General features: G+C 40.7%; 463 protein-coding genes, 10 tRNA genes, 1 other RNA gene and 3 pseudogenes (1 of these 477 only partly in view). 276 read left to right on the top strand and 201 right to left on the bottom strand.

All coding sequences use genetic code 11. The features are described 5' to 3' along the window. Positions 1-67: 67 nt before the first annotated feature. The 9 genes from OFN98_RS04195 to OFN98_RS04155 form a co-directional block, all read right to left on the bottom strand. Positions 68-159, bottom strand: a tRNA-Ser gene (locus OFN98_RS04195). Between the two features lie 609 nt (positions 160-768). After that, positions 769-2,025 carry a nickel-dependent lactate racemase gene (gene larA / locus OFN98_RS04190; protein WP_270868435.1) on the bottom strand — a complete coding sequence of 419 codons (1,257 nt, stop codon included), beginning with the start codon at positions 2,023-2,025 and terminating at the stop codon, positions 769-771. A gap of 93 nt (positions 2,026-2,118) precedes the next feature. After that, a complete protein-coding gene (locus OFN98_RS04185) occupies positions 2,119-3,372 on the bottom strand; it encodes a ComEC/Rec2 family competence protein (protein ID WP_270874481.1) in 1,254 nt (417 codons plus the stop codon). Between the two features lie 41 nt (positions 3,373-3,413). Next, the gene (glnA, locus tag OFN98_RS04180) at positions 3,414-4,844 is read right to left on the bottom strand and encodes a type I glutamate--ammonia ligase (protein WP_270858342.1); all 1,431 of its coding nucleotides are present in this window, start codon (positions 4,842-4,844) and stop codon (positions 3,414-3,416) included. A 194-nt stretch (positions 4,845-5,038) separates the two neighbouring features. Continuing rightward, positions 5,039-5,656 carry a hypothetical protein gene (locus tag OFN98_RS04175; protein WP_270874482.1) on the bottom strand — a complete coding sequence of 206 codons (618 nt, stop codon included), beginning with the start codon at positions 5,654-5,656 and terminating at the stop codon, positions 5,039-5,041. Between the two features lie 188 nt (positions 5,657-5,844). Continuing rightward, positions 5,845-6,048: a hypothetical protein gene (locus OFN98_RS04170; protein ID WP_270874483.1), complete on the bottom strand. Its 204-nt coding sequence runs from the start codon at positions 6,046-6,048 to the stop codon at positions 5,845-5,847. After that, complete coding sequence (locus OFN98_RS04165) at positions 6,048-6,425, bottom strand: hypothetical protein (protein ID WP_270874484.1); 378 nt, start codon at positions 6,423-6,425, stop codon at positions 6,048-6,050. Before OFN98_RS04165 ends, OFN98_RS04170 begins: the two co-directional genes overlap by 1 nt. Positions 6,426-6,481: 56 nt before the next feature. Then, entirely contained in the window at positions 6,482-7,795 is a 1,314-nt protein-coding gene (locus OFN98_RS04160; protein WP_270874485.1) for a hypothetical protein, read from the bottom strand. Further along, a complete protein-coding gene (locus OFN98_RS04155; RefSeq protein ID WP_270874486.1) occupies positions 7,785-8,444 on the bottom strand; it encodes a response regulator transcription factor in 660 nt (219 codons plus the stop codon). Before OFN98_RS04155 ends, OFN98_RS04160 begins: the two co-directional genes overlap by 11 nt. Before the next feature lie 154 nt (positions 8,445-8,598). Here OFN98_RS04155 and OFN98_RS04150 point away from each other — a divergent pair, with 154 nt between their 5' ends. After that, complete coding sequence (locus OFN98_RS04150) at positions 8,599-9,039, top strand: Dps family protein (RefSeq protein ID WP_270858336.1); 441 nt, start codon at positions 8,599-8,601, stop codon at positions 9,037-9,039. Positions 9,040-9,142: 103 nt separating this feature from the next. On the opposite strand, the gene OFN98_RS04145 is transcribed toward OFN98_RS04150, so the two are convergent. Both OFN98_RS04145 and OFN98_RS04140 read right to left on the bottom strand, forming a co-directional pair. Continuing rightward, positions 9,143-9,481, bottom strand: coding sequence for a hypothetical protein (locus OFN98_RS04145; RefSeq protein WP_270858335.1), 339 nt, complete (start codon positions 9,479-9,481; stop codon positions 9,143-9,145). Positions 9,482-9,627: 146 nt separating this feature from the next. Continuing rightward, complete coding sequence (locus tag OFN98_RS04140) at positions 9,628-9,984, bottom strand: histidine triad nucleotide-binding protein (RefSeq protein ID WP_270858334.1); 357 nt, start codon at positions 9,982-9,984, stop codon at positions 9,628-9,630. Between the two features lie 132 nt (positions 9,985-10,116). Between OFN98_RS04140 and pheS the strand changes: the two genes are divergently transcribed. The 13 genes from pheS to OFN98_RS04075 all read left to right on the top strand — a co-directional run bounded on the left by pheS (position 10,117) and on the right by OFN98_RS04075 (position 23,573). Further along, positions 10,117-11,112, top strand: coding sequence for a phenylalanine--tRNA ligase subunit alpha (gene pheS, locus OFN98_RS04135; RefSeq protein ID WP_270874487.1), 996 nt, complete (start codon positions 10,117-10,119; stop codon positions 11,110-11,112). After that, positions 11,109-13,439 carry a phenylalanine--tRNA ligase subunit beta gene (pheT, locus tag OFN98_RS04130; RefSeq protein WP_270874488.1) on the top strand — a complete coding sequence of 777 codons (2,331 nt, stop codon included), beginning with the start codon at positions 11,109-11,111 and terminating at the stop codon, positions 13,437-13,439. The genes pheS and pheT overlap by 4 nt, the downstream gene beginning before the upstream one ends. After that, entirely contained in the window at positions 13,436-14,713 is a 1,278-nt protein-coding gene (aroA, locus tag OFN98_RS04125) for a 3-phosphoshikimate 1-carboxyvinyltransferase (protein WP_270874489.1), read from the top strand. The genes pheT and aroA overlap by 4 nt, the downstream gene beginning before the upstream one ends. Further along, complete coding sequence (locus OFN98_RS04120; RefSeq protein ID WP_270865917.1) at positions 14,703-15,536, top strand: 4-hydroxy-3-methylbut-2-enyl diphosphate reductase; 834 nt, start codon at positions 14,703-14,705, stop codon at positions 15,534-15,536. Before aroA ends, OFN98_RS04120 begins: the two co-directional genes overlap by 11 nt. 123 nt (positions 15,537-15,659) lie before the next feature. Then, on the top strand, positions 15,660-17,321 hold the full coding sequence (locus tag OFN98_RS04115) for a 30S ribosomal protein S1 (protein WP_270874490.1): 1,662 nt from the start codon (positions 15,660-15,662) through the stop codon (positions 17,319-17,321). A 56-nt stretch (positions 17,322-17,377) separates the two neighbouring features. Then, on the top strand, positions 17,378-18,955 hold the full coding sequence (gene serA / locus OFN98_RS04110) for a phosphoglycerate dehydrogenase (protein ID WP_270858328.1): 1,578 nt from the start codon (positions 17,378-17,380) through the stop codon (positions 18,953-18,955). Positions 18,956-19,017: 62 nt separating this feature from the next. Further along, a complete protein-coding gene (locus tag OFN98_RS04105) occupies positions 19,018-19,284 on the top strand; it encodes an HTH domain-containing protein (protein ID WP_270874491.1) in 267 nt (88 codons plus the stop codon). After that, positions 19,226-19,933 (top strand): WYL domain-containing protein, encoded by a 708-nt coding sequence (locus OFN98_RS04100; RefSeq protein ID WP_270874492.1) that lies wholly within the window; start codon positions 19,226-19,228, stop codon positions 19,931-19,933. Before OFN98_RS04105 ends, OFN98_RS04100 begins: the two co-directional genes overlap by 59 nt. A 123-nt stretch (positions 19,934-20,056) precedes the next feature. Further along, positions 20,057-20,236, top strand: coding sequence for a hypothetical protein (locus OFN98_RS04095; RefSeq protein ID WP_270862272.1), 180 nt, complete (start codon positions 20,057-20,059; stop codon positions 20,234-20,236). A 19-nt stretch (positions 20,237-20,255) separates the two neighbouring features. Beyond that, positions 20,256-21,722 carry a hypothetical protein gene (locus OFN98_RS04090; RefSeq protein ID WP_270874493.1) on the top strand — a complete coding sequence of 489 codons (1,467 nt, stop codon included), beginning with the start codon at positions 20,256-20,258 and terminating at the stop codon, positions 21,720-21,722. A gap of 16 nt (positions 21,723-21,738) precedes the next feature. Continuing rightward, positions 21,739-22,272 (top strand): hypothetical protein, encoded by a 534-nt coding sequence (locus OFN98_RS04085; RefSeq protein WP_270874494.1) that lies wholly within the window; start codon positions 21,739-21,741, stop codon positions 22,270-22,272. A gap of 10 nt (positions 22,273-22,282) precedes the next feature. Continuing rightward, a complete protein-coding gene (locus OFN98_RS04080) occupies positions 22,283-23,314 on the top strand; it encodes a hypothetical protein (protein ID WP_270874495.1) in 1,032 nt (343 codons plus the stop codon). Beyond that, positions 23,304-23,573 carry a YkgJ family cysteine cluster protein gene (locus tag OFN98_RS04075; RefSeq protein WP_270874496.1) on the top strand — a complete coding sequence of 90 codons (270 nt, stop codon included), beginning with the start codon at positions 23,304-23,306 and terminating at the stop codon, positions 23,571-23,573. Before OFN98_RS04080 ends, OFN98_RS04075 begins: the two co-directional genes overlap by 11 nt. Positions 23,574-23,627: 54 nt before the next feature. Here OFN98_RS04075 and OFN98_RS04070 read toward each other — a convergent pair whose 3' ends face one another. Continuing rightward, positions 23,628-24,212 carry a PAS domain-containing protein gene (locus OFN98_RS04070; RefSeq protein ID WP_270858310.1) on the bottom strand — a complete coding sequence of 195 codons (585 nt, stop codon included), beginning with the start codon at positions 24,210-24,212 and terminating at the stop codon, positions 23,628-23,630. A 114-nt stretch (positions 24,213-24,326) separates the two neighbouring features. Here OFN98_RS04070 and OFN98_RS04065 point away from each other — a divergent pair, with 114 nt between their 5' ends. Continuing rightward, a complete protein-coding gene (locus tag OFN98_RS04065; RefSeq protein WP_270858311.1) occupies positions 24,327-24,767 on the top strand; it encodes a hypothetical protein in 441 nt (146 codons plus the stop codon). A 50-nt stretch (positions 24,768-24,817) separates the two neighbouring features. Here OFN98_RS04065 and OFN98_RS04060 read toward each other — a convergent pair whose 3' ends face one another. Next, a complete protein-coding gene (locus OFN98_RS04060) occupies positions 24,818-25,048 on the bottom strand; it encodes a YdcH family protein (protein ID WP_270858312.1) in 231 nt (76 codons plus the stop codon). Positions 25,049-25,219: 171 nt separating this feature from the next. Here OFN98_RS04060 and OFN98_RS04055 point away from each other — a divergent pair, with 171 nt between their 5' ends. Then, the gene (locus OFN98_RS04055) at positions 25,220-25,927 is read left to right on the top strand and encodes a DUF4198 domain-containing protein (RefSeq protein ID WP_270874497.1); all 708 of its coding nucleotides are present in this window, start codon (positions 25,220-25,222) and stop codon (positions 25,925-25,927) included. Further along, the gene (locus OFN98_RS04050) at positions 25,924-26,355 is read left to right on the top strand and encodes a hypothetical protein (RefSeq protein WP_270874498.1); all 432 of its coding nucleotides are present in this window, start codon (positions 25,924-25,926) and stop codon (positions 26,353-26,355) included. The genes OFN98_RS04055 and OFN98_RS04050 overlap by 4 nt, the downstream gene beginning before the upstream one ends. Positions 26,356-26,424: 69 nt before the next feature. Here OFN98_RS04050 and OFN98_RS04045 read toward each other — a convergent pair whose 3' ends face one another. From OFN98_RS04045 to OFN98_RS04005, 9 genes are all read right to left on the bottom strand, one after another. Then, positions 26,425-26,907 carry a GNAT family N-acetyltransferase gene (locus OFN98_RS04045; RefSeq protein ID WP_270874499.1) on the bottom strand — a complete coding sequence of 161 codons (483 nt, stop codon included), beginning with the start codon at positions 26,905-26,907 and terminating at the stop codon, positions 26,425-26,427. An 85-nt stretch (positions 26,908-26,992) separates the two neighbouring features. Further along, positions 26,993-27,544, bottom strand: coding sequence for a c-type cytochrome (locus tag OFN98_RS04040; RefSeq protein WP_270865930.1), 552 nt, complete (start codon positions 27,542-27,544; stop codon positions 26,993-26,995). Between the two features lie 123 nt (positions 27,545-27,667). Further along, positions 27,668-28,954, bottom strand: coding sequence for a citrate synthase (locus OFN98_RS04035; RefSeq protein WP_270874500.1), 1,287 nt, complete (start codon positions 28,952-28,954; stop codon positions 27,668-27,670). Between the two features lie 90 nt (positions 28,955-29,044). Then, complete coding sequence (locus OFN98_RS04030; RefSeq protein WP_270874501.1) at positions 29,045-29,995, bottom strand: PstS family phosphate ABC transporter substrate-binding protein; 951 nt, start codon at positions 29,993-29,995, stop codon at positions 29,045-29,047. A 3-nt stretch (positions 29,996-29,998) separates the two neighbouring features. Continuing rightward, on the bottom strand, positions 29,999-30,136 hold the full coding sequence (locus tag OFN98_RS04025) for a hypothetical protein (RefSeq protein ID WP_270859331.1): 138 nt from the start codon (positions 30,134-30,136) through the stop codon (positions 29,999-30,001). A gap of 9 nt (positions 30,137-30,145) precedes the next feature. Continuing rightward, positions 30,146-30,376 (bottom strand): hypothetical protein, encoded by a 231-nt coding sequence (locus OFN98_RS04020; protein ID WP_270874502.1) that lies wholly within the window; start codon positions 30,374-30,376, stop codon positions 30,146-30,148. Positions 30,377-30,660: 284 nt separating this feature from the next. Then, complete coding sequence (gene hisB / locus OFN98_RS04015) at positions 30,661-31,233, bottom strand: imidazoleglycerol-phosphate dehydratase HisB (RefSeq protein WP_270874503.1); 573 nt, start codon at positions 31,231-31,233, stop codon at positions 30,661-30,663. 24 nt (positions 31,234-31,257) lie between these two features. Then, complete coding sequence (gene lon, locus OFN98_RS04010) at positions 31,258-33,654, bottom strand: endopeptidase La (protein ID WP_270866068.1); 2,397 nt, start codon at positions 33,652-33,654, stop codon at positions 31,258-31,260. Positions 33,655-33,664: 10 nt separating this feature from the next. Next, complete coding sequence (locus OFN98_RS04005) at positions 33,665-34,312, bottom strand: outer membrane protein assembly factor BamD (RefSeq protein WP_270874504.1); 648 nt, start codon at positions 34,310-34,312, stop codon at positions 33,665-33,667. Positions 34,313-34,501: 189 nt separating this feature from the next. Between OFN98_RS04005 and OFN98_RS04000 the strand changes: the two genes are divergently transcribed. The 4 genes from OFN98_RS04000 to hpf are packed head-to-tail and all read left to right on the top strand — an operon-like array spanning position 34,502 to position 37,318. Then, on the top strand, positions 34,502-35,230 hold the full coding sequence (locus tag OFN98_RS04000) for a pilus assembly FimT family protein (protein WP_270874505.1): 729 nt from the start codon (positions 34,502-34,504) through the stop codon (positions 35,228-35,230). Between the two features lie 8 nt (positions 35,231-35,238). Then, positions 35,239-36,222: a type II secretion system protein gene (locus OFN98_RS03995; RefSeq protein WP_270874506.1), complete on the top strand. Its 984-nt coding sequence runs from the start codon at positions 35,239-35,241 to the stop codon at positions 36,220-36,222. Beyond that, positions 36,222-36,758: a type II secretion system protein gene (locus tag OFN98_RS03990; protein WP_270874507.1), complete on the top strand. Its 537-nt coding sequence runs from the start codon at positions 36,222-36,224 to the stop codon at positions 36,756-36,758. The genes OFN98_RS03995 and OFN98_RS03990 overlap by 1 nt, the downstream gene beginning before the upstream one ends. Positions 36,759-36,775: 17 nt before the next feature. Then, the gene (hpf, locus tag OFN98_RS03985; RefSeq protein WP_270859340.1) at positions 36,776-37,318 is read left to right on the top strand and encodes a ribosome hibernation-promoting factor, HPF/YfiA family; all 543 of its coding nucleotides are present in this window, start codon (positions 36,776-36,778) and stop codon (positions 37,316-37,318) included. 118 nt (positions 37,319-37,436) lie between these two features. On the opposite strand, the gene OFN98_RS03980 is transcribed toward hpf, so the two are convergent. Then, positions 37,437-38,234, bottom strand: coding sequence for a 3'-5' exonuclease (locus OFN98_RS03980; RefSeq protein WP_270874508.1), 798 nt, complete (start codon positions 38,232-38,234; stop codon positions 37,437-37,439). After that, positions 38,231-38,872 carry a ribulose-phosphate 3-epimerase gene (gene rpe, locus OFN98_RS03975; protein WP_270874864.1) on the bottom strand — a complete coding sequence of 214 codons (642 nt, stop codon included), beginning with the start codon at positions 38,870-38,872 and terminating at the stop codon, positions 38,231-38,233. Before rpe ends, OFN98_RS03980 begins: the two co-directional genes overlap by 4 nt. Positions 38,873-39,022: 150 nt before the next feature. On the opposite strand from rpe, the gene rpmB reads away from it, so the two are divergent. The 7 genes from rpmB to OFN98_RS03940 are packed head-to-tail and all read left to right on the top strand — an operon-like array spanning position 39,023 to position 43,325. Next, positions 39,023-39,214 (top strand): 50S ribosomal protein L28, encoded by a 192-nt coding sequence (gene rpmB, locus OFN98_RS03970; protein ID WP_270859292.1) that lies wholly within the window; start codon positions 39,023-39,025, stop codon positions 39,212-39,214. 18 nt (positions 39,215-39,232) lie between these two features. Next, a complete protein-coding gene (locus tag OFN98_RS03965) occupies positions 39,233-40,363 on the top strand; it encodes a potassium channel family protein (RefSeq protein ID WP_270859293.1) in 1,131 nt (376 codons plus the stop codon). After that, entirely contained in the window at positions 40,356-41,549 is a 1,194-nt protein-coding gene (gene argJ, locus OFN98_RS03960) for a bifunctional glutamate N-acetyltransferase/amino-acid acetyltransferase ArgJ (protein WP_270874509.1), read from the top strand. Before OFN98_RS03965 ends, argJ begins: the two co-directional genes overlap by 8 nt. Positions 41,550-41,600: 51 nt before the next feature. Beyond that, entirely contained in the window at positions 41,601-41,975 is a 375-nt protein-coding gene (locus OFN98_RS03955; RefSeq protein WP_270874510.1) for a hypothetical protein, read from the top strand. Between the two features lies 1 nt (position 41,976). Further along, entirely contained in the window at positions 41,977-42,408 is a 432-nt protein-coding gene (locus tag OFN98_RS03950; protein ID WP_270874511.1) for a hypothetical protein, read from the top strand. Next, positions 42,371-42,799: a hypothetical protein gene (locus tag OFN98_RS03945; protein ID WP_270876611.1), complete on the top strand. Its 429-nt coding sequence runs from the start codon at positions 42,371-42,373 to the stop codon at positions 42,797-42,799. Before OFN98_RS03950 ends, OFN98_RS03945 begins: the two co-directional genes overlap by 38 nt. After that, complete coding sequence (locus OFN98_RS03940) at positions 42,786-43,325, top strand: hypothetical protein (RefSeq protein WP_270874513.1); 540 nt, start codon at positions 42,786-42,788, stop codon at positions 43,323-43,325. The genes OFN98_RS03945 and OFN98_RS03940 overlap by 14 nt, the downstream gene beginning before the upstream one ends. A gap of 78 nt (positions 43,326-43,403) precedes the next feature. On the opposite strand, the gene OFN98_RS03935 is transcribed toward OFN98_RS03940, so the two are convergent. From OFN98_RS03935 to ribA, 10 genes are all read right to left on the bottom strand, one after another. Continuing rightward, entirely contained in the window at positions 43,404-43,706 is a 303-nt protein-coding gene (locus OFN98_RS03935; RefSeq protein WP_270874514.1) for a hypothetical protein, read from the bottom strand. A 100-nt stretch (positions 43,707-43,806) separates the two neighbouring features. Beyond that, a complete protein-coding gene (locus tag OFN98_RS03930) occupies positions 43,807-44,340 on the bottom strand; it encodes a type II secretion system protein (protein WP_270874515.1) in 534 nt (177 codons plus the stop codon). An 83-nt stretch (positions 44,341-44,423) separates the two neighbouring features. After that, positions 44,424-44,846, bottom strand: coding sequence for a peptidoglycan-binding protein LysM (lysM, locus tag OFN98_RS03925; protein ID WP_270859298.1), 423 nt, complete (start codon positions 44,844-44,846; stop codon positions 44,424-44,426). Positions 44,847-45,325: 479 nt separating this feature from the next. After that, complete coding sequence (gene htpX, locus OFN98_RS03920; protein ID WP_270874516.1) at positions 45,326-46,192, bottom strand: zinc metalloprotease HtpX; 867 nt, start codon at positions 46,190-46,192, stop codon at positions 45,326-45,328. Next, on the bottom strand, positions 46,180-46,716 hold the full coding sequence (locus tag OFN98_RS03915; protein ID WP_270865582.1) for a hypothetical protein: 537 nt from the start codon (positions 46,714-46,716) through the stop codon (positions 46,180-46,182). Before OFN98_RS03915 ends, htpX begins: the two co-directional genes overlap by 13 nt. After that, positions 46,713-46,943, bottom strand: coding sequence for a hypothetical protein (locus tag OFN98_RS03910; protein WP_270859301.1), 231 nt, complete (start codon positions 46,941-46,943; stop codon positions 46,713-46,715). The genes OFN98_RS03915 and OFN98_RS03910 overlap by 4 nt, the downstream gene beginning before the upstream one ends. Positions 46,944-46,952: 9 nt before the next feature. Then, positions 46,953-47,333 carry a type II toxin-antitoxin system death-on-curing family toxin gene (locus OFN98_RS03905; RefSeq protein WP_270865584.1) on the bottom strand — a complete coding sequence of 127 codons (381 nt, stop codon included), beginning with the start codon at positions 47,331-47,333 and terminating at the stop codon, positions 46,953-46,955. Next, positions 47,330-47,530 carry a hypothetical protein gene (locus tag OFN98_RS03900; protein ID WP_270862309.1) on the bottom strand — a complete coding sequence of 67 codons (201 nt, stop codon included), beginning with the start codon at positions 47,528-47,530 and terminating at the stop codon, positions 47,330-47,332. Before OFN98_RS03900 ends, OFN98_RS03905 begins: the two co-directional genes overlap by 4 nt. Before the next feature lie 47 nt (positions 47,531-47,577). After that, positions 47,578-48,144, bottom strand: a complete 567-nt coding sequence (gene rsmG, locus OFN98_RS03895; protein ID WP_270874517.1) for a 16S rRNA (guanine(527)-N(7))-methyltransferase RsmG — start codon at positions 48,142-48,144, stop codon at positions 47,578-47,580. After that, a complete protein-coding gene (gene ribA, locus OFN98_RS03890) occupies positions 48,141-48,704 on the bottom strand; it encodes a GTP cyclohydrolase II (protein ID WP_270859302.1) in 564 nt (187 codons plus the stop codon). The genes rsmG and ribA overlap by 4 nt, the downstream gene beginning before the upstream one ends. A gap of 61 nt (positions 48,705-48,765) precedes the next feature. On the opposite strand from ribA, the gene hemB reads away from it, so the two are divergent. The 7 genes from hemB to OFN98_RS03855 all read left to right on the top strand — a co-directional run bounded on the left by hemB (position 48,766) and on the right by OFN98_RS03855 (position 55,001). After that, on the top strand, positions 48,766-49,743 hold the full coding sequence (gene hemB, locus OFN98_RS03885) for a porphobilinogen synthase (RefSeq protein WP_270874518.1): 978 nt from the start codon (positions 48,766-48,768) through the stop codon (positions 49,741-49,743). A 14-nt stretch (positions 49,744-49,757) separates the two neighbouring features. Continuing rightward, positions 49,758-50,678 (top strand): ornithine carbamoyltransferase, encoded by a 921-nt coding sequence (argF, locus tag OFN98_RS03880; protein WP_270874519.1) that lies wholly within the window; start codon positions 49,758-49,760, stop codon positions 50,676-50,678. Beyond that, positions 50,679-51,161, top strand: coding sequence for a DUF2603 domain-containing protein (locus OFN98_RS03875; RefSeq protein WP_270865587.1), 483 nt, complete (start codon positions 50,679-50,681; stop codon positions 51,159-51,161). After that, entirely contained in the window at positions 51,148-52,512 is a 1,365-nt protein-coding gene (hemN, locus tag OFN98_RS03870; RefSeq protein ID WP_270876610.1) for an oxygen-independent coproporphyrinogen III oxidase, read from the top strand. Before OFN98_RS03875 ends, hemN begins: the two co-directional genes overlap by 14 nt. 3 nt (positions 52,513-52,515) lie before the next feature. Further along, positions 52,516-53,778: a (Fe-S)-binding protein gene (locus tag OFN98_RS03865; protein ID WP_270874522.1), complete on the top strand. Its 1,263-nt coding sequence runs from the start codon at positions 52,516-52,518 to the stop codon at positions 53,776-53,778. 25 nt (positions 53,779-53,803) lie between these two features. Then, complete coding sequence (locus OFN98_RS03860; RefSeq protein ID WP_270874523.1) at positions 53,804-53,998, top strand: hypothetical protein; 195 nt, start codon at positions 53,804-53,806, stop codon at positions 53,996-53,998. A gap of 355 nt (positions 53,999-54,353) precedes the next feature. Next, positions 54,354-55,001, top strand: a complete 648-nt coding sequence (locus tag OFN98_RS03855; RefSeq protein WP_270874524.1) for a hypothetical protein — start codon at positions 54,354-54,356, stop codon at positions 54,999-55,001. Here the strand turns inward: OFN98_RS03855 and OFN98_RS03850 are convergent. The 5 genes from OFN98_RS03850 to OFN98_RS03830 form a co-directional block, all read right to left on the bottom strand. Next, a complete protein-coding gene (locus tag OFN98_RS03850; protein WP_270874525.1) occupies positions 54,932-55,246 on the bottom strand; it encodes a helix-turn-helix domain-containing protein in 315 nt (104 codons plus the stop codon). The two genes, OFN98_RS03855 and OFN98_RS03850, sit on opposite strands and share 70 nt — an antisense overlap. Next, positions 55,230-55,511: a type II toxin-antitoxin system RelE/ParE family toxin gene (locus OFN98_RS03845; protein WP_270874526.1), complete on the bottom strand. Its 282-nt coding sequence runs from the start codon at positions 55,509-55,511 to the stop codon at positions 55,230-55,232. The genes OFN98_RS03850 and OFN98_RS03845 overlap by 17 nt, the downstream gene beginning before the upstream one ends. Positions 55,512-55,656: 145 nt before the next feature. Next, on the bottom strand, positions 55,657-56,517 hold the full coding sequence (locus OFN98_RS03840) for a restriction endonuclease (RefSeq protein ID WP_270874527.1): 861 nt from the start codon (positions 56,515-56,517) through the stop codon (positions 55,657-55,659). Then, complete coding sequence (locus OFN98_RS03835) at positions 56,492-56,863, bottom strand: hypothetical protein (protein ID WP_270874528.1); 372 nt, start codon at positions 56,861-56,863, stop codon at positions 56,492-56,494. The genes OFN98_RS03840 and OFN98_RS03835 overlap by 26 nt, the downstream gene beginning before the upstream one ends. Before the next feature lie 101 nt (positions 56,864-56,964). Beyond that, complete coding sequence (locus tag OFN98_RS03830; RefSeq protein WP_270874529.1) at positions 56,965-57,183, bottom strand: hypothetical protein; 219 nt, start codon at positions 57,181-57,183, stop codon at positions 56,965-56,967. A gap of 121 nt (positions 57,184-57,304) precedes the next feature. Here OFN98_RS03830 and OFN98_RS03825 point away from each other — a divergent pair. The 22 genes from OFN98_RS03825 to OFN98_RS03720 all read left to right on the top strand — a co-directional run bounded on the left by OFN98_RS03825 (position 57,305) and on the right by OFN98_RS03720 (position 78,443). Further along, positions 57,305-57,380: transfer RNA gene (locus tag OFN98_RS03825), tRNA-Thr, on the top strand. Positions 57,381-57,415: 35 nt separating this feature from the next. Then, positions 57,416-57,500 (top strand) — tRNA-Tyr (locus OFN98_RS03820). Between the two features lie 9 nt (positions 57,501-57,509). Continuing rightward, a tRNA-Gly gene (locus OFN98_RS03815) sits at positions 57,510-57,586 on the top strand. A gap of 112 nt (positions 57,587-57,698) precedes the next feature. Then, positions 57,699-57,773 (top strand) — tRNA-Thr (locus tag OFN98_RS03810). 58 nt (positions 57,774-57,831) lie between these two features. Further along, entirely contained in the window at positions 57,832-59,031 is a 1,200-nt protein-coding gene (gene tuf, locus OFN98_RS03805; protein WP_270859319.1) for an elongation factor Tu, read from the top strand. A 56-nt stretch (positions 59,032-59,087) separates the two neighbouring features. Then, complete coding sequence (gene rpmG, locus OFN98_RS03800) at positions 59,088-59,258, top strand: 50S ribosomal protein L33 (protein ID WP_270859320.1); 171 nt, start codon at positions 59,088-59,090, stop codon at positions 59,256-59,258. Positions 59,259-59,264: 6 nt separating this feature from the next. Next, positions 59,265-59,340, top strand: a tRNA-Trp gene (locus OFN98_RS03795). Positions 59,341-59,354: 14 nt separating this feature from the next. Beyond that, positions 59,355-59,528, top strand: coding sequence for a preprotein translocase subunit SecE (secE, locus tag OFN98_RS03790; protein WP_270859321.1), 174 nt, complete (start codon positions 59,355-59,357; stop codon positions 59,526-59,528). Between the two features lie 12 nt (positions 59,529-59,540). Continuing rightward, a complete protein-coding gene (gene nusG / locus OFN98_RS03785; RefSeq protein WP_270859322.1) occupies positions 59,541-60,071 on the top strand; it encodes a transcription termination/antitermination protein NusG in 531 nt (176 codons plus the stop codon). A 23-nt stretch (positions 60,072-60,094) separates the two neighbouring features. Then, the gene (rplK, locus tag OFN98_RS03780) at positions 60,095-60,520 is read left to right on the top strand and encodes a 50S ribosomal protein L11 (protein ID WP_270859323.1); all 426 of its coding nucleotides are present in this window, start codon (positions 60,095-60,097) and stop codon (positions 60,518-60,520) included. A gap of 59 nt (positions 60,521-60,579) precedes the next feature. Further along, positions 60,580-61,281: a 50S ribosomal protein L1 gene (gene rplA, locus OFN98_RS03775; protein ID WP_270859324.1), complete on the top strand. Its 702-nt coding sequence runs from the start codon at positions 60,580-60,582 to the stop codon at positions 61,279-61,281. Positions 61,282-61,406: 125 nt separating this feature from the next. Then, the gene (gene rplJ, locus OFN98_RS03770) at positions 61,407-61,886 is read left to right on the top strand and encodes a 50S ribosomal protein L10 (RefSeq protein WP_270859325.1); all 480 of its coding nucleotides are present in this window, start codon (positions 61,407-61,409) and stop codon (positions 61,884-61,886) included. Positions 61,887-61,909: 23 nt separating this feature from the next. Then, positions 61,910-62,287, top strand: coding sequence for a 50S ribosomal protein L7/L12 (gene rplL / locus OFN98_RS03765; RefSeq protein ID WP_270862320.1), 378 nt, complete (start codon positions 61,910-61,912; stop codon positions 62,285-62,287). Positions 62,288-62,380: 93 nt separating this feature from the next. Next, entirely contained in the window at positions 62,381-66,517 is a 4,137-nt protein-coding gene (gene rpoB / locus OFN98_RS03760; RefSeq protein WP_270874530.1) for a DNA-directed RNA polymerase subunit beta, read from the top strand. Beyond that, positions 66,514-71,028, top strand: coding sequence for a DNA-directed RNA polymerase subunit beta' (gene rpoC, locus OFN98_RS03755; RefSeq protein ID WP_270862322.1), 4,515 nt, complete (start codon positions 66,514-66,516; stop codon positions 71,026-71,028). Before rpoB ends, rpoC begins: the two co-directional genes overlap by 4 nt. Positions 71,029-71,132: 104 nt before the next feature. Next, on the top strand, positions 71,133-71,522 hold the full coding sequence (locus OFN98_RS03750) for a DoxX family protein (protein ID WP_270874531.1): 390 nt from the start codon (positions 71,133-71,135) through the stop codon (positions 71,520-71,522). 96 nt (positions 71,523-71,618) lie between these two features. Continuing rightward, complete coding sequence (locus tag OFN98_RS03745; protein ID WP_270874532.1) at positions 71,619-73,457, top strand: AIPR family protein; 1,839 nt, start codon at positions 71,619-71,621, stop codon at positions 73,455-73,457. Between the two features lie 135 nt (positions 73,458-73,592). Further along, on the top strand, positions 73,593-73,967 hold the full coding sequence (gene rpsL / locus OFN98_RS03740; protein ID WP_270859212.1) for a 30S ribosomal protein S12: 375 nt from the start codon (positions 73,593-73,595) through the stop codon (positions 73,965-73,967). A gap of 74 nt (positions 73,968-74,041) precedes the next feature. Next, complete coding sequence (gene rpsG / locus OFN98_RS03735) at positions 74,042-74,512, top strand: 30S ribosomal protein S7 (RefSeq protein ID WP_270859211.1); 471 nt, start codon at positions 74,042-74,044, stop codon at positions 74,510-74,512. A 10-nt stretch (positions 74,513-74,522) separates the two neighbouring features. Beyond that, positions 74,523-76,598, top strand: a complete 2,076-nt coding sequence (gene fusA, locus OFN98_RS03730; protein ID WP_270859210.1) for an elongation factor G — start codon at positions 74,523-74,525, stop codon at positions 76,596-76,598. Between the two features lie 100 nt (positions 76,599-76,698). Further along, positions 76,699-77,574, top strand: coding sequence for an Mrr restriction system protein (locus tag OFN98_RS03725; protein WP_270874533.1), 876 nt, complete (start codon positions 76,699-76,701; stop codon positions 77,572-77,574). A gap of 341 nt (positions 77,575-77,915) precedes the next feature. Continuing rightward, positions 77,916-78,443, top strand: a complete 528-nt coding sequence (locus OFN98_RS03720; protein ID WP_270874534.1) for a hypothetical protein — start codon at positions 77,916-77,918, stop codon at positions 78,441-78,443. A gap of 98 nt (positions 78,444-78,541) precedes the next feature. Here the strand turns inward: OFN98_RS03720 and fldA are convergent, their stop codons facing one another. From fldA to OFN98_RS03680, 8 genes are all read right to left on the bottom strand, one after another. Further along, entirely contained in the window at positions 78,542-79,033 is a 492-nt protein-coding gene (gene fldA / locus OFN98_RS03715) for a flavodoxin FldA (protein WP_270874535.1), read from the bottom strand. Positions 79,034-79,036: 3 nt separating this feature from the next. Continuing rightward, entirely contained in the window at positions 79,037-79,783 is a 747-nt protein-coding gene (locus OFN98_RS03710) for a hypothetical protein (protein ID WP_270866788.1), read from the bottom strand. A gap of 121 nt (positions 79,784-79,904) precedes the next feature. Further along, a complete protein-coding gene (locus OFN98_RS03705) occupies positions 79,905-82,115 on the bottom strand; it encodes an endonuclease MutS2 (RefSeq protein WP_270874536.1) in 2,211 nt (736 codons plus the stop codon). Further along, complete coding sequence (locus OFN98_RS03700; RefSeq protein WP_270859204.1) at positions 82,112-82,453, bottom strand: hypothetical protein; 342 nt, start codon at positions 82,451-82,453, stop codon at positions 82,112-82,114. Before OFN98_RS03700 ends, OFN98_RS03705 begins: the two co-directional genes overlap by 4 nt. A gap of 9 nt (positions 82,454-82,462) precedes the next feature. Then, positions 82,463-83,770 carry a UDP-N-acetylmuramate--L-alanine ligase gene (gene murC / locus OFN98_RS03695; protein ID WP_270871194.1) on the bottom strand — a complete coding sequence of 436 codons (1,308 nt, stop codon included), beginning with the start codon at positions 83,768-83,770 and terminating at the stop codon, positions 82,463-82,465. A 17-nt stretch (positions 83,771-83,787) separates the two neighbouring features. Beyond that, positions 83,788-84,357: a recombination mediator RecR gene (gene recR / locus OFN98_RS03690; RefSeq protein ID WP_270859202.1), complete on the bottom strand. Its 570-nt coding sequence runs from the start codon at positions 84,355-84,357 to the stop codon at positions 83,788-83,790. Continuing rightward, the gene (locus tag OFN98_RS03685; protein ID WP_270874537.1) at positions 84,354-85,598 is read right to left on the bottom strand and encodes an ArsS family sensor histidine kinase; all 1,245 of its coding nucleotides are present in this window, start codon (positions 85,596-85,598) and stop codon (positions 84,354-84,356) included. Before OFN98_RS03685 ends, recR begins: the two co-directional genes overlap by 4 nt. Beyond that, a complete protein-coding gene (locus OFN98_RS03680) occupies positions 85,595-86,266 on the bottom strand; it encodes a response regulator transcription factor (protein WP_270859200.1) in 672 nt (223 codons plus the stop codon). The genes OFN98_RS03685 and OFN98_RS03680 overlap by 4 nt, the downstream gene beginning before the upstream one ends. A gap of 115 nt (positions 86,267-86,381) precedes the next feature. Between OFN98_RS03680 and dnaJ the strand changes: the two genes are divergently transcribed. The 7 genes from dnaJ (at position 86,382) to OFN98_RS03645 (ending at position 91,553) form a co-directional block, all read left to right on the top strand. After that, positions 86,382-87,476, top strand: a complete 1,095-nt coding sequence (gene dnaJ / locus OFN98_RS03675) for a molecular chaperone DnaJ (protein WP_270874538.1) — start codon at positions 86,382-86,384, stop codon at positions 87,474-87,476. A 19-nt stretch (positions 87,477-87,495) separates the two neighbouring features. Then, positions 87,496-87,723: a FeoA family protein gene (locus OFN98_RS03670; RefSeq protein ID WP_270859198.1), complete on the top strand. Its 228-nt coding sequence runs from the start codon at positions 87,496-87,498 to the stop codon at positions 87,721-87,723. Positions 87,724-87,747: 24 nt separating this feature from the next. Further along, complete coding sequence (gene feoB / locus OFN98_RS03665; protein ID WP_270874539.1) at positions 87,748-90,126, top strand: ferrous iron transporter B; 2,379 nt, start codon at positions 87,748-87,750, stop codon at positions 90,124-90,126. A gap of 1 nt (position 90,127) precedes the next feature. Further along, positions 90,128-90,289, top strand: a complete 162-nt coding sequence (locus tag OFN98_RS03660) for a FeoB-associated Cys-rich membrane protein (RefSeq protein ID WP_270869759.1) — start codon at positions 90,128-90,130, stop codon at positions 90,287-90,289. Beyond that, positions 90,249-90,482 carry a hypothetical protein gene (locus OFN98_RS03655; protein WP_270874540.1) on the top strand — a complete coding sequence of 78 codons (234 nt, stop codon included), beginning with the start codon at positions 90,249-90,251 and terminating at the stop codon, positions 90,480-90,482. Before OFN98_RS03660 ends, OFN98_RS03655 begins: the two co-directional genes overlap by 41 nt. Beyond that, positions 90,469-90,618, top strand: coding sequence for a hypothetical protein (locus OFN98_RS03650; RefSeq protein WP_270876609.1), 150 nt, complete (start codon positions 90,469-90,471; stop codon positions 90,616-90,618). Before OFN98_RS03655 ends, OFN98_RS03650 begins: the two co-directional genes overlap by 14 nt. A 92-nt stretch (positions 90,619-90,710) precedes the next feature. Next, a complete protein-coding gene (locus tag OFN98_RS03645; RefSeq protein ID WP_270874541.1) occupies positions 90,711-91,553 on the top strand; it encodes a hypothetical protein in 843 nt (280 codons plus the stop codon). A gap of 185 nt (positions 91,554-91,738) precedes the next feature. On the opposite strand, the gene OFN98_RS03640 is transcribed toward OFN98_RS03645, so the two are convergent. Beyond that, positions 91,739-92,638: a M48 family metallopeptidase gene (locus tag OFN98_RS03640; RefSeq protein WP_270874542.1), complete on the bottom strand. Its 900-nt coding sequence runs from the start codon at positions 92,636-92,638 to the stop codon at positions 91,739-91,741. Beyond that, a complete protein-coding gene (locus OFN98_RS03635) occupies positions 92,614-93,936 on the bottom strand; it encodes an MATE family efflux transporter (protein WP_270874543.1) in 1,323 nt (440 codons plus the stop codon). The genes OFN98_RS03640 and OFN98_RS03635 overlap by 25 nt, the downstream gene beginning before the upstream one ends. Before the next feature lie 124 nt (positions 93,937-94,060). Here OFN98_RS03635 and abc-f point away from each other — a divergent pair, with 124 nt between their 5' ends. Genes abc-f through OFN98_RS03605 form a run of 6 tightly spaced genes read left to right on the top strand, consistent with a single transcriptional unit; the run spans position 94,061 to position 100,688 of the window. Next, positions 94,061-96,013: a ribosomal protection-like ABC-F family protein gene (gene abc-f, locus OFN98_RS03630; RefSeq protein WP_270876608.1), complete on the top strand. Its 1,953-nt coding sequence runs from the start codon at positions 94,061-94,063 to the stop codon at positions 96,011-96,013. A gap of 8 nt (positions 96,014-96,021) precedes the next feature. After that, positions 96,022-97,251 carry a M48 family metallopeptidase gene (locus OFN98_RS03625; protein WP_270874544.1) on the top strand — a complete coding sequence of 410 codons (1,230 nt, stop codon included), beginning with the start codon at positions 96,022-96,024 and terminating at the stop codon, positions 97,249-97,251. Next, on the top strand, positions 97,248-98,042 hold the full coding sequence (gene prmC / locus OFN98_RS03620; protein ID WP_270876607.1) for a peptide chain release factor N(5)-glutamine methyltransferase: 795 nt from the start codon (positions 97,248-97,250) through the stop codon (positions 98,040-98,042). Before OFN98_RS03625 ends, prmC begins: the two co-directional genes overlap by 4 nt. Next, a complete protein-coding gene (locus OFN98_RS03615; RefSeq protein WP_270876606.1) occupies positions 98,042-98,686 on the top strand; it encodes a uracil-DNA glycosylase in 645 nt (214 codons plus the stop codon). Before prmC ends, OFN98_RS03615 begins: the two co-directional genes overlap by 1 nt. Then, positions 98,683-99,855: a hypothetical protein gene (locus OFN98_RS03610; RefSeq protein WP_270876605.1), complete on the top strand. Its 1,173-nt coding sequence runs from the start codon at positions 98,683-98,685 to the stop codon at positions 99,853-99,855. Before OFN98_RS03615 ends, OFN98_RS03610 begins: the two co-directional genes overlap by 4 nt. A gap of 29 nt (positions 99,856-99,884) precedes the next feature. Further along, positions 99,885-100,688: a transporter substrate-binding domain-containing protein gene (locus OFN98_RS03605; protein WP_270876604.1), complete on the top strand. Its 804-nt coding sequence runs from the start codon at positions 99,885-99,887 to the stop codon at positions 100,686-100,688. A 171-nt stretch (positions 100,689-100,859) separates the two neighbouring features. On the opposite strand, the gene OFN98_RS03600 is transcribed toward OFN98_RS03605, so the two are convergent. The 4 genes from OFN98_RS03600 to OFN98_RS03585 all read right to left on the bottom strand — a co-directional run bounded on the left by OFN98_RS03600 (position 100,860) and on the right by OFN98_RS03585 (position 102,987). Then, on the bottom strand, positions 100,860-101,249 hold the full coding sequence (locus tag OFN98_RS03600; protein WP_270874546.1) for a zinc ribbon domain-containing protein: 390 nt from the start codon (positions 101,247-101,249) through the stop codon (positions 100,860-100,862). Between the two features lie 152 nt (positions 101,250-101,401). Continuing rightward, positions 101,402-101,941: a hypothetical protein gene (locus OFN98_RS03595; protein ID WP_270874547.1), complete on the bottom strand. Its 540-nt coding sequence runs from the start codon at positions 101,939-101,941 to the stop codon at positions 101,402-101,404. Positions 101,942-102,101: 160 nt separating this feature from the next. Next, a complete protein-coding gene (locus OFN98_RS03590) occupies positions 102,102-102,494 on the bottom strand; it encodes a YbgC/FadM family acyl-CoA thioesterase (protein ID WP_270874548.1) in 393 nt (130 codons plus the stop codon). Next, positions 102,484-102,987 (bottom strand): DUF4149 domain-containing protein, encoded by a 504-nt coding sequence (locus OFN98_RS03585; protein WP_270874549.1) that lies wholly within the window; start codon positions 102,985-102,987, stop codon positions 102,484-102,486. The genes OFN98_RS03590 and OFN98_RS03585 overlap by 11 nt, the downstream gene beginning before the upstream one ends. Before the next feature lie 172 nt (positions 102,988-103,159). On the opposite strand from OFN98_RS03585, the gene OFN98_RS03580 reads away from it, so the two are divergent. Together OFN98_RS03580 and OFN98_RS03575 are read left to right on the top strand one after the other, a co-directional pair. Beyond that, a tRNA-Phe gene (locus tag OFN98_RS03580) sits at positions 103,160-103,235 on the top strand. A gap of 135 nt (positions 103,236-103,370) precedes the next feature. Further along, positions 103,371-103,529, top strand: a complete 159-nt coding sequence (locus tag OFN98_RS03575) for a hypothetical protein (protein WP_270874550.1) — start codon at positions 103,371-103,373, stop codon at positions 103,527-103,529. 119 nt (positions 103,530-103,648) lie between these two features. Here the strand turns inward: OFN98_RS03575 and uvrA are convergent, their stop codons facing one another. Further along, positions 103,649-106,465 carry an excinuclease ABC subunit UvrA gene (gene uvrA / locus OFN98_RS03570; protein WP_270876603.1) on the bottom strand — a complete coding sequence of 939 codons (2,817 nt, stop codon included), beginning with the start codon at positions 106,463-106,465 and terminating at the stop codon, positions 103,649-103,651. A 128-nt stretch (positions 106,466-106,593) separates the two neighbouring features. Here uvrA and OFN98_RS03565 point away from each other — a divergent pair, with 128 nt between their 5' ends. The 13 genes from OFN98_RS03565 to tgt all read left to right on the top strand — a co-directional run bounded on the left by OFN98_RS03565 (position 106,594) and on the right by tgt (position 119,465). Further along, positions 106,594-108,015, top strand: a complete 1,422-nt coding sequence (locus OFN98_RS03565) for a TrkA C-terminal domain-containing protein (RefSeq protein WP_270874552.1) — start codon at positions 106,594-106,596, stop codon at positions 108,013-108,015. A gap of 48 nt (positions 108,016-108,063) precedes the next feature. Then, positions 108,064-109,098, top strand: a complete 1,035-nt coding sequence (gene aroB, locus OFN98_RS03560) for a 3-dehydroquinate synthase (protein WP_270874553.1) — start codon at positions 108,064-108,066, stop codon at positions 109,096-109,098. Next, positions 109,095-110,762 carry a mechanosensitive ion channel family protein gene (locus OFN98_RS03555; protein WP_270874554.1) on the top strand — a complete coding sequence of 556 codons (1,668 nt, stop codon included), beginning with the start codon at positions 109,095-109,097 and terminating at the stop codon, positions 110,760-110,762. Before aroB ends, OFN98_RS03555 begins: the two co-directional genes overlap by 4 nt. After that, positions 110,763-112,001: a tRNA (N(6)-L-threonylcarbamoyladenosine(37)-C(2))-methylthiotransferase MtaB gene (gene mtaB, locus OFN98_RS03550; protein WP_270874555.1), complete on the top strand. Its 1,239-nt coding sequence runs from the start codon at positions 110,763-110,765 to the stop codon at positions 111,999-112,001. After that, positions 111,964-113,754 carry an AAA family ATPase gene (locus OFN98_RS03545; protein ID WP_270874556.1) on the top strand — a complete coding sequence of 597 codons (1,791 nt, stop codon included), beginning with the start codon at positions 111,964-111,966 and terminating at the stop codon, positions 113,752-113,754. Before mtaB ends, OFN98_RS03545 begins: the two co-directional genes overlap by 38 nt. Positions 113,755-113,761: 7 nt before the next feature. Beyond that, a complete protein-coding gene (gene mog / locus OFN98_RS03540; protein WP_270874557.1) occupies positions 113,762-114,292 on the top strand; it encodes a molybdopterin adenylyltransferase in 531 nt (176 codons plus the stop codon). A 2-nt stretch (positions 114,293-114,294) separates the two neighbouring features. Next, the gene (locus tag OFN98_RS03535; RefSeq protein WP_270874558.1) at positions 114,295-114,612 is read left to right on the top strand and encodes an HMA2 domain-containing protein; all 318 of its coding nucleotides are present in this window, start codon (positions 114,295-114,297) and stop codon (positions 114,610-114,612) included. Positions 114,613-114,831: 219 nt separating this feature from the next. Further along, the gene (locus OFN98_RS03530; RefSeq protein WP_270874559.1) at positions 114,832-115,194 is read left to right on the top strand and encodes a hypothetical protein; all 363 of its coding nucleotides are present in this window, start codon (positions 114,832-114,834) and stop codon (positions 115,192-115,194) included. Positions 115,195-115,203: 9 nt separating this feature from the next. After that, a complete protein-coding gene (locus tag OFN98_RS03525; protein WP_270872019.1) occupies positions 115,204-115,503 on the top strand; it encodes a Cys/Met metabolism pyridoxal-phosphate-dependent enzyme in 300 nt (99 codons plus the stop codon). After that, a complete protein-coding gene (locus tag OFN98_RS03520; RefSeq protein WP_270874560.1) occupies positions 115,500-115,868 on the top strand; it encodes a YtxH domain-containing protein in 369 nt (122 codons plus the stop codon). The genes OFN98_RS03525 and OFN98_RS03520 overlap by 4 nt, the downstream gene beginning before the upstream one ends. Next, positions 115,858-118,032, top strand: coding sequence for a heavy metal translocating P-type ATPase (locus OFN98_RS03515; RefSeq protein ID WP_270874561.1), 2,175 nt, complete (start codon positions 115,858-115,860; stop codon positions 118,030-118,032). Before OFN98_RS03520 ends, OFN98_RS03515 begins: the two co-directional genes overlap by 11 nt. Further along, positions 118,022-118,318, top strand: coding sequence for a hypothetical protein (locus tag OFN98_RS03510; RefSeq protein ID WP_270862364.1), 297 nt, complete (start codon positions 118,022-118,024; stop codon positions 118,316-118,318). Before OFN98_RS03515 ends, OFN98_RS03510 begins: the two co-directional genes overlap by 11 nt. Then, entirely contained in the window at positions 118,308-119,465 is a 1,158-nt protein-coding gene (tgt, locus tag OFN98_RS03505; RefSeq protein ID WP_270874562.1) for a tRNA guanosine(34) transglycosylase Tgt, read from the top strand. The genes OFN98_RS03510 and tgt overlap by 11 nt, the downstream gene beginning before the upstream one ends. A 5-nt stretch (positions 119,466-119,470) precedes the next feature. Here tgt and OFN98_RS03500 read toward each other — a convergent pair whose 3' ends face one another. After that, positions 119,471-120,367: a hypothetical protein gene (locus OFN98_RS03500; RefSeq protein ID WP_270874563.1), complete on the bottom strand. Its 897-nt coding sequence runs from the start codon at positions 120,365-120,367 to the stop codon at positions 119,471-119,473. 65 nt (positions 120,368-120,432) lie between these two features. Then, complete coding sequence (glmS, locus tag OFN98_RS03495; RefSeq protein ID WP_270874564.1) at positions 120,433-122,256, bottom strand: glutamine--fructose-6-phosphate transaminase (isomerizing); 1,824 nt, start codon at positions 122,254-122,256, stop codon at positions 120,433-120,435. A gap of 135 nt (positions 122,257-122,391) precedes the next feature. Here glmS and mqnE point away from each other — a divergent pair, with 135 nt between their 5' ends. The 12 genes from mqnE (at position 122,392) to OFN98_RS03435 (ending at position 135,529) form a co-directional block, all read left to right on the top strand. Then, positions 122,392-123,480: an aminofutalosine synthase MqnE gene (mqnE, locus tag OFN98_RS03490; RefSeq protein ID WP_270874565.1), complete on the top strand. Its 1,089-nt coding sequence runs from the start codon at positions 122,392-122,394 to the stop codon at positions 123,478-123,480. A gap of 3 nt (positions 123,481-123,483) precedes the next feature. Continuing rightward, positions 123,484-124,704 (top strand): potassium/proton antiporter, encoded by a 1,221-nt coding sequence (locus OFN98_RS03485; RefSeq protein ID WP_270874566.1) that lies wholly within the window; start codon positions 123,484-123,486, stop codon positions 124,702-124,704. After that, positions 124,688-125,983: an NCS2 family permease gene (locus OFN98_RS03480; RefSeq protein ID WP_270859161.1), complete on the top strand. Its 1,296-nt coding sequence runs from the start codon at positions 124,688-124,690 to the stop codon at positions 125,981-125,983. Before OFN98_RS03485 ends, OFN98_RS03480 begins: the two co-directional genes overlap by 17 nt. A 12-nt stretch (positions 125,984-125,995) precedes the next feature. Next, entirely contained in the window at positions 125,996-126,445 is a 450-nt protein-coding gene (locus tag OFN98_RS03475; protein ID WP_270859160.1) for a phosphoribosyltransferase, read from the top strand. Positions 126,446-126,468: 23 nt separating this feature from the next. Next, positions 126,469-127,623, top strand: coding sequence for an MFS transporter (locus OFN98_RS03470; protein WP_270874567.1), 1,155 nt, complete (start codon positions 126,469-126,471; stop codon positions 127,621-127,623). Then, positions 127,601-128,809, top strand: coding sequence for a hypothetical protein (locus OFN98_RS03465; protein ID WP_270874568.1), 1,209 nt, complete (start codon positions 127,601-127,603; stop codon positions 128,807-128,809). The genes OFN98_RS03470 and OFN98_RS03465 overlap by 23 nt, the downstream gene beginning before the upstream one ends. Positions 128,810-128,834: 25 nt before the next feature. Next, a complete protein-coding gene (locus OFN98_RS03460) occupies positions 128,835-129,509 on the top strand; it encodes a pilus assembly FimT family protein (RefSeq protein ID WP_270874569.1) in 675 nt (224 codons plus the stop codon). A 24-nt stretch (positions 129,510-129,533) separates the two neighbouring features. Continuing rightward, on the top strand, positions 129,534-131,429 hold the full coding sequence (metG, locus tag OFN98_RS03455) for a methionine--tRNA ligase (protein WP_270874570.1): 1,896 nt from the start codon (positions 129,534-129,536) through the stop codon (positions 131,427-131,429). A gap of 81 nt (positions 131,430-131,510) precedes the next feature. Further along, on the top strand, positions 131,511-132,500 hold the full coding sequence (locus OFN98_RS03450; protein ID WP_270874571.1) for a hypothetical protein: 990 nt from the start codon (positions 131,511-131,513) through the stop codon (positions 132,498-132,500). Positions 132,501-132,515: 15 nt separating this feature from the next. Further along, positions 132,516-134,360: a menaquinone biosynthesis decarboxylase gene (locus OFN98_RS03445; RefSeq protein WP_270874572.1), complete on the top strand. Its 1,845-nt coding sequence runs from the start codon at positions 132,516-132,518 to the stop codon at positions 134,358-134,360. A 15-nt stretch (positions 134,361-134,375) separates the two neighbouring features. Continuing rightward, a complete protein-coding gene (locus tag OFN98_RS03440) occupies positions 134,376-135,050 on the top strand; it encodes a methionine ABC transporter permease (protein ID WP_270868368.1) in 675 nt (224 codons plus the stop codon). Positions 135,051-135,454: 404 nt separating this feature from the next. Beyond that, positions 135,455-135,529 (top strand) — tRNA-Glu (locus OFN98_RS03435). Between the two features lie 150 nt (positions 135,530-135,679). On the opposite strand, the gene OFN98_RS03430 is transcribed toward OFN98_RS03435, so the two are convergent. From OFN98_RS03430 to OFN98_RS03390, 9 genes are all read right to left on the bottom strand, one after another. Next, positions 135,680-136,018, bottom strand: coding sequence for a chaperone NapD (locus tag OFN98_RS03430; protein WP_270859412.1), 339 nt, complete (start codon positions 136,016-136,018; stop codon positions 135,680-135,682). Further along, entirely contained in the window at positions 136,015-136,917 is a 903-nt protein-coding gene (locus OFN98_RS03425) for a WD40 repeat domain-containing protein (RefSeq protein WP_270872381.1), read from the bottom strand. The genes OFN98_RS03430 and OFN98_RS03425 overlap by 4 nt, the downstream gene beginning before the upstream one ends. 55 nt (positions 136,918-136,972) lie before the next feature. After that, entirely contained in the window at positions 136,973-137,692 is a 720-nt protein-coding gene (locus OFN98_RS03420; protein ID WP_270874573.1) for a nitrate reductase cytochrome c-type subunit, read from the bottom strand. Then, positions 137,689-138,468: a quinol dehydrogenase ferredoxin subunit NapH gene (napH, locus tag OFN98_RS03415; RefSeq protein ID WP_270859415.1), complete on the bottom strand. Its 780-nt coding sequence runs from the start codon at positions 138,466-138,468 to the stop codon at positions 137,689-137,691. The genes OFN98_RS03420 and napH overlap by 4 nt, the downstream gene beginning before the upstream one ends. Further along, positions 138,465-139,205: a ferredoxin-type protein NapG gene (napG, locus tag OFN98_RS03410; protein WP_270874574.1), complete on the bottom strand. Its 741-nt coding sequence runs from the start codon at positions 139,203-139,205 to the stop codon at positions 138,465-138,467. The genes napH and napG overlap by 4 nt, the downstream gene beginning before the upstream one ends. Before the next feature lie 2 nt (positions 139,206-139,207). Beyond that, positions 139,208-141,985 carry a nitrate reductase catalytic subunit NapA gene (gene napA, locus OFN98_RS03405; protein ID WP_270874575.1) on the bottom strand — a complete coding sequence of 926 codons (2,778 nt, stop codon included), beginning with the start codon at positions 141,983-141,985 and terminating at the stop codon, positions 139,208-139,210. Positions 141,986-142,278: 293 nt separating this feature from the next. Then, positions 142,279-144,150 carry a molecular chaperone DnaK gene (gene dnaK / locus OFN98_RS03400; RefSeq protein WP_270876602.1) on the bottom strand — a complete coding sequence of 624 codons (1,872 nt, stop codon included), beginning with the start codon at positions 144,148-144,150 and terminating at the stop codon, positions 142,279-142,281. Between the two features lie 55 nt (positions 144,151-144,205). Next, complete coding sequence (locus OFN98_RS03395) at positions 144,206-144,826, bottom strand: nucleotide exchange factor GrpE (protein WP_270876601.1); 621 nt, start codon at positions 144,824-144,826, stop codon at positions 144,206-144,208. Then, on the bottom strand, positions 144,823-145,611 hold the full coding sequence (locus OFN98_RS03390; RefSeq protein WP_270859420.1) for an HrcA family transcriptional regulator: 789 nt from the start codon (positions 145,609-145,611) through the stop codon (positions 144,823-144,825). Before OFN98_RS03390 ends, OFN98_RS03395 begins: the two co-directional genes overlap by 4 nt. 338 nt (positions 145,612-145,949) lie before the next feature. Between OFN98_RS03390 and OFN98_RS03385 the strand changes: the two genes are divergently transcribed. Together OFN98_RS03385 and OFN98_RS03380 are read left to right on the top strand one after the other, a co-directional pair. Next, positions 145,950-146,195, top strand: a complete 246-nt coding sequence (locus tag OFN98_RS03385) for an XRE family transcriptional regulator (RefSeq protein WP_270859471.1) — start codon at positions 145,950-145,952, stop codon at positions 146,193-146,195. A 1-nt stretch (position 146,196) separates the two neighbouring features. Next, positions 146,197-146,322 (top strand): hypothetical protein, encoded by a 126-nt coding sequence (locus tag OFN98_RS03380; protein WP_270859421.1) that lies wholly within the window; start codon positions 146,197-146,199, stop codon positions 146,320-146,322. A gap of 235 nt (positions 146,323-146,557) precedes the next feature. On the opposite strand, the gene OFN98_RS03375 is transcribed toward OFN98_RS03380, so the two are convergent. The 4 genes from OFN98_RS03375 to ppk2 all read right to left on the bottom strand — a co-directional run bounded on the left by OFN98_RS03375 (position 146,558) and on the right by ppk2 (position 150,733). Further along, positions 146,558-146,692 carry a hypothetical protein gene (locus tag OFN98_RS03375; protein WP_270874579.1) on the bottom strand — a complete coding sequence of 45 codons (135 nt, stop codon included), beginning with the start codon at positions 146,690-146,692 and terminating at the stop codon, positions 146,558-146,560. 35 nt (positions 146,693-146,727) lie between these two features. Continuing rightward, a complete protein-coding gene (locus OFN98_RS03370) occupies positions 146,728-148,023 on the bottom strand; it encodes an ankyrin repeat domain-containing protein (protein WP_270874580.1) in 1,296 nt (431 codons plus the stop codon). 77 nt (positions 148,024-148,100) lie between these two features. Continuing rightward, positions 148,101-149,690 (bottom strand): long-chain-fatty-acid--CoA ligase, encoded by a 1,590-nt coding sequence (locus tag OFN98_RS03365; protein ID WP_270874581.1) that lies wholly within the window; start codon positions 149,688-149,690, stop codon positions 148,101-148,103. A gap of 122 nt (positions 149,691-149,812) precedes the next feature. After that, a complete protein-coding gene (gene ppk2, locus OFN98_RS03360; protein ID WP_442868110.1) occupies positions 149,813-150,733 on the bottom strand; it encodes a polyphosphate kinase 2 in 921 nt (306 codons plus the stop codon). 101 nt (positions 150,734-150,834) lie between these two features. Here ppk2 and dsbD point away from each other — a divergent pair, with 101 nt between their 5' ends. From dsbD to mrdA, 13 genes are all read left to right on the top strand, one after another. Further along, the gene (gene dsbD / locus OFN98_RS03355; protein WP_270874582.1) at positions 150,835-152,613 is read left to right on the top strand and encodes a protein-disulfide reductase DsbD; all 1,779 of its coding nucleotides are present in this window, start codon (positions 150,835-150,837) and stop codon (positions 152,611-152,613) included. Positions 152,614-152,819: 206 nt separating this feature from the next. Then, a complete protein-coding gene (locus tag OFN98_RS03350) occupies positions 152,820-153,647 on the top strand; it encodes a hypothetical protein (protein ID WP_270874583.1) in 828 nt (275 codons plus the stop codon). A gap of 2 nt (positions 153,648-153,649) precedes the next feature. Further along, complete coding sequence (locus OFN98_RS03345; protein WP_270874584.1) at positions 153,650-153,772, top strand: hypothetical protein; 123 nt, start codon at positions 153,650-153,652, stop codon at positions 153,770-153,772. Then, positions 153,769-154,686 (top strand): hypothetical protein, encoded by a 918-nt coding sequence (locus OFN98_RS03340; protein WP_270874585.1) that lies wholly within the window; start codon positions 153,769-153,771, stop codon positions 154,684-154,686. The genes OFN98_RS03345 and OFN98_RS03340 overlap by 4 nt, the downstream gene beginning before the upstream one ends. Position 154,687: 1 nt before the next feature. Then, complete coding sequence (locus OFN98_RS03335) at positions 154,688-154,825, top strand: hypothetical protein (protein WP_270874586.1); 138 nt, start codon at positions 154,688-154,690, stop codon at positions 154,823-154,825. Positions 154,826-154,834: 9 nt separating this feature from the next. Next, the gene (locus OFN98_RS03330; RefSeq protein ID WP_270874587.1) at positions 154,835-155,059 is read left to right on the top strand and encodes a hypothetical protein; all 225 of its coding nucleotides are present in this window, start codon (positions 154,835-154,837) and stop codon (positions 155,057-155,059) included. A gap of 96 nt (positions 155,060-155,155) precedes the next feature. Further along, entirely contained in the window at positions 155,156-155,644 is a 489-nt protein-coding gene (locus OFN98_RS03325) for a KdsC family phosphatase (protein ID WP_270859426.1), read from the top strand. Continuing rightward, positions 155,635-156,165, top strand: coding sequence for an LPS export ABC transporter periplasmic protein LptC (gene lptC, locus OFN98_RS03320; RefSeq protein ID WP_270874588.1), 531 nt, complete (start codon positions 155,635-155,637; stop codon positions 156,163-156,165). Before OFN98_RS03325 ends, lptC begins: the two co-directional genes overlap by 10 nt. Beyond that, a complete protein-coding gene (gene lptA, locus OFN98_RS03315; RefSeq protein ID WP_442867878.1) occupies positions 156,129-156,644 on the top strand; it encodes a lipopolysaccharide transport periplasmic protein LptA in 516 nt (171 codons plus the stop codon). Before lptC ends, lptA begins: the two co-directional genes overlap by 37 nt. Next, positions 156,641-157,279, top strand: a complete 639-nt coding sequence (locus OFN98_RS03310; protein WP_270859428.1) for a GTP-binding protein — start codon at positions 156,641-156,643, stop codon at positions 157,277-157,279. The genes lptA and OFN98_RS03310 overlap by 4 nt, the downstream gene beginning before the upstream one ends. After that, a complete protein-coding gene (locus OFN98_RS03305) occupies positions 157,276-157,875 on the top strand; it encodes a GNAT family N-acetyltransferase (protein WP_270874589.1) in 600 nt (199 codons plus the stop codon). Before OFN98_RS03310 ends, OFN98_RS03305 begins: the two co-directional genes overlap by 4 nt. After that, positions 157,842-158,330 carry a hypothetical protein gene (locus OFN98_RS03300; RefSeq protein WP_270859430.1) on the top strand — a complete coding sequence of 163 codons (489 nt, stop codon included), beginning with the start codon at positions 157,842-157,844 and terminating at the stop codon, positions 158,328-158,330. Before OFN98_RS03305 ends, OFN98_RS03300 begins: the two co-directional genes overlap by 34 nt. Continuing rightward, positions 158,327-160,147, top strand: a complete 1,821-nt coding sequence (gene mrdA, locus OFN98_RS03295) for a penicillin-binding protein 2 (protein WP_270874590.1) — start codon at positions 158,327-158,329, stop codon at positions 160,145-160,147. Before OFN98_RS03300 ends, mrdA begins: the two co-directional genes overlap by 4 nt. A gap of 222 nt (positions 160,148-160,369) precedes the next feature. Here mrdA and OFN98_RS03290 read toward each other — a convergent pair whose 3' ends face one another. Beyond that, positions 160,370-161,182, bottom strand: coding sequence for a tetratricopeptide repeat protein (locus OFN98_RS03290; protein ID WP_270874591.1), 813 nt, complete (start codon positions 161,180-161,182; stop codon positions 160,370-160,372). A gap of 85 nt (positions 161,183-161,267) precedes the next feature. On the opposite strand from OFN98_RS03290, the gene rnpB reads away from it, so the two are divergent. Further along, positions 161,268-161,594: RNase P RNA component class A (gene rnpB / locus OFN98_RS03285), an RNA gene on the top strand. Positions 161,595-162,157: 563 nt separating this feature from the next. Here the strand turns inward: rnpB and OFN98_RS03280 are convergent. Together OFN98_RS03280 and rsmH are read right to left on the bottom strand one after the other, a co-directional pair. Further along, on the bottom strand, positions 162,158-162,535 hold the full coding sequence (locus OFN98_RS03280) for a hypothetical protein (protein WP_270874592.1): 378 nt from the start codon (positions 162,533-162,535) through the stop codon (positions 162,158-162,160). 128 nt (positions 162,536-162,663) lie between these two features. After that, a complete protein-coding gene (rsmH, locus tag OFN98_RS03275; RefSeq protein ID WP_270874593.1) occupies positions 162,664-163,599 on the bottom strand; it encodes a 16S rRNA (cytosine(1402)-N(4))-methyltransferase RsmH in 936 nt (311 codons plus the stop codon). A gap of 63 nt (positions 163,600-163,662) precedes the next feature. Between rsmH and OFN98_RS03270 the strand changes: the two genes are divergently transcribed. The 4 genes from OFN98_RS03270 (at position 163,663) to ftsZ (ending at position 168,367) form a co-directional block, all read left to right on the top strand. Next, positions 163,663-164,229 (top strand): class II aldolase and adducin N-terminal domain-containing protein, encoded by a 567-nt coding sequence (locus tag OFN98_RS03270; RefSeq protein ID WP_270859434.1) that lies wholly within the window; start codon positions 163,663-163,665, stop codon positions 164,227-164,229. Positions 164,230-164,356: 127 nt separating this feature from the next. Then, the gene (locus tag OFN98_RS03265; RefSeq protein WP_270874594.1) at positions 164,357-165,814 is read left to right on the top strand and encodes a peptidylprolyl isomerase; all 1,458 of its coding nucleotides are present in this window, start codon (positions 164,357-164,359) and stop codon (positions 165,812-165,814) included. Next, positions 165,807-167,186 (top strand): cell division protein FtsA, encoded by a 1,380-nt coding sequence (gene ftsA / locus OFN98_RS03260; RefSeq protein ID WP_270874595.1) that lies wholly within the window; start codon positions 165,807-165,809, stop codon positions 167,184-167,186. The genes OFN98_RS03265 and ftsA overlap by 8 nt, the downstream gene beginning before the upstream one ends. A 20-nt stretch (positions 167,187-167,206) precedes the next feature. Further along, positions 167,207-168,367, top strand: coding sequence for a cell division protein FtsZ (gene ftsZ / locus OFN98_RS03255; RefSeq protein WP_270876600.1), 1,161 nt, complete (start codon positions 167,207-167,209; stop codon positions 168,365-168,367). Between the two features lie 279 nt (positions 168,368-168,646). Here the strand turns inward: ftsZ and OFN98_RS03250 are convergent, their stop codons facing one another. From OFN98_RS03250 to OFN98_RS03240, 3 genes are all read right to left on the bottom strand, one after another. Further along, positions 168,647-169,087: a hypothetical protein gene (locus OFN98_RS03250; protein ID WP_270874596.1), complete on the bottom strand. Its 441-nt coding sequence runs from the start codon at positions 169,085-169,087 to the stop codon at positions 168,647-168,649. Between the two features lie 179 nt (positions 169,088-169,266). Then, positions 169,267-169,575 (bottom strand): heat shock protein transcriptional repressor HspR, encoded by a 309-nt coding sequence (locus OFN98_RS03245; protein ID WP_270866408.1) that lies wholly within the window; start codon positions 169,573-169,575, stop codon positions 169,267-169,269. A 9-nt stretch (positions 169,576-169,584) separates the two neighbouring features. Further along, a complete protein-coding gene (locus OFN98_RS03240) occupies positions 169,585-170,472 on the bottom strand; it encodes a DnaJ C-terminal domain-containing protein (protein WP_270874597.1) in 888 nt (295 codons plus the stop codon). Positions 170,473-170,638: 166 nt separating this feature from the next. On the opposite strand from OFN98_RS03240, the gene OFN98_RS03235 reads away from it, so the two are divergent. Beyond that, positions 170,639-172,051 carry a DegQ family serine endoprotease gene (locus OFN98_RS03235; protein WP_270862406.1) on the top strand — a complete coding sequence of 471 codons (1,413 nt, stop codon included), beginning with the start codon at positions 170,639-170,641 and terminating at the stop codon, positions 172,049-172,051. Between the two features lie 116 nt (positions 172,052-172,167). Here the strand turns inward: OFN98_RS03235 and OFN98_RS03230 are convergent, their stop codons facing one another. Beyond that, positions 172,168-173,133 carry a methionine ABC transporter ATP-binding protein gene (locus OFN98_RS03230; RefSeq protein WP_270874598.1) on the bottom strand — a complete coding sequence of 322 codons (966 nt, stop codon included), beginning with the start codon at positions 173,131-173,133 and terminating at the stop codon, positions 172,168-172,170. 46 nt (positions 173,134-173,179) lie between these two features. After that, positions 173,180-174,811: a cation:proton antiporter domain-containing protein gene (locus OFN98_RS03225; protein WP_270874599.1), complete on the bottom strand. Its 1,632-nt coding sequence runs from the start codon at positions 174,809-174,811 to the stop codon at positions 173,180-173,182. Between the two features lie 167 nt (positions 174,812-174,978). Here OFN98_RS03225 and OFN98_RS03220 point away from each other — a divergent pair, with 167 nt between their 5' ends. From OFN98_RS03220 to OFN98_RS03210, 3 genes are all read left to right on the top strand, one after another. Further along, a complete protein-coding gene (locus tag OFN98_RS03220; protein ID WP_270874600.1) occupies positions 174,979-177,597 on the top strand; it encodes a valine--tRNA ligase in 2,619 nt (872 codons plus the stop codon). Positions 177,598-177,639: 42 nt separating this feature from the next. Then, positions 177,640-178,008, top strand: a complete 369-nt coding sequence (locus OFN98_RS03215) for a DMT family protein (RefSeq protein WP_270859445.1) — start codon at positions 177,640-177,642, stop codon at positions 178,006-178,008. 115 nt (positions 178,009-178,123) lie between these two features. Continuing rightward, positions 178,124-179,107 (top strand): diaminopimelate dehydrogenase, encoded by a 984-nt coding sequence (locus tag OFN98_RS03210; protein ID WP_270874601.1) that lies wholly within the window; start codon positions 178,124-178,126, stop codon positions 179,105-179,107. Positions 179,108-179,196: 89 nt separating this feature from the next. Here OFN98_RS03210 and OFN98_RS03205 read toward each other — a convergent pair whose 3' ends face one another. The 15 genes from OFN98_RS03205 to OFN98_RS03135 form a co-directional block, all read right to left on the bottom strand. Next, entirely contained in the window at positions 179,197-180,138 is a 942-nt protein-coding gene (locus OFN98_RS03205; protein ID WP_270874602.1) for a DUF4268 domain-containing protein, read from the bottom strand. 332 nt (positions 180,139-180,470) lie between these two features. Next, on the bottom strand, positions 180,471-180,899 hold the full coding sequence (locus OFN98_RS03200) for a hypothetical protein (protein ID WP_270862413.1): 429 nt from the start codon (positions 180,897-180,899) through the stop codon (positions 180,471-180,473). After that, positions 180,896-181,540 carry a YggS family pyridoxal phosphate-dependent enzyme gene (locus tag OFN98_RS03195; RefSeq protein WP_270874603.1) on the bottom strand — a complete coding sequence of 215 codons (645 nt, stop codon included), beginning with the start codon at positions 181,538-181,540 and terminating at the stop codon, positions 180,896-180,898. Before OFN98_RS03195 ends, OFN98_RS03200 begins: the two co-directional genes overlap by 4 nt. After that, entirely contained in the window at positions 181,537-182,655 is a 1,119-nt protein-coding gene (rseP, locus tag OFN98_RS03190; RefSeq protein ID WP_270874604.1) for an RIP metalloprotease RseP, read from the bottom strand. Before rseP ends, OFN98_RS03195 begins: the two co-directional genes overlap by 4 nt. A gap of 3 nt (positions 182,656-182,658) precedes the next feature. Continuing rightward, the gene (gene pgsA / locus OFN98_RS03185; protein ID WP_270859450.1) at positions 182,659-183,231 is read right to left on the bottom strand and encodes a CDP-diacylglycerol--glycerol-3-phosphate 3-phosphatidyltransferase; all 573 of its coding nucleotides are present in this window, start codon (positions 183,229-183,231) and stop codon (positions 182,659-182,661) included. Between the two features lie 14 nt (positions 183,232-183,245). Next, positions 183,246-184,034 carry an enoyl-ACP reductase gene (locus OFN98_RS03180; protein WP_270868015.1) on the bottom strand — a complete coding sequence of 263 codons (789 nt, stop codon included), beginning with the start codon at positions 184,032-184,034 and terminating at the stop codon, positions 183,246-183,248. Further along, positions 184,034-184,930: a 4-hydroxy-tetrahydrodipicolinate synthase gene (gene dapA, locus OFN98_RS03175; protein ID WP_270859452.1), complete on the bottom strand. Its 897-nt coding sequence runs from the start codon at positions 184,928-184,930 to the stop codon at positions 184,034-184,036. Before dapA ends, OFN98_RS03180 begins: the two co-directional genes overlap by 1 nt. Continuing rightward, on the bottom strand, positions 184,923-186,176 hold the full coding sequence (locus OFN98_RS03170) for a M16 family metallopeptidase (protein ID WP_270874605.1): 1,254 nt from the start codon (positions 186,174-186,176) through the stop codon (positions 184,923-184,925). The genes dapA and OFN98_RS03170 overlap by 8 nt, the downstream gene beginning before the upstream one ends. A gap of 7 nt (positions 186,177-186,183) precedes the next feature. Then, positions 186,184-187,242, bottom strand: coding sequence for a quinone-dependent dihydroorotate dehydrogenase (locus tag OFN98_RS03165; protein WP_270874606.1), 1,059 nt, complete (start codon positions 187,240-187,242; stop codon positions 186,184-186,186). A 343-nt stretch (positions 187,243-187,585) separates the two neighbouring features. Continuing rightward, entirely contained in the window at positions 187,586-188,029 is a 444-nt protein-coding gene (locus tag OFN98_RS03160; protein ID WP_270874607.1) for a hypothetical protein, read from the bottom strand. Further along, positions 188,026-188,322 (bottom strand): AtpZ/AtpI family protein, encoded by a 297-nt coding sequence (locus OFN98_RS03155; protein ID WP_270859456.1) that lies wholly within the window; start codon positions 188,320-188,322, stop codon positions 188,026-188,028. The genes OFN98_RS03160 and OFN98_RS03155 overlap by 4 nt, the downstream gene beginning before the upstream one ends. Positions 188,323-188,345: 23 nt before the next feature. Next, on the bottom strand, positions 188,346-189,617 hold the full coding sequence (gene hemL / locus OFN98_RS03150; RefSeq protein WP_270870644.1) for a glutamate-1-semialdehyde 2,1-aminomutase: 1,272 nt from the start codon (positions 189,615-189,617) through the stop codon (positions 188,346-188,348). After that, complete coding sequence (locus OFN98_RS03145) at positions 189,601-189,984, bottom strand: c-type cytochrome (protein WP_270864475.1); 384 nt, start codon at positions 189,982-189,984, stop codon at positions 189,601-189,603. The genes hemL and OFN98_RS03145 overlap by 17 nt, the downstream gene beginning before the upstream one ends. Before the next feature lie 51 nt (positions 189,985-190,035). Further along, the gene (locus tag OFN98_RS03140; protein WP_270874608.1) at positions 190,036-191,271 is read right to left on the bottom strand and encodes an ArsS family sensor histidine kinase; all 1,236 of its coding nucleotides are present in this window, start codon (positions 191,269-191,271) and stop codon (positions 190,036-190,038) included. Positions 191,272-191,287: 16 nt separating this feature from the next. Beyond that, entirely contained in the window at positions 191,288-191,968 is a 681-nt protein-coding gene (locus OFN98_RS03135) for a response regulator transcription factor (RefSeq protein ID WP_270862425.1), read from the bottom strand. A gap of 254 nt (positions 191,969-192,222) precedes the next feature. On the opposite strand from OFN98_RS03135, the gene OFN98_RS03130 reads away from it, so the two are divergent. The 10 genes and pseudogenes from OFN98_RS03130 to OFN98_RS03085 all read left to right on the top strand — a co-directional run bounded on the left by OFN98_RS03130 (position 192,223) and on the right by OFN98_RS03085 (position 200,983). Next, entirely contained in the window at positions 192,223-192,519 is a 297-nt protein-coding gene (locus OFN98_RS03130; protein ID WP_270859461.1) for an HU family DNA-binding protein, read from the top strand. 84 nt (positions 192,520-192,603) lie between these two features. Then, positions 192,604-192,690, top strand: a tRNA-Leu gene (locus tag OFN98_RS03125). Positions 192,691-192,794: 104 nt separating this feature from the next. Then, positions 192,795-194,225: an acetyl-CoA carboxylase subunit A gene (locus OFN98_RS03120; protein ID WP_270862426.1), complete on the top strand. Its 1,431-nt coding sequence runs from the start codon at positions 192,795-192,797 to the stop codon at positions 194,223-194,225. 9 nt (positions 194,226-194,234) lie between these two features. Then, positions 194,235-194,459, top strand: coding sequence for a hypothetical protein (locus OFN98_RS03115; protein ID WP_270859463.1), 225 nt, complete (start codon positions 194,235-194,237; stop codon positions 194,457-194,459). Next, entirely contained in the window at positions 194,459-195,175 is a 717-nt protein-coding gene (locus OFN98_RS03110) for an arginyltransferase (protein ID WP_270874609.1), read from the top strand. The genes OFN98_RS03115 and OFN98_RS03110 overlap by 1 nt, the downstream gene beginning before the upstream one ends. Positions 195,176-195,318: 143 nt before the next feature. Continuing rightward, a complete protein-coding gene (locus OFN98_RS03105) occupies positions 195,319-196,083 on the top strand; it encodes an ABC transporter ATP-binding protein (RefSeq protein WP_270874610.1) in 765 nt (254 codons plus the stop codon). Beyond that, entirely contained in the window at positions 196,083-197,030 is a 948-nt protein-coding gene (locus OFN98_RS03100) for an ABC transporter substrate-binding protein (protein ID WP_270874611.1), read from the top strand. The genes OFN98_RS03105 and OFN98_RS03100 overlap by 1 nt, the downstream gene beginning before the upstream one ends. Then, a pseudogene (locus tag OFN98_RS08005) lies at positions 197,023-197,872 on the top strand (iron chelate uptake ABC transporter family permease subunit); the annotation flags it as partial. The gene OFN98_RS03100 and the pseudogene OFN98_RS08005, both read left to right, overlap by 8 nt. 42 nt (positions 197,873-197,914) lie before the next feature. Next, positions 197,915-198,889 carry an iron chelate uptake ABC transporter family permease subunit gene (locus OFN98_RS08000; protein WP_333720473.1) on the top strand — a complete coding sequence of 325 codons (975 nt, stop codon included), beginning with the start codon at positions 197,915-197,917 and terminating at the stop codon, positions 198,887-198,889. Between the two features lie 24 nt (positions 198,890-198,913). After that, positions 198,914-200,983 carry a TonB-dependent siderophore receptor gene (locus OFN98_RS03085; protein WP_270874614.1) on the top strand — a complete coding sequence of 690 codons (2,070 nt, stop codon included), beginning with the start codon at positions 198,914-198,916 and terminating at the stop codon, positions 200,981-200,983. A gap of 169 nt (positions 200,984-201,152) precedes the next feature. Here OFN98_RS03085 and lptB read toward each other — a convergent pair whose 3' ends face one another. The 3 genes from lptB to OFN98_RS03070 are packed head-to-tail and all read right to left on the bottom strand — an operon-like array spanning position 201,153 to position 202,525. Further along, on the bottom strand, positions 201,153-201,893 hold the full coding sequence (gene lptB / locus OFN98_RS03080; RefSeq protein ID WP_270874615.1) for an LPS export ABC transporter ATP-binding protein: 741 nt from the start codon (positions 201,891-201,893) through the stop codon (positions 201,153-201,155). Next, positions 201,886-202,296 (bottom strand): tRNA (adenosine(37)-N6)-threonylcarbamoyltransferase complex ATPase subunit type 1 TsaE, encoded by a 411-nt coding sequence (gene tsaE, locus OFN98_RS03075; protein WP_270874616.1) that lies wholly within the window; start codon positions 202,294-202,296, stop codon positions 201,886-201,888. Before tsaE ends, lptB begins: the two co-directional genes overlap by 8 nt. Further along, entirely contained in the window at positions 202,280-202,525 is a 246-nt protein-coding gene (locus OFN98_RS03070; protein ID WP_270859213.1) for an RNA-binding S4 domain-containing protein, read from the bottom strand. Before OFN98_RS03070 ends, tsaE begins: the two co-directional genes overlap by 17 nt. A 339-nt stretch (positions 202,526-202,864) precedes the next feature. Here OFN98_RS03070 and OFN98_RS03065 point away from each other — a divergent pair, with 339 nt between their 5' ends. After that, a complete protein-coding gene (locus OFN98_RS03065) occupies positions 202,865-205,030 on the top strand; it encodes a TonB-dependent receptor domain-containing protein (RefSeq protein ID WP_270874617.1) in 2,166 nt (721 codons plus the stop codon). 62 nt (positions 205,031-205,092) lie between these two features. Here OFN98_RS03065 and OFN98_RS03060 read toward each other — a convergent pair whose 3' ends face one another. Then, entirely contained in the window at positions 205,093-206,070 is a 978-nt protein-coding gene (locus OFN98_RS03060; RefSeq protein WP_270874618.1) for a putative transporter, read from the bottom strand. Between the two features lie 172 nt (positions 206,071-206,242). Between OFN98_RS03060 and OFN98_RS03055 the strand changes: the two genes are divergently transcribed. The 18 genes and pseudogenes from OFN98_RS03055 to htpG all read left to right on the top strand — a co-directional run bounded on the left by OFN98_RS03055 (position 206,243) and on the right by htpG (position 226,767). Then, complete coding sequence (locus OFN98_RS03055; RefSeq protein WP_270874619.1) at positions 206,243-207,460, top strand: argininosuccinate synthase; 1,218 nt, start codon at positions 206,243-206,245, stop codon at positions 207,458-207,460. Positions 207,461-207,478: 18 nt separating this feature from the next. Beyond that, positions 207,479-207,922 (top strand): 50S ribosomal protein L9, encoded by a 444-nt coding sequence (rplI, locus tag OFN98_RS03050; protein ID WP_270874620.1) that lies wholly within the window; start codon positions 207,479-207,481, stop codon positions 207,920-207,922. Further along, the gene (hslV, locus tag OFN98_RS03045) at positions 207,922-208,467 is read left to right on the top strand and encodes an ATP-dependent protease subunit HslV (protein ID WP_270858759.1); all 546 of its coding nucleotides are present in this window, start codon (positions 207,922-207,924) and stop codon (positions 208,465-208,467) included. The genes rplI and hslV overlap by 1 nt, the downstream gene beginning before the upstream one ends. Then, positions 208,468-209,784, top strand: coding sequence for an HslU--HslV peptidase ATPase subunit (gene hslU, locus OFN98_RS03040; protein WP_270862436.1), 1,317 nt, complete (start codon positions 208,468-208,470; stop codon positions 209,782-209,784). Between the two features lie 18 nt (positions 209,785-209,802). Next, positions 209,803-210,672 (top strand): GTPase Era, encoded by an 870-nt coding sequence (gene era, locus OFN98_RS03035; protein ID WP_270858761.1) that lies wholly within the window; start codon positions 209,803-209,805, stop codon positions 210,670-210,672. A 63-nt stretch (positions 210,673-210,735) separates the two neighbouring features. After that, on the top strand, positions 210,736-212,256 hold the full coding sequence (locus OFN98_RS03030; RefSeq protein WP_270874621.1) for a hypothetical protein: 1,521 nt from the start codon (positions 210,736-210,738) through the stop codon (positions 212,254-212,256). Then, the gene (gene pilO, locus OFN98_RS03025) at positions 212,256-212,912 is read left to right on the top strand and encodes a type 4a pilus biogenesis protein PilO (protein ID WP_270874622.1); all 657 of its coding nucleotides are present in this window, start codon (positions 212,256-212,258) and stop codon (positions 212,910-212,912) included. Before OFN98_RS03030 ends, pilO begins: the two co-directional genes overlap by 1 nt. Further along, on the top strand, positions 212,909-213,340 hold the full coding sequence (locus OFN98_RS03020; protein WP_270869418.1) for a hypothetical protein: 432 nt from the start codon (positions 212,909-212,911) through the stop codon (positions 213,338-213,340). The genes pilO and OFN98_RS03020 overlap by 4 nt, the downstream gene beginning before the upstream one ends. Beyond that, positions 213,318-214,838 carry a pilus (MSHA type) biogenesis protein MshL gene (mshL, locus tag OFN98_RS03015; protein WP_270874623.1) on the top strand — a complete coding sequence of 507 codons (1,521 nt, stop codon included), beginning with the start codon at positions 213,318-213,320 and terminating at the stop codon, positions 214,836-214,838. Before OFN98_RS03020 ends, mshL begins: the two co-directional genes overlap by 23 nt. Next, positions 214,838-215,669: pseudogene (locus OFN98_RS03010) on the top strand (AAA family ATPase). The gene mshL and the pseudogene OFN98_RS03010 overlap by 1 nt, the downstream one beginning before the upstream one ends. Further along, entirely contained in the window at positions 215,662-216,684 is a 1,023-nt protein-coding gene (locus tag OFN98_RS03005; RefSeq protein ID WP_270876599.1) for a tetratricopeptide repeat protein, read from the top strand. The pseudogene OFN98_RS03010 and the gene OFN98_RS03005 overlap by 8 nt, the downstream one beginning before the upstream one ends. After that, positions 216,681-217,220, top strand: a complete 540-nt coding sequence (locus tag OFN98_RS03000; protein ID WP_270858768.1) for a hypothetical protein — start codon at positions 216,681-216,683, stop codon at positions 217,218-217,220. The genes OFN98_RS03005 and OFN98_RS03000 overlap by 4 nt, the downstream gene beginning before the upstream one ends. 5 nt (positions 217,221-217,225) lie before the next feature. Further along, on the top strand, positions 217,226-218,974 hold the full coding sequence (locus tag OFN98_RS02995) for a GspE/PulE family protein (RefSeq protein WP_270864455.1): 1,749 nt from the start codon (positions 217,226-217,228) through the stop codon (positions 218,972-218,974). Continuing rightward, entirely contained in the window at positions 218,971-220,212 is a 1,242-nt protein-coding gene (locus OFN98_RS02990) for a type II secretion system F family protein (RefSeq protein WP_270876598.1), read from the top strand. The genes OFN98_RS02995 and OFN98_RS02990 overlap by 4 nt, the downstream gene beginning before the upstream one ends. A gap of 160 nt (positions 220,213-220,372) precedes the next feature. Beyond that, a complete protein-coding gene (locus OFN98_RS02985) occupies positions 220,373-222,544 on the top strand; it encodes an FtsK/SpoIIIE family DNA translocase (protein ID WP_270876614.1) in 2,172 nt (723 codons plus the stop codon). 36 nt (positions 222,545-222,580) lie between these two features. Continuing rightward, positions 222,581-223,747 carry an FtsW/RodA/SpoVE family cell cycle protein gene (locus OFN98_RS02980; RefSeq protein WP_270869421.1) on the top strand — a complete coding sequence of 389 codons (1,167 nt, stop codon included), beginning with the start codon at positions 222,581-222,583 and terminating at the stop codon, positions 223,745-223,747. Between the two features lie 2 nt (positions 223,748-223,749). After that, positions 223,750-224,832, top strand: coding sequence for an undecaprenyldiphospho-muramoylpentapeptide beta-N-acetylglucosaminyltransferase (gene murG / locus OFN98_RS02975; protein WP_270874627.1), 1,083 nt, complete (start codon positions 223,750-223,752; stop codon positions 224,830-224,832). 90 nt (positions 224,833-224,922) lie between these two features. Further along, positions 224,923-226,767, top strand: coding sequence for a molecular chaperone HtpG (gene htpG, locus OFN98_RS02970; RefSeq protein WP_270874628.1), 1,845 nt, complete (start codon positions 224,923-224,925; stop codon positions 226,765-226,767). Between the two features lie 447 nt (positions 226,768-227,214). Here the strand turns inward: htpG and OFN98_RS02965 are convergent, their stop codons facing one another. Together OFN98_RS02965 and OFN98_RS02960 are read right to left on the bottom strand one after the other, a co-directional pair. After that, positions 227,215-227,982: a hypothetical protein gene (locus OFN98_RS02965; RefSeq protein WP_270874630.1), complete on the bottom strand. Its 768-nt coding sequence runs from the start codon at positions 227,980-227,982 to the stop codon at positions 227,215-227,217. 197 nt (positions 227,983-228,179) lie between these two features. Beyond that, the gene (locus OFN98_RS02960; protein ID WP_270874631.1) at positions 228,180-229,187 is read right to left on the bottom strand and encodes an SLAC1 anion channel family protein; all 1,008 of its coding nucleotides are present in this window, start codon (positions 229,185-229,187) and stop codon (positions 228,180-228,182) included. Between the two features lie 129 nt (positions 229,188-229,316). Between OFN98_RS02960 and OFN98_RS02955 the strand changes: the two genes are divergently transcribed. The 11 genes from OFN98_RS02955 (at position 229,317) to OFN98_RS02905 (ending at position 237,083) form a co-directional block, all read left to right on the top strand. Continuing rightward, complete coding sequence (locus tag OFN98_RS02955; RefSeq protein WP_270862452.1) at positions 229,317-230,726, top strand: alanine/glycine:cation symporter family protein; 1,410 nt, start codon at positions 229,317-229,319, stop codon at positions 230,724-230,726. 63 nt (positions 230,727-230,789) lie between these two features. Then, positions 230,790-231,221 (top strand): hypothetical protein, encoded by a 432-nt coding sequence (locus OFN98_RS02950; RefSeq protein WP_270874632.1) that lies wholly within the window; start codon positions 230,790-230,792, stop codon positions 231,219-231,221. Positions 231,222-231,224: 3 nt separating this feature from the next. After that, positions 231,225-232,043, top strand: a complete 819-nt coding sequence (gene hypB, locus OFN98_RS02945; RefSeq protein WP_270874633.1) for a hydrogenase nickel incorporation protein HypB — start codon at positions 231,225-231,227, stop codon at positions 232,041-232,043. After that, positions 232,043-232,321, top strand: coding sequence for a HypC/HybG/HupF family hydrogenase formation chaperone (locus OFN98_RS02940; RefSeq protein ID WP_270874634.1), 279 nt, complete (start codon positions 232,043-232,045; stop codon positions 232,319-232,321). The genes hypB and OFN98_RS02940 overlap by 1 nt, the downstream gene beginning before the upstream one ends. 159 nt (positions 232,322-232,480) lie before the next feature. After that, positions 232,481-232,996: a pyridoxamine 5'-phosphate oxidase family protein gene (locus OFN98_RS02935; RefSeq protein WP_270874635.1), complete on the top strand. Its 516-nt coding sequence runs from the start codon at positions 232,481-232,483 to the stop codon at positions 232,994-232,996. An 8-nt stretch (positions 232,997-233,004) separates the two neighbouring features. Continuing rightward, positions 233,005-233,376 carry an MmcQ/YjbR family DNA-binding protein gene (locus OFN98_RS02930; protein WP_270874636.1) on the top strand — a complete coding sequence of 124 codons (372 nt, stop codon included), beginning with the start codon at positions 233,005-233,007 and terminating at the stop codon, positions 233,374-233,376. A gap of 2 nt (positions 233,377-233,378) precedes the next feature. Next, on the top strand, positions 233,379-234,476 hold the full coding sequence (gene hypD / locus OFN98_RS02925) for a hydrogenase formation protein HypD (RefSeq protein WP_270874637.1): 1,098 nt from the start codon (positions 233,379-233,381) through the stop codon (positions 234,474-234,476). A 37-nt stretch (positions 234,477-234,513) separates the two neighbouring features. Beyond that, positions 234,514-235,518 carry a hydrogenase expression/formation protein HypE gene (gene hypE, locus OFN98_RS02920; RefSeq protein ID WP_270874638.1) on the top strand — a complete coding sequence of 335 codons (1,005 nt, stop codon included), beginning with the start codon at positions 234,514-234,516 and terminating at the stop codon, positions 235,516-235,518. 57 nt (positions 235,519-235,575) lie between these two features. Next, positions 235,576-236,280 (top strand): hypothetical protein, encoded by a 705-nt coding sequence (locus OFN98_RS02915; protein ID WP_270874639.1) that lies wholly within the window; start codon positions 235,576-235,578, stop codon positions 236,278-236,280. Positions 236,281-236,295: 15 nt separating this feature from the next. Next, positions 236,296-236,637 (top strand): hydrogenase maturation nickel metallochaperone HypA, encoded by a 342-nt coding sequence (gene hypA / locus OFN98_RS02910; protein ID WP_270874640.1) that lies wholly within the window; start codon positions 236,296-236,298, stop codon positions 236,635-236,637. A 2-nt stretch (positions 236,638-236,639) separates the two neighbouring features. Beyond that, positions 236,640-237,083, top strand: coding sequence for a hypothetical protein (locus OFN98_RS02905; RefSeq protein ID WP_270874641.1), 444 nt, complete (start codon positions 236,640-236,642; stop codon positions 237,081-237,083). A gap of 115 nt (positions 237,084-237,198) precedes the next feature. Here OFN98_RS02905 and OFN98_RS02900 read toward each other — a convergent pair whose 3' ends face one another. The 3 genes from OFN98_RS02900 to pta all read right to left on the bottom strand — a co-directional run bounded on the left by OFN98_RS02900 (position 237,199) and on the right by pta (position 240,507). Continuing rightward, a complete protein-coding gene (locus tag OFN98_RS02900; RefSeq protein WP_270874642.1) occupies positions 237,199-237,777 on the bottom strand; it encodes a metallophosphoesterase in 579 nt (192 codons plus the stop codon). Positions 237,778-237,910: 133 nt separating this feature from the next. Further along, positions 237,911-239,107 carry an acetate kinase gene (locus OFN98_RS02895; protein WP_270874643.1) on the bottom strand — a complete coding sequence of 399 codons (1,197 nt, stop codon included), beginning with the start codon at positions 239,105-239,107 and terminating at the stop codon, positions 237,911-237,913. Further along, entirely contained in the window at positions 239,107-240,507 is a 1,401-nt protein-coding gene (gene pta, locus OFN98_RS02890; RefSeq protein WP_270874644.1) for a phosphate acetyltransferase, read from the bottom strand. Before pta ends, OFN98_RS02895 begins: the two co-directional genes overlap by 1 nt. 173 nt (positions 240,508-240,680) lie before the next feature. On the opposite strand from pta, the gene OFN98_RS02885 reads away from it, so the two are divergent. The 7 genes and pseudogenes from OFN98_RS02885 to OFN98_RS02855 all read left to right on the top strand — a co-directional run bounded on the left by OFN98_RS02885 (position 240,681) and on the right by OFN98_RS02855 (position 252,633). Further along, positions 240,681-242,390, top strand: a complete 1,710-nt coding sequence (locus tag OFN98_RS02885) for a type I restriction-modification system subunit M (protein ID WP_270874645.1) — start codon at positions 240,681-240,683, stop codon at positions 242,388-242,390. Between the two features lie 11 nt (positions 242,391-242,401). Further along, positions 242,402-243,739, top strand: a complete 1,338-nt coding sequence (locus tag OFN98_RS02880; RefSeq protein WP_270874646.1) for an RNA-binding domain-containing protein — start codon at positions 242,402-242,404, stop codon at positions 243,737-243,739. 117 nt (positions 243,740-243,856) lie between these two features. Further along, positions 243,857-245,158: a restriction endonuclease subunit S gene (locus OFN98_RS02875; protein ID WP_270874647.1), complete on the top strand. Its 1,302-nt coding sequence runs from the start codon at positions 243,857-243,859 to the stop codon at positions 245,156-245,158. Positions 245,159-245,179: 21 nt separating this feature from the next. After that, the gene (locus OFN98_RS02870) at positions 245,180-248,374 is read left to right on the top strand and encodes a type I restriction endonuclease subunit R (RefSeq protein WP_270874648.1); all 3,195 of its coding nucleotides are present in this window, start codon (positions 245,180-245,182) and stop codon (positions 248,372-248,374) included. Positions 248,375-248,465: 91 nt separating this feature from the next. Beyond that, complete coding sequence (gene ispG / locus OFN98_RS02865; RefSeq protein WP_270876597.1) at positions 248,466-249,527, top strand: flavodoxin-dependent (E)-4-hydroxy-3-methylbut-2-enyl-diphosphate synthase; 1,062 nt, start codon at positions 248,466-248,468, stop codon at positions 249,525-249,527. Between the two features lie 49 nt (positions 249,528-249,576). Next, positions 249,577-250,935 (top strand): annotated as a pseudogene (locus tag OFN98_RS02860) (replicative DNA helicase); the annotation flags it as partial. Between the two features lie 462 nt (positions 250,936-251,397). Further along, entirely contained in the window at positions 251,398-252,633 is a 1,236-nt protein-coding gene (locus OFN98_RS02855) for a multidrug effflux MFS transporter (RefSeq protein ID WP_270874651.1), read from the top strand. Between the two features lie 172 nt (positions 252,634-252,805). Here OFN98_RS02855 and OFN98_RS02850 read toward each other — a convergent pair whose 3' ends face one another. The 5 genes from OFN98_RS02850 to OFN98_RS02830 form a co-directional block, all read right to left on the bottom strand. Further along, positions 252,806-253,564, bottom strand: coding sequence for a septal ring lytic transglycosylase RlpA family protein (locus tag OFN98_RS02850; protein ID WP_270858800.1), 759 nt, complete (start codon positions 253,562-253,564; stop codon positions 252,806-252,808). Positions 253,565-253,578: 14 nt separating this feature from the next. After that, positions 253,579-254,631: a lytic transglycosylase domain-containing protein gene (locus OFN98_RS02845; RefSeq protein WP_270858801.1), complete on the bottom strand. Its 1,053-nt coding sequence runs from the start codon at positions 254,629-254,631 to the stop codon at positions 253,579-253,581. Continuing rightward, complete coding sequence (locus OFN98_RS02840; RefSeq protein ID WP_270874652.1) at positions 254,631-255,422, bottom strand: TatD family hydrolase; 792 nt, start codon at positions 255,420-255,422, stop codon at positions 254,631-254,633. Before OFN98_RS02840 ends, OFN98_RS02845 begins: the two co-directional genes overlap by 1 nt. Positions 255,423-255,532: 110 nt before the next feature. Beyond that, complete coding sequence (locus OFN98_RS02835; RefSeq protein WP_270874653.1) at positions 255,533-257,053, bottom strand: AAA family ATPase; 1,521 nt, start codon at positions 257,051-257,053, stop codon at positions 255,533-255,535. After that, positions 257,047-257,928 (bottom strand): NAD(+) kinase, encoded by an 882-nt coding sequence (locus OFN98_RS02830; RefSeq protein WP_270874654.1) that lies wholly within the window; start codon positions 257,926-257,928, stop codon positions 257,047-257,049. The genes OFN98_RS02835 and OFN98_RS02830 overlap by 7 nt, the downstream gene beginning before the upstream one ends. A gap of 86 nt (positions 257,929-258,014) precedes the next feature. Between OFN98_RS02830 and aspS the strand changes: the two genes are divergently transcribed. The 10 genes from aspS (at position 258,015) to OFN98_RS02780 (ending at position 264,400) form a co-directional block, all read left to right on the top strand. After that, positions 258,015-259,769 carry an aspartate--tRNA ligase gene (gene aspS, locus OFN98_RS02825; protein ID WP_270876596.1) on the top strand — a complete coding sequence of 585 codons (1,755 nt, stop codon included), beginning with the start codon at positions 258,015-258,017 and terminating at the stop codon, positions 259,767-259,769. Further along, positions 259,766-260,341, top strand: a complete 576-nt coding sequence (locus tag OFN98_RS02820) for an adenylate kinase (protein WP_270858806.1) — start codon at positions 259,766-259,768, stop codon at positions 260,339-260,341. Before aspS ends, OFN98_RS02820 begins: the two co-directional genes overlap by 4 nt. Before the next feature lie 22 nt (positions 260,342-260,363). Beyond that, positions 260,364-260,528 (top strand): hypothetical protein, encoded by a 165-nt coding sequence (locus tag OFN98_RS02815; RefSeq protein ID WP_270862479.1) that lies wholly within the window; start codon positions 260,364-260,366, stop codon positions 260,526-260,528. 29 nt (positions 260,529-260,557) lie between these two features. Further along, positions 260,558-261,076 carry an inorganic diphosphatase gene (gene ppa / locus OFN98_RS02810; RefSeq protein WP_270858808.1) on the top strand — a complete coding sequence of 173 codons (519 nt, stop codon included), beginning with the start codon at positions 260,558-260,560 and terminating at the stop codon, positions 261,074-261,076. A gap of 39 nt (positions 261,077-261,115) precedes the next feature. Continuing rightward, a complete protein-coding gene (locus OFN98_RS02805) occupies positions 261,116-261,538 on the top strand; it encodes a Sua5 YciO YrdC YwlC family protein (protein WP_270876595.1) in 423 nt (140 codons plus the stop codon). 60 nt (positions 261,539-261,598) lie between these two features. Next, positions 261,599-261,982 carry a YgiW/YdeI family stress tolerance OB fold protein gene (locus OFN98_RS02800; RefSeq protein WP_270862482.1) on the top strand — a complete coding sequence of 128 codons (384 nt, stop codon included), beginning with the start codon at positions 261,599-261,601 and terminating at the stop codon, positions 261,980-261,982. A gap of 373 nt (positions 261,983-262,355) precedes the next feature. Then, positions 262,356-262,550, top strand: coding sequence for a hypothetical protein (locus OFN98_RS02795; RefSeq protein ID WP_270874656.1), 195 nt, complete (start codon positions 262,356-262,358; stop codon positions 262,548-262,550). 350 nt (positions 262,551-262,900) lie between these two features. After that, the gene (locus OFN98_RS02790; RefSeq protein ID WP_270874657.1) at positions 262,901-263,725 is read left to right on the top strand and encodes a hypothetical protein; all 825 of its coding nucleotides are present in this window, start codon (positions 262,901-262,903) and stop codon (positions 263,723-263,725) included. Continuing rightward, entirely contained in the window at positions 263,704-264,027 is a 324-nt protein-coding gene (locus tag OFN98_RS02785; RefSeq protein ID WP_270874658.1) for a hypothetical protein, read from the top strand. Before OFN98_RS02790 ends, OFN98_RS02785 begins: the two co-directional genes overlap by 22 nt. Further along, entirely contained in the window at positions 264,020-264,400 is a 381-nt protein-coding gene (locus tag OFN98_RS02780) for a hypothetical protein (protein ID WP_270874659.1), read from the top strand. The genes OFN98_RS02785 and OFN98_RS02780 overlap by 8 nt, the downstream gene beginning before the upstream one ends. A 52-nt stretch (positions 264,401-264,452) precedes the next feature. Here the strand turns inward: OFN98_RS02780 and OFN98_RS02775 are convergent, their stop codons facing one another. Both OFN98_RS02775 and OFN98_RS02770 read right to left on the bottom strand, forming a co-directional pair. Further along, positions 264,453-264,641 carry a hypothetical protein gene (locus tag OFN98_RS02775; RefSeq protein WP_270874660.1) on the bottom strand — a complete coding sequence of 63 codons (189 nt, stop codon included), beginning with the start codon at positions 264,639-264,641 and terminating at the stop codon, positions 264,453-264,455. A gap of 410 nt (positions 264,642-265,051) precedes the next feature. After that, complete coding sequence (locus tag OFN98_RS02770) at positions 265,052-265,630, bottom strand: hypothetical protein (protein ID WP_270874661.1); 579 nt, start codon at positions 265,628-265,630, stop codon at positions 265,052-265,054. A 174-nt stretch (positions 265,631-265,804) separates the two neighbouring features. Here OFN98_RS02770 and OFN98_RS02765 point away from each other — a divergent pair, with 174 nt between their 5' ends. From OFN98_RS02765 to OFN98_RS02755, 3 genes are all read left to right on the top strand, one after another. Then, entirely contained in the window at positions 265,805-265,966 is a 162-nt protein-coding gene (locus OFN98_RS02765; RefSeq protein ID WP_270874662.1) for a DUF1328 domain-containing protein, read from the top strand. A 93-nt stretch (positions 265,967-266,059) separates the two neighbouring features. Next, a complete protein-coding gene (locus OFN98_RS02760; protein WP_270874663.1) occupies positions 266,060-267,244 on the top strand; it encodes a replication-associated recombination protein A in 1,185 nt (394 codons plus the stop codon). A 761-nt stretch (positions 267,245-268,005) separates the two neighbouring features. After that, the gene (locus OFN98_RS02755) at positions 268,006-268,146 is read left to right on the top strand and encodes a hypothetical protein (RefSeq protein ID WP_270858815.1); all 141 of its coding nucleotides are present in this window, start codon (positions 268,006-268,008) and stop codon (positions 268,144-268,146) included. A 160-nt stretch (positions 268,147-268,306) separates the two neighbouring features. Here the strand turns inward: OFN98_RS02755 and hemC are convergent, their stop codons facing one another. From hemC to lolA, 4 genes are read right to left on the bottom strand one after another with little or no spacing between them, the layout of a single operon-like run. Continuing rightward, positions 268,307-269,248, bottom strand: coding sequence for a hydroxymethylbilane synthase (hemC, locus tag OFN98_RS02750; protein WP_270874664.1), 942 nt, complete (start codon positions 269,246-269,248; stop codon positions 268,307-268,309). After that, the gene (locus OFN98_RS02745; RefSeq protein WP_270874665.1) at positions 269,249-269,689 is read right to left on the bottom strand and encodes an FxsA family protein; all 441 of its coding nucleotides are present in this window, start codon (positions 269,687-269,689) and stop codon (positions 269,249-269,251) included. 35 nt (positions 269,690-269,724) lie between these two features. After that, positions 269,725-270,201, bottom strand: coding sequence for a low molecular weight protein-tyrosine-phosphatase (locus OFN98_RS02740; protein WP_270874666.1), 477 nt, complete (start codon positions 270,199-270,201; stop codon positions 269,725-269,727). 9 nt (positions 270,202-270,210) lie between these two features. After that, entirely contained in the window at positions 270,211-270,723 is a 513-nt protein-coding gene (lolA, locus tag OFN98_RS02735) for a LolA-like outer membrane lipoprotein chaperone (protein WP_270874667.1), read from the bottom strand. 121 nt (positions 270,724-270,844) lie between these two features. Here lolA and secA point away from each other — a divergent pair, with 121 nt between their 5' ends. The 12 genes from secA to OFN98_RS02675 all read left to right on the top strand — a co-directional run bounded on the left by secA (position 270,845) and on the right by OFN98_RS02675 (position 282,299). Continuing rightward, positions 270,845-273,511, top strand: a complete 2,667-nt coding sequence (gene secA, locus OFN98_RS02730; RefSeq protein ID WP_270874668.1) for a preprotein translocase subunit SecA — start codon at positions 270,845-270,847, stop codon at positions 273,509-273,511. A gap of 38 nt (positions 273,512-273,549) precedes the next feature. Further along, on the top strand, positions 273,550-274,740 hold the full coding sequence (locus tag OFN98_RS02725) for an ABC transporter permease (protein ID WP_270874669.1): 1,191 nt from the start codon (positions 273,550-273,552) through the stop codon (positions 274,738-274,740). 24 nt (positions 274,741-274,764) lie between these two features. Continuing rightward, on the top strand, positions 274,765-274,968 hold the full coding sequence (locus OFN98_RS02720; RefSeq protein WP_270864991.1) for a hypothetical protein: 204 nt from the start codon (positions 274,765-274,767) through the stop codon (positions 274,966-274,968). Between the two features lie 125 nt (positions 274,969-275,093). Continuing rightward, positions 275,094-275,948 carry a bifunctional methylenetetrahydrofolate dehydrogenase/methenyltetrahydrofolate cyclohydrolase FolD gene (gene folD, locus OFN98_RS02715; protein WP_270874670.1) on the top strand — a complete coding sequence of 285 codons (855 nt, stop codon included), beginning with the start codon at positions 275,094-275,096 and terminating at the stop codon, positions 275,946-275,948. After that, positions 275,949-276,794 carry a signal peptidase I gene (gene lepB, locus OFN98_RS02710; RefSeq protein WP_270858825.1) on the top strand — a complete coding sequence of 282 codons (846 nt, stop codon included), beginning with the start codon at positions 275,949-275,951 and terminating at the stop codon, positions 276,792-276,794. A gap of 9 nt (positions 276,795-276,803) precedes the next feature. Then, on the top strand, positions 276,804-277,322 hold the full coding sequence (locus OFN98_RS02705; protein ID WP_270874671.1) for an RpiB/LacA/LacB family sugar-phosphate isomerase: 519 nt from the start codon (positions 276,804-276,806) through the stop codon (positions 277,320-277,322). An 8-nt stretch (positions 277,323-277,330) separates the two neighbouring features. Next, positions 277,331-277,573 (top strand): hypothetical protein, encoded by a 243-nt coding sequence (locus OFN98_RS02700; RefSeq protein ID WP_270858827.1) that lies wholly within the window; start codon positions 277,331-277,333, stop codon positions 277,571-277,573. Continuing rightward, on the top strand, positions 277,570-278,133 hold the full coding sequence (gene apt, locus OFN98_RS02695) for an adenine phosphoribosyltransferase (RefSeq protein WP_270864995.1): 564 nt from the start codon (positions 277,570-277,572) through the stop codon (positions 278,131-278,133). Before OFN98_RS02700 ends, apt begins: the two co-directional genes overlap by 4 nt. Position 278,134: 1 nt before the next feature. Continuing rightward, positions 278,135-278,758 carry a DedA family protein gene (locus tag OFN98_RS02690; protein WP_270867955.1) on the top strand — a complete coding sequence of 208 codons (624 nt, stop codon included), beginning with the start codon at positions 278,135-278,137 and terminating at the stop codon, positions 278,756-278,758. Further along, positions 278,727-280,190 carry a leucyl aminopeptidase gene (locus OFN98_RS02685; RefSeq protein ID WP_270874672.1) on the top strand — a complete coding sequence of 488 codons (1,464 nt, stop codon included), beginning with the start codon at positions 278,727-278,729 and terminating at the stop codon, positions 280,188-280,190. Before OFN98_RS02690 ends, OFN98_RS02685 begins: the two co-directional genes overlap by 32 nt. Beyond that, complete coding sequence (gene ychF, locus OFN98_RS02680; RefSeq protein WP_270858831.1) at positions 280,190-281,293, top strand: redox-regulated ATPase YchF; 1,104 nt, start codon at positions 280,190-280,192, stop codon at positions 281,291-281,293. The genes OFN98_RS02685 and ychF overlap by 1 nt, the downstream gene beginning before the upstream one ends. A 190-nt stretch (positions 281,294-281,483) precedes the next feature. Continuing rightward, on the top strand, positions 281,484-282,299 hold the full coding sequence (locus tag OFN98_RS02675) for a transporter substrate-binding domain-containing protein (RefSeq protein WP_270874673.1): 816 nt from the start codon (positions 281,484-281,486) through the stop codon (positions 282,297-282,299). Between the two features lie 353 nt (positions 282,300-282,652). Here OFN98_RS02675 and recG read toward each other — a convergent pair whose 3' ends face one another. The 5 genes from recG to OFN98_RS02650 are packed head-to-tail and all read right to left on the bottom strand — an operon-like array spanning position 282,653 to position 288,146. Then, the gene (recG, locus tag OFN98_RS02670; protein ID WP_270874674.1) at positions 282,653-284,491 is read right to left on the bottom strand and encodes an ATP-dependent DNA helicase RecG; all 1,839 of its coding nucleotides are present in this window, start codon (positions 284,489-284,491) and stop codon (positions 282,653-282,655) included. Then, positions 284,488-285,750 (bottom strand): M16 family metallopeptidase, encoded by a 1,263-nt coding sequence (locus OFN98_RS02665; protein ID WP_270874675.1) that lies wholly within the window; start codon positions 285,748-285,750, stop codon positions 284,488-284,490. Before OFN98_RS02665 ends, recG begins: the two co-directional genes overlap by 4 nt. Continuing rightward, positions 285,747-286,796, bottom strand: coding sequence for a dehypoxanthine futalosine cyclase (locus tag OFN98_RS02660; RefSeq protein ID WP_270858835.1), 1,050 nt, complete (start codon positions 286,794-286,796; stop codon positions 285,747-285,749). The genes OFN98_RS02665 and OFN98_RS02660 overlap by 4 nt, the downstream gene beginning before the upstream one ends. 19 nt (positions 286,797-286,815) lie before the next feature. Further along, complete coding sequence (locus OFN98_RS02655; RefSeq protein ID WP_270870705.1) at positions 286,816-287,214, bottom strand: NfeD family protein; 399 nt, start codon at positions 287,212-287,214, stop codon at positions 286,816-286,818. Next, positions 287,211-288,146 (bottom strand): SPFH domain-containing protein, encoded by a 936-nt coding sequence (locus OFN98_RS02650; RefSeq protein ID WP_270858837.1) that lies wholly within the window; start codon positions 288,144-288,146, stop codon positions 287,211-287,213. The genes OFN98_RS02655 and OFN98_RS02650 overlap by 4 nt, the downstream gene beginning before the upstream one ends. A gap of 155 nt (positions 288,147-288,301) precedes the next feature. Between OFN98_RS02650 and OFN98_RS02645 the strand changes: the two genes are divergently transcribed. Next, positions 288,302-289,504: an MFS transporter gene (locus OFN98_RS02645; RefSeq protein WP_270869474.1), complete on the top strand. Its 1,203-nt coding sequence runs from the start codon at positions 288,302-288,304 to the stop codon at positions 289,502-289,504. A gap of 179 nt (positions 289,505-289,683) precedes the next feature. Here OFN98_RS02645 and OFN98_RS02640 read toward each other — a convergent pair whose 3' ends face one another. From OFN98_RS02640 to murJ, 4 genes are all read right to left on the bottom strand, one after another. Further along, the gene (locus OFN98_RS02640; RefSeq protein ID WP_270874676.1) at positions 289,684-290,835 is read right to left on the bottom strand and encodes an MFS transporter; all 1,152 of its coding nucleotides are present in this window, start codon (positions 290,833-290,835) and stop codon (positions 289,684-289,686) included. Between the two features lie 667 nt (positions 290,836-291,502). Further along, complete coding sequence (locus OFN98_RS02635) at positions 291,503-293,218, bottom strand: ABC transporter ATP-binding protein (protein ID WP_270867942.1); 1,716 nt, start codon at positions 293,216-293,218, stop codon at positions 291,503-291,505. A gap of 19 nt (positions 293,219-293,237) precedes the next feature. Further along, positions 293,238-294,641, bottom strand: a complete 1,404-nt coding sequence (gene cysS / locus OFN98_RS02630; protein ID WP_270874677.1) for a cysteine--tRNA ligase — start codon at positions 294,639-294,641, stop codon at positions 293,238-293,240. Beyond that, positions 294,628-296,025 carry a murein biosynthesis integral membrane protein MurJ gene (gene murJ / locus OFN98_RS02625; protein WP_442868109.1) on the bottom strand — a complete coding sequence of 466 codons (1,398 nt, stop codon included), beginning with the start codon at positions 296,023-296,025 and terminating at the stop codon, positions 294,628-294,630. The genes cysS and murJ overlap by 14 nt, the downstream gene beginning before the upstream one ends. A gap of 81 nt (positions 296,026-296,106) precedes the next feature. On the opposite strand from murJ, the gene OFN98_RS02620 reads away from it, so the two are divergent. From OFN98_RS02620 to OFN98_RS02575, 10 genes are all read left to right on the top strand, one after another. Next, positions 296,107-297,210 (top strand): MlaE family ABC transporter permease, encoded by a 1,104-nt coding sequence (locus OFN98_RS02620; RefSeq protein ID WP_270874678.1) that lies wholly within the window; start codon positions 296,107-296,109, stop codon positions 297,208-297,210. Then, positions 297,207-297,947: an ABC transporter ATP-binding protein gene (locus OFN98_RS02615; protein WP_270864371.1), complete on the top strand. Its 741-nt coding sequence runs from the start codon at positions 297,207-297,209 to the stop codon at positions 297,945-297,947. Before OFN98_RS02620 ends, OFN98_RS02615 begins: the two co-directional genes overlap by 4 nt. 9 nt (positions 297,948-297,956) lie before the next feature. Next, positions 297,957-298,862: an MlaD family protein gene (locus tag OFN98_RS02610; RefSeq protein WP_270874679.1), complete on the top strand. Its 906-nt coding sequence runs from the start codon at positions 297,957-297,959 to the stop codon at positions 298,860-298,862. A 2-nt stretch (positions 298,863-298,864) separates the two neighbouring features. After that, complete coding sequence (locus tag OFN98_RS02605; RefSeq protein WP_270858846.1) at positions 298,865-299,425, top strand: hypothetical protein; 561 nt, start codon at positions 298,865-298,867, stop codon at positions 299,423-299,425. Beyond that, positions 299,422-299,976, top strand: a complete 555-nt coding sequence (ruvA, locus tag OFN98_RS02600; protein WP_270861682.1) for a Holliday junction branch migration protein RuvA — start codon at positions 299,422-299,424, stop codon at positions 299,974-299,976. Before OFN98_RS02605 ends, ruvA begins: the two co-directional genes overlap by 4 nt. 24 nt (positions 299,977-300,000) lie before the next feature. Beyond that, positions 300,001-301,038 carry a D-alanine--D-alanine ligase gene (locus OFN98_RS02595; RefSeq protein ID WP_270874680.1) on the top strand — a complete coding sequence of 346 codons (1,038 nt, stop codon included), beginning with the start codon at positions 300,001-300,003 and terminating at the stop codon, positions 301,036-301,038. A 51-nt stretch (positions 301,039-301,089) separates the two neighbouring features. Beyond that, positions 301,090-301,314, top strand: a complete 225-nt coding sequence (locus OFN98_RS02590; RefSeq protein WP_442867895.1) for a prevent-host-death protein — start codon at positions 301,090-301,092, stop codon at positions 301,312-301,314. After that, entirely contained in the window at positions 301,304-302,032 is a 729-nt protein-coding gene (locus OFN98_RS02585; protein WP_270874681.1) for an alpha/beta fold hydrolase, read from the top strand. Before OFN98_RS02590 ends, OFN98_RS02585 begins: the two co-directional genes overlap by 11 nt. A 469-nt stretch (positions 302,033-302,501) precedes the next feature. Beyond that, a complete protein-coding gene (locus tag OFN98_RS02580) occupies positions 302,502-302,981 on the top strand; it encodes a hypothetical protein (protein WP_270876594.1) in 480 nt (159 codons plus the stop codon). Positions 302,982-303,077: 96 nt separating this feature from the next. Beyond that, positions 303,078-303,563, top strand: coding sequence for a hypothetical protein (locus tag OFN98_RS02575; protein WP_270876593.1), 486 nt, complete (start codon positions 303,078-303,080; stop codon positions 303,561-303,563). 87 nt (positions 303,564-303,650) lie between these two features. On the opposite strand, the gene OFN98_RS02570 is transcribed toward OFN98_RS02575, so the two are convergent. Genes OFN98_RS02570 through OFN98_RS02560 form a run of 3 tightly spaced genes read right to left on the bottom strand, consistent with a single transcriptional unit; the run spans position 303,651 to position 305,421 of the window. After that, entirely contained in the window at positions 303,651-304,139 is a 489-nt protein-coding gene (locus tag OFN98_RS02570) for a SixA phosphatase family protein (protein WP_270876592.1), read from the bottom strand. 33 nt (positions 304,140-304,172) lie between these two features. Further along, positions 304,173-304,748, bottom strand: a complete 576-nt coding sequence (locus OFN98_RS02565; RefSeq protein ID WP_270876591.1) for a rhomboid family intramembrane serine protease — start codon at positions 304,746-304,748, stop codon at positions 304,173-304,175. 19 nt (positions 304,749-304,767) lie between these two features. Continuing rightward, positions 304,768-305,421 (bottom strand): NlpC/P60 family protein, encoded by a 654-nt coding sequence (locus tag OFN98_RS02560; protein WP_270876590.1) that lies wholly within the window; start codon positions 305,419-305,421, stop codon positions 304,768-304,770. A 122-nt stretch (positions 305,422-305,543) separates the two neighbouring features. On the opposite strand from OFN98_RS02560, the gene murA reads away from it, so the two are divergent. The 14 genes from murA (at position 305,544) to OFN98_RS02490 (ending at position 316,899) form a co-directional block, all read left to right on the top strand. Further along, complete coding sequence (gene murA, locus OFN98_RS02555; RefSeq protein WP_270876589.1) at positions 305,544-306,812, top strand: UDP-N-acetylglucosamine 1-carboxyvinyltransferase; 1,269 nt, start codon at positions 305,544-305,546, stop codon at positions 306,810-306,812. Beyond that, a complete protein-coding gene (locus OFN98_RS02550; RefSeq protein WP_270874687.1) occupies positions 306,809-307,981 on the top strand; it encodes a molybdopterin molybdotransferase MoeA in 1,173 nt (390 codons plus the stop codon). Before murA ends, OFN98_RS02550 begins: the two co-directional genes overlap by 4 nt. A gap of 61 nt (positions 307,982-308,042) precedes the next feature. Then, positions 308,043-308,117 (top strand) — tRNA-Gly (locus tag OFN98_RS02545). A gap of 31 nt (positions 308,118-308,148) precedes the next feature. After that, positions 308,149-308,709 carry a UbiX family flavin prenyltransferase gene (locus tag OFN98_RS02540; protein ID WP_270874688.1) on the top strand — a complete coding sequence of 187 codons (561 nt, stop codon included), beginning with the start codon at positions 308,149-308,151 and terminating at the stop codon, positions 308,707-308,709. Then, on the top strand, positions 308,706-309,179 hold the full coding sequence (coaD, locus tag OFN98_RS02535; protein ID WP_270870723.1) for a pantetheine-phosphate adenylyltransferase: 474 nt from the start codon (positions 308,706-308,708) through the stop codon (positions 309,177-309,179). The genes OFN98_RS02540 and coaD overlap by 4 nt, the downstream gene beginning before the upstream one ends. Next, a complete protein-coding gene (gene tmk, locus OFN98_RS02530; RefSeq protein ID WP_270874689.1) occupies positions 309,179-309,808 on the top strand; it encodes a dTMP kinase in 630 nt (209 codons plus the stop codon). Before coaD ends, tmk begins: the two co-directional genes overlap by 1 nt. After that, entirely contained in the window at positions 309,801-311,042 is a 1,242-nt protein-coding gene (gene hisS, locus OFN98_RS02525; RefSeq protein WP_270874690.1) for a histidine--tRNA ligase, read from the top strand. Before tmk ends, hisS begins: the two co-directional genes overlap by 8 nt. Further along, on the top strand, positions 311,039-312,874 hold the full coding sequence (speA, locus tag OFN98_RS02520; RefSeq protein WP_270867924.1) for a biosynthetic arginine decarboxylase: 1,836 nt from the start codon (positions 311,039-311,041) through the stop codon (positions 312,872-312,874). The genes hisS and speA overlap by 4 nt, the downstream gene beginning before the upstream one ends. A 9-nt stretch (positions 312,875-312,883) precedes the next feature. Next, complete coding sequence (gene cysE / locus OFN98_RS02515; RefSeq protein ID WP_270874691.1) at positions 312,884-313,579, top strand: serine O-acetyltransferase; 696 nt, start codon at positions 312,884-312,886, stop codon at positions 313,577-313,579. An 11-nt stretch (positions 313,580-313,590) separates the two neighbouring features. Then, positions 313,591-314,064: a hypothetical protein gene (locus OFN98_RS02510; RefSeq protein ID WP_270866313.1), complete on the top strand. Its 474-nt coding sequence runs from the start codon at positions 313,591-313,593 to the stop codon at positions 314,062-314,064. Beyond that, positions 314,061-315,230, top strand: a complete 1,170-nt coding sequence (locus tag OFN98_RS02505; RefSeq protein ID WP_270874692.1) for a pyridoxal phosphate-dependent aminotransferase — start codon at positions 314,061-314,063, stop codon at positions 315,228-315,230. Before OFN98_RS02510 ends, OFN98_RS02505 begins: the two co-directional genes overlap by 4 nt. 54 nt (positions 315,231-315,284) lie before the next feature. Further along, positions 315,285-315,626 (top strand): YbjQ family protein, encoded by a 342-nt coding sequence (locus OFN98_RS02500; protein WP_270865028.1) that lies wholly within the window; start codon positions 315,285-315,287, stop codon positions 315,624-315,626. Positions 315,627-315,629: 3 nt separating this feature from the next. Next, positions 315,630-316,100 carry a YbjQ family protein gene (locus OFN98_RS02495; RefSeq protein WP_270867921.1) on the top strand — a complete coding sequence of 157 codons (471 nt, stop codon included), beginning with the start codon at positions 315,630-315,632 and terminating at the stop codon, positions 316,098-316,100. Further along, complete coding sequence (locus OFN98_RS02490; protein WP_270867920.1) at positions 316,093-316,899, top strand: M48 family metallopeptidase; 807 nt, start codon at positions 316,093-316,095, stop codon at positions 316,897-316,899. The genes OFN98_RS02495 and OFN98_RS02490 overlap by 8 nt, the downstream gene beginning before the upstream one ends. A gap of 48 nt (positions 316,900-316,947) precedes the next feature. Here OFN98_RS02490 and OFN98_RS02485 read toward each other — a convergent pair whose 3' ends face one another. The 7 genes from OFN98_RS02485 to OFN98_RS02455 all read right to left on the bottom strand — a co-directional run bounded on the left by OFN98_RS02485 (position 316,948) and on the right by OFN98_RS02455 (position 322,023). After that, on the bottom strand, positions 316,948-317,610 hold the full coding sequence (locus OFN98_RS02485; RefSeq protein ID WP_270867919.1) for a tetratricopeptide repeat protein: 663 nt from the start codon (positions 317,608-317,610) through the stop codon (positions 316,948-316,950). A gap of 2 nt (positions 317,611-317,612) precedes the next feature. Next, positions 317,613-317,942, bottom strand: coding sequence for a DUF4298 domain-containing protein (locus OFN98_RS02480; protein WP_270867918.1), 330 nt, complete (start codon positions 317,940-317,942; stop codon positions 317,613-317,615). Between the two features lie 14 nt (positions 317,943-317,956). Continuing rightward, positions 317,957-318,283 (bottom strand): hypothetical protein, encoded by a 327-nt coding sequence (locus OFN98_RS02475; protein ID WP_270871848.1) that lies wholly within the window; start codon positions 318,281-318,283, stop codon positions 317,957-317,959. Between the two features lie 144 nt (positions 318,284-318,427). After that, positions 318,428-320,065, bottom strand: coding sequence for a chaperonin GroEL (gene groL, locus OFN98_RS02470; protein WP_270858877.1), 1,638 nt, complete (start codon positions 320,063-320,065; stop codon positions 318,428-318,430). Between the two features lie 11 nt (positions 320,066-320,076). After that, positions 320,077-320,340 carry a co-chaperone GroES gene (groES, locus tag OFN98_RS02465; protein ID WP_270858878.1) on the bottom strand — a complete coding sequence of 88 codons (264 nt, stop codon included), beginning with the start codon at positions 320,338-320,340 and terminating at the stop codon, positions 320,077-320,079. 148 nt (positions 320,341-320,488) lie between these two features. Beyond that, on the bottom strand, positions 320,489-320,929 hold the full coding sequence (locus tag OFN98_RS02460; RefSeq protein WP_270874693.1) for a GatB/YqeY domain-containing protein: 441 nt from the start codon (positions 320,927-320,929) through the stop codon (positions 320,489-320,491). Between the two features lie 50 nt (positions 320,930-320,979). Continuing rightward, positions 320,980-322,023: a Ppx/GppA phosphatase family protein gene (locus OFN98_RS02455; RefSeq protein ID WP_270874694.1), complete on the bottom strand. Its 1,044-nt coding sequence runs from the start codon at positions 322,021-322,023 to the stop codon at positions 320,980-320,982. A gap of 55 nt (positions 322,024-322,078) precedes the next feature. Between OFN98_RS02455 and OFN98_RS02450 the strand changes: the two genes are divergently transcribed. Beyond that, a complete protein-coding gene (locus tag OFN98_RS02450) occupies positions 322,079-322,840 on the top strand; it encodes a pyridoxine 5'-phosphate synthase (RefSeq protein WP_270874695.1) in 762 nt (253 codons plus the stop codon). 50 nt (positions 322,841-322,890) lie between these two features. On the opposite strand, the gene OFN98_RS02445 is transcribed toward OFN98_RS02450, so the two are convergent. Genes OFN98_RS02445 through alaS form a run of 8 tightly spaced genes read right to left on the bottom strand, consistent with a single transcriptional unit; the run spans position 322,891 to position 332,522 of the window. Next, complete coding sequence (locus OFN98_RS02445) at positions 322,891-323,931, bottom strand: hypothetical protein (protein ID WP_270874696.1); 1,041 nt, start codon at positions 323,929-323,931, stop codon at positions 322,891-322,893. Further along, the gene (locus OFN98_RS02440; protein WP_270874697.1) at positions 323,931-325,211 is read right to left on the bottom strand and encodes a hypothetical protein; all 1,281 of its coding nucleotides are present in this window, start codon (positions 325,209-325,211) and stop codon (positions 323,931-323,933) included. The genes OFN98_RS02445 and OFN98_RS02440 overlap by 1 nt, the downstream gene beginning before the upstream one ends. Before the next feature lie 9 nt (positions 325,212-325,220). After that, on the bottom strand, positions 325,221-326,360 hold the full coding sequence (locus OFN98_RS02435; RefSeq protein WP_270874698.1) for a toxic anion resistance protein: 1,140 nt from the start codon (positions 326,358-326,360) through the stop codon (positions 325,221-325,223). Then, positions 326,360-326,998, bottom strand: a complete 639-nt coding sequence (locus tag OFN98_RS02430; RefSeq protein ID WP_270861713.1) for a hypothetical protein — start codon at positions 326,996-326,998, stop codon at positions 326,360-326,362. The genes OFN98_RS02435 and OFN98_RS02430 overlap by 1 nt, the downstream gene beginning before the upstream one ends. A 26-nt stretch (positions 326,999-327,024) precedes the next feature. Beyond that, a complete protein-coding gene (locus OFN98_RS02425; protein ID WP_270858884.1) occupies positions 327,025-328,941 on the bottom strand; it encodes a transglycosylase domain-containing protein in 1,917 nt (638 codons plus the stop codon). Beyond that, positions 328,922-329,482 (bottom strand): septum formation inhibitor Maf, encoded by a 561-nt coding sequence (gene maf, locus OFN98_RS02420; protein ID WP_270876588.1) that lies wholly within the window; start codon positions 329,480-329,482, stop codon positions 328,922-328,924. Before maf ends, OFN98_RS02425 begins: the two co-directional genes overlap by 20 nt. After that, positions 329,479-329,973, bottom strand: a complete 495-nt coding sequence (locus OFN98_RS02415) for a hypothetical protein (RefSeq protein ID WP_270866300.1) — start codon at positions 329,971-329,973, stop codon at positions 329,479-329,481. The genes maf and OFN98_RS02415 overlap by 4 nt, the downstream gene beginning before the upstream one ends. After that, positions 329,970-332,522 carry an alanine--tRNA ligase gene (gene alaS / locus OFN98_RS02410; protein ID WP_270876587.1) on the bottom strand — a complete coding sequence of 851 codons (2,553 nt, stop codon included), beginning with the start codon at positions 332,520-332,522 and terminating at the stop codon, positions 329,970-329,972. The genes OFN98_RS02415 and alaS overlap by 4 nt, the downstream gene beginning before the upstream one ends. Positions 332,523-332,642: 120 nt before the next feature. On the opposite strand from alaS, the gene OFN98_RS02405 reads away from it, so the two are divergent. Together OFN98_RS02405 and hemH are read left to right on the top strand one after the other, a co-directional pair. After that, on the top strand, positions 332,643-333,503 hold the full coding sequence (locus tag OFN98_RS02405) for a Gfo/Idh/MocA family protein (protein ID WP_270861717.1): 861 nt from the start codon (positions 332,643-332,645) through the stop codon (positions 333,501-333,503). Beyond that, entirely contained in the window at positions 333,500-334,447 is a 948-nt protein-coding gene (gene hemH, locus OFN98_RS02400; protein ID WP_270876586.1) for a ferrochelatase, read from the top strand. Before OFN98_RS02405 ends, hemH begins: the two co-directional genes overlap by 4 nt. Before the next feature lie 13 nt (positions 334,448-334,460). Here hemH and OFN98_RS02395 read toward each other — a convergent pair whose 3' ends face one another. From OFN98_RS02395 to sstT, 13 genes are all read right to left on the bottom strand, one after another. Next, positions 334,461-335,696 carry a nucleotide sugar dehydrogenase gene (locus OFN98_RS02395; RefSeq protein ID WP_270868186.1) on the bottom strand — a complete coding sequence of 412 codons (1,236 nt, stop codon included), beginning with the start codon at positions 335,694-335,696 and terminating at the stop codon, positions 334,461-334,463. Between the two features lie 10 nt (positions 335,697-335,706). Continuing rightward, the gene (locus tag OFN98_RS02390) at positions 335,707-337,521 is read right to left on the bottom strand and encodes a peptidoglycan D,D-transpeptidase FtsI family protein (protein ID WP_270876585.1); all 1,815 of its coding nucleotides are present in this window, start codon (positions 337,519-337,521) and stop codon (positions 335,707-335,709) included. Continuing rightward, positions 337,518-338,189: a leucyl/phenylalanyl-tRNA--protein transferase gene (gene aat, locus OFN98_RS02385; RefSeq protein ID WP_270876584.1), complete on the bottom strand. Its 672-nt coding sequence runs from the start codon at positions 338,187-338,189 to the stop codon at positions 337,518-337,520. The genes OFN98_RS02390 and aat overlap by 4 nt, the downstream gene beginning before the upstream one ends. Before the next feature lie 2 nt (positions 338,190-338,191). Then, positions 338,192-340,543, bottom strand: a complete 2,352-nt coding sequence (locus tag OFN98_RS02380; RefSeq protein ID WP_270876583.1) for an AAA family ATPase — start codon at positions 340,541-340,543, stop codon at positions 338,192-338,194. Then, entirely contained in the window at positions 340,540-340,836 is a 297-nt protein-coding gene (locus tag OFN98_RS02375) for an ATP-dependent Clp protease adaptor ClpS (protein WP_270865010.1), read from the bottom strand. The genes OFN98_RS02380 and OFN98_RS02375 overlap by 4 nt, the downstream gene beginning before the upstream one ends. After that, a complete protein-coding gene (locus tag OFN98_RS02370; RefSeq protein WP_270876582.1) occupies positions 340,826-341,440 on the bottom strand; it encodes a TlpA family protein disulfide reductase in 615 nt (204 codons plus the stop codon). Before OFN98_RS02370 ends, OFN98_RS02375 begins: the two co-directional genes overlap by 11 nt. 12 nt (positions 341,441-341,452) lie before the next feature. Next, positions 341,453-341,908 (bottom strand): SsrA-binding protein SmpB, encoded by a 456-nt coding sequence (gene smpB / locus OFN98_RS02365; RefSeq protein WP_270858896.1) that lies wholly within the window; start codon positions 341,906-341,908, stop codon positions 341,453-341,455. A gap of 4 nt (positions 341,909-341,912) precedes the next feature. After that, positions 341,913-342,668 carry a 4-(cytidine 5'-diphospho)-2-C-methyl-D-erythritol kinase gene (locus OFN98_RS02360; protein WP_270874706.1) on the bottom strand — a complete coding sequence of 252 codons (756 nt, stop codon included), beginning with the start codon at positions 342,666-342,668 and terminating at the stop codon, positions 341,913-341,915. Next, positions 342,665-343,498 carry a tRNA pseudouridine(55) synthase TruB gene (gene truB / locus OFN98_RS02355; RefSeq protein WP_270874707.1) on the bottom strand — a complete coding sequence of 278 codons (834 nt, stop codon included), beginning with the start codon at positions 343,496-343,498 and terminating at the stop codon, positions 342,665-342,667. The genes OFN98_RS02360 and truB overlap by 4 nt, the downstream gene beginning before the upstream one ends. Further along, positions 343,495-345,546, bottom strand: a complete 2,052-nt coding sequence (locus OFN98_RS02350; protein ID WP_270874708.1) for an ATP-dependent helicase — start codon at positions 345,544-345,546, stop codon at positions 343,495-343,497. Before OFN98_RS02350 ends, truB begins: the two co-directional genes overlap by 4 nt. Before the next feature lie 7 nt (positions 345,547-345,553). Continuing rightward, positions 345,554-345,955: a hypothetical protein gene (locus tag OFN98_RS02345; protein ID WP_270874709.1), complete on the bottom strand. Its 402-nt coding sequence runs from the start codon at positions 345,953-345,955 to the stop codon at positions 345,554-345,556. Positions 345,956-345,957: 2 nt separating this feature from the next. Then, positions 345,958-347,673 (bottom strand): M3 family oligoendopeptidase, encoded by a 1,716-nt coding sequence (locus OFN98_RS02340; protein ID WP_270874710.1) that lies wholly within the window; start codon positions 347,671-347,673, stop codon positions 345,958-345,960. Positions 347,674-347,764: 91 nt separating this feature from the next. Then, positions 347,765-349,030, bottom strand: coding sequence for a serine/threonine transporter SstT (gene sstT, locus OFN98_RS02335; protein ID WP_270858902.1), 1,266 nt, complete (start codon positions 349,028-349,030; stop codon positions 347,765-347,767). Between the two features lie 155 nt (positions 349,031-349,185). Here sstT and metK point away from each other — a divergent pair, with 155 nt between their 5' ends. From metK to OFN98_RS02310, 5 genes are all read left to right on the top strand, one after another. Then, entirely contained in the window at positions 349,186-350,385 is a 1,200-nt protein-coding gene (metK, locus tag OFN98_RS02330) for a methionine adenosyltransferase (RefSeq protein WP_270874711.1), read from the top strand. Positions 350,386-350,548: 163 nt separating this feature from the next. Then, the gene (locus tag OFN98_RS02325; protein WP_270861732.1) at positions 350,549-351,895 is read left to right on the top strand and encodes an FAD-dependent oxidoreductase; all 1,347 of its coding nucleotides are present in this window, start codon (positions 350,549-350,551) and stop codon (positions 351,893-351,895) included. Between the two features lie 73 nt (positions 351,896-351,968). Next, a complete protein-coding gene (pyk, locus tag OFN98_RS02320; RefSeq protein WP_270874712.1) occupies positions 351,969-353,411 on the top strand; it encodes a pyruvate kinase in 1,443 nt (480 codons plus the stop codon). Between the two features lie 133 nt (positions 353,412-353,544). Then, the gene (locus OFN98_RS02315) at positions 353,545-353,907 is read left to right on the top strand and encodes a tetratricopeptide repeat protein (RefSeq protein WP_270874713.1); all 363 of its coding nucleotides are present in this window, start codon (positions 353,545-353,547) and stop codon (positions 353,905-353,907) included. A gap of 160 nt (positions 353,908-354,067) precedes the next feature. After that, positions 354,068-354,430: a hypothetical protein gene (locus tag OFN98_RS02310; RefSeq protein ID WP_270874714.1), complete on the top strand. Its 363-nt coding sequence runs from the start codon at positions 354,068-354,070 to the stop codon at positions 354,428-354,430. A gap of 750 nt (positions 354,431-355,180) precedes the next feature. On the opposite strand, the gene OFN98_RS02305 is transcribed toward OFN98_RS02310, so the two are convergent. The 10 genes from OFN98_RS02305 to OFN98_RS02260 form a co-directional block, all read right to left on the bottom strand. Then, entirely contained in the window at positions 355,181-356,209 is a 1,029-nt protein-coding gene (locus OFN98_RS02305; protein ID WP_270874715.1) for a hypothetical protein, read from the bottom strand. Then, entirely contained in the window at positions 356,206-357,432 is a 1,227-nt protein-coding gene (locus tag OFN98_RS02300; RefSeq protein WP_270874716.1) for a hypothetical protein, read from the bottom strand. Before OFN98_RS02300 ends, OFN98_RS02305 begins: the two co-directional genes overlap by 4 nt. Then, positions 357,425-358,717 carry a histidinol dehydrogenase gene (hisD, locus tag OFN98_RS02295; RefSeq protein ID WP_270874717.1) on the bottom strand — a complete coding sequence of 431 codons (1,293 nt, stop codon included), beginning with the start codon at positions 358,715-358,717 and terminating at the stop codon, positions 357,425-357,427. Before hisD ends, OFN98_RS02300 begins: the two co-directional genes overlap by 8 nt. Before the next feature lie 284 nt (positions 358,718-359,001). Continuing rightward, on the bottom strand, positions 359,002-362,037 hold the full coding sequence (locus tag OFN98_RS02290; RefSeq protein ID WP_270874718.1) for an Eco57I restriction-modification methylase domain-containing protein: 3,036 nt from the start codon (positions 362,035-362,037) through the stop codon (positions 359,002-359,004). Beyond that, positions 362,038-363,018, bottom strand: a complete 981-nt coding sequence (locus tag OFN98_RS02285) for a 1-aminocyclopropane-1-carboxylate deaminase (RefSeq protein ID WP_270874719.1) — start codon at positions 363,016-363,018, stop codon at positions 362,038-362,040. It abuts the gene before it with no gap. Further along, positions 363,005-364,015: an OmpA family protein gene (locus OFN98_RS02280; protein ID WP_270874720.1), complete on the bottom strand. Its 1,011-nt coding sequence runs from the start codon at positions 364,013-364,015 to the stop codon at positions 363,005-363,007. The genes OFN98_RS02285 and OFN98_RS02280 overlap by 14 nt, the downstream gene beginning before the upstream one ends. After that, positions 364,005-365,288, bottom strand: a complete 1,284-nt coding sequence (locus OFN98_RS02275; protein ID WP_270874721.1) for a MotA/TolQ/ExbB proton channel family protein — start codon at positions 365,286-365,288, stop codon at positions 364,005-364,007. Before OFN98_RS02275 ends, OFN98_RS02280 begins: the two co-directional genes overlap by 11 nt. Before the next feature lie 10 nt (positions 365,289-365,298). Then, on the bottom strand, positions 365,299-366,363 hold the full coding sequence (gene fbaA / locus OFN98_RS02270) for a class II fructose-bisphosphate aldolase (RefSeq protein ID WP_270858916.1): 1,065 nt from the start codon (positions 366,361-366,363) through the stop codon (positions 365,299-365,301). 20 nt (positions 366,364-366,383) lie between these two features. Further along, complete coding sequence (locus OFN98_RS02265) at positions 366,384-367,205, bottom strand: peptidylprolyl isomerase (protein ID WP_270858917.1); 822 nt, start codon at positions 367,203-367,205, stop codon at positions 366,384-366,386. A gap of 125 nt (positions 367,206-367,330) precedes the next feature. Further along, positions 367,331-368,140, bottom strand: coding sequence for a peptidylprolyl isomerase (locus OFN98_RS02260; protein ID WP_270874722.1), 810 nt, complete (start codon positions 368,138-368,140; stop codon positions 367,331-367,333). 77 nt (positions 368,141-368,217) lie between these two features. On the opposite strand from OFN98_RS02260, the gene nth reads away from it, so the two are divergent. Next, entirely contained in the window at positions 368,218-368,850 is a 633-nt protein-coding gene (gene nth, locus OFN98_RS02255; protein ID WP_270874723.1) for an endonuclease III, read from the top strand. On the opposite strand, the gene OFN98_RS02250 is transcribed toward nth, so the two are convergent. The 5 genes from OFN98_RS02250 to OFN98_RS02230 are packed head-to-tail and all read right to left on the bottom strand — an operon-like array spanning position 368,845 to position 372,089. Next, the gene (locus OFN98_RS02250) at positions 368,845-370,125 is read right to left on the bottom strand and encodes a M20/M25/M40 family metallo-hydrolase (RefSeq protein ID WP_270874724.1); all 1,281 of its coding nucleotides are present in this window, start codon (positions 370,123-370,125) and stop codon (positions 368,845-368,847) included. The genes nth and OFN98_RS02250 overlap by 6 nt on opposite strands. Positions 370,126-370,134: 9 nt before the next feature. Further along, positions 370,135-370,407: a cation transporter gene (locus OFN98_RS02245; protein ID WP_270861746.1), complete on the bottom strand. Its 273-nt coding sequence runs from the start codon at positions 370,405-370,407 to the stop codon at positions 370,135-370,137. An 8-nt stretch (positions 370,408-370,415) separates the two neighbouring features. Then, positions 370,416-370,691, bottom strand: a complete 276-nt coding sequence (locus OFN98_RS02240) for a heavy-metal-associated domain-containing protein (RefSeq protein ID WP_270874725.1) — start codon at positions 370,689-370,691, stop codon at positions 370,416-370,418. Further along, positions 370,684-371,007 (bottom strand): aryl sulfotransferase, encoded by a 324-nt coding sequence (locus tag OFN98_RS02235; protein ID WP_270874726.1) that lies wholly within the window; start codon positions 371,005-371,007, stop codon positions 370,684-370,686. Before OFN98_RS02235 ends, OFN98_RS02240 begins: the two co-directional genes overlap by 8 nt. Next, positions 371,004-372,089 carry a transglutaminase-like domain-containing protein gene (locus tag OFN98_RS02230; RefSeq protein WP_270874727.1) on the bottom strand — a complete coding sequence of 362 codons (1,086 nt, stop codon included), beginning with the start codon at positions 372,087-372,089 and terminating at the stop codon, positions 371,004-371,006. The genes OFN98_RS02235 and OFN98_RS02230 overlap by 4 nt, the downstream gene beginning before the upstream one ends. Before the next feature lie 135 nt (positions 372,090-372,224). On the opposite strand from OFN98_RS02230, the gene cmoB reads away from it, so the two are divergent. From cmoB to OFN98_RS02165, 13 genes are all read left to right on the top strand, one after another. Then, the gene (cmoB, locus tag OFN98_RS02225; protein WP_442868108.1) at positions 372,225-373,118 is read left to right on the top strand and encodes a tRNA 5-methoxyuridine(34)/uridine 5-oxyacetic acid(34) synthase CmoB; all 894 of its coding nucleotides are present in this window, start codon (positions 372,225-372,227) and stop codon (positions 373,116-373,118) included. Between the two features lie 163 nt (positions 373,119-373,281). Beyond that, positions 373,282-374,085, top strand: a complete 804-nt coding sequence (gene nadE / locus OFN98_RS02220) for an NAD(+) synthase (RefSeq protein WP_270858926.1) — start codon at positions 373,282-373,284, stop codon at positions 374,083-374,085. 8 nt (positions 374,086-374,093) lie between these two features. Further along, positions 374,094-375,230, top strand: coding sequence for a DegT/DnrJ/EryC1/StrS family aminotransferase (locus OFN98_RS02215; RefSeq protein WP_270874728.1), 1,137 nt, complete (start codon positions 374,094-374,096; stop codon positions 375,228-375,230). After that, on the top strand, positions 375,223-376,164 hold the full coding sequence (locus OFN98_RS02210; protein ID WP_270874729.1) for a tetraacyldisaccharide 4'-kinase: 942 nt from the start codon (positions 375,223-375,225) through the stop codon (positions 376,162-376,164). Before OFN98_RS02215 ends, OFN98_RS02210 begins: the two co-directional genes overlap by 8 nt. Before the next feature lie 14 nt (positions 376,165-376,178). Continuing rightward, entirely contained in the window at positions 376,179-377,027 is an 849-nt protein-coding gene (argB, locus tag OFN98_RS02205) for an acetylglutamate kinase (protein WP_270874730.1), read from the top strand. A 9-nt stretch (positions 377,028-377,036) separates the two neighbouring features. Then, positions 377,037-378,488 (top strand): threonine synthase, encoded by a 1,452-nt coding sequence (gene thrC / locus OFN98_RS02200; RefSeq protein WP_270874731.1) that lies wholly within the window; start codon positions 377,037-377,039, stop codon positions 378,486-378,488. Continuing rightward, positions 378,485-379,198, top strand: a complete 714-nt coding sequence (gene kdsB, locus OFN98_RS02195; RefSeq protein WP_270874732.1) for a 3-deoxy-manno-octulosonate cytidylyltransferase — start codon at positions 378,485-378,487, stop codon at positions 379,196-379,198. Before thrC ends, kdsB begins: the two co-directional genes overlap by 4 nt. A gap of 1 nt (position 379,199) precedes the next feature. Further along, a complete protein-coding gene (ligA, locus tag OFN98_RS02190) occupies positions 379,200-381,146 on the top strand; it encodes an NAD-dependent DNA ligase LigA (RefSeq protein ID WP_270874733.1) in 1,947 nt (648 codons plus the stop codon). Continuing rightward, complete coding sequence (gene tlyA / locus OFN98_RS02185) at positions 381,136-381,840, top strand: 23S rRNA (cytidine-2'-O)-methyltransferase TlyA (RefSeq protein WP_270874734.1); 705 nt, start codon at positions 381,136-381,138, stop codon at positions 381,838-381,840. The genes ligA and tlyA overlap by 11 nt, the downstream gene beginning before the upstream one ends. Further along, on the top strand, positions 381,841-382,356 hold the full coding sequence (locus OFN98_RS02180; RefSeq protein ID WP_270874735.1) for a lipocalin family protein: 516 nt from the start codon (positions 381,841-381,843) through the stop codon (positions 382,354-382,356). Continuing rightward, entirely contained in the window at positions 382,338-383,258 is a 921-nt protein-coding gene (locus OFN98_RS02175) for a bifunctional riboflavin kinase/FAD synthetase (protein ID WP_270874736.1), read from the top strand. Before OFN98_RS02180 ends, OFN98_RS02175 begins: the two co-directional genes overlap by 19 nt. Further along, positions 383,248-383,952, top strand: a complete 705-nt coding sequence (gene cmoA, locus OFN98_RS02170; RefSeq protein ID WP_270874737.1) for a carboxy-S-adenosyl-L-methionine synthase CmoA — start codon at positions 383,248-383,250, stop codon at positions 383,950-383,952. The genes OFN98_RS02175 and cmoA overlap by 11 nt, the downstream gene beginning before the upstream one ends. Before the next feature lie 48 nt (positions 383,953-384,000). Next, complete coding sequence (locus OFN98_RS02165) at positions 384,001-384,264, top strand: hypothetical protein (protein ID WP_270876581.1); 264 nt, start codon at positions 384,001-384,003, stop codon at positions 384,262-384,264. Between the two features lie 10 nt (positions 384,265-384,274). Here the strand turns inward: OFN98_RS02165 and OFN98_RS02160 are convergent, their stop codons facing one another. The 4 genes from OFN98_RS02160 to OFN98_RS02145 all read right to left on the bottom strand — a co-directional run bounded on the left by OFN98_RS02160 (position 384,275) and on the right by OFN98_RS02145 (position 387,890). Then, positions 384,275-384,871: a hypothetical protein gene (locus tag OFN98_RS02160; protein WP_270874739.1), complete on the bottom strand. Its 597-nt coding sequence runs from the start codon at positions 384,869-384,871 to the stop codon at positions 384,275-384,277. A gap of 344 nt (positions 384,872-385,215) precedes the next feature. Further along, on the bottom strand, positions 385,216-386,130 hold the full coding sequence (gene cysK / locus OFN98_RS02155) for a cysteine synthase A (RefSeq protein ID WP_270874740.1): 915 nt from the start codon (positions 386,128-386,130) through the stop codon (positions 385,216-385,218). Between the two features lie 44 nt (positions 386,131-386,174). Beyond that, the gene (locus tag OFN98_RS02150; protein ID WP_270858939.1) at positions 386,175-386,588 is read right to left on the bottom strand and encodes an RrF2 family transcriptional regulator; all 414 of its coding nucleotides are present in this window, start codon (positions 386,586-386,588) and stop codon (positions 386,175-386,177) included. Positions 386,589-386,597: 9 nt separating this feature from the next. Then, positions 386,598-387,890, bottom strand: a complete 1,293-nt coding sequence (locus tag OFN98_RS02145; RefSeq protein WP_270874741.1) for an O-acetylhomoserine aminocarboxypropyltransferase/cysteine synthase family protein — start codon at positions 387,888-387,890, stop codon at positions 386,598-386,600. Positions 387,891-388,092: 202 nt separating this feature from the next. Between OFN98_RS02145 and OFN98_RS02140 the strand changes: the two genes are divergently transcribed. The 10 genes from OFN98_RS02140 to OFN98_RS02095 all read left to right on the top strand — a co-directional run bounded on the left by OFN98_RS02140 (position 388,093) and on the right by OFN98_RS02095 (position 397,082). After that, the gene (locus OFN98_RS02140) at positions 388,093-388,425 is read left to right on the top strand and encodes a hypothetical protein (protein WP_270874742.1); all 333 of its coding nucleotides are present in this window, start codon (positions 388,093-388,095) and stop codon (positions 388,423-388,425) included. Between the two features lie 9 nt (positions 388,426-388,434). After that, positions 388,435-389,148, top strand: coding sequence for an SIR2 family NAD-dependent protein deacylase (locus tag OFN98_RS02135; protein ID WP_270874743.1), 714 nt, complete (start codon positions 388,435-388,437; stop codon positions 389,146-389,148). Next, positions 389,129-389,749 (top strand): HAD family hydrolase, encoded by a 621-nt coding sequence (locus tag OFN98_RS02130; RefSeq protein WP_270874744.1) that lies wholly within the window; start codon positions 389,129-389,131, stop codon positions 389,747-389,749. The genes OFN98_RS02135 and OFN98_RS02130 overlap by 20 nt, the downstream gene beginning before the upstream one ends. 60 nt (positions 389,750-389,809) lie before the next feature. Then, positions 389,810-390,712 (top strand): polyprenyl synthetase family protein, encoded by a 903-nt coding sequence (locus OFN98_RS02125; RefSeq protein WP_270874745.1) that lies wholly within the window; start codon positions 389,810-389,812, stop codon positions 390,710-390,712. Next, entirely contained in the window at positions 390,712-392,019 is a 1,308-nt protein-coding gene (gene hemA / locus OFN98_RS02120; RefSeq protein ID WP_270874746.1) for a glutamyl-tRNA reductase, read from the top strand. Before OFN98_RS02125 ends, hemA begins: the two co-directional genes overlap by 1 nt. Beyond that, a complete protein-coding gene (locus OFN98_RS02115; RefSeq protein ID WP_270874747.1) occupies positions 392,009-393,718 on the top strand; it encodes a proline--tRNA ligase in 1,710 nt (569 codons plus the stop codon). The genes hemA and OFN98_RS02115 overlap by 11 nt, the downstream gene beginning before the upstream one ends. A gap of 24 nt (positions 393,719-393,742) precedes the next feature. Beyond that, positions 393,743-394,534 carry a DUF3298 and DUF4163 domain-containing protein gene (locus OFN98_RS02110; protein ID WP_270874748.1) on the top strand — a complete coding sequence of 264 codons (792 nt, stop codon included), beginning with the start codon at positions 393,743-393,745 and terminating at the stop codon, positions 394,532-394,534. 69 nt (positions 394,535-394,603) lie between these two features. Beyond that, complete coding sequence (locus OFN98_RS02105; RefSeq protein WP_270874749.1) at positions 394,604-395,584, top strand: agmatine deiminase family protein; 981 nt, start codon at positions 394,604-394,606, stop codon at positions 395,582-395,584. 16 nt (positions 395,585-395,600) lie between these two features. Then, a complete protein-coding gene (locus tag OFN98_RS02100; protein WP_270874750.1) occupies positions 395,601-396,539 on the top strand; it encodes a carbon-nitrogen hydrolase in 939 nt (312 codons plus the stop codon). 159 nt (positions 396,540-396,698) lie between these two features. After that, entirely contained in the window at positions 396,699-397,082 is a 384-nt protein-coding gene (locus OFN98_RS02095) for a tetratricopeptide repeat protein (RefSeq protein ID WP_270874751.1), read from the top strand. Positions 397,083-397,137: 55 nt separating this feature from the next. Here the strand turns inward: OFN98_RS02095 and msrB are convergent, their stop codons facing one another. From msrB to OFN98_RS02050, 9 genes are all read right to left on the bottom strand, one after another. After that, entirely contained in the window at positions 397,138-398,169 is a 1,032-nt protein-coding gene (gene msrB / locus OFN98_RS02090; protein WP_270873924.1) for a peptide-methionine (R)-S-oxide reductase MsrB, read from the bottom strand. A gap of 79 nt (positions 398,170-398,248) precedes the next feature. Continuing rightward, complete coding sequence (hypF, locus tag OFN98_RS02085) at positions 398,249-400,549, bottom strand: carbamoyltransferase HypF (protein ID WP_270874752.1); 2,301 nt, start codon at positions 400,547-400,549, stop codon at positions 398,249-398,251. Next, positions 400,539-402,110 (bottom strand): hypothetical protein, encoded by a 1,572-nt coding sequence (locus OFN98_RS02080; protein ID WP_270874753.1) that lies wholly within the window; start codon positions 402,108-402,110, stop codon positions 400,539-400,541. The genes hypF and OFN98_RS02080 overlap by 11 nt, the downstream gene beginning before the upstream one ends. Then, a complete protein-coding gene (locus OFN98_RS02075; protein WP_270858957.1) occupies positions 402,107-402,655 on the bottom strand; it encodes a HyaD/HybD family hydrogenase maturation endopeptidase in 549 nt (182 codons plus the stop codon). Before OFN98_RS02075 ends, OFN98_RS02080 begins: the two co-directional genes overlap by 4 nt. Further along, positions 402,652-403,320, bottom strand: a complete 669-nt coding sequence (gene cybH / locus OFN98_RS02070; RefSeq protein ID WP_270858958.1) for a Ni/Fe-hydrogenase, b-type cytochrome subunit — start codon at positions 403,318-403,320, stop codon at positions 402,652-402,654. Before cybH ends, OFN98_RS02075 begins: the two co-directional genes overlap by 4 nt. A 3-nt stretch (positions 403,321-403,323) precedes the next feature. After that, positions 403,324-405,048, bottom strand: coding sequence for a nickel-dependent hydrogenase large subunit (locus tag OFN98_RS02065; protein ID WP_270874754.1), 1,725 nt, complete (start codon positions 405,046-405,048; stop codon positions 403,324-403,326). Between the two features lie 2 nt (positions 405,049-405,050). After that, positions 405,051-406,196: a hydrogenase small subunit gene (locus OFN98_RS02060; RefSeq protein ID WP_270864426.1), complete on the bottom strand. Its 1,146-nt coding sequence runs from the start codon at positions 406,194-406,196 to the stop codon at positions 405,051-405,053. A gap of 124 nt (positions 406,197-406,320) precedes the next feature. Further along, complete coding sequence (locus OFN98_RS02055; RefSeq protein WP_270874755.1) at positions 406,321-411,474, bottom strand: alpha-2-macroglobulin family protein; 5,154 nt, start codon at positions 411,472-411,474, stop codon at positions 406,321-406,323. Between the two features lie 72 nt (positions 411,475-411,546). Continuing rightward, positions 411,547-414,150, bottom strand: a complete 2,604-nt coding sequence (locus tag OFN98_RS02050; RefSeq protein ID WP_270876580.1) for a transglycosylase domain-containing protein — start codon at positions 414,148-414,150, stop codon at positions 411,547-411,549. 124 nt (positions 414,151-414,274) lie between these two features. On the opposite strand from OFN98_RS02050, the gene OFN98_RS02045 reads away from it, so the two are divergent. From OFN98_RS02045 to OFN98_RS02020, 6 genes are all read left to right on the top strand, one after another. Further along, a complete protein-coding gene (locus OFN98_RS02045) occupies positions 414,275-415,366 on the top strand; it encodes a D-alanine--D-alanine ligase (RefSeq protein ID WP_270876579.1) in 1,092 nt (363 codons plus the stop codon). A gap of 66 nt (positions 415,367-415,432) precedes the next feature. Then, complete coding sequence (locus OFN98_RS02040) at positions 415,433-416,026, top strand: LemA family protein (RefSeq protein WP_270876578.1); 594 nt, start codon at positions 415,433-415,435, stop codon at positions 416,024-416,026. Between the two features lie 12 nt (positions 416,027-416,038). After that, positions 416,039-417,376, top strand: coding sequence for a M48 family metalloprotease (locus tag OFN98_RS02035; protein WP_270876577.1), 1,338 nt, complete (start codon positions 416,039-416,041; stop codon positions 417,374-417,376). Positions 417,377-417,552: 176 nt separating this feature from the next. Then, positions 417,553-419,568: an ATP-dependent helicase gene (locus tag OFN98_RS02030; RefSeq protein WP_270876613.1), complete on the top strand. Its 2,016-nt coding sequence runs from the start codon at positions 417,553-417,555 to the stop codon at positions 419,566-419,568. Positions 419,569-419,581: 13 nt separating this feature from the next. Beyond that, positions 419,582-420,400: a ferritin-like domain-containing protein gene (locus tag OFN98_RS02025; RefSeq protein ID WP_270876576.1), complete on the top strand. Its 819-nt coding sequence runs from the start codon at positions 419,582-419,584 to the stop codon at positions 420,398-420,400. Positions 420,401-420,411: 11 nt separating this feature from the next. Further along, positions 420,412-421,392, top strand: coding sequence for an NYN domain-containing protein (locus OFN98_RS02020; RefSeq protein ID WP_270874758.1), 981 nt, complete (start codon positions 420,412-420,414; stop codon positions 421,390-421,392). A 67-nt stretch (positions 421,393-421,459) separates the two neighbouring features. Here the strand turns inward: OFN98_RS02020 and OFN98_RS02015 are convergent, their stop codons facing one another. Further along, positions 421,460-422,107, bottom strand: coding sequence for a ferritin family protein (locus OFN98_RS02015; RefSeq protein WP_270873196.1), 648 nt, complete (start codon positions 422,105-422,107; stop codon positions 421,460-421,462). Positions 422,108-422,295: 188 nt separating this feature from the next. On the opposite strand from OFN98_RS02015, the gene OFN98_RS02010 reads away from it, so the two are divergent. The 5 genes from OFN98_RS02010 (at position 422,296) to OFN98_RS01990 (ending at position 427,636) form a co-directional block, all read left to right on the top strand. Next, a complete protein-coding gene (locus OFN98_RS02010) occupies positions 422,296-423,072 on the top strand; it encodes a MetQ/NlpA family ABC transporter substrate-binding protein (protein WP_270869573.1) in 777 nt (258 codons plus the stop codon). Between the two features lie 113 nt (positions 423,073-423,185). After that, a complete protein-coding gene (locus tag OFN98_RS02005; RefSeq protein WP_270866433.1) occupies positions 423,186-423,998 on the top strand; it encodes a peptidylprolyl isomerase in 813 nt (270 codons plus the stop codon). A 78-nt stretch (positions 423,999-424,076) separates the two neighbouring features. Further along, the gene (locus OFN98_RS02000; RefSeq protein ID WP_270870802.1) at positions 424,077-424,685 is read left to right on the top strand and encodes a DedA family protein; all 609 of its coding nucleotides are present in this window, start codon (positions 424,077-424,079) and stop codon (positions 424,683-424,685) included. Between the two features lie 127 nt (positions 424,686-424,812). Beyond that, a complete protein-coding gene (locus tag OFN98_RS01995; RefSeq protein ID WP_270858973.1) occupies positions 424,813-426,222 on the top strand; it encodes an aspartate ammonia-lyase in 1,410 nt (469 codons plus the stop codon). Positions 426,223-426,292: 70 nt separating this feature from the next. Continuing rightward, positions 426,293-427,636 carry an anaerobic C4-dicarboxylate transporter gene (locus OFN98_RS01990; RefSeq protein ID WP_270861796.1) on the top strand — a complete coding sequence of 448 codons (1,344 nt, stop codon included), beginning with the start codon at positions 426,293-426,295 and terminating at the stop codon, positions 427,634-427,636. Positions 427,637-427,686: 50 nt separating this feature from the next. Here OFN98_RS01990 and OFN98_RS01985 read toward each other — a convergent pair whose 3' ends face one another. Together OFN98_RS01985 and OFN98_RS01980 are read right to left on the bottom strand one after the other, a co-directional pair. Beyond that, entirely contained in the window at positions 427,687-428,637 is a 951-nt protein-coding gene (locus OFN98_RS01985; protein ID WP_270874760.1) for a hypothetical protein, read from the bottom strand. Then, the gene (locus OFN98_RS01980; RefSeq protein ID WP_270874761.1) at positions 428,634-429,965 is read right to left on the bottom strand and encodes an SH3 domain-containing C40 family peptidase; all 1,332 of its coding nucleotides are present in this window, start codon (positions 429,963-429,965) and stop codon (positions 428,634-428,636) included. The genes OFN98_RS01985 and OFN98_RS01980 overlap by 4 nt, the downstream gene beginning before the upstream one ends. Before the next feature lie 55 nt (positions 429,966-430,020). Between OFN98_RS01980 and OFN98_RS01975 the strand changes: the two genes are divergently transcribed. After that, positions 430,021-431,364 (top strand): ATP-dependent DNA helicase, encoded by a 1,344-nt coding sequence (locus tag OFN98_RS01975; RefSeq protein WP_270874762.1) that lies wholly within the window; start codon positions 430,021-430,023, stop codon positions 431,362-431,364. A gap of 697 nt (positions 431,365-432,061) precedes the next feature. On the opposite strand, the gene OFN98_RS01970 is transcribed toward OFN98_RS01975, so the two are convergent. After that, positions 432,062-432,940 carry an aminotransferase class IV gene (locus tag OFN98_RS01970; RefSeq protein WP_270864883.1) on the bottom strand — a complete coding sequence of 293 codons (879 nt, stop codon included), beginning with the start codon at positions 432,938-432,940 and terminating at the stop codon, positions 432,062-432,064. Between the two features lie 87 nt (positions 432,941-433,027). Between OFN98_RS01970 and OFN98_RS01965 the strand changes: the two genes are divergently transcribed. The 4 genes from OFN98_RS01965 to OFN98_RS01950 all read left to right on the top strand — a co-directional run bounded on the left by OFN98_RS01965 (position 433,028) and on the right by OFN98_RS01950 (position 435,164). After that, positions 433,028-433,531, top strand: coding sequence for a hypothetical protein (locus OFN98_RS01965; RefSeq protein WP_270858980.1), 504 nt, complete (start codon positions 433,028-433,030; stop codon positions 433,529-433,531). 83 nt (positions 433,532-433,614) lie between these two features. Continuing rightward, on the top strand, positions 433,615-433,935 hold the full coding sequence (locus tag OFN98_RS01960) for an ArsR/SmtB family transcription factor (protein WP_270874763.1): 321 nt from the start codon (positions 433,615-433,617) through the stop codon (positions 433,933-433,935). Between the two features lie 91 nt (positions 433,936-434,026). After that, positions 434,027-434,917 carry a radical SAM protein gene (locus OFN98_RS01955; RefSeq protein ID WP_270874764.1) on the top strand — a complete coding sequence of 297 codons (891 nt, stop codon included), beginning with the start codon at positions 434,027-434,029 and terminating at the stop codon, positions 434,915-434,917. Next, the gene (locus OFN98_RS01950; protein ID WP_270874765.1) at positions 434,901-435,164 is read left to right on the top strand and encodes a hypothetical protein; all 264 of its coding nucleotides are present in this window, start codon (positions 434,901-434,903) and stop codon (positions 435,162-435,164) included. The genes OFN98_RS01955 and OFN98_RS01950 overlap by 17 nt, the downstream gene beginning before the upstream one ends. Positions 435,165-435,274: 110 nt before the next feature. Here OFN98_RS01950 and OFN98_RS01945 read toward each other — a convergent pair whose 3' ends face one another. Genes OFN98_RS01945 through mltG form a run of 3 tightly spaced genes read right to left on the bottom strand, consistent with a single transcriptional unit; the run spans position 435,275 to position 439,311 of the window. Continuing rightward, on the bottom strand, positions 435,275-436,156 hold the full coding sequence (locus OFN98_RS01945) for a lactate/malate family dehydrogenase (RefSeq protein WP_270874766.1): 882 nt from the start codon (positions 436,154-436,156) through the stop codon (positions 435,275-435,277). Then, positions 436,156-438,339, bottom strand: a complete 2,184-nt coding sequence (locus OFN98_RS01940) for an NADP-dependent isocitrate dehydrogenase (protein WP_270874767.1) — start codon at positions 438,337-438,339, stop codon at positions 436,156-436,158. Before OFN98_RS01940 ends, OFN98_RS01945 begins: the two co-directional genes overlap by 1 nt. A 15-nt stretch (positions 438,340-438,354) precedes the next feature. Next, a complete protein-coding gene (gene mltG / locus OFN98_RS01935) occupies positions 438,355-439,311 on the bottom strand; it encodes an endolytic transglycosylase MltG (protein WP_270874768.1) in 957 nt (318 codons plus the stop codon). A 107-nt stretch (positions 439,312-439,418) separates the two neighbouring features. On the opposite strand from mltG, the gene OFN98_RS01930 reads away from it, so the two are divergent. After that, the gene (locus OFN98_RS01930; protein WP_270874769.1) at positions 439,419-442,016 is read left to right on the top strand and encodes a YhdP family protein; all 2,598 of its coding nucleotides are present in this window, start codon (positions 439,419-439,421) and stop codon (positions 442,014-442,016) included. Continuing rightward, positions 442,013-443,077: a tyrosine-type recombinase/integrase gene (locus OFN98_RS01925; protein WP_270874770.1), complete on the top strand. Its 1,065-nt coding sequence runs from the start codon at positions 442,013-442,015 to the stop codon at positions 443,075-443,077. Before OFN98_RS01930 ends, OFN98_RS01925 begins: the two co-directional genes overlap by 4 nt. A 357-nt stretch (positions 443,078-443,434) precedes the next feature. Here the strand turns inward: OFN98_RS01925 and OFN98_RS01920 are convergent, their stop codons facing one another. Next, on the bottom strand, positions 443,435-444,256 hold the full coding sequence (locus OFN98_RS01920; protein WP_270874771.1) for a hypothetical protein: 822 nt from the start codon (positions 444,254-444,256) through the stop codon (positions 443,435-443,437). 443 nt (positions 444,257-444,699) lie between these two features. After that, a complete protein-coding gene (gene rpsO / locus OFN98_RS01915) occupies positions 444,700-444,972 on the bottom strand; it encodes a 30S ribosomal protein S15 (RefSeq protein WP_270858995.1) in 273 nt (90 codons plus the stop codon). Between the two features lie 108 nt (positions 444,973-445,080). On the opposite strand from rpsO, the gene OFN98_RS01910 reads away from it, so the two are divergent. The 4 genes from OFN98_RS01910 to OFN98_RS01895 are packed head-to-tail and all read left to right on the top strand — an operon-like array spanning position 445,081 to position 447,871. Next, positions 445,081-445,497, top strand: coding sequence for an Rrf2 family transcriptional regulator (locus OFN98_RS01910; RefSeq protein WP_270858996.1), 417 nt, complete (start codon positions 445,081-445,083; stop codon positions 445,495-445,497). Further along, positions 445,497-446,543, top strand: coding sequence for a DHH family phosphoesterase (locus OFN98_RS01905; protein WP_270874772.1), 1,047 nt, complete (start codon positions 445,497-445,499; stop codon positions 446,541-446,543). The genes OFN98_RS01910 and OFN98_RS01905 overlap by 1 nt, the downstream gene beginning before the upstream one ends. Continuing rightward, the gene (locus tag OFN98_RS01900; RefSeq protein WP_270861813.1) at positions 446,533-446,766 is read left to right on the top strand and encodes a hypothetical protein; all 234 of its coding nucleotides are present in this window, start codon (positions 446,533-446,535) and stop codon (positions 446,764-446,766) included. The genes OFN98_RS01905 and OFN98_RS01900 overlap by 11 nt, the downstream gene beginning before the upstream one ends. 31 nt (positions 446,767-446,797) lie before the next feature. Further along, a complete protein-coding gene (locus OFN98_RS01895; protein WP_270864920.1) occupies positions 446,798-447,871 on the top strand; it encodes a TRAP transporter substrate-binding protein in 1,074 nt (357 codons plus the stop codon). Between the two features lie 32 nt (positions 447,872-447,903). Here OFN98_RS01895 and OFN98_RS01890 read toward each other — a convergent pair whose 3' ends face one another. After that, on the bottom strand, positions 447,904-448,080 hold the full coding sequence (locus OFN98_RS01890) for a YgaP family membrane protein (protein ID WP_270859000.1): 177 nt from the start codon (positions 448,078-448,080) through the stop codon (positions 447,904-447,906). 387 nt (positions 448,081-448,467) lie between these two features. Here OFN98_RS01890 and OFN98_RS01885 point away from each other — a divergent pair, with 387 nt between their 5' ends. Beyond that, entirely contained in the window at positions 448,468-448,605 is a 138-nt protein-coding gene (locus OFN98_RS01885; RefSeq protein WP_270874773.1) for a hypothetical protein, read from the top strand. Positions 448,606-448,634: 29 nt separating this feature from the next. Here the strand turns inward: OFN98_RS01885 and OFN98_RS01880 are convergent, their stop codons facing one another. Then, the gene (locus OFN98_RS01880; RefSeq protein ID WP_270874774.1) at positions 448,635-449,543 is read right to left on the bottom strand and encodes a helix-turn-helix transcriptional regulator; all 909 of its coding nucleotides are present in this window, start codon (positions 449,541-449,543) and stop codon (positions 448,635-448,637) included. Positions 449,544-449,650: 107 nt separating this feature from the next. On the opposite strand from OFN98_RS01880, the gene OFN98_RS01875 reads away from it, so the two are divergent. Continuing rightward, positions 449,651-451,939: a hypothetical protein gene (locus OFN98_RS01875; protein ID WP_270874775.1), complete on the top strand. Its 2,289-nt coding sequence runs from the start codon at positions 449,651-449,653 to the stop codon at positions 451,937-451,939. Positions 451,940-452,057: 118 nt separating this feature from the next. Here OFN98_RS01875 and OFN98_RS01870 read toward each other — a convergent pair whose 3' ends face one another. After that, positions 452,058-452,699: a Crp/Fnr family transcriptional regulator gene (locus OFN98_RS01870; protein WP_270874776.1), complete on the bottom strand. Its 642-nt coding sequence runs from the start codon at positions 452,697-452,699 to the stop codon at positions 452,058-452,060. Between the two features lie 98 nt (positions 452,700-452,797). On the opposite strand from OFN98_RS01870, the gene OFN98_RS01865 reads away from it, so the two are divergent. Beyond that, positions 452,798-454,198 (top strand): DUF4139 domain-containing protein, encoded by a 1,401-nt coding sequence (locus OFN98_RS01865; RefSeq protein ID WP_270874777.1) that lies wholly within the window; start codon positions 452,798-452,800, stop codon positions 454,196-454,198. An 85-nt stretch (positions 454,199-454,283) separates the two neighbouring features. Next, on the top strand, positions 454,284-454,955 hold the full coding sequence (locus tag OFN98_RS01860; RefSeq protein ID WP_270874778.1) for a hypothetical protein: 672 nt from the start codon (positions 454,284-454,286) through the stop codon (positions 454,953-454,955). Positions 454,956-455,055: 100 nt separating this feature from the next. Here the strand turns inward: OFN98_RS01860 and OFN98_RS01855 are convergent, their stop codons facing one another. The 9 genes from OFN98_RS01855 to OFN98_RS01815 all read right to left on the bottom strand — a co-directional run. Continuing rightward, positions 455,056-455,430, bottom strand: coding sequence for a RidA family protein (locus OFN98_RS01855; RefSeq protein WP_270861821.1), 375 nt, complete (start codon positions 455,428-455,430; stop codon positions 455,056-455,058). A 90-nt stretch (positions 455,431-455,520) separates the two neighbouring features. Then, complete coding sequence (locus OFN98_RS01850) at positions 455,521-456,282, bottom strand: TSUP family transporter (RefSeq protein ID WP_270874779.1); 762 nt, start codon at positions 456,280-456,282, stop codon at positions 455,521-455,523. A gap of 21 nt (positions 456,283-456,303) precedes the next feature. Then, positions 456,304-457,377 (bottom strand): CapA family protein, encoded by a 1,074-nt coding sequence (locus tag OFN98_RS01845; RefSeq protein ID WP_270874780.1) that lies wholly within the window; start codon positions 457,375-457,377, stop codon positions 456,304-456,306. Between the two features lie 23 nt (positions 457,378-457,400). Further along, positions 457,401-458,180: a lysophospholipid acyltransferase family protein gene (locus OFN98_RS01840; protein ID WP_270874781.1), complete on the bottom strand. Its 780-nt coding sequence runs from the start codon at positions 458,178-458,180 to the stop codon at positions 457,401-457,403. Beyond that, on the bottom strand, positions 458,167-459,459 hold the full coding sequence (locus OFN98_RS01835; protein WP_270874782.1) for a hypothetical protein: 1,293 nt from the start codon (positions 459,457-459,459) through the stop codon (positions 458,167-458,169). Before OFN98_RS01835 ends, OFN98_RS01840 begins: the two co-directional genes overlap by 14 nt. Next, positions 459,453-460,118, bottom strand: a complete 666-nt coding sequence (purQ, locus tag OFN98_RS01830; RefSeq protein WP_270874783.1) for a phosphoribosylformylglycinamidine synthase I — start codon at positions 460,116-460,118, stop codon at positions 459,453-459,455. The genes OFN98_RS01835 and purQ overlap by 7 nt, the downstream gene beginning before the upstream one ends. After that, complete coding sequence (gene purS, locus OFN98_RS01825) at positions 460,115-460,351, bottom strand: phosphoribosylformylglycinamidine synthase subunit PurS (protein ID WP_270859018.1); 237 nt, start codon at positions 460,349-460,351, stop codon at positions 460,115-460,117. The genes purQ and purS overlap by 4 nt, the downstream gene beginning before the upstream one ends. A 3-nt stretch (positions 460,352-460,354) precedes the next feature. Continuing rightward, positions 460,355-461,071, bottom strand: coding sequence for a phosphoribosylaminoimidazolesuccinocarboxamide synthase (gene purC, locus OFN98_RS01820; RefSeq protein WP_270874784.1), 717 nt, complete (start codon positions 461,069-461,071; stop codon positions 460,355-460,357). Position 461,072: 1 nt separating this feature from the next. Then, positions 461,073-461,373: the final stretch of a S41 family peptidase gene (locus OFN98_RS01815; protein WP_442867877.1), read on the bottom strand. It continues 1,046 nt past the right edge of the window; only the last 301 of its 1,347 coding nucleotides appear in the window; its start codon lies beyond the right edge, outside the window — the gene reads right to left on this strand; the stop codon is at positions 461,073-461,075.

Raw genomic sequence — 461,373 nt, 5'->3', positions numbered from 1 at the left:
TTTCATAAAATTTGCCTATTATACAGAAAATTGGTAATGAAAGGGTAGATTTTGGGATTTTGATTGGTGGCGGACAGGGAGGGATTCGAACCCTCGAGCCCCGGTTAGAAGCTGCACCCTTAGCAGGGGTGTGGTTTCGGCCAGCTCACCCACCTGTCCAAGTAATAAGAAATCGCATTATATCGAATAAAACTAATATAACGCTTAAAATTTCGCTAAATTTTGAAATTTTGGTTGTTTTGTGGCAGGGCTGGGGAATACTGCGCCGAGAATTTGGGCGTGTGTATAATGCGCTATTGAGCGTAAATTTTGTTTGATTTGTCATTGCGAGCGAGTGCAACGAGCGAAGTAATCTAGCACGGCGAAGCCGTAACGAAAAATCAAACCAGCTAAATTTAAAGCGAAGCTTTAAATTTAGCCACCTTAAAAGCGTCGTCGGGGTTGGGGGTTTGTAAGGGGGAAGGGGCGCGACCTCGCAATTCAAGCCCCCTTCCCCCTTACGAGAAAAGCAAAATTTAGCCTAAAATTTAAAAAATAATTCAATGCTAAATTTAGGTTGAATTTTGAATTTAAATTTTTCTGGATTGCTTCGAAAACTTCGTTTTCTCGCAATGACACGGAAATCGCGTTTTGGTAATTTTAACTCGTAGATTGCCACGACGGCGACAAGTCGCCTTACAATGACAAATTTTGACAAATTTGATAAATTTTAGAGATTAAATTTTAAAAAAGCAAAAATCAGGGGGGCGCGAAGCCCCCTAGCAGAAATTATTTTTTTACGATTACGGAAATTCCGTTTGGAATCACAGTTAGGCTCTTTTTGCCTAGCGCATGCGCCATTTCTAGGGCTTCTTCAAGGCTAGCGGCATATTTCATTTTCATATCTTCGACCATAGTTTTAATCTCAGGGCGTGTTACCATGATGACTGTGTGTTTGATCAAAACGCGCGCGAGAATTTGGCTCTCCCATTGATCTGGGATTGTTTTTTCTTGCGGTGTTGCCATACATTGATCGTAAAAGGCTTGCGCGCTTTCGCAATCTTTCAGTGAGCGATAAAATCCCTCGCCACCGTGTCCGTCGGCGCAGTATGAGCACTCGATGATGACGCCACCAGGGTTGCAGGTAGCCTCAGCTGCGGTCATTGATTTGACGCATTGGTAGAGATTTTGATCAAGTGGCGCGCCGCCGTTTGATGTGATGACGATGTCTGCCATTTTTGGCTCGACTTTGGCGTAACTTAGCAAAAAGTCGCAACCTGCTCTGTGCGCTGTAACATAATTTCCCGCAAACGCTGCGACCGTTTTTTTATCCTCGTCGATTACGACATTTACGATGTAGGCGAGTTTGGCAAATTTCGCCGCTGCTAGCATATCTGTGTGTAATGGGTTGCCATCTAGCACGCCAGTGCGGGCAAATTCGCTATCTATGAATTTCGAGCAGTGATTTCCTAGCACGGTTACTTTATCGCAAACACCAGGGAGCACGCTCTTTCTGCCGCCGCTAAATCCAGCGAAAAAGTGCGGTTCGATGAAGCCCTCTGACACCAAAAGCTCGGTCTCTACGGCTACTTTGTCGATGACGAGGGGCGCACCCGATGGCAAAATGCCGATTTGTGTGTTTGAATCAGGATCGAAGCAATCATGCACCACGATTTTTGAGCTTTCATAAATTTCATCGCCTAGTTTGGCGCGAAGCTCGGCCTCTGTGGTAGGGCGGTGAAATCCAGTGGAAACTAAAAGCGTGATTTCGATATCAGGATTTCCCTCTTTTAGCTCGGCAAACATATTTGGCAAAATATCCTTGCTTGGCACTGGGCGGGTGTGGTCTGAGATGATGATGACGCAGTTTTTCTTGCCTTTGGCAAGCTCGCACAATCGCGGGCTATCGATTGGGTTTGCCATAGCTTTTTTTACGATTTCTAGGCCGCTACCCTCGGCTTTAAGCTCGTCGATTTTAGAGCGCAAAACATTTGCGTCCCCCTCGTCGAAGTCGATAAAGGTGTTGCCATAAGGAATCTTTAACATAATTTACCCCTTAAAATGAAATGAAAATTTAACTTTTTATTATACAGCGATGAGGTGTATATTTTGCTTAAATTTCAAAATAAATTTTAAAATTTAAGTTATGAAAAATATCGGCAGAATTCCTAAAATAGGGCATATCAAGGCGCAGGTTTTAAAGCGAATAGCGCCAAGAGCACATAAATTTGCAAGCACAAAAAGTGGAAGTGGAATTTGCGCTTTAAAGCTTGGAAGCGTGAAATTTAAAAAACTAATCAAAGTCTCATCAAAAACCCCGCCCAATCCGCACAGGTGCAAAACCACGCTAAGAGGGTAAAAAATCACAAAAATATATCCGATGATAATCACGCTAAGTTGCTGAAATGAAGCCAGCGGAAAGAAAAAATACACCGCGATATTCATCGCAAACCAGACATAAAGATTAAAAAGTGCCAAATTTGCGAAAGTGCCAAATTTGCCCCAAAAATGGTGCGAATACAAAAAAATATAAAGCACGCCAAGGGAGGAAAAATAAAACCCCACGCTAAAAGCTAAATGCGGAAAAACGGCTAGCAAAAGCGCAATGCTAAGGAAGAGATTGGCGAAATTTAAAAGCTCGAAATTGCGCCACAAAAGGAAAAATCCCACCACGCACATCGCCAGCGAACGCAAAAAACTAGGCGTGAAATCCAGCACAAAAAGATAGCCAATCATCAGCAAAATCGCCGTAACGCTAAGGTCAAATTTGAGATTTCGCCACGGGAAAAATCGCCTTTGCAAAATGCGATAAATCGGCGCAAAGATTAGGAAAAACGACGAAAAAATAATCCCTAAATGAAATCCGCTAATCGAAACAATATGCGCGATCCCCCAGTGCGTGATGTTTTGGCGCAAATCATAAGGCATGGGCGTGGCGAAATACAGCGCGCTGTAAAGATCGGCTATGAGGGGGTTTGCGTGCTGAGAACGAATAAAATTTATGGCTTTTGATTTTGGCGAATTTTCGTAAAATGGGGCGGAAATTTTAAAATTTGGCGCATAAAACCTAGCTTTCACAAAATCCAAAAAACTCAAATTTTGCGTGATGATACCCACACTTACGCGCGCGAATCGTGGGAATTCGCGCCCTGTTTTGGTCGTGGTATAAATCGTAAAATTCCCTGATTTTAGTTTTAGCACGGTGTATGTGCGACCTTTGGCGTTTGTTTTGTCGTAGGAATTTAGAATTTGGCTTTGTAAAAATATGCGAGAATTTGATTTAAATTCGCAAAATTCGTGGTATTTAAACGCCAAATTTAGCGCAAAAATCAAAACGATAAAAAGTGAAAATAGGCAAAATTCTTTTTTGTTATAAAAGAGTTTGAGTTTCAAAATTTTGAAATTTGGGCGAAATCACTTTCGCCCACGCGCCCTTAGCACGAAAAATTCATCTTAAACTCATACGGAGTAGGGCGTGCTTCGTATGGCCAAACTTGGGTTTTAAATTTCATGTGTTGATAAGCTTGGATAAAATCGTCGCTCATAATATCTTTGAGATACGCTCTATCGCGGATCAGCGCTTCTAGCGAGCCACGAAGCGTGTGCGGGAACTGCTCGATACCGCGCTCGCGAATCTCATCAAGGGTGAGTTTAAATAGATTTTCGTCCATTGGCCCTGCTGGCTCGATTTTGTTTTTCACGCCATCAAGTCCTGCCATTAGCATTGCAGCGAAGGCTAAATATGGATTTGAAGTGCTATCTGGGAAGCGAAATTCAGCCCGCACGCTCTTTTCGCCTGCGCCATAAGGAATTCGCACAGAAGCTGAGCGGTTTTGGCTAGAATATGTCAAAATCGACGGAGCTTCAAAACCCGGGATTAGGCGTTTGTAGCTGTTCGTGCTGGCGTTTGTAAAGGCAGCGACGCTTCTTGCGTGAGCTAGCACGCCACCGATATACCATCTAGCGAAATCGCTTAAATTCGCGTAATTTCCCTCGCCATAAAATAGGTTTTTGCCGTCTTTCCAGACTGATTGATGCACATGCATGCCATTTCCATTGTCGCCATAAAGCGGTTTTGGCATGAAAGTCGCGGTTTTGCCGTTTAGTTGGGCTACCATTTTGATGACATATTTGAGTTTTTGGACATTGTCGGCCATTTCGACTAGATTGCCAAATTTCACGCCGATTTCGTTTTGGCCTTGGGCTACTTCGTGGTGTCCTAGCATGACATCAAGTCCTACTTGCTCCAAAACCTGCATCATCTCAGCCCTTAAATCAGTGGCTGTATCGATTGGCTGAGTCATCAAATATCCGCCTTTTTTGCGTGGGCGGTGGCCGCTATTGTATCCTGATGAGAAGTTCGTATCGTCGTTCCACTCGCCCTCTTCGGTGTCTATCTCATACATAGCACAGTTTGTGCTATCGACGATTTTGACATTATCGAAGATGAAAAATTCATTTTCAGCCCCGAAATACGCCTCATCGCCAAGTCCGCTATCTTTTAGGTATTTCATAGCCTTTTTGGCGATTGAGCGAGGGCATTTTTCGTAAAGTTCGCCCTTGTAAATATCGAAAATATCGCTAAAAACCACAGCCGTAGGGTCTGCGGTAAATGGATCTAAAAATGCAGTCTCCACATCTGGCATCATTAGCATATCGCTTTTATCGATTGGTTGCCAGCCGTCCATCGAGCTAGCGTCCATTGGGATACCGTTTTTGAACTGATCTGGTTCGACGATTTTGATATTGTAGCTGATGGAGTGCCAAAATCCCTTCATATCCGTAAAGCGGAAATCGACAAATTTAACTTCGTTTTCTTCGCAAAATTTGAAAAATTCATCGACATTATTCACAAATTTTCCCATTTCTTCTCCTTAAAAATTCTAAATTTTGTAATTCTACCCTTTTGTTACTTAAAATACGAAGCGAAATATTTTTGTGCGAGTTAAATTTTGAAATTTGCGCAGTTTTGAAAATTTGGTGCTAAATTTAGTGATAAATTTAAAAAACCCCGCGAAATTCGCAGGGTTAGGGGAGTATGAAATTATTTTAGGAAGGCTTATTTTTTATCTTTTTTAAGCTCTTTTTGCGCCTCTCTTTTTTCCTTGCGCTCTTTTAAATTTTTAGCCAAATTTGACTTTTGTTCGCCACTAAGCACACCAAGCAAGGCCTCGATGACACCAGCCTCGGCGGTGATTTGCTCGGTAAATTTTTTGCTATTATTTTCGATAAATTTTGCCTTGTCAAAATTAGCGATATCTTCTAGCAAATTCTCGCGTGGCTCTGATTTTTTGGCGATTCGCGCTTCGTTTGCTTCAAACATTATTCTGCGCACCTTCGCCCATTGCTCGTCGCTTAGATCAAGGCGTGGAAGCTCGCGCATAATCGCGCCTGTGTAGCGGTCATTGTGCCCCATTTTGTGGAATTTTTTCATACCTTGGCCAAATTTTGCCCCCTTTGCTTGGCAGTTTTTCATATCGCCAGCGCACGGCATTGCGCCGCCTTTGAAATCTTCGTGGAAACCACCCTTAAATCCGCCCATTTTTGGCATTAAATTTGGAGCGCATTTATGCTGGGCGTTTGCGCATGGAAGCGGAGTTTGACCGCCTTGCGGATCTTGTGCGAAAGCCCCAGTTGCCAAAACCGCGCACGCTAATGATAGAACTAACTTTTTCATTTTTTCTCCTTTGCTTTAAAGTTGGCGTGATTATACGCGCGCAAACTAACCCCAAAACCCACGCTTTGCTAACCAAAGCTAACTTTGGCAGAAAAATTTACGCTAAATTTGCTGTCATTGCGAGCCGACACCTAACTACCAAAAGATAAATGTTAATTTTTAAATTCGCAGTTTGCAATTCGTTTCTTTTATTTGATTTTAAAGTAAATTTCTTGTTTTTTATCATAAACAAATATTTTTGACTTGATATCATTTGCTTCAAAATAATCAAGCAATTCGGTAGCTTCCGAAAGCATATCTTTATCAACTTCCATATATGATATTTCTTTGTCAGGATTTAAATGTTTTTGTTGCACTTCATAAGAATACATTGTGGGCATATTAGAAAACATTATATGAGCCTTTTTTTAGTAATTAAATGATATTCATCATTGATTTTAATAACTTTTTGCAAATCCGAATATAACTTTTTAGTCTCATCATCAAATTTACAAGTAACATAAAAATATACAGAATCAAAATGCGAAAGCGTATAGCTAACATACTTTTTACAAGTTTTATAAAATTTATCTCTTTGTTTCTCTAAAATCTTATCATACTCCTTTGTTAGCTTTTCTATCTCATCATCGCTTTTATCTAATGCTTTAAGTTTAGCGTTATAATGACTTTTTAGGTAATACAATTCATAATTTATCAAATCATCTTTCATGGTTTTTATAATGAAAGGTTTTCTAAAAAGTAACAAAACTATCGGTAAAAAATATATCATCGCCAATATAGCGATAAATTTAAAAAATTTTTTAACCAATTTACGCAAATTCTGTTTCACTTTTTTATAAATTTTATAAAATTTACGCCATTTTCGTGCGAATAGGCGATTTCGTAGCCGTTTAAAATCGCTGTTTTTTGTATGATAAATAGCCCAAATCCATACCCGCTCGAACTTTTATGGCGCACGCTTTTATCCAATTTCCAGTTTAGTTCCAGCTCGCCGTTTGCGCTAGAAATGTCCTTGGCTAGGGGCTCGCCGCTGTTTTCGAAAACTATCGCGCCGTGCGTGGCGTAAATTTTAATCTCGTGATTTGGCGAGTAATTCAGGGCGTTTTCGATTAAATTTTTCAGGCAAATCTCCCACAGCTCGGCGCTTCCGTAAATTTTAAAATCGCTCTCTAAATCAACGCAAATTTTATCATTTTCGCGCAAATTTAGCTTTTCGCGTGTGCGCTCAAAAACCTCGCCAAAGCCCATTTGCTCGCACTCTACCGCCTCGGAGCTAACCAGACTTTCAAGAAGCCTGAAATTTTCTAACTGCTCGTTTATCTGCGCAAAAAGCCTAGCCAAATTGCCCTGATTTTGCGGGCTGGGAGCGTTTTTTAGGTAAAATGCGCCCTTGGCAAGGGGAGTTTTCATCTCGTGCATAAAGATTTTGTTAAACATTTCTCTGGTGCCAAGAAGCTGTTTTATGCGCAAAATCGCGCTATTATAGGCGTTTTGGATACGAGAAATTTCTTTATAATCGCTTTTGATTTCCAAAATTTTAAACTCGCCGTTTTTTAAATTTAGCAAATTTGAATAAAGCAAATTTAGTGGCGCCAAAGCCTTGTTTAAAAAGAAAAAAAGTAGCGCCAAAATACCTAGCAAAACGCAGAAAAAAATGTCGAAAACCGCGAAATCTCGGTCATTATCCAAGGCGCGCAAAACCATATAATTAATCGGCGTGTATATGAAAAACAGCTCCTCGCGCCCTGATTTTACGATCTGATAGCCGCTGTTTTTATCGCCGAAACTCTCGATGATTTTAGCGTTTTTGGTGCCGAAATTTTCGGCTAAAACAAAGCCGTTTTGCGCCAAAATTTCATCGCTTGGCAAGCTAGCGTTTAAAAGCTCTTCTTGGAAACTTTGCAAATTTAGCCGTAAATTTAGGCGCAAAGTCTCTTTGTAGCGATAATCCTTCCAGCTATGCACGCCAAACCATAAAAAAACTACCCCCAAAAACGCTACTAAAAAAAGTATCAAAATGCGCCTGAAAATGGACTTTTGCGCGCTGTTTTGCGAATTTATTTGCGCTGAATTTTTTGCGCCCTTTTGCGTATCTGTCTGCGCCGAATTTTGCGCCAAATTTTGCTCGCTATTTGGCAAGACGATACCCTCTGCCGCGAAGCGAGATTATGTGATTTGCCTCGCTGTGAGGTTTGATTTTGGCTCGAATTTTGCTGATTATCATCTCCAAATTTTTCTCATTTGCCGATACAATCGAGGGCGAGGCGCGCAAAATTTGCTCCTTGCTGACAGCGGCTGGGAAGTTGCGAACCAGCTCACCAAGCACTTCAAACTCAGCCAGTGTAAGCCCCAAATTTATGCCCTTAAACAGCACATCGCCTAGATTTTTATCCACGCTAAACGCTAAATTTTCGCTCTCTTCTTTAAAATCATTTGCCCTGCGCAAAAGCGAGATTATGCGCGCGTATAGCTCGTCTGGATCGTATGGTTTGGGCAGGTAATCATCAGCCCCGATTTGCAGGGCGCTTACCTTATCGACGGTCGAGGCGCGCGCGCTCGAAACGATAACCGGGATTTTGCTTTTTTTGCGGATTTCTTTGCAAACTTCCAGCCCGTCCATGCCAGGAAGCCCCAGGTCTAGCAAAACCAAATCAAACTGCGCCAAATCCGTGCTAATCGCCAAAAACGGATCCTCACACGCCTCCACGCTAATGCCCCGCAAGCCCAAAAATTCGGCTATCAATCCAGCAAACTCAGCGTCATCTTCGATCAAAAAAACTTTTACCATTTTTGCTCTTTAAATTTTGATATAAAGCCTTAATTATATGTAAATTTTGTAAATTTGAGAGTTCTAAATAATAAAATTTATTAATTAGATACTTTTTATTTAAATTTATCGTTTATAATACCGCCGAATTTAAATTAAGAAAGGAGACATGAAAATGTCAAAAGTAACAAAACAACTAAACCAAATCCAAGCAGATGCACATGCGCTATTTGTCGCATTTCACGCATATCACTGGAATATCAAAGGCCTACAATTCGCGCCAATCCACTCTTACACAGAGGAAGCTTACGATGAGTTTGGCGTGCTTTTCGATGACGCAGCTGAAAGAGCATTGCAAATCGGTGGCAAACCAGTAATCAAAGCCGAAGAGCTAATCAAACTAGCCTCTGCTCCAATCGATCTAAAAGACGATTATAGCGCAGAAGAGGTGCTAAAAAATGTGAAAAAAGCCTATGAATATTTGCTAAAAGAGTTCAAAAAACTAGCCGAAATCGCAGACGAAGCAGGCGATATCGTAACATCAAATTTCGCACAAGACAAACTTGGCGGATACGAAAAACGCCTTTGGATGCTTGATGCAATGCTTGCAAAATAATCTTTGCAAACCTCAATAAAAGTCGCCAAATTTGGCGACTTTTTAAATTTAATCTCAAAATTTAAACCTAAATTTAAACCTTGAAATTTCAGTCAAATTTAGTCTAGCATTTTCCTGCTTTTTTTAGCAATGCGTTGCATTTTTGGTTTGACGCGCCATTTGCGCCGCCGATTTTGGTGCATAGCGTATCGGAATCTAGTGCTACGACGCTGGTGAAATAGCATCTGTATAGATTGCCTTTGTTATCATTGACCTTAAAATGCACAGAGTCGATTTCGCTGACCACTGAGTCTTTAACGATTGTTAAATTTGATTTTTCTATACCTGTGGCAAGCTCGGCTCTATCCAAAAGCGAAGCCTCTTTTACAAATGGTTTTTTGACATAACCACATCCACTTACTAAAAGCGCGATAATAGCGCAACCAAAAATAGATTTTTTCATATATACTCCTATTTGGGTAAATTTAAAGGAAGTGATTGTAACCCCGCCCCTATTAAAATTTACTTAATTGTGGAGAAAATGGAAATTTTAAAATTTAAAAAAGCAGAAAAGTCGCCAAATTTGGCGACTTGTGAAATTTGTGAGTTTTAGAATTTATCGTGCGTATTCGCACCGTTTGTGTTATCCCACGGAAGTTTCGTTCCACCAAGGATATGAAAGTGCAGGTGCATGACCTCTTGGCCGCTGTTTTCGCCGCAGTTGCACACTAGGCGGTAACCTGTCTTATCTAGCCCCATTTTCACAGCGACTTCCTTGATAAAACTGCTAAGACCGACCATGACCTCTGGCGGGGTTACTTGGAAGTTTTCATAACATTTTTTTGGAATTGCCAAAATGTGTATTGGAGCTTTTGGACTAATGTCGTGAAATGCCAGAAAATCGTCGTTTTCTAGGACTTTGTTGCATGGAATTTCGCCTGAAACAATTCTTTCGAAAATATTCATAATAAATCCTTTTTGGGTTAAAAAATCAGGGCGAATTATAGCTAAAAATTTCAAATTTATGAATTTTTACCTTGTTTTTATCAATTTTTAACTACAATCGCAAAATTCATTTTTTTACAAAAAGGATAAATTTTGCAAGAAATCAAAGCCAAAATCGAAGCAGCCACTAGCTTAGATGAAATCGAAAAAATCCGCCTTGAATTATTTGGCAAAAAGGGCATTATCACCGAGCTTTTCGCTCAGTTAAAGTCCGTTCCTGCCGAGCAAAAAAAGGAATTTGCAAAAGAGGCAAACCAAAAGCGAGATATTTTTTCCGAGCTAATTGGCGCGAAAAAATCAGCCTTGGAGGCAATCGCGCAAAAAGAGGCGATGAAAAAAGAGGCGATCGATGTTACGCTGTTTAACGAAAATGTCGCTAGCGGGGCACTTCACCCTGTAATGGAGACTATGGATAAGATAATTGATTATTTTGTATCGCAAAATTTCAGCGTCGAAACAGGCCCGCTAATCGAAGATGATTTCCACAATTTCGAAGCGCTAAATTTACCGAAATACCACCCAGCGCGCGATATGCAAGATACATTTTATCTAAATTCAGGCGAGCTTTTGCGCACACACACTAGCGGCGTGCAAATCCGCACAATGGAGAAATTTAAAACTCCGCTAGTGCGTATGATAGCCCCAGGTGCGGTATTTAGACGCGATATGGATTTGACACATACGCCGATGTTTCACCAAGTAGAGGGTTTAGTCGTCGAAAAGGGCGCAAATGTGAGCTTTGCGAATTTAAAATACATTTTAGAGGATTTTTTGCATTATATGTTTGGCGATGTAAAGGTGCGATTTCGCCCTAGCTTTTTCCCATTCACCGAGCCTAGCACAGAGGTTGATATTAGCTGTATTTTCTGCGGCGGATCGGGCTGTCGTGTCTGCAAACAAACTGGCTGGCTAGAAGTGCTAGGAAGTGGCGTGGTAGATCCAAATGTGTTTAAAGCGGTAAAATGGAGCGATGTGAGCGGATATGCCTTTGGACTTGGGGTCGAGAGATTTGCTATGCTACTTCATAGAATTCCTGATTTGCGCTCACTTTTTGAAGGCGATATTAGATTATTGGAGCAATTTAAATGATAATAACGAAAAATTGGTTACAAGATTGGATTGATTTAAGCGAAGTCTCATCAGAAAATTTAGCCCTTACGCTAAATTCGATTGGTTTAGAAGTCGATGCGCACACTCGCATGAATATCCCAAATTTGGTCGTCGTGGGGCTAGTCAAAAGCAAAAGACGCCACGAAAATTCAGACCATTTAAATGTCTGCGAAGTCGATGTCGGCGAAAAAACGCTCCAAATCGTGTGCGGAGCCAAAAATGTCGATGCTGGGCAGTTCGTAGCAGTAGCACTCGTGGGAGCGAAGCTTCCTGGCGGATTGGAGATCAAACCGGCCAAACTTCGTGGCGAAGAGAGCTTTGGTATGATTTGCTCATCGACCGAGCTTGGGCTTCCTAAGACCTTCGATGGGATTATGATTTTAGATGAAAGTATCGGCGAGCTAATCCCTGGCAAGGCGCTAAATGAGTATGAAATTTTTAACGATGACATAATCGAGATCGAGCTTACTGCAAACAGGGGCGATTGCCTTAGTATTTTAGGTATCGCGCGAGATCTTAGCGCTGGGTTAAATTTAGCGTTGAAAGAAAAAGTCGAGTTCAAAGATCCTGAAAATGCCCCGGGAATCGGCAGAATTCTAAATGTCCATACAAACGCCGAAAGCAACGCGAGATTTTCATTTCGCGCCTTTGAAGCAAAGAAAAATTTCGGCCTTTCTTTTAAACACATTTTGCGCCTTGCAAATGCCGATTTGCTAGGCTCTTGCGCTGTGCAAAACTATCTAAGCTATGTTACGCACGCGACGGGAGTTTTGCTAAGGGCGTATGATTTCGAAAAAATCGCTAATGGGAGCGAAAAAATTTCACTTGATATTAAACAGCTACAAAACGGCGAATTTGGCGTGTATTGTGGTGAAAAACTGCTAAGTATCGCTGGAATTTGCCAAGATGAAAATTTTAAAGCCTGCGACGAGACAAAAATCGCAATCATCGAGGCAAACTACACCAAACCCCTTGTCATCGCAAAAGCCATAAACGAAAACAAAAGCCTAAAAGGCGACGAGCAGGTTTATCGCTCATCTCGTGGTAGCGAGCCAAGCCTAGGCGTGGGCACGGATCTTTTATTTCGCATTTTGGGTGAAAATCCTTCGATTTTGCCGTATGCTGGCGCGCAGAGAATTTCGAGCGCGTATGAGCCTGTAACGATTAGATTTAGCGACAAAGAGATTAATAAAATGATTGGCGCAGATATTTCGCGCGATCAAATCGTAAAAATTCTAAAAAAACTAGGATTTGATATTAGCATAGAGGCTGATTTTATCAACGCCAAAGTTCCGCATTTTAGGCACGATGTGCTAAATGCGCACGATATTTGCGAGGAAATCGTGCGAATCGTAGGCATTGATAATATCGCCTCAGCACCGATGAAATTCGAGGAAAAAACACGCATAAACGAAACTTATATAAATTTGCAAAATTCACGCAAAGTGCGCAAAAAAGCGGCTGCTTTGGGATTTTTCGAGTGTGTGCATTATGTCTTTGACGATAGCAAAATTTTAGCCTCTCTTGGATTTGTGCCGTGCAAAAAAGAGATTTTAAACCCAATCAATAGCGAGTTAGACGCGCTTCGCCCAACGCTGATAAATCATCTTTTGGCTTCATCTGAGCGAAATTTGAAAAATTCTAAAAAAAGCGTCAAACTTTTCGAGCTTGGCACGGTTTTTGACGCTGAGGGCGTGCAATCGCAAAAACTGGGATTTGTCGCAAGCGGACTAAAAAACGAAAGCTCTATCGCAAACGGCGCGAAACCTGCGGCTGCGGATTTTCTATACTTTGCGGGATTAATTCAAAGCGTGATTGGCAAATTTAGCGTGAAAATTCCAGAGCAAAAAATCGGCTTTTTAAGCGAATTTGAACAAGCCCTAATCGAGCAAAATGGCGAAATTGTGGGCTTTATAGGGCGCGTAGATGGCGATGTGGAAAAAAGTCGCGATTTAGAAAAAACATATTTGTGCGAGATTGATTTTGAAAAGCTAAAATTTGAAAGAATCATGGCAAATGCTTATTCGAAATTCCCTAGTATTTCGCGCGATTTAAGCATTTTGGTGCCAAATGACCTTAGATTTGAGAAGATTAAAGAGGTTATAAGCTCTCTTAAAATCGACGCTTTGAAGGAATTTTTGCCGACTGATTTATACAGAGACGAAAGCCTAAAAGATAGCGCGAGTCTGACAATTAAATTTAGTTTCCAAGACGATAACAAAACCCTCGAAGATGACGAAGTAGCGGGCTTTATGGATAAAATTTTACAAGCATTAAATCAAAATTTAGGATTAGAATTACGATGAGAATTTTCGCTCAAAAATCGCCATTAAATGCCGAAATTTCAAATATCGGCTCGGATAAATCGATCTCTCACAGAAGCGCAATTTTCGCGCTTTTATCAGATAGGACAAGCAAAATTTCAAATTTTTTGCTAGCCGAGGATACGCTAAATACGCTAAAAATCGTAGAGGCTCTGGGCGCAGAGGTTAAGCGAGTGGGTGCCGAAGTCGAAATCACGCCAAAAGGCGCGATAAAAGAGCCAAATATGCCATTAGAGTGCGGGAACTCAGGCACGACAATTCGCCTTTTTATGGGGCTTTTAAGCTCGGTTAAGGGATTTTTCGTCCTAAGTGGTGATAAATACCTAAACGAGCGCCCAATGCGCAGAATAGGGGGTCCCCTAAGCAAAGTAGGGGCGAAAATTTACGGCCGTGATAATGCGAACAAAGCTCCGATTGCAATCGAGGGAAACAAGCTTGAATATTTCGAATTTGATAGCAAAATTTCATCTGCTCAGGTCAAAACCGCTATGATTTTAGCCGCTCTTAATAGCAATGGTTGCAAATTTAGCGAACCTGAGCTAAGCCGCGATCACAGCGAAAAAATGCTAAAAGCTATGGGAGCGGATATTAGCACAAATGGCCTTGAACTGCGTGTAGAGCCACTACGCGCGCCACTTAAACCGCTTGAAATTTTCGTGCCAAACGACCCAAGCTCGGCGTTTTATTACGCTGTGGCAGCCTCGATAATCCCGGGCTCGCATATCGTGCTAAAAAATATGCTTTTAAATAAAACTCGCATAGAAGCTTATGAAATTTTAAAGAAAATGGGCGCGAAAATCAGCTACAAAAAAACTGATGAAATTTACGAAGAAATCGGCGATATCGAAATTTCTTACGCCCCGCTTCACGCCGTAGATGTTAGCGAAAATATCCCGTGGATGATAGATGAAGCCCCAGCCCTAGCCGTGGCGTTTGCCTGCGCGCAGGGCAAAAGCACCCTAAAAAACGCAAAAGAACTTCGCGTCAAAGAGTGCGACCGCATAGCTGTCATGGTCGAGGGATTAAAGGCGTGTGGCGTGGCAGCTAGCGAGCTAGAAGATGGCTTTGAAATCATAGGCGGTGGAGAAATGAGCCCAGCAATCATCACGCCTCATGGCGATCACAGAATTGCGATGAGCTTTGCGATTTTGGGGCTTAAATGCGGTATGATGATAGAAGATGCTAAATGTATCGCGACATCTTTTCCAAATTTCAGCGAAATTTTAAAACAAATTGGAGCTAGCGTTGAGGATTGAAATGGCCAAAAGCTACGGCTTTTGCTTCGGGGTAAAAAGAGCGATTAAAATCGCAGAAAACGCAGGCGAAGCCTCGACGATAGGCGAGCTAATCCACAACGCAGAAGAGATTAACCGCCTAAGGCAAAATTTCGGCGTTAAAACCCTAAAAGACGCTAGCGAAGTAAGCGATGAAAAAAAGCTCATAATCCGCACTCATGGTATCCAAAAAGAGGATTTGACGCGTCTAAGAGAGCAAAATAAAGAGCTCATCGACGCGACCTGCCCCTTCGTGACCAAACCACAGCAAATCGTCGAAAAAATGAGCGATGAGGGGTATGATATCGTGATTTTTGGCGATAGCAACCACCCAGAGGTAAAAGGGGTGAAATCCTATGCTAAGGGCAGGGTTTTTGTTGTTTTAGAGCCAAGTGAATTGGACGAGATTAAGCTAAATTCGAAGGTTGCTGTTGTTTCACAAACTACGAAAAAAATCGAAAATTTTGTCAAAATCGTGGATTATTTAATGCAAAAATCGCGTGAGGTGCGTATTTTTAACACCATCTGCAACGCAACGCTAGAAAACCAAGAAGCAGCCGCCGAACTTGCCAAAAAAGCCGATATTATGATAATCGTGGGTGGCAAAAATTCATCAAACACAAAGCAACTTTTTTTGATTTCGCAAAGCTTTTGCAAGGATAGTTATTTGATCGAAAACGAAGACGAAATCGAGCAAATTTGGTTTAAAAATAAAAATTTATGCGGGATTTCGGCTGGGGCTAGCACGCCTGATTGGATTATCAAAAAAGTCGTTGAAAAAATCGAAAAAATATCAAAATTTTAAAATTTCATCTCAAATTTAACATATCAAAATTTAAAAAAATTTAGTTGATTAAAAGCAAAATTTAGGTAAGATTTAGTTTTTAGCATTTTTGTTAAAAATGTAAATAAATTTAAAGGAAGCTTTATGGCCGAGGTGAACGAGAAAGTTCAAAATCACGCAGATGAAGATTTTGCGAAATTGTTAGAAGAGTATGACAACCAAAAATCACACGATGAGGTAGTCACAGGTAAGGTTATCGCTGTTAAAGACAACGAGATTTTCGTAGATGTGGGTAGAAAGCTAGAAGGAGTTTTGGATGTATCCGAAGTGAGCGACGCCCAAGGAAACTTGTGTGTAAAAGTAGGTGATGACATTAAAGTCGCGATAATCGGAAGTAGAGGTGGTCGCCCGGTCGTATCATATAAAAAAGCTATAAAAAAAGAAAAAGTCAAAGCATTTATCGATTCTTATGATGAAAATGCAGAAAATGTATATGATGTCAAAATCGTCTCTTTTAACAAAGGCGGTTATGTTTGCGTTAGCGAAGATGATGTTGAGTTTTTTATGCCACGCTCTCAAAGTGCGCTTAAAAACCAAAATGGCGCTATCGGCAAGACTTTTAAAGTAAAAGTTCTAAAAGTAAATGAAGATGAGCTAAGTATCGTGGTTTCACGCAAAAAATTGCTTGATGAGGACCGCAAAGCTAGCAAAGAAATCATCGAAAAAATCGTAGCTACTGAGGGTGTCATCGAAGGCACAGTCAAAAAAATCACAACTTATGGTATGTTTGTCGATGTAGGTGGCGTAGATGGTCTAGTTCATTACAGCGAAATTTCATACAAAGGCCCTGTAAATCCTAGCTCACTTTACAAAGACGGCGACAAAGTCCCAGTCAAAGTCGTCAAATACGATAGCGACAAAAAACACCTATCTCTTTCAATCAAAGCTGCAATGCCTGATCCTTGGAACGAGATCAAAGACAGCCTAGAAGTCGGCGACACAATCCGCGTAAAAATCAGCAATATCGAGCCTTATGGCGCATTTGTTGATTTAGGCAACGATATCGAGGGATTTTTGCACATTAGCGAAATTTCATGGGATAAAAATATCAAAAATCCAAAAGACTTCATCAGCGAGGGCGAAGAAATCGATGTAGAAGTCGTAGAAATCAACCCAGATGAAAGAAGACTAAGAGTAAGCCTTAAAAACTTGCTTCCAAAACCATTTGATGAATTTTTGGCAAAATATAAAGTTGGTGATGTAGTAAAAGGTGCAATCACAACAATCACAAATTTTGGCGCGTTCGTTAGAATCGACGGCGTAGAGGGTCTTTTGCACAATGAAGACGCTTCTTGGGATAGAAACGAAAAATGCAAAAATTTATTCAAAATCGGCGATGAACTAGAAGTCAAAATTATCAAAATCGACAACGACACACAAAAAATTTCACTAAATCGCAAAGAGTTAGGCGATAGCCCGATTAGCGATTATGCGAAATCTCACAAACAAGGCGATGTCGTAAAAGGTAAAATTCGCGATATCAAAGATTTTGGAATCTTCGTAGAGTTAGAAGGTGGCGTAGATGCGCTACTTCGCAAAGAGGATTTGGGCGATAAGAGCGCAGATGAGATCAAAATCGGCGATGAAATCGAAGCTGCGATTGCATTTATCGATGAAAAGAAAAATCGTATTCGCCTAAGTGTTCGCAGACTAGCTCACCAAAAAGAGCGCGAGCTTTTAAACGAAGTAAATAGCGATGACGAAAAAATGACTTTGGGAGATCTTATCAAAGATCAACTAAAATAACCCCGCTTGCAAGGCAGTTTTGCCTTGCAACTCCACATACAAAATAGGAGAAATTTATGAAAACTGTAATAGTTTGCGACGCAATCCACAATATAGGTTTTGAACTTCTCTCAAAAGAATCAGATATCAATGTAATCGACGCTACTGATGTCCCAAAAGACGAGCTTTATGGCATGCTTGGCGATGCAGATGTAGCAATCACTAGAAGCTCGACTGCGGTAGATGAGAAATTCCTAAATTCAGGAACTAATCTCAAAGCTATCGTGCGCGCTGGTGTGGGCGTGGATAACTGCGATATCGACGGCTGCTCTAAGCGCGGAATTATCCTTATGAATGTCCCTACGGCAAACACAATCGCCGCTGTGGAGATGACTATGTGCCACCTGCTAAATGCCGCCCGCAAATATGTAAATTCGTGCAATGATTTGAAAATCAATCGCATTTGGAAACGCGAAAAATGGTATGGCACCGAGCTATACAAAAAAAGCCTAGGCATTATCGGTTTCGGCAATATCGGCTCTCGCGTGGGTGTGCGCGCACTTGGCTTTGGTATGAGCGTCATCGCGTATGACCCATACATCGATCCAGAAAAGGCCACAAAACTAGGCGTGAAATACACTACGAATTTCGACGATATCCTAGCGTGCGATTTCATCACAATCCACACGCCAAAAAACCGCGAAACTATCAATATGATCGACGAGCCACAAATCGCCAAGATGAAAGACGGTGTGCGCCTCATAAACTGCGCGCGCGGTGGATTATACAACGAAGCAGCCCTAGTAAAAAACCTAAAATCAGGCAAAATCGCATATCTAGGTATAGATGTTTTCGACAAAGAACCAGCCACTTCGCATGATTTCTTAGATATCGAAAATTTAACCGCCACCCCGCACCTTGGCGCAAACACTTTGGAATCACAAAGAAATATCGCAGTCGAGGCCGCAGAGCAAGCTATTAGCGCAGCACGCGGTATCAGTTATCCAAATGCGCTAAATTTGCCTATCAAGTCCGAGGATTTACCAGCCTCAATCGAAGCGTATGTGGATTTGATATCAAAAATGGCATATCTAGCCGCCCAAATCAACAAAGGTCCGATAAAATCTATCAAAATCGAGGGTAGCGGCGAGATTTCGCAATACCTAAATTCAATGCTAGTTTTCGCTATCGTGGGCGCACTACACGATAGTTTGGGCGATTCGCTAAATTATGTCAATGCAAAATTCTTAGCCGATGAGAAGGGTATCGAGACCGAGTATAAAGAGTGCGTGGGCAGTATCTACAAAAATGAGATTGGTGTTACGATTATCACAGACAAGGATACTTCGAGCGTCGTGGGCACGGTCTTTGACGGCAAAGAGGGTCGCATAGTCAATGTCAATGGATTTAAAACTGACTTCAAACCAAAAGGTAAGATGATAATCTTCAAAAACACCGATGTTCCAGGCGTCATCAAAAACATAAGCACGATTTTAGCCGATGAGAATATCAATATCGCTGACTTCCGCTTAGGCAGAGGCGAGGACGGCAACGCACTAGCCGTAATCTTAGTCGATTCTCAGGTGCAAAAATCAGTCCTCGAAAAGCTTGCTAAACTCGACACTTGCCTCATGGTGCGCTACGCATCGCTATAAATTTAGCCAAATTTAATGGGGGTTATAATAACGATTTTATTATAACCCCAAAAGAAAGCAATATGATAAAAAATTTAGAAATTTACGCAAAAAACTCAGGCAAAACCCGTGATAATATCGCTTATCGCATGGCGAAATTTTGCACCTTGGCACTTAGCGCGCAAAGCTTCACTTTTGGCGAGCTTAGCAAAGAGCTGGGCGTGGGCGCAGATACGCTCAAACGCGATATAAAGGCGCTGGAAAATCACGGATTTGAGTTCGTAAAGAGTGGTGGCGAAATCCGCGCAAATTGCGCCCGGGGGGGGGGTTCTAGATACATGCTCGCTTAGTCTAGCGCGAAATTTAGGTGTTAGCGAGATTTTCCCTAGCTTTGGAAGCGAGGAAATCACAGACCTGCTAAACGGCGTTTATAAAATCGACGCCAAATTTGACAAATTTGCCCCAAATTCCACGCTCAAAAGGGATTTTGAGGAGATTTGCTACGCTATTAAAAATCACAATATTTTAAATTTCACTTACTCGGGCAAGGAGCGCACCGCAAAGCCTTATGCCTTTATTTTCCGTCTTGGGGTGTGGTATGTGCTATGCGATGAAATGGGGGTTTTAAAGACTTTTACATTTGAGAAAATTTCAAATTTAGATGTTTTGGAGCAAACCTTCTCGCCAGAAATCAAAAAACTAGCCCAAATCAAAGAAAACAAAAACCACTGGTTTTCATCTAGTCCCATAAATGCGAGATTGCGTGTGGATAATACTGCGCTTGGATTTTTAAAACACAAGAAATTTTTTATAAAACAAGAAATCATAAATCAAAACGATAAATTCGCCACACTCGCCGTAACGGCGGCGTTTGAAGATGAAATTTTAAATTTCGCAAAACTCTATCTGCCATATATCAAAATCATCGAACCAGCGAGTTTGCAAAGTAAATTTGAAAAAATTTTGCAAGATTATCTAAAAAATGGCGGAAATTTATAAGAAACGACAAACCCTGTCGCAGCCATTTCGTAAAATACCATAAATTTTTACGAAAGGATGAAAAATGTGGAAGTTTTTCTTAGGTTTAGGCGTAGGTGCGATAGCAGGAGTAGGAGGAAAAATATGTTAAATGAAAAGTATATGCATATGATGATGCGTTTATTAATAACACCAGATGATAAATTGGATGAAAATTTGAAAAAGCAAAAGAGACAATTAGTAGAAAAATTATCTAAACAACAGGAAAGTTTAGAAAAATTGCAACAAAATGAAGAAAGCAATTGTAAGAATTTAAAAAAGTAAATTTTATAAAGAAGAAAAAATGACAAATTTATTTCCTTATGAGTATTCATTTGCTGGTGAAAAACAAATTGCAAGATTGCAAAATTTAGGACTTTTGGAGCAACAAATAAGCGATTTACAATTTGAAGCAGATAGTATAATTAGGCGTTATGGTAAGTTAAAAAATAATGCTGATAGCTTAGATTATATGGTTGCTTTTGCTAGTGGTGCTATTGCGGGGGCTATTGATATAATTTGGGTCGGAGCGTTTGATTTTAATAGGGGTAAGCAGTGGGGTAGCGAAAAAGTCAATGACTTTGTGCAAAAAGTAGCTAAGTGGCAAGGATACAAAGGCGATAAATTAGATGGTGCTATAAAATTTTTAGAAGATAAATTTCCTATTGTTGCCGATAAAGCTACGGCTGAATTTGGCGGTGGCTTAGGGCACCATTTGCGTGATTTTTCACACCACCCTACGCCAATCGGGCTAATGTTTTCTTTGCTTACGCAATTTACTGGCAATGTGTATGGCACAGACACAACAGGAGCTTTTATGATAGTTCCGTTAAAAGATACTACGCTTATCGGAAAAGATATATATGAAAAAATTCTTTTTGGAGTAGTTTATTGGTTTTTTCACATGGTTAGCGATATGGCTGGTTCTAGTGGCACAGCAGGTGGGGGAACTGGACTTCCCGGACCTATTGTGTCGCTCTTAAAAGAAATTTCGTCTTTGCCTATTTTTCAAAATTTTAAAAATGAAAGCGGAAATTCTGAATTTTCTGTATTTATTTCAAAATTATTTAACGGCACATTATTTTCCAAGCGTGATGAAAATGGAAAAATTATAAAAGAGAGCATAAAACCTTTTGATTTAAGGGGTGAAATTGGCGTAGCTTATGAACTTTCTAGGCAAGCATTGCCTGTAATCATAAACGAGTGCGTTGTTAGGGCGTTTTATTTTATTCGTCGTTTTGCTATGGAAATAAGAGAGCAAAAAATTTCGAATTTTAATGATTTAAAATATATAGATTGGCAAGTTGTTTTGCCGTTTAATAACGGCACGATTAAACGAATGCTGAGTATTTCATCTGCAACTTTTACTGCCATAGATTTAGCTGACGCATACAAACAAGCAAATATTTTGCGTGTGAATTTTATAGGTATTGCAAGACTTTGTTTGGCGGTGCTAGATGATTTGAAATTTCATGCCAAGTTAGCTAAACAATATAGAGCCGATATGGAGCGAATTTGTGGGAAAATCATAGAATTATTGCAAATTTATGAAAGCGAACTTAGGAGCTATATCAATGAGTATTTGAGCGACCATATAGCCGAATTTGACAAAGCGTTTTCTTGTATGAGTGATATGTATAAATTAGGCGATATTAACGGCTTTATAAAAAACGCAAATTTACTTACGCAAAATTTAGGGGGTGAAACACAATTTAAAAATTTTGATGAATTCAATGCTTTGATTGAAAAAGGCGAAATTATTACAATTTAATTAAGAAAGGAAAAAGATGCAAACAAAGGATAAACTTATTTTGTTATTACTAGCGATAAATATCGACGGTATCACAGATGAGGAAAAAGGGCTTTTAAGGGAAATTGCTAAACAATATGCCGTAAGCGAGAAAAATATGTTAAAAGTAAAAAGCGAAGTAAATTCGTTACTTGGAAGCGGGGAGCCGGTTGGAGAGATATTTAAAATTTGCATTCAAGAAGCTATGGAGCGTAGTTATGACAAGATGGATAATATGCAGTTTCTTTGGACGCTTGTAAATATGGGCTTTATAGACGGCGATTATTCTGATAATGAGCGAAGCTTGGTTAATCTTTACTGCGAATTTGCAAGGCTAGATAAAATATTTGCAAGAGAATTTGAAGATATAGCTAAGGCTATGGTTGCAGTAGTAGAGCAAAAGAAATTCTTACAAAACTCAAAAATAAATTCGCAAAAGTCTGAAATTTTAAGTAAAGAATTAGATAAAAATCAAGCTGTGCTAAAAAATAACATTTCAGAGCTAATCTCGCTCTCATCAACACTAGAATAAAGGAGAAAATATGCCATTACCAATAATAATATTAGCACCAATTCCATTTTTGTTATACGGAGCAAAAAAGTGCCGTGATGCTTATCGGGATAATAAAACTGCAAACTCAGTAAATAATCGAGCAAACAAAATTATCGAAGATGCAAAAGAACTTATCGACACTCACCGAAAAGCTAGTGGAAAAGCACTTGAAAATTTAGGCGAGAAAAAATTATTCATTTTAGATAATGTTGTAAAAAGTCTAATTGATACGATAGAAAAAATTGAGTTTAAAGATAGCATAGGTTTGCAAGAGTTGAGCAAATTTAAGATAGATAAAAGCGAATTTGTAGAACTAAAAGAGATGAGTGGTTTTGCTTCATCCATACTAGGCGGAACAGTCGCTGGGACTGCGGGCGGAGCTTTAACAGCTTTTGGTGCATATAGTGCAGCTGGTTGGTTAGCTACTGCTAGCACGGGCACGGCGATTAGCACTCTTAGTGGCGCGGCTGCTACAAACGCTACTTTGGCATTTTTTGGTGGCGGAAGCTTAGCAGCTGGTGGTTTAGGAGTAGCTGGTGGAACTGCCGTGTTAGGCGGTTTGGTAGCTGCTCCTGCATTGGCAGTGATTGGGCTAATAGCTAGTTCAAAAGCCAGTGCTTTAAAAGATGAAGCCTATGCAAATTTAAACGAAGCTAGAAAATACGAAAAAGAGCTAAAAACTGCAAGTGTAGCGTGTGATGGCGTAAGAAGAAGAGCAGATATGTTTTATAGATTTTTTGTTCGCCTTGAATCGTTAGCTATGCCGATAAATTATGAATTATCAAAAATAGTAGAAAAATATAAAAATCCAGACACTGGCAAAGCAGACCCGGCTAAATTTGATGAAAAAGAAAGAAAAATCTTTGGTGCTAGTATTTCTGTGATAAAAACTATAAAAACTTTGTTAGATACGCCATTGCTAACGGAAAGCGGAGAATTAACAGAACAATCGGAGCTTGTCGCAACGCAAATTGACGAGCAAGTAAATTTAGCAGAGAAACAAGTGGCTAATGAGCTTTAATTGTTCTAAATGCGGGGAGTGTTGCAGGCATATCACAAATATTCCCCAGCTTAGTAAATTTGACAGGGGCGATGGAGTTTGTAAATATCTGCGTGGCTACGAGTGCGATATTTACGACACTCGCCCTGAAATTTGCAATGTAGAAAAAATGTATGAAAAATATTTTTCGAATTTATATTCTCGCGATGAATTTTATAAATTAAACGCAGAAGCGTGTGAAATGCTACAAAATAAAAACTTTAAAAATTTACAAATTTAGCGTCTGGCAATTTAAATTTACAAAATTTCGCCAAACGCTAAATTCTACCTAAATTTATCTTCCAAAAATTTTGCCAAATTTGGCTTGGAGTTTGTCTAAAAATCCCTTTTTTGTAACAAGCCCTTCGATAAATTCGTCATAAGTCGTATTGTTGGCGTGTAAAAACCCCTCCAAATACTCATAGCTAGCCTTTATGCCCGAGCTATTTTCGATCTCGACTAGTTTTTTGTAAATCGGCTCGATTTGCTGGATTATCTCAGCTGGTGCTGGCGTGCGAAATGCCGTATGCTCCGATATAGCCGTGTGTCCGACGACCTTTTTGGTATGCGGGTCGATGACTTGATCGAGCTTGGCTATGACCCAGTAATACCTGCCGTCTTTGGCTAGATTTTTCACCGCAGCCGTAAATGGTCTGCCCTTAGAAATGCTATCCCACATTAGCTTAAATGCGATTTTTGGCATATCTGGGTGTCTGACGATAGAGTGTGGTTTGCCGATGAGCTCGCCCTCGCTATATCCGCTAACCTCCAAAAAATAATCATTGACATAGGTAATGATACCGCGAGGATCCGTCTTTGAGATGATGATTTTGCTGAAATCCAACTCAATTTGTTCATCTATGGGAACAGGTCTTTCCATACTTACCTCCTATTTTTGTATATATTTTCCTTTTTGTTCTGGTATTTTAACATAAATTTTATAAATTTGTGTTATAATAGCGATTTATATTAATTCAACCAAAGGAAATTTCCAGTGAATAAAGCGGATACTATAAAAGCCGTTGAGAGATTTGTAAATTCGCAAGAAATGATGATGTTTCGCGTCAAAAAGGGGATTTATCAGGACTCAGCGCAAAATTTAGAGCAGGTATTTGCTCCGTTTAAGGATTTTTACTCGTTTTTGAAAAATCCTGCTAATAAATTGCAAGAGTTACTTGGAAATGTCGCGTATGATTCGATCGTGAGCTTTACAGAATCTAGCATTGAGCATTGTGATAAGATCTGGGGCACATATTTTGTCGAGACAAAGGGTTTGTTTAAATCAGGCATAAAATATGTCGAACCTGACTTCGTAGCGAAGGAAAAAGCCAAAGCTTACTACGACGATTTGGTCAAAAACAACGAAAAATTAATGGAATACATCGATATCGGATTACAACGCTTACACAGTTTGGAAGATAAATTATTTTTGTAATTTTATAAATTTGATATTGAATTTGTGGTTGCGCGGAGTGCGCAACCTTTTTATTTGCCCTCTTTTTCAGCTTTAATCTTAGCCAAAAACATACCGATTTCATCTTTTACGCGAAGTTTCTCTCTTTTTAGTGAATCGACTTCTAAATCGCTCATATGCACTCTGCCCTCGACTGCGGCTGCGATTTGATGATCTAAATCATCGTGTTTTTCAAACAACGCATCAAAGCGTGCATTTTTGCCTTTAAGTTCAGTGATTAAATCTCTGTATTCGTGAAACATAATATATCCTTTTCTTTGAAATAGCCTACTAGTCTAGCATAAAAGGGCTTAAAATTCGTATATATTGCAATAAAAGAAAAAATTTATATTAGTAACACCAAAATTCAATTAATATTAAAATTTAGTCGATATAATACTAATCCATTTTTAATAATATTTAAGGAGAATTTTATGTTTAAAAAAGCACTTTTATTCGTTGCATTGTGCATGTGTGCAAATGCCCACCAAATCGTTATCCAAAACATCGACACGAACAAATACGAGGTCAAATTTTGGGCTCATGGCGAGTATGAAAAATATGCCAGCGAGCAATTAATCGCAGCTAACGGCTACGATGAAAATTTAAAACCTATCAAAACCGGAATTGATTATAAATTTGACGACGCAAACGCCGCGCCTGTCGTGCTAACAGCAAGCAAGCCTGCTTTGATGAGCGGAATTTATGACGCTGGGTATTGGATAGAAACCGATGAGGGCGGAAGCTTCGTCAAAGGCGGATTAAAGAGCGTTAAAGGCGCAGTTTTTGCAAATTCAAGAAGCCTTAAAATCGGCAAAACTTACTTTTCGTGGAACGAAGCAATGCTAAGCCCGATAGGCCTTGATTTCGAAATCATCGCCCTTGCAGATCCATTTTCACTAAAAGAGGGCGACAAACTCCCTGTTTTGGTGCTAAAAAACGGCAAACCATCGCCAAAAACCAAATTTGAAGTCGGCGTGCATGAGGATTGGGAATTTAGCACAAACGAATTTGGTATCGCGCTAATCCCTGTCGAAAAAGGGCTAAATGTAATCGCTGCCAAGAGCGCTAGGAGCGAATATTCAGACCCAAATGCCAACAAACTCTTAATCCAAACTTCAATCACATTTGAGCTTAAATGAGAGTTTTAATTAGCGTTTTGTTTTGCGTTATTTTGGCGTTTGCGCATGGGATTAGCTACAATATCACGCATGATAAAGCCGTGATAATCAATGCGAATTTTGCCACTTCTATCCCAGCCAAACACGCCAAAGTTCGCATTTACCAAGGGGAAAGTGCGCTTGCTATGCAAATCGCGCAGACGGACGAAAACGGCAAACTAGCCTTTTTGCCACCTGCGCCCGGGAAATACCGCGTCGAAATAAGCGCGCAGAGTGACCACGGCGAGCACAGAAGTGAATTTAGCGTGGACATTGATGAGAATTTCGGCGTTAGCAAATACGACGAGCTAGCCTTTGCGAAATACCAAGGCTTGCTTAGCGTGATTGGCATTATTTTTGGACTTTTTGGCATTATTGCGCTAATAAAAAGTAAAAAACGCGCGATTTAGCGCGAATTCAGGGTTAAATTTAGATAAATTTATGTTCTCTTCCAAATTTCTGCTTAAATTTAGCCCTTTTTAAATTTCCCAGCGCATTTGATACCAGCTTTTATCTCCGAATTTTGACTTACAAATCCCCTCATTTACAAAGCCAAATTTTTCGTAAAATTTCACCAAACACTCTTCGCAGGTTAGCACGATTCCGCTTTTTGCGCGCGCTATGGCGTGTGTTTGCAAGGTGCCTATCAGCGCAGAGCCGATCTCACGACCCCTAAATTCTGGCACCACGCCAAGGCTTAGCCCCATTAGCCACGCGCCATCTTTGTCGTGAAATTTAGTGCCAAAAAACATATCATCATCGAAATCTCGCTCGTTTGTGCATAGCGACACAATCTCGCCTATGATTTGATTATTTTCGCAGGCTACGAAAATATCATCAGCGAATTTCGCCAAAAACTCGCCAAATGCCTCTTTGCTGACCCTTTGATTTGGCGGAAATGAAATGTCCTCTATGGCTTTGATAGCATCCAAATCCGCGGTTTTCGCGCTTCGTATTTGCATAAATACTCCGAATTTTAAAATTTGAAGGAATTTAGGATTGCTAAATTTAACCAAAGGCCAAATTTAGCAAAATTTTTGAGTTAAATTAGTTTTTAAACGATTCGATATACGCGTTTAAAACGCCGATTTGATCGTCGCTTATGCGAAGTTGGCCTCTCATCACTGCGCCCATACCATAGTATCCCTTGCCCTCGTTTGCGGTGCCGTCTTTTAGGGCGTGGAGCTTCTCTAATCTCTCTTCGCTAGATAAATTTACGATAGGTGGGACTTTTGTGTAGGCTTTCTCGCCTTTTGCGCCGTGGCAAGCTACGCAGGTTTTATACAGCAATGCGCCTTGTTCTGCCACTTCTGGGCTTACGCTAGGCGCAGGAGCGGCTGCGGTTGCGTTTGTATCAGCTGTGGTTTCAGCCGCATCAGTAGCATTTGCCTCTGCACTTGGTTGGGCAGCAGTCGCGTTTGCCTCGGCTGCGACCTCGCTATTAGCGTTTGTTTCGCTTGCATTAGCAGGAGTCATATATGCGCCTAAATCCAAATTCGCCGCGTCTGGCATGGTTTCTACCGTGAGCTCTGGTGCCCCGTAAGACAAAGAGCCCAAACAAAATACCGCGCAAGATATTAAAAACAATTTTCTTTTCATTTTTACCCCTTTCATAAAAACACAAGATTATAGCGTAAAATTTTAATAAATTTTAAATTATCGTAAAATTTTTGGGTTAAATTTTGCATTTAAATTTAACCCAAATTTTGCCCTAAATTTGGGCTATTCGTTTATGCGCTCTGGACCAATGTAGAGTTGGCGAGGGCGGACGATTTTGATACTCTCTTGCTCTTTGAGCTCTATCCATTGCGCCATCCAGCCAGGACTTCGTCCCATTACGAAGATTACGGCAAACATTTCTGTCGGAATTCCGAGCGCTTTTAGGATTAGACCTGAGTTGAAATCGACATTTGGATAGAGGTTTCGAGATACGAAATATTCGTCATTTAGCACGATTTCTTCTAATCTATTTGCCACACGGATTAAATTCGTATCGATTCCGATCTCTTCGATGAGCTGATTTCGCAGACCTTTTAGCACCTTGGCGCGCGGATCGTAGTTTTTATAGACGCGGTGTCCAAAGCCCATTAGGCGGAACGGATCGGATTTGTCCTTGGCTTTGGCGATGTATTTATCGACATTTTCTGGCGTGCCTATCATTTCTAGCTGACGAATTACGCTTTCGTTCGCCCCGCCATGCGCATGCCCCCATAGCGCGCCGATACCTGCGCTTATGCACGCATAAGGGTGAGCATGAGTAGAACCCACCGTGCGCACCGTCGTCGTTGAGGCGTTTTGCTCGTGGTCAGCATGGAGCATAAGCACGCTATCTAGGGCTTTGACTTCGATTGGTTTGAGATCGACATGCGAGTGTGGGAAGCTTCGCATCATATACAAGAAATTTTCCGTAAATCCGCGCGCCAAATCAGGATAAATGATAGGATAGCCCTTGGAGTGGCGATAATAAAACGCCGCAAGGGTAGGCATTTTGGCTACTAATCGTTTTGCCATTTCCATATATTCATTTGGATCATCAAAACTCATATCCTTAGAGTAATACGCGCTAAGCGTAGCGATACATGCCTGCAAAACCGCCATAGGGTGGGCGCGATCTGGAAATGCGTCGAAAAGTTTTAGGATTTTTTCGTTGATAAATGAGCGGGTTTTTAGCTCGTATAAAAACGCGTTGTATTCGTCCTTTCTAGGCAGTTTTTTATTTAGTAGTAGATACACGACATCAAGGTAGCGTTTGTTTTGCGCTAGCCACGCGATATCGTATCCGCGGTGCATGAGCTCGCCCTTTTCGCCGTCAATGTATGTAATCGAGCTTTTGCACATGGCTGTGGAGGTATATCCCCTATCTAGGGTAAACATTCCGGTGTCTTTGTAAAAATTCGAAATGTCAATTACGCTAGGACCCATTGTGCCATCAAGGATTGGGAAGTCGTATGTCGCGCCATTGCGGTTGTCGCGCAAGGTAACGGAGTTGGAAAATTGAGTTTCGCTCATCATCGCCCCTTTTAAAAAATCTAATCTGTGGATTATAGCTAAAATTTAGACATTTTATTAAACGAGATAGGATTAAAATTGTTAAATTTATTATTTCACTCCCACATATCCGCTTTGCTCGATGATTTCTTGACCTTGTGCGCTCAAAATCCACTCTAAAATTTTGGCGATATTTTCGTTTTTGTTATTTTTATCATACACGGCGTAAATTTCGCCTATTATCGGATACGAGCGGTTTTTAATATTTTCTTTGTTTGGATACACGCCGTTTAGGCTTAGCATTTTAACCTTGCCGTTTGCGACGAGAGTTTCGACATAGTAGCGAAACGAAAAGCCAATGGCTGAGCCAAAAAATCCAAGCGTGTTTCGCTTCATTTTTTCATCTTTCATAAATGCGCTCATCGCACTTTGCGAACCGCTGCCTTCGTTTCTAGCCACAGCGTCAATGTATAAATTTGCCCCGCCTACTTGCGACCATTTTGTGATTTTTCCGCTATAAATTTCCTTGATTTGAGTGGTGCTTAAATTTGATACGGGATTATCTTTATGGACGATAAAAACAAAGGCTTCAAGTCCGATTGGCACGAATTCTAAATCCACACCATTTTCTTTGGCGTATTGTAGTTGAGCCTTTGATGGCTTTGCGACAAAAATCAAATCTGCTTTTTTATCAACCACGGCCTTGTAAGCTCCACGAGTGTTTGTATAGCGAAGTTTGCTTTTTTCGCTGAAATTTTCGCCGTCAAATTCTACGCTATCTTTTTGATAAATCGCATTTACAAAAGCTGAAAATACAGGAAAAAGTGCCGCCGCTCCGTCGATAACGGGCAAGTCGCCTTGTAAATTTAAGTCCGCTTTTGTTTTGTAAATTTGCGAATTTTCATCAAATGGCAAAAATTTGCTAATTTCGATTGATTTTGCCTGCATTTCGGGGTTTGTGGAGTTTTTGTAGCGTTTGGTAATGCCGTGATAAAATGCCAAATCAAACGCCAAAAACGCAAAAATTAGCGAAATGATAATTAAAATTTGAGACTTTTTCACAGCTTATTTCCCATTTGCGATATACGAAATAATCGAACATTTGCTTTGCAAATCAAAAGTGTAAGCAATTAGCCCAGCCACGCTAAATGCCCAAATAACGCAAATCGCAAGGATAATTTTATAAAATTTTTCATCACTCATAATTTTTCCTTACATTGTAGCGCCGGGCAATGACATTAAAATCATAAACACCACAAAAGAAGAAATAAAGACAATCGCTACAATTACAAGAGATAAAATTATATAAATCAATGTGTTGGTAAGTTTTGAGCCACCTCTTGTATTAAGATAGGTTCTAATTTTTTTATCGACAATTCCAACTCCGACAAGCAATAAAATCGGAATTCCCCATAAAAGTATTGTAAAAAATAAATCGCCCATTTTAAAACTTTCCTAAATTTACATATGAAAAATTGGCTCTTGGAATATTAAATTTGTGATATATAAATCAATTGTAATAACTGCACAAATGCAGGTTATAATGGCAAATTTTAAGACTACTTTTTTCAAATTTTTATAATCCGAATTTTCTTTATCGCTTCTTTTTAGCTCAATAAAACCATATAATGAAATGATTAACAAAACTATTGTTATACTAATTGGGATAAATAAAGAATACGAAAGTATCCAAAAAAATTCAAAAAGCCAAAGTAATGTATCCATTGCTACAAAACACCTTTTGTGCTTGGAGTTCCTGTGCGCGAATTTTTGGCGACGGCTCGTCTAAATGCGACTGCAAATGCTTTAAACGACGCTTCTGCTATGTGATGAGCGTTTTCGCCACGCAAATTTATTAAGTGGAGCGTGATACCAGCGTTAAACGCAAGGGCTCTGAAAAATTCAGCGATTAACTCAGCGTCAAATTCGCCGATTTTGCCGGTTTTTAGACCTTCATAAACCAAAAATGCCCTATTTGATAAATCCAAAGCACAGCTAGTCGCTGCTTCGTCCATCACAACCACGCTATCGCCGTATCTCTCGACATTTTGAATCGGATAAATCGCTTCTTTTATCGCTTCGCCCAGCACGATTCCACAGTCTTCGACGCTGTGGTGAAAATCCACTTCCAAATCGCCCTTGCAAACGAGTTTTATATCCATTAATGAGTGTTTGCAAAGTGCGGTAAGCATGTGGTCAAAAAAGCCAATGCCTGTGCTAATCTCAGCCTTGCCTGAGCCGTAAATTTCAAGCTCTAAGCTTATGTCAGTTTCTTTCGTTTTTCTAGTTTTGCTTATCATTTCATCTCCTTTAAAAGGCTAAATTCAGACCAATGCGATTTTTAGCACATCTTCTATGTGATCGACTGGCGTGATTTGCATGGCGTTTTTGACTTCATCTGGAATCTCGTCCAAATCGCGCTCGAAATTTTTGCGTGGGATTAGGGCGTGTGTGATTTTGGCCTTGTGCGCAGCGATTAGCTTTTCCTTTAATCCGCCGATTGCAAGCACAGCCCCACTTAGCGTAATCTCGCCCGTCATCGCCACATCGAAGCGCACTTTTTTCTCGCTTAAAATCGACGCAATCGCCGTTGCTAGCGTGATTCCAGCACTTGGGCCGTCTTTTGGCGTAGCGCCTTCTGGGACATGGATATGCAGGTCAAATTTGTTATAAATTTGCTCGTCTTTCGCCAAATTTGCGCTTTTTTCAAATTTTAATTTCCCATTATCGATTAGGACTTTTACCACGCTAAATGCGATTTGAGCGGATTCCTTCATCACATCGCCAAGCTGACCGGTAATCGTCATCGCACCCTTGCCCTTGATTTTAATCGCTTCGATTTTTAGGACATCGCCGCCCACACTCGTCCAAGCTAGGCCATTTACAATGCCGATTTGGTTCGTTTTTTTCACGGCGTCGATTTCAAAAACCTTTTTATCCAAAAATTCTTCTAAATTTTTGGTTGTTATGGCAAGTTTTTTAAATTCGCTATCTTTTAGAATTCTAACGGCGATTTTACGGCAAATCGCTGCGATTTGGCGGCGTAGGTTACGCACACCTGACTCTCTGGTGTATTCGGCGATGATCTTTTCAAGCGCAGTAGAGTGAAAGCTGATATCGGCTGGTTTGAGCCCGTGTCGCTCTAATTCCTGCGGGATTAGATAGTTTTTTGCGATTTGAAATTTCTCTTGCGGGGTGTATGAGCTAAGCCCGATAAACTCCATTCTGTCGCGAAGTGGGGCAGGTATTTGGGAAATATCGTTCGCTGTGGCGATAAAAATAATCTTGCTTAAATCAATATCGAAATTTAGGTAATAATCCCTAAATGCTGAATTTTGCTCTGGATCTAAAATTTCGAGCAAAACAGCGGTCGGATCGCCTTTGTATGAGGTGGATACCTTGTCGATTTCATCTAGCACGACGACTGGATTCATCTGTTTTGCGCTGATTAAACCCTGTACCAAACGCCCTGGCATGGCGCCTACATAGGTGCGGCGGTGGCCACGAAGCTCATTGACATCTTCTAATCCACCAAGTGCGATACGGATTAATTTGCGTTTTAGCGCAGTTGCGATTGAGTTTGCTAGGCTGGTTTTACCCACGCCAGGAGGTCCGTAAAAGCACAAAATCGCGCCGTTATTTACGCGTTTGCCCTCTTTATCCACGCTTCCGCGAAGCTCTAAAAGCTCTTTTAGCGCGAAATACTCTTCGATACGCTCTTTTGGCTTTTCTAGGGAATAATGATCTTTGTTTAGCTGTTTGCTTACGCTTTGGATTGAGAGTTTTTCTTTTGCCATTTGCTCAAATGGGATTTCCAAAACCCAGTCGAGATAGCTTTGCGAAAGTCCAGCGTCTGCGCTGTCTGGGTGAAGGCGCGCAAATTTGTCAATTTGTTTTTTTATCTCTTTGTAGGCTTCATCGCTGATAAATGGCTTTTTTAGGTCTAGCTTTTTTCTGTATTCTTCGATTTCGACCTCTCTATCGCTATCTGAGCCAAGCTCTTTTTGGATCTGCTTTAACTGCTCTTTTAAAAAATACTCTTTGTTGGTTTGATCGATTTTGCTATGAACCTTGCTTTTGATCTCTTTTTCGAGGCGATAAGATTCGATTTCATCGGCAATGTAGGCGATGAGATCGAAAATTCTTTTTTCTAAATTTAACTGCGAAAAAAACGAATATGCTATCTCTTTTTTGACCCTGAGCGCGCTTAGTGTTAAATCGCAAATTCGCGATGCGTCTGTGTTTTCCTCGATAGTTTTAAGCAGATCGTTTGGGAAAAAGTGCGTTAGGCTACTTAGGGCTTTGACTCTCTCTTTTAAAACATTGATTGATGCGTCGATTTTCGCCTCATCTCCTCGCTCGTCATGGACGATACCGATAGTGGCAAATAGCGGGTTTTGCGAAATTTCGTGCAGAATTTTGCCCTTTGCGGAGCCTTGGAATAAAATTTTAACCCTGCCATCAGGAAGTGGCACTGTGCGCATGATAGTGCCGATTACGCCGATATGATAAATCCCGCCGAAGCTTCTGTCGCCGTTAAATTCGGGCGTCGAGCTTACTACCATTATCATAGATTCGTTTTTTATCGCAAGATCGATGGCTCTTTTGTTTTTTTCATCGCTTATGAAAAGCGGAGTTATCATAAACGGGTATAAAAACAGCTCGTCCTCGACCAAAATCGGCAAATCTGTGGGAAATTTTTTATTTTGTGATAACTGCATTAGAAATTTCCTACTCAAATATCGCGCGATACCATGGGGATTGCGGTTTGATAATCTCGGTGCTGTTCATCGGCGAATTTTCGATTCTGCTTTCATAAATTTTAGCTGATTCGTCCTTGCCAGTGCGCTCGTAAAGGTCTTTTATGTCTTTATTGAGCTGGTGTTCGGCTAAGCGAAGTTTGGTCATCATGGTTTCTAATAGCGGTCTATACTGGCTTTGAGGGTATTCGATGATAAATTTGCGAATTTCATCTATGCTATTTAGCATTAATCGCTGATTGCGACCTGGGCGTGAAAATGAGTCGAAATTTGCTCTGATTTTTAGGTATCTTGCATACTCGATTTTTCTCGCGGTGCCGTATCTGCGGATATATTCGTCTAGATATTTGTTTGCTTTTTCGTAATTTTCGTCATCGACGAAGGCTTGCGCCATAATCAGCGTCATTTCTTCCAAAAGCGGTGAAGCGATGTGCTCGCTAGCAAAGCTCGTGTAATGCGTCTCGGCATCATCGTATGAAAGCGAGTTTAAATCGTCTAGGATTTGCGCATACCATGCTTCTTGGCTGAGGTTAAAAAGTGTGCCATCGCCTTTCGAGCTACAACCGCTGATAAATACGACAAATAAGGCACAAAGTAGAAATTTGATTAAATTTTGCATATTTTTTCCTTGTGAAATTTTAACCCGCAATTCTATAATATTTAGGTAAATATACACCAAAATTTCACTCAAATTTTAAAAATTTCATTTTGTATGCGTAAAAATAGCAAATTTAAGGTTTTGCGTTGTATAATTATGCGTCTAGCAGTGGATATTGAGTATCCATGAGTAAAATTTAAGGAAGGCGAGATGAAAAAGGGTTTCACTCTGATCGAGTTGGTCTTTACCATCGTAATCTTGGCTATTACTACAATGGCCATACCGCGTATAGTCGCTCAGACGGTAAATTTAAATACATTTGCCGTGCAACAGGAGCTTGTTTATAATGCTAAATCTATGATGAGCCGTATCCAGCCGGCGAAGTGGGATAGCAATTATATTGTAGTGGATTGTGGTAGCGATTCTGCATGTAAGTTACCTCCGATGATACATACCGTAGCAGCTGATGAAGCGGCAGCTAGGCCAGGAATTAACAAGGGGTATAATACGGTCACTGGTGGTGGTATTGATCCTGGTATGAGAAAAATCAGCTTAGCTACTCCTACGCCATACGCCAATTTCGGTACAGGAGCAAATGCGATATCTTTCGGAGATGCTACTAACTACAACGATGTAGATGATTACAATGGTTTTGCTCATGTTTTAAATGTGGATGATTTGGTAACTGGCGATTTTGTATTGACTACAAATACAGCTGTTAGAGTGGATTATGTAGCAGATCCAATAGATGCTGGATCTAATTATGCTAATAGCCAAAATTTAGTGGCAAATTTTAGTGATACCTTTGCAAATGGAAATCCTACTGATGTCAAATTGGTTTCAGTAACATCGACAAATGCAGCAGATGGAACTAGTGTAGTTCTTAGATACTATACTTTTAACATTGGCGTAGAAAACCAAACCGTTGCTTATAGATAGGATTGAACATGAAAAAGGGTTTTACTTTAATAGAATTAGTAATGGTCATAGTGATTTTGGGTATAATCTCTATGTTTGGTGCAGACTTGTATTCTCAGATATATAGATCATATTTGCATACCCGTGCTTTAAATCAGTTAGAATCAAGAACGCAAAATGCAATAACTTTGATAACAAATAGATTGGAATATCGTGTGCCTGGCACTACAATAGGCAGGATAGATGGACAACCTATCAATCAATTTTTAGAGCTTCCTAGCACTACATCAGCACACAATATTTTAGAGTGGATTGGTCAAAGTATAGAGACTAAGGATATAAATAATCAAAGACCTGGTTGGAGTGGATTTGTAGATGTACAATCAATCCCAACACCTTGGGCTGCTGGCAACAACAATATAAATTCCCAAGGAAGCAATTTAACCAGCGTAGGCGGTATAATTAGTAATCTAACATGCGCCACAAGAGGGTGTGCTGCTGGCAGATATAATAATTTCGCGGTTATATTTAAAAGTGTGGCTAGTGATTTTTATGGTGGCCAGATTAATACTGCTTTTGGTTATAGTGGGACAAATTCGGCAGCCGATAGGATATTTGTGGCAGATGCTACTGTAAATGCAGGTGCAAATGAAACTTTAACTATCACTAATTATCCTGCAAATGCAAGTGGAGATAGAGAATTTTCGGAACAGTATTATTTGGTTCATTCTGCTTACACGATTTATCCGACTGGGACCGCAAATGTAAATTATGGTGGCCAAGCAAGTCAAAATTTCAATCTTATGTTGGCTTATAATTACAGACCATGGCTTGGTGAAACATACAATGGTGCCACTACAAGTAATGCACTTTTGGCCGAGGATGTGTTTATGTTTAGGCTTAGAGATGAGGCGGGATCGATTGCTATGAAACTATGTATGAGAGATAATGGTAGAAATTTTGACCCTAATCAATTAGATATGGTTATGTGTAAATCTCAGGTGGTGTACTAATGAAAAAGATGAGAAGAGCCTTTGGCTTGATAGCCGCAATATTTTTTATCGTTTTAGTTGCCACTACGGCTATTACTGCGCTTTCTATCGCTACGATGACAGCCCGCGATACAAATAATGCTCACAACCGCGAGCAGGCTGTGCTTTTAGCGCAAAGTGCGACAGAGTATGCTGTTTTGGCTATGCAAAAGCATCAGTATCCAGCGTGTAATAGTGGCATTGCTCCTTGTGCTGCAACAGAAAATTGCTTACAAACTATAAATATTACCTATCCAAATGCACAAAATCCATTGTTTAATATAAATGTGAGAATAGATTATTTGGATATGAATTTTCGAAGCGCATGTAATCTTAATACCATAGGACAAATACCATTACAAAACACTATGATTGATGATCCTGCTAATCCTGGAAATCAAATAAATAGTGGAGTTGTGCAAAGCCATCAAGCATTAATCGATGTTACTGTTACATCTACCAATGCTCTTGGCGAACCAAGAATCAGATACCATAGAAGAACAATACAAAAACCTTAATTTCAATGGAGGAAAGAATGAATTTAAGTATAGTAGGAAAACAGTTTGAACTAACAGACGCTATTAAGGATTATATCACACAAGCGTTTGATAGTCTAAAAAAATACAACCTTGACATTATATCAGGTCGCGCTGTCGTATCAGCAGATGAAAAACAAGGTCGCAAGGGCTTCGTCATGGATTTTTCGCTAAATTTGGCTCACCAAGACACAATCGTAGTGCGCGAAAAAGACAAAGACCTATACGCAGCGGTAGATAACGCAACAAATCGCCTTGCAAAAGTGCTTCGTCGCTACCACGACAAGGTAAATTCGCACAAAAACCGCGATGATATGAAACAAAGCGCAGTAGATGAAATTATCAAGGCTAGCGAGCCGAATTTAGACGATAATGTCGATGAAATCGTCCCAACAGAGTTAGATCTTTACAAACCGCTAGAAATCGACGAGGCGCTAAATAAATTAAAAGAAAGCACCGATCAATTCCTAGTTTTCAACGATATGGACGCTAAAATGCGTGTTTTATACAAGCGCAAAGACGGCAAATTTGGATTATTCTAGGATTTGATTTTCTAAATTTTGCCAAATTTCACGGACAGGTTCGCCTGTCCGTTTTTTTATGTCTAAAATTTCTATAAGTTATAAATATATCGTTATAAAATCAAATTTAAATTTTTGTTTATGAATTACAATTTTTGCTCGTTGTATTTTTCAGCCCTGCTGTGCGGGAAAATAGTATCAAATCCTCCGTGCTTTGCACGCTCCATGGAAGTGCGCTTATGGCGTGAGCGAAGATTTCCTTGCACGAAATAGCGTCGCTGTAAGCCCTGTGGTGGGTGTTTTCGATACCCAAAAGCTCTTTTAGTGCGCCGAGATTGTATTTAGGCGACTCTATCGTGCGACGCGCTAGCTCGACGGTGCAAATTTTGCGGTTTAGTAGCATGCCAAACCCGCATTTTTGCATACTTGCGTCGATAAAACCATAATCAAATTTGACATTATGCGCCACGAAAATCGCGTCGCCTAAAAATAGTCGAAACCGCTCCAAAACGCTAGCTAGGCTTGGTGCGCCCACCAAATCGCTCGCGCTAATCCCGGTTAGTTCAGTGATACCCTCTGGCACAAAATTTGCATATACAAAGCTCTCAAATCTATCCAAAACTCGCCCGCCTTGCACCTTTATCGCGCCGATTTCGATGATTTGACCGCTACTTAGCCCGCCACTGGTCTCAATATCCACAAAGCAAAAAATCTCGTCCTCGATATCGGTTTCGCGGGTTTTGAGCGTGATTTTGCCGTTGTCTAGCTTGATGACATTTAGCCCCATGGCGCGCCACATGCTAAAATCTTTTGGCTCAAAAAGCTCCGCAATTAGCTCGATTTTTTGCGCTTTGGCGATAAAATCGTGGTAGTTTATGCTTTTTTGCGCCAAAAGTTCGATTAGGTTATCAAGCCCTTTTCTGCTGTCTTGGCTCATACTTTTAGGGCTTTGATAGCTTCGCTGTAATCGTTTGATGAAAATACAAAATTTCCAGCCACGACGATGTCTGCGCCTGCGCTATCTAGATCGGCGACATTTAGTCCATTTACGCCACCATCGACTTCGATCATACATTTCGCGCCCCGTTTTTCGATTAAATTTCTAAGTTCTGAAATTTTACGCAAGGCTGAGGGGATAAATTTTTGCCCACCAAAGCCCGGATTTACGCTCATTAAAAGCACCATATCAACCTCGTCTATGATATAATCAAGCGCGCTAATTGGCGTGTGTGGATTGAGCGTGATAGCGGGGCTGACGCCGTTTTTGCGGATATGATCTATCAAGCGCAAAGGGTGCTTTTCTTCCTCGATATGAAAGCTTAAAAATTTCGGTTTTAGCGGCAAAAACAAATCAGCGAAAAACGGCACATTTTGCACCATTAAATGAATATCAAGAGGCTTTGTGGAGGCCTTGGCTACGGCATTTACGACAAGTGGGCCGATTGTGAGATTTGGCACGAAGTGTCCGTCCATGACATCGACATGGATCAGATCTGCTCCCGCATCGCATACTGCGCGCACTTCTTCGCTAAGCCTGCCAAAATCAGCCGATAAAATACTAGGGGCTACATACATATCAAATTTCCTTATCAAATTTATAAAACCTGCAATTTTACTAATTTTTCTCATAAATTTTGCTAAATTTAATACTTTGTATAATTTAAGCAAATTTTGAAATTTTTTAAGATATAATCGCCGTTTATTTTCAAATTATAAGGATTTATTATGGCAAGAAGATGCGCAATCACTGGCAAAGGTGCGATGGTAGGAAACAATGTAAGCCACGCAAACAACAGAACTAAGAAAAAATTCCAAGTTAATCTACGCACAGTTCGCGTTCAGCTAGAAGACGGCACTACAAGAAAAATCAAAGTAGCTGCTTCAACTCTAAGAACAATGAAAAAACAATCAAGATAACCTTAAAAAGAGGAATTTATGTCTATTTTAGGCAGAATAAAATTATTCCTCAACTGGTCCGGCTCTACTAAACCGGACATTAACCTTTATAGCGAAATTTACGACGAACTACGCCCATTTAGACTTCCACTAATTATCATTGTTTTAATGCAGTTGGTGGGGACTTTGGGCTATATATTCACCGCTGGATTTTCGCTAGTTGATGCAATTTATCAAGCAGGCATGACATTTACCACCGTCGGATTTACCGAGGTGGCGCCAATCCCGCCTGCTGGCAGACTTTTTACAATCGCATTTATTTTGATGGGCTTTGGGACATTTTCGTTTTGTCTGGGTGTCGTCGTCGAAGTTATCAAAAAAGGAACACTGCAAAATTTAATCAGGGAGCAAGCTATGATAAACAATATCGCAAGGCTCAAAAATCACTACATTATATGCTATAACAATTCGTATTGTGCGGAGTTGGCGAAAGAATTTCGCGCCAATCATATCCCATTTGTCGTCATTGATCCAAACCCAGATTTGGCAAAAAGCGCTGATGAAAATTTATACCCATACTACATAATCGGCGATCCGCACGAGCAAAAAACGCTTTTAAAAGCGCACCTTTCAAGCGCAAAATCAATAATCACGCTAAGTCCAAATTTAGCCGATAATATCGCTATTATCACGCTTGTTAGGCTTTATGAAAAAGAGCTAGGGCGTATTACGCCGTATTTTATCATGGCGAATTCTGACAGCGACAGCGACAGCGAACGCCTCAAAAAACTTGGGGCAAATTCTGTCGTATTGCCGTCCAAACTCGCCGCACAGCGCCTTTCAGCGATTAGCGTGCGCCCAGATATGGAAAATATCCTAGAACGCCTCGTTTATCAAAAAGACTCTCCGATTGATATCGAAGAAATTTTAGTCCCTGAGTTTTCGTGGATGAGGTTCAAACGCCTCAAAGAAACCCGCCTCAAAGAAATGACAAACGCAAATATCGTGGGCGTGAAGGAAGCTAACAACCGCTTTGTAGCTATGCCTGATGGCGATTATCTAATCGGCACTGGCGCGAAACTGCTAGTCATCGGCACAGCCGAGGGTATCAGGGATACCAAAAAGCTAATTAGAAGCAAATACAAACCACAGGAGATGAAATATGTATAAAATCGCCCCTTTGCAAAACGGTCTCGAAAATATCGATGGATTTTATTTTGGCGGGCTAAATTCAGGCTTTAAAAAGGTCGGAAATGATTTGGGATTTATCAGAGCCGACGAGCCGTTTGCTATAAGCGCGATTTTTACGAGTAATAAATTTGCCGCTGCGCCAATAGCGCATTTTAGGCGAATTTTAGAGAAAAATGGCGGGGAATTTCGCACGAATTTCATTTTGATAAATTCTAAAAACGCAAACGCAATGACCGGTGAAGCAGGCATTAGCGATATAGATGAAATTTTCGCTGAAATTTCAAAATTTACGCCCTTAGTAAATCCTGTGATGAGCTCAACTGGCGTCATTGGATATAGATTAAAAAAAGAAAAAATCATAGCCGCTGCGAAAAATTTCGACCTTATGGCGCGTGATTCTGAGGCCATAGCCACGGCGATTATGACGACAGACACGCTAAAAAAGGAGTTTGCTTACGAAGTTAGCTTAGATAGTGGCGAGAAATTTCACATAGCAGGCATTTGCAAGGGTGCAGGTATGATAAATCCGGCTTTGGCGACTATGCTTTGCTATATTTTAACCGACGCGAAAATCCCGCACTCTGATATGGGCGAGCTTTTAAGCGAGGCTGTGGAGGATAGCTTTAATAGGGTCAGTGTCGATGGCGATACTAGCACGAACGATACCGTCATGCTAGCGACCAGTGCGCGCGCTAGCTATGATAAAGAGGCATTTCGTGCCGCGCTGAAAAAAATCACGCTAGATCTTGCCTTAATGCTAGTGCGCGATGGCGAGGGTGCGAATAAACTAGTGAAATTTAGAGTTTTTGGCGCGAAAAATGACAATGAAGCCAAAAAGGCTGCTAAGGCTTTGTCAAATTCTCCGCTTGTCAAAACGGCGATTTATGGCGAGGATCCAAACTGGGGACGCATAGCCTCTACAATCGGTGCGTGCGGGATAGAGTGCGACGCCGAAAAACTCGTGATAAAATACGATGACGCGCTTGTGTATGATAGCGCGCACCGTGAGCTAGACGAGGAGCGCGAAAGGCTAGCGCACGAAGTAATGCAAAAGGCAGAATTTGAAATTTCATGCGATTTGGGGCTTGGAGCGGGCGAATTTAGCGCGTATGGCTGTGATCTGAGCTATGAATATGTCAAAATAAACGCAGATTACAGGTCGTAAATTTAGCAAAATTTGCGCCTGTAAGGGTGGTTTATCCAAGAAAAGAAAAAAATGAAAGCAGGTATTAGGGATTTTTTGTTTGTAATTATTGGTTTTTTGATATGTATTATAGTTTTTGGTGGTGCCAATAGGATATCCTACCAAGTTGCAATCAAAGAAGACCCATGTTATCGATATAATTATATGGATAACATGCGATTAGACAGCAATTATAGTCAAGTATTTGTGTATTGTGCAAATCGTGAATTAAATAGAACTAAAAATATGTTAGATTTTTATTTTAGAATTTTACCAAAAGACGCAAATTTTACTTCCCAAGAACAAATAGTGGTTGATAAGGTAAAAAAAATTATAAATGATGAATTTATTGAAAATAATATAACAAAACAGCAACCGAAAATTCAAAAATTTCAAATAAGAAAATGAGATGAAATTTTTAAAAAAAATATTAAAAATATTAAAAATAATCTTTTATTTGATTTCAACTATTTTGATATTGCTTGTGACAGCACCTTATTTATTAGACAAAAGCACATGTTTATTTGCAGAAAAACGGCTTTTGTCTAGACTAAAAGAAGCAAATGAAACTAAAAATATACGTTTATTACAAGGCATTGTTTTTGATAGTAGAATTTGCAGACAAGAAGAAATTTACGATCAAGCTTCTGTATTGATATGCGCCGATTTTAATTATAATGATTTTATTAAAGAGCTGAATGAGGCAAATAAAACAAAAAATAGAGATAGATTGTTAGAACTTAATGTGCAATCTAATTTTTGTATAAAAAATATGGACATAAGAGATAAGATACAGAAAGAATTTGAATTATATAAGCTATATTGGCGGGAGCAAAAATGATTTGAAACGATACAAAAACATTATTTTATTACCTTTTGTGATAATTGTTGCGTTTTTTGTTTTTCGTATGGTTTATATGGAAATGATTAGCGAGTGTGCTCCAAAAAATCTTTTTTCAGACAATTCTATAAGCAATAACGATAATATTAAACTGAAAGCAAAGTGCATAAAAAAGGCTTTGGAAAATGATGATAAACACCTTATTATGCAGTATTTTAAAAGAGAAACAAATGAGTGTCTTAAAATTATCGATGAACCATCAAGAATTCCGCAAAATTTAGTTAAAGTTAATAGTTTTGACGAGTGGAAAAAATTAAGGATTGTAGATACTGACAATATAATTTGTGCTATTGGTAATACTAAAAAAGGTAATATCGATGAAATCAAATAAATTTATGCAATTTATTTTGGAAAACATTTATTATATTTTGTTTTCTGCTACGCTTTTTTTCATATCGTTTAATATAGAAACTGATTTAAAAAACACCGAATATATCGAAGGAAAAGTAACATCTATCAAGGAGATAGCGGTAAAAAGTTTTAGAGATGAGGTTTTATCGCCTAGAAAATATTACAATGTTTGCATTAAAAATAACACTGGGAATAGTTGTATTAAGGTCGTAGAGCCAAATTTAGGATTTGAGCCGATAGTTAGTTATTTGAGCAAAAATAATTATTTTTTTACATTTTGGGTAAAAAAGGAAAGTTTTGGCGATGTTTATAAAATTTACAAAGCGCTTGTTTATGAAGACGAGCAGAAAACAAAAATTCTAAAATTTTATAGTGGAAAAGACGCCCAAATCGTAAAATTTTCACAAAAAGAGCTTCGATTATACAAAAATTTTACCTTGTTTTTGGCGATTGCGTTTTTGTGGTTTGTATTTAAAAGAAGAAAGTTAGTTCGAAATTGGTTATAAAATATCGAATAAATAGTGATAAAAGTTTTAGAGTAGTTAAATTTGACGCAAATTTCAAAATTTTGCGCCAAATTTCAATCATACTTCACAAAAAGATGATGATTTTAAAACCATTTTTCCATTGAGATAGTTAAGTTGGATATCTATCACCAATACGCCTTTTTTGAAAACCATTGATTTGAAATTCTTTTGCAATTCCTCAAACGCTGGCGTTTTGGCGCAAGAAAACAGAGCAATTTCTTGGTTTTGCACATAGATCGAAACGACGAAATTCCCAGGATTTTCATCGTCTTTTGCCGTGTTTAAAAAAATCTCTTTTGCATCGAAAGCCTTGGTTTGCGGACAGCCGTCTCCTGGAAATTCGTTGATTAAAATTCGCATATTAACCCCTTTTGATAGAATTTCGTAATTTTATCCAAAACAAAAGAATTTTGGCGCAAAATTTTAGAATTTTAAAATTTTGCACCAAATTTTGAAAATTTTATCTAAATTTATTCGGATTTAATCCGCCGATTCGTGTGCCTTTGGCTGTTTTGTTTGCGCCAGTTTCGTCTGTGTATGTGAAACTTGCATCGCGCATTGATTTCATCGTGGCTTGATTGTGCGCTAGTTCGCACGCATTTGAGGCACCCGTACTTATACCGTCTATGCGCACCCAAGCGCCCATGTATTCGCTCACGCCGTAAGTTAGGGCGTAGCAAGGTTTGTTTTTGACTCTGATGTGCATTGACACGCTACCGCCGTTAGCTAGGCACGAGCCGTTGCCCGCGTGCGCGCCACCAGCGGCTGAGCTAAATGTGGCGACATTGCTCATAAAATTTGGATTATTGCTAAGACAGCCGTTTGCGTTGTAGTAGTTTGTGATATCGCTAGTAAGGGTCTTTATATTTGTCATCAATCGCACGATTTCAGCATCGTCCCTGCTGGCGTTCATTCTAGGCAGAGCGATACTAGATAAAATTCCCAAAACAACGATAACAAAAACAAGTTCAACCATAGTAAAAGCGTTTTTCATAACCTGCTCCTAGCTAAATTTCGGGTGATTATACAAAAATTTGAAAAATAAAAAAAGAGTAGGGCGCGTTTGCGCCCATAAATTTAGATTTTTGGAATTCTGATTTTTTGACCTGGATAGATTAGGTTTGCGTCTTTGATGACTTCGCGATTGGCCTCGAAAATCACAGGGTATTTGTTAGCATCGCCGTAGAATTTCTTAGCGATTTTTGAAAGGTTGTCGCCTTTGACGATAGTGTAGTAGTTCTCTTCGCTATCTTCATTGACGCCTTCGATTTCTACGCTTGAAATTCCATTTACATTTCCTGCGATTAGAGCGGCTTTTTCAAGAGTTTCTTTGTCGGCGTTTCCGCTTACTTTAACGACATCGCCCTCGATTTTGACATCTAAGCCCTCGATTGGGGTAGAAGAGAGGTTTTTGGTGATCTCGTCTTTGACATTTTGCTCGTCGTTTCCGATACCAAGTAGCTTTTTACCAGCATTTGCAACAAATGAAAGTAATCCCATTTTTTCTCCTTTGATGAAAAATAAAATGTGATTTTAACGCAAGATAGTAAATATTTGAAAAAATGAAAATTTGTGATTATTGTCTGCGCGTATGCAAAAATGCGAAGCATTTCCGTAAAAATAAAGCCAGCTAAATTTAGAAAAACGAAGTTTTTCTAAATTTAGCCACTTTTAAGGTTTTACAGGGGTGGGGGTTGGTAAGGGGGAGGGTAGCGTCTCCTAAAAAGCGCGCCCTCCCCCTTACGAGAAAAGCAAAATTTCGCCTAAAATTTACAAAATCGTTCAATGCTAAATTTAGGTTGAATTTTGAATTTAAATTTTTCTGGATTGCTTCGAAAACTTCGTTTTCTCGCAATGACAGCAAATTTAGCGTAAAGAATTTTAAAGTCGTAGATTGCTTCGCTTTCTGCGAAAGCTCGCAATGACAGATTAAAGCAATTTAGTGTCAAATTTTAAATTTGACACTAAATTTGCAAATTTTACTTTTGGATAGCGATATTGCCTTTTAGCTCTTCGAGTTTTGCGATACGGTCGCTTGTGCTAGGGTGCGTGCTAAAAAGCTGAGAGAAATTCGCCTTAATCCCGCTAAATGGGTTTATGATAAACATGTGCGCAGTCGATCCAGTCGCAGAGTGCATGCGGTAGTTTTTGGCGTAATTATCTAGCTTGGATAGAGCAGAAATCAGCCACTCAGGGTGCCCTGTAAGTGCGGCTGCACCGGCGTCTGCTTTGAATTCTCTGGTGCGTGAGATTGCCATTTGGATTACGCTAGCAGCTAGCGGCATTATTACAGCTCCGATGAGCAAGAAAATTCCGTTTGCGCCACCGCGATTTTGCGAGTTTGAGCCCGCAATCGCGCCAAATTTGGCGAAATTCGCTAGCATTGCGATTGCGCCTGCAAACATCGCCGCAACCGAGCCGATTAGGATATCGTAGTGATTAACATGGCTTAGCTCGTGAGCTAGCACGCCCTCGATTTCTTGCGGGCTCATTAGATTTAGCAGGCCTTGTGTAACGGCGACTGCGGCGTTGTTTGGGTTGCGACCTGTGGCGAAAGCGTTTGGAACTTGCTCGTTGATGATATAGATTTTTGGCATTGGCAAATTCGCCTTAGCGCATAGGCGATCGATTATGTCGTATAACATAGGCTGACTCTCGGCAGTTACAGGCGTAGCGCGGTAGTGTTTCAAGACTAGTTTGTCGCTGAAAAAATAGCTGAAAAAATTCATACCGCACGCCACGACAAACGCCATAATCATACCCTTTTGTCCGCCAATTAGGCTGCCGACGAACATAAAAAGTAGCACGAGCCCGCTCATTAGCAGGGCGGTTTTTATTTTTTCCATATATCCTCCTTGGACAAATTTTTTGCACTGATTTTTGTGTCTAAATTTTTGATTTTTCCGCCTAAATTTTTGGTTAGACCGATTAGGCCTTGCGGATTGATGTGTGGCAGGTGAAATTTGCGTCCGCCCGCAAAAAGCCCGCTTAAAAAGGATTTTGGGCGGTTTGCGATGGCTTCTTTGAAAACCACAGCGTCGATTCCAAGTTCGGCAAGCTGTTTTAGAGCGCGAGTGGAGCTGACAAACATCGCGATTTTAGCGTCAAAAAGATAGTCGTTGGCTAGCTTTTGCGCAAGTGGAGCGGTTTTTTTATTTACGATGATAAATCTCGCACCTGCGCCGTTTGCGAGCAAAATTTCGTTTAGGTTGTTTGTAATGACGCTGAAATTTTTCTCCGTGCTTTTGGCTAGCGAGATTAATTTAGGATCGAATTTAAAGAGCAAATTATCGTATCTGAAAACCTCGTCTGTGTGTTTGATAGCGTAAAACGGCTCGTAATCAACCAATTCATGCCCTAGAATAATCATTTTTTTTCCTTTATTTTTGCCAAGCAAGATTTGCAAATTTGGCGAGAATTGTGCGAGATAAGCGCGCCTTGCTCGTAATATGTCCCGCACTCATCGCAAGGCATTAGCGCTGTTGGCTCTTGCTCGCTCTTTGTGTCTGCGCTCTCGCCCTTTTTGGCGCGAAATTTCGGTACGATTAAAAAATAAATTAACGCAATAATTATCGCTAATGATAAAAGTTTTCCCATTTTTGGCCTTTAAATTTTTAATAAATTTTCAAATATTTCTTGCAATTTTTCTTTTGAAATACTGCCGTCTGCGACGCTTACGACTATATTTTCCATAAATTCGTAAAAACTATCTTTGTCAAAAACTGCCTCATTAATTATCAAAAAAGCCTTTGAAAGCATTATGGCGCTTCGTTTGTTTCCGTCTAAAAATGGGTGAAATTTGACACACGAAAACATTAAATGCGTTACTTTTTCTGCAATGCTAGGATAGTATAAATCGTTTTTGATATTTTCTAATGCTGAGGCTAAATAGCCGATTTGAGCGTTATTGTAGCCAATCAATCCGCCCATTTTTTCTAAAACGCCGTCATGCAAAGATATGGCTTGATTTAGCGTTAAATATTTCATTTATCTTTTAGCCTTTCAAAGACAGCGCGATTTTTAGGGTTTTCGAAAATATCGTTTAAAATTTCGTTTTTGAAATTTTCAAAATCCTGTGTTTGCTCTGCTTTGTAGCCGATTTTTTGGCAAAATTGCGCAAAAAATTCAACTTCGCCATTTGGAACCAAAACCAACATAGGCGTAAAATCCTTTGAAGTTTGCATTATTTAATCCTTTTAAAATTCGCTTTATCGCAAGATTATACAATATTTTAACAAATTCCGCTAAGAAGTAGGTAATTTCGCATACCGGCGTTAAAAATCTCAAATTTGGCACTTGGAAATTTGCTTTTAGTCTCGGTGATTTCATCATCTACGCTACTGCCTTTATAGAGCAAAAAGTGCGTATTGCTATCATAAAATCCATCGCAAATTTCGACTAAATTTTTCGTTTTCATCACAGCCCTTGAAGTTATCAAATCAGCCCTAAATTTTAGCGAATTTTCGATTTTTTCTCTATGAATTTCGACATTTTTTAGCCCCAAATTTACCTTAGCATAGGTCAAAAACGACGCTTTTTTGGCGATCGGCTCGTATAAATGCCATTTCGTGTGGTTTAAAACCATAGCCAAAAATATCGCCGGAAACCCAGCCCCGCTACCGATGTCAATGGCGATTTTAGGGTATTTTGGGATAAATTTCACCCCACCGATACTATCAGCGATAATTTCAGTTAAATCATCGTAATTCGTAAGGCTGTGGATTGCGTTAAATTTACGCAGACACTCGCTAAATTTAGCGCACTTTTCGTCGAAATTTTCAGGCAAAATCAAATTCACAGCAAATGCCCCATTTTATCTTTTTTAGTTCGCAGATAATTTTCGCTAAATTCGTTGGCTTTGATGATAATCGGTATGCGCTCGACAATCTCCACACAATGTAAATTTGATAGCTTTTCAGGGTTGTTTGTGAGTAAATTTATCTTTTTGATTTCATAGTGTTTTAGGATAAAATCCACGATTTCATAGGTGCGCTCATCTGCTTTAAAACCTAGCTGGTGATTTGCCTCGATTGTATCAAAGCCCTTATCTTGGAGCGCGTAGGCGTTGATTTTATTTAGTAGCCCGATATTTCGCCCCTCTTGGCGCAGGTATATCACCATACCGCCGTTTTTTTCTATGTATTTTAGGCTCTCTTCGAGTTGGTCACGGCAATCACATTTTAGGCTTCCGATCGCATCTCCTGTGAGGCACTCGGAGTGGATTCGCACATTTACGATTTCGTTTAATGGCATTTTTGCGATTACTAAGTGTTCTTTTTCGTTTTCTTTGAAGGACTGCACCTTAAATTTACCGAAGCGTGAGGGCAAATTTGCAATCTGCGAAATTTGAATATTCATATAAAATTTACTCCATTTGTGATATTATAAACCGATGATTTTACCCAAAAAAGGAAAAACAATGTTTAAACGATTTAGAAGAGTGCGCATAAATCCCGTAGTAAGGGAGCTCGTGCGCGAAACTTCGTTAGAGATGAGAAATTTTATTTACCCGCTTTTTGTCGTTCCTGGTAAAGGTGTCAAAAACGAGATAAGCTCCATGCCAGGCGTTTTCCAGCTGAGTTTGGACGAAATTTTAAAAGAGTGCGAAATTTTATCAAATTTGGGAATTAATAAAATTTTGCTTTTTGGAATTCCAGAGATTAAAGACAGCATTGGCTCTGACGCGCTTAGCGATGATGGCATAATCGCCACTGCGCTTCGCGCGATTAAGGATAAATTTCCAAAATTTATGGTGATTACGGATTTGTGCTTTTGCGAATACACTGACCACGGACACTGCGGGATACTAGATCATGTTCATCAAACCGTAGATAACGATGCCACGCTTGAAATTTCAGCCAAACAAGCCCTAATCCACGCCAAAAACGGCGCTGATATGATAGCCCCAAGCGGTATGATGGACGGCATAATCACCACTTTGCGAGACGCGCTTGATAGCAATGGATTTGAAAATTTACCGATTATGGCGTATTCGACGAAATTTGCGAGCGGGTATTACGGGCCGTTTCGCGATGTAGCGGAGAGCGCGCCTAGCTTTGGCGATAGAAGCTCGTATCAAATGGATCCGGCAAACCGCCTAGAAGCGATAAATGAGAGTTTGGAAGACGAGGCGCAAGGGGCTGATATTTTAATGGTAAAACCAGTACTTGCGTATTTGGATATAATCCGTGATTTGCGCGAGCGCACACTGCTTCCGATTTGTGCGTATAATGTCAGTGGCGAATACGCGCTTTTAAAAGGCGGAGCGAAGCTTGGATTGATCGATTATGAGCGGGTTTTAATGGAGACTATGATAAGCATAAAACGCGCAGGAGCGGATATGATAATCTCATATCACGCAAAAGAAATAGCTGAGCTTTTGCGTAAATTTAGCTAAATTTAGGAGTGAGTATGCGACATTTTTTGACTTTTGAAGATTTTAGCAAAGATGAAATTTTTGAAATTTTGCGCCTTGCGGCTGAGATTAAAAAAGAAGCCAAAGCGAAGGATTACAAGCCATATCTAAAAAACCAAACCCTAGCAATGATTTTTGAAAAAAGCTCGACTAGAACGCGCGTGAGCTTTGAGACTGGTATGTATCAGCTAGGCGGACAAGCGCTGTTTTTAAGCTCGAAAGATATTCAACTCGGTCGTGGCGAGCCTGTGAGGGATACTGCGCGCGTGATTTCTAGCATGGTCGATATGGCTATGCTTAGGGTTTATAAACAAAGTGATTTGGAGGAATTCGCCAAATACTCAGCCGTGCCCGTGATAAATGGCCTTAGCGATTATCTCCACCCAGTGCAGTTAATTGCGGATTATCTTACTATGCAAGAGCGCGCGAACGGCGATTGCGTGGCGTATATCGGGGACGGAAATAATATGGCGCATACTTGGATTTCGCTGGCTTCGATTTTGGGATTTGAGCTTAGGATTGCTACGCCAAAGGGTTATGAGGCTGACGCGTCTATCGTAGCACAAGCCGAGAAAAACGCCAAAATTTCAGGGGCGAAAATCCTCTACACTCACGATCCACGCGAGGCAGTCTGTGGCGTAGATGTCGTTACGACTGATACTTGGGTTTCAATGGGACAAGAGAGCGAAAAAGAGCGCAAAGTTAAGCTCTTTGAGGGATTTTGCGTAGATAAAGATATGATGAGCCTAGCCAAAAAAGATGCTATTTTCTTGCACTGCTTGCCAGCGTATCGCGGATACGAGGTCAGCGATGAGATTATAGAAGCTCATGCAGGCGATGTTTTTAGCGAGGCTGAAAACAGACTGCACGGCCAAAAGGGCGTAATGGTATGGCTAGATAGACACAGAGGTAATTAAGTGGAAAAAAACGATAAAGCATTAACAAAAATTGATCAAATCAATGAATTTTTCGGTATCGAGGACGCTAATAGCACGGTTTTTGAGATTTCGCACGACCCACAAACAAACGAAAAAAAACTAACACTAAAAAAGGGTTCATGGAGCGACGAGGAGCCGTGGTTTGGGATAGATGAGAGTGGCGAGCTGCACACAATGGTATCTTTAAAATCGCTAAATAATCTAATCCAAGTCGCAAAAGGGGCGATTGCAGAGAATTTCAACCTAAAATTAGAGCGCTCGATTTTACAGCAAGCCCCAGTGGATTTTGGCGATGCGTGGATCGTGTGCATGGACGAAATCCGCAAAATCACGAGCGAAAACCCAAGCATAAAAAAGATAAATTTAGATTTAGACGCCATAGTTTCACGCGTGAAGCAATCACACCCAAATTTATTTATTGATATCGAAGAGTTAGTAAGGAGCAGAAATGGCAAACATTGATTTTGACGCGTATGCTAAATTTTCGCGCCCAGGACCGCGCTATACGAGCTATCCTACTGCGCTAGAATTTAGTCAAAATTTCAGCTACGAGCAGTATATAAACGAGCTAAAAACCCAAGACAAAAACGCTCCACTCTCGCTTTATTTTCACATGCCGTTTTGCCGTTCGGCGTGCTATTTTTGTGGTTGTAATGTCATCTACACTGGCAAACGCGATAAAATGGACAGGTATTTAGACTATATAGATCGCGAAATGGATATTTTGTGCGAGCATTTAGACGCTAGCAGGATTGTTACGCAAATGCACTTTGGTGGTGGCACACCGACATATTTCGACGCGAATCAACTTGATCGCCACATAAAAAACATAAAAAAACATTTTAAAAATTTCAGTGCTGACGCTGAGATTAGCTGTGAGATTGACCCTAGATTTCTTACGCAGCAGCAGCTTGATGTGCTTATTTCGCATGGATTTAACCGCATAAGTTATGGCGTGCAGGACTTCAACGAGCGCGTGCAAAAAGAAATCCATAGAATTCAGCCTTATGAGCTGACAAAAAGCGTAATGGATATGGCGCGAAAGGCTGGGATAAAGTCGATTAATATGGATTTGATTTATGGTTTGCCATATCAAAATTTAGCGACTTTCCAAGAAACGCTAAATTTAGCCCTTAGCCTTAATCCAGATCGTTTTGCGATATTTAATTACGCCCATGTTCCATGGATAAAAAAATCAATGCGAAAATTTGATGAAAGCACGCTTCCTGCGCCAAAAATCAAGCTTGAAATTTTAAAATTTACCCATGATTTTTTGACCGCTAATGGATACGAGCCAATCGGCATGGATCACTACTCTAAGCCAAGCGACGAGCTTCACGCCGCACTTAAAGACGGCACGCTTCATAGAAATTTCCAAGGTTACACCACAAAAGGTGGCGCGGATTTGGTGGGCATTGGGCTAACAAGTATCGGCGAGGGCGTGAGGCATTATGCGCAAAATTTCAAAGATATGGCGCCGTATGAGGAGGCGATTGATAGCGGTAAATTGCCGTTTTTCAAAGGAATTTTGCTTAATAGCGAGGATTTGCTTCGCAAAGATGTCGTAATGAGCCTAATGGCGAATTTCAGGGTAAATATCAAAGAGATTGAAGCTAAACATAATATTAAATTTTGCGAGCATTTTGCAAATTCGCTAAAAGAGCTTGAATATCTCAAAGATTTTGTGAAAATTTCAGACGATGAGCTTAGCGTAACGCCGACTGGAACGCTTCTAATCCGCAATATCGCAATGTGCTTTGATGAGTATATGCATAAAAATTTGGGCGAGAAAAAATTCTCAAAAACGGTGTAAAAAATGTATGATTTCAAAACCCTAAGCGATAAATGCGTAAAATGTGGCAAATGTATTCCAGCCTGCACGATTCATAATATCAATAGCGACGAAGTTACCAGCCCGCGCGGGTTTTTGGACCTGCTTGGTGCGGTCGAGCGGGGCGAACTCGAACTCGATAAAAATATGAAAAATATCTTTGAGAGCTGTTTTTTATGCACGAGTTGTGTCGATGTGTGCAACGACTCCCTGCCTACCGATACTGCGATCGAAAACGCGCGCTACAAAATCGCGCAAAAATTTGGCATAGCGTGGTATAAAAGGGCTGCGTTTTGGTTTTTGAGCCACCGCAAAATTTTGGATTTGGCAGCTAGGCTAGGGTATTTTTTCGTGCCGTGCGCCTTTAAGACACAAAAAGACAGCGAGCGCGGAAATACGATGAGACCGCGATTTTCGGTGCCGATGATGAGCGTGGAGCGCACACTGCCGACTTTGGCGAAAAAAAGCTTTATGAACTCGCACGCCGAGTTTATCGACAATGGCGGAAGCAAAACTATCGGGCTTTTTATCGGCTGTATGGGAAACTACGCATATACTGGCATTGGCGAGGCATTTTTGAAAATCGCAAAAGAGCTTAAAATCAATGTGAATTTGATGAAAAAGCAAGCCTGCTGTGGCGCACCGCAGTATTTTACTGGGGATTTTGGCTCTGTGGAGAAAAACGCGAAAATTAATATAGAGTATTTTGAAAAAATGTTAGCTAATCTCGACGCTATCGTAGTTCCAGAAGCCACATGCTCTGGTATGCTAAAAGTCGATTATGTGCATTTTTTCGAGGGCGATTCGCACTGGCAAGAGCGCGCAAAGGCTGTGGCGAGTAAAATTTATCTAGCGACGGAGTATTTTGATAAATTTACAAATTTAAAAGAAATTTTATCAGAGCGCGGAAAAATAGGGCAAATCACCTACCACGATCCATGCCACTCACGCAAAATGCAAGGAATTTGGCGCGAACCGCGAAATTTGCTCTCGCAAAATTACGAAATAATCGAAATGTCAAACGCCGATCAATGCTGTGGATTTGGCGGTGTAACAATGCAGAGTGAAAAATATCATCTCTCGCGCAAGGCTGGGCTAGACAAGGTTGCCTCGCTCAAAGATAGCCCCCTAAAAATCGTAAGTGCGGAGTGTAGCGCGTGCAGAATGCAACTAAATAACGCCTTTGGCTTAGCGCAGATTGATATGAAATGTGTAAATCCGCTAGAACTGATTGCTAGGGCGCTTTGATAAATTTGGTGCATAGGAGGAAGAGATGGCATTTATAATAGGGGGCTTAACCGCAATTTTGGTGCTTTTGGCGAAAGAATTAGTGGTGAGTTTGGGGTTAAGCGTAGTGGCGAAAAACTGCAAACCAGCTACGAACGGGGGTTACGCGAGGCGACAACGATACCTGGAAGCCAAAAGGGCGAAAATGCAATCCTCGACCAAAACGCAAAACAATTCCTAAAAAACGGCTTCATAACTCCAAATGTAGCCTCTAATTTAGCCACTAGTGGAACAGGTGCGCTAATCTTGGAATTGATATTAAAAAATCATTAAAAATAAATAACTATGATATAGACGCAGAAAAAATTATCCCTTTTAAAACACACGATAGATTAGTTGCTGGTAAAGATTGGAAATATAGCAATAGGGGATATGGCGAACAAATAGGGAGTTTAAGCAATGATATATACGGCAATAGTGGTAACAATTTTGGGCGGATTGGCGAGTATTTTAATGGAAGCCATAGAACAAAAAAAATCGCAAAACAACTCTCACAAGATTATAGAAACGGGTTACGATGGGGGTTGTATTCCTCGTTGGAAACCAAAAACGGACAAACACAACAACAATGGGGTATGGGTTACTCAAAACCGCTTAACGAAAGCAAAGCGCAAACAACTCAAAGCGCAATACAAAACTCAAAACAAAGCAACGGCTTCATAACTCCAAATGTAGCCTATAACCTAGCCACAAGTGGAACAGGTGCGCTAATAGGTGCTTCGCAAGATAGCGAAAATAGACTTCGTGGCGCACTCATAGGGGCTGGGGCTGGACTAGCTGGGAATAGATTTATTCAAGCTGGGACAAAAGCCTTTTTCAAAAACCAAACAGATAATCTAGCACAAAATTTACCAAACATAGCAAAAGGCAAAAAAGAAAATTTTTTTGATATTGATGAAAGAAAATTAAAAGAAATTATAAATGATACGCCAGATGGAAATGTAGTCTATTATAGTAAGTTGGGGGGAGAGACTAACATAAATCATAAGTTAGAAGCTACCTCAGATATAGGTCTTATTGGGCGAACGCCTATCGAGACCCCCTCAACTTCAAACCCAAGTGCGATTTTACCACAACAAGGTAAATATGATTGTAGTTCGTATTTTGCTAAATATCAAGCCTTAGCAGCATTTAGAGATACTAGATTAAAATTCGCTATCTTTTTACCACACGCTTTGAGATAGTTGCAAATAGTGCCGTATTTTAAATTTAGGTTGCCACTCTCTATCCTTGCTACCGCTGATTGTTTTGCGCCCATTTTCTCTGCAAGTTGGGCTTGTGTGAGATTTGCTTCTTGTCTAGCTTCTATGAGTGAAATTATGAGATTAAACTCATCTTGCATTTCATCGTAAAACTTTTTGAATTTAGCATCTTGCATACACTCATTAAAAGTGTCTTCAAATTTTAAAGATTTAGTTTTTATTTTCATTTTTCCACTCCTTTAAGCGTTTTAATGCAAGTTCAATTTTGTCGTTTGGTGTTTTTTCGGTCTTTTTAACAAATGTGGTTAAAATTATAATTTTCTTGCCGATTTTATAAGCATACAAGCTTCTAGTTATGTCTTTGTCGGCTCTTATGCGAATTTCAAAAATTTCATTATGCAAATTTTTGGTTATCGGTTCGCCTATGTTGTTGCCTTTGATTTCCAAAACCTTTAATAACACTGAACCACGCACGACTAAATGCTTTGGCAAGTTGTAAAATTCACTTTTTGAATTATCGTTACAAAATATAATCTCCCATACAAAAAACCTTTTAAACTCGTAAGTTATAACTTTAAAGTTATAATAGGAAGTTTAAATTCTATGCTATAATAGACTATAACTCTGCCTAGAATGGTCATTTTGGTTTTGTTGCTACTTCGTGGCGAAATCCCAAAGCTTCGGCTTCTTGTATCGTTTTTACATAATATTCCCCCTTACTGCGAGTAATTTTTATAGCATCATAAGAGGGGCTGTTTGGTAAATGATAAATTTTACCACGATTATTTATGTTACATTTAATTTTTGGGTAACTTTTATCATAAGGCACTTCTTGTATTACAATATTATGTTTTTTACATAGTTGCCTAGATTTGTCATCTAAATTCTCATTTGCACTTACTATCATTGCTGTAATTTTTTTATTTGGGTTATCTTTTTCATAGTCGGTTTTGGCAAATCCTATTCTAGCCACGACATTATCGTGCATAACCTTATCTTTTGCCCACCACTTACATTGGATTAAAAGTATTTCATTTTTCCCTTTTTTGACAAATAAATCAACTCCTCCATCATCAACTCCTTTTCGTATGCCGTGATATTCTACTTCATACCACTCGCCATATTCTGTATAAATCCACTCGTATAGATAGCCTATATAGCGTTCGTAGCGTTTTCCTATTTCGGAATTTGATAAATTATATTTTGGATTTTCGTAGTCGTCCAAAATCTTTTGCAATTTATTTATTCTCTCTTTTTCTTGGATATTTTTAAATTTTTGATAATATGCTTCGTAAATATTGTGATTATATGGTAAGTTTAATTTCTCGCAATTAGCTATATACTCTAAGGCGCATTGTTCGCATAAATACGGACGCATTTGTGCGTATTTTATACCGTGTATGCAAGGACACAAAAAGTTTTTAATTTTTGGGATTTTTTTGCTTTTGTGTTCTATTTGTGTTTTTAAATCATTAATTTTTTTTATTATTTCTTGCATTAATAATTTCCAAATTTACAATATCGTCATCTAAAACGGGGTATCTAGTATTTATAAAATCAAGTTCTCTTTTAAGCTCATTGTATTCTTGTAGTATTTTTTGATATTGTTGTTTTAATAAACTATACTCATTATTATAAGTATTGTATGTTTCTTTATGGTTATGAACAATTTGATAAATATTTTCTTGTGTATCAGGTTTATTCAAAGTATGTTCATCGGTATTTTGCGTTTTGGATATTTTTAGCTTTTTATATTCATTATAATGACTATATATAATCAATATTAATACACCAATATACCAATATTCTTTAATAAAATCTAAGGCAATATCTATAATTTTCATTTTAAATGGCTCTTTTAATTAAATCTTTGAACATAGAATTATTGAAATTTATCTCTTCCATTTTTTGACCTCTTTATTTTATGCCTAATAATAATTAAATTTCAATCTTCGTAGGCGTTTTCTTCTACTTCTGGCTCTTTTGGGCTGTTTTCTTGGATTAGCATGCGGTTGGTTTCGATCTGTTTTTTTAGCTCGTCGTAGTTACTCTCGACTTGGTTTAGTCGCTTTTCTAGCGCTGTGATGCGCTTTTCGGAACGAGAAATAAAATAATACACCACATAAATCATAAATATAACGATAATCCAAGGAACGATTTTCATAACAATCCTTTATCAAAATTTGAGCGATTATAACAAAAAAGAGTAAAATTTTAAAATTTTGCTGATTTAGCCTTGACAAAGATTTTTTTTTCAGATATAATCCAAACTTCAATTTCAAAATGCTGGTGTAGCTCAGTTGGTAGAGCTACTGCCTTGTAAGCAGTGGGTCGGCGGTTCAAGTCCGTTCACCAGCTCCATTTTTTTGTAACAGTGTTTGACCAGATTTTCATTAGGTGAGATACTCAAGTGGCCAACGAGGGCAGACTGTAAATCTGCTGACTATGTCTTCCGTGGTTCGAATCCACGTCTCACCACCATGAATCTATGCGGGAGTAGCTCAGTTGGCTAGAGCATCAGCCTTCCAAGCTGAGGGTCGCGGGTTCGAGCCCCGTTTCCCGCTCCATTTGGGTTTTACTGGGAGCTGTAAAAACTTAATGCTTTTATACGCTTTTATATCCAAATTTCGTCTTACATTGTCAGATAGTAGGTAGCGATTTCTCTTGGCCAGGGGTAATGCTCATATGGCTCAGAGGTAGAGCACTTCCTTGGTAAGGAAGAGGTCGCGGGTTCAAGTCCCGCTATGAGCTCCATTTAGAAAATTGCTTAGTTTTTTTATTGTGTAACCACAAATTAATAACGGAGGATATGATGGCTAAAGAAAAATTTACTCGTAACAAGCCACACGTAAACATTGGTACTATTGGTCACGTCGATCATGGTAAAACTACTTTGACAGCTGCTATTTCTGCTGTTCTTTCTAGAAGAGGTCTTGCTGAGCTTAAAGATTACGACAATATCGATAATGCTCCTGAGGAAAAAGAGCGCGGTATCACTATCGCTACATCTCACATTGAGTATGAAACAGAGTCTCGCCACTATGCTCACGTTGATTGCCCAGGCCACGCTGACTATGTTAAAAACATGATTACTGGTGCTGCTCAAATGGACGGCGCTATCCTAGTTGTTTCAGCAGCTGATGGTCCTATGCCACAAACAAGAGAGCACATCTTGCTATCTCGCCAAGTTGGTGTTCCATACATCGTTGTTTTCCTAAACAAAACTGATATGGTTGATGATCCTGAGCTTCTAGAACTAGTTGAAATGGAAGTTAGAGAGCTTCTAAATGAATACAACTTCCCAGGCGATGATACTCCAATCGTAGCTGGTTCAGCACTTCAAGCTCTTGAAGAGGCAAAAGCTGGTAACGACGGCGAGTGGTCAGCAAAAATCATGGATCTTATGAACGCTGTTGATAGCTATATCCCAACTCCAACTCGTGACACTGATAAAGATTTCTTGATGCCAATCGAAGATATCTTCTCAATCTCAGGTCGTGGTACAGTTGTAACTGGTAGAATCGAAAAAGGTGTTGTTAAAGTAGGCGACACAATCGAAATCGTTGGTCTTAAACCAACTCAAACAACAACAGTTACTGGCGTTGAGATGTTTAGAAAAGAGATGGATCAAGGCGAAGCTGGCGATAATGTCGGTGTATTGCTAAGAGGAACTAAAAAAGAAGAAGTTGAAAGAGGTATGGTTCTATGCAAACCAAAATCAATCACTCCTCACACAAAATTTGAAGGTGAAGTTTATATTCTAACAAAAGAGGAAGGCGGACGCCACACTCCTTTCTTTAACAATTATAGACCACAATTCTATGTTAGAACAACAGATGTTACTGGCTCAATCACTCTACCTGCTGGCACAGAGATGGTTATGCCTGGTGATAATGTTAAAATCACAGTTGAGCTTATCGCTCCTGTTGCTCTTGAACAAGGAACAAGATTCGCTATCCGTGAGGGTGGTAGAACTGTTGGTTCAGGTGTTGTTTCAAACATCATTGCATAATTTTTATACAGACGGATTTTCGAATCCGTCTGTTTTTTTAAATTTAAGGAAGTAATATGGCAAAAAATTCAAGTAGAGTAAAAATTGGTCTAAAATGTTCTGAGTGCGGAGATATCAATTACAGCACTTATAAAAACAGCAAAACAACAACAGAAAAATTGGAACTTAAAAAATACTGCCCTAGATTAAAAAAACACACACTTCACAAGGAAGTTAAGCTTAAATAAGTTTATAGGGCAATAGCTCCAACGGTAGAGCGCCGGATTCCAAATCCGATGGTTGGGGGTTCGAATCCCTCTTGCCCTGCCACGAGGATAGGGATTATGGAAAAAATTAAAGAATATTATAGACAAGCAAGAATAGAATTAGATAAGGTAATTTTTCCAACAAAAGAGCAAACAAGAACTGCTTATATTTCAGTAGTTGTTGTGGTTGTGGTCATAGCGTTATTTTTGGCTTTGGTAGATTTTCTAATGTCTACTGCAATTACTGCATAGAAAGGTTTTTTTATGGCACATAAATGGTATGCAATTCAGACTTATGCTGGCAGTGAAATGGCAGTAAAAAATGCTATCGAAGCTCTAAAAGCTGATGAGATGCTTGCAGATAAAATCGGTGAGGTTTTAGTTCCCACAGAAGATGTTATCGAGGTCAAAAACACAAAACAAACTATCAAAGAGAGAAGTTTATATCCTGGATATTGTTTTGCAAATTTAGATTTAGACACTACTTTGTGGCATAGAATTCAAATTTTGCCAAAAGTTAGTCGCTTTATCGGCGAGGCTAAAAAACCTTCTCCTTTATTGGAAAAAGATATCGCAATAATTCTTGAAAAAATCAATAATCGTCAAGCACCAAAACCAAAAATCAATTTTGATGAGGGCGAGACTGTTAGAATTATCGATGGACCATTTGCGAATTTTAATGGTATTGTCGAAGAGTATGATATGCTTCACGGCAAGCTTAGATTAAATGTTTCTATCTTTGGTAGAAGCACGCCGATTGAAATTTCATATTCACAAGTCGAAAAGATAATTTAAAAATTTAATAAGGAGTATAGTAAATGGCTAAGAAAGTTGTTGGTGAGATTAAATTACAAATCGCCGCTACAAAAGCAAATCCAAGTCCGCCAGTTGGTCCAGCTTTGGGTCAAAAAGGCGTAAATATTATGGAATTTTGTAAAGCATTTAACGAGCGCACAAAAGATATGGCAGGTTATAATATCCCTGTTGTTATCACTGTTTATGCTGATAAAAGCTTTACATTTATCACAAAACAACCACCTGCGACAGATTTGATTAAAAAAGCAGCTAAAATCGATAAAGGTTCAGACAATCCTTTGAAGAAAAAAGTTGCGACTTTAACAAAAGCGCAAGTTTTGGAAATCGTTGAGAAAAAAATCGCTGATTTAAATACCAACGATCGCGAACAAGCAGCTAGAATCATTGCTGGTTCTGCACGCTCTATGGGTATTACCATAGTAGATTAATCTTTTGACCGCTAAGATTTAAATAAAAGCGGTAGCACTTTAAAATTGCGGAGAAATATATGTCAAAAAATTCGAAAAGATTTAATGAACTTTTGAAAAAAGTTGATTCTAATAAACTATACAATATATCTGAGGCTATCGATACAGTAAAAGGTCTAGCATCTGCTAAATTTGACGAAACTGTTGAAATCGCTCTTAAACTAAATGTAGATCCACGCCACGCAGATCAAATGGTTCGCGGCTCTATCGTTTTACCAGCAGGCACAGGCAAGAGCGTTCGCGTTGCTGTTATCGCAAAAGACGCAAAAGCAACTGAGGCACAAGAGGCTGGTGCTGATATTGTAGGCGCAGATGATTTAATCGAGGAAATCCAAAAAGGTATTATAAATTTCGATGTTCTTATCGCTACTCCAAATTTAATGGGATTAGTCGGTAAAGTAGGTAGAATTCTTGGACCAAAAGGCGTAATGCCAAACCCTAAAACAGGCACTGTTACAATGGATGTAGCACAAGCTGTTAAAAACGCAAAAGGTGGTCAAGTAAATTTCCGCGTTGATAAACAAGGAAATATCCACGCTGGTCTTGGAAAAGTAAGTTTTAGCAAAGAACAACTTTTGGATAATGTTACAACATTTATCAAAGCCATTAACAAACACAAACCAGCTACTGCAAAAGGTAGATATGTGACTCATGCAGCACTTTCGCTAACTATGAGCCCAGCTGTTACTCTTGATAGCCAAGAAGTTATTGATTTAAAATAAAAATTTAAAATTTTTATCTTAGATTGGAGATAGTTCAAGGTCGCTTTGACTTAATTGATTTAAATTTAACTAGCTTAAATTTAAATCTCTTGGCTTGAAATCACCGATCGGAAAGGAGAAACCTAATGACGAGAGATGAAAAATCACAAATCGTAGCAGAACTAAGCGAAGCTTTCAAAAATAGCGAAGCTATTGTTATATCTGATTTCAAAGGTCTAGATGTTAAAAAACTAGAAGAACTTAGAAATAGCGCTCGTGAGCTTGATGTAAAAGTCAGAGTTATCAAAAATACATTAGCAGCTATCGCTTTGAAAAACGCCGAAAAAGATGGTATGAGTTTCAAAGATACAAATATTTTCTTATGGGGCGATCAACTTTCAGTATGTAAAGTTGCTGCTAAATTTGAAGAGAAAAACGAAGCATTTGCACTTAAAACTGCTTATGTCGATGGTGAAGTTACTAGCATCGAAAAAGTTCGCGCGCTTTCAAAAATGCCAAGCAGAGACGAGCTTATCGCAATGTTACTTCAAGTCTGGAACGCACCGATTCAAAATTTTACAATCGGCTTAAATGCGCTTAAAGAAAAAAAAGAACAAACAGCATAAAATAAAAATTTAGGAGAAAAACAATGGCAATTACAAAAGAAGATGTATTAGAATTCATTTCTAATCTTTCAGTTTTAGAGCTTAGCGAATTAGTTAAAGAATTCGAAGAGAAATTCGGCGTTAGTGCAGCTCCTGTTATGGTAGCTGGCGCAGCAGGTGCAGCAGCAGGTGCAGCAGCAGCTGAGGAAAAAACTGAATTCGATATCGTATTAGTTGATGCAGGCGACAAAAAAATCAATGTTATTAAAGTCGTTCGTGCTCTTACAGGTCTTGGTCTTAAAGAGGCAAAAGACGCTACTGAGTCTACACCATCTGTTCTTAAAGAGGGCGTTAGCAAAGAAGATGCTGAAAAAGCTAAAAAAGAGCTTGAAGAAGCAGGCGCTAAGGTCGAACTTAAATAATCTCGCAAAATTTATTAGTTTTGCAAATCATAATGTGTGTCGGTGTGCAAGCGCCGACACTTCTTTCTTAAAATACAACTACGAGGTAGTAGAATGTTAAATAGCTTATATTCAGGTAATCGTCTTAGAGTTGATTTTTCTAAGGTCCCAAAAGATATAGAGATACCAAATTTATTACAATTACAAAAAAAAAGTTTTGATCACTTTTTAAATCTTGATAACTCAAATGCAGATAGTGGTATAGAAAAAGTCTTCCGTGCTATCTTTCCTATTCATGATGCTCAAAATAGACTAAGCATCGAGTATGTAAGTAGCGAGCTTTCCAAGCCAAAATACTCGATTAGAGAGTGTATGGAGCGTGGTCTTACATATTCTGTAAATTTAAAGATGAAAATTCGCCTAATCGTGCATGAGCGAGATGATAAAACAGGCGAAAAAATCGGCGTTAAAGATATAAAAGAACAAGATATTTATATTCGCGATATTCCGCTTATCACCGATAGAATTTCATTTATCATAAACGGTGTCGAGCGTGTCGTGGTAAATCAACTACACAGAAGCCCTGGCGTTATTTTCAAAGAAGAAGAGAGCCCGACTGTATTAAACAAACTAATCTACACAGCCCAAATCATACCAGATCGCGGCAACTGGCTATATTTTGAATACGATGCGAAAGATGTATTGTATGTGCGCATTAATAAACGACGCAAGGTTCCTATTACTATACTTTTCCGCGCACTTGGATATAAAAAACAAGACATTATAAAACTATTTTATCCGATTAAAACAATCTATGTCAAAAAAGGCAAATTCTTAACAGATTTCGATCCAAAAGAGTATGCTGGCAGACTTGATTATGATATCATCAACGAAAAAGGCGAGGTTTTGCACCAAGCAAGCAAGCGTTTAACTCTAAAAAAAGCTGAAAAATTGGCAGAAGAGGGGTTGAAGCTTATAGAATACCCAGCTGAAATTTTAGCAGAGCGCCACTTAGCAGACGCGATTTTTGATAAAGATAGTGGCGAGGTTATATACGATTCACTTGCCGCGTTAGATGAAGCCAAGCTAGTCGCTATTGCAAATTCACAGAAAAAATTTACAATCGCAAACGACCTAGCTAGCGGTGTCGATGCCTCTATCATCAACTCATTTGCCCAAGATAGCGAAGCTCTTAAAATTTTACAACAAAGCGAAGGCGTTGATGATGAAAACGATTTAGCAGCTATTAGAATTTATAAAGTTATGCGCCCTGGCGAGCCAGTAGTTAAAGAGACTGCAAGATCGTTTGTAAATGATCTGTTTTTCAACCCTGAAAGATACGACCTTACAAAAGTCGGCCGTATGAAAATGAATCACAAGCTTGGCAACGAAACACCAGAGTATGTAACGGTGCTAACTAACGAAGACATTATAAAAACAGCAAAATATTTGATAAAAGTTAAAAATGGCGAAGGCTTTATCGATGATAGAGATAATCTAGGCAATCGTAGAATTCGTTCTATCGGCGAGCTTTTAGCTAGTGAAATGCACCTTGGATTTATCAAGGTTCAAAAAGCTATAAAAGATAAATTTGCAAGCATTAGCGGAAATATCGATGAGCTTATGCCTTATGATTTTGTCAATCCAAAAATCATCACAACTACGCTTATGGAATTCTTCACAGGCGGTCAGTTGAGCCAATTTATGGATCAGACAAACCCACTTAGCGAGGTTACTCACAAGCGTCGTTTATCTGCTCTTGGCGAGGGCGGTTTGGTTAAAGAGCGCGCTGGATTTGAGGTGCGCGATGTCCATCCGACTCACTATGGTAGAATTTGTCCAATCGAAACCCCAGAGGGTCAAAACATCGGTCTTATCAATACCCTTGCAACTTATGCAAAAGTAAATGATTTAGGCTTTGTCGAAGCTCCTTATAAAAAGGTCATTGATGGTAAGGTAACAGACGAAGTCGTTTATCTAACTGCTACACAAGAAGAGGGTCATGTAATCGCTCCTGCTTCTGCTAAATTAGATGAAAACGGCGCGATTATTGAGGAAATGCTAGAAGCTAGAAAAGACGGCGAAAACCTTATGGCTAGACGCGAGGACATCACTCTAATCGACCTTTGCTCTGGTATGATTGCTGGTGTGGCTGCTTCACTTATTCCATTTTTGGAGCACGATGACGCCAACCGCGCGCTAATGGGTTCAAACATGCAACGCCAAGCAGTTCCACTTCTATACGCAACTGCTCCGATTGTAGGCACAGGTATGGAAGCTACAATCGCAAGGGATTCTTGGGAAGCGATTAAGGCCAAAAGAGCCGGCGTGGTCGAAAAAGTAGATAACAAAAATATCTTTATCTTAGGCGAAGATGAAAAAGGTCCGTTTATCGATCACTACTCAATGGAGAAAAATTTACGCACTAACCAAAACACTACATTTTCTCAGCACCCAATTGTGCGCAAAGGCGATAGTGTCAAAGAGGGACAAATCATCGCAGACGGCCCTAGTATGGACGGCGGCGAGCTAGCTATCGGTAAAAACGCTCTAATCGCGTTTATGCCATGGCATGGTTATAACTACGAGGACGCCGTCGTAATGAGCGAGAAGATGATTCGCGCTGATGAATACACAAGTGTGCATATTTATGAGAAAGAGATTGAAGCCAGAGAGCTAAAAGACGGCGTAGAAGAGATCACCAGAGATATCCCAAATATCAAGGAAGAAGAGCTTTCTCACCTTGATGAGAGTGGAATTATCAAAATCGGAACTCATGTCAAACCTGGTATGATTTTGGTAGGAAAAGTAACTCCAAAAGGCGAGGTTAAACCAACCCCAGAGGAAAGACTTTTAAGGGCGATTTTTGGCGAAAAAGCAGGACATGTGGTAAATAAATCACTCTATGCGACAGCTTCTATGGAAGGCGTGGTAATCGATGTCAAAATTTTCACCAAAAAAGGCTATGAAAAAGATCCTAGAACAAACAAAGCTTATGAGGACGAAAAGACAGAGTTAGAGCGCGAGCATCACGATAGACTTTTAATGCTGGACCGCGAAGAAATGCTAAAAGTCGTAGCCTTGCTATCAAAAAGCAAACTAGAAAGCGCGCAAAGCCTAAATAAAAAAGAGTATAAAAAAGGCGATATTGTTAGCAAAGAAGAGCTTGAAAGCTCAAACCGCTTTACGCTAAATTCGTTTATCAAAGGTTACTCTAAGAAAATTCAAAAAGAGTATGAGGATTTGAAAAACCACTTCCAAAACGAAAAACGAAAGCTTAAAGAAGAGCATGATGAAAAAATCGAAATTTTGGAAAAAGATGATATCTTGCCAAGTGGCGTAGTAAAACTAGTCAAAGTCTATGTCGCAACTAAACGCAAACTAAAAGTCGGCGACAAAATGGCTGGACGCCACGGAAACAAAGGTATCGTCTCAAATATCGTCCCAGAGGTCGATATGCCATATCTTCCAAATGGTCAAAGAGTAGATATCGTCCTAAATCCACTAGGCGTTCCAAGCCGTATGAATATCGGTCAAATCATGGAGAGCCACTTAGGTTTAGTAGGCTGGCGTTTGGGCGAGCAAATCGCTGAAATTTTAGAGCAAAAAACTGGCGAGTGGCTAAAAGAACTTCGTGCTAAAATGATTGATATCGCAAATGTTTCTAAGCTTATGGACGCTAAGAAAACGCTAGAAAAAATCAGCGATGAAGAGCTTTTGAAATATGCAAGAGATTGGAGCAAGGGCGTTAGATTTGCAGCTCCGATTTTTGAGGGAATTGTGCCTGAGGATTTTGCAAAACTATTTGAAATGGCAAAAATCGACGCTGATGGCAAAACCGAGCTTTATGATGGACGCACAGGTGAAAAGATTAAAGAGCGCGTAAATGTGGGTTGTATGTATTATCTCAAACTCCACCACCTTGTCGATGAAAAAGTCCATGCTAGAAGCACAGGCCCTTACAGCCTTGTTACACAGCAACCAGTCGGCGGTAAAGCGCTATTTGGTGGTCAAAGATTTGGAGAAATGGAAGTTTGGGCACTTGAAGCTTATGGCGCGGCATATACCTTGCGCGAAATGCTAACTGTCAAATCAGACGATGTCGATGGTCGTTTGGCGGCGTATAAAGCACTTACCAGAGGCGAAAATGTTCCAACAACAGGAATTCCTGAGACATTTTTTGTTTTAACAAACGAGCTTAAATCACTTGCTTTGGATGTTGAAATTTACGGAAACGGGGAAAAGAAATGAGCGAAAACAATAGCTTAGAAAAAATTGAAATTAAAGAAGACGGTAGAGTTCAAGATTTTGATGTATTTGCCATAAGACTTGCTAGCCCTGAGCAAATCAAAAATTGGAGCCACGGCGAGGTTAAAAAGCCAGAAACTATCAACTATCGCACGCTAAAACCTGAACGAGACGGCTTGTTTTGCGCTAAAATTTTTGGTCCAGTAAGGGATTATGAGTGCATTTGCGGAAAATACAAAAAAATGCGCTACAAAGGCTGGAAATGTGAAAAATGTGGTGTAGAAATCACTAGTTCTAAGGTTCGCCGCACACGCATGGGACATATCGAGCTAGTTACCCCAGTAGCGCACATTTGGTATGTAAATTCGCTCCCTAGCCGTATCGGCACGCTTTTGAATATCAAAATGAAAGATTTAGAGCGCGTGCTTTACTACGAGGCGTATATCGTAGAGAGCGCTGGTAGTGCGTATTATGATAACGAAAACACTAAAAAAGTTGAAAAATACGATGTCTTAAACGAAGAGCAATACCAAAGTTTGCGCGAGAGATTTGAGCAAACTGGTTTTGTGGCTAAAATGGGTGGTGAAGTTATCAGAGATATGCTAGCAGATCTTGATTTGGTCGAAATTCTTTCAAATTTGAAAGAGGAAATGGCTAGCACAAATTCAGAATTAAAGAAAAAAAATATAATCAAACGCCTAAAAGTCGTAGAGAGCTTTTTAAATTCTGGCAACAAACCAGAGTGGATGATGATTACAAATTTACCAGTTCTACCAGCGGATTTAAGACCGCTAGTTAGCCTTGACGGCGGTAAATTTGCGGTTTCAGATGTCAATGATTTATACCGCAGAGTTATCAATCGTAACACTCGCCTTAAAAAACTTTTGGAGCTTGACGCGCCAGAGATTATTATTCGCAACGAAAAACGCATGCTCCAAGAAGCTGTCGATGCGCTATTTGATAACGGCAGAAAGGCAAACGCTGTAAAAGGTGCAAACAAACGCCCGCTAAAATCTCTAAGCGAGATTATCAAAGGAAAACAAGGCCGTTTCAGACAAAATTTGCTTGGAAAACGCGTCGATTTCTCAGGTCGTTCAGTTATCGTCGTAGGTCCAAATTTGCGTATGGATCAATGCGGTCTGCCAAAAACAATGGCATTAGAGCTATTTAAACCGCATTTGATAGCTAGACTTCAAGAAAAAGGCTATGCAACAACCGTAAAACAAGCCAAAAAAATGATTGAAGGCAAGGTAAATGAGGTTTGGGAGTGCCTAGAAGAGGTCGTTAAAGGCCACCCTGTCATGCTAAACCGTGCGCCGACACTTCATAAAATGTCAATCCAAGCCTTCCACCCAGTCCTAATCGAGGGTAAGGCTATTCGTTTGCACCCGCTTGTTTGTGCGGCTTTCAACGCTGACTTCGACGGCGACCAAATGGCTGTGCATGTCCCACTAAGCCAAGAGGCAATTGCGGAGTGCAAAATTTTAATGCTAAGTTCTATGAATATCTTGCTTCCAGCTAGCGGTAAGCCTGTGGCTGTGCCTTCGCAAGATATGGTTTTGGGAATTTATTATCTTAGCCTTGAAAAAGCTGGTGCAAAAGGCACAAACAAAATTTTTGCCAATGTCGATGAGGTTATGGTCGCTGTGGAGGCGAATTCTCTCGATATCCACGCTAAAATCAAAACTATGGTCGATGGTCGCATTATCTTTACGACAGCTGGTAGATTGGTCATCAAATCGATTTTGCCTGATTTTATCCCAGATACATTGTGGAATAAAAAATTAAAGAAAAAAGATATCGCGGAACTAGTCGATTATGTCTATAAAAATGGCGGTTTGGAAGTAAGTGCTGAATTCCTAGATAACCTTAAAAATTTAGGTTTCGAGTCAGCTACAAAAGCTGGAATTTCAATCGCTGTTTCAGATATCATCGTGCCAAATTCTAAGTCAAATTTGATCGAGGACGCGAAAAATCAAGTCCGCGAAGTCCAAAACCAATACTCTGGCGGTTTGCTAACTGAGGGCGAGAGATACAATAAAACTATTCAAATTTGGACAAGCACGACTAAAAAACTAGCCGATGAGATGATGGATTTGATGAAAAACGACAAAGACGGCTTTAACTCAATCTATATGATGGCTGATAGTGGCGCTCGTGGTAGTTCAGAGCAAATTCGCCAATTAGCTGGTATGCGTGGTTTGATGTCTAAACCAGATGGTTCGATTATCGAGACCCCGATTACATCAAATTTCCGCGAGGGATTAGATGCGAACGAATACTTCATCTCAACCCACGGTGCGAGAAAGGGTCTAGCCGATACTGCGCTTAAAACGGCAAATGCTGGTTACCTTACTCGTAAGCTAATCGATGTCGCTCAAAATGTCCGCGTTACAATCCATGATTGTGGCACACACGAGGGTATCGAAGTAACTGAAATCGTCGAAAACGGAACTTTGGTCGAGAATTTAGCCGATAGAATTTTAGGTCGCGTGCTAAGTGCAGATGTGATTGATCCAGTTTCAAATGAAATTTTATTTACCGAGGGCACACTTCTTGGCGAAAAAGAGGTTCGCACTATCGTAGATGCTGGAATTAAATCAGTTAGCATTAGAACTCCGATTACTTGCAAGGCTCACAAGGGCGTTTGCGCTAAATGCTATGGCGTGAATTTGGGCGAGGGCAAACTAGTAAAACCAGGCGAGGCTGTCGGTATCATCTCAGCTCAATCAATCGGCGAGCCAGGAACGCAACTAACGCTAAGAACTTTCCACGCAGGTGGAACGGCTGCTACTGATCAACAAGCAGATAAGGTTATCGCTAGCGATGAGGGTTATATCAGATATTACAATGTCAAAACTTATGAAAACAATGGCAAAAATATCGTAATGAACCGCCGAAATGCGGCTGTGCTTTTGGTCGAACCAAAAATCAAAGCTCCATTTAGTGGTAAGGTAAGCATAGAAGTAACTCACGATGATGTCAATATCTCTGTAAAAAGCAAAAAAGATGAGGTTAAATATAATATCCGCCGCCACGATTTGGCTAAACCAAACGAACTAGCTGGTGTTAGCGGTAAGGTCGAGGGCAAATACTATATCGTTTGCAAAGACGGCGATAATATCGAAGAAAACGAGAGTTTGGTCGAAATCATCAAAACAGACTGGAATATCCCAGCTCGCGTGCCGTTTGCTAGTGAAATTTGCGTCCAAGACGGCGAGCCTGTAACTCAAAAAATCAAATCAGGCGCAGTTGGCGAGATCAAATATTTCATCTTAAAAGGCGATTATTTAGAGCGTCTAAAAGATATCAAAAAGGGAAATATCGTAACCGAAAAAGGTATGTATGCTGTAATCTCTGATGAAAACGGCAGAGAGGCTATCAGACACTATATCCCACGCGAATCTGTGCTTGTATTTAACGATAATAGCAAGGTTAAATTTGACGATATCATCGCAAAACCTAAAAAAGAAGAAAACACCGTAATCGCTCAATGGGATCCATATACTACCCCTGTGGTAGCTGAGTGCGCTGGTGTGGTTAGCTACGAGGATATCGAGCCGGGTTACACTGCTACTGAGCAATACGATGAAGCGACAGGACATAGTAGTTTGGTGATTAATGAGTATTTACCACAGGGCGTAAAACCAGCTATCGTAATCACACCTAGCAAGGGCGAGCCGATGAAATACAATATCGGACCAAAAACTCAAATTCTTGCAACTAGCGGAGATGAGGTAGCGATCGCTGATATCCTAGCTAGGACGCCAAAAGCCGCTGCGAAATCGAAAGATATCACAGGTGGTTTGCCACGCGTTTCTGAGCTTTTCGAAGCGCGCAAATCAAAAAATACCGCTATCATCGCTGATATCGACGGAACTGTGAGATTTGGCAAACCTATGAGCTCAAAAGAGCGCGTAATCATCGAGGGCGAGGACGGCACTGTGGCTGAGTATCTAATCGATAAATCTCGCCAAATTCAGGTCCGAAACGGCGAGTTTGTCCATGCTGGCGAAAGGCTAACTGACGGCTCTATTAGCTCACACGATGTGCTTAGAATCTTAGGCGAAAAGGCGCTTCATTACTACCTAGTTAGCGAAGTTCAACAAGTCTATCGCTCACAAGGCGTTGCGATTAACGATAAACATATCGAAATCATCGTATCTCAAATGCTTCGCCAAGTCCGCATCATAGATAGTGGCGATACTAAGCTAATCATCGGCGATTTAATCAGCCGCCGCAGGTTTAAAGAAGAAAATGAGCGCATTATGAAAATGGGTGGCGAGCCAGCGATCGCTGAGCCGGTGCTTCTTGGTATCACAAGAGCGGCTGTGGGAAGCGATAGCGTGATTTCGGCTGCTTCCTTCCAAGAGACTACCAAGGTTCTAACCGAGGCAAGTATCGCGGCGAAATTTGATAGATTAGAGGACTTGAAGGAAAATATCATTTTAGGTCACATAATCCCAGTCGGAACTGGTCTATACAAAGACAAAGAAGTCAAGCTTAAAAAATAATTTTGGGGGCGAAATTTCGCCCCTTTTTTAAATTTTAAAATTTTAGAATTCTTGAATTTTGCCAAATTTTAAAATTTTAAAATTTCGCCATAAAGGAATTTTATATGCCAAAATCATTTCCAAATTTCGGATTATTAATGCTTCGTTTGACGCTTGGAGTCTGCCTTTTTATGCATGGCGTGGCAAAGATAATGAACGGCGTGGGCGGTATAAAGGGCATGCTGGGCGCAAAGGGATTGCCTGAGTTTATCGCGTATGGCGTGTATTTGGGCGAAGTCGTCGCACCCGTGATGATAATCATCGGCTTTTTTGCCCGCATTGGCGCATTAATCGTGCTTGGGCTGTGCGGTGTGATATTTTATCTAGCGCACCCTGATTTTTTGGCATTATCAAAACACGGCGGATTTGAGGCGGAGATTTTATACCTTTATATCGGAATTTCACTTTGCTTGCTGGCCTGCGGCGGCGGAAGATTTAGCGTGGTGAAGGATTAAATTTTTGTATTTTATTGTATAATTGAGGGTTTAAAATTTTCGATAAGAAAATTTTAACAAAATTTAAAAATTGTAATTTTTTAAAAGGAATTTTTTATGGAAAATCAAAATTTTAAAGAACAAATCAAAGAAGATATTAAAATTCTGCAAGAAGAATATGGTAAAAATAATCCACAATTATTAAAAAACGAATATGCTTTTAATTATTGGGTTTTGACAAAATTATTTTGTATTGATGAAGAAATCGTTGATGAGAATATTACAGAATATAGCGATGATGGTTGTGATTGCTATGTATATTTTGAAGAAGCCAAAGAATTATATATTATTCAAAATAAATATTATGATGACAATACTCAATTATCAGATGATTATGTTGCTAAAAAATTTTTAAGTGGTGGCCCGATAGATGCTTTGTTGGCGGATAAATATAAAAGATCGGAAAAATTGAAAGAAATTTTTAATAAATTTAAAGAAGATAGTGAATTTAAGATATTTTTATATTTATATATTACAAATGATAATGTAACGGAAACTATAAAAACAAGATTTGAAAAATTTAGAAATAACGATAATAGGATTAAAGCTCGTGTTGAAGCAAAATTATTTATGATTGATGATATACATAAGATTTATTATGGTGATAGAAAGGAAAATGTTAAAAAATTTGAATTTAAAATAAGAAGTAGAAATTCAGGAACAGTATTACAAATAGATACAAAAAGTTATAATCTGCCAAATTTAACAGATGCAAAATATATAATGACGCCTGTAAAATTAATATATGAGATGATTAAAGAATCGCAAGAAAAGAATTATATGTTGTTTAGTGAAAATGTAAGAGAATATCTTGGTAACAAAGGAATAAATGCAAAGATTGCAAACACACTAGATAGTGATGAAGATAGAGATAACTTTTTCTATTACAACAATGGAATTACAATTATTTGTGATACGGCGACTAAATCAAAACAAGTTGCAACAAGAGATGATGATAACAATATTGAATTTGTAATAAAAAATCCACAAATAGTCAATGGTTGCCAAACTGTAAATACTGTATATGAAATACTGAATAAATATATTCCAGAGCAAATAGATGAAAAATTTAAAAATACATTTGTTATGGTAAAGCTTTTAATTTTAGATAAAAGTAAAGATAATGATTTATATGAAAGAATTGTTGAATATAATAATAGTCAAAATGCTATAAGCGAAAAAGATTTTGCTAAAAATAAAAAAATATTTTTTAACTTGCAAGAAGAATTTAAAAAATTTGGTTTTTTATTGGCAATAAAACAAAGTGATAAATTTCAATTGAAAAATAAAGAAAAATTTAATGATTATAGACCAAAATTTGAAAAATACGAAAGATTGTTTGATATAAAATTTAACAAAATAGATGATATTATTATTGAGTTAGATAAATTTATGCAGGTAATTTTAGCTTTTAGCAAAGATGGCTATATGGCATTTACTAAAAAATCGCAACTTTTAAAAAATAAGAGCGATATACTTAGGTTTGTTATAAAATATATAGAGGACGGGGATTTGACACACAGTGATTTAATCAACATGTATTTATTATTTTTAAAAGCCGAAAAAGAGAAAAAACAAAGCGAAGACAAAAGAACTCCTATACCTTTTTATGTTTTAGGCTTCTTAGGAAAAGAGATAAATCAATTAAAAGGTGATGAGTTGAGACGAAAATTTAGATATATATTTGAAAATAAAAATAATTTAGACACTTTGTATAATTTTTATAAAATAGTTAGTAAGCGTTATAAACAGAATTATAAACAGAATATGAAGGCAGATTACAACTATATGATAAAAGCTCCGATAAATTATAGTATTTTACAGGATACTATAAATAATGAATTGGAAATGATAGAAAAAGATAAAGATATAATTAAAAAATATCTTGAAAATTAATTCTATCATATTTTAAAAATTCAAATTATTTGGTTGAATACAAATTTTTACTCGTATTCAACCACCTTTAAGCAAATTTTTAGTAAAATCAATCTCTTTTTTATTTAATAAATTTTTTGATGAAAGGAATTTACTGTGCCAACCATAAATCAATTGGTCAGAAAAGAGCGTAAAAAAGTGACTGTAAAGTCAAAATCACCTGCGCTAAAAGAGTGTCCTCAAAGACGCGGAGTTTGCACCAGAGTTTATACAACAACTCCTAAAAAACCAAACTCAGCTTTGAGAAAAGTTGCCAAAGTAAGGCTAACAAGCGGTTTTGAAGTCATCAGCTATATCGGCGGTGAAGGTCATAACCTACAAGAACACAGCATTGTTCTAGTTCGCGGCGGTCGTGTAAAAGACTTACCGGGTGTTAAATATCACATTGTTCGTGGTGCGCTTGATACCGCAGGTGTCGCAAAAAGAACAGTTTCTAGATCTAAATACGGTGCTAAACGCCCTAAAAAATAGTTTAGCTAAGACAGATTTAACCCTTAGTTTTGGTTAAATTTGAGTAAAATTTTCAAATTTGAAGGAATAATAAAATGAGAAGAAGAAAAGCTCCCGTAAGGGAAGTTATGCCTGACCCAATTTATGGCAACAAAGTAATCACTAAATTTATTAATTCACTTATGTATGACGGCAAAAAAAGCGTTGCAACTGAGATTATGTATGGTGCGCTTGATTTAATCGACAAAAAAGGCGGCGAAGCCAAAGGAATCGATGTTTTCAACGACGCTATCGAAAATGTAAAACCACTTATGGAAGTTAAATCTCGCCGCGTGGGTGGTGCAACTTATCAAGTTCCAATCGAAGTTCGCCCAGCTCGCCAACAAGCTTTGGCAATCCGCTGGATCATCACTTTTGCTAGAAAAAGAAGCGAAAGAACTATGATTGAAAGACTAGCTTACGAGCTACTTGATGCAGCGAATTCAAAAGGTTCTTCATTTAAGAAAAAAGAAGATACTTACAAAATGGCAGAAGCTAATAAAGCATTTGCCCACTATCGCTGGTAAGGAGTAAATCATGGCAAGAAAAACTCCACTTAATCGTGTTAGAAATATCGGAATTGCTGCTCATATCGACGCCGGTAAAACAACAACAAGCGAAAGAATTCTATTTTTCACAGGTATGAGCCACAAAATCGGCGAAGTGCATGAGGGTGCTGCTACTATGGACTGGATGGAGCAAGAAAGAGAAAGAGGTATTACTATTACTTCTGCTGCGACTACTTGCTTTTGGAACGATCACCAAATCAACCTAATCGACACCCCAGGCCACGTTGATTTTACTATCGAAGTTGAACGCTCTATGCGTGTTCTAGACGGCGCTGTTTCTGTATTTTGTTCAGTCGGTGGCGTGCAACCACAAAGCGAGACCGTTTGGAGACAAGCGAACAAATACCAAGTTCCAAGAATTATTTTCGTAAATAAAATGGACCGCGTAGGCGCAAATTTCTTCAATGTCGAGCAACAAGTTCGCGATAGATTAAAAGCCACACCAGTTCCGATTCAAATTCCAATCGGCGCAGAAGACAACTTCAAAGGCGTAGTTGATCTAATCACTATGAAAGCCCTTACTTGGGACGATGCAAAAGGTCCAAGCGCACCAGAAGTAGGCGAGATTCCAGCTGAATTAAAAGAAAAAGCACAAGAATATCGCGACAAAATGATTGAAGCGGTTGCTGAGACAGATGAAGCTTTAATGGAAAAATATTTCGCAGGCGAAGAGCTAAGCGAGGCAGAGATTAAAGCCGGTATCAAAAAAGGCTGCCTAAGCCTAGCATTTTTCCCTATGATGTGCGGAACAGCTTTCAAAAACAAAGGCGTTCAACCACTACTTGACGCTGTCGTATGGTACCTACCAGCTCCAAACGAAGTTCCAGCTATCAAAGGCGTTTATGAGGACGGAAGCGAAGCGGAAGTTCTATCTACTGATGACGGCGAATTCGCAGGTCTTGGATTTAAGATTATGACTGACCCATTTGTCGGCCAGCTAACTTTCGTTAGAATTTACCGCGGTATGTTGGAGAGCGGAAGCTATGTAATCAACTCTGGTAAAAACAAAAAAGAGCGTATCGGTCGTTTGCTTAGAATGCACTCAAACAAACGCGAAGAAGTCAAAGAGCTTTACGCTGGCGAAATCGGCGCGATTGTCGGTCTAAAAGATACACTTACTGGTGATACACTAGCTAGCGAAAAAGATAAAGTTATCTTAGAGCGTATGGAATTCCCAGATCCAGTTATCAGCGTCGCAGTTGAGCCAAAAACAAAAGCAGACCAAGAAAAAATGGGTATCGCACTTCAAAAACTTGCACAAGAAGATCCAAGCTTCCGCGTAGCAACTGACGAAGAGAGCGGTCAAACAATCATTAGCGGTATGGGTGAGCTTCACCTTGAAATCATTGTCGATCGTATGCTTCGCGAATTTAAAGTCGATGCAGAGGTTGGACAACCACAAGTTGCTTACCGCGAGACTATCCGCAAATCTGTCGAGCAAGAATACAAATACGCTAAACAATCAGGCGGTCGCGGTCAATACGGCCATGTATATTTGCGCTTAGAGCCATTAGAGCCGGGCAGTGGATATGAGTTTGTCAATGACATTAAAGGTGGTGCGATTCCAAAAGAATATATCCCAGCTGTCGATAAAGGCTGCCAAGAAGCTATGCAAAGCGGTGTTTTAGCTGGATATCCAGTAGAAGATGTCAAAGTTACAGTATATGACGGAAGCTACCACGAAGTCGATAGCTCTGAAATGGCGTTTAAACTAGCTGCTTCAATGGGCTTTAAAGAGGGCGCTAGAAAAGCAGGCGCAGTTATCTTAGAGCCTATGATGAAAGTAGAAGTCGAAACCCCAGAAGAGTATATGGGCGATGTAATCGGCGATCTAAACAAACGCCGCGGCCAAGTAAATAACATGGGCGAACGCGGTGGAAACAAAATCATCGACGCTTTCTGCCCACTTTCAGAGATGTTTGGTTACTCTACTGACCTTAGAAGCCAAACACAAGGAAGAGCTACTTACTCAATGGAATTTGACCACTACGATGAAGTTCCAAAAAATGTAAGCGAAGAAATCATCAAAAAACGCAACGGCTAAGATTTTTTAGCTTTTTATACTTTTCAAGGGAATTTGGCGAATTTGCCAAATTCCCTTTTTGTGCTTTTATAGTCAATTAATGCAATTGTAAGGAATTTAAATGCAAAAATCACATTGGCAAATTATAAGAGATAAATATCCATTTGATAAACTTATAGAAGCCACTTTTTTAGCTTTAAAAGAAAAAGGGAATTCCGCTTCGAATACCGAAATATTCAGTAAAACTATTGAAATATTAAATGTTGATGATAATTTTTTAGAAATTACGCATTTAGATACTCAAAGAAGTGAGCTAGACTATCAATTAGCTTGGGCTAGAACATATCTTAAATCTTTTGGTGTCATAACAAATAGTAGTCGCGGAGTATGGTCTATAACGCCGGAATTTGCAAAATTGGAAAATATAAATCCGCAAGAAATAATCGAAGAATTTAATAAAAATAAAAAAATAAAAGAAAATAAACAAAACGATAAAGTTTTAGAGCAAAAACTAGAATATGACGAAGAAAATGAAGAATTTCAAACTTGGAAAAATAGATTATTTAAGATATTAACAAATATGAACCCTTTTGCTTTTGAAAGACTTACGCGACATCTACTTAGAGAGTGTGGTTTTGTGGAAGTTGAGGTTACTAAAAAAACTGGTGATGGCGGCATAGACGGAACAGGAAAATTTAAACTAAATGGAATTTTTACATTTAATGTTGCATTTCAGTGCAAACGATATAGTGGCTCTGTTGGTGCTTCTGCGATACGGGATTTTCGCGGTTCTTTGACAACTGATATAGAAAAAGGTCTATTTATAACTACTGGAAGATTTACGCAAGATGCCAAAGAGGAAGCTATGAAGTCGGGTAAAAAACAGATTGACTTAATCGACGGCAATGAATTTATGGACAAATTAGCTCAATACGGACTTGGTTTAGAAGAAAAAAAAGAGTATAAAATTGACGAAAAGTTTTTTAATAATATTTAATATATTGTCATTGCCACGAAACTGCGTAGCAGTTTCTCATAATCTAAAAAATAATCAAAACTAAACAATTTAAAAAGAGTTTTAGCGTAGGGTGGGCAATCCTTGCCCACCAAAAAATTTAGCAATCCTATTGTCATTGCGAGACGGCGTAGCCGTCGTGGCAATCCAGTAAAATTTAGAGCGAATTTAAAATTTATCAAATTTTATTGTGAATTAAAATTTTTTTAAATTTCTCTGGATTGCTTCGTCGCTGTCGCTTCTCGCAATGACAGATTAAAGCGAATTTGCAAATTTAAACAAAAAATCGCTAGAATTTACCTAATTTTTCAAAAGGAAAAACAATGAGTTTTAAGTTTAACGAAGCCAAAATATCGGACTTGGACGCAGTTTTAAAGCCGTTTTCAAGCATAGGAAAAGAGTGGATGCTAGTTAGCAGCGGCACTAGCGAAAAATACCCACACTACAACACAATGACCGCTTCATGGGGCGGATTTGGCTATTTGTGGGAAAAGCCAGTAGCACACATCTACATTCGCCCGCAACGCCACACCTTCAAATTCAGCGAAAAAGGCGAGCTTATGAGCCTTTCGTTTTTTGAGCCTGGACACAAAAAGGCTTTGGCATATTGTGGCAAAATCAGTGGAAAAGACGAGGACAAGGCCGCAAACTGCGGGCTAAATTCGGTTTTGTTAGAGCGGGATTTAATCGGTTTTGAAGAGGCAAATTTGATATTAAAATGCAAAAAACTCTACACTTCATATTTTAAAGAAGAGGATTTCATAAGCTCGCAAGAGCCTGAAATGTGGTACTCTAACAAGGATTTTCATAGAATTTACATTTGCGAAATTTTGGGATTTTACACAAAATAAATTTTAAAATTTAAAGCTAAAAGTGGCGAGATTTCGCCACTTTGATTAAAATTGCGCCACTAAATTTCGCGGCGCAGTATCCCCCAAACTAGATAAATTTACGCCAAATTTGGCTTTATTTGCTCCACCCACGCGCTAATTCTAGAATCCGTCAAATCGCTTTGGTTGTCATTATCTAGGGCAAGGCCTACGAATTTGCCCTCTTTGACAGCGTTGCTGGCGTCAAACTCATACCCCTCAGTGCTCACCGCACCCACGATTACAGCGCCTTTTGATGTGAATTGTTCGTATAATTCCGCCATTGCGTTGCAGTAGGCGTCCGAGTAGCTAGCGCTATCGCCCATGCCAAAGATCGCCACGGTTTTGCCCGTAACTTCGAGAGCGCTAAAATCGAAGCTCGCCCAATCGTCCTGCAACTCGCCGTCGTTCCAAGTCGAGCTTCCTACGATGAGCGAGCTGTATTTGCCAAGCTCGCTAGGGGCGATATCGGCGACATTTACGACCTCGTTTTCAATGCCAAGTTGCGCTGAAATCGCCTTTGCGGCGTCCTCTGTGTTGCCCATAGAGCTACCAAAAATAATTCCTACCATGTTTTATCCTTTCAAAAAAATTTTATTATTTATGCTGTAAGGGACGAGTTTGAGAGTGAAATCCGGCGCGAAAGAGTGGGATTTGACCTCGATATGACGACGAAAATGCTCGCTTCTAGGATAGACAAGATATAGCGTGTCTAGATTTAGGTGCGAATTTTGCGAGATTGCAAGGGCGATGTCGCTTTGAATACCTGCGCCGTTTGCGTCGCCAACCTGCCTAAAAAAGGGCAAAATTCCAAGGCGAAATTCGCCCTTTTGTATGACGATAACCTCGCCATTTAGCGAGATTTGGCAGTTTTTGTTTTTGTATGAAATTTTGTCAAACACGAAATTTTTAAAACCGCTTGAAGCGTCGAAATTAATGCCAAATTCGCCGTTGTTTTGGAGTAGGGCGATGATTTTGGCGACTTTGAGTTTTGGCAAGCTCGCGCAAAGTGGAGCCTTTTTGCCTTGTAAAAATGAGTAGATGATTAAATTTGAAGTAAGGCAAAATTTGGTTGTTTTTTTGAAATTTAGGCTGTTTTTGGCGAGTGAAAATTTGATAAATTTATCAAAAATTTGACGAATTTTGGTGCAATTACGGCTAAATTTATGCGGGATTTGATAGGCACTACCAAGATTTGCGTTATACAGCGTCAAAAAAATTTGGCAAACTTGCTCTTTGCAAAATTCTTTAAAAATATCTGGCACAAAATCTTTGTTTCCAGCAAAGCCGAAAATTTCGCTATTTGGTGTGAAATTTTTCATCGCTAACCTTTTATATTTTGATATTTGATATTATTATAGTGGATTGTAGATTAAATTTAACTGATACCAAATATCATAAAAGCAAAAATTTCACACTAAATTTTGAAATTTCGCGCAGATTTTAGAGTTTGACGACCTTGCTTCCAAAACCCCCTTCGTTCGGGGCTCCGTCGCGGAAATCTTTCACGCTTGGGTGTGATTTGAGAAACTCTTTTACGGCGTAGGCTAGTTTGCCGGTGCCGATTCCATGCTTTACGATAACCTCGTCAAAGCCCATTACAAGGCTTTGGCTGATGAATTTATCAAGGCGCGTGATCGCCTCATCGGCGCGCAGTCCGTGCAAATCTAGCACGAGCGAGGCTTCGCGCGGTTTTTCGACCTTTATGCTGATTTTATTTGGCGCTGGGGCTGGCTGATTTCCGCTTAGTTTTAGCATATCGCGTGGCACACGAAGCCTTATTCCGTCGCTATCAATCATCGCCATAGTTTTGTTTAGGCTTACGATTTCGCCCTTGATTTTGCCGTATTTTACGCGATCGCCGACCTTGAAATCCACAGGCTCGCTGGCACTAAATTCTGGTTTAGAAATCGCCTTAACTAGCTCGTTTGCGTGGTTTATAGCGCGTTGCTTTTCTTTGGTATCATTTAGCCTAACTGTGCGTTTGGCCTCGTTTATAGCGTGGTAATACTCGTTTTCTAGCCTAGAAATCGTGGCAGCTAGCTCGTTTTGCGCGTTTTCTTTTTGCTCTTTTAGCGTGGCAGTTAGGGCGTCTAGTTTGCGTTCTTTTTGCTCGGTGGCGATAAGTTTTTGCTTTAATTCAAGTTCTAAATTTATCGCTTTTGAGATTGCTTCGTTTAAATTCTCTTTATTTTCGCCGTAATTTTGGCGCGCAGCTGCGACTAAATTTTGCGCTATGCCGTAACGAAGCGCTGTTTCAAAGGCATAAGACTTGCCGATAATTCCCTTTAAAAATTCGTATTTTGGGACGCTGTTTTTCTCGTCATACAGCGCGGCGATTAGCTCGACATTGGCGTCTTTTGCCAAAAGCATTGCGAGGCGTTTGTGGTGGGTGGTGATGACCATTTTGATATCGTTTTGCATGAGGCGCTCTATCATCGCGCTATACAGGCTCGCAGCCTCCTCGAAATCAGTTCCAAGCTCGATTTCATCGACGCCTACAATCATATCCTTGCGCCCAAAAAGCTTGCTAAATGCGACCATACGCCCAGCAAATGTGGAGATATCGTTTTTAGCATTTTGCGGATCTTCCATGATTAGCTCAAATTCCTTAAACGAGCCAATCTTGCTTTTTTGGGCGCAAATTCGCATAGGAAGCAGGTATTTGCCTAGCAAGCACGCACTCATTATGCTTTTTAAAAGCATTGATTTTCCGCCGGCATTTACGCCAGTAATCAGCAAAATTTTGCCCCTAAATTCCACGCTGATTTTTTTAGGATTTTTTAGCGCAGGGTGGGCAAATTCGCTAATTACTATATCTTTTGAACTATCAGCTAGCACGATTTCATAGTCGTTTGCTCTCATCATTTGCGCTCTTGCGATAAGTCCGTCGATTTCGTCGAAAGCCGAGTTTATAAATTTCAAAAACGGCAAATTTTTGGTGAAATTTGAACTAATTATCTTGCAATGCTCGAAAATGATTTCTTCTTTTTTATCCAAAATCGCACTTTGAGCCGATTTGAGCGCGGTTACAGCATCGGGTGCGACATAAAAATACCCATTGGCTGAGCGCCCCAAAACTGCGCCTTTTAGCGCATGGTTAAATCCGCCTCGCACCAAAAGCGTCTCGCTGTCGTTGATATAGTGAATCTGCGTGTCGGCTAGGTAGGGCGAAATAGATTTTGTGTAGATTAGCTTTTTTAGGGTTTGATTAATCTCTTCGCGCTTGATTTTGTAAGCCTCATTTAGCGCGATGAAACGCTCATCGACGCTGTCTTTGAAGGCGCCGTTTTCGTCAAAATAGTCTTTTATGGCTTTTATGCTATCTGGAATTTCGATTTTATCGAGATACGCGCGCAGTTTTCCTTCGAAATTTTGCCTTTTTAGATACAAAAAATATCGGATAATCTTGCTAAATTCGTAAATTTCGCTTATGTGAAGCACGGCGTGTTTGCCAAGGCGCATTAGCGCGTCATCGAGGTTGGCTACGCTTTCGCATGGGCTTAGGTCAAATTTAGCGAATTCATTTATTTTTTCGAAATTTATCTTGCTATCGCCGTGCAAAAATAGTGGTTTTTCGCGCGCCAAATATGAGTTAAATTTCGCCAAATACTCGCTTAAATCGAGTTTTTTAAACAGCTCGTCTATGTTCATAATTCGCACTCTTTAATCTCGTAAATTTTGCCGTTGTATGGGTGTGGGGCGTCTTTTTTGGCGATGAAGGAATTTAGCGAAAACGAGTAGGTAAAATGCGCGCTCTCCACGCTCTCGCCACGGCATTTCACGCTTTTTCCAGCGTTAAAGGCATTTACGATTTGCTGGGAATTTTTAGCAAAATTTGCGCTAAAATTTTCGTAAAAATAGGCGCTACCTCCCACGCATAAAATAATTGCAGTAAGCAAAATTTTAAATTTTGCATTTAAAATTTTATTATCCACGAAAAAAATCGCCACTATGAATAAAAAAGCAAAAATAAAAATCAAAAATCGCACAACTTTTCCTTAAAATTCGCCACGCAACTGATATGTGATATCACCTGCGCCAAAGCCGATTACTAGGCCGTCATTTATGATATGGCGCACGCCAAAAATATCGCTGAATTCGATCTTTTCGCCATTTCTAAATACTCTCTCGGCAAAAAGCGGATTAAGGACTTTAAACTCTTCTTTTAAATCCACGCCGTTTGGGTTCTCGCCGGCTGCATACACAGGCAAAATCACCAAATCCACACCCTCGCCAAAGCACTCTTTAAACCCGGCTAAATTTGCCTTTAACCTGCTGTATCTATGTGGCTGGAAAATCGCCGTAATCTTGCTAATGCCTAGCAAGGCGGCGTATTCTTTCGCGCTTTTTAGTGTAGCGGCGATTTCTGTGGGGTGATGACCATAGTCGTCGATTAGGACGAAATTTGGATTGGCGCAGAGTATGTCAAAACGCTTTTTAATGCCTTTGTAGTTTAATAAATTTTGGCGTATGTTTTCTAGCCCTGTCTCGCACGCAGCGGCTAAAATCGCTAGCGAAGCGTCGATCGCGATATGCTCGCCAATCCCAAAAACCTCGAATCTGCCAAGCTCTTTGAGATTGAAGCTAAGATATGGTTGATTATCGCGTAAAACCATTTTGAGATCCGTGATATCGCGCGAAGGGTAGAGTTTGATCGCGCTTAAATTTAACGAGCCTAAAAATTCGTCCTCGGCGTTGATAACGCGAATTTTAGCCCTTTCCAAAAATCCGCGATATGCGGCGTGAAATTTGTCTAAATCGTTGTCGTAATGATCCATGTGCTCTGGCTCAGCGTTGGTTACTACTGCGACATAAGGGTTGGAGTTAAGAAAGCTAGAATCGCTCTCGTCGGCTTCGAAAATGATATTTTCGCTGTTTTCGTATTTCATATTTGAGCCAAACTGCTTGCTAATCGCGCCGATGATAACCGAGCCATTTATTAGCGATGAGGCAATCGCGCTCGTGGTGCTTTTGCCATGCGCCCCAGCCACGGCAAATACATGCTTGTCTTTTAGCACATAAGGCAAGGCTTCTTTGCGCGATAGGCATTTGATACCGCGCTTTTTGGCCTCGACTAGCTCGACATTATCCTCTTTGATAGCGGCTGAATACACCACGACCTCTTGATCTTTTATCGCCTCTGCGCTGTGCGGGGTGTTGATATCCATACCGCTTTCGCGTAGTTTTATCGTGGTTGGGCTTTCTGAAATATCGGAGCCTGAAATCGTGTAGTTTCGCTCCTGCAAAAATCTAGCCAGCGCGCTGATTCCGATACCGCCAATGCCTATGAAATGAACCTTTTTCACTATTTTTCCTTTTAAATTTATATATTCGTGCGTCCGTTGATTGCCTTCATAAGCGAAAGCATATCTATATTATCCAAGCTTACGCCAGTTGGCACGCCTTGGGCAAGCTTGCTAAAACGCAAATTTAAATCAGAGAGTTTATCCTCGACATAGAGCATAATCCCGTCTGAATTTATACTAGGCGTTAGCGCAAAAATCAGCTCATTTGCGCCATTTTGGATTATCATGGCGCGAAGTTTGTCGATGATTTCTTCGCTAGCGTCTTCTAAAACAAAATATTTGCCGTTAAAAATTTTATTACTCTCAAAGATAAAAATATCTTTCGGGCTCTCTACAATGGCGATTTTCTCGCTCTCTCGCTCCTCATCGGCGCAGTATTCGCAGATCTCGTCCTCGCAAATCGCACCGCAAATTTCGCATTTTTTCAGTCCTCGCACAGCTTCTTCGATATTGTGAGCTAAATTTAGCCCCAAAGTTGAGTTTTGCACGCTGACATAATACGCAAAACGCAAAGCCGACTTTTTGCCCACGCCTGGGAGCTTTTCGAAGCTAGCAACTAGCTCTTCAAATTTATCATTTGCACTCATTTTTTACTGCCTGGATTGTTGAAAATTATAGAAAAATAATGTGTATTATCTGAATAATTATAAGTAAAGCTAAATTTATGAAGTTCGCAAATTTTATCTATGATATACAGCCCAAGCCCCATGCCAGTGGCCTTTTCGTTTTTGTTGCGAATAAAGGCTTGTTTGTAGTGCTCGAAGGATTTTTCAAGCGCATTGCCATGGTTTGCTACGCTGATTTTATTCTCGTCGCAAATCACGCTGACATGGTGATCGCTGGAATATTTTAGGCCATTGTCGATTAAATTTTTAATCGCCAAGGCAAAAAGCCCAAAATCGACATTGATAATGGCGTCATCTTCGATATTTTCGGCAACTAAGCTATCCCATTTATCTAGCATTGACATATCGCGAACCTGCTCTAAAATCAGGCTGAAATGGTATTTTTGGTAATTTAGAGTGTAGCTTTTGGATAGAAGTTGCTCGATTTTTGCAAATTCATTAATCAAAATTTCAAGCCGCTCAAAAACAGCCACGAGGCGGGTCTTTTGCGTCTCATCATCGAGCATTTCAGTGATTAGTCTGCCCTTGCCAATCGGGGTTTTTAGCTCGTGCATTATGGTGCGTAAAAACAGCTGTCGAGAGCGGATAAGCTCTTGAATTTTAATAATCGCGTTGTTAAATTCATGCGCTACTTGGCCGATTTCGTCCTCTCTGCGAATTTGTTTTAAATCTATTTCTAAATTTCCTAGGGAAAATTGTTTTATGTTTTTGCTAAGCTTTTTTAGTGGCGCAAAACTGCGTAAAATCGAGAGATACAGCGAAAACAAAACCACAATAGTAATCAAAAATCCCACCCAGAGCGGATCGTTTAAATTTTTGGTGCCAATACTCTCAAAAACCACGACCATTGAGTTGTTTTTGATATTTAAAAACAGAGTGTTGTTATACTCGATCGAGCTAATCTCGCCTATGGCAGTTTCTTGCGCGAAGTATTTTTTGCCTGAAATTAGGACATTTTGGACTAAATTTTTATCCTTGACAAGCTCCAAGCCAAAATTTGAAAAATAGCTTTCGATATCTTGTGGCGGGTTGTTTCGTTTGTAGGATTCTAGCAGGTAATTTACGGCGTTGATTTGGTTTGCTTGCATGCTACCTAGGGCTTTGTTCATTTGAATTCGCCCAAATGTGATAAACAGCACGCAAACCAAAATTATCGCAGTTACGAAAAATATCGTAATTTTCGTGATTAAAGAGTGCTTCATCCGATGAGCTTATATCCGATTCCGCGAACTGAAAAAATATGTTTTGGTGATTTTGAGTTGTCTCCGATTTTGGTGCGAAGGCGACCGATGATGACATCAAGGCTTTTTGAGTCTTTGTCTTTTAGGCTCTTGCAGTGATATACTAACTGCTCGCGAGAAACAGAAAAGCTGTGTTGTTTGATGAGATATTCTAAAATTTCATATTCAGCCGGAGTTAGCACGAGTGCCTCTTCGCCAAAGTAAATTTCATGGCGTTTTTCATCTATGCGAAATACGCTATCAGCGACGGTTTCTTCTTTTTCGATTGTTTTTTTATAACGGCGAATTAGGCTCATAATGCGTGCGTGCATTTCCTTTGGATCGTAAGGTTTAGGCAGATAATCATCTGCTCCGATTTGCAGTCCCACGACCTTGTCGCTGACATCAGATCTGGCCGAGCTAATGATGATTGGAATATCGTATTTTTCGCGGATTTCTTTGCATACTTCCAGTCCGTCCATGCCAGGAAGAGTTAAATCCAAAATTAGCAAATCATAGTTTTTGATTCCGGCACTTAGTCCGATATATGGGTCTTCGAAATTTGTAACATTGATATTAAATTTAGCCAAATATTCACTTAGCAAAGTAGCAAATTCGCTATCGTCTTCGATCATAAGCACATTTACCATGACGCGTCCTTTATAAAAATTTTGAAATTTTGCATTATATTGTAAAATAGTTAAATCTTAACTTGCATTTTAGCAAATTTAGATAAAATTGAGCCTTTTTAGTTTAGGAGAGATAATGGAAGAAGATTATTATGATATTTTAGGCGTGGCGCGCGACGCGGACGCTGAAACGATAAAAAAGGCATTTCGCAAACTAGCCTTGCAGCACCACCCAGACCGCAACCAAGGCAACAAAGAGAGCGAAGAGCAGTTTAAAAAAATAAACGAAGCTTACCAAGTCCTAGGCGATGAAGAAAAACGCAAAATGTATGATAGATACGGCAAAGAGGGCTTATCTGGCGGATTTGGCGGTGGCGGTAGCGCAGGAGATGCCTTTGGGTTTGGTTCGATGTTTAGCGACTTTTTCGAGCAAGCCTTTGGCGGAGGCGGTAGCAGAGCCAAACGAAGCGTCGATCCGTATGGCATAGATACAGAATTAGCCGTTACTTTGGAATTTAAAGAAGCTCTACGCGGTGTGCATAAAGATGTCAAATACAAAATCAAAAAACCATGCCCTACCTGCGACGCAACTGGCTCAAAAGACAAGAAAAAACATACCTGCCAAACATGTGGTGGTTCTGGGCGAATCATGGCAAGGCGCGGATATATGAGCTTTATTCAGACTTGTAGCGCGTGTGGTGGAAGTGGAGAGAGCATAAAAGAAAAATGCAAAGATTGCGGTGGCAAGGCATATATCGAGGAGGAAATCAGCGTCAAATTTGACATACCAGCTGGCATTGATGATGGGCAAAGAATCCGCCTAGGGGGCAAAGGAAATGTCTCTAAAACAGGCGAGGTCGGCGATGTGTATGTGCTAGTAAGAGTGCGCGCAGATAGCCATTTCGAGCGCGACGGCGATGATTTGTATATCGAAGTGCCTGTTTTTTTCACCCAAGCGATTTTGGGCGAGAGTATCGAAGTGCCAACCCCTGAGGGCAAGACCGAGTTAAAATTAAAAGTCGGAAGCAAGGATAAGGATAGATTTGTGATCCATGGCGAGGGCGCGCCAAATATCAGAACCAAACAAAAAGGCGATTTGATTGTGCAAATTAGCGTCCAAACCCCAAAGAAACTAAACGACAAACAAACCGAGCTTTTGCGCGAATTGCAAGCTAGCTTTGGCGAAAATGACGAGGGAATTTTAAGCAAAATCAAAAATTTCTTTAAATAATGAAATTTATGGAGAATTTATGCAAAGGCTAAACGAGGTAAAAATCGGCGCAAGTGTCAAGGTGGTCAAAATCCACGGAGACGGCGCACTCAGGCGTCGGATTATGGATATGGGGATTACAAAAGGCATTGAGATAAAGCTAAAAAAAGCCGCCCCCTTAGGCGATCCTTTGGAGCTAGGCGTGAGAGGATACGAGCTCTCGCTACGCAAGGCCGACGCGTCATTGATAGAGGTCGAAAATTTATAAAATTTGCAAATTTAAAGAGTAAGAATGATAAAAATCGCACTTGTAGGAAATCCAAATTGTGGCAAAACGACATTTTTTAACGCCCTAACTGGCGCAAATGCCTTTGTGGGCAACTGGCCGGGCGTAACGGTCGAGAAAAAAGAGGGCTGTTTAATCGGCAAAGAAAATATCATAATCACCGATTTGCCGGGCATTTACTCGCTCTCGCCATACACGCCAGAAGAGATTGTGGCGCGCAATTATTTATTGCACGAAAATCCAGATGTGATTTTAAATATCATCGACGGCACGAATTTAGAGCGAAATTTATACCTTAGCACGCAACTTTTGGAGCTTGAAATTCCAATGGTAATCGCTGTGAATATGACCGACATTTTGCGCAAAAGAGGCGATAAAATCGATTTAAAACTTCTTAGCAAAACCCTTGGCGCGCCGTGTGTGGAGATTTCTGCGCTTAAAAATATCGGCACGAATTTATGCGTGGAGCTAGCAATCGAGGCTAGCAAAAACCCTGCCCCGCACCCAAAACACGATTTTTGTGGCCCAGCCGAACACGCGCTAGCGCATATCGAAGACGCTGTTTTAAAGGGCGAAAAGGGCGATAGGTGGTATGCGGTTAAAATTTTCGAGCGCGATGAGAGCGTGCTAAAAGAGCTAAAAATCGAAAAAGCCAAATTTAGCCTAATCGAGGAAAAAATCAAATCCTGTGAAACCGAGCTCGATGACGATAGCGTGGGGATTATCGCAAACGAGCGATACAATTATATCGCGCGCGTAAAAGAGGCGTGTTTTGCCAAAAACACCGATTTCGTGGCAAATGCAAGCGAAAATATCGACAAGGTTTTGACGCATAGAATTTTCGCTTTGCCGATTTTTGCTGTGATTATGTTTATCGTGTATTACACTTCGGTTACGGGCGTGGGCGGGCTGATGACGGACACCGTAAATGACGGGATTTTTGGCGATGGATTTTTCGTAGGAAGTAGCGAAAAATACGAGCAGGCTCTTAGCACACATTTGCAAAGCAAAATTTGCACGAGCGAATTTGTGGGCGCATTAGATTTGATAAATCCTGAATTTAGCGCAGCCTCAGAAAATCTCAAAACCGCTTGCAATGAAGGCGATTTTGGTGCATTTAGCGAAAATTTTGACGCACTAAGCGGTGAAATTTCGCAAATTTCAAACGAAAATTTAAAAGAGCAAATTTCACTAGCTAGTGCGAATTTAGAGGCCGAAATTTTACCAAATCCTAGCGAGTATGGGCTGTATCTGCGCGGTCTGCCTGTGGTAATGGACGAGTTTTTGGAGCGCATAAACTGCGCGCAGTGGCTAAAAAGCCTCATCATCGACGGCGTTATTAGTGGCGTGGGAGCGGTGCTTGGCTTCGTGCCACAAATGGCGGTGCTTTTTATCTTTTTAGCGTTTTTGGAGGCGTGCGGATATATGACGCGCGTGGCTTTTGTCTTAGACCGCGCATTTCGTAAATTTGGGCTTAGTGGCAAGTCCTTTATCCCTATGCTAATCGGCACGGGCTGTGGCGTGCCCGGCGTGCTAGCTACGCGCACAATCGAGAGCGAAAAAGACCGCAAAATGGGCATTATGACGACTACATTTATGCCGTGTTCGGCGAAAATGCCGATGATTGCGCTGATTTCCGCTGCGCTTTTTGGCGGAGTGTGGTGGGTGGCGCCTAGTGCGTATTTTCTAGGGATTTGCGCGATTGTGATTTCAGGGCTAATGCTTAAAAAAACGCCGATGTTTGCGGGCAAACCTGCGCCTTTTGTTTTGGAGCTTCCGCCATATCACATGCCAACCCTCAAAAATATTTACCGAAGCGTCAAAGAGCGCGTAAGCTCGTTTATCAAAAATGCTGGAACGATAATTTTCATCTCATCGGTGCTGATTTGGTGCGGATCGCGGTTTGGCTTCGCCGAGGGGGGCTTTGTCTTTGATATAGAGCTTGATTTAAACGATAGCTTTATCGGCAAAATCGGCGCGTTTGTGGCGCCTGTGTTTGCGCCACTTGGCTTTGGCGACGCGAAGTCTGCAATCGCCACGCTTATGGGCTTAGTAGCCAAAGAAGAGGTCGTGGCGGTCTTTGGGATACTCGATTTTTCGGGGCTTGACACGCTTAGTGGATATGCGTTTTTGGCTTTTAACCTGCTTTGCGCGCCTTGCATAGCGGCAATGGCGACAATCGCAAAAGAGATGAGAAATGCGCGCTGGACGGCGTTTGCGCTTGTGTATCAGACGCTGTTTTCTTACGCGGTCGCGCTTATGATTTATCAATTCGGCAGATTTTTTAGTGGTGCGCAAGGCGTGGGAGTGGGGCTTTTCGTGGCGTGCGCGTGCGCTGCGCTGATAATTTTAATGCTAGCAAAACCTTATAAAGAGAAAATTTGATATGGAAATTTTAATCAACAATATCGGAACAATCGCGGTTTTAGTGGTGCTTGGTGGGCTTTTGTTTTTGGCAGCAAGAAGCTTTGCGAAAAACAAAAATTCCTGCAACAAATGCGAGGGCTGTGGCTGTAACAACCCGCAAGAGTGCAAAAAAGACGAGTAAGGGTGGTTTTGCCTTTGCAAGGCGCGCTTGGCGCGAACCTATGAACCCTGCGCCTGATTTGTCATTGCGCGGTAATCAAAGCGCAAATTTTGCTAAATCTGTCATTAGGGGAATTTTTGCGAAGCAAAAATTCGTGGCAATCTACGAATTTAAAATTCCAAAACGCAAATTTCGTGTAATTGCGAAATTTTAGTAATAAAATTGAAGCGATAAACTCGCTAATTGCTACCATAGAAGCAAAATCAGAGCTACAAGCTCACATACTAAAATCAAATTTCACGCTTAAAAAGCTTAGCCTAATCGCAGAGCAGAGTAAGAAGTGTGAGTGAGGGAGAGATGATGAAAAATGCAAATTTAAATTTACTTGTTGAGTGAATTCAGTATCACAGATACTGACCGAGATTTTATAAAAGGATTAAATTTGGAAAACAGAAATTTCAAAAACGATATTTTTAATAAAAATAAGAATTTGAGGGATTACGATAAAGAGCCGTTGATTTTGCGTGATTATACTAGCTGGGCTTTGGCTTTCCATTTTTTACTAATTTTTGCATTTTGGGTTACTGCTTCATTGTTTATTTTAAACAAATTTGATGAATTTGAATACGGATATTTAGAAATAGGCGAAACTATACAAACAATTATTACTTTTGGATTTATAATGTTTTTTATGTTATTGCTTGATTTTTTAAATATTTCTAATATGAAATCACATTATACTTATTTCTACAACTCAAAAGTTGTATTTTACAATCATAAAAATCAAGTCGATGAGACAATACATTTCCGAGTTATGGGAGATAGGATTGTGCTTTGCAATCCTTATGATAATCCAATCAGTTATGATATTTCACATGTAAAAAAAGAAGAAGGCAAAATGGTATTTTGTTCTTTTTTACGCATAATCTTTACAGAGGCTTTTGGCTGGATATTTTTAAGTGGATTTATAATAGCAAATTTGGGTTCTAGGGATAGTTTTGGACTATTCTTGTTGAGTGTGCTTATCACAATATTTATGTTATTTGTAGCTGAATTTTTAGAAATTTTAGTCTTTATGGGAATTTATAAAAAATCAAATAAAACTCTTAAAAATTTTTGGAAATATGCTAGAAAATTTCAAATAAATATAGAATGGGGGTCTATCGAAAGATGGAAAGTTGCTCCAACTATCAATATGTTTTATTTTAATCAAAAAGACCACGACGAATTAAGAAAATATGTATTAAGCATATTTCACAGAGATATTGACAATAATTTAAAATAAAAATTTTCTAATAAGGAGACAAAAAATGAGTAATTCTAGTAGAATTCACAAGGCTACTAGTGAGCTAAACAAGGCAGAATAGAGATTATAAATTTTGATAAATTTAAAAATTCTCTAAATTTTGCACGCGTAGAGTGCTTCGTCAAGGCTTGCGCCTTTCCTCGCAATGACAACAGGGGCGAAAATTATCTATTTTTCACCAGATTAATTCGCTCTTTGAAATCAGGCATAATCCCAGCTATGAAGTCGTAAAATTCGCGCCTGTGGTGGGCGTAGATGAGGTGAGTTAGCTCGTGAAGCACGACATAATGGATAAAGCGCAAATCTTTTTCAACCAATTTTAACGACAAATTTATGTAGCCCTTCGTGCTGTTGCAGCTGCCCCAGCGCGTCTTCATATCGCGCACGACTAGGCGATTGACGCTCTTTTGCACGAACGGCAAGTAGAGTTTAATCAAATCTTTGTATAAATTTAATGCCAAAAATTTCTTAAATTTCGCAAATTCTATCTCGTTTGCGCAGTAAATTTCGCTTCCGCAAACGGCGATTTTGCCGTTAAATTTAGCCAAATTTTTCGCCAAAATTTCGTTTGGCGTGGCTGGCGTGGCTGGCGTGGCTGGCGTGGCGGACTGGGCGGACTGGGCGTTCGTGGAGTTCGTGTTTGGCGTGGCACTAGGCGCAGTATCACTTGCAAAATTTGCGTCAAATTTTAGCGCACTATCACTCGCGCCACTCTTGCAAAATTTCGGCGCAGTATCGCCACCACTAAAATTTTGCGCACTAAATTTCGGCGCAGTATTCCACAAATCCGCGAATTTCTCGCCAAATTTCAGCTCATAAATTTGCCCTAAAATTTCACTCTCGTTTTCTTTTAACGCCAAATTTTCGTATTTTTCTAAGGTTTTTTTAATCCAAATTTCATGCGATGCGATAAATTCCTGCGCCCTTTTCGCGCTCCAAAACCACGGCACGCTAGCGCGCACGGCGCAATCATGGCTAATGCGAATCCTAGCGTATTTTACGCGCTTGAAACTCGCCAAAACGCAAATTTTGCCCAAATTTAGACTAATCGTTTGCTCTGCCATTTTTTGCTAATCCACCGCCAAGTATTCGCCCCGCCTCTGAGCCACTCATCGCACAAAAACCCAATCCAAACGCCCAAAATCCCGATTCCAAGCGAAATGCCTAAAAAATACCCCACCGGAAGCGACACGCCCCACATAAAGATTAACCCCATTAAAAACGGAAATCTCGCATCACCACTGGCGCGCAAGGCATTGACAAAGACGATATTAAAGGTGCGCCCGAGCTCTAAGATTATCGTTAGATAAAACAGCGGCCGCATGATTTCTTTGTGCGCCCCGCCCAGATTTAGCACGCTCATGATTAGCTCGCGCGCGAAAAAGACGACCGCGATGAAAAACGCCGTGACGATTAGACCGATTTTTAGCGCGTGAAAGGTGTGCAAATACGCGCGCTCTGGCTCTTTTGCGCCCACTAGGCGGCCTACGATGACCTCGTTTGCCATGCTAATGGCACTTCCGCCAAAGAAAATAAAGCTTGAAATCTGAAAATAAATCGTCTGCACCGTAAGACTTGCCTCGCCCATACTCGCTACAAAGGCAAAGGCGACAAGATATTGCGTGATCCAAAGCAGATTTTCCCCAGCGCTCGGCAGTCCTACGGATAAAATTTTGCGTAAAATTTCAAATTTTATTTTCAAAAACATTGAAAAGTAAAATTTCAGTTTTATGATTTTTACGGCAATTAGCGCGAAAAGTATCACGCCCACAATTCGCCCGATAATCGTGCTAATTCCAACGCCAAAAAGCCCATAAAATGGCAGTCCAAAGGGCTGGAAGAGTGCGATAAAATTTCCCACTAGCGTGATGATATTCATCGTTACAGAGATGATGATTATGTAGTTTGCATAGCCATACACGCGGATTATCGCGCTAAAAACTATCGCCACAGCGTCGATTGCAAAGACAATGCTAATGATTTTTAGATAAATCGTGCTATCGGCAAGTAGTTCGCTTGGCACTTGTAAGGCACGGAGCAAAAGCGTGGCGCACGAAAATACAAAAACCCCGCTAAGTCCGCCGATTAGGGCGTTAAAGGTAATGCTAGTATGTATTGCGCGCAGGGCTAAAATTTTATTCCTAGCCCCCAGAGCTTGGGCGACCACGACCGAGCAACCCACAGCCAAAAACCCAAAAACCGTGATAAAAAGCAAAAATACCTGATTGCCAGCGCCCAACGCGCCTACGAGCCTGACATCGACAAGGCTTATCATATAGGTGTTAATCAGCGCGGTAACTAGGCGCAAAAACATATCCGCATAGATTGCTAGGCTTAGTTTTGTTAGTGAAATTTCCTTCATCAATTCTCTTTTTTTAAAATAAGAAGCGCATTTTAGCGAAAAATTCATAGATTAAATTTAGAAATTATTCAAATTTAATATTTTTTTTACTACAATCGACAAATTTTATCTATAAAGGCAAATTTTGGCATTAGTTGATTTGATTGATGTAGTTAAAAAATTCGGTTCAAACACTGTCCTTGACGGCGTGAATTTCAGCCTGAGCTCTGGCGAGAGAGTCGCAATCATCGGCAAAAATGGTGGCGGAAAATCTACGCTGATGAAAATCATCGCCGGCGAGTATGAAATCGACGGCGGTCGCGTCATCACGCAAAATGGCATAAATATCCAAATGCTAGAACAAAGCCCGAAATTTGACGATAATCTCTCTGTCAAAGACGCCCTAAAACGCGAACTCAAAGAAATCTACGATGCCATTGATGAATACAACCAAATTTTAGAACAAATCTCAAACGACCCCCAAAATGAAGCACTTCTAACCCGCCAAAACGAGCTAAATAAATTTATCGACGCCAAAGATGGCTGGAATATCGACAATAAAATCGAGCGAATTTTGGAGCATTTTGGGCTTAAAATTTACGAAAACCGCTCGGCTTGCACGCTAAGCGGGGGCGAAATTCGCCGCGTCGCCCTTGGTGCGCTGGTGCTAAAAAAGCCAGATATTTTGCTACTTGATGAGCCGACAAACCACCTTGATGTCTATATGGTGAGATTTTTGGAGGATATGCTTTTAAATTCGAAGCAAACCATACTTTTCATCTCGCACGATCGCTATTTCATCGACAAACTTGCGACTAGAAGTATCGAGATAGAGGAGGGCAAACTAAGCTTTTTTGATGGCGGATACGAAAACTATCTAAGGCGCAAACAAGAAATTTTAGCTAGCTTGCAAAAATCTCACGAAACGCTTTTAAAACAGCTAAAATACGAAGAAGAGTGGCTTCATCGCGGCGTAAAAGCGCGCCTCAAACGCGACGAGGGTCGCAAAGCCCGCGTGCTAGCCATGAGAGAAGAAGCCAAAAAAAATCCGGGCGTGATAAGGCGCGTGAAATTGGAGCTTGAACGCGCTAGTAGGAATTTCAACGGCACAGGTGGCGATAACCGCAAAAAAATGCTTTTCGAGTGCAAAAATGTCAGTAAAATTTTAAATGGAAAAGACCTTTTTAAAGGATTTTCGGCTAGGGTTTTGCAAGGGGAGAGAATTGGCATAGTCGGCGCAAACGGCGCAGGTAAATCCACACTAATAAAAATGCTGATTGGCAAAACCCGCATTGACGGGGGCGAGATCAAAAGGGGCGACATCAAAATCGGCTATTTTGATCAAGCTAGGTCTGAAATTTCAGGCGATAAGAGTTTGATTGAGATTTTTTGCCCAAATGGCGGAGATCACATTATGGTGCGCGGACATTATATGCATGTTTATGGCTATCTTAAAAATTTCTTATTCCCAAAAGAATTTTTGGATAAACCAGTAAGCGTGCTAAGCGGTGGCGAGAAAAACCGCGTCGCCCTTGCTAAGCTTTTTACCGAGCAGTATGATTGCCTTATTTTAGACGAGCCGACAAACGATTTAGATATCGCTACAATCAACATTTTGGAAGATTATTTGCTCAGCTTCGAAGGTGCAGTTATCATCGTAAGTCACGATAGATATTTCATCGACAAAATCACAAACAAGCTTTGGGCGTTTGAAAAGGGCAAAATCGAGCAGATTTATATCCCATACAGCGAGTATTTGGAGTATGAAGACGAGATAAAAGATCTTGAAATTTATGAAAGCGAGGTCGCTTCTAGCGTGGGAAATACTGCGCCCGAAATCAAAGAAAACAAAAAAGAAAAAACCGCCACTACCAAACTTAGCTACAAACAAAACAAAATTTTAGAAGAATATCCAGCCAAAATCGAAGAGCTTGAAGCTCGCATTAAGGAGCTAAATCACGCTCTTTCAACCCCTGAAATTTACCAGCAAATCGGGCTTCAACCGCTTTTTGAAGAGCTCGAAGAGAAAAAGGGCGCACTAAATCAAATGGAAAACGAATATTTCGAGGTGCTCTCGCTGGCTGAAAATTTAAAATAGGAAAATTTATGCTTTATTTTTTGATAATCATTTATATAATTTACACGATTTATAAAATTTCACTAGCCCTTTTACAGCTAAATTTCATCAAGGAAAATGCCAAAAAACCAGCCGTGATTTTAAGCGAAGCAGACTATCAAAAGGCTGGAATTGTCAGCATTACAAATCTGAAATTTGAAATTTTTAGCCTTGCGTTTGGGCTTTTGGTCGCGATTTTTTGGATTTGTTATGGTGCGGGTGCGTTGCAGGAATTTATCTACGCCAAATTTGGCGTGGGCAGCGCAAATTTGGAGGGCGGCGCGAGTATCTTTATCCAAAGCGTTTTTGTTTTGGCTTTCATCATACTTGGCGGGGTGATTGATTTGCCGTTTGAAATTTACGCCACTTTTGTTAAAGACAAAAAATTAGGATTTTCCACAATCACGCCTAAAATTTTCATCGCTGATAAGCTAAAAGCCCTTGCGCTAACGCTAATTTTTGGCTTTTTGGTGGTTTTTGCGCTAGTTTTTTGCGTGCAAAATTTGGGGCAGTTTTGGTGGGTGTATGGGTTTGGATTTTCGTTTGGGCTAATTTTGCTGATAAATTTGATTTATCCTACACTAATCGCGCCGCTGTTTAACAAAATGTCGCCACTAGCTGAGGGCGAGTTAAAATCGCAAATTGAGATTTTGCTGGGCAAATGTGGCTTTAAAAGTAGTGGGGTTTTCGTCATCGATGCAGGCAAGCGCGATAATCGCTTAAATGCGTATTTTGGCGGACTTGGGGCGAGCAAAAAGGTCGTGCTTTTTGACACTTTGATAAAAAAGCTAAGCCAGAGTGAAATTTTGGCAGTTTTGGGGCATGAACTAGGGCATTTCAAACACGGCGACATACTCAAAAATATCGCGCTTGGGGCGTTTATGCTGATTGTGATTTTTGGCGTGTTTGGAAATCTGGCTACAAAAGGGGTTTTTGACGCGCTAAATTTGGTGCGCGACGGCGGTGCGACGCTGATTTTTATCATGCTATTTTTGCCGATTTTGCAGAGTTTTTTGGAGCCAGTAATGTCGAAATTTAGCCGTATGCACGAGTTTGGTGCAGACAGGTTCGGCGCAGATAATGCGAGTAAAAATGATATGATTAGCGCGCTAAAAAAACTTGGTAGCGAAAACAAAACTTTTCCGATTTCTCACCCGCTTTACAGCGCGATTTACCACTCGCACCCGAGCCTGTATGAGCGTATCAAGGAGCTAGAATGAAAATTTTCGAGGCGTTAAAATGGGCGCACGGCAGGACAAATTCTAGGTATGTTTCAAGGGAACTTTTGAAATTTAGCGAAAATTTAAGCAACGAAGAGTTTGTAATGCTCTTTAACCACGCTATGCGAAATGAGGAAAAATTTCGCCAAAGTGTCGAAATTTACGCTTCTGGCGTGCCACTTGAATACATCACAAACAAGTGCAAATTTTTCGATTTTGAGTTTTTCGTCGATGAGCGGGTGCTGATACCGCGCTTCGAGACTGAAATTTTGGTCGATAAAGCTTTTAGCGTGGCTCATATTTTCAAAACTCCGCGCATTTGCGAGGTCGGCACTGGAAGTGGGATAATCTCGATTTGCCTTAAAAAATTTTTCCCAGACGCGCAAATTACCGCCACTGATATCAGCGAAAGTGCGCTTGAAGTAGCGCGTAAAAACGCCCAAAATTTGGGTGTGGATATTGAATTTGTGCATTGTGAATACCTAAGCGGGGTGCAGGGGGATTTCGATATCGTCGTATCAAATCCGCCATATATCGCCTCCTCGTATAAGCTCGATGAGCGGGTGCTAAAAGAGCCAAATTTGGCGTTAATTGGCGGCGAGAGGGGCGATGAGAAGCTAAAAAAACTAATCTTTTTAAGCGAAAATCGCACGAAATATCTGCTTTGCGAAATGGGGTATGACCAAAAGCAAAGCATGCAAGAAACGCTAAGCGAGCATGGATTTGCCTTTGAATTTTACAAAGATTTAGCTGGGTTTGATCGTGGCTTTGTCGCAAGGAAAATGAATTAATGCAAGGCTCGAAACTTCATAGATTGCTTTGCTACAAGGCGTTTGGTTACAGGTATATCGACGCTGGAATCCTTGCTAGTGGCGAGAGATTTTTTAGCGATATTGATAGCCTTTCGCATAGCGTGCAAAACTGCGCGCTGTGCGAACTATCCAAAACACGCACCCACGCTATGGTGCCTTATGGCGATAAAAACGCCAAAATAATGGTAATCTCCCAGTGCCCAACGCACGCAGAAGATGAGAGTGGCGAGCCATTTAGCGGGAATTTGGGCGAGAAATTTAGGGCTAGTTTGAAGGAGCTTTGTGGTTTGGAAATCGGCGAAATTTACGCGTCGTATCTGATAAAATGCGCCCTAAATTTAAACAAAAAACTCACCTCCGAAATCATACTCAAATGCGCTCCCTACGCTATCGACGAGATTAAAATAATCCGCCCCAAAGTCGTGCTTTGCCTTGGCGAGCTGTGCGCTAAAATTTTGCTTAAAAACAACAACCTCCCAGATATCAGGCTGATTCACGGCACGCCATTTCGCGAGGGCGGGATTACCTTCATACCGACATTTGATCTAAATTTCCTAAGCCAAAACCCGAGCCAAATTCCACTTTTCCACGATGATTTGCGCAAGATAAAGGAATTTTTGTGAGAGCGATTTTTGCGCTTTTAATCGCTGTTTTTTGCTTGGCGCACGAGGACGAAAATATTTCGCTAAAAGATTTAAATTTTACGATAAATGATGATGAAAATTCTAGCACCCAGATTTTATTTGAGGGCGAGGATTTTATCCAAAAAAGCCTAGATGAGGGATACACGCTTTGGGACCCAGACAGCGAGAAAGGTGAGGTGTATAATCTCGTGGCAAATGCGATGAGTGCGACGATTGAAAACTCGCAAAATTCGGGCTTTAAAGTGGGTGTCTTAATGGCGCAAAATATCCTTGGCTCGCGCGCAGATAGCATTGCAAATGCGCTTTTGGCATTTGTGAGTGAGAAAAATTTGCAGGCGAATTTGCGCTTTTATTATATAGGAAATGAGAGTGAGGAGGGCATTATAGCGGCGCTTGAAGCTATGGAGCGCGATAATGTCGCCCTCATAATCGCTCCCTTAAATAGATCTGGCGTGGATATAGTAGATGAAAACTCGCAGTATAGTAGTATGGTTTTTGTGCCGACGCTAAATCAAAATTTAAGCGGGTTTGTGTCGAATAATATATATTTTGGCGGTATTGATTACAGCGAGCAAATGCAGTATCTGCTGGGGCGTTTCGCTGAAAATTTATACGCTATCGGCGATGAGAGCGCGCTGTCACAGGTGCTAAACGATATGGCGTTTGATAGTCGCAATATCGAGGAGTTTTACACGATTAAAAGCAACCGAAATGCGGTTTTTGATTTTGAGGGCGAACTGCCACAAAATGCGAATTTTATCCTAAATTTGCCTAGTTCTAAAATACTCTCCGTAATCGGCGAAATTTCGCACAAAAAGCTAAACACACAAAACCTGCTTGCCACGCAAGTGGGCTTTGACGGCGAGATTATCGGTGCGCTTCCAAGCGCGATTGGCGGGAAATTTTACCTCGCAAACTCCATTTCGCCGGTTTCAAACTCACTGCTTCATCGTGCGCTTAGCCTTGGCGTGGATTTGCGCTACGAGTGGATTGCATACAGCGCGCTTAGCGGGTTTGACTATTTTTATTCAAATTTTGCATTAAACCGCTATGAGCGGGCATTTAGCGAGGAATTTTACGATAACGGCCTTAGGTTTGATACCAAAATTTACGAGGTCGGTGAGGGTAAATTTCAAAAATTAAATTAAAATTTCAAATTTTTTTAGAAAGGAATTGCATGAAAAAGTATTTCAAAACACTTTTTTTAGGGCTTTCGTTTTTGTTTTTGCTCGCTGGTTGTGCGAGTAATCAACCCGCGTTAAACCAACCTACGCTAGATCAAATCAAATCTCGCGGAACTATCCTAGTGGGGGCTACTGGGGATTATAAACCGCTAAGTGTGCGCGAGCAAAACGGCACGCTATGGGGATTTGACATCGATATCGCAAAAGCAATCGCCAAGAAGCTTGGCGTGGAGCCTGAGTTCGTCGCTACTAGCTGGCCAAGTCTGAGCGATGATACTATGGCAGAGCGCTTCGATATCGCTACTACCGGCATTACGATTAACGAAACACGCAAAAAAACTATGCTAATGAGCGATGGCTACCTTGCTAGCGGTAAGACGATTTTGTGCCGCAAGGGCGACGCTGCAAAATTTACAAGCTTAGAGAGTATTGATAAAAAGGGCGTTCGCGTGATGATAAACCCGGGCGGAACGAACGAGAAATTTGCGAGGGCAAATTTTAAAAACGCTAAAATCATCGTCCATAAGAAAAACGCCGAGATCCCAGCGCAAATCGCAAAAGGCGCAGCCGATGTGATGATAACAGAGACCACTGAGGCGCCGTATTATGTGGCAAACAACCCTAAGCTAGCCGCTCCGCTGCTAGAAAGTCCATTTACGCGCGATGAAATCGGGGCTTTGATGTCGCAAAACAAGGGCGATTTGCAAAGCTTCGTAAATAAAGTAATCGCCGAGATGAAGGCAAACGGCGAGTTGAAAAAAATCACTGAAAAATATGGATTAGTTTATTCGTATTAAAATTTTAAAATTTCGGTTGCGAGGACTGCTTTTTGGTTTTCGCAATCGCTTTTAAAATTCCATGCTGAGGCAATCTTGGATACTGCGCCGAAATTTTAGTTGTAGTGTGGCAAGTTGCCTAGCGAAAATTTTGGTAACCTTATGGTGGGCAAGGTGCTCACACTACGATACTTATTTCTTTTTCCTTTCTTCTTTGATTTGTTTTATCCACTCTTCTTGAAATTTCTCAGCTTCTTTAAATTCGTCTTGTTTTTCCTTTTCTTGTTCTTTTTCAAATTCGGCATAATCTTGGAGTTTGCCACCACATTTAGGGCAAATCATATCTTTTGTGTCGGAAAAATTATAAACTTTTTTGCATTTTTTGCATCTAAAAAAGTCCGAGTGCTTTGGTTTGTTTAAAACACCAAATATTAGATAGATAACACCTAATAGTAGATAAAAACCTATCATATAACCAGTTGGCTCAACCCAGCCACTTTTACTTGGAATTTTAAATCCGTCAGCTAAAATTGCACCAAGTATTATCAAAAAAATTCCGCCAAAAATTAGTTGAAATTTCATTTAGATTTTTTATCCTTATTTGTTTCAATCTCAATTAGCGCCGTAGCACCGTAGGGCGGGCATCCTTGCCCACGGAATTTTATATTTTTATCAAATTTCATCTTTGACTACCAACTGAATTATTATCATCTGGTATAATTTTCTCCTTTATATTAAGATTTCTTTAAATTTTTAAAACCGTAAAATACACAACTAATCACATTTACAAGACAAAATACGCCAAAATAAAATGACGATTGTAAAAATCCAATAAATGTATGTTGAAAGACCGAATTTATTAATATTTCTTTGTTTTTATAAAACACAGAAATCATTTTGCCAGTATAGGTCGCTTCTGACATACCTTTACCAAGCATAAAAATACCAATAAGCAACAAAATACTTTTTGAAAAAAATCGAAAATTTTCAAAAATTTTATTAGCATAATCGGTTCGCATTAATATGCCAAACATACAAAATATTGTGATTACCCACGATACACTAGTAAAAAATGCTGTGAAATTCGGCATTGTGCTGAGACTTTGATAATATTCTATATTTGGAAAAAATTGTTTCATAAAATTTACAAATTTAAGCCCAGTTTCACCACTTCCAGCATTTTTTGGCAAAATAAACGGACAAATTATATTTATCACAAATACAAACGGGATAGAGTATCCATATACTATTTCTTTTATTTTTTTATTTTTCATTTTTTTATTCCACTAAAAGCACCGCAGGGTGGGTATCCTTGCCCACCGAATTTTATATTTTTATTAAATTTTATTTTAGCCCCTTTAATTCTTTTAAAATTTCGGTAGATAAAAGCAAGTTTTTATATTTTAAATTTGCAAAATTTAGCCCTGCCAAACCTCACAACCCCTTGAAAAACTCCACGATTTCGTCGCTAAATTTCACAGGTTTGCCGTTTTGCAGGTATGCGACTCTGACATCTTGGGCGAAGATTAGCTCGTCAAATTCGTGCCCATTTATATCTTTTAGTTTGTAGATTTTTTGCGTCAGCACCGCGCTTGCGTTTTTTAGCTCTTTGAGCGTGGTTTTGATTTCTAGTTCGTCGCCCAGCACCGCAGAGCGCAGGAATTTCGCCTGCAAATCGCTCACCACGAAATGCGAGTGCTCGCCAAAAAACCTCACGCCCGCGCGCATTAGTGCCTCGCTTCTAGCCCGCTCGCAAAATTTTATGTAGTTTGCGTGATAGACGATGCCCTGCGCGTCGGTATCGTCGTAATAAATCCTAAATTTCATCGCCTCTGCCTATGCGCAAGTTCGGCACCATTTTTAGGAAAAACAGCACCGTTTGCCCGATTATCATTAGCTTGGCGCACCACTCGCTGGCTTTGTGGATTTGGGCGAATTCGGCTGTTTGCGTGCCTGCTTCGCCTAGCTTTTGCGCGTCAAGGATAAATTCCGTGAAATACAGCACGAAAAGTGTCGCTAAAATGAGGTTTATGAGCGCTAACATGAGGGTTGAAAATTTGAGATTAAACGGCTGGGATTTGTTGTTGTTGAAATTTACCATTTCAAAAATGAGGCAAATTATCGAAAACGGCATTAAAATGGCGTTGTATTTGACAAAAATCGCGCTCATCATCTGACCGCTTTGGAAGTGGCTAAGCACGCCCTCGCCAATGAGGCTTTGCGGGTAAAAAATCGTAGGAGCCACAAGCGCGCCAAGGCTAAGCTCGATACCGATGAGCGCGCCAAGAGCGAGGATATAAATCGAAAAAATCGCTTTCATAAAAATCCTTAAATTTGTAAATTTCGTAAATTTTGTAAATTTCGCGCCATTATACCCTAAAATTTGTCTTTATTTGGAAATTTTGTGTAAATTCGGCTGAAATTTAGCCGAATTTCTCAAATTTTATCATTATTTAAGCAATGTTTAAATAAAATGATTTTTCTTTTTTCGTGGTTGGATAGCTCAGTCGGTAGAGCAGCAGACTGAAAATCTGCGTGTCGGCAGTTCGATTCTGCCTCTAACCACCATTTTTATTCAAACTTAAATCCCAAAATCAGTGAAATTTAAGGCGCGCAATCATAGAAAATTGCAAAATAAATCGTAAATTTAGCTGTCTTTATAATGAAATCGAAAAGATAAATTTGAAGCCAAGGGCGAATTTTGTGCCGAAATTTGCGAATTTGCCAGGCAGGATTACAGAGGCGATAGCGAAATTTTATGACGATCCAAAATTTGCGGGTGAGTTCTTGCGAATTTTAGATAACGCCTGCAAAAACGGCGAAATTTCACGCGCGTGCAAAGATGAAATTTATCGTAGATGAATTTTAATCTAAATTTGAAAATTTGGGAAAATTAGCGCAAATTTCATGCAAATTTTAAACTAAATTTGTCAAATTTAACTCCAAAATTCACGCTAAATTTCCCCAAATTCACCCAAATTTTACCCTGCAAATTCTTCGTTTAAAAACTCCCCAGTATATGAGCGCGTTTTTTTGTAGTTTTTCGCCAGCTGTTTTGGTGTGCCTTGCGCTACGATTTTTCCGCCACCATCGCCACCTTCTGGCCCCATGTCGATGAGATAGTCGCAGTTTTTGATGATATCCATATTATGCTCGATGACAAAGACCGAATTGCCCAAATCCACGAGGTGATGAAGCACCTGCACCAGCCTATCGACATCGGCGAAGTGTAGGCCAGTGGTTGGCTCATCGAGGATATAAAGTGTATTGCCAGTATCCGTGCGGCTTAGCTCTTTTGCGAGTTTGACGCGCTGAGCCTCGCCTCCGCTTAGCGTGGTTGCAGGCTGACCTAGCGCGATATAGCCAAGGCCGACATCTTGGAGGGTTTTTAGCTTTTGGTGTATTTTTGGCACAGCTTTGAAAAACTCCAAAGCCTCGTCGATACTCATCGCCAAAACCTCGGCGATATTTTTGTTTTTGTAGTAAATTTCAAGTGTCTGGGCGTTGTAGCGCGAACCACCGCATGCGTCGCAAACTACGCTGATATCGGGCAAAAAGTGCATTTCGATTTTGATTTCGCCCTCTCCTGCGCATTTTTCGCAACGCCCGCCCTTGACATTGAAGCTAAATCGCCCGATTTTATACCCCCTCATCATCGCCTCTTTTGTCTGCGCAAAGAGCGCACGGATCTCGTCCATGACGCCAGTGTAAGTGGCTGGATTGGAGCGTGGGGTGCGACCGATTGGGCTTTGGTCTAGGTAGATGACCTTGTCTAAATTTTGCAGGCCTGAAATTTTGGCATTTTTTAGAATTTTAACATTTCTGGCGCGGTTAAGCTCCTCTAATGCCGCTGGCAGGATTGTTTGAAGCACGAGCGAGCTTTTGCCGCTGCCACTAACTCCGGTAATTCCGACTAAATTTCGCAAAGGAAATTTCGCGTTTAGGTCGTGGATATTGTTGATTTCGACATTTTTTATGCTTAACCACTCTTTTTGCGGGCGGTTTTTTTGGTAATCAATCGTTTTTTGATTGTTCATATACAGCGCGGTTTGCGTGTCGCTTTTAAGCAGATTTTCCACACTTCCGCTAAATACGACCTCGCCGCCGTATTTACCAGCCCCAGGTCCGATATCTACGACGAAATCTGCTTGTTGTATGGTTTTTTTGTCGTGTTCGACGACGATTACGGAATTTCCCTTTTGCTGTAAATTTCTAAGTGTATTGATTAGCTTTTGTGTGTCGCGCTCGTGAAGCCCGATACTAGGCTCATCTAGGACATACATTACACCACTTAGTCCGCTTCCAATCTGGCTTGCGATGCGGATTCGTTGCGCCTCGCCACCGCTGATTGTGCGTGCGTCGCGCCCAAGGGTCAGGTATCCAAGACCAACATCGTTTAAGAAAAATAGCCTTTCGTTGATTTCTTTTAAAATCGGCGCCGCGATTTGCGCCTCTTGCGGGCTAAAATGGGCGAAATTTTTCTCATCGCCAAAGAATTTGACATTTTCTTCTATGCTTGTCTTCACCACTTCGCCAAGCCCCTTACTAGCGACTTTTACAGCTAGGCTTTGGGGTTTTAGACGCAGTCCGCCACAAGCAGAGCAGGTTTTTTCGCTCATATATTCGTCTAAATCGTTTTCGTTTTTTAGCAAATCATAGGCGTATTTGATTGCGCCCTCGAATTTACGCATTAGCTTGTGCGATTTCCAATAAAACGGCACTTCTTTCGCGCTTCCGTATAAAATGAGCTGTTTTTGCGCCTCGTCAAGCTCGGCGTATGGGACATCTGTGGGGATATCGTTTGCCGCGCAAAATCCGAGCAAAAATTTATAATAATAGCTTTTGTTAAACCCTGACATTACCTTAATCGCGCCGTTTTCGATAGAATTTGCCTCGTTTATGATTTTAGCTAAATCTAGACTAAATTTAATCCCAAGCCCGTCGCACTCTTCGCACGCACCTTTGGGGCTGTTGAAGCTAAAAGTCAGCGGTTCGAGTGGAGTAAATGAAATTTTGCAATCAAAGCACGCCATGTGTTCGCTGTAATGGATATGATCGTGCGCAAGCCCGAATTCATCGGCATTTGCGATATCTATTTCGACCTCGCCAAAGCTAAGTTTTAAGGAATTTTCGATGTCGCTTGCGATTCGCGTGGCGTTTTCTTCGCTGATACTGACGCGGTCGATGACTACTTTAATCGTGTGTTTTTTGGTTTTGGCTAGTTCGATTTCTTCGTCAAGTCTGACTAAAACGCCGTCAATCTGGGCTCTGACATAGCCTTTGTTTCGCATATCTTCGATCAAATCAGCAAAAGTGCCCTTTTTTTCGCGCACAAGCGGGGCAGAAATTGAAATTTTCGCGCCATTTGGGAGTTTCATAACCTCGGCGATGATATCAGATGAGCTCATTTTTGAGATTGGTTTGCCACATTGGTGGCAGTGTTGCACGCCTGTTCTAGCGTAAAGTAAGCGCAAATAATCGTAAATTTCAGTTATCGTGCCAACGGTCGAGCGCGGGTTTTTGGAGGTGGTTTTTTGATCTATCGCGATCGCTGGGGTTAGGCCGTCGATTTTGTCGATATCTGGCTTGCCCACGCGGTCTAAAAACTGCCTAGCATACGCCGAAAGGCTCTCTACATAGCGTCTTTGACCCTCAGCGTAGAGTGTATCAAAGGCTAGCGTGGATTTGCCAGAGCCGCTAAGCCCCGTAAAAACGACTAATTTATTTTTTGGAATTTTCAAATTTATATTTTTTAGGTTGTGTTCTCTTGCGCCGATAATTGTGATTTTATCGTTCATTTTAGCCTCTTTTTTGTGAAAATTAACCTTTAATTATATCTTAAAATTCTTTGAAAGAGTTTGCAAAAACGCTTAAATTTCAGCCATGTTTGATATAATTTTGAAAAATCAAAATTTAATGGATAAAAATGAAAAAAGTTTTAATCATAGCAAGTGGCGATTTCGCGCGCCATTTTTTAAATAGAATTTACAAATCCAAAGATGTTATCCACGAATACTTCATCATCGCAAAAGACAGCTCCTGCGTGCCTGAGGGGATTTTGGGTATGCAAAATTTCAGCGTGGAGATTTTCGATCCTACAAGCATAGAAAGGCTAAAATTAGTAGTAAATCAGGGCGAATTCGATAGGTGCATAATGATAATGGACATTGAATTTGACGCTAGGGTGAGCCTGAATAATCTTAAAGAAATTGCGCCAAATTTGGAAATTTATCTTGCGGATTTTTGGGATTTGGTGCAAGAGTATAAAGAAGAAAAGCATATTAAAATTTTAAATGTTTTATCGCTAAATTCATCTCGTTTTATGGGTTGTTTGCCAGATAGCCCGGTTTTTGCGCAGTATGTGGGGCTTGGTAGGGGCGAGATAATGGAGGTAAAAATCCCTGTGGGAAGCTCGTTTGCCTATCGCAAGGTAGGCACTCTAAGCTCAAAGCGATACAAAATCCCGATGATTTATCGCCACAATACCTACATAATCACCACAAAAAGCACGGTGATTTATCCAAACGATACGATTTTGGTCGTGGGCGAGCCAAGTGCCTTGCGCGCGGTATTTGCGCAGGTTAAACAGCAAAACGGCCAGTTTCCATCGCCATTTGGGATAAATATTTATGCGCTAATTGATATGAAGGAAATGAGCGAGAGCTCGATTTATAAGACGCTAAGAGCGGTGGAGTATCTAGATAGCAGGCTTCAAAATCACAAAATTTGCATTAGGGTGGTAAATCCCAAAATTTCGCCTAGTTTCGAGGAAATTAAGGCCAAAAGCGATGATGAAAAATTTGAAATTTTAATTGATTATAAAGAGAAAAATATATCGAATTTAAACGGCGATGTGAGCGAAAATAAGGCTGGTTTGGTCGTGTGTGTGAGGGAGATTTTCGAAAAAAACAAAGCCTATTTGCAAAGTCTTGGCGTGCCGATTTTAAGCCTAGGGCAGAGCGAACTAGACGCGATAAAACGCAGTGTGGTGGTAAATGGCGGAGCGAATATGGACGAGGAATCAAGCGTGGTTTTTGATATCAGCTCGCAGCTTGGTATGAATATTCACCTGTATATTTTTAACGAAAACGGCGGCAAAGGTGGCGAGTTTGTGCAAAATTATCTAAATTTGTCAAAGCTTTTCTCAAAAGAGCTCATAATCCACGATGATATGAACAAAAACCCATTAATCGAGCTTAGTAGCGAGAGTGATTTCTTGCAGTTTGTGCCATTTAGTGATAAAATTTTAGCCCCGAAATCGACAGCGATTTTTAAAAAAGACCTTGATAAAATGTATTTCAAACTAAGCCACAATCACCAAATTTTTCTTCCATGCGATATGGGGTAAAAAAATGCAAAATTTATGCTACAATAAGGCAAATAAAGGGGTTAGAATATGAAAATTGATATTGATTTGAAAGAGAAAAGTTACGGCGTTTTTATCGACGAATTAGCCAAAATTTCACTTCCTGGCAAGGTCGCAATCATCACAAACCCCAAGGTTAGCGGGCTTTGGCTCTCGTATTTGTTGGAGAGATTGGAGTGTGGGCAGAAATTTATCATCACAATTCCTGATGGCGAAGAGTATAAAAATCTATCCAGCGTCGAGCAAATTTTAGAGCAACTTTTTAGCTCCAAACTAGATCGCAAAAGCACGCTAATAGCACTTGGCGGTGGCGTGATTAGCGATATTACGGGGTTTTGCGCTAGTATTTATGAAAGAGGAATAAATTTCATAAATATCCCAACCACGCTTTTAGCCCAAGTAGATGCTAGCGTAGGCGGAAAAACAGGCGTGAATAACCGCTTCGGCAAAAATTTAATCGGCTCATTTTATCAACCACGCGCCGTGTATTGTGAGAGTAAATTTCTCTCAACCCTGCCAGCGCGCGAATTTGGCGCAGGTGTGGCGGAAGCTGTGAAAATGGCGGTTACATTTGATAAAGAGCTATTTGAGTATTTTTGCGAGCATGATTTGAAAAATGAGAGCGAAGTAGCCCATATCATCGCAAAATGCGTGGAAATAAAAGCCGGTGTCGTGGCGAGAGATGAGCGCGAAAACGGCGTGAGAGCGGTGCTAAACTACGGACACACCTTCGCGCATGTGATTGAGAATTTGACGAATTATTCTGTGTATTTGCACGGCGAGGCTGTGGCTATTGGTATGGTTATGGCAAATGATTTGGCTGTAAGACTTGGCAAACTAAGCGCAAACGAAGCAGAGAAAATTCGCGCGCTGCTTGCTAAATTCGGACTTCCGCTAAGCTACAAAATCCAAAATGTAGATAAATTTTACGAAATGTTTTATTTGGATAAAAAAAGCGCCTCAGGCAAGATAAAATTCATCATGCCAAAGGGAATTGGTGATTTTTTCGTATCTGATGATATCGATGAAAATCTCGTAAAATCGACATTAAGAGCGTTTCAATGAATAAAATTTTAACTCTTTTTTTATTTTTTGTTTTTGCTTTTGGCGAGGGAAATTTAAGCGAAAATTTAGCAGAGCAAAATTTAAGCTTATCAGAGCAAAACAGCTCCGCCACTAGATTAAATAAAGAATATGTCAATTCGAGCGAAAGTGCTGATGTAGCGATGATTGCTCCGCTTGGCGAGCAGATTAGGGCGATTGATGAGGAGATCAAAAACAATCTTTGGGTTAGCAGATTTGCGAATTTCATCGGTTACCAAGAGCTTTTAAAACAGCAAAAAATCCTGCAAGATGAGCAAAAATCCCTAAACGACGCGGACGAGATCAACGAAGTAGGCAAAAAACTTCGCGCCGTAAATGAGCAACTCTCGCTTTTAAAAGAGTATGAAAAAAGCCCATTTTTGGACATTGTCGCTATGCCAGAGACCTCAGAACCAGAGCGTGTGAGCAATCCATTTTCGATAATCACGGGCTTTTCGACGATTCGAAATTTGCAAGAGCAAAAATTAGAGCAAAAACGAAAAATTGAAAATTTAAAGGTTTTGATAGAAAAACTCGAAACCAAGGCCGAATTATACGCCAAAGTGGAGAAAATTTCCCCAGATGATAAACTCATCAAAGATTACGAAAATTTAAAATATGAAATCGGCGAATTTAGCTCTGCTTACGAGCTTGCTGGGACGACTTATGATGTGTATGAGAAAAAAATAAACTCCCAAATCACCGCGCTAACTGCCGATATCACGGCGCAAATCAAGCGTGCTGGAAATATCCTTATATGGATTGGCATAGTTTTGGCGTTGGCGTTTTTAGCCAAATTTATCGCCAAACGATATGTCATAAATGACGAAAATTTCTACCTTGTCAATAAAATCATAAATGTCATAAATTTCACCATTATCGTGCTGATTTTGCTATTTTCGTATATTGATAACATGACGCATTTTGTCACCGTGCTAGGCTTTGCTTCGGCTGGTTTGGCGATTGCGATGAAGGATATGTTTATGAGCTCGCTTGGCTGGCTTGTAATCGTATTTGGCGGCACATTTAGGGTAGGGGATCGCGTCAAAGTCTGCAAAAATGGTGTCGTGTATGTGGGCGATATCATCGATATTTCCGTGCTTAGAATGACGATTTTCGAAGATGTTACGATGACTACATGGCGAGAAAACAAACGCGCCGGCAGGGTTGTATTTATACCGAATAACTACATTTTTACAGATTTGCTGGCTAATTATACGCACTCTGGGTTAAAGACCGTTTGGGACGGCATTGATATCTTACTCACATTTGATAGCAATCATAAAAAAGCTATGTATATCATCAAAAACATAGTCAGGAAGTATTCGAAAGGCTACACCGATATCGCCAAAAAGCAAATGTCAAAACTCCGCTCTCAATACAGCATAAAAAACCCAAATGTCGAGCCTAGAATTTTTAGCTTTTTTGAGCCTTATGGTATTCAAATTTCGGTTTGGTATATGACGAATTCATACGCTACTTTGGGGCTTAGAAGCAATATTTCAAGCGAAATTTTAGAAAGCTTACAAAAAGAAGATGATATCAAAATCGCTTACCCAGCTTACACGCTTTACAACGGCAAAACTTATGGCGCAAACAAAGCGCCAAATTTCGAGCCAAACGAGCCACCTATGGGGGAAGTATAGGTGAGGGTGTATTTTAAGACCTTTGGGTGTCGCACGAACATTTACGATACTGAATTAATCAAAAAAATGGTGCAAAACGCGCAGATTGTGGGCGATGAGAGCGAAGCAGATATCATTGTGGTAAATTCATGCACCGTTACAAACGGCGCAGATAGCGATGTCAGAGGCTATATCTCGCGTATGAATAGGGCTGGAAAAAGGGTGATTTTAACAGGTTGTGGCGTATCTAGTCAGGGGCAAAATTTGCTAGCAAAAAATCAAATTTTTGGCGTTTTTGGTATGAGTCAAAAGGCCAAAATCGATGAGTATTTGCGCGCAGATACGAAATTTTACGATATCGGAGATTTGGAGTATAAAGAAAGTAGCGTGCTCGGCGATTTTGAGAATCACACGAAAGCCTTTATCAAAATTCAAGAGGGTTGCGATTTTTCGTGTGCTTACTGCATAATCCCCTCTGTAAGGGGGCGCGCGCGCTCTATTGATGAGAATTTGATTATAAATGAGGCGCGAAATTTAGCCCAAAATGGTTTTAGCGAAATCGTCCTAACTGGCACAAATATCGGTAGCTATGGCAAAGATAGCGCCACATCTCTTGGGGCTTTGTTGCAAAGGCTTGGCAGCCTTTCAGGCATAAAGCGCATTAGGCTGGGTTCAATCGAGCCAAGTCAGATTGATGAGAGTTTTCGCGAAATTTTGGGCGAGAGCTTTTTGGAGCGACATTTGCATATCGCTTTGCAGCACACTTCGCAGACTATGCTTAGCATTATGCGTCGCAGAAACACGGCGTTTAGGGATTTGGAGCTGTTTTTGGAGCTGGGCGAGATGGGCTTTGCGCTAGGCACTGATTTCATTGTAGCTCACCCAGGCGAGAGCGAGGAAGTCTGGGGCGAGGCGGTTGAGAATTTCAAAAAATTCCCGCTTACGCACCTGCACGCCTTTATTTTCTCTCCACGCCGGGGCACAGCTTCTGCTTCGATGAGTGGGAGGATTAATGGCGAAGTGGCGAAAGCTAGGCTTAAAATGCTTAAAAATATCGTAGCGTTAAATAATTTCGAGTTTCGCAAAGCGCGAAAATCGCCACTTTCGGTGCTAGTAGAGCGCAAAAACGGCGAATTTTTCGAAGGATACGATGAGTTTTATAATAAAATTTTGATAAAAAGCGAAAAAGATTTATCTAAAAAATGGGTAAGGATAGAAGATTATGAAGTCAAATTTGAGTCAAATGTGGCAGAAATTTAAGGCAAACAAGCTAAATTTGATCCTTGTGTTTTTGGGATTGCTTATCGTTTTGCTTAGTATTGTGTATTTCAAAGATGACGCGCAATACATCAGCGAGCGCGAATTTAGCGAGCTTATGCAAAGGGATTTGATCAAGCGAGCCCATATCGAGGACGGCGCGCTAAATTTCATTTACGAGGGCAAAAGATACCGCATTTTAGCCGATATCGTCGATCTCAAAGAGCTAGCAAATCACGCAGTTATCAGCAAATCGCACGGCAATGGTGGCGAAATGACAATCAGCGCGATTTTGGTGATTTTCACTTTTGCATTTTTTCTTTTTGTCTATTATTTCGAAACCGTGCTTTCGCGCCGTAAAAAAGGGCAAAATTTAGCTTCGCAAGCCCAAAATACTGCGCCGCAAAATTTCGCACCAAACTCATTTGAACCAGTTAAAAGCGATGTGAAATTTAGCGATATCGCAGGCATTAGCGAGGTCAAAGATGAGCTAATCCAAATCGTAGATTTTCTAAAAAATCCGCTCAAATACCAAAAATTTGGCATAAAACTTCCAAAAGGCGTTTTGATGATAGGGGCTCCTGGTGTGGGAAAAACGCTAATTGCAAAGGCCGTAGCCGGCGAGGCTGGCGTGCCGTTTTTTTACCAAAGTGGGGCGAGTTTTGCTGAGATGTTTGTCGGAGTGGGCGCAAAGCGCGTCAGGGAGCTCTTTGCCAAGGCAAAATCCTGCGCGCCTGCGATTATTTTCATTGATGAAATCGACGCTGTGGGCGGTAAAAGGGGCATTGGGCGAAATGACGAGAGAGAGGCTACGCTCAATCAGCTTCTAACAGAAATGGACGGATTTGAAGAAAATAGCGGTGTAATGGTCATCGCCGCGACGAATAAAATTGATTTGATCGATGAGGCTCTGCTTCGCTCTGGCAGGTTTGATAGGCGCATTTTTATCTCACTACCAAACTACAAAGACAGGATTGAAATTTTAAAAATTTATCTTGCGGATAAAAAATTTGATTTAAATATAACCAAGGTTAGTCGCCTTTGCGTGGGATTTAGCGGGGCAGGCGTGGCGACATTTGTCAATGAGGCTGCGATGAAGGCATTAGAGAGGGGAAGCGATAAAATCGAGCTAATAGACTTCGAAAATGTGCGCACAAAGGTATTTTATGGTGTGCAAAAAAGCCAAATTTTAACCGAAAACGAAAAAGAAATCCAAGCATTTTATCAGGCTGCAAAGGCGCTAATCGCGTATTGGTATTCGATGAATTTCGATAAAATCGAGCTTTTAAACGATAAATTTTTAAACGATGATTTCGAAATCCGCTCCAAAACCCAAATGCTAAATCAAATCAAAGTCCTACTCAGTGGCACAGCAGCCCTTGCGATACACAAAAACGACGCCTTTACAAACGGCTCAAACGATGTCAAAGAGGCTACCGAGCTGGCGCAAAAAATGGTCTATGAATACGCTATGGGGGATAGTTTCGTGCCAAATCCAGCCAGCGTCAATGAGATATTAAATTCGTGCTTTGAGGATGTGGGCGAGACGCTTCGTACTATGCAAGAGGCTCTAAATTTGATAGCGAAGCAAATTTTTGTTTATGAGTATATCACTCACTCTGGCGTGCGCTCGATTTTGCAACCAGAGCTTGATGAGGACGAGGAAAATTTGGGCGAAGAGCAGGGCGAAAATCACAGCGAAATTCATAGCGAAACACCTGCGCCTAGAAGTGATAGATTAAATTTCGATGATTAGGAAAAATATGCAAAAAAAGGTAAAAATAGGAATTTTAACCATTAGCGACCGCGCTTCAAGCGGGGTTTATGAAGATCTTGGCGGCCCAGAGATAAAGCGCATAATGAGCGAGTGGATAGAGGGCGAGGTGGAATTTGACTACCGCATAATCGCCGATGAGCGTGCGCTAATCGAGAAAAGTTTGCGCGAAATGTGTGGTAATGGGTGCGACGCTGTATTTACCACAGGCGGCACAGGTCCAGCCCCGCGCGATGTCACGCCAGAAGCTACCGAGGCAGTGTGCGAAAAAATGCTACCTGGTTTTGGCGAGTTAATGCGCGCTGTGAGCCTAAAATATGTCCCAACCGCCATTTTATCGAGGCAAACGGCCGGTATTTACAAAAACTCTCTTATCGTAAATTTGCCGGGCAATCCAAAGGCGATTTTGCAGTGTTTAGAGCCGATTTTCCCGGCGATTCCATACTGCATAGATTTAATCGGTGGCGCTTATATCGAGGTAAGCGATAAAATCACGGCCTTTCGCCCAAAAAAGAAATAAAAATGCAAATTGAGAAAAACGATATTTTAAATTTCGCCAAATATTTTACCAAAATCGCCCACACAAGGGGGCGTTTGCGAATTCGCGTAAGCCCCAAGATTAGGGAGATTAGCGGGGTTAGCGAGGCGGAATTGAAGGCAAAAATCGCTAGTATTAGCGGGATAAAAGAGTATAAATTTAACCCGCTAATTGGCTCTTTGACGATCTTTTATGACAGCGAAATTTTTAAGCCCCAGCTGTGGGAGGAGTTTTTATCTGGGCGGGTTTCGCCTGAGCTAATTTCGCTTGTAAATTCTACGGCTAATGATATTTGCTCTTAAAATTTCCATAATTAAATGAAAATCGTTTTTATAAATTCAGCTAATTTTATACAAAAATATTCTATTATTTCACACTAAAAATTTGATAAATTTATCGTTTAAAACGCCTTAAAATTTTGATTTTAAGGCATTTTTTCGTAAAATCAAATTTTTATTTTTTATAATTATGATAGCAAAAATCATAAGTATGTAAATTTCAAAATTTTAAAAGGAGAAATTATGCCGATTAGATTTTTTTTAGGTTTAGTTTTTGGCGGGGCTAGTGTCTATGCGCTCACAAATCGCAAAAAAATCGCACAAGGTCTTAGCGAGCTTGCCAAAAGCGAGGGCGCAAAAAAGCTAAAAGATAAGGTAAAAAGTGCGAGCGATGGCGTCAAAACCACGCTAAATAAGGCAGGAGATGAGATTAGCGAGAAATTTAAAAACGCAAAAGGCGAGCCAGAAAAAACTGCTAATGAGCCGAAAAAATCCGCGAGTAAAAAAAGCACCGAAAAACCAGCGAAAAAACCGCGCGCGAAAAAATCAACCACCCCTAAACCACGCGCCAAACGCGCAGACACTGCGACTGAGACGCAAATTTAAGGTTAGGGTATGAATACAAAACTAACTTTGTCGCGCTCGCCAATCGATAATGCCCTAAGTGGTGCGCTAGCTGGGGCGATCGCTGGGGCTGCGAGTGAGATTGCAAATGTCAAAAAAGGCAAAAACAAAAAGCAGGCCATGCGCGACGGGCTAAATTCGGCGCTTCGTGGAGGCATCATCGCAGGTGGGGCGATTTATAGCGCAAACAAACTAGTCCAGGGCGAGTATTTGGGGGCGCTTGTGGGCGCAGTTTTGGCGACATGCGCGCTAGAAATGAGCGAAAATTTAATCACAAAGGAAGAAAAATGAGCAAAAAAAAGATTTCTAAAAAAGAGTTAAAACAAATTTTAAAATATTGCGAAAACAGCGCAAATGGCGAGCTTGGCGAGCTATCAAAATGGATAAATAGCGCACTTGGTGGCAAAAAATCCAAAAACCTTTCAAATTTTGCTAGGCTAAATCAATTAGGCAAAAGCAAATTTTTTAAGAAAAATTCATTTCTAAATGGCGCAATTTTGGGCGCTGCGGTTGTGTATTTTTTCACTAACGAAAATGCGCAAACAAACCTTTTTAAATTTATCGCAAAGGGCTCAGAGCTCTTTGAAATGGGGATTGAGGAGATGAAGGAGCGTTTTTTGGACGCAAAAGCGCAAATGAGCGAAAATGAAATTTGAGATAAAACACGAGTGTGCGGGGCGAATCAGGCTTAAAATTTGCGCTTTTAAAAATTTAAATGAGGGCGAATTTTTAAAAGAAATTTCAAAATTTGGCGGTGTTAAAGAGTGTAGATTTAACGCTAAAATCGGCGCTTTGATTATAAATTATGACAAAAATTTTGCTAGGTTAGCTTTCAAAAATACTGCCCGCAAAGGCAAGGGCGAGAGTGAGGGCTCCCGCAATAGCGCAAATTCCCGCAAGAGCACAAATACTAGCACTCGCGACGAGTTGATAAAGCACCTAGCGAATTTAGACTTAGCCAAATTTAAGCGCGCCAAAAAGCGCGAACGCTCACATGCCCCTAGCAAAAACGCTTTGATTGTCTCAGCCGCTGCGCTTGGGGCGAATTTTTTCTTTCGAAATTCAGCATTTGTGCGACTTTTTAGCTTGATTGCTTGTTTGCCGCTACTTAAAGAGGGGGCAAAAGAGAGCCTAGCGCATGGACTAACTTCTAAAACGCTTGAAGCTTTGGCTGTGGGGATCTCCTTTGGCAGGGCCGATACTTTCGCGGCAAATAGCACAAATACAATGCTAGCCCTTGGCGAGTATATGGAAGAAAGCACCGTTTATAAAAGCGATGATTTGATAAAAGAGCTAGCCAAACCTGATATTAGCGAGGCGTGGGTTGAGGTAGAGCAAAACGGCGAAAAAATCGAGATGAAAATCCCAGCCAAAGAGCTTAAAACAGGCGATATCGTCGTGGTAAGATCTGGCGATATTATCGGTGTAGATGGCCATATTTTAAGCGGAGAGGCGCTGATTAATCAATCCTCCATGACAGGCGAAGCCTTGCCAGCGCGCAAAAGTAGGGGAGATATGGTGCTTAGTGGGACGATAGTCGCTGAGGGGGCGATTAGGATTTATGCCCAAAGTGTGGGCGATGAAACATCTGCGCACAGTATCAAAAAATACATCGCAAACGCACTCAAAGAGCGTTCGCAAATCGGCGCGCGTGCGATGAGGCTGGGCGATAAGCTGGTGCCTATTACCTTTGGGCTAGCTGGGGTTTCGTATCTGATAAATCGAAATTTCACTAGCGTTGCCTCTGTTTTGCAGGCTGATTATTCCTGTGCGCTCAAACTCCCAACGCCAGTTGCCTTTAAATCGAGCATTTCAAAGGCTGGCAAGGCTGGAATTCTCATAAAAGGGGCGAAAGCCTTAGAAAGCCTTGGAGCTAGCGATACTTTTGTCTTCGATAAAACAGGCACGCTCACACACGGGAATTTAGAGGTCGTAAAAATCATATCCTTTGATAAAAATTTCAGCGATAAAGACATTTTAAATTTGACGGCGAGCGCCGAGGAGCACTATTTCCACCCAGTCGCCCAGGCTATCGTTGAAGCAGCCAAAAAGCGCGGATTTATCCATGTCAGCCACGATGAGGTCGAATTTGTCGTAGCGCACGGGGTGAAGACAAACATAGAGGGCAAAATTTTAATCATTGGCTCGAAGCATTTTTTACAAGATGATGAGATGATAGATTTTTCGCCGTTTAAAAAACGGATTGAAAATTTAGAAAATCGCGGTCTTTCGCTACTTTTCATCGCATTTGACGGCAAACTTTTGGGCGTGATTGGACTGCGCGATAGACTTCGTGATAATGCTAAATTTGTGATTTCCCAGCTTCGCAAAATAGGGGTCAAACAAATCATAATGCTAAGTGGCGATGTGAAGCAAAAAGCCGATGAAGTGGCGCGCGAGTTGGGGCTTGACGCGGCGTATGGGGAGCTTTTGCCGACGCAAAAAACCGAGATTATCAAAGATTTGCAATCGCGCGGGCATAAGGTTACATTTATAGGCGACGGCATAAACGATGCTCCTAGCCTAATGGCGGCAGATGTGGGGATAGGTATGCCTAGCTCTGCGCATATTGCAAAGGCGAGCGCGCAAATTTTGCTTTTGAAAAACGATATCGAGGGCGTGGCGAAAATCAAAGCCGCAGCAGATGATACGCTAAGGCTGATTAGGCGGAATTTTAACGCTACCGTTGGGGTAAATTCGGCGATTTTGCTTTTGGCTACGCTTGGGATTTTAAGCCCGATATCCACGGCGATTTTGCATAATGGCACGACGATTGCTCTGCTTTTAAATTCGATAAAAGGGGCTAAATTTGAAAAGTAAGGATAAAATTTTGGATTTGCAATTTCAGCGAAAACTAGCCAAAAACAGCCTTGCAGTGAGTATGGGAATCTGCGCGTTTAGCGGGTTTAAAAAGGGCAAGGCATGGCGCAAAATCCACAAAATAAGCGGAATTAGCATGCTTGGATTTGCGATTTGGCACGCAAGTCTGTATGGCACGAGATACAGCGAGTATTTAAGCGGACGCAAAAATTTCAAAAACTCTAAAAAAGGCAAAAACTTTGGTAAAATAGCGCAAAATTTACCAAAGGAAAATAATGAAATTTAAAATAGACGCAAAAGACGGCGCAGCGCGCGCCTGCACCCTAGAAATGGCGCACGGCGTGGTGCAAACGCCGATTTTTATGCCTGTTGGCACAGTGGGTGCTATCAAAGGCCTAGACGCGCACGATGTGAGCGAGATACTAGGCGCAAAGATAATCCTAGCAAACACATATCACATGTATCTGCGCCCAGGAGCTGGCGTGGTAGAAGAGTTTGGTGGGTTGCATGGATTTAGCAAATTTGGCGGAAATTTTCTAACAGATAGTGGCGGTTTTCAGGCATTTTCACTGCGGGCAAACACCAAAAACGACGAAAACGGCATAAAATTTAAAAGCCATATTGACGGAAGCACGCATTATTTCACGCCTCGCTCTGTGATACAGACGCAATACGCGCTAAATTCGGACATTATGATGATTTTAGATGATTTGGTCGATTTGCCACGCAATCCAAACGAGCTTGAAAGCGAGGCTAAAATTAGGCTAAAAAAGCGCATTGATTTGAGCGTGAAACGCACCATAAAATGGGCAAAGGAAGCGGTGGAATTTCACAGCGAAAATAAGGCGCGCGGATCTCACACTCACCAAAATATCTTTGGCATTATTCAAGGTGGCACGGATTATGAGGCGCGAAAAGAGTGCGCGCTCGCACTTTGTGAAATGAGCTTTGACGGGCTTGCAATCGGCGGATTGAGCGTAGGCGAGACAAACGAGCTAATGTATGATACGGTCGAGGGGGTCATGCCTTTTATTGATGAAAACAGACCGCGCTATTTAATGGGCGTGGGCACACCAGAGGATTTGGTCGAAAATGTCGCGCGGGGCGTGGATATGTTTGATTGCGTAATGCCTACACGAAATGCGCGTAATGGCACGATATTTACAAGCAGGGGCAAATTTAGCATTAAAAACGCCTGTTTTGTCCATGACCATGGACCGCTTGATGAGGAGTGCGATTGCTACACTTGCAAAAACTTTTCGCGCGGGTATTTAAACCACCTATTTCGCGCGCACGAGCTGACATTTTACCGATTAGCAAGTATTCATAATCTGCATTATTATCTAAATTTAGTAAAACAAATGCGTGAAGCGATAATGCGGGGCGAATTTGCTAAATTTAGGCTAAATTTTTACGCCAAAAGAGCCAAATAAAACGCCTAAACAAGGCGTTTTATCAGCAAAAACGAAAGTATATAAAGTGGCGCGATAACAGCACAGATTGCGACATGCTGCCACCAAATCAAATCAGGGTTAATAAAGCCAAAAAATCTGTTTAGCACATTTGCGCTAAATACAGCCACGAAATCCACAATCAGGGCTAAAATGAAGAGTTTGACCCCTGTTTTTTTGCTGAGATAAAAAAATGCCTTGGCTTTGTAAAAATACGCGCAAAACCCCAGCACGCCTAGCGCGCACAGCACGCCAAGGCCGTATTTTTGCAGCCCAAAGAAATTATTCATTTCTGCTAGTGCGACAATCAAAGCTAGGATAAAAAATAGATTAAATGAGTTGATTTGGCGTTTGGCGTATAGATCGTGTGTGGCGACTGCAAGGCCGTTGAAAGCCAAATTTAGCGGTATTAAATAGGCAAGTAGCCAGATAAAAACTATGGTTAAATCTACGCAAATTCCAATCGACGCATGGTTTATAAATCCCAAATTTGCGCTATTAGCGAGCAAAAATGAGATTATTTCGCCTTTGAAAAACATTAATCCCCCAGCGAAAATCAGTGGCAAAATGCACGAGAGAATTCCGTGTTTGCGTATGAAATTTGAATAAATTTTGCTCTCTAAATTTTCGTTTTGTTTAGGCTCGATTTCGACGAATTCGAAATTTACCTCTTTTTTGAGAAACGAAGTCTCGTCCTGTGGCTCTGGGCTTACGCCGTCTTTTATGTATTTGATAAAAACTGCTTTGTCTTTTTCGGCGATGAAGCTTACAAAATCGCCGATTTTTAAATTTTCGTCGTGGAAATCAAAGGTAGAGTAGGTGTATCTTTTGCCATCATCGCCTAAGATTACAGATTTGTTTAGAATTTGTCCTGCAAGTTTCATAAAAACCCCGTGAAAGTGAAATTTCACGGAATTTTATAAATTTAAAGTAAATAAATATTTAAAATTTATTCTACGGTTACACTTTTTGCCAAATTTCGTGGCATATCCACATCGTTGCCAAGGCGGACTGAAATTTCAAGCGCCAAAAGCTGTAAAATTATCATCATTTCGAAAAATTCAGCCATCGGGCTGGTTTGGTCGCTGGTTTTGATAAAATCATCTGCTAGGTCAAATTCCTTTGGACTAATGGCTAAAATATACGAATCCCTAGCGGCAAGTTCTTCGACATTGCTTTTGGTTTTTTCATACAGCAGGGATTGTGGCATTAGCGCGATTGTGAAAAGGTGTTCGTCAGCCAGCGCGATTGGGCCGTGTTTCATCTCGCCACTTGGATATCCCTCAGCGTGGAGATACGAAATTTCTTTTAGTTTGAGCGCGCCCTCTAATGCTAGCGGATAGAAAATATCCCGCCCGATAAAGAAAAATCCATGTCCGTGCAAATAATGCTTGCTAAGGCGGTAAATTCGCTCTTGCAGGCGCGGATTTATTTTTAAAATTTGCGGAATTTTAAGCATTGTTGAAATTTGCTCGTTTTGCTCATTTTCGCTGATAGTTTTACGCAGTCTTGCAGCATAGACGCTTAGCATCCATAGCACCATGACCTGCGTAGCAAAGGCCTTTGTGCTTGCCACACCCTTTTCGATACCAGCGCGAGTTAGGATTACACTGCCTGCTAAGCGCACGATTGAGCTGTTATCGACATTGCAGATTGCTAGGGTTTTTAATCCTGCTTCTTTGGCGATTTTTAGGGCTTCTAGGGTGTCGGCTGTCTCGCCACTTTGGCTAATTACGATAAAAAGCGCGTTTGGGTTTAAAAACGGCTCTTTGTAGCGAAATTCGCTAGCGATTTCGATTTTGGTGCGAATTTTGGCTAGTCTTTCGAAAAGATACGCGCTAACTAGCGCAGCATGGTAGCTCGTGCCACACGCACAAATCATAATCTCATCTACACCCTTAAACAAATCAGGCGAAATTTCATCAAATTTAATATCCCCAGCCTTTATCACGCGCCCCATCATGGTCTCTGTGATGACTTGGGATTGTTCGTAAATCTCTTTTTCCATGAAAAATCTATAACCCTCTTTTTGCGCGTAGCCCTTGTCTTTCGGAAGTTCGCCGTAGTTTGGAGAGATTTTTTTGCCGTTTTGATATACGCTGATTTCATCGCTATTAGCCACGCCATACACACCGTCATCTAGGTAGGTAACCTTGCTAGCTAGTCCGATTAATGGCGCGTCTGATGAGCTAAACAAAACTTCACCGCTCTCGCCAAATCCCACGATTAGTGGGGCTGCGTTTTTGGCGAAAAATACCTTCCCAGGCGCTGCTTTTGTGATCAAAAGTGTCGCATAAGCCCCGTGCAAACGCGCAATCGTAGCCTCGTAAGCCTTAAATGCGTCGGCGTGAATTTTATAGTATTTTTCAAACAAATGCACGATGACCTCAGTGTCTGTTTGGCTCAAAAACACCACGCCCTCGCTGCTAAGCTCATCTTTTAGCTCTTGGTAATTCTCGATAATTCCATTATGCACCACAAAGCTAAATTCGCCAAAATGCGGGTGAGCGTTTAGCTCGGTCGGTTTGCCGTGCGTCGCCCACCTAGTATGCCCGATCGACACGCCAAAACACTCGCTGCTAAAATCAGCCATTTTTTCATCTAAATTTTTTAGTTTTCCAACAGCCTTAAAATATGTAATATTCGCATTTTCCATGCCCTCCATAATAGCGATTCCAGCGCTATCATAGCCTCTGTATTCAAGCTCTCTTAGACCATTTAGGACGATATTTTTTTTCTCTTTATTTCCGATATATCCTACGATTCCGCACATTTTTAAATTTTATTCCTTCCAGTTGAAATTCGCAAAATTATAGTAATTTTTCGTAAATCGTTAGAAAATTATCAAAAATTAGCTAATTTAAATTTTAAAAGTTATATAATCAGCGTTTAAATTTTAGGAAGTTTTATGGAAATATTAAAAAAATTAGAAAATAATGAAAGATTAAATTTCGATGAAGCGACCAAATTGTGGGACTTAGACCTTTTCGACCTAGCTAAATTTGCAAACGCAATCCGCGAGCAAAAAAACGGCAAAAAGGTGTTTTTCAACTCAAATCGTCATATAAATCCTTCAAATTTGTGCGCTGATACCTGTAAATTTTGCGCTTTTTCGGCTCATCGCAAAAACGAGAAGCAATCTTACACAATGAGCAAAGATGAAATTTTGGGCATAGTGGCTGATACTGTGGAGAGAGGCACCAAAGAGGTGCATATCGTAAGCTCGCATAATCCAAATTTAAAGCCCGAGTGGTTTTTTGATTTATTTAGCTCGATAAAAGCCAAATTTCCAAATTTGCATATCAAAGCAATGACCGCAGCCGAGGTGGATTTTTTCAAACGAAAATGGAAAATGCCTTACGAAGAAACGCTAAAAAATATGATTGCTAGTGGCGTAGATAGCATGCCTGGTGGCGGTGCTGAGATATTTGATGAGGGCGTGAGGGAGCAAATTTGCAAAGGAAAGGTAAGCTCGGCAAACTGGCTAGAAATCCATAAAATTTGGCATAAAATGGGCCGCCAAAGCAACGCAACTATGCTTTTTGGCCATATTGAAAATTTCGCTCACCGCACAGATCACATTTTGCGAATTCGCGATCTTCAAGATGAAACTATTGCAAACGAAAATGGCGGCGGATTTAACGCATTTATCCCGCTTGTGTATCAAAGAGAAAATAACTATTTGCAGACGCCTAAGGCTATGGGTTCGGCTGAGGTTTTAAAAACAATCGCAATCGCTCGAATTTTGCTAGATAATGTCGCGCATATCAAGGCGTATTGGGCGACTTCGACGCTAAATTTAGCCTTAGTGGCGCAAGAATTTGGCGCAGATGATATCGACGGCACGATAGAGAACGAAAGTATCCAAAGCAGCGCAGGCGCGCAGAGCAAAAAGGGTGTGAATAAAAAAGATTTTATCGATTTAATTCAAACTGCCGGATTAATCCCCGTCGAGCGCGATAGTTTGTATAACGAACTTCAAATTTATGCGAGTTAAAAAATGGAAATTTTACTAAGCAGTCTGAATTTATATATCATCGGTATCGGTGTTATACTTTTTATCAGTGTTTATGCTAGTAAAATTTCAGAAAAAATCGGGCTTCCGCTTCTGCTTGTGTTTTTGGGTTTTGGTATGCTACTTGGTAGTGAGGGCATTGTGGGCATCGAATTTGACAATCCGCATTTGGCACAAGCTGTGGGGACAATCGCCCTTGTTTTCATACTTTATAGTGGCGGATTAAATACCAAATTTGAACACATTAAAAGCGTTATGGTAAGCGGGGTTTTGCTTGCTACTATCGGTGTTTTATTAACTGCTTTGATAATGGCGGTTTTTATACATTTGGTTTTGGGTTTCGCGCCACTTCACGCACTTTTACTTGGCTCGATTATATCTTCGACGGACGCAGCGGCTGTGTTTATGATTTTGCGAAGTCAAAAAATCAAGCTCAAAAATGGCTTAAATGAACTTTTGGAGCTAGAAAGCGGCAGCAACGACCCTATGGCGATTTTTTTGACAATTGCTATTTTAAATTTGATAGTTTTAGCCCAAGATACAACGATAGAAAAAATGCTAATGCACTTTTTCTTGCAGTTTGCAGTGGGCGGAGTTTTGGGCATTGCGTTTGGGTATTTGTTCCCTAGAATTTGCATAAATTTACGCCTTATGCAAACAGGACTTTACCCGCTAATTAGCATTGCGTGGCTACTTATAATGTTTGGGCTAAGCTCGCATTTGGGCGGTAATGGATATTTAAGCGTCTATATGGCTGGGGTTTTGGCGAACAAATACGCATTTCCAAACAAAGAAAATATCATAGCATTTCACGAAGTGATTGCGTGGATGATGCAAATCGTCGTATTTTTGACCCTTGGGCTTTTGGTTTTTCCATCAGACCTGCCTCAAATCGCGCACAATGCGATTATTTTGTCGCTGGTTTTGATTTTTATAGCTAGGCCAGCTAGCGTTTTTATCTCACTTATCAAAAGCAAATATTCCAAATTTGAAAAATTTTATATTTCGTGGGTAGGGCTAAGGGGCGCAGTTCCTATCATACTTGCGACATATCCTTATGTCTATCATTTAGAGGAATCTCATATTATTTTTAATATCGTTTTCTTTATGGTTTTAATCTCGGTTTTAATCCAAGGAACGACTATAAATTTTGCAGCAAACAAACTAAATATCACTGAAAAGGACGGCGATGACTTCGTTATTTAAGTTAGAAGAGAACAAAACTTCTATCAAGCAAGAGTTGAATGCGGGAATTACCACATTTTTGGCTATGATTTACATAGTGCCTGTAAATGCTATCATTATGAGCCAAACAGGCATGCCATACGAGGCGTTAGTTACTGCAACTGCGCTAATTACGATATTAGCGACGCTTTTTAATGGCTTTTTTGCAAATACGCCTGTCGCACTTAGTGTGGGTATGGGCTTAAATGCGTATTTTACATTTGGGCTTTGTATGGGGGCACAAATTCCATGGCAAACAGCCCTTGGAATCGTGTTTTTGAGTGGATTTTTATTTACTGTTCTTTCATTTACAAATTTCCGAATTTGGGTTATCAAATCAATTCCGCTTGATTTGCGTCGCGCCATAAGTGCTGGTATCGGCGCATTTATCTGCTTTATCGGGCTTAAACAAATGGGCATTATCGTAGCCGATCAAGCTACCCTTGTCGCTCTTGGCAATTTGCGTGATCCGCTTGTTTTGCTTGGTCTTGGCGGACTTACTATCATGATTTTGCTTTTTGTTTTGCAGGTAAAAGCTTCGTTTATTTTGGCGATTTTGATTACCTCTGTGATTGCATGGGTTTTTGGGATCTCGCCTAAACCAGAGGGTATCATCTCGCTTCCTGCTTCAATTTCGCCGATTTTTGGACAGCTTGATATCATGGGCGCGCTAAAACTCGCGTTTTTGCCATTTATCATCACATTTTTTGTAACTCACCTTTTCGATAGTATCGGCACGCTAACTGGTGTCGGAAATAGGGCGAAAATTTTTAGCGATGAAGATCCTGAGGGTATGAAAAAACTAGCGCGAAATTTAACTGCCGACGCTGTTGGCTCAGTAGGTGGCGCGATAGTGGGCACTAGCACGGTTACAGCCTTTGCAGAAAGCGCAAGTGGTGTCGAGGCTGGTGGTCGCACTGGTCTAACTGCTGTGTTTGCGGCGGTTTGCTTTATTTTGACGCTATTTATGCTTCCGCTTTTTAAAGCGATTCCAAGCAACGCGATTTATCCAGTTTTGGTAATGGTTGGAATTTTGATGTTTAGCGAGCTTGGCAAGCTTGATTACAGCGATATTGGAATTTTAATTCCGGCGTTTTTTATCGTTATGCTTATGCCTTTTACATATTCGATTACAAATGGTCTAAGCTTCGGATTTATTAGCTATTTGCTTGTGCGCTTGGTGCAAAGAAGGTTTAGCGATATAAATTTGGGCGTTTTGGTGCTAGCAGGAATTAGCGCGCTGGTATTTATTTTGCATTAATAAGGAGAAAATATGAAATTTTACAGCTTCGAAGAACTTGATAAAGATAGTAGAATCATTGCCAAACAAGTGCGTGATAGCTTCGCGCCTGACGCGATTGTAGCGATTGCGCGTGGCGGGCTGACATTTGGTCATGCGCTAGCAAACGCCCTTGATATGAGGACGATTTTTTCGATTAACTCTATCCATTATGCAGATACACAAAAGCTCGATACAATCGATGTTTTCAATATCCCTGATTTGGAACTTTATAAAAGAATTTTGCTAGTCGATGATATCATCGATAGTGGCGATAGTATGGTCGAAATCAAGCGTGTTTTGGAGGAAAAATACCCAAATGCCGAGATTAAAACAGCGGTGATTTTTTACAAAAGCAAGGCACTAATCCAGCCTGATTTTAAAATCAAAGAGACCGATGAGTGGATTAACTTTTTCTGGGAAAATTACAAAATAGAAGAGTAAATTTTAAAATTTAGAAGTGGGCTGTGAAAAATTTTAATTTTTTGATTTTATATTTTTGTGCGGTTTTAGCAATGTGCATTATGTATGCGCCACAGCCCCTGCAACCGCATTTCGAGCAAATTTTAGAAATTTCAAAATTTAAAGCCTCGCTTTTTACCACTGCGATTTTAGCCCCGCTTGCATTTGCTTCGATAATTTATGGCTATATTTTAGAAAAAGTTTCGATTAAAAATGTCCTAGTGGGGGTGTTTTTTATATTTGGCGCGAGCGAAATTTGCTTTGCTTTGGCGGATAGTTATGAAATTTTGCTTACTATTCGCATAATCCAAGGCTTCATCGTCCCAGCGGCCCTGACTGGGATAATGAGCTATATCTCCCAAAGCGCAAACAAACAAAACCTAGCCAGCGCAATCGGTGCGTATGTGGGTATGACGATAGCTGGGGGATTTATCGGGCGATTTTTGAGCGGATTTTTTACCGATTTGTTTGGGTGGAGATTTTTCTTTTTTGTGCTTGGAGCGCTTGCATTTGGCGTGAGCGCGCTACTTTATAAAATTTTGCCTGTGATTAAAATCAGCCTTGTAAAGCCTAAAATTCGCAACATAGCCCAAATTTTATCAATTCCGCGAAATATCTATATTTTTTGCGCGATTTTTGGTATGTGCTTTGTCTTTCAAGCTACGCTAAATGTTTTGCCATTTGAGTTAAAAAGGCTTCTTGGCGAATTTAACGGCTCGAAAATCGGCTTTATGTATTTTGGCTATATTGTGGGAGTTTTTATTTCCTTTAATGTCGCGCGAATTGCAAATTTTTGCAAGGGTCCGACAAATGCGATTATGATAGGGTTTTTGATATATTTCATCGCGCTTTTGCTTTTGCATGTGGAGAGTTTCGGCGTGATTTTTGGCTCTATGATAGTGTTTTATTTCGGCTCGTTTATGGCGCACTCGGTCGCCACTGCGCATGTCAATAAAAAGGCCACCGCTCACAAGGGCATTACAAACGGCCTTTATATTAGTTTTTATTATTGTGGCGGGGCTTTGGGGAGTTTTGTGCCTGGATTTTTGTATGATAGCTTTGGCTGGGGAGCCTTTTTAAGCGCGCTTTGCGTGGTGGTTATGGCGTCGATATTTTTTATATGGAAACTAAAACGATATGAGCTTAGAAAAATTCATTAAAAACGAAATTTTAATCCTAGCGATTTTGTTTTGTGCTGACGCGCTTTTTTTGATTTACGCCATATCAAATTTAAGCATAAGCTACTACGAGGCTGAAATTTTTTATAACCAAAACAGCCTAACTTCGCTCATAGCAAATGTTTCGTGCAAAATTTTCTCTCAAAATGATTATGCGCTAAGGGCACCTTTTTTGATTTTGCATTTCATAAACTGCGCCTTGATTTATAAAATTTCAAAATTTACTCTAAAACGCAGATTTGATAGACTTGTCGCAACTGCGCTATTTATGGGGCTTCCTGCTTCGATGAGTAGCGCGATTTTGCTAAATCCAGCAGGCATTATTATCTTTGCTACGCTTTTGGCATACTATTTTGCCAAAACCAAAAACTGGGGCGCACTTATCGCTGTTTTGGTGCTTAGTGCCTTTATTGATAGGGCGTTTTTTATGCTTTATATCGGTTTTGGAATTTGGGCTTTGAGATCTGGGAAGCGAGAAATTTTCGTGCTAAATTTGGCGCTTTTTGTATTTAGCATAGTCTTTTACGATATCGGCACGCAGGGCAAACCGCGCGGGTATTTCCTAGACGCTCTTGGCGTATTTGCAGGGGCATTTTCGCCTTTTGTTTTTTTGTTTTTTGTCTATGCGATTTATCGAATTTGGATTAAAGAAAACAAAGATTTGCTTTGGTATATCGCTACTAGCGCGTTTTGTTTGGCACTGATTTTTTCGCTTAGACAGCGTGTGGCTATGGAGATGATGCTTCCATACTGCGTGATTGCGACGCCACTAATCGTGCGGGTCGTGTTTAATTCATACAGAGTAAGGCTCCCTCGATTTCGCTCTTTTCACAAATTTGCGCTTGGCGTGAGTTTGTTTAGCTTGGTTTTTAGCTATTTTTCTGTGATTTTTAGCGACGCGATGTATGTGGCGTTTTTTCAAAATCGCCCTAGCAAACATTTCATTTATAAATTTGATGTGGCAAAAAATTTAGCTAATGAGTTAAAAAAGCGCGGGGTTGCAAGCGCGCTTTGCGATGATGAGCAAATGCAGCTACGGCTTAAATTTTATGGTATAAACAAAGGTTTTGACGCCATAATAGAGGAAAAAAATGAAAGAAATTTCGATCAAAGTATTGATATTTATAAACTAGGCGTTCAAATTGCGAAATTTTATGTTAAAATATAGCGAATTTTTATGAAAGGTAAAAATTATGAGAAAAGGTTTTACATTAATTGAACTTGTTTTTATTGTGGTTATAGTTGGGATACTTGCAGCGGTTGCAGTTCCCCAAACAGAGCGAAATGCCCTAGTCGAAGCGAGCGATCAGCTCGTATCACACATACGCTATACGCAACAATTAGCGATGTATGATAATAAATTTGACGCAAATGATCCTAATTGGTTTAGAAGAGTTTGGAGAATACAATTCCATAATGACAATTCCGGTAAAAACGACGGTTGGAAATATACTGTTTTCCAAGATACTTCTAATGCGCTTACCAATCAGCCAAATTGCGGAGAGCCTTATGACTGTGTTGCCAGAGATCCGCAAAATCCAGCTAGACTTTTAACTGCTGGTTTCGCTGGTCAAACCTTTAATAATAGAGGCGATTTGATAAATAACAAAATGTTTTTACAAGGCAAGTATGGCATTGTAAATATTCGATTTACGGCTGGTTGCGCTAATGTGCAAACAATCTCGTTTGATCATATCGGACGCCCAATGGGTGCATTACAAGCTTCTGCTACGCCGTATGATAGGGTGTTTGTCGAGGATTGTAATGTAACACTTACAAATGACGCTGGCGATAGCTCTGTTATAACTATACGCCCAGAAACTGGCTATGTTTCATATCAGCTAAGTGGCGCAGATATCAGCCAATAATATAAACTCAACCCAAGGAAAAAAATGAAAAAATACATACTAACGCCTATTTATTATGTCAATGATGTCCCGCATATCGGGCATGCTTATACTACGATTATCTGCGATACTATGGCTAGATTTTATCGTTTGCAAGGGCATGAGGTTATCTTTAAAACTGGCACGGACGAACATGGTCAAAAAATCGAAGAAGCCGCTGCTAAACGGGGCAAAACACCGCAACAATACGCAGATGAAATCAGTGCGAAATTCAGAGAATTATGGGATAAATTTGAAATTTCTTACGATATGTATTCAAGGACGACAGATAAAAACCACGAAATAGGCGTGCAAAATGTATTTCGCAAAATGTATGAAAACGGCGATATTTATAAGGGTGAATACGAGGGGAATTACTGCGTTAGTTGCGAGAGTTTTTTCCCGTCAAATCAGCTAATAGACGGCGAATACTGCCCTGATTGTGGCAAAAAAACTAGAATTTTAAAAGAAGAAAGCTATTTTTTCAAACTCAGTGCTTATGGCGATAGGCTCTTAAAATGGTATGAGAGCGATAAGTGCATTTTGCCTTTGGGTAAGAAAAATGAGGTTATAAGCTTTGTAAAAAGTGGCTTAAAAGACCTTTCTATCACACGCACAGGCTTTGATTGGGGGATTAAAATTCCAAGCGAACTAAAAGATGATAAACATGTGATTTATGTCTGGTTAGACGCGTTGATGGATTATCTCACTTCCATAGGTTATGGTGTAGATGACGCTAAAATGGACTTTTGGGGCGACACGCTTCATATAGTCGGCAAGGATATTTTGAGATTTCACGCTGTGTATTGGCCGGCGTTTTTGATGAGCCTAAATTTGCCTATGCCACGCACTATCGCAGCGCACGGCTGGTGGACTAGGGACGGACGCAAAATGAGCAAAAGCTTAGGCAATGTCGTAAATCCTGCCGAAGTGGCTGAGGCTTATGGTTTGGAGCAGTTTAGATACTTTTTGCTCCGTGAGGTGCCGTTTGGTCAAGACGGCGATTTTTCGCAAAAAGCTATCATTAGTCGCATAAATTCAGAACTTGCAAACGAACTTGGAAATTTATTAAACCGCATTATCGGTATGAGCGCGAAGTATTCGGCAAATATCATAAACTCCAAAGATGTCTTAAAATACTACACAGATGAGATAAACGAGGCAAATGCTTTGATAAGCTCGGCAATCGCTCAACTTGAAGAAGTCGCGACAAATCGCTATTTAGAGGAGCTTTGGAAGGCTCTTGCGCTGGCAAATGGCGCGATTGCAAAATACGAGCCGTGGAATTTGATAAAAAATGGCGAGAGCGAAAAGGCAAATGCGCTTGTGGCGCTTGTAGCCAATATTTTGGCCAAAGTTGCTGTGCTTTTAAGCCCTGCAATGCCAAAAACTGCGGATAAAATCGCCTCTGCGCTGGGATTTAAAATTTCAACTGAAATTTACGAAAAACTCTGTCTTCGTGGCGAGTTATTGGATTATAGCGCGAGTGCGTGCGAGCCGCTGTTTGCGAAGGTAGAAAGCGAGCTTATGAGCAGACCAGAGGCAAGCGCTGAGCCTAAAAAAGAAGAAAATGCTGAGGCGCAGATTAAAATCGATGATTTTGCAAAATGCGTGATTAAAGTAGGCAAGGTCTTGGAGTGCGAAAATATCGAGGGCAGCGATAAATTGCTAAGATTTATGATTGATTTAGGCGAGGAAGCTCCACGCCAAATCATCAGCGGTATCGCTAAATTTTATAGTCCAAAAGAACTAATTGGCAAACAAGTCTGCGTCTTAGCAAACCTAAAACCAGCCAAAATTTTCGGACACATTAGCCAAGGTATGATTTTAAGCGCGGAAGACGGCAAACTTACGCTTCTTGGCACACATGGCGAAGTAAAAAACGGCGCGCGAGTAGGGTAGGTTTGTGCTGTTTATCTCCCAAATTTCGGCACAAATTTTGCTAAAATTTAGTGCGAATTTACGCATTTTGGCGATTAAACAATGACAAATTTAGCCAATCTAGTCCGCATTGTAAATGGAAAAATGCTAAACCGCCCGAGTGTTTCGGCGGTGGAGAGTTTTTCTATTTGTGCGCATAAAATTCACAAAAAAGCAGCCTTCATAGCGGTAAATGCGAGCGCAAAAGATGTCGAGACGGCTATTGCAAACGGCGCTTATGCCGTGATTTTTGATAGTGATTTTAAGGTTAGCAACGACGAGGTCGCCTTTATCAAGGTCGAAAATTTAAATGTCGCCTTGCTTAGAATGATTAAATTTTTAGGCGATATTTGGCGTCATCAATTCGTGCTAATTGATGAAATCCAAGCCTCGATTTTGCGCTTCATCAGCGTGCCAAAAAACCTGATTTTTGCTCCAAACACGTTTCACGAGCTTTTTATTCATCTAATCAGCCACGAGCAAAAGCACATTTATTTCACCAAAAATAGGGAATTTTTGCAGCTTTTGGAGATTAGCTATCAAAAAATCGAAAAAGATGAAAATTTAAGCGAAACTTACAGCGGGTCGATATTTTATTCGAGTTTTATTTATGATGAAATTTATTATTCAAATTTAGTTTTTCCGCAAATTTTCCTGCCAGATTTGTGTGGAATTTTGAAATTTTTGGGGCGCAAAAATATCGAATTTAGACTTCAAAATTTCAGCGCTCTAAGCCATTTTGAGCCGATTTTCGTGGATAAATTTTTAAATATCACCCCTTTTGGCGAGAGTTACCGCGCCTTTATCATCGAAAGCGATAAAGAGCTTTTTGTGCGCGCGGCGCAGTATTTGCGGGCTAAATTTAGGGATAAAATTTTAATTTGCGCGAGCTGGGACGATGAGTTTGGCGAAACCGCAATCGATTTTAGATTTTCAAAGCTCGAAATGCTAAAAACAATCCCAGAGTTTCACTATGCCCTGATTTACGGCAACCGCGCCGATATAGTGAGTTTTTTGAGCCAAAAACCGCGCGAGAAAAATCTGTTTTTTTAAATTTAGGAGGCGTGAATGAAAAGTGTAGAAAATATAGAAAATCTCATTACAAGCAATCCTTGGATTCACAAACTCCACAAGGCTGGGCTTTTGCGCATTATCGCTGAGCCTTGCGATATAGATTTAGAAATCGCTCATATCAGCTATATCGAGGTGAAAAAGCCAAATTCGCAAGCTCTGCTTTTTTTAAACCCGACAAATTCAGCTGGGGCGAAATTCGCGCCGGTGCTGACAAATGTTTTTGGGAGTTTCGAGGCGCTAAATTTGATTTTAGGCCGTGAATGTGAGGAGATCGCAGGCGAAATCGAAGCGCTTTTGAAGCCAAAAAAACCAAAGAATTTTAAAGAAAAAATCGATTTTCTCTCGTATTTAGTATCGCTTCGCAAGGTTTTTACAAAAAGAAAAAAAGTGCAGGGCGAGTGTCAGCAGGTCGTGCATACTGGCGCGGATGTCGATTTGGGCTCTCTTCCTATCTTAAAAACTTGGAAAAACGACGGTGGAGCGTTTATCACTATGGGGCAGGTTTATACGAAAGATTTAAACGGCGATACCCAAAATTTGGGCATGTATCGCTTGCAAGTCTATGATAAAAACCGCCTTGGCATGCACTGGCAAATCCACAAAGACGGCGCGCATTTATATCACGAATACGCGCGCGCTGGGCGCAAAATGCCAGTATCGGTGGCGATCGGTGGCGATCCGCTGTATATCTGGTGCGGTCAAGCGCCCCTGCCAAAGGGCGTTTTCGAGCTTTTACTCTATGGTTTTATCCGCAAAGAGCCAGCCTGCCTAGTCAAATCTATTACAAACGATATTTATGTCCCGCATGACGCGGATTTCGTGATAGAGGGCTTCGTCGAGCCTGGCGAGATGTGCGATGAGGGGCCATTTGGCGATCATACGGGCTTTTATACGCCGATTTTGCCGTTTCCGGTGATGAGAGTGGAGGCTATCACGCACCGCCAAAATCCGATTTTTGCCGCCACGGTCGTGGGCAAACCGCCACTAGAAGATAAATTTATGGGATACGCCACGGAGCGCATTTTCTTGCCACTTTTTCGCACGAGCGCGCCTGATTTGATTGATTATCGTATGCCTGAAAATGGGGTTTTCCATAACCTGATTTTGGCTAAATTTCACTCTCGCTACCCAGCGCACGCACAGCAGTTAATGCACGCATTTTGGGGTGTGGGGCAGATGAGCTTCGTAAAACACGCGATTTTTGTGGGTGAAGATGCGCCAAATTTGGGCGATTACAGGGCGCTAGCAAAATTTATCCTTGATAGGATTTCGCCTAGATCGCTCACATTTAGCGAGGGTGTGTGTGACCAGCTAGATCACGCTAGCCCAAATGCGTGCTTTGGTGGGAAGCTTGGTATTGATGTTTCGCAGCCTAGCGCGAGTCCTGCGCCACAGGTGCTTAGCGATGAGGATTTGTTGGAGAGCTTTCATAGTGTCAAAAAAGATGTAGTCTCCCTAGCGCAGCACTTTACCGAGTGCAAAAATCCCTTTGTGCTTGTGAATTTGAAAAAATCTTCGAGTGTGAGGGAGACCTTTGAACTGCTTTGCAAGGAAGCTGGGGCGAATTTTAAAATTTTGATTTTCACAGATGAGAAAAATGACCCAAACAACCTGTATATGAGCCTTTGGCGCGTGGTGAATAATATCGACGCTCTGCGCGATGTTTTTATAAATGGCGAGCATATCGGAATCGACGCTACTAGCAAGGGCGCACAGGACGGGTATGATAGGCAGTGGCCGGGCGAGACGCTGTGTTCGCGCGAAGTGCTAGAAACTCTGGTAGCTAGGGGGCTTATCGAGCGCGACGAAGAGTTTTGGCATAAATTTGAAATAGTTTAAATTTGGAGATTGGAAATGTTTGAGAGCATACAGGGATTTTTTAATTCACAGATTACTTCGCTTTTGTTAGAAGCGACGCGAGATACGCTGTATATGACCTTCGTATCGACATTTTTGGCGTTTTTGCTAGGTAGCGTGCTAGCTATCGTGCTAGTGCTCACGCGCGCTGGCGGGCTATACGAAAACCGCTCGCTATACGCGGTGCTTGATATCGTGGTGAATATCTTGCGAAGTTTTCCGTTTATTATCCTGCTAATCGTGCTGTTTCCATTTACGAAAATGCTCGTAGGCACGAGTATCGGCACCACGGCGGCGATTGTGCCTCTAACAATCGGCTCTGCGCCATTTATCGCGCGTCTAATCGAAAATGCGCTAGTCGAGGTCGATCCCGGTGTAATCGAGGCTGCGAAGAGCTTCGGGGCGAGTAAGTCGCAGATAATCTTCCGCGTGATGTTCGTCGAGGCGTTGCCCGCGATAATAAACGCTATTACGCTTACTTTGATTGTGATTATCGGATTTACGGCTATGGCTGGCACGGTCGGCGGCGGCGGACTGGGCGATGTGGCGATTAGGTATGGATTTCAGCGTTTCCGCCCAGACATTATGGCTTATACGGTCGTGATTTTGATAGTAGTCGTGCAGATTATCCAAAGCGTGGGAAATCTGCTATATAAAATCACGAAAAAATAGGGAAATTGCGTTAAGTTTGCTTGTAGAATTTGAGTGAATTTGAAATTGTGAATTTGAAATTGTGAATTTGAAATTGTGAATTTGAAATTGTGAATTTGAAATTGTGAATTTGAAATTGTGAATTTGAAATTGTGCTAAATTTGTCCGCAGAATTTGCATTTAAAATTTGCTCATTGAATTTGAATTTGTGCGCAAATTTAGGTTGATTTGAGAGAAATTTTCGCTGTTTTCACACGCTGTTTTCACACGCTGTCTTGGCGGGCTGTTCATTTTCGCGCCAATTTTCAAAATTTGATTTAAATTTTAGCTATTTAACTTAAAATTTGAAATTTAGCGCAAATTTGCTTTCAATTTTATCTTAAATTTATAATCCTTTGGGTAAAATTATATTTCTTATTTTTTGTGGCCCATTCGTCTAGCGGTTAGGACACTGGCCTCTCACGCCGGTAACAGGAGTTCGAGTCTCCTATGGGTCACCAAGACATTTCTAAATACCATTTTAATCAGCTAAATTATCGTTTTTTCTATCTTTAAGGTAAGTTTATCGGTAAGTTTTGAAATTTTTAGTAAGTTTTGGATTTATAAAAAGGCCGAATTCTGTCAAATTCAGCCTTTAAAAAGAGGTAAATTTAGATATTTAAACTACCGCCGTATTTGATTTTTTTGATTTCTGGTTCTTCGTCGATTTTTTGCATAATCTCTTCTATATTGTTGCTGTTCGCGGCGTCGATTTGCTCGTCTAGGTCTTGGTATGAGTATATCATAGCTACATCGCTTACGCCTTTTAGGGCTTGCATAGCCTTAAACGCGCCCAGCTCTTGATCTAGGCTCTCGGTTTGGATAGTCGCTACGATTTTGCCATCTTGTGCAGCCACGACTTCGCAAAACTCTATTTTTGCTACGAGAGCGCTAAGTTCGTCCAAATTTGTCTTATTATCTGTGTAGATTATCACACTTGAAATGTTCATTTATAGCTCCAAAAATGAATTGTTTTGTCGTATCCTGCGCCAACTAAGTGATCGCCATAAAATGTCATGTTGTTTATGATTTCGCCATCATAAGGGATTTTTTTGATGATGCTTCCGGCTTTGTTTATGATATTTATGCCATCAAGTGTCGTAAATGCGCCAAAATCCTCACTTAGTGCCACGCTATACACGATAAAGCCAGTTTCGAAAAGCTTAGACTCTCTTGCGTTTTCGTAGTAGCAGGTTTTGTCGTTTGAGCCAGTTATCACCCTTTCGCCTACAAAGGCTACATTGAAGACATTGTCTTTGTGGATACTTTTTTCGCGTAAGAATTTTTTCTCTTTTGTGTCAAAAAAGTAAATCATACCGCCTTCGTTTGAAAGAAGCAATAAATTTTTCTCGCGGTCAAAGCTCACGCCACCAAAAGGTGAATCTGAAATTTTGTGCTCAAATTTCACAGATTTTGAGGCTATGTCGTAGTATAAAATTTCGCTTCCCACGCCTAGTAAAACGATAGTATTGCTATCTAGCAAAAATAGTCTTTTGATACCAGTTATCGGCAAATCAAAGGTGTCAAGCGTGCCATTTTCATACACGGCGAGTTTTTTGTGCATATAATCGCCATTTATCAAAAGGGCAAATTTTTCACCCAGCTTATCGACATCGATGACCTTAGAATCGATATCGCCATCGACATAGCTTTTGACTTGCGGAAGAGCTAAAACAAGAGTAGCGTTCTCATCGCTCCCGCTTATACTAAAAAGCTTTCCGGTGTCCGTGCCAGCATAGATTTTTTCATCCATTTGCTTTAAAATCGCGATGTTGCCATCTACTATGACTTTGTCATTTGCAAAAAGAAAGGTTGCTAAAAAGATAAAAGCAACGAATAATTTTTTCATTTTTTACCTCGTAAATTTTGTGTGAGTTTGGAGGTCCAAACTCACAACAAAATGGTTATTTGATATCAGCGCCCTGATTTAAAATGTCAAGCAAATTTGAGCTAGTATTTGAGTCTGCAAAGCGACTAAAATCTGCTTCAAATTTGTTTTGAACTAGCTCGGTTGCGTTTGTTTGAATAACATGGCAAGAAACGCAGTCGTATCTAGCCATAGAAAGTGCGCCATCAAGGCTCTTTTGATTCTCATCACGCAAATCAGCTAAGTGGCTTTGTGGGACTGATTTGATCTGCATAGCCTGTGCAGCCTCTGGAAGGTGGCATGTGGTGCACATGTTGTTTTCGGCTGTGATAGGTAGCATATCGTCCAAAGTGTGTGGGATTAGCGGAGGAGCGTTCTCGAAGCTTCTCTCAAATACCATATTTTCGCCTGGTGCGCCACCTTTTACCTCATAAGTAGGCAAGGTTAGGCTTTCGTTAGTGTAATCCTCTCTAAATTTAGGACTTTGCGCAAGCTCTAAATTTGGTATATCTTCCTTTTTCTCGACAACCGGCGCTGGTGCGGCTGGCTCTTGTGGTGCAGCAGCTGGCGCTACCTCTGCCTTAGGTGCTTCTGCTTTTACTTCGTTAGTAGCAGCAGGTGCTGAGGCGGGTTGTGTTTGCGCTACTGGTTGGTTTGTATTTGAGCTCGCTTTGCCTTTTTCATCTTGGCAACCGCTCAAACCCAAACAACAAATTGTAGCTGCAACAAGGCTTAAAAAAGCAAATTTCTTTTTCATTTTTTTACTCCTAGTATGCTAAAATTTAACGCATCATCATCGCAAATTTGGACACATCTACCGCAACTTATGCACTCAGAATCGATTTTAAAACTCTCTTTTGAGACCATTTTTAACACCTGAACCTCAGGGCAAACGCTCTTACATTTGTTGCATTTGGTGCATTTGTTTGCATTATGATAAATGCGAATTAAGCTAAATTTACTTGCTATCGCCCAAAATCCCCCTAGTGGGCATATATGGGAACATATTATTCTATTTCCTGCGAAAATTTCAAATATCACAATGATTGCGGCTATACTAAATGCGCTAACGCTAAGGCTAACGACCGCTCTTGTGAAAAATCCGACGAAATTTAGTATCTCAAAGGCTGCTATACTAAACAATCCGCTACAAAGTAGGACTAAAACTAACAAATAGTATCTAGCGTTTTTGCTGACGCTAAACATTTTGGTTTGGATATTTAAAACTTTTCTTATCCAAGCTGCCAAATCTGTTAGGATATTGATAGGACATACCCAACCGCAAAAAGCTCGTGGCGCAATCAAAGCGTAAAACGCAAATATGATTAACGCGCCAACTATGCTAAGCGCACCTAGGCTAAAACTTGCCAAAAATAGTTGAAGCACGGCAAAAGGATCGCTTAAATTTATAACTCCAAAAAGCACTGACGAGCTTAAATTTCCTTGCAAAATTTTAAATCCATAGCAGTTTCCAGCTATGAAAAGGCCAAGGATTAGGAATTGAACTAATCTTCTTAAAAGTGTGTATTTCATAGCTCGCCTCCGTTTAAGTAATCAATACCTTTTTTCAAATTTAAGTTGATTTGGCTATCAGCGTCTTTTAGCTTCGCGTCATCGCCCTCGATCCAACCTTTGACATAGTTGTCATTTACCTTGCCTAAAACCGAATTTCGTGGTAGCACCGTAATGGCTGCTTTTTCGGTTATACAGGCTTTCTCGCATTTTCCACACCCTGTGCAGTAATCGCTATCTACAACAGGTAGTAAAAATGCGTGTTTTTCTGTCCTTGTGTTGCGTTTGTATTCGATAAATAGTGCCTTATCCATGACAGGGCAGGCTCTATAACATGCATCGCATTGAATTCCAAAGTATGCAACGCAGTTTTTCTGATCTACTACTGCAACGCCCATTTGTGCTTTGTTGATATTTAATTTGTCATTTTCGCTAACATTTTGTTTATCTAACGCGCTAGTTGGGCACGCTACTGTGCAAGGGATATCCTGGCACATATAGCATGGAGTTAGTCTTGGCTGGAAAAACGGAGTTCCGTTTGGCACTCCGCTATCGCCAAATTCTGCTAGTTTTAGCGTATTAAATGGACATGCCTCGACGCACAGCCCGCAACGAATACATTTGCTCATAAATTCTTTTTCATCAAGGGCACCTGGCGGTCTTAGACGGATTTTATCCTCTGCTCTGGCAAATTCACAAAATCCACTTCCGCCTGCTACAAGCAGTCCTAATAAACCTAAAACTTCGCGTCTTTCCATAATTATGCCTTATAAATTTTTACTGCGCATTTTTTATAGTCTGTCTCTTTTGAAAGAGGGCAGGTCGCGTCTAGACAAACTTTGTTGATAAATACATTTTCATCAAACCAAGGAACATAAACAAGACCCACAGGCGGAACATTTCTACCTCTGAAATCGACTCTTGCTTTTACTTTTCCTCTTCTTGATTCTACCCATACAATATCATTTTGAGCTATGCCCATTTTATCGCCGTCTGCTTTGTTCATAAAGCATAGAGCTTCTGGAACAGCGCGGTAAAGCTCAGGAACACGCATTGTCATAGAGCCTGAGTGCCAGTGTTCTAGGACGCGTCCAGTACATAGCCAGAACGGATACTCTTCGCTTGGCATTTCGCATGGATCCATGTAAGGGCGGAAGAAAATTTTACCTTTGTTTTTAAATGAAGTTTTCTCATCGCCTGAGGTTGCGCTTTTCATATCGCCTGTCGGCAATGCGCCTTGGTTACCATAAAATGCGAAATCGCCGTCTGGATTAGCTTTTTTAGCGTAAGTGTCGTATTTGGTATTAAATCTCCATTGAGTCTCTTTACCATCGACAACTGGCCATCTAAGACCTCTAACTCTGTGATATGTATCAAAATCAGCTAAATCGTGTCCGTGTCCGTCGCCGAAAATTCTATACTCTTCGAATAGATATTTATGCACGAAGAATCCATAGCCTTTAAATACCTCTCCGTCGCTTCCTACGACATTTCTGCTATCGCCGAAAACTTCGGTGCAGTCAAAGCCTGCGATGATTGGATCATCTGCTTTGTATTCAAGTGCGCGTTTGTTAGCGAACAATACATCAAATAGAGTATCTTCTGGATCGTAACCCATTTTTTTAGCTTCTTCTAAAACATCTGGTAGTGTTAGCTTATCATCGATTTTTCTCTCGCCCCAGAAATCTTTAATTTTAAAGCGTTTTGAGAATTCTAAAATTTGCCATGTATCGCTCATCGCTTCGCCTACTGGCAATACTTGTTGTCGCCAATGTTGAGTTCTACGCTCAGCATTACCATAAGCTCCCCATTTCTCATAAATCATAGCAGTTGGTAAAATCAAATCCGCTACTTTTGCAGATACGCCTGGATATGGATCGCTTACTACGATGAAGTTATCCATTTCTCTTGCTGCTTTTATCCAGTGATTTGCATTTGCTGTGTTGTGCCATGGGTTATTTACATGAACCCAAGCAAATTTAACTGCGCCGTCTTCAATATCTCTCATTAGTTTTACATAAGGGAAGCCTGGGCGTGGGTTGATTGTGCCAGCAGGGATTTGCCATACTTTTTCAGTCATTTCTCTGTGTTTTGGATTTGCTACGACCATGTCAGCTGGCAATCTGTGGCAGAAAGTTCCTACCTCGCGAGCAGTTCCACAAGCGCTTGGTTGTCCTGTTAGTGAGAACGCGCCTTCGCCTGGTTTAGCTTGTTTGCCTAGCAAGAAATGCACCATATAGCTTTGCTCATTTACCCAAGTTCCTCTTTGGTGTTGATTCATACCCATTGTCCAGAAGCTTACTACTTTTCTGCCTTTTTCGACATATAAATCAACTAAACCTTGAAGTTTTTTCTTGAAAGTTTCTAAATCCTCGTTGTCATCGCCTTTGGCAAGTTGGGCAACGAAATCTAGCGTATAAGGCTCTAATGCTTTTTTGAAATCCTCAAAACCGATTAGCCAGTGAGCGTCGGCTTTGCCGTTGTTTTTATTTTCTAGCGTATCGCCAGCTTTCATGCCTAGATATGCCAAAGTTACACCCTCATCTTCGCTAAGAACTTTTGATAGTTCTTTTTCTACTGTATCGACCTCTTTTGGATCAAATTTAGGGTGTTTTGGATTTGGTCTCATACCATAACCGATATCAACTGGACCTGTTGCAAACACGCAGTGATCTTTGACAAATTTCTCATCAAACGCTTCTGGGTGGTTATAGACAATCTCGTGAGCGATTAAATTCCAAATCGCAAGGTCAGTATGAGGTTTGAAAATAATCTCAATATCAGCTATGCTTGAAGTTCTGCTTGAAAAAGTTGATAAATTTACAACTTTGTATTTATCAGGATTTTTAAGTTTAGCGTCATTTACGCGAGACCAAAGCACTGGGTGCATTTCGGCCATATTCGCGCCCCAGCAAACAACTGTATCAGTTAGCTCGATATCATCGAAACAGCCTGACGGCTCATCGATACCAAATGTTTGCATAAACGCAACAACCGCACTTGCCATACAGTGGCGAGCATTCGGGTCGATATTGTGAGATCTAAAACCTGCTTTGATAAGTTTGACAGCAGCGACACCTTCCATGATAGTGTATTGACCGCTACCAAATACAGCCAAACCGCTTGGACCTTTTTCCTCGTAAGCTTTTCTGAATTGCGCTTCCATGACATCAAAAGCTTTTTTCCAGCTAACTTCGCCGAATTTACCTTTTTTGTCAAATTCGCCTTTTTCGTTCATACGCAAAAGAGGTTTTGTGATACGGTCCTCGCCATACATAATCTTAGCATTAAAATAACCTTTAATGCAGTTAAGACCACGATTTACAGGGCATAGTGGATCGCCTTTTACAGCTACGATTTTTCCGCCTTTTGTGGCAACCATAATACCACAACCGGTTCCGCAAAAACGACAAGCCGCTTTGTCCCAGCGCCAGTCTTTTTCGCCATCCGCTGCACTAGCTAGGCTTGGGGCAGAAATTCCAGCGGCACTACACGCAGCAGCAGCTGCTGAACTTTTGATAAATTCTCGTCTGTCCATAGAATTATCCTTTCTTTCAAAGAAATTTGTGAAACACAAGGCAAATTATAACAAATTATTAATCAAATTTATTGATTTAAATCAATAAAATTTGCAATAAATCCCTAAATTTCTAATATGTATAAAATTATAATTTTTAAATTTAAATAAATTTAGCACGATTTTGCGCTAATAATCGAATTCTTACAAATTTTGTATTGATATAGAATATTAATGTATGTGGATAAAATTAAAATTTGATATTTTGGAAATTTGGGCGGAAATTTGAGCTAGCAAGCTAGCTCAAATTTTATTTATTCGACTTCTGCGTCGATGACATCATCGTCTTTTTTAGCGTTGTTTGAATTTGCGCCTTGGTTTTGGTTGGCGCTAGCTGCTTTGTAAAGATCCTCAGCCGCCTTGCTTAGGGCATTTACCTTGGCATCTATTTGATCTTTTGTCGCGTTTTCGTTTTTGAGAACTTCTTTTAGATCATTTAGTGCGCTTTCGATATTTGCTCTTAGCTCGCCTGGGACTTTTTCGCCCATTTCAGCAAGTGATTTTTCTGTTTGGTGAGCGATAGCGTCAGCGTGGTTTCTAGCATCTACGCTTTCTTTGCGTTTTTTGTCCTCTTCTTTGTGAAGTTCGGCATCTTTTACCATTTTGTCGATTTCCTCGTCGCTTAGACCGCTTGAACCAGTAATGCGAATATCAGTTGCCTTGCCTGTGGCTTTGTCTTTTGCGGTAACTGTTAAAATTCCGTTTGCGTCGATGTTAAACTCAACCTCGATTTGAGGCACGCCACGAGGAGCTGGCATAATGCCTTCTAGGTTGAAATTTCCTAGCGATTTGTTATCTCTGGCAAACTCTCTCTCACCTTGCAAGACATTAATCGTAACGGCTGTTTGATTATCCTCAGCAGTCGAGAAGACTTGCGATTTTTTGGTTGGGATTGTGGTGCCTTTGTCGATGATTTTAGTCATTACATTGCCAAGTGTTTCGATACCAAGGCTAAGTGGCGTAACATCAAGCAAAAGCACATCTTTAACATCGCCTTTGATAACCGCACCTTGCACACTTGCGCCGATTGCGACGACTTCGTCAGGATTGACGCTTTTGTTTAGCTCTTTGCCAAATGCTTTTTTGACCTCTTCTTGCACAAGTGGCACGCGAGTCGAGCCGCCGACCATAACGACCTCTTTGACATCGCTCATACCAAGACCTGCTTCGCTAACGACGCGTTTTAGAGTGTCGATTGTCTCATCTACCAAACTATCAATCATGCTTTCAAATTTAGCCCTAGTTATGGTTTTCATAAGGTGTTTTGGACCTGTGGCATCAGCTGTGATGAAAGGTAAATTTACCGTTGTCTCCATTGCGCTTGAAAGCTCTTTTTTAGCGTTTTCTGCGGCCTCTTTTAGGCGTTGCATAGCCATGACATCACCTTTAAGGTCAATGCCGTTTTCTGCTTGGAATTCGCTTGCTAAAAAGTCGATTACTTTGTTATCAAAATCATCGCCACCAAGGAAGGCATTTCCGCCAGTTGCTAGCACTTCTACTACGCTATCACCAGTTTCTAGCACGGTAACATCAAATGTTCCGCCACCCAAATCATAAACCACGATTTTTTCAGCTTCTTTTTTGTCTAATCCATACGCCAAAGCTGCCGCGGTTGGCTCATTTACGATACGAAGGACATTTAGCCCTGCGATTGTGCCGGCTTCTTTTGTTGCTTTTCTTTGGCTATCGTTGAAATACGCAGGCACAGTGATGACCGCATCGACCACTGGTTCGCCTAGGAAGGCCTCTGCGTCCTCTTTTAGCTTGATTAAAACTTTTGCTGAAATTTCTTGCGGGGTATAGACTTTGCCCGCGATTTCGACTGCACACGCACCGTTGCGATCTACGATTTTATACGGAAGGCGTTTTTTGGCCTCTTGCGCGTTTTTTTCGTTCATCATCAAACCCATAATTCTTTTGATTGAATAAATCGTTTTTTCAGGGTTTGTTACGGCTTGGCGTTTTGCGCTGTCGCCGACTAAAACCTCGCCTTTATCTGTAAAAGCGACAACTGAGGGAGTTGTGTTTTTGCCCTCTTTGTTTGGTATGATTTTGCTCTCGCCTCGTTCAAAAATGCTAACGCAAGAGTTGGTTGTGCCTAAATCAATTCCAATGACTTTTCCCATGTTTTATCCTTTTTATTAAATTTTTGTTTTCTTTAAATTTTGTAAATTTGCGAATTTACTTCGCCAAAATAACCATTACAGGGCGCAAAATTCGCTCTTTGTAAAGGTAACCTTTTTGCAAAACTTGGACTATGTCGTTTGTTTTGGCTCCCTCTTTTTCTACGAGTTGGATTGGGTAAAATTTACCGCTTTCGCTCTCGTAGCCATCGTCCGTTGAAATCGGCGTAATGCCGTATTTTTCAAATGTTTTTAAAAATAAATTTATGCACTGCTTCACGCCTTCTTCGATTTTATCGGCTAGTTCGTTGCCCTCAATGTCGATTTTCGCGGCTTCTTCGAGTGCGTCGATTATCGGCAAGAGATCTTTTGCGAATTTTTCCGCCGCATACTCCACGGCTGTGGTTTTTTCGCGCTCCAAACGCTTTTTGATATTGTCGAAATCAGCACTAGCGCGGTAAAATTTATCCGTAATCTCGCTAAGTTCGTTTTGTAGCTTAGTGATTTCATCATCTTGCGCGCTTTCGCACTCACACTCGCTTTGTATCTCTTCGCTAAATTCATCGCCGTCGTCCGCTAGCGGGCTTTGGCAGCCGCAGCCAGCGCCGCAGTTTTTGTGCTCTTTTTCCTCAAATTCACCTGCTGAATTTTGCGTTTTTTCGTCAAATTCTTGGCTCATGCTACTCCTTTACTAAATTTAAAAAATTTTTCATAATCCTCATAAACACTTCCAGCGCAAATCATCGTAGCGTCCTTGTTTTCGAATTTTACTGGGCATTTTATCCCCATAAAACCAGGCTCGAAATAGGGCGCAAAGATTAAATTTTTGTCAAAATTCACGGCGATTGAGGGGTTTAGCAAAATTTTAAATCTCTCATCTTTGAAAATTTTATACGCCATGACTTCGTTTGCGATAAACTCGATTTTTGAGTTTTTCAGCTCGCGGATTTTGGTGTTTAGCTCCCTAAGACCGATTTGCATAGAGGCGACTTCCAAATCTTTGAGCGAAATTCCGATTAAATTCGACAAAAGCTCGAAAATTCTGTTATCAAATTTCAAAATAATCTCATCTTTGTCGAAAACCAAAATCATAAAACGCTCATCGTGCTTTATGACCTCGGTCAAACACTCGCTTTCTGCGCTAAAAATCATACAATAAATATCAAAATCCTCTAAGATTGCTTCTAGCTCATCGCCGTCTCTTAGCGATAAAATCTCACTAAAATCGAGCTTAGCGCGCCAGTAATCTTGCATGGTCGCTACTGTGGGGATTCGTCCGCCACTGACATGAAGTTGCGTGATTGCGCCCTCGTCGCTGAGTTTTTTGAAATACACCCTAATCGTCGAGGCTGGTATAGCGACCTCCATGCGCCCGCCTAACTGCGACGAGCCAATCGGAGCGTTGAGGTCCAAATAGGCTTCGATGATAGAATCAAGTATCAAATCACGCTTGTTTGTTTTCATTTATTAGCACTCTTTCGTTTTGATTGCTAACATTATACAACATTGAGTGGCAAAATGTCAAGGTTTTTTAAAAATTTTAGCACTTTACTTGTTTGTTTGCTAAATTTTGAAATTTCAAAATTTGGTTTTGAGTGCAAAATTCGGCGGTTTCATAGCTAAATTTCCCCCTTAAAATTCTTGGAAATTTTGTAAAATTTTATGTTTGTTTTATGAGAAATTCTGTATAATTCACACGATATAACGCAAAAATTTACTAATTTTGCTTATAAACAATACAAAATTTAGATAAACTATACAGATTAATGTATAATTAATCCTAAAACTTGTATAATTTTGGCATGTTAGAAACGAGCGATATATTCAATATTTTGCATAATGCCGTAGAGGCAAAAAATATGGGCAAAAAGATTTCTCACGCTGTAATGGCGAAAAAGCTTGGCGTGTCGATGAGGACATACCAGGATTGGCGCCTTGGCACGACCAAACCGCAGGCAGCGACCGCGATTTGCCAAATGCTCTGCGAGCTCGATAGCGACGAGGCTTCTTTTGTGCTACATAAAATAAAAAAATTATTAGGAGACTGATATGTATAAGATCACATTGCAAGAAAAAATGGATTTACAAAGCGTATTTTGCGCAATTTATGCAAAAAAAGAGTCAAAATTTAGCGCATTTTATCGCGCGTTTTTTAGACGAATTTTGGCTAGATAATTTAGATCCAGCGACGCATTACTCGCTAAAAACTTGTGAGTAATAAAAAAAATTTTTACAGTGAAATAAATGCAAAAATATGGCGTCGTTAGGATTTGGTTATCATGGGTTTTTGGCGAGTAAGTGAGTTTTGTGTGCAAATTCGTAGAAATTTTGTAGATAAAAATGCGAATTATAGTGAAAAATTTTAAAGTTGCAATTTGAATTAAAATTTTTATTTAAATTTAGTTATTGGTTATAGCGTGTGAATAGCTTCGTATAAAAATGTGTCAAAGCGCGCATGTGCAGTGGTTAGAAATGTAATACCAAAAAAGTCGCTTATAGCGGCGCTAAATCTTTGCTCACTAGCTTCTATGTTCTCTGTTGTCATTTTTTCTCCTTAAAAATTAGTTTGTTTTTATTGTTTTAATCTCTATTATTTAAATATTTTCTGTGTAGCTTTTCAATCTCATCAGAAGTTAAATTTATATCTACACTGCTTTTACCGAATTTTTCCTTTTCCATATCTAGTGTTCTTAAAATTTTTATTTGCTGATAAAAAACTATATATTCTTCTATGTTTTCAAAAGTTCCGTTTGCGTCCAAACAATTTTCATATAAAAATTTAGTTTCTCTGTCCTTTCTTCCTAAATAATAAATGCGTTTGCCATTGTTGGTTTCATATCTTGGTCTAAATGCATTTCTCCAACCACTATAACACTCACTATAATATAATTCTTTCAAAAATTCCTTGCTTGGGTTCCAAGCGTCTATTGGGACATTATATTTTCTAAGCAAAGCTATTTTTGGTCGTGGAAATGGTGTCTCAAATATCGGAAAATAAAGCGAACCATAAAAACGCATTAATTCTAACTCTAACTCTGAACTAAAAGTTTTTCTACTTGGGCTATAAGCCCTTTCTATGTAGTATTTATCAGCTTCTGCAAGGTCGTTCGTAAATTTACTAACATCTCCGCCTAAATAATAACTATACAAATATGGCTTATATCCACTTTGCAATACAAGTTCTAAAATATCAAGTTGATTATTTCTTAACAAGGTTCTAAAAAAATAATCTGCCGTATATGTTTTTTCGTGATAATGCATTTCTTCGAAAGTTTTATATTTAATATGTGGTGTGCTATTTTCATCATAATATGGTTCAAATTCTACATATTCGCTCCAACCTAACACCCCAAGTGCTGTTTGCATCATGGTAACTTCTTCAAATTTAACCCCATTTTCATATAAAAGCTTTACTGCTTTTGTAGAGTTGTTTTCCATAGCATACGCCATAGGGCTGATTTTATGATTATCTTGTCTATGAATATCGGCACCCATTTTTATAAGCTCTTTCATAGTGTTTTCATCATCATAAAAACTAGCATACATTAAAGCTGTAACACCTTTATGGAGCGGTTCATCAACGCTAATATTATTATCGCTTATAAAATTTAAAATTCTAACCGTATCTTTTGTTTTTAAAATTTGACGAAATTCTTCCATTTTTGGATTTTTCTTAACTTCTGCAAAATCAATATCCCAGTAACGAAACGCAAAATTCTCAACTTCTTCTTGCGTAACATATTTTGAAAGCTGTGAGTTTTTAGATATATTTGTATCGGCTGTAACTACAAAATTTGACTTTTTCTTATCTAGTTCTACAATCCTTAGTATAATAGCTAAGAAAATAACAGGTAAAATCCATAATAAATTTTTCATATATTAAATCTTTTATAAAATTTACCAAATTTAACCCACAATTTGTGGGTTAAATTTAGCGTGATAAAAGGTTAAATTTACGCGTTATTGCTTTTTGCGATCTGCTCTTTTAAGGCGCGTTTTAGAACCTTGCCAGTGGCGTTGCGTGGCAGGTCAGGCACGAAATGCACGACCTTTGGAATTTTGTAGTTTGCTAGGTGATTTTTCAGATAAGTTTTGATTTCGCGTTCGCTTAATTTTTGATTTTCTTTGAGTTGCACGAAGGCTACGACCTCCTCATCTGCGTATTCATCTCTGATACCCACGACTGCGCAGGCTTCGACTTGTGGCATTTTGTAGATGATTTCCTCGACCTCGCGCGGATAGACATTTATGCCTTTGGCGATGATGATATCTTTGATACGATCGACGATATAGATAAATCCCTCATCGTCCATATACGCAAGATCTCCTGTGCGAATCCAGCCGTTTGTCAGAGTTTCTTCTGGCGGGATATTTAGATATCCTTCCATGACGCAATCCCCGCGCACGATAATCTCGCCGATCTCGCCACGAGCGACTTCCATGGTTTCATCATTTACGATTTTGACCTCGTATCCGTCAAGCGGTGTGCCTACGCTTAGGATTTTTTGTTTGTCGTAGTAGTTTAGCGATACGATAGGCGAACACTCGCTAAGTCCATAACCCTCGATAAGGTGGGCTTTTGGGAATTTTTTGTAAAATTCGTCGATTGTTTGTTGCGCAAGAGGGGCTGCACCTGACATAAATACTCTAAGCTTATTAAACCATCTGAATTTCCAGCCAAGTTTTGCCTTGCCTAGCATTGTATAAACAGACGGGATTCCTAAAAATACCGTTGCTTTGCGTTTTAGGGCGGTATTTAGGACATTTGTGATAGGGAAAACTGATTTTAGAGCGATTATGCTCGCGCCGTTGTATAGCGATAAAATCAGCGTCGCAGTCAGCGTGAAGCTATGAAACATCGGCAAAAATACCAAAAATCTATCCTTGCCACTCACATTGTAGCGAGGGGTGGCTTTATCGGCGTTTGAGAGTATGTTTTTGTAGCGAATCATAGCGCCTTTTGGTCTGCCTGTCGTGCCTGAGGTATAGACGATATGGCTTAGATCGTTTTCGGTCGGAGATTTCGCTATTTCTAGCTTGGTTTTACAGGCTAGCACAGTATCGAAGCTGATATTGTGCTCGCTAAGTGCGCCTTGTGTTTGTGCGTTTGGAAGGGCTGAGTTTAGGGTTGGCTCATCGCTTTTGCCCTTAACCCAAATTATGCGTCTGATATCTGGTGCGCTAATGCTTTTAAGCTCCTTGCTAAGGGCGGTCGAAGCGAAAATCATGCGAGAGCGCGAATTGTCTAAAATATACTCAATTTCCTCGTTTTTAAGGAAGGTATTCATAGGCACAGCGACCGCGCCGATTGAGGTAATACCTAGAAAAATGGTGAAAAACTCATAGCCGTTTTGCACATACATAGCCACTCTATCGCCGAAGCGAATTCCACTATTTTGCAAATACGCGCCAATCGCATCGACTTTGGCTTTAAGTTCTGCGTAGCTAATCTCCATATCTTCGTCATAAATCGCTATATGGCGAGATTTTTCGCTCGCATAGAAACTTAAATTTTGGTATAAATTTTCGAATTTGTATGTCATGTTTTACCTTTGTGTGGTTTGGTTTCCCGTGAATTTTATCAAAATTTATATAAATTTAGTTAAATTAAATCAAAAATTTAAGAAAAGATAAATTTAGACGCACAAATGGCGTCTAAATTCGGTTATTTTTTATCTTTTGGCTTACCTGTGCCTAGTTTTACCTGTTTTTCAGCTTTTTGTGCTTTTTTTAGGGTTTCTAATTTTTCCAAGCCCTCGTTTCTAAGGCTATTTTCCATAAGCATGATTTCTTCTGTGCCGGTTCTTACCAAATCCGCATCGACTTTAAATTCGCTAGGATCGATTTTTTCATCATAATCAATTCTGGCTAAAATGCAGCGAAACGCATTTAATCTTGCGGCTTTTTTGTCATTACTATCTAGCACGATCCATGGCGCGATATCGGTGTTTGAGGCTAGTAACATTGAGTATTTTGCCAAAGTGTATTGCTCCCAAAGCTCTTGCGATTTGGCATCTACTGGGGAGAGTTTGTATTGTTTAAGAGGGTCTGTGCGGCGCGCCTCGAAGCGTTTTTGTTGCTCCTCTTTTGAAACTGAGAAATAAAATTTGAACAAAATAATGCCAGAATTCGCTAGCATTTCCTCGAATTTCGGCACTTGGCGCAAAAATTCTTTGTGTTCAGCATCGGTGCAAAATCCCATTACAGGCTCGACCATAGCGCGGTTATACCAGCTTCTATCAAAAATCACAATCTCGCCAGCGCTTGGCAAATGCGCGACATAGCGTTGGAAATACCATTGTGTTTTTTCGACATTGCTTGGCTTTTCAAGTGCGACTATACGGCAACCGCGTGGGTTTAGGTGCTCGGTTAGGCGTTTGATTGTGCCGCCTTTGCCCGCTGCGTCGCGACCTTCCATGATGATTAGGACTTTTAGCCCTTTATCTTTGACATAGCGTTGAAGTTTAAGTAGCTCGATTTGAAATTTTACAAGCTCGCTTTCGTAAAATTCTTTGTTCATTTTTTTGATTTTTTTGCCCTCGTATGCGATTTGTTTGAGTTGTGTATCGCTTGTTTGTTCAGCCATTTTGTTCTCCTTTTTTGAAAATAAAACTTAGATTATACATTTAAAAGAATTAAAATTTAATATGTTTTTGATAATATTACGAAAAAATTTCAAGGCAAATAATGAGAATTTTATCTTTTATTTTTCTATTTTTTATTGCACTTTTTGGCGAAGTAATCGCGCCAAATGAGGCTTTTATCGTCGATACAAACACAAACGAGAGCGAAATTAGCTTAAATTTTCGCGTCGCAGATGAGATTTATATTTACAAAGATGAGATAAAAATTTTCATTGATAGCGCAGAAGTTGGCGCGCTTTTAAATTTCCCACAACCAAAAGAGTATAAAAATCACCAAATTTATGACGGAAATTTCAGCATTGCCATGCCTATGGGGCTAGTGCTTGCAAATGCAAAAGATAGCAAAAAATTTCAAATTTTAGTGAAATTTCTTGGTTGCACTGTGGGCGGGTTTTGCTACGAGCCACAAAACAGAGGCTTTGCGCTAAATAAAAGTGGCAAGAGTTATGAAATTTCGGCTGTGCAAAATGCGGGCGCAGGTATTTCGGGGCAAAATTTAGAGCAAAATTTAGAGCAAAATTCGGGGAATTTTGGCTCAAATTTAAGTCAATCGCAAATTTTAGAAATTTTCGAAAACAAAAGCTTTTTTATGACCTTGATTTTGTTTTTTGGTTTTGGCGTTTTGCTCTCTTTGACACCTTGCATTTATCCGCTCATACCGATACTCTCGTCGATTATCGTGGCTAAAACAGCTAGCAAGCCAAGCGTGAAATTAAGCCTGATTGTAAGCGTGATTTATGTGCTTGGCATGGCGAGTTCGTATGCGGTTTTGGGCGCTGGGGTGGCGGTTTTGGGCGAAAATTTGCAAGGTATTTTGCAAAATAAAATCGCCTTAATCATCACGGCGGCTATTTTTGTGGCTTTGGCGTTTTCGCTTTTTGGGCTTTATGAGATTAGGCTTCCTAGTGGGTTGCAAAATTTCCTAAGTGCCAAAAGCGACGCGAGAAGCGGATTCGTGGGCGTTTTTTTAATGGGGGCGATTTCATCACTTATGGTTAGCCCTTGCATTTCAGCCCCGCTAAGTGCTGCGCTAATATATATCGCAAATAGCGCAAATATAGCACTTGGAGCTAGTGCGCTTTTTGCCTTGGGGCTTGGAAGCGGGGTTTTGCTCATTATAATCGGGCTTGGAGGCGCGCTGCCGCGTCCAGGCGAGTGGATGGAAGTGGTGCCAAAAATCTTTGGATTTTTGCTTTTGTTTATGGCGGTTTGGATAGTGCGCTTCATAATCGGAGAAAATTTAGCACTGCTATTTTATGCGATTTTATGCGCTTTAATGGCTGGGGTTTTGGGATTGTTTGATGCGCGCGCAAACGCACTAAAACGCGCACTCGCGCTTTTAATCGCCGTTTATAGCGTGCTTTTGTTAATCGGATTTGCAAGCGGGGCGAGGGATTTTACCAAGCCACTTAGCGAAATTTCGGTGCAAAAGGGCGTAGCTGTGCAAAAAGGCGATATGACGCAAAGTGCGAAAAATGGGGAAAGATTTATTTTCGTGCGAGATTTGGGCGAGTTACGCTCGATAATTGAGGGCTCGCAAAAGCCCGTGATTGTGGATTTTTGGGCGCAGTGGTGCAAAAACTGCGAAGAGAGTGAGGCGGCGTTTGGCGATGAGAGTTTGGCTGAGATTTTGTCAAATTTCACGCTTATCAAGGTTGATTTGACCCAAAACAGCCCCCAAATGAGCGAGATTAAAAAAGAATTTGGCGTTATGGGACCGCCTGCGATTTTGTTTTTTAAAAACGGCAGTGAGTTAGAAAACCTGCGCCAAATCGGCTCGCTAAATTCAGCGAAACTAGCGCAAATTTTATCACAGATTTGAAAATTTACTAATTTATTTGCTTTAATGCCAACGATTTTTCATCGCAAGAGGGCTGCTATTTAGATAATCTATGAAGTGCAAAACCACAGACGCTGAATTTACAAAAAAATTAGTATTTGATTTTTTAAATTTGATGTAAAATAACGCTAAGAAAAGTAAAAGTCACAGCAAAAAAGTGGCGTAAATTTGAAATTTAAAGGATAAAAATGAAAAGGTTATTTTTTGTGATACTGTGCGTCGGGTTGTGTTTAAGTTCTACTTTATTTGGAGAGAATTTGAACGAAATACAAAAGCAAAATTTAAACATAAATGATGAAAATCAACAATATTTTGATAAATTTCACGAAGCTATACAAAATAAAAATTATCAAAAAATGCAAGAAATTTTAAAAATAAAACCAAATTTAATAAATTTAAAAGATAAAAGTGGCGCAAATTTACTACTAAAAAATGTGCTTGAAACAGACGCTTGTGATAACGAAATGGCAAATTTTCTGCTAAAAAATGGTTTAGAGATTACTGTGCCGATACAGCTTGTAGAATTAGAATTTTGTGTTTTAATGCAAACAGCTTCAATCGAGTTAAAATATGAAAATACAAATAATATTTTTAGGCTAGGACTTACACCAGACATAATGAAAAACTATTTGAAATTACATGGTGTAAATAGTGATTATTTAGCTAATTATCTCCACGATGACGAAGAATTGTTTTTACTATTTTTAGAAAATAATTACTTTGAATTTGGTGAAAATTTCGACGAAATAAAGAATTTGGCATTTGATATTATTGGATTTGTTGAGCAATCAAGTGGCGGCAAGTATCACAAAGACAAACCAATTCCAAACGAAATTTTAGATTTTGTCAAATCTGAAAAATACTCCAAATTTCGCGACAACAAATTAAAAATAATGAATAAAATTTTAGACAAAAAGCCATTAAATGAGCTGAATAAAGGAAATAAATTTTGGCTTGAACTGCTTTATAAAATCACAAACGATGAAAAAATAAAAGAAATTTTAATAAAAGGATAAAAATGGCAGACAAAAACGATTATGACGAGGGAAGAGAGGCTGGGCGCTGGCTTGGTTATATGTTTGGTTATAGAAAAGCGGGTAAAAAAAGTGGCGTAAATTTGAAATTTAAAGGAAAATTATGAAACACAAAATTTTAATTTTATTATTTTTGATTTTTGGTTTAAATACTATTCTGTTTGGGGAAAATTTGGATAATAATTTTAGTAAAAAAATCGAAAATTTAGTTTTGAATTCTAGTTATTATGAAATCGTAGATTATTTTTCTAAAAACAAAGGAAATTTAAATTTAAATCATGAATTTTACGATGAAGATAGTATTCAATCTGAAATTTTATCTTATTTAAACTTTCGCTTTTTAAACGATAGTAATACGACTGAAAATAAAAAAATTTATGATTTTTTTATTGGTGCTGGACTAAATATTAACTCAAATTTTAGAGTAATAAAAAACAAAAAAGAACATTTTGTTTCAAATCTGATGAGTATATTATCTGGCTTTAAAAATGAAAAAAGACAAATTGAACTCATTGATTATCTAATGTCAAAAGGGCTTGATATCAAAGCTCCGTGTTATTTCGACAATGAACGAGTAAATTTATATGCACCAGTCGTAGTGATAAGTGAAAATTTAACTCCAAAACTTCTAGAAATATTTGCAAAAAATAAAGTAAAACCACATAAAGCACTAGAATTACTTGCAAATTTATTGGTTGAAAAGAAAATGAATACTTTTATGCAAAACAAAGATATGTCTGGCTTTAAACACTTTTTAAAAAGCAAAAATTACCAACTTACAAGAGAAAAATACAAGGAATATATTCAAATAATTTTTCAAAATTATTCTATTGAGGATTTTGATGAGCAAGAATTGGCATTTATAATGAGTGTGTTTGTGGGTGCGGATGATACTGAATTTATAAAATTCGTAGCGGATGCTGGGCTTATAAAAAATGAAAAACTTCGCACAAAATATTTAAATAGCGCAAAAAATAATGGCGTAAGTCAAGAAACAATAAAAATTTTAGAAGGAGAATAAAATGGGAAAAATGTATGATGTAGAGGAAAATGAAAATTTTATGATTACTACCGATGAATTATCGTTTTTTTGCAATGAGAATTGTAAAAAATTATTTGCACAATCAATGGAATTTACGCTAAAATTTAGCGAAATTTAAAGGATTAAAATGCAAACAACTCTTGCTTTGGCATTTCTTGGATTTTTACCACTTTTATGGTTATTTTCGCTTTGTTTTTTGATTTATTATATTTTTAGATTTGCGCGCACGCCGAATTTTAGCGACCAAAGAGCGTATTACAAAAGGCGAATAAAAAGTGCGCTTTGCATTTTTGCGATAATCTTGCCGATTTTGTTTTGTTTGGTTTATATTTTTTCGATTTTTATTTATTAACCAAAGCTTTAAAATTTTACTTTAAAATGGCTGTTTTATAAGCAAAATTTGGCTAAAATCATTAGTTTTTAAATTTACGAAATTATGGGAAAATTTATGATAAAAATTATTTTTTTAGATGTCGATGGTTCGCTCACTGACGGCGCGCTGTATCACGCAGAGAGTGGCGAGACGATGAAGAGATTCGATGTCAAAGACGGCTTTGGGATCCAAGAGTGGCAAAGGTGCGGTCTTTACGCTGCCATAATCACGGGCAAAAGCTCGCAAATCGTGGCAAATAGGGCAAAAGAGCTTAAAATTCCTTTTGTTTTTCAGGGTGAAAAGGACAAATTTGGCAGAGCTAGCGAAATACTTGCGGAGCTCGGGCTCGATTTTAGCGAGGCTGCGGCGATTGGCGATGATTTAAACGACGCAAAACTGCTAAACGCTGTTGGCATGAGCTTCAAGCCAAGCGACGCGCTAAATTCGCTAAGGGCTGATTATACGCTAAATGCGCGTGGCGGGCACGGAGCGGTGCGCGAGATGATTGAAATTTTAGTCGATAAAAACAATATGCGAGAGATTTGGAACTCTAAATGGTTATAAAAATTTTCTATGTCGTAATCGCGATTTTTAGCGTCGCTATGGTGTTTTTGAGCGTGCAAACTCCGTATTTCGAGGAGATGTTTAAGGAAAATTTAAATCTCTCAAATCTCGAAATGCAAGGCGTGAGAGATTATCAAGTGGGCGAGAAAATCACTGGCGAATTTAGGGCGAAAAACGGGATTCGCTACAAAGATCGCGATGAATTTTACGAATTTGACGCTGTGATAATAGACGATATAAATCACACAATTAGCTCAAATTTAGCCATTAAAAAGGGCGATAATATCAAATTTAGCGGTTCGGCGCATTACCGCAACAGCGACGAAATAGATTACAAATCCGAGCAAATCACCTACAATCTCAAAAACAAAATCGTTCGCTCAGATGTGCCATACACCCTCACTCAGGGCGAAAACAAAGTAACTGGCGAAAAAATCAGTTACGATACAAAAAATAAAAAAACAAACTCAAAAGGAATTCACGCATGGTATTACACGCAGGACAAAAATTCATCAAATTAGCGATTTTTTCATCACTTTTGGCTTGTATGAGCGCATTTGGCGCACCTGAGCTAGTCGAGGTTACGGCGGATAATTTTTTCGCTGATGAGGTCAAACAAATAAGCACCCTAACGGGCAATGTAAAGATAAAAAAAGGCTCGTATGATACGCTAACTTCGGATAAGGTTACGATTTATTTCGACGCCAAAAAGCAACCCACAAAATATGTCGCCACAGGAAATGCGAAATTTAAGGTGCTAGTAAATGACAAACATTACGACGGTCAGGGTGCGGTGCTGACATACACCCCGGGCGCTGAGACATACACGCTCGAAGGAAACGCGCATTTGCACGAAACTGAGACCAAAAAAGAGGTCTTTGGCGAGCAGATTGTGGTCAATCGCACCAAAGGCACCTACGAGGTCAAATCCGCGCCAAATGGCGGCGCTGGCAAAAAGCCTGTGAGATTAATCTTTCAAGTAGAAGATCAGCAAAAATGATAAACATAAACGACGCGAAATTTATAACTTCCGCCGCAGGGATTGCCGATAGCCCAGAGTTTGCGATGAGCGAGGTGGCGTTTTTAGGGCGCTCAAATGTGGGCAAATCCAGCCTGATAAACGCTCTAACTCAGCGCAAGGGGCTAGCCAAATCAAGCTCGACGCCGGGCAAGACGCAACTTGTGAATTATTTCGAAGTAAAATTTGGGCAAAAATTTAGCGAAAATGAAAAATTTGATGAAGCTTTGGCAAATTTAGGCGAGAATTTTTCGCTTATGTTTGTGGATTTGCCGGGTTTTGGATATGCAAAAGTGTCGAAAAAAATGCACTATATCTGGCAGAAAAATTTGGACGAATTTATCAAAAACCGCCCAAATATCAAGCTTTTTGTCCATTTGATAGATTCGCGCCAATTCGATTTGGATATTGATAGAAATTTGCGCGAGTATGTGGAGAGCTTTTTGCGGGGCGATCAGCAAATTTTGCGCCTTTACACGAAAGCTGATAAACTAAATCAAGCTGGGCGCGCAAAATTGCTTAAAAGCGATCCTGGCGCACTTTTTGTTTCGACGCTAAAAGGTTCTGGCATAGCCAAAGCGCGCGAATTGATCATAAAAAAGGCGTTTGGACTATGATAGTGCTAGAAAAACCGCGTCTGTGCGATATAGGCGCAATGCAAGAAATGATAAAAGCCGAAGTCGAAAGCGGTGTGATTTTGCCCAGAAGCGACGATGAGATCGCCACATATATCCGCTCATACACGCTAGCGTATGTCTGCGATGAGGCGTGCGCCAAGCCAGAAAACACTGAGCCGAAATTTGATAGCGAAAATTTAGGGGCAAATTCTAGTGAAATTTCAAATCAAAATTCCCAAATTTGCGCCTCTTACACGCAGTATTTCGCCCAAAAACCACAAAACGCCGAGCTTGCAGGATATGCGTCTTTGAAAATTTTCAATGCTGAACTTGCAGAAATTCGCTCTTTTGTCGTTTCGCCGAAATTTCGCAGGCGAGGAATCGGCTCGAAAATCGTCAAAGCCCTGCTAGACGAGGCGAAATTTTATGGCTTAAAAAATGTCTTTGCGCTAACTTATCAAAAGCATTTTTTCGAGCAAAACGGCTTTAAAGAAATCAGCAAAGACGAGCTTCCAGCCCAAAAAATTTGGGCAGATTGTATATCTTGCAAAAAGTTTCCAGTATGCAACGAAGTCGCGGTAATTTATACCTTATAGTCGATTTTGCCCTGAGTTTTGGCGTCGCGTTTTATCTGCTTTTAAGCGTGATGTATCGGGGACTGCCACCGCTTTTGGGGTTTTTTTTCGTGACTTTGGTGGTGCTGAAATTCGAGCATGAAAACAAATTTAAAAAATACAATTTCACTTACTATTTTGCGATTTTTTATCTATTTTGCGCCGAGCAAATTTACGGATTTAACCTATTTAGCATTGCGCTAGCTTACATTATTTTTTACACTTTTATCTACGAATTTAGCCTGCGAAATATCAAATTCCGCAACTTTTTGCTGGCTTTGTATGTGCTGATCGCTTATGCGCTGATTTTGGGGGTAAATGGCGCGATTTCGTATATCAAAAAAGCTGACGCTATGAGTGTGGGAAGCGAGTATTTAAGCTATATCGTGGTCGATATTTTGCTTAGTTTGCTCTTTTTCAAGGGGCGATTTGTATGAGATTAAAATTCGTCTTTTTCTTTGTTTTGGCGTTTTTTACCATGCTTTTGGTTAGGGTGTATTATCTAGCTATCAAATCAAACGAATTTTACGAGCAAATCGCCAAAAACAATGTCGTCTCGACCGAGTATATCCCGCCTGTGAGGGGACAGATACTAGACGCCAAAAACCGCCCGCTAGCGATTAATAATATCGGATTTTCGCTTTTGATCGCGCCACATTTAAAAGATAGCGCGCTGGACGCTGAGCTAGCAAATATCAGCAAATATTTCGCGGATTTAAACACCACGCAAATGCGCAAAATTTACAAGGACGAAAACTCGGTTTATAACCAAAATTTTATCGAAGTCGTTAAATTTTTGGATTACAACGAAACAATCACGCATTTTGCGAATTTGAATCTGCATGAAAATATCCGTGTCGAGCCTGCTTCGCAACGCTACTATCCGCACAATCATCTCGCCTCGCATATCATCGGCTATGTCGGACGCGCGAATAAAAAAGATATCAAATCCAACCCCCTCTCAGCCCTTACTGGATATAACGGCAGAAGCGGCGTGGAGGGGTATTATAATGAAATTTTGCAGGGCAAAAGGGGCGAGCGCAAGACTAAGGTAACCGCGCTAAATGAGGTTGTCGAGGAGATTTCATACGAGGAGCCAAGCAGTAGCGAGATTTCGCTGACGATTGATTTGGAATTCCAAAGATATTTAGAGGAAATTTTCAAAGACAAAGACGGCGTGGCGATCGTGATTGATCTCAAAGACGGCGCGATACTGGGTGCTGGAAGCTTCCCTGAGTATAATCTAAACACCTTTGTGGGTGGAATTTCGCAAGCCCAGTGGGACGAGCTAATCAAAGATCCGCGCCACCCATTTACAAACAAGCTTGTAAATGGCCTCTATCCGCCAGGCTCGGTAATCAAAATGGCTGTTGGAATGAGCTTTTTAAACAGCGGCAAGATAAATGAGAATTGGAGCGCGTTTTGCGGTGGTGCGATTGAGCTTGGTGGGCGCAGATTTAGGTGTTGGAGTAGTGGAGGGCACGGCAGAGTGAGCCTAGTGCAGGCTATCAAAAGTAGCTGTGATATATATTTTTACGAAGGCTCGCTGATCGTGGGGATTGATTATATGTCAGCTTACCTTAACCGCATGGGATATGGCGTGAAAACGGGCGTGGATTTGCCGAACGAATTCGTAGGCACTGTGCCAAATAAGGCGTGGAAAATGCAGAAATTCAAACGCCCATGGTATCAAGGTGAGACCGTAAATGCCTCAATCGGTCAAGGCGATGTGCTAGTAACGCCTATGCAAGTAGCCAAAAACACAGCCCAAATCGCCACAGGCAAGGCGATAATCCCGCATTTTTTAAAGAGCATTGACGGCGAAGAGATTAGCTTCGAGCCGGGCGAGCTTTTCACCCCAGCTGAAAAAAACCAACTCCCGCTTGTAAGGCGCGGTATGTATGAGGTAGGAAACAACCCAAACGGCGGAACTGCGTATAAAATCATGAAAGACGCTGTCGTCCCGCTCGCGGTCAAAACCGGCACCGCGCAGGTCGTAGGACTATCGCAAAAGACAAACAAACGCCTAAAAGAGTCGCAAATGGATTATTTCCACCGCTCGCATGCGTGGATGACGAGCTTCGGCCCGTATGAAAACCCAAAATACGCCGTTACGGTGCTAGTCGAGCATGGAGGCGGTGGCGGAAGTGCCGCTGGTCCTGTGGTCAAAAAAATCTTCGAAAAACTCGTGGATATGGGCTATATCGACACAAACGCCACGGCAAATTCTACGCAAAATTCAAAGAAAAAGTAGAATTAAAATTTCAAATTTCTTGCTGACGCAATCCTTAAACACTGCGCCGAAATTTTAAAATTTGCAAATTTTGCTTTTGGTGTCATTGCGAGAATTTTGCGTAGCAAAATTCGTGGCAATCTACAAAGCTTAAATTAAAAGTCAGGCAAATGGCAAAATTTCGCAGAATTTTAAATTTCTGCGAAATTTTAAAATTTTTGCAACGCTCTTGTTGCAAGAAAATTACAGCTTTTGTTTTATTTCAGCTATGAGTTGTTTTATGAAATTTGCGCTATCGATATCGCCTAAACTCTCATATATATTTAGGGCTTTTTCGCAGCTTTGCAAGGCTTTGCTATACTCATTTGCTATAAGATATGATTGCGCTAAAATCTCATAAGTTGCACCGCTAAGTTTATTATCTTTATCTGATATGTCATTTTGCATTTGAAGCACTTTTTGGCAGTATTTTATCACATTGTCATTATCTTTTATCCGAGAATAATCCACCGCTAATGAAAAACAAGATTCTATAATATCCCTATCGTTCTTATCTAAAATCATCTCTTGCAAATCAAGAGCTTTTAGTTTATATTTTATGGCATTATCAAAATCTTTGGTGAGTGAATAAGCCGCTCCTAGAAAATCATAAGTATTTGCGATTTGTAAATCATCTTTTTTAGGGTTTCCCTGCTGCGCTTCAAGCGCTTTTAATCCGTATTTTATAGCGCTATCGTAGTATTCAAGCGCTTTTTCACTATTTCCTAGATCAGTATAGCACTCTGCTAGGTGAATATAAGAGTGGGCGATACTTGCTAGGTAAATATGAGAGATTATGTTTGAGCCTGAGCGAGGCTTGTCAAGGATTTCTTTTCGTATATTAAGTGCCATTTCAAAGCATGCTAAGGCATTATTGTAATTCCCAGATTTTTTGTTACTCATGCCTATATCATCGTAAGCGTCAGCGGTGGCAGGGTGGTCTAGTCCAAATGCGTCTATTGCCCTTTGTATTTCTGCTCTGTGTAAGTATGAGAGTTTTTTTAATAAATTGTTCATTTGCTATCCTTTTGTAGTGAAAATCTAATATTAGCATTTTTAGGTTAAGAAATAAAATTTAAGCATAAAAGGCTATAATTGCGCTTCGGCGTGGCGAGCGGTCGCTTGTGATAAACAAGAGGAAAGTCCGAGCTGCAATAAGACAGAGTTGCGTCTAACGGACGCCGTGGGAAACCATAGGGAAAGTGCAACAGAAAGCAAACCGCCATAGCGTTCGCGCTATGGTAAGGGTGAAAGGGCGGGGTAAGAGCCCACCGCGCGCATGGAGACATGGGCGGCAGTGCAAACCCAACTCGCAGCAAGAATAGAAGGTAAGGTCTTATGAGATACTATTCGCTAGAACTGGTTTGCAAAAACCAGTGTAGATAAATGACCGCACAGACAGAACTCGGCTTATAGCCACGCCTTTCATTTATTTTTGCAAAATTTCCACAATAATAGTAGTAAATGTAGTTGAATTTGTCATTACGAGCGAAGCGAAGCAATCTATGAGTTTAAAATTTAGAGTTCGCAAATTTGCTATCACTGCGAGAAGTTGTTTTTTATAGCGACGAAGCAATTCGGTAAAATTTAAAGTATGTTTTCTGTTTAAATTTTGCGCCACATTTGTCATTGCGAGCGAAGCGAAGCAATCTACGAGTGTAAAATTTAGGGTCAGTTTGTTTGCTAAAATTTTGAAATTTACGGAATTTTATAAATTGTGCGAATTTATCGTTCGGTGATTTTAGCTCGTAGATTGCCACGAATTTTGCTAACGCAAAATTCTCGCAATGACAAATCAAACAATTTTAATTGCTCGCAATGACAGATTAAAGGTTATGGAATTTTTCTGGATTGCACGCCTAGTAAAACAGCTTCTCAAAATGGCAAATCAAAATTTCGGGGCAGTGTTTCAAACTTGCGGTAGCGAAATAAATTTAAAATTAATCACATAAATTTTTTGTTAGTTAGTGCGTTAGTTAGCCAAAATGGGCGTTAGTTTGGTTGGTCATCGAGATTGACGGCATCGATGATCTCTTTTTTGAAGCGCAAAAACTCGATATTGTTTTTAAGCGCGCGGTTTTCTTCGAGTAGGACCTCGTGTTTGGTGCGAAGCTCTGCGATGTCGCGCGAAATGTAGTAAATCTCGTTTCGGATAAAAATCGCCGGCACGGTTAGCAAAAACACGAACATCATTATCAAATAGGTCATCAAAAGTTTGTTCAAGGATAAATTTACCTCTTTGAAATTTGTGGTTTGGTAGTTTTGTAAAATTTGGTTTTGTTCGTCGCTGATATATTCGCTCGTCTTGGGCGTGGATTTGGTCCTGTTTGGGACGGAATTATTTATGATAAAATCATATTCGTTATTCAAAATTTTCTCCATTTAAATTTTAAAATTTTCAAAATTCGAAAAATTATAAGTAAAATTTAGCATAATATTTTACACAAAATTTTGCTTATAATTTTTAATAAAATTTTACTAAAATAGTCTAAATTTGGCTATTTTATCTGAAAAATTCTCAGCTTCGCACTACTTGCGCGAGAATTTTGTGCTAGCTCTTCACTGCTAGCGGTGATTGGCTTTTTGCTTATGATTTTGCCTAGATTGTGGTTAGCTCCACACTCACATTTTAGTGCAAATTCTGGGCAAATACACGCTTTTTCCCACTCTTTAAAACGCGTTTTTACGATACGATCTTCGAGCGAGTGAAAGGAGATTATAGCAATTTTTGCATTAGTTAAGACTTTATTTTTTGCTTTTTGTTCGATTAAATTTAAAAGCTCGCCAAGCTCGCCAAGTTCGTTATTTACCTCTATTCTGATTGCCTGAAATGCGAGGATTGCTGGGCTTACGCTTCTGTTTTTGGCGGGTTTAGTGCCAATGATTTGCGCCAAATCTTTTGCGCTCGTAATAGGTGAGAGTTTGCGTGCTTGGATAATTTTTTCAGCGATTTGATATGCGTTTGGTAGCTCGCCATATTCGCGCAAAATCCGTGCAAGCTCATCTTTTGTATAATTATTTACTATAAACTTCGCGTCTTTTGAGCAGGAGCTGTCCATACGCATATCTAGCTCGTCGCTTCCTAGCCCAAAACCCCGCTCGTTTTTGTCGATTTGAAGCGATGAAACGCCGATATCGGCTAAAATTCCCCTTATGTTTTTTATTTTTTCATCTGGCAAAATTTTTAAAATTTCGCTAAATTTTGCCTTATGGATTTGCACGCGATCTTTGAAATTTTCTAGCCTTTTACTTGAAAAATTTATCGCCTCGCTATCCCTATCGCATGCGATTAAATGGACATTTGGTAGGCTTTGCAAGATACCTTGGCTATGTCCTGCGTATCCTAGGGTGCAATCAAGTATGTATCCGCCCTGGGTATCCGAAAATGCGCTAAGTGTTTCGTTAAATAAAACTGGAATATGAGGAATTTGCAAACTTAATCCTTTTAAAATTTCTAGTTTAGTATAATAGCGCATTTTTTAGGTAAAAGGTAAAAAATGGACGAGTATTATTACGAAATTTTGCGTAGAATTTCGCTTTCGATGTTTAGAAAGGAGCTTTTTGGCATTTTTCACGGCTCGATTTCAGCCAAAGTTAAGGATAATCAATTCATTATCAACAAAAAAAATGCCATTTTTGACAGCCTAGGCTTGGACGATTTCGTGGCGTTGTTTGCCAAAAAGGACTATCGCTGGGAAGAGGCGAGTATAGATAGTGATATACATTTAAATATATATAAAAATATTAAAGAAGCAAAATTCGTTGCTTACGCTATGCCGCCGTATTTGCTTGCATATACCTTAGAACACGACTTTATCATACCGCGCGATTATTATGGTGCGACTATCATCAAACGGCTTGAAATTTACGATCCGAAAAATTACGATGATTGGCACGATAGGGCACCGCACGAAATTTACAATTATATGATGAGCGAAAATAGTGATATCATCGTGGTTAGGGGATATGGCGTGTTTGCGTATGCTAGAAGCGCACAGAGCCTTGCGAAAAAAATCGCGGTTTTGGAAAATAGTTGCAAAATGCTTTTACTCAACCATAATTAACTTTTTTGTAAAAAAATGTTACTAACGCGTTATAAAATGACAAAAATGCCTATTTTTCAGTGTTACATAAGGTTTTTATCTGTATAATACTAACACATTTTGTTAGTTGATTAAAGGGAAATAATTTATGATCAATTGGATGCAAAAGCATAAAAAGTCGCTCATACCTACTATCTGGATTAGCACGATAGCTTTCGTCGGTGCTGGTTTTGTGGGCTGGGGCGCGTATGATATGAACGCAAACAGAGCTGGTTCTATCGCCAAGGTAGGACACATTTCTGTTACTAACCAAGAACTAAATACGAAATATTCTGAGCTTTACAATCGTCTTTATAGCATGAGTGATGGCAGATTTACTAGGGAGCAAGCCGATCAAATGCACCTAGACGAAATCGCTGCAAACGAGCTTATTAAAGAGGCATATTTTTTAAATTTCGCTAACGATTTGGGGTTAAGGGCTACGGAAAAAGATGTGGCCCAGTTTGTGGTAAATGCGCCAGCCTTCCAAGAAAATGGCGTTTTTAATCAGACTTTATACGATAACAGCGTCAAAAATTCAGGTCTTACCAAAAAAGAATTTGAGCGAAATTTACAAAAAGCAATCACGCTAGAAAAGCTTAGCGACGCGATAAAAGTCGTGCCAAATATGGATATCGTCGAGGCTATCACGGCCTCTGGTTTGGTGCAAGATAGCGTGCAAGCGCAGATGATTTACGCTGATGATAATGTTAGTTTTAGCGACGATGAGTTAAAGAAATTTTGGGAGGGGCAAAAAGATCACTATATGAGTGAGAAAAAATACACCCTTAGCACATACTTTATGCCGACTAAAACAGCAGAGGCTAGCGACGCTGAGCTGGAAAAATTTTATAACGAAAATCGCTCGGCGTATCGTGGAAGCGATGATAAGGTGTTAGATTTCGCCGCAGCAAAAGATAGCGTGATAAAGGATTTTAGCGTCGATCAAGCCAAAAAAACAGCGCTAAAAAAATATTTGGAAATCAAAAAAGGCGAAGCCGATACCAATGAAACCATTATCGCCACGCCTAGCACATTTCCTGTGGATGAGCTTGGAGAGGCTAAGGTAGGTGAAATTTTAAAACCTTTTGCTTACAATGACGGAAATTTAATCGTAAAAATCGATAGCATAGACGAGCCAAAACCTCTTAGTTTCGAAGAGGCAAAAGAGTTAGCGGCGGCTGATTACCGCGTGGTTAGGGCTAGCGAGGTTTTAAACGAAAATGCGCAAAACGCACTTAAAGATTTCAAAGGAACCCAATTTGGCAAATTTACGCTAAATTCACAAAATACAACTTCGCTTAGAGATGATGAATTTTATAAATTTATCAGCGAAATGTTTTCTAAACCTGCCAAAGAGGGCGTTGTGCTTTTTGACGATAAGGCTTTGGTCTATAAAATCACAGAACAAAGCTTAGGCGATGATACTAGCATAAACGAAAACAAATCCATGGTAGCGCAAAGAATCGACGGTATGATAAATTCAAATCTTCAAGGCGATTTGTTAAAACTTCTTGAAAAGCGTTATAAACTCGAAAGATATTATAAAGGTAGAGATAGTGAGTGAGTATATCTTAGGCTTAGACATCGGGTCTAACAAAATTCGTGCTTTAATAGCCAAAAATGACGGCGAGTTGAGCATTAGCGGAGTAGGTGTAGCTGATACCTTAGGTATAAAAAAGGGTGTGATTACTAACATCGAGCAGGCTGCTAGCTCAATCAAACAAGCTGTAAAAGGCGCTATCAAAAGTGCTGGTCGCAACTACGATAGAGCGGTGGTTTCGATATCTGGTTCGTATGCCAAAAGTGTCAAATCGCGTGGCGTAATCACTATGGAGCGTGAGATCGGTATCCACGAGATAGATCGCGCTATGAAGGTAGCCCAAGCGCAAGCCAATGTCCCGAACGACTATACTATTTTGCATGTGCTTCCTTATGATTTCAAAATCGACGAGCAAGAGCATATAGAAGATCCTCTTGGCATGAGTGGATCGAGGCTAGAAGTATCGGTTCATATCATAATCGCTCCAAAAAGCTCAATCCAAAATTTGAAAAAATCAGTAGAAATGGCAGGGGTAAAGGTTAGCAATATAGTCTTATCTGGCTATGCCTCATCTATTTCTACGCTAACAAAAGATGAAAAAGAGTTAGGCGTAGTGCTTATCGATATGGGTGGAGCGACTTGCGATGTGGTTATTCACCTAGGCAATTCGTTGCGTTATAACGATGTGGTTATGTTAGGTTCGAATAACATCACTAACGACCTTTCTCGCGCGCTTCACACACCGCTACCTTATGCAGAAAATATAAAAATCACATATAATGATTTGATAAACGAGGGCGACAGCGAGGTAAATTTGCCTATCATGGGTGAAAGGGAAGATGAGAGCAAGTTGATTTCCCTTGAAATTATTTCGCAAGTAATATTAGCAAGAGTTAAGGAAATTTTCGATCTTTTAGCCGATAAAATAGATAAAAGTGGCTACAAAGACAGGCTTGGTGCTGGCGTAGTCATCACTGGCGGTATGGCTAAGCTAGATGATGTTAGAGATCTAGGCACTATGGTTTTTGATAACATATCTGTTAGAGTAGCTAGACCAAAGAGCGTTAGTGGGCTTTCTGAGATTTCTTATGATAGCGCTAATGCTTGTGCGGTTGGACTTTGTATGTATGGATTTGGAGATTTTACGCCGTATGAGATTGATTCTAACGGCGAGCTTCGTTACAAAGACGAAACTATAAAAATCTCTACGAGCAGAGAGAGTTCGACATACTATGAAAAAGAAGTAACGCAAGCGATAGAAACAGAAGAGGTAAAAAGCAGTGTTACTAACACTAACACTATGGCAAATAACGGCGGGCTGGGCATTGGGCTTCCAGAGAAAAAGAAGCCAAATATGTTGGAAAAATTTATGACATTTATTAAAAATAGCTTTTAAATTTAATAGAGGAGATTGCAATGAAAGGATTTATTGTGGAAGAAAACAAAGGTGTTTATGGCGCCAAAATGAAAGTAATCGGCGTCGGCGGCGGCGGTTGCAATATGATTAATCACATGATTAGAGAGGGCTTTACTAAGGCTGATGTCGAGCTTATGGTAGCTAACACAGATGTTCAAGCACTAGAAAAATCAATCGCAAAAACTAGAATTCAGCTTGGACCAAATTTAACCAGAGGGCTTGGTTGTGGTATGGATCCTACTATGGGTCGTGGCGCTGCTGAGGAGAGCTATGAGGATCTAAAAGATCGCCTAGATTACGCTGATATGGTCTTTGTAGGCTCTGGTTTTGGCGGTGGCACAGGCACTGGTGCGGCTCCAATCGTAGCAAAAGCTGCTAAGGAGAAAAAGGCCCTAACAATCGGTATCGTTACAACTCCGTTTGATTTCGAGGGTAAAAAACGCATGCGCCTAGCGCAAGAGGGCTTGGAAGAGCTTAAAAAAGAGTGCGATTCTGTAATCGTAATCCCAAATCAAAATTTATTGAAAATCATTGATAAAAAAACAGGTATCAAAGAGGCTTACAAAAAGGTCGATAATGTCCTAGCCCAAGCTGTAAATGGTATGATTTCTGTGATTTTAGAATCAGGCGATAGCGATATGAATGTGGATTACGCTGATGTTCGCAAGGTAATGCAACACCGCGGTATGGCGCTAATGGGCACAGGTGTATGCGACGGCGAGGACGCAGCAGAGGAAGCGATAAAAGCAGCTATTCAATCACCGCTACTTGATAATGTTTCAATCAACGGCGCACAAGGCGTTTTGGTTCATTTCAAAATTTCACCTGATTGCTCGCTTATCGAAATCGAGTGCGCTATGAATATCATCAGAGAGGCTGTCAGCGAGGACGCAGATATAATCTTTGGAACGACAACAGATGATAGTATCGAAAACAACCGCGTAGAGGTAACTCTGATAGCTACTGGCTTCGAAAAGAGCGCCGCTGAAAAAAAGCAAGTAACTAAACAAAGCGTCGCTGATAGCAGACAAGCTATCCTAGAAAAATGCGCTAGAAGCTCATTTTTCGCTAAACAAAAAGTAGCTAGTGGCGATTTCAACGGCGATGAAACTTATGATGAGTTAGAGGAGCCGACATTTTTACGCAAACAAATGGATTAATAATCCTTTAAAAGCAATTCTTCTATTATCGGTGCGCACCCCGCGCACCGGTTTGATTTAGATAAATTTTAAAATTTAGAAAATTTTATGAGCCTTTTGTGATATCTTTAAATACAGTCGCGATGCGATTTTTTATATTTTTGAGATTTGAATTCCTAAAAACACCATTAAACCTAAATTCTAGCCTTTATTAAACTAGTATTTGTTAGGTTTAAATATATCAAATTTGCTTGTAAATTTGATAATACCAGCGATATTATTAAAAATAAATTTATAAATTTAGTCATTTCTTAAACCTAAAAATTTATCATTTTCTATAATTTTCTGTATATCATCTTTATTCCAAGTGTCTTTGGTTATTCTAATATATGTTGGTATTTCAAGGTCGCCTTTTTTTACAAAATATTCCGTATCGCCACAAGGATAATAAATTTTGCACCATATATCATCACAAGTTTGGATAGGAATAATTTTAGCTATGCCAATAAAAGACAAATCATTACTAGCGATTTTAAAATCGCTATTTTGTTTTATATAAACTTTCTTGTATTCTTTAAGTTTATACAAAGTTTTTTCATTTATTGTAATTTGGCTAAAATATTTACCGCCACATTTACTCAAAAATCTATTATTGTATTCAAATAAAAATTTGTTATTAAAAGGATTGGCACATCCAAAAAAAACAAAACAGATAGTAGCAATAAAATAAATTTTATTCATTTTTATCCTTTATGTTATTTATAATATTTTTATAATCTGGGCTCCAAATATGTTCGTATAAAATAGGAATACCACTCCAACCGCCATAATCTTTGCTTTTCCAACTATTTGGATTAAAAATAACAAGTGGATTATGCACTGGGTTATTTTGATTATTTACTGAATAAAATTTATAAATTTCAAATCTCCCCGCCGAGTTCTAAAATTTTCCCACGCAAAATTTCGATCTCTTTTTCGTATTCGCTGATTTGATCTTGCAGTCTAAAAATCACATCCACGCCCGCTAAATTCACGCCGAGCTCCTTTGTGAGATTTACTATCATACGGATTTTATCCATATCGCGCGCCGAATACAGCCTCATTTTGCCATCCGTCCTGCCCGGCTTGACTAGCCCCTCGCGCTCGTATTGGCGCAGGGTTTGAGGGTGGATATCTAGCACCTTGGCTACGATTGAGATTAGATAAACCGGCTCGTCATAATCGTGCATATTCTCTCCTTATAAGCTTTCTAATGCCTCGCGAACCTCGTCGCTTAGGCTATCGGCGTCTGGCAAGACGATATTTACTACGGCGTAGAGGTCGCCTAAAATTTTGGTTTTGTGGTTTTGCACGCCATAGCCTTTGAGGCGGTATTTTTGGCCGTTTTTGGTGTTTTTGCTGATTTTAATCGTGGCTGTTTTTTTGGGTGTGGCGACCTCGATTTTGCCACCAAAAAGCGCAGTTTTTAGCGGGACATCGATTTTTTTGCTCAAATCATCGCCGTTGCGCTCATACTCAGCGCTTGGCGAAATTTTAATCTCCAAAATCAAATCCCCGCTTTGCTCGCCGTTTGAGTTGCCTTTGCCCCTAATGCGCAGTTTCTCGCCTGTGTTGATTCCTGCTGGGATTTTGAATTTCACATTTTCTCCGCCTAAATTTATACTCATTTCTCCGCCATTTATCGCGGTGTCGAAGGGGATTTCGATCGCGCTGTGCTTGTCTAAATCCGCGCCAAATCCGCCGCTAAACCCAGCACCGAATCCAAACGGATTAAACCCGCCACCAAAATCAAAGCCCCCGCGTGAGCCCTTCGCGCCAGAAAAACCGCCAAAAATGCTGTTTAAAATGTCGTTTAAATCGCCCATGCCAGCCGAACCCTTGGCGAAATCGTGGAAATTTTGACCGCCAAACATAGAATCGCCGTATTGGTCATACTGAGCGCGTTTTTTCTCATCGCTTAAAATTTCATACGCTGCATTGATTTCTTTGAATTTTTCCTCTGCGCCGGGGTCTTTGTTGATATCTGGGTGATACTTTCTAGCAAGCCTGCGATAGGCTTTTTTAATCTCGTCAGCACTAGCTGATTTGCTAATGCCGAGAGTCTCATAAAGGCTAGAATTTGCCATTTTTCCTTCCTTTTTTTCTTAAATTTTATATTGATTATATCATAAAAGTTTAGTCTATGTCAATCAAGTTTAATATATTTTGTTTATAAATCTTGTAATTACATTAAACAAATATTAGCCCTAGAAATTTATAATTGCACGAAAATTTTATTCAAAAGGAATTTAAATGAAAAAAACCATTTTGCTATCTTTGGCACTTAGCGCTTCGCTTTTTGGCGCGAATATCGATATCAGCGAGGCTGGCGCGAAATTTGATCGTGTAAATCCTGAGTTTAGCAAGGATGTCGTTCTCTCATACCACAGCTCGATTGCCGAGGCGAAAAAATCTGTCGTAAATATCTCGACCAAATCAAAACACAAAGTCGCAAACAACCCAATGGCGGAGATGTTTAACGATCCGTTTTTTAAGCAATTTTTCGATTTTAACCTGCCTAGACAAGAGCGCGAGGTCAGCTCTTTGGGATCTGGCGTGATTATCTCAGATGACGGATATATCGTCACAAATAACCATGTCGTCGAAAACGCCGATGAAATCGTAGTTACACTGCTCGATAATGACAAAGAGTATAAAGCCAAGGTCGTAGGAACGGATTCGAAAACCGATTTGGCGATTATCAAAATCGAGGAAAAAAGGCTATCTGCGATTAAATTTGCTGATTCGTCAAAGGCTGTGGAGGGCGATATAGTGTTTGCTATCGGAAATCCATTTGGCGTGGGTGGCACGATTACGCAAGGAATCGTCTCTGCGCTAAATAAAAATAATATCGGTCTAAATCAATACGAAAATTTTATCCAAACAGACGCTTCGATAAATCCTGGCAACTCAGGCGGTGCGTTAGTCGATAGCCGTGGCGCGCTCATTGGTATAAACTCAGCGATTTTAAGCAGAAGTGGCGGAAATAACGGCATCGGATTTGCAATCCCGTCAAATATGGTCAAAGATATCGCCAAAAAGCTCATTAGTGACGGCAAAATCGAGCGCGGATATATCGGCGTAACGATTAGCGATATGTCAAAAGAGCAAAAAGAGATTTACAATAGCAAAGAAGGTGCGCTGATTTCGAGCGTGGAAGAGGGCTTGCCAGCGGATAAAGCGGGCATTAAAAGGGGCGATTTGATTATAAAAGTCGATGACAAACCTGTCAAAAACGCAAACGAGCTTAAAAATTTGGTCGGCTCGATGAATCCGGGTAGCAAGGTCGAAATTGAGTTCGAGCGCGACGGCAAAAACCAAAAAGTAACCCTCAAACTAGATAGTATGGATAAATCATCTAACGCCGGTAGCTCAAATGTCGATGAGGGCGCATTAGAGGGGCTAAGCCTTAAAAATCTAGATGATGAAATTCGCTCAAAATATGCGCTAAATAAAGATCTAAAAGGCGCAATCGTAACAAATGTAAAAGCGGATTCAAAAGCTAGCGAGTATGGGTTTAGAAAGGGCGATATAATTATCCAAATCGGTCAAAACGATGTCGAAAATATTGATGATTTTAACAAATATATCAAAGCTTACAAAGGCAAAAAAGTCCTAGTTTGGGTTATTAGAAACGGTATCCCGCAAGGTCTAGTAATCCGCTAAATTTGGCAAATTTGGCAGGGCTTAGGCTTTGCCAAATTTTCACTTGGCGAAGTCAAATTTCAAACGACTTCGCCGATTTTATTTTTTTTATTTTAATTATAATTTTTTGGGAAAAATTATTTCCTCTCCACGACCTCGTAAATCACGCCCTTTTCGCTGATATATTTCTCCACGGCTTCGAGTTGGGTTGGTAGGACATTTATCACGAGCGAGCCCACGACGCTTTTATCCAGGCGCTCTAACTTACCCCAGACTATATTAAAATTTATGCCAAGCTCGTGCGCCATGTGCGTGATAATGCTATCAAACGCGACATCTGGCGGGAAAAACAGCCTTACATTTATATTATTTGGCGGTAGCACTTCCTCTTCGCCTAGGAATTCCTTCATATGCTCATCAGGGTGCAAAAACAGCTCCACGATATCGCCAGAGCCCACGACGACGCCGTGTTTTAGGAGCATAGCGCGGTTGGCTATGCTTTTGACGACCTCCATTTCGTGCGTTACCAAAACTATCGTAATGCCAAGCGAGCGGTTTATTTCTTTAAGCAAATTTAAAATTTGCGTCGTGGTGTTTGGATCAAGCGCTGAGGTCGCCTCGTCGCTAAGTAAAATTTGCGGTTTTAGCGCCAATGCCCTAGCAATGGCTACTCTTTGCTTTTGACCACCGCTAAGCTCGCTAGGATAGGCGTTTGCTTTATCTTTGAGTCCGACTAGTTCGAGTAGTTCGGCCACGCGCTCTTTGATATATCCTTCCTCAAATTTCCAAAACCTAAGCGGAGTGGCGACATTTTCGGCGACTGTTTTTCGGCTCATCAGCGCGAAATGTTGAAAAATCATACCGATATTTTTGCGAAATTCGCGCACTTCATCGCCTTTTAAATCCGCCACCTCTTTGCCAGCGACTTTTAGACTGCCACTTTGGTAATTTTCTAGCCCATTTATACAGCGAAGCAGGGTGCTTTTGCCTGCGCCACTTTGTCCCACGATAGCGAAAATTTCGCCTTTTTTGATCTCGGCGCTGACACCTTTTATGATTTCGGATTTTCCGAAACTTTTATGCAAATTTTCGATTTTTATCACTAAATTTCCTTTATTTTTTCTATATTCTACTTAAATTTTTCAAATTTTAGCTTTGTAATTTTTGTCTTAACGCCTCTTGCAAAAGCGAGCCAGCCAGCATGCGCTCTTCCTTCATAAATATAAAATTCTCGCCGAATTCGCCCTCTAATTCGACCTTGCGATACGGCCCTGAATACATTACAATGATTTTTGCGCTTAAATTTTCCTTATTTAGCATATTTGTAACGATATCGAGTTTTTCTTGGTTTGTGAGCGTTAGGATTATTACAGAGGCTTGGCGTAGGCTAAATTCGTCGATGACGCTTTTTTGCATCATATTTGCAAAATGCACATTTTCCCCACGCGATTTGCCAAGATCCACGAGCTCCAAATCGCTTTCAGCCACGATATATGGCAGGCCGTTATCGCGCAGTCTAAGCAGTATTTCTTGTCCGACTCTGCCGTATCCGACGATGACGAAGTGGTTTTTCATAGGCGAAATTTTGACCTTATGCACCTCGTCTTCGAGTTTTTCGACATTTGATTCGAAGCGGTTTGCGATGCGGTTTAGGTTTTTTAGGATAAATGGTGTCAAAATCATAGTCGCCACGACGATTGCGATTAGAATTTGCGCATTTTCTTTGTTTATTAAATTTTTGGAGATTAAAAGTGCGAAAATCGCTAGGGCAAATTCGCCGATTTGCGCAAGCGAAAGTGCTGATTTGAGCGCGATTCTTTTGTGAGTAGAAAGAATCAAAATCGCATAGACAATGCCGGCTTTTAGCGCCATTATAATGATAATTCCTAGTAAAATTACGCCGTAATGATTGGCGATAATGTCAAATTTAATCTGAATTCCGATTGTGATAAAAAATAGTCCTAGCAAAATATCTCTGAGCGAACTCATGCCGGCTGCAATTTCGCGCTTGTATTCGGTTTCGGCAATCAGCATGCCAGCGATAAATGCGCCCAGCGTGTAGCTAAATCCAAACACATGAGCCAAAAAGCTAGCACCGATTACCACGAATAAAACCGTGGCGATGAAAATTTCTTTGGAATTTAGCTTTGTAACATAGCCTAGCAGGGTGTTTAGCAGGAATTTGCCGATTAAAAAAAGCGATATAATCACAATCGCCGCGCTTATGGCTGTGCGCAAAACCAGCTCATTTACGGGCGTGCTATCTGTGGAGGCAAAAATATCAATCATCAGCAAAATCGGAATTACAGCCAAATCTTGGAAAAGCAAAATTCCAAGCACTTTTCTTCCGTGATTGCGATTTATTTCGCCAGAGTCATTTAGACTTTTTAGCACTATTGCAGTAGAACTTAGAGAGAGCGCAAGACCGATAATAATGGCTGTTTTGATATTTTCGCTCAAAACTTGATCTATTATGAGAGTGAGTATCAGCCCAGTGCCTGCAACCTGCAAAAATCCGTTGAAAAAGACATCCTTTTTCATACTCATTAGGTGCTTGAAGCTAAACTCTAATCCTATGCTAAACATCAGAAAAACCACGCCAAATTCAGCGATTTGCGACATATACATACTCTCATCGCGTGTGAGGCTATAAATCTGCGTGAAGCACACGCCAGCGACGATATATCCGATAATGCTAGGGATTTCAAAGACTTTGAAAACTATGTTTAGAACGATTGCAAGTGCAGTAATCGTCAAAAATAGCTCGATAGCAAAATCCATTCGCAACCTTTCTGGGAAAATTTTAAATCTTTGATTTTACTAAAATTTTGCTTAAAATATCGCAAATTTAGGGCAAATTCGGCGATAAAATTTCGAATTTTAACTGGTTTTTAGTGAAATTTAACTATAATCATCGGTTTTTAAAATCAAATAAAAAGGCAGTTAAAATGGCAGATTTTTACAATCCAAAAGAAGTTGAAGAAAAATTTTATAAAATTTGGGAAGAGCGCGGTTATTTCGAGATCGACGGCAACAAAAATATCCAAGAAAAAGGCAAAACATTTTGCATTATGATGCCACCACCTAATGTAACGGGCGTTTTGCACATAGGACACTCTCTTACTTGCACCTTGCAAGACATTATGACGCGTTATAAACGCATGGACGGATACAAAGCACTGTATCAACCAGGACTCGATCACGCAGGAATCGCCACTCAAAATGTCGTCGAACGCGAACTTCTAGCCAAAGGCATAAAAAAAGAAGAAATCGGCAGGGAAGAGTTTTTAAAACATGTTTGGAAATGGAAAGAGCAAAGCGGCGGCACGATAGTTCGCCAAATCCGCCGCCTTGGCGTGGGTCCTGCGTGGAGTAGAGAGAGATTTACTATGGACGACGGACTTAAAAACGCCGTGCGAAAAGCCTTTGTAAATTTATACGAAAAAGGTCTAATCGTGCGTGGAAATTATATGGTGAATTGGTGCACTCACGACGGCGCTCTAAGCGATGTCGAAGTCGAACACAAGGCAAATAAAGGCAAACTTTATTATGTGCGTTACTATTTGGACGGCGAAAAAGATAAATTTATAGTTGTGGCTACAACACGCCCTGAGACATATTTTGGCGATACGGCGGTAATGGTAAATCCAAATGATGAACGCTATAAAAATTTAATCGGAAAATTTGTAGAACTCCCTATTATAGGGCGAAAAATCAAAATCATCGCCGACGAGCATGTCGATATGGCTTTTGGAACAGGCTGTGTAAAAGTAACCCCAGCCCACGATCAAAACGACTACGAAGTCGGCAATCGCCACGATTTGGAATTTATCACAATCTTTGACGAAAAAGGCATTTTAAACGAATATTGTGGCGAATTTGCTGGACTTGAACGCCTTGAAGCCAGAGATAAAATCGTCGCAAAGCTTGACGAGCTGGGCTTCATCGAAAAAATCGAAGATTACGAAAATCAAGTCGGGTATTGCTACCGCTGTAAAAATGTCGTCGAGCCCTATATCTCAAAGCAGTGGTTTGTCAAATCAGACATCGCTAAAAATGCCATAAAAATGGTAAATGACGGCGGGGCTGAGTTTTTCCCGTCTCATTGGATAAATAGTTTCAATGCGTGGATGAGAGAGCTAAAAGACTGGTGCATTAGCCGTCAGCTTTGGTGGGGACACCGAATTCCTGTGTTTTACTGCGAGTGCGGACATGAGTGGGCGGACGAAAATGAAAGCCCAAGCAAATGCCCAAAATGCGGAAGTGCGAAATTTACGCAAGACCCAGATGTCCTTGATACTTGGTTTTCAAGCGGTCTTTGGCCGATTTCGACACTTGGCTGGGGCAACGGCGACGCGTTAAAAGATGAAAAATGGCATGAGAGTGATTTAGCAGAGTTTTACCCAAATACTATGCTGATTACGGGCTTTGACATACTTTTCTTTTGGGTTGCAAGAATGTTTTTCCAATGCGAAAACGCTACTTCCAAACTGCCGTTTAAAGATGTCTATCTTCACGCCCTAGTTAAGGACAAAGACGGCAAAAAAATGAGTAAATCAAGCAAAAATATCGTCGATCCGCTCGATAAAATCGACGAATATTCAGCCGATATTTTGCGATTTACGCTGACAGTTTTGTGCGTGCAAGGACGGGATCTGCGCCTAAGCGATGATAAGCTTTTGATTTATCGAAATTTTGTAAATAAACTTTACAACGCAAGTAAATTTTTGCTTTTAAATTCGCCTAAATTCGGTGATTTGGACGAAAATTTGGTTAAAACGAAGCTTGGAGAGTATATGCTAAGCCGTTTTAAGGCGTGTGTAAATTCGGTCAGGGCAAATCTCGACGCATATCGCTTCAACGACGCTGCGACTGATTTATATAAATTTTTCTGGGACGAATTTTGCGACTGGGGAATTGAGCTAAGTAAGGCTAACAAATCGGCAATCCCTGAGCTTGGTATGATTTTTAAAGAAGCTTTGAAGCTTTTAAGTCCATTTATGCCGTTTATCAGCGAGTATTTATATCACGAGCTTAGCGGGACTTCGTTGGAGAGCGGAGAATCCGTAACCATGATGAGATACCCAAAAACTTCGGCGCAAAACGAAGGGATCGAAAAGCTTTTTGAGCGCGTGATTGAAGCGATTGTGAGCATTCGCAGGGCAAAAGCGACGATTGATTTAGGAAATGCCAAAATCGCAAAGGCTTTTGTGCTAAGCAATTTTGATTTAAGCGGAGCAAAAGATTATATCAAAACCCTTGCCAAGTGCGATGAAATCGAGTTTGTAAGCGCTCCTGTGGCAAATGCCGTGCGTGATGTGAGCGCGAATTTAGAAAGCTTTGTCGCGCTTGAAGGCGTGGATTTAAACCCTATCATAAATCGCTTAAATTCGCAAAAAACAAAGCTTGAAAAAGAGATTAACAAGCTAGAAAATATGCTAGGAAATGAGAAATTTATGGCCTCAGCCCCAGCTAGCGTCATCGAAACAAATCGCACAGGACTAGCCAACGCAAAAGAGCAATTTAACAAAGTTTGCACGGAACTTGCAAATTTGGGAGTGAAGTGAAAAATGCGAAAAAGTATAAAATTAAAAATTTAGGCAGATAAAATGAAACCATACTACACCATAATTTTACTGATTTTTTCAAATGTTTTGATGACGATTGCGTGGTATGCGCACCTGAAATTTACCAAAATCCCGTTTTTTAGCAACCTCGGGCTTTTTGGGATTATTCTATTTGGCTGGTGCGTGGCGTTTTTCGAGTATTGTCTGCTAATCCCTGCCAACAAATACGGCTACATCGGCAACGGCGGTTCGTTTGACATTTGGCAGCTCAAAGTCATGCAAGAAGTCATCACGCTTAGCGTTTTTAGCGTGTTTGCACTGCTGATTTTCAAAAGCGAAGCCTTTCGCATAAACCACATTATAAGCTTTGTTTTCCTAGTTTTGGCTGTGTATTTTATGTTTAAAAAATAGGAAATTTTATGATATTTTTTGGTTTTTCAAAACGATTTTGGCGATTTGAAATGGTGCCGTGAAAGCCCAAAAATAGGCAAAATTCAGAAATAAAATTTAATAAAAAGGATAAAAAATGAGTAAAATCAAAGTAGGAATTTTAGGTTATGGAAATTTAGGTCGTGGCGTCGAACTAGCCGTGCGAAACACAAACGATATGGAAGTTTTTGGCGTTTTTTCTAGGCGTGAGCCAAGTAGTGTGAAAACCTGCGGCGCGAGTGTTTTTAGCATAGATGAGATTTTAAATTTCAAAGGCAAATTCGATGTTTTGGTGCTTTGCGGTGGTTCGGCGACTGATTTGCCAACTCAAACGCCAGAGTTTGCCAAAAACTTCTGCGTTGTCGATAGTTTCGATACACACGCTAAAATCCCTGAACACTTCGCAAATGTCGATAAGGCAGCCAAAGGCGGCGGAAATGTCGGCATTATCGCTATTGGCTGGGATCCGGGTCTATTTTCGCTAAATCGCCTTGTGGGCGAGAGTGTGCTAGAAAGCGGCGAGAGCTACACATTTTGGGGCAAAGGCGTGAGCCAAGGGCATTCTGACGCTATCCGTCGAATCAAAGGCGTAGTCGATGCTAGACAATACACAGTGCCGATAGAAAGTGCGTTAGCAAGTGTCAGAGCCGGAGAAAATCCAAATTTAAGCACGAGAGAAAAACATTTGCGTGAGTGCTTCGTGGTCGCCGAAGATGGCGCAGACAAGGCGAAAATCGAAAACGAAATCAAAACAATGCCAAATTATTTCGCTGATTACGATACGACCGTGCATTTTATCGACCTTGAAACACTAAAACGCGAACACGGCGGAATCCCGCATGGTGGCTTCGTGCTAAGAAGCGGTAGCACAGGCGAAAATGGCGAGACAAAACACCTAATCGAATTTAGCCTAAAACTTGATTCAAACCCTGAATTTACGGCTAGCGTGCTGGTGGCTTACGCAAGAGCGGCGTATAGACTGCACAAAGATGGCAAGAGTGGCGCATTTACCATTTTTGACATCGCACCGGCTCTAATCTCGCCAAAAACCCCTAGCGAGCTAAGAAAAGAGATTTTGTAAATTTACTTGCCGTGCGAAGTGCCAAATTTGGCGAATTCGCACGGCGAATTTACGCCGTGCGTTTGATTTAATCAAATTTAAAAGCAAATTTAAACATATTTCAAAAAAGATTTTTTAATTTTCAACATGACTTGCATGATCCAATTGAATGTATCGGCTTGATCTTTATCATTAAAATTTATTTTCTTCGTTACAACTATACCGCTAGCTTTCTTTTGTGGTAATTCTTGCCAATCAAATTTAAACCCAGTTTCTTGTTCTATTTCATCTTTTTTATTATATAAATTCGCAAAAATTTCTTTATTATCTCTAATGTGAAATCTTACTCTTATTTGTTGTGGTTTTAGACGAATTTGTTCTATTGCAAGATTATATTCTGATGAACCAATTGCATAATTTAACCAATGATCTTTCGATGGACTTCTTTTATTAAATTCTTTTTCAAATTCTTTATTTGTTCCATTAAAGGCGAATTCATTAAATTTATCCCAAAAATCGTATCTTTCTTGCTCTGTTGGAGTGATTGTATTGTCTTGTTCTTTCATTATTTTTGACCAGTCATTTGGTTGCTCTATAACTTCAAATTTTACAGCTGGATCTGAACTGCCTATTTTGTATAATTTGATTTCACAAAGAAAAAATCCTATATTTTTGTCAGTATGTTCGTTTAGCCAAGTAATTGCCGCCTTATGCTCGTCTCTTGCTTTTTTAACAATCCAAATAATTATGTCTGCTGATTTTCCTGCTGCATAAGTTATAATTTGTCCTAAATGCTTATGGTCTGTTTCTGTTAATTGATTTTCTATAATAATTTTTCTATCAGTATTTATTTCTTTTGCAAGTATATCTAATTCAAAATTTCCTATTTTGCTTTCTCGCTCTTCTACTTCTATTTCAATACCGAGTGCATTTCCTAGCAATTCAATATTATTTTCTTCTTTATTTGCCAACCATTGGCTAAAATCTTTTTCTTCGTGTTTCCATATTTCCCTTAAATCTTTTATTTCTTCTAATTTTCCCAAATTTTTCATAATTTACACCTCTAAATTTATATAGAGAATTTTATTTAATTATAGCTGTAAATTAGCTTTTATTCACTATTTATGCAAATTTAGTTAAAATCGTCAGGTTGAAAATTTAAAAGGAAAATTTAGTGATAAAAATCGAAAATTTGCATAAAAGTTTTGGCAAAATTTTGCATTTCGCAGAATTTTGCCATTTTAGCGGCCTATAATTTTTGCTTTTGCGATTGCTTCGAATTTTTGCAAGCAAAAATTCTCGCAATGACACTTAAAAGCGAAATTCGGCAAAATTTCGGCGCAGTATCCCCAAGTTGCGATAGCGAAATTTGCAGAATTTTGTTTTAAATATTCGAATTTTGGATAGATTTTTTGCTAGAAAGTATTTTTAGGCTAATTCTGCCAAGCAGATCCAAAAAGAATATATAGATGACAATCGGCACCGCTAAGAGCCAAAATCCAGCATAAACTAGCCAAAAGTTAAAAACCGAAATTGCCTTGAAAATCTCGATTCGGACGATAGTGCCTTCGTATCCGTTAGAAGGCCACGGCATCCCCCAGATATTCGCCAATGTTGCAAGATTTGCCAAAATCAAAAAAAATAACGCGAAGTAGCGTTTTTGCAAGATTTGAAATTTATACGCAATCGCTATAAATAGGGCGCAAGCTAGAATATTAAAAAGCAAAATTTCAAAGCAGATGAACAAATTATCATGGGCTGGAAACGCTATACAGCAAATGCCTAGCAAAAATATTACGATATCGTTTTTCATCGATACAAAATTCGCCCTAAACGCACCATATTTGACCCGCATTTTATTGCTAGTTCGAAGTCATCGCTCATGCCCATTGAGCAGATTTGCGCGCCGTGTGGTCGCAGATTTTCAAAAATTTTATAGGTAATTTCAAAGCTTTTTTGTATTTCGCGCTCGTCGTCCGAGTGCGCGCCGATACTCATCACACCGCATAAATTTAGGTTTTTGCAACTCTCTTTTATCTGCAAAAACTCATCAATCGCGCGCGAAATTTCAAGCCCGCTTTTGCTACTTTCGTTAGCCGAGTTTATCTCCAAAAGCGTATCTAGCGTGAAATTTAGCCGTTTATTCACGGCGCACGCAAGCTCATAAGAGTTGCAACTTTGCCACAAGCACGGGCGTAATGGTAAAAGATGATTTATTTTATTACTTTGCAGCGAGCCGATGAAGTGCCATTTTAGGGGCAGGTCGCTTAAAATTTCGCATTTTCGCTTCATCTCTTGGACGCGGTTTTCGCCAAATTCGATTTGCCCCTGCGAGTAGAGATTTTCCACCGCGTCAGTATCTACATTTTTGCTCACAGCGATTAGACGCACGCTCTGCACGCCTGATGAAATTTTTGCGCTGTCTATGCGCTCTAAAATTTGCGCTAGATTCATTGATAAAATCCTAGCATACGCGCGAAGTCATTTACTATCGTAAAAATCATCAGCATTGCTAAAATCGCGATTCCAGCGTAGCTAGCGCCGACGAAAACCTTTTCTGGCACTGGGCGGCGAAACACAAGCTCGATTAGGTTAAACAAAATATGTCCGCCATCAAGAGCTGGGATTGGGAAGAGATTTATTATGCCCAAATTCACAGAAATCAGCGCGACAAGGAGCAAAACTACCGAAGCCCCGTAGCTTACGGCCTTGGTTGTGATATCGGTGATAGCGACGATTCCGCCCATTTCTTTGGGCGAGACGACGCCGGAGACGAGCTTTTCGAGCCCCACCAAGATGATTTTGCTCGATTGGATTGTTTCATCTAGCGCGAAGCCAAGCGAGCTAGCGCCCGTGTGATAGAGTGTGATATATTTGGGCTCTTTTCCAGGAGAAATTCCTATTAGCGGGGTTTGGATACGCTCTCGCCAAATGTTTAATTTCTCGCCAATTTTTGGGGTTAAATTTAGGTTTTTGATTTTACCTGCGCGCTTGATTTGCAGGTTTAAATCCCCAGCCACGACATTTTTGGAGATATCGTCCCACTCTCTGATTTGCGCGCCATTTATTGATAAAATTTCATCGCCGACCATGATTCCAGCGTTTTGTGCGGCTGAGTTTTCGCTCACTGCGCCTACGATTGGCGCGATACGCTCTACGCCGATATAGCCTAGGCTAATGTAAATCAAAAACGCCAAGATTATATTAAACGCAGGCCCAGCCACAAGTATGGCAATGCGCGCTAGCGGGCCTTTGGCGTTGTAGCTATCGGGGTCGAAATTTTTGGCACTCGGATCCAAATCCTCTTGACCTTTTAGGCTGACATATCCGCCAAGCGGGATTGCGCTTATGCAATACTGTGTCGCGCCGATTTGTTTGGTGTAAATTTTCTCGCCAAAGCCCACGCTAAATACATTTACGCCCACACCAAGCAGGCGTGCAACGCTAAAATGGCCAAGCTCGTGGAAAAATATCAAAAAGCTAATGGCTAAAATCGTTACAAAAAAATGTAACCCGTAAAAATACAATCCACAAAGCAAAATTCCTATGGTTAAAAGTATGCTTTTCAAAAATCACTCCGTTGCTTTTGCATTCTTTTTGTGATTTTTAGCGTAGGCTAAAATGTATTCTAGTCCCGAATACAGCGTGAGTGCTACTGCGAGCCATAGCAAGAAATTTCCGCCACTCCACTGCATAGTCAAAAATCCTATGGCAAACATTTGCGACACCGTTTTTACCTTGCCTGCCATTGAGGCTGAGACGCTGATATTTTCGCTCACCATAACCGTGCGAAAACCTGTGATAAAAAACTCGCGGATTAGGATTAGATACACAGCCCATGGGCTCGCTCTATCAATATACATAAGCCCTAAAAATCCAGCCAAGGTTAGCATTTTATCAGCCAGAGGATCGATGATACCGCCAAATTTGGTGATTTGATTCCAGCTTCTAGCGATAAATCCGTCGAAAAAGTCCGTCACGGAGGCGATTACGAAGGTTAGGGCGGCGAAGTAGTTTATCCAGCTGACATGCACCGCGCCAACCATACCGCTACTATCGGCATTGCCAGCAAGCAAAATGAGATAAAAAAACAAAGGTGCTAGTAAAACTCTAAAAATCGCTAATATATTTGGTAAATTCCACATATTTTTTCCAAATTTTATTTAAATGTCGTTCCGCCATCGACGATAAATGTATGACCTGTAACCCAACTAGCCTTGCTCGAACACAAAAACAGGCACGCACCTGCTAAATCTGTCGGCTGTCCCATGCGATTAAGTGGGCTTAGTTCGGCTGTTTTGTCGCGCACTTCCTCATAATTCGTAAAAGCTCTTAGCGCGTCTGTTTCGATTGGTCCGCCACTTACGACATTTACGCGGATATTTTTCTCGCCAAGCTCGGTTGCAGCGTATCTTGCCATAGCCTCAACTGCCGCTTTTGCAGTGCCGTGTCCTGAGTAATGCTCGATATAGACTAAATTTCCAGTCGAACTTAGGCTGATTATACTGCCGCCGCCTACCTTTTCCATGCGTTTGGCTGCTTCTTGCGAGCCAACGACAAAGGCATTTACGGTCGCGGTAAAGATATTGTTAATCCCGCGTGGTTTTAGCTTCATAAATTTAGTGTATCCACCAGCCACCGCGCGACCCGAAATAATGGCATTTGAGATGAAAAAATCCACTCTATCAAAATCTGCGTCGATCTTTTCAAACAGCTCTTTGTAGGTCTCTGGCTCTAAGATATTTAAGCCGTACGCCCTTGCTTTTATGCCAAATTCCTTCTCTAACTCCGCTGCTTGGGTTTTGGCTAACTCTTCGTTTGAGTTGTAGGTAAAGGCGACATTTGCGCCAACTTTGGCGAATTCCAAAACAATCGCGCGACCGATTCCGCGCGTTCCACCGCTGATTACTAGGGTTTTTCCTTTAAATTCGTTGATAGTTTCTATCATTAAAATCCTTTGATATTGTATTGTTTCATAACAGCTTCAATTTTAGCTAAATTTTCCTTGCTAGGCTCGCAAAGTGGCAAGCGATACTCCAAAGCTGGCATTAGCCCAGCGATATACATTGCCGCTTTTATCGGGATTGGGTTGCTTTCGCAAAAGAGAATTTTATTTATTGCATACAAATCATCATTAATCTCTTTTGCCTTGATATAATCGCTATTTAGTCCGAAATTTACGAGCTTTGAAATATAATCAGGCAATAAATTTGCAGTTACGGAGATGACGCCCTTTCCGCCGTTTGATAGGATAGGGTAGTTTATCGCGTCCTCGCCACTAATCACGCTTAGTTTCGGCTCATGCGCTAGCAAATCCACGCATTTATCGATACTGCCACTTGCCTCTTTTACGCCGTAAATATTGTCGCAATCGTTAAAAAGCTTGATTATGGTCTCTGTGTCGATATTGCACCCTGTTCTACCCGGGACATTGTATAAAAGCACTGGAATTTCGATAGAGTTTGCAATCTCTTTGTAGTGCAGATACAAGCCTTTTTGGGTCGGTTTGTTGTAGTATGGCGCGACAGAGAGTATTCCATCGGCCCCATGCGCTTGCGCAAATTTAGCTAAATCCACAGCCTCGTGCGTGGCGTTTGAGCCGGCACCCGCTAGGACTTTGACGCCTGTGTTTTTGCAGGTATCGACTGCGATTTCTATGCAGACTTTGTGCTCATCGTGGGTCAATGTGGCGCTCTCGCCCGTGGTACCGACAGGGACTAGGACATTTATGCCGTTATCGATTTGGCGTTTTATGAGTTTGGCGTAGGTTTGCTCGTCAAGTTTGCCATCTTTAAACGGAGTGATTAATGCGGTCATTGAACCGATAATTACATTTTTATTCATCGTTTTCCTTTCGTAAAATCAATGTGGTTGAATTTTTAAATTTGAGATATTTTTTCATAGTTTCGTTTAAATTTTGCGCTGAGATGTTTTCGATATCGCTTTGGAGTCTAAACAGCGCGTCCAAATCGCCTCTGATGATATATGAGCCATAAATGCTAGCCACCTTGCTAGCGCTATCCATGGAGTAAATTAGGCTTGATTTGGCTGAATTTTTGAGTTTTGTGATTTCATCATCGCTGATTTGAGAATTTTTGGCGTTTTCTAAGATAGCAAAAATTTCATCTCTTAGCCTCTCACCGCTAATCCCAGCGTTGCAAACGCCGAAAATTATCATTAAATTTTCATGTTTGCTGGCTAGATTATAGACATCGATTTGATTGGCTAGCTTTTTCTCATCGACTAAAATTCGTTGTAAAAGCGAGCTTTTCATACCGCCAAGATAGTCGCAAAGAGCGTTTATGCTGGCTGCGTCAGCGTGGTTAAATGGCGGGATTTTAAAGGCGGTTGCCACGATTTGGACATGAGAGTCTTTGTGTATGAGATTAAATCTAGCGCCGTCTTGCTCTGGTTCTGGCGCGCAAACATGCGATTTTTCGCAGCGATTTTTGATATGCGAAAAGCTTTTTTTAGCTAGTTCAAACGCGCTTTTTTCATCGATATCGCCACTGATTAGAAGTGCTGCGTTGTTTGGATTATAAAATTTAGCGTGAAATTCCCTGATATCCTCGATTTTCCAGCCCTCTATATCGCTTCTAAATCCAATCGGCGTCCAGTGATATGGGTGATAAACAAAAGCGCTGTTATACAGCCTAAAAAACAGATACCCAAACGGATCGTTATCCGTGCGCCAAAGCCTCTCTTCTAAAACCACATTTCGCTCTGGCAAAAACTCGCTCTCTTCGAGCTTTAAATTTTCCATGATATCTGCGTATAAATCGAGGCAAGTGGCTAGATTTGAGCGCTCGCATTTGATGAAATAGTGCGTGAAATCAAAGCCTGTGCTTGCGTTATTCACGCCACCAAAACCTTTTACAATGGCGTCAAATTCGCCAGCTTTGCGATTTTTTGTGGATTTGAAATTTAGGTGTTCGAGCATGTGGGCTATGCCACTTTTGCCCATGACTTCGTCCTTTGAGCCCACATCGTAAAATAGATCGACGCTGATGACATCGCTACCTAAATTTACTGGTATGTGATAGACGGTTAAGCCGTTTTCTAGCGTGATTTTATTGAATTTTGCAAACATAAAAACCTCATTTTTTTAAATTTAAACCGATTGCTTCTGTGATATTTGAAAGGCCGTCTTGGCGCAAGAGTGAAGCTAACTCGGAGTTGATATTATAGGCTATTTTAGGGCCTTTGAAAATAAAACTTGTGAAAATTTGCACTAGGCTTGCGCCGTCTTTTATGCGGGTGTAGGCCTCGACGCCGCTATCGATACCACCACAGCTAATCAGCACTGCTTTGCCAAATAGCTCGCTGGAAACTGCGCGGAAAAGTTCGCGCGATTTTTGCGTGATTAACCTGCCGCTAATTCCGCCAAAATCCCTTGCTTTGGGCGTTAGCGAGTAATCAATGCTAGTATTATTTACTAGTAGGGCATCTGCCCCAGCTTTCACGGCGCACGAGCATAGCGACACGGCCTTTTGCGCGCTCATATCAGGGGCGATTTTTAAAATTATTGGTTTTTTGGTAATGCCTCTCATCATAGATAAAATTTCTTTTATGAAACTCTCATCTTGCAAAGCGCGCAAATTTGGTGTATTTGGCGAGCTAATGTTGATTTCGAAAATATCGCAAAGACCCTCAAATTTGCGAGTTAAAATTTCATAATCGCTTAGAGCGTTTTCGTTTGGCGTGATTTTGTTTTTGCCAATGTTTGCGACAAGCGGAAATTTGGCTGGGTAAATTTTGCGCACGCGATTTGCGATAGCCTCGGCGCCCTCGTTGTTAAAGCCCATTGCGTTTTGGATACTTTCCTCTTCGACTAGGCGAAAAAGGCGCGGTTTGGCGTTGCCTGGTTGGGGTTTTGGCGTAAATGTCCCAAACTCAGCATGCCCGAATCCAAGGGCGTAAAGCGGGGCTAGCATGGTTGCGTTTTTGTCAAATCCACCGGCGATTCCAAGCGGATTTTCAAAATTTAACCCCCAGATTTTTTGATTTAGAATTTCATCTTTAAAGGTTGTATTTTTGGCTAAAATTTCCAGTCCAAACGGAACTGCACTTAGTGTGCGAAGCCCCAATTCTGCGATATGGTGTGCAGTTTCTGGCTGAAATTTAAAAAATATTTTTTTTAGCGTGTTGTAATCCATAAAATTCCTTTTCAAAACTCATCATTTTAGCGAAATTTGAATTAATAATTCTTTATATTTTTAGCCAAATTTGTGTAGTTTTGATTGTTTTTGTTTTTTAAAATTTCGGGTCAGTAATTTTGCAAATTTCGCGACGGGAATTTTAAATTCGTAGATTGCTTCGATTTACTTCGTAAATCTCGCAATGACAGATTAGCAAATTTTGCGCACAATTTGTCATTGCGAGCCGTGCTTGCACGGCGAAGCAATCCAGGGAAATTTAAATTCAAAATTCAACCCAAATTTAGCTGGTTTTATTTTTACGGAAATGCTTCGCATTTCTTTGCAATTGTAGAGTAAAATTTTACTCTTTATTACAAAACACAAAAACGAGCGTGCCTAGCGGGATTACGCTTACGCCAAGCATTAGCGCAAGCGGGTTTAAAAGATTAAATTTAGCCAAAAGCCAAATTCCAAAAATTAGCGCGAGATAGGATAAAATTTTAAATGGCGAAAAAAATGCGGTGGCAAAATTTGATTTGACCGCGCTTTTTTTGGGCTTGGCTAAATTTTCATCATCAAATTCATCATTAGCGATTTTGTCGTATTTGCCAGAGCGAATTTCATCTTCGAGGCGCAGTGCGTAGGCTCTGTGCGAAAAAAACACAACCGCAAGCGAGCAGAAAAATCCGAGTTGCGAACTAGCGAAAAATGGGGCAAATTTCGCCCCAAAAGCGCAAAGTAAGCCCCCAAGCGCAAGGACTAGAAAATCAAAAATCAAGTAGATTTTTAAAATTTCTTTTTTCACTCTTTTTCGTCCCAATCATCATCGTCGAAATTCTCTTTTGCGGCCTTGTATTTGGGATCGTCTTCAAGCTCTTTGAGGCTTTCGTTTAGCCCCTTAAACGCCTTATAGACATTTAAAAACGCCGCAGCTATACCAAAGCACACGCAAACCCAAAATACGATTAATGAGCCGGTTAGGGATTTGAGCCACAGCCCAAGCCCCACGCCAATGGCGATTGCGACGACTATCGAAATCCCAAGGCTCACATCGTATGCGACCGGGACGACCTTGTGCAGGTTTTTTGTGTATTTCATAACCTCGCCTTAAATTCCAAAATTTACAAATTTGCCATTGCTTCATCTGCCATTTTTATGGCAAAATCTATATCTTTTTTGCTCATTGCCTCGCAAATAAAGCCAGTTTCGAACTGACTTGGCGCCAAAAATACGCCCCGTTTTATCATTTCGCGGTGAAATTTCGCAAAACGCTTAGTGTCGGATTTGAGCGCGTCGTCGTAGTTATTTACTTCATCTTCGGCGAAAAAATACCCAAACATACTTCCCACGCAGGCTGTTTGAAGCGCGATACCGTGCTTTTTGGCGGCTTTGCTAAGGCCGTTTATGAAGCGTTTGGCGAGTGAATTTAAATCTTTGTATAAATTTTTCTTAGCATAAATTTTACTCAAACTCGCAATTCCAGCCGCCATTGCCACTGGGTTTCCGCTTAGCGTGCCTGCTTGATAAACACCGCCAAGAGGGCTGATTAGATCCATGATTTCAGATTTTCCTGCAAAGGCTGCCACGCTCATACCGCCACCGATTACCTTACCAAAGGTTACGATATCGCCCTCTATGCCATACACATCGTAGCTTCCGCGCGCACTAGCGCGAAATCCGCTCATTACCTCGTCCATGATTAGCACGATTTTTTTCTCGTCGCAAATTTTGCGAAGTTCGCTTAAAAATTCGGCTTTTGCAGGCACTAAGCCCATATTGCCAGCGATTGGTTCGATGATTATGGTGCCGATATCATTGGCTTTGACAATCGCTTTGACGCTTTGGATATCGTTATAAACAGCGACAAATGTGTTTTTGGCGATATCTTCTGGCACGCCAGCACTGCTTGAATACCCAAATGTAGTTGCCCCTGAACCTGCCTTGACCAAAAGCGAGTCGCTGTGTCCGTGGTAGCAACCAGCAAATTTTATTATGCCGTCTTTTCCGCTGTAAGCGCGCGCTAGGCGGATTGCGCTCATTGTAGCCTCTGTGCCACTGCTAGTGAAGCGAATTTTATCCAAAAACGGAAATTTATCTAAAACAAGCTTAGCAAGTTTCGTTTCTAGCGGGCTTGGTGCGCCAAAACTTAGTCCAAATTTTGCTGCATCGCAAACCGCTTTTTGGATATCTTTATCAGCGTGTCCGAAAATCAGCGGACCCCAGCTTTGCACGAAATCAAGGTATTTTCTGCCCTCGACATCGTAGATATATGCGCCTTTGCCCTTTTTTACCATAAATGGCTCACCACCTACGCTTCCAAATGCGCGAACAGGCGAATCAACGCCACCTGGGATAAATTTCATAGCCTTTGCAAATTCAGTTTTGTTTGTCATTTTCGTCCTTTTTTTGGGTTTGATTTTTGGCTTTTAAATATTTGTAAATAATGATAATTTCGTCTTTTGTAAGAAAATAGCTTGGCATAATGTCCTTGCTAGCGCCGATTCCGTCGGCTAATTCTTGCAGTGAAAGGGTGTTGATTTTGGGCGCGAAAAGGGATTTTTCGTAGTAGGTTTCGTTTGAGCGGTTAAATTCCTCATATTTTGCGATGAGCTGTCCCTCGCCACGCTCGCCGTGGCACTTATCACAGCCGATTCCACGGGGGTTTTGGTAGAGCATGGCTCCGTATTCTTCATCTGTGATGAAGCTCTCTGCACACAAACAAACACCGAAAAATGCTAGTAAAAATATTAAATTTCGCATAAACTCACTTTTTAAAAAATTTTGCAATCATATATCAAATCGCCTTAAAATTTAGAGTAAAATTTCACTCATATTATCAAAATAAAAGACATTTGTTTCATTTTCTCTGCGGTATTTAAAGGCTAAACCATGCGATTTGGCGATATTATCGACGATGTATAGCCCAAGACCGAAGCTTTGTTTGGCGTTTGAGCCCTTGGAAAATGCCTCTTTGTAATGCTCGAAATCCTGCTCTAACTCTGGCGAATTGCTGATGAAATCAAAGGTTTCTGCGACATTTATGATGACATGGCGATCGGTGGAGTATTTGATTGCGTTGTCGATTAGATTTTTCACAGCGATTGAAAACAGCTTCAAATCTACATTAAATTTCAAATCCTCTGGCGCATTTATGGTTACTAAATTTTCGCCTATCATTGCGATTTTTAGGGCTTCGTTTATGATTTCTTTGGCTGAGTAAATTCCGCGTTCTCCAAGCGGAATCCCAGAAGTCGCCCTCTCGACTGCGGCAAATTCGTTAATCAAATCTTCTAGCCTTTCAAACACCGATAACAAGCGCTCTTGGTATTTGTTTTTTTCGATCATTTCGACAGTTATGCGACCTTTGGTAATGGGCGTTTTTAACTCGTGCATGATGTTTCGCAAAAATAGGTGGCGCGATTCGTTTAGTTTGTTGATCTGCGTAACTGCGCCGTAAAACGCGCGCGAAACCTCGGAAATCTCGTCTGTGCCTGTGGCGACATTTGCGATATTTAGATCGCCTGTGGCAAATTTATCGATTTGGCGTTTTAGCTTGCGAAGTGGTTTGATTTTGCGTATAATAAAAATGTATGCGAGCAAAATAATCACCAAAATTCCGCCATAAATCGCTCTAAAAATATCGTAGCGATATGGTTGGTATTCTTTGTCGTTTAAAATTCTAACCTCGTTTGCGTGGGTGATTTTGAGGTAGTTTTTGCGGTTATACATTATAATATCAGCAGAGCCGATATCAGCCGAAATACTATCTAAAATTTCGCCATTTTCGTTTAGTTGTTTTATGAAATTTTCATCAGTAATATTAGAAAATTCGAAATTTGCGATTTGTCTTTGGAATTCGTTTTGCGAGATGAGCCTGCTCATCTGGTATAGGTGCGAGCGCGCGACTATGGAGTATTTTGTGTTTAGCTCTCTGGTGTAGTTTTGTTTATCATATCCGATGAGCCAAATGAGTGCGAGCGATACGCCAATCGTCGCAAGCGCGAAAATAAATGTAATGGTATAAAAAATCGAAGATCTAAATTTCATATTTAAATTTCAAAATTTATTGCACGAGCTTGTATCCCACGCCCCTGATTGCGTGGATATATTGCGGTGTCTTGGAGGTTTCGCCAAGCTTGACCCTGATACGACCGACGATGACATCTATGCTTTTTGGCGAGGATTCTTCGCTGATTGAGGAGCTATTGTAAATGAGCTCTTCGCGCGTGATTGCTCCGCCTTCTTTTTTGACTAGATATGAGAGGACATCGTATTCAGCGACTGTCAGCGATAGAGGCTGACCTTTAAAGGTGATAATGTGCGAAAAATCATCTACCACGATGTCTTTGTTGGTTTTTTCACCGGCTTGTTTGATCGAGCCTGTGTTGTAGCGCTCGACATGGCGTTTTATGCGGGCTAGAAGCTCTTGGGGGTTGTATGGTTTTGGTAGATAATCATCTGCGCCGAAATCAAAGGCATTGATTTTATCGGTCAAATCGTGGCGCGCACTAGAAATGATAATCGGTAAATTCGAGGTTTTGCGGATTTCTTTGCAGACTTCAAGCCCGTCCATACCAGGAAGCGTTAGGTCTAAAATCACGAGGTTGAAATTTTCTAATTTCAGCTTCGAAAGTCCGATAAATGGGTCATCTGCGACGGTAATGTCGATTTCGTATTGTTCTAAGTATTCGCTTAAAATTTCAGCCAGCTCCAAATCATCTTCTATCATCAAAATTTTTGTCATATTTTTACCTTAAATTTAAAATTTTGGGCGCATTATATCAAATTTAAGATTATAAAAAATTTTAGCGCCTAAATTTGTGTAAATTTGGGAAAAAATGAAAAATTTATTTTTCAAATAGTGTGAAAATGGGCAAAATTTTGCCGAATTTCGTGAAATTTTGCCAAATTTAGCGAAAAATTCGCAAAATTCTATTGAAATTTTTATCAAAGTATTGTAAAATGGTCGCCGTTACACTTTATCACAAAGGATACTCTATGAAAAAAGCTGATTTTATCAGTATTGTTGCTGAAAAAGCAGGACAAAGCAAAAAAGATACTACAGCAGTAGTAGATAAAGCTCTTGAAACAATTAAAGAGCTATTAGTTAAAGGCGATGAGATTAGTTTCATTGGCTTTGGTTCTTTTAGCATTGCTGAGCGTGCTGCTCGTGAAGGTAAAGTTCCTGGCACAAACAAAACTTACAAATCACCTGCTACAAAAGTAGTTAAATTTAAAGTTGGCAAACAACTTAAAGAGGCTGTTGCTGCTTCAAAAGCTAAAAAGAAAAAATAATTTTTCTTACTCTTTAAGCCCCAAAATTTAGGGGCTTAATTTTATTTTAATCAAATTTTTGTATAATCTCGATTTTTAATTCAAGCCCAGGTGGTGAAATTGGTAGACGCACCAGACTCAAAATCTGGCGGAGGCAACTCCGTGCCGGTTCGATTCCGGCTCTGGGCACCACTAAAATCCTTTAAAATTTTGACTTTTTCCCCTAAATTTCAACTTGATATAACATTTTTTATACTATCATACGCAATATTATTTTTACAAAAAGGTGTTTTAGTATGATACACAAAATTCTCATAGCAAATCGCGGTGAAATCGCGGTTAGGGTTATTAGAGCATGTAGAGATTTGCACATAAAAAGTATAGCGATTTACACCGAGCCTGACAAAGACTGCTTGCATGTTAAAATTGCTGATGAGGCCTATGAGGTCGGCACAGAGCCACTTACTGGGTATTTGGACGCCAAAAAAATCGTAGAAATAGCCAAAGCAAGCGGTGCGGACGCTATCCACCCTGGATATGGATTTTTGAGTGAGAATTATGATTTCGCAAAAGAGGTTGAGGACGCTGGGATTATCTTTATCGGTCCAAAACCAGAAGTTATCCGCAAAATGGGTAATAAAAACATCGCTCGCTATTTAATGCGCAAAAATGGTATTCCTATCGTGCCAGGCACCGAAAAATTAAACAACGAATCAATGGAAACTATCAAAGAATACGCCCGCAAAATCGGCTATCCGGTGATTTTGAAATCAAGCGGCGGCGGCGGAGGGCGTGGAATCCGCGAAGTTTGGAGCGAAGAGGATATGGAAGCGGCCTTTGAATCTTGCACCAGAGAGGCGAAGGCATATTTTAACAACGATGAAGTTTTTATGGAAAAACTCGTCGTCAATCCGCGCCATATCGAGTTTCAAATCATCGGCGATAATTACGGCAACATTATCCACCTTTGCGAGCGTGATTGCTCAATCCAACGCCGTCACCAAAAAATCATCGAAATCGCCCCGTGCCCGTCGATTAGCGAGCATTTGCGCAAGACCATGGGTATCACCGCAGTAGCCGCAGCTAAGGCCGTGAATTACTCAAATGTCGGCACTGTGGAGTTTTTGCTCGATGATTACAACAATTTCTATTTTATGGAGATGAATACCAGAATTCAAGTCGAGCATGGAATCACCGAGGAAATCACTGGCGTGGATATCGTCGTGCGCCAGATCCGTATCGCAAACGGCGAAATTTTAGAGCTCGAACAAAGCGATATCAAACCGCGCGGTTACGCGATCGAAGCGAGAATTACAGCCGAAAATGTATGGAAAAATTTCACCCCAGCACCTGGCAAAGTCGAGGATTATTACCCAGCTTTGGGACCTAGCGTGCGCGTGGATAGCCATATTTACAAAGGCTATAAAATTCCGCCATTTTACGACTCGCTTTTAGCTAAACTCATCATCAAAACCACAGATTATGACTTGGCGGTAAATAAGCTAGAAAGGGCATTGAAGGAGTTTCGCATAGAGGGTGTGCGCACGATAATCCCATTTTTGCTCTCGATCAGCAAATCGCGTGAGTTTAGACTGGGATTTTTCGATACAAGCTATGTCGAGAAAAATTTGGACAAAATTTTGGCAAACACCAAGGACGATTTCGATACGAAAAAAACCGAAGTCGTCGCTGCAATCGCTTCCGCCATGCGAGAAGCCGAAATTTAGGGAGCGCAAATGGATTTTTTAGAATCGCTAAATAGCATAAAAAAAGATATGATTAAAGAAGAAAAGGCGAAAAATCCACCCAAACCTAAGCCAAAACCAAACCCAAATCGCGATGAATTTAAAGATATTTTCAAAGATGAGGATTTAGGCGATGAGAGCGTGAGTGCGCGCGAAAATCGGCTAAAAGACGAGTTTTTGAAATATATCGAAAACGCAAATATTAGAAAAATTTAATGCTTGAAATTCCGTTTTGCACGCTCGATTTTCCCTGCCCGTATTTGCAGGGAAAATCAGCTAGAAATGAATACATTTTTGTCAAAAACGCTTCGTATTCTTATAATTCAAATTTAGTCACTCACGGATACAGACGCTTTGGGAATTACTTCCAAAAGCCCATTTGTGCGGGTTGCGATGAGTGCAAAAGTCTGAGAGTAGATGCGAGAAATTTCAAATTTTCCAAATCTCACCGCAGAGTTTATAAAAAAAACGAAAAAACCACTCTTGGCTTTTCAGCACCGATTTTAGACGGCGAGCATTTGGAGCTTTTCGAAATTTATCATAACTATATGAGCGAAAAAAAGGGCTGGCCGCGCCAAAATATCACGCCTGAGAAATACTATGAAATTTATGTGGAGGGATATGGAAATTTCGGCAAGGAAATTTCGTATTACGATGAGTTTGACAGGCTGATTTGCGTCGATTTGATCGACATTGTCGAAGACGGGATAAGCTCGATTTATTGCTATTACGACCCATACAGAAGCGATCTTAGCCTTGGGAAATTTTCACTTTTAAAGCAGATTGAGATTGCGAAAAAATTTAATCTTCGCTGGATATATTTGGGTTATGCAGTGCGTGAGTGCATGAGCCTAAAATACAAATTTGACTACCAGCCATATCAAATTTTATCCAGCTATACAGATCCGCAGGAGCCAAGTTTATGGGAGTAGAGCAGGGTAGGTTTTGCTATACTTTATCATTTTTGAAATTTGAAATTGATATGGCTTTTGATAATAATTGTTAAATATTTAGTTTAAATTTATTAAATTTTTGATAGTATCTATCTTTTATTTTAATAATGGATATTATCATCGTGTTAAAAATTAGTAACTTAAATTACCAAATACAAAATAAAAAAATTTTAAATAACATAAATTTAGAGTTTGCAAAGGGCGAATTTTACGCTCTCGTAGGGCACAATGGCTCTGGCAAATCCACACTTATCAAACTTTTAGCCGCACAAATCAAAAATCAAAGTGGCGAAATTTCGCTAAATGGCAAGAAAATCGAAGATTACGCAAAAAAAGAATTTGCCAAAAGTGTTGCCTATTTGCCCCAAATTTTACCAGACGCCGCGCATCTTACGGGCTTGGAGCTAGTTATGGCGGGCAGATATGCGCACGGGGGCAGGTATTTTACGGACAAAGAAAACGACACCAAAATCGCTACCGAGTGCCTGCAAATCACAAATACGCTCAAATTCAAAGACCAAATCGTCTCCACACTAAGCGGTGGCGAGAAATCGCGCATTTTCCTAGCCATGCTACTCGCGCAAGAAAGCGATTTTTTGCTACTTGACGAGCCATTAGCGCCCCTAGATATCGCGCATCAGCTAAGCATCATGGCACTAATCAAAAAAATGGCAAAAGAGCTTGGCAAATGCATCATCATCGTGATTCACGACATAAATTTAGCCTGTTCGCACTGCGATAAAATCATCGCACTAAAAGGCGGTGAGCTGATACTAAACTGCCCATCTAGCGAGGCTATGAGCGCAGAAAAAATCAAAGAAATTTACGGCGTAAATGCCCATATAATCGCGCACCCAAAGACAAATTTATTAACGGCGATGTTTTAATGAGAGCGATTATTTTTTTATTTTTAATTTTTGGCGCAGTATTTGGCGATACTAAACCGCGTATAATCGCGCTGGATTGGAGCGTGGCGGAGATTTTGGAGTTTTTAGAAGTTGAGCCGATTGCGATGGCTGAAAAACAGAGTTTTATGCTCTGGGGTGGTGGGCTAGGTAGTGGCGCAAATACCCTAGATTTGGGGCTTAGAAACCAGCCGAGTTTGGAGATGATAATAGCTTTGAAGCCTGATTTTGTGCTTTTGCCATCGTTTTTTGCTGGGCACGAAAAAACCATTTCAAAATACGCCAAAACCCGCATTATCGATGTTTATAAAGACGGAAATTTGGAAGACAACCTAAACGCGGCTGTTTTGGAAGTGGCGAAAATTTTGGATTGCGAAGAGAGGGCGAAAATTTTACTTGCCAAAAACAACGAATTTTTCGAAAAAAAGAAAAAAGAGCTAGAAAATTTCGCCACGCCTGTTTTAGTCGTGCAGTTTATCGACGCGGCTCACATTAGGATTTATGGCGCAAACAGCCTATATGGCGTGGTTTTATCAAAGCTTGGAGTGCAAAATTTGGCTCCAAGTAATTTATCATATAATCTCTGGGGTATCGCAAGTGCCCATGTAAGCGCACTTTATGAAGTGGTGCAGGGCGCAAAGCTCGTCATAATCGAGCCAAACAGGGTTGATATAAACTCGCAAATCGCCTCAAATGGGATTTATAAAAATTTGCAAATTTTGCAAAACCGCGCGCAAATAGAGGCTGTGTGGAGTGCTGGTGCGTGGCTAAGTATGCAAAAATTTGCAAATTTGCTGAGTGAAATTTTGAAAAATGAGGCAAATTTGGCAAATTCCAAAATTTCGCAAAATTTAGAAATTTCGCCAAATTTGGCAAATTTATCAAATTCGCCAAATTCTAAAATTTCGCAAAAGAGCGCAAATGAATAAAACTCTATCAATTTTAACGCTCATTTTTGCGATACTCTGCGCCATTTCACTTCTTGGCGCACACGCGAATTTAGGCGAAATTCGCACCCTCGTGGTGCTAAATTCCACCTTGCCACGCATTTTGACGGCTCTTCTTTGCGGTGCGTTGCTTTCGCTTTCATCGCTTTTGCTCTGCGCTATTACGCACAATCCATTAGCGAGTGATAGCACCAGTGGCGTAAGCGCGTCGAGCGCCTTTGGGGTGCTGTTTTTTGGGGCTGTTCGCGCCTGCTCTTGGCACCACGCTAAGTGCGTTTGTGGGCGCGCTTATCGGACTTGGGCTTTTGTTTGCACTCACAAATACGCGCGAGTTTAGCGCATTTAGCGCGACGCTGTGCGGTCTAATCATAGGACTAGTCTTTGGCGCACTAAGCGCGCTACTTTTGATATTTTTCAAAGATGAAAGCTATTTTATCACGGTTTGGCTAAGTGGCGATTTAGCCCAAAACGGCTACGCGAATTTGCGCACAATGGCGATTTTATCGCTTCCAGCCCTAGTTGTAACACTAGCTTTTGCGCGTTCGTTTTGGCTCTTTGGGCTTGGCGATAGCACGGCAAAATCGCTTGGGCTAAATGTCGTTTTGGTGCGAATTATAGGCTTTGTGCTGGGCGCGTATTTTACCGCTGTGGCGGTGGCGCATTGCGGGATTATCGCATTTGTGGGGCTTGGGGCGAGTTATCTCACAAATCAGCTGAAATTTAGCTCGTTTGTCAAAAAAGCGATTTTTTGCGCCATTTTGGGGGCTTTGATACTTGGAATTTGCGACGCAGGGCTCATAATACTACAAAATTTAACCCAAATTTCGCTTCCTGCGGGTGCAATTTGCGCATTTTTGGGTGCGCCGATGTTTTTGTGGCTCATACACTGCGCCACAAAGGACGCAAACGCAGGAAACGGCGCCAAAAACGAAATTCACGAAAGGGCAAAGTATTTAAATTTGCCACTTCTTGGCGGAATTTTGGCTGTTTTCGTGGCGTTTTGCCTTTTTTATGGCGAATTTTCACGCGAAATTTTCGCTCTGCGCATAAACCGCGTTTTCACAGCCTTGTTTTGTGGCGGAATTTTGGCTGTTTGTGGCTATATTTTACAGAGCCTAACCCGCAACGACATGGCCTCGCCCGAGCTTCTTGGCATTAGTTCTGGCGTGAGCCTTGGCGTGCTTGCTTCGATGTTTTTCGCACCTGCGCTTGGCTTTGTTTTTGGCGTATTTGGGGCGTTGGTGGTTTTGGGCTTTATTTTGACGATAAATGCGAGAAGTGGCATGATCCCAATGCGCGTGATTTTAAGCGCGATTGCGGTGAGTGCCTTTGTGAGCGCGGTGGAGAAAATTTTGCTTTTTAGCGGGGATAGTAGGATTTATGATTTTATCTCATACAGCGCTGGAAGCACCTACGGTGCGAGTTTTTCGCAGGTTTTGCTTTTGGCGATGCTTTGCGCGATTAGCTTTGGCGTGGTGATGAGATTTCAAAGAGAAATTACGATTTTAAGCCTAGGCGATGTGTGCGCTAGTAGCGTGGGCGTGGATATTTTCAAATTTAAAACAATTTTGTTTGTATTTTGCGCCGTATTGTCGGCTTTTAGCGCACTTTGCGTGGGGCCAGTGAGTTTTGTGGGGCTTATCGCGCCACATTTGGCGAAATTTTTGGGCTTTCGCAAAACGGGCGCTGGGCTCATGGCAAGTGCGCTAATCGGGGCTTTGATAATGAGTGTGGCGGATTTTTTGGGTAGGAATTTGATTTTTCCTTACGAAATACCTTGTGGCGTGGTCGCTACGATAATCGGAAGCCTTTATTTTTTATGGATTGCAAGAAAAATTTAATAAATTTTAATCAAAGGAGCATTTATGCGAAAAATTTTTGGTAGCGCGTTTGCGCTTAGTTTGTGTGCGGCGGCTGTTTTGGCGCAGGAAGTCTCTGAGACGGCAAACGAGGTGCAGGTTTTAGACGAAATTGCCGTGGTAGGCTCGGTAGGCAAGGGTAGTGGCAAGGTCGATTTCATGAGTGCTGGAAGCTCATCTGTAATCGAGAGCAAAAAAGCAATCGAAGAGCGTGGAGCGACACAGCTTGATGAGGCTGTCAAATACGAGGCTGGTTTTATCGGACAGCCTTATGGCGCGGATTTGGATACTAGTGACTGGCTTAGACTTCGTGGATTTGAAGCTAGTGTGAGTTTGGACGGCGCAAGTGCGTATAAAGGCGGATATTTTGGTATCAGCCCTGATTTATACGGATATGAGAGTATCGAGGTGGTAAAGGGCGCAAACTCGCTACTTTATGGCTCATCATACGCTGGTGGCGTGATAAATCTAGTTTCCAAACGCCCAACTCTCACCCCACAAGGCGAAATCGGCGCGAAATTTGGCTCGAATCACCTGCGTGGGGTATTTTTCGATGTCAGTGACGAATTTAGCGAAAATGTGAAATTTCGCATTGTAAGCGATTATGAGAAAAAGCGTGGCGATATAAATTACACATGGAACGAGCATTTTTTCATCGCGCCTTCAATATTGTTTTTGCTAGGCGATGATACACAGCTCACACTTCTATCTAGCTTCACGCATGATAGTGGCACTGGAAGTAATGGATTTTTCCCTTATGTAGGCACGATGATACCTGGCGCGCAGGGTAAAATTTCGCCAAGTGCGAATTTGGGCGCATTAAATGATAGTCTATCGCGCGATCAAATTTCGGTTGGATATGAGTTAGCGCATAGCTTTAACGACAAGCTAAAATTCGAATCAAGCTATAAATTTAACCGCGAAAACAAAGACCAAATCGGCGCAAGTGTCGAGTATAATATGATAAACGATACCGATATCGCGCAGGATTTGCTCTTTGTCGATGCGAGTGTGAATTCGCATATATTCGATAATCGCATAAGCTACGAAGACGAGTGGGGAAGTGTGAAAAACCGCCTAACTTTGGGCGTGGATTACAGAGATATCCGCGCTAGGGGGCAGTATTTTTACAACTACTTCGTAGGCACTATAAATGTCTATAATCCAGTGCGCACCCGCCTAACGGCAAATCCGGCGCTGTCGTTTTCAAACCCGAATTATGACTTGGATCAAAGTCAGCTTGGGTTTTATTTAAACGATAAAATTGAGCTGTTTGAAAAGCTAAATTTGACCCTTGGAGTGCGCCATGACAAGGCAAAAGCCACGCTAAATGGTGATAAAAGCTACGACACGGACGAAACGACATATCAGGCTGGGATTTTATACGCATTTGATAGCGGATTTATGCCGTATTTCAACTACTCCGAGTCTTTTATGCCGCAATCCGGTCGCACGAGTTCGGGCGAGTTTTATAAGCCAGCTACGGCTAGACAATACGAAGCGGGTGTGAAATATCTGCCAAGCTTCATAGACGGCGAATTTAGTCTAGCGTATTTTGACATAGAGCAGAGAAATGTCCCATACACCGACGGTTCGAGCTTTTCAAGTCAGGCTGGAAAGCAAGTAGCTAAGGGCGTGGAGCTTGGCGCAAATGTGAATTTAAGCGAAAATTTAAACCTAATCGCCGCTTACACGCATTACAACGAAGCCAAAATCAATGTCGATGGCTTTGACTACATGACGCCAACGCCACTAATCCCAAAAGATATGCTCTCTGGATTTTTGGTATATTCTATGGATTTAGGAGGCGGACATGGGCTCAAAATGGGCGCTGGTGTGCGCTATGTGGGTAAAAGCAAGAGCGAGAGTAGCGCATGGACATCGCCTCGCCACGACGCTGTGAGTGTGCCGTCTCACACGCTAATTGACGCTATGGCGGAGTATTCGTATAAGGACTTTTCGCTTCGTCTAAATGCGACAAATATCGCTGATAAGGAGTATGTCGCAGGGTGTAACTACTGGTGCTATTACGGCGAGGGCGCGAAGGTAACACTAACCGCGAAGTATAGTTGGTAAAATTTCAATTAAAATTTTATGTATAAAATTTCGTAAAATTTTAAGTATAATTTTGCGAAATTTTGAATTTTTGCCAAATTTCGTTAGGTTGAAATTTGGCAAATTTTATTAAAATTTTGGGGTCTAAATTTGGTGAAATTTGTCCAAAATTTGTTAAAGTTTATTCGATTTACTCTACGATTTCGCTATCAAATTTAAAATTATCGCCAAGATAGTATTTTCGCACATTTTCGTCGTTTGCGACCTGTTTTGCTGTGCCGCTAGTGAGCAACTCGCCGTCTTTTATGACATAGGCTCTATCGCAAATCGCCAAAGTCTCACGGACATTGTGGTCGGTGATGAGAATGCCGATGTCAAGCTCTTTTAGGCTTCGCACGATGTTTTGTATGTCGCTAACAGCGATAGGATCGACACCTGCAAACGGCTCATCAAGCAAGAGAAATTTCGGCGTTATCATTAGACTTCGCGCGATTTCGCAACGCCTTCTTTCGCCACCGCTTAGACTTACGCCTTTTCGCTCTCTTATAGGCTCGATATTTAGCAGATTTAGCATTTCATCGACTTTCTCAGACGCGATTTTTTTGTCTTTATAGGTGATTTCAGCGGCAAGCATTAAATTTTCTTCCACGCTTAAATCCTTAAAAACGCTACTTTCTTGGGGCAGGTATCCGATGCCAAGCTTGGCGCGTTTGTGAAGCGGGACATTGCTAATATCCTTAAAATCGAGCAAAATTTCGCCACTCGTGCTAGAAATCAGCCCGCAAATCATATAAAATGTCGTGGTTTTGCCCGCGCCATTTGGACCTAACAAGCCCACGACTTCGCCGTTTTCGACCTCTAATGAAACGCCCTTGATTATCGGCGTGCCTTTGATAGTCTTTTTCAAATCTTTTACTTCTAATCTATGCATAAACTACCTCGTATTCGCGTTTGTCGCCCATGACCTTGATATTTACCGCGCAACAATCCAGCTCATATTTTTCAATAAATTTTATCAAATTTTCGTCCGCCCACTCGATGATATGAAGCCCGTCTTCGAATAAATTTTCGATTAAGCCATTGTTCATCATCGCCTCGCTACCGCCGTTATACAGGTCGTAGTGGTAAATTTGCCCGTAATTTTGCATGAGTGAAAATGTCGGCGAACTCACAGCGGCTGGATCTATGCCATGCGATAGCGCGATAGCCTTTGTTAGCGTGGTTTTGCCGCTTGCTAGCGTGCCATTTAGCAAAATCACTCCACTGCGTGGCAAAATTTCAGCGATTTGTGAAATTTCACTCTCACCAAGCGAGAGTTTAAAGCTCTTTGACATATTTTTCTTGCTCACTTTTTGGCGTGTTTTTGGTGGCGGGAAAGCCCAGAACTTGATAGTTTTTATCTTTTTCTAAAAATTTTATGGTGATTATATCGCCGATTTTTAGGATTTTGCTAGCCTTTGCCACTGCGCCGTTGATATAGACTACGCCACTTTTGCACATATCCTCGCTTATAGCACGCCTTTTTGTGATATTTACTGAATTTAAAAATTTATCGACTCTCATGGGCGGGATTGTAGCCAAATTCGCCTTAAAATTTGGAAATTTAGGCGAATTTAAAATTTTATAATTAATCAAAAATTTTACTACTATAAATTTGTTTTTATCAATTTTGTTATAAAGCATAAAATTCATAAATTTTAAAATTTTAAACGAAAATAAAACAATAAATTCTCATAAAATTTTTTAATAAATTTTCCTTAAAATTTTATAAAAACTTCGATAAAAACGAAGTATAATCGCTATTATATTTTATTGATAAAAATTTTCAATATATTTTAAGTTGATAATGAATATAATTTTACCACGATTTTTAAATGCAAATTTAACGAAAGGAAATTCCACATGAAAAAGAGCTTTTATCTTTCTATCGTTGTGGCTGGTGTGCTTTTTGGTGTCGAAAACAACGCAACAACTCCTAAGCATAATGCGGTTGAATTCGACGAGATTATCGTTAGTGCGACCTTGACGGAGGTCGATAACTTAAAATACGCAGGTTCGGTTGGCGTAGTTGGCGAAAAAGAGCTGAAACAAAAATCAAATGTTATCGATTCTATTATGGATATTCCAGGTGTAGATGGTGGTATGGAAATGGGGCGCGAAAGCGGTAGGCAGTTTCAAATCCGTGGATTTGGATACCAAAGCGAAAATCGCGTTATCATCAAGCAAGATGGCGTTCCAAGAAGCCCAAGTTTGTATTCAAATCATATTTCTAGTTTTAGAACCGATAGCGATATTTTAAAAAGAGTTGAGGTTACAAAGGGCGCTAGCTCGATTTTGCATGGTTCTGGTGCTATTGGCGGAATTGTAGAAATGAGCACAAAAGACGCTAGGGATTATCTAAGTGAGGGCAAAGAATTCGGTGCAATGATTGGAGGTAGATTAGAATCAAATAATATGAAAAGTGGTAGAGCTGCCGTATATGCTGCGCCAAAAGATATTCCGGTAGATATTTTGATTTATGGCAAAAAAGCTTCACATGGAAATATGAAATTTGCCGATGGTGGTTCGAAATATGCAGATCCGAACGACCCTACCACAAAAAAATCGTTTGATGATGAGGATATTAGGACTATATTTGCCAAAGTAGGGGCAAATTTAGGTGATAATCATAGATTGCAATTCAGCCTTTTTGACTACAAACTAGATGCTCTTACTACTTGGCAAACACTTTGGAATAATTATGATAGTTTAGATGTCAAGGGAAATTTAGAGCAAAGAGATTATGTTTTTAACTATTTTTACACTCCACAAAATCCATGGTTAGATTTAGAATTGACAGCCTACAAAACAGAGTCTAAATACCATAGAATTTACGAAGAAACCGAGGGTTCTGGGGTTTGGAATAGTATGTATGATAATGATGAAGAGCGTTGGGGCTTAAATTTAAAAAATGTTTCGCGTTTCGAAACTGGTATTATAAATCACAATCTTGTGACTGGATTTGACTATCAAAACAGAGAAGAGGATGCTTTAATGGCGGTCGATGGCGTCTCTACTATGGATTTTTTCTCTCATCCAAATAAATGGCAAGATTTTGGAATTTATTTGCAAGATATTATGCAAATTGGCGATTTAGAGCTAACTCTTGGGGGAAGATATGATAAATTTAAACGCAAAGTTGGTAAAAACAGTGCTGATTTTAGCGATGATAGATTTTCTCCAAGAGTTGCGCTAAGCTATACTTTTTTTGACAAATTTACTCTTCTTGCAGGATATAGTGAGAGTTTTAGAGCGCCAACTCCACATGAGACTTCACAGGCTGGTTCGATAAATAGGATGTATTATTACATACCAAATCCTGATTTAAAATCAGAGGTTGCAAAAGAGTATGAAATTGGATTTAGCTTTGCAGATGATACTATTTTTAGCGATAATGATAAATTTAGCTTCAAAGGTGTTTATTTTAACGGAAAAATCGAAGATATGATTAATATTGCAAAAAGACCAGATTTAGGAACACCACCGATTAGTGGGCTTAATCCAGCAGGAACTGGATTTCAAGAATATGGACAGTATCAAAATGTCGAAGAGGCAAAAAGACATGGTTTTGAGCTTAGTGCAAACTATGAAATAAACGGATTTAAATTTGGCGCAGGTTACGAACACCTAAAAATTTATGATAGCAAAACAAAAGAGCCTATTACAAACGGCAGACACGCCGATAAACTTATGGCAAGTTTTGGTTACAAACCACTTTCGAATTTGAGTTTGGATTTAAAAATTAGCCATTGGTTTTCGCCTGAAATTTACGGAGATGGTATTTATAGTGTAAATTCAAGGACGGGTGAAGTTACGCATTATGTCGATAAGGACTTTACGATTGCTGATTTTAAGGGCGAATACAAAATAGAAAAAAGCGAAGTTTTGCCTTTTTTAGATGGCGCGACAGTTGGTTTTGGTGTAAATAATATCTTTGATAAACCATACATTAACGCAAATAGAACCAGAGAAACTACTGCGGTAGGTCGTGGGCGAAATTTCTGGGTAGATTTAGAAGTTAAATTTTAAAATTTTCATTGAACTCCTTTTTGCGAATTTGGGTAAATTTCACCCAAATTCGCTATTTTTTTTTACTCTAAATTTGGCTTATACCCGATATTTTCCTCAAATTCTTTAAGTCTCATGTGGATTGAGCGAAGCTCTGTGATTGTCGTCCAGTTATTCGTAAATACGCTAAAACTCACGCGCACTTTATTAAACGCGTTTGCCGTTTGGATCAGCACACCAAGCGTGATTGCCTTGGTAAAAAGCCCAGGACCCATGATGAGGTAAGGCACCATGACTAGGATTTGTGAGTATGTATTTAGCCACGCATCGAAATACAAATAGTGCAAAAATAGCTTGTGGTAGTTAAATTTAAGCTTGTCAAAAAGCGAGTAAATTTTCTCTTCGCTGCCGTAGTTTTGCTTGTCTTCTTCGGCGAATACTAGCTCTTTTCGAAAGGCTGCTTCGACCTTTTGGTTGTTGTATTCTAGGCGTGGCAGGTAGCGTCCCACAAACCACGAAACCCCAAGCCCTCCGATACTAACGATTAGCGCAATCCAAACAAGCCCGCCTGGGATATTTTCGAGTATTGGTACTTTGACCCCTGAGCTTAAATTCCACAAAATCGGTATAAATGCGAACAGTGTCATAAAGGCATAGACGATACGCATGCCGACATCTTCGAGCGTTTTGGTGAAACGATAAATATCCTCTTGGATACGCTGCGAGCTACCCTCGATATCGCGCTCTACCTTGCGCCAAAAGCCGATATACGCAAATGTCATCGCTTCGCGCCATTTTAGCACCCATACACGCGTGATATATCGCTCTGCGACTACTGAGAGCACGAACCAAACAGCAATCCAAATAAAAAGCAAAATTTGCTGGTAAAATTCATCGATTGTGTGCTTGTCTATCTCGCCACCCATATCATAAAATGTCCGATACCACTCGTTAAATTTTACATTTAAAACGGTTTGAAACAAATTTATACCTAGTATGCAAAGCATACCGCCCCACGCCAAAATTCGCCATTTTTTGCTTTTGAAAAATGATGAAAACATTATCTACCTTTATTGAAAGTTTATTTCAAAATCAATTTTAGCAAATTTGATATTAATTTTTATTTTAACGCCTTAAAATTTCGCAAATTTCCCAAATTTCGCAAATTTCAGAACTTTTAAACCAAAATTTAGCTAAAATCTTTGCCGTTATTTTCAAATCAAAGGAGTGGTTATGCAAAAAAGCGTAAAAAAGGTAGTTCTAGCGTATTCTGGCGGACTTGATACGAGTATTATTTTAAAATGGCTTGGCGATAATTATGGCTGCGAAGTGGTAACTTTCACCGCTGATATCGGTCAAAACGAAGACCTAGCCCCAATCAAAGACAAAGCCCTAAAACTAGGCATTAAACCAGAAAATATTTTTATCGAAGATTTGAGAGAAGAGTTTGTAAAAGAGTATGTTTTCCCTATGTTTCGCGCAAATGCAGTCTATGAGGGCGAGTATTTGCTAGGCACAAGTATCGCTAGACCGCTAATTGCGAAAAAAATGGTCGAAATCGCGCAAAAAACAGGCGCAGACGCTGTAAGCCACGGCGCTACTGGCAAAGGAAACGATCAAGTTCGCTTCGAGCTTGGTGCGTATGCATTGCAACCTGATATCAAAGTCATTGCTCCATGGCGCGAGTGGGATTTAAACAGCCGCGAAAAGCTTTTAGCTTACGCTAGCAAACACGGTATTGATATCACCAAAAAACCAGGCAAATCACCATATTCAATGGACGCAAATTTGCTACATATCTCTTATGAGGGTTTGGTGCTAGAAGATCCAAACCACGCACCAGAGGACGATATGTGGAGATGGACAACAGATCCAAAAAATGCACCAGATGAGAGCGAAATCATCGAAATCGAGTATGCTAACGGCGATCCAATCGCGCTAAATGGCAAAAAACTAAAAGCGCATGAAATTTTACACGAATTAAACAATCTCGGCGCTAAACACGGTATCGGCAGACTTGATCTAGTCGAAAATCGCTATGTCGGTATGAAAAGTAGAGGTTGCTATGAAACCCCAGGCGGCACAATCCTTCTCAAAGCTCACCGCGCGATAGAGAGCCTTACGCTAGATCGTGGCGCAGCGCACCTAAAAGACGAGCTTATGCCAAAATACGCTGAGCTAATCTACAATGGCTTTTGGTTTAGCCCAGAGCGAATCATGCTTCAAAGCCTAATCGACAAATCACAAGAGTGCGTAAATGGCACAGTTCGCATAGAGCTATACAAAGGAAATGTCATCGTAAGAGGAAGAGAGAGCAAAGATAGCTTGTTTAATGTCGAATTTAGCACATTTGAAGAAGACGCTGTATTTAACCAAAAAGACGCAGACGGCTTTATCAAGCTAAATGCGCTTAGATTTATCATCGCAGGAAAAAGCGGTCGAAAATTTTAAAATTTAAAAGGAAATTTAATGAAAGTTTTACTTATAAAAGATGTCAAAGGGCTAGGAAAAGCCGGTGAAATCAAAGAAGTAAAAGACGGATATGGAAATAATTTTTTGATAGGAAAGGGTTTTGCACTAGCTGCGACTAACGAGGTTTTGCGCAAATACGAAGCTGGCAAACGAAAAGAAGCTGAGCTAGAAAAAGAAGAAATCGACAAAACTACCGAGCTTAAAGAGTCGTTAAAAAATATCCGATTAAAAATCGCAAAACAAGCAGGCACAAATGGCGCACTTTTTGGCTCAGTTACAAAAGAAGAGATTGCAACTGCGCTAAAAGAGCAAAAGAATTTCGATATAGATAAAAAAGTCTTGGAAGTCGAAAATATAAAAAGTGTTGGAATTTACGATGTTTCGGCGAAATTTAAACACGGTATTGTGGCAAAATTTGAAATAGATGTGGTAGCAGAGTAATGTTTGAAGCAACTACGATTTTAGCTTACAAAGGCAAAAGTGGCTCGGTTATCGGCGGAGACGGGCAAGTTACATTTGGTAATACTGTCCTCAAAGGCAATGCGACTAAAATTCGCAAAATAGGCAAAGACGGAAGCGTGCTAGCTGGATTTGCAGGAAGCACAGCCGATGCGTTTAATCTCTTTGATATGTTTGAAAAATGCCTTGATAACGCAAAGGGCGAACTTTTGAAAGCTGTGGTGGAATTTAGCAAAGAGTGGCGCAAGGATAAATATCTACGCAAACTCGAAGCCATGATGCTTGTAGTGGATAGAAAAAATATATTTTTGCTAAGTGGCACGGGCGATGTCGTCGAGCCAGACGACGGTCGCCTAGCGGCCATTGGAAGTGGCGGAAACTACGCACTAAGCGCAGCTAGGGCATTGGATAGGTTTGGAATTTTAAGCGAAGAGGATTTGGTAAAAGAGAGCCTGAAAATAGCTGGTGAAATTTGCATTTACACAAACGAAAACATTAAAACTTACGCAATCTGGGACGATAAATAGATGATGACACCAAAGGAAATTGTTAAAAATTTAGATGATTATGTAATCGGACAAAAGGACGCCAAACGCACGATAGCAGTCGCACTTCGCAATCGCTATCGCCGTATGAGGCTAAGCGATGATATGAGGGGCGAGGTTACCCCAAAAAATATCCTTATGATAGGCTCTACTGGCGTGGGAAAAACAGAAATCGCGCGAAGATTATCAAAAATGTTTGGTTTGCCATTTATCAAAGTGGAGGCTAGCAAATACACAGAAGTGGGCTTTGTAGGGCGAGATGTGGAGTCTATGGTGCGAGATTTGGCTGCTGCGGCTGTAAATTTAGTCAGAAATGAAGAATTCGAAAAAAACAAAGACAAAATCGACGAGTATATCGAGCAAAAAATTTTAGAAAAGCTTATGCCGCCATTGCCTCGCGGGGCTAGTGAAGAGAAAAACGCAGAGTATGCCAAAAGCTACGAAAAAATGCGTGAAAAACTGCTTAGCGGGAGTTTGGACGAGAAATTAATCGAAATCGAAATCAGCGAAAATACCCTAGAATCAAACTCAAATTTACCGCCAGAAATGGCAAATATGCAAGAGAATTTCATTAAAGTCATCGGCATAGCGACGAAAAAAACAAAAAAAGAGCTCAAAATCAAAGACGCCAAAGTCGCCCTTAAAAACGAAGCTAGCGAGAAAATTTTGGATATGGAAAGCGTCAAGGCAGAGGCGATGAGACGGGCTAGGGAAGAGGGCATTATCTTTATCGATGAGATTGATAAGGTAGCCGTTAGCTCTAACGGCTCGCGCCAAGATCCGAGCAAAGAGGGCGTTCAGCGCGATTTGCTTCCGATTGTGGAGGGATCGAGCGTGAGCACGAAATTTGGCAATTTAGACACCGACCACATTTTATTTATCGCGGCTGGGGCGTTTCACATAAGCAAACCAAGCGATTTGATCCCAGAGCTTCAAGGCAGATTTCCGCTTCGCGTGGAGCTTGAAAGCTTAGATGAAAACGCGCTTTACGAAATTTTAACCAAGCCAAAAAATTCGCTTCTTAAACAATACTGCGCGCTTTTAGCAACTGAGGGCGTGGAGTTAGAATTTAGCGAAAGTGGCATAAAAGCACTTGCCAAATACGCCGCTCAGGCAAACGCGCAGGTCGAAGATATCGGCGCTAGACGGCTTCATACCATAATGGAAAAGGTGCTAGAAGATATCAGCTTCGAAGCCGATGAGCATAGTGGCGAAAAGGTCGTGATTGATGAAAATTTAGTCAGCGAAAAGCTAGGCGTAATCGTAAGTAACGACGATTTGGCAAAATATATTCTTTAAATTTTGCGGGAAATTTCAATGAAAAGCGGATTTGTTACACTTATCGGACGCACGAACGCTGGGAAAAGCTCGTTTTTAAACTATCTTTTGGGTGAGCAAATTTCGCTTGTCTCGCACAAAATCAACGCCACACGCCGTAAAATCAACGGTATAGTTATGCATGGAGATGATCAAATCATCTTTGTTGATACCCCAGGACTTCACGAGAGCGAGAAGCTGATGAATAAGCTTATGGTCGAAGTGGCGCTCAAAGCCATTGGGGACGGCGATTTGACGCTGTTTTTAGCGCCTGTGCATGATAGCGTGGAAAACTACGCGAAATTTGTCGAGCTAAATCCCACTGCCAAACATATCGTGATTTTGACTAAAATCGACGAAGTAAATGACGAAAAAATCGTTAAAAAACTGCTCGAATATCAAAAATTTCAAGATAAATTTGAAGCCATAATTCCAGTTAGTATCAAAAAAAATATCTACAAACGCCAAATTTTGGACGAAATTTGCAAATTTTTGCCCGAGCATGAGTATTTTTACGATCCTGAAATTTTAAGCACTACAAACGAAAAAGACATTTACCGCGAATTTATCCTGCAATCTATTTTCGAAAATACTAATAGCGAGGTGCCGTATTCGAGCGATGTTTTAATCGAAAAAGTGATAGAAAAGCCAAATTTAATCTCAATTTATGCCCAGATTATCACCGACACAAACTCTCATAAGGAAATTTTAATTGGCAAAAATGGTGAAACAATTAAGAGAATAGGAATTAGAGGAAAAAAAATAATTTCCGCCTTTAAAAACATTAAAATTTACTTAAAGTTAATAGTTTTGGTAAAAAAAGGGTGGAAAAATGATGAAAATGGCGTAAAAAGGCACTTTATCTATTGACATTTCATTTTATTTTTATTATTATTCGTAGATATTTAATTTCATTTAAAGAAGTGGAGTGTTATGGCAAGAAATAGTAAAAATGCTACTTCGGTTGTTGCAATCAACAAAGTCACGCAAACCATATTCGGTCTAAGTGAAAATGAAGTTTTTGAACACGATTTTTCTAAATCAAATCGTGCGAAAGAGACTTACATTTCTTATGTACCTTATAAGGATGTAATGACAACAACAGTCGAAATAAGCAAGACTGTCGCGGATGACGATTTGTTAGACACTATCGTCGTTAAGGTTTATGAGGAGCTAGGTCTTGACACTGCTCTGGATTATAAAATTACATATAGCGAAGTTATCGGTGCTAACAGCGATGATAGAGTATTTAATGTATTCGTCGTCGATAACACAAAATTAACTGCTGAATTTGATGCTATCGCAGCTCGCACAAATTACATCGATTATGTCGCTATGGCACCGTTTCTTTACGAAAATCTCTATGCTCGTGGAATTTTGACAAGAGACGGAATTGATTGTTTTGTTTATCTGCAAAGAGATGACGCGTTTTTGGTCGTCTATCAAAACGGTGAATATTTTCAATCAAGACAACTTAGATACAATCTCAAATTCTTGCACGACAAATTTTCTGAATTGGTCGGAAATAGAATGGAAGAGGCTGAATTCTTTAAATTACTTGCAACACAAGGTATAAATTTAGAAAATCCAGCTGAGAGAGATTATATGATTCAAATTTTCGATGATATGTTCTACTATATCAACGATGTTTTGAATGGTATATCTAAGGTCTATAACATAAATATTCAAAGTATTTATATTGGCACAGATATCGGCAAAATCCCTGCTATCGAGGTTTTTGTAGAAAACAATCTAAAAATCGACTACAAAGATTTCAATTTTAGCGTAGCGATTAATGCGAAAGATTATCCGCTTACTCAACTAGATACTTTGATGTTTTTAGCCGGACAGCAATACTTGGCTGAGCCAGATGATGATCACAACTACTCACCATTTATGCGCCCACCACCATTAAATCAAAGATATAGCGGTAAATTGATTGGCTATATTTTAGGTGGTTTGTTACTTGGTGCTGCTTACCCTGCATATCAATTCGGCTATGGTTATTACAACAATATGATAGCTGATGAGAAAACAGTAGAGTATGAGGGGCTAGAATCAGAGCTTGTCCCTGCAAGAGCGCAAGTCAAAGAAGCAAAAGAAAAAACTGCCAAAGTCAAAGAGGAATTTGGCGTAAGAAATAAAGAACTAGGCGATCGTAGTAGTTTGATTAACGAAATTTTTAGTAAGAAAAATGAGTATGCTATGAAAGGCATGTCTGTATTTGACCTTACTAATATGATTGTTAAAAACAGAGGAAAATTGGTAAGAATAGGCAACGATGATAGAAATATCACCGTAGAAGTTCATACTAAAAATGACAAGCAAATGACAGAGTTGCTAGAAGATATAAGCCAAAAAGCAAAATATGGCGTATATACTGAAACAATCGTCTTGCAAGGCAAAGATGACAGTGTCGTTTATGATAGTAATATAAGTGTGGAGGTGCGCTAATGAGAAAAAAAGGTTCATTAGATCAAATTGATGAATGGTTTGCAGCCAAAGGAAATAGCGCCAACACATATTTATATATGGGCTTGGCTTTGGCAGCGGTTATCGCTTACTTTGCGTTGAGCACATACTCTGTGCCATATTTAGAAGAGAGCGAAAGCAATTTAGCTAGCGCGACTGATAAATTGGAAAAATCACAAAGAGAGTATGATACTGACTTTAACGGCAATCCTACTGGCAAAGTTGCACAAGAAAGAGCTGTTTTAAAACGCGAAGAGACAAATTTGGAAAATGCTGTTAATAAAATCAACTATTTAGATGTAAAATTGACAGAGATTTCAAAGCTAACATACAATGAGAAAAACTGGGCTACCTTTATGGATAGTTTAACAACACTGGCCGAGAATAATAATATAAAAATTCATAGCATTATTAGCTCTAAAAAAGAGCCAAGTGCTAAAAATGTATTCAAGCCAGAAGCATTGTTGAATATCGATGTTAAATTCGAAGGTACTTTTCAAAATGTTGTTAGATATGTAAATTTAATTGAACAATCAGAAATGATTGTAGATGTTAATAAGATGGATATCAATGGCACCGAAGAAGGTAAAATTGGTGGCACGGTTGGTATGTCTATCTGGGGAGTGAATTACAAATGAAAAAGATAATTTTATGTTCGTTTGTTTTGTCTAGTGTGCTTTTTGGTGCAGATGAGCCTAAGGGTCTGTCTGATGAAGTAAGAGCATTTCAAGATAGATATAATGGTATGTTTTCTAACCTAAACAAGCCAAGGGTGGGTCTTAGTGATTCTCAAATCGCATCTTTGCCAGATCCGTTTTATCCGCGCGAGGCTAATACCCCTCAACCTGTGGTGAAAAAAACAGAAGGTTTAGGTTATCAGTTGCTTGGTATCATGGGCAATAAAGTTAAATTAAATGACAAATGGTATGGACTAGGTGATTATATCGGTTCATATAAAATTGTCCAAATAACTGGCAATAGCGTTATTGTCGCTAATAACGAAGATAATAAAATCGAATTAAAACTAAAACAAGGAAATCAAAATGTCACTATTACATACAAGTAAGAAACTTAGCTTAGCTGCTATGCTTGCATTATCGCTTGGTGTCACAGGTTTATCTGCTGCTTCAAACTGCGATAGAAAGGCTTTGAATATTAAGGTTAATGATGTTGTAACGCTAAATGAAATGTTAACACAATTATCTGATATGTGTAGATTTTCTGTCGTTGCAAAAGATGCTATTGCGCAAGAGGAACTTGCAAAAGAGCTTCAAGGTGTTAGCATTAAAGATATGTCATTAAGAGAGGTTTTTGATTTATTGATCAAAGAAAACAACCTTAGCTATGATTACTCAAATGATGTTCTTAAAGTATCTGCATTAGAGACAAAAACATTTAAAGTAGATTATATCACTTCTGTAAGAGAAGGTATTGCTACTACGAAAGCCTCTGTTGATTCATCTCCTATTGAAACGGATGATTCTGGTGATGAAAAAGTAGATATCAATGATAATAAAATTACAACTATTGAAAAATTTGATTTCTGGGAAAAAATGAGTGAAGAAATCACTTCTATTTTAAATAACGGTACAGAGAAATATGTAGCCGTAGCTCCTATCATCAATCAAAATGCTGGTTTGGTAACAGTAACTGGTATGAAATCTCAAATTGCTCGTGTAGATAGGTATATTCAAAGTATGCAAAAACGCCTTGGCAGACAGGTTTTGCTTGATGTGAATATTGTATCTGTTGAGTTAAATAATGAATACACAACAGGTATCGATTGGAGCAAATTTCAATTAGGTTTCAACACTTATGTAAATGGTAGTAGTTTAACTCCTACTACATACTCTATTACCAATGGTTATTCTGGCAAAGCTAGTGGCACTAATGGTGCTTGGACAATTGGCGCTAATTTAAATTTTAGCATTGATGGTATGATTAATTTCTTGGAAACCAAAGGCAAAACAAAGGTTGTATCTAGCCCTAAGGTTACAACTATGAATAATCAACCTGCTATCATTTCTGTCGGCGACACAATTAATTATGTGTTGATTAAATCGCGTGAGTCGGTAACTAGCTCAGAGGGCGATTCTGTCGATGTAGAACAAACACAATACTCTATTTTTGTTGGTATTTTGTTGAATATTTTGCCTGAAATTTCAGATGATAATAGAGTTATGTTAAGAATTAATCCTTCTTTAAGTTCTTTAAAATATGCTGAGGATGAAAACAGACAAACAGATTCTGATGGTAATATTGTAGCAAGAACAATTGCTCCTGATACACTTCAAAAGAAACTTTCAAGTGTAGTTTGGGTTGATGATGGCGATACTGTAATTCTTGGCGGATTAATTGGCGGAACTAAATCTAAAAGAAATACAAGAGTTCCAGTTCTTGCAGAAATTCCTTTAATTGGAAATTTATTCAAGAGTACAGCTGATGTTGTTAGCACAACTGAGCTTATTTTCGTCGTAACTCCGCATATTATCGACAATACAGGCGCTCCTTTGGCTACATCGCTAAAAGAGCTTGGTTACTCAAAATCAATTTATGAAAAATAATGAGTAACACTTATACCTCTATTAAAGAGATATTTATCGAAGATAACGAAGTCTCAGACTTCGTTAATCTCGATAAATCAACTCTTGCATACCATAAAATTTTAAATGCCCTACAAAAACCGCTTAAACTGATTTTGTTTTATGGCAAACCAGGTTGCGGAAAGACCTTTTTGCTAAATAAAATCAAGGTCGATTTGGAAAAAAAGGTTAAAGTAGTTTTTATGCCACAACCTTTTTTTGATGAAAAAGAGTTTTTTTTAGAACTTTATTCTCAAATTTTCCACTCTAACCCAGTTGCGCCAATCGATAACTATGAGAATTTTATGAGAGTTTATCGTGAGAGACTTGGGATTACAGGTGGAGGTGCAGCCGTGGAGCAGGTGGTAATCTTGCTCGATGAAGCTCAACTTTATCCTGGAAATTTGATTGAAAAAATTAGATTAATGGCGGATTCTAGGTTATTTAAATTTTTATTTACAGTGCATAAAACAGATGAGGAAGATCCGTCTTGCCAAAGATTATTTTAAAACCAGAATTTGGGAGAGTATCGAGCTTCCAAACTCAAATTTAGGCGAGGTGAAGCTGTATATAGAAAAAAAATTAGTTTTTCATGGTTTTCAGCAATATTATTTTATGTTTAGCGATGACAATTTTGATTTAATCCTAAATTTAACTGATGGAAATATGAGAAACATAAATAAATTAATGTATAAAATGTATGAGCTGTTTGAGTATTACGAGGCAAATAAGCCAACAGAGATTAGTTTTGCTCAAATCAATAATAAAATAATAGAAATGGCGGCCATTGGCACGGGGATAATCGATGCTTGAATTTTACGAAGTTAATGAATTAGAAAAAAAATGGGAAGAATACAATAAAAACAAAAAGCAATTTTCCTTTTTGAAATCTAAGCCAAATTTTGTATTTAAATTTGACAAGACGATTTTGGGGCTTTTGGCTTTGATTTCTATCGCGATCGGCGCGATTTTTTGGTTGCTCAAAGACGACGATAAAGTAAGCATGGCTAGCATAAACGAAAATATCCAAAACGAACCTACCATAAGCGATGTCGTGCCAAACCCTACGCCGCAGGCCCAGCCTACCATAAATACTGCCCCGCAAACTGAGGTTGCCGCGCAAAATAGTGAAATTTCGCGCGCGGATTATAATATCAGCGCCCCAGCAAACGATAGCAACCGAGCGCAAAATGTAGAACGTCCAAGCCTAAATATCAACGATGTGGGCGTGCTATCTAGCGAGGATTCTGGCGGTTTTAAGATCACAAACACATACGAAAATTCTGCCAATAACCAAAATTTTGCTAACCAAAATTTTGCAAACGGGGGATTTAATCAGGGTTTTAATCAGGCTAACAATGTGCCAAATTTTAACCCAAATGCTCAAAATTTCAACCAACCGATGAAAAACGAGATTATTGATTTTGGTAAGGCTCCATTGCCGCCAAAACAAAATGTCGCTTCAAGCGCGCCAGCCCCTGTAAATAGGGCTCCGATTAGTTCTCGCCTTGAAATTCGCACTTCAAATTTAAGCTCTGAGCGACAGAGTTTGGAGAGTAAATTTTATGCGACAAATAAAATCGAGTATTCACTTTCCTTGGCCGAGGAAGCTTATAATAAAAAAGATTATGACAATGCGATAAAATGGGCTTTAACATCAAATGAGATTGATAAAAACAATATTAATAGCTGGATAATTTTTGCCAAAGCTAATTATAAAAAAGGTCGCAAAGATGACGCTATTTACGCGCTAGAAACATTTAATTCTAAGGCTAAAAATGGCGAAATTGCGAATTTAATAAATCAAATCAAAAGCGGTGCGCTATGAGAGTATTTTTATTTTTAACGCTAATTTTGGGCTCTGTTTTCGCTGTCAATGTCGATGATGTGCGAAACTGGGATCAAATCGGTCAATACAATAGAATTTGCCAAGAAAGCGTTAGAAATCTCTTTATCGAGGAGCAAAACGAGGCGCTAGCGAACACTTACGCGAAAGCTTGCCTAAAAATGGATAGGGTAAATGAGCTAGTCGTGCCAATGGTAATGCTGTATAAAACAAAGGAAACTAGGGAAAATGCCTCTTTGTATTCGACCATAGTTTTCCAAAAGAAAATGCTTTATTTAGCGCTTTGTGACGGCGTGGATATTTCGTATATCAGAACGCCGAAGATTAATTATATTTTGTCTGAAATTTTTGATAAATTTGTAGAGAAAACATACACCAAAAAAGGCGATGCGTATGTTTTTACCCTAGATGACGGCGAAAAAGCCGAGCTTTTTATCAAAGAAGAAGAGGGAGTAAAAAAAATGGTGGTGGCAATCTATGCCGGTGAAAAACTTAGCTCGATTAAAATTTATTGGTGATTGATATGACAAAGATAGAAGAGCAGATTGTTTCAATTCTAATAAAAAATAATGTCCTAACCCAAGCTATCGTCCCTGAAATTCAGGAGAAAATGGATATTGGTTTGACCCTTGGCGAAGTTTTGGTCGGCGACAACTATTTAAGTCAAGAAAATTTTTGCTTGATTTTAGCTGAGCTTTACAAACGCAGACAGATTGATTACGAAGATGTTCGTGAGAAATTTTCAATCGATCAAAAAGAATTTTTGCAAGTTTTGGCTAAAAAGCAAAATTTAACCTATATGAATTTAGATGATGTTGATATCGATTTTAAACTATCTGAGCGCGCTCCGATGGCGCAACTTAAAAAATTTGGCGTAATCCCTGTAAGGGCGGACGATTTAAATATCTATGTTGCGTTTTCTGATCCATTTAATATGGAAGCCCAGGATAGAATTCAAGCGATTTTTAACAAACACCTTCTAAAAATAGTTGTAGCCGATCCAAATCAAGTAAATAAATATATGGCTAAACTCGAACTTTCCGAGAGTATCAAAGATTTGGTCGCTACTATTAGAAAAGAGCTTGCTAGCACGGGCGGTAGTGGCACAGGCGATGATACATCTGCGATTTTGCAGCTTATCGAGATGATTGTAAAACAATCAATCATTATGCGCGGTAGCGATATTCACATAGAGCCTACTGAGAATAACTGCGTCGTGCGCACCAGAATTGACGGTATGTTGCAAGAAATTTTTATCTTTGATAAAGATATTTATCCGCCACTTGTGAGCCGTTTGAAACTGCTTTCAAATATGGATATCGCAGAGCGTAGAAAGCCACAAGACGGCCGTTTTTCTATGACGATTTCTGGGCGCGAATACGATTTTCGTATCTCTACACTGCCTATTATCAATGGCGAATCTACCGTTATGCGTATTTTGGATAAATCTAAGGTTATCATTAGCCTTGAAAAGCTTGGTATGCACCCAGAAAGCTTTAAAAAATTTAGCAATGCAATGCACGCACCGTATGGCATTATCCTAGTTACTGGACCAACCGGTAGTGGTAAATCAACCACACTATATGCGGCACTAAACGATGTCAAAAGTGTCGATACAAAAATCATTACCGTTGAAGACCCTGTTGAGTATCAGGTAAATTTAATACAACAAGTCCATGTTAATGAAAAAGCAGGCCTTACATTTGCGTCGGCTTTGCGCTCGATTTTGCGTCAAGACCCTGATATTATAATGATCGGTGAGATTCGTGACCAAGAAACGCTTAGAATCGCGATTCAAGCGGCTCTTACTGGACACTTGGTCTTTTCTACACTACACACAAATGACGCTGTTAGTGCGATACCAAGAATTGTAGATATGGGAATTGAGAGTTACTTAATCAGTGGTGCGCTTATTGCGGTCGAGGCTCAACGCCTTGTGCGCAAGCTATGCCCGCACTGCAAACAACCGACAAATGTACCAAAATCTATGCTTGATCAGTTAAAAGAATTTTTACCTGAGCAGTATAAATTTTTCAAAGCAGTCGGTTGTGATCAATGTGGTCAGACAGGCTATATGGGTCGTGAGATGATAAGTGAAATTTTGCCTATTACAGATCGTATGCAAAGCCTGATTGCAAATGGTGGCTCGAAAGACGATATGAGAGCTTTGGCGAAAGAGGAGGGCTTTATCGATATGTTTGAAGACGGCATTATTCGTGCAGCTCGTGGAGTAACAAGTATAGAAGAAATTTATAGGGTGGCTAAACAATGAAAGATTTAAATGTAAATATGAACGCTGGTGGAAAACGCCAGCAAATGCGACTAAAAGTCAATAACAAGGTCAATGCGAACAATCTAATGAAACAACGCTCAGGCGGTTCGATTTCTAGACGCGCTCAAACGCAAAATTTGGGTAATATCACAGGCGATTTTAAAACCCAAGTAACTCGTTTAATGGGCGGTAGTGGCAAGGTAAAAACTCTGCCATTAGTCGCTGCTATTAGACAGCTTTCTGTTATGACAAACGCTGGTATTTCTATCCACGACTCTATTAAAGAGGTCGCAAGAGCGACAGAGGATAAGACGCTAAAAGGCATTTTTAGCGCGATGAACGACGACCTTAATGCAGGTCTTAGCCTGACTGAATCAGCGGAGAAATTCCGCCCACAACTAGGCGATGTCGTCGTGGCAATGGTAAGCCTCGGTGAGGCCACAGGTAATATGGCTGAATCACTTGCCAAGCTAGCTTCTATGCTTACTGAACTTTACGAAAACCAAAGAAAATTTAAAAAGGCTATGCGCTATCCGATGACTTTGATGATTGTTATGGCGATAGCATTTACGATTTTGATGATGTATGTTGTGCCTAAATTCCGCGAAATTTTCGAAGAGCTCGGCGCAGATTTGCCACTTCCTACAAGAATTTTGCTAGGAATTGAAAGTGCGCTTAGCAATTATGGTGGCTATATTTTGCTTGGTATCATCGTTACAATCGTGGGTCTTAAATGGCTCTATAAAAACAACGATCAGTTTAAAATCGGCTGGGATAGGGGAATTTTAAAGGTTTATTTGTTTGGTAAGATTATATTCTACTCTACAATGTCAAGATTTATGCTTATTTTTACCGAGCTAGTTCGCGCTGGTATTCCTATCGCAGATGCCCTTGATACGGCTGTTTTGATGGTCGATAACCACACGCTAAAAGAAAAACTTTCAAGCGTTAAAATCGCTGTTCAACAAGGTGTTAGCCTAACAGAGGCTTTTGAGAATACTGGACTTTACGAGAGTATGCTTATTCAGATGATTAGCGCTGGTGAGCAGGCTGGTAACCTTGATAAAATGCTTGGAAATGTCGCTGATTATTACAAAGAGAAATTTGACGATATTATCGATAATATTTCTAGCTATGTTGAGCCGATTATGCTATTTTTCATGGCTGGTATGGTCTTGCTACTCGCCCTTGGTATCTTTATGCCAATGTGGGATTTGGGAAAAGCTGTCAAAAACTAAAACAAAATCCGCGTCCAAATCGGGCGCGGATTTATCACAACTTCGTAAAATTCTAGTTTTCAAATAAAATTTTAACCTTAAATTTGCTAAAATTGCGCTTTTTATTTTCAAAGGATTTATCATAATAAAAGAAGTATATTTTATAATCGTCTCGGCTATAATTTTGTTTTTTGGATTTGCTACGATTGCGCCTGACTCAGCTCTTGTTGGCAGTGCTGGCAATGCAATTCGCTCGGTAAATTTAGGGCTTTTTGGTTATTTTTCATATATTTATCCGCTATTTTTACTAGGGCTTGTTTATATCGCGTATCGCTATTTCAGGGGATTTGATTTTAGATTTTTTGAATTTTGCATAGGCGTGATTTTGCTATTTTTCACCGTGCTTTTTGTGCAATCAAGCATTATCGGCGATAGCGGTGGAATCATCGGTAGCGTGGTCATAAATCAGCTAAGGCAGTTTGTGGGAAGTGTGGGGATTTGGATTTTTAATCTAACGCTTTTTGTCCTTTCGCTGGTGCTGATTTTCGAGGATAAGCTTACAAATATTATCAAAAATTCTTTTATCAAAGAGCAAACTAGCGAGGCAAAAAGTGAAATTTCGCGTGAACAAACTCGCCAAAGAGCCACAAGGGCGCAAACCGAGCTAAAACCAAAACCGCTTAAAAAAGACAGAGCCGAATTTAGCGAAAAACAAGAGAGCAAAATCGAAAAATTTCTAACCGAGCAAAGCGATGATTTGGAGGGTGAAAATTTAGATTTAAATTTAGAAAAAGAGCCAAATTTGCGAAATGAAATTTCAGAGCCAAATTCTAAAAAGTCAAATTCCAAAAAACCATCTTCGCTAAAAAAAGTCGAGCATTTAAGCGAGGTTGCCGAAAACAAAAAACTTCTTGATGAGTTAGAAAAGGGCAAAATCGACAAACCGCAAAATTTCGCTCTTCCGCCACTTGATTTTTTGGAAAAACCGTCTAAAAAACAAAATATAGTCGATGAAAGCGAAATAGATCAAAAAATCTTTGATTTGCTCGATAAACTTCGCAAATTTAAAATCGACGGCGATGTCGTTCGCACATACTCAGGCCCCGTGGTTACGACATTTGAGTTTCGCCCAGCAGCGCACATTAAGGTTAGCAAAATCCTAACCCTCCAAGATGATTTGGCTATGGCACTGCGCGCGCAGACGATCCGTATCCAAGCCCCGATTCCTGGCAAAGATGTCGTAGGTATCGAAATCCCAAATCAAGAGGCGCAGACAATCTATTTGCGTGAAATTTTTGAAAGTGAGGTTTTTAAAACTGCTTCTAGTCCGCTTACAATGGCGCTTGGTAAGGATATCGTGGGTCAGCCTTTCGTCACGGATCTAAAAAAACTCCCACACCTACTCATCGCAGGTGGGACAGGAAGTGGTAAAAGTGTCGGCGTAAATGCCCTTATTTTAAGCCTTTTGTATAGAAATTCGCCAAAAACTTTGCGCCTAATAATGGTCGATCCAAAAATGGTTGAATTTAGGCTTTATGAGGATATCCCACACCTACTAACGCCGATTATTACTGAGCCAAAAAAAGCTATAACCGCCCTTGGAAATGTCGTGGCTGAAATGGAGCATAGATATCGCATAATGGCTGATAATAGGGTCAAAAATATCGAAAGTTATAATGCCAAAATTTCAAAAGAAAATGGCGAAATTTTGCCTTATATTGTAGTTGTGATAGATGAATTTGCCGACCTTATTATGACTGGCGGAAAAGAGGTCGAAACCAACATAGTGCTTTTAGCTCAAAAGGCAAGAGCATGCGGAATCCACCTAATCATCGCGACTCAACGCCCAAGCAAAGAGATTGTAACAGGCCTAATCAAAGCAAATATGCCAAGTCGCATTAGCTTTAAGGTTCGCTCATATACAGATAGTCGCATAATCCTAGATCAAATGGGATCTGAAAGCCTGATAGGGAAAGGTGATATGCTCTTTATGCCACCAAGCGGAAGCACTACGATTCGCCTGCATGCGCCATTTAGCACAGAAGATGAGATAAATGCCATAGCTGAGTATTTGCGTTCGCAAGAAAGCGTGGTTTATGATGAGAGATTTTTAGCCGAAAACGATAGCCAAAAAGAGGGCGCAGGTATGATGGATCCGCAAAATATGGAGCTTGATGAGTTGTTTGAAGAGGCGAAAAATATCATTTTAACCGAAGAAAAAACTTCGATTAGCTATTTGCAACGCCGTCTTAAAATCGGCTACAACCGCGCCGCTACAATCATCGAGCAGTTAGAGCAAATGGGAATTTTAAGCGAAGTTAATGCCAAAGGGCAAAGAGATATCATCAAATAAATTTGGCTAAATTTTGAAATTTAAATGGAGTAAAATTTGAGAACAGATCAGTGGCTGTTTTATTTCACGGTTGCATTAATCACCATAGGCATTGTATTTTCGCTATCATTGACCTCATATACCACGCTTGCAAGTGATACTGAGCCACTATATTTTTTCAAAAAACAATGGATATTTGGTATGTTTAGCATTTTCCTTATGTGGGGGCTTTCGCAGTTTAACCCAGATAAGGTTTTAACGCCGTTTTGCATGGTTTTGTGGGTGGTATCTGGGCTAGTGATGATCTCAATGGGCTTCATGCCTAAATCAATCGTATCAGAGGTAAATGGAGCGGCTAGGTGGATAAAAATCGCAGGCATTAGTATCGCTCCGGTGGAATTTTTCAAAGTTGGCTTTATATATTTTTTGGCGTGGAGCTTCTCGCGCAAGATGAACCACACCAAAAAAACGGTTTGGCAAGAGATTAAAATTTGGGTTCCGTATGTCTTTCTTTTCGCGATTTTTGGCATAGTTATCGCCATAGGACAAAAAGATCTTGGACAAGTGGCTGTTTTGGCTGCGACGATGATATGTATGTCGTTTTTCGCTGGAACCAGCATGAGGCTAGTTGGCATAGTGGTGGGAATAATCGGCATTTTGGGTTATACCTTTGTCGTCACTAGTCCGCACAGAATCGTGAGAATTCGCTCATGGTGGGCTGGCGTGCAAGACACTATCACTCCGTTTCTCTCCCCAGAAACAGCCGCTAAGGTTCGCGTAGATGATGCGAATATGCCTTACCAAGTCGGCCACTCGCTAAATGCCATAAACAACGGCGAGCTAATGGGCGCTGGGCTAGGGCAGGGAAGCTTCAAACTAGGCTATCTTAGCGAGGTGCATACTGACTTCGTGCTAGCTGGTATTGCCGAGGAAATCGGATTTTTTGGAATTCTTGGCGTTGTTTTACTCTTTTCTGCGATGCTTGCTAGGGTCTTTCGCATAGCCTCAAAATCCGTAAATAGCGTATATTTTCTCTTTGGGCTTGGCATTGCTTTTATGCTGTTTTTCTCATTTTGTCTAAATTCTTACGGAATTACTGGGTTAATCCCTATGAAGGGTATCGCTGTGCCGTTTTTAAGCTATGGCGGAAGCCATGTCATAGCTGCTTCAATGGCGGTTGGGTTTATACTTATGATTAGCAAACGCGCAAATTTAAGGAGCTAAAAATGATAGCAATCAGTGGCGGTGGCACAGGCGGGCATTTAAGTATCGCAAAAAGTTTAGGCGCTGAGCTTAAAAATCGTGGAATAGGGGTGATTTTTATTGGTTCGACCAATGGCCAAGACAGAGCGTGGTTCGAAAATAGCGAAATTTTCGATAGGGCGTATTTTTTGGAAAGCTCTGGCGTGGTAAATAAAAAGGGTCTTAGCAAATTTGCTTCTTTGATTAATATTTTAAAACTATCTTTGAAATGTCGTAAAATTTTCAAAGAAAACGGCGTAAAAGCCGTAATCAGCGTGGGCGGATACAGCTCAGCTCCGGCATCCTTTGCGTCGTTATTTTTTTTCAAGCCACTTTTTATCCACGAGCAAAACGCCATTTTAGGGCGTTTAAACGATCTTTTAGAGCCATTTTGCAAGAAAATTTACAGCCCATATTCTAGGGAAAAATTCGAGCTTCCCACAGCTTGCGGTTGCGTGACGAAATTTACTCAGGATAATACTCAGTGCATAAGCGATAAATTCGACTATCCAGTAAGCGACATTTTTTTCGAAAAAGCTAGAATTCGAAGCGAGGTAAAAACGATAATTTTCTTAGGCGGTTCGCAAGGGGCGAGTTTTATCAATACTCTTGCTTCAAATTTAGCGCCAAGGCTCACCAAAATGGGCTACGAGATTATTCATCAATGTGGCGAAAAAGAGTTTGAAAAATACAGCGAATTTTATAAAAACGCGAATTTAAATGTCGAGCTTGTGGGATTTAGCAAAAATTTGGTTGATTTGATCTCAAAGGCTGATTTGTGTGTAGGCAGAAGTGGGGCTAGCACGCTGTGGGAGCTCGTGGCAAACGGACTTCCTGCGATTTTCGTGCCGTTTCCGCACGCAGCAGGAGATCATCAATTCTACAATGCGAAATTTTTGCAAGATCTAAATTTATGCAAAATCGTGCGCCAAAATGAGGCTAGCGAGGATAAAATTTTGGATCTAATCCAAAATTTCGACGCTCAAAGTGCAAGTAGGGGGCTAGTAAATTTCAGCTCCAAAAACGGCGCAAAATCCATAATCGACGATATTCTAAGCCAAATTTAAAAACAAAATTTGGCTTAATATTGACAAAACTTAGCACTCGGTGCTATAATGTGCTAATTTTTAAACAAAATTCAATCCAAAGGACATTTTATGGCAAAGAAAAAATTCAAAACAGAGGTCAATGATTTATTAAATTTAATGATCCACTCGCTGTATTCAAACAAGGAAATTTTCCTTCGTGAGCTCGTATCTAACGCCTCAGACGCGCTTGATAAGCTAAATTATCTATGCCTCACCGATGAGGCTTACAAGGCTTTAAGCTACACGCCACGCATTGAAATTTCGCTCGATAGCGAGAATAAAATTTTAAAAATTTCAGACAATGGTATCGGTATGAACGAGGGCGAGTTAGAGACCAATCTAGGCACGATTGCGAGATCTGGCACAAAGGGATTTATGGCGAATTTGAGCGGAGATGCCGCCAAAGATAGCAATCTAATCGGGCAGTTTGGCGTGGGATTTTATTCGGCGTTTATGGTCGCAGATAGTATCGATGTCATCTCGCGCAAAGCCCTTGAAGACGAGGCTTTCAAATGGTCATCAAATGCCGAAAACTACACAATCGAGCCTTGCGAAAAAGATAGCTTTGGCACCGATATAATCTTGCATTTAAAAGACGATGAATTTGCGAATTTAGCGCGATTAGAGGGCATTATCAAAAAATACTCCAATCATATCCCATACCCGATTTTTGGGCAAAAAGAGGAATATATCCCTGGCGAGGACGGCGCGCAGGGTCATAGCGAGACCAAGGTCGTGCAGCTAAACTCGGCTAGCGCACTTTGGCAACTGCCAAAATCATCGCTAAAACAGAGCGATTATGACGACTTTTATAAACAAATCAGCCACGATAGCGCAGATCCGCTATTTCATATACATACCAAAGCAGAGGGTGTGCATGAATACACGACGCTGTTTTATGTGCCATCAAACGAGCCGTTTGATTTATATAGGGTGGATTATCAAAGCGGTGTCAAACTCTATGTCAAGCGCGTATTCATCACAGATGACGCCAAAGAGCTTTTGCCTGTGTATTTGAGATTTGTGCGTGGCGTGATAGATGTGGAGGATCTGCCACTAAATGTAAGCCGTGAAATTCTGCAAGAAAACCGCATTTTGGCCCATGTCAAGGAACAAAGCGTAAAGAAAATTTTAGGCGAATTAGCCAAAATGCTAAAAAACGACCGCGAAAAATATGAGAAATTTTACGCGCTTTTTGGCAAAGTGCTAAAAGAGGGTTTGTATGGATTCGGCCCTGATAAGGCTGAGATTAGCCACCTAGCGCTATTTAAGTCAAATTTACGCGAGGGGCTAATCAGCCTAGATGAATACAAGGCGCGTATGAGCGAGCAAAACGCGGAGCAAAAAGAGATTTATTTCATCACTGGCAAAGACGCGAAAATGCTGAAAAACTCGCCACTTTTGGAGGATTTTAACGCTAGGGGCGTAGAGGTTTTGCTCTGCGATGATGAAATCGACGCTGTGGTTATGCCGGGACTTTTCGAGTTTGACGGCACAGCAATCAAGAACGTAACTAGCGTAAAAAGCGCCGAGCAAAACGAAGAGCAAAGCGCGTGGGCGCTGGAAGTGGCAGCGAAATTTAAAGAGTGCTTGGAGGGCCTTGTAAAAGATGTGAAAATCTCCACTCGTCTGACAAACTCGCTTTCTTGCCTTGTCTTTGATGAGAGCGATCCAGACTACGCCACACAGCAAATTTTGCGCCAAATGGGGCAGACGAATTTGCCTGAGTTTAAGCCGATTTTGGAAATCAACGCAAAGCATGAAATCATTAAAAAGCTAGAAAATAATAAAACTATGATTGCTAGCGTGGCGCGTTTAGCTTTTGATTTGGCTAAACTAGGCGAAACCCAAAGCGTCGATGATCCTGGCGCATTTATCGCCAATATCAACGAATTAGTCGCAAAAGCTCTGTAAAATTTGATTTGTGATTGAGCGTGGCGCGTGGCTTGGAATTCAGCCACGCTTTTTCGCTTGGAATTTGATTGTGTTGTAATCCGTGGCGCTTGGCTTAGAATTTAGCCGTGCTTTTTCGCTTGGAATTTGATTGTGTTGTAAGCGTGGCTTTTGGCTGGGGGGATACTGCGCGCGAGGTGGTAAAAATCTCGCCTATTCTGTCTTTGCGAGAATTTGTCGTTAGGCAAATTTGTGGCAATCTATGATTTAAAATTTGAGGTCAGTATTTTTGCAAATTTACGCTTCGGAATTTTAAACTCGTAGATTGCTTCGTCGCTTCGCTTCTCGCAATGACAAATCGAAGGTAATTTTGATAGCGCAAAATTCTCGCAATGACAGCATTACGCGCACCGCTAATGTGCTATTACGAGAATTTCACGCCAAATTTCACGCCCTTATCGCAGGCTCTCAGCCTTGCGAGAGTTTCGTTGCGATAAAGTAGTTAAGCTGAGAATACGAAATATTCCCTAGCTCGGGCTTTAATTCTTTTAGTTTGGCACGGATATCCGTGAGCTGGTCGCCGCTAGCTAGCATTTTGCGAATTTCATCTTTGTATGGGCTTAGCAACTCTTCGCTTGTCGGACCTGCGAATTTCGCCTTTATTTCGGCTAGGTATTTTTCGCCAAATTCGCTTTTGATAAAGTTGCTAATCTGCGAATATGTAAGCTCACTAAGTTCAGGGTATGCCTCTGCTAAATCGCCACCGATCGAGTAGTAGCTATCGCCGTTTTCGAGTTTGGCTTGGATTTCGTCCTTGTATTTGGCGAGCCTGTCCCTAGTTGATGGTGCGGAAAATTGATTTAGCCTTGTCTCTGATATGAAATGGCTGACCTGAGAGTAGGCCACCTCTACGCCTCGCTCTTGCAAAATTTTTGTGATTTGAAGCGGGGTTTTTTCCTTTTTGAGTAGCTCTATGATTTCCATAGTGAGGCTGGCTAAAACCTGCTGTTTAGGGGTATAGACCTCATCTATTTCTGCCCTTGCTAGGCCCAAGAGCGAAGCTATTGTTTGCACGCTATTATGGAGAGCTTCCCATTTTTCACTATCTAAAAGGCTATAATTTTTAGCAATTCCTAAGAGTTTTAGAGCTTTTCTGTAACTTTCTCTGCCTCTGATATTTTCTAAAAATTCAGCGTCTTTGACCATTTGCTCGACTTTTATAACATCTACTGCCATAGGTTGCTCCTTGTGAAAATTTGGCGTTATAATATAATATTAATTCTTAAAAGTCAATAAAAATAGCGAATTTGTAAGTGGATTTTAAGAAAATTTGTAAGTTTATAAATTTACTTTTACTAAATTTTAAGGTTGATAATGTGCATTTTGTAAGTAATTTTCTTAAACAATAAATCTGGCGAAATTTGCGCTAAATTTCACTCCTGCACGCAGATTTCGCCGTTGATTAGCCCTTTTATAGTGTGGTAGCTAACTATGCAAATCAAAACACACAAAAGCGCGAACATACCAAGCCCGAGCCTTGCAAACCACACTTCCGCGCTTAAAAAATACGCCTTCATAAAGGCAATGCACCCAGCCGCTGTCGGGAAAGTGAAAGCCCACCACGATAGGAAAAATTTAAGCCCAAAAAAGCTTTTTGCCATGAAAAATATCAAAAGCGTGAAAAATAGCACCAAATTTATCAAAATTTTAGCGAGCATATCAAACTCGCCGCCGATATTGATATAGCCCAGAAACGCCACGGACGGGGGCGCAATCATTATAAAAAGCGTTGGGACGAATTTTTGTGCGAGCTGGTCGTGAAAAATAATGCGGTAAAAAACAATGCTAAAAAGCACAATCCAAAAGAAAATCCCAATGCTAAAAAAATACCACAGATATTCGCCTTTTTCGCTCGCGGCGATGACTACGATGAGATTGCCTACGATCGGGATAAACCACGCTGGATTGGAGTGGGTGATGAGCATATTTTTTTGTATCCAAAACGAAATGATATAAAGCGTCAAAAACGCATGAAATATCATCGCTACGCCGTAAAATACGCTATGAAGTGCGCTAATATCGTTAAACGCAATGGCTAGTAAAAGCAGGCTAATCGAAAATGTAGCAAAAAAACTTAGCTTGATTGGGTGGGTAAATTCTGCCTGCACAGCGCGCGGAAATTTGATGATTTTTGCCGTGTAAAACGCCGAAATTAGCGCAAACACGCCAAGGGCGAAAAATCGCAAAATTTCAAATATAAAATGTGGCGCACCATACGCCTCGCTAATGGCGCGATAAGCGATACTAAGCCCGCCAAGCCCCATTGTTACGGCAAAAAACATAATTGGGAAATTTGAGAGTTTGGAGATATTTTCGTTTTTTAGATTCATTTTAGCCTCGATGAATTTCAAATTTTTTAAAAACGGCGCGAATTCTAGCAAAATTTGGCGCCATAAATTCTTACAATTATAAATTAAAACTGAAATTTATAAAATTTTAAGTTTTATTAAGCGCGAAAAAAGTAAAATAATCGATTTTTAACAAATTCGAGGCAGATCAAGGCGGACAAAATGGAAAATTTTATCAAAATCGTAACCGACATAAACTCATTTATCTGGGGGCCATACTTTCTCATAGCCCTTCTTTGCGGAACTGGCGTGTATTTTACAATCAGATTAAAATTCGTTCAAATTTTGAAATTTAAGCTTGCGGGAAATAGACTTTTGGGCGATTTTTCGCTCCATGGCAAAAAGGCGGGCAAACACGGTATGAGCTCGTTTCAGGCGATTTCGACTGCGATTGCGGCGCAGGTTGGCACGGGCAATCTAGTAGGAGCCTCGACTGCGCTGATTATGGGCGGACCTGGGGCGATTTTTTGGATGTGGTTGGCTGCGTTTTTTGGTATGGCGACAAATTTCGCCGAAATCTGTCTAGCTCAAATTTATCGCTCAAAGGATAAAAGTGGCCATATCATAGGCGGACCTGCGTTTTATATTTCGCGCGGTATTGGCGGGAAATTTGGCAAAATTTTGGCTGTGGTTTTTGCCATAGCGATAATCTTAGCGCTTGGTTGCATGGGAAATATGGTGCAAGCAAACGCCATTTCGGACGGATTTAGCAAGGCTTTTAATATCGATAAGGTCTATATCGGCGAAATTTTGGCTGTGGTTTGCGCGATAATCTTCATCGGTGGCGTCAGGGCGATTGCGCGCGTAGCCGAAAAGGTCGTCCCGCTTATGGCGATTTTATACATTTTGGTGGGATTTAGCATAATCTGCGCTAATATCTCCGAGCTTCCTGGCGCTATTTCGCTGATTTTCAAGGCTGCATTTGATCCAAGTGCTGCATGGGGCGGTGCGACGGGAGCGAGTATCGCTATGGCTATGAGATATGGCGTGGCGCGCGGATTATTTAGCAACGAAGCTGGTATGGGCTCTACCCCTCACGCTCACGCTGCTGCTAATGTCGCTCACCCAGTCGATCAAGCAATGCTAGGCATTATGAGCGTTTTTATCGATACATTTATCGTGCTAAATATCACGGTTTTTGTGATACTGACCTCGGGCGTGGTGGAGTTTGGGGCTGATGGCAAGGCTGTATTTAGCGGGATTGCACTCGTGCAAGAGGCGTTTTCGTCGAATTTTTTGGGCAGGGAGCTTGGATATAGCTTCGTGGCGATTTGTCTTTTGTTTTTCGCATTTACCACGATTATGGGCTGGTATTATTTCGCTGAGATAAATATCCGCTATCTGCTTGGACCAAAAGGGGTGAAATTTTTACAGCTTTTGGTTATCGGCTTTGTTTTTATGGGCTCACTGCTTAAAATCGACCTTGTTTGGGAGCTAGCCGATCTTTTCAACGGCCTTATGGTGATTCCAAACCTGATTGCGATTTTGCTTTTAAGTGGGATTGTAGTGCGCTTGCTGCGGGATTTTGACGCGGGCAAGGCATACAACGCCAGCGATTACATTAAAGGCTAAATTTCAGCGTTAAATAATTAAATTTAGGTAAAATCGTAAGTTATTTTACGATTAGGAATTTTTATGTTTTTACATACTTTTCATCAAAAAAGTATTAAAGAAAAATTAGATTATTTAGCGGATTTGGGGCAAATCGACAAGGCTACATACGATAAAATTTTAAAATTTTACGCCCTCGATAGCGAGGGGCAAATTTCAGCCCTAATCAAAATGCAAAGCGCAACCAATAAAGTTTTATGGAGCGTTAAAAAAATAGATTCTTACAGGATCGAACCAGACGGAGCAATGCGCTATAATGGCGAATTTGTCGATGTCAGGCGCGCTGTTTTAAGTAGCGCGGATATGAGGGCAAAAGATTTTTACGAAAACTCACAAAACAAAGTCGCAACCCACGAGCAAAGTAGCAATAAATTTTGGAAAAAATTTGTTATTTGGTCGGTGGTGTGGGCTTTGGTTTTAATTTTTCTTGTATATTTAATCTCAAATAAAGGATAAAAAATGTGTAAAGATTGCGGATGTTCTATCGCAGGACACACTCACAGCCACACACACTCTGACGGCGTTACGCACACTCACGAGCATAATCACGCTCACGCACACTCTCACGGGCATGCGCACGAGCATGAGCACGGCGAACACCACGAACATGCCCACCCTGTGCTAAATGATAAAAAAACCGTTGAAGTAATCACGAAAATTTTATCTGCAAATGACGCCGAAGCAGCGCATATCAGAGAGCATTTCGATGAAGACGGGATTTTGTGCGTAAATTTGATGAGTAGCCCGGGAAGTGGCAAAACAACGCTACTAGAAGCCACTATCAAAAGTGGTAAATTTAAAATCGGCGTAATCGAGGGCGATTTAGAAACCAATCGCGACGCCGATCGCGTATTGCAAGCAGGCGCACGCGCTCATCAAATCACCACAGGCCAAGCCTGTCATTTAGACGCATTTATGGTGCATGAAGGGCTTCATCACCTTGATACCACTGGGCTTGATTTGGTTTTCATCGAAAATGTCGGAAATCTCGTCTGCCCTGCAAGCTACGATGTCGGCGCACACGCAAATGTCGTGCTTCTAAGCGTAACTGAGGGAAGCGACAAGGTCGCAAAATACCCTGTTATGTTTCGCGCAGCGGATTTGGTCGTGGTAACCAAACACTCGCTAATCGAGCATTTTGATTTTAGCGTCGAAGAGGTAGTCAAAGAGGTGCGAAAACTAAACCCAAAAGCCGCTGTAATCGCCCTAGATAGTAAAACTGGCGATGGCGTGGATAAGTGGCTAAAATTTTTGGAATTTAAAAAGGAATTTAGATAATGTGCCTTTCAATCCCGTCAAAAGTGATTTCAATCGATGAAAATAATTTCGCGACCGTCGAAACGCTCGGCGTTAGGCGTGGTGTGAGCTTGGATCTGATCTCCGAGCCAGTTAGTGTTGGGGATTTCGTGCTAATTCATGTGGGCTTTGCGATGGAAAAAATCGACACGGATGTCGCCTTAGAGAGCTTGAAAATTTACGAACAAATCGCCGAAGAGATGAATAGTGGCGAAATTTCGGCAGACGAGGGCGATATGGGGCTAGCGAATTTAAAATAAATTTCAAAATTCGAAAAAAAATAAGGCGAAGTATTTTTAGATGATTTTTTGCGTTTTAGAGCGGTTGCGAGCAAGGCGCACTGGGCTGTGCGTCGCAGTGAAGCAAGCGCGAATAATCGCAAAAAAGCGCTAAAAAGACAAGCTGTGCAAAGGAAAAAAATGCGTAGAAAAGACAGAGAACTTTCAAATGAGGAAGCTTACAAAATCATTGATGATTGCGAATATGCCATAATTTCGTGCGTGAGAGATAATGGCGAGATTTTTTCGATTCCGCTTTCGATTGCTAGGGAAAATGATAGTATCTTTATCCACGGCGCGCCCGAGGGGAGCAAGGCGGAGCTTTTTACGCAGGGCAGGGAAGTTAGCATTGTTTGCGTGAGCTACAATCAAGTCCCAGTCCTAAGCGATGCCGAATTTGAGGCGATTAAAGACAATACAAGCATGCTTGGTAAAAAGGCTTTCACCACAGAATACACCTCGGCAATCGCGCGAGCCAAAGCCTATGAGGTCGGCGATGAGCCTACTATGAAAAAGGCGATGAAACTACTTTGCGAAAAGTATTGCAAAGAGTATATGAGTGCGTTTGAAACAGCCATAAACGGGCAGTTTCATCGTATGAAGATTTATGAGTTTAAAATCCAAAGCGTGAGTGCAAAAGCCAAAAAAATCAAATAAGGCGCGCGGTGGAAACAGAAGCACTAATCCAAGAAATCTGGCGCAGGTATCGCGCAAAGCCTGAGTATTTGTGGAAAAGTGCGCCGGGCTTTTGCGTTTTTCGCCACGAAAAAAACAAAAAATGGTTTGCCGTGCTGATGAAGGGCGTGAGCGTAAAAACTCTGGGCGTCGAACCCGGCGCGTTTGTGGGCGAGAAAACGCTTGATATTTTAAATTTGAAAATCGAGCCGAATTTGGGCGAAATTTTGCGCGACGGCAAGAGTATCATAGAAGCGTATCACATGAACAAAAAGCATTGGATTAGCGTGGTATTTGGCGTTTGCGACGAGGCGACGACATACGATTTAATCGAAGAAAGTTATAAACTTACAAAGAAGTAAAAATGGATTTGATAAAAGATTTTAGAGATAAAAAGCTGATTTTAGGGCTAAGTGAAGCGATAAAGCAAAAAAGCACAAATCCCATAAATATCATGGAAATTTGTGGCGGTCATACGCACAGCATAATGAAATTTGGTCTGCCAAATTTGGTTGGCGAGAATATAAACTTCGTGCATGGCCCCGGCTGTCCTGTGTGCGTAATGCCACGAGCTCGCATTGACGAAGCCATTGCGTTAGCTAGTATGGACAGCGTGATTTTTTGCACTTTGGCTGATATGTTGCGCGTCCCAGGAAGCACCACGAGTCTGCAAAAACTGCGCGCAGACGGAGCCGACATACGCGCACTTTATAGTCCGCTCGATGCCCTAAAAATCGCCGCAGAAAACCCAAATAAAAATGTGATTTTCTTTGCGATTGGCTTTGAGACGACCACGCCGATGAGTGCGGTTTTGGTGGATAAAGCGATAAATTTGGGGCTAAAAAATCTATTTTTTCACATAAATCATGTAACCGTCCCAGCCCCTGTGGAAGCCATTTTGCAAGATAGCGAAGCCAAAATCGACGCGTTTTTAGGACCTAGCCATGTCAGCGTCATCACAGGAAGCAAAATTTACGAAAATATCGCCACAAAATACAAAAAACCAATCGCCGTAAGCGGATTTGAGCCGCTTGACATTATGGCAGGTGTGCTAAATTTGGTAACTCAGTTTGAAGCTGGTACGCACGAAGTCTATAACGAATACGACCGCGTGGTTAAGGCTGACGGCAACAAAACTGCGTTAAATTTGATAGATAAATATTTTGAAATTTGCGATTTTTCGTGGCGAGGGCTTGGCGAAATCCAAAAAAGCGGTATGAAGCTAAAAGGCGAATTCGCCGAATTTGACGCGAGAGTAAAATTCGCTGAAATTTTGCAAAATATCCAAAGTAAGGGCGAGAGCAAAGCCTGTATTTGTGGAGAAATACTGCGTGGTAAGGCAAAACCTTATGATTGCAAGGTTTTTGGCAAGGTCTGCACCCCACAAAACCCGATAGGCTCGTGCATGGTAAGTTCTGAGGGCGCGTGTGCTGCGTATTTCAAATACGCACGAAATTCATAAAATTTTGCGTAAAATTTTACAAAATAAGGATAAAATTTTGAAAAAAACGATACTTTTAAGCCACGGTGGTGGTGGCGAAGAGATGAATAAACTCATCAATGATACGATTTTTAGGGCATTTGATAATGAAATTTTGCGTGAGTGCAACGACAGTGCGATTTTGCCAAATTTCGGTGGCGAGCTAGCTTTTACGACTGATTCGTATGTCGTTACGCCAATATTTTTTAGCGGTGGCGACATCGGTAAAATCGCAGTTTGTGGCACGATAAACGACCTTTGTATGGTCGGCGCCAAACCGCTTTTTATCAGTGTTGGTTTCATCATCGAAGAAGGGCTGGAATTTGCCGAATTTGAGCGAATTTTGGGCAGTATCGCCGATACTGCCAAGCAGTGCGGTGTCAAAATCGTCTGTGGCGATACCAAGGTCGTCCCGCACGGCAAATGCGACAAGATTTTCATAAACACTAGCGGAATAGGGCAAATTCTAGCACCAAATATTAAGGCAAAAAATATCAAAATCGGCGATAAAATCCTGCTTAGCGGTGATGTGGGCAGACACGGGGCTGTGATTTTGGCCGCCAGAGATGAGCTTTCGCTTGAAAGTGAGCTTAAAAGCGACTGCAAACCGCTAAATGGCGTAGTAGGGGAGCTGTTAAAAAGTGGCGTGAAAGTCCGCGCTATGCGAGACGCTACGCGTGGGGGTTTGAGTGCAGTTTTGAACGAATTTGCCGAGATTTCTGGCAATGAAATTTTGGTTTTTGAAGAAAAAATCGCCGTAAGCGATGAAGTAGTGGGCGTGTGCGAGTTGCTGGGTTTTGAGCCTTATGAACTAGCAAACGAAGGCACTTTTGTCGCAGTCGTTGCTAGTGGCGATGAGAAAAAAGCCTTAGAAGTGTTGCGTAAATTTGATAAAAATGCTGGGATCATCGGCGAAGTAACAGGCACGGCAAAATCGCAAAATAGGGTGATAATCCAAAATGCGTATGGCTCAGGGCGATTTTTGGAGCTTCCAAAGGGTGAGCTTTTGCCTAGGATTTGCTGAAATTTAAAATTCAGTATCAAGCGATACTGACCGAACAGCAAAAACAAAAGGATAAATTTGGAAAACGAAAATTTAGAAAATAAACCAAATGTCAAAAAATCAAATTTGCGAAATTACGATAAAAATCCTTTGGTTATCAAAGATTTTATAAAAGAAATTTCATTTTATATGTTTTTCCCTGCCATTTTTGATTTAATTTTAACAAAGATACTTTTTGATAAGGGGATTATTACCTTTATGACCACAAAGACGATTTATGACAAATTTGACAGCAATATACTCTTTGTTTCTTCGATTATTGCGACAATAATACTGGCTATTTGGTTTAAAAAACGCATAGGCACGAACGATACGAAATTTAAATTTTTTAACTCTAAAATCGCTCTAAGCGCTATTATATCCATAGAGACAAATTCACTAAAAGAGACAAATTTTATTAATGATAAAAGGACAATGCTTTTTCCCATTTTTATATTGGCAATGCTTTTTTCTTTATTTATGGGTTCTATGAAAATGGCACATATTTTTGGCGGAATAATTATATTGTTTTATTGCCCATTTATGATACTTTCTGTTGTCAGAAACGGGTCGCTTAGCAGTCTGTTTTCATTTGGTTTTTTACTCATAAAAACCAAATATGGCGAAAAATTTATACCTATAATCACAAAACAAGATAAAGATGATTTGAGAAAATATTTTTTAGAAGTTGCAGGTATTGATATTGAGAAAAAAATCAATTATTTGATGATAAAAACATTTTAATAAAATGGAGATAATATGCACGAAATGTCGATAGTGCAAAGCTTAGTGGAGCTTTGCGAGAAAAATTTAAACGAAAACGGCGGCGGAGAAATCAAAGAAATCGTAGTCAAAGTAGGCAGGCTTAGTGGCGTGGAAGCGCATTATTTGCAAAGTTGCTACGATGTGTTTAGGCAGGGCACGGTCTGCGAAAATGCCGAACTTACGCTACAAATTCAAGATGTCGTAATAGAGTGCGAAAAGTGCGGATATAAGGGCATTTTGGAGCAAAACAACTTCATCTGCCCAAAATGCGAGAGTAGAAATTTAAAAGTAACCGACGGCGAAGATTTGTATCTAATGCAACTTGTGATTGAGTAAATATGGGTTATTTTATTATAGCTATAAGTTTGATACTTTTTATATTGATTTGTGATATTTTGATATTTTATTATTCTGATAAAAAGATATTACAATATTTGCTCATACCGATTATTATGATTTCTTATTCAATTTGTGGTATTGCCATAGCAGAAATTATTACTGGTTTTGAAAGTTTTTTTGAATTTGAAAATAGCATGGATTATGTTTATTTTATAGGAATATCCAGTTTTGCAATAATTCAATGTTTAAGATTTTGTATATTTAAATATTTTAATAAAAAATTGGATTTTTTTGTATTTGCATTGTTTCACTTTATTGCTCTGTTTTTTATTCCGATTTTGATTTACGATTTTTTCTTTAAACCAAATCGTAGGCGTAAAAGAAAATCATATAAAAACGAAAATGTATTAAAATCATATTTTACTACATTTGATTTTTTTTGATTGGTAAAAATTTTCAAATTTCTTTATTGATTTTTATAAATTCTCTCATGCGAGAGTAGTCGAAAAGTATCGTAGGGTGGGCATTCTTGCCCACCATTAAGCGACTGCGACAAATTTATTCTTCCTCGCTCTCATCATCGCTAGTATTATGTATAAACCCACTAAAATCCAGCTTCTCAGCCATTTTTAAAATTTCTTTAAATTCCAAAAATCTGCCGTTATAATCATAGCAAACATTAATCGCGCGCCCTTTTAGTGGCGGGGTTTTGTCATGCACATGGCCGTATAAATGCACCGAGCCATAATGCGCGCCGTTCCACTCCAAAATCGGGTAGTGAAATAGCACGAGACCCTTTTTCACGCCGGGGGCTTTGAAATATTTATAATCGCAAATTTCGTCGAAATAGCCCTGCAAATCGGCGTTTGCGATGATTTGTTTGTCGTGATTGCCCAAAATCAGCCTATGCGAGCCGTTTAACCGCTCTAAAATCCGCGCTGTTTTGGCGCTGTCTTTGTGAAATGAGAGATCGCCTAGATTATAGACGATGTCATCATCGCTCACAGTGTCGTTCCACAGGGCGATTAGATACTCGTCCATTTCGGCCACGCTCTTAAAATTTCGGTATTTTGGGCTGTATTTCATAATGTTTTCGTGTCCGAAATGCAAATCGCTGATAAAATAAATTTTACTCATTTTAAACCCTTAAATTCGGTGAAATTTTAAATTTTGTGTGGAAGTGAAATTTTAAAATTTAAGCGCGTATTGTAGCGTAAATTTTGAAAAATAGGCAAATTTTAGGCGATTTCTCGCCTAAAATTTACGGAATTTAGGCTAAATTTTTAGCTTTTAGCACCTCGACTACTTGCTCGGCGATCGCTAACTCTTCGTTTGTAGGGATAATTAGAGTTTTGATTTTTGCCTCGCTCGTGCTTAGATCGCGGTTGATTTTCCTGCGGACATTGTTTTCGGCTTTGTCGATTGCGATACCAAAATGCGCTAGCTTCTCGCAAACTCTCTCGCGCAAGATATTTGCGTTCTCCCCGATACCGCCTGTGAAAACGATAGCGTCGATTTTGCCAAGCACTGCGTAGTATGCACCTACGAGTTTGACTATTTGATAGACTAGCATATCATAGGCGAGTTTTGCCTTTTCGTCGCCTGCTTCCATCATTTCCTCGACTTTGCGCAAGTCGCTCGTGCCACAAATGCCCAAAAGTCCGCTTTTTTTGTTCATTATCGCGTCCATTTCTTGTGCGCCATGACCTGCCACACGCTCCATATACGCGATAATCGCAGGATCTATCGAACCACACCTAGTGCCCATCATAAGGCCTTCGAGTGGAGTCATACCCATTGAAGTATCGACGCATTTGCCATTTTTGATAGCGGTGATACTAGAACCATTTCCAAGGTGAAGCGTAATGCAGTTAAATTTATCATAATCCACGCCTAAAAATTCAGCCGCTGTGCGTGATACATACCAGTGAGAAGTGCCGTGTGCGCCGTATCTGCGGACTTTGTTTTTCTCGTAGAATTCATACGGAAGCGCATACATATATGCTTCGCGCGGCATGCTTTGGTGAAATGTAGTGTCAAAAACAGCCACATTTGGGGTTTTTGACGCGCTCATACATGATTTGATTCCAGCAACTGCTGCTGGGTTGTGAAGAGGGGCAAGCGGGCAAAGCTCTTCGATTTTAGCTAGCACATCGCTATCTACGAAGGCTGCTTTGTCGAAATAATCAGCGCCTTGGACGATTCTGTGTCCGATACCCTCGATATCGTTGATGTCTTTTAGCGTGCCACTTTCTTTTAGCAAGCGATACATTATCTCAATGCCTTCTTCGTGCGATTTGATCGGCTCTTTGACCTCTTTTTCAAACTCGCCTGCCTCAATCTTGGCTTTTGAATGCTCTGAGCCAATCTCTTCGATGACGCCACTTGCAAGGCAAGTTTTATTATCCATATCTTGGAATTTAAATTTGATTGAACTGCTACCTGAGTTTATGACTAAAATTTCCATTAATTTACTCCTGCTTGAATTGCGCTAATAAGCACTGTATTTACGATATCCTCGACCTTGCAACCCCTGCTTAAATCATTAACTGGCTTTTTAAGACCTTGCAAGATTGGGCCGATTGCCACAGCGCCAGATGTGCGTTGGACTGCCTTGTAGCCGATATTTCCTGCATTTAAATCAGGGAAAACAAAGACATTTGCCTTGCCAGCTACCGCTGAGCCTGGGGCCTTTTTGCTTGCGGTTGTAGGATCGAACGCTGCATCGAATTGCAATGGTCCATCGACTGCTAAATCAGGGGCAAGCTCGCCAACTAGTTTGGTGGCTTCTTCTACGATTTCTACGCTTGGGCCTGAGCCACTTCCTTTGGTAGAGTAGCTTAGCATGGCTACGCGTGGTTCTAGTCCAAATGCGCGCGCAGTATTTGCCGAGCTAATCGCGATACTTGCAAGGGCGTTTGCGTCTGGGTTTGGCACGACGGCGCAGTCTGCAAAAATCACGATTTGGCTATCTAGGCACATGATAAATGAGCCACTAACCGTGCTTACGCCCGGCATTGTTTTGATTGTTTGTAGTGCTGGGCGGATAGTCTCGGCTGTGGTCGTGCTAGCGCCACTGACCATAGCGTCGGCCTTGCCACTATACACTAGCATAGTGCCGAAAAATGTGCGATCTCGCACTAATTTTTGCGCTTTTTCTAGCTCCATACCTTTGGCTTTGCGAAGCTCGTAAAGGGTGTTTGCAAACTCATCAGAGAATTCGTTGTTTGCTGGGTTTATGATTTTGACGCCGTCTAAATTCAGCCCTAAATTTCCAGCTTTTGCCTTAATTTCTGCCTCGTCGCCAAGCAAGACTAAATTTACCGCGCCACTTTTTAGCAAAATTTCGCTAGCGCACAAAATTCTCTCATCATCGGCTTCTGGTAGGACGACTGATTTTTTGTTTGCGGCTGCTTTTGCATAAAGCGTGCTTTCAAATCTCACTGGGGTTAGAATTTCGCATTTCGCGCCTTTTAGCGCCTCGCCTAGGCAATCAGCGCAGACATCTTTTGTGGTGAAGCGCAAAACTTGTGCGCCACATTTTTTGGCGAAATTCTCGGCGATTTTCGCCTTGCTCTCGCTCGTATATAGTCCCACCACAGGCAGAGCCAAATCCTTGCTAAGGCCGAAATTTAGCACCTCATCGAAGCCTTTTACGCCATAGACGATTACGCATTTTGCGTTTTTTGAGACTGCGTCAAATTTGGCTATTGCCATTTTTGAGATTTGTGCAATCTCGCCTTTTTCTAAAAGCGATATGATTTCGCTCTCGCTCGCCACATCTGGGACGATATTTAGCGCCACAGCGCCGTCAAATTTGGCTGTGACATCGCGCACATCGTCGCCTAAAACAAAAAATGCGTTCATAAGCAATCCTTATAAAAAAATTAAAAAAACACTTGCATTTTATCATATTAAAGCCCAGATTTGTTTTAAATTTGTGGAATTTGGGCGAAATAAAATTAGATTATCGTTGTAAATTTTTAAATTTTAAACTATAATTTGCAGATTTATGACTTTTAAATTTTCAAGGGTAATTTATGCTTATAAAAGACTTAAAACAACTCAAAGACAAACTTTGGGAAAGTGCCGACCAGCTTAGAGCAAATTCAGGCTTAAAGGCTACTGAATATGCCGAGCCTGTATTAGGTTTAATCTTTTTACGCTTTGCCGATGTCAAATACTCACAACACGAAAAATCAATCCAAGCCGAATTTGACAAACTCAAAGGCACACGCACCGAACGAGATATCCACGAAATAGCGATTGAAAAATGCGGTTTTTATCTGCCACAAAATGCTAAATATGACACTTTATTAAATTTACCTGAAAACGCCGATCTTGCCCAAGCTGTCAAAAATGCGATGATTGAGATCGAAAAATACACCGCCGAGCTTGAAGATGTGCTTCCAAAAGACATTTATTATTCTGTCAATACACCCGAAAATCCGCAAGTTTTAGCCAATCTTTTACGCAATTTTAAGGACATTCCAAACAATGTCGAATTAGACATTTTTGGCGAAATTTACGAATATTTTTTAGGCAAATTTGCCCTTTCAGAAGGTCAAAAAGGCGGAGAATTTTTCACGCCATCTAGTGTAGTTAAATATATGGTTGAAGTGCTAAATCCCCAAGAAGGCAAAATTTTAGATCCCGCTTGTGGTTCTGGCGGAATGTTTGTGCAAACGGCTCATTATATCGCCAAACACCAAAACAAGGGCAGACAAATCAATCTCAAAGCTTACGGCATAGAAAAAACCCAGCAAACCGTGCGTTTAGCAAAAATGAATTTGGTCTTAAACAATGTCCGTGGCGAGATTACTCACGCAAATTCTTATTATTCTGACCCTTATGAGAGCTACGCAAATTTCGACTTCGTTATGGCAAATCCACCGTTTAATGTCAATGATGTCGTGCTTGAAAAGGTAAAAGACCAAAAACGCTTTAACGAATACGGCATACCCCAAAACAAATCCAAAGGCAAAAAAAGCGATGAAACCGTGCCAAATGCCAATTATTTATGGATAAATCTTTTTGCCACTTCGCTTAAACCCACAGGCAAAGCGGCTTTGGTTATGGCAAATTCAGCATCAGATGCTGGCAATAGCGAACTTGAAATTCGTAAAAAACTGATAGAAAGCGGTGTGATTAGCCAAATGGTAACCCTGCCGTCAAATATGTTTTCTTCTGTCACTCTACCTGCGACTTTATGGTTTTTTGATAAAGCCAAAAAGAATAAAGATGAGATTTTATTTATAGATGCCAGAAACATTTTTACCCAAATCGATCGCGCTCATCGCAAATTTTCAAACGAGCAGATTAAAAATCTTGGCATAATTACAAGGCTATACGAGGGCGATACGCAGTCTTTTATAGATTTAATCAAAGAGTATGAAATAGCACGAGATAACGCCCCTGAGATTTCAGACGAAGAAGATAATCCGTCAAAATCATATTATCAAGCCCAAATCGACTGGCTAAGCGAACACTTTCCAGAGGGCGTTTATAACGATGTCGTCGGGCTTTGCAAGGTTGCTAAATTAAACGGCGAAGACGGCATTATAGAGCAGGATTATTCGCTCAATCCAGGTCGTTATGTAGGCGTGGTGATTGACGATGACGGATTAAGTGAAGATGAATTCAAAGAAAAAATGCTTGATTTACACGGCGAATTTCAAAAACTATCAATCCAAGCCCAAGAGTTAGAAAAAACCATTGATTTAAATTTAAAAGAGTTGTTTGGGATATAAAAGGAAAATAAATGATATTTACCGAAACAGAAAAAATTGAATTAAAACAAAAACTCAATAATACTCTACCAAAAGAACTTGTTGGTTTTTTAAATTCAGATGGTGGTAAAATTTATATTGGAATTCACGATAATGGCATGATATTGGGTGTCAATGATTTAGACGATAATCTAAAACAAATCGCCGATATTATTGAAAATCAAATTTTACCAGACCCTCGTCATTTTATAGAATTAGGCACAAAATACATTGAGAGCAAACATATTATTGAAATCAATGTTCAAAAAGGCAATGCTTTATACTATATAAAAAAATATGGCAGAAGTTCGCAAGGTTGTTTTATGCGTATAGGCTCTACTACTCGTGCTATGAGTGAAGAACAAATCGAAACAATACACAATAAATACTTAAATAGTAAAACAAAAATCACCGAGATACCCACTAAAATGCAAAACCTTACATTCCAATACCTAAAACTTTTACTTACTGAAAAAGGCTTAACGATTAACGATAAAACTTTTGCTGAAAATTTTCATTTACTCACCACAGACGGCAAATACAATAAAATGGCAGAATTATTAGCCGATAAAAATGAAGTATCGATTAAAGTCGTGCGATTTAATGGTAAAAACAAAGCTGACGGCATAATCAAGCGTAACGAATATGGAGAAAAATGTCTTGTCGTAGCGATGAAACAAGCCTTTGATTACTGCGTAGATGTAATCAACGAAACACGCATATCATTTTCGCGTGGCGTAAGACAAGATAAACCGTTATTTGATACAGATGCTTTTCGTGAAGTTTGGTTTAATGCTTGTTTGCATAATAATTGGGCAGATGGCACACCGCCTGCGATATATATTTTTAGCGATAGAATGGAGATTGTATCCACAGGCGGGTTACCACAAAACCTTACCAAAGAAGATTTTTTTCGTGGAATTTCTAAGCCTGTAAATGAAGAATTAGCCAAAATTTTTATTCGTTTAGACTTAATGGAACAAACAGGCTATGGTATTCCGTTGATTACAGAGCGTTACGATAGAACTATTTTTGAATTTTTAGATTTCTTTTTGCGGGTGAGTATTCCATTTGCCTTTGAGATTAAAGACAAATTAGAACATGATACCCAAGATGATACCCAAGATGATACCCAAGATGATACCCAAGATAAAGATTTGGATAAATGGATAGAAGAGCAAATTCGACAAAATGATAAAATCACCGCAGAAAAATTGGCAAAATTAAGCAATAAAAGCGTGATTACTATCAAACGCCACATTGCCAAAATAAAGCATATTCGCTATATCGGCAGTGGTTATAGCGGGCATTGGGAGATTATCGATGAATAAAATTTTGTGTGTAACTCATCTGTGCGAAAAACAATTTCGGATTATTAAACAAAATTTTGAAATGGTGCAAAATAAGGCAAATTATTTAAATTTAAAAGAGTTATTTGGGGTGTGATTGTGGAATACATTAAACTGAAAGATATATTGACGATAAAGCACGGTTTTGCTTTTAAGGGCGAATTTTTTTGTAATTACGACACTGGTTATCTACTTGTTACACCAGGTAATTTTTCTCTTGTTGGTGGCTTTGTAGAAACTAAAAAATTTTATGCGGATACGAATTTTCCAAAGGAATTTATTTTAAAAACAGGTGATTTGATAGTAACTATGACAGATTTAAGCAAAGAAGCGGATACGATAGGTTACGGAGCATTAGTTCCTTTTAATCAAAATCATCAATATTTACATAATCAACGAATAGGTTTAGTTAATATATTTAATAAAAATTTTATAAAAGAATACATTTATTGGGTTATGCGTTCTCCGCACTATCAAAGAACGATTGCAGCGAGTTCAAATGGTGCAACGGTTCATCACACTTCGCCAAATAAAATATATCAATATTCAATTAAAAATATTGAAACATCACAACAAACCAAGATTGCGTCCATACTTTCTGCGTATGATGATTTGATTGAGAAAAACAATAGGCGAATGGAAATTTTGCGTGGGAGTGCAGAAGAACTTTATAAAGAGTGGTTTGTCCGTTTTCGCTTCCCTAACCACCAAAACACCAAATTTAAAGATAGCACATTAGGAAAAATTCCTAATGATTTTAATGTGGTAAAAATGATTGATATATTTGATAACTATATCGGTGGTGGCTGGGGAAACGATGATGAAAATTTGGAATATTGTGTTCCAGCGTATGTTATTCGTGGAACCGATTTTCCTTATGTTATGAAAGGCGATATATCAACTTGTCCTTGTCGTTGGCATAAAAAAAGCAACTATAAATCAAGGCAATTACAGCCACAAGATATTGTTATCGAAATATCTGGTGGAACAGCAGAGCAACCAGTCGGTAGAGTTATTCTTATTGATGAAGACTTATTAGAACAATTCGATAGCAAAGTTATTTGTGCAAGTTTTTGCAAAAAAATATCGCTAAAACAAGATAAAATTTCTTCGATATATTTTTATTACTGGATGAAATTTTTATACGATACGAGAATAATTGATAAATTTCAATTACAATCTACTGGAATTATAAATTTTAAATTTGATTATTTTCTCAGACAAGGCGATGTGTTATTGCCCCCTAAACTTTTAATGGATAAATTCTGCGATATTGTATCAGTAATAAGAAAAAATATATCTAAAATTGCAAATCAAAACGAACTATTAAAACAACAAAGAGACCTATTATTGCCAAGGTTAATGTCAGGCAAGATAAATTTAAATACGCAAAAGCAATGAATAAAATATGAAAGGTTAAAAATGGCAAATTTTATTTCAGAAGATGATATTGAAAAATCAGCGATTGATTTGTTAGTTAGTAAGCATGGATATAAAAAGATTAATTGCTTTACCGAAGTTAGCGATAAATTGCCCGATAACTCAGGCAGAACGGATAAAAAGCAGGTGATTTTGCCTGAAATTTTGTTTGAATGCTTAATACGGCTAAACCCCGAAATTCCTAATGAAACTATAAAAAGCGAGTGGGAAAAGCTCTGTGTTACGCCGTTTTCGCGTGAGATTATGGGGGAGAATTATAGTCGTTATGCGTGGCTTAAAAACGGCATAAAGGTTGAATTCGATAAAAACGGCAAAAAAGAGAGCAAAATTTTAAAAATCGTTGATTTTAAAAATCCGCAAAATAATGATTTTTGCGTGGTTAGTCAAATGTGGATTAGGGGCGAGAGCTATTTTAGGCGACCTGATTTGATTATTTTTATCAATGGTCTGCCACTTGTTTTTATAGAGCTTAAAAATTCTAATGTCGCGGTTAAAAATGCTTACGATGATAATTTGAAAAATTATCTAAGAGACATTCCGCAGCTTTTTTATTATAATCAAATTTGCGTTTTATCAAACGGCTTGGAAACTAGACTTGGTAGTTTTGGGGCTGGTTATCACTTTTTTTTCGAGTGGTTAAAGGTGCAGAGCGAAAATGAAAGTGTCGATAGAGATAGTATCAAGGCGGGCGGAATTAGCCTTGAATATTTCATAAACGGCTTGTGTAAGCCTGAAAATTTGATTGATTATATTGAAAATTTTATTTTATTTGATAGAAAACAAAATAAGATTATCGCTAAAAATCACCAGTTTTTCGGTGTAAATAATGCTTTTGCTTCGTTTTTAGACAGAGAGAGCAAAAACGGCAAACTCGGTGTGTTTTGGCATACGCAAGGAAGCGGAAAAAGCTACTCAATGGTAATGCTAGTAGCTAAAATAAATCGCAAAGTAGGCGGAAACTATACTTTTTTAGTCGTAACAGATAGAAAAGATTTGGACGAGCAAATTTATAAAAATTTTTTGCGAACAGGCTTTATAAGTGATAATGAAAAAGTTCGCCCAAAAAATAGCAAGGCTTTGCGTGATGAGCTAAAAACAAACAAAAAAATTCTTTTTACGCTGATTCATAAATTTGGCTATGACAAAGGCAAGACTTATCCGATTTTATCAGAGCGAGATGACATAGTGGTGATCGTCGATGAAGCGCACAGAACGCAGTATAAAGATTTGGCTGAAAATATGCGAAAAGGTTTGCCAAACGCAGGATATTTTGCATTTACAGGAACACCGCTTTTAGGCTCAAAACGCTTGACAAATCAATATTTTGGGGATTATGTTAGTGAGTATAATTTTGCTGATTCGATTGCAGATAATGCGACCGTGCCACTTTTTTATGTCAAAAGAGTGCCTGAAATGTGCCTTGAAAATGATTTTTTCAATGATGAATTTGCTGAAATTTTAGAAGATGAAAATTTAAGCGAAGAAGAACAAATTCGTTTAGAAAGGCATTATGCCAAAGAGTTAGAGGTTATCAAACGCGATGATAGGCTTGAAGTAGTAGCCAAATATATCGTGGAGCATTTCCCGTATCGTGGATTTCGTGGTAAAGGCATGGTGGTAAGTGTGGATAAATTTACCGCCGTAAAAATGTATGATAAGGTGCAACGATACTGGCAAGATGAGATAAAAAAACTTCGCCGAAAAATATCAGAAGAGACAAATATCGATGAAAAAGCACGATTAAAAGATATTGTGGATTATATGCGTAGTGTCGAAATGGCAGTTGTCATTAGCACTGACGGCTCAGATGAAGAAGAACGCAAATTTAATGCAGAGCATTTGAGTATAAGAGCGCACATTAAACGCATGGAAGAAGTCGATGAAAACGGCTATGATATAGAAGATAATTTCAAAGACCACAATCACCCGTTGCAACTAGTTTTTGTGTGTGCTATGTGGCTAACGGGCTTTGACGCACCGAGCGTTTCTACGATTTACCTTGATAAACCTATGAAAAATCACACGCTAATGCAGACTATCGCACGGGCAAATCGTGTTTTTGAAAACAAATCGTGCGGTTTGATAATCGACCATATTAATGTTTTTAAACATTTAAAAAAGGCATTGGTGGATTATGCCGGTGGCGATAGTGTGGATATGCCTGTAAAAGAAATCGATGTTTTATTTGATAAATTAAATGAGTGCATTGAAATGACGATTAAATTTTGCAACTTGCACGGGGTGGATTTGACGCAAATCGTAGAAGATGATGACACCTTTGCTGAGCTTGAAAAATTCCAAGATTTCGCCGATAAAATCATCGCTAACGATGAAGTTAAAAATGAATTTAAAGCGCTAGCAAATACGGTGGAAAATATCTACGAATCGCTAAAACCTGAAATTTTTAATATGATTTTTGATCAAAAACCATACAAAGAAGCGATTTTGTATTTAAGGGATATTATCGCAGGGTATGTCAGACCCGAAAAAATCGAATCTGCAATGGAGAAAATCAATAAATTATTAGATGAAAGCGTCGTAGCAACTGACAATGCGAAAAAATATATCATTAACACGGACGGCAGGGAGCTTGATTTGTCTGTGGTGGATATAGATGAGCTAAGAAAAGAATTTAAAAAGGTAACGCATAAAAACTTAGCGATTGCCGATTTGCGAAAATTAATCGAAGATAAACTCGCCATAATGGTGAAAAAAAATGTAACTCGCACCAAATTTGCAGAAAAATTTAAAGAAATTATCGACGAATACAACGCAGGTGGCTCTGAAAATGAAGATTTTTATGAAAAATTACTTGATTTAATGCAAGAACTAAAAGATGAAGAAAATAGACATATCAAGGAAGATTTGAGTGAAGAAGAGCTGGAAATTTTTGATTTATTATGCAAAGAAAAGTTAAGTAAAGAAGAAGAAAAAAAGGTAAAGTTGGCTGCGAAAAATTTATATCAAACACTGATTGAAAATAAATATGAGCTATTTGTGGTGGATTGGTGGAAAGACCCGCAACCAAAAGCCGTAGTAAAAAACAAAATTATCTCTGTGCTTGATAGCGATTTGCCAGATAGCTATGATAGGACGACTTTTCAAATCAAAAGCGATTTGGTGTTTGAGCATATAGTAGAACGAGCAAATATGGGATATGGGTGGATAGTAGCGTGATAATTTAAATTTATAGAAATCAAAATTTAAACCGCATTTTGGTAAAATCCTAAAATGCAAATTTTTTAAAATTTTTAAGGTAAATTTAGTGATGAGATACAAAACAAAACAGATAAAAGTAGGAAATGTCGCAGTTGGTGGCGACGCGCCGATTTCGGTGCAGTCGATGACATTTTCGAAGACAAAAGACATAAATGGCACACTTGCGCAAATCAATCGCCTTTATTTTGCGGGGGCTGATTTGGTGCGATGTGCTGTGCTAGATCATGACGACGCAAAAGCTTTGGCAGAGATAAAAAAAAGCTCGCCTTTGCCGATAGTTGCGGATATTCATTTTAACTATCGCTTGGCGCTTGAAGTCGCCCCTTTTGTCGATGCGATTCGCATAAATCCGGGCAATATCGGCGGAAAAGAGCGCATAAAAGAAGTGGTAAAAGCGTGTAAAGAGCGAAATTTGCCGATTCGCATAGGGGTAAATTCGGGCTCACTCGAAGAGCAGTTTGAAGCCAAATTTGGTAGAACCCCACAAGGTATGATCCAAAGTGCGCTTTATAATTTCAAATTGCTCGAAGACTTCGATTTCACCGACATTGCGATTTCGCTTAAAAGCTCCGATGTGCCCCGCACGGTTGAAGCCTACCGCACACTTCGTCCGCTTTGCGAGTATCCGTTTCACTTAGGCGTTACCGAAGCCGGGACGAGCTTCCACGCGACGATAAAAAGCGCAATCGCACTTGGAACGCTTTTATTAGAGGGTATCGGCGATACGATGAGAGTTTCGATCACAGGCGAACTTGAAGAAGAAATCAAAGTCGCCAAAGCGATACTCCAAGACGCCGGAGTGCAAAAAAGTGGCATAAATATCATCTCATGTCCTACTTGTGGGCGTTTGCAAAGCGATTTAGTAAGTGCGATTAAAATCGTAGAAGAGCGCACGAAGCATATAAAAGCACCTTTAAATATCTCAGTCATGGGCTGCGTGGTAAATGCACTTGGCGAAGCCAAAGGCGCAGATGTCGCTATCGCCTTTGGCAAGGGAAACGGGCTAGTGATTAGGCGTGGCGAAATAGTAGCAAAGCTAAAAGAGAGCGAACTTGTAGAGAGATTTTTAAGCGAAGTAGAGGACGAAGTGAAGCGCTACGAAGAGCGCTAAATTTTGGCAAATTTAATGAAATTTAATCAAATTTAATCAAGGCAAATTTATGGAAGTAGCTGCAAATTTATATGATTTGGATATGGAAAGAGCGATTTTAAGCGCGCTCATACAAGACGACGAGGCATACAGCGAAATCGGCGATATGATTGGCGTGGGGGACTTTTATTTCAAGCCACATGCCGATGTTTATGAGGCTATCACGAAATGCGTGGCGCATGATGAGCCTATCGCGCCTAGTTTTATCAAAAAATGGCTAGAAGGCAGGTATAACGAGCAAATTTTTGCTGAAATTTTAGCTACGAGCGGTTTGATTGATACTAGAAAATATGCAAACGAGCTTAGAGAAAAATCGATAAAAAGAGGCTTAAATGCGATTGCTCACAGGACGCCAACTATCGTAAATGAAACCCAAAAAGCCAAAGAAGCCGCCGATAAAATCAGCGCAGAAATCTACAAACTAATCGACGAGGAAAAGCACGGCGGGGTCAAAACCAGCCCCGAAATCATCACCGAAGTCGTCAGCGAGCTACGCAAACAAAAAGAACAAGTAGGCTCCGAGCTAGTGGGGCTTGACACAGGATTTACATACCTTAATAAATTCACCAAAGGCTACAAACCAGGCGAACTTATCATCATTGCTGCGCGCCCAGGTATGGGAAAGACAGCCTTTGTGCTAAACTCCATGCTAAAAACGCTCGAAAAGGGCAAGGGCGTGGTGTTTTTTTCACTCGAAATGCCAGCCGTGCAGATTATGTATAGAATGCTAAGTATCGGAAGCTCCGTGCCGCTAAATTCGATTTTAAGTGCGACGCTAAGCGATGATGATTGGAGCAGGTTTAATGCCGAGTGCGAACGCATGATGGATTTGCCACTTTTTGTGTATGATAGCGGACATGTCAATATCCAGCAGGTGCGCACCCAAATGCGCAAACTCAAAGCCGCGCACGAAAATATCGAGCTTTGCGTGGTGGATTATATAGGACTTATGACAAGCACTAGTAATTTTAGCGAAAGGCATTTGCAAATCGCCGAAATTTCGCGCGGATTAAAGCTACTTGCGCGCGAGCTAAACATACCGATTATCGCGCTTTCGCAGCTCAATCGTGGCGTGGAGCTTAGATCGGATAAACGCCCGCAAATGGCGGATTTGCGCGAGAGTGGGGCGATCGAGCAGGACGCGGATATTATACTTTTTGTTTATCGTGATGAGGTCTATAAAGAAAGGGCGTATCGCGAGAAAAGAGCTGCGCTGGAAATGGCAGGCAAAGATCCGAGCGAGATCGAGGAATTTAAGCGAAATGAGCTAGAAGAAAAGGCTGAAATCATCATCGGCAAAAACCGCTCAGGCGAAGCAGGGCGCACGATAGAGGTCGCATTTCAGGGGCCTTATACGCGTTTTGTGGATTTGGTAAGCTTCGGCGGTGCGCCAATGGAGAGTAGCGAGTTTGAGATGACGCCAGATATGACGCCTGATTTTGCCGAAGCAATGCCAATGGTGGGCGAAATTTCACTAGAAAATGGGGCAGGTGCGCCAAATACTGCGCCGGAATTTGCGCCAAATTTTGCAAATCAGGGCGTGGGAGATACTGCGCCAAATTTTGCGCAAGAAAGCGAGAGCGGGGAATTTATCGAAACTGGCGCAGATGAGATTATGCAAAGCGTAGATGTGCCAAGCCAAAGCGTAGATATCGAAAACTTCGCAATCCCTGATACAAATATGGCAAATGTCCTAAAACAGGGCGCATATACGCAAAATCAAAGTCAAGGCGAAGAGCTTTTTGGCGATGAAAATGCGAGCGAAAACGACGAAAACCCCGTGGATATTTAGGGGTAAAATTTAGCTAAATTTTGAAATTTAAGGAATTTGATGTTTGAAAAAATCGGCGAATTTTTAAATTCGCCCAAAATCGCAAAACCATATTTAATCATAGTTTTGGCTTATATGTCGGCTGTGGCGCCACTTTCGACGGATATGTATCTGCCAGCGCTCAAAAATGTCCAAACCAGCTTTGAGACGAGCGAATTTTACACTCAGCTCTCAATCAGCGCGTTTTTTGTGGCATTTGCGCTAGGTCAGCTAATCTATGGCCCACTAAGCGACATTTATGGCCGTAGAAAACCACTACTAGCGGGCGTTGCGCTATTTATCGTGGCGAGTATTTTATGCACTAATACCCAAAATATCTACGCTTTTATATTTTTTAGATTCGTCCAAGCCCTTGGCGGGTGCGCTGGCGTGGTGATTGCGCGCGCTGTGATAAATGATAAATTTGACACCGCCCAGGGCGCATCGGTTTTGGCGCTGATGATGATAGTAGGCTCCATAGCGCCTATGCTAGCGCCCACATTTGGGGCGTTTATACTAGATTTTGGCGGGTGGAGAGTGATATTTGGCACGCTTTTTGTGCTTGGAATAATTTTATTTTGTATGATATTTTTAGGGCTTAGGGAGAGCGCGATTATCGACAAGAGCCTAAAACTGGGCTTCAAACCCGTTTTTATAAACTACGCTAGAATTTTGCAAAATCGCAAATTTTTCATTTTTACATTTTCATCTGCACTTACTATGGCTGCGATGTTTGCCTATATCACGGGCTCTGCGTTTGTTTTTAAGGAGCATTTTGGGCTAAGTAGCAAGGAATTTGGGCTGATTTTTGGCATAAATGCGCTGTCAATGACGATTTTTTCGGCGATAAATGCCAAAATCGTGCAAAAAATCTCGCCTTTTGTGATTTTGCAATTTGCCTTTTTAGCGATGATTGTGGGGGCTTTGTGTTTGCTTGGGTGCGGGCTTTTGGGGCTTGGATTTTGGGCGTTTGAGGTTTGCCTTTTTTTCACGCTGGGTATGAAGGGGCTCATAATCCCAAATGCCGTGGTGCTTGCCATGGCGCGCTTTAAGGGCAAATCAGGCTCAGCATCGGCTGTGCTAGGCGCGGTGCAAATGGCGGTAGCTGGGCTAATCGCCGCAATCGTGGGAGCTGCCGGCGCAAATCACCCATTTTCGCTAGCTGTGGTAATGGCGATTTGCATTTTCCTAGGATACGGCGTCTATCTGTGCGCGAATAAAAAATTCACTAAAAATTTAAAGCGCAAATTTAGCTAAATTCGCAGAATTTTAAAATTTTATGAATTTTTGCCAAAACACTGCGCCAAAATTTCTTTTCCTTTCGAGGCAGTGTTTAAAAATTGCGTTAGCGTGTGAAAAAATGAAATCAAAAATTTGGATAAATTTAACCAAATTTAGGCGAAATTTCGCCTAAATTTAGCCATAAATTTTACTCGCGCACGAAAAATGCGTTTTGAAGTGAGCCGCTGGCAATGAAATCGCGCGCCTCGCTCTCGCTTTTAAATCCGCTTAAAAATACCCTATAAATCGGCGCGCCGTCTAGGTCGAACTCGCGCATTACGCTAGGATATCCGTGCAGAGCGTCGTTTTCTCGCGTGAAGCGTGCTGCGCCAGATTGGTTTCTAAACGCTCCGATTTGCACCATAAAATTTCCGCCCACAATCGTCGCATTTGGCGCGCCTTTTTTGATAGTTTGACCATAAAATCCCACGACTTCGAGCTTCACAGGAGCCGTGCCTTTGGCGAAGACGCCGACTTTATTGGCTGCGCTTTTGCTAAGGTCGATTACGCGCCCGCTCACAAACGGCCCGCGGTCGTTTATGCGCACGGTCGCAGTTGCGCCAGTGTCGCGGTTGGTGACCTTGACCATGGTGTTCATCGGGTAGGTTTTGTGCGCGGCAGTCATGGCGTTCATATCGTAAATCTCGCCATTGCTTGTCTTTTTGCCGTTAAAGCCCGGTCCATACCAGCTAGCAATGCCACTTTGTGTATCGCCGATACTGACCTGCTCTGGGTAGTAGGTTTTGCCATTTATCTTGTAAGGGCGCATGGTTGCAGGCGAGTTTTTGCCGATTTTAGGGGCTTTTGAGCCTGAACTAGATGACGGATAATTTCTGTGTGATGAAAAACACCCAGCAAAAATTAGCGCGACAAGCGCGCTAAAAATTATTGATTTTTTAAAATGCAAAATTTACTCCGAATTTAAAATTTGAGATCAAACGCCATTGCGACTGTGCGGATTTTTTCGTCAGTTTTAGAGGCAAATGTCGGAGTGGTTTTTTCGATTTGTTCGACCTTGACGATGTGTTCGTGCTGAGGCCTAAATTTCGCAAAACTTAGCTTTGGACGATTTTTGATAAGGTTTGGTTCATACGCCTGAAAATCGCCTCTGCTTAGGACAAATTCTGTATATTTGCTCTCTGGGATATAGAAAAAATACTTGCCGTTGCTAGGCGATACGCCGTTTGTAATGTGTGCATTGTAGCTATTCATTTGGGTTTGTGAAATGCCGATTTGTTTGGCGATCGCGCTTAGCTTCGTGCCTGGGGCTACGGCAATGCGTTTTAACGCCCACGGCTCGTTTTCGAATCTTAGTACCTTTTGCATACTATCGCTTTGGGCGATGTAGGCGAATTTGATAATTCGTTTGATGAAATTTTTGGTCTCTTTTGGCACTGCATTGCTAGAAAGTAGGGTGCCTAAATCATCGTTTCCAGCCGCTTTTATGGCTCTATTCATACAGCCTTCGCCGCAATTATACGCCATGAGAGCGGTGTACCATTTGCCAAAATTTTGTCTTAAATGCAAAATATACGAAAACGCAGCGTCCGTCGAGGCTGCGGGATCTCTGCGCTCATCTACATGCGTATCTATGCGCAGGCCGAAATTTTTGGCAGTTGTAGGCATGAGTTGCCACATACCGCCTGCTTTGGCGTGCGAAGTAACGGTGTTTTTGAGGTGAGATTCTACCATAGCAAGGTAGAGCAAAAATTCAGGCGCTTCAATGCTTTCGATTTCGGTTTTTACCAAAAAGGCATTGTGAGCTTGTGAAGTGATGATGTCTTTGAATAATTTTTTATCCGAAGAATCGATAGAGCGGTAAATGTCAGCGACAACTTTTTGGCTTGAAAGGTTGTTTTCTATGCCAAATTCGTTCATAATGTAGTCGTGATTTACCCGTGAAATTTTTGACTGGCTAGCGTGCGCAAAACCTGCGAAAATTAGCATCAAAAAAATGATTTTAATGACTCTCATTAATCTCCTTTAATTTGATTTGCAAAAAGTCTGTAAGCATTTTGCGTAGTGATACTTTTAATCAATTCTACATCTTTATCCAAAATTTCGGCTATCTTATCCACGACAAGGCTCGTGAAGGCTGGCTCGTTGCGCTCGCCTCTGTGAGGGTGCGGAGTAAGATATGGCGCGTCTGTTTCGACGACGATTTTATCAAGTGGAAGTTTTGGTAAAATTTCGACTAAATTTTTTGCGTTTTTAAATGTCAAAACACCGCCGATTCCAAAATAAAATCCAAATTCGCTTAAATTTGCGAGTAGCGGGCTTGCATTGTAGCAGTGCAAAACACCACCATTTAGCCCATTTGCGTGAGTTTTTAAAATTTGATAAGCGTCTTCGTTTGCATCTCTAATATGCACGATTAGTGGCAAATTTAGCTCTTTGGCAAGCTCAATTTGTGCCAAAAAAATCTCTTTTTGGCGTGCTTTTTCGCTGGATTTTTCCTCGTCGCTAAGACCATTTAAGCGGTAATAATCCAAACCGCACTCGCCCACACCCACGCATTTTGAGTCGTTTGCGAACTCTTTTAGCGTATTAATGTTAAATTCATCTATTTCATAAGGATGCACGCCCACAGCGAAGAATACATTTGCATAAGTGTGAGAAATCTCCCTAGCGCGCGCTAAATCCGACATACTAGCACCAGGGATGACGATAGTGCCGACATCGTGTTCGCTTGCTCTTTGAACTACGGCGTCAAGGTCGCTAAAATAGCTACTATCATCTAAATGGCAATGTGTATCAATAATCATAAAACTCACTTAAAAATTTATAAACAAAACATTTTACGCCAAAATAGCCAAATTAAAATTAAACAAAGATTAAATATACCAAATTAGTTTCATTTTTGGCTTAAATTTAGCTAATTTTTTAGCTTTTTGGCGAATTCTAATGCTTCCTTGCTTATCGTCTCTCCGCTAATCATTCTGGCTAGTTCTGTGATTTTTTCGCTTTCATTTAGTAGTTTTACGCTCGAAATTTCGCCATTTTTGGTGATTAAAAAGTGCGAGTGAGCTTTGGAACTGAGTTGTGGCTGATGCGAGATAGCGAAAATTTGGTAGTATTTCGAAATTTTTTCTAGCACGGTTGCGATACTCATAGCCTCTTTTCCGCTCAAATTCGAATCAATCTCATCAAGGATTAAAATCCCGCTTCCTTGGTTTGTAATCTCCAAATTTGCCCCAATGAAGGCGAGGCGCAGGCGGTTTGTCTCGCCTGAGCTTAAATTTTTAAATTCGGTATTATTTAGCATTACGCGCACTTCGTCGCTGCCGTTTGCTTCCAAGCTCTGCTCTAAAAATTCCAGCCTAACGCTAGGCATATACAAATCGCCCAAATAGCGATTTATCAGGCTTTCTAGCGCGTTTTTACTTGCTTTTCGTTTCGCGCTGATAAGAGTAGCTAAATTTGAAATTTCCAAATTTAGCGCGTCAAATTTCGCGTTTAAATCCCTTTTTTCGAAGCTGATTTGCTCGTAGTGCGCAAACTCTATTTTGCGCCTTTCAAGCGTGTCAAGCGCGCCGGCAATGTCGCCGTAGCGTTTGTTTAAGCTTGAAAGTGCTTCTAGCCTGTTTAATACTGCCTCGATATCGATTTCACCTAGCTCATCGAGATTTAAGCTTTCCATTTTTACGCGCAGTTCGTTCATGCTATCCTCGAAAAACGCGCTATCCATTTCGCTTAGATTTAGCGCCTCTATCACGCTTCGTTCAAATTCGAAAATCCCTTCGGCTCTCGCCCAAAGTTCTTCGATTTTATCTTTTTTGCTAAGCTTTTTTTTGACTGCTAAAAGCTCTTCGTATTCGCCGATTTTAGGCGAAATTTGCTCGATTTTTTCGATTTCAAATTTGGCAAATTCTTTAAGTTCTTCGATTTTGTTTTCTTCTTCTTCGATTTTTCTAAGCTCTTTTTGCACTCTTAAAAATTCGCTAAATTTAGCCCTAAAATTCGCCAAATTTGCGCCATGAGCGCTATCATTTTTACAAATCATAAAATCAAGCAACTCCAAAAGCGAGGCGGAGTTTATCTCTTCGGCATTTTTTGCGCCTAGAAATTTCACATATTCGCCTGCGATTTTGGTCAAATTTTTCTTTGAAATTAGTTGCGAGTTTATGAAATACCGCACAGATTTATCCCGCAAAATGCGGAAATTATTCGGCGTTTCGTTTTCTATACCAAACTCATCAAGCCTAAATTCGTGGCTAATGTCGGCTTCTATGATCTTTGCTTCTGCTTCCCTTAGCCCAAACACAGCCAAAATTGCGTTCATTAGCACAGATTTTCCAGCGCCGCTTACGCCCGTAAAAACGCTTAGCCCTGGGGCAAAATTTAGCTCGATTTCGTTGAAGCTAAGGTGATTTTTGATATACACTCTCTCTAACATCCAGCATGTCCCCAGCGCAATTTTTCCTTCAAAACCGCGAAATAATCGTATGAGCTAGCGCGGATTATTTGGGATTTGTGTTTTGAAATTTTTACTTCCACGCTTTTAAATTCGTCCATATTGTAAAAATTTTGCCCGTCGATGACTACGCAAAGCTCGGAATTTCCGCTATTTTTGAAGCCTAGTTTGTATCTTTTTGGCAAAATTAGCGGGCGTTGGGTTAGGCTGTGAGAGCAAATCGGCGTTATAGCGAAAACTTCGCAAAGCGGGTAGATTATCGCGCCGTTTGCGCTCATATTATACGCTGTCGAGCCCGCTGGCGAGCTGATTATGACGCCGTCTCCATAGTATGTGTTAAAGTGCGTATCGTCCAAAAACGCGTCGATTTTCGCCATTGACGAGATATGAGAGCGCGTGATAACCATATCGTTAAATGCGCTGATTTCGAGCTTCTCGCCGTTTTTGCGCTCCAAGCTTACGCTTAAAACAGGCAGTTTATCTAGCCTAAATTTCCCAGCCATAAATTCACGCCAAAATGCGTTAAATTCGCTATTTTTAATGTCTGTTAAAAACCCAAGCGTGCCAGCATTTACACCTATTATATATGCGCCTTTTTTTAGCACGCTTCTAGCTACGCCAATTAGCGTGCCGTCCCCTCCAAGGCTGATTAAAACTTTGGTGCGAGATAAAATCTCATCTATGCTAAATCCAGTTTTGCCAAAATACTGCGCGCAGGTACTTTCGCATAAAATTTCAATGCCCCCCAAACGCAAAATTTTAGAAATTTCCTCCATAATAGGCAAAATTCCCGCCTCTGTTTTGGCGATGATTCCGACAAATTTTAAATTTTTTTGTAATGCGATTAAATTTTCCATGGCGCGATTTTATAAAAAATTAGCTTTGTAAAAGCAAAATTTAACTATAATCATTGGTTTTAATTATTTTTTTTAAGGAGAACACATTGCGAAGTCATTATTGCACCGATCTAAGCAAAGCAAATATCGGCGAAAATGTTAGCGTTTGTGGTTGGGTGAATTCTTATCGCGACCATGGTGGCGTTATTTTCATCGATTTGCGCGATAGAAGCGGACTTTTACAGCTAGTATGCGATCCAAAAGATAGCAAAAGTGCTTACGAAATAGCAAACGATGTCAGAAACGAATATGTTTTGCGCGCAAACGGAAAAGTGCGCGCCAGAGGCGAGGGTTTGGAAAATCCAAATTTAAAAACCGGAGAGATTGAAATCGTAGTCGATGAGCTAATCATCGAAAATCCAAGCCGTGCATTGCCATTTGTCATCGGAGATGAGAGCGTAAATGAGGAAATTCGCCTAAAATACAGATTTTTGGATTTAAGGACGAGCGATAAATTTGAGCGCTTTGCAATGCGTTCAAAAGCGGCTATTGCGGCACGAAATGCGCTTGATAGACTTGGTTTTGTCGAGGTTGAAACCCCTGTGCTAACTCGCGCTACGCCAGAGGGTGCGAGGGATTATTTGGTGCCTAGTCGCGTTTATCCGGGTAGCTTTTATGCGCTTCCGCAAAGCCCACAGCTTTTCAAACAGCTTTTAATGTGCTCTGGATTTGATAGATATTTCCAAGTGGCAAAATGCTTCCGCGATGAGGATTTGCGTGCAGATCGTCAGCCAGAATTTACACAAATTGATGTTGAGATGAGCTTTTGCGATCAAAACGATGTGATGAAGGTCGCTGAGACATTTTTAAAAGATATTTTCGCTGCTTGCGGACATGATATTCCTACGCCATTTCGCGTAATGGAGTATAAAGACGCTATGGAGAATTACGGTAGTGATAAACCAGATCTTCGCTTTGGTATGCCATTTATCGATGTGGCTGATATTTTCGCGCGTTCAAATAATGAAATTTTTGCCGGTATCGCAAAAGATACTAAGAAAAACCGCGTAAAAGCCCTTGTAGTCGAGGGTGGAGATTTGAAATTTAGCAAACGCCAAATGCAAAGATTCGAAGAATATGTGCGTAAATTTGGCGCACAAGGCCTAGCTTTTATCCAAGTCAAAGAAGATGGCCTTAAAGGACCTTTGGTTAAATTTTTCGATGAAGCTGATGTGGCTGAGCTAGTCAAACGCTGCGATTTAAAAGTCGGCGATGTCGTATTTTTCGGTGCTGGAAAGAAAAAAATCGTGCTTGATTATATGGGTAGATTTAGACTTTTCCTTGCAAACGAGCTTGGCATTATCGACGAGAACAAACTCGAATTTTTGTGGGTTGTAAATTTCCCAATGTTCGAGCAAAACGACGACGGAAGCTACTCGGCTATGCACCACCCATTTACTATGCCAAACAATGTCGATGAACCAGATATGGAAGAAATCACCTCTATCGCTTACGATGTCGTGCTAAATGGCGTGGAATTAGGAGGAGGAAGTATCAGAATTCACAAAGCCGATATCCAAGAAAAGGTTTTCAAACTACTTAAAATCGAGCCAGACGAGCAAAGAGAAAAATTTGGCTTCTTGCTTGACGCGCTTAGCTTTGGTGCGCCACCACACGGCGGTATCGCGATTGGATTTGATAGACTTATGATGTTAGTAACTAAATCAAGTAGCATTAGAGATGTCATCGCCTTCCCTAAAACTCAAAGAGCGCAATGCCCTATGACAAAGGCTCCAAGCGAGGTTAGTAGCGAACAGCTCCAAGAATTGGGACTTAGAATAAATTTAAAGGATAAAAAATGAAAAATCTATTTTTAATCATCGGCGCACCAGGCAGTGGCAAAACCACAGACGCTAGCTTGATCGCGCAAAACAACGAGAGTATCGCTCACTACTCTACTGGCGATTTGCTTCGCGCAGAGGTAGCAAGCGGTAGTGAACTAGGCAAAACAATCGACAGCTTTATCTCAGCTGGAAATTTAGTCCCGCTTGAAGTGGTTGTAGGCACGATAACTTCTGCGATTAAAAGCTCGCCAAAAGATTTTATCATCATCGACGGCTACCCAAGAAGCGTGGAGCAAATGACAAAACTCGACGAAGTTTTAAAAAGCGACGATGAGATCGAGCTTAGTGCAGTAATCGAAGTTGCAGTTAGCGAAAACACAGCCAAAGAGCGCGTTTTGGGTCGTGCAAGGGGAGCTGATGATAACGAGCAAGTCTTTTATAACCGCATGAAAGTCTTCAACGAGCCAATCGGCGCAATCCGCGAATTTTACGGCAAAAAAGAGATTTTTTACTCAGTTGATGGCGAACGCACAATCGAAGAAATCGTCGAAGATATCAACGATATAATCGCGAAAAAAATCATCGGCTAAGACTGAAATTTAGGGAATTTCTGTGAAATTTAGCCCCAAATTTGGCATGAAATTTTGCCTTAGAATTTGCGCTGTTTTCGCTGTTTTGGTTTTTTGCGCTGGTTGTGAAGCCAAAAAATCCGTGAGCGCAGCAGGAAACAGCGGCGGCGGCGGAGTTTTCACGGGATTTTCTATAAATGCGTGGTAAATTTACAAATTTAATAAAAAGGACAAAAAATGGATATTTCTAAAATCAAAGTAGGTTCAAACCCTGATAAAATCAACGCTGTAATCGAAATTCCTTACGGCTCAAACATAAAATATGAAATCGACAAAGAAAGCGGTGCGGTTTGCGTCGATCGCGTGATGTATTCGGCGATGTTTTACCCTGCAAACTACGGCTTTGTGCCAAATACACTAGCAGATGACGGCGATCCTGCCGACATTTTGGTGTTAAATGAATACCCACTTCAAGCAGGTTCAGTTATCCCATGTCGTTTAATCGGCGTTTTGGTTATGGAAGATGAGAGCGGAATGGACGAAAAACTCCTAGCCGTGCCGGTTAGCAAAATCGACCCTAGATATGACAATATCAAATCTCTAAGCGATTTGCCAAAAATCACGCTTGATAGAATCAAAAATTTCTTTGAAACTTACAAGGCATTGGAGCCGGGTAAATGGGTGAAGGTCAAGGATTTCGAGGACGCTAGCAAGGCCGAGGCAATCCTATCTCGCGCAATCACAAACTACAAATAATAATTTCGCCCAAATTTCGGGCGAAATTTCACTTCCGCTATGATTTACCTAGCCCAGACAGACACCACAGCCGGATTTTTAAGCAAGGACTTTACGCAGATCAACCGCGCGAAAATGCGCCCCAAAAACACCCCCTGCGTGCTAACCACGGCGAATTTAAACGAGCTAAAAACCTTGGCGCGCGTGCCAGAAAAATTTAAAAATCTCGTGCGAAGAGCGAAAAAATCGACCTTCATCTACCCAAATCAAATTTCGCTTCGCTATGTGCAAGGCTGTGAGCATGCGAAATTTCTGCGACAATTTGGCGTGATGTATTCGAGCTCGGCGAATTTACACGGCGAGAAATTCGACGAGGATTATGCGCGTGATATCGCAGATATCATCGTAGATGAGAAATTTAGCGAGCATGCCCCCTCGAAAATGTATAAAATTTCAAATTTTAAAATTAAAAAAATTCGTTAAATTTAGGTTTAATTCAAATATTGTAAAATCACACAAAAAATTTTTTAAAAGGAGCGAATTATGGTAAAAAAATTTCTAATCCTTAGCGCGGTTTGCGCATTTGCCTTGGCAAAGGGTGGTTTTGTCGGAGGTGATGGCAGCAGCAAGGGCGAGTTCGTCGAATACGGCGCCAAATCATACCGCGTAGTTAGCGTCAAAGAGGCGAAAGATTTGCGCGATGATACGAAGGTAACCCTAGTGGGAAATATCAAAAAACGCCTAAATAACGACGATAAATATCTATTCGTGGATAAAAGTGGCGCCTCTATCACCGTCGATATCGACGATGATGACTGGAACGGCCTAGTCGTGAGCCCTGATACCAAAATCCGCATAGTCGGCGAGGTGGATAAAGATTTAGTCGGCGTAGAAATAGATGTCGATGATGTCTTGCCTGTGAAATAATTTTGTTTTTGGCTAAATTTGCACTAATTTAGCCAAATTTTACCAAATATGCAAAATTTAATGTAAAATTTTGCATATTTTTAAATTCCAACTAAATTTCATATTTAAAATTTTTTTCGTTTGCTTAAATTTACGCTATTTTTATACTATTTTCGCTGCCGCAAGCCCGAAATACTGCCCCGTAATGTCAAAAACTAAGCGATCTAAGCGAAAAAGAGATAAATGCGCTAGGGTTTAGCTTCGCAAAGAGCCTTTATGATGAGATTTTAAAGCTAACTTATGGCGAGGCGCAAGGCGCCCAAAGTCAGGGTAAAAAAAAATAGCGTATTTTGTGGCGTGGGCGGTTAAATTTGGCTTTAAGGGAGTTTTGCAAATGCCTTTTAATCTATTTATAAACCTTTTAAACGAAGCCTTTAAAATCGAGGACGAGCGAGGCAAAACGAGTGCTTCTTTAATGCGCTTTGCAAGGTTTGCAGACGATAAAGAGTTTAAGAAATTTACCAAAATCAAAGAGGAGCTAAGCCGTGAGAGCGAAAAAGAGCTTATCGCTAAGCTTAATGCGTGGTAGTTATTCGCTATCAAGCGAATTTATGGCTTTTAAAAATGTTTTGATAAAAAATCTAATGAAAACAAAGATAAAAAACATATACAAAAAGCCCAAAGCTGTATCGCCCATAAAAAATCCTTTGCATGGTAAAAACCTTAAAATTTTAACATATAAATTTTTTAAAAAAGGTTAAAATCGAAAAAATCCAGCTTGAAACTGCTGTAAATTCCGAAGAAATTTATCTAAAAATCAAGGGCGAAAATGGTAAAATCGCGCCAAATTTTAATAGTAGCTTTGATAGCACGGATTTTCGCGCGATAAAGCTCATCGATGATAGCTTTTACTGGCTAGGCATAGAGTGGAACGAGGGCGTGCAAAATACGCTAAAAGAGACGATAAAAGAGTTTATGAGTGGTGATATTTCGCGCAAGGATATAGCAAGAAGCTTAGCTGAAAAACTCCAAGACGCAGTTGGCGCAAAGACAAGCCTAAGTTATTTTGAGGGAGTGGCGGATAATATCATCAATCAAAACCGAAATTTGAATATGGTGCTAAATGCCGATAGCGAAGTGAAATTTTTTAAAGTTGTGGCTAGAATGGATAGTAAAACAAGTGCGATTTGTCGCTCTATGCACGGACGGCTGATACCAGCTAAACACCTGCAAAAACAGGCTAAAAATTTGCTTGGTGCGAAATCTATGGACGAAAAGAAAAACGCTGCGGTGTGGATGAGTGGTGAGTATCTAGGCAAAAGCGATAAAATGCCAGCTGATTTTGGGCTTCCGCCGTATCACTTCCACTGTCGCACGATCGTCGTGCCAGTATATCTCAAAGAGGGCGAAAATGGCGAGAGATACACTGGCACAAAAAGCAATGATGAAGCGTTAAGACATATCGATAAAATGGGTGTGGAGAGAGTGCTTAGTAAAGAAACGCTAAATATTCACCTAAAAAAACACCCTGAAAGCACACCACAAAATTTAATAAAAGCACTTAATTCTATTGTAGCAATAGCACCACACAAAGATTTTGGCGACAGATATGTCGCAATGAGCCAAAATGGGTATTTTATAGTATTTAAAAATAACGAAATTTGGACTGCATACAAACCGACAGATACACTAAAAAAACATTTTGAGAAAAATATTATCAAAGAAAGAAAGGAAATAATAAAATGGGCGATATTAGAATTTTAAATTTAGATATAGGCAAAAATAAAGGCGAATTTGTAGATTTTGAGATAAAAGATGAAAAACTATATAATGCAGAGAGTGGCTATCATTTAAATTTTTTTGCAAAATCTCGCATAAATGACAATAAAATTACTTATCTTTTTGATATTTCGCCATATACTTATTTTGATGAGGCTATAAAAGAGCCTAAATTTAGTGAAATTTGCGAATTTATCATAACTATAAATGGAGAAAAAACAGATAAATTTCAAGGCTCGTTTATAGACGCTTTAAAATATATTCAAAAGGCTTTTAAAAATGAATAATATAAAAGCTTTTAATCTAGCAGCAGCCGATATATTCGCGTTATTATATGGCAAATTTCCGCTTAAAATCGCACTTTTTAAAGCGCAAGATTTTTTAAGCGAAAACCCCCGTGAATATGATTTAAAAATTTTGCTTGCGACGATTGAATTTTTAGAAAAAGAAGGTTTTATCACATGGCGCACGGCGAAGTGCGAGCAAGGGCTTTTTGCAGATTTGACTTTGAGCCTAAAAGGATTGAGTTTATTAAATAAAACCCCCGCAGAATTAAAACAAAAACAAAGCGCAGGCGAAGTTATTTTTAATGCCGTGAAAAACGGCTCTTTTTTTATCGCAAGTGAAGCAGTCAAAAATATAATCGCAAAGATTTTTTAAAAGTCCCAGCGCAAGGCTGGGTTAATAGCCGTAGCTATTAGGATGAGATTTATTATACCAAAAATTCCTTTTCATACTCGCTTATGCTTTTATCTTTAAACCAAAATTTATTATAAACCGCTTCGCCCTTAGTTTCAAGCTCCGCAAGTTTGCGCTCGTATTCTTTGATTTGTGCCCAAATTTGCGGATATTTTTCAAATAAAAATATCCGAGCCGTTAAAAAAAGCGATACAAAAAGCAAAAAAAGAGATATTGAAAAGCTCTAAGCGCTAAAAAAGCCAAAAAGCTCTTTTGTGGCGCTTTTTATATTTGTTCGCGTTTTAAAATATAATGTGGTATAATTAGGGCATAAAGGGTAAAGCTTGGGGCGACTGTTAAACCCCATAAGCGAAGGCATATCGCTGCGGAACCTCATTAAACTTTTGGTAAATGTCCAGCCAAAAGCGGCTTTAAAGCTCATGCAGAGCGCCCTTTTTTAATTCTTTTCTTGCTTATTTTTTTTAAATTTGTTATAATTACAATGTAACTTTAAGAACTGCCGATGAGGCAAATTGCGAAGTGTAAGCAAATACACGGGAACGGCTTAAAGTAAGCGGAACGCCATTTTGGAACTCACCCGCTACGGTTCTGAATGCCTTTGCAAAGCAGAAGTTACTTTATATTTTTGCCTTTTGTTACACTTTGAATATAAATCTCATTTATATTTGTTTGTTTTAATATGATTTTATAGCCTTCGTTTAAATGTCTGCAAATCACTACAATATGCTTTTCTTTGCCGCTTTGTTTTATTTTTTTTATATTTTTATTTAATAGTTTTTTTAAGAAAAAATAGTCCCAAGCGGTGATATTTGTGTGTTTTCTGTGTGTTAAAATTGTTTGGTGTGATAGATAGATTTCGTCTAAATTTTCGTTATTAAAAGCAGCTTTTATACTGCTTGGCGCATTAGTAAGCTTGATCCGTCCGCTAAGTTTGTTACTATTTTTTAACGGCTCTTTGAAAAAATTTTTAATCGCACTAAAAATTCCTAAATTCTCCACTCTCTCTTTAAGTGTAGATAAAAAGTCTTTTTTGGCAAATTCGATAAATTCATCACTTGCCCCGCGATCAGAGAGTTTTTGAATTTTATCATTATAAATCGCCATTATGTCGCTTTTGTTTTCGCCGACATGATAAGCCCAGTCAGGCTCTGCGATATTTAAAAGCCGTTTGGCGGATAGTTGATATCCCAAAATTTATCATCTACGGGCAGAAGTCTATTTTTCGAAATTTTGACTAAATTTCTATCTATTTTGTAAATTTAGACTTAAATTTCACATTTAAATTATGAAAAATTTAACATTTCATTACCAAATAGAGTTAAAATTTCCCCAATCGCTTTGGCGAAATTTTTAATGGAGGCTAAAATGCTAAGATACGCCATAATCTTCCTAATCATCGCAATCGTGGCTGGAATTTTCGGCTTTGGCGGGATCGCTGGCACAAGCGCAGGAATTGCGAAAATCCTGTTTTTTGTCTTTATTGTGCTTTTTGCGATTTCATTTGTTTTAAAATTCATCAAACGCTAGCTTACGAAGCCTTTGCGCTTCGTAAATTTGGCGTGTAACTTAAAATTTATCCTTACTTCGCTACAATCACGCATTAAATTTCAAAGGCAGGTTATGCAAAGTCTAGCGCTAAAATTTCGTCCCAAAAGCTTAAATGAAATTCTAGGTCAGAAAAAAATCGTGGAGCTTTTTAAAAAATTTATCGCCTCTGGCAAAATTCCGCACAGTATATTTTTCGGCGCGGCAGGGTGTGGCAAAACCACTATGGCGCGCGTGCTCGCAAGCGAGCTGAACTACGATTTTTACGAGCTTGACGCCACGAGCCTAAAAGTCGAAGATATCCGCAAAATCCTATCTGCGCACTCTGGTGTGCTAGCCAAACCGCTAATTTTCATCGACGAAATCCACCGCCTAAGCAAAACCCAGCAAGAGGTCCTCTTAATCCCAATGGAAAATTATGAAGCGATAATAATCGGCGCGACCACGGAAAATCCGCAGTTTGTCATAAGCTCTGGGATTCGCTCTCGCTCAATGATTTTCGAGTTTGAGCCTTTGGGAGCGCAGGAAATGAGTGAGCTTTTTGAGCGGGTGCAGGGCGAGCTGGGCTTCGCGTGCGATGATGATGCCAGAGAGTATCTCATACACACTAGCGCAGGGGACGGGCGAAGTCTTTTAAATTTGCTCGAATTTGCGATTTTGGCTGATAGTAAAATCTCTCTCGATACTCTAAAAACACTGCGCGCGAGTGCCGTAGCACAGGGGGTAAGCTCGGACGATACGCACTATGAGCTAGCAAGCGCGATGATAAAAAGCCTGCGTGGAAGCGACGCGGACGCTGCCCTATACTATGTGGCGCGTCTAATCGAGGCTGGCGAGAGTGCGGATTTCATCGCTAGGCGCATGGTGATTTTAGCTAGTGAAGATATCGGCAACGCCAATCCAAATGCCCTAAATATGGCGGTTAATACACTTTTGGCAGTCAGCAAAATCGGCTACCCAGAAGCTCGCATAATACTGGGACAATGCGCGGTATATTTGGCACACTCGCCCAAATCAAACTCCGCTTACAACGCCATAAACGAGGCTTTGAAATTCGTGCGAGAGGGGGAAATTTTGCCTACGCCAAGGCATTTGATAAATTCGGACAAAGAGATTGCAAACTACCTTTATCCGCATGATTTCGGTGGCTGGGTGGAGCAAGAATACACTAGTGGGCGAGTGAAATTTTACCACAGCAAACAAATCGGATTTGAAAAAACGCTAGATGAGTGGCTTAAAAAGATAAAGGGTGAAATTTGAATTTTACGCAAAATTTAGCGTAGAATTTTACAAATTTATCATTGCAAAAGCGATATTTTGGCTTTTATATATTTTTTTATCTTTAATCTTTGCTATTTTCTTGCTATAATCTTTGTAAAACCGCAGAAAATGGGAGTTGAAATGTTTTTGGTCATTTTGTTTTCTATCATCTTATTTTTTTGATAAAAAAATATGGCTCTTTGGTTTTTGCGCTGTTTTTAGCCATTTTTGGTGGCGAGTATGATACAGACTTTTAATCATACTATGCGTTAAGCTCTCGCTCTCGCGAGTTGTTTTTAAATTCTTTATTTTGGTAAAATTTCACTTTTTTGATACAATATAAGCGTAATAAGTGGCAGATATACCATGTGGTCGTGTTGCGCCGTTTAAATAGTGCCATCGCGAGTTCAACTCTCGTCACCATTTATTACCTTTGAAATTTTTATTAAAGCTTTATGTTGAATTAAGACTGCGATTGCCACCCAAAAGTAGCCACTTTGGGTAAGTTCAGCCCTTTTGTTAGGGTCGCGGGTATAAGTCTTTACCGCAAACATAAATGCCAAGAGCTTGGCTAGCTCTTTTAAAATCTAAGAGTTGATGGCGGTAACATAGTAGTCCGGGCAATCCCTTTAAAAGCAGGATAAGATTGCGTATTGTAGGTGCGAGTCCTACCGCTCTTAGATTTAAATTTTATATAATCTAAATAAGCAAAGCAAAGGCGTAGCCAAAGCAGAGCAAATTCATCATACAAAGGCAAATTTATGGAAAATGTCGCGCTAGGACTTTTATATGTGTTTATCATAATCGGCTTAATTTCATGGGTGGGAAAAAGGTTTTTTGATTTGCCGACTGGCTGGTCGATTTTAGGCTTTTTGGCTCTTTTGGGCGGTTGTAGCGAGTAAAAACTTGTTTTAGCCTTTCGATGAGTTCTTTGAAATAAGCGCAAATTATCCAAAAATAAAATTCAAGCTTAATGTTTCGTGGAATTTGAAATTTTAAAATTTTGTAGATTAATGCCCTGCAATGGTAAATTTGCGCCACTGCAAGGCATAAAAGGCAAATTTACGCCATCGCTTCGGCGCGGGCTAGAAGTTCTTTTGCCCCTTTGGCGATAAATTTATCGGCAAAATCTGCGCCGATTTCTTGCGCTTTTGTGGCATTTACGCCATCTCGTGCTACGATTAGTTTATCCTCGATAAACTCGCTTCCATCAGGTAGCCCCACGACCGCGCGCACGATCACGCTATCATCTGAGATTTGCGCATTTACGCCGATTGGCACTTGGCAACCGCCCTCCAAACGCTCCACAAATGCGCGTTCTAAACTCGTGGCAATGACGCTATTTTCGTCGTTTATAAACTCTAAAATTTCAAGCAACTCTTTTTTGTCGGCACACTCAATCCCAAGTGCGCCTTGACCCATTGCAGGCACCATTTCATCGAGCTCGAAGGTATAAACATACGCCACTTCGGCTCTTAAATTTAGCCTATTTATCCCAGCCATTGCCAAAATTATCGCGTCAAATTCGCCGTCTTTTAGCTTTTTGAGGCGTGTTTGGACATTTCCGCGAAGCGAAATAATCTCTAAATCAGGGCGCATTTTTAGAAGTTGCATTTTGCGGCGAAGGCTTGTGGTGCCGATTTTAGCGCCATTTGGCAGGTCGCTAAATTTAGCGTATTTTTCGCTAATCATCGCGTCCCTTTCGTCCTCCCTAGCACCGATTGCAGCCAAAACTAGACCCTCAGGAAACACAACTGGCACATCTTTTAGGCTATGCACGGCTAGGTGGGCTTCGCCTCGGAGCATACACTCTTCGAGTTCTTTGGTAAATAGCCCCTTGCCACCGATTTTTGCAAGCGGTGTATCTAAAATTTTATCGCCCTTGGTTTTCATGCTTTTTAGCTCGACCTTAACTCCGTGTTTTTGCTCGATTAGCGATTTTATGTGTTCGCTTTGCCACAAAGCTAGCACGCTTCCGCGGGTGGCTATGATTAAATTTTGCATTTATTCTCCTTTTTTCTCTTCGATAATTTCAGCGTCGATTATATCGTCGTTTGCGTGGTTTTTGGGTCTGTAATGGGTGCTGTTTTGCGCGCTATAATCGCTGCTGTTTCGATAAAATGTGTCGTTTTTGGAAGCGGGGTTTTTCAGGTATAAAATCACCGCCGCTACAAGCAAGCAAACGCCCAAAATATCGCTAAGTATGAGTGGCACACATAGCGCAAAACCAGCCGCGACAAAGCCAAATTCACTCAAAATATATTTTGGCGTGATACGGGCGAAATTTGCCAAATTTACTATTGGGCGTTTTGTCATCAAAAATAGCCCCAAAATCGTGCTGGCAAGGACTTCGATGACAAAAATCACAAATCCGTTTGCATGCAAAAAATGGTATGTGATTATCATTTCTAGCACCAAATACGGAAGTATCAAAAACCTAAACATTTCTATCCTTGCTGAAATTTAAAGCGCCAATTTTATCAAAAGCTTTCTAAATTTTCTATTTTTTGCATTAGCGCTTCGCACGATTTAGCGATATCGTCATAACAGCTCTCAAAATCGCGCGTGTAGTATGGATCTGCGATGATTTTTTGCGATTTTGGCGCGTTTTGGCCTACCGCAAATTCGAGCAAGAATTTTACTTTTGGCGAATTTAGCCCAAAAATTCGGGCTAATGAGCGCATATTTTCTTCGTCCATACACAAAATCAAATCAAATTTTTCAAGATCAGCTTTTGTGATTTGCGTGGCAACATGAGTCATAAGAGGCACAGCCTTTTCGCGTAATACTCGCTTGGTTTCGTAGTAGGGCGCAGAGCCGATTTCATCGGTGTGAGTGGCTTTGGAATCACAATGAATTTTATCTTGCAAACCGCGAATTTTTACTAAATTTTCCATGACGGCCTGCGCCATTGGAGAGCGACAAATATTTCCGTGACAAACGAATAAAATTCTCATTTCTGCCCTTTATTGCGTGATTATGTCGTAGTGATTAGGGATATTTGGCGCGAAAATTTTTTCGTCTATTTTCTCGTTTTTGCGCACGCTTTGCAGATTTATCACGACCTTGTTATCGAGTTTGTCGGTGTATGAGATCTGGCTAGGGGCGTCGTTTTGGGTAGTGATGAAGTATTTCACGCCGTCAAGCTCGGCTTCGTAAGCGCCTGATTTGTTTTGTTTCGCGCCAGATAAAATCGCCACTAAATTCGGCGTTTCTTTGATATTTGTGATGATAGCTTGCTCCAAATCAGGCTCGATGACCGTAACCTTTGTGAAGCTAAAAAATATATTTTTTTTCGTAGGGCTTATGTAGTGCCACACAGCATGCTCTTTGGTCGCGCTAAAATCGCCTGTGTAGTTGATTTTGGCGTCTTCGCTTTGGACGCTTTGGGTGAAATTTGCGCTTAGAGTGTCGAATTCGAGCGGATTTGCGAGCGAAAACGAAGCGCAAAGTGCCAATGCAAAAACAGATTTTTTCATATCTCAAACCTCTTTAAATTTAAAATTTTGCGTTATTATAGCTGTTTTTATTAAGTTTAATTAAATAAAAACTAAAAATATGGTAATATGTTCGGTTAAAATTTTAAAATGAAGGTTTGAAATGTTTAAAAGAGTAGTTAGAGGGATTTTTGGCACGAAAAACAATCGTGTAGTCAAACAATACGCAAAACGCGCAAAAGAGATAAACGCGCTAGAAAAAAAATACGAAGCACTCGATGACGAGGCGTTAAAGGCTGAATTTAACGCACTTAAAGAGCAAATTCAAAAGGGCGAAACGACAACTGATAAAATTTTGTATGATGTTTTTGCTATCGTCAGAGAGGCCTCAAAAAGGGTGCTAAATATGCGCCATTTCGATGTCCAGCTAATCGGCGGTATGGTTTTAAACGACGGCGCGATAGCTGAGATGAAAACAGGCGAGGGAAAGACGCTGGTTGCAACTCTTCCTGTGGTTTTAAACGCTATGAGTGGCAAGGGCGTGCATGTCGTGACGGTCAATGACTACCTAGCCAAACGCGACGCCGAGCAAATGGGCGTTTTGTATAATTTCTTAGGACTTAGCGTTGGTGTAGTAGTCGGCGGCGAGTATAACGATACTAAGCGCAAAGAGGCTTACGCTTGCGACATAACTTACGGCACAAACAACGAATTTGGCTTTGATTATTTGCGTGATAATATGAAATTTAGCAGCGAAGATAAAGTGCAAAGAGGTCATCATTTCGTAATCGTCGATGAAGTCGATAGTATTTTAATCGACGAGGCTAGAACTCCACTAATCATCTCAGGCCCTACAAACCGCACACTTGATGGCTATGTCAAAGCAAATGAAGTAGCCAAACAAATGGTGCAAGGCCAGGCGCCAGATGATCCAAAAGGAAAACCGACTGGCGATTTTATCCTAGATGAAAAAAACAAAAGCGTGCTAATTACCGAAGCAGGTATCGCAAAGGCTGAAAAACTCTTTGGCGTAGATAACCTATATAAGCTTGAAAACGCCGTTTTAAGCCACTATTTAGACCAAGCATTAAAAGCAAATTATATATTTAAAAAAGATGTCAATTATGTCGTGCGTGACGGACAGATTATCATCGTAGATGAATTTACAGGCAGACTAAGCGAGGGGCGTCGTTTTAGCGAGGGCTTGCACCAAGCACTAGAAGCCAAAGAGGGCGTGCAAATCCAAGAAGAGAGCCAAACCCTAGCTGATATTACATTTCAAAACTATTTTAGAATGTATGAAAAACTAGCAGGCATGACCGGCACAGCCCAGACCGAGGCGACTGAGTTTTCTCAAATTTATAAATTAGAGGTCGTTTCAATCCCTACAAATATCCCAGTGCAAAGACTAGATCAAAATGATTTGATTTACAAAACAGAGCGCGAGAAATTTAACGCCGTAATCGAGGAAGTAAAAAGGCTAAACAAAAAAGGTCAGCCAGTCTTAGTCGGCACCGCGTCGATCGAAAAATCAGAGCTTTTGCACGAACTTTTGGTTAAAGAAAAAATCGCTCACTCTGTGCTAAATGCTAAAAACCACGAAAAAGAGGCACAAATCATCGCCGAAGCCGGTGCAAAAGGTGCTGTAACAATCGCTACAAATATGGCAGGTCGTGGTGTAGATATCCGCATAAATGATGAAGTCAGGGAGCTTGGGGGGCTTTATATCCTAGGCACAGAACGCCACGAAAGCCGCCGTATCGACAACCAGCTCCGTGGTCGCTCAGGTCGTCAGGGAGATCCGGGCGAGAGTAGATTTTATCTAAGTTTAGAGGATAATTTGCTTCGAATTTTTGGTAGCGATAAGATTAAAAATATAATGGAGCGTTTGGGTTTGCAAGATGGCGAACATATCGAGTCGAAAATGGTCTCTCGTGCCGTAGAAAATGCGCAAAAAAAGGTCGAGAGCCTGCATTTCGAGGCCAGAAAACATATCCTAGAATACGACGATGTCGCAAACGAGCAGAGAAAGACGATTTATAAATACCGAAACGAGCTTTTGGATAAAGAATTTGACCTAAAAGACAAAATTTTGCAAAACCGCGAAGAGTATATCGCAAGCGTGCTAGATGATTTGGAGATTTTCGACGGAGATGAGAAGGAAAAATTCGATTATGAGGCGATAATAAACCGCATTTTAAACGATACTGGCGAAACGCTAAATGAGGCGAATTTGAAAAATGCTAATGATTATGGCGAGCTAAAAAGCGTGATTGTAGAGCAACTTCAAAACTCTTACGAGGAAAAAATGAGCCAAATCGATCAGGCTCAGCGCAAAGAGATCGAAAAAATGCTTTATCTACAAATCGTAGATCGCGATTGGCGTGAGCATTTATACCAAATGGATACCCTAAAAACGGGCATTGGACTAAGGGGATACAATCACAAAGACCCGCTAACCGAGTATAAAAAAGAAAGCTACAATCTCTTTATGGAGCTTGTTTTGCGCCTAAAAAGCGATAGTATCCGCACCTTGCAACTAATTCGCTTCAAAACCCAAGAAGAAATCGACGCCGAAAGAGAGGCTATGCAAGAGCAAATGCGTAGCGAAGCGCAGGACGAAATAAACGAAGCTAACACAAATGAAGATGAAATTTCAAATTCAAGCGAAAATTCAAAATCGAGTGAAAATCAAAGCACAGAAAATAGCGAATTTTCGCTAGGCGCGAAAAAACCTAAACGAAATGACCCATGTCCATGCGGAAGCGGTAAAAAATACAAAGACTGCCACGGTAAAGGTGGCCCTAAAAAAGGCGGTTTTGCAAGGTAACTTGCAAACGCCTAATTTCAAAATTCACAGGGCAGACTTTGATAAAATATCTACTTTTTAAATATTTGCGTTTCGACAAATCCCAGCCATTTATCACGCTTTCTGCGATTTTGGCGTTTTTGGGCGTGAGTATCGGACTAATGGTGCTAATCATCGCAATGGCGATAATGAACGGTTTCGATAAAGAATTTCAACGCAAACTCTTTACGATGAACTATCCTATCACGATACACAGCCAATTTCGTGGCGGTATCACAAACGATGATGTCGAAATTTTAAAGGGTGATTTCCCAAATTTAAAATTTAGCCCATATATCAGCTCGCAAGTCATCGCCAAAAACGGCGATAGATTAGAGGGTGGAATAATCTTTGGCGTAAATTTGGCTGATGAAATTCAAATAAACTCAGTCGTTGCACAGGGGGCGAAAGACGCGAATTTGAGCGAATTTGGCATTATGGTCGGTAAGGGCATAAAGGACGAATTTATGCTAGATATGGGCGATAAAATCACAATGATTTTTACCAAAAACGACCCAGGCGGATTTGCGCTGATTCCTAAAATGAAGCGATTTGAGGTGCGCGCTAGCTTTGATTCTGGTTTGATTGCTTATGACAAGGCATATTCTTACGCGAGCGTGGGCGATTTGGCGAAAATTTTGGGCTATGACGAGGGGCGATATGACGGGGTGCATGTTTTCTCAGACGATCCATTTAAGGATTTAGAAATCATAAAAGAAAATCTCCCGCCGAGCGCGCGCGCTGTTGGCTGGTGGCAACAAAACGGCAACTTTTTCTCAGCCCTTGCGCTTGAAAAACGGGCGCTTTTTTTGGTGCTTTTGCTAATAATCTTAGTGGCTAGCTTAAATATCGTTAGTTCGCTTTTGATGACCGTGATGAATCGTCGCCAAGAAATCGCGCTTTTGCTTAGCCTTGGAGCGAGCAAAAAAGAGGTGAAAAAGACATTTTTCTCGCTTGGGGCGACGATTGGCGGAAGTGGAATAATCTTTGGTCTTATTTTGGGACTTTTTGGGGTTTGGTTGCTTGGAAACTTCGATATCATCGACCTGCCAGCCGATGTTTATGGAAGCAGCAAACTGCCTATGGAGCTATCATTTGGCGATTTGATTTCTACCGTGGTAGGAGCTGTGATAATAGTAGCGCTCTCATCGTGGTATCCAGCCAAAAAGGCCACCGAAGTCGATGTTTTGCAAACTTTGCGTAATGAATAATTTAAATTTAATAAAGGAGAATTTATGAAAAAGTTAATTTTATGCGCCCTAGTGGCTGGGTTTTTTATCGGTTGTGCTGGCACGAAAGAGCCGGGCGTGAGCGAGAGCACGCCAATCGAGCAGAAAAAAATCGAGCCAAATTTCAATCAAAATAGCGCTGGTTGCACCACAGGCTGCATGGACGCTGTAATCAAAGCCCAAGAAGCAAACAAAAATATAAAAAGATAAATTTCAATGGTAGTTTTTTAACTACCATTTCCACTTAAAATTCCCAAATTTAGCCCAAAAATAAATCTGATTTTTATTAAATTTAAGGTAAAATTGAAGCTTAAATTTTTATTTAAAGGTTTTTTATGACTTTAATCGACGGAAAAGCGATAAGCGCAAAGGTCAAAGAAGAGGTAAAAATCGCAGCCGCAGGGCTTAGTGCGAAGGGCGTAACTCCGGGGCTTGCGGTGATTTTGGTGGGCGAGGACAAGGCTAGTGCTACTTATGTGGCTAGCAAAGAAAAGGCGTGCGTAGCGTGCGGGATAAATTCTTACCCATATCATCTAAGCGCGCAAACTACCGAAACTGCGCTATTAGAGCTAATTGATGAGCTTAATGCTGATGAAAATGTCGATGGCATACTTGTCCAACTTCCACTTCCAAAACACATTGATACAAATAAAATTTTAGAAAAAATCGATCCTAGCAAAGATGTCGATGGATTTCACGCTGTAAATGTCGGCAGGTTAGTTAGCGGATTAGAGACTTTTGTGCCATGCACGCCACTTGGCATTATGCGACTTTTGGCTGAATACGGCATAGAAACAAACGGCGCAAACGCTGTGGTAATTGGCAGAAGCAATATAGTCGGCAAACCTATGGCAAATTTGCTTTTAAACGCGAATTCTACCGTTACTATCACACACTCTCGCACCAAAAATTTAGCCGAAATTTGCTCGCAGGCTGATATCTTAGTCGCAGCGATTGGAAAGCCAAATTTCGTAACCCCTGACATGGTAAAAGATGGCGCAGTGGTCATTGATGTAGGCATAAACCGCCTAGAAAACGGCAAATTAACTGGCGATGTGGATTTCGACGCAGTCGCGCCTAAATGCTCGTTTATCACGCCAGTTCCTGGTGGTGTGGGTCCTATGACAATCGCAATGCTACTTCAAAACACAATCACATCGGCGCGCAACCGCCTAAAAAGAAGCAAATAAATGAAATTTTTAGGTTCGCTTTATCGCTTTTCATCTAGCTGGGTTGGCACGATTTGCATTGTGCTTTTTATTATACTTTTTGTGGCGCAAGCTTTTGTGATTCCAAGCGGATCGATGAGAGTTACGCTTTTGGAGGGCGATTTTTTGTTTGTGAAAAAATTTAGCTACGGAATCCCAACTCCTCATATCCCATTTATCGAGGTTCCAGTAGCCCCTGATAGCGACGGAGACGGACATTTAATCCAAGGCAAACGCCCACAGCGTGGGGATATCGTGGTATTTCGCTATCCAAAAGATGAGAAAATTCACTATGTCAAGCGAAATTTCGCCGTTGGTGGAGATGAAGTGATTTTTGATTTAGATAATTTCTACCTCAGACCAAACGAAGGCGATGAATTTATAGAGCAAAACTACGATAAAAGCGATATTGTCATCTTAAACGGACAAAAATATGTAAAAGAGCCGTATAAATTCAAAGGCATAAACTACAATCCGCATTTTAGAAACGCCATGCGGGCAAGTATGCTTGGAAATTTAGAGCGCAAAAGCCTAGCAATGCGCCCTATAATGGTGGCTGAGAGCGAGAAGGTCTATGAATACGGCAGTGTGAAATTTAACGCATTTTATATCAAAGTTCCGCAAGATGAGTTTTTTATGATTGGCGATAACCGCAACAACTCAGGTGATAGCAGGTATTGGGGCACCGTGCCGTATCGCCTAATCGTAGGTAAGCCGTGGTTTACTTATTTTAGTATCGACCCGGATAAAAAAATCCGCTGGGAGAGAATAGGGCGCTTCATCGACACGCTTCAAAGCGACGAGAGCTTGATTTATGAACAAAAATAAAGGGAAAATATGCAGGTAAAAAAGGTTTTTATTGCGGGCGATCACGCTTCGCCGTCTGTGAAGGAAGAGGTCAAAAAAATAATCGCAAATTTGGGCTATGAGTTCGAAGATTTGGGCACAAATGACGAAAATATCAGCGTGGATTATCCTGATTTCGCGAAAATTTTGGCTGATAAAATTTTGATTGAAAGCAAAAATTTAGCTAGCGCAAATGGCGAGCAAAACAGCGAAGATAGCACAAAATTTGGAATTTATGGAATTTTAATTTGTGGCACAGGCATTGGAATTTCGATTGCGGCAAATCGCCACGCACATATTCGTTGCGCGCTTTGCCACGATAGCTTAACTGCTAGGCTTTGCAGGGAGCATAATAACGCAAATGTGCTTGCATTTGGCGCAAGAGTGCTAGGAATCGCCGAGATTGAGGATATGATAAAGACATTTTTTAGCACAAATTTTAGCGGCGGCAGACACGAAAGACGCGTGAATAAGCTAGGCGTGATTGCCTGCGATATGAGCGCAAAATAGGGCGAGATATGATAGTAGTTTTTGAAATTTTAAGCTTTGTTTTGGCTGTATTGTTGGTGCTTTCGATCCGTAAAAATATGAAAATTTACGATAAATTGGCAAAATGCGAAGACGAAATTTCAAAACTAAAAGAAAATCAAGAAAAGCTAAAATCTGCGTTGGAGCTCAGCATACAGGCCTTGCAAAGCGACGAAGCAGAAAAGTTAAATTTAAGATTGCAAAATGCAAAATTATTAAAGGATAGAGGATGAAAACTTTAAGCAATGATGATAAAGCTTATCTTTTTAAATCATTAAGGACTATCGAGGATTTCCCTAAACCTGGGATTTTGTTTTACGATGTAACGACGCTTTTGGGCGATAAAAAGGCATTTAGCTTTTTGCTAGATCATCTCGTAGATCGCTACAAGGATTACGAGCTTGATTATATCGTAGGGATTGAGAGCAGGGGATTTATCTTTGGTGCGGCACTTGCGGCTAGGCTAAATTTGGCTTTCGTGCCGATTCGCAAACCAAAAAAACTTCCATATATCACCATTTCGCAAAAATACTCTCTCGAATACGGCTTCGATCAGGTCGAAATGCATGTCGATGCCTTTGACGCAGTCGCAAACGCGCAAAACCGCAAAGCCAGAGTGCTTTTAATCGACGATTTAATCGCTACTGGTGGTACTGCCAAAGCCGCGCTTGATTTGATCGCACAAACAAATGCTGATTGCGTGGAAGCGTGCTTTTTGCTAAATTTGCGCGCATTAAACGATCTGGGCGAATTTGAAGCAAGAACGAAAGTTTATTGTGTTTTAGAGGCTTAGTTTGGAAGAAACGCTCAAAGAAATTCTAACCCAGTATCATCAATACGCTTATATTGTGCTTTTTGCGTGGTGCGCATTAGAGGGCGAAATCGCGCTAGTTTTGGGCGGGATTTTGGCGCACGAGGGGCATATAAATTTACCGCTTGGTATTTTTGTCGCGGCGTGTGGGGCGTTTGCTGGCGATCAATTTTATTTTTATATCGGCAGGTATAATAAAAACTACATTAGCAAAAAATTAGCCACCCAACGCCGCAAATTTGCTATCGCGCACCTGCTTTTACAGCGTTGGGGCTGGATTTTGATATTTATCCAGCGATATATGTATGGGCTTCGTATGATAATTCCGATGAGTATCGGCATTACCCGTTATAGTGCCAAAAAATTTGCATTTATAAATTTTATAAGCGCGGTTGCGTGGGCGAGTATGACGATGATACCTGCGTGGTATTTCGGCAAGCAAATTTGGCAAGCGATAAATTTGATCGAGCAATACTGGTATTTTGCGATACCGCTGATTGCTGGAATTGTCTTTGGGTTTTATAAAATTTTTGCAAGATTAGAAAATCATTTTATAAATTTAAGAAAGGATAGAGATGAAAGTAACATTATTGAATCAAAATTTTGACGCGATAAATGCGGATTTTGAGGTGATTTTTATCGTCGGTGGCGACACAGCTCACCGCTTTGTCAAAGACGGCGATAAATTTGATTTTTTTGATTACAAAGGCGAGGGAAATTTGCTTTTAAGCGAGCAAAAAAGGCTATATGTAGGCATAAAAGCCCTAGAATACGACCGCGTGAGAGTGGGTGTGGCACAGGCATACAACACGCTAAAAAATCTTAAAATTTCAAATTTTAAAATCGCATTTTATGATTGTGGTTGCACGAAAAAAAGCGCAATGGCTATGGCTGAGGGCGCAGTGCTGGGCGCGTATGAGTTTAACAAATACAAAAGCGAAAAAAAATCCTACACTCTAAATGAAATTTTTATCGCTAGCGACACATACACAGGCTCTACGCTAGAAGCAAATAAAGCTGGTCGTGGCGTGAAATTTGGCACTATTATGGCGGACGCGGCGAATTTCGCCAAAAACGGCGTCAATGAAATCCCTGAAATTTACACTCCGCACAAAATGGCGGACGAGGCTGAAATTTTGGCTTCAAACTACGATGATGTCAGCGTAGCTGTGTATGATGAGAGATTTTTGGAAGAAGAGAAAATGAACGCGTTTTTGGCTGTTAATCGCGCCTCGGCTCATCGCCCGCGCCTAATCCACCTTACCTACAAACCTGAAAAATGCCTTCAAAAGGTTGTTTTCGTGGGCAAGGGTTTGACTTATGATAGTGGCGGACTTAGCCTAAAACCGAGCGATTATATGCTGACAATGAAAGCCGACAAAAGTGGCGCGCTTGCAGCTATGGCGATTATCAAGGGCGCTGCCGAACTTGATTTGCCTTTTGAAATACACGCTATTATCGGCGCTACCGAAAACATGATAGGTGGCAACGCCTACAAACCAGACGATGTGCTAATTTCTCGCTCTGGCGTGAGTATCGAGGTGCGAAATACAGACGCAGAGGGTAGGTTGGTGCTGGCTGATTGTCTAAGCTACGCTCAGGATTTAAACCCTGATTTGCTAATCGATATGGCGACGCTTACAGGGGCTTGCGTAGTGGGACTTGGCGAATACACAAGCGGAATTTTAGGAAATAACGAAGAGTTAAAGCTAAAATTTAAAAATTTAACCAAAGCTAGTGGCGAGCTTTTCACGATTTTAGAATTTAATGATTATTTGCGAGAACTTATCAAATCAAATATCGCAGATGTCTCAAATACAGCGTCTAGCAGATACGGTGGCACGACCACGGCGGGACTTTTCCTTGATAAATTTATCAAACCTGAATTCAAAGACAAATGGCTCCACCTCGATATCGCAGGCCCAGCCTATGTCGAAAAAGCGTGGGGATATAACCAATTCGGCGCGACAGGTGCGGCAGTTAGAGCAAATCTATACTACCTAATGGCTCTGCAAAAAGAGCTAGAAAAGAGGGGTTAATGGGGCTTTCTGTTGGAATCGTAGGTTTGCCAAATGTGGGCAAATCTACCACTTTTAATGCTTTGACAAAGGCGCAAAATGCCCAGGCACAAAACTATCCATTTTGCACAATCGAGCCAAACAAGGCTATCGTGCCAGTGCCTGATACTAGGCTTGATGAGCTAGCCAAAATCGTAAATCCAGAGCGTATCATGCACTCGACAATCGAATTTGTCGATATCGCTGGACTTGTAAAGGGTGCTAGCAAGGGCGAGGGTTTGGGAAATAAATTTCTCTCAAATATCCGTGAAGCTGAGATTATTTTGCATATAGTGCGTTGCTTCGAAGACGGCAATATCACGCATGTCGAGGGCAGTATCGATCCGATCCGCGATATCGAAATCATCGAAACCGAGCTTGTTTTAGCTGATATCGAGCAGCTAGGCAGAAAAATCGAGCGGCTAAACAAAGAGGCCAAAGCAAACGCCAAAGGCGCCAAAGAGGCCTTGGCACTCGCAAATGAGCTTTTAGAGCATTTAAATTTAGGCAAACCTGCTTCAAATTTCGCAGACAAAGACAGCGAAGTGTTTGCGAGCCTAAACAAAGAGTTGCGCCTGCTTTCTGCAAAAGAGGTGATTTATGGCGCAAATGTCGATGAGGACGGCATAGCGCAGGATAATGAGTATGTAAAAGCTGTAAAAGAGTATGCAAATGCGCGAAATGCCGAAGTTATCAAACTTTGCGCTAAAATCGAAGAGGAGTTAATCGGTCTAGGTGATGATGAGGCGCACGAAATGCTTCAAAGCCTAGGCGCAGAAGAAAGCGGACTAGATAATATCATTAGAAGATCTTTTGCGAAGCTAAATTTGATAAGCTATTTTACCGCTGGGGTTATGGAAGTTAGAGCTTGGACGATAACCAAAGGCTGGAAAGCGCCAAAGGCAGCTAGCGTGATACATAATGATTTCGAGCGTGGCTTTATCCGTGCAGAGGTGATTAGCTACGATGATTTCGTGGCGCATGGAGGCGAAAGTAGGGCAAAAGAGGCAGGAAAAATGCGTCTAGAAGGCAAGGATTATGTCGTAAATGATGGCGATGTAATGCATTTTAGGTTTAATGTGTAATTTAATTTTTTTTTGAAATATGCAAATTTTGATTTTTTTTCTTAAAATTTAAGTTTTTTTACATTAAAATTGCTTGAAATTTTTGAAGTGAAATTTGCAAATTTATCTAAAATTTATGGTAAATGGGCGCGCGTTATCTTTCTATTTACTTTTTTTAGGTATTTTTTGATTTTATTTTTAAGGAGTTAAAATGAAAAAGTTTTTAGGTCTTTTGGCATTAGCAGGCGCAGTGACTTTTTCTGGTGCTAACACACTAGAACAAATCAAAGCGAGCAATACGCTAAGAATTGGTGTAGGTGAGCACGATGCTCCAATGAGTTCTATTTCAAAAAGTGGCAAATTTCAAGGTTTTGAAATTGAGTTAGCAAAAGAACTAGCAAAAGCCATTTTAGGTGATGGCGGTAAGGTAGAATTTGTCGCTGTTAAAGATGCTGAGCGTATGGATGCTGTAACTCAAAACAGAGTTGATTTGCTAATCCACAATTATTCAAGAACACCTGAGCGCGAGAAATCAATGGACTTTTCTATGCCTTATCTTTCAACAATGGATGCTGTTGTTACTAAAAAAGATTTGGGTGTCCAAAGACTAAGCGATTTAAGAGGTAGAAGAGTTCTAGTTGTCCCAGGCACATCAGCTGAAACTGCTCTTAATAAAGAACCACAAATCCAACAAGTTCCTTGCTCTACATCAAAAGAGTGCTTGGATAAACTAAGAGCTGGCGAAGCTGACGGCTATGCTAGAAAAATTACTGCAATCGCTACTATTCCATTTGTTGATGATAGATTTGAGCTTGCTATCAAACGCATAGGAGCTATCGCTTTCAACTGCGTAGGTACTCAAAAAGGCAACCGCGATTTAATGGAAATCGTAGATAGCAAAATCCTATCTCTATCACAAGAAGGCTTCTTTGCTGATATGTATGAGCAAACTTTCGAGCTATTCTATCGTGGTGAGCTAGAAGAGAAAATGTTCGTTCTAGACGATATTTATGAAGCATTACTATAATTAGTGCTTTTTGATACTATACTTGGGCGCCTTTTTTAAGGCGCCTTTTTTTATGGCTGAAAATTTTATTTGTCTAATCTGCCATTGCGAGGAAACTAAGTTTTTGAGGCAATTCGGTAAAATTCTTTAATCTCTAATTTGTCATTGCGAGAAACGGCGCAAGCCGTTTCGTGGCAATCTACGAGCCAAATTACCAAACGCTATAATCCGTGTCATTGCGAGGAGCAAGGCGACGAAGCAATCCAGTAAAATTTAGAGAGAATTTGAATTAATCAAAATTTATCTGAATTTCCCTGGATTGCTTCGCTTTCTACGAAAGCTCGCAATGACAAATCAGGGCAAATTTGCCGATTTTAAAATTTAATCTCGCTACTCGTCTGTGTATCGGCGAAATTTTCCGCTCTGCTTTTGGCTCGTTCGGTTATATCTTCTTCGTAATCATACCACGAAAATGTCGCTCCGTGCTGAACCGAGCCATCGAGCAAATCCCCGCCTTGGCGGTTTTTCAGATCAATTCCTGCGACCTTAAATCCATCTAGCGTTTGCGCGAATTCTTTTAGCCTTTCTGGCGCTTGCTTTAATTTCGTGTAGAGATAGCACCAGCCTTCGCCACCGTTTCGCCCCACGCGACCGCGCAATTGGTGAAGCGAGGCTAGCCCCATGCGCTCGGCTCCGACGATTAAAATTATGCTAAGTCTTGGTAACGAAATGCCCACTTCCACGACGGTCGTGGTGATTAGCAGTGAGCCATTATCACGGAATTTCAGCAAAATTTCCTCTTTTTCCTTGTCGCGCCCATGCGTAACATACACGCCAGTGAATTTCGCCTGCCAAAACGGCGCGGCTTCCTCGACGCTTTGGTAAATCAGCTTTTCGGATTGTTCGACGAGCGGATAGACGATGATCGCTTGATTTCCTTTGTCGATTTCGCGCTTTAAATGGCTCATAAAGCCCTCAAATCCGTCATTTTGCAAGATTAGCGTGTGGATATGTTTTTCGTAAGGCATCTGCTTTAAAAAGCTAAAATTCACAAGCTCGGATTGGATTAGCGAGAGTGTGCGCGGGATCGGTGTGGCGCTAAATTGCACGAAGTGCGCGCGATACTCGCCACACTGGGTGAGGGCGTTGATTTTTTCGCGCTGATTTGAGCCGAAGCGGTGCTGTTCATCGACCATGATGAGATTTGAGGGCGTCAAATCATGATAGAGCAGGGCGTGCGTGCCGATGACTAGGTGCGCGCCCTCTAAATTTAGCGATTTCTCGCCGCCTTTGACCTCCAAAATATTCATAAACTCTGGCAAAAGTCGCACCGCTTCTGCGTAAATTTGATCGGCTAAAATCGAGGTTGGCACCATTAAATAGCTGGTGCGTGGGTAGTTTAGCAAGGCTGCGCCAAGGATTATTAGCGTCTTGCCCGAACCCACATCGCCCATTACCACTCTGCGCCTTGCAAGTGGGCTAGATAGGTCGGCTCTGATATCATCAAGTGCCTTTATTTGGTCGTTTGTGGGAGCGAAAGGCAGGGTGCTAAGCCACGAGGAAATGTCGTTTAAAGGGTAAATTTGCGCCTTAAAATCCATTTTTTTTGCTTTTAATTTTCTTAAATAATTATAAATTTCAATGAATTTTAAAATTTCAAGCCCATTTTCGTTTTCTTCTAAATTTTGCACCAAACGCACGCTGTTTTGGTCGTTTTGGTGAATTTGCATTAAAAATTCAGCCTCATTTTCGCTAAGCCCCTCATCAAGCAAGGCCTGCTTGGAAATGTAGTTTGAAATAAGCTTTTGCGTCGCGGCGTCCGTGAGGGCGTTTTTGTATTTGGGGATAATTTCGCCTACTTTGGTGACGATTTTGGGATTTACGAACTGCCACGCGCCGTAAGCGTTGTCGCTTTTGCCGTGGATAAACATCTGCTTGCCGATTTTAAAGACGCCGTGGTGCCAGCTTTTGGCGTTGAAGATGACGATTTTGATCTCGCACTCCCAGCTTAGGCAAAATGCGCTGATGATAAGCATACCATTGGCGCGACGGCTTGCTGTTTTGCACTCGATCAAAACCGTGTTTTCGCCGGTGTTTGGCTCATCTTTGACGCTTAAATCATCATAGCTTTTTGGAAGTGCCAAGGCTAAATCAAGCAGTGAAAAAACGCCGATTTTAGCGAGCGTTGCGCTATCTTTGGGGCTAAATTTCATAATTTAAAATTTGACTTTGCGACTTCTGAGCAAACCACGCAAAAGCTTAAATTTAAAATTTCAGCATGCGAGGCGATAAATTCATTTAGCGTTCGCAAATCTAGGTTTTTTGTGCGCTTTAAATTTCGCTCAAACTCGCCAAATTCGAAGCCTTGATAGTATTCGTTGGCACTGATATTTGCGCGCTTAAACATAGTCTCTTTTTGCAAAACCGCGCTTCCTAGGATAAATTTTTTCGCACTTTCTAGCTCGCTTTGCGTAACGCCGTTTTGGACGAAATTTGCGATTTCGGATTTGATTAGCTCGTAGGCTTTGGCTAAATTTTCGTTTTTGGTCTGCAAAAATCCCCAAAAATCGCGCTTAGACAGGTCGAAATTCGCTCTGGCATACACGGAGTATGCAAGTCCGTGTTTGACGCGGATGTTTTCCATGAGGCGTGAGCCAAATCCGCTCGAACCAAGGATAAAAAGCGCCACATTTGCGATATATTTTTCTGCGATTTCGGCGTAAAATGGCGCGCCAAAATAGATATAGGCTTGCTCGCTTTTTTGGGCGATGATTTGGGATTTGGGGGTAGAATTTGTCGCAAAAACTGGTAGTTCGCGCGCGTTTGTGGCGGCGAAATTCTCTAAAATTTTGGTTATATTTTTGCGCACAAGGCTAGCCTCATCGCTTGCGCCCTGCGCGTCGCCCACTACGAGGACATAGGCGTTTGCAAGATCAAGCGAGGCGAAAAATTCCTTGACATTTTCAAGGCTGATTTGCGCGATACTATCCTCGTCGCCGATTAGCGGGGAGGCTAGTTTGGTGCCCGAATAAAGGCAGTTTTGCAAGCCTTGGTTTGCGATATAGTCAAATTCGCTCTTTAAAATATCAATTTCGCCTAAAATTTGGGTTTTGATTTTATCTAAAATTTCATCTGTGAAATTTGGCTCTTTTAGCAAGTTATCCAGCATTTCTAGGGCAAATTCGAAGTGTTCTTTGAGCGAATTTACCTCGATTACGAAGGTCTCAAAACCTGCGTCGATATCGAAATTTATCGCATAGATATCGAGTTTTTCGTAAAATTTATTTACCCCTAGGCTCTTTGTGCCCTCATTTAGCATTTTTGCGGTGAGTTTGGCTAGGCCATTTATCTTTTCGCTCACTGCGCCACTGGCTTTGAAAACGAGCTTAAAACTCGCCACTGGCAGGGAATTTTCGATTTGTGTGAGAAAATCTACTTTGGTGTTTTTTGCTAAAATTTCGCTTTTTATCATTTATAAATCTCCAAAATATCATAGTTTGTGTTGCGTTTGGCTGGGATTTCGCCGATGTCTTTGATTAAGCTTATCATTTCGTTTGCGCTCATGCGAAAGGACGCACCAGCGGCTTTTACGACATTTTCTTCCATCATGGTCGATCCCAAATCATTTGCGCCAAATTTTAGTGCAAGTTGCCCTATGTAGCTGCCTTGCGTAACCCACGAGCTTTGGATATTTTTAAAATTATCCAAAAACAGCCTTGCTACGGCTAAAAGCCTTAAATAGCGATTTGAGCTTGTTTTTTTGATTTCTGGGTGTTCGGCGATGAGTTTTGTGTTTGCTGATTGAAAACTCCACGAGATAAAAGCTCTAAATCCGCCCGTAATATCTTGCAGATTTCGCAGTTTTTCCCAGTGCTCGATAATTTCTTCGTCAGTTTCGACCGTGCCAAACATCATCGTGGCTGTGGTTTTCATGCCTATTTCGTGGGCTGATTTATGGACATTTAGCCAAGTGTCTGCTCCGATTTTTTTGGGCGAGATTATATCTCTTACTCTATCGCTTAAAATCTCAGCCCCGGCTCCCGGAATTGAGTAAAGCCCCTTGGCTTGAAGCCTAGATAAAACTTCTTTGTGCGTTAAATTTGAAATCTTTGCGATATAATCAATTTCGATTGCAGAAAAGCCGTGAATTGTGATTTGCGGGTATTTTTGTGCTATATGAGCGACTAAATTTTCATACCAATCGATTTTTAGTTTCGGATGAACGCCACCTTGGAAAAGGATTTGCGTCCCGCCGATTGCGATTAGCTCATCGATTTTCGCATCAATCTCATCAAAACTCAAAATATAAGCATCTTTTTCATTGATTTTGCGACAAAACGCGCAAAATTTGCAATCCACAAAGCAGATATTTGTGTAGTTAATGTTGCGATCGACTACAAAAGTCGTGATTTTATCAGGGTGCAATTGCAGCTTTTTTTCATACGCCATAGCCCCAAGCTCGTGAAGCGGGGCGTTTTTTATCAAATTTAATGCCTGTGATTTAGTAATTCTACTCAAATTTAACCTTCTTTTTGATTTATTTTTCTAGTATGATTTGTCCGTCTTTGACGCCACGCACGCGCACTTTCGTGCCTTCTGCCATGCTTTTTACCTCATCGCTTTGCCATAGCGTGCCCTTGAAATAGACCATACCCTCTTTGACATAGCCCTCGCCACTCTCGTCTAAGAAATTATCTTTAATCTCTTCGGTTGGCTTGAAAAATTTCGATTTTAGTGGCTTTTTTAGGGCGAGCAAAAGTGCGAAAGATAGCACGAAAGAGGCTAGGATTTGCACCTCCCATGATAGCGGAAGCGCGAAGCTAAATAGCCCCACGATCAAAAATCCTGCGCCAAAAAACACAAAGGTGAAATCAAGCACCAAAAGCTCGATAATCACCAAAATAACGCCAATTATGATAAAAATAAGTGGGCTCATTGATTGTTTTCCGTGATTAAATTTTTATCCCCAGCCTTGCCTAAAAATTCGCTTAGCACAGAGAGCGAGCCGATGATTTCGCTGGTTTCATACGGTATGATGACCTTGTCCTTGCTTGCGCTTTTTGCTAGCTCGTTGAAGGCATTTACGCGACTTTGCGCGAGCAGGTATTCAGCGGCGAATTTCGACGCAGCCATAGCCATATTGATATTATCCATAGCGTGTTTTTGACCCACAGCTAGGGCGATTTGCTCGTATTTTTTCGCGTCCGCCATGCGCTCGATTGCCTCAGCTTCTAGCACTTTTTCTTGTTTTTGCGCTTCGGCTGTGCGAATTAGAGCAGCTTTTTCGGCTTCGGCTTTTAGCTCGATTGCCCGTTTTTCGCGCTCGGCTTTCATTTGCATATTCATAGCGTCCTCTATGCCTTTTGGGACTGAAATTTCTGAAATTTCGACACGCATGATTTTTACGCCCCAGTTATCGGCTGCATCGCCAAGGGCGACTTGGAGTTTTGAGTTTAGTTGATCGCGGCTTGATAGGGTCTGATCTAGGCTCATTTCGCCGATTGCTGAACGAAGTGTAGTCATAGCCAAATTTGATATTGCTTTGCGATAATCCTCGACATTATAAAGCGCCATTTTGCCATTTACGATTTTCAAAAATACGATTCCATCGACCATGATATTGACATTGTCTTTGGTGATGACTTGCTGTTTTGTGATATCTACTAGCTGTTCGCGAACGCTCATTTTAGCGCGCACGCTGTCAAAAAACGGCACAATTACATGAAATCCGCCGTCTAAAACCTTGTGAAATTTACCAAGTCGCTCGATAATCATAATCTCAGATTGTGATACAATTTTGACACCAAGCTTCAAAACTAGCGCGATTAGCGCACAAATCACCACAACGGTAGCTGCGAAACCTTCCATTTTTTCTCCTAAAATTTCTAAAATTTAAATTTGGCGATTATAGCAAGTTAATGTTTAATACTAAATTTAAGATTTTTGGTAGTTTTATTTAACAAATCCAAAACACATAATTAAGCCAAATTTGGCTAAAATGCAAGGTTTTTTGAAAGGCAAAAATGGTTAGATATTATATTTTACTTCGCAATTTTCGCAACTATCGCTTGCTATTTAGCGCGGGATTTATCTGCATGTTTGGCGTGTGGTTTTCGATAGTAGGTATCGCTACGCTACTGATCGAGCTGGGCGCGCCTGTGTGGGCGATCACCGCTGTGGGCGTGGTGTCGTTTATACCAAATATATTTTTAGCCCCGATTAATGGCATTATCGTGGATAAATTTCGCCCAAAGCCCCTAATGGTGAGTATGTTCGCCATAGAGATTGCAACGATTTTCATGCTGATTTTTATCAATGATTTGGCGTATTTGTGGCTACTTTTGGGTATCGTCGTGGTGCGAAGCGTGGCTGGGACGCTCTTTTATCAAACCGAGTCTTCGACCCTGCCGAAATTTCTACCAAAGCCGTATTTGAAGCTAGCAAACGAGCTAACTAGCATTAGTTGGACGATTACTTATACCCTTGGTATGGCGCTAGCTGGGGTGTTTATACACTATTTTGGGGTTAGAGCGGCGTTTATTTTGGATTTTTGTTTGTATGTTTTTTCGTTTTTTATCCTAATTCGCCTAAATTTTAAAGATATTGCAGGAAGTAGCACGCAAGGTGCGATAAAAATGCTAAAAGAGGGCTTTACTTACATACGCTCGCGCCCTTTGGTGGTGCATTTAATCGTAATTCACGCCTTTGTGGCGGTTACGACTTATGATAATCTCATCGCGCTACTAGCGAAATTTGAGTATAAAGAAATCCTAAGCGCGTCGCTGGTGATTGGACTAATGAATATGGCGCGCTCAGCCGCGGCGTTTTTTGGGCAAATGTGGCTAACGCGTATCGTAAATTTGAAACGGTATTTTTGGATTTTGCTAGGGCAGGGCGGTGGAATCATGCTCTGGGCGGCGTTGGAGTTTAATTACTGGCTTTCGTTTATCGGTATTGTAATGGCTGGATTTTTTATCACGACGGTGTGGTCGTATTCTTTCACGCAACTCCAAAGCCATGTCGATAGGGAGTTTTTCGGGCGGGTGATTGCGTATAATGATATGGCGTATTTCATCGTCGCAACTCTGACCTCAGCGGCTATCGGTGCGCTGTATTCGCTAGGGCTGGCGCTGTGGCAGATAACATTTCTAATGGGATTTATGTTTATAATCGCTGCGGTGTATTATAAATTTATCGTGTATGATAGGTATCTAAGCAAGGAGTGAGGTTTAGCGTAAAATTTGCCTAATTTATCATTGCGAGCCGTGCTTGCACGGCGAAGCAATCTACGAGTTTTAAATTCCTTACGCTAAATTTGCAAAAACACTGACCTTAAATTTTAAATTCGTAGATTGCCACGAATTTTGCTAACGCAAAATTCTCGCAACGACAAATCTAACAAATTTCAAATCTTCGGGGCGATTTCGGGGCGGAAGTATGCGAAAATGAACAAAAACACCATTACCGCGAAAAATACTGCGCTAAACCCCTCTGCGCCGAAAACTCTCATCGCCCCGCCTATGATTATTGGCGAGAAAAACGATGAGAGCGAATACGAAAACAAAAGCGAGGCTGAGATTTGCACGCGCGAGATTGAGGAGCTGTTTTTGAAAGAGTCGTTCGCGCGCGCGATTGCGAGCGAGTATAGCGGAAAAACGCCAAAACCTAGCAAGAAGGCTAGGGCGCATTTGACCTCGAAATTCCCGGTGGCAAACAGCCCCAAAGCCGAGCACGCGCCGATTGCGCACACTAGCATTATCGCCTTGCGCCTGCCGAAAAAATCAGACACGGGGCTGGCAAAAATCTGCGAAATGAAGCCTCCGACCATGGCTAGCCCCATAAACCAGCCCACTTGGCTGACATTTCCACTTCCAAGCACATACACGCTCGCCATTGAAAAAAATCCGTTTATCAAAATCCCGCCACAAACTGCCGTCGCAAGCGCAAGTGGCGGTAGAACCGAGATTTTTGGCATGCAAATCGTAGCTTTTTGCGCCTTTGCGGGCGGGTTAAAACGCATAAATTTCAAGGGCACTAGCCCAAAAAGTATGAAAAATCCACTTAGAAAAAAGATTAAATTTGCGCTTAAATTTAGCGCGATTATCCCCACACCCACGGTAAATGCGCCGTAAAATACGATCTCATACACGGCTAGGACGCGTGAGCGGATAGAGTTTGTGATTTTGGAGTTGATCCAGCTTTCGATTATCATCAAAAGTGCGTAGTAACAAAACCCAAGCCCGAAGCGAAGTATCGCCCAAAACGCCAAATTTGCGCTGATATCGTGGGCTAGGGCGCACAGCGCGAAAATCACGCTAAAAATATAATACGAACGCACATGGGCGAAGTGGCCGATAATCGTGGGCGTGAAAAACACGCTAGAAATGGCGCCCAGGAAGAAAAACGATGAGATAATGCCGATGATTAGGTCGCTTTGGCCGCGTATTTTGAGTATGACACCGGCTGATGATAGGGCTAGCGCATCCCCGATAAACATAAAAAAAATCGCTAGAAATAGCGCACTTAGCGTCCTTGCCACACGCAGGCTTTTAAACATAAATATCCTAAAAATTGAAATTCAAGCTAGTATTTTACTTGAAATTTGAAAAATTCAAGGTTAAATTTGCAAAATTTGCACTTGTTTTTAGCGTAGCAAGAAACGGCGCAAGCCGTAACGAAAAATCAAATCAACTAAATTTAAAGCGAAGCTTTAAATTTAGCCACCTTAAAAGCGTCGTCGGGGGTTAGGGGATTGTAAGGGGGAAGGGGAGCGACCTCGCAAAATGAGCGTAGCGATGGCGACAGCCGGCATTTCTTGCGAGCGAAGCGAAGCAGAGTAATTGGGGCCTCCTTCCCCCTTACAGAGAATTTCACGGCACAGGTTAAATTCAAAAAATCGTTCAATGCTAAATTTAAGTAGAATTTTGCTCTACATTTTTCTGGATTGCTTCGAAAACTTCGTTTTCTCGCAATGACAGCGAATTTAGCAGAAGGAATTTTTTACTCGTAGATTGCTTTGCTTTCTGCGAAAGCTCGCAATGACAATAGCGAGCAAAATTTACATAATCTGTCATTGCGAGAATTTGTATAGCAAATTCGAAGCAATCTACGAGTTTTGAAATTTATAAACGATAAATTTGCAAAAATACTGACCTTAAATTTTAAAGTCGTAGATTGCTTCGCTTTCTGCGAAAGCTCTCAATGACAGCAAATTTTGCGCCAATTTAATCCTTCGCTAGACCTTTTAAAATCCTGTATTCATCGCAATTCGCGCTTAGTGTTTCATCATCTCCCATTGCGATAATCTCGCCGTTTTTGACCACGGCGATTTGGCTGGCGTTTTTGATAGTTGATAAGCGGTGAGCGATGACAATGACGATTTTATCAGCCTTTATCTTTTCTATGACAGATGAGATTTCCTTTTCGCTGGCGTTATCTAGCGCGCTCGTGGCTTCGTCAAAAATGAGAATTTGCGGGTTTTTATACAGAGCGCGCGCGATTGCTATGCGCTGGCGCTGTCCGCCTGAGAGGTTCGCGCCAAACTCGCTTAAAAGCGTGTTTATGCCGTCTTCCATCTTGGCGACAAATTCATAAGCATTGGCAAGGCGCAGGGCATTTATGACGCGCTCTTCGTCAAATTCAGCACCGTAGCTGACATTTGCGGCGATTGTATCGTTAAAAATATAAATTCGCTGGCTCACAAAGCCGATATTATCCCTCAGGCTTGCAATGTCAAATTCGCTAATCTCGTTGCCGTCAAAAAGTATATTTCCGCTTTTGGCGTCGTAGTAGCGCATTATGAGATTTACCACCGAGCTTTTGCCACCGCCGCTATTTCCCACAAGGGCTAAAATTTGCCCCTTTTTGACGCTAAAATTTATATCTTTTAGCGCGATTTTTTCATCATAGCTAAGCGAGACATTTTCGAAAGAGAGCGTGGATATATCGCCCATTTTTAGGCTTCCGCCGATTATGGCTGGCTCTAAATCAATTAACTCGAAAGTCCGCTCAGTAGCAGCCGTGGCGTCTTGCATTTTATTATGCAGTGATGAGACCTTTTTTATCGGCGTATAGACCATAAAAAGCGCGGTTAAAAAGCTAAAAAAGCTTCCTATGCTCATCTTGCCCTCGATGACCTCTTTGCCACCTACGATGATAACCACAGCCACGCCAAGTGCGCCAAGCATCTCCATTACGGGGCTTACGAGCGAGTTTGTAATTATTGCCTTTAAATTTAGCTTGAAAAATTTTGAGTTTTCTTCCTCGAAGTGTTTTACTTCGAAATTTTGGGCGTTGCTAGCCTTTACGATTTCGATATTTGTAAAAATTTGATTTAGAGCCGATGTGATATCGGAGGTCTTTTCTAGCGATTGGCGTGAGACCTTTTTCATGCGTTTGGCTAGGCGCGATAGCGGATAAATCGCAGCCGGAAAGACCACGAGCGCAAAAAACGAAAGCTTAGGGCTATTGTAAATTACCACGCCAAGAAGCCCAAAAATAGTGATGATTTGCGTCACAAAATCAGGTATCATGTTTGAAACCACAGTGCGGATTCGCTCGATATCGTTCATCGTCCTAGAAATCAGTTCGCCCGTACTGTGTGTGTTGAAAAATTTCAAATCTAGCCTAATTAGCTTTGATACGAGCAAATCACGCAGTCTGCGCACGGTATCTTGCCCGATAAATGAAGTGTAGTATGTCTGGATAAATGTGCCAGCACTTTTCATCGCAAACACCGCTATAATCGCAAACGCAAGCGGGTAGAGATAGAGGGTGTTTTTCTCGACAAAGATATAATCAAGCACCGGTTTTACCAAATACGCGCTCGCAGATGTCGCAAGCGAGGTCATAATCATACCCAAAAACGCTAGCGCAAACTGGATTTTATAATCAATCAAAAATGGTTTAAATCTTGTCAAAATGGTCTTAAAATCGTTCAAAACTCTTCCTTATTTTTCGCTACCATGCGCTTTTTTCCCAAATCGTGCCATTTGGCGTATCCATAATCTCGATTTTCATCGCTGTAAGTTTGGCGCGAATTTCATCGGCTAGGGCGAAATTTTTCTGCTTTTTAGCTTCGCTTCTTTGCTCGATTAGACGCAAAATTTCAGCCCTCTCATCATCGCTTACGCCAAATTGAAAATAGCTAATCTCGTCCATATAAAGCACGCCAAGGGTATTTTTGACAAATTCTAAATTTGCTAAAATTTGCGCTTTAAAAGCCTTATCTTTTGGGTTTTTATCGAGTGCTTCATTTGCGCAAGACACCATTTCATCGACACAGGCAAGCGCGCCAGATGTGTTTAGATCATCATTTAAAAACTCTAAAATTTTACCCCTAAATTTGGCTTCAACGCAAGGCAAATTTTGCGCCATATTTACCCTTTTTTTAAGGCGGTAAATTTTATCAAGGCGTTTTTTAGAGGCGAGCAAATCATCGATTGTGTAGTTGAAATTTGCCCTATAATGCGAACTCATCAAATAAAACCTCAAAGCCTCGCCAGGCACCAGAGCTAGGGCGTCTTTGACAAAAAAGCTATTGCCTAGACTTTTGCTCATTTTTTCGTTATTTACCTGCACGAAGCCATTGTGCATCCAGTATTTAGCCAAGGCTCTATGCTCGCTACATCTGCACTGCGCGGCCTCGTTTTCGTGGTGTGGGAAGAGCAAATCAGCCCCGCCAGCGTGGATATCAATGCAAAATTCAGCGTCCTTACTATCTAAATGCGCTAAAATCATCGCCACACACTCGCTATGCCAGCCAGGTCTGCCACGCCCAAATGGCGCCTCAAACCACGCCTCGTCGAATTTCCACAGCGCGAAATCTTTTTCATTTTTTTTCTGCTCGTTTGAAACCACGCGCGCAAACTCGCTGTTTTGATCCTCTGCTTTTTTGCCACTAAGGCTTAGATAATCGCTATCTTTGGTGGTATCAAAGTATATCCCATCGCCTGAAATTTCATACGCATAGCCCAAATTTAGCAAATTTGAAATAAGGGCGCAAATTTCACTGATATTTTCGGTCGCTTTGGGCGAAATGTCGGCGTCACGGACATTTAGCGCGCCCATATCGTCCAAATATCGCTTGGTGTAAAATTCTGTAATCTCGCTTAGAGTTTTTCCACTCTCGCTCATTTTCTTTAAAATTTTATCGTCGATATCAGTGAAATTTCTAGCAAATTTCACATTTTTGCCCTGCGCTTCTAACGCGCGCCTAAGCAAATCAAAGCTAATCGCACTTTTAGCGTGCCCCAAATGCGCGTCATCATACACAGTCGGTCCGCAGACATAAATTTTAATCTCATCTTCGTTAAGCGGGATAAATTCGACCTTTTTTTTACTTGCAGTATCATAAATTACCATAATATAAACCTTTTAAAATATATAAAATTCCTATTTCAAGCGCGCAAAGCCCTAGAATTAGAAGGATTTTTTTAGCCTTGATTATAGCTAAAAAGTTATTAAATCCAAAAAAATAGAGATTAAAAACAAACAAAAATCCCCCTGTAATCGAGCTAGCAAGCGCCAAACCCACAGCCCCAAATGGTTTAAAGAATAGTGCGCACAAAATCACATTTATAAACACGCACCAAAGCGAAATTTTGGCACTTAGCTTTTGTTTCATGTGCGCATACAGCCAGTGCGAAAAAATGCGCGATAGCCCAAATGGCAGCAGTCCTACCATATACGCTGCCAAAACAGCCGCGCACTGGGCTGTGTTAGTGGCGGTGAAATTTCCGCGCTCAAATAAAATTTTGGTGATTTCGTGTGAGAGCATGATTCCACCGATTGTGGAGAGTGCCAAAAGTGTCAAAAGCATGTAAAATCCGCGCTCGATTAAATTTAGCGCCTCTTTTTGGTTGTTTGTTTTGATTTGTTTGGTTAGGCGCGGAAAAATCGCCGTGCTAAGCGCGATTGCAAAAAGTGCGAGCGGAAGCTGAAAAATGCGGTTTGCATAGTATAGATAGCTGATACTTCCGCTGGCTAAAAAGCTAGCGAAAAATGTATCTATAAATGAGCTAAGTTGCAAAGCGCTAGCCCCTACAACCCCGGCAAAAAAGTTATTATAAAAGCCCTTAGTTTGCGCTTTTGTGCCATTTTTTAGTTTGACAAACCCACCGAGCAATACACGAAGCATGCCTGTAAATTTCAGCGCATACACATGCACCAAAAACTGCAAAAACCCGCCCGCTACGACGCCACAAGATAGATACAAAACGATACTTCGCTCATCTTTGCCACGAGCCAAAAGCAAAGCAGCAATCATAGCTAAATTTAACAAAGCGGTCGAAAACGCCGTAGTGGCGAAATGATCGCGGTATTGAAGCATAGAGGCAAAAAGCGTAACGATAAAAATAAAAGCTAGATATATGAAATTTATGCGCACAAATGGCGTTGCTAGCGTGATTTGCTCGTCCGAAAAACCATAAGCTAAAATTTTAGTAAAAAACGGCGCGAACACCCACACAACCGCAGTTAAAAACAAAATAAAAAGAAAAAATCTAATCAGCACGGAAGCTGCGAAAACCCCCTTTTTTTTCGAAGCAGTAAAATTTGGCAAAAACGCCTGCGTAAAGGCACCCTCGCCAAAAAGTCGTCTAAATAAATTTGGCAGTTTAAACGCCACAAAAAATATATCACTATACACACCAGCGCCCAAAATAGAAGCCGTCAGCAAATCGCGCACAAAGCCCAAAATGCGAGAAGCTAGCGTTCCGACGCTGTTTGTAAAAAACCCTCTAAACATAATTCCTCGTTAAATTTTATAAAATAAAAAGATAGATTATAATATAATTTCGCCTATTTTTTGATTTTGAAAGAGGATATTTTGCAAAATTTGCCATTTTCGCTCGATACGCAAAACTTCATCAAAACCCTAAAATTTGAGGGTAGCTGGACATATCGAAGCGGAAAAAAACAGCTTGATTTACTTAAAAAAACACTATCAAATTTAGACAATTTCGTAGCAGATTTTACAAATGTCGAAAAGCTGGATTATTTCATGGCTTATAGCATTAAAAATTTAATGCGTGGCAAAAGCGTGGAATATCGTAGCCAAAATCCAAAAATAGAGAAAATTTTCGAATTTATTAGCGATGAGAGCATAGACCATAATTTTATGCCAAAAGTGCATGGCATGGGGATTTTGGCTCAAATCGGGCTGTATTTTTGCGCAGGCTGGGCTGGGATTGTAAATCTAGCCACATTTTTGGGCGAGTTTTTTTGCAAGGTGTTTTCGCTATTTTTGCACCCGCGCAAATTTCGCCTCAAAGAGACCGTAAATTTTATCAAAGACAACGGCATTGATTCGCTTTTTATCGTGGCTTTGACCGCGTTTTTAATCGGTGTGGTGTTAGCTTACATTGGCGCAGATATGCTATCGCAGTTTGGGGCTAGTATTTATATCATCGATATTATGGGCGCTCTAACCATGCGCGAGATTGCCCCGCTAATCGCAGCGATTGTCATTGCTGGGCGTTCTGCGTCGAGTTTTACGGCGCAAATTGGCGTTATGAAAATCACAGAAGAGATCGACGCGATGAAAACAATGGGCTTTGATCCGTTTTATTTCCTCTCAATGCCACGAATTTTGGCTATGGTGATTTGTATGCCATTTATCATTTTTATCGCAAATTCAATATGTATTTTCGCTCAAATGATAGTTTGCGAGGCGTATTTGGAGATAGGATTTTTGGATTATTTGGATAGATTTAAATCAAATGTCGAAATTCGCCACTTTTTCGCCGGTATGATAAAGGCTCCGTTTTTTGGCGCATTTATCGCAATAATTGGCTGTATGAGAGGATTTGAGGTCAAGGGAAATACCCAAAGTATCGGCGAATACACCACAATCAGCGTGGTAAATGCGATATTTTGGGTCATCGCCATAGACGCGATTTTTGCGATACTCTTCTCGGAGATTGGGCTGTGAGCGAGATAATAAGCGCAAAAAATGTAACCACAGCGTATGGTGCGCGCATAATGCACGATAATGTGAGTTTTAGCGTGAAAAAGGCTGAAATTTACGGCTTTTTGGGCGGAAGTGGAAGTGGAAAAACCACTCTAATGAAGACGCTAATTTACCTAAACCAGCCAAAAAGCGGCGAGATTAAAATTTTTGGCGAGGATATTTGGAGCGTGGGCGAGGATAGACGCAATGAAATTCGCCTAAAATGCGGTGTGATGTTTCAATTCGGCGCGCTGTATAGCTCGATGAATGTGCTAGAAAATGTGGGCGTGCTACTGCGCGAATACTCAAATTTTAGCGACAAAGAGATTAACGAGCTTGCTATGTTTTGGATACAAAAGGTAGGCCTTAAAAAAGAGAGCGCAATGCTAAATCCAAACGAGCTAAGTGGCGGTATGAAAAAGCGTGTCGCGCTCGCTAGGGCATTGGCGTTAAGCCCTGAGATTTTATTTTTAGACGAGCCAAACTCAGGGCTTGATCCGCTTAGTTCGCGCGCCCTTGATAGGCTAGTGTGCGAGCTAAGAGACAATCTTGGCGTAACCGTGGTAATGGTAACGCATGATGTGGATAGTATTTTTGATATACTTGATAGATTTTTGATAGTCGATAATAAAAAAATCATCTTTGAAGGGGCTTTGAGCGAAATCGAAAAGCTAGAAAACAACCCGCTTGAAGAGCTATTTAAAATGAGAGCGAAATAGGAGCAAAATTTGGAAAATAGAACCTCATATACAATCGTGGGCGCATTTGTTATGGCGTGTGTGTTTGCGCTTACAGCTTTCGTGTGGTGGATGCTAACTCGCACCGATACTAGGGAGACTTACAGATCGTATTATATCCATACCAAGGAGCTTCCGACTGGAATTCGCGAGAATTCGGATGTCAAATTTATCGGCGTAAATGCTGGAATCATCAAAAAAATAGATTTTGTCGATATCGAAAATGCAATAATCGAAATCGAAGTATCACTTAAAAGCAAACTCCCTATCTCGCGAGATAGTATCGCCAAGGTCGAAACGCAAGGCATTAGTGGAATTTCGTTTTTAAATATCACAAAGGGAAGTGGCGAGCTATTTAGCGCAAATGAAGAAAAGCCAATCATCGAGCTAGATAAAACCCTGCTTGATAAAATCGGCTCCAAAGCAGAAGTTATCACAGATAGTGTAGGGCAGATGATATTTAAAATCAACTCGCTTTTATCGCAAGATAATATGAAAAAAGTCGATGAAATTTTAACTTCGCTTAATAAATTTAGCGCCGAACTTAGCGATGAGAAGAAATTTAACGAACTAAACGCATTAATGGCGAATTTCAATACCTTAATGACAAATTTAAACGAAAGAGAGCACGAATTAGACGAAATTTTGGATAAATTTAATGCTTTTGCCAGCAGTGCGACGCGCCTTTCAAATTCGCTCGAAAAAACAAGTCAGATTATGGCAAAGCGCGTAGAGCGGGGCGAATACAATCTCAAAGCCATACTAGATCCTACCCTAAACGAGGCCAAAACCACGCTAACCGAATTTAACAAAGCTTTAAGAGAGTTTCAAGGCGCGATGTTTAGGCTAGAAGAAAATCCGTATGAATTCTTTTTTAGAGATACCAAAAAGGACTGAAAATGAGAAAAATTTTATGCGCATTTAGCGCAGTTTTGGCAGGAGCTTTGCTAGGAGGCTGTTTGGCAAAGAGTGCCAAGCCATATACTTATTATGAGCTTAAATACGACCAAAAACACTGCGCCGCGAAGTCAAATTCACGCAAAAATATCTATATCGAGAGTGTAACTGCGACAAATTTGGTCGATAGACGCGATATTTTAATCGTGGATTGGAAATCTCGCACAAGATACGCAAGCGACGCTAAATATATCACAATGCCAAGCGAAATGCTTTATAAAGCCCTAATCGACGCGGCATTTTCTACATGCGCGCTAAATCCGATTTTCGTGCCACAAGAGAGAGATTTGCGCCTAAAAACCACGCTTATCACGCTTCAAGTCGATGGTGATCACGCTAAAATCACGATTGGCTACGAGTTTTTAAACGCTGTGCAAAGCATAAAATCTGGCGTGATTACAAAACGAGTTTTCGTGCCAGATCCAAGCTCGCAAAGCATTTATAACGCGACAAATTCGGCGTTAAATTTGGCAATTGATGAAATTTTAAAGGCAATTCAATGATAGTAGGATTAGAAGGAATCATCACGCACAAAGAGCCCACTAAATGCGTGATAAAATGCGCTAGTGGCGTAAGCTATGCTGTGGCGATTTCGCTAGGGTGTGGCGCTAGGGTAGAGCGGGGCGAGAAGGTGGAATTTTTGATAACTCAGATTATCAGAGAGGACGCAAATTTGCTCTATGGATTTTTGGAGCCAAAAGAGAAAAATATGTTTGAAATGCTAATCAAACTAAGCGGAATAGGGGCTAGCACGGCAATGGCTGTGTGCTCATCGCTTAGCGCAGAGAGCTTTTCTCGCGCGATTATCACAGGCGATAGCGCACTACTAACGAGCGTGCCAGGGATCGGCCCAAAGACAGCTAGGCGCATAATCGCCGAGCTAGGGGACGCGAAACTAATGGAGTTTGGCGAGAGCGAAGTATATAAATCAGAGGCGATGAGCGCGTTAGAGAGTCTAGGTTTCAAACGCGATAGAATCAGTAAAATTTTGCTTGATTGCGTCAGCACAAATACGGCTGATTTGATCAAAGAGGCATTGAAAAAACTAGCATAAATTTAAAATTTACAAGGAGAAATAATGAAATACGGTATAGTTTTTGGTGGTCAAAGTTACGAACACGAGATTAGTATAATCTCTGCAATCGCGGTCAAAGACGCGTTAAAGGGCGAGAATTTGGCGTTTGTTTTTTGTGATAAAGATAGGAGATTTTTCTTAATCGAAGAGAAAAATATGCGCGCAGTGTATTTCAAAAACGGCGAATACACAAAATCAAAAGAGCTAAATATCTCAAACGGCGGATTTTATATGAGTGGTGGTATGTTTGGCAAAAAAAGCATGCTTGAAGTGAGCGTTTATGTGAATTTGATCCATGGTTGCGACGGCGAGGACGGAAAATTCGCAAGTCTTTTTGAGTTTTTCTCAATCCCTTATATCGGCCCTAGAATCGAGGCTAGCGTGCTAAGCTACAACAAAATTTTAACCAAATACCTAGCGCAAATCGCAGGTGTAAAAACCGTGCCATTTGAAATCGTTAATCGCAACAGCTTGCCGAATTTCAACTTCCCAGTCATCATCAAACCCGCTCATTTGGGTTCTAGTATCGGTATCGGCATAGCAAAATCAGAAAAAGAGTTTGACTACTGCATGGATAAGGTCTATGAGCTAGATGATAGCGCGATTGTCGAGCCATATATGGAAAATATCAAAGAATACAACCTAGCAGGGGCTAAAATCGACGGCAAAATTGAGTATTCCTTCATCGAAGAGCCGAAAAAAGAGGGTTATTTGGATTTTGGTAGAAAATACCTTGACTTTTCGCGCACTGGCGTGGTCGAAGAGGCGCAAATCGGTATGTCGGTAGAGGATAAGATGAAAGACGCGTTTGCTAAGCTTTATAATGTCGGTGGATTTGAGGGGGCGCTGATTAGGTGTGATTTTTTCGTGCAAAATAATGAAGTGTATCTAAACGAGATAAATCCAAATCCAGGAAGTATGGCAAACTACCTATTTAGCGACTTTGCAGAGGTTTTGGGCAAGCTAGCTACTTCGCTTCCAGCGGCTAAGGAAATTCCGATTTCGTATGATTTGATAACAAAAATTTCAGCAAATAAATAAGCTAAATTTAAAAATTTTACGCTAAATTTTGCGTAAAATTTTACATAAGGATTGTTTATGTTAAATAAAGACGAAATTTACACAGCAACGGAAATGGCGAGAAATTTTAGCTCAATTTTAAAAAAACTAAATAGCCAAGAGATTAAAAAGGCTATGATTGTCAAAAATAATAAATTTGAGGCCGTAATGCTTAGCATGAGCGAATACGAGCGCCTAGAAAAGGCGGTCGAGCTACTCAAAGCGATTTATGGTAAAAAGGGTCAAGATGGCCAGTAAAACCATAAAATTTGGTGGCGACGAATACAAAATCAGCTACGAAATCGAAAATTTAAGCGTCGAGCCGTATATTTTGGTTTTGCACGGCTGGGGCGCGAAAAAAGAGCTTATGCAGAGGGTTTTCGAGGCGAAATTTTTCCCAAATTATAGGCTAGTTTTCGTGGATTTGCCCGGATTTGGCGCTAGCTCGCAACCAAAATTTGCGCTTACAAGCGAGGATTATGCGGGCATTATGCGTGAGTTTATCGCTGCGCTTGGAGGCGCACCAGAGGCCATTATGGGGCATAGTTTTGGTGGCAAAGTCGCCACACTGCTTGCGCCAAAAAGGCTGATTTTGCTAAGTTCGGCTGGGATAATCGAGCCAAAGCCTTTGAAGGTGAGGACGAAAATCGCGGTTTTTAAGTGCCTAAAATATGTCGGGTTGGCGAAGTTTTGGCGATTTTTTGCTAGCAAAGACGCTTCTGGTATGAGCGAAGAGATGTTTGGGACGCTAAAAAATGTGATTCGCGAGGATTTCGAGCCGATTTTTGCCGAGATTAAACCAGAAAAAACGCTGATTTTTTGGGGTATTAGCGATACGGCCACAGCTCTTGGTAGTGGCGAGAAAATCCACTCGCTCATCAAAAATAGCAAATTTTACCCGCTTGATGGGGATCACTTTTTTTTCATAAAACACGCGAAATTCATCGCAGATACAATCACGGCTGAATTCAAATAATCCAAATTTAGTTATTTCTCACTATTTGTCATCGCGAGCGAGCATTGCTCGCATGGCAAAGTGGATTTAAATTTGAAATTTTACGCTTTCCATTGTCATTGCGAGCGAACGACAGCGGAAAATTTCCCCTGATTTGTCATTGCGAGCGAGTGTAACGAGCGTGGCAATCTACGAGCTAAAATAACCTAACGCTATAATCCGTGTCATTGCGAGGAGCAAGGCGACGAAGCAATCCAGAGAAATTTAAAAAAATTTAAAATTTACTAAAATTTATCTGCGAAATGATATTCGCAAAAGTGAAAACGAGAGGATGCGAACTCGGATATAAAAGTAAAAATGAAAATTGCAGTTTTCAATACTAAAAATAAAATTTAAAAATACATAAACCTAAAATGTAATCACGCTTCTAATTTTATATTAAATTTATTGCGCTATAATGCCTAGACCAATCAGATGAGAAAGGTTTAATATGCTTTTTGATATCAGTTTAATTGGCGATACGAAAAATTTATATTTAAAGCGGTTTGGTCGCTCGAACCTAAACGGCGTCCCGTACTACCTGAAATTCGACTTTTCTGCGATGTCTTTTGTCAAGCTAAACAACAAACTTTCTATCAAATCCACAGGTTGCAAATCTGATTTGGACTACGGATTTTACCTTGTTTTCGAGGACAATAAATTTTTTATAAACAACAAAACTCACCTTTCTAAAAAAGAGATTTTTTATATGCTAAGCTATCTTTTTGATAAAATTTATGACAAAAATGTCAAATACCCGCGCGACAGCCTGCACGCAAAAATAAAAAAAACGATTGAGTTTTTAAACAAAATTTATAATTTCACCAAAGAAAAAGACCATAAATTCAACATGCACGCGCAGTATCGAAATGTGTTTGTGGGGTGTTTGAGTATCGATCATCGCGAAAATTTGGCGCAAAATTTAGTTTAAATTTCATTGAAAATTGTGAAATTTGGCTTACAAATTTACCGAGTTTTTACCCAAATTTATTAAAATTATGAATTATATATATGATAAAGGTTTGATATGCTTTTCGATGTTGTAATAATCGGCGATAACAAAAATTTATATTTAAAGCAATTTGGTGGGCGTTCGAATTTCAGGGGTGTTCCGAACTATTTTCAATTCGATTTCAACGAAATGAAATTCGTGCAAATCAAAGAGAAAATTTATGTCAAATTTGACTATAACGAAACCGAGCAAAACACCGATCCTAACTATGGTTTCGTGCTGATTTTCGACGAAAAAGAATTTTTCAAAAACAAGCAAAATTTAACGCGAAAAGAAGCATTTATCTTGCTGAATTATATTTTTAACAAAATGTATAGCAAAGATGTCAAGTATCCGCGCGACAGCCTACATTTCAGGATAAAAAAGGCGATCGATTTATACAAGGCCGTCTATAAGGACGAGGATTTCGACGGATACAATCTACACGCGCAATACCGCAATCTCTACGCCGGACAGATAAGTATCGACAAAAGAGAGCGAACGCTCGGCGCAGCAGAATAATCAGCGTTGTGAGATAAAATTTATAAATTTAAACGCCGTTTTGGCGTTTAAATTTTGCAAAATACTTTAAAATTCCCCTTGCAAAATCTATTGTAAATGCAAATTTGGATAGTCAAAAACCAAAACTCTCCCGCTATGCTCGCTAATCTCGGCGAAATTTTCAGCTTCAAATTCTAGTCCGAAAATCGCACAAGTTGGAAATTTTTCGATTACTGAGTTGCTGAAATACTCGCACACTGCGCCGATTGTGGGGTTGTGACCTACTATAAAAACCACTTTGTATTTTTCATTGAGCATGCGCACAAACTCCGCCAGCTCTCGCGCGCTAATGTCGTAAAGCTCTTTTTTTTCTTTTAAAATATCTTTGGCGCCAATATTTTTGGCTATGATTTTGGCGGTTTTTAGTGCGCGTTTGGCAGGGCTAGTGATGATGATATCAGGCACTATCCCCTCTTTTGCCAAAAGCTCCCCTAGCCTGCCTGCGTCGTCTTCGCCCTTTTGACTTAGTTTGCGCTCGAAATCTGTCTGTGCGAAAGCCTCAGCTTTGGCGTGTCTGATAAAATAAATTTGTTTCATAAATTTCCTTTTCGTATAATTTTACGCAAAATTTTACAAAATTTTAAATTTTTGCTGTATCTTGCCGAATCCAAACCCTGCCCCAAACCCTATCAAATGCGCATACCACGCCACATTTGAAGCTAGCAAAAGCGGAGCAAAGCTAATAAGCGCAACCATAGCCAAAACGCTTTTTAAATTTTGCCTCTCATAGCACAAAATCACGCCCAAAAGCGCGCAGATTACGCCACTCGCACCGATTAAATTTATATTTTGTCCCATAAATTTGTAAGCGCAAAAAATGTAAATCAGGCAGATTAAATTCGTAAAAATTCCAAGCCCAAAATATAAAATCGTAAATTTAACGCTACCGAAAAATCGCTCTAAAATGGAGCCGAATTGATACAGCACAGCCATATTCATCGCCAAATGCGCAATTCCAGCGTGCATGAAAAATGATGATAAAATTTGCCAAAAAAATCCGTCAAAAAATAGCAAATTTAGCCCCAAATACGCGCCCAAATTTGGGATTAAATTTGCTAGGACAAAAAGCACGCAGTTTGCGATGATGATAGCTAGTGTGAGTTTGCCTGCCTGCCCGAAATTCGTTCTTTGTCCGAAATTTGCCATTTGCATAAATTTCCTAAATTTATTGTTTTACGCGACCATATCCTGCGAAGCGATTTGAAGCTAGGCAAGAAACTTTGTTGCTTCCGCAGCGCACGATATAGCTGTTTTCGATTTTTTTGCCGTTTTTGTGAGTATTTTTTTTGTTTAAATTTACAAAATCGACCTTGTTTCTACCGCGCGAATTATGCACGAATTTTATCCTGCCGTCTGCGTAAATTTCGCGGATCACGCCGATATGGCTGATTTCGTTATTTAGGCGTTTTTTGTTTGATTGAAGGGTGTTTTGGAAAAATATCAAATCCCCTATTCGCGGGTTTTTGTGCGCGATTAGGTCGCGTTTTTTGTAATAATTATAAATCGCTTGTGATTTTCTGCCGTTTGTGAAATACTTAGGCAACTCTTTTGAGTTGAAAAAAATCTCTTTGTTTTTAGAATTTAGCGCTGTGATAAACCCGCTACAATCCCCGCCTACCTTGGTTCCGGTGTATTTATCGACCCATGAAATGAGCGTAGTGTTGTAGGTATTTCCTGGGATTTGTGATGAGCCAGAGTTATCCTCATAAACCTCATAATCCCCTTGCGTAGTGGGGTTTGCAGGCGATGAAAACGGAGCTAGCCACGAGCAGCCACTCATCAAAAACGCCCCTAAAAATAAAGCAAAAATTTTTTTCATAAATTACCTTAAAAAATACAAAATGTGTTTTCATTTTAGCAACCAAATGTAATAAAATAGTAATTTTAAAGCAAATTTATGTATAATCACGGCGAAATTTTTGCAATCAAAACGGAGAGAAAATGCACTATTTACAAATCAAAGGCGAAGCCAAGCTTAGTGGCGAAATAAAAATCTCAGGCGCCAAAAACGCGGCACTACCGCTAATCGCGCTAATTATACTATCCAAAAACCCAGTTACAATTAAAAATTTACCAGATGTTTCAGATATCAAAACCCTAATCCAGCTTTTGGCAAATTTAGGCGCAAAATGCGAGTATTTGGACGCTCATACCGCCGTAATTGATCCAAGAGGGATAAACTCAACTAAGGCAGTTTATGACATCGTGCGCAAAATGCGCGCTTCGATTTTAGTTCTTGGTCCATTGCTAGCGCGTTTTGGCAAGGCAGAAGTTAGCATGCCAGGCGGGTGTGCGATAGGGGCAAGGCCGATTGATTTGCACCTAAGGGCAGTCGAAAAAATGGGTGCGCAGGTAAAAATCGAAGAAGGCTATGTTGTGTGCGAGGGCGCATTAAAGGGTGCGAATATTTCGTTTGATAAAATCACCGTTACAGGCACCGAAAATGTCGTAATGGCGGCTGCGTTAGCGCATGGGGAGACCTGCATAATCAACGCCGCCAAAGAACCAGAGGTCGTGGCTGTGTGCGAAGCCCTAGCTAGTGCTGGCGTAAAAATCGAAGGAATCGGCACTGACGAGCTTAAAATCACAGGCACAGCGGGCGAACTTTTAAATATCAACGAAATCACTGTAATCCCCGATCGTATCGAGGCTGGGACATATCTATGCGCCGGGGCGATAACAAATTCTAAAATCAGCGTTACAAGCGTAAATCCTGCGCATTTGGGCGCTGTGCTAGCGAAATTTGAGGATATGGGATTTAAATTTGAAATTTCAGGCAGCGGCAACGACTCTAAAATCACAATTTTGCCAGCAGACGAAATCAAAGCGACCAAAATTATCACTACCGAATATCCGGGCTTTCCGACCGATATGCAAGCGCAGTTTATGGCGCTAACCTGCGTCGCGCAGGGCACTAGCACGGTCGAGGAAAGGCTGTTTGAAAACCGCTTTATGCATGTGAGCGAACTAAACCGCATGGGCGCAGATATCAAACTAAACGGCAATATCGCTACAATCAAGGGTGGCAAACTCGCAGGCGCAGATGTTATGGCGACAGATTTGCGCGCTAGCTCAGCTCTTGTTTTAGCGGCTCTTGCAGCAAGTGGCACTACGCGCGTGCATCGCATATATCATTTAGACCGCGGATATGAGAGCTTGGAGGCGAAATTTAGCGCACTAGGCGCGCAAATTCTAAGGCTAGAAGAATGATTGATATAAACACTGCGCAAGAATTGATTTTTAGGCAAAATTTAGGCTTTTTTGGCGAAAAAAAGATTGAAATTTCACGCTCTCTTGGGGCTATTTTAGCGCAAGATATAAAAGCGCGAAAAAATGTGCCAAGCTTCGATAATAGCGCACTTGATGGCTATGCGTATAACAGCGAAAAAATCGGTGAGAGTTTGCAAATCGTAGAGCCAACTATCTTTGCTGGCGATCAAAAATTTTATGAAATTTCGCCGAATCAAGCGCAAAAAATAATGACAGGCGCACCTATGCCAAAGGGCGCAAACAGCGTGCTTCGCGTAGAGGACGCGTGCATTAGGGACGGGTTTTTGCAAATTCCATCTAATGCAAAAGCAGGCGATGGACTTCGCAAAATGGGCGAAGAAGTGCGCGAGGGCGAGGTGCTACTTAGCGCAGGAGAGCGGATAAATGCTGCTAAAATCATGCTTTTAGCAGCGCAAGGCATAAATGAAATCCCCGTACGCACCACGCCAAAAATCGCCGTGCTTTCGAGTGGCGATGAGCTAAAAGAGCCGTGGGAAAGCGCAAATGAGCGCGAAATTTACAACGCAAACGCAAGTGGGATTTGCGCACTTTTGCAGAGTGAAAATTTCGCAAACGACTATCTTGGAATTATCAAAGACGAAGCAAACGCAGTGCGAGAAGCCCTAAAAAGCGCAGCGCAAAGCTATGATGTGATAATCACAAGCGGTGGGGCAAGCGTGGGCGAGGCTGATTTTATGGCGCAAATTTTGTTCGAGCTTGGATTTAGCCCAGTGTTTGAGCATATCGACATAAAGCCCGGAAAGCCGATTAAGTGCTACTACGCGGACAAAAAGCTTGTTTTTGTAATGCCGGGAAACCCGCTAGCGGCGTTTATTTTAGCAAAAATCATAATCTTGCCGGTGCTTAAAAAAATGGTTGGTGAAAATTTTAAGGCGCGTGAAATTTTAGCTAAATTTAATGGTGAGCTAAAATTTCGCCCAAATCGCATAAATTTAAGCCTAGGCGTATATGAAAACGGCTATTTTACGCCGATAAAATCAAACTCGGCTATGATTAAGCCACTTTGTTCAGCGACGCATTTTATGCTCTCAAAATTTGAGCAATGCGAGCAAAAAAATGGCGAAATTGTAAAAATTTATGAAATTTAAGCAAAATGGTATTGACAAATGAGAAATTTTAAGCTAAAATCCAAGTTCTTTTTTACTTCGTGCGGGAATAGCTCAGTGGTAGAGCGCAACCTTGCCATGGTTGATGTCGCGAGTTCGACTCTCGTTTCCCGCTCCACTTTTTTAAATTCAAATCAAAAAGTTTGCTTATGAAAATCCTAGTTTGTGTAAGCGGTGCTAGTTTTTGCGAAATTGGGTTAAATTTAATCAAATTTTTATCGACCACGCCAAACGAAATTTACGCAATCATAAGCGAAAATGCAAAAATCGTCTTAAAATCCGAAAATAATATAAATTTTGCAAATTTCATTAACGAAAATCAAGCTGTGAAATTCTTCGATGATAGCGATATTGGCGCGAGTGTGGCGTCTGGTTCGTTTGGCATAGATGCTACGATTTTTGCCCCCTGCTCTATCAACTCACTGGCAAAAATTCACGCAGGTATCGCCGATACTCTTAGCACTCGCGCAGCAGCCGTCGCGCTAAAAGAGCACAAAAAACTAATCCTTGGCGTGCGCGAAATGCCTTTTTCGCCTATTTCGCTTCGTTCAATGAGCGAGTTAGCAAATCTCGGCGTCATCATCGCTCCGCCCATTATCGGCGGTTATAGCGGTGCAAAAAATTTAGAAGATATGCAAAATTTCATAATTGGCAAATGGTGCGACGCCATGGGCGTGGCAAACAATCTCTTTAAAAGGTGGCAAAAATGAGAAAATGTATCTATCCCGGTACTTTTGATCCTATCACAAATGGTCATTTAGATGTAATCAAACGCGCACTAGGCCTTTTTGACGAGGTTATCGTCGCAATCGCACTTAGCGAGAGCAAAAGTCCTTGTTTTTCGCTAGAAAAGCGCTTAGAGATGACAAGGCTTGCCCTTAGCGATCTAAAAAATGTCAAAGTCGAGCCGTTTTCAAACCTGCTAGTCGATTTCGCTAAATCACACGGCACGAATTTTTGCATTAGGGGACTGCGCGCGGTGAGCGATTTCGAATACGAATTACAGCTTAGCTACACAAACACATCGCTATGGGATAAATTTGAGAGTGTGTTTTTGATGCCAAGCCTGAAAAACGCCTTTATTTCGAGCTCTATGGTTCGCACGATACTGCGCCACGACGGCGATGTTTCGCAGTTTGTGCCAAAGCAAATTTTGCCACTGCTTAAAAAGGAAAATTGATGTTTGTAGCCTTCGAAGGGATTGACGGAGTTGGCAAAAGCACGCAAATATCGCGCCTAGCTGAAATTTATCCTGGCGCGATAGTTACCAAAGAACCGGGCGCTACGAGGTTTGGCGAAATTTTGCGTAGTATAATTTTAAACGAAAATTTCAAATTTAACGGCGACAACCACATAAATTTAGGTCAAATTTGCGGAAGTATCTCAAAAACTGCTGAGATGTTTTTGTTTTTAGCTGATCGGGCTGAACACCATGAGAAGGTTGTTTTGCCAAATTCGCACAATCTAATCCTAAGCGATAGAAGCTTCATCTCAGGTATCGCTTATGCCCTAGCAAACGATGAAAACGCTAAATTTGACGAGCTTGTAATGCTAAATAAAATCGCGCTTGGTGGTGAAATTTATGGTAAATTTGTATTTTTTGAGATTAGCAAAGATGATTTGATTTCTAGGCTAAATACTCGCGCGGGATACGATAAAATCGAGCTTCGTGGCGCGGAGTATCTGCTTAGGGTGCAAGAAAAGATAAAATTTACCTTACAAAAGCTAAAATTAAATTTTTTAATCGTCAATGCAAACGATGATATTGATAAAATAACAAAAAAAATAAAGGAATTTATAGATGATTAAAGCACTGCGTGGTATGAACGACCTAATGGGCTATGAAGCCGAACTTTTCGCAAAAATCGTGCGTGTGTGTGAAAGTGTGGCGAGGAATTATGGATTTGAACTAATCGAAACCCCAAAACTCGAACAAACCGCCCTATTTCGCCGAAGCGTGGGCGAGAGTAGCGATATAGTCGGCAAGGAAATGTATGAGTTTAGCGACAAAAGTGGCGATAGCGTCTGCTTGCGCCCAGAGGGCACGGCTGGGGTCGTTCGCTCATTTATCGAGAATAAATTTGACAAGGCTGGTGGCGTGCGCAAATTTTACTACACTGGCTCGATGTTTCGCTACGAACGCCCACAACGAGGGAGACTACGCGAATTTCACCAATTTGGCGTAGAGTGTTTTGGCGAGGGAAGCGTGTATGAGGACGCGAGCGTGATTTTGTTACTAGCCGAAATTTTACGCAAACTAGGCGTAAAAACCACGCTCAAACTAAACTCCCTAGGCGATAGCTCGTGCATGCCAGAGTATAAAAACAAACTAATCAAATTTTTAAATGAGCGCGAGGATAGGCTTTGCGAGGATTGCAAAAGGCGCATTATCACAAACCCAATCCGCGTGCTTGATTGCAAAAACGAAGCCTGCCAAAGCGAGCTTGCCACCGCCCCGCTAATCACCGATAATCTAAGCGATGAGTGCAAAGGCGAATTTGAAAAATTGCAAGAAATTTTGCTTGCAAATGGGCTAAATTTCGAAATCGACAAACGATTGGTTAGAGGGCTAGATTATTACTGTAAAACAGCATTTGAGTTCGTCAGCAGTGAGCTTGGCGCACAAAGCGCAGTCGGTGGCGGTGGCAGATACGATAGACTAGTAGAGTTTTTGGGTGGCAAAAGCACATTTGGCGTGGGTTTTGCGATAGGAATTGAAAGGCTAATCGAAATTTTAAAATTAAAAGAAGCCCCTAGCTCTCGCAGCGGAATTTACATCGGCGCAATGGACGAGGCAATCGTGCCTTGTGCGTTTGCTATCGGACAAAAACTGCGCGCAATCACCAAAACTCATATCGCATACGAGCCAAAAAATTTGCAAAAACACCTAAAAAGCGCAGATTCAAAAATGGCTAAATTTTGCCTTTGTATCGGCGAAGATGAGTTTAAAAACGCTAGCGTATGGTGCAAAAATTTAGAGGATAAAAGCCAAGACATGGTTAAATTTAACGAAATCGAAGACTTTTTTAAGGATAGAGTATGAACGATTATGGACTAAATATTTGGGGAAATTCAAATTTCGTCATTGATTCTGGCAAGTTGTGCGTGAATTCTGACTTCAAACAGCCACTTGTCGATATGGTTAAAGAAATCAGGGCTGATGGCATTAGAGGCCCTATTTTGCTTCGTTTTCCACACCTTATCAAAAAACAAATCGTCGAAATTTACTCGAATTTCAACCGCGCGATAAAAGAATTTGACTACAAGGGCAAATTCAACGCCGTCTATCCGCTCAAAGTAAATCAATTCCCAGGATTTGTGAAAAATTTGGTCGAAATCGGCAAGCCTTACGGGTATGGCTTGGAGGCTGGATCTAAGCCAGAACTGCTTTTAGCCATGGCGTATAACAACGACAACGCGCCAATCACCGTAAATGGCTTTAAGGACAAAGAGCTTATCAATATCGGCTTTATCGCCGCTGAGATGGGGCATAATATCACGCTTACAATCGAGGGGCTAAACGAGCTAAAAACCATAATCGAAACCGCCAAAGAACGCTTTGCGCCAAAGCCATTTATCGGGCTTCGCATAAGGCTTCATAATTCAGGTAGCGGAATTTGGGTCAAAAGTGGCGGAATAAACTCCAAATTTGGCCTTACTTCGACCGAGCTAATCGAGGCTGTAAATTTGCTCAAAAAAAATAATCTAATCGAGCAATTTACGATGATTCATTTCCATATCGGTTCGCAAATCACCGAAATTCACCCTCTCAAAAAGGCGTTAGTCGAGGCTGGAAACATCTACGCCGAACTTCGCAAAATGGGTGCTAAAAATCTAAATTCGATAAATTTAGGCGGTGGTTTGGCGATAGAATATTCGCAAGTGAAGGAAAATTTCAGCAGAAATTACACCCTCAAAGAATACGCAAACGATGTCGTTTTCCTTTTAAAATCAATCGCACAGGATAAAAACGAGATTGAGCCAAATATTTTCATAGAAAGTGGCCGTTATGTCGCAGCTAGCCACGCTGTGCTGGTTGCGCCTGTTTTGGAGCTTTTTACCCAAGAATACACAGAGGCCAAACTGGCTTTGAAAAAGGAAAATCCGCCAGTCATCACCGAGCTTTACGATCTTTATACTTCGTTAAAGCCATCAAACGCCCTTGAATACCTGCATGACGCTATGGCGCACATGGAGAGCGTGCTGACGCTCTTTGATTTGGGCTATGTGGATCTCACAGATCGCTCAAATGGCGAAATTTTGGTGCATCTAGTCGTGCGCAAGGCTTATGCGCTTTTGGGAAATAAGCAAGAGTATGGAAATTTCTTAAATTCGCTCGGAAACGCGCAAGAGCGGTATTTGGTAAATTTCTCACTTTTCCAATCCTTGCCTGATTTTTGGGGCATTAAACAGCATTTCCCAGTCATGCCACTCGAACACCTCGACGAGCGCGCTACGCTTTCTGCGACGCTGTGGGATATCACCTGCGATAGCGACGGCGAGATTACATTTGATAAAGAGCATAATCCTTTGTTTTTGCACGATATCGACCCAGAAGAGGAAGAGTATTTCCTCGGATTTTTCTTAGTCGGGGCGTATCAAGAGGTGCTTGGTATGAATCACAACCTCTTTGCGCACCCAAATGAGGCAACCGTGATTTTAAAAGACGGCGGATTTGAGATTACGGATTTTATCGAGTCGCAATCTGTCATTGATATTTTAGATGATATGGACTATGATGTAGTCGATATCAGAGAGAGCCTAAATGAACGAATCGCAAACTCGCCACTGCTTTCAGAAAAAGAGAAAAAGCATGTCCTAGGCGAGCTGTATTTGTTCCTAAACGATAATAGCTATTTAAAAACTATCCAATAAGGCGGGATTATGACTTTTTGGCAAACTATAAAACACGATTTTACCGAGCCATCTCGCCAAGATCCGGCTTGCAATAGCGTATTTGAGGTGATTTTTTGCTATCCGGGTGTGTGGGCGCTGATAAATTATCGTTTCGCGCACTGGTTTTATGAGCGCAAATTTCGCCTTATCGCGCGCATAATCTCTGGTATTACGCGCTTAATCACCGCTGTGGATATCAACCCAGGGGCGAAAATCGGCAGTGGCGTGTTTTTCGACCATGCGGCTGGTTTGGTCATCGGCGAGACAGCGATTGTCGGCGATAATTGTTTGATTTATCAAAATGTAACCCTAGGTGGCGTTAGCTTGGAAAAGGGCAAACGACACCCTACCCTAGAAAACGGCGTAGTCGTGGGAGCTGGGGCGAAAATTTTAGGCAATATCACAATCGGAGCGCACTCTAAAATTGGCGCAAATTCTGTCGTGATAAAAGATGTCCCCGCAAACTCCACAGCCGTGGGCGTGCCAGCTAGGATTTTAGGCGAGTGCGATAGCGATCCGCTAGCGCATAACAAACTCCCAGATATCAACAAAGAGCTGATGAAATATCTAATCAAACGAATTGAAATTTTAGAAGAGTGCATACAAAATGGCGATAAAAATCTCTGTGACAAAGAAAAAGAGATCAACCAAGAGTATGAAAACTATCTAAAATCACTCAAATAACAGGGGGGATAATGAGAAAAATTTTGATTTTGCTTGGAATTTGCGGTGCGTTAAACGCTGGGGAATTTGATAATCTTAAAATAGAAACAGTTAAAAAAATATATCAAAATCAAGAAAATTTTGATAAAATTTGTGGCGAAATTTGCACAAATTCTTTAAAAATCGCATTTTTGAAAGATGAGGAATTCGCAAACGGAGAGATTGGTTGTCTAGATTATGCTCCTACAATCTCTGGGCAAGATGTTTGCGATAACCCAGAATATAAATTTGAAATTTCAAAATTTGGAGATGTAGAGGTAGAGCAAATTTGCAAAGGCTGGACGCCAGAGAGTCAAAAAATAATCTATAAATTAGAGTGCGGTGAAGATGATTGCAAGATAAGCGATATTTATAATACCGCAAACTATGAAGGCAAAGACGAAACTTTCAGCGTCAAAGAGATGATTTATGATTGTTTAAAAACACACCAAAAGGAGAAAAAATGAAACTTGCTTCACGCATAAACAGACTAAGCGAAAGCCTAACAATCGCCATTAGCACACGCGCAAAAGAGCTTAAAGCTAGCGGAAAAGATGTGATTATTTTTAGCGCAGGCGAGCCTGATTTCGATACTGCCGAGGCGGCGAAAGATGCCGTGATAGAGGCTATGGCTAAGGGCTGTGGCAAATACACACCAATCCCAGGCACAGCTGAAATTTTAAACGCAGTCGCACTAAAACTAAAACGAGATAATGGCCTGGATTACAAACCTAGCCAAATCATCACAAATGTAGGGGCTAAACACTCGCTTTTTAATATTTTTTCATGTTTGATAGATGATGGCGACGAGGTTATCGTGCCAGCGCCATTTTGGGTAACATATCCTGAGATTGTTAAATTTTGCGGTGGAAAACCTGTCATAATCGACACAAAGCCAGAAAATAAATACAAAATCACAGCCTCTGAGCTAAAAGCAGCTATCACGCCACGCACGAAAGCGCTTAGTCTTTGCTCTCCGTCAAATCCAGCAGGAGCTGTGTATAGCAAAGATGAGCTAATTGCGATCGCTGAGGTGCTAAAAGACACAGATATCGCCGTAATCGCAGATGAAATTTACGAAAAAATCATTTTTGATAAAGAATTTGTAGCTTGTGCAAGTATCAGTGAGGATATGTTTAATCGCACTATCACCGTAAATGGCCTTAGCAAATGTGGCGCAATGCCTGGGTGGAGATTTGGCTATACAGCGTGTGCGAACGACGAGCTAAACAAAGCTATGAAAAAACTTCAAAGCCAAAGCACGAGCAATATTTCAAGCATAGTCCAAGCAGGTGCCGTGGCTGTGCTAGAAGGCAAGGCTGATGAGTATATCGCCATGATGAATAAAGAGTATCAAAAACGCCGTGATTACGCCGTAGATGCGATAAATGCGATAGAGGGTCTTAGCGTAGTCAAACCTGATGGCGCGTTTTATCTATTTATCAACTGCGCGAGCGTAGAAAAAGATAGTATGAAATTTTGCACAAAACTGCTAGATGAGGCACTTGTAGCGACCGTGCCGGGCGTGGGATTTGGTATGGACGAGCATTTTAGGATTAGTTATGCTTGTTCAATGGACGAGATAAAAGAGGGAATCGCGCGCATAGCAAAATTTGTGAAAAACTATAAATAAGCTAAATTTGCGAAATTTTAAATTTCGCAAATTTTGTAAAATTTGGGAGAAAATATGGCAAATTTTAAAAATTCACTTATGATGACTTTGGTAAATACAGAGACAATCCCAGGGCGTGAGATCGAGCAGGTTTTCGGCGTGGTGAGTGGAAGCACGGTCAGAGCTAAACACTTCGGACGCGATATCATGGCGAGCCTGAAAAATATCGTAGGTGGCGAGCTAGTAGGATATACCGAGCTACTCGAAGAATCGCGCGAACAAGCGATTGAGCGTATGTGCTCTCAGGCCAGAGCCATGGGTGCAAATGCGATTGTAAATTTGCGATTTTCCACTAGCTCGGTTGCGGCTGGTGCGAGCGAAATTTATGTCTATGGCACGGCAGTTTTGGCAAGGTAAGATATGAACGATATCATAATATTTCTCATTTTGCTTGGGGTTGGATATATCTTTGGCAAGCAAGCTGAGGTGCGCCATTTCGCTAGAATTCGCAAAAAAGAGGCTCTGTTTTTACACATACCCACCACAAACTCAAAACACCCATTGCTAAATTCGGGCAAAATCGAAAGGGTGAGATTTGTAAGCGGAAATGTGGTTATAAGTATTGATTATTTCAAGCGAATTTACGCTAGCGTGATAAATTTTTTCGGTGGTGATGTCGTGCCGTATGAAAGCCTGCTAGACCGCGCTAGACGCGAGGCTGTGATTAGGCTAAAAGAAAAGGCCTTGGGCGCGGACGAGATTATAAATTTGCGCATAGAAACAAGCTCGATAAATCAAACCACGAAAAATGTCGGAAGCGTGGAAATCCTAGCTTACGCTACGGCGATTTATTACGCCAAAGAGCCAAAACAGGCGAATTTCAATGGCTAAATTTATTCCCTCGCAAAACGAGGGCGAACAAAATTATTCCAAAGAAAATCATGCTATAAATTTCCTAGCCCTTGGCGTGGGGCTTGTCGCAGTTATCGCGTGTGTGTTTTTCGCGCTAAATATTTTCGTGGGCGTGGCTGTGAAATTTATCCCAGAGGGCAAAGAGTATAAAATTTTCAAAGCCAGTGAAAGCGAGCGTGTAATCGAGCCAAAACACGAGAGGCTCGCCGAGCAAATCCGCACACTAACCTCACGGCTAAATTCATGCGCTAAGGTCAAAAATGAATATTTTATCGTGATAAACGAAAGCAAAATCCCAAACGCAAGCGCAGCCCTAAATGGCGCACTCACGGTCAATACCGGGCTTTTTTCGCATATTAAAAGCGAAAATGGGCTAGCCTTTGTTTTAGCTCACGAGCTAGCGCATTTTAAGCACCGCGATCACATAAAAGGTTTAGGAAATGGCGCTGTAATGGCGATTTTGTTCGGTTTTAGCGATGAAAGACTAAGCCAAATTTTAGGCGGAGCGATTGCTGGCAAATACTCGCGCTCGCAAGAAGCCGCCGCCGATAACGAGGCGCTTAGGATTTTAAACTGCGCTTATGGGCATATCGGCGGTGCAGATGAGTTTTTCGCTAGCGTAAAAAAGCTTGGTGATAGCGATACCTTCATCAATCTTTTTGAATCGCACCCGCTTTTGCAAAAGCGCATTGACGCGATAAAATCATCAAATTTTGGCATGCAAAATACAATCAAACTCGAAGAAAATTTAAGCGAAGTAGTGAAATTTAAAAGATAAATTTGGCGTTAAATTTGCAAATTTAACGCCGTTGAAATTTAGATAAATTTATTGTTTTTTGAAGAGTGCGCAGCTTTTTTCGTTGCCAAGAGAGCAGGCTTTTTGGTGAAAAGCTATGGCTTTTTGATTGTTTTGTTGCAAATACTCGCCTTTGGCAAACATATTTCCGATTAATCCGCACGCTGGGGCGTAGTTTAGATCGCAGGCTTTTTCGTAGCTAGCTATGGCCTCTGGTATGTTTTGGCGGTATGCGTTGCCTTTTAGATAATAAAACCCTAGATTATAGCACCCGCTTCCCTCACCTAAATCGCAGGCTTTTTTGGCTAATTCGATAGCTTGGGTTGTGTTGCTATAAACTGAGCTGTCGTGGTAGATATAGCTTAAATTTACACATGCTGGGGCATAGCCACTATCGCAGGCCTTGGTATAATACCTAATCGCCTCTGGCTCCATTTTAGCCACGCCAAAGCCGTTGTCAAACATAACGCCTAGATTGTAGCACGCATACGCGCTTTTTAAATCACAAGATTTTTTGAAATACTTTTGCGCTACTGGGTCATGGCTGTTTTCGAAGTATTTCATACCGACATTTAGGCAGCTTTGAGCATCTTTTGCGTAGCATTTAAGCTCGTCTTTTTTAGCCACGCCCAAAAGCGCTCCCACAGCGCAGAGCGTTAGCAAAACCAAGATAAAAACATATTTTTTGTTCATTTTTATTCCTTGCAAATCAAATTTGATAATTTTTTCATATCGCGCGCTAGGCGTTTGTTTAGCCAAATAGCGTTGTAAATCCCATCCTCGCTTAGCGCACCGCGATTGATCGCACGAAGGCTTTCGCCCTCACCTATTTCTCGCGGTATTTTACCGCTCTCATCGGCCTCGTAATCACTTAGCCAAATTTTACTAGAATAATATTTGCTAAGTTTTTTGATAAGTTTTTGCGAATTTTTATACTCATCAAGGGCGAGTTCAAATGCATCTAGGCACTTTTGCACTTTTGCTAAAATCTCGCTCATCTGCTCTACTCGCTCAACTCGTTTCATCGCTTAGCCTAAATTTACTCTACCGGGACAGTGTATTTGCGAGGAGTGCCATTATCCACCTTTGGCTTTTTTTCCGTAGCTGGTGGTTCTTCTCTTTTTAGAGAGTCGATATCTACAACCCAACGCTTCTCTGAATTTTGCGCGATAGGTTTTTTCGTGCTATCTTGTTTAGAGGCGTTTTGTTTTTTCTTAATTCTTTTTGTTTTTTTAGGCGGTTGTTTGGAGCTATCTTTGACTATCGGATATGGCTCCACGCGCGGTTTTGGCTTGTTTTGGGCGCACCCTGCTAGCCCTAAACAAACGGCAAAAATAACAAAGGAATTTAAAATTTGACTTCTCATATTTTCTCCTTTTAAAAAGCCTTGATTTTACAAAAAAAGAATTAAAAATTTAATAAGATTATGGCGAGAAATAGAATAAATTTTGCAAATTTAAGAGGGAATTGCCCCTCTTAAATTTGCCTCTTAAATTTGCGCTAGGCAAGCTTACATCATGCCGCCCATACCGCCCATGCCACCCATATCTGGCATTGGAGGAAGAGCTGGTTTGTCCTCTTTGATTTCGCTGACTGTTGCTTCTGTGGTTAGTAGCATGCTAGCGACTGAAACCGCATTTTGCAAAGCTACGCGCTCTACTTTTAGCGGATCGATGATTCCAGCGTTATACATATTTGTAAATTCGCCACTTGCAGCGTTGAAGCCTTGCGCCTCATCGCTTGCGTTTTCGACTGCGTTTGCGATTACGCCTGCGTCATATCCTGCGTTTTCTACGATTTGGCGAAGTGGAGCGTAAAGTGCGCGTTTGACGATATCTGCGCCGATTTTTTGATCGCCACTTAAATCTAGGCTGACATTTTTGCTAGCTTTGATTAGCGCAGCGCCGCCACCGATTACGATACCTTCCTCGACAGCTGCTTTTGTCGCATTTAGGGCGTCATCGACGCGATCTTTTTTCTCTTTCATCTCTGTTTCGGTTGCTGCGCCTACTTTGATTACAGCTACGCCACCGCTTAGTTTTGCTAGGCGTTCTTGCAATTTTTCTTTATCATAATCGCTTGTTGTCTCTAAAATTTGAGCTTTGATTTGCGCGATTCTAGCATCTATTGCGCTTTTTTCGCCTACGCCATTTACGATTGTAGTGTTGTCTTTGTCGATTACGATACGCTCAGCCTGACCAAGATCAGCCATATTTGCGCTTTCTAGCGTTCTGCCTAGCTCTTCGCTTACGACTGTTCCGCCTGTAAGGATAGCGATATCTTCTAGCATTGCCTTTCTTCTATCGCCAAATCCAGGGGCTTTTACAGCTGAAATGTTTAACACGCCACGAAGTTTATTTACAACCAAAGTCGCAAGCGCTTCACCCTCGATATCCTCTGCGATGATTAGAAGTGGTTTGCCTGTTTTTTGCACTTGCTCTAAAACCGGAAGCAAATCTTTTAAATTTGTAATTTTTTTATCGAAAAGTAAAATTAGCGGTGAGCTAAGCTCTACTAGCATTTTTTCAGGGTTTGTGATGAAATATGGGCTTAGATAGCCTCTGTCGAACTGCATACCCTCGACCACATTTAGCTCGTCGTTGATTGATTTTGCTTCTTCGACTGTGATTACGCCGTCTTTGCCGACCTTTTCCATAGCCTCAGAAATCAAATCACCCACGCTCTCATCGTTGTTAGCTGAGATTGTAGCGACTTGGGCGATCTCTTTTTTACCACTTACTGCTTTTGCAGATTTTTTTAGCTCTTCGATTACGGCTGCGCTAAATTTATCCATACCGCGTTTTACTTCGATAGGATTTGCGCCAGCTGTTACATTGCGTAAGCCCTCTTTGAAAATCGCGTGAGCTAGCACGGTCGCAGTAGTTGTGCCATCGCCTGCCTCGTCGTTAGTTTTGCTTGCGACCTCTCTAACCAAGCTTGCACCCATATTTTCGAGAGTGTCTTTAAGCTCGATCTCTTTTGCTACGCTTACGCCGTCTTTTGTGATAGCAGGTGCCCCAAAGCTTTTTTGGATAAGCACATTTCTGCCTCTTGGTCCCATTGTGACCTTAACTGCGTCGTTTAGTTTTTTTACGCCTGAGTAAAGTTTGTTTCTAGCTTCGTCTGAGAAAAAAATTTCTTTTGCCATTTTGATTCCTTTTATTTAAGTATTCCTAAAACATCTTCTAAATTTAAGATAAGATATTTCTTATCATCGATTGTGATATCCGCGCCAGCGTATTTTGCGAACGCTACAACATCGCCAAGTTTTACGCTATCGCACTCTGTGCCGACAGCCACGATTTTGCCAGTTGATGGCTTCTCTTTTGAAGCGTTATCTGGGATAATGATACCGCTAGCTGTGGTTTTGGTCTCTTCCTCGCGCTCGATTAAAACGCGTTTTCCAAGTGGTTGAAAATTCATTTTCGTCCTTTCTAAATTAGTTTTGATTTTCTAAAAGTTGTCACTCTGTATCTTTGAGTGCTAGATTATATGCAAAATTTGATTTTTTGTCAATAGTTTTAGGCTAAAATTTTGCTTAAATTTTAGCCTAAATTGCAAATTTTAAATTTTAGTTTAAAGCCGATTTTACCGCTTCGCTTAGGCGTTTGCCATCGACACTAGCGCCGAATTTTTCTTTTGCGGCTTTCATCACGCGCCCCATATCTTTGGCACTCGTTGCGCCAAGTTCGCTAAGCAGTGCGCCCAAAGCCGCGCTAAGCTCGTCATCGCTAAGCTGTTTTGGTAGATACGCGCCGATAATTTCGGCCTCGCCAAGCTCTTTTTGCGCTAAATCCTCGCGCCCACCAGTCTTGTATTGCGCCGCGCTTTCGTTTCTGCGCTTGATTTCGGTTTGCAAAACGCTAAAAACCCTCTCATCACTCAGGGTGATTCTCTCATCAACCTCAATTTGTTTAAGCGTAGAATTTAGCATACGCAAAGCGTCTCTGCGCACCGTGTCACCAGATTTCATAGCGGTTTTGATATCTTCTAAAATTTGTTCTCTTACCATTTTTTCTCCTTGATAAAATTTAGGTATGATACTATTTTTGGATTTAAAATTTAATTCTTAATCGTCAAATTTTGCATCAAATTTATACACACGCCCTCTCGTAATCCATCATCAACGACGATAAAATCCGCGCCGCTACCGCTAAAATCGCTCAAAATCGCCTCTAAAAGTAGCGCCCCAGCCACGATAACCTCCGCCCTATTTTCGCCCATTGCCTCATCGGCTTCGCGCTTTGAGAATTTCAAAATTTGCTCTATCGCCCCAGCAAAATCGCTAAATCTCAAAACGCTTCCATTGATTTTGCCCGCGTCGTAATCTTTGGCACAAATTCCCAATTTAAGGGCGCTTATCGTGGTTGGCACACCGCTTGTGAGCACGATTTTTCCTGCGCCTAAACTGCGCAAAAACTCCCTTGCGCTTCTTGTCTGCTCGTTTGCGATTTGGCTAAATTTGGCGTAATTAAAATTTTGTAAAATTTCGGGATTTTCGTTACAAAATCTCACAATGCCAAATTTAAAGCTTTGTCCAAATTTAGCACTGCTTATCTCTGTGCTAGCTCCGCCAAGGTCGATACTGACGGCATTTTGCGCTTTGATACCTAAAATTTGAAGTCTGTTTTCGATACCAAGCCTGGTCAAATTTGTCTCTGTTTCGCCGTCGATTATGCTAAATTTTACGCAAAATTCTTTGTAAAGTTTTTCGAAAAATTCTACGCTATCGCTGGCGACTCGAAAGGCTTCCGTCGCCACAGCGGCGTAAGGCAGGCTAAATTTGGCATTTTTAAAATTTCGCGCGCAGGTATCATCAAAACCCAAATTTCGCGCGCAGGTATCCCCGCTCTCTAAATTTTTAGCACAATTATCCAAAATCTCTAAATTTCGCTCATAAATCAAATCCGAAAGTTCTTCTAAAATTTCGCCCAAAGCCCGCAAAATACGCTCTTTGGCGTCATTTTGCAAAGGCTTATTTGCCACTAATCCCCTAGCCGAGCCGACTATGCGCTCGCTAGATTTAACTATCTCAAAGCCCGTTTTGGCTGGCTTCATCACACATGCGCGCAGTGTATTCGAGCCCAAATCAAAGCCTAAAACCATAAATTTCTCCTTACCTTTTTTGGTTATAATAGCGAAAATTTTCTTAGGAGTTAAAATGCTACTTGGAGTAAATATCGATCATGTCGCGGTTTTGCGCGAGGCGCGGGCGATGAACGACCCTGATATTTTGATGGCGGCATACACCGCAATCAGCGCGGGTGCAAATCAAATCACGCTTCATTTACACGAGGATCGACGCCATATCAACGAAGATGATATCGGCGATATCGTGCGCCACTCAAAGGTGCCTGTAAATGTCGAGTGTAGCGGCGGGAGCGAGCTTTTGGAGATTTTGGTCAAGGCTAAACCATATCGTATCACGCTAGTGCCGCACTCTGGCGAGGATTGTGGGCTAAATCTGCACTCTGAGCAAATCGCGAGCGATATCGAGTTTTTGCAACACTCGGGCGTGCGTGTGGGGCTGTTTATCGAGCCTGTGCGCGAAGTAATCGACATGGCAAATGATTTTAATGTCCGCTCGATCGAGCTTCGCACCGGCACATACTCTGCGCTGTTTGCGACGATTAGGTCAAATTTGGCTTTTACGCCACATGCGATAAAGGCGTATAATCTCCCGCTTGATACGCTAAAATCTATGCTAAAAGATGAAATTTCCAAGCTTCGCCACATGAGCGCGTATGCCAAGGGGCTAGGTATGAATGTAACTGCTGGCGGTGGTCTGAACTACCAAAATGTCTCTGCGCTGGTGAAAAACAGCGAAATTTCGCTCGTAAATATCGGTCAAAGTATTATTTCGCGCGCGATTTTCGTAGGACTTGAAAATGCGATAAAAGAGATGAAAGAGGTGATAAGGTAGCTAAATTTAGGTTACCTTGATTTATAGAATTTTATTCTAAATTTAAAATTTTATTCACCCCAAGCTTTTCGTTCAAATTTGCCATAAAATGGTTTGATTTGCTGTTTGTTAAGTGGGATATCCAAATCGATTTTGAACAAAATTGCCTCTTTTTTGCTAAAACCTTCGGTTATAATCTCGTGATTTAAGATTTTTTGCGAGATGTCATTATAATAACTTTCGCCACCAATCAAAACACCATTATCTATATTTGCAGTGCAGTTTATTTTGGTATCTGGTGGATAAGCACTACTTTTAATTTCATTTAGTAGATTTCCGTTTAGATCAAATTCTTTAAAATCAAATCTGCCTTCCGTTTCATCATCAAATCTTTCCAAAAATGTAATCAACAAAAAACCGTTTTTAAATTTGGCTATTTTAAATTTTGCAAACTGTCCACGAACTCTATTTTCAGGCACAAATAAAGCGAGTTGTTTTTGTAAAATTTGATTAAAATTTTTATCATAAACTATTAGGTATGGAAAAAATTTATTTGGCACGGTATATTTGTGTGCAAGAAGCAAAATATGATTATTTTGGCAAATAGCGTCATCTACAATAAATTCTTTATCTAAATTCAGGCTTTTTATCAAAACATTTTGTCTAAACAATTTTTTGGATTTTATATCAATGCGTGTATCGTCGCATAATCTGAGAATATCAAAAATTTTAGGAAATTGAAAATTTTTTGAGATTTTTTTGGTTGAAATAGAAATTTGATTTCCGATTTTGTCTAGTTTGATTGTTTTTTCTTCGCCATTTTCATAATCTGTGATAATCTCGTAGCCTTCATCGTTTGATATTATACTTTTAATAGAACTATAAGAATATCGTTTTTGGTTCCAAAAGATTTTTTTTTGCAATTTTTCTGTTTCTTTTTGTTTTAAAACTATGATTTTTTGCTCAATCTCTTTTTGTTTTAATTCTTGCTCTTTTTGCTTTTGTATTGCAATTTGATTACCATAAAACGAGAAAAAATTAGTTATCAAAATAGCCATAACAGCCAAAATAGATAACAAAATTAGCCCAAATTTTTTGTTTTGATCTTTCATTATTTTATGCTAACTGCGCTTACATAATATGTTCTACCGCCCAAAAATCCGACAAAAAATCTTTGTTTGTCATCAGATAATGCGATATGAGAAGCGTATGCTTGTGGAAAAAGATATGTTTTTAAGACTTCGTTATTTGAATTGAGTAATTCGAGTGCCTCGCTTTCGTATTCATCTCCTACATCATAATGCGAAACATAAAAATAAAAAAGATCTAAATTTTCCAAAATGCCAAATTCTTGATACATAAAACGGTATTTATCTCCAAAAGTCTGTATAATCTCAAATTTATCGATATCAAAAATAACAAATTTACCTATTTCTGCATAATACGCTTTTTTGCCGTCTTTTGAAATTTTCATCTTCCACGGTGAAGATTTGTTTTGTAAATTTTGCTTGACGCATTTTATGTTGTTTGGATTTGAGACATCAAAAATATAAGCTCCACCGTATGTCATAAATAAAATTTCATAATTATTGATGAATTGCAAATCACCATTTGCGATTTCTTGGAGGTTAATCATCAATTTCATGTGGAAATTTTCGCTATCAACATACGAATTTCCGTTTAAATCTACGCCTGCGTGATATTCATCGAGTTTAATGATATCGTTTTGGATATCCAAGCTAATAAGTCCATTATTGCTCATAGCAAATGCTGTTTGATTATCGTTTGATAATATCACTCTGTGTGCAGTATAAATCGGATAAGACGACACGATTTGCATATTGGCAAAATCTGTTGTATCGATTTTGTAAATTCCACTTTCTGGATCTACCATAATGATAAATTTACCATCACTAGATGGCGCCAAATCAATACTTGCAATGCGACCGTTGTGTTTGTATTTGAAAAATCCAAGTGGCTGTATATCATCGGGATTGGCAATATCAATTACAGCAAAGCCATCTTTGTTGCTACCTGAAACATATAAAATATCGCCTATTTGCGTAAATTCTCGTGGGTGAAAATGGACTTGGACTGAATTTGCAATTAGCTCTTTGTTGTAAATTTTGGTATAAATTGTTTTGTTTTCTTTTGTGTTTTTACTTAAACTTTCTAACTCTTTTTTTATGGTTTCAATTTCATTTTTTGTATTTAAAATATCATCTTTTGTTGCAGGATTTATAGGAATTTGTCTTTCATAGATTTTTTCGTTATTTTGCTCGTTTTCTTGCACAAAGTATTTGAAAAACAAAAATCCAAACGGCACTATAACTAAAACAAATATCACAAAAAAGACAAATTTTTTAAAAATTAATCTATTTTTATCCAACATAACTAACCTTTAAATTTGCAAATCTAACTCAGCTTTATATTTAGCAATTTTTTCATTTAACTTCGTTTTTTCTTCTAATTTGTGGGTTAAATCTTTGAAATTTGCAATTTCTACTTTTAGTTTTTCGTTGGCAGAATTTTTTAATTCGTCCATTTTATTTATTGCTTGTTCTATTTGTTCAAAAGCCGATTTTAGGGTTTCTAAACTAAGTGTCGCACTCGAAGATAGATTAAAAATTTCCTCTGTTTGTTCGTTCATTGTCTTGGCATTTTGCAAGATTATCTCATTTGCCAAATCAGCACTTTGTTTGGTAGCCGTTGCGACTTGTTTTTGATTTTCTAGCGATATTGCCGTCGCAACACCGATTTCAAGGGCTCTTTTGGTTACAATTTTGATATTTGAGATTGCATCGATAAGCTCTAAATTTGTGTTTATAATTTGATCGCTACTTAACAGACCTTGTTGCGTTACGGCTAGTATCTCATAAATACTTCTTGTTTTTTTTCTCAAATTTAAAAGAACATTATTTTCATAAAATTTGCGCTCATCTGGCGAAAATTTATCCAAATTTTCACTTATTGCATCGATTAATTTTCCAAATACAAAACCTTTTCTTTGGAGAGAAATTGCACGGTTTTTGTAAAATTCCCTATCGTTTAGAAGTATCAAATTATCATCTTTTAAGAGTTTCGCTCCATTTTGCAAATTTTCGCAAATTTCTTCTATCGCACCTTTTGCGCTTTGGAATTTTTTAAGATAACGATTTATTGGATTTCCGATAAATGGGATTAAAGATAGAATTTTACTTGGTTTAAATGTGCTTGGATTTAGTTTTGATAATTGTTCATTTAGCTTAATTATTGATTTGCCAATATTCGAAACATCGCTATTTTCTATATTTTCTAGTTTGCCGATTTTAGAAAGCAAAATTTCTGATTGATTTTCCAAATTTGAAACATCATCAATAATCAAATTTTCTAAAATTTGGTGAATTGCACCAGAACTTTTTCCTGATAAAAATGTCAAAAGTTCGGTAGCTTTTTCGTTGATTTTAGCTTTTTCTTCGCTATTTAATTTGTCTTCAAAAACAAAATTTTTATCATCAATCTCTTTGTTTAGTAAATTTTGTTTGATTAATTCTAATTGCATTATTTCTCCTCATTTATTTTTTTCAAAATTTCAGCAGTTCGTTCAAGCTCTATTTCGGTGATTTTTTGCTCTTTTTTATTATTGTTCATCTTTAAAAATTCATCGATATAAATATCTAAAAGAGATAAAAACTTTTCATTTTGTTTTTTTATATCATTTGAGGCATGATTTGTTTGACCGACTATACTTTCGCCTTTTGATACAACTATTTTGCGAGATAAATTCGAAATGTAGATTTTTAGTGTTTTGTTTAGTAAAGATAAAATTCTCAGCGAAGCAAGGCTTAATTGAGAAAAATTTTGATTAACAAAAGTGCTGATAATTTCAATTTTTTCAAAAATATTATTGTTTCTATCAAGATTAAAATCATTTATTATTTGATTTTTATAAAGTTCAAATTTTTCTTTTTCTCTTTCAAATTTATATGTTTTTAAAGTCGATTTAAATTTGATATAAAATACAATCAACCAAATCAAACATAGCATTAATAAAATTGTAAAAATATCTTGTCCTAAATTTGTTTTTTCTATGAAATATAGCCACATAAGATAACTATATAAACAAGCAAAAACCACAAAAAAAGTCCAAAAGAAAAATGGCTTTTTTCGCAGAAAAAAGATAAATTGATCAAAAAACATAAAACCACCTTTTTTTAATACAAATTTTAAAACATCAACCCGTCTTCTGCGTTTGTTTCAACCCTTCTTGGAAGTGGGGAAATTTTGGTGTAATACTCATCGCTAGCGCCGTATCTGCGAGTAAATACTCCACTTGGGACGCTAAAATTTCGCTTAGCTTGTGGGTATTCTTTAAGATAATTTTCCAAAAATTTCGCAAACACAGGCGCAGCTGTTCTACCGCCACCTTCTACCTTGCGCATAGGCTTGTAATCGTCGTTTCCATACCAAACAATGATTTGCAAATCAGGCGTAAATCCGCAAAACCACGCGTCAATGCTGTCATTTGAAGTGCCTGTTTTGCCAGCAATCTCGATGCCTTGCACGCGCGCTCTGGTGCCAGTTCCTCGCTGGACTATGTTTTTCATCAGCGTCGTCATCAAATACGCCTGTTCTGGGCGCAAAATGCGTCTGCGCTCAGGCTCGATATAGTGCGTAGTGCCGTTATTATCGGTGATTGCGGTGATGAATTTAGACTTCGTGCTAATGCCAAGACCAGGAAACATCGAATACATAGTCGAGTATTCAAGTGGCGAAATGCCGTAACTTCCGATCGCCACAGACAGCGCTGGCGGGACATTTTTGAACCCGTATTCGTTTAGTTTGCGAATCGTGCGCTCAATGCCGATTGATTGCATTAAATTTATCGAAGCGAGGTTGCGAGAGCGTTGCAAGGCCTCTTTTATCGTGATATAGCCACTGTATGTGCTATCATAGTTTTTCGGTTTCCAGCTTTTGTTGCTTCCATCGTCAAATTCGCGCGCGATATCAGGGACCTCTGTCATCGTCGAATACCCGCTATCTAGGGCGATTTGGTAGATAAATGGCTTGAAGCTTGACCCTGTTTGGCGTCTGCTTTGGCTAGCGCGGTTGAAATTTGATTTAGCATAATCCACACCGCCTACAAGTGCGATAATTTCGCCATTTTGCGGGTGCGTAACGATAATCGCGCCATTTACATTGCTAGCATTTGCGTCTTTGTTGCGTTTTAAAATTTCGTTGTAGCCAAAAATCAGCGCCTCTTGCGCCATTTCTTGCGCCTTTAAGTCTAAGCTTGTTTCGATTCTATATCCACCTGTGCGCACATCTGGTAGCAGTCTCTCTGCCTCTTTGACGATCTCATCGACTGCGTATGGAGCGACATTTTGGGTTAGAGTTTCATCATAGACAAACGGCTCTTCTGCCATTGCGATTTCATACTCGGTTTTGTTTATCCAGCCAAGCTCGTGCATGCGATAAATTACATTGTTTGCGCGAGAAAGTGCCAAATCTAGGTGCTTGGTAGGGTCATACTGGCTAGGGGCTTTTGGCAAACCCACCAAAATGGCGATTTCTTTGATACTAAGGTCAGCTAAATCCTTTTTAAAATACCCAAGCGCGGCAGTTTTGACGCCGTAATACCCGTGTCCGAAATACACTTCGTTAAAATATCTTTCTAAAATTTCCTCTTTGCTTAGGGTGTTTTCGATTTTTAGTGATAAAATCATCTCTTTTATTTTTCTATCTATCTTTTTTTCGCTAGATAAAACCAAATTTTTGACAAGTTGTTGCGTGATAGTGGAGGCACCTTCTACAAATTTCATCGCTTTTATATCTTTTACAATCGCGCGAAAAATAGCCTCTGTATTAATGCCCTGATGCTCGAAAAACGCGGTATCCTCGATAGCTACTAGGGCTTCGACCATACGGCCTGGAATTTCGTCAAATCTAGTATAAAGGCGGTTTTGTTCGTTGAAAATATTGGCAAGCAAGTTGCCGTTGCGATCGTAAATTTTGGTCGTTAGCTCCGGGTGATAATCAATAATAGAGTTCGATTCTAGGCGAATTTGCGTATAAAAATACATAAACACACCGCACCCTGCGAAAAAACAAACCGTAATAAAACTAAATAAAATTCTTACCATCTAAATACCTTTTTAAAATTTCCACATTTAAACCCATAGCGGTGCTAGTATCGCCACGAAAGCTTTGGATATATTTTTGATTAAACCCCTCGATACTCATAGCCCCTGCTTTGCCGCGCCAATCGCCACTTTTTAGATACGCTTCTAAATCTGCCTCGCTAAATTTGGCGAATTTATAACTAGCCACCAAAAGCGTGCTTATCTCAAAACCCTCGCCCACAAAAATCATCGCCGTATAAACCTCGCTAATAGCGTCAGATTGGGCGTTTAGCATAGCTCTTGCGTGGCCAATGTCCTTTGCTTTGCCTAAAATTTTGCCACCTACCAAAACCGAGCTATCGCAAAAAAGCAAATTTTTTGCATTTTTGTTTTTGGCTAAAAACTGCGATTTTTTCGCACTTGCCACGCGGTAAGCGTATGTTTTAGCATCGGCTATGTCGCCTACATTTTCGTCAAATTCAAAGCTGATTTGCTCGAATTTTATCCCAGCCTCCCGCAAAATCTGCGCCCTTGTCGGCGAAGATGAAATCAAATAAATCAAAATCTACCCACCGCTACACAAAGATAGGTGCAAAGCACCGATACAGCGACATTTAGCGGGACAAAATATCTAGCGATGATAATCAAATGCTCGCTAGCTTCGAATTTATCGCCCGCTAAAAGCGCCTTTTTAAACGAGTAAAATTTAAAATAAACATAGCCAAAATTTATCAAAATAAACACCGCCAAAACCCACAGCGTAACGATTACAGCATTTATCATAGGGTCTGCGAATTTGAAGTTGTTGCCTATGCTTAGAAAAAATCCACTCACAATTATAATCAAAAAAAACGAGCCAAAAAACAGGTTAAATTTCGAAAGATAAAATTTGATTTTTTCGAAATTTGAGTTTGTGATGTCTGCTTTATCACTGAAAATTCGAATCAACATGATAATGCAAACATGCGCGCAAATAAAGCAAATCGCCCCTAAAATGTGAATTAGGGGCAAAATTTGATCACTTCTGGCAAAGCTCGTTTCTAATTCGTTCAACCTAGCTTACCTTTTGCAAATTCTAGTGCCCCAGCTAGCGCGCTAGAAACCATGCTAGTATCTTTTCCGCCAGCAGTAGCGAAATCATCGCGTCCGCCGCCGTTACCACCTAAAATTTGAGCTGCCATTTTAACCCACTCGCCAGCCTTGATTGGGGCGTTTTTCGCTCCGGCTGCGACTGTGATTTTATCGTTTTCGCCCACTTGCATTAGCAAAATCGCAGCCTTTTCGTTCGCGTTTTTAAACTCATCAATCATGGTTTTAATTTCGCCGTTTTCTACCACTGCTACGCAAAGCTTCACGCCTGAGATTTCTTGGCAAGGCAGGGACTTTTGATCGCCTGCGTGTTTTAATTTTTCTTTTAAGCCTTTGATTTCATCTTTTAGCTTTTTGATGCCCTCTACTGGGTTTGCGCCTTTAAATTCAGCTTCGATTTCGTTAATTTGTGATCTTAAATTTAGCGTGAAATTTAGCACTTCTTGCGAACAAATCGCTTCAATTCTACGCACGCCAGCACTTACGCCACTCTCTTTTAATATAAAAAACGCACCGATTTCGCTTATGTTTTCGACATGGGTGCCGCCGCAAAGCTCCTTGCTTACATCGCCGAAGCTCACCACACGCACTTTCGCGCCGTATTTTTCGCCAAAAAGCGCAATCGCGCCTGATTTTTTGGCCTCATCTATATCTAAAATTTCAGTTTTATTCTGTGCTCCCGCGCTAATCCAGCGATTTACGATTTGCTCGACTTTGGCGAGTTCTTCGCTACTCATCGCTTTTGGGTGCGAAAAGTCAAATCTAAGTCTGTTTGCCTCTACAAGCGATCCAGCCTGCGCGATATGTTCGCCTAGCACCTCTCTTAGCGCAGCGTGAAGCAGGTGTGTCGCGCTGTGATGACGCGCTATCATCGCTCTTTTTGCACCGCTTACCACGCATTTTACGAGATCGCCGGTTTTAAGCAGGCTTTTTACTTTGATTTGAGATAAATTTAAATCAAAAAATTTTTGCGTGTCGATAACCTCGCTTTTTTCGATAGTGCCGGTATCTGCGCACTGACCGCCACTTGTAGCGTAAAACGGTGTGATATCTAGCATTACCCAGCCAGTGTGTCCTGGCTCTAAGCTATCGCAAATTTTAAAATTCTCGTCCAAAAGGGCTAAAATTCGACCCTCACTCTCTTGGCATGAATACCCCACAAACTCATTTTTACCAAATTTTTCGATAAGTTGCGCGAAATCGCCTTTGGCTTGTGCTTTATCTCCTGAGCCCTTCCAGCTGGCTTTGGCTCTGCGTTTTTGTTCTGCCATTAGCTCGTCAAATTTAGCCTCATCGACTTTAAGATTTTTCTCTCTTAGCATATCGGCTGTGAGATCGAGCGGAAATCCATAGGTATCATAGAGCTTAAATGCGACATCGCCAGAGAAAACATTGCCTGCGGTTTTGGCTAATTCTTCGTTAAATAGCTCGATTCCGTTTGCCAAAGTGGCGAAAAATCGCTCTTCTTCGAGTTTTACTAGCTCTTTTACAGCCTCTTTTTTCTCGTTTAAATATGTATAGTGAGAGCCCATACTAGCGCAAACATCATCGACTAGCTTATACATAAATGGCTCTTTTATGCCTAGCAAATATCCGTGTCTAACCGCCCTGCGCAAAATCCTTCTAAGCACATAGCCTCTGCCCTCTCTATCAAAGTTCGTGCCTTGGGCTAGCAAAAATGTAACCGAGCGGATATGATCTGCGATGACGCGGTAGCTTGCGCCAGTTTCATACTCGTATTTTTTGCCACATAGCTTCTCGACTGCGCCGATTAATGGCATAAATAACGAGCTATCGTAATTGCTAAATTTGCCCTCTTTTATCGCTGTTACGCGCTCTAAACCCATACCTGTGTCGATTGATGGTTTTGGAAGTGGCGAGAGTTTGCCATCGGCTGAGCGCTCGTATTGCATAAAGACTAAATTCCAAATTTCTAAGAAACGATCGCCGTCTCCGCCCATATAATCCTCATCGCTATGGAAATGCTCGCTTCCTTGATCGTAAAAAATCTCGCTACATGGCCCACAAGGTCCAGTATCGCCCATAGCCCAGAAATTATCGTGATCGCCGAAGCGATAAATTCGCTCTTTTGCGATATGGCGCGACCAAATTTCAAACGCCTCATCATCGCTATCATGGACGGTGACATAGAGTTTGTCTTTTGGAAGTTTTAAAATTTCGGTTACAAACTCCCATGCGTAGGCTATCGCGTCTGTTTTGAAATACTCGCCGAAACTGAAATTTCCAAGCATTTCAAAAAATGTGTGGTGGCGTGCTGTGTAGCCGACATTATCAAGGTCGTTGTGTTTGCCACCTGCTCTAATGCAGGTTTGGCAACTCGTGCGAATCGGCGGAGTCGGGCGTGGCACCGCACCTGTAAAAATGCTCTTAAACGGCACCATACCGGCATTTGTGAATAACAAACTATCATCATCTGGCACAAGCGGTGAGCTTGGCATAACCTCGTGTCCTTTTGACGCAAAAAAGTCTAAATAAGCTTTTCTAATATCCATTAACTATCCTAAATTTAGTAAAATTTGGCGCCCATTTTAGCAAAATTTGATTTTAAGAAATATAAATTTTTACTCTTATTCGTTATAATGAAAAATATGCAAAATTTACAGGATTAATTAATGAAGAAAAAAATAGCCATAATAGGCTTAGGGGAGCTTGGCGCAAAACATTTCAAAGAGCTTAGAAGAAGCGATTATTTCGATTTGGTCGCGCTTTATGATAAAGAAAAAACCGAGGATTTTGGCCCTAGATATCCACTTTATAATGATTTAGCTAAAATGTTCGAAAGCGCCAAACCAGACGCTGTGGTCATCGCTACACCGCCTGCTACGCACAAAGAAATCATTTTAAAATGCATACCTTTTACCAAAAATATCTTTGTAGAATCCCCGCTCGCTGGGAATTTGGCTGAGGCTAGGGAGATAAATTACTCTATTTCGATTAATGGCGCGAAGCTTGGCGTGGGATATGCTGGGCGCTATAATCCTGTCATAATCTCGCTGTGTAGGGAGTTAGCTAAGGACGAGAAAATTTATTCGATAAATTTCGTAGATGGATTTAGCTCTGAGAGTGCAAACTGCTTGCAAAATGCGCTGATTAGGGATTTGGATTTGATTGCCCTGCTTAGCAAATCTGAAATTTCATCACAAAATATCTGCAAAAATGGCGATTCTAACGGCATTGGCGTTGCATTTCGCACAAAGTCGATGAGTAATTGCACGATTTTGCTATCAAATTTATACCCGCTCAAACGCCACGGCGTGGAGATTTGCACAAATTCTGGCGTTTATTTTGGCGATTTAGAATCGCTAAATTTATTCAAGGTTACAAACGACGGACGGATAAATCAGCGCGTCGATCGCGATGATTACGCGCTTAGATACCAGCACAAAGCGTTTTTAAATTTAATCGAAAATTCTAAATTCGAGGGAATTGCGACCCCTGATGAAGCAATCAAGCTAAGAGAGTTAATCTCGTGAAAAAAGCCTTAATTCTCCTAAATATGGGCGGTCCAAACAGCCTAGACGAGGTTAGCGTATTTTTAAAAAATATGTTTTGCGATCCAAATATTTTGGGGATCAAAAGCAAGTTTTTGCGCAAAATTTTAGCTAGTTTGATTACCAAAATGCGCGTTAAAGAAGCGCGCCAAAATTACGAAAAACTTGGCGGAAAGTCTCCTATCGCTGGGCTTACAAAGCGACTTTGCGATAAGATAAATTTATACCAAAATGAGTTTGTTTGCGATTTTGCTATGAATTATACTGCCCCTTTTGCTAGTGATGTTTTGGCGAAATATGCGAAATTTGATGAAATTTTGCTTTTTCCACTTTATCCGCATTTTTCGCAAACGACGGTCAAATCGAGCATTGACGACGCTAAAAAAGCCCTAGTGGATTTAGAAATTTCAAATTTTAAAATAGTTGATATTTTTTACAAAAGCGAAATTTACAACCAAATCCTGCTAAATTTAATCAAAGAAAAAATCAAAAATTTAAGCGCCGATGAAATTTCGCGCACAAGCTTAGTTTTCTCAGCTCACTCACTGCCTGTAAAAATCATCGCTGCTGGCGATCCTTACGAGGCGCAGGTTAATGAGCATGTCAAAATTCTAAGTGAAATTTTGCAAAAATCTGGCATAAAATTTAAAGATATTTCGCTCGCCTATCAATCCCGCCTAGGCCCCGTAAAATGGCTAGAACCAAACCTAAACGAGCATTTGGCAAATTTGCAAAATGAGCGCGCGCTGATTTTTCCGATTTCGTTTTGTATAGATAATTCTGAGACGAAATTTGAGCTTGATATGTATTTTAGAAATGTGGCAAAAGAGCTTAAATTTAGCTATTTCGAGGTTTGTGAGTGTCCGAATTTTGGCGATGAGTTTGCCTCGTTTATCATCACTCACGCCCAAAAAACCCAGGGCTAAATTTAGCCCCAGATTATAGCCTGCCTTGCGCGCCTTCGTAGATATTTTTCACATCATACACTAGTGAGCCAGAGTAGTCAAATTCTTTAAATTGATTGTGCGCCACAGCGATTACAACGCAGTCGAAATCGCCTAAATTTGGCTTTTCGATTAGCTCGATGTCATAGTAGCGTTTCGCGTCGTCCTTGCTCGCCCATGGATCATACACACTGACCGCGCAACCGAAATTTTTAAGCTCATCAATCATATCAATAACGCGCGTATTGCGTATGTCTGGGCAGTTTTCTTTAAAGGTAAGACCTAAAATCAAAATTTTGCTATGTTTGATTTTTTTGTCGAATTTTATCATCATCTGCACGACCTGCGTGGCGACATATTTGCCCATATTGTCGTTGATACGGCGACTTGCGAGTATGATTTGCGGGTGATAGCCCACCTCTGTGGCTTTTTGAGCTAGGTAGTATGGATCTATGCCGATACAATGCCCTCCCACAAGCCCTGGGCGGAAGCTCAGGAAATTCCATTTCGTCGCAGCTGCGTCGATGACATCATTGGTATCGATTCCTAGTTTGTTAAACAAAATCGCAAGCTCATTGATAAAGCCGATATTTATGTCGCGCTGTGTATTTTCGATGACTTTGGCAGCTTCTGCTACCTTGATACTTTTGGCGCGAAAAGTGCCGTTTTCTAGGATAGAAGAGTATGTCTCATCGACGATATCAAGGGTGCGCTCATTGCTACCTGAGACGATTTTTTTGATTTTTGTTACGGTGTGAATTTTATCGCCCGGATTTATGCGCTCTGGCGAATACCCGCAGAAAAAATCCTCGTTAAATTTAAGCCCGCTAGTGCGCTCTAAAACAGGCACGCAGTCCTCCTCTGTTGCTCCTGGATAGACCGTGCTTTCATACACTACGATATCGCCCTTTTTAAGCACCGAGCCCACACTCTGGCTAGCTTTGATTAGTGGCGTGATATCTGGGCGGTTGAATTTATCCACAGGCGTTGGGACGCAAACGACATAAAAGTTGCAATCTTTTAAATCATTTATATCGCAGGTAAATTTAAGCCCATTTTTTAGCGCTGTGGCAAGTTTGTCATCTTCTAATTCTAGGGTTTTATCATGGCCCCCGTTTAGCTCGTCTATGCGAGATTTCATTATATCAAAGCCCACTACGCTGTGTTTTGCGCTAAATGCCGCTGCTAGGGGAAGCCCCACATAACCAAGTCCGATAATTCCTATTTTCATCGCTTATCCTTTAATCTTTGATTTCATTTAAATCTTTAATATCTACATGATTTATCTTGTTGCTATCGCCACTAGGGGTTAAAAATCCTTTTTCGACTAGCAAATCAACTATACTTTTAAACACAGGCAAGGCGTTTTGCGCCGCGTAATAACTGCCTTTTTTAGGCTCTCTAACCAGCACGCCTATGGTGTAGCTAGTGTGAGCGTCGTTCGCAAAACCAAAAAACGAGCTATTATACGCGCTAGAATATCCGCCACCTTTGGCAATTCTAGCGGTGCCTGTTTTGCCCCCTACTTCGATACCGCTCGTGCGCCCTTTGCGCCCTGTGCCGCCTTCGACTACCTTAATCAAAATTTCTCTCATAACATCTGCTGTTTGCGGGCTTAACACGGTGCGTGTTTCGCTCTCATTTACAGGGTAAATTTTACCGTTCATTTCTAAATTTTCGACCAGTCTTGGACTAATCCAAACTCCGCCGTTATTAAAAACCCCATACGCGCTTAACATCTGCAAAAATGTCATCTGCGCGCCATAACCATAGCTAATCGTAGCCTTATAAACCTTGCCTTCCAAGTTTCGCACGCTAGGGATATTTCCGATCTGCTCATAAGGCAAATCAATACCGGTTTTTTGCGCCATACCGAAATTTAAAAGCCCGTCATAAATCATCTGCCCACTCATACGCTCGGCGATTTTAATCATACCGATATTTGATGAATGCACGATGATTTCCTCGCCACTCATTGACTTTGCCGGGTGAGTGTCGCGGATAGTGCGCGAACCTAGCTTGTATGCGCCATTATGGGTGTTTATAATCTCAGTTGGTTTGACTAAATTTCCCTCATAAGCGATTGAGAAAATTATCGGCTTCATAATCGAGCCGACCTCGTAAGCATACTCGCTAGCGGTCGAATTTAGGTTTTTCACATCTTGTTTTGTGATATTTTCGGGATTATACCTAGCGTTTGTGGCAAGGGAGAGAATTTTGCCTGTTTTTGAGTTCATTATGCCTACGACTATCTCTTTGGCATCGTAAGCTAAGCTTGCTTTATCAATTAGCCTTTCAACATCTCTTTGTAGCGCCAAAGGCACGCTTAAATGGACATTATATCCGTCGATTTTGTTCGTTTTTTTGGTGCTTTTTTCTAGGATAATATTGCCTTTTAGATCCCTTGGGCCCGTGATAAATTCATCTTTTAGCGGGGTTAGATAATACTCATAGTATTTCTCCACGCCCTTAATGCCGACTACTTTGGTAATCCCTGAAACCTCTTTTTTGTTGATATAGCCTAAAAGCGGGGTTAGGGAGTTTTGGATATTATAAGTGCGCTTTTCGCCACTTTCGCTCACACTCATGCGCACTGGCGGATTTACACGCCCGCTAGCCGTCTCAAAGGCTACGAAAAATTTCTTTAAATTTAGCTTGTAGGCTAACTCTTTTAAATGCACGGCTGTTTTTGCGTCGATTTTATAGGATAAAACCGTTGTGCCCTTTGAGCTTTGGATTGTTTTTTTGACCCATTTTTCGCTATCGCCTGTGTAAATGCAGTAGAGTTTGACAAACAAATCAAGCTTGTGCGGATCAAGAGAGCGAGAGTCTATGCTGACCTTGTAGAGTTTGGTCGAGTTTGAGACGACATATTTGTCCTTGGTGATGATTGAGCCTCTGATTGCGCTGTTTGTTTCGTTTATGTCAAGGCGTGGAAGCCTGCGATCGCTACTAGCCGAGTAAAACATCATCCACACAAACACGCACATCAAAAATCCCAGCACAGCCGCAAGCACACAAATACCGATATTTGAGTTTTTATCCCGTAAAATCATATCAACTTTTCTAAATCTTTAAATTTTTCAAATCCGCTTGGCAAGTTTTGCAAAATTTGAAATTTGGCTAAAAATTCGCCCCTTGGCATATCTTGCGCCCCCATAAAGCGCAAATGCTCGTTCATAATCTGACAATCAATCAAAAAGTCAAATTTTTCTAAAACCCTGCAAAGCGTGATTAAAGCGACCTTAGACGCGCCTGTTTTTAGGCTGAGCATACTCTCGCCACAAAACACCTTGCCCAAAATCAGCCCGTATAATCCGCCAATTAAAACGCCTTCTTCATAGACTTCCACGCTGTGAGCGACGCCTAAATTTGCTAAATTTACATACGCCTCTACAATCTCATCGCTAATCCAAGTCCCATCATCTGAGTTTTGGCGGGTTTGTTTGCAAAGGGTGATAAATCTAGCAAAATTTTGGTCGAATTTTACTTCATATCGTTTTAAATATGGCTTTATCGACTTTTGGGTGCGCACAGCCTTTGGTTCTAAAATCGCGCGCGGGTTTGGCGACCACCATAAAATCGGCTCTCCCTCACAAAACCACGGGAAAATCCCCTGCGTGTATGCGCTTAGCAAACACTCTGCGCTCAAATCTCCCCCGCTAGCTAACGGGGCGAAATCTGGCGCGGTTTTTGGGTTTGGGAAGGCGTAGAATTTCGACATTTTTATTTTATAACCGTAGCGTTTTGGGGTTCGTCTGGATTTTTGGTTAAACCGCCGTTCTCATCTGCGCTAATTTGAGCAGTATTTGATACCTTCGCGTCCAGCATTGGCACGCTTTCAAAGTCAAATTTAAGCTTTTCATCAGCGAAATCCACAAAAACCCTACCGCCATTTTGCAACGCTCCAAATAAAATTTCCGAGCTAATCTCATCCGAGATTTGCGACTGCACCTCTCGTTTGAGATTTCTTGCGCCAAATTCTGCGCTATAACCTTTTTTTATCAAATACTCTTTTGCGCCTTTGCTTAGCGAAATTTCGATATTTTTGAGCCCTGATTGTATTTCTCGCACTGTTTTATCAACGATTTTTTCTAAAATTTCGCCTTTTAGTGGGTTGAAATTTATGATTTTATCTATGCGATTGCGAAATTCAGGGGCGAAAAAGCTCTTCACAGCGTTGTCGATTTTATAGCTTTCATCTTTGGTAAAGCCCACTTGTGGCGCTTCTTTGGTGCCTAAATTCGAGGTCATAATGATAATGGTGTTTTTAAAATCGCTACTCGTGCCGTTTGTGTCAGTTAGCACGCCGTTATCAAAAATACCCAAAAATATATTTGTCATGCTCGGGTGAGCCTTTTCGATTTCGTCGAAAAGCACGACGCTGTAAGGGTGTTTTTTGATCTGATTTGTCAAAATTCCGCCATTTTCAAACCCCACATATCCCGGAGGCGCGCCGATTAGGCGACTTACGCTGTGGGCTTCCATATACTCGCTCATATCAAATCGCTCGAAATTTACCCCTAAATTTTTAGCCAAAACCTTGGCTAGCTCGCTTTTGCCCACGCCTGAACTTCCTGTGAATAAAAACACGCCAATTGGCGAATTTTCGTGTCTAAGTCCCGCATAAGAGCGCAAAAGTGCCTTGCTTAGGCTAGAAACTGCCTCGTCTTGACCGAAAATTTCTTTTTTGATATTTTCCTCTAAATTTCGCAAGGTCTCTTTATTATCGACGCTCTGGCTTAAATTTGCGATATTTGCGCTAGCACTTAGCACATTTACCAAATCCTCTTTGCTGACATTTATCGCCTCGCTATGCTCCTTAAATGCGTAGCTCGCGCCCACTTCATCAATCAAATCAATCGCGCTATCTGGCAAAAATTTGTCACTTTCGTAGCGTTTGGCTAAATTCACAGCCTCGCGCAAAATTTCATCGCTAAATTTGACATTGTGAAATTCCTCGTATTTTTTCACAATTCCTTTTAAAATTTCCACGCTATCTTCGATACTAGGCTCGTTTATGTCGATTTTGCATAGCCTTCTAGCAAGCGCTTTGTCTTTGCTTAGATTGCGAAATTCAGCGTAAGTCGTGGCGCCAATTAGGCTAAGCGTGCCGTTTGCAAGGCCCGGTTTTAGCAGATTTGACATATCCAAATCCTCGCGCGAGCCCGCCCCTGCACCAGCAATCGTGTGAATTTCATCGATGAAAAGTATAGCTTTATCATTTTTGCTAAATTCATCGATTACATTTTTTAATCTCTCCTCAAATTCGCCCCTTAGCGTCGTCCCAGCTACGAGCGCGCCCATATCAAGGGCAAAAATCGTTTTATCAGCTAGCTTTGCTGGAACCTCGCCATTTGCGATTTTTAGGGCAATTCCCTCGATAATAGCTGTCTTTCCTACGCCTGCTTCGCCCACAAGGACTGGATTGTTTTTTTTGCGGCGGCAAAGGGTTTGTAAGGTCTTTTCGATCTCTTTTTCGCGTCCGATTAGAGGGTCGATTTTGCCACTTTTTGCCATTTCGTTTAAATTTGTCGTATATAGCTCACTAGCTGGCTTTTTTTTCTTTTTGCTCTCGTCATCTTCGCCTAAAAAATCGTTAAAAAGCCCTTCGTCCATCTCGCCATTTTCGCCGTTTTGCGCCATATCGCGGTTATCAAACCATTGCAAATATCTATCTCTAAATTTATCAAAATCGTAAGAATTTATCCCGTAAAATTCGAAAATTTTAGCCGCGTCTGTATCCTTGCTAGCAAGGACATAAGATATAAAATCTAGCTCATTTTCGTTGTCAATGCTTTCCTCGAAAAGCCCCATAATGCGCGCCAAATCGGTTGTGGCTGCGACCTTGGTGCGGTTTTTTTCGTCTGATTTTGGCATTGAAGCGATTAGCTCGCCAATGCTGGTTTTGAAATTTTCATACTCAAAATTTGAAAACTCGTTTTCAAAAAAATTTCTAAAATTTTTATCTGAGAAAATTTCATATATCACGCTTGCTATGCTAACATACTCAAACCCACCTTTTACGGCGTTTCGCACAGCGTTATCAATGTCTTTTTGTAAATAAAATCCTATCATTTATCCTCCTCTATAATACATTTTAGCGGGAAGCCCTCTCTCGCGGCTGCCTCTAAAACGGCTTCTTGCTTGCTTTTGGCGATCTCTTTGGCATACACCCCACAAATCCCACGCCCGTTTTTATGGACATTTAGCATGATTTTGACTGCATTTTGCGTGGTGTGAGCGAAAATTTCGATTAAAATTATCACCACAAAATCCATTGGCGTAACATCGTCATTTAGTAGCACCACGCGATACGGCGAGGGTTTGAAGGTCTTAACTCGCACCTTTGTGCTGGTTTTAGTTGCCATTTTTTATCCTAAGCATATCTTTTTCTATCACCTTAGTAGAGACCATACCCAAATAATACGGCTTTCCGCGCTCATCGCCCTCGTTTATATCTGTCAGTGTCTGATACTCGCCGTCCTTAAAAACCACCTTAAATGGGATTGAAAGTGCGTGGCGGTAGTTGATATCGGTTAAAATTTGCTCCACGATACGGGAATTTTGTTTGTCGTTTGCTATAAAATAATACGCATTGTATTTTTTGGTGAAATTCTCCACGACCTGCGCGTCTGTGATATCCTCGAAGTGGATTAAGCCAACCATCATAAAATCATCTGCGTTTTTTAGCTGATAGTCCATTAGGTGTGGAGCCTCGATTTTGCACGGCTCGCAGTATGTCCCAAAGATATCAAACATCAAAATTTTATCGCTTCCAGCTAGTTTAAAGCCCTTATTCGTGCGCTCGATCACCACTTCGCCACCCACGACGCTTTTTAAGCTAAATTTTTCACCCACGCTAAATGGGGTAAATTTCGCCGCCACTTCGCTATTTTGCGCATTTTGCGCATTTTCATCATTACAACCACAAAGAAGCAATCCAGCAAAAATCAGCGTTAAAATTTTTCTCATAATCTCTCCTTTTTACTTATAATTTTTCATCGCGCTTCTAGCCTCTCTGTCGGCTTCCTTGCGTTTTAGCGCCTCTCTTTTATCATGCAGGTTTTTACCACGCGCTAGTGCCACCCTAGCCTTGACGCGGTTTTTGTCGTTTAGATACAGTGAAGTAACGACCAGCGTAAGGCCGTCCTTGCTGACATGACCTAGAAGTTTGTCGATTTGCTTTTTGTGCATTAAAAGCTTCCTTGGGGCCTTTTCATCTGGACGAAAATGCGGGTTAGTGTGCTCCAAATAGCTTATGTGCGCCCCTAGCAAAAACAACTCGCCTCTTATTATGCGACAAAAGCTGTCTTTGAGATTTGCCCTGCCAGCGCGCAAGGATTTGACCTCGCTACCCTTTAAAACCACGCCAGCTTCGAAATTTTCTAAAATTTCGAAGTCGTGGAAGGCTTTTCTGTTTTTTGTAAGTTCTTTTATCATTTTTCTACCTTAAATCTACCTTGAAGCACGAACTGCCACTTCCGCTTAAAAACTCGCCCTTTTCTAGGCGCAAATCTGGATAAAGTGCGCACGCTGGGGCTAGCAAATCATTTAGGCTATCAGCGTCAAAATTATTTAAAATTTCGCTTGATTTTAGCTTTAAAAGCTTGCTAGCTAAGCCTAAATTAATTTTATTAAAATGATTTTTTCTAAATTCCCTATACACTGCGCCAGTATCGCAAAATAGCCCTTTTAGGCAAAGGCTAAGTGGCGGGATTTCATCATCAAAGGCTTCGATTATTTCGCCTTTGCCACTCACATTTGCGCTTTTTTCGCCACTTAAAAAAAAGCAAATATCGCTTCCGAGCGAATTTGCAATTTGCATTAAATTTGGCTTTGAAATTCCCAAATTTAGCTCATCATTTATCATTTTTAAAAACACAGCGCAGTTACTACTACCGCCACCCAATCCACCGCCTGCTGGAATTTGTTTGTAAAGTTTTACATAAAATTTTGCAAAAAATTCATCGAGCTCGTTTTTGTAACCGCTCTCGCACAGCCTTTCATAGGCGCTTTGGATTATATTTTTACCAGCGATTTCTTTGTTACACTCTATGCAAAATCCGCCACGCTCGCCACGCTCAAAACTGATTTCGTCGTAAATTTCATCGCAAATTACAAAACGAGAGGCGATATCGTGAAATGCGCCGTTTGCGCCAGTAATTTTCAAAAAAACATTTATTTTAGCAAAACTTTTCAAATCTTTATCCTATTCCATAAATATTTTACTTCGCCATCGCAAATTTCGATTATTGCGTGAAATTCGCCCAAATTTATCAAATATTCGCCGTTATTTTGAAATTTAAAATTTTGCGTGCGAAGTTTTTTACCGAGCAAAATTTCATTTTTATCGCCATTATAAAAATTTTCTTTTAAATTTAGATAATCTTTCGGATTTATGCTAGCCTCACTCATAAATTTCGGATTTTCTAGGCTAAATTCGCCCTCGCTTACTCGGCAAAGCGCGCTTAGTGTCCCGCACACTCCTAGCTTTTCGCATAAAAGTTTGCCGTATGAGCGGATATATCCGCCCTCACTAACTGAAATTTTAAAGCTCAAAAACGGGTGGCGATAGCTTAGGATTTCGCACTCATATACGCTCATAACCTGCTCTTTAAGCGCTACTTCCTCGCCTTTTCTAGCTAGTTCATACGCACGCACGCCATCTATTTTTTTCGCGCTAAATTTTGGTGGTGTGTATCGCACCTCGCCCAGCAAGCTATCCCTTACGCCTAAAATTTGTTCCATACTAAATTTCGCTACATTTTCCACACTAGAAATATTTTCGTTATCGCCACTTTCGCTACTAGCACCAAACCACAGCGTGGCGATATAGATTTTTGGAGCCTTACGCAAAAAGCGAAAAAACCGCGTGTATTCTCCAAAGCCAATAACCAAAGCCCCGCTAGCAAAGGGATCTAGCGTGCCAGAAAATCCGGCTTTTTTCACGCCATATTTGCGCTTCAAGCGTCCTAAAAACTGATTTGATGAAATTCCGGCAGGTTTGTTTGCTAAAAAAAGTCTATTCATACTAGTTTTTGCACGAAATTTTTCATTATCATGCGCTCGATTCCGCCGAAATTTATGGTAAGTTTGTCGCCATTTACCGCGCTTACTTTGCCCATACCAAAGAGTTTGTGGGTGATTAAATCACCCTTTTTAAACTCGCCGTCGCTTTGTGGGCTAAGTGGAGTATCGATTAGCCCTGCTTCGCCTAAAAATCGCGATTTGGATAGATAATCCCGTTTCCCGCGATAAAAGCGCGAATTCGCAAAACTAAGCGTTAGCTCTTTTTTCGCCCTAGTTATGGCTACATACGCTAGCCTGCGCTCCTCTTCTAAATCTGTCGTGTCGCTGATGATTGGGAAAAACCCCTCTTCAAGCCCGATGACAAAAAGGTGCGAAAACTCCAAACCCTTGCTAGCATGCACGCTCATGATATTTATCGCCTCTGCGCTGATATTGTCTTGATCGCTAAGAAGTGCCAAATCGTTTAAAAACTCGCCCAAATCAAAATTTGGCTTATTTATGGCTTCATCTTTTAGCATAGCGCAAAATTCGTTGATATTAGCCAATCTATCATCGCCCTCTGGCATGCCCTCGTAGTATTCTTTTAGCTCAAATTTATCTAGCACTCCGTCGATTTTTTTCTCCACGCTTGGCTCGTGTGAGAGTTCGTTTATGTGGAGTTTGAGCTTTTCTAGGGCCTCTTTTGCCTTTGCGCTTAGATTTGCACCCTGATCCGAAAACGCATCAAACAGGCTTAAATGCTTCCTTGCGCCGATTTCATCGAGCCTTGCAAGGCTAACCTTGCCAATGCCCCTTTTTGGGACATTTATAATGCGACGCATTGAAAAATCGTCGTTTTCGTTGATGATTAGGCGCAGGTATGCGATGATGTCTTTGATCTCGGCTCTTTCGTAAAATTTTACACCGCCGACTATGCGATATGCGATTTTCGCGCGATTTAGCCCCTCTTCGAGTGCGCGCGAAAGGGCATTTACGCGGTAAAGCACGGCGATTTGGGCTGGGTGGATACCTGAGTTTATGAGCTCTTTGATTTTTGTAGCTACTTGCGCGCTTTCGTCGCTTTCGTTTTCGCAGTGTAGGATTTTGATATCTTCGCCCTTGCCAAATGTGCTTTTTAAATTTTTGCCAAGGCGGTTTTTATTATGCGAGATTAGCTCGTTTGCGGCGAAGAGAATTTGGCTAGTCGAGCGGTAATTTTCTTCTAATTTCACATATTTTACATTTTCGAATTGATCGCGAAATTTAAGGATATTTTCCACCCTAGCCCCACGCCAGCTATAAATGCTCTGATCATCATCGCCCACGACGGTTAAATTTTGGTGCGCTTTGCAAAGCTTTTGTAGCAGTTTAAACTGAATTTCGTTCGTGTCTTGATACTCATCGACGGTTATGTAGGTGTATTGGCGCGAAACTTCATCGCAAAGCGCCTCGTTTGCGTCTAAAATTTTATAAGGAAGCACGAGCAAATCATCGAAATCGACTAAATTATTGCTTAGCAAATACTCCTCGTATCTGGTGTAGGCTTCTAGCATTTTGGCGTAAAATCCCTCGTTTGCCTGCCCGATATCATCACTTAGCGAGGCGATATTGTTTTTAAGCTCATCTGGGCTAATTAGGGCGTTTTTGTATTTTGAAATTTCATTTGCCATGGTGCTTGTTTGCAAATTTATCTCAAACGATTTTAGGATTTTTTTCTTATCATCAGTGTCTATGACGGCGAAATTTGGCTTACGGCCTAGCTCGCTAATGTAAAATTTCAAAAACAAAAGTCCAAATTTATGAAATGTGCATAGCAGCGGCACACCCACTTCAAGCCCTAAATTTGCGATTAGATTAAGCGCGCGAGAGCGCATTTCGCTAGCTGCTTTGTTTGTGAAAGTTAGCGTGAGCGTGTTTTGCGCGGGCACGCCGTTTGCTAGCAGGTAAGCTAGGCGCGCGGTGATTGTCTTTGTTTTGCCACTACCTGCGCCCGCTAAAATCAGCATAGCTCCGTCTATGTGCAGTGCTGCCCTGCGCTGAGCCTCGTTTAATTCGTCTAAAAATTTCATATCTTTCCTATCTAGCGAAAATTCTGCGAGATCTCTCTTTTTTGATCCACTCGCTATCAATTTTGGCTAAATTTACAGCCACTGGGGTGTTATTTTGGACTATCTCCATTATAGCATACAGCGGGATTGATACGACCGCTGCGAAATCCTCGCTACCAAAACCGGCTTCAAATTTCAAATCGTCCTTTTGGATATGCGCGCTTGACAGCGTGTAGTTTTCTAGCTCGAAGAAAATCACAGGTTTTTTGATAAAGCCCGCACTTATCTCGCTAGGAAGTTCTGGGTCGAATTTCACCTCGCTTGTGCGCGCTACCACGCCAAAACTCTCGCCAAGCTCGAAAAAAAGCTCCAAAATTTCTTTGATGTGCGCAATCTCTTTTTGTATGAATTTTTCGTTTTCTAAAATCATTTTTACTCCTTTACAAACTCGCTAACAAGGGAGCGAATTTGAGAAATTCCAATCTCCCAAAATTTATCATCGTCTAAATTTAGCCCAAATTTTGCGACTAAATTTTTTGGCGAATCACTTCCGCCCGAGCTTAAAAATTCAGTGTAAATTTCAGCGAAATTTGAAATTTTGCCACTTTTATACAGCCCATAAAGCGCCAAAACTAGCAACTGCGCAAAGCCGTAAGAATAGCAGTAAAACGGCGTATGGATAAAATGCGGTATATAACTCCACCAAATTTTATATTCATCTCTAAGTTCTAGCGCCTCGCCAAACATTTTTTTGGACTCTTCTAGCCAAATTTCATTGATTTGCTCGGTGGCTAGCTCATCAGGCGAGGCGTGAATTCTGCGCTCAAATGTCGTAAATCCTATCTGGCGATACAGCGTGGCAAAAATATCTTCGAGCTTGTTTGCTATCATGGCTTTTGCCACGCTTTTATCTGCGCGCGAGAGCATGTAGTCAAAGACTAGCATTTCGCAAAATACAGAGGCTGTCTCAGCCGTGGTAAGTGGCGTAAATGAGTAAAAATATCCAGCATTGTAGCTTAGATATTGGTGGATTGCATGACCTAACTCGTGCGCTAGGGTAAATACATCGCGACGCTTGGCGGTGAAATTTAGTAGCACAAACGGGTGCGTATCAGCCGAACCAGAGTGCGAAAATGCGCCACTTTGTTTATTTGGCTTAGGCATTGCATCAATCCAGTTTTTCGCAAACGCTTCCCTTGCGATTTCCCCAAATTTAGGGCTAAATTTATCAAAGGCGTCAAGGACGATTTGCCTAGCCTCATCAAAGCTAAATTTGCTATCGTCGTTTAAATTTAGCGGTGCGTATCTGTCATAATCATAGAGCTTTTCAAGTCCCAAAATTTCGCGCTTTTTATCATAGTAGCGCCACACTAAATCGAAATTTCGCTCGGTTGCGCTAATGAGCGCATCGACGCTTGATTTTTCGATTTGGTTTTCTTCGTGCATGATTAGCTCGCCCTGGCCGTATCCGCGAAGCTCGCAACTGATTTTAAGGCTAGTTTTTATCATATTATAAATGTAGGTTAAAAGGTGCGAATTTTGCTCTAAGACCGCACTTAGCGAGGCTGCGGCCTGCTTGCGCGCATTTCTATCGCTATCATAAAGGTGTGATAAAAGCTCCTCTTCACCGATTTTCTCGCCCCCAAAGTCAAATTTTAGCCTTGCCATACTCTCATCAAAAAGCCTCGAAAACGCCTCTGCGCCAACCACGCTCGTTTTTAGCAAAACCTTTTCTTCAAGCAGGCTTAGTTGGTGCGATTTGTGTTTTTTAAGCAAATTTAAATAGTAAGCAAAACGGCCACTACCCGCGATGAAATTTTGCGATTTCTCATCGCTAAGCTCGTTAAATTCTAGCTCGAAAAATAGCAAATTTTGGGCGATATCGTTGCAGATTTGCTCCACTTTGGCCTGCTTTGCCCCACGCGTAGTATCTCTGGCAAAATCTAAATGTACGAAGCTCATAATCTTTGAAATTTGCGCGTTTATGCGCTCGTATTCACCTAGTGCCTCGCAAAATTCATCGCAGGTTAAATTCGCTAAATTTTCCCTAAATTTCGCCTCAAATTCGCTAGCCTTAGTGCGCGTATTTTCTATGGCAAGCTCAAATTTTTCCTCGTTTTGAAATAATTCACTCAAATCCCAATTCATACTTTTCCTTTAAATTTTTGGCGCAATTCTAGCCAAAAAGAGTTATACAGTGGTAAGCGACCAAAAATTTGGTCGCTTAAATTTTTAAATTTTAATGTTTTGAAGTTTGTGAAACGATAATTGTAAAAAGTGCGTCGGTAGAGCTATTTAGGGCTGTTTCCATTGAGTCTTGGATTACAGAGATTATGACACCGACGGTGATGACCTTAAATGCGATATCGTTGTCGATACCAAAAAGCGCACAAGCAAGCGGAATAAGCATAAGCGAACCGCCAGGTACGCCACTTGTGCCACATGCGCCCACGGCTGAGACTACGCATAGAAGCAAAGCTGTGCCAAAATCAGGATGAATTCCTAGCGTGTATGCAGTCGAAAGTGCCAAAATAGCGATAACCACAGCGGCTCCCGCCATATTTACGGTAGCTCCTAGTGGGATAGAGATAGAGCTTAGCTCGTCATCAACGCCGAGTTTTTTGCAAAGGTTCATATTCACAGGGATATTCGCAGCCGATGAGCGTGTGAAAAACGCTGGGATTCCGCTCTCTTTAAGGCAGGTAAAGACGATAGGGAAAGGGTTTTTCTTGGTTACGAAAAATACGATTAGCGGATTTACTGCGACAGCTACTAAAATAAGTGCTAGCACAAGCACGCCTGTAAGCTTAGCATAGGTTGCCAAGCCCTCTACGCCCAAATCATACACAGTGTAAGTAATAATGCCAAAAATACCAATTGGTGCTAGTTGAATTACAACTTGAATTATTTTTGTTACACCTTCGCTTAAATCGCCGATGAAGCGTTTGGTCTCGTTCGTGCAAAATTTAAGCGCGATTCCAAGTCCTACCGCCCATGCGACAATACCGACATAATTACCGCTAGAAAGGGCATTTACAGGGTTATCAACGATTTTGAAAAATGTAGTTTTTAGCACTTCCCAGACATTTGCAGGTGCAGGTGAGTTTGCTGCGCCAACGCCATCAAGAGCAATCGGAGTCGGAAACATAAAGCTAACGCCAACGCCAACAAAAGCAGCCAAAAGCGTGCCTACGATATAAAGCACGATAACTCTTTTTAGCCCTGTCGTGCTTCCAAAAGTTTTATTGACAAGCGAACTTAAAATTAGAATAAAAACTAGCACTGGGGCGACAGCTTTAAGCGCACTTACGAAAAAATCACCAAACAATCTAGCCAAATTTGCGATATTACTCCACGCATTTGTTTCACCGCCGTCCAAATCCAGCCCAGATACACCGACCCTAGCAAAATACCCTAGCGCAGCACCGAGCAAAAGTCCGATGATAATGCGCATTATCAGGCTTTTGTTGCTGTAACTTTGTATCAGCTTATCTAAGTAAGTCATCTTGCCTCCCTTTCAATGAGTAAAATTTGTCGCAATATATCTAAATTTTTATTTAACATTATTTAAATTCTTTAAAAATTTAATAAAATTTCATTTTACATTAAATATTAAACGCTAGAATTACGCCCAAAATTTTCAAAATTTTAGGAGCTTAAATGTATCTATTCACAAGCGAGGTCGTAAGCCCTGGTCACCCAGATAAATGCGCCGACATAATCGCAGATTCAATCGTCGATGAAATTTTAAAAAAAGATCCCAAAGGACGCGTAGCTAGCGAGGTTTTCGTAGCAGGCAAACATATCGTAATCGGCGGCGAAGTAAATGCCAAAGTCGATTTCACCCACGATGATTATCGCCATATCGTCAAACGCGCTCTTAGCGACATTGGCTACAATGACAATCCATTTTTTACCCGTGAGCAATGCCTGCACCCGCAAGATGTCGAGGTCGATGTATATCTAAACCAACAAAGCCCAGATATCAACCAAGGTGTAGATCAAGAAAGTGGCGAGATCGGCGCGGGAGATCAAGGCATAATGTTTGGTTTTGCTAGCTCGGAGACGCAAAATTTCATGCCAGCAGCGATTACTTATGCAAGGCTTCTTTGCGATAAGGTTTATGCCTATGCCAAAACCCACCCAAATCAGCTTGGTGTGGATATTAAAACACAAGTTACGCTTGATTATGGCACGAAGTCAAATTTCGAAGACTGCAAACCGCAATCAATCCACACAATCGTAGTCAGCGCGCCTTGCGTGGAGAGTATGAGTATCGAATATGTGCGCGAACTAATCCAAAATTTAATCGACACAGCAGGTCTTCCAAAAGAGCTTTATCAAAAAGAAAAAACCATAATTTATATCAACCCAACAGGTCGCTATGTAAATCACAGCTCGCTTCACGATAGCGGTTTGACTGGACGCAAACTCATCGTCGATAGCTTTGGCGGATATTCGCCAATCGGCGGTGGCGCACAATCTAGCAAAGACTACACCAAAGTCGATCGCTCGGGGCTTTACGCAGCGCGCTATATCGCTAAAAATATCGTCGCAGCAGGGTTAGCGAAAAAATGTATAATCCAGCTAAGCTATGCTATCGGCGTAGCAAAACCAGTTAGCGTGAGTGTCGATTGTATGGGCACAAACGCTGGTATTGATGATGATACACTCTCGAAATTTGTCCTTGAAAATTTCGCCCTAACCCCGCGCTGGATTACTGAGAAATTCGGCCTAGACAAACCAAGTGCCCAGACATTTTTATACGCAAAAGTAGCTGCTTACGGCCAAGTTGGCAACCCAAAATACCCATGGGAGCAACTCGATAGCGTAGAGCTTTTCAAATCTTTGAAAAAATAAAATTTCGCAAGGAATTTAACCTTGCGAAATTTTTAAATTCTTAGTTATTTTATGACAATTTAATCTTAAATTTAACTCCGAGAAATTCCGATAAATTCGGCGAAATTTAACACTTTTTTAAGTAAAATTTTTGCAAAATATCGCATACTTTTAAGGGGTGAAAATGCAAGAAAAACACTACGAAGTCGTCATTGTCGGCGGCGGTATTTCTGGCGGTGCGCTAGCATACACTTTGGCGCAATACACTGATATAAAATCCATCGCAATCATCGAAAAATACGAGGGTTTAGCCACGCTAAATACAAAGGGCACGGCAAATTCGCAAACGATCCATTGTGGCGATATCGAGACAAACTACACAATCGACAAAGCCAAAAAGGTCAAACGCGCAGCCGATATGATTGCGAAATACTGCAAAAAGCACGATTATATCGGTAAATTTATCTTTGAAGGGCAAAAAATGGCAATCGGCGTGGGCGACAGCGAGGTCGCTTTTATCAAAGATCGCTATGAGGTTTTCAAAGAGCTTTATCCATATTTGGAATTTTATGACAAAGACAAGCTAAAACAAATCGAGCCAAAAGTCATTTTCGATAGCAACGGCAACCCTCGCCCCGAAGATGTCGCAGGTCTTGGCGTGCAAACTGGCGCATATACCACGATTGATTTTGGCGCCATGACAAATACCCTAGTCGAAAATGCGCAAAAAACAAAGGGCAAAATTTGCGATTTATACCTAAATTCTGAGGTTCAAAATATCACAAAGGTAGGCGATAAATTTTATATCCGCACTGCAAACAAAATTTCAGTCAGCGCTGATTTCGTCGTAGTCGATGCAGGCGCGCACTCGCTGTGGCTAGCGCACAAAATGGGCTATGGCAAAAACCTTAGCGCGATTTGTATCGCTGGAAGCTTTTATCTAACCAAACAAAAATTACTAAATGGCAAAGTCTATATGGTGCAAAACCCAAAACTCCCATTTGCTGCACTTCACGGAGACCCTGATCTGCTAGCTGATGGTTGCACGAGATTTGGCCCTACTGCGCTAACTATGCCAAAATTAGAGCGTTACAAAGGCTGTCGCTCCGTGCCTGAGTTTTTCCAATCCCTAAATTTCACGCCAAAGGTCGCAAAGGTATTTTGGAATAATTTCGGCGATAGCGATGTTAGAAATTTCTTGTTGCGAAATATCGCGTTTGAAGCCCCGGTTTTAGGCAAAAAACTCTTTGTCAAAAATGCCAAAAAAATCATACCTAGCATTAGAGAAGAAGATATTTACTACGCCAAAGGTTTTGGAGGCGTCAGAGCCCAAATCATCGACCAAGACAAGCTTGAATTGCTTCTAGGCGAGGCTAGAATCGACGATAATAACGGCGTGATTTTCAATATGACTCCAAGCCCTGGTGCGACAAGCTGTTTCGGCAACGCAGAGCGCGACGCTATCTCAATCTGCTCGTTTTTGGGCAAAAAATTCGACGCTGAAAAATTCGAAAACGAACTTGTAAAATAATCAAAATTTATGCAGAAATTTTCTGCATAAATTTTACTTTTAAATTTCAAATTTCAACACAAAGGAAAATTTAATGAAAAAAGCAAAAATCATAGCCACACTTGGCCCAGCTAGCGATAACGAAGAGATAATGGAAGCCATGGTTAGGGCTGGGGTCAATGTTTTTAGACTAAATTTTTCGCACAACTCGCACGAATATCACGCGCAAAATGTCGCAAAAATCCGTAGCGTGGAGAAAAAGGTCGGATTTCATATCGGGATTTTGCAAGACATCTGCGGCCCTAAAATCCGCATTGGCGAGCTTGATACGCCTTTCGAGCTAAAAGCTGGCGATAGGCTTGATATCTACGCCAAAGAGCAAATCGGCACCCAAATCGCCCCACACCACTACGCTCTTAGCATTAATCAACCCCAAATTTTGCCTATGTTAAAAGCTGGCGAATATGTCTATCTCTACGACGGCATAATCCGTGCTAGGGTTGCTCACAGCGGAAACGATGTCGTCCAAACCGTCATTGAAAACGACGGAATTCTTAGCTCGAAAAAGGGTGTAAATTTCCCAAATACCGTTCTTGGCATAGATGTCATCACGCCAAAAGATAGAGCCGATATGGAATTTGGCGCCACTCTTGGCGTGGATTTTGTGGCAATCAGCTTTGTGCAAAGCGCAAACGACATAATCAAAGCAAAGAAAATTTTGCGCGCCTCTGGCTCGCACGCCCATGTTTTGGCAAAAATCGAAAAATTTGACGCTGTGGAAAATATAGATAGCATTATCGACGAGAGCGACGGAATCATGGTCGCTAGGGGCGATTTGGGTATCGAGGTGCCGTTTTACAAGGTACCTTCAATCCAAAAATTGATTATCAAAAAGGCAAACGAAGCCGCCAAACCAGTCATCACAGCCACTCAAATGCTTCTTAGCATGACGCGCAACGAAACAGCCACCAGAGCCGAAATCAGCGATGTCGCCAATGCCGTGCTTGACGGCACAGACGCTGTAATGCTAAGCGAAGAGAGCGCAGTAGGTATAAATCCAGTCGCTGTCGTGCGCGCTATGTCGCATACGATACTAGAAGCGCAAGAGATCTACGCTTACAACCGATTCAAGCACGAAAACCACGATAGCACCGATATCATGGCAGAATCAGCCGTTAGGCTAGCAGGTCAGCTAAACGCGGATAAAATCATCGCCCTAACCTCCTCTGGCAAACTAGCCGTGCAAATGGCGAGATATCGCCCAAATATCGATATCCTAGCCGTTACTCACGATATAAACACAGCGCGCTATCTCACGCTTTGTTGGGGTATAGGCCAAAGCCTAGTTATCGCCGAGGAAGCCAAGCTTCACACGCTCATGGCAAAGGCTATCAAAAGCGGCGTGGATTGTGGTGCGATCAAGCTTGATGGAACATATATCATGACGGCAGGTTATCCAACAGGTGTAAGCGGGACTACAAATCTTATCCGTATGTTAAAGGACGAACAAATATCCTACTACTTACTAGACGCATAAAACCTAGTAAATTAATAAAATTTGTCGAATTTACTAAAAATTTAAGTAAAATTTAGCTTTATTGGCAAATTTTTGGAGTATAATACGCCCCGTTTTAAAGGAAACGAATATATTATTTAAAAGGAGCAAAGTTATGAAAAAACTAGTTTTCTTAACATTGTTTGGTGTTGCGAGTTGTGCATTCGCTGGTATAGCTGAGGAAATGGACGCAAAATGTCAAGCAGGAGATTATCAAGCTTGCACTGAGCTTGGTATGAAATACTACCGCGGTCAAGATGGCTTTCCACAAGACCACGAAAAAGCCCATAGTTATTATGATGAAACTTGTAATAAACACAATTACGCTGAGGCTTGCTACCGCGACGGAATATTCCACTCAGTAGGCGTTGGTGCAGAGCATAACCACGATCGCGCAATGCAATCTTTGAAAATGGCTTGTGATCAAGGTCACGAAAAAGCTTGCAAAATGGCAGAGAGAATCAAAGACGATAATTAATCATTATTTTTACTCTGTTTTTACCACTGCGCCGATAAAATTCGGCGCAAATTATTAAATTTACATAAAATTTAATTAAAATTTAACTCTATTATAACTATTTTAGTGTATAATCACGCGTTCCAAAGGAAACACATATTATTTTTACAAGGAGAAAGTTATGAAAAAACTAGTTTTCTTAGCACTATTTGGTTTTGCGAGTTGCGCATTCGCTGGTATAGCAGAGGAAATGGACGCTAAATGCCAAGCAGGAGATTATCAAGCTTGCACTGAGCTTGGTATGAAATATTTCCGTGGTGAAGACGGTTTGCCAAAAGACTATGACAAAGCTCATACATATTATGATAGCACTTGCAATGTTCATAAACATGCTGAGGCTTGCTACCGCGACGGTATCTTCCACTCAGTTTTAGACGGCAAATGGCATAATCACGATCGTGCAATGCTATCACTATCAATGGCTTGCGAGCAAGGACACCAAAAAGCTTGCTCTATGAAAGAAAGAATTGCTAACGATAAATAATCGTAGTTTTACTTTTATTTCTACTTCGGCGCCGAATTTTTCGGCGCTTTTTTTATGCCCGAAAATTCTTTGTCATTGCAAGAAACATTATTTTTGTCATGAGCTTTCGCTACCGCAAGTTCCTAAATACTGCCCGATTTTTGTCATTGCAAGCGCATTGCGACGAAGTGTTATTTTTGTCATTGCGAGCAAAAGCAAAGCGTCAAGACGCTTTGCCGAAGCAATCCAGGGAAATTCAGATAAATTTGATAAATTTAAATTCTCTCTAAATTTTACTGGATTGCTTCGACCACTGCGTGGTCTCGCAATGACAGATTATATAAAATTTGCTTGCTATTGTCATTGCGAGCGTAGCGAAGCAATCTACGAGTATAAAATTCCTAACAATAAATTTGCAAAAATACTGACCTTAAATTTTTAATTCGTAGATTGCCACGCTCGTTACACTCGCTCGCAATGACAAATTATACAAAATTTGCTTGCTATTGTCATTGCGAGCCAAAAGCAAAGCGTCAAGACGCTTTGCCGAAGTAATCCAGGGAAATTCAGATAAATTTGATAAATTTAAATTCTCTCTAAATTTTACTGGATTGCTTCGACCACTGCGTGGTCTCGCAATGACAAAGCAAATAAAATTTGCAAAATTTCTCAATGACACAAAATCGGTGCAGTATTTCAAGGTTGCGCCAGCGTGAAATTTCAAAATTTAAAGAATTCCAAATTTCACAAAATTTCGAATTTCACAGAATTTCAAAATTTATGTTTCAGCTCCAAGCTAAGCATATCCGAGATTTTCTCAGCCTCGAAATACTTCGCCTGCGCCTTCATATAAGCGCACATTTGGCGGTCCTTCTCACAAATGCCGTGCTCCAACAAAAACTGCACCGCGAGCGAATTATCCATAAGCGCAGAAAATTTAATAAAGCCTTCAAGCTCCTTTTTATCGAGCTCATTTATCCCTTTATACTTCAAACTCTCCTCGAAAAACCGCATTTTATCGGCGTGAAATTTTGAAAAATCGTAACTCTGCGCAATGCGCCTAAGATCGCTTGGCGGGGTTTTTAAAAGATAATCAAGCGTGATATTTTGGTCTTTGATAAACTCCGCTTCGCTCGAAGTTATATCAGCGACCACGCCATTTCCTAGCGGTGCGCCGTTAGCCAAAAAATATGCAAACGCGTCGAAATTATCGCACGCACTAGCCATTTTCGCGTCGTTTTCGCTAGGTTTGGCGCCACTACTTACCAGCAAATCTATTAGCGCAAACAGCTCCTCGCTATCAAATTTAGTGGAATTTTCGTCATTTTCCACACCTGCGCCGATATCGCAACCATAGGAATTTACGATATTTAAAGGATTGTCAAATTCGCCCTCGTTATAATTCAAATTCGGGCTGAATTTTAAAATTTCAGCGATTTTGTCGAAGTCAAATTTGCCTGTGCGCGAAATTTTAGGATTATAAATAAAATGTGTGAAAATCCGCTCGCCATACTCGCCAAATTCATCATTTATGCGCTCAGCATTTGCACGCGCAAAATCCAAAAGTGCGTCTAGCGCGCTAGAAATTTGCTCGTTTGTAGCGTTTTCGTCGTGGAAAATTTCAAAATTCGGCGCAGTATCTGCAAAAATACCATTGCTAGAATTTGCGTCCAAATTCGGCGCAGTATCCACAGAAACGCTCTCGCTTAAATTCTGCGTAAAATTCTGCTCATTTGCGCTAGTAAAGCAAACATAAAGAAGCAAAATATAAAAAATTTCGCCCATTTGCCCTATTTTCACTGTAACTCCCTTATTTTTTCGTGCATGTAGTAGTGGTCGCAATACTGATTTATGAGCGCGCCGTCTTTGGCGTAAATTTTAAGCTCATATTCGATAAATTTTTTGCCAGTTGGGACATTTTTGTAGGTCATTTTATCGGGTTGTTGCTTTTTCTCAAACTCCGCAAACTCGCTCGGTATCATCTCAAATGAGGCTATATCGTCGATTTCGTAACCCTCTTTTAGCCCAAAATGATAGCCATTGGTATTATATAGCGGGCTATTGCTATATGATCTAGAAGTGAATTTGCGCTCTAAATTTAAAAAAACTATCGCTGTTTCATTGCCTATATTTTCGCAATATTTATTTTTTTTATCTGTATCCGTGAAAAGAAATAAACAAAATTTATCCCCACAAATCGCCTTTTGTTTTTTGTATTCTACTGACCATTTGCTCATATTTGAGGTGCGGATTTTCTGCGTCCCTTGGGCGGTTTTGATCTCATAGACATTTTCATCTACTGGCAAAACCTCGCTATCTCCGTGAAATTTGCCGTATTTTTGGGGTGTGATTTCGGTATTTATATTTAGTTTTGGCGGGAAATCGTAAGCTTCAAGCGGGATTTGTAATTTTGAAATCGCCTCGAAATTTTGCTCGGCACTGCTAGGAAACCACACTGTCCTACCTGGATTTGAGTGCAAATCAAACGAGCCAATGTATTGTCTAGTGATTTTATGCGCCGTTTGCTTATAAATTTCGTTTGCGCCCTCTTTTAGGGTGATATTCCACGATTTGTGGCTGTAAAATTTCTCCTTTTTTCGCACTTCCTCGCTTGGCGAAAAATCATCTTCTATGTATAAATAATGCTTTTCTGGCATATCTTCGCCCAAAAAATAATCAAACGACAAGCCATCATTATAGCGAAGCCACACGCCATGCTTATCTCGCAAGTAGATATAAGGCACGCTAATGGCATCAGGAAATGCCCCATCAAACGCATTTTCCCAAAATACTGGCTTAGGTGCTAAATTTTGTGGAAAAGGATTTGCCTTAGTGTTTTCAAACTGGCTTTCGTAATTTGTGTTTATATAATCGCAAGCGTCGCTGGGCTCGCTTGGATCGCACCCAGCTGGCGGCGAAAATAAAGCATGTATAAAAATATAAATAGCAACGCCAAAAGCCAAAAACAAAAAACCAACAATACCAAAAACCCAAAGAAAAAATTTGAAAATTTTTTTAATCATTATTTTTATAGCGAATTTCCACCGATTTTTTGTGCGCTGTTAAGCCCTCAGCCTGCGCTAGTGCCATGCACGCTTCGCCCAGAGCGTCGATTGCGCCCTTGTTTAGCGCGATTATCGAGCTTCGTTTGATGAAGTGATAAACCCCAAGTGGCGAGAAAAATCTAGCACTGCCACCTGTCGGCAAAGTATGATTTGGCCCCGCCAAATAATCCCCCATAGCCTCAGGCGTGTAGTGTCCCAAGAAAATCGCCCCTGCGTGCTTAATGCGCGCAAGGTAATCGTAGGCGTTGTCCATGGCGATTTCTAGGTGTTCGACGGCTAGGTCGTTCATCAAATCTATCGCCTCGTCGAAATCTCGCGCGATAATAATCGCGCCTTTATCATCAATGCTCTTTCTAGCGATACTCTCGCGCTCTAATGTAGGCAAAATTTTATAAATTTCATCTTTTACAGCAAGGGCAAATTTCTCATCTGCACTTACCAAAATACTGCTTGCGATCTCGTCGTGCTCGGCTTGGCTTAGCAAATCCACAGCCGTGTGATACGCACTCGCGCTCGCGTCAGCTAGCACGCCCACTTCGCTAGGACCTGCAATCATATCGATATTCACATCGCCAAAAACTAGCTTTTTAGCCGTTGCGACAAAGATATTTCCGGGGCCTGTGATGACATCGACCTTGTCTATCGTTTCCGTGCCATACGCCATGGCTGCGACTGCGCTCGCACCGCCTACTTTGTAGGCTTTTTTGATTCCTAGCACATGCATGGCAGCTAGAAGAAGCGAATTTACCACTCCGCCCACAGCAGGGGTGCAGACCGTGATATCAGCGACACCTGCGACGATTGCAGGCACTGCGTTCATCAAAAGCGAGCTAGGATAGGCAGCCTTGCCACCTGGGATATACAGCCCCGCGCGATCTACGGGCGTGATTTTTTGGCCCAAAATTTCGCCGTGTGCGCCGAAGTTAATCCAGCTTTTTTCGAGCTGTTTTTCGTGATAGGCATAAATGCGATCATACGCCACTTTAAGGGCGGTTTTTAGCTCATCATTTAGCTCGTCAAAAGCCTTTTTCATCTCATCTTGCGAAATTGCCAAATTTCCCTTAACTTCCCATTTGTCAAATTTGGCTATTTGCTCGTTTAGCGCCTCATCACCGCGCGCCTTGATATCATCGATGATACCGCTTACGATCGGCATTACCTTTTGCATATCCATATTGCCACGATTTACCAGAGCCTCGAATTCTTGCGCGAAATTGCTGTCTGTGCTTTTTAAAATTTTCATATTTAATCCTAAAATTTTGATTGTAAAAATTTGAAGTTTATAGCATAATTTGGTTTTGAATTTAATAAATTTGGGAATTTAATGTCATTGCGAAATTTTCGCTACCGCAAGTTTGAAATACTGCCCCGGTTTTGTCATTGCAAAAAGTGGAGCAAAATTTGCCTTGATTTGTCATTGCGAGCCCAGCGTTGCAATCCAGGGAAATTCAGATAAATTTGATAAATTGAAATTCTCTTTAAATTTTACTGGATTGCTTCGAGCCTTTCGGCTCTCGCAATGACAGATTAAGCATTTTCGATTAAGGCGATTTCGTCGGCACTCAAATCATAAAGTGCAAAAACTAGCGAATTCAGTTCGTTTTCGCTTCTTAAAATTTGCGATTTCAAAGACAGCACTTGTGATTTGTATTCACTAAAAAAGCCTTGCCAATAATTTTTAAATTTCACTTCGGCAAGTTTATCGGCAAATTTTTCTTTTTTGGCTTTTGCGTATTCTTTGATAAATTCGTCAAATTCTAAATTTTCAAATTCGGCTAGTTTTTGCGGTATTTTTTCTAAATTCAGCTCACGCAAAAATTCGGTTTTTACGCTTTGCAAATTTTTGTTTAATTCCAAAATCTTTTCAACTAAAAAATCTATATTGTCATCATCTAAATTATTTGGTAAAGGAATTTGCTCTAAATATTGAACTTTAAATTCTTGGTAACCACCCCTACGACTTATAGCAATATTTTTCATTATAAAAGCTACTAACTTTGAATTTAAAATTGCTAATAAATTTTTATTATTACTAGGAATAATAAAACAAGTCATATCTATTACATTGCCTTTCGACAATGTAAAATTTGAACCCAACGAAACATTGGGATAAACTATAAATTCATCATCAAAATTTATTTTTTTATTTATTTGTTGATATTCATACCATTTTTTTATACCAGTTTTCAATCCATCTTTTATAATTGCTCTTTTTTCCAAATTTGATTTATTTGGAAGCAATAGCTCAATTTCTTTAAATATTTCATCTCTTAATACATATTCATTTTTTGTTTTTTCATACGGAAATACAATATTATTTTTAGAATTTATAAAACAATATTTTTTTATGTCTTTACCAAAAATATAGGGTTTAATAATATCGCTACATTGTTGATTAGTTAAAAATCCGTCATTAAAACCAGTTTTTACACCAACCAAAGGCAAACAATTTATATCTTTTAAATAAATACATTTTTGATTAATTTTATTAAAAATTTTAGAAGTTTTATCATCAAAGAATTTAAATTTATTGTTTTTAAAATCTTTTATATTTATTTGCACATATGGCAAATCAAATATTATATCACTTACTTTTTTAAATTTACAATGTGGAACATAGCAATAATTAAAAGCGTAATTTTCATTAAATTCTTTACTTCCTATAAATATTAACGGATAAGCTGATATTCCTTCAAAAATTTCCAAATCATCAAAATTTAAAATTCTATGGAATTTAAAATTATTTATCAAATAATTTATCAATGGCTTTCCGTAACTTGCTTCAAAAAATTTACCAGATGATATGAAGCCTATCAAGCCATTTTCAGATAATATATTTCCTGCTAATTCATAAAAATATGTATATAAATCACCTTTGCCAGAAAATACTTTGTAATTTTTCAAAGTATCAGCATATGATTGCATTAATTCTTGGCGGACATACGGCGGATTTCCGATAACGCAGTCAAATTTGAAATTAAACGGAAAATCTAAAAGCGAATTCGCGCATTTTATATTATTCGATAAATCCGTCAGTTTTCGCCCTTTTTGCGCGGTGCGGAGCCAAAGCGAGAGTTTGGCGATTTGGACTGCGTCGGCATTAATATCCACGCCAAAAAGGTTGTTTTCTAAAATTTGGGGTTCTATGTCGTATAACGGCAAAGCTTCGTTTTCGTAAATTTTGCGAAATTTATCTAAATTTTTGTGTTCGTTAATGAGAAAATCCAAAGCCCCGTTTAAAAATGCTCCACTTCCACAAGCAGGGTCGATGATTTTTAAACCAAGCAAAAAATCTTTGTAAGCACGGATATTTTCTAGCGTTTGTTTTTCGTCCTTACTAAGGCGTTTTGGGTTTTTTGGGATTGCGATTTCGTGCAAATTTAGCCTTGACTTTTCGTTTTCGCAAATCTCGCCTAGTGTTTGCTCGACGATAAATTTAGTAATGTATTCAGGTGTGTAGAAAATACCGTCTTTCTTGCGTTTGGAGTTTGTTTTTTCCAATTTTTCGCCGATTATTTGCGAATTTAACTCTTCTAAATCGCTTAGGCTTTGCTCGAAAATATGACCCAAGATATTTACGCCGATGTCGCTTGCAAAGTCGTAAGATGAGAGTTTGGTGATGTAAGTGCTTAAAATCTCATCGCTTAAATTTAGCGAATTTAGAGCTTCATCGGTGGCGAAAAGTCCGCCGTTGTAGGCTAGGACGCCTAGTTTTTCGTTTCCTTTGTCGATAGCTTCAAAATATTTTTGCCAAATTTCATAAAGGCTAAAATCGGTAAATTTTTGATTTTGCCACTGCTCGTGGATATCGGCGATGAAATTTGAGCGCAAAAGTCCGTAATCTTCGGCAAAAAGGACGAAAATTATGCGGTCGCAGAGTTTTTGCACTAGGCTAAGAATTTGCTTTTTGTCTAAATTTTGATTGTTTGAAACGGCGTTTTCAAAGAGTTTTAGGCGAAATTCACTAAAATCAGCGTAAAGTCTTTTTGAAATTTCTCTATCTGAATTCTCGCTTTTGTCCCGCAAATCAATAGTTTTAAACGAATTTATATTTTCGAAGCAAAAAATTTGGTGAAAAAGCTCGAATTCATCTTTCTTCATAGTAAAAAGGCTAAATTTTTCATAAGCGGTTTTTTTGTCGATATACAGGCGGATTTCATCGAAATTTGAGATGATGATATAACGGCTTTTTGAGTTTGAATTGTGATAATTAAAGGCTTGATTTTCGATTTTGTCCAAATCGTGCGTTTTTTGGTCTTTTAGCTCAATGACGCCGATAACTTCGCCGTTTGCGCCTAGGATTGCGCCGTCAGCCTTTTTGGCGTCAGTTTCGTTTTTGCTCTCTCTTGCTAGGTTGAAATTTTGCGGATTTGTCGTTTTGAGCGTGTATCCAAGGCAAGCCTCAAAAATATCGTGCAAAAAATCGGTCTGATACTCTTCTTCTTTGTAGCCTTTTATGGCGTCGATTTTGGCTTGAAATTTGAGAAAATTTTCGTAGCGTTCGTTTAGGGTTTTTTCATCTTGCTTTTGTTCTTTGATGATTTTTTCTTTGAAAAGTGCCATTTATTTCCTTTTAAATTTATACTCATATCTTTGCAGTTGCGAGATATTGCCGAGCACTCCGCCTTGGTGGATATATAGGACTTCGTTTGCGAATTTTTCGCGGTTAGCTAAAAGCGTGAGAAGTCCCACGGGATCATAAATGAGGTCAAATTCAATGCCGGTTTGCGCGTGGGCTTTCTGCCAAATTTCATAAAGTTCGGCGTAAGGTTTGCCAAAGTGAAATTTGCGTGGCGGGGGCAAAATTTGCACGCCCGAGCGCGGATCTAGGGCTAGTATTTGCTCGCGCAGATACGAGCAATCGCCCACGCAAGGCGTGGTAAAGACGCGAAAACGGCTGTGTTTGGCTAGATACGCCGCGCTCGTGCCAGTGCCACTTGGCAAAAAAATGTCAAATTCTCGCCCATTTTCGCGCGCATATTCCTCGATAAATTTAGCCTGCGCGATAAATCCAGCCTCAGCCTCGCCCTGCGCAACGCCCTCTTCGATAAAAATCGTGCTCTCATCGCAAAGGCTAAGCGCAAACTCACGGCGATTTTGCGCCACGAAAATCTCCATGCCATTTTCTAGTGCTGCGGCGAAATTCCCGCACGGGCGCGCGCTTAAATTTTCGCTTAAATGCGAGATAACAAACTGAAATTTTAGCCCTTTTATGCGGGCAAAAACGCTTTCGTTATACATAGCGTTTGATTGCGAGCTACCAAAGCTTACAATCTTTGAAATGCCCCGCAAATCGACACCGAGCAGGGATTGGAGCTTCCTTGCTTTATTGCCGTTAAAAATCCCAATCAAATCATCACGCAAAATTGCAAAGCTAAAATTTTCGATTTTTATATTTTGGATTTTTGGGGGTTGTAGCGAAATTTCGCCTGTTTTTTGCGCCTTTTCTACTTCGCGCAAATGGACTTCAAACTCAGGCGAGATTATGGCGCGCCCTGCAAGCTCGCGCGAGTATTGCGCCCCGCCAAAGCTATCTTGTCGCATTTGCGTCAAATTCCAAAAATTTGCGGATTTCTTCCATAGCCTCTTTGTTGCTAAGCGTAAATTTGATTTCGATTCTACGGCTTGCGTCTTTGTCCTCGACGCCGCCAGTTAGCACAGGCTGAGAATAACTGCGACCGCTTGCGATTAGGTATTTTTGCAATCTCTCGTCTTTGTTCCACTCGTTTATGAAATTCATCACCGCCAGTGCGCGCTCTTGCGAAAGGGCTAAGTTGTATAAGTACCCGCCGTCGCTGTCTGTGTGGCCCTCGATGATGATTTGATCTAGGCTATTTCTGATTTCATCATTATCCATAAGTGCGCTAAAATACCCTTCTAGCGCGGTTTTGAAACTCTCTTTGCTACCCTCTTTAAGCTCGCTCGAACCCTTGTCAAAAAGCACTGACGAATTTAGCGTCATCGCCCCGCTCTCGCTATCTATGCGGATTTTGCCACCTAAGCGTTCTTTAAGTTCGGCGATTAGTTTGACTTTTTGACCGGTTAGGTTGCGAATTCGGTTTTTGGTGACATTTAAATCGTGCAAAATTTTGTTGAAATCGCTCTCTTTTTGGGTTAGTTGTTCGAGCAAAAACGCGATTTTTATCTCTTTTTCGGTAGCTTCGGTGCGAGTGTTTTTCAAAAGCTCGCTAATGTCGAAATTCTCTTTTTTGAGTTTTTCTGCCATGGCGCTTAGATCTTCGATTTGGATAAAATAGATCGAATTTTGCTTGCGAAGGTCGGTGTTTTCGACATTTAGCTTTTCAAGCTGTTCGGAAAAAATCTTATTTAAAGCCTCTAATTCGGCTGATTTTTTCTGCGAGGATTGAAGTGCAACCATAGTCTTTTCATGCTCGCTAGTTTGGGCTTTTAGATCGTCTTGCACTAAATAATACTTAACGATAATCCCGCCGATTAGTAAAATAAAGACAAACAAAAGCCCCGCCATTAAATCAGCGTAAGCTATCCAAAAGGTCTCTTTTTCGCTGGTTTTACTCTTCATTTTGGTTTTCTTTTTCGTCTATGCTTTGAAGCGTTTTGCGTAGCTCGTCGATGATACCCTCTGAGCTTGTGTTTTTGCCTAGGCTAGAATCAAAAAGCGATTTGATTTCGTCATTTAGCTCTTTAAAACTTGCTTCAAAGCTCTCTCTTGCGTTAATTTGCTCACTTAGCATATTTTCGTTTAGGGATTTGATCTGCAAGGTAAAATTTACGATTGCCTGATTTAGGGCGTCTGCGCTGGTTTGCAGATTTGCGCTCTTTTGCTCAGATGATTTCGAAAAGCTCAAATATCCCGCTGAAATGCCGTTTTGGATCTCGACCATGTTGCTCGTAACGGCCTTTAAAGACGATAAAATTTGATCGAAATTTTTGCTGATTTCGCCGTGAGTTAGGTTGGCATTTAGTATCATTTCATTAGCTCGCTCTAATTCGCTTGTGGTTAGCGCAAGGGCGCGCTGCTCGGCGTCAATTATGCCTTGAAGTGTTTGCATTTTTTCATCGATTGCGACATTTAGGCTATCGCTAAGGGTATTTGAAGCCATAGCCATGAAGGAGCGCGAAACCTCGGCGTTGCGATCAAGTATCTCGCTAAGGTAGCTTTGCGTGATTTCCTCTTTGCTCCAAAAAAAGTTTTTTGTAGCGTTTTTGTATTTTAAAAGCAATCTTTCGAATTTGCTAATTCCCTTTTTTTCAAAATAAATCCACCAAAGCGCCAGAAAAATACCATAAATCGACACATAAAACGCCGTGCCAACGCCACCTAGAAGCCCAGCAATCTCGGTCTCTAAATTTGCGATATTTGATGATGAGAAATTTGGCATAGAAATCGCAATGCTGATAAATGTGCCCAAAATGCCCAGCATTGGGAAAACACCCACCGCGACAGAGGCGTAGTTGTCATTGCGAAGCGAGTGCGAGTATTCATCTACGAAATTTTCAAATTTAGCGTCGGACTTTTTCTTAGCGCCTATGCTAAGGAGATTTTCGACGATGTAGTTTTTAAGCTGAATTTTGAAATTTTCGATACTATTTTGAAATTTCAAACAGCCAAATTCAGCATTATGCCTAGCCAAAAATAGCGCAATGATGAGCAAAAAGCCCATCATTACGATCGAGTGAAGCTCGACTTTGAAGTTGATTACCTTCAAAAATCCTAGCAAAAATATGGCGAAAATCGCCACAGGAACAAACACGATTTTCAGATAAACGCCAAGTAGTGAGCGCTCTGGATTTTCTGGAAGCGTTAAATCTAAAATTTCTGTTGTTTTTTCCATGAAATTTGCCTTAGTTTTTATTTATACAATTTAAATTTTCAAATGCGACAAGCAATCTTTTTACCATACTTTCCTCACCACATCTTAGCCATTTGCGTGGATCGTAGTATTTTTTGTTTGGTTTATCTTCGCCTTCTGGGTTGCCGATTTGACCTTGCAAATATGCTCTGTTTTTGAGCTCATACTCTCTCACGCCGTCCCAAAACGCCCACTGCGTATCGGTGTCGATATTCATCTTAACCACGCCATAGCTTACAGCGTCTTTGATATCTTTGATCTCGCTACCGCTACCGCCGTGGAATACGAAATTTACAGGTTTGGCGTCATTTAAGCCAAATTTTTCTTGCACGAATTTTTGCGAATTTCGTAGAATTTCAGGGCGAAGCACGACATTTCCCGGTTTATACACGCCATGCACATTGCCAAAGCTCGCTGCAATCGAGAAATTATCGCTGATTTTTTTAAGTCTTTCATACGCAAGCGCGACATCTTCTGGTTGCGTGTATAAAAGCGCGTTATCCACGCCTGTATTATCCACGCCATCTTCCTCGCCACCTGTTACGCCAAGCTCGATTTCTAAGGAAATTCCTAGCTCGCTCATCTTTTTAAGATAGCTTTCGCAAGTGCTTAAATTTTCTTCCAAACTCTCTTCGCTAAGATCTAGCATGTGAGAGCTAAATAGTGGCACGCCGTGCGCTTTTTTATACCCTGCGCTTGCCTCTAATAATCCATCAATCCAAGGAAGCAGTTTGCGCGCTGCGTGGTCAGTGTGTAAAATCACAGGCACGCCATAATACCTAGCTAGCAAATGCACCTGCAAAGCACCTGCGACTGCGCCCATAATTGCGCCATTTTCGCACTCTTTGCCCGCATAATAACTCGCTCCGCCATTGCTAAATTGGATAATCACAGGAGAGTTTGCCTTTTTGGCGCTCTCTAAGACAGCATTTACAGAGTGGCTTCCTACGACATTTACAGCAGGGATTGCAAAACCCTCGCTCTGCGCGTATTTGTAGAGTTTGCTAACATCATCGCCAAATAATACACCAGCTTTAACTACATCTAAAACACCCATTTTGCACCCCTTTTTTAAGATTATTTGTATTCGATTTTTGCTTTTTTAAGCAGATCTTGCGCCAATTTTTCTGAATTTGCGGCTGCTTTTTCTTGGCGGATTGAGCCTTCGATTAGAGGTTTTACCTCGCTAACTGGGACTTGGCGTTTTGCGATTTGATCCTCTTTTAAGATTACATGGTAGCCAAATTCTGTCTTAACAGGAGTTTTTGAAATTTCACCTTTTTTTAGCGCAAATGCAGCGTCCGCGAAAGGTTTAACCATAGCGCCCTCTTTTGGAAACGCTGGCAGTGCGCCACCTGATTGTTTTGCGGCTGGCTCGATTGATTTGGCTTTCGCGATTTCGCTAAATTTAGTGATTAGCGCGCCACCATTTAGACCTTTTAACTCATCAATCACAGCCTTTGCCTCGGCGTCCGTTTTGACCAAAATATGGCGAACTTGGGCAAGTTCTGGATTTACAAATTTGGCTTTATTTTTGTTGTAAAAGTCTTGAACCTCTTTGTCGCTGATTTTGATTTTTTTGGCCTCTTTTGATTGCCATACGCGCACAGCTAGGTTGTCTTTTTGGAACTCTAACTCTTTTTTATAAACTTCGTCGTTCATAACGCCTGCTTTTTTAGCTTGTTCTACGACAAGTTTTCTAGCGATAACGCGGTTTAAGATATCTTTTTTGGTGTTTGCTGGCAGTGAAGCGAATTGTTGTGGAGCGATACCTTGGGCTACTAGAAATGGAATAACATCGTTTTCTGTGATGTTTTTGCCATTAGCAGTCGCTAAAACTGTCGCATTTAGGCCCATGGCCACAGCTAAACTAAGTGCTGAAAAAACTAATTTATTCATTTAAATTCCTTTGTAAAAAAAATCGCAAGATTATAGCCAAAGCTGGTTAATGATTAAAATTTTGCCCGCCTTAGGATACGCATTTTCGCGTATCTATGAGCGGGTCAGTGTAATTGAAGTGAAATTTATTTTACTTCTACCTTCGCGCTTTTGCGAAGTTCTTGTAGTTTTTGCTCTAATGCAGCGCCTGCTTGTTGGCCTTTGATTAAATTTTCGATGAAAGGCTTGGCTTCATCTTGGCTAAGCTGTTTTTGAAGTTTAGCATCTTCTTTGAGCACGATATGATAGCCTAAATCAGTTTTGATAGGGGTTTGCGTGATAGCGCCTCTTTTAAGCTTGCTTGAAGCGTCCCAAAACGCTTTTGGCATCATTTCTTGGGTAACCCATGCAAGATGACCTTTGGTTTGTTTGGCCTCAGGCACGATTGATTTAGCTACCGCAAGCTCTTCAAATTTTGCCACCAAAGCGTCGGCTTTTGTGTTTTTTAACTCTTTGATAATAGCGTCAGCTTCGGCCTTTTTCTCCACTGTGATATTAGATAGCAACAAAGCGGCTGGTTCGACGAAAGCAGATTTGTTTTCGTTGTAAAATTTAGCGATATCAGCGTCGCTTACTTTGATTTGCTTTGATAGTTGGTGTTGATACATTTCGATAGCGATTCTATCTTGTGCTGCTTTTAGGGCGTCTTTGTATTCTTGTAGATTTGTAACGCCACTTTTTTTAGCCTCAGCGGCTAAAATTTCGATATCAATCGCTCTTGCAAGCACCATTTGTTTTTCTTGATTGCTAAGCGTGGCTGGATTTTTGCCAAGTGCTGCTATGTGCGGGGCGACCTCGGCCTCTGTGATTGGTGCGCCATTTACTGTGGCGAAAACTGTCGCATTTAGGCTTACCGCCGCTGCTAAACTTAGGGCTGAAAATAGTAATTTTTTCATTAAAATTCCTTGTAAAAAAATGCGAGATTATAGCCAAAAAGCTGTTAATAATCAAAAATTTTGTGTAAAATAAGGGCATGAGAACGAAAAAAGATATTTTGGAAATCAAAAATTTATTGTTAGAGCACTTTGGCGAGCCAACAACTGAGCTTAAATTTAGGAATTTATACGAGCTAATCGTCTGTGTCATGCTTAGCGCACAATGCACCGATAAACGGGTAAATTTAATCACACCTGCGCTATTTAGGGAGTTTCCTGACATACACTCGCTGGCAAATGCAAATTTGGGCGCAGTTAAAATGCTAATAAATTCGTGCAGTTTTTTTAATAACAAAGCGCAAAATTTAATCAAAATGGCAAAGTCTGTGGTGGAAAATTTCGGCGGCGAAATCCCACTAAATGAAAAGGATTTAAAAAGCCTTGCGGGGGTCGGGCAAAAGACAGCCCATGTCGTGCTAATCGAGCATTGTGGGGCGAATTTTATCGCCGTGGATACACATGTTTTTCGCGTTTCACACAGGCTTGGGCTAAGCTCGGCAAAAACGCCAGAACTTACCGAAAACGACCTTACAAAGGCATTTGTAAGCGACCTAAACTACCTGCACCAAGCTTTGGTGCTATTTGGACGATACACCTGCAAAGCCGTAAAACCGCAGTGCAAAGAGTGCTTTTTAGCGCACCTTTGCAAAAGTAAGGATAAAATTTTATAAATTTTGAGTGTTTGTCATTATCTCTCGCACGGCATTTAGGATTTTTTCTACCGATTTTAGCTCAACTTTTTCATGCGTGCTGTGTGGCGAAGTGATATTTGGCCCAATCGAAGCTGCCTGTATAGCGCTATCTTTTGCGATAAAAACGCCACACTCTAACCCGGCATGGACGGCACCCAGTCTAGCAGTTGGCACAAATTTTTGCAAATTTTTTAAGATAAATTCGCTAAATTCGCTAATTTGTGGTTGCCAAGGCTGGCTAGTTTCGCCAAAAACGCATTCCAAGCCAAAATTCTCAGCCGACATTTTGGTTTGATATTTCACCCCTTTTAAGCCCTTTTCGCTCATCGATCTAGCGTAAAACAAAAGTTCAAATTTGCCGTTTTTTTCACCAGCCAAAGATAAATTTATGCTAGTCCCAGGTAAGCCTAAATCATCGTTAAAATCCCTAACGCCTTGTTTAAATTCGCAAATGAGATTTAAAATATTGTCCGAATTTTCATAAATTTCGCACTCTTTAAACCCTAAAAATTTATGTTTTATAAAATTTGGAAAATTTGAAATTTCATTTTCGAAAATTGCCGTTATATAAGCCTTTGCGGGGATTGAATTTGCCCTTTCGCCACCACTAAATTTAGCGATTTTTCCGCCATTTTTGGCGATAAATTCGGCTAAAAATTTAATCGCATTTGGCAGGTTTTTATGAATTTCGATTCCACTATGACCGCCCGGAAAATCATCGATAAAAATCTCATAGCAAAAGCCGCTTCTCTTCTCGCGCACACTATCGCAAATAGCGCGAATTTCGGCACTTCCTGCGCACCCGATTATGACTTCGTTTTCATCTTCACTGTCTAAATTTAGCATTTTTTTGCTTTTTATCTCTGCGTTAAATTCTCTAACGCCCCAGAGCCCCACTTCTTCGTTATTTGTAAGGACTGCTTCGAAGTTCTCAAACTCGCTCATCATCGCCATTATAATGGCTACGCCGATTCCATTATCAGCCCCCAAAGATGAGTTTTTCGCGCTTAAAAATCCGTCCTGCTCTACTAGCTCGATACTCGGCGCAAGTCCCACGCCAACCATATCATAATGCGCTTGCAAGCAAATTTTTGGCTCACCTTTGCAGACATAAATATTTCCTGCGTTATCAACTTCCACGCTAAATTCGTGCTTTTTAGCAAATTCTACTAAAAAATCTCGCAATTTTTCCGTTTCATAGCTAAGGTGCGGAATTTCGCAAATTTGGCGAAAATAATTCATAACTTTTTTCATTTTTTCGCCTTATTTTCGCTTATCACTTACGATTTTGCCCTCGTAAGTGGTCTTTGCGATAGCTTCTAGCATTGCCTTTGTATCGGCATCATCGCGCGCTAGCACGCTGGCTGTTTTAGTTGCTAACTCCACGCGCGCGCTGATTACGCCATCACACTCGCTTAGGGCCTTTCGCACCATTTGCGTGCAAAGCGGGCAATGTATTTTCTCTACATAAATTTCAATCTCTCTATCAGCAAAAACCGCGCTAACAAGGGCAAATAATAGTAAAATTTTACGCATAAATTTCCTTATTTTTGTTTAATACTTAAAATTTTGGCTTTTTCGTATTTTGCGTTTTTCAAAGCCTCGATCATAGTGTTCGTATCGGCGTTATCTTCGGCGATGACGACCACTTTTTTCTCGCCCTCTTTTGCCTCGACGCTGATTACCCCATCGCATTTTTGCAAGGCAAATTTAATCGAAGCTGCGCATAGATTACAATGGATTTTTCCGACTTGGATTTCGATTTCGCGCTGTGCAAAAAGCGCGCCACAAACGAGTGATAATAGTAAAATTTTACGCATAAAATCTCCCTAAAATTTCAGGATAAAATAGAAGTAAAAATATCAAAATTCCACTTAAAATGTAAATAAAATACCATTTTTTGCGACCTGCGCCGATAACGCATGAGTTTTTGCGAAATAGCACGAAATAAAGGCTCGTAATGTAAAAAACAATGGAAATCGCCGTAAAAATGGGGCGAAATCTCGCCAGCTCGTCCGTAAAGGAAAGTGCCGAAAAACTCACCCCAAAAAGCAAAAACAAAAGCGCTGGCAAACAGCACAAAGTCGCCATAAATGCGCTTATAATCGCTAGAACGATAAATTTTAGCCTACTCAAATTTCGCGACTTTTATAATCGTAGCTAAATTCTTTCGGGTCGTAGTAATTTAGCGTTTGTCCGTCCGTTTCGCCATAAACATAACCGAAATTGTTTATCGGAAATTGCGCTGGGCGCGGACTTAGCGTGAAATCTCTGCCATAATTAAACCCTATCCAGCACATCTCCCAGTTGCCAAAGAGATATTCGCGGATTTGCGCGATTTTTTGGTCGTCGTTTGTGAGTTTTTCGCCAAGTCGGACTTTGGTGACATCGGCAGGATCTACTGGAATCCAGCCATATCCTTTGAGATAAAACTCAGCGCGACAGTGTTGTCCGCCTGAAATATGGCTAAATCCGTCATCTTTGGGTGCTGCGCCCATTTGAGATGAGAAGCGCGACGCGCCCACACGGATACCAAACATTTCGCGCGCAGGTATCCCAGCAGCCCTCGCCAAAGCCACAAAAACTGAGTTTATGTCGGTGCATTTGCCACTTAATTTACCGCTACTTAGGATTTGCTTCACATCGCCTAGCCCACACCCAAGCACGCTGTTATCGCGCTCCATGGTGTTTGCCACCCAGGTGTAAATCGCCCTAGCCTTTTCTAAATCGCCTTTGATATTTCCTACGATTTCATCTGATTTTTGTTTAACCACGCCGTCGATTTGAATTTGCGTAGTTGGCTGCAAAAATTTAGCGATTTCGGGGGTTAGTTTTTCGTTTTCGTTGAAATTTACCTTCGAAAAATCGGTATTTCGCTCTGTGGTTTGCACATCGAAACTGATATCAAGTATCGGAGTTTCGCTTCCGCTAAATTTCGCATAATATGTCGGAATTTCGCCCTCAGTGATAAATTTCTCCGCTGCGTTTGAGCCGACCTTATAGTGCGAAATGACCTGCTGAAAATCGCTAGGAAGCACGAGCGGGACCCATACCTTGCTCTCTTTGCCGATCTCTTTGATAGCGTGTTTTAAACTAACGCTAAATTTGCGCGTTTTTTGCTCGGCTTCTTTGGCGCTCGTATCAGCCAAAACTACGCTAGGAGCGAAGCTAGCGACACCTAAAATACTACTAAATTTGAAAAAATCTCGTCTTTTCATTTTAAAAAATTCCTGAATAATCTAACCAAACTTGGCTCTAAAAGGCAGAGATTTTATCTTTTTAATGCTTTAAAATTGCTTTTTTAAATTTGCTTTGATAAAATGGCGCAAAATTTATGAAATTTAGGGTAAAAAATGGATTTAACTACCATAAAAAACGAAATGTTAAAAAAACTGAAAAACGCTCAAAATGCCGAAATTTTAGGTGCGATTAATGCTCTGCCAAAATTTGATTGCGAGGTGAGTTTTGGCGATGCTATAAGTGCGAAATTTGACGCAAACGAAGAGCAAATGGAGCAGATCAGGCAAATCGCACTATCGCTAAAACCTTGGCGCAAGGGGCCTTTCGCGCTAAATGAGCTTTTTATCGACAGCGAGTGGCAAAGCTTCATCAAATTTAACCTTTTGCGTCCTTATATTGATTTGGCGGGCAAAAATGTCGCAGATGTGGGGTGCAATAATGGTTATTATATGTATCGTATGCTAGGCCTTGGCGCGCGTAGCGTTACGGGCTTTGATCCTAGCGCGCTATTTTATCTGCAATTTTTGTTTTTACAGCATTTTATGCGAGCGCAGGCGATTTTCGAGCCGCTTGGCGTGGAGCATTTGCCGTTTTATGGGGCGAAATTTGACACGATTTTCTGCCTTGGCGTGATTTATCATCGCTCAGATCCTATTTCTATGCTAAAACAGCTCAAATCTGCGCTAAATAGCGGTGGTGAGGTGATTTTAGATACGATGTATATAGATATGGACGGGGATTTCGCGCTTACGCCAAAGGGCGGGTATTCTAAGATCTCAAATATCTACTTCGTGCCCACTATCGGCGCGCTTAGCAACTGGTGCGAAAGGGCGAAATTTAAGAATTTTGAAATTTTAGAAACCAAACAAACTGATTTTAACGAACAGCGAAAAACCGAGTGGATTGACGGCCAGAGCTTGGAAAATTTCCTAGATCCAAAAAACCCAAATCTCACTATCGAGGGTTACCCTGCCCCGAAACGAGTCTATGTCAAAATCAGCCTGTAAATACGCAAAATTTTACAAATAATTTTGCGTATTTTGTCAAATTTGGCAAAATACGCAAATAAATCATAAATTTTAATCAAATTTTTCTCTCTTTTTTAAAGTTTAATTTTAGTTTAATATTGGTAGAATTAAAAGTTTAGTTTATAATTTACAAAGGTTTTCTATGAACGCTCAAAATTTAATTCCATATTTGACCGATTTTTTGGCCACAGAACTTGAAAAAACAGGAGCAGACGCTTTCGTAGTTGGAGTCAGCGGAGGACTTGATAGTGCCGTAGTATCGGCATTGTGCGCCCTAACAGAGATCCCAACTCACGCCTTAATCATGCCTATGCCTAGCTCAAATTTAGCAAATTTAGGCGATGCGATTGAGCACTGCGATATGTTTGGTATAGACTACGAAATCCAAGAAATCGCCCCATTTATGGAGGCTTTCGCTTCGCTTGATACTGGCGCAGACAAGCTAAGAACTGGAAATTTTGCGACAAGAGTTCGCATGGGATTATTATACGATTACAGTGCAAAACACCGCGCAGTCGTAGTCGGAACAACAAATTTGAGCGAAAGAATGCTAGGATACAGCACGATTTATGGTGATTTGGCGTGTGCCTTTAACCCAATCGGCGAAATTTTAAAGACAAAAGTAAGCAAACTTGCCGAAGCACTTACTATCAATGAAAACATAATCGCAAAAACTCCAAGCGCAGATTTATGGGAAAATCAAAGCGACGAAAGAGAGCTTGGATATAGCTATGATATCCTAGATAGCGTGCTTAGAGATATCTTCTCTCGTCCTGAACTTCGCGAAAAAATCAGAGGCGGCAAAGAGATCACAAAAGATGATTTAGCATACTTGCTTGATTCGAATCACAACGCTGATTTATGCAAATTTATCACAAATAGAATGATAAAAAATAGCTTTAAATTACGCATGCCAAATGTAGCACAAGTAGATCCTAATGCTTAGGATTTCACATGAGGCAAATACCCTTTTTTAAAGCGCAGGTTGATGATAAAGAAGAATCGCTTATACTAAATGCCCTTCACAATCCACAAATAAAATACTCAGAAATTTTTGAAAACAAAATTTGTAAGTATTTTGGTGTGAATTACGCAATCTCCACTACTAGTGGCACTACTGCGCTTCATCTTGCGCTTTGCACACTCGGTGTCAAGCGCGGAGATAGAATTTTATGCTCGGTCAATTCATTTCCGCATGTAGCGGCGGTTATTAGGCATTTTGATGCTGAGCCGATATTTGTAGATATCGATACAAACACCTTTAATATCACCCCTGAAAGCTTTTCAAAAGCTATCGAGCTAAACAGACACAAAAAGCTAAAATGCGCCTTTATCTCGCATACAGCTGGGCTCGTAACCGATATGGACGAGATTTACGAAATCGCCAAAAAAGAAAATATCACTATCATAGATGACGCTTCTAGGGCCACAGGTGCTACATACAAGGGCAAAAAAATCGGCTCGTTTGAAAACTCGCTGTTTTCGTGCTTTCAGATAAATCCACAAGCCCAAGACGCAATCTCTACGGCTGGATTTTTCGTCACAAACAACGAAGGTTTGGCAAATTCTGCCAAAATTTTGCGCAATAACGGAATTGTGGGCGAAGCGTTTTATAAAGACGGAAATTTAGGCTTTACTTACAATGTAGATCGTATCGGTCAAAAATACGATTTAAACTCGATAAATGCGGCATTTGCATTATCGCAACTAGAAAAAACAGATAGTTTTATCAAGCGTCGCCAAAATATCGCAAAAATGTTTAGGAAATCTTTGGAAAATTGCCCTCATATCGAGCTTCCTACCGATAGCGCGGAGCATATTTATACACAATATATCATCAAAATCGACAAAAACCGCGATGATTTCGCGCGCGAAATGATTTCTAGGGGCATTGATGTAGGGCTTCACTATGTGCCACTGCACCTGCTGAGCTACTACAAATCTAAGTATAATTACAAAGTCAATGACTTCCCAAATGCGCTAAAAAATTATCAGCAAATTTTATCTTTGCCGATTTATGCCTCGCTTAGCGATGACGATGTGGCGTATATCTGCGAAAAAATTATAGAAATTGCGAGAAGCCGTGTTTAAAATTTGGCTCGAAAAAAATTTATACGATCCGGGCGTTATTTGGCTTATAATTTCATTTTTTTTGCTTCCACTCTCAATCATTTTTGGCTTTATTCAGATGATTAGGCGCGCTATAACTAAACCCAAAGATTATGACATAGCAGTAGTAAGCGTGGGAAATCTAACCCTTGGCGGAAGTGGTAAAACTCCGCTTGTGGGGGCGATTTTTACAGAATTTAGCCCCGAGATTCCTACTTGCATAATACTGCGCGGATACGGTCGCAAAAGCCACGGACTGCAATATGTAGCGAAAAATGGCGAAATTTTATGTGACATAAAAACCAGTGGCGATGAAGCCATGCTCTATGCCAAAACCCTAAAAAACGCAAGCGTTCTTGTGAGCGAAAACCGCGAAAATGCCATAATACAGGCCAAAAAAGATGGCTTTGCTCTTACGATTTTAGACGATGGATTTTCTAAATTTCATATAGAAAAATTTGAGATTGTTTTGCGCCCTAGCGATTCGCCACTTTTGCCTTTACCGCTACCAGTCGCGGGCTATCGTTATCCGCCAAATTTCTACAAATTCGCAGATTTTATTCCCAGCCTAGATGATATAAAATCCACTAGCGAAATTTCAAATTTCCCAAATCCACACACCGACAAGGAAAATACGATTTTAATCAGCGCAATCGCCAAGCCATGGCGCCTAAAAGAGTTTGAAAAACACGCCAAAGCTAGTTTTTATTTCCCAGATCACTATGATTTTAAAAAAGATGAAATTCAAAATTTACTTCATAAATCTAGCGCCACGCATATCATTTGCACCGCCAAAGATTTCGTCAAGCTCGAAAATTTCGGGCTAAATATCAGCGTAATCGAGCTTAAAACCACGCTTAGCGAAAATTTCAAAAACCAAATCAAAGCCTACATTACTAGCAAACTAAACCACTAAATTTGGAGAAAACAATGATAAAATCAAGTCAAATCGCAGAAATTATCATCTCAGCCCTACCTTATATCCGCAAATTTCGCGATAAAATTTTCGTCATCAAATACGGCGGCGCAGCCCAAACCGACGAGGTTTTAAAGCTAAATTTCGCTCGTGATATCACGCTTTTGCACATGGTTGGTATCAAGGTCATCGTCGTGCATGGCGGCGGCAAAAAAATCAACCAAACCCTCGATTTACTGGATATCAAAAGCGAATTTTGCGATGGTTTGCGCGTAACAAGCAAAGAAGCTATCGAAGTAACCGAAATGGTGCTAAGCGGGCTTGTAAATAAAGAAATCACCGCGCTTCTTAACCAAAACGGAGCCCCTGCCATAGGCATTAGCGGTAAGGACGGCGGACTTTTGAGGGCGAAATTTTTAGACCGCGAAAAATACGGCTTCGTAGGCGAAATCACAGATGTAAATACAAAAGTCATTTATGATTTGCTAGATCACGACTATCTGCCAGTCATCGCGCCACTTGCCGGGAGCGAAAATGACGAAAATATCAGCTTTAACATAAACGCAGATCTTTGCGCTAGCAAAATCGCTAGCTACCTAAAAGCCGACAAGGTGATTTTTCTAAGCGATATCGACGGCGTGCTAGATAAAGAGGGCAAACTCATTAGCAAACTCGATGAAAATTCGATCTGGGCTTTGAAAAAAGACGGCACGATTAGTGGCGGTATGATACCTAAAATCGATGCTTGTTTGGAGTGCATAAACACAGGCACCAAGGCCGCTCACATAATAAATGGCAAAATCCCACACTCGCTTTTATTAGAGCTTTTCACCGATACTGGTATCGGAAGTTTGATTAGATAAGGAGAATTTATGAAATTAGTTTCCACACGAGATTTTAGCGCCAGCGCCACACTTAGCGACGCACTACTAAGCCCAAGTGCTGCATTTGGCGGACTTTATACACCGCGCGAGTTGCCTAAATTTGCACCTGAATTTTGGAGTGAGTGCAAAGAGCTTAGCTACAAACAAATCGCTTTAAAGCTTATAAAAGCCCTAGATTTCGACATTTCGCCGGAGGTTTTCAAAACCGCTCTTGCTAGGTATGATAGTTTCGAAAACCCTGCCCTGCCACTTGAAATTTCTAAATTTAACGACAATACCTATATTTTGGAGCTTTATCACGGCCCGACGCTTGCGTTTAAGGATATGGCGCTTCAACCATTTGGTGCGCTTCTTGGCGAGCTAGCGGCGCAAAGAAATGAAAAATACCTCATAATCTGCGCTACTAGTGGCGATACTGGCCCAGCTACGCTTGAAACATTTGCAAACGACCCAAATATCAAGGTCGTATGTCTATATCCAGCCGGCGGGACAAGTGAAATTCAGCGCCAACAAATGGTAAAACAATCAGCCAAAAATTTAAAAATTCTAGGCATTAAAGGAAATTTCGATGACGCGCAAAGGGCGTTAAAATCGCTACTTAGCGATGATGATTTCAAAAACGAGCTAAAAGCTAATAATCTTTGCCTAAGTGCGGCAAATTCTGTAAATTTTGGCAGAATTTTGTTTCAAATCATCTACTACATTTACGCTAGCGTGCAATTTAGCAAAAATCCAAAATTTAGCGCGCACGATAAATTTGATGTAATCGTGCCAAGCGGAAATTTCGGCAACGCCCTTGGTGCGTATTTCGCCAAAAAAATGGGGGCAAATATCGGCAAAATCAAAATCGCCTCCAACGCGAACAATATCCTAACTGATCTAATCAAAACTGGAATTTACGATTTGCGTGGTAGAGAGTTAATTAGCACGATTAGCCCTGCAATGGACATTTTGATTAGTTCAAATGTCGAGCGCGTGCTGGCTGATTTATTCGGCGATGTTCGCACAAAAGAGCTTATGGCTAGCCTTGCGCAAGATAAATTCTACGCCCTTAGCAAAGATGAGCTTGCTAAGCTTCAAAGCGAATTTGAGGCTGATTTCACAAGCGATGACGAGTGCTCGAAATTTATCAAAGAAGCTAGCAGTAGTGGCCGTCTCATCGACCCGCACACCGCAAACTGCTTCAAACTTTTAGGTGGCGATACACCAACTCTCATCGTTTCTACGGCGAAATGGATAAAATTTACCCCGTCGATGATAAAAGCGATAAAATCTCGCCCATGCGAAGACGAAAAGGCCGATATGATCGCACTTTCAAAAGAATTCAAAAGCGATATTCCAGCCCAAATTTCACGCCTTTTTGCCAGCCCTGAAATTCACACGAGCATAATCGAGCAAAACGAGATTAAAAACACGATTATTGATTGGATAAAACTATGATTATAATACCTGCTCGCCTAGCCTCAACTAGGTTTAAAAACAAAATTTTATGCGAATTTGCCGGTGTGCCGATGTTTATCAAAACAGCGCAAAACGCCGCGAAAGTAGATAGCGTGCTAATCGCAGTCGATGATGAAAAAATCCTGCAAATCGCTAAGGATTACGGATTTCGCGCCGTTATGACAGATGAAAACCACCAAAGCGGCACAGATAGAATAAACGAAGCCGTGAAAAACGCAAATTTAAGCGATGATGAAATTTTAATCAATGTCCAAGCCGACGAGCCGTTTTTTGAGACGCAAAATTTAATTAAATTTAAAGAATTTGCCACCAGCGCGATCAAAAACGGCGCATTTATGGCTAGTTGCTACAAAAAAATCGACCCCACAAGCGCGCAAGATCCAAATTTAGTCAAGGTGATTTTGGACAACCACGGCTTTGCGATTTATTTTTCACGCGCGCCGATACCTTATCCAAGAGCCGAATTTAAGGACTATTTGGGACATATTGGGATTTATGCGTATAGTGCAAAAACCTTGCGCGAATTTTGCGCCCTACCGCCTAGCGTGCTAGAAAATACCGAGAAATTAGAGCAACTTCGCGCCCTAAGTGCTGGCAAAAAAATCGCAATGTTGCAAATTGCCACAAACAGCGTCGGAATCGACACGCAAGAAGATTATGAAAAAGCGCTGAAAATTTTTGGGAAATAAAATGGATTTTAACGAATACAAAAATGCCGTCCAAACCCTGAATTTATGGGCGAGAGCGTATTACACGCAGGATAATCCAATCGCTAGCGACGAAGAATACGACACGCTATATAGCAAGGTCGAAATCTTCGAGCGCGCCCACCCAGAGCAAATTTTGCCATACTCCCCTACTTTGCGTATCGGAGGCGAGCTTAGCGAGGGTTTCGAAAAGCTTTCTCACGGCGCGCAAATGTGGTCTATGGAGGATATCTTTAACGACGGCGAGCTTTTGGCGTGGCTTGGGCGTGGAGAAAAGGCAAATTTAGAATTTTATGTCGAGCCGAAATTTGACGGAGCAAGCCTAAATTTGACCTATGAAAACGGCATTTTAATCTCTGCTGCCACGCGTGGGGACGGCAAAATCGGCGAAAATGTAACCGCCAATGCAAGAGCGATAAAATCTATCCCGCTTCAAATCCCATATAACGAAAAAATCGAAATTCGTGGCGAAGTTTTGATTGCTAAAAGCGATTTTGACGCTCTAAACGATGAGCGCGCGCAAAATGGCGAAGCGCTGTTTTCAAACCCGCGCAACGCCGCAGCTGGAAGCCTTCGCCAGCTAGATAGCGCGGTCGTAGCGAAGCGAAAGCTTCAATTTATCCCTTGGGGCGTGGGTGAGCATAGATTAAATTTCGCGCGACATAGCGAGATTATGGAGTTTGTGCGAAGTCTTGGCTTTAAGAGAGACGATTTTAGGCGAATTTGCGCGAGTGCAAATGAAATCCGCAAGGCTTACGAGGATTTACACGCCCTGCGCGATAAAAAAGATTTGATGCTAGATGGCATGGTGCTTCGCATAAACGATATCGCAAAGTGCGATTTGCTGGGATACACCGTGAAATTTCCGCGTTTCATGGTGGCGTATAAATTCCCTGCCGTTGAAAAAATCACAAGGCTAGTTGATATAAATTTACAAGTTGGCAGAACAGGCGTCATCACCCCTGTGGCGGTGGTCGAAAGCGTCAATATCGACGGGGCAAATGTCAGCAACGCTACGCTTCATAATTTCGATGAAATCGAGCGTTTAGGGCTGATGAAAAACGATTTTGTGGGAATTATACGAAGCGGCGATGTAATCCCAAAAATCACAAGCGTCTTTGCTGGGCGCAGAGACGGCTCACAAACGCCCATAACTCGCCCTAGCGCGTGTCCTGTATGTGGCGGTGGTCTGCTCGATGAGGGTGCCTTGATAAAATGTCAAAATTTGAGTTGCAAAGCACGAATTGTAGGGGCCTTGATCTATTTTTGCTCGAAAAAATGTATGAATATCGAAGGACTAAGCGAGGCTACGATTACCCTGCTTCATAGCCTTGGCAAAATCAATGAAATTGCCGATATTTACGCGCTTAGCGAAGCTGATTTTGTGGGGCTTGAAGGCTTTAAAGATAAAAAAATTTCAAACCTCTTAAACGCCATAAATTCGAGCAAGGGCGCGCAGCTTTATCGCTTCATCAGTGGGCTTGGTATCGAGCATATAGGCGAGGTCGCAGCGCGCAAAATCGCCGAGAGTTTCGGCGAGAAATGGCTAGACGCTAGCTTTGAAGAGGTGCTAAATTTAGAAAATTTTGGCGAAGCTATGGCGAAGAGTTTTTGTGAATTTTGCGCCGAAAACGAAGAGAAAATTCGCAATTTAATCAATATTATAAATCCGCAAATTTCTAAGAGCGAAACCACGCAAACCGCCTTTACAGGCAAGACTATCGTGCTTACTGGCACCATGTCGCGCCCCAGAGATGAGATCAAAAACCGCCTTTTGCAAATGGGCGCAAAGGTTTCGGGCTCAGTATCGGCCAAAACCGATTTTGTGATTTATGGAAGCGAGGCTGGAAGCAAGCTAGATAAGGCAAATGCCCTTGGCGTGCGCGCGCTAAGCGAAGATGAGTTCGAGGAAATGGCGCGTGAGATTTGATAATTTCGTAGCAGACGCTCTAAAAATCAGCCGAAACAAAGCCCAAAATCTCATTAAAGAGGGCAAAATTTTGCTAAATGGCGAGATTTTAGGCAAGCTCTCAGCCGAAGTAACAAGTGGCGAGATTAGCGCGACAGACGAGATTTTCGTAAGCCGTGGCGCGCTGAAATTAAAGGGATTTTTAGATGAGTGCGCGCTTGATATCGCGGGCGTGCGCGCCCTAGATATCGGCTCATCGACGGGCGGATTTGTGCAAATTTTGCTAAAATACGGCGCAAGCGAGGTCGTAGCCCTTGATGTGGGAAGCGCACAGTTAGATGATAGCTTGCGCTGCGATCCGCGTGTAATCGTGCGCGAAAACACCGATATCAGGGAGTTTGAGAGCCAAACGAGTTTTGAGCTAATCACCTGCGATGTGAGCTTTATCGGGATTGAGAAAATTTTGCCTAGCATTTTGCGCCTTGCTTCGCGCGATATAATCTTGCTTTTCAAACCGCAATTCGAGGTCGGCGTGGGCGCAAAACGAGATAAAAAAGGCGTCATAAAAAATCAAAAGCTAGTAGAGCAAGCAATGGCGAAATTTGAGTTAAACTGCGCTAAAATGGGGCTTATAATGATACAAAAACTCCCTTGTCAAATCAAAGGCAAAGAGGGAAATCAGGAGTTTTTCTATCATTATAAAAAAGGAGAATAGATGAAATTTAAGCAAATTTTAATTTTAACTTTAACTACATTTTTCCTGGGGGCGTGCGCCAAAAGCATTTCGCCAAACGCGCCTATCACGCGGGATTTTGACATAGCTAAATTTTGCGGCGGCTGGTATGAGATAGCCCATATCAAGGGCTTTACAGGCGAGTTAGAAAACACAGCTTATGAGATTTTTGTCGATAAAAACGGCTCGATAAATATGCTAAAATCAGCCCAAAACCAAAGCGGAAAAATCAAATTATCTAGCGAAGAACTAGCCTTTGTGGGCAAAAAATCCGAGGGAAATTTAGTTCGCAAAGGCATGATAAAAAATGCCAAATTTAGCGTCGCTCAAACCGATGTGGATTACAGTTACGCGCTCGTTTTTGGCGAAAACACAGGCGAGCTTTATATGCTTTCGCGCACCAAAACCATGCCCGAACTCATCAAAAATATCTACCTAAACAAAGCCAAAGAAAGTGGCTATGACACCCAAAAAATCGTATGGACGAAGCAAAAATGAGTGAGCCTAGCGAAATTTCAATCCTAGCCAAATTTGGCGAAAACGAGAAATTTCTAAATTTAAATGGAGCGAAAAAAAGCGAGATTAAAGCCCTTGCTATCGGCAATTTCGATGGATTTCACAGGGCTCATCAAAAGCTATTTGACGCTCTTGGCGAGCATGGTGGCATAGTCATAGTCATCGCCGATACTGCGCCCAAACTCACGCCACCTAGCCTAATTAGCCGAATTTGCGAAAAAGAGATTTTTTACTGCGATTTAGTTAGGGTGAAAAATTTAAGTGGAGCCGAATTTATCGCGCTTTTAAACGCAAATTTTCCAAATTTGGAAAAAATCGTAGTCGGAAATGATTTTAAATTTGGCAAAAATAGAGCCAGCGACGCAGAGTTTTTGCGCGCGAATTTCGCCGGTGAAACGCTCATAATCGACGAGTATAAAATCGACGGCGTGGGCGTGCATACGAGGCTGATAAAGGAGTTTTTAAACGCTGGCGAGTGCGAGAAGGCGGCGCAGTTTTTGGGGAGGGAGTATGAAATCTCTGGCAAAGTCATCAGCGGTCAAGGACTAGGCGCAAAGGAGCTGTTTGCGACGCTAAATCTGGATGCTAGTGAGTTTTATATGCCAAAATTTGGCGTTTATGCCACGCTGTGCAGGGTAAAAAACAAAATTTACAAAAGCGTATCTTTTATAGGGCACAGGGTCAGCACGGATAGCAATTTCGCCATAGAAACGCACATTTTAGGGGAGTTTGGCGCAAATTTCACGCCAAAGAGCGCGAGCGTGAAATTTATCAAATTTATCCGCGAAAACAAAAAATTTGCAAATTTAAGCGAATTAAAAGCGCAAATTTCAAGCGACATCGCCCTTGCTAGGGAGATTTTAGGAAACAAATATGAAAGATGAAATTTTCAAAACACCGATAAAAAAGCAGTTCGAGTTCGACAAAAGCGTCGCTAGCGTCTTTGACGATATGATCGCGCGCTCGGTGCCGTTTTATAAGCAAAGCTCAGAGCTTGTTTGCGAGCTTTTGGCACGGATTTTGGCTCATGGTGCCAAAGCCATAGACCTTGGCTGCTCGACGGCTGGGATTTTGCTTAGCTTGTATCAAATGCGCCCTGATTTGGCGCTTTTTGGCGTGGATAACTCCGAAGCAATGCTAGAAATCGCCGCGGCAAAAACCGCTGCCTTTGGCGCGCAGATAAAATTTTCGTGCGAAGATATCTTAGAGTGCGATTTTAAGGGCTTTGACGCCGTGATTTTAAACTACACTTTGCAATTTATTCGCCCGATAAAACGGGCGGAATTTATGCGCAAAATTTATGAAAATTTGGGCGAAAACGGGGTTTTGATTTTCGCTGAAAAGCTCGTTTATGAGGATAAAACGCTTAGCAAAAATATGATTGAAATTTACGAAAATTACAAAGAAAATCAAGGCTATTCGAAGTTCGAAATCGCCCAAAAACGCAAAGCGCTCGAAAATGTGCTGATCCCATACACAGAGAGCGAGAACAAAACGCTCGCGCTTAATGCCGGATTTGCCAGCGTGGAAATTATCTTTAAATGGGCAAATTTCGCTGTTTTCATGGCGATAAAATAGTCGAATTTACCTTTATTTTTGCAAACACTGCCCCGAAAATTTTGTGTTTTGCAAATTTATTGCAAACGGCTTTTAAATGTCGCAGAGCCTAGATTTCGCAAGCATAGTGGCAAGCCTTACGCATTTTCTAGCACGAGCGAAAAATTACAGCGCGACACTATGGCGAAAATCGAGCGAAACGACAAAATCATAAAAGCAAATTTAGGCAAAACCACGCCAAATTTAAGCGAAGCGATAAAAGAAAACTTTGGCGACCTAGAATTAAAAAAAGAAATTCAAACTCTTTTTAATTCCGATAATTTTAAAATTTAAGCCAGATGGCCTATCTCCACACGCCTTTGGCGCGCACTTCGCCACTTATACAAATTCCATTTCGCATGACGCAGTTATTTTGGGAGCTCTTAGCTCTTTGTGTGGTGAGGTGCTGTGGCACGGGCGCAGGTTTGGCGACTCTGTTTTGCTCATGCGCGCCAAAGCGGCGCCCTCGGTGCTCCTCGTAGCGTGGCGGTAATGGTCTGCGTCGTAGATTGCCATCCTCTATGATAGTGATACCATTGCCGAAATTCTGTTCGTAGCGGTATCTTGGCGGGTGATTTACATAGACCTTTTTTTCTGGTTGGATTATGATTATGTTTTGTTCGCTCTCTTTTTTAGGTTCTGGGGCTGGCTGGGGCTTTGGCAGGGCTTGCAAATCAAAATTTTGCGCGAGCCTAGTCGTATCATAACCGCCAAAACCGGTTATGTTTTTCAGCTGGTTTTCATCTGTGATTTCGCGTGATTTGCGGTAGTTTATGAGCATGTCCGCCCTGCCCGCATCAAGCCCGCCAATGGTCATTAGCTCGTATCTAGTCGCGTCGTTTATGTTGATTTTGCCCCACAAAGAAGCACACAAAAATAAAAAAACAAAAAGCTTTTTCATAACTTTCCTTTTTTATGAAATTTAGCCAAATTCTAGCGCAAATTTTGATAATAATGTGTAAATTTATGGAATTTCAATTTCGCAAATTTAGCGTTTGGATTTTTAAACTCGTAGATTGCCACGCTCGTTACACTCGCTCGCAATGACAAATTAAACAAATTTGCTCGCTAGTGTCATTGCGAGAATTTGCGTAGCAAATTCGAAGCAATCTACGAATTTAAAATTTCGGCGCAGTATTTTGGCGGAAATTTATGGAATTTCAATTTCGCAAATTTAGCGTTTGGAATTTTCGCAGTAAAAAGCAAATTTGCGAATTACAAAATTCGCAAATTTGAGATTAAATTTTATTTGAATAAATCGGTAGAAAGGTATCTTTCGCCGGTGTCATTTAGCGTGGTTACGATGATTTTGCCACGATTTTCGAAGCGATTGGCGATGATGTTTGCCGCATAGACATTTGCGCCGCTTGAAATGCCCACTAGCAAGCCCTCTTTTTGCGCCAAAGTCTTTGCAGTCTCGAAAGCTGCGCCATTTGCGACCGCGATATACTCATCGATTATGTCTAAATTTAGGTTTTTCGGTATGAAATTTGCGCCGATTCCTTGGATTTTGTGGCTTCCAGCGCACCCTCTACTAGCTAGTGGCGACGAATCAGGCTCGACCGCGATTACCTTTAAATCAGGGTTTTGCTCTTTGAGATATTTCGCTGTCCCGCTTAGCGTGCCTCCCGTGCCAAATCCAGCGACTAAGATATCGACTTTGCCGTCTGTATCGCGCCAAATCTCAGGGCCAGTGCTCTCGTAGTGAGCTTGCGGGTTGGCTGGGTTGTCAAACTGGCTTGGAATAAAGGAATTTGGGTTTTCCTCGGCTAGTTCGTTTGCCTTATCCACGGCACCCTTCATGCCAAATTGCGGATCTGTGAGCACGATTTTCGCGCCAAAAGCCGCGATTAGCTTTTGTCTTTCGATACTCATCGAACTTGGCATTGTTAGGATTAGTTTTAGCCCCATTTTCGCAGCTACCATGGCTAGTCCTACGCCCGTATTTCCGCTAGTTGGCTCGATTAGGATTGTGTCTTTGTTGATGAGGTTTTGCACGAAGGCGACCTTGATGATATTCCACGCGATACGGTCTTTGACCGAGTGGCTTGGGTTTAGAAACTCAGCTTTTGCAAGTATTGTCGCGTTTTTTGAAAAGGTATTAATCCTAACTAACGGAGTGTTGCCGATTAAATCTGTTACATCATTTGCTATTTTCATTTTTTTCCTTTTTTTATCGTTGTGAAACTGCGCGCAGCCCTAAATCAAATACTAAAATCCAAAAATTTAGTGCTTTCTTCCTTGTATTCTTCAAATTTGCTAATTGATTTGTTAAAAATTTCTAGCAGTTTTTCATCATACTCTTTGAAAAAAAACTCTAAATTTGGGTTTAATAGCTTCAAATTTGTAAGTTTAAAGTCCTTTTCCATAGCCTTAAAAACATCGGCAAATGTGATATCTTCGATATCACGCGAGAGATAATATCCGCCGTTTTTGCCCTTTATACTCTCGATCAATCCACCGCCTCTAAGGCCGTTTAAAATCTGCTCCAAATAGTTTTTTGAGACCAAAATTCTATCTGAAATTTCGCTAATGCTAATCGGCGAAATTTCGCTAGCCTTGGCGATTTCTAAAATCGCCATTAAGCCATAAACGCCTTTTGTAGATAAAAGTGCCATATATTCCCCTTATTTAGTCGCTTTTTCGATTGCGTTTTTAAGATCATTAATCAAATCGTCAGTGTCTTCTAGCCCCACGCTAAGCCTGATTAGCCCCGGAGTAATGCCCGCACTAAGCAATTCCTCGTCGCTTGATTGTGAGTGAGTTGAGCTAGCCGGGTGAGTGATGACGGATTTGCTATCGCCGATATTTACGACAACGGCAAAAATTTTCACCTCTCGCATGATATCATCAGCTACTTTTCTGCTTCCGGCATCAAAGCACAAAAGCCCGCTACATAGCCCCTCGGTAAAATTTTCGCTCACAAATTTATTTAATGGCGAACTTTTTAGCCCTGGGTAATTTACGCTTTTTATCGCTGGGTGAGATTCTAAAAATTCGGCGATTTTTTGCGTTTTGCGAGAGTGTTCTTTAACCCTCACGCTTAGGGTTTCAAGCCCCTGAATCAACTGCCACGCGCTAAATGGGCTCATCGTCGCACCGATATCGCGAAGCAAACCAAGGCGAATTCGAAGCGTGAAAATGTCGAAATTTTCTACCAAATCTGTATAAACTAGCCCATGATAGCTCTCATCAGGCTCGTTGAAATCAGCATATCTTGGATTAGCTAGGATTTTTTTGTTTGTGCTAGCCCCGCTTACGACAGCACCTGCGATGGTTAGCCCTTGACCGCTGATATACTTGCTCGCACTATGCACGACGATATCGGCGCCTTTTTTTATCGGTTGAAAAAGCACTGGCGTGGCGACTGTGTTATCCACAATGCTGATAATGCCGTATTTATCGGCAATTTCGATAATTTTATAAAAATTTGGAATTGCCACTTGCGGATTTGAAAGCGTTTCGAAGAAAACGGCCTTTGTTTTCTCATCAATCAAGCTTTCTAAATCGTCCGCGCTATCTGCGTCAAACATACGCGTCTCAATGCCAAATTTTTTAAGCGTATGGAGCATTAAATTTGAAGTTCCGCCATAGACCTTTTGCGCCATGATGATATTATCGCCCGCACTTGCGACATTTGCGACCGCATAAAACGAAGCGGCTTGACCGCTAGCTGTGCCAATCGCCGCCACGCCACCTTCAAGGGCTGCAATGCGCGCCTCGAAAATATCGACCGTTGGGTTATTTAAGCGCGTATAAATGGGACCAAGGCTTTGCAATGCAAACCTAGCTGCCGCCTCCTCGCTCGTGCCAAAGTCAAACGCTGTGGTTAGATAAATCGGCACAGCCATAGAACCAAAGCCCTCTTTCGAGCTGTATCCTGCGTGAGTTGCTAGTGTTTCGAAGTTAAATTCTGCCATCTCTCCTCCTTAAATTTTAAAATTTTAAAGAGATTATAACACTTATTTACAAACAAGTCAATAGAGAAAATATATTTTATAAATTCCCTATTTAAAGTGTTTTGAAAAAAATATAGTTTTAATAATATATAGGAAAAATATGTAAAATAAAAAATAAAGCTAAATTTGGTATAATCGCACTTTTGATTTCAAAGGATAAAATTTGAGCCAAATAAATGAAAAAAGTGATCGTATCAAATACATCCGCGCCTTAGAGCGCTTCGCAAAATCGGCAATTTCGATTTTAAAACGAGATGATTTTGACGAGAATTTATTTAAAATTCGCGTGATAAAAAACTATGAAGTTTTAAAAAAAGTAGAAGCTGTTTATTTAGACCAGCCCTACACGAAATCGCTCGAAAACTTCGTCAAATCGGTCCTAGCGCACAAGAGCAAAGACGAACTGATAAAAGAGGCAAATTTGCTAGAAAAACTCAAAAATTCAAAAACTTACAAAAAAGAGAAGCACAAGGGCAAATTTAACGATGAGTATTAAGGAAAAAAAATGAAAAAAGTATTGATTTTAAGCGGGGCTGGACTGAGTGCGGCTAGCGGGCTTCGCACATTTAGGGAGAGTGGCGGACTTTGGGAGCAATACAGCGTGGCAGAGGTTTGCTCGGTGCCAGGGTTTTTAAAAGATAGAGCGAAGGTGCTTAAATTTTACGATGAGCGTAGGGCGCAATTAGCGGGTTGCGAGCCAAATTTAGCCCACTACACAATCGCAAAATTAAAAAAAGAATTTGGCGAAAAAATCGTCGTGCAAACCCAAAATGTCGATGATTTGCTAGAACGCGCTGGGTGTGAGGGTGTAATTCATTTGCACGGATTTTTGCCCGAAATTCGCTGTGAGGCGTGCGGACATGTCCAAAATATCGGCTACGCGCCAATTAAGGGGCAAATTTGCGAAAAATGCGGGAGCGAAAAAATGCGCCACAATATCGTTATGTTTGGCGAGCAAGCCCCACACTACGCCGATTTATACGAGGCACTGCAAGAGTGCGAAATGTTTGTTTGTATCGGCACGAGCGGGGAAGTGCTCGATGTAGCAGGCTATACAAGATACTTTAAAATCAGCGTTTTAAACAACCTTGACGCCTCGCGAATCGATAAATTTTTCGATAAATGCTACACCGAAAGTGCTGTTACTGCCGCGCCAAAATGGGAGAGCGATATTAGAAAATTTTTGCAAGGCGAGGCGCATGAAAACGATAATCTTTGATATGGACGGCACGCTACTTGATAGCAAAAAGGCCATTTGCGAGAGTATAAATTTCACTAGAAACCGCCTTGATCTCGCACCTTTGGAGCATGATTACATAATGAGCGTGATAAACGATCCCGCACAAAACCCCTTTATCGCGCTATATGGCACACAGAGTGTGAGCGCGGAGCTAGGGGCTGAATTTATGGCTGTGTATATGGGGAATTACCGCAAATTCGCTCTGCCCTATCCTGGGATTTTGGATTTGCTAAAAAAATGCAAAAATGCTGGCTTTTTCGTCGCCCTAGCCTCGAATGCTCCACAAGCTAGCCTTGCTAGCATAGCCGAATTTACGGGGCTAAGCGAGTTTTTTGACTTTATCGTGGGCGAGAGCGAGCACATACCGCACAAACCAGATCCCGCTATGATTTTAGAAGTTTTGAAAAATAGCAAATTTAAAAAAGCAATTTTTTTAGGCGATAGCAAAAAGGACGAATTTGCCGCCAAAAGGGCAAATATCCAGTATCTGCAAGTAAGCTGGGGCATGGGCGAGTTCAGTGCGGGCGTAAAAAACGCAAAAACGCCAGAGCAAGCGTGGGAGATTATCGATAAATTCTAGCTTGGATTAAATTTAATTTTGCTATAATCGCTAAATTTTTTATCAAAAAAGAAAGAAATAATGGACAAAATCGATCAAATTATGCAAAATTTCATCGCTAGTTGCGGATACAGCGTGGCTAGCGAAATGTTTTTGACTCTTAGTTCAGGCAAAAAACTGCGCTCAAAACTGCTTTTAAATATCGCCGGAGAGAGCGAAGAGAGCCTAAGACTATGCGCTATTACCGAGCTTATTCAGGCTGCTAGCCTGCTGCATGATGATGTCATCGACGAAAGCGTAATGCGTCGCGGCAAACCCTCAATCAACGCAACCCAGGGCTCTAAAAACGCCGTTATGCTCGGCGACATACTCTACTCCAAAGCTTACAGCGAGCTTTGCAAATTTCCTAGCTTCATCGCCACTTCGCTAAGCTCAGCCGTCACCAAACTCGCAATCGGCGAAATGATGGATGTAAAAATGTCGCAGAGCTTCAACTCTGATGCTCAAAAATACACCCAAATGATTTATTACAAAACTGCCGTTTTCATCGAGGAAGTGGCAAGAAGTGCGGCGTATTTGAAATTTGGCGAGGGCGCGGAGGTAGAAAAATTTGGCGAATATGGCAAAAATTTAGGCCTTGCCTTTCAAATAATCGATGATATTTTGGATATCACGCAATCAAGCGAAGTGTTAGGAAAGCCGAATTTAGGGGATTTCAAAGAGGGTAAAACGACGCTAGCGTATATTTATCTATACGAGAATTTGGGCGAAAATGATAAAGAAAAACTAAAATCACTTTTCAAAAAAGAGCTAAACGAGGACGAAATTTCGTGGCTTAGGGCAAAATTTAGCGAGCATAAAATCATCGAGCGTTGCATAAATGAAGCGAAATTTTTGGGCACTAGCGCAATAGAAGCGATAAAAGATTTCAAAAACGAAAAACTTATACAAATCGCTGAAAATATGATAAATAGGGAGTTTTAATGGCTTATATGAGTGTTAGTTTTACTCACAAAAACACAGACATTACAGTGCGTGAAAAGCTATCTTTCACAAACGATGTGCGAAAAAAAGAAATTTTGCGACTTTTGTGCTCGAACGCGAGTATCAAAGAGTGCATGGTGCTAAATACCTGTAACCGCGTGGAAATTTTCGCTAGTGTAAGCGATTATGAGGCTGCGTCGAAATTTACACTGCTTGCGCTATCTCGCGTCAGTGGCGTGGGGCTAGACGAGCTAGAAAACAGGGCTGATTTATACGATGATGACGGCGCGATTCATCATCTTTTTTCGGTCGCAAGCTCGCTCGATAGCCTAGTTGTCGGCGAAACGCAAATCGTAGGCCAGCTAAAAGATGCGTATAAATTTGCGCTTGAAAACAACAACACAGGCGAGGATATCAAAAGCGCAATCGACGCTTCGCTAAAATGCGCCGCTAGCGTGCGCACAAAAACCGAAATTTCCAAAAACCCAGTATCTGTTTCAAGCGTGGCAGTATCCATGGCAAAGGAAAAATTAGGCTCGCTTCAAGGCGAGGAAGCCATAGTGTGCGGGGCTGGCGAGATGAGCGAGCTAGCGTGCAAACACCTGCTAGCAAGTGGCGCGAAGATTACAATTTTAAACCGAAATTTAAAAAACGCCGAAAATTTAGCCAAAAGCCTAGGGGAAGGCGTGAAATTTGATAGCCTTGAAAACCTAAAAAAATATGTCAATATCAATAGACTATTTTTCAGCGCGACAAGCTCTGCTACGCCTATAATCACCGATGAAATCATTGAAGCCAAAAATTTCAAACGCTACTTTTTCGATATCGCCGTCCCGCGCGACATAGAGCTAAGCCAAAGCGAGGATATCGTCGTATATAGCGTCGATGATTTAGAAGAAATCGTCAAAAACAACCTAATCTTGCGCGAAGAACAGGCTCACAACGCCTATGCGATCATTGGGGCGCAAACCAGCGAGTTTTTCGATAGCCAAAACGCCAAAGCAGCCACTCCACTCATCAAGGCCCTGCGCGCCAAAGCCAGAGATATAGCCGAAATCGAGCTAGAAAAAGCTATCAAAAAGGGCTATTTAAAAAACAGCGACAAAGAAGAAGCCAGAAAGCTAATTCACCAAGTTTTCAAATCATTTTTGCACACGCCAACGACAAATTTGAAAAATTTAAAGAGCAAGGACGAGATTGATTTCGCGACAAATTCGTTAAACGAAATTTTCGCCCTTAAAGAAAATTACGAAAAATTTTTAGACTACGAAAATAGCAAAACAATGGAGAATAAAAATGAAATTTAGCAAACTTTTTGCACCGACATTTAAAGAAGCGCCAAAAGACGCCATTTTGCCAAGCCATATTTTCTTGCTTAGGGCTGGATTTATCGAGCAGTTAGGCAGCGGACTTTATAATTTCATGCCACTAGGAAAAATGGTTTTAAACAAAATCACGCAAATCGTGCGCGAAGAGATGAATAACGCAGGCGCGCAAGAGATCTCTTTTAGCGTGGTTACACCAGCTGATGCGTGGAAAGCAAGTGGCAGGTATAACAAATACGGCAAAGAGCTTTTGCGCCTAAAAGACCGCAAAGAAAATGACTTCGTCCTAAGCCCAACAAACGAGGAAAGCGCCGTGCTAATGGTGGCGAACAAAATCACCAGCTACAAGCAACTCCCGCTTCATATCTACCAAATAAACACCAAATTTAGAGATGAAGCTAGACCTCGCTTTGGGTTACTTCGCGGTAGAGAATTTACTATGAAAGACGGATATAGTTTCCACGCAAATGAGGCTGATTTGAAGCGTGAATTTGATCTCATGGAGCAAACATACACCAAAATTTTCACCCGTCTTGGGCTAAATTTCCGTGCCGTAGAAGCCGATAGTGGCGCAATCGGCGGAAGCGGAAGCAAGGAATTTATGGTACTAGCAGATAACGGCGAGGACGATATTTTAGTCTGCGCTAACTGCTCTTATGCTGCTAATATCGAAGCAGCGCACCGCGCTAAACGCACAGCCACTTGCGAAGCGCCAGAGACCGAGGGTATGATGAAATTTCACACGCCAGGCACCAAAACAATCGAGAGTGTGGCTGAATTTTTCAAAGTGGATAAATTTTTTACAATCAAAGCCGTGATGAAAAAGGCAATCTACGAAGATAGCGCAAAAATCGTGGTTTTCTTCGTGCGAGGCGACGATGATTTGCAAGAGACAAAGGCGCAAAACGCTTGTGGCGCACTAGAACTAATCGACGCAGATGAGAGCGAAGTGCGCGAAGCCGGGCTTGTGCCAGGGTTTTGCGGGCCATTTGGACTGCCAAGGGATATTGATTTTTACATAGACGCCGAGCTTGAAAACGAGCGCGAAATGATAGCTGGGGCAAACGAAGAAAACTACCATTTAATCGGTTGCGCGGTTACGAATTTTAACAAAACTCGCTTCAAAGATTTAACTGAGGTCAAAGCTGGGGATAAATGCCCGTGCTGTGGGGGCGAACTGCGCGTTACAAAGGGCATTGAGGTAGGACACATTTTCCAGCTAGGACAGAGATATTCAGACCCTATGGGGGCGAAATTTTTAGACGAAAACGGCAAAACACAGCCATTTTTCATGGGTTGCTATGGTATCGGCGTGAGCCGTCTAGTCGCAGTCGCAGTCGAGTCTAGCCACGATGAGAAGGGTTGTGTGTGGAGCAAAGAGCTATCGCCTTTTGCGCTAGAAATCATCATTTCAAATGCAAAAGATGAAAATATCGTCAATTTTGCGACCGAACTTTACGAGAAATGCCGAAATTTAGGCATTAACGCCTTGCTTGATGATAGAAATGAACGCTTTGGCGTTAAGATGAACGATTACGAGCTTATGGGCTTTCCATACGCCCTGCTAGTCGGCAAAGGCTTGGCTAATGGCGAAGTAGAGTTTATCGAGCGCAAAAACCTAGAAAAACAGAGCGTCAGCGTGGATAAAATTTTGGATTTGATTAAAGAAAAGTTGGCGTAAATTTTGTAAATTTAAAGGAAAAAAATGAAAAAACTTACCATAATTGCGCTGTTTGCGCTGTTTTCTTACGCGCAGATTAACCCTCAGTCCCAGGAGCTGTATTCAGACGATGCGCACAGCTACACCCTAGTTCAAACCGGCAACGAAAATTTAGACATTTTGCTAAAAAACCGCCTGTTTGGGATTTGCGAGGGCGAGAGTATCGACGAGAGATGCGCGCTTTTGCTAAAAAGCTTGGACGCGAAAAAATACGCCACAAGTTTAGTAGAGCAATCCAAAGCCCAAGCCGATAAAGAAATGGCTCAAAATGGTGATTTGGACTTTCATAGCGAATTTAGCGCCGAGCAAAGCTTCGTCTCTCAAATCGGCAACCTAGCCCAAATCAAGCAGTTTTCATACTCGTATTCTGGCGGAGCGCACGGCATGGAGCACACGAGCTATATCATCTACGATTTAGTCGCAGACAAGAAAATCGACATTACAAATGTCCTAATCGGCGCGGTTAGCGTGGAGCCCCTATACAAGGAGATTTTCAAGGGTTACAAGGATATGCTTCGCGCAGATATCATAGCCTCGCAGCCAAACTGCGACAAAGCCTGCCAAGAACGCGATATTACGGAGTTTATCAAGACATTTTGGGTGGATAATCTGCCAGAAGATATCGTTTTTAAAAGCGAATTTTACTTCGCCAAAGAGGGCGCGGCGTTTGTCTTCGCGCCGTATTTCATCGCGCCGTATGCTATGGGTGAGCCCGAAATCATCGTGCCTTACGAAAATTTAAAAGGCATTTTCAAAGAGGAATTTTTAAAATTTTAACAAATTTAGCGTAAAATTTTACGCTAAATTTTACATAAAATTCAACGCAAATTTAATTTTGGAGAGAAAATGAGAGCATTTGCAGAGTGGGAAAATCAAAACGCACTTTTAGTTTCACTGCCTCACGAGGACAGCGACTGGGCGCCGTATTTGGGCGAGATTAGTAGCGCTTATACGCACTTTATCCGCGCTGTGGCGCAGTTTCAGCCGCTCATAGCTATCGCACCGCGCAAAGAAATTTTTGAAAAAATCTGTGGCGAAATAGACGAAAAATTCGCCGTTAATTTCGTGCAAATCCCTACAAATGACACTTGGATACGCGATTATGGCGCGATTGATGTCGAAAATGAGGGCAAGGTAGAGGCGCTAAATTTCACCTTCAACGCTTGGGGCGGGAAATTTGATAGCGAAAAAGATAATGCACTAAATTCTGCACTTTATCAAATTTGGAATAAGCCACTAAAAGATATTGATTTGATTTTAGAGGGTGGAAGTGTCGAATTTAACGGCGCTGGCGTGCTAATGACGACCGAGGAGTGCTTGCTAAATGACAACCGAAACGCCCTTAGCAAAGAAATTTTGGAGCAAAAGCTAGGCGAAATTTTTGGGCTAAAAAAAATAATCTGGCTTAAAGGCGGATTTATTCAGGGCGACGATACAGACTGCCATATCGACACGCTGGCTAGATTTGTGGGCGAAAATGTCGTTGCCGTGGCTTCATGCGATGATTCTAGCGACATACACTACCCTGCCCTGCGCTCGCTAAAAGAGCAGATTTTAGCGCATGGATTCGAGGTCATCGAGCTTCCGCTTCCAGCGCCGATTTTTTACGAAAATAGGCGTTTGGGGGCGACTTATGCGAATTTCGTATTTGTAAATGGAGGACTTATCGTGCCTACTTATGGCGATAAAAACGACGAAATCGCGCTCTCTCGCCTCGCAAAGGCTTGCCCAGGGCGCAAGGTCGTTGGCGTAGATGCGCAGGTTTTTATCCGTCAAAACGGCTCGCTTCACTGCTCGTGTATGAATAAATTTAGCGATAAAATTTAAAATTTAAAGGCAAAAAATGAAAAATTTAAAAGTAGGACTAATCTCACACAAATTTTACGGCACCAAATCAGCCACGATAGCGCGCACCAAGGAGCTTATCGCCGAGGCTACGCAAAAAGGGGCGAATTTAATCGTGCTTCAAGAACTCCACCAAACTCACTATTTTTGCCAGCGCGAAAACACCGAAAATTTCGACTATGCGACAAATTTCGAAGACGATGTGAAATTTTGGGGCAGTATCGCCAAAGAATTTGGCGTAGTGCTTGTGGCTTCACTTTTTGAGCGCAGGAGTGCTGGGCTGTATCACAACACGGCTGTGGTTTTCGAGCGCGACGGCAAAGTGCTTGGCAAATACCGCAAAATGCATATCCCAGACGATCCAAATTTTTATGAAAAATTCTATTTCACGCCCGGCGATATGGGCTTTGCGCCGATTGATACAAGCGTGGGAAGGCTGGGCGTGCTGGTGTGCTGGGATCAGTGGTATCCTGAGGCTGCGCGCGCAATGGCGCTTCGTGGGGCGCAGGTGTTAATCTATCCGACCGCGATTGGCTGGTTTATGGGTGATGATGTGGCTGAGAGAATTCGCCAGCTAGAAGCGTGGGTTGCGGTGCAAAGAGGGCATGCTGTGGCAAACTCACTACCTGTAATCGCTGTAAATCGTGTGGGGTTTGAAAAAGCAACTCTTAGCGAAATTTCGCCAAATGTAGTTTTGGGAAATACTGCGCCCGAGATGACATGCGATGAGAGCGCAGAGGGGATTAAATTTTGGGGCAATAGCTTCGTTTTTGGTGCGCAGGGCGAAGAGCTATTTCGCGCAGGTAGCGAAAGCGAGCTTTGCGAGGTCGTGGAGATTGATATGCAAAGGTGCGAAAATGTGCGCAGGTGGTGGCCGTTCTTGCGCGATCGCCGAATCGAGAGCTACGGCTCACTTTTAAAAAGATTTGATGATTAGGGGCGAAATTTGAAGAGAATTTTACTATTTTCAATAATTTGCATTATTGGGATTTTTATCCAAATAAGCTTTGATGAAAAATTCTTTTATCCAAAAATTGCTTGTAAATTAGGTAGTGAAAATTCGTGTTCGAAAATCAATATAGAGGGAAATAAATTTTTGACAAATTACCGCCTTGATGAAGCTGAAATTTTGCTTCACACCGCTTGTGAAGCAAAATTTTATAAAGCATGCTCGAATTTAGGCGCACTTTATAACAAAAAATCTCTTTGGTATTTCCAACACTCTTGTGCAAATGGATTTTATGGCGCTTGCGATAATCTGGGAAAATTTTATGTCGGAAGCTTCAAATACGATATGGCTATACCACTTTTTACGGACGCTTGCGATCACGGCATCGTATCTAGCTGTCAAATTTTAGCTTTTATGTATTATATCGGCAAAGGGGTGCAACAAAACCCTGCAAATGCAATGAAATTTTACGAAAAAGCTTGCAAATTAGGCTCGAAAAACGATTGCGAAACTTTAAAAAAATTCAAATAAAATATAAAATTTAGCCTCGCCTTGGCTAGTCAAATACACCTATCGCAAATTCGCCCTATTTCACATACGGGATAAACTCGCCGTATCCGCGCTCGCTCATTTTTTCAAGCGGGATAAATTCGAGCGAGGCGCCGTTTATGCAGTAGCGCAAACCGCCCTTTTCTTTGATACCGTCCTCAAAAACATGCCCCAAATGCGCCCCACCAAGCCGTGAGCTAACCTCCGTGCGCACCATGCCGTGGCTAGTATCGCGCGCATAATCCAGCGCGTCGGTAGTAATCGGCTTAGAAAAGCTCGGCCACCCACACCCTGCGTCGAATTTATCCGTCGAGCTAAAAAGCGGTTTTTTCGTAACGACATCGATATAAATGCCCTTTGCGTCGAGTTTATCAAATTCGCTCGTGTATGGGCGCTCCGTCGCCTTTTCTTGCGTCACGCTAAACTGCAACGGCGTTAGATTTTCCTTCATCTCTTCTGGGCTAGGGAGCGCGAACCTGCTCTCGTCATAAAGCGGTTTGCTCGCCAAATTTAGGTCGATATGACAATATCCATTTGGGTTTTTGCCAAGGTAGTTTTGGTGATACTCTTCTGCGCGCGCGTAATTGCGTAGTGGTGCGACCTCAACGGCGATTTTTTCCTTATATTTTTTTTGTTTTAAGGCGATGAAATTTTGCAAAAATTCCTTGTCGCTCTCGTTGGTATAATAAATCCCCGTGCGATACTGCCTGCCGACATCGTTACCCTGTTTATCGACACTTATGGGGTCAATCACTCTGAAAAAATGCTCCAAAATCTCGGCAAATGCCACGACATTTTCATCAAATTTGATTTTTAGCGTTTCGGCGTGGTCTGTGTTTTTGAGCGAATAATAATCCGTTTTTTCGCTATTGCCGTTTGCGTAGCCAACCTCGCTGCTCGCGACGCCCTTTACTCGCCTAAAATACCCTTCCATACCCCAAAAACAGCCACCCGCTAAATAAATTTCTTTTAAATTTTGATTTTTGCTCTGCACGCTTTCGCCCTTTAAATTTATTTCATCTGCGCCTAAAAACAGCGCAAAACATAGTAAAAATTTTAAAATTTTCATCATTTTTGCCTTGTTTGATTAAAAATTCTCTGCGATTTTATCAAAAAATTTAAAATTTTAACTCAATGAATAAATTTTATCAATTATTTTTTATTTGGCTCAAATATGCGTGAAGCTGTCCGATAGCCACGCCACTATCGTTGCTCGGAGTGTTTTTGTGCAGATGAAATTTCACGCCACTCTCGCTAAATTTTTGCACAACCAAACCCAAAAGCGTAGCATTTTGGAAAACCCCGCCACTTAACACGACTTCTAATTTTCTCTCTTTTGCGATTTGAAGCATTATTTTGGCGATAGAGTTTATAAAATTTGAAGCAGCCACGCTAGGTTCGTCTTTTAGCGCATTTAAAAAGGCGTTTTTCACGCTAATTTTGCCGTTTATTATCTCAAATTTATAGCGTTTTTCGCTCTTACTCGTGATTTTGCTCTCATCAAAAAGATTTTCCAAAACCATACCGCTTTGGCCGTCAAAACTGACGCTTCTTTGGCCACAAATCACACTTGCAAATGCGTCAAAAATTCTCCCTAGTGAGCTAGTTTGCGGCGAATTTGAAGCTACCTTTTTCAAATTTGAGATTTCATTTTTGCTGAATTTTGACAAAAATTCACTCGCTTCATTTTCTAAATCAAATTTAAAAATCAGCGAAATTGCGAGTTTGTAGATATTTTTGATCGAACTCTCACCGCCGATTAGCGCAAATTCGTCGAAATGCAAAACCCTTTTGTAGCCAAATTCGTCAAATTCCAGCACTTCGCCACCCCAAATCGTGCCATCTTCGCCATAACCCGTGCCGTCAAAACTAAACCCAAGGTATTTTTTACCACTTCCAAGCAAATCATTATCCGCCAAATTCGCGACCAAATGCGCGTAATGGTGCTGAAATTTCACCACTTCAAAACCCAAATTTTCAAAATGTTTCGTGTGCAAAAAATTCGGGTGCAGGTCGCCTATAACAGCGTCAAATTTCAAATCATAAGTTTTAATGAAAATATCCAAAAGCGCGAAAAATCGAACATTTGTGGCGATATTTTTCAAATCGCCGATATATGGGGAAATAAAAATTTGCCCATCTTTGTATATTGCAAACTGGTTTTTTAGCTCCGCGCCAAGGGCGAGAAACGAGCCTTTATGAGTAAATTTGCTTTTGAAAATTTGCGGATTTAGCCCACGCGAAGTGCGCAAATATTGTGTAAAATTTTGCGTAATTTTTTGCGAATTTTGCTCCGTGATTTCTGCGATACTCTGCGCCTGATTTCGCACCACAAAGCCCACGCTATCGTCGCTTGGCGTGATAATCTCTCTGTCGTTATCCAAATAAAAATCAATCACACCGCCCAATTTTTGGCGCAAACTAGCTTCATTATAAATTATCGGCTCGCCACTGATATTTGCACTAGTAGCGATTAAAGGGCGATTAAAATACTCAAAAAGTAGCAAATGAATGCCCGTATTTGCTAAAAAAATGCCAACCTTGCCTAAATTTGGCGCAACCGCCCCAGCAAGGGTTAAATTTTGCGAATTTTTCGATTTTTTGGCCAAAACAATCGGCTTAATTTGCGAGTTTAAAAGCTCTTTTTCACTCTCGCAAAACCGGGCAAATTTTTCAGCCATCTCGTAATCTTTACACATTACGGCAAATGGCTTATCGGGGCGATTTTTGCGAATTCGTAAGGTCGCTACGGCGTCTTCGTTTGTCGCGTCGCACATTATGTGAAATCCGCCAAGCCCCTTTACAGCGACTATCTCGCCACGAGCTAAAATTTCACAAAGCCTAATAACAGCCTTTTCGCCACTTTCTAAAATCTCGCCGTTTTTGTTTTTCAAAAAGAGCTTTGGCCCGCATTTTGCGCAGGCAATCGGCTCAGCGTGATAACGGCGGTTTAGCGGGTCAGTGTATTCGCCACCGCAAAATTCGCACATTTTAAATTTCGCCATTGTTGTATTTGCGCGGTCATAAGGGAGCTTTTTAATGATACTAAGGCGCGGTCCGCAGTTCGTGCAGTTGATAAATGGGTAGCGGTAGCGTTTGTTTTGCGGGTCGTAAAATTCGCGCCTGCAATCATCGCAAATGGCAAAATCAGGCAAGATTGGGTTAAATTTCGCCGAATTTTGCGAAGAAACGATTTTAAAATCATTATAAATTTTAGGCGCGATTTCGAAAATCTCAAATTTATCAATCCGCGCAAGTGGTGGAAGCTCGCCATAAATGCGCTCTTTAAGCCACTCTATTTGCTCGCTCGTGGCGTTTGCGTGGATTTTCACGCCCTCGCCGTCATTATAAACCTCGCCTTTTATGCCTAGATCGGTGCAAATGCGGTAGATAAACGGGCGAAAGCCCACGCCCTGCACAGCTCCTGCAATCTCGATTTTAACGCTCACAGCCTTGCAAACCCAAATATGCCGAGAAATCAAGGCGAGATTTGCCAAGCACGAGTGTGGCGATGTTTGCGAACCTGCGCTCGGCAAAGAGCGAACCGCTAAGCACGCCAGAATCGTATAATGCCTCGTTTGCATCAGCCAAATCGCCGATAAATCTAGCCAGAGTGTCGATTACGCCGTAGCTTAAAACCTTATCATCGACGCCTGCTAACTTGTAGCTCATCGCTGAACGAAGCGTTTTGGCGAAGTTAAAATCGCCGTTTTCTTTAAGCTCGAAGTCTAGCTTCATGCCCTTTTCGCCCAAAAACTCCCCAGCGCACTCTAACAAATACTGCGCGTCTTTGCTAAAAATCACGCGAGAAAGCAGTTCAAAATAGCCATAAAAACTAGGTTTTACTTCGCTAAAATCGGCATTTGCTCGCGCATAATCTAGGCTAGCGTTTGCGCTAAAATTTGCCAAAAGCTTTGCGCCTGTCTCGTCGCTTTTGATTTCATCAAAAAGAGCGTCTAAATTCGCAGGCATAGCGAAATTTAGGAGTTTGCGCTTGGATTTGGCTTCGTAAATCGCAATCTCATCGGCGCACTCTTTCGATACAAAAACCCTCATCACGCGCGAATCAAAAATCTCTTTTTCCTTGCAAATAAGCCCAAAATGCGTAATCTCATCGCCAGAGGCAAGGAGTGTTTTTTCAGCCTCGCTCATAAACTCGTAATTTTTTGTGATAAGAAATCTATCCTCAATCACGCATAAATTTAAAAATTTATTTCTGCCACCATGCGCGCCTTTTGCGCCGACATAGTAGATTTCATCATCTTCGAGCCGTTTAAAAAGCGCGAACGAAAAGAGATCGCTACACATTTTCACATCGAAAAATTTAGGCGATTTTGAGAAAGAGCTGCGAAAAACGCTATTTGTTTTGAGGCGTAAAATCGGCTTTTCGTATGTCGCAAGGGCGATTTTTTGCTTGTCATCGGTGATAAAAATTTTATTAAACGATTTTAGGCCAGTAGCGACCATAAAGTCTGAATTTTCGAAATTTAAATCAGCACTTAGGCTAAATTTCTCGCCATTTAGCGAAATTTGCAAAATTTGATTATGACGCAAAATGCGGTAAGCATGTTCGATTAACTTGCCAAAATTTTGCTTATTTACAGCGACGAAACTCTCGCCGTCAAAGACACTAACACCGCTTAAAACCCCAAATTCGTTTTCTATAAATTCGCCACTTTGCAAAAATTCGTGAATTTGGCTTGGGGTGAAATTCGAAAATTTAGGCAAAAATTTAATCTCGTCGCTTCTGGCGCAAACTTCCTTCAAATCCCCTTCGCCAGATACCACCTCCACGCTCGATTTTGCCAAAAACGCAGAATTTGGAATAAGCGCCATAAATTTATCGCTGAATTCGAGTAGCTCTTTTTCATCTGCTTCGACATAGAGTGTGGTTAAATTTTTGCCTAAATTTAGGGCGTATTTCAGCCCAGCCTTGCGCGCATAAAAATCCAAAAAATAGGCGATTAAGCCGTTGTTATTCAAATAATCAAATTTAAAAGAAATTATCAATTTTTGCCCTTAGAATCAAAATTTTCAGCAATATCGCGCACGCTTAAATTCCCAATTTTTTCGCACACAAAACCGCGAGAAGCGATAAAATCTATCGCCGTGCGCTCCATAATCTCGCTAGATTTTAGCACCTCATCGCTCACGCTAAAACTCATCGGCTCTATGCGCATTGGCACTACGGCTAGGATTTGCGTTCGTGGTCTATCGCCACAAAGATCTAGCATTTGCAAGGTTTCTAGCATCTCCACCTCATGAGCCGAACCGCTCCATTTCACGCTTTTTGGCATAGCCTCGTAATCAAAGAAATACACATCGCCGATACTGCCCTCGTCTGCGTCGATACAATCAATCAGCAAAATTTCGTCGAATTCGACCAAAATGTGCATTAAAAGCGCAGCTAGCGTGCCTCCATCGATGAATTCTATACTATCGTCAGGTGAGTTTGGGGTGAATTTGTAGTTTTGTTGCAGTGCGTGCATAAAATGCACTCCGACACCTTCGTCGGAGTACATAATGTTACCTATACCGATAACACCTAATTTCATTTTTGAACCTTGAACTTATAGCCGCTAATGATAGCGTCCATAGCTCCGTCTTGTCCTTTTACAGCGTTGAAAACAGCCATATAAACATGCACAGGGATAAATAAAATAAGGAAATTCATCGATAAATGGTGGATAGTGCGAACCTCGCTTAGACCACCCATCATAGCCTCGATTGGGCGCATTAGATCATAAATCATACCGCCAAGTCCGCCATGATACATATGCACATGAAGCACAAGGCCAGTGATACAAATCAAGGCTAAAATGATGTAAAATGCCAAATACGCAATAAATTGCAAAGGATTATAAACGCCGTGCAAATGTGGGTGTTCGCCTAAAAATAGGTAAAATTTGATCTGCTCGATCCAAACCCTAGGATTAATAAAATCCTTAATACTAACTAGCTCTTTTCTGCTGTGTTTATCGAACAAAAACAGATATGATTTGTAAAGCATAGCCGCCATTAGCACGAAACCTGCCACTAAATGCACGAAGCGAATTTTAGCTTGCAAGAATAAATTTGGCTCAGAGCTAATCTCTGGGGCTATGAAAACATAAGCCAAATAAAATCCAGTAATTACAAGTATGACAATAGCGATAGCGCGTATCCAGTGGGTAAGGCGCAATCCTATCGAAAATTCATACTCAGCTTCTCTTTTGTTCATGGTTTAATCCTTGATATTTGGATTTACTTTATATGAGCTAAGCTCGTTGCCTTTGGTATCCATAACATGAACAGCGCACGCAATGCACGGATCATAAGAGTGGATTTTGCGGATAATTTCAAGCGGTTGCGTTAAATCTGCAATTTTAAGACCGATTAAGCATGACTCATAAGATGCCATATTGCCCTGAGCGTCTTTTGGACTAGCGTTCCATGTGCTAGGAACGACTGCTTGCCAGTTTTGGATTACTCCATTTTCGATTCTGCACCAGTGGCTTAGGCTACCGCGCGGAACATGTCCGATATATCTGCCTTTGTATGATTTCTTTTTATCGATTGTGTATTTAGCGCAAGTCTCGGTGTCGCCTGATTTAATATTAGCGATTAGGTTATTAAACGCTAATAGTCCATTATCAGCTACAACTTTTGCCTCGATCATACGGCATGCTGTTCTACCAAGAGTAGAGAATACCGCTTCTAGTGGAAGACCGGTATCAGAAAGGAATTTATCTACTACTTTTACTACAAATTCATTACCTTTTGCATAATTTACAACGATATTTGCTAATGGTCCAACTTGAAGCGATTTGCCATCATATCTAGGAGCTTTTATCCAAGTATATTTACCCTCGGTATTTAGGACTTTTGTATCTTCCATTTCACCTTTGGCATTTAGAGTTTGCTCTACCTTAAATCCTGTGTAGTTTGGTTCTTGTTCGCCGTCATAAGGGTGAAGTGGTTTGTCATTTTTATACCATGAGTGAGTGGCTTCTTCTGTAATCTTGCTTTCATCTAGCTCATGAACCTTGCTAATGTCGCCGTCTAAAATCACACCGCTTTGGAATAAGAAATCATTGCGTGAATATTGGAAAGTTTGGTGTGTCCATAGATTTGCGACGCCGACATCGTTTAATACGCTTTCTTCACTAGCATACGCACCACCAGCCATAAGCAAGTCTGGATAATATGCACGGTTAATGAAATCAGCTACTTCTTGGAATTTAACCATATACTCACCAAGTCTTGCTGGGCTTAGGATATCCATTACGCATGTTACGCCACCGACTGTTAGGGTTTGTGGGTGTGGTTGTTTGCCACCGAAAATAGCCATCATTTGCGCAGCTGTTCTTTGGATACGCAAACACTCTAAATAGTGGCTAAGCGCAATCAAATTTTGCTCAGGAGTTAGCTTGTATGTGCTGTGTCCGAAATATGCGTTTGCAAATGGTCCAAGCGCGCCTTTTTCAACGAAGGCTTTTACTCTTTGTTGAACCGCTTTTAGCTGATCCTCACCGCAAGCATAAGGCAAATCTGTATATCTAAAAGCCTCTTGGCTAGCAGCGTGTGGATCTGCGCTTAGTGCGCTTACGATATCGACCCAGTCAAGTCCGTGTAGTTGATAAAAATGCACTGGGTGATCGTGCATAAATAGCGCAGTGTTCATTAGCGTTCTGGTTAAAATCGCATTTAGTGGCGGAGTTATGCCAAGAGCATTTTCAACGGCTGAAATTCCAGCATTATAGTGAGAAAATGTGCAAACACCGCAAATTCTTTGCATAAAAAAGCCGATATCCCTAGGATCGCGACCCTTAACGATAGTCTCTAATCCACGCCATAAAGTAGAGCCAGAATACGCATCCGTTACAACTCCGTTATCATCGACAACTACTTCTATGCGTAAGTGTCCCTCAATACGAGTTATCGGATCTATTACTAATCTTTGTGACATTTCTACTCTCCCTTATTCTTTTTAAATGATGCAATGGCTGCATGAACTGTGATAGCTACACCTGTAACAGCCAAAATTCCTATACCGATTTTATCGGCTGTCGCATCAGCACCTGCTCCGCTAAATACGGTATTGTATAATCTATCTGCCAATGGCTCCTCAAATGGTCCCATATGATCCCAAAAATCAGGCTCAGAACAGCCGATACAGCCATGACCTGCTTGGATTGGCCAGCTAGTGTGAGCATTAAATCTCTCGCGTGAGCAGTTATTAAATGTATATGGGCCTTTGCAACCTACTTTATATAAGCAATATCCGTCTTTTGCGCCTTGATCGCCGAATTGCTCTACGAACTCACCTGCATCGAAGTGACCGCGTCTTTCGCACAAATCGTGAATTCTAAGTCCGTAAGCCCATTTTGGACGATTATAAACATCAAGTGCTGGAAGTGTGCCAAATAGTATGTAGTGAAGGACATTTCCTACGATATTTTTCTCGCTTGGCGGACAGCCAGGGACATTGATTACTTGTTTGTTTGTAAGTTTGCTAAGTGCAACAGCGTTTGTTGGGTTTGGTCTTGCTGCTTGGATACCACCGAAGCTCGAACATGTTCCAATAGCAAAAATCGCAGCTGCACCAGCAGCAGCATGTCTGCAATGCTCGGCACCTGTCTTACCAGCAGGTCCTACTGTAAGGAAATATTCGCTACTTCCGCTTGGAATTCCACCTTCTACCATTAAAATATATTGCCCCTTATATTTTTCGATAGCTCCATCTAAATTTTCCTCTGCTTGCCAGCCAGCAGCAGCCATAATCGTCTCGTGATATTCTAAACTAATATAGTCGAAAATCAACGAATCGATAGTTGGAGTATCAATTCTAAGTAAGCTTTCGCTACAACCTGTGCATTCTGCCATGTGAAGCCAAATCACAGGTAAGCGATCGGCGAGTTCTGCCGCCCGTGCAACTTGTGGTGCAAATACGCTAGGTAACCCAATCGCCGCAGTCATTGCGCCCGCCCATTTCATAAAATCACGGCGTGAAAAACCGCGCTCAGCAAGGCGTTTAGTGATACTATCGCCCTCTTTTATCTTGGGTAGTTTAGCGACTTGTTCTAGCCTATCGGCTACTTTTGCTAAATCAATCATTATGTTCTCCTTTACGCTTATAGCGTTAATCCGTAATTATATAGTTTTTTTGTTTAAAATTTGTTAAGGAAGAACTTACTTGTAGTTAAATTTTCTACAAGTAAGTTAAATTTTAAGGTTAAATTTATTTAATTTTGAAATTTAGCACCGGTAAATCATAATCCATTACGCTTTCGTTTTGCATATCAGTGATACTCACAGCCGGCAAGGCACACATACCAGAATACACTACATTAAGCGGTGTGTAAAATACGCCGGTATAGTCATTGCCGTTTTTCGTATCTTTATAATACGCCCCACCAACCGGGAAGCTTAGCACCCTATCAAACATTATCTCTTTATGCTCGAAGCTAGTTTTATCCTTCAAATTCTCAGGCCTTATAAATCCCGGATTTATGCGCTCATTGACGATCTCAAAGCAGGTGCTTGCCGCCTCATCAATCACAAAATTTCTGATATAAAAATTTGAGCGGAAATTTATCTTAGAATAAATTCTCTGCCCTACTTTTAGATTATCAAGCGAAACCGCATTACCAGCCTCATCGACAAAATCGCGCACGATTTCTAGCTGTTTGATTCCGTGCAGATTTCCTGTGTGGTTGTTTATACTAAGCGGGCTGTGTTTGAGCGCGACTGGCTCGTAACCAAAGCTAAGCAAATTAGCAAAAATTTTCTCACCATTTTTTGGCGAAATTTTGATCTCTCTGTCGTTAGAATTTAGCGTAATTACTGAATTTGACGGAGTTTGGATACTTTGTGTAAGTCCGTTTGCGACTATATCTGCGCCCACGCCCTTATCATCTTCGCCAAAATATGCTTCCAGCGCCCTTAGCACAAACGCTCTTTCTTGCGTGCTATAAATGTCTTGTAAATTTTGGCTTAAATTTTGCGCCAAAGTATCTAAGACACTATCTTTTATACCGACGCTTCCTAGGGCATACAGAGCAAATCCAGCGTCCCTAACCTCACTAGCAAAAATTTTACTAGCCTCTTTATTAGCATAATCAAATTTATAATTTGAACTATAAATTTTACTAAATTCCGCGCTCATTTTGTGTTTTTGCAAAATCGCAAGCATAGAAAACGACGCTAGCGGGCTAGCTTCGTAGAGTTTTTTATCATAGACGAAATTTAGCTCATCATCGCTTAATGCGCCAACCCTATCTAGCACGAAATCCGCATACAATCGCAAGCTAGGCTCGCTAGAATACGACGATTTTAGCGCCCTTAAAATCAGCTCTTTTTGTTTTGGGGTTAGGATTTTGTATTTCGCGTCCATATCCAAAAGCACATCGCTAGCATACAGCGACGCAAATGCGTTTGTCTCGCCATGCGCGCTCCAATACCCAAATTCGCCGTTATTTTTAAGCCTTGATAAAATTTTCGTAGCATGCTCTAAAACAGCCCCCTTCATCGCCTCGTCGTGGTCGCGTTTGTAAAAGAAATCATAGGCTAAAATTTTAGAACTAATCTGCTCTGTGCAACCATACGGATATCGCTCCAACTCCCTTGCCACCGTATAAGTGCTAGGTCTAGTGCCTATGTATGTAAAGACATCTTTATACGAAGCTGGCAGACTAAAATTCATCGGCGCGTCGCTATAAGCACTGGCGCTAAATTTCGAGCGCGGAAACTGCGAAATGACATCAAATTTTAATTCATACTCAAATTTCGCCCCATTTTCTTCGCTCGCTTCCAAGCTCACCACGCCCTCGCCAAGCTCTAACGCATTTGCTCTAAATTTCAAATTCTTTGCTTCTAGCGCGCCTAGCGTGATATTTGAATCACTAAGCGAAATTTGCACTGCGTCGTTAAAACTCGCCTTTAAATTTAGCGATTTTGGCGAATTTGTCGTATTTATGAGCGTTAGCGGGATATTTATATCATCGCCTTTAACCATGTATGTCAAATCTGCTGGTTTGATGACGATATCATCTTTGACGCTGATTTGAGAGTTTGCCCAGCCGATTTTTTCTTCATCATCAAGGGCTAGCGCGCTTAGGCGAATCATAGAGTTAAAGTGTTTTGGCAAATCTACCTCAAACCTAGCCTCGCCTGCGCCGTTTGCGATACTCTCATACATTTTGACAAATTTTTTATCTTTTTTGTTTTGCACTGGGCTTAAATTTCGCTTCGCGCTTTTTAGCATTTCATCGCCACCAAAGCTTAGTTCTTTGCCGTTTGCGCTATACACACTCAAATCATCGAAAATATCGAAATATCGGTGCCTGAAATATATCGGCTTATCAAAATACGAAAACGCATTTAGCTCTTTTTGATTTATCGCGTCTAGTATCCCTAAATCCACAGCATAAAGCGTGATTTTAGAATTTGGCGCGGATTTTGCCACGATTATGGCTTTTTCGCCGTTTTTATACTCAGACTTGCTTTGCAGGCTAAGAGGGAGTTTTTTCTCGCTCACATCGAGGCTTACAGCTACATTAGCGTAAGTGCGAAGTGGCATAGCAGCGCCCGAGGCAGAGCGTGAAATGCTAGCGCTAATGTGTCCGCCGGTGAAATTCTCTGGCACTCTTAGCTCAAAACTTGCGCTGTTTCCGCGAATTTGCGTGATTTTATAATCATAGATGCCCTCACCTATCAAAGCCACATTTAGCACGCCGTTTTCGATAGGCGAAGTAATCACGCCTTTAATCATTTCGCCAGGTTTGAGCTTTGATTTTTCTAAATTTATGCGGGCGGTATTGACATCTTTGGCATTTAGCCTGCCATAGTATCCATATCCGCTCACATCGACTCTCACGCTCGCACTTGCCCCGCTTGCGTAGTCGTTTGCTACTACGATATACGAACCGCCATTTTCGAATTTATACCCAATCTGTGAGCCCTGCGCGCTAATGCTATCCACAAGCGAGAAATTCTCTTGCTCGACATATCTTTCGCCGTCGTAAATATAAGTGAAATCTTGGCGATAAATTTCTAAATCCACCTTGCCTTTTTGCTCTTTTTTGCTAAGGCTATCTAGCAATGCAAGGTCGAATTTTACCTCCTCGCCACTGCTTATGAAGTCCCTGCTAGCGCGAATTCCTAGAATTTTGTCGTATGGATAGTAGCTTAGCATTTTATATGCGCTGACATTTTTGCCACCGTCTTGGACGCTAAAATTCATCATCAAATTTGCCACATTTGAGACACCCTGCGCCTTTGGAGCGATTACGAGATCTTTTTTGCCGTTATTATCCAGCCTAAATTCCTCGCTTTTTACCTCCAATGTGCCCTCTTTTTTAAGTCTTGCATTTGTGAAGCTGTATCCTTCAAAACCGCTGATTTTAAGCTCTTTTTCGTAAGATTTCACTTCGAGTTTGCTAGCTAAACTCGCAGCTGGTGCGCCCACAAGGTAGTTTGAAATCAAATTTGCGATTATTAGCTCATCTTTGTAAATTTCATCTTTGCTCGTTAAAATTTCGTTTTTCACGCGGTTTGGTATGAAATTTTCGACGCTAAATTTCTTGGTTTCGATGATTTTATCCTCGTAGATTAGCTCAAAGGTATAACTTCCGCTTTTTTCGCCCAAATTCTCTTTGAAATTTAGCGCGCCATAAGAGTCAGTTTTTAGGGCGCGAGTGATGATATTCACGCCGTAAGGATCTGTGATTTTGTATTTTATCGGAGTGTTTTTAATCGGCGTAAAATCGCTCTTTTTGAGCACCACAGAGCCGATTAGTGCCTCATTTGGGCTTACTAGCTCGCTAGCGAAATACACCATTGCTCGCGCGTCGCTTCTAGTCGCTTCCCTGCTAGAAACAGCCTCGTCAAATATCACAAACCCGCGCTCTTTGCCGTCTGTAATCTCGATAGATTTAGGATTTTTATCTAAAAATTTAGTGTCATTTACAAGCAAAATTCCGTCACTATTCGTGCGTTTTTCTAAAATCAGCTCGTTTTTGTCATTGTAAATTTTAACAATAGCGTGCGACAAAGCCTTCGCATCGCTTAGGCGCGAAGTATAGATTAGCGCGCCACTATCAGCCATGCTAACCTGAGCCGAAATATCGCTGATATAGGCTGTGCGCGTGATAGTTCGCATTATAGCGCCCTCTTTGTAATGCACATATATCACATACACGCCGTCCTCAAAGCCCTTAAAATCCATAGCAATTTTATGCTCGCTAATCTCGTTTTTCGCCCCGCCAATGTCAAATTTTTTATTCACAACCTCGCTAGCTAGCGAGTGCGGATAATTGTTTTCAAAATTTAGAAAATATCTGAAATTTTCATCGCTGATTTTTGAGATGCTAATGCTAATCTCATTTAAATTCGAGCTTTTTATCGCGATATTTGCGTTTTTAGGGACGAATTTTTTCATATCACTAAACTGCACGAAAGGCTTCCTATCGCCAGTTTTGAAATTTAGCTTTATTTCATTTCTAACTATTCTAGAATCATCGCCAAAGCCCTTTAAAAGGCGCAATTCATAGCTTTTATTTGGCGCAAATTCAGCGCTTTTGATATCTACATGATAGTAGTATTTATCACTGATTTGCGGGTATTTTTGCTCATCTTCGTAGTATCTGTATCTAGCCTCGCCAAGGCTAAATTTACCCACGCCATTAACGCGGATAAATTTGGCTAAATTCGCGTCATCGACATAGTGAGGGAAATACAGCCTCGCTCCAAACGAGCCGTCATTAAAACTAATTTCGCGAATTTTGACATCATCTAGGTTTGACGCATTTATGCTATCGTTAAATGGCTCTTCATCTGCTTTTAGGATTTTTGGCGCGCTTAGCGTTGCGCCGTTTTTTGATTTTACAGCGCCTGCTTCGATGACGATATTTGGGTGCTTAGCGTCGTAAGAAATCAAAAAACTTCTATCATTTTGCGCGCTAATGGTAAAGCCAATATCGTTTTTGGCTAAATTTTGCAGCGAATACACCCTAATCCCTGACTTTGCCCCCTCCTCGCTCACGCTATCGTTAAAGCTAATCTTTGCAAGTCCCGGGCGCAGTATTTTAAGCTCGCTCGCGCTAAACCCAGCCGTTGTAAAGCTAAATTTCTCCCCGCCAATCTCGCAGTTATAGCGAGTGCTAGCATTTAGCTTAGTCTTTGGATAAAACTCTATTTCACCGCTATTTTTATACTCATATACGCCAGTAATCCCTGGCGCACATTTTGCGATTTGCTCCTCGCTTATGCCAAAAGGCGCGATTTTTGCACCACTAAAAACCAAACTCTCATCATTAATCTGTGTTTCCACGCCAAAGAGCCACCCAGCGCAAAGCGCGCTACAAAGCCCAAATTTGATTAAAATTTTTTCCATGATTTTCCCCTAAGAATTTCGCCTAATTATATTGTGAAATTTTTATATTTTGGTAATTTTTTATTTTTTATTTTATCTATTTTTTACCCTAAATTTCGCCACGCTAAAATTCGCGTTTTCGTCCAAACACGAAAGCTCATATTCACCTGCGCTCAAATTTAGCATAAAATTCTCGCCATTTTTTTTCGCCTCGTATGCGCCGTTATTTACGCTAATAAAAATTTCATCACCAAAAACAGCCGTGCAAGAAGCACTAAGATTTATCTCTGCATTATCGCTCACTTCGTAAATTTTGCCATCTATATCGCTAAGAGCGGGTGCAATGCTAGCAATTTTATCCTTGCACCTGCCGTTTTTGGTCGTATTTGCGTCGATTATGCCGTTTTGCAAAAGATAAAAAAGCTCGCTAGGGCGGTAAAATTCACACTCATCGCGCAAAATTACACCCTCTATCACCAAATCTCGCACCATTTTTTTACACTCTTTTTCTACGAAAAAATCAGCGCAAATTTCCCTTTCGCTCACACCACTAGGGCGGGCAAATTCGGCATTTATCGCGCCTGTGTTTGAAAGGTAAGAAAACATATCAAAAACCACGCGCGCAGCACTAAGCCCGCCACTTATATCGCTCGTTTTTTCGCCGTTAAAATTGCCAAACCAAACCCCAAGGCTAAATTTTGGCGTTACGCCGATCGTATAAAGGTCGCGCCCATCGGCACTCGTGCCGGTTTTAAACATCAGGGCTGGCATGTTTTTGGTATTTTGCCACACAGAGCCAAGATAGCTTCGTGGAGCGTTTTTTAGCATTTGAGTGATGATATACGCACTTTGTGGGCTTAGTATTTGCGCGCTCTGACCGACTTTTGCCCCTGCTAGTTCTAGCGGTTTTAGCTCGCCAGAGTTTGCAAAAACGCTGTAAAGATGAGTGAGATTTAACAAATTTATGCTAATTCCGCCAAGCCCGAGCCCAAGCCCATAATGCTCTTTGGAATACGGCGCGAGATTTGCACGAAGCAAAAGTTCATAAAGCCCGTCATCGCCAAGGGATAATAAAAGCTTCAAAGCCGGGATATTTAGGCTATATCCGAGCGCCTCATTTGCGCTAATAACCCCCATAAAGCCTAGATTGTAGTTGCGTGGGGAGTAGTTTTTGAAGCTAATCGGAGCGTCGATTAGCTCACGGCGTGGCGTGATAAGCCCCTCTTCAAGGGCTCTTGCGTAGATAAATGGTTTTAGCGTGGAACCAACATTTTTCGCCCAGACTATGCCGTCATTTTGTCCCAAAAATCCGCCAAAATCGTGCGAACCTGCGTATGCTACAACCGCCATTTTTTCGTTGTCGATTAAGATTGCTGAGCCGTTTTTGACACCAAATTTAGCTAGGTCATTTATCCTTGATTTAAGGAAATTTTCAAGGGTGAGTTGATAGGTTTTGTTTAAATTTGAGTGGATTAAATTTGAGTTGATTAAATTTGCGTCGTTTTGCGCTATGCGCTCTGCTTTGTTTTGCCAGATTGCGCCATTTTGTGCCAAGTGCTTTGTTTCGCCTGCGCGCACAGCGTGATTGTCTGTGTTTGCGGGCTTTATCGCGCTATTTTGTGCCAAGTGCGCGCTTTGACTTGCCCTCACAGAACTTGCCCTCACAGAACTTGCCCTCACAGAACTTGCCCTCACAGAACTTGCCCTCACAGAACTTGCCCTCACAGAACTTGCCCTCACAGAAGTTGTGCGCGCGCGTTTTGTTTCGGTAGCTGTTTCGCTCACGCCCTCTGCCACGCCAGCTGTTTTACTCGCTGTTTCGCCCATACGCTCACCCACAGCCTCACTCGCGCCAGCGCGCCCTACCACGCCCAAATTTTTCGCATTTTTAAAGGCGCGCATTGCATAATGCGGGGCGAAATTTGGCGCAGGGTGCCTTGCGGGGGTAAATTTCTCGCTACTAGCGCGTTCAAATTCGCTAAGCGATAAAATTCCTGCCTTATAAAGACTAGAAATCAGCCTGTTTTTTAGCGAATTTAGATCCAAATTCGCGCGGTCTAGGCGGTTTTTGTTCGGATTTTTTGGCACCACCGCAAGAAGCGCGATTTGAGCGTTGCTAAGCTCGCTCAAAGCCTTGCCAAAATAAAAATAGCTAGCACTCGTCACACCCTCGATATTGCCACCATAGGGGGCTAGATTGAAATACATTGTCAAAATTTCATCTTTGGTGTAGTGAAATTCGAGCTGAAAGGCGTTGAAAATTTCAATAAATTTGTTTTTGTAACTGCGCTCTTTGGGGTTCATCATACGCGCAACCTGCATTGTAATGGTGCTTGCACCCACTCTGGCTATATTTGCATTTTTATGCGTAAAATTTTGCGAAATATTATGCGTAAATGCCCGTATTATCGAAAATGGATTAACACCAAAATGGTAGTAAAAATACCTGTCCTCGAAATGCACTACGCTCTGTTTTAGACGCTGTGGGATTTCATCGCTACTGGCATAAAACCTCCAAATCTCATCACTGCTAATTTGCATATTTAAAATTTCCCCCTCGCTCGAATACAAAACTAACGACTTTTCTTTATTTAATCCAGCCAAATTTAGGGGAAATAAAAAATCCAAAATCAAAAACAACAAAAGCAAAAATGCGCCCAAAAATGCGCTAAATTTCACAAAGCCCATAAATTTCATAAAAATATTATATCTATAAAATTTATAAATTTACTCAAATTTTTCACGCAAAAAGAGAATATAAAGCATAAATTTTATAAAATCGAGAGTTAAATTACACTTTAAAGAGCCCAAAGGAGTTATTATGAAATATGGTATCATTTTTGGCGGACAAAGCTACGAGCACGATGTCAGTATCCTCACAGCAATCGCTGTAAAAAACGCACTAAAAGGCAAAAATTTAGTCTTTATCTACTGCGACGCTAACCGCAGATTTTTCGAAATCGAAGAGGGAAATATGGTAGCAAGCTACTTTGCTAGAAATTTTGCTAGATCTCACTCTGCCAACACAGACGCTGCTGAGGGCGGTTTTTCATCTCAAACTTCTTATGGTAGCAAGGTCAAAGAGCTAACCCTCTCTTATGGCGGATTTTACACAAGCGGTATGTTTTCAAAAAACAGATTAGAAATCGATGTGTGTATCAACACAATTCATGGCGGTGATGGTTGCGACGGCAAGCTAGCTTCACTTTTAGAATTTTACGAAATTCCACAAATCGGCCCTAGATTAGAGGCAAGTGCTGTAAGCCATAATAAAATTTTAACCAAAAATTTAGCCAAAAATGCAGGGGTTAAGGCGATTAATTACGCGGTTTTGAAGCGCACGAGTTTGCCGTCTTTTAACTACCCTGTCATCATAAAACCAGCCCACCTAGGTAGCAGTATCGGCGCTAGTATCGTAAATAGCGATTTAGAGCTCGATAAAATCATCGACAAGGTCTTTAAGCTAGATAGCGAGGTCATCGTCGAGCCTTTCGTCAAAGATGTCAAAGAATACAGCCTAGCGGGTTGTAAAATAGGTGGCGAAATTGTATTTTCAAAATTTGGCCAACCTGTGAAAAAAGATTTCCTAGACTTTGGTCGCAAATACATCGACACCACCCAACCAAACACCGTGACAGAGCAAGCCGTGGGCATTTCAATCGCAGATAAGATGAAAGATGCGTTTGCTAAAATTTACAACAGCGGATTTGAGGGCTCGATCATCAGATGCGACTTTTTCGTGTTTAATAACGAAATCTATCTAAACGAAATCAACCCCGTCCCAGCGGCTCTTGCAAGCTATTTGTTTAACGATTTTGGCGCGATTATCGACGGGCTTTCTACATCTTTGCCGCAATACAAAAAAATCCCAGTAACCTACGATTTGGTTACGCAAATCGCAGCAAACAAATAATTCAAATTTCACGCTAAATTCCAAATTTAGCGTGAAATTTAGCCAAATTTAACAAAAGGATAAAAAATGAGTATTTTGCTAGTAATTTTAGCTATTTTAATTCTTGTCGGAATTTTTCTCATTGGTATTTACAACAAACTTATCGCACTTTTAAACGAAGCTAAAAACGCCTTTGCACAAATCGATGTCCAGCTAAAACGCAGGTATGATCTAATCCCAAATTTAATCGAAGTTGTCAAAAAATACATGGCGCATGAAAAACAGACCCTAGAAAATGTCGTAAATGCCAGAAACCGCGCAACTAGCGCATTAGAAAGTATCAAACAAAACGGCTTAAATGATAGCGATATGCGAAATTTAGCAAGCGCAGAAAACGAGCTAAAAAGCGCGCTAAATGGGCTAAATATCCAAGTCGAAGCCTACCCTGAGCTAAAAGCTAGCGAAAATATGCTACATCTAAGCGAGGAAATCACCTCTACCGAGAATAAAATCGGCTTTGCTAGGCAGTCTTACAATGACGCAGTGACGGACTTTAACACCTATAAACAAAGCTTTCCAAACAATATTTTAGTCGGATTTTTCCCTAAATTTCACAAAGATTTAGCCCTGCTTGAATTCAGCGAGGAAAATATCCAAAAAGCCCCAAAAATCGAGTTTTAAGCGAGAAATTTTGTGGAGGCGTTGTCTGCGCTAAATTTAGCGCTCTTTTACCTACCTGAAAAATTTTGCCATTTTTTAAGCGCAAATGAGATTTTTTACACGCCAAAGGCCGGGTATTATCTGTGTGTTTTGGCGTGTAGCGCGGTTTTGTTTGCCATAACGCGCATTTTCCTTGGCAAAACAGCCTCGCTATCTCACAGCATAAACGAACACCAAAAACTAGCCAAAAGCAAGGTTGCGTGGCTAAATTTTGTCTTTGCAAGCGTTTTAGTGCAGGTTTTTTGGCTCTCATACGCGCTATTTTTTGATTTTTTAAATTACAAAAATTTTGCCCTTGGCGAGGGCGCGGATTACGCCCTGCCACTACTTTTATCCGCGCTTTTAGTCTGCGTGATTGTATTTAGCTATATCAAAAAACGCTATTTTGAGACGGCAGACATTTCTAGCCTTGCAAAGGGGCTTGACGCCACAGAAATTCACCCCCACACTGCCAAAAATTCCGAAAAAATTCTGCTTAACATAATCGAAGAAATGGCGATTGCCTCGCGTGTGGGCATGCCACGGGTTTTTATCATGAAAAACGAAAATGGCGTAAATGCCATGGCGAGTGGGGAGAATTTCGGCAAAGATAGCGAAAAAATCGCGATTTTTGTCACGGCTGGGGCAATGAGGACATTTAACCGAGACGAAATGCAAGGGGTAATCGCGCATGAGTTTTCGCACGCATTTCACGATGATATCGAGCTAAATATCAGGCTAATTAGCGTCATTGGCGCGCTTGGCACACTTAGCTTCATCGGATATGAGATTTTAAGGGTGTTTGGCAGGGGTAGAAGTGGCAGAAACTCCAAAGGAAGCGGGGTCGCCATAGTCATACTTGTGGGCGTAATATTTTGGCTACTTGGGCTTTTGGGTAAGGTTTTTGCCGAACTTATCCAAAGCGCGATTTCTAGGCAAAAAGAGTTTTTAGCAGACGCTAGCGCAGCCAAATACACGCGCAATCCTTTGGGTATCAAAAAGGCGCTTGATAAGCTTTTTATGATACAAAAATTCAACAAAGCCTATCACGACGGAATCGGCAAAAAGGATTTTAAAGCCCCAAAAAATGAAGAAAAGCCGAATTTAAACAGATATTTTTCCTCAAAAACGCGCCAAAGGGGCAGTATAAACACAGATGAAATGCGAAATTTTCGCGCAAATCCACTAAGAAATTTCGCAAATTTTCATATCAAAAACACTAACGCCAGAGCCTGCGCGCACATGTTTTTCTTGCCCGCATTTTCTGGGCTTTTCGCCACGCACCCTAGCCTGCAATCACGGATAAAAAAACTAAAAGAAATGGGCGCGTGAGTTTGGGTTAAATTTCGCGCCAAATTTCGTGTGTTAAATTTGGGCTAAATTTTGAAATTCGCAAATTTTGGTTAAATTTCACGCCCAAATTTGCGCCAAATTTTAGGCGCAGGGCTAATTTTTTTATAATAAATTTAGGCTATAATCTACGATTTTAAAGGAAAATTTTGAACGCAATATCAAATTTAAACCAAGAACAATACTCCGCCGCGACTGCGCCCTTTGGCCACAATCTCGTAATCGCAAGCGCAGGCACAGGCAAGACTAGCACCATTGTAGCGCGCATTGCGCATTTACTGCACCTTGGCGTAAATCCAAGCAAAATTTTGCTTCTAACCTTCACAAACAAGGCAGCTAGCGAAATGATTGCGAGGCTAAATCGCTATTTTGACAAAAAAATCACCGCCAAAATCACCGCAGGCACCTTCCACGCGGTATCTTACGCACTTTTGCGCGAGCTTGGCAAGGGTGTGATTTTAAAACAGCCAAGTGAGTTAAAAACGCTTTTAAAAAGTATCGTAGAAAATCGCAAATTTTACCATATCAGCGACACTAGGCCGTATGGCGGTGCGTATTTATACGACATATACTCGCTCTTTCAAAACAAACAAACAGGAGAGAGTTTTGGCTCGTGGTTTGCTAGAAATTTCGAAGATCAGGCTGAATTTAGCGAAATTTACGAGGATATTTTGCGTGAATTTGAAGAGGAAAAAGCCCGCTTTAACTACGCCGATTTTAACGACATACTGCTTAAAATGCGCCACGAACTGCGCAAGGACGCGCCACTATACTATGATGAAATTTTAGTCGATGAGTATCAAGACACAAACTCGCTTCAAGGCTCACTAATCGACGCATTTAGGACAAAAAGCCTTTTTTGCGTGGGCGATTTCGATCAGAGCATTTATGCCTTTAACGGCGCAAACATCGATATAATCGGCTCTTTTGGCACCCGTTTTAGCGACGCAAAAATTTACACACTAAACATAAATTACCGCTCATCTAGCCAAATTTTAGCCCTTGCAAACAAGGTCATTTCAAACAATCCGCGCCTGTATGACAAAAAGCTAGTCGTGGGGCGCACGGGCAAATTTAGCGCGCCAAAACTGCATGTTTATGATGAGATTATGTCGCAATACGGCCATATCGCACAGCAAATCAAGCAAAGCAGGCGCGCGCCTGAGAGTTTTGCGGTGATTTTTCGCAACAACTCCTCGGCTGACGGGATCGAAGTCGCACTCAAAGAGCTAGGAATCGGCGCGAAGCGCAAAGGCAGCACGAGCTTTTTTGAAAGTCGCGAAATAAAGGCGTTTATGGATATTTTCGGCGCGCTGATAAACCCAAAGGATATGATGGCATTTCTTGGGATTTTAGAGTATGCCAAAGGCGTGGGAAACGCCACTAGCAAGGAAATTTTCGACGCGCTAATCACGCTTGGTGGCGGAAATATCAAAGATGGCTTTTTGCGCCCTGATATGAGTGCGAAAATTTACGAGCAAAAAAAGCGAAATTACCAGCTAGGACTTTTTGACGATATGGATTTGCAGGCGAGTTTGGAGCGATTTAGCACGCTTGGATTTAGCGAAAATTTCGCCAAAAATCCGGTGCTAAAATACAATAAACTAAACGAAAGCGCAGCTGTGATTTTGCACGAGCTATACACGCTATTTAGCAAATTTAGCCCAAATTTTGGCGCTGGCGAGCTAGTGAATTTGATAAAATCCTCAAAGCTTTTTGCCATAATCGCCGATAATATCGCCACTCACAGAGCCACGCTCAAAAACGGCAAAATCGATTCCGATCGCAAAACGAACGAAAATGAGAAAATTTATAACAAAGTAGCGATTTTGGGCGGGATTGCGAGCAAATACAAGGACGCGGGGAGTTTTTATAACTTCATCACACTTGGCGCGAAGGAAATGAGTGAGGGCGAGGGCGTAAATCTGCTAAGCGTGCATGCTAGCAAGGGTTTGGAGTTTGATAGCGTGTTTTTGGTGGATTTGGCGCAAAACCGCTTCCCAAATTTGAAGCTAATGGGCATGGGTGGCAGCCTAGATGAGGAGCGACGACTATTTTATGTCGCGGTTACTAGGGCGCGAAATGAGCTATATCTAAGCTACGCAAAATTTGATAAAATTCGCAAAATAAACTATCAGCCAAGCTGCTTTTTAGTTGAAGCTGGTATGGCGTAAATTGGGGGTAGAGATGAGTTTTCACGCAGAAATTTGGGAAATTTTAAACGCTGGTAGCCCAAACGAAAAAATAGAAAAATTTGCAAAATTTTACGCAAAATTTTGCAAAAACGAAGTAGAATTTGAACAAAATTTTGAGCCAAAACCGCTCGAAAATCCTAGCTATGCGAAATTCGCCCAAATTTCGCAGGTCAAAGATATAAAAATCCAAAACAAAAATTTAAAAAAGCAAAATGTCGATAAAAACGCCCTATTTCTGCACTCTGTGGCGCATATCGAATACAGCGCGATTGATTTAGCGCTCGATGCGTGCTATCGTTTCGCGGGACTGCCACGCGAATTTTACGCTGATTGGCTAGAAGTGGCAGAAGATGAGGTGAGGCACTTTTCGCTCGTAAATGCCGAGCTAGAAAAAACAGGCTTTTCTTATGGCGATTTTAGCGTGCATGACGGGCTATTTGAGGCGCTGAAAAAAACTCAGCACTCGCTAATTGAGCGCATGGCAGTGGTGCCTAGGCACTTGGAGGCTGGCGGGCTAGATGCGAACTTTTATCTGCTTTCGCATATCGATGAAATGCCGGATAAAAGGCCATTGCGACCACTTTTGGAGATGATTTTGCGCGAAGAAGTTTCGCATGTGAGCAAAGGCGATAAGTGGTTTAAATACGAGTGTGCTAGGCTGGGAGTTAGCTCGGAGTGTTTTTTCGAAATCGTTATGCGCCACTACCCAAAAGCCTTTAAAACCACTCGCGCGATAAACGAAACCGCCCGCTTGCAAGCTGGCTATTCGCAGAGCGAAATCGATAAAATCAAAGAGTTGCAAGGAAATTAAAAGGATTTATTATGCAAAATTTACAAGACATAAAACTCGCCGTTTTAATCGACGGCGATAACGCAAGTGCTAGCAAAGTAAAGGAACTTTTCGAGGAAATCGCAAAATTTGGAATTGCAAATGTAAAAAGAATTTATGGAGATTGGTCGAGCCAAAACCTACAATCATGGAAGGATAAATTGTATGATTTTGCAATTATTCCCGTTCAACAGTTCAACTACACACCGGGCAAAAACGCCACAGATATGCAACTTATCATAGACGCCATGGATTTATTAAATGAAGCTCCACTTGACGGATTTTGCATAGTTAGTAGCGATAGCGATTTCACTCCGCTCGTATCTCGTCTAAGACAAAGCGGAAAAACTGTCTATGGTTTTGGCAAAAAGCAAACCCCAAACGCCCTAATCAAGGCGTGTAATAAATTTATTTATATTGAAAATTTAGGTTTGAGCGATACTAACTCAAATTTAGAAAACAAAACTTCTGCGCAAACCCAAACTTCCACCAGCACACAGCCTGCCACGCAACACCCAAAATTACCGCAAAATACTTGGCAAGAGCTCGATGATAAAACAAAAACTCTGCTTTACACTGCGATAAAAGCCACTAGCGATGAAGATACGGGCTGGGCGTATGTCAGTGACATACGAAACTACATAAGCGCCATAAAATCAGATTTTGACCCTAGGGATTATGGATATGCTAAAATTTCAAATATGCTAAAAACGCTTAATAATTTGCAATTCAAAACAGATAATTTAAATAGGATGTATTGCAAAAAAATACCACTTGGCAAGCTTTATTCGATACTACGCGCCCTGCCAGATAGTTACAAAGACGAAAATGGCTGGATAAAAATCGATGATAGATTAGATCAACTAATCAACGCTTCATGGAATTATAAACAATATGATTTGAGCTTTTATGAAGCCTTACAAAAGCTATATAATGTCGAAATGAAGGATAATAAAATCAAATTAACAGTGTGATTTGGCTCAAATTTCAATGAAATTTTTAAAAATTTTGGCGCCGAATTTGACGCCAAAATTTGCGAGATTAAACTAATCTTTGTTTTTTGAAATACTCTTTTGGAGCCTTGCATAAAGGACATGCGCCTGGGGCCTTTTTGCCACGATGGACATGACCGCACACTTCGCAAACCCAAACTTCCTCATCAAAACTTTCAAAAAATCCCTCTTCTAAAAGTATTTTTTGAAGCTCGTTGTATTCGCGCTCATGCTCGACTTCGACCTTGCCGATAGCGTTAAATAGCCTTGCGACCTCTTTTTTGCCCTCTTCTGTGGCGATTTGAGCGAAGCTTGGATACATGCTCTCATGCTCGTATCTCTCGCCAGCTGCTGCGTCGATTAGGTTTTTATCCATTTTATCTAGCGGAATTCCGGCTGCTGCGTGATGGGCTTTAAGCTCGGCTCTTGCGTGCCATTTTTCATTTTCAGCCGCTTCGTAAAAGTGGCGCGCGATAGCGTGAAAACCAGCTTCTTTGGCTAAATCTCCGTAAAGATCGTATTTGTTTCTAGCTTGTGATTCGCCAGCAAACGCCTTCATCAAATTTACCTGTGTCAAATCCTCTGTGATGCATTTCATCGGCTCTCCACAGCATGTCAAAACTGCGCCCTCACCTACTTTTTGCACTTCGACTTCACAGCCGCATTTGTCGCATTTGTATGTTTCGTATTGTCTCATACTCTCTCCTTTATCAAAAATTCAAGATTTATGATAACCAAAAGCTCATTAAACTCTACTTAATAAAAATTATTATTTAGAAGTGAAATTTCAAATACAAATTTACATATAAATTTAATAATTGTTGTGTTTTGCGCCCAAATTTTATGATAAAATCGCCCTTTTTAAATTCTCATCAAAGGAAAGAAATGAAAAAATTATTTCTAACTACACTTCTTAGTGCAAGCGTTGTAAGTTTTGCCTTGGCAGAAAAATTAGTTGTCGCAGCTACTCCTGTGCCACATGCTGAGATTTTAGAGCATATCGCACCAGAGCTAAAAGCCGCTGGATACGAGCTCGAAGTCAAAGTTTTCAACGACTATGTTACTCCAAATTTAGCCACAGATGACGGCAGCGTGGATGCGAACTATTTCCAACACGAGCCATATTTAGTGGAATTTAACGCCAAAAATGGCACAAAACTCAAAACAACAGTTGGCGTGCATTTAGAACCGATGGGAATTTATAGCAAAAAAATCACAGATCTAAAAGACCTAAAAGACGGCGCCAAAGTAGCCGTGCCAAACGATCCTACGAACGAATCTCGCGCGCTTGATGTGCTTGTGGATGCAGGATTAATCGAGGTTAATAAAGATGTAGAGCTCCGCACAGCCTTAGATGTAACCAAAAATCCTAAAAATATCCAAATTTTAGAGCTTGAAGGTCCAAATTTGCCTCGCACACTCGATGATGTCGATATCGCCGTAATCAACTCAAATTTCGCTTTCAACGCGGATTTAAACCCAGTTAAAGACTCACTTTTCATCGAAAAAGCAGTCGGCAACCCATACACAAACATCGTTGTCGTCAAAGAAGGTAATGAAAACCTACCAAAAATCAAAGCCCTTGATAGCGCACTTCAAAGCGAAAGTGTGAAAAAATTTATCGAGGAAAAATACAAAGGCGCGATTGTTCCGTCGTTTTAATCCAAATTTAGCCTACGAATTCGTAGGCTAAATTTCGCATTTTTTATCATATTACGCATATATTTACAATCTTTTTTTATAATGCGCGCAAAAATTTTCAAAAAAGGAAAAAAATGAAAAAATTCTTATCAATCAGTTTCGTCGCCGCTATGGCGCTTTCGCTAAATGCTGGCGTGTTAGCTAGCGTCAAAGGCACAGATATCACGGTTACAGACGAGGATATCGCACCAGTATTCGCTCAAAACCCACACGCTACCCCAAGCGATGAGGACAAAAAACAACTAATCGATCAAATGATTAAATTTAAACTTATGATTGCCGAGGCCAAAAAAAGCGGTATCGTAAATGGCGAAGAATACAAAAAACAAGTCGAACTTGCAAAAGATGAAATCGCCTTTGCTTTGTGGCAACAAGAGCAAACAAAAGATGTCAAAGTAACCGACGAAGAGGCCAAAAAAATCTATGATGATAATAAAGACAGCTTCATGCAACCAGAAAGCGTCGTAGCTAGCCACATTTTGCTAAAAGATGAAAAAGAGGCAAAAGACGCTATCGCTAAGCTAGAAAAAGTCAGCAAAGACAAATTAAAAGCCGAATTCAACAAACTTGCCAAAGAAATTTCAACAGATCCAAGCGCCAAAGAAAACGGCGGCGATTTGGGCTCATTTGGCAAAGGTATGATGGTAAGCGAGTTCGAAGAGGCTGCGTGGGCGCTAAATAAAGGTGAGATTAGCAAAACCCCTGTAAAAACTCAATTTGGCTATCATGTCATCTACAAAGAAGACCTAAAAGAGGCTGCTCCTGTGGAATTTGACAAAGTAAAAGAGATGATAAAAGCTCAAATTGCGCCAAGCAAACTAAACAAAAAAATCGACGATATCGCAAACGAGCTATTTAGCAAACAGACAGTAGAATACGCAAAATAAAAATTTCAATTTAATGCGCGAAATTTAATAAAATTTAAGTTTCGCGCAAATTCTAAATTTCAAATTTAAGGGAAATTCGTGCTTACATCAATCGTAAATTTTATCGTAGAATTCGTCGCAGCGTGGGGATATTTCGGCATTTTTGCGATGATGTTTTTAGAAAGCAGTTTTTTCCCATTTCCAAGCGAAGTCGTGATGATTCCAGCAGGATACCTCGCTAGCAAGGGCGAAATGAGCTTTGCCATAGCATTTGCATGCGGGCTAGCAGGGAGCGTGGCCGGGGCTGTTTTTAACTACTATTTGTGCTATTTTTTCGGGCGCAAATTTATTGATAAATTTGGCAAATTTATCGGCGTAACAAACGAAAAATTTGCCAAATTTGAAGCATTTTTCAACAAACACGGCGAAATTTCTACATTTAATTGCAGACTAATCCCAGGTATCCGCCAATACATCAGCCTGCCAGCAGGGCTTGCAAAGATGAATTTAGCGCGATTTTGCACATTTACAGCACTTGGTGCTGGGATTTGGGTGCTGATTTTAATGCTACTTGGATATTTTATCGGCGAAAATCAAGAATTAATTAAGGAAAAATTGCATATAATCACGCTTCTTTTATTGGGATTTGTCCTACTTCTTTCTGTAATTTACATACTTCATATCAAGCGAAAAAATCGCCAAATTTAATAAAATCTTAAAATAAAACGAATAATTATAAAATTTTGAATTTAAAGTAACATTTTAACGAAAATTTAAGATTGTTTTTAGGTATTTAATATTACAATCACACAAATTCTTTCAGAAAGGACTAGTGATGGAAACTAGAAAAGAACACGATTTTATAGGTGAGCTCGAAATTCCTAACGACAAATATTATGGCGTTCAGACTTTCAGAGCTTTGGACAACTTCAAAATGACAGGTCGCAAACTTGGCGATTATCCATTTTTTGTAAAAGCATTTGCACAAATCAAAAAAGCAGCAGCACTTTCAAACAAAGAATTGGGCGTTTTAAAACCAGAGATTGCTGATGCACTTGTAGCAGCTTGCGACAAAGTTATCGCAGGCGAATTCGCAGATCAATTCGTAGTAGATATGATCCAAGGCGGCGCAGGAACTAGCACAAATATGAATGTCAATGAGGTTTTGACAAATGTCGCTCTTGAAATTCAAGGTCATGCCAAAGGCGAATACCAATTTATCCACCCAAATGATCACACAAACCTAGGCCAAAGCACAAACGATACATACCCTAGCTCAATCAAAGTCGCAGCTTACGCTAAACTTACAGATTTGCTAGCTGCTATGGAAGAGCTAAAAGGCGAATTAGAGAAAAAAGCTGAGGCTTTCAAAGATATCATCAAAATGGGTAGAACAGAGCTTGAAGACGCTGTCCCAACTACACTTGGCAACACATTCCACGCTTTTGCAAGCTACATTAAAAGCGATATAGCAAAAATCAAAGCTGCAAGAGAGTCAATGAGCTTTTTAAATATGGGCGCAACTGCAATCGGCACAGGTATCAACTGCCACCCAGATTATAAATTTGTAGTAGAAAAACACCTAAGCCAAATTACAGGTGTTGAGTTCAAACCAGCTGAGGATTTCATCGCAGCTACACAAGATACAGGCGATTTCGTGCATGTATCTGGCGCACTAAAAACAGCTGCTGTAAGAATCAGCAAAATCATCAACGACTTACGCCTAATGAATTCAGGCCCAAGATGCGGTCTAGGCGAAATCAACCTACCACAAATGCAACCAGGTAGCTCAATCATGCCAGGTAAGGTAAATCCTGTAATTTGCGAAGTTGTAGGCGAGGCATGCTACGAAGTCATCGGCAATGATGTATCTATCATGCTATGCTCTGAAAGAGGCGATTTCGAACTAAACGCTTTCGAACCAGGCATTGCTTATAATCTATTCAACTCAATCGTAATCTTGGAAAACGCAGTTAAAACACTAAGCGACAAAGCTATCAAAAAACTAACTGCAAATCCAGAAGCTTGCTTAAAATCAGTGCTAAACTCAGTCGGTATCGTAACTGCATTTAACCCAATTTTAGGTTATGAAAAATCAGCAAGTATCGCAAAAGAGGCTCTCCAAACTGGTAAAGCAGTCGGCGATATCTGCTTAGAGCGCGGTTATTTAACAAAAGAAGAAATCGATAAAATTTTAGATCCTAAAAACATGCTAAATCCTGGCATGAAAAAAACAGGTAAATAAATTTTATCGTGGTAGGTCAAATTTTGACCTACCCTAAATTTAGAGTTTTGAATTTTCAAAGGAGTCTTGCATGGATATTATGCTATTTGTCCAACTGGCCGTATTGCTAGCTGGTATCTACCTAGGCGTTCGCTTAGGCGGCATGGGCGTCGGATACGCCGGCGGTTTAGGTATCGTCGTTATGGCGATTATCGGTATGAAGGTGGAATTCAAAGATATTCCAGTAGATGTTATTTTGATCATCGCATCAGTTATTTCAGCGATTGCTGCTATGCAAGTTGCAGGTGGTTTGGATTATTTGGTTCAGATTGCGTCTAGAATTTTGCGCAAACACCCAAAACAAATCAATATCCTAGCACCAGCTGTTACTTATATGCTAACAATCCTAGCTGGTACTGGTCACACTGCGTTTTCTATGATCCCAGTTATCGTAGAGGTTGCTAAGGGTCAAAACATCAAACCAAGCGCGCCACTAGCGCTTTCAGTTGTATCAAGCCAAGTCGCTATTACAGCTTCACCTATTTCAGCTGCGTTCGTAGCTATGACAGGTGTTGTTGAGCCACTAGGTGTAAGCTATCCAAAACTACTTTTCATCTGCATTTCAACAACATTTGTTGCTATGATTATCACAGCGGTTCTTGTAAATACATTTTTCAAACTAGATCTTTCATCAGATCCAATCTATCAAGAAAGACTAGCAAAAGGTTTAGTTTCAGAGGTTAAAGTTACAGAATACGCTGAGCCAAAACCATTTGCAAAACGCTCAGTTGCGATTTTTGCTATCGGTGTTTTGATTGTCGTTGCTTACGCTCTTGCTATCTCAAAAAGCGTTGGTTTGGTCGAAAAACCAATCCTATCTCGCGACGCTGCTATTATTAGCTTTATGCTTACAATCGGCTTTTTTATCACAGTTTTGTGCAAAGTCGATACAGGCAAACTATTACAAGCAAACACTTTCCAAAGCGGTATGAGCGCTTGTATCTGCGTCGTAGGTATCGCATGGCTTGGAACTACATTTGTTAATGGCCACATCGATCTTTTCAAAGATGTAGCGAAAAATATCGTTAGCAACTATCCATTTGTTCTAGCTATCGTTTTATATTTCCTAAGTTGCTTGCTATACTCACAAGCTGCAACTACAAAAGTTATGATGCCAGCAGTTGCATTAGCACTTGGTATGACTAGCCCAGAGACAGCTGGACAAGTTTGGGTTTTGGTTGCTTCTTTTGCTGCTGTATCAGGTCTTTTCGTATTACCTACATATCCTACGACTTTGGGTGCTATCGCTATGGACGATACAGGCACAACAAGAGTTGGAAAATATGTATTCAATCACAGCTTCTTCATCCCAGGAACTATCATGGTCGCGCTATCAGTAGCGTTAGGCTTCTTAGTAGCTCCTGCCTTAATTTAATACTAATTTCTTGCAGAATTTATTCTGCAAGAAATTTTAAATTTTAAAATTCAGTTCTTTTGAAAAATTTCTTCGAAATTGTAAATTTGCGATAGTATGTATGAGAGCATATCTGGCGTAACATCGAGTTTATAATCGTATTTGGAAATCAAATTTAACTCCAATGCCAAATCGCTAATTTTAAGATTATCTAAAAGCAAATCAGGCGCAAACAAATCTCCATTAAATCTCACCACGCCCTGCTCCCCCGTGTGAATAAGCGCAAAAAGGCTTTTTAGCTCCTCGTATGTTTGCACGCTTTCTAGCGCTCCACTTGGCAAAAGCTCGTTGTGCGAAGCATAAATCGCGAAAATTATCCTATCGCAAAGCTTGTTTAACGCCTCGCTTAGCAAAAGGTGATTTAAGCTCTCGTTTTGGATACACATATCCTCGAAAAGCGACATACGAAAAATTTTAAAATTTCGGTAAAGTTTGCTAGAAATGTCTTGTTCGCGATACGCCGTGCGCTCCCTCATCGTCACTGGGATACCGGATTTTAGGGCGTTGTAATTTAGCAGTGCGTAAAATTTGCAAAATTCCAAAAAATCCAAATCTTCAAAATAAAAGCTCTGCCACTGCGCTTCATAATCTAGGTAAAATCTCAAAATTTTTTTATCTGTGATGATGAGATATCTAGCCTCCTCGTGCTCGCCAAGCCTAGCAAACGCCCTTGGAATAACCAAATTTTTATCAGGGTTTGCTTCGTTTAAAATTTCGATTATCCCTATGACCTTGCCATCATCTATGATATGCGCGCCATAGTCCATAAATTTCATACCCTCATCAGGCAGATATCCCAAACACGCCCCAAAAAGCCCTAGCAAATACTCATCGTTTTTGCGTATCGCGCTAGCCTTTTTGTAAAATTCACAAAACCGCTCCCACGCGATATTTAAATGAAGTCTATCAATATGGGTTTGGGCTTCGATTAAAAGATTGTCGTTGTAAAGTTTCGATCTCATTTTTCTAGTCCAAAAAGTTCTCGTATGCTAACCCCGTCATCTTCGCTAAGCACGCTAAATGCGCTAATACGCGAGATTAGCAATCTATCTTCTGCGATATCAGCCCTATCCTCGCCTATGCTTAGCGAGGTAATCGCCGTTTTGCCAATCACCGCGCGCTCTTTATTCATACGCCTTAGTCCCCAGACATTGTGAAGCACGGCTGGCGCGCCCTCTATCTCGCCTACATAGAGCATTACATGCCCTGGCATATAAATCACGCTCGCATAAGGTTTGGCGTGTGTTTTTATCAAATTTAGCTTCTCGCTCGCACTCAAATTTGCTAGCGAAAATGTCCTTCCGCGCTTTGATTGCGCCTTTGAATTTCTTGGAAGCCAAAGCCCAAAATTCGCCAAAAAATCCTTTGTCAGTAGCGAGCAATCGCGCAGCAGTTTGTATCCGCCCCAGCCGTATTTTTGCCCTATCAGACTTGCGCTGATTAGTTTTGCGTTTTCGCTATTAAGCTCGGCTGGCCAAATTCTGGCAAATTTATCCTCCACAAAATACGCTCTCACGCCCTCTTTGCTAATCATCTTGCCACCATATAGCCCGCCACCAGCGAAATCATACGGCAAAATCGTCCCCGTGCGCGCTCTAAAAATTTCACGCCTACTCTCGTCATAAATCGGCGCATTATCTTGCAAAATCGCTATAAATTTAGAATTTTTATACGCATTAGCGCCGTTTATCCCCATTTCTTGCACATCGCTAGCCTTCACCCAGCCCCACACGCCGTCATTTTGCACGAACGCCCAGACGCCGTCTTTGCTAAAATGCGAGATAAAAAGCGGGTATCCCACGCCAAGAGCCGAATTTGCCGCATAATCAAAAGGCTCGCCCTCGCCCGGCTCGCTAGGATCGCCAAAAATCGGCATATCGCTTGGGATATTTCGCAAAAGCGTGTTTTTTATAGTGATTGCTGGGATATTTACGCTACCAAGGGCTTTTTTGTTTGCATTTTCGTGCATGGCATCATACACAGCTTGCGGGTAGATGTTTCCCCCTAGATCAAAGTGCCTGCCCTTAGCGTAGTTTAGCCCCCAAAATGCGTCTTTTGGGCTAGCGGTGATTTTTTCAGCGTCCCAAACGCGAAAATACCTTTCCTTAAAATTCTCCCCACTTGCCCTACTTTCGGCGCTCACAGGCGGCAAAATTTCTGCACTTTGCTCGAATTCTAACGCCAAAACCTCTGGATTTTCGGGGATAAATTTGGATTTTTGTGGCGCGTGTGAGGCACAACCAGCCAAAATCCACATAAATGTTATAAATATTAAAATTTGCCTTCTCAAAACTGCTACCTTTAAAAATTTTTGGCTATAATTTTGCCAAAAAACAGGATAAAATTTGATTAATTTCGTATCACAAAAGCTCAAATCACAAAATGTATTTATCACAGGCGGTGGCGGTGTAGGCAAAAGCTATGTCGTCAAAGGCGTCATCGAAGAGTTTCGCACTCACGGCAAAATCGTCATCGTGCTAGGCTCAACCGGCATTAGTGCCGTAGAAATCGGCGGTGTAACCTTGCATAGTTTTTTTAAATTTGGCATTAGCAAAAATTTCGAAGAGTTAAAAAAGTTAGACCGCTCGCAAAAAGCCAAAATAACTGAACTTAACAAAATTCTCTCAATTACTGATTTAATCGTGCTTGATGAAATTTCAATGGTCGGTGCTGATGTCTTTGAGATGATCGAATACCGCCTCGTAAAGTCCAAATTTAGCGGTCATTTGCTAGTAACGGGAGATTTTTATCAGCTCCCGCCAGTCGTCAAAAAAGACGAGCTAAGTGCTAGCAAACAAGGCTCGCTTTTGCGTATGAGCGAGTATGCCTTTGGCACGCACGCATGGGAGACGATGAAGTTTTTATACATAGAAATGTTAGGTTCTAAGCGCACGGACGATGAGAGTTTGTATGAAATTTTATCGCAAATCAGGCTTGGCAAAATTAGCGAAAATTTAGCCAAATTTTTGGCGAATTTAATCACTCCGCGCGAGAGTTTAGACGATAATGCGACCATAATCTCTGGGCGAAATGCCGAGGTCGATGCGATAAACGAAGCTAAGCTAGCCGCGCTAGATTCACAGCTGTATCTATGCGAGGGGCTGTGCGAAATCCACGAAAACTCTTACGATGATAATAAAATTGCAAAATGGCTAAATTCGCTAAATTTAAGCCAATCCCTGCGCCTAAAAGTCGGCGCAAAAGTGCTTTTTACGATGAATAAATCAGGCGAGTTTTACAACGGCGAAAGTGGCGTGGTAGAAAATATCGAGTTAAATGGCTTTGGCGAAATCGAATCTATCGTAGTGCGCAAAAAATCAGGCGCCTTCGTGCGAGTCGAGCGCGCGGGGTATGATTACAGCGAGATTAGAGCGGATGAGGACGAGGCGAGCGATTTTTTAATCGCGCGGTATTATCAATTCCCGCTAAAACTCGCCTACGCAATCACAATCCACAAATCCCAGGGCATGAGTATCGAAAACCTAGCCTGCGATATAGATAGGATTTTTGCCAACGGCCAGCTTTATGTCGCGCTCTCACGCGCCACGAGCCTAAATGGCTTAAAAATCCTCTACACGCGCAAAGAGGGGCTTTACACCTACCTTTCGCGCATAGTCAAAATCGACAAAGCAGTGGTGAAATTTTACGAAGAAAATGAATTTTTTAAAATTTATAATCAAATTTTGTGAAATTTTGCATTAGATTTTAAATTTATTACGGTGCTCATTAGCCTTTGTGGTGAGTAAGGATACTCGCGTTACGAGATTAAATTCAAAAAATAGCTTCTTTTACTATTTCGTTGATATCATATACAAATAAACTAAAATATTCACTATTACAATTCCAAATAGATAAAAAACAGGTTTATAAATATGAACTTGCGATATTCCGTAACTAGCGACATAGCCACAATAATAGCAATATGAAATTATAAAACTTAACCACATAAAAAGCATGGTAATTTTTAATAACTTTATGAGTATTTTTTTGTATGCAACTCGTTTAAAAAATGCAGAAATTAAAATTCCAAACAATGAAATTATCATCAAAAACCATGTGAAAAAAACAAATAAAATAACCTGAAACGGCATATATAAAAATAATTCGTATGGGATTATATAGCCTAAAATCATCTCTACAATATCTAACATAGTTTTTCCTTGAAATCCAAATTTTAAGCACCGTAGAGCGGAGATACTTGCTTGTCGATATGCCAAACAAGAATTTCTGCCACGCCAAATCAAACAAAATCAAAAAACAAAATTCCGGCGCAGTATTTCTGGATTGCGAAGCGAAATTTTAGAATTTTGAATTTTAAAAATTTGATTAAATTTGCCAAATTTTGCCCAAATTTAAAGAAAATTCGAGCAAAATTTCAAAGCAAAATTATAAAAGCCCAGCTTGTTCTTTTAGGTGTTTGGCGTAGCGTTCGCGAATTAGCGGGGTAAATTTGCCGATTTTGCCGCCATTTATCGGCTTGCCGTCAGCTTTAATGACAGGGATTGCCATCAAAGAAGCTGCGCTGATGAAAACCTCGTCCGCGCCATAGACTTCCTCCATGCTAAACGCCCTTTGCTCGACTTTTAGCCCAAGCTCGCCCGCAAAGCCCAAAATCACCTTGCGTCTAATGCCCGGCAAAATGTCGTGCGATAGCGGCCTAGTAATCAAAACGCCGTCTTTTATGATAAACGCACTCGAACTCGAACACTCAGTCACCAAGCCGTCTTCTACCAAAAAGCACTCGAAAGCCCCAGCCTTGTGCGCTAGGTGCTTTGAGATACACTGCGCTAGAAGCGAGATTGATTTGATATCGCGTCTATGCCAGCGGATCTCAGGCAGGCTTACGATTTCGATACCTTTGGTGCCAAGGGGATTATCGAAAATCACTTTCGAAAAGGCATAGGCAAACACGGTCGGCTTAGTATCGGTATAGTCGAAATCCCTAAACGCAGCACCACGGGTGATTTGCGTATAAACCACGCCCTCTTTAACGCCGTTTTTGGCGATGACTTCGTTTAAAAACGCCTCGTATTCTTCATGAGTATATGGGATTTTAAGCTCGATTTGTGCGACAGAATTTTCAAATCTCTCCCAGAAATCGGCTTTATCGCAAATTTTGCCATTTATCACAGGCGCAGCCTCATAAATGCCGTCCCCTAGCATGAAACCGCGGTCAAATGGGCTTATCGCAGCGTCTTTGGCACGCACGATTTCGCCATTGATATAGACAAAATCATCGTTATTCATATTAGCTATCTCAAACATTACGCTCTCCTTAAATTTAAAAGGTGATTTTATCTTATAAAAATTAAAATTCAGATATAATGGCGCCAAATTTGACAAGGAAAAAAGATGAATAAAAACTGCAAAGACAAAATTTTAAATATTATGTTTCATATCTCGGATAAACCTGTGCTTTTTCGCGATTTGTTGGAGGCAAACGCTGAGTTTAACGACGGCATGCTAGTAGATCCTGCTAAGCTAAATTTCAGATTTAATTATGGTCGCTCGTATGCGATTTTTGGGACATTTGCCTTTGTTTTCGTGATGTTTGCCATAGGCATTACTCACCTGCTTTTTACCAAAATCGACTTTCACTTTTCGATACTTTTTACCATTTTGCTGACCTCTGCTGTGTTTATCGGATTTGACTGCTTTAAGGCATGGGGACGCAAGGAAATCACTAAAAATTTAATCCAAAAAGCTTGGGCAAATCACTTTTTGTATTTTCCATACGAAAAATACTCCAAACCTGTCGAAAAAATCTACAACGAAGCCCTTAAAAACGATATCGCCAAACGAGATTTAGAACAATATGTCCTAAATAAAATAGTCGAAATCAACCCAGAAGAATAAAATTTTAGAATTTGAGATATTTTGATATATTGACAATTATCGAAATGTATGATAAAATCTCTCAATTTTAAAAAAGGTAAAAAATGAAAATTGATGTAGTTGAAATTTGCAAAGCACTAAACAACGAAACTAGACTAAATATCCTTAACTGGCTCAAAAACCCTGACGCGAATTTCCCGCCACAAGGCAGTTCGCTTGGCGAAGTAGTCGATCTAAAAGGTGGCGTGTGCGTCAGCAGTATCCAAGAAAAGGCAGGTCTGTCGCCCTCTACCGTGTCAAACTACCTCGATATACTCCAAAGAGCTGGGCTTTTGCTCTGCGAAAGACACGGCAAATGGACATATTATCGTAGAAACGAAGAGACGATAAAAGAGCTAGCTAGCTACATAATCAAAGAGTTGTAACCCAAATTTTATAAATTTTCAAATTTTGCTTTTTTTAAATTTATATTTCGAAAATCATAAAAATATCGAATTTTAAAAATAAGGAGAAAAAATGAACTACAATGGCACAATCTACCGCCCACCAGTGGAGGCAAACACCCTTTTACTCCCCATTACCGAGGGCTGTTCGCACAACTCTTGCTCGTATTGCAATATGTATGCAAATGTGAAATTTCGTATGCTAAGCCTTGCGCAGGTCGAGGAATTTTTAGCCGAAATCGTCAAATTTCACAGCTCTTACGCGAGGGAAGCGACGCGCATTTACCTAGTAGGCGGCGATCCATTTGCGCTAGGAACGAAAAAACTTTTAGCGCGAATCGAGCTAATCAAAAAATATTTGCCAAATATCAAAACTATCACGATGTATGCTAGGATCGATAACATCGCCACCAAAAGCGACGAGGAATTAATCGCGCTAAAAGAGGCTGGCGTAGATGATTTATACATCGGCATAGAAAGCGGTCTTAACGCCGCAATGCGAAATTTAGGTAAAGGTTACGACGCAGATGATAGCAAAACTCAGTGCCTAAGGCTAAATAAAATCGGCATTTCACATTGTGATTTGCTTATGCTTGGCACGGCTGGGCGTGGCATGGCAAGCGAGTCTGCACGAGCAATGGCGAGGTTAGAAAACGAAATCAAACCAAGCAAAATTTTGCTAAACACAATGACCGCGTTTAAAGATACGAGGCTAAATGAGCAAATTTTAAACGGCGAATTTATCCCAGCCAGTGAAAAGGAAATTTTAGAAGAAGAGCGCGAGTTTATCGCAAATTTGGATCTTGAAGGCACATATTTTTGGGCATTGCACCCGTTTGATAGCGTGAGAATTGACGGCATGCTTAACACTCACAAAGAAAAAATGCTAAGCAAACTAGACTTTGCAATCAAAACTATCGGTGAGAAAAATATAAGCAGAGTGTCGATTGACGGAAGATTATAAAGGAGATACCAAGCGTTTTTGGCGCACCAAAACGGATATTTTTGCAGGCGCAGACGGCTTTGCGGCTAGTTACGATACGCTAATGAGAGTCGCCGAACTGCTTCACAAATATGTCCCAAGTGTGGAAAGTATCGGTGGATACGCTAGAATCGATAATTTCTACGACAAAAGCGCCGAGCAGATTCGAAATTTAGCCGCCGCAGGGTTTGCAGACCCATACAAAGGAAAATTTGCTAGCTTACATTAAAGAATTTATGCAAAACAGCGATGAAAAGAAGCTTAGCCAGTATCGCAAAATGATAGTTAGGGCGTTTTGAAATTTAGGCAAATTTGCGTTTTTGCAAATTTGTCGCGAATTTAAAATTCAAGCTCTCTTATGCTTTGCCCCATTTTGTTGTATTTTTTCTTAAATTCCAACGGATACTCGAATTCTAGGGCTGTTGCGCCGTTTTTGCCGATACGCACAAACCTGCCAAATGGCACGCCATTTTCATCTACCACAGAGCAAATTAGGGTTTTGTTATCATCTGCGATTATGCTTTTTATAATTTTTACAATCCCGCCAGCAGGGGCGAAATACGCCGAAGTACCAAGCAGGCTAACGACGCTTTTGCCACTATTTAGGGTATTTTGCGAGGCAGTGTTTAAATCAGCGGGCGAAATTTTAGCGTTTATCTCGTCCTTTAAAATCACCATTTCATCGTTGTGAGTGCCTACCACTGGGGCATTTAGAGCAGAAATTTTATCCCCGCTAAATTTCGCAATCTCAAATTTCAGCCTCGCACTATCTAGCTCGCCAGCCATGCCGATAACGCGACTAGGCGCGAAATTGCTTGCTTTTTGCGCGCACAAAACCATTAAATCAAGTGGATTTGTTACGATGATGATTATCGCATTAGGGGCGAATTTAGCTGTGTTCCTCGCGCACTCGCTCACGATTTTGGCATTTGATTTAAGCAAATCTTCCCTGCTTTGCCCCGCTTTTCGCGTAAGCCCAGCCGTGATTACGACGATATCCGCCCCCTCTAAAAGCTCTGGCTCGCTTCCAGCGCACACTTTCACATCGCACTCGCAAAGGCTCGCTAAATGCGCCAAATCCAGCGCCTTACCGCGCGCGATGTTTTCTGCGATATCCACAAGCGCAATTTCGCTGAAAAACCCAGCTAAATTTTCATTTACAATCACATTGTTTGCGACATTTGCGCCGATATTTCCAGCTCCGATTATTGCTATTTTCATTAAATTTCCTCTATGATTTTGTTTAAAATTTTGCTTGGGCGCATGATTTTTTGCATTTTGTCAAATTCCAGCATAAAATATCCGCCAAAATCCACGCCTTTGCCCTGCCCTGCGTTTAATTCATCTAAAATTTGCGCCTCGTTTTCGCTAAATTTTGCATAAATTTGCTCGAATTTTGGCTCGAATTTTGCCAATTCTTCCGCCCAAAATTTAGCCAAAAAATAGTGGCTTGCGCGAATATCATTTTGCCCTACTTCACGGCTTGGGGATTTTGCTTCATTTAAATATCTAAAAATAGCCGCATTTAGCGCATTTGCTAGGGTTTTTGCTTTTTTGTTTTGCTCTTTTTGCGCTACAAATTCCAGCGCCTCACACAGCGCCATAAACTCGCCCAAACTATCCCAACTAAGGTGATTTTGCTCCCTCATCATAGCCACCAAATCCGGCGCAGTCCCACCAGCACCCGTCTCAAACATCGCTCCACCCTCCAAAAGTGGCACGATTGAGAGCATTTTCGCGCTACTTCCAAGCTCCAAAATCGGGTATAAATCGGTCAAATAATCGCGCAAAATATTGCCCGTAGCGCTTATGACATTTTGCCCGCTTCGAATAATCTCGTTTGTTTTGATTACGGCTTTATATGGATCTAAAATTTCAAAATTTGCGCCCTTAAATTCGGCATTTTGAGCGATTTGGCTTAGCAAAATTTCTTTTATATTTCTATCGTGCGCCCTAGCCTCATCTAGCCAAAAAATCAGCCTCTCGCCACTGATTTTAGCGCGCGAAAACGCCAAATTTACCCAGTTTTTAATCGCTTTTTCTTTGGTTTGCGTCATGCGAAAAATATCGCCTTTTTGCAAATCATACGCAAAAACCACTTCGCCATTTTCGCTCACTACCTCAATACGCCCGTCATTTTCCACGATAAAGGTCTTATCGTGCGAGCCGTATTCTTCGGCTTTTTGCGCCATTAATCCCACATTTGCCACGGCTCCGATTTTAGCAGGGTCCAAAAACCCATGCGCCCTCAAATCCTCAATCATCGCCTCGTAAATTTTAGCGTAGCTTCTATCAGGGATCGCCGCCATTGCTTCGCGCATTTGCCCGCCTTTGGTGCGTAGCTTCCCGCCGTTTCGTATCATCGCAGGCATCGAAGCGTCGATTATAACCAAATTTGGCATATCGAAATTTGTCGTATTTTCGTCGATGTGATAAATTTCGGGCAAATTTGCAAACGCTTCGTCAAATTTAGCCTTGATTTGGGCGAAATTTGGCGAATTTTTTATTTTTTCAAAGACCCCTTTTAGCCCGTCGTTTGCATTTATGCCTAATTTCGCAAATTCTTCTTTAAATTCAGCGAAAACTCCCTTAAATAGCACGCTCACAAATCGTCCGAAAATAACAGGATCGCTTACCTTCATCATCGTAGCCTTCAAATGCGCGCTATACACTAGCCCGCTTTGCTTGGCTTTTTGCGCACTAGCGGCGATAAAATTATCTAGCTCGCTCACGCTCATAAACGCGCTATCTACGACCTCGCCAGCTTCGATTTTTAGGGTTTTTAGGCAGGTTTTCTCTCCACTAGCGCAAGTGAAATTTATGCTTAAATTTGCACCATTAGCGAAAATTTTCGATTTTTCAGAAGCGTAAAAATCGCCCCCGCTCATGCTTGCCACGCAGGTTTGCTCGCTCCCGCTCCACTGGGCACTCCACACAGGATTTGCCCTAGCGTAGTCTTTGACGCTTTTTGCGGCGCGTCTGTCTGAGTTGCCCTCACGAAGGACTGGATTTACCGCGCTTCCTAGCACCTTTGCATAACGGGCTTTGATAGATTTTTCCTCGTCGTTTTGCGCGTTATCAGGATAGTTTGGCAAAGCATAACCCTTCGCTTGAAGCTCGCTAATGCAGGCTTTAAGCTGTGGAAGCGAGGCTGAAATATTTGGTAGTTTTATGATGTTTGCGTCGCTATTTTTGGTCAAATTTGCCAAAAACGCCAAATCATCGCTAGTTTTTTGCTCCTCGCTTAAATACTCGCTAAAATTTGCCAAAACCCTGCTAGCAAGCGAAATATCAGCCGTTTTTACCTCGATATTTTCTGAGCGCAAAAATGCCCCAATTATCGGTAGTAGCGAGTGTGTGGCTATGGCTGGGGATTCGTCCGTGTAAGTGTAGTAAATCGCCATAATCTCTCCTTTTTGTTATTTTGCATTTCGCGCGGCTCTGACATTGCGCTCGTGCTCGGCCTGCGATTTAGCGAAATCGTGCAAGCCTGTTTTTTTATTTCGCATGAAATATAAAAATTCAGTGCTTGCTGGCGCAAAGACCGCTTTTATCGCATTTGGCGAGACCACGCACACAGGCTCGTGTGGCAGGCCATCATTTAGATATGTATTGTAATGGCTAGTATCGGTGCGGATACGCGCTGGCGTAACCCTAGTGTGCGAATACAGCCCGTAATTTAGCGTGCCGTCCATTTGAAGTCGCATGCCAATTTTTAGGCGGTTTTCAATCACTGAGGCTACAATTGGCATTTCAGCAGTATTTGCTGCTTCTTTTTGTATAATCGAAGCCTTGATTAGCGCCTCTTTATAGGCTGTATCGTTGCAATCGACGCAGTGTTTTTCTCTAAATTCGGCGTGAAATTTACTCGCACTCGCACTTAAAATTTTAATGATATTTTTTTCGTTTTCGTTTTTATTGATTTTATAGGTCTCAGGCACCAAAAATCCCTCATAAAACGGCGCAGTTGCGTTGTATTCGCTCTCTAAAATTTCAAAACTTAACGCACGGGATTTGGCTAAATTTTGCAAAAATACTATCGTGGTCTCGCCAGGAATCAGCTTGATTTCGTTCATCACAGGCTTTGCGTGAGCTAGCTCGTATAAAAATCTATATTTTGGTAAATTTTCCGCGCTAAGCTCCAATTCACCGGTTTTTGCGCCACCATAAAGCGAGAGAAGTCTAGCGTGAGTCTTGCCAAATCTCGCCCCGGTCCCCAGCGAGGATAGGATTTTTACCGCGCTTCCTTGCCCTACTGCGACGATTTTTGGGTTTTGCGCGCTTTGGTGAAAATCCCAGAAAATAACTGCTACGAAAATTAGTAAAATTTCAACTACAAAAGATAAAAAACGGATAAGCCTGCCCAAAGATTGCATAATTTTCCTTAATCAAATTTTGCGAAATTATACGAAAATAAGCCCAAATTTTGCCTAAATTTTATATTATACGCACAAATTTATTTAGCCAAAAGTTTGGAGAGCGTGTGATACGAAAGATAATCTACGGATTTTTTACCATTTTGCTTTTACTTTTTATGAGTGGAATTATCTTTATAAAAACAGGGGTAAAAATCGATAAATTTGAGAATAAATTCGTCAAAATCGAGGGATTTTTTTTAAAGCTTGAAAACAATCTAATCTTGCGCGTAAAAGATCTGCAAATCAACAAAAAAGAGCTCTCAGACGCAAATCCTACGCCAAAAACCCCAGCCGAACTTAGGGAAAAAAACGAAAAACTCATCGAATATAGCAAGAAATTTACCCTTGCGATGAAATTTTTCGAGGAAATTAATATCCAAAATTTGCGCATTGGCGAGGATAAAATCGAGGTTTTATACCACAATGATATATTTTTCATCGACACTCGCTATTTTCGCATAAACGCAGGTCTTAGCCAGCTTAGCAACGGACTAAAAGTAAGCGTAAATGAAATCTCGCTCAAAGATTTCAACGCCACGCTTAAAGGCGAGGCTAGCGCGAATTTCAAATCTAGCATTTATGATTTTAACGGCACATTTGCTTCGCATGAAATCTCAGGCGAAATTTCTGCGCTAAATATAGGCTCGAATTTAAATTTAGAAGTTTCAAATGCCCACGCCACGAGCCTAAAACGCTTTATGGACGAGCTTGGCGCGCTCACAGGCCTCAATCCTCACGCCAAAGAGTGGATTTACGGGCTAGTCGTAGCGCAGAAATACTACATCGACACCCTAAAAATCGCCATTGATTTGGACGATCCCCACGCCGATGAGAAGCGCATTTTCGCAAGAGCTAGCGCGCAGGATTTAAATGTGAGCTTTGCTAGCACCGTTTCGCCAGTTATCGCTGATTGCGCTGATATCACGCTAGAAGATGGCACGCTAGATATCGCTATCGGCAATCCGACCTTTAATGGCATTAGCCTTGATGGCTCCGGGGTGAAAATCAAGCAAATTTTTAGCGGAGAGCCGATTGTCGCGCTGGATTTGCGCACCAAAGAAAATATCGGCAAGGATTTGATTGATATTTTAGCATTTTATGGCATAAATGAGCCAGTATATGTCAGCAAGGCCGAGCAAATCGACGCACGAGTGCTAATCGACATCGACCCAGTGCATGAAAGCGCAGCCGTAGATGCAAATGTGAGCCTAAAAAACGGCGAAATTATGATTTCAAAGGCGAAATTTAAAAGCTCGCATGCTAGCGTGCATATCACGGAGAAAAAGCTTGATATCAAAAACTCAAATCTAAAAAACGAAATTTTCAACGCCACAGCGGACGGGAGTATCGATTTTACCACGCGAAAGGCTAAATTTAGCGGAGAGATAAAAAGCTTTAATATCACGGCTGGAGATAATGAAATTTTAAAATTTTCAAATGTCAAAGACAATCTTACGCTCGATTTTAGCGGGGTTGCGCCGATTTTGCACTCGCAGTTTTTAGGTGCGGATATGAGATTTGGCGATAAAATCGACATAAATGTAGCCGAGATAAAAGATCTAATAAATTTTTCCAAAACCCTCAAAACTATCGGAATCACGGGCGGTGATGCGCACATTAGCACGGCTGATTTTTCAAATTTCACAATCACTAGCAAAAATTTGAAATTTGACTTTGGTTTGATAGAAAAAAGTGGCAGGTATTACAATAGCGATAGCATAAATTTAAAGGTCGCAGGAAGCTCGCTAAATGGCGCTACGGGCAACGGCAAGCTAAGTTTTAGTAGTGGCAAGGCTGGCACAAATATCACGCTCAAAGACCTCGATATCATGATAAATACTAGCGTCCAAACCAGCGAATTTAACTCAGGCTCGAATTCTGCGCGCTCGAAATTTAACTTTTCTGGCACAAATTCATCTGTGATTTTAACCGATATGAACAAAACTATCGACTTGGTGTCGTATTCTGGCTCGCTTTCTGGCAAGGATATGAGCCTAAATGCGAAATTCAAGCAAGGCGATTTTAAGCTAATTTTCAAAAAAAGCCTATTTCAAATTTTCGCACAAAATATCAGTGGCAGGGAGCTGAATCAAATCATCGGCTCGCAAAGCTTCGATAGCGGAAATTTCACGCTCAAAGCCAGCGGAATCGATCCGAGAAACTATCGAGGGGAGATTTTGGTCGAAAATACATTTTTGAAAGATTATATCGTCTATCAAAAACTCCTTAGCTTCCTAAACTCCGTCCCTTCGCTTCTGGCTTTCAAAACGCCGGATTTTAATGACCGCGGATTTAGTGTGAAAAACGGCAAAATTTACTTCCGTCGCAGCGAGGATAAAATTTATCTAAACGCGATGCAGTTTGAGGGCACGAGCGCAGATATCGCAGGAAACGGCGAAGTAAATCTAAAATCAGGCGCGCTAAATATTGATTTGGAGCTAAAATATCTCAAAGACGCAAGCTCGATAATCTCGAAAATCCCACTTTTAAATCAAATAATCTTGGGCGAGGATAAGACAATCTCGACTATCATCGAAATTCGAGGCACTATGAGCAAGCCGACCTACTCCACAGCCGTCACCACAGATGTTTTAAAAACCCCATATAATCTCATCAAAAACACGCTAATGTTGCCGTTTGTGATCTTTAAGGACGAGAAATGAAACAACCCCTAGACGCCAAAGAAAATTTCGCCTCTTCGCTACTTTTTTGGATGGCTAAATTCGTCAGGTATAAGCTAAGCTCGCTTTCAAACAAAGAGCTTAAAAACGAGGAGCTGTTTAGCAAAACCATAATGGCACTAGCCAAAAATGTCCCAAATATAGGGGCTCTCTCGGCCCTAGCCAAAGACGCTAGAAACGCGGGACTAACGGGCATTAATACATATTTCAACCCGCTTTTTAAGCTCTATAACGCGCTTTTATCCTACGAGCTAGAAAGTATGAAAAATATCGACGAAGAGCTTTTAAGCGAGGTTTTGGCCTCTATCACGGGAGGGCTAAGCGATGCGAGCAAAAAAAACTACCGAATCGCCGTGATAAACTTTTTTGGCTTCATCGACCGCCAAAACGAAACTGATGGCGCCTCGCACAACTACGGAATAGAGCTTAAAAGCTGGGGCGGCGTGAGCGGAAATCGTGGCGTGAAACTGCCTGAGTTTTTAAGCGAAGATGAAATTTCAAAATTTATCGGCGCGATAAATAGCGCAGATTTTAAGAAATTTACCCATAGAAATAGATTGATTTTAAAGGTGATTATCTACACAGGAATCCGCGTCGGAGAGGCGATAAACCTGCGCCGCAAGGATATCAGCGAGGACGGAGATTTGTATGTATTGCGGATACGAGGCAAGGGAAATAAATACCGCGTCGTAATGATAAAAAAGCGCCTTATCCAGGGCGATTTGGACGCATTGGAAACGAATTTTGCAAACAAAGATGATTATGTCTTTACCAACAAAAAAGGCTCGGCGCTCACGCAGGCTTATATCAGCAGAATCGTAGAAAAACTGCTTTTAAGCGTAGGAATTCGCAAGAAAAAAAACGGCGCGCACATGCTACGCCACACCTTCGCGACCATGCTTTACAAGCGCGAAAAAGATTTGGTGCTAGTCCAAGAAGCCCTAGGGCATGCGAGCCTGAATACCTCGCGCATTTACACGCATTTCGATAATGAAAAACTCCGCCTAGCCGCAATGGTAGCAGAGGATTTCTCTGGCGAGTGAAATTTGGCGTGAAATTTGTGGAATTTGAGCGTGAAATTTTGAAAATTTTGTGATTTGTATTATTGAAATTTTCAAATTTGCTTGATTTGTCATTGCGAGGCGAGTATCGCCGAAGCAATCCAGGGAAATTTAAATCAATTTAAATTCGCACATTTTAAATTCACACTAAATTTTACTGGATTGCTTCGCTTTCTGCGAAAGCTCGCAATGACAAATCAGGAAAATTTTTCGCTATCGCTCGCTCGCAATGACAAAAAAATCAAAAATTCAAGCCCAAATTTTACTTGAAATTTTGCGTAAAATTTATCGTAAAATTTCACGCAAATTTCAAACAAAAAGCCAAATTTGACCCAAATTTCAGTCCAAAAGCCTGTCAAATTTGATTTTATAAATTTTATTTAGGATTGTTTGGATATCGCCAAGCGCGCTTTTGTAGCTCTCGATTTTCAAAAAATCGTCATAAACGCTAAATTTCGCATACAAATCGTAAAAATTCTCGCCACTTCTATTTGTGATATTTTTCAGCGTCTCTTTGTGTTTTTCTAGCAGTGTCGAAATCTGCCCCGCAACCTCGAATTTAGAGCGTTTCATAAGCTCGCTATCTAAATTTTCGTCTTTGGCTTTTTCGGCTGTTTTGGCAGCATTTATGTTCCACTGCTGGTTTCGCACATCTACGCTCGCAACCCTTCTAGTGTGGTCAGCGTCAAGGTCAATCTTAGTCGGCGCATGGTATTCATCGACGCTGAAATCTTGGCCATTTAGCATGATATCGACGAGGCAAAACATAGTCTCTTTGTCGTTTGCGATGTGCAAAACCTCGATGAGATTGTCGCTAGCGTCGTAAGCCGAGGCATAGACGAAGTGAAACTCCACATCTTTTCGCCCGATTCTGGTTTTGGTATGGCACACGCCCTGATACAGCCTCGGAGCCTTGTCGCCGTAAAACCTAATGCGCCCCGCGCTGAATTTCAAAAATATATCGCCAACATCGCCAAAAAGCACATGGCCGGCTCTGAAAGTATCGACTTTGAGATTCGATAGCGAAATATTGTAGCGTTTGATACGATCGAAATTTTCGTTTGCCACGCACATATCGCAGATTTCTTTGTTTCTGCCCGCCCAAAATGTCAAAATATCCTCGTTTATAAACAGCTCGCTTGCAACCACGCTATCAATCATTTTTCGCCCTTTGTAAAAAAAAATAAAGTTTATATTGTATCCCCCCCCCACTTAAAATGGGGTAAAATTTGGGAATTTTTGGGGAAATTTATGAAAATTTTTATTGTTTTTTACTACGAGTAAATATAACAAATAAAGTCGTCAAAACTGAAAAATTTTTATCACCGAATTTATAAAATTTTATAATGCAAAATTTATCTTTGCGATGTTTAATTTTTTTTATAATAAAAAATTTCAACTTGTATGTCCCATACAAAGCACAGCACACGAAAATTTTTCGCATAAGATTACTAAATTTTAGGTATAGGCTTTTAAAATTTGAATATCGCTGTGTTTTGTGCGTTATAAATTGATGATTATCACTTAAAAATTTAAATTTTTAATTATAAAAAAAGCGCATCTAGCGGGGCTAGACGCGCTTTAAGACAAAATAAAAACTGAAATTATTTATCTCTTAAACCAAGTTCTGCAACTAGTTTTGAGTATGTAGCGTAATCTTTGTTTTTTAGATATTTCATCATTCTTTTTCTTTGACCTACGATTTTAAGTAGTCCAAGGCGAGATGAGAAATCTTTTGGATTTGCTTTAATGTGATCTGTAAGATATGCAATTTTTGCAGAAAGTAGCGCGATTTGCACCTCTGCTGAACCTGTATCTTTCTCTTTTCTAGCGAATTTCGCAACTATTTGTGCTTTTTGAGCCGTGTCTAAAGCCATAATGACCTCCTGATCGGTGAAATAAAATAAGCGGTAATTATACTAAATTTACCTAAATTTTTGCTTTTTTTGGGTAAAATAGTCGGATTTATCAAAAAAGGAGAGAAAATGCTCTTTACAAAAGCGTCAGAATACGCCCTACTTGCGATGATTTGCATAGCTCAAAATCAAAATAGCGAGTCTGTGGATGTCGATACGATATCTGAAAAACTTCAAATTTCACGCAGTTTTTTAGCCAAAATTTTGCAAAGCCTAGCTAGAAGCAAGCTTTTAAACTCATTTAAAGGCGCCAAAGGCGGATTTAGCCTAGCCAAAAAACCTAGCGAAATCACCCTACTTGAAATCATCACAAGTGCCGAAAAACGCAAAGCTTCGATTTTTGATTGCACACAAGAAGGCACCAAAGGCTGCCCAAACGGACGGGCTTTGTGTCGCGTAAATCTCATGTTTAACGAGCTTCAAGACAAAGTCGATGAGTATATGCAAAATGTCACCTTGCAAGACATTATCAAAAAAGAGCGTTAATGAAAATTTACCACCTAAGCCACACCGATTTAGACGGATACTCTGCCCAGCTCGTAGTCGCGCACTACCTTAGTGGCGTGGAGTTTTTTAACGCAAATTATGGCAAAGAAATCGTCGAAAAATTTGACCAAATTTTGGAAAAAATCGATGAAAATTTGCAAACTAACCCGGACGCAAAATCACTTGTTTTGATAACTGATCTAAATTTACTCCCCGCTCAGTGCGAGAAATTTCAAACGCAACTAGCGCAAAAAAACGCCAAAATTTTCTTACTCGATCATCACCAAAGTGGCGCAGAGTGCGCACAGAAGCACCCTTGGTATCTGCTAGATAATTCTCGTTGCGCTACCAAAATCACCTATGATTTTTTCAGCGCGATTTTTGGCGAGGACGAAGAGCTAGCGAAATTTGTCAAGGTCGTAAATGCAGTCGATATCTGGCTAAAAGATGAGAGCGAGTTCGAGCTTGGCAAGGTTTGCCTTGGCATGGTTTCAAATGCAAAAGAGATCAACAAAATCATGTTCGAAGAGCAAAGCAGAGAGTATATAAATTTTTTGCTAAATAAAATTTTTGAATTTCAAAATTTAAACGAGCCTCACATAGCCCTAGATGACGCGCTTCACGCTATCAAAAAAAGCTTTTTTAACGCCGAGCGAAACGACACACTAAGCAACCTAATCTCAGATTATGTCGTAACTCTTCTTGGCGCGCAAAAAGAGAGATTTAGTATCGAATACGAGGGCTTTAAAGGCATTTTGACCTATAATATCGGCAATGTCAGCGTCATCGGAAATGACTTTTTGACGCGCAACCCTGATATGGACTTTTTCATCGATGCAACCTCGAAAAAAACGCTAAGTTTCCGCGCAAACGGCAAAGTCGATGTGAGCGCAATGGCTAAAAATCTACTTGGCGGTGGCGGACACGCGAACGCTAGTGGCGGGATTTTCATCGGCTTTAAGGATGCGAATTCATACGAAGCGATAAAGTCCCAAATCGAACAACTCATAAATTTAAAAACCCAAAAGGCAGACAATGAAATCTGAAAACGAAAATTTAAGCAACGATGATTTAATCTACGAGCTAAATATCACACTCGAAGCCATGCTAATCTACGCTGGCGTCAGACGCGACAAACTCCAAGCCGCCGCGCAAGCCTATATCGAAAATATAGACGAAGTCCTGCAAAACTCAGACGCGCAGGGTGCGGACGAGCCAATCGCTGTGGTTGAGTTTTTGCGCGCAAACAAACCTGAATTATTTAATTAAAATTTTAAAAAATTTATTGAAGGGAGATTTTATGAAAAAATTTTTAGTTTTAGCATTTGTAATGCTTTTTTCGACACACGCTTTTGCAGCAGATAAAAAATACCGCTTGCGCCTAGCTAGCACTTGGGAAAGCACTATGCCTGTCCTTGGCGATGCGGCTAATGAGTTTAAAAAATACGCCGAAGAGCTAAGTGGCGGACGATTGGAAATCCGTATCGACACTCCGTCAAAACACAAAGCCAGCTTTGGTGTTTTTGATTTCGTCAAAAGCGGTCAGTATGATTTAGGCTATACTTCGCTGTATTACTACAAAGGCAAGGACGCAAAGACCATGCTATGGACTGCCGTGCCGTTTGGTATGACTACTGATGAGCAACACGCTTGGTATTATTATGGTGGCGGAAAAGAGCTAAATGACAAAATGTTTAGCGCGTATGGCATGAAAACATTTCTAATGGGCTCAACTGGCATGCAAATGGGTGGTTGGTTTAAAAAAGAGATCAACTCGTTAGCTGATTTGCAGGGCATTAAATTTAGAATTCCTGGCTTTGGTGGCGAGGTAATGAGCAAACTAGGCGCTACGATAAACACTGTCCCAACTGGCGAGCTATTTATGGCACTAGAAATGGGCACAATCGACGCTGTGGAGTGGGTAAGCCCGGTGTATGATATGCCTCTTGGCTTCCACAAAGTTGCGAACTACTACTACACAGGCTGGCAAGAACCAGCTGGGGATTGCCAAATTTTGGTGAATTTAAAGGCTTTTGAGAAGCTTCCTGCTGATTTGCAAGCTATCATCGAAGCAGCAGCTCGTATGGCTGGCGAAAACTTCCAAAACAAGGGCTTTTATGAGAATTCTAAAATTTGGGCAGAGCTTAAAGCGCAGTTTCCAAATGTGCAAGTCCGCAATTTCCCTGCCGATGTAGTCGAGAAACTAAGAAGCGCGACAAATGAAATTTTAGATGAAGAAAGTGCGAAAGATCCGCTTTTCAAAGAGATTTTGGATAGCCAAAGAGCGTTTTTAAAAATCGGTCGCGAGTGGAACAAAATCAGCACAAACGCCTATATCAACAACACTTCAAGCGATTCAAATACTTCGAATTAATTTGTAGGGCAAGCTTGCCCTACTTTTAAATTTTAATTTTGTGGCAGTTTGCAACGATTCAAAAAATAGCACGCAGGACAAAATCCACTCACCCCCACGACAAACGGCACTAGCCCCACTGCGCCCCACCAGCTGTGATAAAACGCCCCGACTACCATGATTATCGCACCGATTACTATGCGAATCATACGGCTTTTTATGCTTTGCATACTCTCTCCTTTTTTCTAAATTTTACGAATTTGGCGCGATTATAGCATTTTAAGAGCGCGCGCATAGTGATAAAATCACCGAAAATTTGTCAAATTTAGAAATTTTCGTGGCTAAATTTGACACAAAAGTGTCTGAAATTTTGAGTAAAATCCAATCGAAATTTAAAGGAAGACAACAAGATTAGCTTTGGTCTTTTCAGACCGGCAGGTGCTCATTTTGGCACATTTAGTGTCAAGGACGAAGAAGAAGCTATACAAATAATCAAAGATTTCAAAGTTGGCGATAAAAAAATTACTGATTATTCGCCATACGACGATGATAGTTTAAAAAAAAGAGTATCAGATTTAAAAAACGATATAGAATTTCTAAGAGACACAATAATCGATGTGCAAGACAACGAGCGAAATTTAGAGAAAAAAATATCAAATTTAGAAGAGAAAATAGCGGTTTTAGAAAATACAATAATCGATTTAGAGCACAGACTAGACAACCTAAACGATAGGCTTGAAGCTAGTTATTTGTGATAATCGCGCGATAAGCAAAGTTTGCAAGACTAGCTTATCTCGCCTAGATACCCCGCGATTTCCGCTTTTATCTCATCATTTAGCCAGGCTGGTTCGACGACCTTGATATGTGGCAAAAACCGATAAATCAGCGGTTTGACCTCCATAGGATTGCTAAACCCAAACTCAATCTCGATCGAGCCGTCCTCGCACTCCTTTGTAAAATCGCAGTTGATATATGGTTTGCGCCTAAAATACTTTGCGATCACTTCATCTATCCACAGCCTCGCCCTATACTTGTCTTCTAACTCGAACCACACCGAGCGCGCCTGTTTTATGCGCTTTTGCACCTGTGCGGATGTTTTGAAAACCTCGGGCGTGATTTTTATATTTTCGATATCTTTGAAGTGAAATTTCTTAAACCTATCCCCTTCGCCGCAATCGAACACAAACAAATACCAAAACCCTTCCAAAAACGCTATTTTTAGTGGTTTTGCTCTGAATTCATGCTTGCCGTAAGTGCATTTGATGATATTTTTGTTTTTTATCGCTTTTTGGACAAGACTAAATTTCTGTATTGATTTTTTATCCAGCTTTTCGTTGCCAAAAAACGCCAAAATCTGCTCGTCCATGCCCCCAAGTAGCCCAGAAATCAGCTCGCTATTTTTGAAATAAAAGTCAGAGGATATGTTTTCGCACAGACTTGCTATCAGGCTTAGCACCAGCCTCTCTTCATCGCTTAAATCCCGCATTTGCGCGCTAGGGTCGTATTTCCAGCTCCACCCCTCTTTTACCACGCCATAATCCCTTAAAATCTCCATATCTCTACCTATCGTCTTTGCATTGACACCGAAAATTTGGGCTAATTCTTGCGTTTTTGCGGGGCGAGATTTGATGAATTCAAAAATTTGATTTAATCTTTTATTTTTTTTATTTTCCACTTGTTTTAGCGGTAGCATGAAAAATCCTTGAAATTTAGTAAATTTTGCCCTATTTTATCAAAATTTTTGGCATAAAATTTTAATCTAATGCGATAAAATCGAAGAAAAATTTTAAAGGGAAAATTATGAAATATATCATAGGAATTTTGGTTTTTATCGGATTGATTTTCGGCGGGGTTTTTGCGCTACTTTGGAGCGATTTTGGCAACTCTATCACTAAGCCACATATCGAGCGATACCTCTCGCAAAAAACAGGCTTTGATATTAGGCTAGATAAATTCGACCTTAACTGCGACGATTTCGATATTACGGCGCTAATTAATGGCGAAATTTCGGCGCATTTGGTGGGCAAATACGACATTTTTTCCAAAAGCTTCGACACAAACTACGAGCTAAACGCAAAAGATCTAAAAAGCTTTGGCGTAGCACTTGACGGGGAAAGGGTTTCGCTAAATGGTCGCGTGCTAGGAAATATGCAAAAAATCAGCGCAAACGGCGCAGGACGGGCGTTTGATAGCGATGTGAAATTTCTAGCCAACCTTACAGATTTTATGCCCACAGACCTGCAAATCGTAGCGCCAAATTTAAATGTCGCCAAAATTTTAGCCGTGGCAGGTCAGCCACTTTACGCCACCGGAAATGTCGCCATTAACTCCAATATCATCGCCACAAACGGAGCACCAGAGGGCAGTGCAACCATAAAATCACAAAATTTATTGCTAAATGAAAAGGCGCTAAAAGATTTAAACATAACTATCCCAAGTGGCGTTAAAATCGCGCTAAACTCCGATATCAGTGTGAGCGAGGGTATCGCCAAAGCCACGAGCGAAATCAGCTCAAATTTGGCAAATTTGAGCGCAAAACAAAGCATTTTTGATATGCAAAAACGCACCCTTCAAAGCGATTTTACTCTAAGCGTGCCTGAGCTTAAAAATTTAGCCAAAATCATAAACTACGAAACCTCTGGCGATTTACTCGCTAGTGGCGAGCTAATCAGCGATTTTAAGGATTTCACGCTAAAAAACACAAACATAAACGCCTTTAAAAATGGGCTTAAAGCCGTGATAAATGGTGCGTATAATGCGCCTAGCAAAGACGGCAAAGCAAGCGCAAATTTCGCTATTAGCGACTTTGCCAAACTCTCTCACATCACAGGGCAGAAATTTTCAGGCTCTGGCAAAGGCGTGGCTGATATCACGCTAAAATCGGGCAAACTAGCTAACCTAGCCCTAAATCTCGACGCGCTTGGCGGAAATTTGATAGCTAGTGGCAACCTTAGCGCGCTAAGCGTGCGCGCAAAATCGCTAAATTTGGCAGTTATAACCTCGTTTTTGGGCATGGAAGCTATCGGAAATGGCGCGATAAACGGCGAAGCTAAGCTAAATCTAGATTCTGGAATAAATGGCGAACTTAGCGCAAATATCGCTAATGGCGTGCTTTATAAAAAATACCTTGACAAACTTAGTGGCAAATCTTTCCCAAGCGATACGAAATTTAGCCTAAATTTGGGCGCAAATATCAAAAACTCTCTTGCGAATTTTACCGCCAAACTTGGCTCAGATTTGGCGAATTTCGACAAAATAACAGGGGCTTATAATCTCAAAACTAGCACTCTAAACGCCGATTATGGCGTAAATGTGCCAAATTTAACCAAAATGAAATTTCTAACTGGCATTGAGCTATTTGGCAAATTTAACGCAAACGGCAAAATTGATTACAAGCCTAAAAATTTCGCCGTTTCGTTTGCTTCAAATATCCTTGGCGGGGCGATGAACGGCAAAATGATAAACGATGATGTCAGCGTCAAACTCACGAAATTCGCGGTCAAAGACCTGACCGATATGCTTGGTGTGCGCCACATTTACGACGGCGTTGGGGACATGGATTTTAGCTACAACACAAAGTCCAAAAAGGGCAAATTTAACTCTCTCATAAATCAAGGACGCCTCAAAAGTAGCGATTTTATGGGCGTCGTAAGCAAAATTTTAGGTCGTGATTTAGCCGGCGAAGTTTATAATAATGTAACCTTGGACGGCACAATCGTGCAAAATTTAATCACTTTTAACACAAATATGAGCGCGCAAAAAAGCAAACTAAATGTAAGTGCGGGCAAATTTGACACCCAAAGCAAGCAAATCAATATCCCGGTTAAGGCAAATATCGAAAAAACGGATATTAGCGTCCAAATCACTGGCACCACGCAAAACCCAAAATATAGCGTCGATTCTGCGTATTTGAAGGAAAAATTAAACAAAGAAATCAGCAAAGGTATCGACAAACTCTTAGGCGATAAGGGGTCTAAATCAGGGCAAAACACTGGCGCGAATTCTAGCGCACAAAATAACGCCAAAGAAAAAAGCCGTGAAGACAAGGCAAAAGAGGCTGTTAAGGGGATTTTAAAGGGGCTGTTTTAGCGCAAAATTTGGCTAAATTTTAAAATTTAGCCAAATTCTAAAATTTTTAAAATTTCAAAAAATTTCGGCGCAGTATTTTGCAAGCCAAAATTTAAACAAAACGCAAAATTTCAAAATTTCAAATCTCAATCACCACGACCTTGCCCCTGCTAAGGGCGATTTTGCCTGATTTTTCCATCTCTTTTAGCACGCGCGATACCGCCTCTCTGGCACTTCCGATATGATTGGCTATATCTTCGTGCGTCGCGCACACTTCGCCGTTTGCGCCCAAATTTTCGCGCAAAAAGCCCATTATGCGCTCGCTAAGTGGCGCGAAAATCGCCTGCTCGCTTGCCATTATGACTTGCGAAAAGCGTTTGGCTACGATTTGCAGGGCGAAATTTAGCACGCTTGGGTAGCGTTCTTTTAGGATTTTAAAAATGCTTGGCGGGATTACGATAAGCTCGCACTCGCTTCTAGCCTCGACGCTAAGGCGGTTTTGGGCAAGGGCGAATTTGCAAGTATCGCAGATCATACAGCTCTCGCCGTTTTGTATGCTAAAAACCGTGAGCTCCTTGCCCCCAGTGCCGATAAATGCGCGCAAAAGCCCTCTACGAAGCAAAACATAGCCCAAACAATCCTCGCTAGCATAGATTATCTGCCCCGCTCTTAGGCGCTTTTTATACGCGTTTTTGTAAATCAAGCTCAAATCATCGCCGCTAAAATCAAATTTATCGCAAAAATTTCCCTTCAAAAACTCCAAGTCTTGCGCTTCTAGCATATTTCACCCCTAAAAATTTTATAAAACTTTCATTTTACACTTTTAAACTACCATTTACTTTAAATTACTAATATTTTGAAAATTTTTAAGGAGATGCAATGAAAAGCCTAACCCTGCCACTAATCGTATCGTGCGCGCTCTGTGGCGCAAACGAGCTAGAAAAACCAAAGCAAAATTTCATCGAAATTTATCAAAACGATAGTTTTTTGACCCAAACTTTTAGCCCGGGCTCTGCGAAATTTAGCGTGGAAATCCCTGCCGCGCTCGATTTAGGTCTGCTTGAAATCAAAAGCGAGTGCGAGCTAGAAAACCTTGAAGACAGCGGGATTTATGAGATAAAAAGCGACGAGAGAAAACGCCTAGAAGAAGCCCTTGCAAAGGTAATAGCGCAAAAAAAGGCAATCCAGGCTAAGATTGAATTTAGCAAAAGTTTGGCTAGTTCTGGCAGTGGAAATGCGGATGAATTTTATGCAAGCACGCTAAGGGATTTTGAAAATATAGCTAAGCTTCAAGCCGATGAGAGCGCGCTAAACGAGCAAATCGCACGCACACCCAGCGCGCAAATGAGGCATGCGAATTTAAGCTTTGCATGCGCGCCAAAGAGCGTTGCGTTGCGATACGCGGCATTTTTAAACGAAGGTGCGAGCGCGAAAATCAGCACCAATACAGCGAAGCAAAAGCTTGCTATCACGCAATCAATCCGCGTGAAAAACCCGCTAAATTCGGCTCTTGACGCGCTTAGTGTGGCGATTTATCCGTATGCGTATTCTGCCCTGCTCGCCCCAAGGCCGTTTCGGGCACAATATATCGGCGGGCAAACTTACGAAGCAGATGGCGTGTATATGCAAAAAGCCATGTTAAATGCCACGCCAAGGGCTGCGATGAGTAATCGCGCCGTGCAGGCGACAAATGCCCAGCTCACACTATCGAACTCATACACAATCGAAAATTTAAGCATTGCGCCAAATGAGAGCGCGAAAATCGACTTTAACAGCCAAATTTTAGAGGCGAAATTTAGCATTTTTATCGACGCATACAGCCAAAATTTAGCGTTTTTGCAGGCCAAAACAAAGCTTGAAAAGCCACTCAACCACGCCCTTACGACAATCGAAATCGACGGGGTAAATGCTGGCCAAGACTGGCGCGAGGAAATACCTGCGGGTGTGGATACTAGCGTGTTTTTAGGACAAAATCGCCTAATCAAAGTCACCAAAAAAATCGATGAGAAAAACACCAAAGAAAACTTTTTTGGCACCAAAAAAACCACGATTTCTAGCTGGAATTACGAGGTGAAAAACACCAGCGCAAGGGCTTGGGATATCGAACTACTCGCCAAAATGCCACTAAGCGCGGACGAGAAAGTCAAAATCACTGATAAAAGTGGCACAAAAGCCGATAATATCGACACTGAGGGCCGAGCAAGCTGGAAATTCAGGCTAAATAACGGCGAGACAAAAACGATAAATTTCGGATATGAAATCAGCGATAGTAGAGATTAAGCGGGATTTATTTCACTTTTAGTGTCAAATTGGATTATGGCTATTTTAGTATTAGAGCCATAATCCACATTTTAAAAGAGTATCAATGGAAAATAAAGAAACAAAATTACTAAATTTGCATAAAAAAATCAAAAAATATAACTACTATTTTTTGACTTTTACATTGCTAGTTTCATTACAAATTTTTGTCTTACAAAACGACATTGTAGAAAAATTTCCTATTTTGAATACTTTTATAAAATTTATGAAATCTCATTTTGAAATCGTAAATTATTCATGCGAAAATTTGCCGACTTTTGTTACATTTTATCTATGCGAAATGAGCCTACTCGGTCTAATTTATGGCGTTTGTTGCTTCATTTATGCTATTTATTTTCTGGGTTTTCATTATGATTTTTGGATAAAATGCAAAAGAGTAGATGACCCCAGCATATTTTTACACGAAAACAAATCCGCCCCAGACCAATTTATCACTTTGATTTTACGACCAGGCGAATTTTCAGGCTTGCTCATCAAAAATAGATTTCTATTTTTGGTTTCTCTATCTTTTTTTCTGCTTATGTGTTATGATCTTATAGAAATAAAAAATAAAAAAGGTTATTTCGATAGCTCAGAAATTCCGAAATTAGAAAATTTGGATTTTTTCATCTTTGGAATTTTTTATGGTTTTGGATTAATTTGGTTTTGTATTGCTATATTTGGTGCTATTTTTGGAATTATTACTTCCTTTATTATTGATTTTAAGCGATTAGATTAAAAATATCGTTGTTAAATTTTAACTATACGAAAAAATAAAAAACTGCTTTGTTCGCGACAAAAATTTGGCGTCGCAAAACAAAGCACAAAAATTTATAAATTTATTTCACGCTTGCGATGACTTCGATTTCTACGAGAGCGTCTTTTGGGAGTTTTGCGACCTGAACGGTTGAGCGGGCTGGTTTAGTGTCTTTGAAATACTCGCCATACACCTCATTTACCGCCGCGAAATCGCCCATATCAGCCAAAAAAATCGTGGTTTTAATCGCGTGGTCAAAGTCGCTTCCAGCCTTTTTCAAAATCGCTTTTAAATTAGCCATAACCTGCGTAGTTTGCGCTCTCACATCGCCACCAGCGAACTCACCCTCTGGCGTGAGCGCAATCTGACCAGAAGTGAAAACAAATCCATTTGCGACGATTGCTTGTGAATACGGCCCAATGGCACCTGGGGCTTTTTTTGTCGAAATTACCTTCATACAGTATCCTTTCAAAAAAAAATTAAAAAATTCTAGCCACTTTTAACTTATGAGCCAATAAATTTAAGTTTTTTATAAAACTACCAAATTTTAGCCAAAAATCAATCCATAAAGTAGCTTCAAAATCGTGCATGCAACGACGAAAAGCAGTATCGTGCGCACGAATTTCACATCCTTTTTCACGACCAAATTTGACCCCATCCAGCCGCCTACTATCTGCGCGCAACCCATGATGATACCTATCATCCACAGCACCTGTCCGCCGATGATAAATACGCCTAGTGATACGATATTTGAGACGAAATTTAAAATTTTTGTCTGCGCGACGGCAGTTTTCATGTGAAGTCCTAGCAAGCCAACTAGCGCAAAAGTCCAAAACGATCCAGCCCCAGGTCCAAAAAATCCGTCATAAAATCCCAAAAGCAGACCAAATAAAACATAAAATAAATTTTTGCTCATCTTCGCTGCGCGCTCGCTCTCGCCTAAATTTGGGCTTAGCACAGTGTAGATAAAAAGCGCTAAAAGCAAAACCGGGATAATGTAGTTTAGAAATTTCGCGTCGATTAAAAGCACGGTGCGCGTGCCAATAAATGCGCCAAGGAGAGTGCAGACTATCGCTAGGGCGATTTTGCGTGGATCGACAAGCCCTTTTAGGGTAAAATTTAGCGCCGCAGAAAATGTGCCAAATGTGCCTTGAAGCTTGTTTGTGCCAAGGGCGAGGTGTGGCGGGATACCCACTGCAAGCAGTGCAGGCAGGCATATCAGCCCGCCTCCGCCTGCGATTGCGTCGATAAATCCACCAGCAAACGCCGCGGCAACTAAAATCAAAATTTGCCAAATTTCAAATTCCACACTCTCCCCTTTTAATCAAATTTATTTAATTTCAAAGTCAGGAAAAACGCTGTTCCAAAGCGTTTTGAGATTTTCGGTTTTAAAGTCCCCAACACGCCTAAGCCTGTGCGTCATCGCAAGCATTTCAGGGTAGTGAGCGAACAAATGCACCGAAAAATCGTGCGAGTATGGGCTAATGTGCGTGATTAGCGGGACTGCGCGCAGACTTTTTATCTTTGTCGCGTTGCCCTCTTTTTCGATTACGATATCAGCCATGGCGCCTAGCATGCGCGCACTTTCGTCTTGATTAGAGATAAAATTCCCTAGCGAATAAAAGCACGGCACGCTTCTGTTATCATCTGTGGTGATGAGTTCTAATGGCTGGATTACATGCGGGTGTGTGCCGATGATGAGATCTGCGCCAGAGTTTGCCAAAAACTGCGCCTGCTTTTTCTGCGTGGCGGTTGGTTTGTGTGTGTATTCCACGCCCCAGTGTGGCAAAACCACCACAAAATCGGCGTGTTTTTTCGCAAGTTCTAAGTCGCTTAAAATTTTTTCCTCGTCGCTTAGCAAATCCACCAAATACCCTTTGCCTTTTGGCATTATGTGGCCGTTTAGCCCATAAGTGTAGTTCAAAAACGCGACGCTAACATTGTTTTTTTTCAAAATTTTAACGATTTTACTGCTATTTTGATCTGGCGAAATGCCGATATACGCGATATCCTCAAAGCCAGACCAAAATTTAGCACTATCTAGTATGCCTTCTTCACCCTTATCGAGCGCGTGGTTTGTCGCATGGGCGATTAGATTAAACCCAGCGTCCCTCACAGCCTCGCCTACTTCGAGCGGAGAGCCGAAATTTGGGTAGCCTGAGAGCTTTTTTTTATCTTCGATTAGGATTGTTTCTTGGTTTATGATTTTGATATCTTTGTCTTTGATTTCATCTTTGATAAAGCGATAATACGGCTTAAAATCGTGGCTTTTGGCGGTTTTATCATGCGCGCCCTCGATTAGCTTGGAGTGGATTAGATTGTCCCCCACAGCGATGAGAGAGAGGGTGTTTTCGCTAGCACAACCAAAAAGTAAAAATGAAAAAAACAGAATTAAAATTTTCAAAATTTCCCCAAATTTAGCCGAATTTAACACTGCTCGCTACTATTGCTAACCGAATTTGGCTCTAAATTTTGCGTAGAATTTTGCTCTGAAATTTCGCTATTTTCTGGCAAATTTTGCACTGAATTTTGCACTGAATTTTCGTGCTCGTCGATGATAGCTTGCATTTTGGTGCGAGTATTTTCTAGCCATGCGTTATCACTCGTATCGACTGGGTCTAGGTAGATGATTTTTACATGCCCGCTTCGCACGCGAAATTCCTTCGAATCCGCAATCGCCCCAGTGCCGATAAGCACGATAGGCTGGACTTTAAGTCCTAGTTTGTTTGCTATCATTTTTGCGCCATTTTGAAATTTGAGCATTTTTGTGCCACGATGTCTGGTGCCTTCTGGAAACATCACGATAGCGCGGCCATTTTTTATACGATCATCTACTTCATGCACGATTCGCACGAGCTCGCGAGGGTTTTTGCGATCGACGGCAATCATCTTTGGCAGGGTTAAAATTTTGCCGATTATCGGCAGTTCGCCAATCTCTTTTTTGGCTATCCAGCAGATGTTTGCAGGGTGAGTTTCTTCTAAAACCACGATATCCATAATGCTTTGATGATTTGCGATAAAAAGCCCCACCTGCGGGTCTGGCTCGCCGATAACCTCGATATCATAACCCACGGCGTATCTTTGCCACCTGCCCCACATACGGCGAAATGTGCGGTGTGAGCTGTTTTTCGCCCACATTAGCACGATTACGACCATTACCGTAGCGACGAACCAAAACGAGTAAAAAAGCGCCTTAATCCTTGACAATTTCGTCCTTTTTGATCCAGCCGATTTTGCTACCACTTAGCATGATTTTATAAAATCCCTTGTTTTCGCCCAAAATTTCGACCTTTTGAGGCTCTTTGGTGACATAAAACACCGTAGATGTCGGTATCGGCAGGATATGCACGGCGGTATTTTTGGCGATTTTGCCATTTCCATAAGGGTTTTGATAATACAAATTTAGCGCCAAAACAATCACCGCAAAAATCAGCGGAGTTATATTTTTGCTGAGCAAAAACATCACCAAAAGCACCGCTGCGAGGGTGTAAATGGCGATTTGTTTGTAAGCTTCGAATTTGGATTCTTTTGGATTGAGCCCGATTTGTGTGCTAAGATCCTCAGCCTGCGGATTTAGCTCGATACCGAAATTTTCGAATTTTTTCGTTTGCAGATTAAAATAGCTAAAATCGAAATTTTTCACATTTTTATCGATTACAGCGAAATAATACCCACTCTGGCTAGCGTATCCGCCACGCACAGAATCCACGCCTTGCTTGATAATGGCTGGATTATCCACGCTAAATGAGGCAAGCGCGCCGTTTCGCACGCTTAAATCTAGGGTGAGTAAATTTGAATTATCGTCAAATTTGGCGGTTTTGTAGTTTTTCAGTTTCAAATCATCGGCTGAAATATGGACGAAATTTTCCCTTTTTTCTAGCTTGATAAACTCAGGATTGCGCGGTTTAATCGAGCTTTTTTCGAAAAATTCGCCATTTCGCTCTAAGGTTAGAATAATGTCATTTATCTTCGCACCCTCGCCGTTTGCGCTAAAATACAGCGTCGTTTCAAACATCTCATCTCCCTGTATCCACGAGAGATTATCCTCGTTTAGCCAGATTAAATTCTCCGTGCGATCAATCGCTAGCTTTGGCGTAACGGTTACTTTTTGACCTAAATACACGCTGAAATTTATCCTAAAAATTTCATTATAGTAGGCTTTTTTAGGCGCTCCATCGACTTTTAAAGTGAGTTCTTTGGGTTTGATATCCTCATAGATTTTCTCATCAGAAATATCCAAATCCACCTCATTTGTCGGTGCGAGCGCCTTCAAATCATCAAGGCTAAGATTTTTATTCATAACCTCGTTTTTATTCATTTTCATCATTACGCGAGAGTTATCACGCTGTGCGCCCTCAGTAGAGCTGGTTTGCTCTGATTTTTTCGGAGCGTATTTGCTCAAATCATCGAGCGAATCTATGCTAACCTCTGGCGCAGCTAGGCTAAGTGCGCAAATACCAAAAAGGGCTAAAACTCTTCTTAACAAACTAGCCCTTTTAGCATTTTTTCGCCGTCCGTTCCACCGAGAATTTCCTCGATAGCGCGCTCAGGGTGCGGCATAAGACCAAAGATTTTTTTGTTTTTATCGCAAATTCCAGCTATGCTATCAACTGAGCCATTTGGGTTTAAATCATTGCCATTTTCGTCGCAGTATTTAAGCAAAATTTGGTCATTATCATACATTTTTTTCAAATTTTCGCTATCGACATAGTAATTGCCCTCGCCGTGCGCGATAGGGATATTTAAAATTTCGCCATTTTTGCAACAAGCAAGAAATTTATTGTCATTACTAATGACTTTTAGATAGTGATATTTAGAGATAAAGCTCAAATTTATGTTGCGGTTCATCGCGCCCTCTAAGAGTTTAAGCTCCAAAAGCATTTGAAATCCATTGCAAATACCGAGCAAATACCCGCCCTTTTTAGCGTGAGCGCGCACAGCCTCCATAATAGGGCTAAATTTCGCAATCGCAGCCGTTCTTAGATAATCGCCATGGCTAAAACCGCCAGGAAGCACGACCAAATCGGCATTTAGCATAGTATCCTTATGCCAAATCACATCCACATCGCAACCAAGACGCTCAAAAGCATATTTTGTGTCGCGTTCGCAGTTCGTGCCCGGGAAATTGATAACCGCTACCTTCATAGCACAATCTCGTAATCTTCGATAACGGTGTTAGCTAGCAGGTCTTCGCACATTTGCTCTACATTTTTATAAATCGCCTCTTTGTTCTCGCCTTGCATGTCAAGCTCGATTTGTTTAGCCACGCTTACAGAATTTACACCGCTAAAACCAAGCGAAGTTAGGGCGTGTTTGACGGCCTTGCCTTGTGGATCTAAAACGCCATTTTTCAATTTTACATTTACGATTACTTTCATTTTTTATCCTAAAATTCTTTTTAAAACTTCCTCATAAGCGACTTTTACATCACCGAGCCCTTGGCGAAATACATCTTTGTCTAGTTTTTGGTTCGTGTCCTTATCCCAAAAACGGCAACTATCAGGACTAATCTCATCAGCTAGCAAAATTTCACCCTTGCTATCTTTGCCAAGTTCGATTTTAAAGTCGATTAGGCGCAAATTTCTCTCATCGAAAAATTTAACCAAAATTTCATTTATTTTCTTTGCGATTACTTTAAGCTCGTCAAGTTCGGCTTGATCTTTTACCGCACCTAGGATTATGGCGTGTTCGTCGTTTAGGATCGGATCGCCCAAATCATCGTCTTTGTAGCAAAACTCGACCAAAGTAAATGGCAAAATCGTGCCCTCTTTGATACCAAGGCGTTTTGTAAGTGAGCCAGTAGCGACATTTCGCGCGATGATTTCAAGTGGGAAAATTTTGCATTTTTTGACTAATTGCTCGGTTTCGTTTAGCATCTCAACTAGCGCAGTTTTGATGCCGTTTTTCTCTAATAAATGAAAAATTTGAGTTGAAATTTTGCAATTAAGCGCACCTTTTCCAGCCTCTTCTGCCTTTTTCACGCCGTTAAATGCAGTTAGGGAATCTTTGAATTCGCTAATTAGCAAATCATCGTTGCCCTCGACTGACCACATTTTTTTGCCTTTGCCCTCGTAAATAAGCTCTTTTTTGCTTGCCATGCTACTCTCCTTTACTTAATCTTAAAATTTTAATCGCATCGATTGCGGTTTTTAGCTGAATATCGTCGTTAATCTGCTCTTTTGAGATGAAATTTTTCTCATCTTTTTTCTCTTTTTTTTCTTCTTCTTTTTTCGGCTCTTCGACCTTTGCAAGCTCGCTTTCTAGGTGTTTTTTCAGGTCTGCTTCTTTGACTGAAAATTCATTTTCGCTCTTTTGAGGCACCTTGCCAGCTGCTACAATCAAATCAGGCGTAACGCCCACAGCTTGGATTGTGCGACCGCTAGAAAGGTAATACCGCGCA

Origin of the sequence: Campylobacter sp. JMF_15 NE4 (genome assembly GCF_027737645.1) — a bacterium.
Lineage (GTDB): Bacteria > Campylobacterota > Campylobacteria > Campylobacterales > Campylobacteraceae > Campylobacter_B.
The sequence above is the reverse complement of the archived record's forward strand: the minus strand, read 5'-3'. Positions and strand labels throughout refer to the sequence as shown.

Bases quoted from the DNA above. Each gene is read 5' to 3' on its own strand.
- larA (WP_270868435.1), bottom strand. From the start codon at position 2,025: ATGTTAAAGATTCCTTATGGCAACACCTTTATCGACTTCGACGAGGGG.
- glnA (WP_270858342.1), bottom strand. From the start codon at position 4,844: ATGGGAAAATTTGTGAATAATGTCGATGAATTTTTCAAATTTTGCGAA.
- OFN98_RS04175 (WP_270874482.1), bottom strand. From the start codon at position 5,656: ATGAAAAAGTTAGTTCTATCATTAGCGTGCGCGGTTTTGGCAACTGGG.
- OFN98_RS04170 (WP_270874483.1), bottom strand. From the start codon at position 6,048: ATGTTTTCTAATATGCCCACAATGTATTCTTATGAAGTGCAACAAAAA.
- OFN98_RS04165 (WP_270874484.1), bottom strand. From the start codon at position 6,425: ATGATATATTTTTTACCGATAGTTTTGTTACTTTTTAGAAAACCTTTC.
- OFN98_RS04155 (WP_270874486.1), bottom strand. From the start codon at position 8,444: ATGGTAAAAGTTTTTTTGATCGAAGATGACGCTGAGTTTGCTGGATTG.
- OFN98_RS04150 (WP_270858336.1), top strand. From the start codon at position 8,599: ATGTCAAAAGTAACAAAACAACTAAACCAAATCCAAGCAGATGCACAT.
- OFN98_RS04145 (WP_270858335.1), bottom strand. From the start codon at position 9,481: ATGAAAAAATCTATTTTTGGTTGCGCTATTATCGCGCTTTTAGTAAGT.
- OFN98_RS04140 (WP_270858334.1), bottom strand. From the start codon at position 9,984: ATGAATATTTTCGAAAGAATTGTTTCAGGCGAAATTCCATGCAACAAA.
- pheT (WP_270874488.1), top strand. From the start codon at position 11,109: ATGATAATAACGAAAAATTGGTTACAAGATTGGATTGATTTAAGCGAA.
- aroA (WP_270874489.1), top strand. From the start codon at position 13,436: ATGAGAATTTTCGCTCAAAAATCGCCATTAAATGCCGAAATTTCAAAT.
- OFN98_RS04115 (WP_270874490.1), top strand. From the start codon at position 15,660: ATGGCCGAGGTGAACGAGAAAGTTCAAAATCACGCAGATGAAGATTTT.
- serA (WP_270858328.1), top strand. From the start codon at position 17,378: ATGAAAACTGTAATAGTTTGCGACGCAATCCACAATATAGGTTTTGAA.
- OFN98_RS04105 (WP_270874491.1), top strand. From the start codon at position 19,018: ATGATAAAAAATTTAGAAATTTACGCAAAAAACTCAGGCAAAACCCGT.
- OFN98_RS04095 (WP_270862272.1), top strand. From the start codon at position 20,057: ATGTTAAATGAAAAGTATATGCATATGATGATGCGTTTATTAATAACA.
- OFN98_RS04090 (WP_270874493.1), top strand. From the start codon at position 20,256: ATGACAAATTTATTTCCTTATGAGTATTCATTTGCTGGTGAAAAACAA.
- OFN98_RS04085 (WP_270874494.1), top strand. From the start codon at position 21,739: ATGCAAACAAAGGATAAACTTATTTTGTTATTACTAGCGATAAATATC.
- OFN98_RS04080 (WP_270874495.1), top strand. From the start codon at position 22,283: ATGCCATTACCAATAATAATATTAGCACCAATTCCATTTTTGTTATAC.
- OFN98_RS04075 (WP_270874496.1), top strand. From the start codon at position 23,304: ATGAGCTTTAATTGTTCTAAATGCGGGGAGTGTTGCAGGCATATCACA.
- OFN98_RS04070 (WP_270858310.1), bottom strand. From the start codon at position 24,212: ATGGAAAGACCTGTTCCCATAGATGAACAAATTGAGTTGGATTTCAGC.
- OFN98_RS04060 (WP_270858312.1), bottom strand. From the start codon at position 25,048: ATGTTTCACGAATACAGAGATTTAATCACTGAACTTAAAGGCAAAAAT.
- OFN98_RS04055 (WP_270874497.1), top strand. From the start codon at position 25,220: ATGTTTAAAAAAGCACTTTTATTCGTTGCATTGTGCATGTGTGCAAAT.
- OFN98_RS04050 (WP_270874498.1), top strand. From the start codon at position 25,924: ATGAGAGTTTTAATTAGCGTTTTGTTTTGCGTTATTTTGGCGTTTGCG.
- OFN98_RS04045 (WP_270874499.1), bottom strand. From the start codon at position 26,907: ATGCAAATACGAAGCGCGAAAACCGCGGATTTGGATGCTATCAAAGCC.
- OFN98_RS04040 (WP_270865930.1), bottom strand. From the start codon at position 27,544: ATGAAAAGAAAATTGTTTTTAATATCTTGCGCGGTATTTTGTTTGGGC.
- OFN98_RS04035 (WP_270874500.1), bottom strand. From the start codon at position 28,954: ATGAGCGAAACTCAATTTTCCAACTCCGTTACCTTGCGCGACAACCGC.
- OFN98_RS04025 (WP_270859331.1), bottom strand. From the start codon at position 30,136: ATGAGTGATGAAAAATTTTATAAAATTATCCTTGCGATTTGCGTTATT.
- OFN98_RS04020 (WP_270874502.1), bottom strand. From the start codon at position 30,376: ATGGGCGATTTATTTTTTACAATACTTTTATGGGGAATTCCGATTTTA.
- hisB (WP_270874503.1), bottom strand. From the start codon at position 31,233: ATGATAAGCAAAACTAGAAAAACGAAAGAAACTGACATAAGCTTAGAG.
- lon (WP_270866068.1), bottom strand. From the start codon at position 33,654: ATGCAGTTATCACAAAATAAAAAATTTCCCACAGATTTGCCGATTTTG.
- OFN98_RS04005 (WP_270874504.1), bottom strand. From the start codon at position 34,312: ATGCAAAATTTAATCAAATTTCTACTTTGTGCCTTATTTGTCGTATTT.
- OFN98_RS04000 (WP_270874505.1), top strand. From the start codon at position 34,502: ATGAAAAAGGGTTTCACTCTGATCGAGTTGGTCTTTACCATCGTAATC.
- OFN98_RS03995 (WP_270874506.1), top strand. From the start codon at position 35,239: ATGAAAAAGGGTTTTACTTTAATAGAATTAGTAATGGTCATAGTGATT.
- OFN98_RS03990 (WP_270874507.1), top strand. From the start codon at position 36,222: ATGAAAAAGATGAGAAGAGCCTTTGGCTTGATAGCCGCAATATTTTTT.
- hpf (WP_270859340.1), top strand. From the start codon at position 36,776: ATGAATTTAAGTATAGTAGGAAAACAGTTTGAACTAACAGACGCTATT.
- OFN98_RS03980 (WP_270874508.1), bottom strand. From the start codon at position 38,234: ATGAGCCAAGACAGCAGAAAAGGGCTTGATAACCTAATCGAACTTTTG.
- rpe (WP_270874864.1), bottom strand. From the start codon at position 38,872: ATGTATGTAGCCCCTAGTATTTTATCGGCTGATTTTGGCAGGCTTAGC.
- rpmB (WP_270859292.1), top strand. From the start codon at position 39,023: ATGGCAAGAAGATGCGCAATCACTGGCAAAGGTGCGATGGTAGGAAAC.
- OFN98_RS03965 (WP_270859293.1), top strand. From the start codon at position 39,233: ATGTCTATTTTAGGCAGAATAAAATTATTCCTCAACTGGTCCGGCTCT.
- argJ (WP_270874509.1), top strand. From the start codon at position 40,356: ATGTATAAAATCGCCCCTTTGCAAAACGGTCTCGAAAATATCGATGGA.
- OFN98_RS03955 (WP_270874510.1), top strand. From the start codon at position 41,601: ATGAAAGCAGGTATTAGGGATTTTTTGTTTGTAATTATTGGTTTTTTG.
- OFN98_RS03950 (WP_270874511.1), top strand. From the start codon at position 41,977: ATGAAATTTTTAAAAAAAATATTAAAAATATTAAAAATAATCTTTTAT.
- OFN98_RS03940 (WP_270874513.1), top strand. From the start codon at position 42,786: ATGAAATCAAATAAATTTATGCAATTTATTTTGGAAAACATTTATTAT.
- OFN98_RS03935 (WP_270874514.1), bottom strand. From the start codon at position 43,706: ATGCGAATTTTAATCAACGAATTTCCAGGAGACGGCTGTCCGCAAACC.
- OFN98_RS03930 (WP_270874515.1), bottom strand. From the start codon at position 44,340: ATGAAAAACGCTTTTACTATGGTTGAACTTGTTTTTGTTATCGTTGTT.
- lysM (WP_270859298.1), bottom strand. From the start codon at position 44,846: ATGGGATTACTTTCATTTGTTGCAAATGCTGGTAAAAAGCTACTTGGT.
- htpX (WP_270874516.1), bottom strand. From the start codon at position 46,192: ATGGAAAAAATAAAAACCGCCCTGCTAATGAGCGGGCTCGTGCTACTT.
- OFN98_RS03915 (WP_270865582.1), bottom strand. From the start codon at position 46,716: ATGATTATTCTAGGGCATGAATTGGTTGATTACGAGCCGTTTTACGCT.
- OFN98_RS03910 (WP_270859301.1), bottom strand. From the start codon at position 46,943: ATGGGAAAACTTTTATCATTAGCGATAATTATTGCGTTAATTTATTTT.
- OFN98_RS03905 (WP_270865584.1), bottom strand. From the start codon at position 47,333: ATGAAATATTTAACGCTAAATCAAGCCATATCTTTGCATGACGGCGTT.
- OFN98_RS03900 (WP_270862309.1), bottom strand. From the start codon at position 47,530: ATGCAAACTTCAAAGGATTTTACGCCTATGTTGGTTTTGGTTCCAAAT.
- ribA (WP_270859302.1), bottom strand. From the start codon at position 48,704: ATGAATATTCAAATTTCGCAGATTGCAAATTTGCCCTCACGCTTCGGT.
- hemB (WP_270874518.1), top strand. From the start codon at position 48,766: ATGTTTAAACGATTTAGAAGAGTGCGCATAAATCCCGTAGTAAGGGAG.
- argF (WP_270874519.1), top strand. From the start codon at position 49,758: ATGCGACATTTTTTGACTTTTGAAGATTTTAGCAAAGATGAAATTTTT.
- hemN (WP_270876610.1), top strand. From the start codon at position 51,148: ATGGCAAACATTGATTTTGACGCGTATGCTAAATTTTCGCGCCCAGGA.
- OFN98_RS03865 (WP_270874522.1), top strand. From the start codon at position 52,516: ATGTATGATTTCAAAACCCTAAGCGATAAATGCGTAAAATGTGGCAAA.
- OFN98_RS03860 (WP_270874523.1), top strand. From the start codon at position 53,804: ATGGCATTTATAATAGGGGGCTTAACCGCAATTTTGGTGCTTTTGGCG.
- OFN98_RS03850 (WP_270874525.1), bottom strand. From the start codon at position 55,246: ATGAAAATAAAAACTAAATCTTTAAAATTTGAAGACACTTTTAATGAG.
- OFN98_RS03840 (WP_270874527.1), bottom strand. From the start codon at position 56,517: ATGCAAGAAATAATAAAAAAAATTAATGATTTAAAAACACAAATAGAA.
- OFN98_RS03835 (WP_270874528.1), bottom strand. From the start codon at position 56,863: ATGAAAATTATAGATATTGCCTTAGATTTTATTAAAGAATATTGGTAT.
- OFN98_RS03830 (WP_270874529.1), bottom strand. From the start codon at position 57,183: ATGAAAATCGTTCCTTGGATTATCGTTATATTTATGATTTATGTGGTG.
- tuf (WP_270859319.1), top strand. From the start codon at position 57,832: ATGGCTAAAGAAAAATTTACTCGTAACAAGCCACACGTAAACATTGGT.
- rpmG (WP_270859320.1), top strand. From the start codon at position 59,088: ATGGCAAAAAATTCAAGTAGAGTAAAAATTGGTCTAAAATGTTCTGAG.
- secE (WP_270859321.1), top strand. From the start codon at position 59,355: ATGGAAAAAATTAAAGAATATTATAGACAAGCAAGAATAGAATTAGAT.
- nusG (WP_270859322.1), top strand. From the start codon at position 59,541: ATGGCACATAAATGGTATGCAATTCAGACTTATGCTGGCAGTGAAATG.
- rplK (WP_270859323.1), top strand. From the start codon at position 60,095: ATGGCTAAGAAAGTTGTTGGTGAGATTAAATTACAAATCGCCGCTACA.
- rplA (WP_270859324.1), top strand. From the start codon at position 60,580: ATGTCAAAAAATTCGAAAAGATTTAATGAACTTTTGAAAAAAGTTGAT.
- rplJ (WP_270859325.1), top strand. From the start codon at position 61,407: ATGACGAGAGATGAAAAATCACAAATCGTAGCAGAACTAAGCGAAGCT.
- rplL (WP_270862320.1), top strand. From the start codon at position 61,910: ATGGCAATTACAAAAGAAGATGTATTAGAATTCATTTCTAATCTTTCA.
- rpoB (WP_270874530.1), top strand. From the start codon at position 62,381: ATGTTAAATAGCTTATATTCAGGTAATCGTCTTAGAGTTGATTTTTCT.
- rpoC (WP_270862322.1), top strand. From the start codon at position 66,514: ATGAGCGAAAACAATAGCTTAGAAAAAATTGAAATTAAAGAAGACGGT.
- OFN98_RS03750 (WP_270874531.1), top strand. From the start codon at position 71,133: ATGCCAAAATCATTTCCAAATTTCGGATTATTAATGCTTCGTTTGACG.
- OFN98_RS03745 (WP_270874532.1), top strand. From the start codon at position 71,619: ATGGAAAATCAAAATTTTAAAGAACAAATCAAAGAAGATATTAAAATT.
- rpsG (WP_270859211.1), top strand. From the start codon at position 74,042: ATGAGAAGAAGAAAAGCTCCCGTAAGGGAAGTTATGCCTGACCCAATT.
- fusA (WP_270859210.1), top strand. From the start codon at position 74,523: ATGGCAAGAAAAACTCCACTTAATCGTGTTAGAAATATCGGAATTGCT.
- OFN98_RS03725 (WP_270874533.1), top strand. From the start codon at position 76,699: ATGCAAAAATCACATTGGCAAATTATAAGAGATAAATATCCATTTGAT.
- OFN98_RS03720 (WP_270874534.1), top strand. From the start codon at position 77,916: ATGAGTTTTAAGTTTAACGAAGCCAAAATATCGGACTTGGACGCAGTT.
- fldA (WP_270874535.1), bottom strand. From the start codon at position 79,033: ATGGTAGGAATTATTTTTGGTAGCTCTATGGGCAACACAGAGGACGCC.
- OFN98_RS03710 (WP_270866788.1), bottom strand. From the start codon at position 79,783: ATGAAAAATTTCACACCAAATAGCGAAATTTTCGGCTTTGCTGGAAAC.
- OFN98_RS03705 (WP_270874536.1), bottom strand. From the start codon at position 82,115: ATGAACATAGACGAGCTGTTTAAAAAACTCGATTTAAGCGAGTATTTG.
- recR (WP_270859202.1), bottom strand. From the start codon at position 84,357: ATGAGTGCAAATGATAAATTTGAAGAGCTAGTTGCTAGCTTCGAAAAG.
- OFN98_RS03685 (WP_270874537.1), bottom strand. From the start codon at position 85,598: ATGAAGCACTCTTTAATCACGAAAATTACGATATTTTTCGTAACTGCG.
- OFN98_RS03680 (WP_270859200.1), bottom strand. From the start codon at position 86,266: ATGGTAAATGTGCTTATGATCGAAGACGATAGCGAATTTGCTACTTTG.
- dnaJ (WP_270874538.1), top strand. From the start codon at position 86,382: ATGGAAGAAGATTATTATGATATTTTAGGCGTGGCGCGCGACGCGGAC.
- OFN98_RS03670 (WP_270859198.1), top strand. From the start codon at position 87,496: ATGCAAAGGCTAAACGAGGTAAAAATCGGCGCAAGTGTCAAGGTGGTC.
- feoB (WP_270874539.1), top strand. From the start codon at position 87,748: ATGATAAAAATCGCACTTGTAGGAAATCCAAATTGTGGCAAAACGACA.
- OFN98_RS03660 (WP_270869759.1), top strand. From the start codon at position 90,128: ATGGAAATTTTAATCAACAATATCGGAACAATCGCGGTTTTAGTGGTG.
- OFN98_RS03640 (WP_270874542.1), bottom strand. From the start codon at position 92,638: ATGGCAGAGCAAACGATTAGTCTAAATTTGGGCAAAATTTGCGTTTTG.
- OFN98_RS03635 (WP_270874543.1), bottom strand. From the start codon at position 93,936: ATGAAGGAAATTTCACTAACAAAACTAAGCCTAGCAATCTATGCGGAT.
- OFN98_RS03625 (WP_270874544.1), top strand. From the start codon at position 96,022: ATGCTTTATTTTTTGATAATCATTTATATAATTTACACGATTTATAAA.
- prmC (WP_270876607.1), top strand. From the start codon at position 97,248: ATGAAAATTTTCGAGGCGTTAAAATGGGCGCACGGCAGGACAAATTCT.
- OFN98_RS03615 (WP_270876606.1), top strand. From the start codon at position 98,042: ATGCAAGGCTCGAAACTTCATAGATTGCTTTGCTACAAGGCGTTTGGT.
- OFN98_RS03605 (WP_270876604.1), top strand. From the start codon at position 99,885: ATGAAAAAGTATTTCAAAACACTTTTTTTAGGGCTTTCGTTTTTGTTT.
- OFN98_RS03600 (WP_270874546.1), bottom strand. From the start codon at position 101,249: ATGAAATTTCAACTAATTTTTGGCGGAATTTTTTTGATAATACTTGGT.
- OFN98_RS03595 (WP_270874547.1), bottom strand. From the start codon at position 101,941: ATGAAAAATAAAAAAATAAAAGAAATAGTATATGGATACTCTATCCCG.
- OFN98_RS03590 (WP_270874548.1), bottom strand. From the start codon at position 102,494: ATGAAATTTAGGATTTATTACGACGATACCGACGCGCAGGGCATCGTC.
- OFN98_RS03585 (WP_270874549.1), bottom strand. From the start codon at position 102,987: ATGAAAGCGATTTTTTCGATTTATATCCTCGCTCTTGGCGCGCTCATC.
- uvrA (WP_270876603.1), bottom strand. From the start codon at position 106,465: ATGAACGATAAAATCACAATTATCGGCGCAAGAGAACACAACCTAAAA.
- OFN98_RS03565 (WP_270874552.1), top strand. From the start codon at position 106,594: ATGAAAAAAGTTTTAATCATAGCAAGTGGCGATTTCGCGCGCCATTTT.
- aroB (WP_270874553.1), top strand. From the start codon at position 108,064: ATGAAAATTGATATTGATTTGAAAGAGAAAAGTTACGGCGTTTTTATC.
- OFN98_RS03555 (WP_270874554.1), top strand. From the start codon at position 109,095: ATGAATAAAATTTTAACTCTTTTTTTATTTTTTGTTTTTGCTTTTGGC.
- OFN98_RS03545 (WP_270874556.1), top strand. From the start codon at position 111,964: ATGAAGTCAAATTTGAGTCAAATGTGGCAGAAATTTAAGGCAAACAAG.
- mog (WP_270874557.1), top strand. From the start codon at position 113,762: ATGCAAAAAAAGGTAAAAATAGGAATTTTAACCATTAGCGACCGCGCT.
- OFN98_RS03535 (WP_270874558.1), top strand. From the start codon at position 114,295: ATGCAAATTGAGAAAAACGATATTTTAAATTTCGCCAAATATTTTACC.
- OFN98_RS03530 (WP_270874559.1), top strand. From the start codon at position 114,832: ATGCCGATTAGATTTTTTTTAGGTTTAGTTTTTGGCGGGGCTAGTGTC.
- OFN98_RS03525 (WP_270872019.1), top strand. From the start codon at position 115,204: ATGAATACAAAACTAACTTTGTCGCGCTCGCCAATCGATAATGCCCTA.
- OFN98_RS03520 (WP_270874560.1), top strand. From the start codon at position 115,500: ATGAGCAAAAAAAAGATTTCTAAAAAAGAGTTAAAACAAATTTTAAAA.
- OFN98_RS03515 (WP_270874561.1), top strand. From the start codon at position 115,858: ATGAAATTTGAGATAAAACACGAGTGTGCGGGGCGAATCAGGCTTAAA.
- tgt (WP_270874562.1), top strand. From the start codon at position 118,308: ATGAAATTTAAAATAGACGCAAAAGACGGCGCAGCGCGCGCCTGCACC.
- OFN98_RS03500 (WP_270874563.1), bottom strand. From the start codon at position 120,367: ATGAAACTTGCAGGACAAATTCTAAACAAATCTGTAATCTTAGGCGAT.
- glmS (WP_270874564.1), bottom strand. From the start codon at position 122,256: ATGTGCGGAATCGTAGGATATATCGGAAATAAAGAGAAAAAAAATATC.
- mqnE (WP_270874565.1), top strand. From the start codon at position 122,392: ATGGAAATATTAAAAAAATTAGAAAATAATGAAAGATTAAATTTCGAT.
- OFN98_RS03485 (WP_270874566.1), top strand. From the start codon at position 123,484: ATGGAAATTTTACTAAGCAGTCTGAATTTATATATCATCGGTATCGGT.
- OFN98_RS03480 (WP_270859161.1), top strand. From the start codon at position 124,688: ATGACTTCGTTATTTAAGTTAGAAGAGAACAAAACTTCTATCAAGCAA.
- OFN98_RS03475 (WP_270859160.1), top strand. From the start codon at position 125,996: ATGAAATTTTACAGCTTCGAAGAACTTGATAAAGATAGTAGAATCATT.
- OFN98_RS03465 (WP_270874568.1), top strand. From the start codon at position 127,601: ATGAGCTTAGAAAAATTCATTAAAAACGAAATTTTAATCCTAGCGATT.
- OFN98_RS03460 (WP_270874569.1), top strand. From the start codon at position 128,835: ATGAGAAAAGGTTTTACATTAATTGAACTTGTTTTTATTGTGGTTATA.
- metG (WP_270874570.1), top strand. From the start codon at position 129,534: ATGAAAAAATACATACTAACGCCTATTTATTATGTCAATGATGTCCCG.
- OFN98_RS03450 (WP_270874571.1), top strand. From the start codon at position 131,511: ATGACAAATTTAGCCAATCTAGTCCGCATTGTAAATGGAAAAATGCTA.
- OFN98_RS03445 (WP_270874572.1), top strand. From the start codon at position 132,516: ATGAAAAGTGTAGAAAATATAGAAAATCTCATTACAAGCAATCCTTGG.
- OFN98_RS03440 (WP_270868368.1), top strand. From the start codon at position 134,376: ATGTTTGAGAGCATACAGGGATTTTTTAATTCACAGATTACTTCGCTT.
- OFN98_RS03430 (WP_270859412.1), bottom strand. From the start codon at position 136,018: ATGAACATTTCAAGTGTGATAATCTACACAGATAATAAGACAAATTTG.
- OFN98_RS03425 (WP_270872381.1), bottom strand. From the start codon at position 136,917: ATGAAAAAATTATTCGTTGCTTTTATCTTTTTAGCAACCTTTCTTTTT.
- OFN98_RS03420 (WP_270874573.1), bottom strand. From the start codon at position 137,692: ATGAAAAAGAAATTTGCTTTTTTAAGCCTTGTTGCAGCTACAATTTGT.
- napH (WP_270859415.1), bottom strand. From the start codon at position 138,468: ATGAAATACACACTTTTAAGAAGATTAGTTCAATTCCTAATCCTTGGC.
- napG (WP_270874574.1), bottom strand. From the start codon at position 139,205: ATGGAAAGACGCGAAGTTTTAGGTTTATTAGGACTGCTTGTAGCAGGC.
- napA (WP_270874575.1), bottom strand. From the start codon at position 141,985: ATGGACAGACGAGAATTTATCAAAAGTTCAGCAGCTGCTGCTGCGTGT.
- dnaK (WP_270876602.1), bottom strand. From the start codon at position 144,150: ATGGGAAAAGTCATTGGAATTGATTTAGGCACAACCAACTCTTGCGTT.
- OFN98_RS03395 (WP_270876601.1), bottom strand. From the start codon at position 144,826: ATGAGCCAAGAATTTGACGAAAAAACGCAAAATTCAGCAGGTGAATTT.
- OFN98_RS03390 (WP_270859420.1), bottom strand. From the start codon at position 145,611: ATGAAAACAAACAAGCGTGATTTGATACTTGATTCTATCATCGAAGCC.
- OFN98_RS03385 (WP_270859471.1), top strand. From the start codon at position 145,950: ATGTTAGAAACGAGCGATATATTCAATATTTTGCATAATGCCGTAGAG.
- OFN98_RS03380 (WP_270859421.1), top strand. From the start codon at position 146,197: ATGTATAAGATCACATTGCAAGAAAAAATGGATTTACAAAGCGTATTT.
- OFN98_RS03375 (WP_270874579.1), bottom strand. From the start codon at position 146,692: ATGACAACAGAGAACATAGAAGCTAGTGAGCAAAGATTTAGCGCCGCT.
- OFN98_RS03370 (WP_270874580.1), bottom strand. From the start codon at position 148,023: ATGAAAAATTTATTATGGATTTTACCTGTTATTTTCTTAGCTATTATA.
- OFN98_RS03365 (WP_270874581.1), bottom strand. From the start codon at position 149,690: ATGACATACAAATTCGAAAATTTATACCAAAATTTAAGTTTCTATGCG.
- ppk2 (WP_442868110.1), bottom strand. From the start codon at position 150,733: ATGGCTGAACAAACAAGCGATACACAACTCAAACAAATCGCATACGAG.
- dsbD (WP_270874582.1), top strand. From the start codon at position 150,835: ATGAGAATTTTATCTTTTATTTTTCTATTTTTTATTGCACTTTTTGGC.
- OFN98_RS03350 (WP_270874583.1), top strand. From the start codon at position 152,820: ATGAAAAGGTTATTTTTTGTGATACTGTGCGTCGGGTTGTGTTTAAGT.
- OFN98_RS03345 (WP_270874584.1), top strand. From the start codon at position 153,650: ATGGCAGACAAAAACGATTATGACGAGGGAAGAGAGGCTGGGCGCTGG.
- OFN98_RS03340 (WP_270874585.1), top strand. From the start codon at position 153,769: ATGAAACACAAAATTTTAATTTTATTATTTTTGATTTTTGGTTTAAAT.
- OFN98_RS03335 (WP_270874586.1), top strand. From the start codon at position 154,688: ATGGGAAAAATGTATGATGTAGAGGAAAATGAAAATTTTATGATTACT.
- OFN98_RS03330 (WP_270874587.1), top strand. From the start codon at position 154,835: ATGCAAACAACTCTTGCTTTGGCATTTCTTGGATTTTTACCACTTTTA.
- OFN98_RS03325 (WP_270859426.1), top strand. From the start codon at position 155,156: ATGATAAAAATTATTTTTTTAGATGTCGATGGTTCGCTCACTGACGGC.
- lptC (WP_270874588.1), top strand. From the start codon at position 155,635: ATGGTTATAAAAATTTTCTATGTCGTAATCGCGATTTTTAGCGTCGCT.
- lptA (WP_442867878.1), top strand. From the start codon at position 156,129: ATGGTATTACACGCAGGACAAAAATTCATCAAATTAGCGATTTTTTCA.
- OFN98_RS03310 (WP_270859428.1), top strand. From the start codon at position 156,641: ATGATAAACATAAACGACGCGAAATTTATAACTTCCGCCGCAGGGATT.
- OFN98_RS03305 (WP_270874589.1), top strand. From the start codon at position 157,276: ATGATAGTGCTAGAAAAACCGCGTCTGTGCGATATAGGCGCAATGCAA.
- OFN98_RS03300 (WP_270859430.1), top strand. From the start codon at position 157,842: ATGCAACGAAGTCGCGGTAATTTATACCTTATAGTCGATTTTGCCCTG.
- mrdA (WP_270874590.1), top strand. From the start codon at position 158,327: ATGAGATTAAAATTCGTCTTTTTCTTTGTTTTGGCGTTTTTTACCATG.
- OFN98_RS03290 (WP_270874591.1), bottom strand. From the start codon at position 161,182: ATGAACAATTTATTAAAAAAACTCTCATACTTACACAGAGCAGAAATA.
- OFN98_RS03270 (WP_270859434.1), top strand. From the start codon at position 163,663: ATGGACGAGTATTATTACGAAATTTTGCGTAGAATTTCGCTTTCGATG.
- OFN98_RS03265 (WP_270874594.1), top strand. From the start codon at position 164,357: ATGATCAATTGGATGCAAAAGCATAAAAAGTCGCTCATACCTACTATC.
- ftsZ (WP_270876600.1), top strand. From the start codon at position 167,207: ATGAAAGGATTTATTGTGGAAGAAAACAAAGGTGTTTATGGCGCCAAA.
- OFN98_RS03250 (WP_270874596.1), bottom strand. From the start codon at position 169,087: ATGAATAAAATTTATTTTATTGCTACTATCTGTTTTGTTTTTTTTGGA.
- OFN98_RS03245 (WP_270866408.1), bottom strand. From the start codon at position 169,575: ATGCACGATTATGACGAGCCGGTTTATCTAATCTCAATCGTAGCCAAG.
- OFN98_RS03240 (WP_270874597.1), bottom strand. From the start codon at position 170,472: ATGGCAAATTCTAGCCTTTATGAGACTCTCGGCATTAGCAAATCAGCT.
- OFN98_RS03235 (WP_270862406.1), top strand. From the start codon at position 170,639: ATGAAAAAAACCATTTTGCTATCTTTGGCACTTAGCGCTTCGCTTTTT.
- OFN98_RS03225 (WP_270874599.1), bottom strand. From the start codon at position 174,811: ATGGATTTTGCTATCGAGCTATTTTTGACGATTACTGCACTTGCAATC.
- OFN98_RS03220 (WP_270874600.1), top strand. From the start codon at position 174,979: ATGGCAGATTTTTACAATCCAAAAGAAGTTGAAGAAAAATTTTATAAA.
- OFN98_RS03215 (WP_270859445.1), top strand. From the start codon at position 177,640: ATGAAACCATACTACACCATAATTTTACTGATTTTTTCAAATGTTTTG.
- OFN98_RS03210 (WP_270874601.1), top strand. From the start codon at position 178,124: ATGAGTAAAATCAAAGTAGGAATTTTAGGTTATGGAAATTTAGGTCGT.
- OFN98_RS03205 (WP_270874602.1), bottom strand. From the start codon at position 180,138: ATGAAAAATTTGGGAAAATTAGAAGAAATAAAAGATTTAAGGGAAATA.
- OFN98_RS03200 (WP_270862413.1), bottom strand. From the start codon at position 180,899: ATGAAAAACGATATCGTAATATTTTTGCTAGGCATTTGCTGTATAGCG.
- OFN98_RS03195 (WP_270874603.1), bottom strand. From the start codon at position 181,540: ATGAATCTAGCGCAAATTTTAGAGCGCATAGACAGCGCAAAAATTTCA.
- pgsA (WP_270859450.1), bottom strand. From the start codon at position 183,231: ATGTGGAATTTACCAAATATATTAGCGATTTTTAGAGTTTTACTAGCA.
- OFN98_RS03180 (WP_270868015.1), bottom strand. From the start codon at position 184,034: ATGATAGAAACTATCAACGAATTTAAAGGAAAAACCCTAGTAATCAGC.
- dapA (WP_270859452.1), bottom strand. From the start codon at position 184,930: ATGAATAAAAATGTAATTATCGGTTCAATGACCGCATTAATCACTCCG.
- OFN98_RS03170 (WP_270874605.1), bottom strand. From the start codon at position 186,176: ATGTTTGCAAAATTCAATAAAATCACGCTAGAAAACGGCTTAACCGTC.
- OFN98_RS03165 (WP_270874606.1), bottom strand. From the start codon at position 187,242: ATGGATTACAACACGCTAAAAAAAATATTTTTTAAATTTCAGCCAGAA.
- OFN98_RS03155 (WP_270859456.1), bottom strand. From the start codon at position 188,322: ATGAAATACACAAAAAACCTGCACAAGGTCGTCCCGGTCGCATACGAT.
- hemL (WP_270870644.1), bottom strand. From the start codon at position 189,617: ATGACAAACAAAACTGAATTTGCAAAGGCTATGAAATTTATCCCAGGT.
- OFN98_RS03145 (WP_270864475.1), bottom strand. From the start codon at position 189,984: ATGCGAAATTTAATATTTTTACTAGCATTTTTCGGTGTTTGTTTGTGT.
- OFN98_RS03140 (WP_270874608.1), bottom strand. From the start codon at position 191,271: ATGAAATTTAGATCTTCGATTTTTTATACCATTACATTTATTTTCGCG.
- OFN98_RS03135 (WP_270862425.1), bottom strand. From the start codon at position 191,968: ATGACAAAAATTTTGATGATAGAAGATGATTTGGAGCTGGCTGAAATT.
- OFN98_RS03130 (WP_270859461.1), top strand. From the start codon at position 192,223: ATGAAAAAAGCTGATTTTATCAGTATTGTTGCTGAAAAAGCAGGACAA.
- OFN98_RS03120 (WP_270862426.1), top strand. From the start codon at position 192,795: ATGATACACAAAATTCTCATAGCAAATCGCGGTGAAATCGCGGTTAGG.
- OFN98_RS03115 (WP_270859463.1), top strand. From the start codon at position 194,235: ATGGATTTTTTAGAATCGCTAAATAGCATAAAAAAAGATATGATTAAA.
- OFN98_RS03110 (WP_270874609.1), top strand. From the start codon at position 194,459: ATGCTTGAAATTCCGTTTTGCACGCTCGATTTTCCCTGCCCGTATTTG.
- OFN98_RS03100 (WP_270874611.1), top strand. From the start codon at position 196,083: ATGAGAGCGATTATTTTTTTATTTTTAATTTTTGGCGCAGTATTTGGC.
- OFN98_RS08000 (WP_333720473.1), top strand. From the start codon at position 197,915: ATGTTTTTGTGGCTCATACACTGCGCCACAAAGGACGCAAACGCAGGA.
- OFN98_RS03085 (WP_270874614.1), top strand. From the start codon at position 198,914: ATGCGAAAAATTTTTGGTAGCGCGTTTGCGCTTAGTTTGTGTGCGGCG.
- lptB (WP_270874615.1), bottom strand. From the start codon at position 201,893: ATGCATAGATTAGAAGTAAAAGATTTGAAAAAGACTATCAAAGGCACG.
- tsaE (WP_270874616.1), bottom strand. From the start codon at position 202,296: ATGTCAAAGAGCTTTAAACTCTCGCTTGGTGAGAGTGAAATTTCACAA.
- OFN98_RS03070 (WP_270859213.1), bottom strand. From the start codon at position 202,525: ATGAGAGTCGATAAATTTTTAAATTCAGTAAATATCACAAAAAGGCGT.
- OFN98_RS03065 (WP_270874617.1), top strand. From the start codon at position 202,865: ATGAAAAAGAGCTTTTATCTTTCTATCGTTGTGGCTGGTGTGCTTTTT.
- OFN98_RS03060 (WP_270874618.1), bottom strand. From the start codon at position 206,070: ATGTTTTCATCATTTTTCAAAAGCAAAAAATGGCGAATTTTGGCGTGG.
- OFN98_RS03055 (WP_270874619.1), top strand. From the start codon at position 206,243: ATGCAAAAAAGCGTAAAAAAGGTAGTTCTAGCGTATTCTGGCGGACTT.
- rplI (WP_270874620.1), top strand. From the start codon at position 207,479: ATGAAAGTTTTACTTATAAAAGATGTCAAAGGGCTAGGAAAAGCCGGT.
- hslV (WP_270858759.1), top strand. From the start codon at position 207,922: ATGTTTGAAGCAACTACGATTTTAGCTTACAAAGGCAAAAGTGGCTCG.
- hslU (WP_270862436.1), top strand. From the start codon at position 208,468: ATGATGACACCAAAGGAAATTGTTAAAAATTTAGATGATTATGTAATC.
- era (WP_270858761.1), top strand. From the start codon at position 209,803: ATGAAAAGCGGATTTGTTACACTTATCGGACGCACGAACGCTGGGAAA.
- OFN98_RS03030 (WP_270874621.1), top strand. From the start codon at position 210,736: ATGGCAAGAAATAGTAAAAATGCTACTTCGGTTGTTGCAATCAACAAA.
- pilO (WP_270874622.1), top strand. From the start codon at position 212,256: ATGAGAAAAAAAGGTTCATTAGATCAAATTGATGAATGGTTTGCAGCC.
- OFN98_RS03020 (WP_270869418.1), top strand. From the start codon at position 212,909: ATGAAAAAGATAATTTTATGTTCGTTTGTTTTGTCTAGTGTGCTTTTT.
- mshL (WP_270874623.1), top strand. From the start codon at position 213,318: ATGTCACTATTACATACAAGTAAGAAACTTAGCTTAGCTGCTATGCTT.
- OFN98_RS03005 (WP_270876599.1), top strand. From the start codon at position 215,662: ATGCTTGAATTTTACGAAGTTAATGAATTAGAAAAAAAATGGGAAGAA.
- OFN98_RS03000 (WP_270858768.1), top strand. From the start codon at position 216,681: ATGAGAGTATTTTTATTTTTAACGCTAATTTTGGGCTCTGTTTTCGCT.
- OFN98_RS02995 (WP_270864455.1), top strand. From the start codon at position 217,226: ATGACAAAGATAGAAGAGCAGATTGTTTCAATTCTAATAAAAAATAAT.
- OFN98_RS02990 (WP_270876598.1), top strand. From the start codon at position 218,971: ATGAAAGATTTAAATGTAAATATGAACGCTGGTGGAAAACGCCAGCAA.
- murG (WP_270874627.1), top strand. From the start codon at position 223,750: ATGATAGCAATCAGTGGCGGTGGCACAGGCGGGCATTTAAGTATCGCA.
- htpG (WP_270874628.1), top strand. From the start codon at position 224,923: ATGGCAAAGAAAAAATTCAAAACAGAGGTCAATGATTTATTAAATTTA.
- OFN98_RS02965 (WP_270874630.1), bottom strand. From the start codon at position 227,982: ATGGCAGTAGATGTTATAAAAGTCGAGCAAATGGTCAAAGACGCTGAA.
- OFN98_RS02955 (WP_270862452.1), top strand. From the start codon at position 229,317: ATGGAAAATTTTATCAAAATCGTAACCGACATAAACTCATTTATCTGG.
- OFN98_RS02950 (WP_270874632.1), top strand. From the start codon at position 230,790: ATGTTTTTACATACTTTTCATCAAAAAAGTATTAAAGAAAAATTAGAT.
- hypB (WP_270874633.1), top strand. From the start codon at position 231,225: ATGTGTAAAGATTGCGGATGTTCTATCGCAGGACACACTCACAGCCAC.
- OFN98_RS02940 (WP_270874634.1), top strand. From the start codon at position 232,043: ATGTGCCTTTCAATCCCGTCAAAAGTGATTTCAATCGATGAAAATAAT.
- OFN98_RS02935 (WP_270874635.1), top strand. From the start codon at position 232,481: ATGCGTAGAAAAGACAGAGAACTTTCAAATGAGGAAGCTTACAAAATC.
- hypD (WP_270874637.1), top strand. From the start codon at position 233,379: ATGGATTTGATAAAAGATTTTAGAGATAAAAAGCTGATTTTAGGGCTA.
- hypA (WP_270874640.1), top strand. From the start codon at position 236,296: ATGCACGAAATGTCGATAGTGCAAAGCTTAGTGGAGCTTTGCGAGAAA.
- OFN98_RS02905 (WP_270874641.1), top strand. From the start codon at position 236,640: ATGGGTTATTTTATTATAGCTATAAGTTTGATACTTTTTATATTGATT.
- OFN98_RS02900 (WP_270874642.1), bottom strand. From the start codon at position 237,777: ATGAGTAAAATTTATTTTATCAGCGATTTGCATTTCGGACACGAAAAC.
- OFN98_RS02895 (WP_270874643.1), bottom strand. From the start codon at position 239,107: ATGGAAATTTTAGTCATAAACTCAGGTAGCAGTTCAATCAAATTTAAA.
- pta (WP_270874644.1), bottom strand. From the start codon at position 240,507: ATGAACGCATTTTTTGTTTTAGGCGACGATGTGCGCGATGTCACAGCC.
- OFN98_RS02885 (WP_270874645.1), top strand. From the start codon at position 240,681: ATGCTTATAAAAGACTTAAAACAACTCAAAGACAAACTTTGGGAAAGT.
- OFN98_RS02880 (WP_270874646.1), top strand. From the start codon at position 242,402: ATGATATTTACCGAAACAGAAAAAATTGAATTAAAACAAAAACTCAAT.
- OFN98_RS02870 (WP_270874648.1), top strand. From the start codon at position 245,180: ATGGCAAATTTTATTTCAGAAGATGATATTGAAAAATCAGCGATTGAT.
- ispG (WP_270876597.1), top strand. From the start codon at position 248,466: ATGAGATACAAAACAAAACAGATAAAAGTAGGAAATGTCGCAGTTGGT.
- OFN98_RS02855 (WP_270874651.1), top strand. From the start codon at position 251,398: ATGTTTGAAAAAATCGGCGAATTTTTAAATTCGCCCAAAATCGCAAAA.
- OFN98_RS02845 (WP_270858801.1), bottom strand. From the start codon at position 254,631: ATGAGAGTCATTAAAATCATTTTTTTGATGCTAATTTTCGCAGGTTTT.
- OFN98_RS02840 (WP_270874652.1), bottom strand. From the start codon at position 255,422: ATGATTATTGATACACATTGCCATTTAGATGATAGTAGCTATTTTAGC.
- OFN98_RS02835 (WP_270874653.1), bottom strand. From the start codon at position 257,053: ATGTTAGAGAGAGTGTATATCAAAAATCACCTTAGCTTCAACGAAATC.
- OFN98_RS02830 (WP_270874654.1), bottom strand. From the start codon at position 257,928: ATGGAAAATTTAATCGCATTACAAAAAAATTTAAAATTTGTCGGAATC.
- OFN98_RS02820 (WP_270858806.1), top strand. From the start codon at position 259,766: ATGAAAAATCTATTTTTAATCATCGGCGCACCAGGCAGTGGCAAAACC.
- ppa (WP_270858808.1), top strand. From the start codon at position 260,558: ATGGATATTTCTAAAATCAAAGTAGGTTCAAACCCTGATAAAATCAAC.
- OFN98_RS02805 (WP_270876595.1), top strand. From the start codon at position 261,116: ATGATTTACCTAGCCCAGACAGACACCACAGCCGGATTTTTAAGCAAG.
- OFN98_RS02800 (WP_270862482.1), top strand. From the start codon at position 261,599: ATGGTAAAAAAATTTCTAATCCTTAGCGCGGTTTGCGCATTTGCCTTG.
- OFN98_RS02795 (WP_270874656.1), top strand. From the start codon at position 262,356: ATGCCTTTTAATCTATTTATAAACCTTTTAAACGAAGCCTTTAAAATC.
- OFN98_RS02785 (WP_270874658.1), top strand. From the start codon at position 263,704: ATGGGCGATATTAGAATTTTAAATTTAGATATAGGCAAAAATAAAGGC.
- OFN98_RS02780 (WP_270874659.1), top strand. From the start codon at position 264,020: ATGAATAATATAAAAGCTTTTAATCTAGCAGCAGCCGATATATTCGCG.
- OFN98_RS02765 (WP_270874662.1), top strand. From the start codon at position 265,805: ATGCTAAGATACGCCATAATCTTCCTAATCATCGCAATCGTGGCTGGA.
- OFN98_RS02760 (WP_270874663.1), top strand. From the start codon at position 266,060: ATGCAAAGTCTAGCGCTAAAATTTCGTCCCAAAAGCTTAAATGAAATT.
- OFN98_RS02755 (WP_270858815.1), top strand. From the start codon at position 268,006: ATGGAAAATGTCGCGCTAGGACTTTTATATGTGTTTATCATAATCGGC.
- hemC (WP_270874664.1), bottom strand. From the start codon at position 269,248: ATGCAAAATTTAATCATAGCCACCCGCGGAAGCGTGCTAGCTTTGTGG.
- OFN98_RS02745 (WP_270874665.1), bottom strand. From the start codon at position 269,689: ATGTTTAGGTTTTTGATACTTCCGTATTTGGTGCTAGAAATGATAATC.
- OFN98_RS02740 (WP_270874666.1), bottom strand. From the start codon at position 270,201: ATGAGAATTTTATTCGTTTGTCACGGAAATATTTGTCGCTCTCCAATG.
- lolA (WP_270874667.1), bottom strand. From the start codon at position 270,723: ATGAAAAAATCTGTTTTTGCATTGGCACTTTGCGCTTCGTTTTCGCTC.
- secA (WP_270874668.1), top strand. From the start codon at position 270,845: ATGTTTAAAAGAGTAGTTAGAGGGATTTTTGGCACGAAAAACAATCGT.
- OFN98_RS02720 (WP_270864991.1), top strand. From the start codon at position 274,765: ATGAAAAAGTTAATTTTATGCGCCCTAGTGGCTGGGTTTTTTATCGGT.
- folD (WP_270874670.1), top strand. From the start codon at position 275,094: ATGACTTTAATCGACGGAAAAGCGATAAGCGCAAAGGTCAAAGAAGAG.
- lepB (WP_270858825.1), top strand. From the start codon at position 275,949: ATGAAATTTTTAGGTTCGCTTTATCGCTTTTCATCTAGCTGGGTTGGC.
- OFN98_RS02705 (WP_270874671.1), top strand. From the start codon at position 276,804: ATGCAGGTAAAAAAGGTTTTTATTGCGGGCGATCACGCTTCGCCGTCT.
- OFN98_RS02700 (WP_270858827.1), top strand. From the start codon at position 277,331: ATGATAGTAGTTTTTGAAATTTTAAGCTTTGTTTTGGCTGTATTGTTG.
- apt (WP_270864995.1), top strand. From the start codon at position 277,570: ATGAAAACTTTAAGCAATGATGATAAAGCTTATCTTTTTAAATCATTA.
- OFN98_RS02685 (WP_270874672.1), top strand. From the start codon at position 278,727: ATGAAAGTAACATTATTGAATCAAAATTTTGACGCGATAAATGCGGAT.
- ychF (WP_270858831.1), top strand. From the start codon at position 280,190: ATGGGGCTTTCTGTTGGAATCGTAGGTTTGCCAAATGTGGGCAAATCT.
- OFN98_RS02675 (WP_270874673.1), top strand. From the start codon at position 281,484: ATGAAAAAGTTTTTAGGTCTTTTGGCATTAGCAGGCGCAGTGACTTTT.
- recG (WP_270874674.1), bottom strand. From the start codon at position 284,491: ATGAAATTTAGCCCCAAAGATAGCGCAACGCTCGCTAAAATCGGCGTT.
- OFN98_RS02665 (WP_270874675.1), bottom strand. From the start codon at position 285,750: ATGATAAAAAGCGAAATTTTAGCAAAAAACACCAAAGTAGATTTTCTC.
- OFN98_RS02655 (WP_270870705.1), bottom strand. From the start codon at position 287,214: ATGAGCCCACTTATTTTTATCATAATTGGCGTTATTTTGGTGATTATC.
- OFN98_RS02650 (WP_270858837.1), bottom strand. From the start codon at position 288,146: ATGGAAGGTTTCGCAGCTACCGTTGTGGTGATTTGTGCGCTAATCGCG.
- OFN98_RS02645 (WP_270869474.1), top strand. From the start codon at position 288,302: ATGGTTAGATATTATATTTTACTTCGCAATTTTCGCAACTATCGCTTG.
- OFN98_RS02640 (WP_270874676.1), bottom strand. From the start codon at position 290,835: ATGTTTAAAAGCCTGCGTGTGGCAAGGACGCTAAGTGCGCTATTTCTA.
- cysS (WP_270874677.1), bottom strand. From the start codon at position 294,641: ATGGTAATTTATGATACTGCAAGTAAAAAAAAGGTCGAATTTATCCCG.
- murJ (WP_442868109.1), bottom strand. From the start codon at position 296,025: ATGTTTAGAGGGTTTTTTACAAACAGCGTCGGAACGCTAGCTTCTCGC.
- OFN98_RS02605 (WP_270858846.1), top strand. From the start codon at position 298,865: ATGAGAAAAATTTTATGCGCATTTAGCGCAGTTTTGGCAGGAGCTTTG.
- ruvA (WP_270861682.1), top strand. From the start codon at position 299,422: ATGATAGTAGGATTAGAAGGAATCATCACGCACAAAGAGCCCACTAAA.
- OFN98_RS02595 (WP_270874680.1), top strand. From the start codon at position 300,001: ATGAAATACGGTATAGTTTTTGGTGGTCAAAGTTACGAACACGAGATT.
- OFN98_RS02585 (WP_270874681.1), top strand. From the start codon at position 301,304: ATGGCCAGTAAAACCATAAAATTTGGTGGCGACGAATACAAAATCAGC.
- OFN98_RS02580 (WP_270876594.1), top strand. From the start codon at position 302,502: ATGCTTTTTGATATCAGTTTAATTGGCGATACGAAAAATTTATATTTA.
- OFN98_RS02575 (WP_270876593.1), top strand. From the start codon at position 303,078: ATGCTTTTCGATGTTGTAATAATCGGCGATAACAAAAATTTATATTTA.
- OFN98_RS02570 (WP_270876592.1), bottom strand. From the start codon at position 304,139: ATGAAACAAATTTATTTTATCAGACACGCCAAAGCTGAGGCTTTCGCA.
- OFN98_RS02565 (WP_270876591.1), bottom strand. From the start codon at position 304,748: ATGGCAAATTTCGGACAAAGAACGAATTTCGGGCAGGCAGGCAAACTC.
- OFN98_RS02560 (WP_270876590.1), bottom strand. From the start codon at position 305,421: ATGAAAAAAATTTTTGCTTTATTTTTAGGGGCGTTTTTGATGAGTGGC.
- murA (WP_270876589.1), top strand. From the start codon at position 305,544: ATGCACTATTTACAAATCAAAGGCGAAGCCAAGCTTAGTGGCGAAATA.
- OFN98_RS02550 (WP_270874687.1), top strand. From the start codon at position 306,809: ATGATTGATATAAACACTGCGCAAGAATTGATTTTTAGGCAAAATTTA.
- OFN98_RS02540 (WP_270874688.1), top strand. From the start codon at position 308,149: ATGAAAATCCTAGTTTGTGTAAGCGGTGCTAGTTTTTGCGAAATTGGG.
- coaD (WP_270870723.1), top strand. From the start codon at position 308,706: ATGAGAAAATGTATCTATCCCGGTACTTTTGATCCTATCACAAATGGT.
- tmk (WP_270874689.1), top strand. From the start codon at position 309,179: ATGTTTGTAGCCTTCGAAGGGATTGACGGAGTTGGCAAAAGCACGCAA.
- hisS (WP_270874690.1), top strand. From the start codon at position 309,801: ATGATTAAAGCACTGCGTGGTATGAACGACCTAATGGGCTATGAAGCC.
- speA (WP_270867924.1), top strand. From the start codon at position 311,039: ATGAACGATTATGGACTAAATATTTGGGGAAATTCAAATTTCGTCATT.
- cysE (WP_270874691.1), top strand. From the start codon at position 312,884: ATGACTTTTTGGCAAACTATAAAACACGATTTTACCGAGCCATCTCGC.
- OFN98_RS02510 (WP_270866313.1), top strand. From the start codon at position 313,591: ATGAGAAAAATTTTGATTTTGCTTGGAATTTGCGGTGCGTTAAACGCT.
- OFN98_RS02505 (WP_270874692.1), top strand. From the start codon at position 314,061: ATGAAACTTGCTTCACGCATAAACAGACTAAGCGAAAGCCTAACAATC.
- OFN98_RS02500 (WP_270865028.1), top strand. From the start codon at position 315,285: ATGGCAAATTTTAAAAATTCACTTATGATGACTTTGGTAAATACAGAG.
- OFN98_RS02495 (WP_270867921.1), top strand. From the start codon at position 315,630: ATGAACGATATCATAATATTTCTCATTTTGCTTGGGGTTGGATATATC.
- OFN98_RS02490 (WP_270867920.1), top strand. From the start codon at position 316,093: ATGGCTAAATTTATTCCCTCGCAAAACGAGGGCGAACAAAATTATTCC.
- OFN98_RS02485 (WP_270867919.1), bottom strand. From the start codon at position 317,610: ATGAACAAAAAATATGTTTTTATCTTGGTTTTGCTAACGCTCTGCGCT.
- OFN98_RS02480 (WP_270867918.1), bottom strand. From the start codon at position 317,942: ATGAAACGAGTTGAGCGAGTAGAGCAGATGAGCGAGATTTTAGCAAAA.
- OFN98_RS02475 (WP_270871848.1), bottom strand. From the start codon at position 318,283: ATGAGAAGTCAAATTTTAAATTCCTTTGTTATTTTTGCCGTTTGTTTA.
- groL (WP_270858877.1), bottom strand. From the start codon at position 320,065: ATGGCAAAAGAAATTTTTTTCTCAGACGAAGCTAGAAACAAACTTTAC.
- groES (WP_270858878.1), bottom strand. From the start codon at position 320,340: ATGAATTTTCAACCACTTGGAAAACGCGTTTTAATCGAGCGCGAGGAA.
- OFN98_RS02460 (WP_270874693.1), bottom strand. From the start codon at position 320,929: ATGGTAAGAGAACAAATTTTAGAAGATATCAAAACCGCTATGAAATCT.
- OFN98_RS02455 (WP_270874694.1), bottom strand. From the start codon at position 322,023: ATGGTTTTAGGCTTTGATTTGGGCTCGAATACACTGCGCGCATGTGTG.
- OFN98_RS02450 (WP_270874695.1), top strand. From the start codon at position 322,079: ATGCTACTTGGAGTAAATATCGATCATGTCGCGGTTTTGCGCGAGGCG.
- OFN98_RS02445 (WP_270874696.1), bottom strand. From the start codon at position 323,931: ATGAAAGATCAAAACAAAAAATTTGGGCTAATTTTGTTATCTATTTTG.
- OFN98_RS02440 (WP_270874697.1), bottom strand. From the start codon at position 325,211: ATGTTGGATAAAAATAGATTAATTTTTAAAAAATTTGTCTTTTTTGTG.
- OFN98_RS02435 (WP_270874698.1), bottom strand. From the start codon at position 326,360: ATGCAATTAGAATTAATCAAACAAAATTTACTAAACAAAGAGATTGAT.
- OFN98_RS02430 (WP_270861713.1), bottom strand. From the start codon at position 326,998: ATGTTTTTTGATCAATTTATCTTTTTTCTGCGAAAAAAGCCATTTTTC.
- OFN98_RS02425 (WP_270858884.1), bottom strand. From the start codon at position 328,941: ATGGTAAGAATTTTATTTAGTTTTATTACGGTTTGTTTTTTCGCAGGG.
- alaS (WP_270876587.1), bottom strand. From the start codon at position 332,522: ATGGATATTAGAAAAGCTTATTTAGACTTTTTTGCGTCAAAAGGACAC.
- OFN98_RS02405 (WP_270861717.1), top strand. From the start codon at position 332,643: ATGAAGAAAAAAATAGCCATAATAGGCTTAGGGGAGCTTGGCGCAAAA.
- OFN98_RS02395 (WP_270868186.1), bottom strand. From the start codon at position 335,696: ATGAAAATAGGAATTATCGGACTTGGTTATGTGGGGCTTCCCCTAGCA.
- OFN98_RS02390 (WP_270876585.1), bottom strand. From the start codon at position 337,521: ATGATTTTACGGGATAAAAACTCAAATATCGGTATTTGTGTGCTTGCG.
- aat (WP_270876584.1), bottom strand. From the start codon at position 338,189: ATGTCGAAATTCTACGCCTTCCCAAACCCAAAAACCGCGCCAGATTTC.
- OFN98_RS02380 (WP_270876583.1), bottom strand. From the start codon at position 340,543: ATGATAGGATTTTATTTACAAAAAGACATTGATAACGCTGTGCGAAAC.
- OFN98_RS02375 (WP_270865010.1), bottom strand. From the start codon at position 340,836: ATGGCAACTAAAACCAGCACAAAGGTGCGAGTTAAGACCTTCAAACCC.
- OFN98_RS02370 (WP_270876582.1), bottom strand. From the start codon at position 341,440: ATGAGAAAAATTTTAACGCTGATTTTTGCTGGATTGCTTCTTTGTGGT.
- smpB (WP_270858896.1), bottom strand. From the start codon at position 341,908: ATGATAAAAGAACTTACAAAAAACAGAAAAGCCTTCCACGACTTCGAA.
- truB (WP_270874707.1), bottom strand. From the start codon at position 343,498: ATGAATAGACTTTTTTTAGCAAACAAACCTGCCGGAATTTCATCAAAT.
- OFN98_RS02350 (WP_270874708.1), bottom strand. From the start codon at position 345,546: ATGAAATTTTTAGACGAATTAAACGAGGCTCAGCGCAGGGCAGCACTG.
- OFN98_RS02345 (WP_270874709.1), bottom strand. From the start codon at position 345,955: ATGATTTTAGAAAACGAAAAATTCATACAAAAAGAGATTGCGCACATC.
- OFN98_RS02340 (WP_270874710.1), bottom strand. From the start codon at position 347,673: ATGAATTGGGATTTGAGTGAATTATTTCAAAACGAGGAAAAATTTGAG.
- sstT (WP_270858902.1), bottom strand. From the start codon at position 349,030: ATGACTTACTTAGATAAGCTGATACAAAGTTACAGCAACAAAAGCCTG.
- metK (WP_270874711.1), top strand. From the start codon at position 349,186: ATGTATCTATTCACAAGCGAGGTCGTAAGCCCTGGTCACCCAGATAAA.
- OFN98_RS02325 (WP_270861732.1), top strand. From the start codon at position 350,549: ATGCAAGAAAAACACTACGAAGTCGTCATTGTCGGCGGCGGTATTTCT.
- pyk (WP_270874712.1), top strand. From the start codon at position 351,969: ATGAAAAAAGCAAAAATCATAGCCACACTTGGCCCAGCTAGCGATAAC.
- OFN98_RS02315 (WP_270874713.1), top strand. From the start codon at position 353,545: ATGAAAAAACTAGTTTTCTTAACATTGTTTGGTGTTGCGAGTTGTGCA.
- OFN98_RS02310 (WP_270874714.1), top strand. From the start codon at position 354,068: ATGAAAAAACTAGTTTTCTTAGCACTATTTGGTTTTGCGAGTTGCGCA.
- OFN98_RS02300 (WP_270874716.1), bottom strand. From the start codon at position 357,432: ATGATTAAAAAAATTTTCAAATTTTTTCTTTGGGTTTTTGGTATTGTT.
- hisD (WP_270874717.1), bottom strand. From the start codon at position 358,717: ATGAAAATTTTAAAAAGCACAGACAGCAATTTCGCGCAAGAATTCGAG.
- OFN98_RS02290 (WP_270874718.1), bottom strand. From the start codon at position 362,037: ATGGCACTTTTCAAAGAAAAAATCATCAAAGAACAAAAGCAAGATGAA.
- OFN98_RS02285 (WP_270874719.1), bottom strand. From the start codon at position 363,018: ATGCGACAAGATAGCTTTGGCGGGGCGCAATACTCGCGCGAGCTTGCA.
- OFN98_RS02280 (WP_270874720.1), bottom strand. From the start codon at position 364,015: ATGAAGAGTAAAACCAGCGAAAAAGAGACCTTTTGGATAGCTTACGCT.
- OFN98_RS02275 (WP_270874721.1), bottom strand. From the start codon at position 365,288: ATGGAAAAAACAACAGAAATTTTAGATTTAACGCTTCCAGAAAATCCA.
- fbaA (WP_270858916.1), bottom strand. From the start codon at position 366,363: ATGGGTGTTTTAGATGTAGTTAAAGCTGGTGTATTATTTGGCGATGAT.
- OFN98_RS02265 (WP_270858917.1), bottom strand. From the start codon at position 367,205: ATGAATAAATTAGTTTTTTCAGCACTTAGTTTAGCTGTGGCCATGGGC.
- OFN98_RS02260 (WP_270874722.1), bottom strand. From the start codon at position 368,140: ATGAAAAAATTACTATTTTCAGCCCTAAGTTTAGCAGCGGCGGTAAGC.
- nth (WP_270874723.1), top strand. From the start codon at position 368,218: ATGAGAACGAAAAAAGATATTTTGGAAATCAAAAATTTATTGTTAGAG.
- OFN98_RS02250 (WP_270874724.1), bottom strand. From the start codon at position 370,125: ATGAAAAAAGTTATGAATTATTTTCGCCAAATTTGCGAAATTCCGCAC.
- OFN98_RS02245 (WP_270861746.1), bottom strand. From the start codon at position 370,407: ATGCGTAAAATTTTACTATTATTTGCCCTTGTTAGCGCGGTTTTTGCT.
- OFN98_RS02240 (WP_270874725.1), bottom strand. From the start codon at position 370,691: ATGCGTAAAATTTTACTATTATCACTCGTTTGTGGCGCGCTTTTTGCA.
- OFN98_RS02230 (WP_270874727.1), bottom strand. From the start codon at position 372,089: ATGAAAAGACGAGATTTTTTCAAATTTAGTAGTATTTTAGGTGTCGCT.
- cmoB (WP_442868108.1), top strand. From the start codon at position 372,225: ATGGATTTAACTACCATAAAAAACGAAATGTTAAAAAAACTGAAAAAC.
- nadE (WP_270858926.1), top strand. From the start codon at position 373,282: ATGAACGCTCAAAATTTAATTCCATATTTGACCGATTTTTTGGCCACA.
- OFN98_RS02215 (WP_270874728.1), top strand. From the start codon at position 374,094: ATGAGGCAAATACCCTTTTTTAAAGCGCAGGTTGATGATAAAGAAGAA.
- argB (WP_270874730.1), top strand. From the start codon at position 376,179: ATGATAAAATCAAGTCAAATCGCAGAAATTATCATCTCAGCCCTACCT.
- thrC (WP_270874731.1), top strand. From the start codon at position 377,037: ATGAAATTAGTTTCCACACGAGATTTTAGCGCCAGCGCCACACTTAGC.
- kdsB (WP_270874732.1), top strand. From the start codon at position 378,485: ATGATTATAATACCTGCTCGCCTAGCCTCAACTAGGTTTAAAAACAAA.
- ligA (WP_270874733.1), top strand. From the start codon at position 379,200: ATGGATTTTAACGAATACAAAAATGCCGTCCAAACCCTGAATTTATGG.
- OFN98_RS02180 (WP_270874735.1), top strand. From the start codon at position 381,841: ATGAAATTTAAGCAAATTTTAATTTTAACTTTAACTACATTTTTCCTG.
- OFN98_RS02175 (WP_270874736.1), top strand. From the start codon at position 382,338: ATGGACGAAGCAAAAATGAGTGAGCCTAGCGAAATTTCAATCCTAGCC.
- cmoA (WP_270874737.1), top strand. From the start codon at position 383,248: ATGAAAGATGAAATTTTCAAAACACCGATAAAAAAGCAGTTCGAGTTC.
- OFN98_RS02160 (WP_270874739.1), bottom strand. From the start codon at position 384,871: ATGAAAAAGCTTTTTGTTTTTTTATTTTTGTGTGCTTCTTTGTGGGGC.
- cysK (WP_270874740.1), bottom strand. From the start codon at position 386,130: ATGAAAATAGCAAATGATGTAACAGATTTAATCGGCAACACTCCGTTA.
- OFN98_RS02150 (WP_270858939.1), bottom strand. From the start codon at position 386,588: ATGGCACTTTTATCTACAAAAGGCGTTTATGGCTTAATGGCGATTTTA.
- OFN98_RS02145 (WP_270874741.1), bottom strand. From the start codon at position 387,890: ATGGCAGAATTTAACTTCGAAACACTAGCAACTCACGCAGGATACAGC.
- OFN98_RS02135 (WP_270874743.1), top strand. From the start codon at position 388,435: ATGAAAAAAGTATTGATTTTAAGCGGGGCTGGACTGAGTGCGGCTAGC.
- OFN98_RS02130 (WP_270874744.1), top strand. From the start codon at position 389,129: ATGAAAACGATAATCTTTGATATGGACGGCACGCTACTTGATAGCAAA.
- OFN98_RS02125 (WP_270874745.1), top strand. From the start codon at position 389,810: ATGGACAAAATCGATCAAATTATGCAAAATTTCATCGCTAGTTGCGGA.
- hemA (WP_270874746.1), top strand. From the start codon at position 390,712: ATGGCTTATATGAGTGTTAGTTTTACTCACAAAAACACAGACATTACA.
- OFN98_RS02115 (WP_270874747.1), top strand. From the start codon at position 392,009: ATGAAATTTAGCAAACTTTTTGCACCGACATTTAAAGAAGCGCCAAAA.
- OFN98_RS02110 (WP_270874748.1), top strand. From the start codon at position 393,743: ATGAAAAAACTTACCATAATTGCGCTGTTTGCGCTGTTTTCTTACGCG.
- OFN98_RS02105 (WP_270874749.1), top strand. From the start codon at position 394,604: ATGAGAGCATTTGCAGAGTGGGAAAATCAAAACGCACTTTTAGTTTCA.
- OFN98_RS02100 (WP_270874750.1), top strand. From the start codon at position 395,601: ATGAAAAATTTAAAAGTAGGACTAATCTCACACAAATTTTACGGCACC.
- msrB (WP_270873924.1), bottom strand. From the start codon at position 398,169: ATGAAAATTTTAAAATTTTTACTATGTTTTGCGCTGTTTTTAGGCGCA.
- OFN98_RS02075 (WP_270858957.1), bottom strand. From the start codon at position 402,655: ATGAAATTAGGTGTTATCGGTATAGGTAACATTATGTACTCCGACGAA.
- cybH (WP_270858958.1), bottom strand. From the start codon at position 403,320: ATGAACAAAAGAGAAGCTGAGTATGAATTTTCGATAGGATTGCGCCTT.
- OFN98_RS02065 (WP_270874754.1), bottom strand. From the start codon at position 405,048: ATGTCACAAAGATTAGTAATAGATCCGATAACTCGTATTGAGGGACAC.
- OFN98_RS02060 (WP_270864426.1), bottom strand. From the start codon at position 406,196: ATGATTGATTTAGCAAAAGTAGCCGATAGGCTAGAACAAGTCGCTAAA.
- OFN98_RS02055 (WP_270874755.1), bottom strand. From the start codon at position 411,474: ATGGAAAAAATTTTAATCAAATTTGGGCTTTGTAGCGCGCTTTGCGCT.
- OFN98_RS02050 (WP_270876580.1), bottom strand. From the start codon at position 414,150: ATGAAATTTATGGGCTTTGTGAAATTTAGCGCATTTTTGGGCGCATTT.
- OFN98_RS02045 (WP_270876579.1), top strand. From the start codon at position 414,275: ATGAAATATGGTATCATTTTTGGCGGACAAAGCTACGAGCACGATGTC.
- OFN98_RS02040 (WP_270876578.1), top strand. From the start codon at position 415,433: ATGAGTATTTTGCTAGTAATTTTAGCTATTTTAATTCTTGTCGGAATT.
- OFN98_RS02025 (WP_270876576.1), top strand. From the start codon at position 419,582: ATGAGTTTTCACGCAGAAATTTGGGAAATTTTAAACGCTGGTAGCCCA.
- OFN98_RS02020 (WP_270874758.1), top strand. From the start codon at position 420,412: ATGCAAAATTTACAAGACATAAAACTCGCCGTTTTAATCGACGGCGAT.
- OFN98_RS02015 (WP_270873196.1), bottom strand. From the start codon at position 422,107: ATGAGACAATACGAAACATACAAATGCGACAAATGCGGCTGTGAAGTC.
- OFN98_RS02010 (WP_270869573.1), top strand. From the start codon at position 422,296: ATGAAAAAATTATTTCTAACTACACTTCTTAGTGCAAGCGTTGTAAGT.
- OFN98_RS02005 (WP_270866433.1), top strand. From the start codon at position 423,186: ATGAAAAAATTCTTATCAATCAGTTTCGTCGCCGCTATGGCGCTTTCG.
- OFN98_RS01995 (WP_270858973.1), top strand. From the start codon at position 424,813: ATGGAAACTAGAAAAGAACACGATTTTATAGGTGAGCTCGAAATTCCT.
- OFN98_RS01990 (WP_270861796.1), top strand. From the start codon at position 426,293: ATGGATATTATGCTATTTGTCCAACTGGCCGTATTGCTAGCTGGTATC.
- OFN98_RS01985 (WP_270874760.1), bottom strand. From the start codon at position 428,637: ATGAGATCGAAACTTTACAACGACAATCTTTTAATCGAAGCCCAAACC.
- OFN98_RS01970 (WP_270864883.1), bottom strand. From the start codon at position 432,940: ATGTTTGAGATAGCTAATATGAATAACGATGATTTTGTCTATATCAAT.
- OFN98_RS01965 (WP_270858980.1), top strand. From the start codon at position 433,028: ATGAATAAAAACTGCAAAGACAAAATTTTAAATATTATGTTTCATATC.
- OFN98_RS01960 (WP_270874763.1), top strand. From the start codon at position 433,615: ATGAAAATTGATGTAGTTGAAATTTGCAAAGCACTAAACAACGAAACT.
- OFN98_RS01955 (WP_270874764.1), top strand. From the start codon at position 434,027: ATGAACTACAATGGCACAATCTACCGCCCACCAGTGGAGGCAAACACC.
- OFN98_RS01945 (WP_270874766.1), bottom strand. From the start codon at position 436,156: ATGAAAATAGCAATAATCGGAGCTGGAAATATCGGCGCAAATGTCGCA.
- OFN98_RS01940 (WP_270874767.1), bottom strand. From the start codon at position 438,339: ATGGCGATTTACTACACTTACACGGACGAATCCCCAGCCATAGCCACA.
- mltG (WP_270874768.1), bottom strand. From the start codon at position 439,311: ATGCAATCTTTGGGCAGGCTTATCCGTTTTTTATCTTTTGTAGTTGAA.
- OFN98_RS01925 (WP_270874770.1), top strand. From the start codon at position 442,013: ATGAAACAACCCCTAGACGCCAAAGAAAATTTCGCCTCTTCGCTACTT.
- OFN98_RS01920 (WP_270874771.1), bottom strand. From the start codon at position 444,256: ATGATTGATAGCGTGGTTGCAAGCGAGCTGTTTATAAACGAGGATATT.
- rpsO (WP_270858995.1), bottom strand. From the start codon at position 444,972: ATGGCTTTAGACACGGCTCAAAAAGCACAAATAGTTGCGAAATTCGCT.
- OFN98_RS01910 (WP_270858996.1), top strand. From the start codon at position 445,081: ATGCTCTTTACAAAAGCGTCAGAATACGCCCTACTTGCGATGATTTGC.
- OFN98_RS01905 (WP_270874772.1), top strand. From the start codon at position 445,497: ATGAAAATTTACCACCTAAGCCACACCGATTTAGACGGATACTCTGCC.
- OFN98_RS01900 (WP_270861813.1), top strand. From the start codon at position 446,533: ATGAAATCTGAAAACGAAAATTTAAGCAACGATGATTTAATCTACGAG.
- OFN98_RS01895 (WP_270864920.1), top strand. From the start codon at position 446,798: ATGAAAAAATTTTTAGTTTTAGCATTTGTAATGCTTTTTTCGACACAC.
- OFN98_RS01890 (WP_270859000.1), bottom strand. From the start codon at position 448,080: ATGCAAAGCATAAAAAGCCGTATGATTCGCATAGTAATCGGTGCGATA.
- OFN98_RS01880 (WP_270874774.1), bottom strand. From the start codon at position 449,543: ATGCTACCGCTAAAACAAGTGGAAAATAAAAAAAATAAAAGATTAAAT.
- OFN98_RS01875 (WP_270874775.1), top strand. From the start codon at position 449,651: ATGAAATATATCATAGGAATTTTGGTTTTTATCGGATTGATTTTCGGC.
- OFN98_RS01870 (WP_270874776.1), bottom strand. From the start codon at position 452,699: ATGCTAGAAGCGCAAGACTTGGAGTTTTTGAAGGGAAATTTTTGCGAT.
- OFN98_RS01865 (WP_270874777.1), top strand. From the start codon at position 452,798: ATGAAAAGCCTAACCCTGCCACTAATCGTATCGTGCGCGCTCTGTGGC.
- OFN98_RS01860 (WP_270874778.1), top strand. From the start codon at position 454,284: ATGGAAAATAAAGAAACAAAATTACTAAATTTGCATAAAAAAATCAAA.
- OFN98_RS01855 (WP_270861821.1), bottom strand. From the start codon at position 455,430: ATGAAGGTAATTTCGACAAAAAAAGCCCCAGGTGCCATTGGGCCGTAT.
- purQ (WP_270874783.1), bottom strand. From the start codon at position 460,118: ATGAAGGTAGCGGTTATCAATTTCCCGGGCACGAACTGCGAACGCGAC.
- purS (WP_270859018.1), bottom strand. From the start codon at position 460,351: ATGAAAGTAATCGTAAATGTAAAATTGAAAAATGGCGTTTTAGATCCA.
- purC (WP_270874784.1), bottom strand. From the start codon at position 461,071: ATGGCAAGCAAAAAAGAGCTTATTTACGAGGGCAAAGGCAAAAAAATG.